Raw genomic sequence first — 457702 nt, 5'->3', positions numbered from 1 at the left:
TCGAAGAGGTGGCTGTCGTGGACGAGGAAGCCGGGGCCGCCGGCGAAGCGCTCCCGCGCAGCCTGATAGAGCATCAGGTCGAAGCAGAAGATCTCCATGTGGTCGATGCCGCCGCGGTTGCCGTCACCCTGGATGGTGATGCGGAACTCCGGTCCCTTGCTCGTCGCGTCGACGATCAAGTTGCCCCGGCGGTCGTCGTAGAGGCCCGAGATCGCGGCATCGATGCGCCGCATGGCGGTTCGGAGGACGCCCTCGCGCTGCCGGTGGTCGGCCTGAAGCCGCTCGTGGAGGGTCAGGCGCTCGATCTGCGCCTGGTTCTTCTTGCCCTCCAGGATCTCCGCGTTGCGCAGCTTCTCCCGGAGCAGGGTCGCCTGCATCTCCAGGGTGGCGAGTTCCTCGCCCATCCTGGTGAAGTCGTCGAGCGCGCCCTTCCCGGCCAGGACCTGCATGATCTGCGATTGCCGGCCGTCGAGGGCCTCCATCTCGGCTTCGAGCGCCGCGATCCTGGCATGCGTCTCCGCGACCTGCTCGGCCAGGTGCGCCTTGCGGTTCTCGACCACCGAGAGCTGGAACGACTTGACGTCGTCGAACCGCCGCAGGACGACGCCGGGCAGCTCGACGCCCGCCGACTTGTAGATCCGCTCCAGCACCGCGTATTCCGGCGGGCGCTCGACCTCGGAGACGCGCTGCAGGTGCTCGATGGTCTGCCGCGCCTGCACGAGCTCGTGCCCGATGGCCTTGATGCGACGGCGCGCGTCGGCGGCCTCGCGGGCGAAGGTGCGGTACTCCTCCAGCACCTCGAAGTTCGCCGTCTGCTCGCGCAGGCGGGCCATCCTGTCCTCGATCCGGTTGAGCTCCGGCCGGATCTCGGCCACGGACCCGAACATCCGGCCGAAAGCGCCCTCGCGGATGGCCTTCTTCAGCTCGCGCAGGCTCGCCTCGCGAAGCCGGAGCTCCTCGATGTCGCGCGGCACGCGCCAGTCGAGGCCGATGAGGTACGAGAGGTTGATCTGCCAGTCGCTGGGCTGCTGCTTGTCGCCCTGACGCTCGGGCGACTGGAAGCCGCCGACCTTGTTGCGCCGGACGAAGTAGCTGACCATCGAGCGAAAGCTCGGGCTGAACGAAGCGCCGAGCTCGGTGCCCTTGGGATCGTTCGGGAGCCCGAACCAATGGTGGCCGAGGAGCTCGCGCCACCTCTTGACCGGCAGGTACGGCCGGTTGGCCTTCTTGTCGTGGGACAGGTCGACGCCGAGGAGGGCGGCGTCGTCCGGGTCGAGCAGGATCTGGTTCGCGTTGTCCCCCCGACGGGACACCGACACCTCGTGGACGCCTAGCCGGAACGTGCCGTGAAAGGCGTAGGCCGACAGCTCAGGGACCTGGAACATGGAGCCCTTGCCGGCATCCGAGCCCAGCAGGAAATGGATGACCTCGATGGCGCTGGTCTTCCCCGCGCTGTTGCGGGTCTGCCTCTCGGTCGAGTCCTCCGTCCGGTCCGCCACGAGGACGTTGAGGCCCTCGTGGAAGGCGAGCGCCTTGAAGCTCGGAAGGTCGCTGGAGATGCCGAGGATCATCGCGGCCCACCGCACGGGGCGATGAGCCCCCCCTCGACGAGCTCGATGGCGGAAACCGCATTCAGGAAGCAGAGCGCCAGGACGAACCAGTCGAACGACAGGGGCGAGGCGTCCGGTCGCCGGGCGCGGGCCGCGCGGACCGCGTCCCACACGGCGGAGACGCTGCTTGGGCCGTCGAGCACGGCCAGGACGTCGGCCCCGACGCCGATCAGCGCCCTGTCGTGGCGCAGGTGCTTGGCCGGCAGGATCACGCGGCCACCTCTATGGGCGGCCGGTCCCTGAAGACCGTGCAGGCGGTGAAGAGGTAGGCCAGGAGGCTCCACGCGGCGACGTCGCGCTCCTGGGTCGGGTTCCCGGTCCCGACGATGCCGTCGTACAGCCCGAGCATGACCTCGTTGGAGGTGAGGTCCTGCAGGTCGAGGTCCTTGTAGCGGCGGCGGAACTCGTTCGCGAGGGTGATGCCCAGGAGCGGGTTCGGGTCGTTGACGATGTGCGCCCGGACGATGTCCGCGTTCGTCTGCCCCATCGCGATCTTGCGGGCCACGGCCCCGGTAATGGCGTTGTAGCGCAGCTTGTCCCGGGGCACCGGCGCGGGCTCGTCGTCCTCCGGCAGGTCGTCCGAGGTGGCCTTCACGACGGCATGCAGGACGGCCACGACCTCGGGCGGCTGAAGGTTCTCGAAATCGGCCAGCGTCGCGGCACGCCCGATGAGGCGGACGACATCCGGCTCCTCAAGCGAGAAGATCACCTTCTTGAAGCTCATCTTCCCGAAGAGGTGCAGCTGGTGCTGCGGATTCGCCGACCGCAGCTCCTCGATCTTGGCCAGGGGTTCGGCGGTGGGACCGTCCACGAAGTTGTGGACCATGTGCCAGCGGGTCATCCGCTTCCAATGGCGCGCCGCCCCCCGGTAGTCGGTCTCCATCTTCTTCGTGAGGGTCTTGTTGACCGCCTTGCGGTTCTCGCCGCCCTTCGCCGCCCCGTAGCACTGGAAGACCTCGGCCGTGGTGTGCAGGAACCCGTCGCACTTGCGGTCGCCGGCGCGTCCGGAGGCGGCCACGCGCTCGAACTCCTCGCCGTGACGCATCTCCATCATCGTCGCGAAGAAGTTCTCGAATTCCTCACCGTGGGTCCGGTAGAGCTTCAGTTCGAGAGCGTCGTGCCAGTCGCCTTGCTTGTCTGCGGGGATGGGCATGTGCCGGTGCTGCTTCTGGCTGGTGAATCGGGCGAACGCACAGGAGGAAGCTTAGCAGCGCATCGAGCAACCGACACCAAGCACGGCGCCGTCGGTAACAGGCAAGGCGGCCCTCGGTTCGCGGGTCGGATCGCAGGCACAAGCAGGATGCAGGGCCTCGTACGCGAAGCGTCGCAACCTGCCTACGCCGCCCAACGCGCCAACGGTCGCAGGGCAAGGCACCTGACGCTGCCCGCCATCGAAGCATCGCCGCTGAATGGAAGTTGCGCGGCGGCCTCAGAACCGGTTCAACGTCGCACCCGCAGCGTGGGCTATCTCCATCGAGAAGGGTCCTCCCATGAAGCTCCGCATCGCAGGTCTAGTCGCCGCCGCCGTCGTGCTACTCCCCGGCGCCGCGTCCGCGCAGTGGTACGAGCGCGGGCCGCGCCACCACCACCATCACGACGGTCACCATGGCTACGGTCATGGCTACGGCCACCGCCACGGCTACGAGCGGCACCACCGTTATGGCTACGACCGGCCCGTCCCCTTCGACCGGGACCACCACCATCACCACCACGGGTACTGAGGGCATCGGTGAGGCCAGGACGCCCGCCGCTTGCCCGAACGGGCGTTGAGCGGGCGTCGTCAGGCACGCTCCGGCGGGTAGGCGCGGGCTTCAGTCAACCGTCGCAGCGTCGTCGCGGCGAGGGCGCCGTGCGCCTCGTCGGGGATGGGGTACACCGAGCTCGCGTTGATCTCGCAGAGCACGTAGGTGTCCTCGCCGGCGGCATCCTTCGGCCCGAGCAGGAAGTCGGCGTCCCAGACGACCGGCAGGTCGTCCAGCCCCAACCCGAGCCGTGACGCCATCTCGGGTATCCACTTCGCTTCCATCAGGCCGCGCAGGCGCTGGAAGCGTTCGTCCTCCGGCCCCGAGTAGAGGCGCGGCGGCGCGCGCCCGTGCTCGGGCGGAGCCAGCGCGGTCACGTGCTGGGCACCGAATCCCGCGACACGCGTGCCGCTCACGTAGCAGCGGATCATTCCCTCCAGGTGCCGAGACTGGAACGGTTGATCGACAAGGGTGCCTCCAACCGCGAAGTCGGCGGCGCGCTCGGCCAGGAACACGTCGAGTGGCACGGTGCGCAGGCTCCTGTCGCGCGCCTCCTGCACCAGGACGTCCGGTCCAGCGGCGCGCTCGACCTTCCAGACGCCGATGCCGCCGTTGCCGCGGCTGCGCTTCAACACCCGCGGCCCCTCTGCCACCCGCCCAGGAAATTCCGACGCGAGCGCCGCGTGGCTCGCGTAGAGGTGGGTGTCCGTCCCCCAGCCCATATCCCGCGTCCGGACCAGCACCTCCTTCGTGCCCATCCGGTCGATGACGTCCGGGTGGCCACTGACGAGGATGCCGGCCGCGGCCACTTCCCGCAGCACCGCGTCCAGGGCTCCGCGGCCATCGCCGGTGTCCTCCGCAACCGGGTTCACCCAGACCAGCACCGCGTCCATCGCCATGAGCTGGGCCCTTAGGACGTCGGCCTCCCCGTCGACCCAGACGGCGGGCTCGCCGGCGAGGCGATGCCGGTCCAGGGCGGCGAACACCGCCGCGAACCGGCTGCTCTCCGGGCGTGCCTCGGCGCGGGCCCGCGCATCGCCCCGCCAGACCATCGCGACCTTGAGGGGAGAGGAGCCGGACATCGGCGTCAGCCCTTCGCGACCTTCACCTGGTCGAGGGCGTCCCGCAGACCCTTGGCCAGCTTGCCCGCGTCGTCGTTCGCCCAGAAGTGCATGAAGAACAGCCGCGGCTCGTCGTCGAGCATGTGGTTGTGCAGGGCCGTGACCTCGATGCCGTTGCCCCTCAGCGCCTTGATCACCGGGTTCACCTCGTCGGCGGTCAGCACGAAGTCGCCGGTGATGGCCGCCTTACCGCCGCCGGTCGGCTGGAAGTTGATGGCGATGGCCGAGCCCATGGCCTCGGGCACCTCCATGCCGTGGTCCTTCGGCGTCTCCGCACGCGGCACGCTGACGGCATAGACGCCGCCGTTGACCTTGCCCTTGCGCCCGAGCGCCGCGTCGATGGCCGCCGTATCGAGGTCGAGCGCCTGATCGGGTGCCGTCGCCTTCGCCGGCACGGGCCCTTCCCCTGCCGAGGCGGGTTCCGCGCCGCTCGCCTTCGGAGGCGTAGCCCCCGCCGTCGCACCGCCGAACGGGGTCTTGCTCGCGCCGAGGGCCTCGCGAAGCGTGGTCGCGAGCTTGCCCGCATCCCCGTGCCCGCCGACGTGCATGTACATGGTGTGCGGCGTGTTGCGCAGCAGGTGATTGTGCAGGGCCGTGATCTCCAGCCCCCCCTCGACCAGCCGCCTCATCACCGGGTTGACCTCGTCGTCGGTGAGCACGAGGTCGCCCATGACCATGACTTCGTCGCCGCTGCCATGCTTCACGAAAGCAAGCCAGGAGCCGAGGGCGAAGGACGGCCTCAACTGCACGCCGTCGAGGGTGACGTTGAGGTCGGTCCGCGGCAGGCCGACGCGGTAGACCCCGCCCGGCATCGCGGTGCCGGGCTTGCCGAGCCCGGTGGCGATTGCGTCCTGCCAGGGCTCCGCGGCGGACGCTCCGGTGGCGAGGGCCAGGAGGCCGAGGCCGGCGAGGAAGGCGAGCTTGCTCATGGTCGTCTCCGTTGGGCCCGAGGCCCGGGATGATGGTGCCGCTACCTGCGCGCTTGCGGCGTCTGGAGGATGCCCTCGTCGGGCAGGCCGCCCTCGCGCCGAAGCTCGACGCGCTGGCCCGAGCTCCAGACCTGAAGGCAGCGACGCCCGTCGGGGCCGCCGTCGAGGCAAAGCTCGTCGTCACGGACGTGCCAAGTGCCCGTGCCGCGGGTGCCGAGGGAGACCGAGGTCAGGCGCCCGGCCTTCCCGAACACGTAGGCCCAGTGGACCTCGTCCGTGAGTTCCTTGCCCGTGAGCCGGGCCGTGATCTCGGCGCCGGTGAGACGGCGGAACGGCTCGCCGGCCTCCACGCCCCCCATGATCGATAGTCCGATGGACATCGCGAGACAGACCGGGATTGCGCCGCGCCTGGCGCGGATTGAGGCGATGGTCATGGCGGCGGCTCCACGTTCAAGGCGTCGAAGCGCGTGACGCTGTCGGCCTTGGTCCAGAGCGCGACCTTGCCGGGGGCCGTGATCGCGGCATCGGTCGCCGTGAAGAGCTCCCGGCCGTCGAACGAGACCGTGAACCGGTCCCCCCGCGCCTCCAGCCGGAGCGCATGCCAAGTGCCGGCGCTCACCGGTAGGTCGGCACCGGCCAACTGCTCGCGCTGGCCGCCGACGACCTTGTAGAAGCGCACGTTGCCCTCAAGGGCGTTCGCGCGGACGAGGTAGTAGTTGTCCGGGTCGCGCAGCCGGATCGCGAGACCTCCGGCTTGATCGACCTCGCCCGCCACCGGCTTGATCCGCGTCCAGACCGCCACGTCCGCCGGGGCCGCCGCTCGACGGATCAGGAGCGGGAAGCGCCCGTCGGTCCTATCCTGGCTCGACTGGGCAACGGCCCGCCCGCCGGCCGCCTCCGCGTCGGAGACGACTTCCCAGCGGCCGGGCTCCCCCGGACCAGTCTGTCCCGCCTCGAACTCCACGGGGATGGTGCCGAGCGGGGCGTCGGCATAGCCGATGGCGCCCGCCCAGGCCGCTGTCGAGCCGAGGTAAGTCAGCAGCGCCAACAGCGCGAGAACTGGCTTCGGCCTGATCACACCAGCCCCGCGAAGTGGAGGACGACGCCGGCGGCGGCGCAAGCTGCCAGCGTCGGGACCATGCCGACCTTGAACCGGAACACCGCCAGCACCGCCGCGGCAGCCAGGGTGAGCGCCCAAGGACTGAGGCTCGCCGGAATGGGCACGTCGAACCGGAGCGGCCCAGCCGAGAACGGCCGCGTCTCGGCGAAGATGGTGTGCAGGGCGAACCAGACGGCGAGGTTCAGGATCACCCCCACCACAGCGGCGGTGATGGCCGACAGGGCGCCGGCGAGCGCCCGGTTGCCGCGCAGGCGCTCGACGTACGGCGCGCCGACGAAGATCCAGAGGAAGCACGGCGCGAAGGTGACCCAGGTGGTGAGCAGACCCCCCAGGGTCCCCGCCAGCAAGGGGTGCATCGAGCCCGGCGCGCGGTAGGCCGCCAGGAATCCTACGAACTGCGTGACCATGATGAGCGGACCAGGCGTCGTCTCGGCCATGCCGAGGCCGTCCAGCATCTCGCCAGGCCGGAGCCAGCCGTAGTGCTCCACCGCCTGCTGGGCGACGTAGGACAGCACCGCGTAGGCGCCGCCGAAGGTCACCATCGCCATTTTCGAGAAGAACACCGCGACCTGGGCGAAGACGTCGTCAGGCCCGGCGACGAGGAGGATTGCGGCGACCGGCACCAGCCAGATGGCGCCCCAGACGAGCAGCATCCGCAGTGTGTGCCCGGCTGCCGCCCGTTCCCGAGGGAGTTCGTGGTCGTCGAGCAGGAACGGACCGTCCACGACCTTACCAGCGCCGCCGTGGCCGCCTGCCTTGAACTGCGGCAGCCCGGCCCGGCCGCCGAGGTAGCCGATCACGCCGGCCGTCAGCACGATCACCGGGAAGGGCACGTCGAGGAAGAAGATGCCCACGAACGCGACCGCCGCGAGCCCGACCATGACGGGGCCCTTGAGCGCCCGCTTGCCGATGCGGATCACCGCCTGGAGCACGATGGCGAGCACCGCCGCCTTCAGCCCGAAGAACAGGCCGGCGACGAGGCCGACGTTGCCGTAGAGCGCGTAGACCCAGCTCAAGCCCATGATGGCGGCGACGCCCGGCAGGACGAACAGCCCGCCCGCGACGAGACCCCCGCGGGTGCCGTGCATCAGCCAGCCCACGTAGGTGGCGAGCTGCTGCGCCTCCGGCCCCGGCAGCAGGGTGCAGAAGTTCAGGGCGTGCAGGAAGCGGTTCTCGGAGATCCAGCGCTTCTCCTCGACGAGGACGCGGTGCATGACCGCGATCTGCCCGGCCGGGCCGCCGAAGGAGAGCGCAGCGATGCGCGTCCAGACCGGTACGGCCTCGGCCAGGGTCACGGGCGGCGGCGCTCCCGGGGCGGCCGCACCGGGAGCCGGCGCCGTCTGGATGCCTGCGGTCGCGGCCATGGTCACGCCTTCCCCTTGGTGCGGTCGCCGTCCCAGGAATGGCGCTCACCCGTTGCGTCCCGGCACCAGCGATAGAAGGCGTCGTAGAGGACCATGCCGGCGTCGAGTTGCGCGAGGTCGTCCCCGTAGATGCGCGAGAGCCCCAGCGAGGCCGCGAGCAATCCTGCCGCTTCCGGGGCGAGATCCGGCCGACCGGTGTCGGCCCCGCGCACCAGGGTCGCGAGATGCAGGAGTGGCGGCGTCGCGAGGCCGAGTTCCCGTACCATGACGTCGAAGGTGCAGAGCTCGCCTCGGTGGCTCCAGAAGGTGCTCGGGTCGTCGATGTCGAAGGGCGCCGCCTCGAACCTCTCGGCGACGCCGGTGACCTCGCCGGGCGGCACGAACAGGAACACCGCCTCCGGATCGACGAAGCGGCGTATAAGCCAGGGGCAGGCGATGCGGTCGACCTTGGGCCGGGCCCGCGTGACCCAGACGGTTCGGCCCTGCTCGTCTCGGTTGGGGATCTTGCGGGCTTGCACCATGGGCAGTTCGGCGGCCGCCCAGTCCGCGATGCCGCCCTGGAGGGCCTCGGCCTCGACGCCGGCGCTGCGCAGCCAGGCGGCGACCCCATGGCTGTTGCGACGGCCGTCCTCGCAGACGACCACGACGGACCTGCCGCGCAGGGCCGGGGCCCACTCGGCGACCTTCTCCGCCGACCGTGGCATGGAGCCGGGCACGTGGCGCTGGTCGACGAGGAATTCCCCGTAGGTGCGCACGTCGACGACGGCCGGGCAGCCGGGGGTGCCGATCAGGCGCGCGAGTTTTTCGACGGTAATGGTGTTGGGCACGGGCATGACGCGTCCTTGCATCGAATGCAGTCGGGACGCGATTCTTCAGCCGAAGCCTCGTCGGGGGATCGCTCCCCGATGGGTCCATACATCCCGCCGGCACGCTCCCTGTCAAGCGTCCCCGAGGTCGGATCGGGCCTGTTCCCGTGTGTCGGACAGCTGCGCGATCCGACGGGGAAGATCGCGCGCGAGGGCAGTGCGCCGGTAGGGCGTCATCTTCCTCCACGCGCGGATCTCGGGGACGGTGCGCCCGCAGCCCAGGCACCAGCCGGTTCGTCCGTCCCATTGGCAGACCCCGATGCAGGGGTCGTCCTTTTTCATGGCCGGCCCTCTGATCGCCTGGATGCGTGCGCCGGTAGTTCAGCGCTCAACGTGACGCACCTGGATCTTGCGCCCGTCCGCGGTACGTGCCGAGACCACCACCTTGTCGCCCGATGCGAGCGGCTTCGTCAGCGCGCCGGCGAGCTTGGCCCCGCCCGCCGGGGCGAGGTCGACCGTCTCGGTCTTGCCGCCCGACAGGATGGTGGCCTTGCCGGTCGCCCCCTTTGCCGAAACCGGCTTGCCGTCCTCGTCGCTGAGGTGGAGCGCGATCTCGGTCGGGGTGTCGACGAACTCGGCGTGGCCGCCCGCGACGTCGACGAGCTCGCCGCCGTTCGGGCCCTTGTGAGAATGCCCTTGCGCGTTGGCGGCGACCGGCAGCGCCAGGACGAGGGCGAGCGCGAGGATGCTGGGCTTCATGGTGTCTCCTTCGGGGTCAGTAGAGTTCGGCGGGCTTGAGCCCGCCCACCTGTCCCGCCCGGAGCCGCTCAAGGGCGCGCCGACCGAAGGCGAGGAACAGGATCGGGGTCAGGACGGCGTCGAGCAGCGTGGCGCTGACGAGGCCGCCCAGGATGGTCACCGCGACGGGGTGCAGGATCTCTCGACCCGGCTCGCCGGCGCCGAGCACCAGCGGCAGCAGGGCGAGCCCGGCCGAGAGCGCGGTCATCAGCACCGGCGTCAGCCGCTCCAGCGACCCGCGCACGACCAGCGCCGGCCCGAACGCCTCGCCCTCGTGGATGGCGAGGTTGAGGTAATGCGAGATCTTGAGGATGCCGTTGCGGGCGGTGATGCCGGCCAGCGTCACGAAGCCGACCATCGAGGCGACCGAGAGCGGCTGCTCGGCAAGCCACAGGGCCGCCACCGAACCCACCAGGGCGAGCGGGATGCTGGCCATGATGATGCCGGCGAGCGCGAGCGAGCGGTAGCGGCCGTAGAGAACGGTGAGGATCAGCGCGAGCGCCACCAGCGAGAGCAGGCCGATGCGGGTCGCGGCCTCCTCCTGCGCCTGGAACGAGCCCTCCAGGCCGGCCCGATAGCCCGGCGGCCAGCGGGTCTCGTCGATGGCGCGCCGCACGTCGGCGACCACGGCGGCGAGGTCGCGCCGCTTGTCGGTGTTGCCGAAGACCGCGATCCGCCGCTGGGCGTTCTCGCGCATGACCTGGTTCGGCCCGTCGGTCTCCGAGACCTCGGCGACCCGGCGTAGCGGGATGCGCCCGGCCGGCGAGGCGATGAGCAGGTCGCTTAAGCCCGTGGTCGAGCGGTCCTCGTCCCCGAGCCGGATGACCACGTCGAAGCGGCGATTGCCCTCGACGATCTGCGAGACGGTGCGCCCGTTGCTCAGCGTCGCCAGGGCGTCGGTCACCCCCGCCGGGGTCAGGCCGTAGAGGGCCGCCCGTTCGTGGTCGACGTCGACCCGGAGCTGCGGGATGCGCACCTGCTTCTCGACCTGGAGGTCCGCCATGCCCGGGATCTTCGCGAGCCGGTCGCGCAGGTCCTCGGCAAGGCTCCGCAGGGTGTCGAGGTCGTCTCCGTATATCTTGACCGCGACCTCGGCCCGGATGCCGGACAGCATGTGGTCGAGCCGGTGCGAGATCGGCTGGCCGACGTTCAGCACCGCCGGCAGCACGCCGAGGCGCTCGCGGAGGTCGGCGAGGATGGCCTCCTTCGGCCGGCCGGGCTTCAGGTCGACGTCGATCTCGGACGAGTGGACGCCCTCGGCATGCTCGTCCATCTCGGCCCGGCCGGTGCGGCGTCCGACCGAGGTCACCTCGGGCACCTCGCGGATGAGGCGTTCGGCGACGAGGCCGAGGCGGTGGCTCTCGGCGAGCGAGATGCCGGGGTTGTAGGCGAGGCCGAGCGCGAGGCTGCCCTCGTTGAAGGGCGGCAGGAACGCCCGCGGCAGGTTGGTGGCCGCCACGCCCGCGACGACGACCGCCGCGCCGGTGACCCCGACCACAAGCCAGCGATGTCGGAAAGCCCATCCCAGGAGGGCGGCGTTGCCGCGCTTGAGCAGCCGGACCAGCCAGGTGTCGTCATGGTGCCCGCCGCCGTCCTGGCTAAGCAGGTAGGAGGCCAGGACCGGCGTCAGGGTGACCGAGACGACGAGGCTCGCCAGGATCGAGACGATGTAGGCGATGCCGAGCGGGGCGAAGAGGCGGCCCTCGATGCCCGACAGCGCGAAGAGTGGCACGAAGACGAGGCAGACGATCAGGGTCGCATAGACGATGCCCGAGCGCACCTCCTGGCTCGCCGCCGCGACCACCTCAAGCACCGGCCGGGGCTCGGGCCGCTCCCGGTTCTCGCGCAGCCGCCGGATGATGTTCTCGACATCGACCACTGCGTCGTCGACGAGCTCGCCGATGGCGATGGCCAGACCCCCGAGCGTCATGGTGTTCACCGTCAGGCCTAGTGCCTGGAAGACGACGACCGTGACGAGCACCGAAACCGGGATCGCCGTGAGCGATATCAGGGTCGCCCGGACGTTCATCAGGAACAGGACCAGCACCCCGGCGACGACGGCGGCGGCCTCCAGCAGCACCCGCCTCACGTTGCCGATGGAGGTCTCGATGAAGGTCGCCTGACGGAATTGGATGTTGTCGGCCTTCGCGCCTGCCGGCAGCGACTTCTGGATGGAAACAAGCGTCGCCTCGATGCGCCGCGTCAGGTCGACGGTGTCGGCGCCGGGTTGCTTCTGGATGGAGACGATGACGGCGGGTCGACCGTTGTAGCCGGCGTCGCCGCGCTTGACCGCTGGGGCGAAGGCGACGTCGGCGACCTGGCGCAGGAGGACCGGCTGGCCGTCGCGGTAGGTCACCACGGTGCCGCGCAGGTCGTCGAGGCGCTTGGTCAGGCCGACGTTGCGGATGAGATACTCGCGTCCGTGAAGGTCGACGAAGCCCCCGCCGGAATTGGTGCCGAAGCGGGAGACCGCGGCCTCGACCTGCTCCGGGGTTACGTCGAGGGCCTGCATCGAGGCCGGGTTCGGGCTGACCCGGTACTGCCGGACCTCGCCGCCGATGGGGATGACCTGGGCGACGCCGGACAGGCTGAGGAGTTGCGGCCGGATGACGAAGTCGGCGAGCTCGCGCACCTCCATCGACGGCAGCGTCTCCGATGTGAGGGCCACCAGGAGGATCTCGCCCATGATCGAGGTGACCGGCCCCATGTGGGGGACCGCGCCGCGCGGGAGGGTCTCGCGCACGACGGCGAGCTTCTCGGCTACCAACTGCCGGCTGCGGTACACGTCGGTCGACCAGTCGAACTCGACGTAGACGATGGACAGGCCGACGCCGGAGACCGAACGGACGCGGGTCACCCCCGGCATGCCGTTCATGGCGGCTTCGATGGGATAGGTGACGGTCTGCTCGACCTCCGGGGGCGCCAAGCCTTCGGCCTCGGTCATGAGGGTGACCATCGGCCGGTTGAGGTCGGGCAGGACGTCGACGGGCAGCCGCGGCAGCACGAAGGCGCCGTAGGCGACGAGGAGCACGGCGGCGGCGAGGACGAAGAGCCGGTTGCGCAGGCTGGCGCGGACGAGGGTGCCGAACATGGTTCGCCTCACCGGATCTGGTTGATCAAGTCGGCGCCGCGCACGACGACGCGCTCGCCCTCCTTCACGCCGGCCCGCACCACGACGCGGTTGGCGTCGACCGGCTCGACCCGGACCTGGCGCGGCTCGAACCGCTCGGGCGCGGCGTGGCGCCAGACCATGGCCTCCCCGCCGGTCCCGCGCACGACGGCGTTGCGCGGTAGGACGATGCCGGTCGCGCTGGTCCCGGTCGCGGCTAGCACCGTCACCGGCTGCCCCACCCGCAGGTTGCCGGGCGGATCGACCACCGCGAACTGGAGAACGGTCGCCTGCTGTTGCAGGGCGCGGCTGACGCCCTTGTGCTCCAGCCTCAGGGTGGCGCCGTCGACGGTCAGCGCCGTCGCTCCCGCGCCTGTCGGTGCGTCCTCGTAGGACAGCGCCTCGACCCAGAGGCTGCCGGGATGGACGACCTGAAACAGGACGTCCTGCGGCTGCACGACCTGGCCGGCGACGACCCGGGTCGAGGCGATGACGCCGTCGGCCGGCGCCGTCAGGGTCTCCGGCGTGGTTCGGATGTCGCTGACGGCGGCACGGCGCCGGCGCATGCCCTCAAGCTCGATCTCCAGGTCGGAAACCGAGATGGCCGTGCCGGCGCCGGAGGCGACGAGCTTCCGGGCCCGGGCCAGCCGTGCCTCGGCCAGGCCGATCTGCTGCTCGATCTCGCCGACCTTCTCGACGACGATGGCCTGGTCGGCCTGGATGATCGGACGCTCGACCCGGGCGAGCACCTCACCCTTGCGCACGGCCTGACCGAGGCGGGGCATGCCGGCCTCCGGGGCGATGACCCGGCCGCCGCCGATGCTCTGCACCAGCCCGCCGCGGTTCGGGTCGGGAATGACCTTGCCGATGAGGCGGGTCGCGCCGGCGACCTCGCTCGGCCGGGCGGTCGTGGTGCGAACCTCCAGGATGCGCTGCGAGGGCTTGGGTACGAAGACCGAGCCGTCGGGCAGGCGCTGCGGGTTGTTCGAACCCGGCGTCGCGGTGGGGGCGTCGTGGTCGTGGTCCTCGCCGCCATGGGCGAAGGCGGTGCCCGTCAGGGCGACGACGAGGACGGCGCCGGCCACGAAGGCGGCCGGCCGCATCCGGCGGCTGCGCAGGGCTAGACCGACGGCCAACCCGACCGCGAAGACGGCGAGCGCCCAGGCCCGACCCGGCTCGGGCCGGCCGAACCGCTCCTTGAGGTGCGTGAGGAACGGCAGGCCGGCATGCGCGTGTCCCGCTCCCGCGTCGGCCGCCGGGCGAGCCGGCTCGGCCACCACCAAGGTCCCGATCAGCAGGTCCTCGCCGTCCGGGCCGGCGACTTGGACGACGAGGTCGTTCGAGCCGGGCTCCGCGAGGTGGGGCGAGGAGACGGCGTAGGTCCCGTCGGCGTTCGGGGCGGCCGGCAAGGCCTCGCCCTCGACGGTCACGGACACGGTCGCGCCGGTCACCGGCTCGTTGTCCTCGGACCGGTCGACGTGGAGCGTCAGGCGGTCGCCCTTGAGGGTGCCGACCACCTGATAGAGGTCGGATTGCATGGCGACGCGGGGCGTGCCCTGCGCGGCGACGGTGGCCGGTGCCGGTCCGTGGCTGTGGTCGTCGCCCCCGCCGGCGAGCGCGGGCACGGCAAGGCAGGTGGCCAGGATCAGCATGGCCAGCCCGGCGGCACGGCCTCGCGGCCGCCCGGGGGCGTCGTTCTTGAAGTGAATCACGGTCGGGGTCCTGTCGAACGGGCACGGCCTTGCGGCGCCCGTCAGGACGCCGCGCTCACGCGTTCGGAAGGGACCTGGGAGGTCGTCTTGGGCCGTTCGGGTCCACCCCGACGGGATGCGTCGATTCCCGAGACGGGAGGATCGCGCCCGGAGATCCGGTCACGGCGGCGACGGTGTCGGCGGAGAGCAGCGCGACCGGATGGGCCAGGCCGCAGCAATCCGCCTTTTTGTGCTGGTGGTCCTGCGCGTCGTCCAGCGGCGGGAAGTCCGGCCACGCGCCGGCCTCGTCCGAGACGACCTTGGCAACGACGTGCGAGTGTACCGTGCCGTCGCCGTGCATATGGCTGTGCTCGGGCCCGGCGTGTTCCAGGTGCTCGACGGGACCGCCGAAGGCATTCGCCGGCACCGCCGCGACGCTGACCGCGAGCGCCATCACCGCCAGCAGCATCAGGCTGGTCGCGATCCGGCGCATCAGGGTCGGCGTCAGTTTCACCAAGCGGTCTCCGAATGCGAAACCTAGCATCCGCGGGGCGCCGTGACCAAGCGGCATGGCAGCACGGATGCCATGGGGGGCCATGACCGGGGCCTGAACGGGCGCTCATCCCGGGCGCCCCGACGGCCAATGGTGGTGGAGGTCGTCGATGACGTAGGCGTGGGCATGGCGACGACCGTGCGCCGCCGCCAGGTGCGGGTGGGCCGCATCGAGCTCGGGGTGGGCGTGCTCGACCGCCTCGGGGTCGTCCGAGGGCCAGAGCAGCACGGCAGCGGCGGTCGCCGCCAGCGTGACGGCGCCGAGCGCGGCCAGCGTGGCGGGCATCCCGACCGTCGCCCCTAGCCAGCCGGCCAGCGGATAGGTCACGAGCCAGGCGGCGTGGGAGAGCGCGAATTGCGCGGCGAATACGGCCGGCCGGTCCTCGGCGGACGCGGAGCGCCGGAGCAGGCGGCCCGTCGGGGTCTGGGCCGCCGAGTAGCCGATGCCGAGCACGAGCCACGTCGCCAGCAGGGCGGCCCAGCCGATGCCGTTGCCCCACGACTCCCCGGCGAACCCGATCAGCACGAGGCCGAGCAGGGCGGAGGAAGGGATCATCACGGCGCGGTCGGCCAGCCGGTCGAGGACCCGCGGCAGCACCGGCTGCGTTCGACGCCGTCAGGGCGCTGTTCGCGGGCTACCGGACCGACGGCGGCGAGCGGGTCGTGCTGATCCAGAGCTTCAACCGGCGCCGGGTCATTTTCCCCGACCGGCTTCACCCTGCTGCATTCGGCAGACACCTACCGGAGGGTCGACGAGGTCGGCCTGACCCTCGACGACCGGCTCGCCGCGATGCTCGTCGGGACCAGCCTGAGGTTCCTCAGCTTCCACGCCATCCGACAGGTGCTCGACCTCAGCGCCTACTTCGCCGAGGCGACCGTACCGGAGTTGCGTGCCTTCGCGCGCACTGATGGCATCCACGTCGTCGACGTGGAGGTCTTCGTCGCGATGGCGGATACCTGGGTCCGGAAGAAGGTGACGCTGATCGGCCGGAGCGGAATCCTCGCGGCCGTCAGTTCCGCAGAGATCCAGAGGGCCGCACTGGAATTCGGGATCGAGGTCCAAACGGTCCATGCGAACGGCCGGGAAGCGGTGACGCTCCCCGGGGTGAAGGCCGAGCTCAAGGTGCTCTTGAAGTTCCTCGATGAGATTCGAGCGCGTGGTCTCCTTGCGCTGCGTGGTCTCGTCGACGGAGGCGGCCGCGCCGATCGGACGCGCGCTGTAGCCGGCCGCGGAGACGGCTGCGGCGAGCGCGTGCAGGTTGGCCGTGCCGCGCACGCTTGCCTGCTCGGTCGCGGCCTTCGCCGTGGCCGCGGTGGCGCATGGCACCGTCTGGAGCGCGCTCGACGCGTCCGACGCGCGATGCGCAGGTCATGCCCTCGACCTTGCTTCGGGCCCGTTCGACACGGCCGACGCAGGACGCGCATCTCATGCCCTCGACGGGCCGGTTGATTGTCGTTCCCGCGGACTTCCTGGGCCTGGCCTGAGTGCCCGCTCCGTCCGCGTGGCCGGCGCGCTTCCGTCGCCGGCGTGACGGCGGTCGGGCCCGGCAAGCGACCGTTCGTGCGGACGTCGTCGGCCGCGTGGGGGCCGGGTATGGCTTCGTGCCGGCCGCGAGCCCCGGTGGACCGGGGGGGCCGGGGACCGACGCCGAAACGCGGCCTGCACGGCTCTGCGCCGAAGCTCTGGCGGCGTTCCTCTCGCACTGGCCCGACGCCGGTTCAGCAGCCGGGCCGGCGCCGCTTTCCCGAGGCGGCATAGGTGCGTAACGCCGCGTGCTCGGAGCCGCGCCGGCGGCCGACACGTCGGCGCTCGCCGCCCGGCTGCAGACCAGGCACGGCCGCCCGCAAACGGCCGTTGACCGCACTGGACGACCCTGGAGCGTGCTCCGTCGTGAACGCCAAAAGCCCTGGATCGCTGTCAAGCTCGGTCAGAATATTCATTTTCATTCACAAGCATCAGCGCCGCGTCGATCACGTCGCGGAAGGCTGGCGAGCGTTCGCAGGCCGCGAGGAGACGCCGCGTCCACGCTTCCGAAGGGTGGGCGACGCCCGCGGGCCGCGCGGCGAGATAGGACCGTATCGACGCCTCCAGTTCCGGGCGGGGCCTCTGCTGACCGCGCAAGAGCTTGGAAATGTTGGCCTGGCTGGAGCCCAGCGTGCGGGCGAGCGCCTCCTGGCTCAGGCCGTCCTCGCGCCGGGCTCGTTCCAGCGCCGCCGCGATGGCGGCGCGCTCGCCGCCTGATCCGATCTTGCGTCCCCTCATGCTTTGAATGAAAATGAATATTCGGGGACGGCGTCAAGGGGAATCACGACTATGCTGCTCGAAGCGGACGGCCACCCGACGGCTGCACGGCGTTCGCCGCCTGATCCGGATGCCGAGATCGTGCCCGGGGTGCGCTGGGGGCGGCCCGAGTGGGTGCCGAGTGCCGCGTTCTGGGCGGACATGGTCAGCCGCGCCAGCGAGCAGTCCGACGGGTTCGTCAACCGCGACGGGTCCCTGCAGGAGGAGGTCGGGTTTTGCCTGCTCGGCGGCTACGGCATCACGGCTGAGGTCAACCATGCGGTTCACGACCGGTTGATGGAGGCCGGCGTGTTCGTGCCGGGACGCCGCCCGGCCGAGGGGGATCTCGAAGCTCTCCTGCTGCAGCCGGTCCTGCTCGGCGGCCGCCCGGTCCGCTACCGCTTCCCGCACCAGCGGGCCCGCCGGCTCGCGGTCGCGTTGGGGATGATCGAGGATGACCCGCCGCCGACCGACGACGCCTTGGCATTCCGGCGCCACCTCATGCGGATTCCGGGCATCGGGCCGAAGACCGCATCCTGGATCACGCGCAACTGGCTGGGCAGCGACGAGGTTGCGATCCTGGATATCCACATCATCCGGGCCGGTCTCCTGATCGGCCTCTTTGACCGGTCGATGCGGGTGCCGCGCGACTACGAGGCGCTGGAGCGGCGCTTCCTGGAGTTCTGCGGGGCGCTCGGCGCCAGGCCGTCCCTGCTCGACGCGGTGATGTGGCGGGCGATGAGGAATATCGGCCGGGGCCCTGTTTGACGGCGGCCGGGAAAAGAGGCCACTGTCGTCTAGGTTCGCGCCCAGGGATCGCGATGTCAGGCGGTAGCAAGTCCAGCACACGCAGGGGCCCGCGTCTGGGGCCGGGTACGTCGTCACCCGTGTCGCCTTCGGGGCGGGAGGGCCAGGGCGGTGGCGCAGGGCTCGGTGGGGGCGCGGACCCTTGCAACCTGCGCTACGACACCGACCTGACGGGGGTGCGGGCCCCTGCGGTGGTGACGGTCCGCGAGCGGGATGTCCTCGACGTGACCTTGCACCGGGAGGATCCCTTCGAGACGGCCGTGTGCCGCACGCGGCCCGCGGCCGACATCGTCGGCTCGCTCGCGGGCATGGAGGGCTTGGACCAACTCCTCGGCTGCCTGCGCGCCGGACATCTGTACGAGGCCCGCGTCATCGAGGTCGATCGCACCCGCTGTCGCGTCTTGGTCGAGCGGGTGACGCGTTGATCGTCGCCGGCGGCTGCTACCTCGAAATTTGTGCCGTCCCGCGTTGGAGGCGCCTCTTCGGGTCCGGAGGGCGGGCCGCCGCATCGGTCGGCCGGCTCTCGCCCGGAACCGAACTCCATACCTATGCCCACCGGGGGTGGGTCTCGGACGTCCGGAGCTCGATGCACGCGTTCGGTGTGGGCGCGACCGTCCAACCCATCGACGAGAGAATCTCGTTCTCCTACTTCCATCCCCTCTCGCCAGCGTTGCTCGAACCGGCCGTACCCGCTGCGCAACCTGTCCTGACCGTGTCCGGCGACGTGGTGCTGCGGTTCGGTTTCGTGGAAGGCGACGCCGTTGTTTCCGCGCGGCGCGCCGTCCACGATCCGCAGACCGGCCATGCGGCGAGCCCGTTCCGCGCCAACGGCTCCCGGGCCGAGCGGCTCGCCGTCGTGCTGAACCAGGGCGAGGCGGAGGCCGCGACCGGCGCGGCGGGCGACGACGTGGGCGCCGCGCTTCTCGCCGCGCACGACGCCGAGACCGTCGTGGTCAAGCGCGGGTGCGAGGGCGCGCGCGTGTTCCGGGTCGGGGGCGTGCCGGCCGACATCCCGGCATACCGCTCGGAGCGCGTATTCAAGATCGGGTCGGGCGACGTGTTCAGCGCGGCCTTCGCGCACCATTGGGGCGAGCGCGGGCTGGACGCCGTCGACGCCGCGGACCTGGCCTCACGCAGCGTCGCGCACTTCGTCGACTACCACGCGCTGCCCCTGCCCCCCGCCGCCGAGCTCGCGTCCCAGTCCGCCCTGCCCGCTGGCCGGCGTCCGGGCCTGGTCTACCTGGCGGGACCCTTCTTCGATCTCGCGCAGCGTTGGCTCGTCGAGGAGGCGCTCGAACGGCTCCAGGCACTGGGCGCGCCGGTGTTCTCCCCCTTGCACGAGGTCGGTACGGGCCGTCCGGCCCAGGAAACCGCGGCCGCCGATCTCGAAGGCCTGGACCGCTGCGCCGCGCTGCTCGCGCTGCTCGACGGCGCCGATCCGGGCACCCTGTTCGAGGTCGGGTACGCGCGCGCCCGGGGCAAGCCCGTCGTCGTCCTTGCCGAGCGCCTCGACGACCCGAACCTGACGATGCTCGTCGGCACCGGCTGCCGGGTCGCTCGCGACCTCACATCCGCGCTCTACCAGGCGGCCTGGGCCGCCATGGAATGAGGGCGCTCCTGCTCTCGGGCGGCCTCGACTCGGCGGCCATCGCCGCCTGGCAGAGGCCGGACGTCTGCCTCACGGTCGATTACGGACAGAGGCCGGCCAAGGGCGAGATCGCCGCGGCGGCCTCGGTCGCGCGCGAGCTCGGACTTCGCCACGAGGTCGCGCGGGTCGACCTGTCGGCCCTTGGCCTTGGCCCGCTCGCGGGGCGCGCGGCCTCGGATCTGGCGCGCGCGCCCGAGTGGTGGCCTTACCGCAACCAGATGCTGGTGACGCTCGCCGGCATGCGGTTCGTGGCCGAGGGACTGACCGAGATCCTGCTCGGGGCGATCAGGACGGATGTCCATGCCGACGGTCGCGCTCCCTTCCTGCGGACCGTCGACCGGCTGATGCACCTGCAGGAGGGAGGGGTCCGGGTCATGGCCCCCGCGCGCCACCTTTCGGCCCTGGAGCTTGTCAGGCGGTCGGGGATCCCCCGTTCACTCCTGGGCGCCACCTTCTCCTGCCATGTCATGGAATACGCCTGCGGTCGGTGCCGTGGCTGCGAGAAGCACCAGGAAACGCTGGCGCGCATCGATGGCGGCCGGGCCCGCGCCGGCACCGCGGCCCGGGCGTCCGCGGCGACGGGAGGTTGAGTCATGTCGGGAGGACCCCCGGGCCGGCGAGGGCGGGCTCCGCGGCGATTGCAGCAGTCCGGCGACGGTTGCGACCTCCACCTCACCGTCGACTTGATAGGGGTGCGTCGTGAGGCGGCGGACCGGGTACGCGCGGGCGACGACCTGCGGATCGAGCTTGTCCACGAGGGGGCCGCGGTCGGCGCGATCTGCCGGAACGGCGAGGGCGCCGTGGTGGGCGCCCTCGCCGCGTTCCCGGGTCTGACGCGGCTTCTCGACTGCCTCGCGCGGGAGGTGCCCTTCGTCGCCCATGTCGAGGAGGTCTCGTCGACGCGGTGCGTGGTGACGGTGTCGAGGACCGACCCATGATCATCGTGGGCGGCAGTTACCGGGAGGTCTGCGCTTACCCGGAATGGGACCGAATTTACGGTTCCGGTGGCCGGGCCGCCGTGGCCGTGAGCGGGCTCTCGCCGGGCTCCGTGCTGCACACCTACGCCTACTCGGGTTGGGCGGCGGACGTACGCGCGACCATGGCGTCGTTCGGCGTCCGTGCCGAAGTGGTCGAGATCGAGAAGGAACTCGTCTTCGAGTACTACCATCCCCTGAGCAAGGAGCCCGTGCCCAAGGCGTCGGCCGGTCTGCCCCGCATCACGGTCTCCGGGGAGGTCGTGCTGAGCTTCGGGATGCTGGAGGGGCCGGCCACGGTCGTGGCCGGCCGGGCCGTCCACGACCCGCAGTCGGACAGTCCCGAGGCGGCCTTCTCGGCGTCGGGATCGCGGGCGGGCGAGCTGGCATACGTGGTGAGGGACTACATGCTCGCTGCGGCGGATCCGTCGCAGGAGGCGATGGATGTGGCGACACGCATCATGGCCGATGAGGGCGCCTCGGTCGTCGTCGCCCGCCACGCCATCGGCGGCGCCAGCGTCTATGTCGGTGACACGAAGCCGCGGCTGGTTCCGGCCTACATATCGGACACGTGGTTCAAGATCGGCTCCGGCGACGTGTTCTGCGCCGCCTTCGCGCACTACTGGGGCGAGCGCCGGTTCGACCCCGTCGAGGCCGCCGACCTGGCATCGCGCAGCGTCGCCCATTTCAACGACGGTCATCGCCTGCCTCTCCCGGCGCCGCATGCCTTGAGCGCTCTCGTGCCGCAGCCGGACACGGCGCATGGGGGGCGGGTCTTTCTTTCGGGACCGGCGGCGACGCTGCCTCAACGCTGGCTCCTCGACCAGGCACGGTGGTGGCTTCTTGATCTCGGGAGCGAGGTGTTCTCGCCGTTCCATGAGTACGGCGAGCGGCTTGCCGCGAGCGCCGGTCCCGCGCTCGCCGGGCTGAGGGCCTGCACGGCTGTCCTCGCGCTTGCGGATGGCGGCGACCCGGGAACGAGCGCCGTCATCGGGCACGCCCGGGCCGTCGGGGTTCCGGTGGTCGTCCTGGCGGAAGCGGTGGCTGCGACGGACCTCGCGGTGCACGCGGGCATGTCGTGCGAGATCGCCCGCGACTTCACGACCGCCCTGTACCGCGCGCACCTGGCCGGAATGCGCTGACCCGACCGGACATCGTCGATGAGACCTCCGACCCGCCCCCCTCCCAAACCGATCCGTGGCGTCTCGGCGGAGCCGGTCCAGCCGCGTGGCCCGGCTTCGGCCGCGGACACCGTGGAGCGTCTCAAGTCGGCGCAGGAGACCTGGCAATCCTTCCAGGACTTCCTGGACCGGCGCATGCACTCGCGCTGGGTCTTTCGGGGCTGCGCGTCCCGCGAATTCCTATGTGTGCCGAGCGCGGGCCGCACGCCGAACCACGACCCGCTGTTCGAGGAGCACCTGTTCCGCGCCTTCAAGCGCGAGGCACGGTTGCACGTCTCGCTGCCGGGGGCGACCGATTGGGACTGGCTGGCCCTGGGGCAGCATTTCGGGCTGCCGACGCGCCTCCTGGACTGGACGACCAACCCACTCGTCGCGTGCTTCTTCGCGGTCTCCAGCGACCCCTTGGACGCCGATGCCGTGATCTACGCCTATCCGGTGGACGACACGCTCGTCATAAATCCGGAGGGCGGACCGGGCCCGTTCGAGATCGACCGCGTGGGGTTCCTGCTCCCGACCACGACGGCCCCGAGGATCGCGAGCCAGCGCGGGTTGTTCTCCGTTCATCCCAGGCCCAGCGAACCCTGGATGCCGAGCGGACTGGCTGAAAACAGCTTCGTCATACCGCGAGGGGTCCGGTCGCGCTTCCAGCGCAAGCTCTTCAGCCTCGGCATCGATGCGGCCCATATCTGGGCTAGCCTTGAGGGCGTATGTCTCTCGCTGAGCTGGCAGTATCGGCAGCGTCTCGGCATTGGCGCCGCCGTGTTCTGAGGAGGTTGCATGCCGGGCCCTGACGCAGCAAGCACGGATGCGGCTGTCCTCCAGGCCGTCGCAACGGCCGTGCGAGAGATCGACCTGACCGGGACCGAAGCCTGGGGGGACCTGGGCGCGCTGTCGGCGCACACGCACGTCGACTCCGTCGAGGTCTTCGCCGACGAGATCAAGGTGCGTGCCGGCAGCTTCGAGGGCCCGATCAACGTCCATTGCACCCTGAATTACGGGGACGGCGCGGACGGCCTTACGGTATCGGAGACCTTTCCAGGACGGTTCGAGGGCAGCCTCTCCCCCGCGGGGCCGGTCATCCTACGGCTGAAGGTGGACACGAGCAGCTTCTACGCCTGAAACGGCCACGGGAACCGCAGGGGCGTATTTATGGTGACGGAGCGGAGGGATGAGTCCCCCTCTACGTCAGACACGACGGTGATGCGTACTTCCTGACCGAAGGCAGGCCGTTTGCACCTGACCTCGATTGCGGTCGAGTGTTCTATGAACCTGGCGAGGACTTCGGGATCATCAACGATCCGACGGACGGGCGCGACCCGCCGTTCAAGAGCGAGCCTGGCTCGTTGCGAAATGCTCGGCGACGGGTGAAGCCGAGAGGCCGATTTCCGGCCGACGTGCCTCCCGGTGGGCGTAGTTGGCGGGGCGCGGTGCATCCGGGGGATGCCGCGGCCGCGCCGTTACTCACCAAGCTTTGCTATTTTCCCTACGCGTAAGCGCCGGATTACCTTTAAGCAAAGACAGCCGACTGTCCGTGGATCTTCCGAACCAAGTGAAAACTCAAGCTGGCGTTGGCTTTCACGTCGGAAGTAGGCACTTGCGCCTGTCCCGTGCTATAACGAGCGCCACGGATGGCGCGCGCCCTTTTCGCCCTCGGTCTCGAACGCCAGCTGCCTGTTGAACGCACCAGGATGCCCGGGAAGAACACTTAATCGCTTTCATAGGTCAGCCTATTCGCTTTGAAAGGCAGCCTAATCACTTTCCCCCAGACGACGATCAGACGTCGAGATTGGCCACGCTCAGCGCGTTCTCCTGGATGAACTCGCGGCGCGGCTCGACGACGTCGCCCATCAGCTTGACGAACAGGTCGTCGGCATCGGTCGTGTCCTTGACCTTCACCTGCAGCAGCGAGCGCACGTCGCGGTCGAGAGTCGTCTCCCAGAGTTGTTGCGCGGTCATCTCGCCCAGGCCCTTGTAGCGCTGGAGCTGGAGCCCCTTGCGGCCGAACGCCATCACCGCCTCGAACAGGCCGACGGGACCGTAGAACTCGGTCTCGTCGCCCTTACGGGAGAGCGTCACCGGCTCCTCGTAGATCTCGCGCAGCGTCTCCGCCCGCTCGGCGAGCCGACGCGCCTCCTGCGAGGCAAGCAGCGTCGCGTCGAGGGTGGCGACCTGCTTCACGCTGCGCAGCGTCCGACTGAAGACGTAGCCGCCCTCCGAGGCCGCGCCCGTCCAGCCCTTCTCGATCTCGTCGGCAATCCGGTCGAGACGCTTGGCGGTGCGGTCGGCCAGAACCTCCGCCTCGCCGGGATTTTCGGCGACGTCCTTGGCGAAGGCGCCGGCCAAAACCGCCTGCTCGACGACGGCCCGGTCGTAACGGGTATGGAGGCCGTGCAGGATGCCGCGGAAGGCCCGGGCCTCCTCGACCAGCGTCTTGAGCTGGGCACCGCCGAACTCGGTGCCGGAGGCGAGCCGCAGTACCGCCCCCTCGACGCCCTGGTCGATCAGGTAATCCTCCAGCGCCCGCTCGTCCTTGAGGTAGAGGGCGCGCCGGCCGCGCTCGGCTTTGTAGAGCGGTGGCTGGGCGATGTAGAGGTGACCGCGCTCGATGATTTCCGGCATCTGTCGGAAGAAGAACGTCAGCAGCAGCGTGCGGATATGCGAGCCGTCAACGTCCGCATCGGTCATGATGATGATGCGGTGATAGCGCAGCTTGTCCGGGTTGAAGCCCTCGCGGTCGGTCGAGGAACGGCCGATGCCGGCCCCGAGCGCGGTGATCAGCGTGCCGATCTCGGCCGAGGACAGCATCCGGTCGGCGCGCACCCGCTCGACGTTCAGGATCTTTCCCCGCAGGGGCAACACGGCCTGGAAGGTGCGGTCACGGCCCTGCTTGGCCGAACCGCCGGCGGAATCGCCCTCCACCAGCAGCAACTCGCATTTCGACGGATCGCGCTCCTGGCAATCGGCGAGCTTGCCGGGCAGGGAGGCGATGTCGAGGGCGCCCTTGCGGGTGATGGTCTCGCGCGCCTTGCGCGCCGCCTCGCGGGCGGCGGCGGCGAGCACGACCTTGCCCATCACCGACTTGGCCTGGGCCGGGTTCTCTTCCAGCCAGGTCGAGAGCCCCTCGTTGAGGATGTTCTCGACCGCCGGGCGGACCTCGGAGGAGACGAGCTTGTCCTTGGTCTGCGAGGAGAATTTCGGGTCCGGCACCTGCACGGAGATGACGGCGGTCAGGCCCTCGCGGCAATCGTCGCCGGTGAGCGAGACCTTCTCCTTCTTGGCGATGCCCGAGGACTCGGCATAGCCCGTCAGCTGACGCGTCAGGGCGGCGCGGAAGCCCGCCATGTGGGTGCCGCCGTCGCGCTGCGGAATGTTGTTGGTGAAGGGCAGGACCGTCTCGTTGAACGAGTCGTTCCACCAGAACGCCACCTCGACGCGAATGCCGTCGCGCTCGCCGAGCACGGTCACGGGCTTGGCCATGCCCTCGACCGGCTTCCGCGAGCGGTCGAGATAGCGCACGAAGGCTTCGACGCCGCCCTCGTAGCAAAGCTCCTCTCGCTTGTGCTCGGCATGGCGCGCATCGGTGAGCACGATGCGCACGCCCGAGTTGAGGAAGGCGAGTTCACGCAGGCGCTTCTCCAGCGTCGCGTAGTCGAACTCCGTCATTGTGAAGGTTTCGGTGCTCGGCAGGAACGTCACCTCGGTGCCGCGCCGGTCGCCCGCGGGCCCCACCACCTCCAGCGGCGCCACCGCGTCGCCGTGGCGGAACTCCATGCGGTGCTCCTTGCCGCCGCGCCAGATCCGCAGCTTGAGGCTGGTGGAGAGCGCATTGACCACCGAGACGCCGACGCCGTGCAGGCCGCCCGAGACCTTGTAGGAATTCTGATCGAACTTACCGCCGGCATGGAGCTGGGTCATGATGACCTCGGCCGCCGAGACCCCCTCCTCCTTGTGGATGTCGGTCGGGATACCGCGGCCGTTGTCGGAGACCGTGCAGGAGCCGTCTGGATTGAGCGTCACGGTCACGAGATCGGCGTGGCCGGCAAGCGCCTCATCGATGGCGTTGTCCACCACCTCGTAGATCATGTGGTGGAGGCCGGAGCCGTCGTCGGTGTCGCCGATATACATGCCGGGACGCTTGCGCACGGCATCCAGGCCCTTCAGCACGCGGATCGATTCCGCGCCGTAGCTTTCGGCGTGTTCGGTGTTCGGGGAGTCAGCCATGAATTTCCTCGGGCAGGCGGCTCGGGAGCCCTTTTTCGAGCCCGGACGGGCCGGGCATGCCTGCTATCTCCGTCTCAATCCCATATAGGCGTTCTCCCCTGATTTTGCATCGCTTTTCGCGTCGGGAAAGCGCCGGTTGCCCCCTTTGTGGACCCTCGGCGTTAACGCCGCGTAAGGGCTACCGCCAACCCTTGCCGCGGGGACGCGAAACGCAAGACACTCTGTGTTCCGCAGGCACCGATGAGATCGGGCCTTTCGCCGGAGAGGCCTGAGCAGGCCTCTCCGGACGGCACGGAGCAGAATCTACCGAGTGGGTCGACGGCTCGCCCGAACCGCGCTCAGCCCTGCAAAAACGGGTTCGTCATCCGCTCCTGCCCCAGCGTCCCGGTCGGCCCGTGTCCGGGAATGAAGGCGACGTCGTCACCGAGCGGCAGGACCTTCTCCTTGATCATCCGGAGCAGTTGCTCGTGATTGCCACCGGGCAGATCGGTGCGGCCGATCGAGCCCTGGAACACCACGTCTCCGACCAGAGCGAAGCGGGCGTCGCGGCTCATGAACACGACGCTGCCGGGAGAATGGCCGGGGGCGTGCCAGATATCGAAGGTCAGCCCCCCTACGGTGACGGTGTCGCTCTCGTTGAGCCAGCGATCCGGCGTGACCGCGCGAGCGCCCTCGAGGCCGTAATTCGCGCCGGTTTCCGGCAGGGAGTCGAGCAGGAACTTGTCCGCCTCGTGCGGGCCCTCAACGGGGACGCCGAGGCGCTCCTTGAGTTCGGCAGCGCCGCCGGCATGGTCGATATGACCGTGGGTGAGCAGGATCTTCTCGACCTTCACGCCCTGCGAGCGGATCGCCGCCTCGATCCGCTCCAGATCGCCGCCGGGGTCGACCACGGCACCGACCTTCGTGGCATCGTCCCAGATCAGCGTGCAGTTCTGCTGGAACGGAGTGACCGGGATGATCGCGGCGCGGGGCGTGGCGGACATGCGGACTCGACAGGTTGAGACAGGCGTGTGCGGTTTTAAACCGTCGCAGAGGGAAGCGCCAATCTGCGGCGCCTTCAGCCCTCGGCCGGGATCGGGCGCGGCCGACCCACCTCGTCGATGGCAACGAAGGTGAAGGTCGCCTCGGTGACTTTCTCGCGGATCTGCGTCTGGAAGCGTCGGGCCCAGGCCTCGAGATGGATCTTCATCGAGGTGCGCCCGACATGCCCGATCCGGGTGTAGACGCACAGCACGTCGCCGACCCGCACGGGCCGGATGAAGGTCATCGCATCGACGGCCACGGTCACGACCCGCCCCTGCGCCCGCTCGACCCCGGCGATACCGCCGGCCTGATCCATCTGCGACAGCACCCAGCCGCCGAAGATGTCGCCGTTGGCATTGGTATCGGCGGGCATGGCGATGGTCCGCACCGTCAGGTCACCGATCGGATGATCGCCGCCCACATCGATCGCCTGTGTCATCGATCCCCCCTGCCATCGATTCGACGATGCTTCGGCCGACAGCCAAGCACGGCCACCGCCCCCGCGCCAGAGGCCGGAAACCGCTCCGTCAGGGCATCAGGCCGAGAAGCTCAAGTCCGGCGGCGAGGAAGATCGCTGCGGCGCAGACGAACAGCTCCAGGGGAATGTCCTGCCAGGACAGAGAGCAGGCGGTCGCAATCGCGCGCCGCTGCCGCGTCACGAGATCGATCATGGGGCGTCCTCCGGAGGGGACCGTCTCACGCGGACCCACTCACATGAGCACGATCCTACATCCGGCCGGCACTTTTCGAAACAGGGCTCTCGACACGACCCATTGCGCGACGAGGCCTACCGAGCGCGGTGCAGGGAAGCGGGTGCCCGAGAACGGTGGCGGCACTTGATCGAAGCCATGCTTCGGTTTGGCGCCGACAAGAACGAGTCGACCTTCAACGCCGCACCCGAGTGAGTTGCGCGCCGCCCGCCAAAAAAGGAAGGGCGCGTCATCCTTGCGATGAGCGCGCCCCAAGGTGGTTCCTGGTCTCGGGAAGGGAACTGCTTTCTGTATACGAGATGCAGCGTCCCACATCTGTCTCTCAACCGCAACACACAAAGATCAAACGAAGGTAATACAACGTGAAATTCAGAAGGACCGCGCAATTTTACTTTGCCGGCGTTCTAATGATCGCAGGACGAGCCGTCCGAACGGCGTTCCGCTTTTCCGACTGTCCCGGGAAACCTCCTGCAGGACAGCTTCCAGCGCGACCACGCGCTCGCTCGGCTTGCGATAGGCGCCTTCCAGCTCGTTGAGGGCTGTGTCGAGCCGATCCGCAACGGAACTGTCCGGAACAGCAGAGAGATGATCGACCTTGTGCAGGCAGCGGCTCACGGGCGTCATGAGACCCCGTTCTAGAGGATGCCGCTGTGAGGTCGAGCATCATTAGCCGACTGTGATCATTGGCCAGCATGCACCGGCCGACTGATACCAATCCTCATTGATCAGAACCCATGTGTCCATTGGCGTAGTCCGATGGACATGATGCGCCAGGGCTGGTCGATGAGCTTGTTCCAGGCGTCGCAGCAGTGATCGAGGATATCGGCGTAGGATTTGAAGATCCGGTTGCCGAGCCAGTTGTCGCGAAGGAACTGCCACAGGTTCTCGACGGGGTTGAGTTCGGGACTACGCGCCGGCAGCGGCAGAAGGGTGATGTTGTCGGGGACCGGCAGCTTCTTGGTCGTGTGCCAGCCGGCCTGATCGAGGAGGAGCACGGCGTGGGCACCGGGAGCCACGGTCCCTGAGATCTCTTCGAGGTGGTGGGCCATCGCCTCGGTGGTGCAGCGGGGCATGACCAAACCCGCGCCGACGCCCCGGGCCGGGCAGATCGCCCCGAAGATGTAGGCCGACTGTGTGCGCTGATCCTTTGGGGCTGAGGGGCGTGTCCCGCGCTTGGCCCAGCGCCGGGTCAGCGTGTTCTTCTGGCCGACACGGGCCTCGTCGCAGAACCAGACCTCTATCGGCTTGCCGCCGACAGCTTGCGCGATCTCCGCCAGACGGTCGGGGAAGTCTTTTTAAAAATGGCCGCGGCCTCCGGGTCCTGGGCGTGATGGCGCGGACGGGCCGAGAGCTTGCGGTAGCCCATCGCCCGCAAGACCCGGCTCAGGGTCTGCTCGGAAACCGACACGCCGTGATCCTCGGACAGGATCTGGGCCAGATCGCAGAGCCGCCAGCGTACCACGCCGTGAGCGGCGGGAACCGGCCCCTGTTCGACCAGCGCCTTGAGGACGTCCCGCTGATCGGCGTTCAGGCGCGGACGGGCCCCAGGGGCCTTGCCGTCGATCAGCCCGTCCGGGCCATCGGCGTTGAAGGCCAGGACCCAGTCGCGCACCGTCTGCAGCCCGACCCCGCCGATCTCGGCCGCCTCCGAGCGCGAGCCGCCCGCCGAGATCACCGACAGCGCCAGCAAGCGGCGGGTCTGGGCCGGATCGCGTGAACCCTTGGCCAGGGCACGTAAGGATCCGGCATCGAAGTCCGACCGCAGCGGTACGGGAGCGGCCATCGCATCCTCCTCAGGCCCCAAACCCGAGGACAGAATCACGGCCGAGACAGCGGCGCTACCCGTCGTGAGTCGCGCTCAACGAGGTCTGGTATGACGCGCGGGTTCGGCACGAATCACAAGCGTCGGAGTAGGCGCTACAACTGCGTTCTGGAAAGCGCCGGACAGGAGCGGGACCGCCGACGCACAAAAACGAAAAAGCCCGAAGCAGCGATGCTTCGGGCTTTTTCGTCAGATGGTCGAACGCGGAAGACCGGGGCCGATGCCCCCGCGCGGTTCTACGCCTCAGTAGTAGAAGCGGCGCGGCCCGTAGAAGCGACGCGGGCCATAGTACGGGCGGCGATAGTACGGACGACGGTAGAACGGGCGCGGGCCGTAGAAGCGGCGACCGTAATAGGGACGCGGACCCCAGCCGCGGCGATAGTACTGCGCTTTCTCGACGGTGGCGGGAGCGGTTTCGGTCATCAGCGCGGCCGACGGACCGACCGGAGCGGCCGAGGCACCCTGCGGCGCGACCGCGGCGAGGCCCAGGACCATCAGCGCGGCGATGAGAAGTTTCTTGAGCAAGTGGGCATTCCCTCTGCGGCAAACGCGATCGGACGCGCCGAGGCCGGCGCGCCGCGGAAGCGTGAACGCACGAAGGTCGGGAACGGTTGCGCAGGAAATTCGCGCCGCGCGGTCGGCCGAAGCGTATCAGGCGATCTTCGTCGTCATGTCGACGATAGAGGCCTCTCCGCTGCTCTTCACCAGCGCGATGCCGCGCTCGCAATCCTCGCGGCGCATGTAGCCCTCGCCGGAATCGGCGATCACGTTGCCGTTCTGGACGCGCAGGCGCCAGCGCCACTGCCCGCCCGCGTCACGATAAAGTTCGTAGCGCATCCCGCCTGTCTCCTGTCGGGCCGCGCTTCGAACAAGCACGGCGCGGGATAGAACGCATCCCGCGCCGAAAGGATCGCCTCAGACCTTCGCGCGATCAGGAGCGCGGCGCGCGGTCGAGCCAGCCGATGGCCCGCCCGCCCTCGCCCCCGCCGGAGCGCGCGGGGCGTCCGTCGCGGCGGCCGTCGTTCGGACGAGCGCCCTGAGGACGCGCACCCTGCGGGCGAACCTCACCCGCCCGCTCGGGGCGGCGCTGATCCTGCCGCTGACCATCGGGGCGCGGGGCCCCGGAGCGCTGGTCCTGACGGTGGCCCGGCTGACCGCCGGGACGGCCGCCGCGCGCCTCGTGACCGCGCGGCTCGCCACGGCCCTCGCCACCCTGGCCGCGACCGCCGCCCGGACGGCCCTGGCGATGACCGGGGCGACCCTGCGGCTGACGCGGCGGGCGGCGCGCCTCCTCGGCGGCGGTGTCCTGCGCCTCCTGACGGCTCGGCGGGACGAAGCCCTCGGGGAAGCCGGCGACCGGCACCTTCTGGCGCGTGGTCCGCTCGATATCGCGGAGATAGGCGCGCTCCTCGTCGTTGCAGAACGAGATCGCCTGACCTTCCGCCCCGGCGCGGGCCGTACGGCCGATGCGGTGGACGTAGCTCTCCGGCACGTTCGGCAGGTCGTAGTTCACGACGTGGGTGACACCCTCGACGTCGATGCCGCGCGCGGCGATGTCGGTGGCCACCAGCACGCGGCAGGAGCCGTCGCGGAAGGCGGCGAGCGCCCGCTCGCGTTGCGGTTGGCTCTTGTTGCCGTGGATCGCCGCGCCGACGATGCCGGCCTTGTCGAGGCCGCGCACGACCCGGTCCGCGCCGTGCTTGGTGCGGGTGAAGACGAGCACGCGCTCGATCTTCGGATCACGCAGAATGTGGTTGAGCAGGGCCTGCTTGGCGCCGGTATGGCAGAAGATGACCTGCTGCTCGACGCGCTCGGCGGTGGTCGCCACCGGGGTCACCGCCACCTGCACCGGATTGGTCAGGTACTGGTCGGCGAGGCCGGCGATGTTCTTCGGCATGGTGGCCGAGAAGAACAGGCTCTGGCGGCGCGCCGGCAGCATCTTCACGATCCGCTTGAGCGCGTGGATGAAGCCGAGGTCGAGCATCTGGTCGGCCTCGTCGAGGACGAGGATCTCGACGCCGTCCAGCGTCAGCGCCCGGCGGTCGACGAGATCGATGAGCCGGCCCGGCGTGGCGACGAGGATATCGACGCCCGGCGCGATCGCCCGCTCCTGGCGGTTGATGTTCACGCCGCCGAAGACGACGGTGTTGGTGTAGGGCAGATGCCGGCCGTAGTCGGAGAAGCTCTCGGCGATCTGGCTCGCGAGTTCGCGGGTCGGCGAGAGCACCAGCACGCGGCAGCCGCGGCGCGGGGCGCGGCGGTTCTCGAGCGACAGGCGATGCAGGATCGGCAGAGCGAAGGCGGCGGTCTTGCCGGTGCCGGTCTGGGCGATGCCGCAGAGGTCGCGGCCCTCCATCGCCGGCGGAACCGCCTGCGCCTGGATTGGGGTCGGCGTGACGTAGCCGGCCTCTTCCAGCGCGCGGAGCACGGGCTGAGCGAGGCCGAAATCAGTGAATTGGGTCAAGTCGGTACTTTCAAGGCAGCGGAACCCGCGATCCGGCGCCACGCGCTCGGAGAATTAGTGAGGTCCGTCGGTCCGGGAGGCTGCCCGCGTGATGGGGCGGCCTAGGGTGCATGCACGTTGAAGAGAGGGGCCGGGGCGCGACCCGGGAAAGGCGCGAACCGTCACGCAGCCCCCTCAAGCGACCCCGTGTGGCCGCTGACGCTGCAGCTGCGATATGCGACGTTGCACCTGCGAAGTCAATGCGAGAGCCGCACGCCCTCTCGCATTCGACCAAAGCGGCACGCTCCGTTCACGCACCATCGACGGAGCTTGCTGAAGCTCGCCGGCCTACCGGACGGTCACAATCTCGAATCGACAGTCAGTTGCGACCATAGGCTACGCAGCGAGCATGTTTCGCTACGATCGTAAATGACTCTTATAGATTAAAACAAATGATCTACGTCAAAAATCAACAATATCACCCAAGCGCTCACATAGGACAAGAAATATTCATAGAGATATATTCCTCATATAAAAAATCTACAACGAGAAGGAACATCATCAATCCTGCGTTGGATGCCAGAACGGCGGCTCGAAATCCGCTCGGGCAGGAGATGTGCGATGGCGACGATTTCTGGAACGAACGGAGACAATATTCTGACCGGCACACCGGAGGATGACATCATTCTCGGCCTTCTCGGGAACGACGTCATCACCGATCCGGGCGGCTTCAACCGGATCGATGGCCAGGACGGAAACGACACCATTACCGGTGGCAGCGACCTCGATTACATCGCCGGCGGGCCCGGCATCGACACGATCTTCGGCGGGGCCGGCTTCGATCAGATCATCGGCGAGGCCGGCAACGACACGATCTACGGCCAGGATGGCGACGACTACGCGGCCGGCAATCCTGGTGACGACGCTCTCTACGGTGGCCTCGGAAACGACTTCCTGGTCGGCGAGGCGGGCGTCGATCTCGTCTTCGGCGACGAGGGCAACGACTTCGTCGCCGGCGGCGACGACAACGATACCGTCAGGGGCGGCGACGGCGACGACCTCGTGGACGGCGACCTCGGCAACGATGCCCTGTTCGGCGACGCAGGCAACGACGTTGTCTTCGGCGATTACGGCGACGACCGGATGTCGGGCGGTTCGGGCACCAACACCCTCGACGGCGCGCTCGGCACCGACACGGCCGTCTTCGCCTTCAGCTTCGCCGCCGCCAATGTCACGTCGGCCGGCACCCTGTCCGTGATCGGCGCCCAGTACTCCACGGACACGGTCAAGAACACCGAAGTGTTCGCATTCGCCGACCGCTCCATCGTGCAGGGCGACGCCTTTGCCCTCGTCGACGACCTGTTCTACCTGAGCCAGTACAAGGACGTCTTCAACAACGGCAACGACGCCGACCAGCATTTTCGCAATTACGGCTGGCGGGAGGGCCGCGACCCGAATGCCTTCTTCGACACGAAGGGTTACCTCGCCGCCTATACCGACGTGGCGGCGGCCGGCATCGATCCGCTCGAGCACTACCTGGTCTACGGCTGGAAGGAGGGCCGCGATCCTTCCGCTCAGTTCAGCACGAAACAGTATCTGGCGGCCTACGGTGACGTGGCGGCGGCCGGCATCAACCCGTTGCAGCACTACCTCGAATACGGCGCGGTCGAAGGGCGTTCGACCTTCGGGGACGGCACCTTCGCCTGACGAACCCGTCACGGCGCGAAACGGGGCGATCCGGCGATAATCCGCCCGGTCGCTGCCGACGGACCAAGCCTCGGCGCGCGCTCCGCGCCGGGGCGTTCGTGCGAAACGCCCTCAGCCCTCGTCGAACCGGCTCATCCGGAACACTTCCACACCGGCACCGTCGATCACCCGCACCGCTTCCGCGGCGGTGCCGGAACGCTGCGGTACGCGGGCACGGGCGAACAGGCGCCGCGCCCGCTCCTCGGCCCCCTCCCGGCTCGATGTCCGCACAGAGATCCGTTGCTGGACGCCCCCCGGCGCGTCGGCCTCCTCGGGGCCGAGCACTTCGATGTGATAGGTCTCTCGCACGTCGTTTCGTGTCCTCGCCTGTCCGTGTGGGCCCTGGCACGCGGCTTACCTGAAGATCGGGCCGTCCGCAGGCCCGCGAAAGGCGCTGAGGCGGGACCCGGTGACGCGGCGGTTTCCGCTTCCCGGCCTTGCCGAATTCCCGCCAATGCCGGATGTGGTGTCTTCCCCGCGGTTACGCGCACAGGCGAGGACATCCATGACCGCATCGCCCTTCGTCACGGTGGACTGGCTGCACCAGCGCCTCAGCGCGCCGGACATCGTCGTCCTGGACGCTTCCTGGTACCTGCCGGCGCAGGGACGCGACGCCGAGGCCGAGTACCGGGCCGCTCATATCCCCGGCGCGATCCGCTTCGATCTCGACGCGATGAGCGACACGGACTCGCCCCTTCCCCACATGCTGCCGCGGCCCGAGGTGTTCTCCTCGAAGATGCGCGCGCTCGGCGTCGGCGACGGGGCGCAGGTCGTCGTCTACGACGGGATGGGCCTGTTCTCGGCGCCGCGGGTGCGATGGATGCTCCAGACCTTCGGCATGCGCGACGTGAAACTTCTGGAGGGCGGGATGCCCGCCTGGATCGCGGCGGGCTATCCGACAGAGGACGGCTCGGGTCGCCCGCGCGACCGTCGCCACTTCACCGCACGGCTGGACAACGGCGCCGTCGCGAATGCGAGCGATATCGCTCGGGCACTCGCCAACGGCTCGGCTCAGGTGGTCGATGCCCGGTCCGGGCCGCGTTTCCGCGGCGAGGAAGCGGAGCCGCGCCCCGGCGTGCGTCCCGGCCACATGCCGGGCGCACGGAACCTGCACTACGCCGCTCTCCAGGCGAATGGCCGGTTGCGGGACGAGGCTTCGCTGCGCGCGGCGATCGCCGAGGCCGGGGTGGATCTCGACCGTCCCGTCATCACCACCTGCGGCTCCGGCGTCACCGCCGCCATCGTGGCGCTGGCCCTCGAAACGTTGGGCAAGGAGCCGCGGGCGCTCTACGACGGCTCGTGGTCGGAATGGGGTGCCGACCCCGCGCGCCCCGTCGAAACCGGTCCCACCTGAGCGATCGAACCGCCTCTCTTCCGGCCCGTGCATTTCGGGGATGCCGGCCCGCGAGAGGACGACACAGCGTTAAAGGGCGGTTAAGAGGACGCGCATAAGCTTGGCCCGAAGCCGGCTGCCGGGCGCCCGATCGCGCGTGGGTCCGAGCGGCAAATCGTGCGGCCCGTCTGGAAGGCTCGGAGGATACGGCTTGGGCAGGGGCCCCGAACGCTGGCAGCTCTACCGCCTGCTCGGTCACGAGATCGTCCGCGCGGTCCGCGAGCGGGCGGCGCGGCTCACGGCGCGGCCCGAGATCCTCACCCGCGCCCGGGTGACCGGTCTCGTGATCGCGCCGCACGACCTGCGCACCAGCGACGCCTCGCTCGCCGACGACATCTATTCCGGCCTGTTCGTCTTCGCCGGCCGCTCGCTAATCGTGAGCGGGCGCTCTCCCTTCGACTACGATCCCCCCTCCCCCGAATGGGCGGATGCGCTCTACGGCTTCGGCTGGCTGCGCCACCTGCGCGCCGCCGACACGGCGCTCGCCCGCGCCAACGCCCGCGCCTTCGTCTCCGATTTCATGAACGGACGGGGCGAGGCCGCCCGCGCCAGCCCGGTGCCGGTGGCCTCGCGGCGGCTGATCTCGTTCCTGTGCCAGTCGCCGCTGGTGCTGGAGGGCGCCGACCACGCCTTCTACCAGGCCTTCCTCAAGGCGGTGGGCAAAGGCGCGCGGGAACTGGAACGCTCGCTTCGCCGCTCGGCGCCGCCGCAATCGCGCCTGCTCGCCGCCGTGGCCCTGACCTATGCCGGGCTGTGCTGCGAGGGCATCGAGCCGATCCTGCGCCGGGCGACCCGGATCCTCGTACGCGAGCTCGACACGCAGATCCTGCCCGATGGCGGCCACCGCTCCCGCGATCCGCGCTTCGCGATGGAGCTGCTGCTCGACCTGCTGCCGCTTCGCCAGAGCTTCCTCAGCCGTAGCGTCGATCCCCCCGAAGCGCTCCTGCGCGCGGTCGACCGGATGCTGCCCGCCCTGCGCCTGCTCCGCCACGGTGACGCTTCGCTCAGCCATTTCAACGGCATGGGCGTAACGGCGGCCGACCATCTCGCCACCCTGCTGGTCTATGACGGGTCCGGTACCGAGCCACTGATGTACGCCTCCCATTCCGGCTACGCCCGGATGGAAACGGGCCGCATCGTCATGGTCTGCGACGTCGGCGCGCCGCCGCCGATGGACCAATCACGCGAGGCCGGCGCCGGATGCCTCTCCTTCGAGCTGACGAGCGGGGCGCAGCGCATCGTCGTCAATTGCGGCACCCCAGCGAGCGGCGGCGAGTTGCGCCGGGCCGCGCGCAGTACCGCCGCACACTCGACCGCGACGGTCGCCGACACCTCCTCCTGCCGCTTCCTCGACCAGCCGGAAGACTGGTGGATCGGCCGGCTCGCCGCGCGCTGGCTGCTCGCGCGCCGCGGCCCCGTCGTGCTACGCGGCCCCGGCCCCGTCGCGGTCGAGCGGCGTACCGAGAACGGGGCAGCCGTCCTCGCCGCTCGCCACGACGGCTACGTCGCCGAATTCGGTATCCTGCACGAGCGCCGCTGGCGGCTCTCCAGCGGCCCGGTGCGGCTCGAAGGCGAGGATGCCTTCCTTCGCGAGGGCAAGCGCGCCCGCTCGCGTCCCCAGCCGGTCGCGGTGCGTTTTCATCTCCATACCGCCGTCGCCGCCCAGCCACAGGAGGACGGCAGCCTCATTCTCGGTCTGCCGACCGGCGAGCGCTGGCGATTCACCGCCGAGGGCGCGACCCCGGCAATCGAGGAGAGCGTCTACTTCGCGGGCGTCGTCGGCGCGCGGCGGACCGCGCAGATCGTGCTGCACCTGTCGGTGGACGGGGATGCTCTGGTGCGCTGGCGGATCGAGCAGATCTGACCGCTTGGCCGGATACTGCGTTTGAAACAGCCGCCTCCGTCATCGGACGCCCTCGGGTTCAACTGGCCGCCCCTGTCGGTTCCGTGCTACCGCGCGCGCGAATTCCTCGTTTGACGACACAGGCCATACCCATGCCGCGCGACCAGATCCGGGTCACCCGCGCCCTTCTCTCCGTCTCCGACAAGACCGGGCTCACGGACTTCGCCGCGGCGTTGAGCCGGCGCGGTGTCGAACTGGTCTCGACCGGCGGCACCCACCGGGCTTTGACCGAGGCGGGGCTCGCGGTCCGGGAAGTCTCGGAGCTGACGCGCTTTCCCGAGATGATGGATGGTCGGGTGAAGACGCTCCATCCGGCGGTCCATGGCGGCTTGCTCGCGGTGCGCGACAATCCCGAGCATCAGGCGGCGCTCGCGGCCCACGGGATCGGCGCCATCGACCTGCTCGTCGTGAACCTCTACCCGTTCGAGGAGACGCTGAAGGCCGGCAAGGCCTACGACGACTGCGTCGAGAACATCGACGTCGGCGGCCCTGCCATGATCCGTGCGGCGGCCAAGAACCACGCCGACGTCGCCGTGGTGGTCGATGTCTCGGACTACGAGACCATCCTCGCCGAACTCGCCGCTCAGGATGGTCAGCTCGGCGCCGCGACCCGTCGCCGGCTGGCGCAGAAGGCGTTTTCGCGCACCGCCTCCTACGACGCGGCCATCGCCAACTGGCTCGCCGAGGTCGAGAGCAGCGACGAGGCTCCGACCTTCAAGGCTCTGGGCGGCACGCTCGCACAGGGCCTGCGCTACGGCGAGAACCCGCACCAGTCGGCGGCCTTCTACCGCCTGCCCGGCACCCTGCGCCCCGGCATCGCCACCGCCCGGCAGGTCCAGGGCAAGGAGTTGTCCTACAACAACCTCAACGACACCGACGCGGCCTACGAATGCGTCGCCGAGTTCGATCCCGCCCGTACGGCGGCGGTGGCGATCATCAAGCACGCCAATCCCTGCGGCGTCGCGGAGGGCGCCAGCCTGCTGGAGGCTTACGAGCGGGCGCTGGCCTGCGACCCGACCTCGGCCTTCGGCGGCATCGTCGCTCTCAATCGCCCTCTGGACGCAGAGGCCGCGCGAAAGATCGTGGAGATCTTCACCGAAGTCATCATCGCGCCCGACGCCTCGGAGGAGGCCAGGGCCATCGTCGGCGCCAAGAAGAACCTGCGGCTCCTGCTCGCCGGCGGCCTCGCCGATCCGCGAGCGAGGGGTGAGACCATCCGCACCGTGGCCGGCGGATTTCTCGTCCAGGGCCGGGATGCCCTGAGCGTGGACGACATGGAGCTGAAGGTCGTCACCCGGCGCGCGCCGAGCGAGAGCGAACTCGCCGACATGCGTTTCGCCTATCGCGTGGCCAAGCACGTGAAGTCGAACGCCATCGTCTACGCCAAGGGCGGCGCCACGGTCGGCATCGGCGCCGGGCAGATGTCGCGCGTCGATTCCTCGATCACCGCCGCGCGGAAGGCCGCGGAGGCGGCGGAACGCCTCGGGCTGCCGGAGACTCTCGCCAAGGGCTCGGCGGTGGCCTCGGACGCCTTCTTCCCCTTCGCCGACGGCCTTCTCGCCGCGGCCGAGGCCGGCGCCACCGCCGTGATCCAGCCCGGTGGCTCGATGCGCGACGACGAGGTGATCCGCGCCGCCGACGAGGCGGGTCTCGCCATGGTGTTCACGGGCGTGCGCCACTTCCGGCACTGATCCGGTCTCCGCTTGATCGAAGCGAAGATCGCCGGGGCTGGACGGTCCGGCGCTCAAGCTGGGCCCTGATCCGTCCCCCGAAGGTACCGGCCGGCCGACATGAGGCGGTGATCACGGCCAGTGGCGGCGGGCCGCCGGGGCCGACCGGAAAATGCCCTGGAACGTCGATGTTTGCCGAAAAAGAAAGGGCCCCGCCTCGCGGCGGGGCCCTTCTTCATCTGGCGAGCCGGATCGGGGTCCGATCAGGCCAGGATGTCCCGGTCCTTGGTCTCGGGAATGAAGATCAGGCCGATCACGAAGGTGAAGAGCGCGATCACGATCGGGTACCAGAGGCCGAAATAGATATCGCCGGTCTGGGCCACCATGGCGAAGGCGGTGGCGGGCAGAAGACCGCCGAACCAGCCGTTGCCGATGTGGTAGGGCAGCGACATCGAGGTGTAGCGGATCCGGGTCGGGAACAGCTCCACCAGCGCGGCGGCGATCGGGCCGTAGACCATCGTCACGTAGAGGACGAGGATCGTCAGGATGCCGACGACCGCGAGCTTCTGGCCCGTGAAGATGTCGATCGGGTTCGAGGCCTTGATCACCGTCGGGTTGGCCGACGCGGACGGGTAGCCGGCTTCCGTCAGCGCCGCCGGCACCGCCTTGGCGAAGTTCGGATCGGCGACCGGGAAGTCCTTGCCGTTGATGCTGACCACGGTCGGCGTGCCGGCCGGCTGGTTCTCGGTGGAGTAGTTCACGGCGGAGCGGGCGAGCAGCGCCTTGGCGACGTCGCACTCCTTGGTGAACTTGGCGGTACCGACCGGATTGAACTGGAACGAGCACTCGTCCTTGTTCGTCTTCACCACCACCGGCACGTTCGCCTGAGCCGCGTGCAGGGCCGGGTTGGCCTGGGCGGTCAGCATGTTGAACAGCGGGAAGTAGGTGAGCGCCGCGATCAGGCATCCGCCGAGGATGATCGGCTTGCGGCCGATCCGGTCCGAGAGGCTGCCAAAGAACAGGAAGCCGCCGGTGGCGAGGATCAGCGACCACGCGATCATGATGTTGGCCGTGAACTGATCGACCTTCAGGATGCTCTGCAGGAAGAACAGCGCGTAGAACTGGCCGGTGTACCAGACCACCGCCTGACCGGCGGTGAGGCCGAGGAGGGCGAGCAGCGCCCACTTGGCGTTCTTCCACTGGCCGAAGGCTTCGGAGAGCGGCGCCTTGGAATGGGTCCCCTCCTCCTTCATCTTCTTGAAGGCCGGGCTCTCCTGCATCTGCAGTCGGATCCAGACCGAGATGGCGAGCAGCACCACCGAGACGAGGAACGGAATGCGCCAGCCCCAGACCTGGAAGGCGGTCAGCGTGGTCGTGGTGCCGTCCGCGTTGGTCACCGTGGTGGCCGGGTAGGCGCTGTTCACGTAGCCCTGCGTCGACAGGATGATGATCAGCGAAAGCAGCAGGCCGAGCGTCGCCGTCGTCTGGATGAAGGCGGTGTAGAAGCCGCGGCGTCCGGGCGGGGCGTGCTCGGCCACGTAGACGGCCGCACCGCCGTACTCGCCGCCGAGGGCGAGGCCCTGGAGCATGCGCAAAGCCAGCAGCGTCACCGGCGCGATCCAGCCGACATTGTAGGCCGCGAGTGTCGAGTAGGAGGGCAGCAGGCCGACCATGAAGGTCGAGATGCCCATGATCAGGATGGTGACGAGGAAGGTGTACTTGCGCCCGACCATGTCACCGAGCCGGCCGAACACCAGGGCGCCGAACGGGCGCACGAGGAAGCCGGCGGCGAAGGCGAGCAGGGCGAAGATGTTGCGCGTCGCCTCCGGATAGGCGGAGAAGAACTGCGCGCCGATGATCGCCGCGAGCGAACCGTAAAGATAGAAATCGTACCACTCGAAAACGGTCCCGAGCGAGGAGGCCATGATGACCTTCTTCTCGCCGGCAGTCATCGGCCTGACTGCCTCCCCGGGCCGCGCTACTGCGGTTGCCCCAGCCATCTCTGTCGTTCCTCCAGGTCACACGTGAGCGGGCGTCCGGTTCTCCGGCTTCGACCCGTTCCATGCGCTCGGCGCATGTACACGCTTGTGTTACCGCATGCCTCGAAACGGCCCAATAGGTAAATCGCAGCAAAAGGCGTGTCGTTGACAGGATTTGGGCTCCTGTAACGAGCCAGGTTCTGGCGGACGGGAAAAAGGGCGCAGCCTCGTCGGCTGCGCCCTCCAGGATCGGCTCGTATTCGAGGCTCAGTGCGCGTGCGCGCCCGAGGCTCCGATGCCGGTCTCCGAGCGCACGAATTGAGCGTCGAAGGCGGCACGCTCGCGGGCGGCCCGACGGGTCCGGTCCATCTTCGAGACGGCCCAGATCGTCAGGAAGGCCAGCGGCATCGAGAACAGAGCCGGGTTCGCGTAGGGGAACAGGGCCGCCGGATGACCGAAGGTCTTCACCCACACCGCATCCGACAGCACCACCATGACCACCGCCGCCACGAGCCCGACGAGGCCGCCGATGAGCGCACCCCAGGTCGTGGTGCCGCGCCAAAGGATCGACATGGCCAGAACGGGGAAGTTGCAGCTCGCCGCCACGGAGAAAGCGAGGCCGACCATGAAGGCGACGTTCTGGTTCTCGAATACGTAGCCGAGATAGATCGCCACGATGCCGATGCCGACGGCGGAAGCCTTGGAGAGGTTCACCTCCGCCCGCTCCGTGGTCCGCCCGCGGGCGAAAACCTGCGCGTAGAGGTCGTGGCTGATCGCCGAGGCGCCGGCGAGCGTCAGGCCCGCCACCACCGCGAGGATTGTCGCGAAGGCCACCGCCGAGATGAAGCCGAGGAAGTACGGCCCGCCCACCGCGTTGGCGAGGTTCACGGCGACCATGTTGGTGCCGCCGATCATGTCCTTGATCTTGTTGTAGGTCGTGCCGTCCGCGCCGAGCTTGAAGTAGCTCGGGTCGGACATCAGCAGGGCGATGCCGCCGAAGCCGATGATGAAGGTGAGGATGTAGAAGTAGCCGATCAGGCCGGTGGCGTAGAACACCGACTTCCGCGCAGCCTGGGCGTCCGACACCGTGAAGAAGCGCATCAGGATGTGCGGCAGACCGGCGGTGCCGAACATCAGGCCGACGCCGAGCGAGAGCGAGTCGATCGGATTGGAAACGAGTCCGCCCGGCGCCATGATGGCCTCGCCGTTCGGGTGCGTCTGCACGGCGCTGGCGAACAGCTTCTCCGGGCTGAAGCCGTACTTGTAGAGCACGGCGCCGGCCATGAAGGTCGCGCCGCCCAGAAGCAGGCAGGCCTTGATGACCTGCACCCAGGTCGTCGCCTTCATGCCGCCGAAGGCCACGTAGATGATCATCAGCGCGCCGACGATCACCACCGCGTAGAGGTAGGGCAGGCCGAACAGGAGCTGGATCAGCTTTCCGGCGCCGACCATCTGCGCGATCAGGTAGAACGCCACCACGACGAGGGTGCCGGTGGCCGAGATGATGCGGATCGCGGTCTGGTCGAGTCGGAAGCTCGCCACGTCGGCGAAGGTGAACTTGCCGAGATTGCGCAGCCGCTCGGCGATCAGGAACAGCACGATCGGCCAGCCGACGAGGAAGCCCGTCGAGTAGATCAGCCCGTCGAAGCCCGAGGAATAGACCAGCCCCGAGATGCCGAGGAAGGAGGCCGCCGACATGTAGTCGCCGGCAATCGCCAGCGAGTTGGTGCGCGCCGAGATGCCGCCGCCTGCCGCGTAGAAGTCGGAGGCCGACTTCGAGCCCTTCGCCGCCCGGTAGGTGATACCGAGGGTGAACAGCACGAAGAACAGGAACATGAAGATCGCGGGCCAGTTCGTGGCCTGCTGCTGGACGGCGCCGAGATCCGGCCCGGCGGCAAGCGCCGGGGTCGCGGCGAGAAGGCCGGCGCCGAGGAGGGGAACGAGGCGCATCACTTGGCGAGGCTCCGGATGAGGTCGGCCGAGAGCCGGTCGTAGCGGGTGTTGGCGCGGGCGACGTAGATGCCCGTCAGCACGAAGGCGAAGACGATGACGAACATGCCCATGTAGAAGCCGAGCGAGGCCGTGCCCCCGACCTTGGTGGCGAGCAGCGCCTTGTCGAAGGCGATGAGGCCGATGAAGCCGAAATAGACGACCAGCATCAGGCCGGTGAGAATCCACCCGAAGCGCGTGCGCTCGTGAACCAGCGTCTTGAAGATCGGGTGCTCGGCGATGCGGTCGAGCCGGTGATCGGGCTCGGGCATGTCGAGGGCGCCCGCCCCGTGAAGCGAGCGGGTGTCCGACGTCGCGGATGGCCCCGTCGTCTGTATGGTGCTCATGAATCTCCTCCCGCACGATCTCGGCTCAGCCCGGCGACGGGCTGGGATCGGCTGCTTATTCTGTGATGATGACAATCAGGGCGCTGGCATTCGCCCCCGCGGGAACGCGACCGGCGCGTCTGTCGCGTTCCCCCCGCCGCTTTACGATACGCGTCTCGTGCGTGGAACCGCTCGGGCCGCGCGAGACGGCCGGAGCGGTGGAACACGTTCAAGCGGAGCGGTTCTGCCGGTTCTCGATCAGATCATCGACCACCGCCGGCTCCGCCAGCGTCGAGGTGTCGCCGAGCGAGCCGAAATCGTCCTCGGCGATCTTGCGCAGGATGCGGCGCATGATCTTGCCCGAGCGGGTCTTGGGCAGGCCGGGGGCAAACTGGATCAGGTCGGGCGACGCGATCGGACCGATATCCTTGCGGACCCAGGTGACGAGCTCCTTGCGCAGCTCGTCCGTGCCCTCCTCGCCCTCGTTGAGGGTGACGTAGGCGTAGATGCCCTGGCCCTTCACGTTGTGCGGATAGCCGACGACCGCGGCCTCGGAGACCTTCGGATGTGCGACGAGCGAGGACTCGACCTCGGCCGTGCCCATGCGGTGACCGGAGACGTTGATGACGTCGTCGACGCGCCCGGTGATCCAGTAGTAGCCGTCCTCGTCGCGGCGGGCGCCGTCGCCGGTGAAGTAGAGATTCTTGTAGGTCGAGAAGTAAGTCTGCTCGAAGCGCTCGTGGTCGCCGTAGACGGTGCGCATCTGGCCCGGCCAGCTGTCCTTGATGCAGAGGTTGCCCTCGCACTTGCCCTCGAGTTCCTTGCCTTCGGCATCGACCATCACCGGCTGCACACCGAAGAAGGGCCGGGTCGCCGAACCGGGCTTGAGCTTGGTCGCGCCGGGCAGCGGCGTGATGAGAATGCCGCCGGTCTCGGTCTGCCACCACGTATCGACGATCGAGCAGCGGGAATCGCCGACGACGCGGTAGTACCAGTCCCAGGCCTCCGGGTTGATCGGCTCGCCGACCGAACCCAGCACTCGCAGCGAGGCGCGCGAGGTCTTCTTCACCGGCCCCTCGCCGCCGCCCATGAGCGAGCGGATCGCGGTCGGCGCGGTGTAGAAGATGTTGACCTTGTGCTTGTCGACAACCTCCCAGAAGCGGGAGTTCGACGGGTAGGTCGGAATGCCCTCGAACATCAGCGTGGTCGCGCCGTTGGCGAGCGGGCCGTAGACGATGTAGCTGTGACCGGTGACCCAGCCGACATCCGCCGTGCACCAGTAGATATCGCCGTCGTGGTAATCGAAGACGTACTGGTGGGTCATCGAGGCGTAGACGAGATAGCCGCCGGTGGTGTGCACCACGCCCTTCGGCTGGCCGGTCGAGCCTGAGGTGTAGAGAATGAAGAGCGGGTGCTCGGCCTCGACCGCCTCGGCCGGGCACTCATCCGTCACCTGCTCGGCGGCCTCGTGGTAGTAGACGTCGCGGCCCGGCTCCATCGCCACATTGCCGCCGGTGCGCTTCACCACGATGACGTGGTCGACGAGATCCTGGTCGAGGCGCTTGATCGCCTCGTCGACATTGGCCTTGAGCGGCACCTTGCGCCCGCCGCGCAGGCCCTCGTCGGCGGTGATGACGAGCTTCGAGCCGCAGCCCTTGATCCGGCTGGCGAGCGAGTCCGGGGAGAAGCCGCCGAAGACGATGGCGTGGATGGCGCCGAGCCGCGCGCAGGCCAGCATGGCGTACGCGGCCTCGGGGATCATCGGCAGGTAGAGCGTGACGCGATCACCCTTGCCGACGCCGCGGTTGCGCAGGACGTTGGCCATCCGGCACACTTCCGCGTGCAACTGGCGGTAGGTGATGTGCTTCGACTCGTTGGGATCATCTCCTTCCCAGATGATCGCGGTCTGATCGCCTCGCGTTTCGAGGTGGCGATCAATGCAGTTGAGAGCGACATTGGTCTTGCCGTCCTCAAACCATTTGATCGAGACGTTGCCCGGTGCGAAGCTGGTGTTCTTGACCTTGCTGAACGGCGTCGACCAGTCGATCCGCTTGCCGTGATCGGCCCAGAACGCTTCGGGATCGGAGACGGAGGCCGCATACATTTCGTTGTACTTGGCTTCGTCGATCAGCGCCCGTTCCTTCCAGGCGTCCTGAACGTCGATGACCTTCTCGCTCATTTGGTTTCTTCCCTGCCGGTGCCCGATCGTATCGCGAAGGTCCGCGCAGCCGGGGCTTCCTCAAAACTCATAAGCGCAGTGGAAGACACCCGGCAAGCACCAAAAAGTCGAGCTCTGCAATTAGTCGCAAGCACGCGCCGCTGTAATTGACTGGAGGCGTGACACAAACCGCTCCGCTTCCTCAGAAAGACAGCGAAAGGCCTGCCATTTCACAAGAATTGGCGGTCCGGCGGTCGCTCGAACCCCGGCGGATCGATCGCCGGCCGCGGGGTCAGGCGGCCGGGAACAGCATCTCGACCAAGGTGCCCTCGTCCTTGCGGCTCGAGATGCGGAAGCGGCCGCGATTGGCCTCAACCAGGGCCTTGGTCAAGGTCAGTCCGAAGCCCGGTTCTTCTCCCTCCGCTTCGGCACCGACATCGGCTCGGAACGGTTCGAGGGCGCGCGTGAGCTCGTCCTCGGTCATGCCGGTGCCGGTGTCGCGCACACGTACTGCCAGTTCACCGCGTTCGGCGAGCGTCGTCGAGATAATCACCTGACCGCCGGCCTCGGTCACGCGGATGGCGTTTCCGAGCACGGTCAGCGTCGCCTGCCGGATCGAGCGCTCGTCCGCCCGCATATTCGGCAGATCGGGAGCGAGGCTGGTCCGCAGAACGATGCGGTCGCGCGCCGCCTTCGCCTGTTGCGCGGTAATACAGGAGGAAACCAGATCATTGAGGGCGAGGTCGGCGAAGGTGAGCTTGCCGCGGCCGGCCTGAATCTCGGCGAGGTCGCGCAGATCATCGATCAAGCCGGCGATCCGACCGCCGGAGAGACGCACCTCACGCAGATAGGCCTCCAGGCGTTCGGCGTCCGCCCGGTCGAAGCGATCGGACAGCATCATGTCGGTGAGACTGAGGATCGCGTTGAGCGAGGGACGGATCTCGCGACTGACCCGAGCGAGGGCGTTGGCCTTCCAGGCGGCATCCGCTCCCGACTCGCCCGGACGCGCGGGCGCGCCCGCGACCGGATCCGGAGGCGACGGCGCCTCGTCTCGTATCTCGCGCAGGCTGGCGCAGTAACCCGGCGCATCCTCGCTCAACAGGCGGGCGATGCGCAGGCGCAGAGCCGCCGCTCCGGTCCGCGGCGTCACCCCGAAGATCTCGCTCGCGCCCGAGCGGCGGGAGGCGGTGACGGCCGTCTCGAGGGCCGGCAGGCTCTCCGGCGCGAACAGGTCGGCGAAGCGCCCGCCCACCACTTCCTTGGGATGCGCGTGGACGAGTTCGGCCGCACTCGGATTCAGCCCGACGACCCGCCCCTCCGCGTCGAGGGTGACGACCCCCTCCTCGAGGCTGTCCAGGACCTTCTCGGCCCGCAATCGGGCGGCATTGGTCGGAACAGCGGGCGATTGCGCGGCATTCGTCGCTGGCATCGCGCGGACGAGACAGATCTCGGCCGGCACGCCTTCCCAGACGAGGCCGGCCCGATCGACCAACAGCGCGACCGTGCCGCCTTCGGGCCGAGCGAAGGGAACCGGTCCCATGATCTCGCGATCCCGCGGCGGCAGACCGCGGAAGAGGTAGGCGAAACCCGCCTGACGCAGGGCCGGCAGATCCGGATAGCCGGTGAGATCGAGAAAGGCGCGGCTGGCGAACAGGATCTCGGTCCCGCGATAGACCAGCACGCCCAGCGGCAGGCTTTCGAGCAGTTCCGCAAGCGCGGCGCGGGCTCGGATCTCGTTCTCGGCGAGCCGGGCCGGCGGCGTCGGGAACGGCATCACGGAACTGCCCGCCGGAGCATCCGCTCGCGTCGCCGGCATCGGTGCCTCGTCCGATGCCGTCTCGTCGGGGGCGAACCGCAGACCGAGAATGCGCGCAACCTCGCGGAACGCGGCGTGCTCGTTCACCGACAGGCCGGCATCCGCCTCCGGCTCGCGGATGGGCTCCGGCTCGGGCGGGTGATCGAGCACCGGCGTTTCATCCTCGACGGGACGCGGATGCCGTTCTCCGAGGATCGCGAAGCCGGTGAAGCCGGAGAACGCCTCCGTCGCGCGGCCCGCGGGGGCGCCCGAGATTTCGAGAGCGTGCACGTAGGCTCGCCCGCGCACGATGAGCGGGAGGGCGCGGAAGGTTTTGCGGGCCGAAAGGGCCTCGATCAGCACCGAGCCGTCGATAACGCCGTCGGCGGCGAGCATCGTCCAGGATTGGCCGGTCAAAGCCTCGGACAGGTCGGGATGCGCGGGCGAGACATGGGTCAACACTCCCTCGACGTCGCTGCGCCAGATCAGGCGCGCAGGCCGATCCGCGGTCTCGGCCACAGCAGAAGCCGGCTCCGAGTCTGGCTCGGGGGCCGGGGACTCGAGTGCTGCGACGGAGGGGGCCGTGACCGGCGGCACATCATCGATCTTCGCCGGCGCAGCCTCGAACGGCCGCAGAGACGGCAAGGGCCCGACCGGAGCCAGGAGAAGAACCGGATGCCCCGGCTCGATCTCGGCCCTGGCGGCGAGGACGACCACCGGGGCCGCGACGCCGCTCGGATCGAATCGAAGGCGAACCATCCGGGGCCGTGCATCGAGAGAGCCGGCGCGGTCGATCTGCGCGGACAGGCGCAGAGCGGGAAGGACGACGCCGCGCGCGTCGGCGATGCCGGCCCGCAGCGCCAGCGCCGCACCGTCTGCGTGGAGGATCCGCTCCGCGGATCCATCGAGAACGAGCAGCGGTCCGCCTTCGTGGACGAGATGCGCCACCGACGCGTCGCCGCGCCACCGTGCGAACGCGGCGCGAACACCCGATTCGCTCCCGGGAGACAGTTCATGCGCCGCGCGGTCCGCCATCCGAACCCTGGTCATACGCCCCTTCACAGCCCTGCCGACGGTCGATCGGGGCATGAACACACAGCTCCGTGTAACTTAACTGCCGCCGGACGTGGACACTGAAACCTGCCGACACACGTTTATCAACTGGTAACCTTAATCGCCCCTCGTGGGGTGGAAAAAGGGTCACCCCCGCGCTATTTTGCGTTGCACATTGTGCGCCGCACAACGAGCGTCCAATGCGAAGCAGAGGAGACAGGCATGAACAGCACCCCGAATTACGAGATTCCCACCGAGATGCGCGACTTCGCTGAGAAGAGCGTCGAGCAGGCTCGCAAGGCGTTCGACTCGTTCATCGGCGCGGCCCGCCGTACGGCGGATACGGTCCAGGGTTCGACGGACCTCGCCCGCAGCAACGCCACCAACATCTCGACCCGCGGCTTCGAATACGCCGAGCAGAACGTGAACGCCGCGTTCGACCTCGCTCAGAAACTGGTGCGCGCCCGGGACGTGCAGGAGGCGATGCAGCACCAAGCGGAGTTCGTCCGCGCGCAGTTCGCGGCGATCCAGGCGCAGGCCAAGGAGTTCGGCGGTCTCGCCCAGAGCGCGTTTCAGCAGAGCGCCGAGAATGCCAAGAGCGCGATGCAGCAGGGTGCTGCCGAGGCCCGGCAGGCCTACGAGCAGGGCGTCGAGACCGCTCGCGAGAACGCCAACGACGCGCAGAAGGCGACCTCGTAACACCATCGGCGGCTTCGCCCCCGCCCTGTCACGATCTTGACGGCCCGCTCCCGACGGAGTGGGCCGTTCCTGTATCGGGCCTGTTTTGGTCCCTGCGTCGCTCGCTTCGCCTCTTTTCCGCCGCCCGGGCAAAGCAAGGCTCAACGCCTTGCCGGCTCCGAGCGGGCGGCCCACAGGAGGTTATGGACACGATGCGTTCCGTTCGCACACTCGGCCTTGCAGCCCTGATCGCGCTTGCGGCCGGAAGCCTCGCGCCCGCACACGCCCAGTATTACGACGACGGCTACGATGCACCGCCGCCGCGCGCCCGTGCGCAGCGCGATTGGGGCGGTCCGCCACGTCGGGCCATGGGTCTGAACTGCGACGCCGTGCAGTCCGGTATCAGCGGCCTTCAGCCGTTCTCCTGCCCTCTGCCGGGGCCGCGCCCCCTCGGCGCCCGCTGCTTCTGCGACATGCCGGTCTCCTTCATGAACGGCCCGCAGACCGCCGTCGGCCGGGTTGCCCCGTAGCGGTCGACGCACGGCTCTGAAGGAAAGCGGGCAGGCTGCAGCCGGTCGATGAAACGCGAGAAGAGCTGCGGCGGATAAGACTGCCGCAGCTCTCTTCCCGTGACTCGATTGGGGAGGAACGTCAGTTGACCACCACGGTGGCGCCAACCTTCACGCGGGAATAGAGATCGGTCACATCCTCGTTGGTCATCCGAATGCAGCCCGAGGAGACCGCCTGACCGATCGTATCCGGCTCGTTGGAGCCGTGGATCCGATACTCGGACCGACCGATATACATCGCCCGGGCACCCAGCGGGTTCTCGATGCCGCCGGCCATGTAGCGCGGCAGATCGGGGCGGCGGGCCAGCATCGCAGCCGGAGGCGTCCAGCTCGGCCACTCGCGCTTGGCGGTGATCTTGTTCACGCCGCTCCAAGTGAAACCGGGCCGTCCGACGCCGACGCCGTAGCGAACGGCTTGTCCGTCCGGCAATACGTAGTAGAGCCGACGCTCGGCCGTCGAGACGACGATCGTGCCCGGTGCGTAACGGGTGCTGTAGGGCACGATTTCGCGCGGGATGCGGGCGACCTGAGCCTGAGCAGCCTCGGCCTCGCCGTAGCCCTGCCCGTAACCCTGGGCGCTGGAACCCCGCCGGTTGGCATAGGGGTCGTAGACAGGCCAGCCGCCCGGCGACGATTGCTCCTGATCGTAATCGTCACCGTCGGATCCGAACGGATCGTAGGGAGATGCGCTGGCGACGTTGGTCGCGAGGACACACACGCCGACAACGCCGGCGAGAACAGATGCCAAGGTCTTCATCGCAGGTGCCTACCTGTGCAGTAATCTTTGCTGTTACAAGCGTGACTGTGCTTGCTCGGTTCCCTGCTGTTTACGGATTTTCCACGATTTGGCCGTGCGGGGGCTCACATGAGCTTGACCGTTCGGCGGCGGTTACTCCCGAAGGGCTAGAACCGGGATAGCCAGCCACAACGACAGAGCCCCTCTCCACAGCGCAGCGGCGTTGTCGGCACGGAGATAGGCTTCGTAAGCCCGTCCTCCGGCGCGCATGATTGGTTGCCGCTCGAGAAATGTGACGTGCGCTTGCGAGGCAATGACGCCGATCAACCGATTCGCCGGGTGATACGGCGGCGATCAAGCCGAACCCGGGACGGCTAAGGCATAGCTAAAAAATCTGAGCGCTCGCGATAATTCCGTCTCGGAACAAAGCTAATCTGCCGCGAGTTTGATATCTTCGGCCTTTTATCCTAGCCTGAGCACCTCAAAGCTTAGGAGAGGTCGAAGGCATGGTGGGTTGGATCCTCGGCAAACTGAAGTGGCTCACGATTCTCTGTGCCATCGGCGGGCCGATTGTGGCCGTCGCCTGTTGGCAGGACGGCAATCGCCGCCAGGACGTGATGGCGATGGGGGTTCAGACCGAGGCGACGATCGAGAGCGCGACCCGGGTGAAGCGTCGCCGCGGAGGAACGAGCTACAAGCTCGACCTCAGCTGGACCGATGGCAGCGGAATCACGCGAAAAGTCGAGGAAGTGTCGATTTCTCATGCCCTCGCCGACAAGCTCATCGTCGACAATCGCTTGGCCGCCGATACGCTCCCGATCAAGTACATCCCCGGCGAAGCCGGATCGTCGAAGGAGAGCGAAAACGTCGTCGTCCTGGACGACACGGCGTATCAGGAGCAGACCGACCGGGAACTCGTCTATGTCGGCACGGGCGCGGGCATCCTGGGCCTGATCGGCGCAGCTTTGTTCTTCCTGCCCCGGCGCCGTCGGGGTGAGGCGATCGCGGCCTGAGAAGCGTTCGGCGCGCAGGTCGGTTCGATTCGACCCGGAATTGCCGCGCACGACCGGCTCAGCCGATCAGCTCACCGGGGGCGACGGGTCGCGTGCGGCCCGTTCGGCCTCGACCAGAACGTCGAGCGCGCGCCACGGCTTCGGAATGAAGACCGCCCCCTCGGGAAGCGCGACGCCGGGCTCCGGCTCGACACCGGAGGTCACGACCAGCCGGGTGCGCGGCCAGAGAGTCGCGATGGCGCGGGCGAGCTGGAGGCCGTCCATGGCGCCGGCGAGCCGGATATCGGCGAAAACGAGGGCCACCTCGCCGCCCTGCTCGCGCAGGACCTTCAGGGCGTGCTCGGCGCTGTCGCAGCCGATCACACGCATCTCGGTCTCTTCCAGCACGCTCTCAGCCAATTCGCGGGTGTCGCGCTCATCCTCGACCACCAGAGCGATACGGGAATCCGGACGCTCGGCTTCGGCGGAGCGGGCGCGCTCGGCGTGATCGACGCGCCGGACCAGAGCGGCCAAGTGATCGGGGATGCCCTCGGCCACGAGGTTATCGTAGCAGGAGGCGAGCGCCTGCCCGATCTGATCGAGCTTCATTCCGGGCAAAAGAGGATCATCGGCGAACCCTCGATGCGATCGGTCTCGAAACGAGTCGTTCAAGGCGAAACGATCCTCTCTCGCGCATCCGGGCGGCGGAGGAGCTCTCGCGGAATGCGAAGGCTTGGGGCGCCGCACAGCACAACAAAGCGGGCGGGTGCCGCTCAGTTGCGTCGAAGGGAGATTTTCACCGACGCAGGCCTGCCGCGCGACGGGCGGCCGCGGCCTATGCCCTATTGTGCCGCCTCGGCATTGGCGAGGGTCACGAGCCCGGCCACGCTGCGCACGTCGCGATAGCGGTCACCGCGGGTGCTCATCATCGCCTCGAACTTCTGGTGGACCTGAGCGACCGAGAGGCTGGCGGGCTTGCGATGCCGGCCACGACCGGTGGTGCCGGCAAAGAAGATCGAGCGGTTGGCCCGGGCCGGACCGGGCAGCAGGGTCGCCGCCGCGGCGGTCGGCTTGTCGACCACCTGGGACAGGAAGTTCTCGGCGTCGTCCGGTCCGAGGAAGTGGGCGAGATAGACCTCGCCGAGGGAGAGTTCGCGGCCGATCTTCAGGGCGATGCGCGCCGCGTCGCGCTTCAGCATCTCACCGGCCATGACCGCCGACAGGTAAGGGTCGCGGCGCAGGTCGAGGATGCGGCTGCGCTCGGCCTGGTCCTGAATCGACGGCTTGTCGTTGGCGTCCGGCACCACCGAGGCGGCCTCCTTCTCGTACCCGTACTTGGGTCCGAAGTCGCGGATCACGCCGAGCCACGTGCGCTCGATGAACTGGAACAGGCCGGTAGCGGACGACGTCTTGGCCTGGACGGCGGTGATGAAGCTCGACTCCTTGTCGGCCACCGCCATGAGCAGAACCGGATCGGTCTGGACCGCCTGAGCCGCCTTGACGATCGTCTGCACGAGATGGCGGCGGATCTTCATCGGGCCGAATTCGAGGATGTCGTTCGGATCGCCGGTCGAGGTCTGGGAGAGCAGGAAGTCGTAGGAGACGCGGTCGACCGTGTTGGCGCCGAGTTCGGTGTCGAGGTCGCCCACGGGATGGAAGCTCGCGGACGCTGCCAGGACCGACGGAACCGGGCTTTCCGGCGCCAGCGCCTGAAGCCGCGGCTTCGGCATGGCCAGATCGGACACCTTGGTGGAGGCCTCGGCCCGGCCGAGATCGGTGCCGGCATTGAGCAGAACCGCGCTCAGGCCCCCGGCGAGAAGAGTCATGGAGAGGATGGAACGCACCAGAGCCGTGCGGCTGCCGTGATCGCGACCCGTGCGGGCATTGAGGGTGATCACGTCGGCGGACGGTATGGGACGCCCGCTCTTGCGCGGCATCGAGGAAGTACGCGGAGATCCGATCGTACGGCCCTGCATCGTTGTCGTCGCTCACTCTTCGTGATGGCGCCAGCGGCGTATGGGCAACACTTACGCCCCGAGGATGTGGCGCAAACACGGCCGAGGTTGTGGCATCCCCAGGGCAAGCGGGGGCAATTTGCGGGCAAGCTGAGCCGTTTGGTGGGTTATCCCCGGTGTTTTCCACCGGGGTTGCGGTTCACAATCAACCAGATCGGAGGAGAATGCGGTGCGCGCCGATCCACGTCGCGCCATCGATGGAACAAGACCCTCGGCGATGCTGCGGCCAAATCGCATCTTGGAGACGGCGCTGTACGTCGATGATTTACAGAGAGCCCACGAGTTCTATGAAACCGTCATCGGTCTCGAGCGCGTCCTGACATCGGAGACACTCTGTGCCTACGATGTCGGCGGGCAGAACGTGCTTCTGCTGTTTAGGCGCGGCGCATCTGTGTCTGCGCAGCGCCTGCATGGCGGGTCGATCCCACCGCATGACGGGACAGGGCCGCTGCATCTCTGTTTCGGTACGACCGAAGATGACCTGCCTGCGTGGGAGGCGAAGCTCGCGTCCCGGGGTGTCGCCGTCGAAGGGCGTGTCGCGTGGCCGGGCGGGGCGACGAGCCTCTATTTTCGCGATCCGGACGGCCACATGCTCGAACTCGCGACGCGGGGGCTATGGCCGAGCTATTGAGCGGCGCCGGTCACAGCCGCCGCAGCGCCACGCTCTCGATGCGATGGCTCGGTCCCTTGGCCAGAATCAGGCTCGCCCGCTGGCGGGTGGGCAGGATGTTGTCGCGCAGGTTCGGCAGGTTGATCGTCGTCCAGAGGCGGTCGGCGATCTCAAGCGCCTCGTTCTCGGCGACCTCGGCGTATTTGCGGAAGTAGGAGAGCGGATCGCGGAACGCGGTCTGGCGCAGGCGGAGGAAGCGGTTGACGTACCAGCGGTGCAGGTCGTCCTCGTGCCCGTCGAGGTAGATCGAGAAGTCGAAGAAGTCGGAGACGAAGGGGATCGCGGTGCCGTCGCGCGGCAGGCGGGCCGGCTGGAGGACGTTCAGGCCCTCGACGATCAGGATGTCGGGCGATTCGATCACCTGCTCCTCGCCGGGCACCACGTCGTAGACGAGGTGGGAATAGACTGGCGCCGACACCCGCTTGTGGCCGGCCTTGATGTCGGCGAGGAAGCGCAGCAGCGCGGCGCTGTCGTAGCTCTCGGGAAACCCTTTCCGCTCCATCGCGCCCATGCGCTGCAATTCGGCGTTGGGGTGGAGGAAACCGTCGGTCGTGATGAGATCGACCTTGGGGGTGTTGGGCCAGCGCGCGAGCAGGGCTTTCAGCACCCGCGCGGTCGTCGATTTGCCGACCGCCACCGAGCCGGCGAGCCCGATGATGTAGGGCACCTTGGTATCGTGCTCGGCGAGCAGGAAGCGCTGCGTCGCCTTGAACAGCCCCTGCGTCGCCGCGACGTAGAGCGAGAGCAGGCGCGAGAGCGGCAGGTAGATCGCCACGACCTCCTCGATCGAGATCGGGTCGTTGAGGCTCTGCAGCCGGCCGATATCCTCGGCCGTCAGCGTCAGCGGGGTGTCCGCGCGAAGCTGGGCCCACTCTTCGCGGGCGAAGATCCGGTAGGGCGAGAGGCGACCAGGGCCCTGGCCGGTCACCGGATTCTGGCGCTCTTCCGGTTCGATCCCGGCCGGCGGGATCGGGGCGCCGATCATGTATGCCTCCGCGCCGCCTTCTCGGCGAGCCCGCTCTGCGCCGTGCGCCGTCCGAGCTCCGTCATCACGTCGTCGAGGGGGACGCCGGCCGCCTTCAGCGTCACGACGAGGTGGTAGAGCACGTCCGCCGCCTCCGACACCAGCGCCTTACGGTCACCCTGCACAGCGGCGATGGCCGCCTCGACCGCCTCCTCGCCGAGCTTCTTGGCCGCCTTGGCTGGCCCCTCGGAAAGGAGCTTTGCCGTGTAGGAGGACTCGGGCGGCGTGCCGGCGCGGCTGTCCACGAGGGCAGCGAGGTCGTCGAGGCTGAACTTCGTCATAAGGCGTGCAAACGGAACCGTTATCATGCGGCATCGCATGATCGGACACCGTTGCACCGGACCCTGCGCAGGCTCCGCCCCCCGGTCAAGGGGCGCGGGCAGCCGCGCACCGGATACCCGTTACGGATCGAGCCGCATCGCAAGGCCGGCGGCGGCCATATGGCTTTTCGCCTCGCCGACCGTGTGCTGGCCGAAATGGAAGATCGAGGCGGCCAGCACCGCGCTCGCCCCGCCGTCGCGCACGCCCGCCACGAGGTCGTCGAGCCCGCCGACGCCGCCCGAGGCGATCACCGGCACCTTCACCGCATCGGCGATGGCGCGGGTGAGCGCGAGGTCGTAGCCGGAGCGGGTGCCGTCCTTGTCCATGGAGGTGACGAGAAGTTCGCCCGCCCCCCGCTCGGAAACCTTGCGTGCGAATTCGACCGCGTCGATGCCGGTCGGGTTGCGCCCGCCATGAGTGAAGATCTCCCAGCGCGCGGCCTCGCCGGGCGCGGAGACGCGCTTGGCGTCGATCGCCACGACGATGCACTGGTCGCCAAACTTCTCCGCCGCCTCGGCGACGAAATCGGGGTTCTTCACCGCCGCCGTGTTGATGCCGACCTTGTCGGCGCCCGCGAGCAGCAGGGTGCGGACGTCGGACACCGTGCGGACACCGCCGCCGACGGTGAGCGGCATGAAGCAGGCCTCGGCGGTGCGGCTCACCACGTCGAGCAGGGTGCCGCGGTCCTCGTGGCTCGCGGTGATGTCGAGGAAGCAGAGTTCGTCGGCGCCGGCCGCATCGTAGGCCTTGGCCGACTCGACCGGATCGCCGGCATCGCGCAGTTCGAGGAACTGCACGCCCTTCACGACGCGCCCGTCCTTCACGTCGAGGCAGGGAATGATGCGGGTCTTGAGCACGCTCAGATGCCTTCAGGCTGACGGGGCCGGCGGTCGAAGCGCGCGATCACGCGGCGCTTCCCTTGGCGCGGGCGATGGCCGCCAGCGCCTCCTTCGGGTCAATACGGCCGTCGTAGAGCGCGCGGCCGGTGATCGCGCCGGCGAGCACGGCGCAGTCGGGCTCCAGCAGGCGCTCGACATCCGCCATCGAGGCGAGGCCGCCCGAGGCGATGACGGGGATTTTGACGGCCGAGGCCAGGGCCAGCGTCATCTCGATGTTGAGGCCCTTGAGGATGCCGTCGCGGGCGATGTCGGTGTAGATAATGGCGGCGACGCCCGCATCCTCGAAGCGGCGACCGAGCTCCTCCGCCGTCATGCTGGAGGTCTGCGCCCAGCCCTCGACCGCGACGCGCCCGTCCTTGGCGTCGATGCCGACGGCGATGCGCCCCGGATGGCGGCGAGCTGCCTCGTGCACGAAGGCGGGGTCGCGCACCGCCGCGGTGCCGATGATGACCCGGCTCACGCCCTTCTCCAGCCAGCCTTCAAGGGTGCGCATCTCGCGTACGCCGCCGCCGAGCTGCACCGGCAGCTTGATCCGAGCCAGGATCGCGTCGACGGCGGCGGCGTTGCGCGGCGCGCCGGCGAAGGCTCCGTCGAGATCGACCACGTGCAGCCAGGAGAAGCCCTGCATCTCGAAGGCTTCGGCCTGGGCCGCGGGATCGTCGTTGAAGACCTTGGCCTGCGCCATGTCGCCCTGAACGAGGCGGACGCAGCGCCCTTCCTTGAGGTCGATGGCCGGATACAGGATCACGCGAGGACTCGCCGGAAACGGTGTGTCGGAAAGCGGGCGCCCTCAGGGGCGCCAGCGCAGGAAGTTGCCGAGGAGGGCGAGGCCGAGGCGCTGGCTCTTCTCGGGGTGGAACTGGGTGCCGGCGATGTTGTCGCGCGCGACCATCGCCGTGACCGGGCCGCCGTACTCGGCATGGGCGACCACGTCCGCCGGCTCGGCGGCGCGCAGCGCGAAGCTGTGGACGAAGTAGGCGTGGAGCCCGCCCTCCCCGATCGCGATGTCGCGCAGCAGCGCGTGCTCGCGGTCGAGATACAGGGTGTTCCAGCCCATATGCGGAATCTTGAGGGCCGGGTCGGCGGGCTCGATCGGGGCAACGTCGCCGGGGATCCAGTTCAGCCCCGCGGTCTCCTCGTATTCGAGGCCGCGGCTCGCCATGAGCTGCATGCCGACGCAGATGCCGAGAAACGGCTTACCTTGAGTCTTGACGGCCTCGGTCATGGCCTCGACCATGCCGGGCACCGCGTCGAGGCCGCGGCGACAATCGGCGTAGGCGCCGACGCCGGGCAGCACGACGCGGTCGGCTCCGGCCACCGCCTCCGGCACGTCCGTGACGAGGATGCGGGTGCCGTCGAGCCCGGCCTCGCGGGCCGCGCGCTCGAAGGCCTTGGCCGCCGAGTGGAGGTTGCCCGAACCGTAATCGATGATCGCGACGGTCTGTTCGCTCACCGTCCACCCTCGCTCGCGGGAAAAAGGCCGATCACCGCGTCGTCGCTGCGGCGGTGGGTCGGGCGCGTCATGGTGGTGGTCTCGGCACCCGTTGCGGCGCCCGGGGCCGCGTCGGCATCGAGCCAGCGGGCGGCGGCCTTCAACTCGGCCTCTTCCTGGGAGCCCGCCATCACCGCGTCCCGCGCAGGCTTGCCGCGGCGCCCATAGGTCCAGCGGCGCAGGCTCGGGGCTTCCATGCCGATCAGTAGACTTGCGAGCCCCGTGACGACCAGCGCCGCGAAGGGCGAGAGGCCGAGCGCCCGGCCGGCGAGTGCGAGCACGACGAGCCCGACCAGCACCAGGAGCGCCGCCAGCCAGAGGCGGTGACGCACGAACCACAGGACCGTGAAGGCGAAGGCCCCCCAGGAGAAGCCGTCGCGCACGACGTGCGCCTGCTCCAGAGCGCGGGGATCCCCGCGAACCGAGCCCTCGGGAAGGTGCAGCGTATAGGTCCGCATTCTCGCTCCTCCTCGAACGGTCTCAGAGCGATCCCTTGGTCGAGGGAACGCGGCCCTCCTCGCGTGGGTCGATGGCGACCGCCTTCCGCAAGGTCCGGGCCAAACCCTTGAACACGCTCTCGGCGATGTGATGTGCATTCTCGCCGTAGAATGTCTCGACGTGCAGCGTAATACCGGCGTTCATCGCGAACGCCTGGAAGAACTCCCGCACCAATTCGGTGTCGAACTGACCGATCTTCTCCACGCGAAAGCTCGTACGGAAGACCAGGAACGGACGACCGGAGATGTCGATCGCGATGCGGCTCAGCGTTTCGTCCATCGGCAGGTGGATATCGGCGTAGCGGGCGATGCCGCGCTTGTCGCCGAGTGCCTTCGCCACCGCCTGACCCAGCGCGATGCCGGTATCCTCGGTGGTGTGGTGCTGATCGACGTGGAGGTCGCCCTCGACCTTGATCGTCACGTCGAACAGGCCGTGCCGGGCGAACAGCTCCAGCATGTGGTCGAGAAAGCCGACGCCGGTCGAGATCTCGGCCTTGCCGGTGCCGTCGAGATCGATCGAGACGGAAACGTCGGTCTCCGCCGTGCGGCGGCTGATGCTGGCTGTACGCATCGCGTGCTGGATATCTGATCCTGGAACGGTCGGCGGGCCTCCGTGACCGGCCGCGCCCGCCTTGTAGTGTGGAATGCCCCGTCGGGGGAAGGGTTTTGGCGCCGGCCCCCGCCATGAACCGACGCGCCCGTCATCCGGCGGTCATGCGGCGGGGCCAGCCTCCCGCCCTCGCCCGGCCGTGAGGAGTCGCCATGTTGTCCCGCCGTTCCGTCCTCGCCGCAAGCGCTGCGCTCATGGCCAGCAGGGCCGGAGCCGCCGGCGCCCGGTTGCGCTTCGGCGTGATCGCCGACCCGCAATATGCCGAGGCGCCGCCGAATTTGACCCTCGGCCGGTACTACGCCAACAGTCTCGACAAGATGCGAGCGGCGGTCTCCGCCCTGAACCGGGAGGACCTCAGCTTCGTCGTGACGCTCGGCGATACCATCGACCGCGACGTGGCGAGCTACGACAAGATCCTGCCGATCTATCGGACGCTTCGCCACGAGACCCGCTTCGTGCTCGGCAACCACGATTTCGACGTGGCGCCCGAGCATCGCGGCCGGGTGGCGAGCCTGCTCGGGATGGCGAGCCCGTCCTATGACTTCGCTGCCAGCGACATCCGCTTCGTCGTCCTCGACGGCAACGACGTGTCGCTGTTTGCCCCCCCGCCGGACGATCCGCGCCGGCAGCTCGCCGCGGAGCGGCTGCAGCAGGCCGAGGCCGCGGGCCTCGTCAACGCCAAGCCCTGGAATGGCTCCCTTGGCGAATCACAGTTCGCTTGGCTGGAGGGGTGCCTGCGGGCAGCGCGCGCGGCCGGCGAGCGCGTCGTCGTAATCAACCACTACCCGGTCGCGCCGGACAACCCGCACAATCTGTGGGATGCGAACCGCCTCACCGCGCTTCTTGCCCGCCAGCCGCACGTGATCGCCTACTTCAACGGCCACAATCATAAGGGCAACTACATCGAGCGGGACGGAATTCACTACGTCAACTTTCACGGCATGGTAGACACGCCGGACAGCTCGGCTTTCGCCATCGTCGAGATCGCGGGCGACCGTCTGGAGATCCAGGGGTTCGGCCGCGAGCCGAGCCGTTCGCTGACCCTCAAGACCGCCTGAGGACATCCGTGCTCCGGTGGATCGGAGCCCGTTTCATGCGTCGACTGACCGCTGCGCTTCTCCTGTCGATCACGGCCTCGCCCGCTCTGGCGGCTTTCCCCTGCGACGAGCTGTGGGGCGAGCGCAACGCGATCTACAAGGATGCCGGCTACTGCTTCCGCACCGAGCGGGCGATCCGCGCCTTCGGCAATGCCGGCTGCAAGTACGACGAGCTGGCCGACGTGCCGCTCTCCGCCCGCCAGCGCGCCGACATCGCCGACATCCAGCGCCAGGAGCGCGCCGCCGGCTGCGCCCGCTGAGGCTTTCCGTAGACACCTGCCACCACCGCGAGAGCCCCTCTCTCGCAGATGGGGAGAGGGGAACGCGTTTTCGACCGCTTCGACGGTCCGTCGAAGAAGCGCGTCAGACGTTCAGCACCCGCCCGGCCACGGCATCGAGCTTTGCCACCAGCTCCGGATCGCGATGGGCGGGCGCCGTCATGATCGCGCCGTCCAGCGCCCGGTGCGAGCCGGCCGGGCAATCCTCGCGCTCGGCCGGGAAGTCGCGGGCGACGCGGGCGACCAGCTGCGCCGCCTTGCCGGCATTGGCGCGGGCCACGGCGACCACCGAGGCGACGTCCACGCTGTCGTGGCTCGGATGCCAGCAATCGTAATCCGTGACCATGGCGATGGTGGCGTAGGTGATCTCGGCCTCGCGGGCGAGCTTGGCCTCGGGCATGTTGGTCATGCCGATCACGTCGAAATTCGCTGCCTTGTAGTGCTTCGACTCGGCGAGAGTCGAGAATTGCGGCCCCTCCATGCAGACATAGGTGCCGCCCCTGTGCACCGAGATGCCCTCGGCTTCCGCCGCCGCGGCGATGCGCTTCTGCAGGGCCGGCCCGACCGGGTGGGCGAAGGGCACGTGGGCGACGCAGCCATTGCCGAAGAACGAGGTCGCGCGGCCGAAGGTGCGGTCCACGAACTGATCGACCAGCACGAACAGGCCCGGATGCAGCTCGTTGCGGAACGAGCCGCAGGCGGAGAGCGAGACGATATCGGTGACGCCCGCGCGCTTCAGCACGTCGATATTGGCGCGGTAATTGATGCCGGTGGGCGAGAAGCGGTGGCCGCGTCCGTGCCGGGCCAGAAACACCACCTTGGTCTGACCGATGCGGCCGATGCGCAGCGCGTCGGAGGGTTCGCCCCAGGGCGAGGCGATCGTCTCCTCGCGGACATCCTCCAGGCCGGGCAGGTCGTAGACGCCCGAGCCGCCGATCACGCCGAGAACCGCTGCCGTCATGCAAGAATCCCTTGTGGTGTGGCCGACACTCTCGCAGCCCGCGCCGCGCGATTTTCTCGCGAGACCGGGCATAAGGATCGGCAATGACGTTTTGAATGCGCGCGGATCGGCTCGTCCGGCGATGGGAAACCCTTAACGCAGGCCTCCCTCGACACGCAAACGGGCCCGCGCGGGGCCCGTTCGTCGTCGATCGTTATGAGCGGATCAGTAGGTCTTGTGCAGCTCGGGCTGGAGGCCGTGCACCTCGCCGCCGACCTTCTTCCAGATCTGCTTCTTCACGTAGTAGAGCAGACCGGCCAGCACGATGAGGAACAGGATCACGCGCAGGCCCAGCGCCTTGCGCGCCATCATGTGCGGCTCGGCCGCCCAGGCCATGAAGGCCGACACGTCGCGCGAATACTGATCGACCGTCTCCGGCACGACCGCCTCGCCCTTGTCGTTCTTCGGGTAGATGATCTGCCCATCACTGAGCGGGTTCGGCATCGCGATCACGTGGCCGGGATAGTATTTGTTGTAGTAGCCGCTGTCCGGCATCGTGAAGCCCTTCGGAGCCTCCTCGTAGCCGTTCAGGAGCGCGTGGATGTAGTCGACGCCCTGCTCGGAATAGCCGGTGAAGGGCAGTGCATCGAAGACGAAGAGCGGGAAGCCGCGCTCGTAGGTGCGGGCCTTGGCCAGCACCGAGAAGTCCGGCGGCGCCTTGCCGCCGTTGGCGGCGGCAGCGGCCTTGTCGTTCGGGAAGGGCGGCGGGAAGCGGTCGGCCGGACGGGCCGGACGCTCCTTCTCGGAACCCGAATCGTCGAGCTCCTTGACGCTGTAGGTCTCGGCGAGCGCCTTGACCTGCCCTTCCGTGAAGCCCGGGCCGCCCGGCTCCGCGAGGTTGCGGAAGGCGACGAGCCGCATGGAGTGACAGTTCGCGCAGACTTCCTTGTAGACTTGGAAGCCGCGCTGGAGCTGCGCCTGATCGAACCGGCCGAACATGCCGGCGAAGCTCCACTTCTCCCGCGGCGGATTGGTGCCGTGGCCGTCGTCGGCGACGGCCGAGCCGGCACCGAGGGAGGCCGCGAGTAGAGCCGCGGCGGCGAGGCGTGCGATGCGCATCGTTGTTCTCTCCCTCTGGCCCTAGGCGCGCTTGGCCGGTTCGGCCGCAGCACCCACGGGCATGCCGGATCCGCTCACCTGCTTGCCCGGACCGGTCACGGTCTCGAGGATCGAGCCCGGCAGACGGTCCGGTGTCTCGAACAGGCCGACCAGCGGCATGACGATGAGGAAGTGGGCGAAGTAGTAGACGGTGCAGATCCGCGAGGCGAGGACGTAGCCGCCCTCCGGGGGCTTGGCGCCGAGCCAGCCGAGCAGGATGGCGTTGACCAGGAACACCCAGAAGAACACGCGGTAGACCGGGCGGTAGTTGCAGGAGCGGACCCGCGAGGTGTCGAGCCAGGGCGCGAAGGCCAGGATCAGCACCGCGCCGAACATCAGGATGACGCCGCCGAGCTTATCCGGCACCGCGCGCAGGATCGCGTAGAAGGGCAGGAAGTACCATTCCGGCACGATGTGCGCGGGCGTCACCGACGGGTTGGCCGGGACATAGTTGTCGGCGTGGCCGAGATAGTTCGGCTGGTAGAAGATGAACCACGCGAACAGGATCATGAACACCACCACCGCGAACACGTCCTTGATGGTCGCGTAGGGGGTGAAGGGCACGGCATCCTTGCTCGACTTGATCGGGATGCCGGCCGGGTTGTTCTGGCCCGTGACGTGCAGCGCCCAGACGTGCAGGACGACGACGCCGGCGATCATCCACGGCAGCAGGAAGTGCAGCGAGAAGAAGCGGTTGATGGTCGGGTTGCCGACCGAGTAGCCGCCCCAGAGCAGGCTCTGGATCGTGTCGCCGACGACCGGGATCGCCGCCAGGATGTTGGTGATGACGGTGGCGCCCCAGAAGCTCATCTGGCCCCACGGCAGGGTGTAGCCGAGGAAGGCGGTGGCCATCATCAACAGGTAGATGATGACGCCGAGCAGGTAGAGCACCTCGCGCGGAGCCTTGTAGGACCCGTAATAGAGGTTGCGGAAGATGTGGACGTAGACCGCAACGAAGAACATCGACGCGCCGTTGGCGTGCGCGTAGCGCAGCAGCCAGCCGTAATTCACGTCGCGCATGATGTGCTCGACGCTCTCGAACGCGTTGCTGGCATTCGGATCGTAGTGCATCGCCAGCCAGACGCCGGTGATGATCTGGATGCCGAGGAACGCGATCAGGATCGCGCCGAAGGTCCAGAAATAGTTGAGGTTACGCGGAACCGGGAAGGCGACGAAGGACGAGTGCACCAGACCGACCAGCGGCAGCCGTGACTCGAACCACTTCGCGAGGCGGCTCTTGGGTACGTAGGTCGAGGTCGCGTGTGCGCTGCTCATCGGTTTGCCCGCTCCGGCTTCTCGTGTCCTGTTGTCAGGCGACCGCCTTGCCGCCCTCTTCGCCGATCTTGATCTTCGTATCGGTCTCGAAGGCGTAGGGCGGAATCGGAAGATTGGTCGGCGCCGGGCCCCGGCGCACGCGGCCGACGGCGTCGAACTGCGAGCCGTGGCAAGGGCAGGACCAGCCCTCGTAATTGCCCGAATGGCCGATCGGCACGCAGCCGAGATGGGTGCAGTTGCCGTAGCTCACGAGCCACTGGTCGTGACCCTTCTTCACCCGGGAATCGAAGGTGGCCGGGTCGATCATGTCGGAGAGGGGCACGGCCTTCATATCCGTGACTTCCTTCTCCGTGAGCTTGCGCACGAAGATCAGCTTGCCGCGCCAGAACACGTTGACGATCTGGCCGTCCTGGATCGGGCTGAGATCGACGTCGAGCGGCGCGCCGGCCGCGACGGTCGCGGCGTCGGGCGCCATGGAGGCCACGAAGGGCCACGCCACGGCGCCGGCCCCGACAGCCAATCCCGCGCCCGTGGCGAGAAAGAGGAAATCTCGCTTGGTGCCCTGAGGCCCTTCGTCCGCCAAGGTGCAACCCTCCCGTCAGCCGTCGCGCCGAGCCTCTCGCAGCGGCGCTCGCGACCGGGCTCGGCCATGCGCGCCTTGGAGGCTTTCAAATTCGAAACCCGACGCAACGGGAGACACCATCGCGCCGCGGCAATCAATGCGACCGTGGGTCACCGGATTGCCGTTTTATTTCCTGCGCGGCTCTCTGACATGCCAGATACGAACATGTCTAGACTGCCACGCTTGATGCAACGATCGGCGCCATACGATCCCCGGCCATCGTTACCGCGGAGCACCATCCCGCCGATGCAGGCCGCGAACGGGCCGGCGACGCATGCTGGGTGAGCCGGCTCCGGCCGTCATGTGAGCACGCATGCGGACGCCGCGCTTGCACCGCCGAAGAGCACGGGCGTAAACGACGCGCCTTGAGGAGTTTCCGTGATGACCGACCGCCAGCCCGGCTTCAACACTCTCGCGATCCATGCCGGCGCGACCCCCGACCCGGCCACGGGTGCGCGGGCGACGCCGATCTATCAGACGACGAGCTTCGTCTTCGACGACGTGGACCACGCCGCTTCGCTGTTCGGACTCCAGGCCTTCGGCAACATCTACACCCGCATCACCAACCCGACGAACGCGGTGCTGGAGGAGCGCATCGCGGCGCTCGAAGGCGGAACCGCGGCGCTCGCCGTCGCTTCGGGCCACGCCGCCGAGTTTTTGACGCTGCACGCGCTGATGCAGCCGGGCGACGAGTTCATCGCGGCCAACAAGCTCTACGGCGGCTCGATCAACCAGTTCAATCACTCCTACAAGAATTTCGGCTGGCAGGTCGTTTGGGCGGATACGGATGATCCGGAGTCGTTCGAGCGCGCCATCACCCCACGAACCAAGGCGATTTTCTGCGAGAGCATCGCCAATCCGGGCGGGGTGATCACCGACATCGCCGCGCTCTCGGCCATCGCCAAGCGCCACAACATTCCGCTCATCGTCGACAACACGATGGCGACGCCGTACCTGATCAAACCATTCGAGCACGGCGCCGACATCGTCGTGCACTCGGCCACCAAGTTTCTGGGCGGCCACGGCAACTCGATCGGCGGTCTGATCGTCGACGGCGGCACCTTCCAGTGGCAGGGCGACGAACGCTATCCGATGCTGTCGCAGCCGCGCCCGGAATATGCCGGCATGGTGCTGGCCGAGACCTTCGGCAATTTCGGCTTCGCCATCGCGGTGCGCGTGCTCAGTCTGCGCGATCTCGGGCCGGCGCTCTCGCCCTTCAACGCCTTCCTGATCCTCAACGGCATCGAGACCCTGCCGCTGCGGATGCAGCGCCATTCCGACAACGCCCTGAAGGTGGCGAGCTTCCTCAACGGCCACGAGCTGGTCGATTGGGTGAGCTATCCCGGCCTGGAGAGCGATCGCTACCACGCGCTGGCGCAGCGCTATACGCCCAAGGGCGCGGGCGCCGTGTTCACCTTCGGCCTCAAGGGCGGCTACGAGGCCGGCGTGAAGCTGGTCTCGAACCTCCAGCTCTTCAGCCACCTCGCCAATATCGGCGACACCCGCTCGCTGGTGATCCACCCGGCCTCGACCACGCACCGCCAGCTCACCGACGAGCAGAAGCGGGCGGCGGGTGCCGGCCCCGAGACCGTGCGCCTCTCGATCGGCATCGAGGACCCGCAGGATCTCATCGACGATCTCGACGCCGCCCTGCGGGCGTGAGGCTCTAAACCCTGCGGGAGAGCGTCAGCGCGTCCCGCAGGTCCTGCGCGTCGTTGAGGAGCCGGCCCTCCCGGCGCATCCGTGCCAGCAGCGCCCGGTCGGGAAAGCCGCGATAGGGCAACACCGGAACCGTCCGTCCCGCCGGAACCGCGCCTTCGGCAGCGATGTCGCCGAGCACGCGATTGAGCAGGATCCTGCCGTGCTCGTGCAGGCGCACCGCCGCGCGGGTGGCCGTCGTATCGGCGGGCAGCGCGACCGCCTCCTGCGCCAGGATCGCGCCGGCATCGATCGCGGGCGCGAGGCGGTGGATGGTGGCGCCGAATTCGCCCTTCCCGTCCGCCAGGGCGTGAAGCGTCGGCACGGGGCCGCGGTGGAGCGGCAGCAGGCTCGGATGCAGGTTGATTCCGCCGAGCTGCGCCCGACCGAGCGTCGCCGCGGAAAGAATCTGGTCGAAGTGGAAGGTGACGATCAGGTCGGGCGCGTGTGCCGCGAAGGCGTGGGCCACCTCCGCGCCGTTGACGTCATCGACGCGCAGGGTCGGGATGCCGAGGCGGCGGCACAGGCCGGCGAGCGGCGTCGCCTCGGGCGTCCCGGCGCTGCCGGCGAGGCGCTGGGTGAGCGGTGCGAGCGGACGCAGCAGGTCGGGCAGCCCGAAATTGACGCCGAGATAGGGCAGGAAGCCGGGGCCGGACCGGGCGAGATGGCGCCGGACCTGACCGATCAGCCCGCCGGTTGCCGGCCGCTCGGCGTTGGAGAGCCCGACGAAGGCGATCGTCTCCGCGTGGTCCGCCACGAAGCGGCGCACGGCGCGGGCGTTCGGCAGCGCCTCCAGCGCGAACAGGGCGATCCGGGGCGCCGCCATCACCGCCGCCGCCGGTTGCGGAAGCGGAAGCCGTGCAGGCCGGCGCTGCGGACCCATTCCGGCACCAGAAGCGCCCCACGGGCAAGCGCGGCGAGGATCGCCGGGAAGGCGATCACGTCGCGGTCCCGCTCCAGCCCGCGGGCGATGCGGGCGGCGGCCTCGTCCGCACTCATCTCGAGCGGGCGCCAGCCCTTGATCACCCCGCCCATCGGCGTCTTCACGTAGCCCGGCGTTACCACGCTGAGACGGACGCCGAGCGGCTTCAGCTTCTGGCGCAGGGCCAGGCCGTGGGCGAGGAGTGCCGCCTTGGCGCCGCTATAGGCCGGCGCGTCGGGCAGCGGCGCATAGGCCGCGAGTGAGGAGATCAGCGCGATCTGCCCCCGGCCGCGCTCGCTCATCAGGGTCACGCAGGGCAGCATCACGTTGAGCGCGCCGGTGAGATTAATGTCGGCCGTTTCAAAGGCCGTCGTTTCCGTCTCCAGCCCGCCGGACGGGTGTCCTCCGTTGACCGCGGCGTTGACGATGACGAGATCGAGCGGCGTCGCCGCATCGGTCTGGCGGATCCAGGCGCCGACCGCCTCGCGCTCGCGCACGTCGATCTGCCGCGTGCGGACCTCGGCGCCCTGCCCCCGGCAGCCCTGCGCCACCGCCTCCAGCCGTTCCCGATCGCGTCCCGTGAGCACGAGGCTCGCCCCCGTCGCCGCGTAGAAGCGCGCGAGGGCCGCGCCGATGCCGCTGGAGGCGCCGGTGATGAGGATGACGGGCAAGGATCGGTGTCTTTTCGCAGGAAGCCGGGTCTCGGCCGAAGCAGCCTGAATCCGCTTCGAGGGCTGGCGGTCAATAGGCGGGCGAGAGGCTTCCGTCGCGGTCGGCCTGTTCCAGGGCGTCGCGGGCGGCGGCGAGGGAGGCGGGTGGGAGCGCCGCTTCGAGACGCGGCACGGCCCCGGCCACCGCCCGCTCGATCGCCGACCGGGAGAAGTAGCCGCCGTTGATCTGGGTCCGGTGCATGACCACGCGGAGGAAATCCTGCATCAGACTCGCATCCGGCGCCTGCGGGGCGCGCCAGAAGGTGTCGATGTCCCCCTGATGGGTCAGACCCGGCATGTTGTAGACCGCCGAGCCGAAGGCGAGCGTCGGCCGCCCGCGCTCGAGGGCCAGCATCCCGACGGTGGAGTTGACCAGCACGACGCCGCGGCTGCCGTCGATGAGCTTGGGCAGGTCGCCGCCATCGATGAAGTCGAGCCGATCGTTGCAGCCGTGGCGCTTGGCCGATTGGCGGGCGCGCTTGCGCCAGTTCATGATGCCGCTGTCGAGCGGGTGCAGCTTCACGAGGAGCCGCGTCGGCGCCTGGGAGTGCCGAGCGAACGAGGCGATCACCCGGTCCATGAAGCCCTCGACGCCGAGGAACGGCGAGTGGACGCGGATCTGGTAGTCGCTGTCGAGCTGGAGCGGCAGCAGGAAATAGTCGGCGTTGATCGCGTGGTAGATCTCGTTCACCCGCGCCGCCTCGCGGCGGGTGCGGCGGCGGCGCACGAATTTGCGGATCCAGCCGGCATACTCGGCCGCGATGTGATTCGGCCGGTGGCTGCGAAAGCCCGGATAGAGGTAGGGAAAGCCGATATTGGCGATGTTGAAGCCGATGTCCCACAGGCTGCGCCGCGCCATGTCCCCGGTGAGCGGCATGGCCCGGCCGGGCTGCGGCAGCTTGCGGGCGAGATCCCGGATCTCCTCCGCCCGTTTGGGCAGGGTCGAGTTGCCGTTCACACCGCCCGCTTCGCAGGTGATCCAGTAGGGCCGGATATAGCCCTCCTCGAACACGTGGATGCGCACGCCCATCGGTCTGGCGACCAGCACCGCCGCCTGATGGTAGGGACGGCAATCCCCGAACAGCACGATGTCGGTGACGGAATGCGTGCGGATATAGGCCTCGAGATAGGTCTCCCAGCCGTCGCGCTTGCCGCGGTAGTGATCCGCAGGATGGGGCCAGAACAGCCAGTCGCCGGCCGAGAAGTTGATGCGCCGCACCCCGTAACCGCGTTCGCGCAGGGCGGTGCCGAGCACCGAGAAGAACGGGGAGGCGATCCCCTGCAGGAACAGGAACGTGGCGCCGTGGCGGCCTATCGCATTGGCAAGAGGCTGCGGCATACCCAGGCGCTCAATCCCTCGTCGTGAAGCGATCTGTGTTGCGTCGTCCGGCTGAGCACCTCTCACGACAGCCTCGCGAACGACAATCGCCGCGCGGGTCGGCCGGGAGAATTTGCGGCCTCCGTTGCCGATCCATCACGCAGCCCCTGCGACGATCGGTCGATCATCGTCTCGCGCCAGATTGCGGCTCCTGTGTGTCCGGTTCAAATCCATCCCCTGAAAAGTGAACCGCAAAATTTGGTGCCGCTCCTGCCGCGGGGGTGGCGATGCCGGCCATGTCGGTTCCGGCCTGTGCCGCGACCGTGGCTTGGGCTATGGAGCGGGCCTCGCCATGATCGACCCGAGATGATCGACCTGCGCCACATCGAGCCGCACGGAGAGTCCGGGCTGCCCCCCTCCTTCCTGCCGCTCGCGCGGACGGTTCGCCGCCTGCGTGAGCAAGTCGAGGCGGCGACGGGGGCCCAGCTCACCTTCCGCTCGCCCGGCCCACCGGCATTGTGGTCCGCGACCGGCCAGACGGATGGCAAGGCGATCCTGCGGGTGGCGCCGGGCCCGCTTCTCAGCCCCTACGATTCTCCCGAGACCGGCCTTTCGAGCCTGCGTCTGCGCTACGGCGGCCTCCCCGTCGGCGGGGAGCCGCCCTCCCCGGATCTCGGCGATCTTCTGCGCGCACGCGGGCTGGCGGGCTCCAACCGCTTCGCCCGCCCGCTTCAGCAGGCGGTGTCGGGCGCGTTTGCCGGGAAAGCACCACCCGCCCTCGCCCTGATCGATCCGGACACTGCGGCGTCACGCTCTTCCTCCCACGCCTTCCTGACGCGGCTCCTCGCCGAGAATCCGGGGACTCGCTTCGTCGCCGCCGGTTCCGAGGGCTGCCCCACGGACGCAACGCCGATCGATCCACGGCTGACGGTGATCGCAGGCCCGGCCGATCCCTGGTCCCTGTTTCCGCTCGCCGCGTGCATCCACGTGGCCCGCTGGGACGCGGCTTGCGAGGCGGTGCTGGCCGGCTTCGAGACCTTTTGCCCGGATCCCGCGGCGGGTCCGCGCCCGGCGGACGAGGCGGCTTTCCTGGTGCTTCGCTACGGTGCGGGCGTGCACGGCTTCGATCCGTGGACGCGGCGGCCGATCCCGCTCGCGGACGCGGCGGAGCGGGTGGCGTGGCTGCGCGACCGCTTTCTCGGCAACGACCGCCGCGTTGTCCTCGTCGGCGTCTCCGGCTGGAAGCGGGCCGCGCTCGATGTGTTCGCCACCGGCCCGGCGGGCGCGCCCCTCCACACCATGACGGCGGAGGAAGCGGTAAGGCTCGCCCGCAGTCACGACGGCCGCGTCCAGGCCTGGGCGACCCGCTGCCCGGAGCCGTTGCCGCGCCTCTGCGCGGAGGCCGGCATCCCTTTCGCGCGCGTCGAGGACGGTTTCCTGCGCTCCGTCGGACTCGGCGCCAGCCTGCAGCCGGGCGCCTCCATCGTCGTCGACGATCTCGGCATCTACTACGACCCGCGGGTCGAGAGCCGGCTCGCCCGCACGCTGAGAGAGGCCGAATTTCCAGCCTGGCTGACCGCCCGCGCCGCAGCACTGCGCGAATCGATCGTGGCGCGGCGCCTGAGCAAGTACAATGTCGGCCTCGAAGCCGTGGGCGAGGACTGGCCGACCGACCGGCGCGTCGTGCTGGTGCCGGGGCAGGTCGAGGACGACGCCTCGGTGCTGACCGGGTCACCGCAGGTGCGCGGCAATCTCGCCCTGCTGCGGGCGGCCCGCGCCCGCAACCCGGACGCCTTCCTGCTCTACAAGCCGCATCCCGATGTGGAAGCCGGTTTCCGGCCCGGCGCAATCCCGGAGGAGGAGGTGCGGCGGCTCGCCGACCGCGTCGTCGGCGGCCTCTCGATCGTCGACCTGCTCGACCGTTGCCACCACGTCGAGACGATGACCTCGCTGGCGGGCTTCGAGGCGCTGATCCGGGGCCTGACCGTCGCCGTTCACGGCCGTCCCTTCTACGCCGGCTGGGGCCTGACCGAGGATCTGGCCCCCGGCGCCGGGCGCGGACGAATGCTCACCCTCGACGAACTCGTGGCGGGCGCACTGATCCTCTACCCGCTCTATCTCGACCCGGTGGCGATGAAGCCCTGCACGCCCGAGCAGCTGCTCGACCGGCTCAGCGAGGCCCGCGCCGCGGCGCCACCCTCGCGGCTCGCACTGGGTGCAGCCCGCCACGCGACGATGCGGCTGCGCTATGCCCTGATCAATCCGATCCTGCGCCGCCTGCGCGCCCGCCGCGGCGTGCGCAGCGAATCCGGCCGCTGAGTCGGCATGAGCCTCGCGACCCTTCTCGTACCGCTGTCGATTGCGCTCGTCGGCGCCTTCGCCATCGAGGCGGCGACCTCGCCGCGACGGCCGAGCCTTCGGGCCGCCGATCTGGCGATCCGGAGCATCGGCTACGCGCTCGTGACGCTGTTCTGGTTCCAGTTCTCGTGGCGGCCTTGGCTCGCGGCCTCATCCTGCCTGCTGACGCTCGCCATCCTCTCCGTGGTCGATCGGCTGAAGCGTCAGGTGATCGGCGAGCCGGTGGTGTTCAGCGACCTCGCCCTGCTCGCCCAGGTGCCGCGCCACCCTCAGCTCTACTACACCCTGCCACTCACCGACTTCCGGATTGCCGGGCCCCTGCTGCTCGGCCTCGCCATCGTCATCGCATGGTACGCCCTGGAGCCGGCGGCCCTGCCGGATGGGGCGTGGGCGTCCGCGCTGGCGGTCCTCGGTCTGCCGGCCATGCTGGCTGCGCTCGTCGGCGCGAGCCTGAGCCCGGCCGGTCAGGCGGTGCTGCGCCGTCTTTTCCCCTACCCCGATCTCGCACGGGACGTCGCGCGCTACGGGCTGGTCGCGACCATGATGGGCTACGGCCTGCGCCGCCTCGGCGAGGTGGATGCACGACCGTCTTCGCCGAGCGCCGGCGGCGAAGCCGACGACGAGATCGTCGTGGTCGTCCAGCTCGAATCCTTCCTCGACCCGGCTCGTCTCGGGGGGCCGAACCTTCCGGTGATGGCGCGGATCCGCGCTCAGGCGGCGCAGTACGGCCGCCTCGCGGTCCCCGCGCACGGCGCCTACACCATGCGCTCCGAGCACGCGGTCCTCACCGGCCTCGACCCCGACGGTCTCGGCTTCGGCCGCTACGACCCCTACCTCGCCCGCAAGGGCGAGGAGCCCACGAGCCTCGCCCGGCTCGCCCGCGCATCCGGGTACGAGACGGTGTTCGTGCATCCGTTCCACCGTGACTTCTTCGACCGGGCGCAGGTGTTTCGGAGGCTCGGCTTCGACCGCCTCGTCATGGAGGAGGATTTCTCCGATGCGCCCCGCATCGGCCCCTACATCGCCGACGTCGCGGTCGCCGAGCGCATCCTGGCCGAGGTGATGCCGAGCGAGGACCGCGCAGCCGGACGACGCCGCTTCGTCTTCTCCGTCACCATGGAGAATCATGGTCCCTGGAAGCCGGGCCGGCTCGCCGGCATCGACGAACCGTTGGCGCAGTATCTTCACCACGTCGCCCATACGGGCCAAGCCGTGGAGCGGCTGATCGACGGGCTTGCCGGCCGCAGGGCGACGCTCTGCGTGTTCGGCGATCACGCTCCCTCCCTGCCGGATTGCCGGCCATCGCTCTCCGGGCCAGTCGCGACCGACTACGCCCTGTTCCGCTTCGGCCGCGAAGACGGTCAGGCGCCGGTTCGTGTCGACCTCACCGCGGCACAGCTCGGCTGTGTCCTGCGGGACGCCCTCGCCCCGAAACAAGCAGGATTGAGGGGATAAGCGTGGCCGTGCCACGGTGGTGACGCATTGCTGCGTGAGCGCTCGGCGGCCATCGGCGCATTGTGCGCGTCATTCGAGAGTCAGGCCGGGGCCCGTGTTCAATGGATCGCAGTCACTGCGCGGCTATCGGGAAGAGGTCTGACGTGACGGCACGGTCCGCCCAGACCCGGATGGAAGCGTCCATGAAACGCGCTGCGGCCCTGACGATCCTCGCGGCGTCCCTCGCCGTGTCGGGATGCTCCATCCTGCCGGCGGCGGGGCCGACCACCTCGGCGATCGAGAGCGGCGCCGACATCGCCACCGCCGAGGGCCTGTTCGCCCGCTACGAGATCATCGACGTCACCCCTGCCATCGTCGAGGCCCTGCGCACCCGCCCCCTCGACAGCCTCCTCGTCACCTTCGGCGACCACCGCCCCTCCGTCGAACCGGTGATCGGGATCGGCGACTCGGTGGCGGTCCAGGTCTGGGAGGCCGGTGCGGGCGGCCTGTTCTCGGGCCCGCTCGTCGCCGACCGTTTCTCCGCCGGCTCCAAGTCCGCCACGATCCCCGAGCAGGTGGTCGGGCCCGACGGCGGCATCACCGTTCCTTACGCCGGCCGCATCAAGGTCGTCGGCCGCCGCACCCAGGACGTCCAGGCGCTGATCGAGACCGAACTCGCCGGCAAGGCGATCCAGCCGCAGGTGCTCGTCTCCGTCACCAAACCGGTCTCGCAATCGGTCACCGTCACCGGCGAGGCGGCCACCGGCAAGCGCGTGCCGCTCTCGGGCCGCGGCGACCGCCTGCTCGACGTCATCGCCCAGGCCGGCGGCGTGCGCACGCCGGTGGCCGAGACCTTCGTGCGGCTGTCGCGCGGCAACCGCACCGTCACCGTGCCGATGAGCACCGTGGTCGCCAATCCGCGCGAGAACATCTTCGTGCGTCCCGACGACACGCTGACGCTGGTGCGCGACCCGCAGACCTTCCTGGCGGTGGGTGCGCTCGGCTCGACCACCGAGGTGCCGTTCTCGGCCGACGGGCTGACCCTGTCGCAGGCGCTGGCCCGCGCCGCGGGCCTGCGCGACTTCCAGGCCGATCCGGAAGGCGTGTTCATCTTCCGCTACGAGCCGGCGGCGGTGGTGCGGCGGCTGCGGCCGAACTCGCCGCTCCTGGCCTCGCCGCAGGTGCCGGTGGTGTACCGGGTCAATCTGCGCGACCCGCAGGGCCTGTTCCTGTCGCAGAGCTTCCGCATGCGCAACCGCGACCTCGTCTACGTGTCGAGCGCGCCGTTCGCGGAGCTGGGCAAGGTGCTGAGCGTGTTCTCCACCGTGACGGCGCCGGTCGCCGCGGGCGCTTCCCTCTACACCGTCACCCGATAGGATCCCTGTCCCGGAAGGCGAAGGCGCGGGCGCACCGTGTTCTCCGCCCCTCGACCGAAAGTTCGCCCTGTTTCATCGAGATCTCGACTTGCCAAAGGTCCCGCCCGCGTCATTCCATGCATCATCTGTGATGTCGGATGCGCGGCCGTGCCGCTCCCGGAAAGGGAGCCGGCGCAGGACGATGGTCCTGGCAGACGACAACGGTCCGGACCGGCAGACCTTGGCAACGGGGCAGCGGGCTGGGAAAGAGGCGCCATGACGGTCCGACGCCCCCTCGCCCTCGCTTCGGTCTCCCTCGCGCTGCTCGCCGGGCTCATCGCCGCCTCTCCGGCCGCGGCGGAGGTGAAGGTTGGCGTCGCCGTGCCGCGGACGGGCCCCTACGTCACCGTCGGCGAGCAGGTTCTGCGCGGCGTCGAAGCAGCGGCCAAGGACGCCAACGCCAAGGGCGGAATCGACGGCGAGCCCATCGTGCTCGATGTGCAGGATGATTCCTGCGATTCGAATCAGGCCGTGGCGGTCGCCAATCACTACGTGAACTCGGGCGTGAAGCTCGTCGTGGGCCATGTCTGCTCGAATGCGTCGCTGGCCGCCTCCGACGTCTACGCCGCCAACGGAATCGTGATGATCACCGCGGCCTCCGTCGCCGCCAAACTGACCGATCGCGGCCTGCCGACGATCTTCCGCGTCTGCGGCCGGGACGACGATCAGGCCAAGCTCTCCGCCGCCATCCTCGCCGAGCGGTTCCGCGATCGGAAGATCGCGATTCTCAGCGACCTCTCACCGGCCTCGCGCACGCTTGCGGCGGCGACCAAGGACAACCTCAACCGCATCGGCGTGAACGAGGCCATGTCCACCGCCTTCCAGCCGACCGATGCCGACGATGCCGCCCTCGCCGACCGGCTGAAGGCGGCGGGGATCGACGTGGTCTATTACGGCGGCGACGCGCAGGAGATGGGCCGGCTGGTCCGCATCGCGGCCGAGCGGGGGTTTCGACCGCAATGGTTCGGCACCTCGGCCATCGCCACGCCGGATTTCGCCAAGATCGCAGGGCCGGCGAGCAACGGCGTGCTGATGACCTTCTATCTCGATCCGAGCCGGAAACCCGAGGCGCAAGGGACGGTCGCCGCCTTCAAGGCCCAGGGCATCGAGGCGGATGGCTCCATGATCTACGGCTACGCCGCGCTCCAGGCGCTGGTGGAGGCCGGCAACTTCGCCCACAGCACGGAACCGGCTGCGATCGCCAAGGCGCTGCACAGCGAGCGCTTCGATCTGGTGCTCGGCCCGGTCGGCTTCGACGCCAAGGGCGACATCACCGCCCAGGGCTACGTGCTCTACGTCTGGCGTGACGGCAACTTTACCCCGGCCAAATCGAACTGAGCCGAGGATCAGCCACGCAGGGCCGCGTCGACCTCCGCACCGCGACCGAGATCGCGCATCACCTGATCGAGATGGGGGCGCTTGCGCAGTTGCAGGCCGTGCAGGCGGCGCACAGCCTCGCTGAGGCTGCCCCGGCGTCCGAGCATCTCGTCGGCGAAGGCGATCATGCGCGCGTTCGGCCAAGCCTTCTCCCGCTGGGCGTGGAGGCGGGCGATGAGGTCTTCGGCCGGCGTCTCGGGCTCGGCCTCGGCGAACAGGGTCGCCAGCGCCGCGGTCGAGCGCGAGATGCCCACATGGCAGTGGACGAGGATGTGGATCTCCCCGCCATCGGCGATGGCCTCGCGCCCGAAGGCCAGAATCTTCTCGACGTCCCCGCGCTCCGGCAGGACGACGCCCGGCGCCGGCTCGATGGCGTCGTGGAAGCGCAGGATGGTGCGCCGATGGGTGCCATAAGCACCGAACGCCTCCGGATCCGCCCGGTCCGGATCGAGGATCGACAGGACATGACTGACGCCGCGGGCCTGATGCTCGACGAGTTCGTCAAGGCCGCAGACGGTGTGGAGGCTGAGTTTCTCGGTGCTCACGCGAAGCCTGCTATCACGGCGCCGCGCGGGAGGCGACGGGGCGTGACCCGGTTTCCCGCTGGCCGCCTTCACGTGTATGGCAACGGTCGGCCGGCCGATCGGGACGACCCGGGAGATCCATGTCAAACACCCTGCCACGCCGCGCCCTGCTGACCGCCGGCCTCGGCGCCGGATTGAGCGCCGCTGGAACGTCGGTGAGCCCTGCTCAGGCCCAGCAATCCGCACCCGAACTGCGCTGGCGCCTGACCTCGGCCTATGCGCGCAGCCTCGACATCCTGTTCGGCGCCTCCGAGAGCCTCGCGAGAGCGGTGGCCGAGGCGACCGACGGGCGCTTCCAGATCCAGGTCTCGGCCGCGGGCGAGTCGACCCCCGCCGACGGGCTGCTCGACGCGGTGGGAAGCGGCAAGGCCGAGATGGGCCACGCACCGGCAAGCTTCGGCATGGCCAAGACTCCGGCCTTCGCACTGGCCACGGCCATCCCGTTCGGTCTCAACGCCCGTGGCCAGAACGCGTGGTGGCTCCAGGGCGGCGCATCGGAGCTGTTCGCCGAGATCTTCGCCAAACACGGATTGGTGGCGCTGCCTGGCGGCAATACCGGCGCGCAGATGGGCGGCTGGTTCCGCAAGGAGATCAAGACGGTCGGCGATCTCCAGGGGCTGAAGCTGCGCATCGCCGGGCTCGGCGGCACGGTTCTGTCCAAGCTCGGCGCGGCGGTGCAGGCGACGCCGGGGCCGGAGATCTACGCCGCGCTGGAGAGCAAGGCGCTCGACGCCGCCGAGTGGATCGGCCCGCACGATGACGAGAAGCTCGGCCTCCAGAAGGTCGCGCCGATCTATCACTATCCCGGTTTCTGGGAGGGCAGCGCCCTGCTGCATTTCTGGATCAACGCCGAGGCGTGGAAAGGCCTGCCGAAGACCTACCGCGCCATCCTGCAGGGCGCGGCGGCGCAGGTGAACGCCGATGTCCAGGCCCGCTACGACGCGCGCAACCCACAGGCCCTGCGCCGGCTGGTCTCGGGCGGGGCACAGCTCCGCCCCTTCCCCCAGGACGTGATGGAGGCGGCGCTCAAAGCCTCGAACGAGGTCTATGCCGACCTTTCGGCCAAGAACCCGGACTTCAAGCGGATCTACGACGCGATGAAGACATTCCGGAACGAGGAGTACCTCTGGTTCCAGGTGGCCGAGTACACCTACGACAACTTCATGATCCGCGCCCGCGCCCGCGGCTGACAGCGCCGGCCTCGAAACAAAAAAAAGCCGCCCCGAAGGACGGCCCGAAGTCTAGGGAGGAAACGCCCAAGGAGGGCAGCGGGACACGGACGCCGTCCGCGTTCCCGCAATGCACAAAATGATCTTTGCCCGGGATTTTTCAAGCTGCTTGGTCGGCAATGATCACGTTTGCGCGTGTGCAGGCACACGTCGCACCGGGTCTGTCACTCAAATGCCGCATGTCCTCATCCGGCCCGAATGCAATGCTCGCGGCAAGCTTCGCAATAGACGAGCGCGCGCGATCTGCTTTCGCCGCGCGGCACATCGTTGAATCGTCTCGCGATTTCTGATCGGGCGGCAACCCCGCTTCGAGCCGGCCGGCTGCGTCTGGCGCCGACGATGCAACGTTTGCCGCGCTGGTGCATTCCCTGCCCCGACGCGGGATCGATCTCGGGTCGCCGACGGGCGAACCCCGAATCACGCGGCAGAGCCTGATTCGGCCGCTGCGCCGGTGAGGTGAGGCGCGACAGGTCGAAACGGGGGCGTTTTCGGGCGATGGCGATCCAACCGGCCCGCATCCGGGTTCTGAACGACGTGCCGCCGCGCGATGGCGGCGACTACGTGCTGTATCTGATGCAGCAGTCGATGCGCGTCCCGTTCAATCCGGCGCTGGAACTGGCGATCGAGGAGGCCAACCGCCTCAAGCTCCCGCTTCTCGTCTGCTTCGGCCTGCTCGATGGCGCCAACGGCTTTCCGGAGGCCAATGCCCGGCACTACGCCTTCCTGCTGCAGGGCCTCGCGGATGCGGCCGCCGCCCTGGAAAAACGCGGCATCGCCTTCCTCCTGCGGCGCGGAACGCCGGCCGAGGTCGCCATCGACCTGTCGGAACGGGCCGCTCTGCTGGTGCTCGATCGCGGCTATCTCGCGATCCAGAAAGGCTGGTACGGCGAGATCGAACGAGGAGCCAAGTGCCGGATCGTCCAGCTCGAGGGCGACGTGGTGGTGCCTGTCGAGACTGCCTCGACCAAGCACGAATACGCCGCGCGCACCCTGCGCCCGAAGCTCCAGAAGCTCTGGGACGATTATCTCGAACCGCTGGCGCCGCGGACGATCGATCATCCCGCCGGGGGGTTGATCAAGCGGCTGAAGCTGAAGGACGGGCTCGACGTCTCCGATCCGGACAGGCTCCTCGCGAAGTTGACCCTCGACACCACGGTCGGCCCGGTGCAGCGGTTCCGCGGCGGCCATACCGAGGCGCGCGGGCGCCTCGACAGCTTCGTGGACGAAGCCTTCGCCGGGTACGGCGCCGGCCGCAACAAGCCGGAGGCGGGAGCCGCCTCACATATGAGCCCCTACCTGCATTTCGGACACATCTCGCCGGTCGAGATCGCCCTCGCGATCCGCGCCGCGGAGGACGCCGACCGCGACGACCGCTCGGCCTATCTCGAGGAGCTGATCGTCCGGCGCGAACTGGCGATGAACCACGTCTTCCACACCGAGGGCTACGACGATTACGCCCGCGCCGTACCGGAATGGGCCCGCAAGACGCTCGCCGAGCATGCCGACGACGCGCATCCCAAACTCTACTCCGAGGAGGAACTGGCGGAGGGCAAGACCCACGACCATTACTGGAACGTCGCCATGCGCGAGATGCGCGAGACCGGCTACATGCACAACCAGCTGCGCATGTACTGGGGCAAGAAGATCCTCGAATGGTCGCCCTCGCCGGAAGAGGCCTTCGCCCGGACGCTGCGGCTCAACAACCGCTACTTCCTCGACGGGCGCGACGCCAACTCCTTCACCAACGTCGCCTGGATCTTCGGCCTGCACGACCGCCCCTGGCAGACCCGCAAGATTTTCGGAAGTGTGCGCTATCAGAGCGAGAACTCGCTCCGGAAGTTCGATGCGAAGGCCTACGAGCGGGCGGTGACGCGACTGTGCGAGGCGGAAGGTGGCTGACGCTCAGCGCTTCAGACACCCCATCAACCCGTCCACCTGCCCCATCCGGCTCTGGATGCGCCCGGCGATCGCCCGCACGCCGCGGGTCGGCTTGCCGGCGCTGCGCAGGATCGGGTTCGGCAGGACCGCGGCGAGGAGCGCGGCCTCGTTGCGGGTCAGGTCGCGGGCGCTCTTGCGGAACCAGTGGCGGGCGGCGGCCTCGACCCCGAAGATCCCCTCCCCCCACTCGGCGACGTTGAGATAGATCTCCATCGTCCGGCGCTTGCCCCAGACCGCGTCGGCCATCACTGCCAGCGGGATCTCGAGACCCTTGCGGATGTAGGAGCGGCCGGGCCAGAGGAAGACGTTCTTGACCGTCTGCATGGTGATGGTCGAGGCGCCGCGGCTCGGGCCCTCCTCGTCGTCCACCACCTCGCGCAACGCGCCCCAATCGACGCCGTTATGCAGGCAGAAGCGCTGATCCTCGGAGGCCATCACCGCCTGGACCAGGGCCGGCGCGATCGCCTCCAGGGGCACGCTGTCCCGCTGCGCGCCCTGGAGTGTCAACCATCGGCCGAGCATCAGGGTTGAGGGCGGGGTCGCCACGCTATAGACGAGCGCGAGCGTAAGCGTGAAGGCAAGAATGGCAATGGGAGCGAGGGTGATCAGGGTCGCGGCGCGCCGCAGCCCGGTTCGACGCCTCGGAGCGGACTTTTGGGTGGCGGAGGCCCTCGCGAGGGGTCTCGACGCCGGAATCCGTCGCAGGTCGCGCCCGTGCCGTTCCGCCTCGCTCTCCTCCGGCACCGCCACCTCGCGTCCGCCCCTCCCCGATCCAGGCCCCTTCCGATGACCTCAACGCAGGCTTCCCACCCCTCGGTCAAGGCGGACGCCTATACGGGTGACTTTACCCACAGGCTCGCTCAGGTCGCCGACACCGTCGAGACCTTCCTCGTCGACCTGCTCGGCCCGACCCTACAGGCGGGCGAGATCGCCCGGCCACCGCGGCTGATGGAGGCGATGCGCCATGCCGTGCTCGGCGGCGGCAAGCGCCTGCGCCCCTTCCTCGCCATCGAGACCGCACGGATGCTCGGCGGCGCCGAGGATGCGGCGCTCGCCGCCGGCGCCGGCGTCGAACTCGTCCACTGCTACAGCCTCGTCCACGACGACCTGCCGGCCATGGACGACGACGACCTGCGCCGCGGCAAGCCCACCGTCCACAAGGCCTACGACGAGGCCACCGCGATCCTCGTCGGCGACGCGCTCCAGACGCTCGCCTTCGAGGTCACCGCCGATCCGCGCTGGCAGCCCGATCCGGCGATCCGGGCGGAGCTGGTGCTCGGGCTCGCCCGCGCCTCCGGCCTCGGCGGCATGGTCGGCGGCCAGCTCCTCGACCTCTCGGCCGAGGGGCGCTTCGGCCCGGCCAATATGGATATCGACGACACCCTGCGGATGCAGGCGATGAAGACCGGCGCGATCCTCGCCTTCTCCGTCGAGGCCGGCGCGCTGGTCGGCGGCGCGAATGCCGACGAGCGGGCGGCGCTTCTGCGCTACGGCAAGGCGCTGGGTCAGGCCTTCCAGGTCGCCGACGACATCCTCGACCGCGAGGCTTCGCCGGAAGCCATGGGCAAGGCCACCGGCAAGGACAAGGATGCCGGCAAGGCGACGCTGGTCGACCGCCTCGGCCTCGACGGCGCGCGCGCCGAGTGCGACCGGCTGGTGGCGCTCTGCGACGAGGCCGTCGCCCCCTGGGGCGAGCGGGCGCGGGTGCTCAAGGACGCGGCCCGCTTCACCGTGGCCCGCAAGGCCTGATCTTTTCGCTCACGGGTGCGGCGGATCCACCGGCCGAACTCCTTGAAAGCGGTGCCGCTGTTCCGGCGGCACCCGGGCACAATCCTCGCGGCGGCCGAACAGCCTGTAGCGAAAGCGTGCCACGACGCCGTAGAGACGGTCGCGCAGCGGCTTCGGCAGGATCCGCGCTATCCTCGCCCAGCACCACGGCGCCCGGAGATGCCGCGCCACTTCCAGTGCAGCGTCCGAGCGTGTCAGTGCCCGGCCATCCTGAACCAGCAGGAAGGTGCCGTTCAGATCCTCGGCCGTGAAGCCGTGCTGCGCGGCGAGGGCGAGCCCTTCGGTCGACCACGCGCCCATGAAGTGGAGGCGCTCATCGCGCTCGTGCGCCAGCACGAACCGCACCGATCCGGCACAGAGCACGCAGTCCGTATCGAAGACGAGAGTCGGCGGCATCGGGTGCGGGGAGACCGTCACGCCGCGCTGACCACCACTTCCACGAGGTTCGGCCGCCCCGAGCGGATGCCCGCCTCGACCGCCCCGGCCACATCCCCGGCCCGCTCGATCCGCCGCGAGGGCACGCCCATGGAGGCGGCGAGTGCAAGAAAGTCGATGCGCGGCTCGGTCAGATCCATGGCGATGAAGCGGTTCGCCCGCACCGAGGCGTAGTGTGTCTGCGATTTCATGAATTGCTTGAGGATGTTGTACTCGGCGTTGTTGATCACGACGAAGGTCACCGGCAGCCGCTCGTGCGCGGCGGTCCAGAGCGCCTGGGGCGAGTACATCGCCGCGCCGTCACCGACGATGCAGACCACCGGCGCCCGATCGAGCCCGAGGGAGAAGCCGACCGAGGCCGGCATGCCCCAGCCGAGCACGCCGCCGCGGATCGAGGAATATTGCCGGGTCCAAGTGCTGTGCAGGATCGTGCGCAGATGCCCGAGCGTCGCGGGCGCTTCGTCGACGATGGCGATGTCGGATCCGACGGCGCGGGCGATCTCGCGGGCGGCGACGAGGGGATGGATGACGGGATCGGCGAAGGCGGCATCCGCCCGCGCCTCCAGGGCGGCCCGGCGGGCGTCGTAGGCGGCGACGGCCTCTCGGCGCAGGCGGGCATAGGTCTCCGCCCGGGGCGCGACGCGGGTTTCCAGGAGCGGCAGCAGCACGTCGAGGGAGGCGCGCACGTTGCCCACCGTCGAGAGCTGCGTGGCGTAGGTGCGGCCGAGGTCGCGGGCATCGGCCGAGAGCTGGAACACCTCCGTGCCCGGCGGCACCGCCGAGCCTTCCGTGTACAGCACCGTGATGAGCGACTTGCCGCCGAGCGCGAACACAGCGTCGTAGCGGCCCAGGATCTCGGCGATGCCGCTCGCCTTGGTCGGCAGGTTGCCCATCCAGAGCGGGTGGGCGGTCGGAAACGGGATATGCGCCGGCCAGGACGAGCCGTAGACCGGCGCCGCGAGAAGGTCGGCGAGCCGCACCGCCTGGGCCGAGGCGTCGCTGGCATCGACCTCGTCGCCGGCGATCAGGGCGAGTCGTCCCGGCGCGATCGCCGCGAGATGGTCAGCCAGCCGGTCGAGAGATCCGGCCACGGCGTGGTGGTCGATGACGGAAATCTCGCCGAGCGGCGCGGCCGTCTTGGCCTCCATCACGTCCATCGGCAGGGACAGGAAGACCGGCCCCGAGGGCGCGGCGGCACAGTCGTGGAAGGCGCGGCGCAGGAGCACCGGGAGTTGGTCGGCGTTCGTCACCTCGCGCGCCCATTTCACCGTGGGGGCGGCGATGGTGGTCAGGTCGCCGAACAGGAGCGGATCGGTGATGACGTGCCGCGAATCCTGCTGGCCCGCCGTCACGACGAGGGGTGTGCCGGAGATCTGGGCATTGAGCAGGTTGCCCATGCCGTGGCCGAGGCCGCCGGCGGTATGCAGGTTGAGGAAGCCCGGCCGTCGCGCGCCCTGGGCATAGCCGTCGGCCATGGCGACCGCGCTCGCCTCCTGCAGCGCCAGGACGTAGGCGATGTCGGACGCGTCCGTCAGGGCGTCGATCAGCGGCAGTTCGGTCGTGCCGGGATTGCCGAAGACGTAGCGGACGCCCTCCGAGCGTAGCACCTCCACCAGCACGTCGGCGCCGCGCCGCTCGGCCAGGGAATCGAGTGTCGTGACCGTCATGGCTCGCTCCTCACCTGCCCGAGAGAGCCTCCCCCGCCGCGCATCGCACGCACAGGAGGCATGCCCGTCTTGGCTCCGCCTCGGCGACGCCCGCTCAAGGTCTCCCATGACCGACGGCGGCGCGAGGGCCGCTCATCCCTCTGTCGAATCTACCGCCGAAATCGTCACCGGTTCAGGGCTGGGCCGCGCGCGGCCGCACGGTCCAGGTCGCCCAGAAAACCGGCCGGCCGTAGAGGGAGGAGGCGTCGCCGCCGTCGATTCGCGGCGCACGGCGGTCGAGCCAGGTCAGGAAGCCGCCCTTGTCGGGGTAGATCGCGGGTGCGTCGAGGTTGCCGTAGCGGTCGGTCATCCAGCCGAAACCGTCGCGGGTGAAGCGCCCCAGGGCGTCGCCGCCGGAGCGAAGGCCGAGAAAGGCCGTCGAGTGGCCGGCCGCCACGGGTTCCGCGTAGAGCGCCAGGGCGGTGATGCTGCCGGGCGAGAGGTCGGACGTGTAGTGCAGGCAGATGTCGGCGACGGGTCCGCCCGAGACCGTGACCGGCCGCGAGCAGGTATAGGCCAGGGCCCACCGGTCCATGCCGCGCGCCTTGGCGACGCGGATCTCGGTCTCGGCGGGCAGGCTCTCGATCAGCGTGACGGGCGCCGACCATGTCCGCTCCGCCAGCGGGTCGCGGCTCGTGCGCAGATACAGGGCCATGCGCCGCTTGCTCCGCGGCGCCTCGCAATCGGCGGGCACCACGTCGGTGTAGAAGTAGTGGTAGACGCGATCGACTGCGCTGATCGAACCGGTCAAGCCGCGCGCCTCGAAATCCGGCGCGACGCAGTTGCCGACGATGGGCTTGCCGGTGTCGTCGAGCACCGGCGCGGGCTTTGCCGCCGCCGCTGACCGCCCGCGCCCGCGCCGCCGCCCCTTCTCCTCGGGGGCGGGCGCCCCGAACGGCCGCCACTCGGTGCCGGGATCGGCCTCGACGCGCAGGTCGAGGCTCTGGAAATCGTAGGTTCGCGCCTGGACCAGCACCCGGCGGCGGCCCTCACCCGAAGGTTCGGTCGCGGTGGCCAGGATGGCGTAGTACGGATCCCCGGCCCAATCGCGCCCGGCCACCATCATCGCGTTGCCGGACGGGTCGTCCTCCGGCGTCGGCGCCTGGGGGCGGAAGGTCATCTTTTCCGCCTGCCTGTCCCCTTGCCGCGCCTCGCGCGCCGCCCGGCGGGCCTCCCGCCTTGCCTGCCGGCTGGCCCGGCTGCGGCGGCGCGGCTGCTCGGCCCGCGTCGAGCCGGACCCTTTGAGCCCTTCGCTCCAGAAGCGCGGATCGGTCGGGGGCAGGATCGTGGCCAGCGTCTCGATCTGCCGGCCGATGCGCACGGCGCCGCCCGCGGCAGGATCGGTGGCGCGCAGGTCCGACGGGCAGGCGTCCTCGCCGCGGCGACCGCCGCCGCGCGGCGGCTCGGCCCGATAGATCACCTGGAGCGGGCCGGGCGCGCCGGTCTCCTTGAGCCGCAGGATCTGCACGTCGTGAACGAAGCGGCAGGGCGGCGGAACGGCGTAGACGCCTTCGGCCTCGTCGTCCGAGCGGCAGATCTCCAGGGCGCCGCCGCCGGTGAGGTAGCAAGCATTGCCGCCGCGGGTCGGCCCGGCCTGAGAGGGGCCTGCCAGCGCCGCGAGCACGGCCAGCACCGGCCCAGCGATCGCCGCCGCGCTTGAACCGGATCTGGCCGCGGGCATGAGGAGACCGCGTCCTGCGGCGGCGGAATGGAAAAGGCGCGGTGTCTGCACGGCGGAACCTTAGCCCTTCCCGGTCGGGCTGGGAAAGCAGTCCCCTCGGCCCTTCCCCATCACGATCAGGTCGTTTTCGGCACGCGGGATGCGAACATGGTGAAAGGATTGGCTCACCAAGCCGGATTATCCTGAGCGTCCGTTCGATCAAGAGGGCATCCCATCGATGAGCAGCGGTCTCTCGGCACCGGCCGGTCTGTCGGAGGTCTCCCGCCTCGCGACGTTGCTGGCCGATCAGGCACTCGACGCGCAGATCATGAGCCGTCCGATTCCCGACGATCAGGTCCAGGCCCTGCTGGACGCCGCCGTTCTCCTCGACGAGTACGGCCAGGAGATCCCGCCTCTCCTCGGGCAGATCGTCCACGAGATCGGATCCTCCGCCCCCGAGCGCGCCATCCGCTCGGGCAAGCGCGCGGACGAAGACGAGGTCGGGCGCATGGCCTGGATGCTGCGCCCGTTCCGCTCGGCCAAGCGCGCGGGCTGAGACGAGCGTACCGGCTGGGACAGGCGCATCGGTTGCGAGACGGGCTTGCGGGGGCCGGGCCGCGCCGATAGAGCGCGGGCAACGTGGCGCGTGCCATCAGCCCGGATTTCAGCCCCATGACAACCTACAAGCTTCTGCTCCTGCCCGGCGACGGCATCGGCCCCGAGGTGATGGCCGAGGTCGAGAAGGTGGTCGGTTGGCTCAAGCGCGCCGGCCTCGCCGATTTCGAGACCGAGCGCGACCTCGTCGGCGGCGCGGCCATCGACGTCCATGGCAAGCCGCTCGCCGACGAGACGCTGGCCCGCGCCGACGCGGCCGACGCGATCCTGCTCGGCGCCGTCGGCGGGCCGAAGTGGAACGGCGTCGCCTACGACATCCGCCCCGAGGCCGGCCTGCTGCGCCTGCGCAAGGATCTCGGCCTGTTCGCCAACCTGCGCCCGGCGATCTGCTACCCCGCCCTCGCCGACGCCTCCGCCCTCAAGCGCGAGTTGGTCGAGGGCCTCGACATCATGATCGTGCGCGAGCTCACCGGCGGCGTCTATTTCGGCGAGCCGAAGGAGATCACCACGCTGGAGGACGGCTCGAAGCGGGCAGTCGACACGCAGGTCTACACCACCGCCGAGATCGAGCGGATCGCACACGTCGCCTTCGACCTCGCCCAGAAGCGCTCCGGCCGGGTCGCCTCGGCGGAGAAGAACAACGTGATGAAGACCGGCGTCCTGTGGAAGGAGGTCGTCACGCGGGTCCATGCCGAGCACTACGCCCAGGTCGAGCTGGAGCACGTTCTGGCCGACAACTGCGCCATGCAGCTCGTGCGCCGCCCCAAGCAGTTCGACGTGCTGGTGACCGACAACCTGTTCGGCGACGTGCTCTCGGATGTCGCGGCGATGCTGACCGGCTCGCTCGGCATGCTGCCCTCGGCCTCGCTCGGTGCGGCCGACGCGCGCGGCACCCGCAAGGCGCTCTACGAGCCGGTGCACGGTTCGGCCCCCGACATCGCGGGCAAGGGTTTCGCGAACCCGATCGCGATGATCGGCTCGCTCGCCATGTGCCTGCGCTACTCCTTCGGACTCGGCGAAGCCGCCGACCTCGTGGAGAGCGCGATCACCCGTGCGCTGGCCGCCGGCGCCCGCACCCGCGACATCGTCGGCGAGGGCCAGACCCCGATCAGCACCGCCGAGATGGGTGATGCGATCCTGCGTGAATTGCAGGCGCAGGCAGGCTGAGACTCCGTCTTACATCGTCACTGCGAGCGGAGCGTAGGAGTTTCGCGGCGCGACCTCTCCCGAGAGATCGCGAACGGGACTGCTTCGGCTCCGCCTCACGATGACCGAATTGAGAAGGGATCTGCGTCATCCCTCCCCCAGCGGTAGCCAGGTGCGCCCGTCCCGGCTCAGGAGTTCGTCCGCCTCCTTCGGGCCCGGACTGCCGGCGGGGTAGAAGGATACCGGCGCATCCTTCCACGCCTTGATCAGCGGATCGACGGCGGCCCAGCTCGCCTCGATGGTGTCGGCGCGCTGGAACAGGGTCGGGTCGCCCATCATGCAGTCGTAGATCAGCGTCTCGTAGCCGACGGTGGCGGCCGGGGTGAAGAAGTCGGCGTAGCGGAAGCCGCTCTCGATCGCGGCGAGAGCCATCTGCGGCCCCGGCCGCTTCACGTTCAGGCGGGTGGTCGAGCCGGGCTCCGGATCGATGCGCAGGCGCATGACATTCGCGGCGAGGTCGTTGCCCTCCGCCCCGCGGAACAGCGTGAACGGCGCCGGCTTGAAATGCACCGCGATCTCCGTGCGCCTGCCCGCCAGCCGCTTGCCGGTGCGCAGGTAGAACGGCACGCCGGACCAGCGCGGGTTCTCGATCGCGAGCTTGAGGGCGACGTAGGTCTCGGTGCGTGAATCCTCGGCCACGTCCGGTTCACCGCGGTAGGCCGGCACGTCCTTCCCCTCCTCGTGGCCGGCGGCATACTGGCCGCGCACCGCGTCTTCCGGCGAGACCGGGCGGATCGCCGTCACCAGCCTCGTCTTCTCGTCGCGCACAGCCTCGGCGTCGAACGAGGCCGGCGGCTCCATCGCCACCATGGTGAGAAGCTGGAACAGGTGGTTGGGCACCATGTCCCGCAATGCACCCGTCGGCTCGTAGAAGCGGCCGCGCTCCTCGACGCCGATCGTTTCGGCAGCGGTGATCTCGACGTGATCGATGGTGTCACGCCGCCAGATCGGCTCCAGCATGGCGTTGGCGAAGCGGATCGCCAGGATGCTTTGGACCGTCTCCTTCCCGAGGAAGTGGTCGATCCGGTAGAACTGGTTCTCGTCGCCATGAGCCAGGATGGTCTGGTTCAGAGCCTTGGCGGAGCCGAGATCGGCACCGAACGGCTTCTCGATGATGACGCGACGGAAGGCGCCGTCCCTCTGCGCGAGCAGACCCGCCTTGCCGAGGCCCTCCACCACGGGCCCGAAGAAGCGGGCGGCCACCGCGAGGTAGAACACGACGTTGCCGGTCAGCCGCCCGGCGAGATCCCTGAAGGTCGCCTCGTCGGAAAAGTCACCCTGCATCACGTGGAGGCGCTCGCGGATGAAGCCCCACGGCTTCGGATCAATCCGCTCGGGGTGAAATTCGGCGGACGGGTCGTCGGTGAAGGACTCCATCGTCTTCGTGAGGTCGTCGCGCCAGCCGTCGTCGGTGAGCGGGTTGTGATCGACACCGAGGACGGAGAACTTCTGGTCGAGCAGCCCGCCGCCGGCCAGATTGTAGAGGGCGGGCATCAGCAGGCGCTTCGTCAGGTCGCCGCCGGCCCCGAAGACCACGAGAGTGCAGGGCGGGGCCTGCGGCGTGTCGGGAGTGTCGTGAACGCGGGCGTCGGGCATCGATCATCCGGGGCTTCCGGCCGGCGCTTGGCCGGCCGCTGAATTCCCGGCTTCAACAGGAGGCTGACGATTCATGTTCCGGCAGAGCGGCCCTGCTCGCAGCGCCGAGCGGCCGAGCCATCTCAACCCGTCCCCTACTCGTCGGTGCGGACCGCGGAGCCGCCGTCGATCGGCAGGCGAACGCCCTTCAGCTCCTCCCCGGTCGGCAGCGAGCGGGCGTCCCAACCGCCGCCCAGCGCCCGGATCAGCGCTACGGCGGTGGTGAAGCGGTTGAGGCGGATCTGCAGCGCGGTGATCTCATTGTTGATCTGCAGGGCCTGGGCGGTCACCACGGTGGTGTAGTTCTGCGTACCGGCCCGGTACTCGTTGAGCGCGATCTCGACCGCGCGTCGCGCCGAAGCCACGGCCTCGTCCTGCTTCGCCTGCTGCCGCGCCAGGATACGCACGCCGGCCAAGCCGTTTTCGACCTCGCCGAAGGCAGTGAGCACCGTCTGGCGGTAATTCGCCACCGCCGCCTCGTAGGCGGCGCGCGCCGATTGCAGCACGGCGGCGCGGGCACCGCCGTCGAAGAACACTTGGCTGCCATTGGCCGCGATCGACCAGACCCGATTGGCGGCCGAGAACACACCGTTGCTGGTCGCGCCCGAGAAGCCGCCCGAGGCCGAGAGCGTGACCGTGGGGAAGAAGGCGGAGACCGCCACGCCGATCTGCTCGCTCTGCGCCTGCACCAGCCGCTCGGACTGGGCGATGTCGGGCCGACGCTCGAGGAGGTCGGAGGGGATGCCGACCGGCACCGAGGGCGGGCGCACGGGAAGGGGCGAGAACGGGAGCTTAAACTCGGAGGGCGGCCGGCCGGTCAGGATCGCCACGGCGTGCTCGAAGGTGGCGCGCTGCAGATCGACGGCGATCAGCGAGGCCTCGGTGGTCTGGAGCTGCGTCTGCGCGGTGATCACGTCGGAGCGGGCGGCGACGCCCGCATTGTACTGATTCTCGGCGATGGCGAGGCTGCGCTTGAAGCCCTCGACGTTCTCCTGGAGCACCCGCTTCAGCGCGTCCTGGTAGCGCAGCTGGAGGTAGGCGGTGGCCAGCTCCGCCTGAACGCTGAGGCGCACCAGGGCGAGATCCGCGGCCGAGGCCTGCGCGGAGGCGACGTCGCTCTCGATCTGGCGGCGGATACCGCCGAAGAGGTCGAGCTCCCAACTCGCCTGCCCCTGGAGCGAGACCGTCGTGCGCTCCGTCCCCAGTGCCCGCGAGCGGGTGATGCTGGGGGCGCCGATCACCGTGGGGAACAGCGCGGCCCGGGCCTGCGCCACCAGGGCACGGGCCTGGTCATAGACCGCGATCTGGGCGCGGAGGTTCTGGTTGTCGACGTCGACCGAGCGGATCAGCCGGTCGAGGGTCGGGTCGTTGAAGGCCCGCCACCAGTCGCCGCGCTCGGCCGCGTCGTTCGGCACCGCCAAGCGCCAGCCCTTCTGCGCCTGGACATGGGCAAGGCTGTCCTCGCGCAGGCCGCCCTGCTTGAACGCGAGGGGCGTCTCGACGGAGGGGCGCGAATAGTCGGGGCCGACGAGACAGCCGGAGGTGGTCGCGGCAAGGGCGATCACGCCAGCAACCCGGAAAACACGTGCGCGCACGTCCCTCTCCCCTCTGCGGGAGAGGGTGTCGCTCGAAGGGGGTCGGGCGAGGGGAGCGCCGCTTCCGGACAGTGCGGAGCCGGCCCTTCTCCCGCCTGCTCCGCAGGCACCTTCCCCCGGAGAGGAGGGAGGGTCTTTGCACGTGTCACGGATCACGAAACAACCATCCTCACTCGGCCGGCACCGTCGCGGGTCCGCCCCGGCGACGCTTCGCCCAGAGCCGGAGACGGTCGAGATACAGGTAGACGACCGGTGTCGTGTAGAGGGTCAGGATCTGGCTGACCACAAGTCCACCGACGATGGCGATGCCGAGCGGCCGGCGCAGCTCCGCCCCCTCGCCGCCCGCGACGATGAGCGGAGCCGCGCCGAGGATGGCGGCGAGCGTCGTCATCATGATCGGCCGGAAGCGCAGGATGCAGGCCTCGAAGATCGCCTCACCCGGCGCCAGCCCGCGGTTCCGCTCCGCGTCGATGGCGAAGTCGATCATCAGGATCGCGTTCTTCTTCACGATGCCGATCAGCAGGAACACCGCGATCAGGGCGACGATGGTGAATTCGGTCCCGGTCGTCAGCAGCGCGACGATGGCGCCGATCCCGGCCGAGGGCAGGGTCGAGAGGATCGTGAGCGGGTGGATGTAGCTTTCGTAGAGGATGCCGAGCACGGCGTAGACGGCGAGCAGGGCGGCCAGGATCAGCAGGGGCTGGCGCGAGGCCGATTCCTGGTAGCTCTTGGCCGCGCCCGCGAACTCGCCGTGAATGGTCTGCGGCAATTGCAGATCGAGCATGGTCTGGTCGATCACCGCGGTGGCCTCGCCCAGGCTCTTGCCCGGCACGAGGTTGAACGAGATCGTGGTCGCCACGAACAGCCCCTGGTGCGAAACCTGGACCGGGGCATTGCCGGTCTCGAAGTGGGCGAAGGCCGAGAGCGGGACCATGGTCTCCTTGGCACTCGACACCGGCGCGCTCGACGAGGCGCCGCCCTTGCTCGCGGCGATGGCGTTGCCCGCGGCGTTGCGTGCCGAATCCGCGGCGAGGGTCGCGGCGGTGTCGGTGGTGGAGGTGCCGGAGGTCGAGGCCTGCGAGGGGGTGGTCGTCCCGCCGCCGGCGACCGTGCCGGCGACCGCGTTGGTGGTCGCCGATCCCCGCGCCCGGCCGCCCGTGGTCGAGACGTAGATCGTCTTCAGAACCTCCGGGTTCTGGAGGTAGCGCGGCGCGATCTCCATCACGACGTGGTACTGGTTGAGCGGGTTGTAGATCGTCGAGACCTGCCGCTGGCCGAAGGCGTCGTAGAGGGTGTTGTCGATCTGATCCGGGGTGATGCCGTAGCGGAAGGCGGTGGCGCGATCGATCACGAGGCGGCGCTCCAACCCGCCCTCCTGCTGGTCGGACGTCACGTCGGCGAAGATGTCGGTGCGCTTCTGCAGCGCCTGCAGCAGCTTCGGCGAGGCGGCGTAGAGCTCGGCCGCCGTGTCGCCCTGGAGCGTATACTGGTACTGCGCGAAGCTCTGGCGCCCGCCCATCCTCAGATCCTGGCGCGGGAACAGGTACAGGCGCGCGCCCGCGACCTGGGCGAGCTTCGGCCGAAGCCGGTTCATCACCTTCTCGATGGAATCGCGCTGGCCTAAGGGTTTAAGCCCGACGAAGACGTTGGCCGAGTTGGTGCCGCGCCCGCCGGTGAAGCCGACGATGCTCTCCACCGCCGGGTCCGCCTGCACGATGGCGCTCGCCCGCTCCAGCTTGTCCTTCATCGACTGGAACGAGATGCGCTGGTCGGCCTGGATGCCGCCCATGAGCTGGCCGGTATCCTGATCGGGAAAGAAGCCCTTCGGCACGATGATGTAGCCGTAGACCGTGAGCCCGATCGCGATGAACACGCTGAGCGCGGTCAGCCGCCGGTGATGGAGCGCGAAGCGGAGCGTCCGCTCGTAGCCCGCGAGCAGCGCATCGAACCCGCCTTCCAGCATCCGCAGCAGGATGTTGGGGCGCCTGGTCGCGTGCATCTGCGCCTCGGGCTTGAGGAGCAGCGCGCACATCATCGGCGTCGTCGTCAGCGAGAGCACGAGCGAGACGAGGATCGCCATCGACAGCGTGACCGCGAACTCCTGGAACAGGCGGCCGACGATGCCGCCCATGAGCAGGATCGGCAGGAACACGGCGATGAGCGACAAGCTCATCGAGACGACGGTGAAGCCGACTTCGCGGGCGCCGATCAGCGCCGCCTCGACCCGCGGCTTCCCCGCCTCGATGTGGCGCTGGATGTTCTCCAGGACGACGATGGCGTCGTCCACGACGAAGCCGGTCGCGATGATGAGCGCCATCAGCGACAGGATGTCGAGGGAGTAGCCGAGCATCCACATCGCGGCGAAGGTGCCGATGATCGAGATCGGCACCGCCACCGCCGGGATCAGCGTCGCCCGCCACGAGCGCAGGAAGATGAAGGTGACGAAGATGACAAGGCCGATGGCGATCAGCAGCGTCTCCTCGGTGCTCGCCAGCGAGGCGCGGATCGTGGCCGAGCGGTCACCGGAGATGTTGAGGTCGATGTCGCCGGGAAGCGCCGCCTTCACCTGCGGGATCGCCGCGCGCACCCGCTCCACCGTCTCGACGACGTTCGAGCCGGGCTGCTTGTAGATGAACAGGATCACGCCCGGCTTGCCGTCGACGAGGCCGAGATTGCGCTTGTCCTCGACCGAGTCGACCACCTCGCCGACATCCGCCAGCCGCACGGCGGCACCGTTGCGGTAGGCCACCACGATGTCGCGGTAGTCGGAGGCCTGCCGGCCCTGGTCGTTGGCGTAGAGCTGGTAGCGGCGCTCGCCCGCGACGATGTCGCCCTTGGGCGAGTTTGCATTGGCCGAGGCCAGACCCGCGCGGATGCCCTCCAGACCGATGCCGTAGTGGAACAGGGCGGTCGGATCGAGCTCGACCCGCACCGCCGGCAGCGACGAACCGCCGATATCGACGTTGCCGACGCCCTCAATCTGGCTCATCCGCTGCTGCACGATCGTCGCGGCGGAATCGTAGAGCTGGCCCGGCGTCAGGGTGTCGGAGGTGAGGCCGAGGATCAGGATCGGCGAATCCGCCGGATTGAACTTGCGGTAGGTCGGGTTGGTGCGAAGCGCCGTCGGCAGGTCGGCGCGCGCGGCGTTGATCGCCGCCTGCACGTCGCGGGCGGCGCCGTCGATGTCGCGGTTGAGGCCGAACAGCAGGACGATCCGCACCGTGCCGGTGGAGCTCGTGGACGTCATCTCGTTGACGTCGGCGATCGCCCCGAGCCGCCGCTCCAGCGGCGCGGCAACCGTGGTCGCCATCGTCTCCGGCGAGGCGCCGGCCATCTGCGCCTGGACGAGGATGACGGGAAAGTCGACCTGCGGCAGCGGCGCCACCGGCAGCCGCACATAGGCGAACAGGCCGGCGAGCATCAGGCCGATGGTGAGAAGCGTCGTCGCGACCGGGCGGCGGATGAAGGGTTCGGAGAGGTTCATGGGGCGTGCCCCACGACTCTGCGGGTCTCCCCCTCTCCCCGCGCGCGGGGAGAGGCCCGCAGGCACCTTGTCGTGCCTGCGGGAAGCGGAGGCGCAGCCGAAGCAACGGTGAGGGGGCGGCTCCGAACGAGGCTCCTCCGATGAAGCCTCCTCACCCTCGGCTGCCGCCTCGCTTCGGCGACGACAAGGTCGCCGAAGCCCTCTCGCCGCAAGCGGGGAGAGGGGATGCGCACCACGGCTATTGCCAAAAACCTCACAGTGCCGCCCCGCCCGGCGCCAGCCCGTCCCGCTCCCACCGCCGGGTCAGCCGCCGTTCCAGCCGGTCGAAGGCGAGATAGATCACCGGCGTCGTGAACAGCGTGAGCACTTGGCTGACGATGAGGCCGCCGGCGATGACGATGCCGAGCGGCTGGCGCAGCTCCGAGCCGACGCCCGAACCGAGGATCATCGGCACCGCCGCGAACAGGGCGGCGAGCGTCGTCATCAGGATCGGGCGGAAGCGCAGCAGGCAGGCCTCGTAGATCGCGTCGCGCGGCGCCTTGCCCTCCTCGCGCTCGGCCTGGAGCGCGAAGTCGATCATCATGATCGCGTTCTTCTTCACGATGCCGATCAGGAGCACGATGCCGATGATCGCGATGATGTCGAGCGACAGCCCGAACCACATCAGCCCGAGCAGCGCGCCGATGCCGGCGGATGGCAGGGTCGAGAGAATGGTGATCGGGTGGATGAAGCTCTCGTAGAGCACGCCGAGCACGATGTAGACGGTGACGATCGCCGCGCAGACGAGGAACAGCTCGTTGGAGAGCGCCGACTCGAAGGCGAAGACCGAGCCCTGCGGCACCACGTTGAAGCTCGCCGGCAGGTCGATCTCTTTGCGCGCGGCCTCCAGCGCGTCCACCGCCTGCCCCAGGGCGACGCCCGGTGCGAGGTTGAACGAGACGGTGGTGGCCGGGAACTGGCCGAGATGACCGATCAGCAGCGGCGCGCGGCGCTCCTCCACCTTCGCCACCGCCGAGAGCGGCACCTGCCCCGAGGGGGCGGTGGAGGAGGGAAGGTAGAGGTTGTCGAGGGAGGCGAGCGTGGTGTGCAGCTTCGGGTCCGCCTCCAGGATCACCCGGTACTGGTTCGACTGGGTGAAGATGGTCGAGACGATGCGCTGGCCGAAGGCGTCGTAGAGCACGTTGTCGATGGTGGCCGGCGTGATGCCGTAACGGCCGGCGGTGGCGCGATCGATCGTGACGTAGGCCGCCAGCCCGTTGCCCTGGTAGTCGCTGGTGACGTCGGCGAGCAGGGGCGAGCGGCGCAGGGCCTCGACGTAGCGCGGCACCCAGGTCTCGAAGTCGCCGAGATTCGGGTTCTCGAGAATGACTTGGTACTGCGTCGCCGAAACCGCGGTGTCGATCGTCAGATCCTGCACCGGCTGCATGTAGAGCCGCACGCCGGGCACGCCGCTCGTCGCCGCGTTGAGACGGCGGATGATCGCGCTGGCATCGGCGCTGCGCGCCTCGCGCGGCTTCAGATTGATGAGGAAGCGGCCGGAATTGAGGGTAACGTTCTGGCCGTCCACGCCGATGAAGGACGACAGGCTGGCCACGTCCGGATCCTTCAGCACCACGTCCGCCAGCGCCTGCTGGCGCTCCGCCATGGCCTCGTAGGACACGCTCTGGTCGGCCTGTGAGATGCCCTGGATCACGCCCGTATCCTGCACGGGGAAGAAGCCCTTGGGGATCACCACGAACAGGTAGGCGGTCAGCGCCACCGTGCCGAGCGTGACCAGCAGCGTCAGGCCCTGGTGGGCCAGCACCACGCGAAGCGCACGGCCGTAGAGGGCGATGACGCCGTCGTTCAGCCGCCGGCCGAAGCGGGCGATCGGCCCCTCACGGCGAGTGGCCGGCGTGTCGGCGCCGTGGGCGACGGGCTTCAGGAGCCGCGCGCACATCATCGGCACGAGGGTCAGCGAGACCACCGCCGAGATGACGATGGTCGCCGCCAGCGTGATCGCGAATTCACGGAACAGGCGGCCGACCACGTCGCCCATGAACAGGAGCGGGATCAGCACCGCGATCAGCGAGACGGTGAGCGAGATGATGGTGAAGCCGATCTCGCGGCTTCCCTTCAGCGCGGCCTCGAACGGGCTGTCGCCCTCCTCCACGTGGCGGGCGATGTTCTCGATGACGACGATGGCGTCGTCCACGACGAAGCCGGTGGCGATGGTCAGCGCCATCAGCGAGAGGTTGTCCAGCGAGAAGCCCCAGGCATCCATCGCCGCGAGCGCGCCGATCAGCGAGAGCGGCACCGACAGGCTCGGGATCAGCGTCGCGGAGAAGCTGCGCAGGAACAGGAAGATCACCATCACGACCAGCGCGATGGCGAGCATCAGTTCGAACTGCACGTCGTGGACGGAGGCTCGGATCGTCGTGGTGCGGTCGGTGAGCGTCGCGATCGAGACCGCGGCCGGCATGGTCGCCTGAAGCTGCGGCAGCAGCCGCTTGATACGGTCCACCGTATCGATGACGTTGGCGCCGGGCTGACGCTGGATGTTGAGGATGACGGCCGGCGTGCGGTCGGCCCAGGCGCCGAGCCGGGTGTTCTCGGCCCCGTCCACGACCTCGGCCACGTCGGTCAGGTGGACCGGGGAGCCGTTGCGGTAGGCGATGATCGCGTTGGCGTAGACCGCCGGGTCGCGGACCTGATCGTTGGCGTTGATGGCGTAGGACTGGGTCGGGCCGTCGATGTTGCCTTTGGGCGTGTTGACGTTGAGGTTGGCGATGGTCGTGCGCAGGTCGTCGATGTTGAGGCCGTAGGCGGCCATCGCCAGGGAATTGAACCGCACCCGCACCGCCGGCCGCTGGCCGCCGCCCATGCTGACGAGGCCGACACCCGCGATCTGGCTGATCTTCTGGGCAAGCCGCGTTTCGGCGAGGTCGCGCACCTGCGTCAGCGGCATCGTCGCGGAGGTCAGCGCCAGCGTCAGAACGGGCGCGTCGGCCGGGTTGACCTTGGCATAGATCGGTGGGGCGGGCAGGTCGGTCGGCAGCAGGTTGCCCGCCGCGTTGATCGCCGCCTGGACCGACTGCTCGGCGATGTCGAGGGGGATATCGAGGTTGAACTGGAGCGTGATGACCGAGGCCCCCGCCGAACTCTGCGAGGACATCTGGTTGAGATTGGCCATCTGGCCGAACTGCCGCTCCAGCGGCGCCGTGACCGCCGAGGTCATCACCTCCGGGCTGGCACCCGGATAGAAGGTCTGCACCTGGATCGTTGGGTAATCGACGGCGGGCAGGGCCGAGACCGGCAGGTTCAGGTAGGAGACCGCGCCGACGATCAGGATCGCCAGCATCGACAGGGTCGTCGCGACGGGCCGCAGGATGAAGATGCGGGACGGGTTCATGGCCGCATCCGGTTACGGTGCCGGGCGCCGGCGTCCCCGGCGCTCCTGTCCATTCTCCGGCGAGCCCGCCGCCGCACCGGCGGCCGGCGTCGACGGCAGCGTCGCACCGGGTGCGCCGGCGGCGGGTGCAGCGGCCTGTTGACCGTCCGCGTGACCGACGATGCGGACGGGAGCGCCCTCGCGCAGGCGGTCGGTGCCGTCGGTGACGACCCGGTCGCCCGGGGTGAGGCCCGACAGCACCACCGTGTTGACGCCGTCGGTCTCGCCGGTCTTGATCGGGCGGACCGTGACCTTCTCGTCGCCGTCCATCAGGTAGACGTAGGTGCCCGGCGTGCCGCGCAGGATCGCGGCGTTCGGCACCAGGGCAGCGTTCTGAACCGTCTCGACCGTGAGGCGGGCATTCACGAACTGGTTCGGGAACAGGGTTTCCTCCTCGTTCTCGAACATCGCCCGCAGCTTCACCGTCCCGGTCGTCGTGTCGATCTGGTTGTCGATGGTTTCGAGGCGGCCGGTGGCGATTTCGTGCTGGTCGCTGCGGTCATAGGCGCGCACGGTCAGCTTCGCCCCCTGGCGCAGCCGGCGCATCACCCGCGCCACCTCGTCCTCCGGCAGTGTGAACACCACCGATATCGGGCGGAGCTGCGTGACCACGACGATGTTGGTTGAGCCGGCGGTGATGTAGTTGCCGAGATCGACCTGCCTCAGGCCCACCCGACCCTCCACCGGCGAGACGATCCGGGCGTAGGTGAGGTTGAGCTTCTGCTGATCGACCAGCGCCTGATCGGCCGCGACCGTGCCCTCGTTCTGCTTCACCAGGGCGGCCTGGGTGTCGACGTTCTGCTTCGAGATCGAGTCCTGCCGGTTCAGGGTCTGGTAGCGCTGGAGGTCGAGCTTGGAGTTCTGCAGCAGCGCCTGGTCGCGGGCGAGCTGCCCTTGATACTGGGCGAGCAGCGCCTCGTAGGGCCGCGGGTCGATCTGGGCGAGGAAATCGCCCTCCTTGACCATCTGGCCCTCACGAAAGCCGATCTTGGTGAGGTAGCCACTGATCTGCGAGCGGACCGAGACGGTGGCGAGCGGCGTCACCGTGCCGAGGCCCTGCAGCACGACCGGCATGTCGCCTGTGACGACCGGCGCGACGCCGACCGCCTGCTTCATGTCGGTGGGCCGGCCGCCACGGCCGTGACCGCTGGGTCCCGGCGCCTGCGCCGTCGCGTCGGCCGGCTTCTGCCGCGCATCGTAGGTGCGATGGGCCACCGCGCCGGCTCCGCCGAGGATCAGCAGCGCGAGCATCCAACGGCCGAACTTCCGTCGCCGACGAACCGGCGCGGTCGGCACCGGATCCGCGGTCCGGTACTCCCGGGCGGTCTCCCTGCGTATCGGCGAACTCTCGTTCATCCCTCACACACTCGTCGATGTCGTCCACGGCCATCGGAACCGGCCCGGTTGGCAGGAACGCGTCCGTCGGCCGGAAGTCCGATCCCGTCGAGATCAGGGCACCCGGACGGGCCCGCCTCGGTACGGCCGGCGAGCGTCGCCTGGCAATGCGGTGTTCCTACGGCGCCGACGTTTCCGGCATGTTGCTGCGCCCCGGCTCGCCCTGCGACTGATAGAGGCGCATCACGTCGCGAAACGATTCATCGACAGGCGTCACCGGCAGGACGAGGCGCAGACCGAGCCCGAGACCGGCGGACAGGACGGCCAGCAGCAGACAGGTTCCCAGACGCATGATCCGCCGATGGCGAGAGACCGAGGCAACGCGAAGCGCGCGGACCGACCGGACATGAAAAAAGCCGCCGTGTCGAGCGGCGGCCTGTTCATGAGGACGACCGGACCGGCCTGCCACACCCAAGAGACGAGGGGGCGAAGTCCCTTCAGTGCGGCGGCCGGTCCGACCGTGGGGTGAACATGCGCTTACGACTGATGATCGTCAACATTCGTCACACCCTCGATGCGCCGCAAAATCCCGATTCGATCGCTCTATCGCAGACGCGTGTGCGTGAACGCACCTCGCATCGATAGAGCCGCGAAGTTTTCCGCCAAGCCTCCGCAGCACACCTCTTGTCTTCGAACACGGAGAAACCAATCGCGCGCAAGTTTCCTCTCCGATTCCATCTTGCAGGAAGGCGCTTGGAGCGGCGCGGTCGCTCTGCGAAGACATCGCCCATGGATCCCGCCGCGAATCGCATCCCCTCCCCCGTTGCCCATCCCGTCTTCGCCGACTTGCCGGAAACGGTGTTCGAAGTGATGTCACGGCTGGCGCGCGAGCATGGTGCGATCAATCTCGGCCAGGGTTTTCCCGATGGTCAGGGCCCCGACGATGTCCGCGCCGCCGCGGCGCGGGCGCTGGAGAGCGTCAGTAACCAGTACCCGCCGATGATGGGGCTGCCCTCGCTGCGCGCGGCCATCGCCGCGCATTACCGGCACCATCAGGGCCTCGACCTCGATCCCGAGCGCGAGGTGATGGTGACCTCGGGCGCGACCGAGGCGCTGGCCGGCGCGCTGATGGCGCTGGTGCGGCCCGGCGACGAGGTCGTGCTGTTCGAGCCGATGTACGACGCCTACCTGCCACTGGTGCGGCGCGCGGGCGGCGTGCCGCGCTTCGTCACGCTCAAGCCTCCGCATTTCCGGATTGAGGAAGCCGCACTCGCCGCGGTTTTCTCCGAGCGGACCCGCCTCGTCCTCCTCAACAACCCGCTCAACCCGAGCGCCACGGTGTTCGAGGTGGACGACCTCGCCCTTCTCGCCGCGTTCTGCCGGCGGTTCGACGCGGTGGCGGTCTGCGACGAGGTATGGGAGCACGTGATCTTCGACGAAAGGCGCCACCTTCCGCTGATGGCCCTGCCCGGCATGCGCGAGCGCACGGTGAAGATCGGTTCGGCGGGCAAGATCTTCAGCCTCACCGGTTGGAAGGTCGGGTTCGTGATGGCGGCCGAACCGCTGATGCGGGTCCTGTCGCGGGCGCACCAGTTCCTCACCTTCACCACCCCGCCGAACCTTCAGGAGGCCGTGGCCTACGGGCTCGGCAAGGACGACGCGTATTTCGCGGGGATGCGCGCGGATCTCGCCCGCTCCCGCAACCGCTTGGCGGCGGGCCTGTCGCAGATCGGCTTCACGGTGCTGCCGAGCGCGGGCACCTACTTCCTCACCGTCGATCTCGCGGATCTCGCCGCCGACGACGTCGCCTTCTGCCAGCGGATCGTGACCGAGCACGGCGTGGCCGCCATTCCCGTCAGCGCCTTCTACGCGGAGGGGGACGTCAAGAACCTCGCCCGCTTCTGCTTCGCCAAGGCCGACGCCACCCTCGACGCGGCGGTCGAGCGGTTGGCGGAATTATTTCGCGCGGGCTGAGCGGGCGCGGCGGTCCGCTTCCTTGTGAAGCGGCCGGGGCGGGGCCACATCCCCCGCCATGACCACCTCCGCCCAGACCCCCAGCATGGCCTATCGCGAGCCCGCCGGGGCGGCACAGCTGCGCCGCCTCACCGATACCAGCACGGAGGCGAGCCTCCAGCGGCTGGAGCAGCTCGCCCACCTGATGGACTCGGCCTTCCTCCTGCCGGGCATCAACCGCCGCGTCGGCCTCGACGCGGTGATCGGCCTCGTCCCCGTCCTCGGCGACATCGCGGGCATGGCGATCGCCTCGTACATCGTCTACGAGGCGAAACGGCTCGGCGCGCCGCGCTGGCTGGTCTGGCGCATGATGGCCAACGTCGCCCTCGACGGCGCCGTGGGCTCGGTGCCGCTGGCCGGCGACCTGCTCGACGCGGCCTTCAAGGCGAACCGCCGCAACGTCCGCCTGCTGCGCCGCCATCTGGAGCGCAAGGGCGCCTTGCGTCCGAGCGAGATCGAGGGCACCGCAATCCGGCTCGACTGAGCCGGCATCGGCCGCCCGAGTTGAGGGCGAGTTGAGGGTTCGAGCCGATGAACGAGCACCTGCGACCCGAACCCGATGCGGTGCCCGTCACCGCGCCGGGCAACGCGCCGCAGATGCAGGTCCTGCCGACCGCCACCCGCCGCGGTCTGTCGCCGCTCAACCGGCGACGGCTGGCGAACTTCCGGGCCAACCGGCGGGGCTACTGGTCGGCGGTGATCTTCACCGTCCTGTTCGTACTCAGCCTGTTCGCCGAACTCATCGCCAACGATCGCCCGATCGTGATGCAGTACAAGGGCGAGTGGCTGTTTCCCGTCCTGATCGACTACCCGGACGAGAAGTACGGCGGCTTCCTCGCCCAGACCGACTACCGCGCCCCTGAGACGCGCGAGGAGATCGAGGAGAACGGCTGGGCACTCTGGCCGCCGATCCCCTACGCCGACAACACCTACATGCGGGACCTGCCGACCCCTGCGCCCTCGCCGCCGACCTGGATGCTCAGCGATGAACAGTGCCGCCCCGTGGCCGAACGGGCGGGGGTGAAGGCCGAGGGGCGCGAACTCGGCTGCCGCGACATCGAGTGGCACTGGCTCGGCACCGACAACGCGACCCGGGACGTGCTGGCGCGCGTCATTTACGGCTTCCGCATCTCGATCCTGTTCGGCCTCGTGCTCGCCGGCATCTCGTCGGTCATTGGCGTGATCGCGGGCGCGGTCCAGGGCTATTTCGGCGGCTGGACCGACCTGATCTTCCAGCGGGTCATTGAGATCTGGGGCGCGATTCCGACGCTCTACCTCATCATCATCATGTCGGCCTTCCTCGTGCCGAGCTTCTTCACCCTGCTCGGCATCCTGACGCTGTTCTCGTGGACGGCTTTGGTCGGCGTGGTGCGCGCGGAATTCCTGCGCGCACGCAACTTCGAGTACGTGCGGGCGGCCCGCGCGCTCGGCCTGTCGAACGTGCGCATCATGACACGCCACCTCCTGCCCAACGCCATGGTGGCGACGCTGACTTTTCTGCCGTTCATCCTGAACGGCTCGGTCACGACCCTGACCTCCCTCGACTATCTCGGCTTCGGCCTGCCGCCGGGCTCCCCCTCGCTCGGCGAACTGCTGGCCCAGGGCAAGGACAACATCAACGCCCCCTGGCTCGGGCTCACCGGCTTCTTCGTGGTGGCAACGATGCTGAGCCTGCTCGTCTTCGCCGGCGAGGCCGTGCGCGACGCGTTCGACCCGAGGAAGACGTTCGGCTGACGTCGGTCAGCGCCGCGCCTCGTCGCTGCCCGGCGGGCCGCGCCAGCCGGTCTCGACGGTGAAGCCGGCGCTGCGGGTGGCGAGGGAATCGCCCCCGACATGGGCGAGGTAGGCGCCCGCCTCCACCACGAGGGTGCCGTCCGGCTCGTGATAGCCGAGGTCGCGCGCGGGCACGCGGAAGGTCGCGGTGCCGGTCTCCCCCGAGGCGAGGTCGAGGAGCGCGACCCCCCTGAGCAGGCGGCGGGGCCGGCTGCGGCCCGCCACAGGCTGGCCGATATAGAGCTGCGCCACCGCCCGGCCCGCCCGCGTGCCGTAATTGGTGACGGGCGCGCGCACCTCCAGCACCGCCTCGTAGCGATCGCCGACGCCGACGCGCGGCGTCACGATCTCCGGCTCGCCGTAGGCGAAGCGGGTGTAGGAGAGGCCGTAGCCGAAGGGGAAGAGCGGCAGGGGCGATTCGTCGGCATAGCCCATGGTCCAGCGCGAGCCGGGGCTATGCGGGCGCCCACCCGGCAAAGCGTCGTAGGTCAGCGGCAATTGCCCGACGGTGCGCGGCCAGGAGACCGGCAGCCGGCCGGACGGGTCGGCATCGCCGAACAGCGTCTCGGCCAAAGCCGGCCCGCCCTCGGTGCCGGCGATCCAGGCCATCAGCACCGCCTGCGCCTGGGCCGGCGCGTCCCCGAGGATCGTCGGGCGCCCGCCGATTACGACGAGCGCGACCGGCTTGCCCGCCCCGGCCACCGCCGCGAGCAGGTCGTGCTGCAGCCCCGGCCAGGAGAGATAGGCGCTCGACGAGCCCTCGCCCGAGCGGTCCCGCGGCTCGCCCATCACCGCCACGACGAGATCGGCGCCCGCCGCCGCCGCGACCGCTTCGGAGAAGCCCGCGCGGCTGTCGCAGACCCGCGGGCAGCCCGGAGCAAAATCAACCGCGACGCCGGAGGCGGCGGCGCGCTCGCGCAGGCCCGCCAGGATCGTCACCGCGTCCCATTCCTGCCCCGCGCCCTCGTGCGGCCCGACCTGATCCCAGGCGGAATCGGCGAAGGGGCCGATGACGGCGATGCGGCGCACCCGCGCCGGATCGATCGGCAGCAGATCCCCGCGGTTCTGGAGCAGGACGAGGCTCGCCCGCGCCGCCTCGCGGGCGAGCCGCCGAGTCTCGGGGCGCAGAAGCTTCTCCTCCGCACCCTCCACAGCGATCACCGGGTGGTCGAACAGGCCGAGCCCGAACTTCAGACGCAGCACCCGGCGCACCGCCGCATCGACGGCGCTCTCCGGGACGCGCCCGGCGCGCACCTCCTCGGGCAGGTGGCGCAGGAACAGCCCGCTCGTCATGTCCATGTCGACGCCCGCCATCAGCGCCTTGCGCGCGGCTTCGGCCCCATCGTGGGCGACGCCGTGCTTCACGAGGCTTGCGACCGCCTGCCAATCGGCCACGACGAGGCCGGGGAAGCCCATCTGCCGCCGCAGCAGACCGGTCATGAGAGTGGAATCGGCGGTGGTCGGCAGCCCGTTGAGTGCGGTCAGGGCCGTCATCACCGCGTCGGCGCCGGCGCGGATGCCGTCGCGGAACGGCGGCAGGTGGAGGTCGTGGAGTTCGGTCGGGGCGACGAAGGTCGCGTCGTAGTCGCGCCCGCCCAGCACCGCGCTGTAGCCCGCGAAGTGCTTGAGCGTGCTCGCGAGGCCGCCGTCGCGAAAACCCTCGACCTGCGCAGCGGTGAGCCGCCCGGTGAGCCACGGATCCTCGCCCAGGCCTTCCACCACCCGCCCCCAGCGCAGATCGCGGGCGACGTCGGCCATCGGCGAGAAGGTCCAGTTCAGGCCGATCGCCGCGGACTCGCGCCCTTGGGCCGCGGCGGCGCGGCGCACGAGGCCGGGATCGAAGCTCGCGGCCATGGCGAGCGGCAGCGGGAAAATGGTGCGGTAGCCGTGGACGATGTCGAGGCCGACGAGCAGCGGAATCCCCAGCCGCGACGAACGCGCGAGCCGATCGGCCTGCGCGACGAGGCCGGCATTGTTGAAGTTGATGACCGCCCCGACCTCGCCGCGGCGAAAGCTGTCGAGGTCGAGGATCGGCTCGTGCGAGATCAGGTTGAGCTGACCGGCCTTCTCTTCCAGCGTCATCCGGGAAAGCAGCGCCTCGATCCGGTTCTCCGCCGGCTCGGACGGACTGGCCGGACCGATGAGGAGAACGAGGCAGGCGGTGCCGCAGACGATTTCCCGAGCCAGCCGCCGCATCGTCACCGCCCCCCGGGACGGTTTCGACCGCCCGCTCTCACGGGGCGGGACGATGCCTCAGGCAGGTAGGTCCCGTCGATGCGCCATCGGCCGGCTTTTCCGCGCCGCGGGTCAATCGATGTGGACGATCCTCAGGACGGGCGCATCCGGCGCCGCACGGAGGCGGTGAGCAGACCCGTGCCGGCGGGCTCCTCGACAAGGGGAGGCGGATGGTCCCCCGAGGCGACCACACGGTCGCGACCGGACCGCTTGGCGCGGTAGAGGGCGTCGTCGGCCCGGCGCAGCAGGTAGTCGAGGCTACCGCCGATCTGGCTCTCGGCGGCAACGCCGACGCTGACGCTCATCGTCAATTCGGGATAGTCCGGGTGGGTGAAGCGGGCGACACCGGCTCGGATCCGCTCGGCGACGCGCGCCGCCGCCCGCTCGTCGAGGCACGGAAGCAGGCAAGCGAACTCCTCGCCGCCCATCCTCCCGAACAGGGCCCCGGGCGGCAGCAGCGGCGCCGCGATGTGACAGAACGCGGCCAGAGCCGCATCGCCGACGCTGTGGCCGTGGCGATCGTTGATCATCTTGAAGTGATCGAGATCGAACAGGAGCAGCGCGGCGGGCGCGACCGCGAGGTGCCGCTCGGCCCCCGCGACAAGGGCGCGGCGGTTGGCGATCCCGGTCAGGGAATCGGTCTCGGCAGCCAGCCGCTGCTCGCGCTCGGCCCGCTCCTTGGTCAGCGCCATGAACACGAAGGCGATCGCCACCGAGAACAGCGTGCCGGTGAAGCAGAGGATAGCGAACCAGGGCGAGGCGGTCGCCACGGAGGCCGGGATCGGCGTGGTAACGGCCAGCGGCACGCGGATCCAGTAGAGAGCGGCATAAGTCGCGAGCAGGACGAGGGCCGGGTAGCGCGACACCAGAGACTCGCCGCGGCCCTGCCAGATCGTGAGCGCGCCGAAACCGCAATACATCCCCGCGCTCGTCGAGGCGAGGATGACACGGGCCGGCAGCGACTCGTAGAAGGCGGGAACGGTACAGGCGGCGAGCCACGTGACGGCGCCGGCCAAGGCCCAGTCGAGACGTAAGGGGCGGCGCTCGAAGGCCCGCACGCCGCTCCAGATCAGACCGTAGGCGCCGATCATCAGTGCGTTGGCGACGCCGATGGACAGACTGTCCGGGATCTGACCGCGCAGGGACAACAGCAGCGAGGCGCCGCTGCCGACGATATGCGCGATGCCCCAGACCACCAGGGCACGCTGGCGGCGGGCCTGACTCCACGACAGCAGGAACAGCACACCGACCGTGAAGGTGACGGCGGCCGTCATCATGAAAAGCGTCGGGAGATCGAGGCGCATCGCATCCTGGCAAAGGTTCGGCCAAGCGAACTTTTGCGTCTCCTCCCCCGGGTCGTAATCCACCTAAAGGGTCAGACCACGGTCACAATGTCAACTGTATCAAAGCACAAGGGGTGCGAATTTAGCAGCAATTCGCGACCAAACATTCCATAAATTAGGCAATGTTAGATAATTCGATGCAGTTCTTCTCAGGAAACAGTTCCGACCTCGATGTAATCGCCTGAATCGTTCAGCGGATGGAGGTCGCGCACCATGCCCTTCAACCTCTCGTCGAGGACATGGGTATAGATCTGGGTCGTCGAGATGTCGGCATGCCCCAGCAATTCTTGGACGACGCGCAGATCGGCGCCGTTCTGGAGCAGGTGGCTGGCGAAGGCGTGGCGCAGAACGTGCGGGCTCACCCGGTCCGTGCGCAGGCCCGCCGCGGCAGCGGCGTGCTTGAGGTCGCGGGCGAAGGCCTGACGGGTCAGATGGCCGCTCTCGCTCTCCGCCGGGAACAGCCAGGGACCGTCCGCGGGCAGCAGCGCGACGTGGGCGCGCATCGCATCCCGCGCGAGGTCGGTCAGCGGCACGAGACGCTCGCGTCCGCCCTTGCCCTTGACCACGAGGTAGCGCTCGCGGGTCGCGGCGGCCGAGCGCGGCAGCGCCACCAGCTCTGAGACGCGCAGGCCCGTGGCGTAGAGCAGTTCGAGCAGGCAGAGCATCCGGGAGGCGGCGCGGGCCTCCGACCGGTTGTCGCCGGCCGCATCGACCCGCTCGCGCGCCGTCGCGAGCAGACGGTCGACTTCCTCCACCGAAAGGATCTTCGGCAGGCCCTTGGCGCGGCGCGGCGCGGCGACCGGCGCGGTCGGGTCCGTCTCGGCATAGCCTTCGGCGTAGAGGAAGCGATGGAAGCCGCGGATGCAGGAGAGGCGCCTGGCGGCGGAGGATGCCTTCAGCCCGCGGGGCTCCAGGGAGGCGATGTAGGCGCGGACGTGGTCGGCGCTCGCCTCCTCGGGGTCGATCCCGCCCTCCGCGAGATATCCGAGATAATCGTCGAGATCGCGGCGGTAGGCCGCCAGGGTGTTGGCGGCCGCGCCCCGTTCGGCGGCGAGCATGTCGAGAAAGAGTTGACCCGGATCCTCCGCCCCGTCCGAGGGCGCGGAACCGTCCGCGCTCATCGGCCGCCCGGCTGGAGCTTCGCGGGCGGAATCGTCACGCTCATCTCGCGCGGCGTCGGCTGGACGAAGGTCGCCAGGGCGAACATGCCGGCGAAGACGAGGCCCGCGAGGATCGCGATCGTGGCGAGGAAACGGAACAGGGTGGGCAAGGGAACCGGCCTTTCGCCGAGGATACGCGGACGAGCGGGTCGTGTTGCGATGCGCAAACCGTGGGCTTCGATCACACGGCCCCGAGGCAAAGGCAAGGTCTCGCCGAACACAGGCGACGCGGTCAATGGACTCGCCGCGAGACCGCTGCCCTCCCCTGCCCGGTCGTCAGAACCGGTTCTTCCAGGCGCGCAGGGCGGTGAAAACCGCGGACGGATCGGAGCCCGGCTCAAGCCCGGCCGATCGGGCAAGGACCGGCTCACCCACGCGCAGGAACGGGTTGGTGGCCTTTTCCTCGCCGATGGTCGAGGGGATCAGGAAGCCGCCCGTCTCGGAGAGCCGCCCGGCCTCGGCCACGCGCTCCTTCAGGTCGGCGTTGTCCGGATCGGCGGCGAGCGCGAAGCGACCGTTTGAGGGCACGTAATCGTGGCCGCTATAGACTTTCGTCGCGTCGGGCAGGTCGAGAAAGCGGGCGAGCGAGCGCCAGAGCGTCGCCGGCTCGGCCTCCATCACCCGGCCGCAACCGAGGGTGAACAGGGTGTCGCCCGCGAACACCACGCCGGCATCCGCGAAATGATAGGTGACGTGATCGGCGCAGTGGCCCGGTGTTTCCCACACCGCCGCCGAGAGACCGCCGACCGTCACCGTGTCGCCTTCCCGGACGTAACGGGCCGCATCCGGCACCGCCGAGCGCGCCTTCTCCGGCGCGGTCACCCGGGCGCCGGTGCGCTCGACCACCTCCGGGATCCCCTCGATGTGGTCGCCGTGGCGGTGGGTGACGAGGATGTCGGTGAGTTGCCAGCCCTCCGCGTCGAGGACAGCGAGCACGGGCGCCGCCTCCGGCACGTCGATGGCGGCGCAGGCGCCGCTCGCGGGATCGCGGATCAGCACGCCGATATTGTCGCTCCGGCAGAGGAAGGTGCGGATTTCGGGGGCCGCTCTCGTCATCGAAGACCCTTTCGCCAGAACTGACATCACTCGGCCGGCTTTCTCGCTCGGACCGGTGGCACAAGCCAAGGACAAGCCCAGGTTAAGCCAGGGACAAGCCGAGCGCGGGACGCGCCGGCTTCGGAACCGTTGCAGGATCGTCACGGTTCCAAAGCCGGAGCACTGCCACGCTTGCGCGCGTCGCGCTGGCGGACTTCGCCGACTTGCCGGACCGACTTGCCGAACCAGCTTGTCACCCCCGCTTGCCGGACGGGCCCGCGATCCCCATTGATGCCGCATCAGCCTTGCGACATCCGTCTCGTGGAGGACAACCGGCCGTGCCGGCACCCCATCCGATGCGCCTCGACGTCACGGACCTGCGCGCCTTCTACGCCTCGCCGCTCGGCGTCGTCACCCACCGCGTGGTCGGCCGAGCCATTCACGGCTTCCTCGGCTCGGTCTCGGGCCTGCGCGTGCTCGGGCTCGGCTACGTCACGCCCTATCTCGGCCCGGTCCACGTCATCGCCGAGCGCACGCTCGCCTTCATGCCGGCGACGCAAGGCGTGGTGAACTGGCCCTCCAGCGGCCGTTCGGTGACGGCGCTCGCCGACCTCACCATGCTGCCCCTTCCCGAGGCGGCGGTCGATCGCGTCATCCTCGTCCACGCGCTCGAAGCCGTCGAGAGCCCGAGCGAATTGCTGGCCGACGTCTGGCGCGTGCTGACACCGGGCGGGCGCCTGATCCTCGTCGTCCCCAACCGCACCGGCGTCTGGGCGCGGCGCGACGCGACGCCCTTTGGCCACGGCCAGCCCTACAGCCGCTCGCAGCTCTCGCGGCTGATGCGCGACACGTTGTTCTCGCCGGAAGGCTGGGCGGAGACCCTCTACATGCCGCCGATCCGTAGCCGCTTCTGGCTGCGCACCGCCGCGGCCTGGGAGCGGTTCGGTACCGGCCTCGCCATGCCTTTCGCCGGCCTCCATGTGGTCGATGCGACCAAGCAGCTCTACCGGCCGGTCGCGGTGCGGCAGGTCCGCCGCCTGGAGAGCCGCGTGCCGGCGCGGGTGCTGGTGCCGGCCGGACAGCCGGGCTAAAGCCCGCTCCCCTCCCGCGATCTGCCGAGCCGGGCCCGCATGCTGGCATCCATCGGATTCGAGACCGTGCTCACGAGCTTCCTGCTCGCGCTGTCCGGCCTGTTCTCCATCGTCAATCCGGTCGGCTCGGCGCTGATGTTCGCGCAGATCACCGCGGACCGCTCGCAGGCGGAGCGGGCGGAACTGTCGCGCCGCATCGGCTTCTACGCCGCCCTGGTGATGCTCGCTGCCCTCTGGGCCGGCGCCCCGATCCTCAACTTCTTCGGCGTGTCGCTGGCAGCGCTTCGCATTGCCGGCGGCCTGTTCGTGGCAGCCTTTGCGTGGACCCTGCTCAACGCGCCCGAGACGCGGGAGGCCCGCAAACATGCCGAGGCCGAGCCGGAGGCCGGCGAGAACCTCGCAGAAGTCGCCTTCTTCCCGCTCACCCTCCCCTTCACCACGGGACCCGGCACCATCGCGGTCGCCATCGCGCTCGGCGCCAACCGTCCCTCGGAGCCGGGCGACCTCGCCGGCTTCTTCATCGGCGCCTCGCTGGCGGCCATGGCCATTGCCGGTATGATCCGCGTCGCTTACGGATCGGCGGACCGGGTCGTGACCCTGATCGGGCCGGTGCGGGCGCGGGTGCTCGGACGGCTCTCGGCATTCCTGCTGCTGTGTGTCGGCACGCAGATCACCGTCAACGGTGTATCGGATGTCCTTGGACCGCTGATCGCATCGCAACGGGTCTAGGCGGACGGTTCAACGGCGGCCTTTCGGGCGACAAATGGCCCGGCGAGAGCCGGGCATCCATCGGAGCGGGAAGTCGACCATCATGAAGCTCGTCGTTGTCGGCGCCGAGGGGCGCATGGGTCGGATGCTGATCCGGGCGGTCGCCGAGGCCAAGGGCTGCACGCTGCACGGCGCGGTCGAGCGCCCGGGATCGCCCGCCCTGGGACAGGATGCCGGACGCCTGGCCGGCATCGGCGATCTCGGCGTGACGGTCAGCGACGATCCGCTCTCCCTGTTCGTAGCGGCCGACGGTGTCCTGGACTTCACCGCCCCCGCCGCGACCGTCGCCTTCACCGAACTCGCGGCGCAGGCCCGCATCGTCCATGTCGTCGGCACCACGGGGCTCTCGCCGGACGACCTGAAGCGGCTGGAGGCGGCCAGCTACCATGCCCGCATCGTGCGCTCGGGCAACATGTCGCTCGGCGTCAACCTCCTCGCCGGCCTCGTGCGCAAGGTCGCCGCGACGTTGGGCGAGGAATTCGACATCGAGGTGCTGGAGATGCACCACCGCATGAAGGTCGATGCGCCCTCGGGAACGGCCCTGCTGCTCGGCGAGGCGGCGGCGGAGGGCCGCGGCGTGCGTCTCACCGAGACCCGCGTCTCGACCCGCGACGGCCATACCGGCGCGCGGCGGCCCGGCGATATCGGCTTCGCGACTCTGCGCGGCGGCTCGGTGGTCGGCGACCACAGCGTAATCTTCGCCGGTCCCTCCGAGCGGATCACCCTCTCCCACCACGCCGAGGACCGGGCGATCTTCGCCCGCGGCGCCGTGCGGGCCGCACAATGGGCGTTCGACAAGCCGCCGGGCCTCTACGGCATGGACGACGTGCTGGGGCTGAGGGATTAGACCTTCGTCGGAATAACGATTCCGGCGGAACGTCAGGCTTGGGCTTGGGAGGTGTCGCCGCCTCTGGTAGAGGCCCGGCCCATGCTGGCGAGGTCCCGTGACGTGGCGGCCTCGCCTTGACCTTCTCCGGAGAGACCCGTCCCATGGAGCGCCTGCTCGTCCTCGCTCGGCACGGCCAGAGCGAGTGGAACCTGAAGAAGCTGTTCACCGGCTGGCGCGACCCGGAGTTGACGGAGCTCGGCGTTGCCGAGGCACGCCGGGCCGGACGCTGGCTCAAGGCCCAGGGCACGCAGTTCGACGTAGCCTTCACCTCGAACCTGCGGCGCGCCCAGAACACCTGCGCGCTGATCCTCGAGGAGATGGGTCAGGGCGGTCTGGAGACGATCCGCAACGAGGCGCTGAACGAGCGCGATTACGGCGATCTCTCCGGCCTCAACAAGGACGACGCGCGCGAGCGCTGGGGCGATGCCCAGGTCCACGAGTGGCGCCGCTCCTACGACGTGCCGCCGCCCGGCGGCGAGAGCCTCAAGGACACCGCCGCGCGGGTGCTGCCCTACTACATCCAGACGATCCTGCCGCGCGTGATGTCGGGCGAGCGGGTGCTGGTCGCGGCCCACGGCAACTCGCTGCGGGCGCTGGTGATGGTGCTGGACGGCATGACCACCAAGACCATCGCCAGCCTGGAGATCGCCACGGGCATCCCGCTGGTCTACCGGCTCAAGGCCGATACGACGGTCGAGTCGAAGCTGATCCTCGACAAGGATATCGACCAGGACGACTGACGGCGCGGGTCACCCTGCGCCCAGCACCTCCTCCACGGCCCGCGCCACGCGCGCCGTGGAGCCCGATTCGTCGAGGGGGTTGCGGCGCAGGCGGTGGCGGAGCGCGCTCGGCGCCACCTGCCGCAGATGCGCGGCCGTGACCGTCCCCGCCCCGTCGAGGGCGGCGAGTGCCCGGGCGGTGCGCATCAGCGTGAGTTCGCCGCGCAGGCCGTCGGTGCCGAGCGCGAGGCAGAGCCGGGCTGCGCTCTCCAGCACCGCGTCGGGCACGCTCACGCCGCCGAGCCGCTCGCGGGCGGACAGGATCGTCTTCTGCAGTGCCTTCTCCGCCTTGGCTTGGGCGGCACAGAACGCCTCGCTGTCGCGCTCGTAGGCGTCGCGCCGCCGCACCACCTCGATGCGCGTGGCGATCTCGGTGGGCGTCGTCACCTCGCAGGCGAGGCCGAAGCGATCGAGAAGCTGCGGGCGCAGTTCCCCCTCCTCCGGGTTGCCGCTGCCGACGAGGACGAAGCGGGCCGGGTGGCGCAGCGACAGGCCCTCGCGCTCCACCGTGTTGACGCCGGAGGCAGCGACATCGAGCAGGAGGTCCACGAGATGGTCCTCGAGCAGGTTCGCCTCGTCGATATAGAGGAAGCCGCGGTTCGCCCGCGCCAAGAGGCCCGGCTCGAACGCCTTCTCGCCCCGCGTGAGCGCCCGCTCCAAATCGAGGGCGCCGACCACCCGGTCCTCGGTGGCGCCGAGGGGCAGATCGACCACCGGCACCGGGATCAGGTGGGTCTTGATCCTATTCCCGCTCTTGCCCTCGCCCCTCTGCCCGGCACAGTGCGGGCAGGCCTCGGCCGGGCTGTCGGGCGCGCAGGAATAAGGGCAGCCTGCCACCGCCGGGATCTTCGGCAGCAGCGCCGCCAGCGCCCGCACGGCGGTGGACTTGCCGGTGCCCCGGTCCCCGAAGATCAGGACGCCGCCGATCGAGGGATCGACGGCCGCGATCAGCAGCGCCCGCTTCATCTCCTCCTGGGCAACGATGGCGGTGAAGGGAAAGGGGGGCACGCGCGATCAGCTTCCGGACCGGTGGGGCCCGGGATGAGGCTCACGGGCGGTTGCAGCGATCATGCACGAATTGCACGGCGCGAACAGCCGCGCTCGGCTCCGCCGGGCGGCTCGGACGACGTTCGATCGCCCGCGTCGCGAAGCAAATCGCGCGTCGCCCGGGCGACGTGCGGGCCTGCCGTTCGGGTGGTGATCGCGCCGGGCGTCGGCGCCGCGCTTCACAGGCCGCGGCAGCGGCTGCGCACGAGGCCCGCGAACTCCTTTTCCGAGCCCTGAACCTGAGACAGGCGCTCGGTCCGCTCGGGACCGGACAGGCAGCGGCCGTAGACGCCAGCGATCCGCCGCATGGTCTCGACGTGACGGCGCCAGACGCGGCAGAGGCTCGCCTCGTCTTCGCCCCCGCCTTCGAGCTGCTCGATCGCCTGTCTCTGCATCGAACCGGCCACCAGCACGTCGCGGGCACAGGCCGCATCGCTCTGAGCGTGCAGGGTGCCGGGAGCCAGAAGCGCCGCCAGAACCAGGGCGGTACGCGCAGAGACTACGAGCATGATCAGGCGGCCTGCGTCGTCGGGCCGTTGGCCAGCAGAGCGTAGAGGGCGGTGGCGTCGCGGGCGCTGCGGATCCGTTCCAGCATGCCGGGCTCGCGCAGAAGCCGGGCCACCTGGGCTAGGGCCTTGAGGTGGTCGGCACCCGCCGTCTCGGGGGCGAGCAGCAGGAAGGCGACATCGACCGGCTGGCCGTCGAGGGCATCGAAGTCCACAGGCTTTTCCAGCCGGGCGACGAGGCCGAACAGGCGGTCGAGCTGCGCCAGCTTACCGTGAGGGATGGCCACGCCGTCGCCGATACCGGTGGAGCCGAGGCGCTCGCGCTGAAGCAGGGTCTCGAAGATGTCGCGGTCGGACAGGCCCGGCAGGCGGCGGGCGGCGTGAATGGCCAGCTCCTGGAGCACGTGCTTCTTGTCCCGCACGCGCAAGGCAGAGACGACCGAGTCCGGGTTCAGGAATTCGAGCATCGGCATGAAAACTTAACGCCTCGTCGGCGGGATCCATCCGGCGGTCCCGCGTTCCCATGCACGCCCCCGGGACGGGTGGCCCCGGCACCGAGCCGCTCGCGTCAAGGATCCGGGCGGTCCCTCGTCCGGCGGCGGGAGTGCAGCCGGAACTTCGTGAGGGACGCTCGCTTCCCCGCCCGCGGTGATCCGAAACGGGGCCGTGCCTCAACCCCGATCGGCGGGAGGATCGACCCACCCGATCGCGCCGTCGCTGCGCCGATATACGACGTTGATGCGCCCGGTGCCAGCGTGAACGAAAACGACCACCGGAGCCCCGGTCATGTCGAGGGCAGTGACGGCCTCGCTGACCGACTGGCGCTTCAAGGTGCGGGTGCTCTCGGCCACGACCGGAGGATGGTCGCCCTCCTCCGCCTCGAACGACTCGTCGTCGGTCTCCTCGTCGGGCGCGGCGAAGACGGCGTAGGCCGCCTCGATCTCCGCTCCGTTGGGGCTCGGCGCACTGTGCGTCTTGAGCTTGTGCTTGTAGCGGCGCAGGCGCTTCTCGAGCTTGTCGGCGGTCTGCTCGAAACTCGCATGCACGTCGTGCGCGGCGCCCGAGGCTTCGAGTGTCAGGCCGGTGACGAGATGCAGCACGCAATCGGTGCGGTAGGCGGTGCCGTCGCGCCGCAGCGTCACATGCCCGGTGCAGGTGCCGCTCATATGCGGATCGAGGTACTTCGAAAGCGTCGCCGCCATGCGGTCTTCGACCCGGCCCCGCAGAGCCGTACCGAGATCGAGGCCATGCCCCGTCACCCGCAAACCTGCCATCGACGTCTCCGCTTTTCCTCCCGAGGGCTTCGAGAGTTAGAAAGGGGGACGGGTCAAGTCAACGCGAAGGCGAGCCGGCACAAGGCTTTCGGGTAGCCTCTCCGCACCCGGTGTCAGCGGGCGGCGGAGGCCATTTTCGCCCGGCGGCGGTCGATCGACGAGGGAATGCGCAACGACTCGCGGTACTTCGCGACGGTGCGGCGGGCGATGTCGACGCCCTCGTCGCGCAGGCGCTGCACCAGCGCGTCGTCGGACAGAACATCCGAGGCTTCCGCATCGACGAGCTGCTTGATGCGGTGGCGGACGGCTTCCGAGGAATGGGCGGCCGCCCCGGCGGCGCCAGGGATTGCGGCGGTGAAGAAGTACTTCATCTCCAGGGTGCCGCGGCTCGTGCCGATCGACTTGTTGGAGGTCACCCGCGAGACGGTCGATTCGTGCATGCCGATCGCTTCGGCGACGGTCTTGAGGTTGAGCGGGCGCAGGTGGGCGACGCCGTGGAGGAAGAAGGCATCCTGCTGGCGCACGATCTCGGTGGCGACCTTCAGAATCGTGCGCGCCCGCTGCTCCAGGCTGCGGGTGAGCCAGTTGGCGGTCTGCAGGCACTCCGACAGAAACGCCTTGTCGCCATCCGCCACCGCCCCCTTGGAGACGCGGGCATAGTAGCTCTGGTTGACCAGCACCCGCGGCAGCGCCTCCGAGTTCAGCTCCACCAGCCAGGATCCGTCCGGCGCCGGGCGGACGAACACGTCGGGGACCAGCACCTCGACGGCGTGCGAGCCGAAGGCGCGGCCCGGCTTCGGGTCGAGCCGGCGGATCTCGGCCAGCATCTCGACGAGATCCTCGTCGTCCACGCCGCAGAGGCGGCGCAGGGCCGGAAAGTCGCGCTTGGCCACGAGGTCGAGGCGCGAGACCAGGGCCTGCATCGCCGGATCGAACCGGTCCTGCTCGCGGAGCTGGATCGCGAGGCATTCGGCGAGGTCGCGGGCGGCCACGCCCGGCGGGTCGAAGGTCTGGACGAGCCTCAGGATGCGGGCGACGTCGTCGAGCGAGGCGCCGAGCCGTTCGGCCACGCCGTCGATGTCCTCGCGCAGGTAACCGGCATCGTCCACCGCATCGATGAGGAAGCTGCCGATCAGCCGGTCGGACGGGTTCCGGGTCGCGAGGTCGAGCTGGGCGGCGAGGTGCTCGCGCAGGCTCGTCTCGGCGGTGAGCGACGCCTCGAAATCGGGAAGCTCCCCGTCGAAACTGCCGCCGGTATTGCCGTAGGGCGCGGGCGTCAGCGAGAGCATGTCGCCGGTCCCGCTCTCGCGCGGGGCGGGATTCTCGTCGGCGAAGACGTTGTCGAGGCGCGTGTCGAGGTCGCCCTCGATCTCGCTGCGGCTCGGCGTCATGTCGGAGGCGAGCCACGCCTCGGGCTCCGGCCCGTCGCCGCCCTCGTACTCGCCGTCGCCAGTTGCCTCCGGCGCCTCGCGCTCGGAGGCTGGCTCGCCCTCGGTGCGTTCCAGCAGCGGATTGCGCTCCAGCTCGGCATCGACATAGGCGGCGAGATCGAGCTGCGAGAGCTGGAGAAGCTTGATCGCCTGCAGCAGTTGCGGCGTCATCACCAGGGACTGGCCCTGGCGCATTTCAAGCCGTTGCAGCAGACTCATCGCGACGTCCAACTCTCAGAAATTGTTGACAAATCGCAGCCCAGGCGTGAGCCGCACCACATTCGGCACGTTCTTTGCTTCTCCTTTGTTTAGGTCTAGCCCCATCCGAACCGCTCGTCAAAGTCTGATTGGCATCCGCACCCTGAATTCCACTTGGGTGGGCAGCAGCGCCACAGACCTGCACCGATCAAGCCCCGCGAAACCTCTACACGCACTGCGTGAGACGTTGCGGATGGATTGCATTTCAAGGCTCAAGAAAACCTTGCGCACGACCTGGGCATCGGCGCGCGTAGTTCAGGGGCCGTTACCGCTATCGCCTCATTTTCAAGACGGCGATCGACGGCACCCCGGCGGCCTCTGCCGCGCGGGCCGGCCAGATCAGAGCCGGAAATCCTCGCCGAGATAGAGCCGGCGGGCATCCTCATTGGCCACGATCTGCTCGGGCGTGCCCTCGGTGAGGATACGGCCGGAATGGGCGATGTAGGCGCGGTCGATCAGGCCCAGCGTCTCGCGGACATTGTGGTCGGTGATGAGCACGCCGATGCCGCGCTGCTTCAGGTGCTTCACCAAGTCCTGGATGTCGCCCACCGCAATCGGGTCGATGCCGGCGAAGGGCTCGTCGAGCAGCATGAAGGTCGGCGAGGAGGCGAGCGCCCGGGCGATCTCGCAGCGGCGACGCTCGCCGCCCGACAGGGCGATGGAGGGCGACTTGCGAAGCCGCGCGATATCGAACTCCTCGAGCAGCGAGTCGAGCTTGCGCTCGCGCGCCCTGCGGTCGGGCTCGGCCACTTCCAGCACGGCGCGGATGTTGTCCTCGACCGACAGCCCGCGGAAGATCGAGGCTTCCTGCGGCAGGTAACCGATGCCGAGCCGGGCGCGCTGATACATCGGCAGATGGGTGATCTCCATGCCGTCGAGGCTGATGAAGCCGCGATCGGCCGGCACGAGACCGGTGATCATGTAGAAGATCGTGGTCTTGCCCGCGCCGTTCGGCCCGAGCAGCCCTACCGCCTCGCCGTTGTGGACGGTGAGCCCCGCCTCATGGACGACGGTGCGCGCGCCGTAGCTCTTGCGAAGGCCCCGGACGTGCAGCACGCCCGGACCGCCCCCCTCAGCGAGCGCGGGGTCGGGCGCGGCCTGCGGCGTGGAGCCACCGCGCCCGAACAGGCGACCGAGCCACGAGCCCTTGCGGCCGCTTCTCGCCGGCCTCGGTTCGACGACCGCCCGCAGCGGCACGCCCGCAGGCATCCCGGCTCCCGTCACGGTCAGTTCGCCTGCGCCCGCGTCTTCACGGCCGGCTTCTCGGCGGCCTTGGAACCCGGCTTTCCGGCCACGGCCGGCTGGGTGCAGCCCTTCGGCTGGCCGCCGGCCTGCCCGCCCTTGGCGTCGCCCCCCTCGCCGGGCACGAACATCGCGGAGACGCGACCGCCCGCCACCGGGTCCATGTTCGCCCGGCCCGTCGCCATGTCGTAGACGAGCCGAGAGCCGCGGGTGACGTTCTGGCACTGGCTGAGCACGACATTGCCGGTCAGCACGATGCGCTTGGCCTCTTGATCGAACACCGCGTTATCGCCGGTGGCGACCTGATCCTTCTGCGCGACGGTGACGGGGCCGGCGCACTCGACCTTGCGGATGCCGCTGCCGCCCATCGCCGCCTTGGCCTTCGCGTCCTCGGCCGCCTGCGTCTCGGCCTTCGGATCACCCTTCGCGGCGTCCTTGCCCGGATCCTTGTCCTTGTCGCGCTTGTAGTGGACCGTCATGGCCGAGCAGCGAATCGTGCTCTCGCCCTGCACCGCCACGACATTGCCGGCGAAGATCGCCTTGTTCTCCTTGTCGAACACGTCGAGCCGATCGGCATCGATCTTGATCGGCCCCTTGCCGCCGCCGACGGTACCGAGCGGCGCGGCCTTTTCCTTCGCCGTATCCTTGGCGGCCTCCTTGGCCGGTGCGGCGGCAACGGACTGGGCCGAGAGAGGGGCCAGCAGGAGAGCGAGGCCGGCGGCGAGCGCCGGACCGAGACACCGCTTCATCGCGTGGGTTCCGCCGCGGAGGTGTGGATGCGCTCGACGTCCGCCCGCGCGGCGACCTTGGCACCGCTCTCCTTCTCGCCATCCTCGCCGTGGAACACGGCGTGGACGCGGCCGACGAAGGAGATGACCCGGCCGTTCTCGACGACATCGAGGGTGTCGGCGACGATAGATCCCGACGGCACCGTCACGGTGACGGCCTTGGAGGAGCGCAAGCTCCCGGTCTTGAAATCGACGGTGGCAACGGAGAGGCGGACCTCTTCGCCCTTATCGGTCCACAGGCGGATGTCGTTCTCGAGATTGAGCGACTCGCGGGTGGAGTCGAACACGCCGCCCTGGGCCTGGAGGTAGGCGCGCCCGCCCTTGTCGTCGGTGGCGACGTGGCCCTTCATGGCCTGCAACTCGATGATGCTGGGCTTGCGCACGTCCTGCTGCGCGGCGTCGGCAACCACTTCGTAGCCGCGCTCGCCCTTGCGGAAGCCGGACAGGCGCGGGTTCTCCATCGTGACCTTGGTGCCCGAGACGCTGATCGGACCGATGGAGACGTTGGGGATGCTGCCGGAGAGCGGGCTCCACAGCACGATCCCCGCGAGGCCCAGCACGGCGAGTCCGGCGGCGACGGGGATCACCCGGCGCAACGTGCGCACCTGCGCACTGTGCCGGCGCGCCCGCCCGTGCGCCCGCCTGCGACGCGCGTTCTCGTTCGCGGCGAGCGCGAGGAGATCCGTCTCCGTCTGAATGGTGTCGGCCGCCTGCATCGCGTTCCTGAAGGGTCGGCGCGCTCGCGGTCGCGCCCTGCCGGCCGGATGCCCCGGTGCGGTGGCGAAGTTATGGCCTCGTCTTCGACAAATGATCAACGTCGCCCGCGTGTGCCCCCGCACCGAAAGCAGCGCGAAACGCCGCGCCTCGGCACTCTTCCGCGCGGGCGTTGCTGGCCGGCATCGCTGCCGGAGCCGATCTCACCTCGCCTGTCCGGCGGCATTGCCCGTTTTTGCGGATCCGGCGGGCGTCGAAGTGCGGGCGCGACTCAGGCGTGAGCGAAGATGTCGACCTCGGGCCACCCGGCCAGGTCGAGCTGGGCCCGGGTCGGCAGGAAGTCGAAGCAGGCCCGCGCCATCTCTGCGCGCCCCTCGCGGGCGAGCATCGCGTCGAGCCGCTCTCGGGCAGCGTGCAGGTAGAGCACGTCGGAGGCCGCATAATCGATCTGGGCCTGGCTCAACGCGTCCGCGCCCCAATCGGACGATTGCTGCTGCTTCGAGAGATCGACGCCCACGAGCTCGCGCACAACGTCCTTGAGGCCGTGCCGATCGGTGTAGGTCCGCGCGAGCTTCGACGCGACCTTGGTGCAATAGACCGGTGCCGGCATCACGCCGAAGGCCTTGAACAGCACGGCGAGATCGAACCGGGCGAAGTGGAAGATCTTGATCACCTGCGGGTCAGCGAGGATGGCCGCCAGCCGCTCGGGCGCCGGATCGCCGGGCCGGATCTGCACCACGTCGGCGCTGCCGTCGCCGCGAGAGACCTGCACGACGCAGAGCCGGTCACGGTGCGGGTTGAGCCCCAGGGTCTCGGTATCGATGGCGATCGCCGTGCCGGGCACGAAATCGGGCGGCAGGTCGCCGTGATGCAGGAGGATCCGAGAATGGGCGGCGGGCATCGTTGATCGAGCGTGTTCAAAGATCGGGTCCGGCGGCGCGTAGCATCGCGCGCGCCGTCCCGATAGCCCACCTCCGCAGCCGGGGACGTGAAACGCTATTTCTGTTTGGCGATGATCTGATCCTTGATGCCGGCATAGACCGATTCCGGCAGGATCTTTTTGCGAACCAGCTCGTCCTTGCCCCGGTACGGGCGGCCCTTGACGATGGCCGCGGAGCGCGCCTCGCCGATCCCCTTGAGCTGGCTCAGCTCCTGGGCGCTGGCGGAGTTGATGTCGATCAGCTCAGCCTTCGCATCCGTTTTCGCATCGGCCTTCGGCGCAGCCGCCGGCGGGGTGGCCGGCGCGGCCGCGGGCGGCTTCGCGGTGGTGGGCGGCGTGGCCGGGCTCGGCGCCTGCGCGAGTGCGGGGGCGGCGGCGAGGCCGATCAGGATCGTGAAGGTGCGCAGAAGGTTGGAACGCATGTCGATCTCCCGACATCTCGGGCGGCGGGGCGCCGCGCCGGTTCACGAGATCTAGGGCGGGCTGGTTGAACCGTCCTTGAACGCAATCACGCCGCAACGGGCACCGCGCGCGGCGTCACCCGTTGAAACTGTGCCGAGCCCTGTCGCGATTGTGACTGTGGATCCGTTCGGCGGCGCCGGAACCAGCGGGTTTGCAACCCGTTCGTGCACCGCTGCCGTGTCGAGCGCACGGCCGGCGGGAGAAGGCGCTGCGTCCGTGACGGGCGGAGCGACACCATTATCTTGGAGCGAGGGTTCGCGACCATGGTCGATACCAATAGGATCACAGGGGCCGCCCGGGAATTGGGCGGCAAGGTTCAGGGCGCCTTCGGCGATCTGACCGGCTCCCGAGACGATTCCGTCGAAGGCCGGGTGCGCGAAGCCGCCGGCCGGGCCGAGAGCCTCTACGGACAGGCCAAGGACACTGCGCGGCACGTTGCCGACGAGGCCTACGACGCGGCCGAGGACATCTATGATCGCGGCCGCCGCACGCTGCAGGAGGGTCACGAACGGTCGGCCGAGTGGCCGCACGCCTCCCTGCTCGTCGCCGGATTGATCGGCTTCGGCCTCGGTCTCCTCGTCCGCGGACGCAACTAAGGCCCGGCTCTCTTCCGAGAACCGCCGCAGACTTCGGAGTCTCAGCGTGACCTATCCTTCCGGTTTCCAACCCTCGTCCGTGGACGGCACGCGGAGCGTCGCACATGAAACGGTCGCCCTGAACCAAGTCTCCTGGGGGGCCGTCTTCGCCGGCGCCGCGACGGCTCTGGTGGCGCAAGTCGTCGTCAACCTCGCAGGCGTGGCCGCAGGCCTCGCCTCGGTCGGGCTCGACACGGCCGAGAATCCGACCGCGTCGACGTTCTCCCTCGGCGCCGGTGCCTGGTTCGTCGGCTCGGGCATCGTCGCGTCGCTCATCGGCGGTCTGGTCGCCGGCCGCCTCGCGGGCAAGCCCCTTCGCGGAATTGCCGGACTGCACGGCCTCGTGTCCTGGGTCGTCACCACGCTCGTCGTTCTCTACCTGCTAACGTCCGCCGCGAGCGGCGTCGTCGGGACCGCCGTCGGCACGGTGGGCTCGGCCCTGGGCGGAGCGGGCAATCTCGTCGGCGGATCCGTCCAGACCGCGGCGCAGGCCGCTGCTCCGTCGCTGACCAAGATCCCGAACCCGCTCGACCGGATCGAGCAGCGGGTGAAGGATCAGGCGGCGGGCCAGGATCCGCAGGCTGCGCGGGACGCGGCCGTCTCGGCGATGCGCGCCCTGCTCTCGGGTGATGCCGCCGACAAGCAGCAGGCCGAGAGCCGCGCCGCCGACGCGCTCGCCAAGGCTCAGAACATCCCGGTCGATCAGGCGCGTCAGCAGGTTCAGGACTATCAGAAGCAGTACGAACAGGCGGTGGCCAGCGCCAAGAAGCAGGCGGAAGAGGCGGCCAAGACGGCGAAGTCGGTCGCGACCCAGGGCGCGCTCTACGCCTCGATCGCTCTGGTCCTCGGTGCCATCGCCGCCTTCCTCGGCGGGCTCCTGGCCGCGCCGAAGCCGGCGCCCCTGACCTTCCGCGATTGATGCGAGAGGCCGTAACCGGGGATCCGGTCCTCACGGCCACCGGGCCGGAGGGCCGGATGCGATGATGCCGCCCGCACGTTTGCAGAGAGAAAGTGAGCGCTGGCGGAACCAGCGCTCTCGTTCACGGCCTCTCTCATGGATGATCACGGAGTTGCTTAACTGATGAAGTCGACCTTCGCGCTCACTGCCTTTGCCGCCTTGCTCGCCGGTGCGCCCGCATCGGCCGCTCCGGCGCCGCAGGGTCCGGTGGAGGCCCTGGTCCGGAGCGATCTCCCGACCGGCTACGCCCAATACCGCCGCTTCGGCCACCGCCATTACGGTCATCGCCGCTACGGCTACGGCCGGGGTTATCGGCGGGGTCCGGGTGTCGGGGCGGCCGTCGGCGCGGGCGTCGCGGGTCTCGCGGCGGGGGCGATCCTCGGCGGCGCTCTCGCCAACTCCCAGGCACAGGCCGCCCCGGTCGTGGTTCAGGGCGGCCCGGATCCCGAGGCCGTGGCGGCCTGCGCCCGCCGCTTCCGCTCCTACGATGCTCGGAGCGGTACCTATCTCGGCAATGACGGCGCCCGTCACCCCTGTCCGTAGGCGAAGCGCCGTGCCCGGCTCACCCGCGCGCCGACGAAATCGGCGCGCGGGGCGCTCTCAGATGGCGGCGAGCCGGGGACTCTGCCGGTCGGGCGGCGGGACACTCGCCCCGTCGGACGCAGAACGGGTCTGATTGCGCCCTCCGCTCTTGGCCTCGTAGAGTGCGGCATCCGCCCGACGAAAGAGGTCCGCCGCACCGCCCGCCGAACTCACGGCGAGGCCGATGCTCACGGTCACGGAGCCCGGCCCGATCCCGGCGGACGGCAGCATGAGCGTTCGCGTGGTGTCGTGGATGGCGGCCGCGACCCGCCCCGCCCCTTCACGATCGGTCCCGGGCATCAGCACGGCGAATTCTTCCCCGCCGATGCGGGCAGCGAGATCGCCCGGCCGGCGCACGCTCCGCATCAGCGTATCCGCCAAACCTCTGAGCACGGCGTCCCCGACGGCGTGGCCGAAGCGGTCGTTGAAGGTCTTGAAGTGATCGGCATCGATCACGAGCAACGCCAGCGGCCGGCCAGTGCGCGCTGACGCGCGGGACTCTCGCTCGAACGCCTCTTCGAACTGCCGCCGGTTCGCCAATCCGGTCAGGGAATCGGTCCGCGCGAGCTTGGCCAATTCCGCCTGCATCGTCGCGCTCCGGCGCAGCTCCCGTCCGAACAGGAGCGAGAGCAGCACGGTCAAACCGCACAGGACGAGGACGGCCAGACCGAGCACCGCGGCCTTAGCCTGCCACTCCGCCTCGATCTCATGGGTTCCGAGCGCGACGTTGAGGATGAGCGGCCGATCCCCGACTTGCGTGTAGGCATAGTACCGCTCGACGCCGTCGCGAACGGACAGGCCCCTGAAGCTGCCGCTATGTTCGGCGAGAAAGCGCTGGAAGGTCGGCGCCCCGGCAATGTTGGCGCCGATATCGGCCTCCACGGCGGGATAGCGCATCAGGCGCGTGCCATCGCGCAGGTAGAGGTTGATGCCGCCTTCCCGCCCCAGCCCGATCCGGTCGAACAGGGTGCTGAAGTAGGACAGCTTGAGGCTCGCCAGGACCACGCCGCCGAAGGAGCCATCCGGCCGGTCGATCCGGCGGCTCAGCACGAGCACCGTTTCGCCGAGCAGGCGCGACTTCAGCGGCGGGCTGATGTGGAGGCCGAGATCGGCGTTCGCCTTATGAAGCTGGAAATAGCCCCGGTCGGCGTTGTTGACGCGCCGGGCGGGCACCGCATTGGAATCGAGGATGCTGTCACCGTTCTCATCGAGAACGAGCATCACGCCCATGTCGCGGGCGGTCGTGGCGCGGTCGAAGAGGACCAACTGGCGCAGGGCCGGACTGATCTCGGCGACGCCGGGTGCCTTGATGTTGTCGACGACGGCCTGCAACGACAGGTCGATGATCTCGATGTTGCGGGCGATGTCGCGCTCGATCACCTGGAGCAGGTTCTTCGAGGTCTGCTCGGCCTTCTCCCAGGCGTCGCGCCGCAGATCGAGCAGCATGATGGCCGAGAGCACCAGCATGCCGACAGGCGCGAGGACACCGAGCGCGATCCAGTTCCGGGCCGAGCGGAGGTGACGGGCCAAAGGAAGTCGCAGCCGGCGCCGCGATCGGGATTCCGGCGGCACGCCCCCATCCTTCGCCCGGTTCTTCTCGTCATCGGAGGGGGGCATCGGCGTCGTTTCTTGTGTGTCGGCCTACCTCTCTCGGTGCGGCGCGCTAACCAAACCTTTCGCAGCCACCGCGAGGATGAGCCCGGATCCCTCCATGGCTAAAGCGTCGTTACCTCTGATCGGAAGGCAATAGCTTACGCCGCAAGGCTCGCCGCGCTGCACAAAGATGTGATCAAGGCGTCGGGATTAGAAATCGTCGCACCTGGAACGAACGGGCCAAGCAAGACTTAGCGCCGGAATCGCGTCGCCCCTCGCCCTCTTCGGAGGCGAACCGGGCAATCGAAACGCGAATGACCGGGTTGCTGTCCTCATGAGGCTGCGATCTGGACCCGAGACGTCGCGCTTGCCCGTGGGGACTGCCGATGCCTGTCGAAACACATTCGTCGCCCGCCTCCCCCGATTCCACCGTGCGCGAGCCCTCCCGGCGCGCCCTGCTCGGTCTCGATCTGCTCAACCTCACCCTCGCCGACGTGCGCGACGGGCTCGGCCCCTACCTCGCCATCTACCTGCTCGCAGTGCGCGGGCCGGAGCAGGGCTGGAACGAGGCCACGATCGGCCTGGTGATGACGATTGCGGGCATTGCCGGGCTGCTGGCCCAGACGCCTGCGGGCGCGCTGATCGACCGCACCAATGCCAAGCGCAGCGTCGTGATCGCCGCAGCCGTCGTCGTGACCCTGAGCTGCCTCGTCCTACCCTGGATCTCGAACTTCACGCTGGTGGCCGGCACGCAGGCGCTCGCCAGCATGGCGGGCTCCGTCTTCGCGCCTGCGCTGACCGGCATCACGCTCGGCCTCGTCGGACCCAAGCTGTTCTCGAAGCGCATCGGCCGCAACGAAGGGTTCAATCACGCCGGAAACGCGATCTCGGCGATGCTCGCGGGCGGTCTGGCCTACCTGTTCGGACCCGTGGTGGTGTTCTGGCTGATGGGACTTCTCGCCGCCGCCTCCATCGCCGCGATGCTGATGGTGCCGGGCGAGGAGATCGACGACGATCTCGCCCGCGGTCTCGATTGCGCCGAGGACCAGAATTGCGAGCAGCCGTCGGGACTCAGCCTGCTGCTGCGCAACCGACACCTGATGCTGTTCGCGCTTCTCTGCGCCGCCTTCCATCTCGCCAATGCGGCGATGCTGCCCTCGGTCGGGCAGTTGCTCACCAAGGTCGTGGGCAAGGACAACGCGACGTCGCTGATCGCAATCTGCATCGTCGCGGCGCAATGCGTGATGGTGCCCATGGCGGTGCTGGTGGGTGCCAAGGCCGACAGCTTCGGACGCAAGCCGATCTTCCTGGTCGCCTTCGGCGTCCTGGCCCTGCGGGGTGTGCTCTACACGTTCTCAGACAACCCCTTCTACCTCGTGGCGGTGCAGTGCCTCGACGGCGTCGGCGCCGGCATCTACGGCGCGCTGTTCCCGATCGTGGTCGCCGATCTCACCCGCGGCACCGGCCGTTTCAACGTCGCCCAGGGTGCGGCGGCGACGGCGCAGGGTCTCGGCGCGGCGCTGAGCGCGACGTTGGCCGGCGTGGTGATCGTGGGGGCGGGCTACTCGGCGGCCTTCCTCGTGCTGGCGGCGATCGCGGCGGTCGGCTTCGCGCTCTACCTGCTGTTCATGCCCGAAACGCTCGGCTACCAGCCCCGCCCGACCGATGCCCCGCCGCGGACTCCGGCAACGCCGCTCGCGGCACCGGCGGAGTAGCGCCTGCCGCCGAGCCGCGCGCGGCTCCACCGCCTCACCGCTCCGGCGGGATCGAGTAGGTGCCGGTGGCGTGGCAGACGATCGCCTCGCCGCCCTGGCTGCGGATGGCGACTTCCCCAACGGCAAGGCGCCGCCCGAGTTTCAGCAGCCGACACTCGGCCACGAGCGCGGCGGGGCCGGGCCGGCGCAGGAAGTTGACGTTCAGATTCGTCGTCACGGCGAGCGCCACCGGGCCGATATTCGAGAGGATCGCCGCGTAGAGCGCGTAGTCGGCCAGCGCCATCATGGAGGGGCCGGAGACCGTGCCGCCGGGGCGCAGGTGGCGCTCATGATAATCGAGACGCATCCGCGCCGAGAGCGGCCCCACCGCCTCCAGATGGAAGTGGCGCCCACCCGCATTCATCTGCGGGAAATCGCGCTCCAGAAAGGCAGCGGTTTCCTCCAGGCTCATCACGGTCTCGCTCATGACTGAGCCTTGCAGCATGTCAGCGCATGGCGGACAAGAGCGGCATGATCCCGACGATCGACACCGCGCCCGAAGGCATCGCCACCCGGCACGACCGCTACCCCGATGCGCAGATCCGCGCCGTGCTCAAGGCGACGCGCTCGATCGCCCTTGTCGGTGCCTCGGCCAACCCGGCGCGGCCGAGCTACATCGTCTTCAAATATCTGAGTGAGCGCGGCTACACGGTGACGCCGGTCAATCCGGGACTGGCGGGTCAGACCCTGCTCGGCCGCCCGGTGATCGCGCGGCTGTCCGACCTGACCGGGCCGGTCGACATGGTCGAGATCTTCCGCAATTCCGCCGCGGCGGGCCCTTTGGTCGATGAGGCGCTGGCGCTGCCGGTGCCGCCGAAGGTGATCTGGATGCAACTCGGCGTGCGCGACGACGCGGCCGCTTCGCGGGCCGAGGCCGCGGGCGTGACGGTGATCATGAACCGCTGCCCGAAGATCGAGTACGGCCGGCTCTCCGGCGAGATCGGCTGGACCGGTGTGAACTCCCGCATCCTCAGCGCGAAGAAGCCTCAGATGGCGCGGGGCGGGGTGCAGAAGCGGACGATCGAGGGACCTTGAAACGAGGCCGCCCCCGGCGATGAAGCCGAGGGCGCATGAGGCGGGAGCGTGAGGGTCAGGCCACCGTCAGCCCGACATCGACGTTGCCGCGCGTCGCGTTGGAATACGGGCAGATCTGGTGGGCGGCCTCGACGAGGCGCTCGGCGTCCGCACGGTCGAGGCCCGGCAGGCTGACCTTGAGGTCGGCGGTGATGCCGAAGCCGCCCTCGGAGCGCGGGCCGATGCCGACATTCGCAGTGACGGTCGTCTCGGCCGGAACCTTCAGCTTGAGCTGGCCGCCGGCGACCTTCAGGGCGCCGATGAAGCAGGCGGAGTAACCCGCCGCGAAGAGCTGCTCGGGGTTGGCACCCGGGCCGCCGGCGCCGCCGAGTTCCTTCGGGGTCGAGAGCTGGACCTGGAAGCTGCCGTCCTCGGTGCGGGCGGAGCCGTCGCGGCCGCCGGTGGCGGAGGCGGTGGTGCGGTACTTCACATCGACGGTCATGGGTCTGTCCTCGTGATCAGGGTTGAACGAGGCCGATCCGCTCGGCTCGGGCTGTGATTACCGGCAAACTGAATTGTGCGCAATCTAAATCGTGCGCAATCCATTCGCCGTAAGCATGACCGCCCGTCGAGAATCGAGCGCCCCTCGGCTTCAGGCGTCGCGACCGGTCTCCGGCATGAGGGCGATGGCGGCGAGGCTGATCCCCGCCGCGGCTGCGAGGTAGAGGCCGACGAGGCCGATGCCGCCCCAATTGGCGAGCCACTGCGCGGCGAAGGGCGCACCCGACGCGCCGACGATGCCGGCGAGATTGTAGGTGACGGAGGCGCCGGTGTAGCGCACCCGGGTCGGGAAGAGTTCGGGCAGGAGCGCGCCCATCGGCCCGAAGATCCAGCCCATGGCGAAGAGAGCGAGGCAGAGGAAACCGAGGACCAGGGCGGGATCGCCGCTGCTGAGCATCGGCCCGAGAACGGCGCCGAGCGCGCCCGTCACGGCAAGACCCGAGACCATCACGGGCTTGCGGCCGAACCGGTCGGCGGACCAGCCCGAAAGGGGGATCGCCAGCGCCATGAACAGGATTGCCACGCACTCGAACAGCAGGAAGGTCTTGCGCGCGTAACCGAGCGTGCCGGTGCCGTAGCTCAGGGCGAACACCGTCGAGAGGTAGAAGACGGCGTAGGCCGCCACCATCGCCAGCGTGCCGAGCAGCGTTGCGCGCAGATGTGCGGAGAAGATCGTGGCCAGCGGCACCCGCTCCGGCGGGGCCTGTTCGAGGGCGGCGCGGAAGGCCGGCGTCTCGGTGAGCTTGAGGCGGACATAGAGCCCGACGCCGACGAGGGCGGCCGAGGCCAGGAACGGAAGCCGCCAGCCCCAAGCCTCGAAATCCGCCGGGCTCAATGCCACGCTGAGCCCGAGGAAGAGGAGATTGGCGGCGATGAAGCCGATCGGCGCGCCGAGTTGCGGGAAGATGCCGTAGAGTGCGCGGCGCCCCGGCGGCGCGTTCTCCACCGCGAGCAGGGCCGCCCCGCCCCATTCGCCGCCGAAACCGACCCCCTGGCCGAAGCGCAGCAGGCAGAGCAGGGCCGGCGCCCACCAGCCGATGCTGGCATAGCCCGGCAGGCAACCGATCAGCACCGTGGACAGGCCCATGATCATCAGCGAGGCGACCAGGGTCGCCTTGCGGCCGATCCGGTCGCCGAAATGGCCGAAGGCCGCCGCCCCGATCGGCCGGGCGAGGAAGGCGATGGCGAAGGTCGCAAACGCCTGAAGCGTCTGAACGCCGGGTTCGCCCTGGGGAAAGAAGATCGGCCCGATCACCAGGGCGGCGGCGGTGGCGTAGATGTAGAAGTCGTAGAACTCGATCGCGGTGCCGACGAAGCTCGCGACCAGGATCCGGCGGGCGGACGGGGCGCTCATGCGGCCGAGGGCTCCCACTGCCAGAACACCGTGCCTGTGAATTCGAAGACCGGCTCGCCGCGCTGGTTCTCGGCGGTGTTGCGGTGCGTGGCGATGCCCCAGCCCGGCCGCGAGGCGGAGGCGCGCCGGTCGATCAGCGTGCTGGCGTAGCGGATGGTGTCGCCGGCATAGACCGGCCGCAGCCATTTCAGGTCCTTGAAGCCCGGCGAGGGGCCGAGTTGCGGCACCGGGCCGGAGCGGGCGGTCAACGCGATGTCGCGGGCGAAGGTGGCGTTGAGCCGCTTCATCCAGACCGCGGCGGTCTGCCAGCCCGAGGCGCAGAGCGCGCCGAAATGCGTGGCCCGCGCGGCCTGTGCGTCGAGATGGAAGACCTGCGGATCGTAGGCCCGTGCGAAGGCGATGATGTCGTCCGCCTCGAAGCGGTGGGCACCGAGGTCGCGGGCCAGGCCGAGCTCGGCGTCGGCGAGGTAAGGCAGCGGCACCGCGTCGTCCGGCTCCGTCACGGGTCCGCGCTCCGTCGCGAGGTCGACCGGACGCGGGGCGGGCACGGCCCCGGCGCGCGCGAACAGGACCGCGAAGGCCTGCGTCATCACCGCCTCGCCGCGCCCGTTCGTCAGCGTCATCGCGAGCCGCGCCATGCCGCGGTCGGGCTTCGAGGATGACGGGCGGACCTCCTCGACGCGGATGACGGCGCTCAGGGCATCCCCCGGCAGGACGGGCCTGAGCCAGCGCAGGGCGGCGATGCCCGGCGAGCCCATCGAGGTCGAGTGCGAGATCAGCGCCTGCGCGAACAGCCGCATGCCCAAAGCCGCCGTCTGCCATCCGGAGCCGATCAGGGTGCCGACGAAAGTGCCCTTGGCGGCCTCCTCGTCGAGATGAAAGGGCTGGGGATCGTAGACCCGCGCAAAGGCGACGAGTTCGTCCCGGCTCACCGTGATCGGACCGGCCGTGAACTCCTGGCCGGGAGCGAGGTCGTCGAGAGAAAGCAGAGCCATGGGATGCCGCACCGCGGGAGAACTCCGCGCGTGGCTACATCATCGAACGGCCGAGCGCATCCGGTGATGATCTCGAAGGCCATCCACCCGGAAGCCGCCTCACTTCATCAGCGCGTAGGCCTGGATCCCGGCGGGCGTCAGGAGCACCACGAAGAGGACCGGCAGGAAGAACAGGATCATCGGCACGGTCAGCTTCGGAGGCAGCGCAGCCGCCTTCTTCTCGGCCTCGGTCATGCGGAAGTCCCGGCTCTCCTGCGCCAGCACGCGCAACGCCTGACCCACCGGCGTGCCGTAGCGCTCGGCCTGCATCAGCGCCGTGGTGAGCGACTTGACGATCTCGAGACCCGTTCGCAGGGCGAGATTCTCGTACGCCACGCGCCGCTCGGGGAGAAAGGACAGCTCGGCGGTCAGGAGCGCCAGTTCCTCGGCGAGCACGGTCGACTGGCTCGCGATCTCCAGGCTGACGCGCCGGAAGGCGTTCTCGACCGACATGCCGGATTCGACGCAGATCAGGCACAGGTCGAGGGCGTCGGGCCAGGCGCGGCGGATTTCCGCCTGCCGCTTGGTGGTGATGTTCGACAGGTACACCTCCGGCAGCTTCAGGCCGATGAAGCCGGCGGCCAGGACGAGGCCGGCCCGGATCGCGAGGGGCTGATCGAGCACCTCCAGCACGAACAGGTAGAACAGGGCGACGGCCGTGAGGACGATCGGCATCACGAGGCGGAAGAACAGAAAGGCGGTCTCGGCGCCGGCACCCCGGTAACCGGCCTGAACCAGCTTCGCCTTGGCGGTCTCCGTGCCGAGCCAGCGGTTGAGATTGAACTGCTCGACCACCCGCTTCATGTAGGCCTTCGGCTCGACGCGCAGGCTTGCGCGGCTGTTGAGCCGCTCGCGCTCGCGCTGCCGGATCTGCTCGCGCTCGTCGCTGACGAGCTTCATCCGCTTGGCGAGCTGGTCGCCTTCGAGCAGAGGTTGAACCAGGGTGAAGACCGTGGCCGCCGCGGCAATGCCGGTCAGCACCGCGGCGACGGTGCGCGGGGCCAACGCCGTGTTGACAAAGTCATCCAGCATGTCAGTCCGGTCCAGCTCATCCCTCGCGGCGCGGCTCGCGCTGCCCCGTTCCCCTCGACATGGCCCCTCGGAGCGGGGCGTTCGGCTCCCGGTCGCAGAGCCGGATCAGACGTCGAAACTGATCATCTTCTTCATCACCAGGACCCCCGCGAGCATCCACAGACCGGATATCACCAGGGCGATCTTACCGACCGAGGTCGTCCACAGCAGCGACGTGTAGTCCGGACTCGAGAGATAGGTGCCGCCGCCGATGAGGAATGGCAGAGCACCGATGATCCCCGCCGAGACCTTGGCCTCCATGCTCATCGCATCGATCTTGCCGGCCATCTTCTTGCGCTCGCGCAGCACCCGCGACAGGTTGCTGAGTGCCTCGGAAAGGTTGCCGCCGGCCTTCTGCTGGATGCCGATCACGATCGAGAAGAAGTTCACCTCGGTCACGGGCACCCGCTCGTACATGCGCAGGATCGCGTCCGCCATCGGCAGGCCGAGCGCCTGTGCCTCGATCGCCACCCGGAACTCGCTGCGCAGCGGCTCCTTCGCTTCACGCGAAATCATGCGCAGACAATCGCCCAAGGGAATGCCGGAGCGCAGGCCGCGCACCACCACGTCCATGGCGTTGGGCAGTTCCTCGACGAAGGCCGCGACGCGCCGCTTCTGCCGCCACTTGAGCATCCACGCGGGCAGGCCGAACCCACCCGCGAAGAGGGCGAGCAGACCAACGACCACGTTTTGGGAGACGAGCACGGCGACGAGGGCGAGCACGGCCGCCATGATCCCGGAGACGACGTAGTATTTCTGACGGCTCCAATCGAGACCGGCGCGGGCGATGCGCAGCTCCAGGGTAACCTTGGTCTTGTCCTTCTTGGCCTCAAGCTCCTTGAGGCTCTTGGCGACCTGTTCGCGGCGGTTGGCAGCGGCACCGCGCTCGGCGAGCGTCGTGCGCGGCTGACCCAGCGCCTTGCGCCGCTGCTCGGCCCGCCGCTCGCCCGAGAGCGCCGGCAACAGGAAGACGTAGGCGAGCGCGCCGGCCGCGACCGCCACGAGGCCGGCCGCGAGGGGAGCGTTGAGCGCGCTCACAGGGGCTGCTCCACGGTATCGGCGGCGGCGTCGAGGGCGGCCGCCAGCGCCCGCTCCTCGCCGTAGTATCGCGCCCGCTCCCAGAAGCGCGGACGGCCGATTCCGGTCGAGCGGTGACGGCCGATCAGGCGCCCGTTCGCATCCTCGCCCAGCACGTCGTAGACGAACAGATCCTGAGTGATGATGACGTCGCCCTCCATCCCCATCACCTCGGTGATGTGCGTGATGCGGCGGGAACCGTCGCGCATGCGCATGGCCTGGATGATCACGTCGACCGAGCCGGTGATCATCTCGCGGAGGGTCCGCGAGGGCAGCGAGAAGCCGCCCATAGTGATCATCGACTCGATACGCGCGAGGCATTCGCGCGGGGAGTTGGCGTGGAGCGTGCCCATCGAGCCGTCGTGGCCCGTGTTCATCGCCTGTAGCAGGTCGAAGGCTTCCGGTCCGCGCACCTCGCCGACGATGATGCGCTCGGGGCGCATGCGCAGGCAGTTCTTGACGAGATCGCGCATGGTGACCTGCCCCTGCCCCTCCAGGTTCGGCGGGCGGGTCTCGAGGCGCACCACGTGCGGCTGCTGCAGTTGCAGCTCGGCGGCGTCCTCGCAGGTGATGACGCGCTCGTCGTGCTCGATGAAGGCGGTGAGGCAGTTGAGCAGGGTCGTCTTGCCCGAGCCGGTGCCGCCCGAGATCACGACGTTGCAGCGCACCTTACCGATGATCTGCAGGATCTTCGCGCCCTCGGGCGAGATCGCTCCGAAGCGCACGAGCTGGTCGAGGGTGAGCTTGTCCTTCTTGAACTTACGGATGGTCAGCGCCGGCCCGTCGATGGCGAGCGGCGGGGCGATGACGTTGACGCGGGAGCCGTCGGGCAGACGCGCGTCGCAGATCGGCGAGGATTCGTCCACGCGCCGGCCGACCTGGCTGACGATCCGCTGGCAGATATTCATCAGCTGCTGGTTGTCGCGGAAGCGCACCGAGGTGAGCTGGATCTTGCCGGCGACCTCGATGAAGGTGCGATCGGCGCCGTTCACCATCACGTCGGCGATGTCGTCGCGGGCGAGCAGCGGCTCCAGCGGGCCGTAGCCGAGTACGTCGTTGCAGATGTCGTCGAGCAGCTCCTCCTGCTCGGCGATCGACAGCACGATGTTCTTGAGGCCGATGATCTCGGAGACGATGTCGCGGATCTCCTCGCGCGCGGCCTCGCCCTCAAGCCGGGCGAGCTGCGCGAGATCGATAGCCTCGATCAGCGCACCGAAGATCATGCTCTTGGTGCGGAAATAGTCCTCCGACTTCGGCAGCGGCGCCTGAGGCACTGGGATGCGCGGCGGCTCGGGATGGGCGCGCACGACCTCCTGCTGGAGAACCGGCGGGGCAGCCGTCGTCGGCCCGGCCGCGGCGGTGGCCGGGGCAGGAGCCGATGCGGCGTTGGAGCGTCGACCGAACATGGCGCCGCGCCTTCAGCAATGTTGGGAGGAGTGAGCGCGGACCACCGTCAGGACGCCTTCTTACGCGTCAGCCGGGCGAGCAGCGGTTCCAGGAGATTCGCCCTGGCACGACGGATCTCGGCCCGGCCGGTCACGGTCGCGGCCAATTCGGAGAAGATCTCGGCGGGCTTCGAACCGGCCTGCACCTCGGCGATCATCTGGCCGTTGTTGGCCGCGGTCCCGAACAGAGCCGGATCGAACGGGATGACGGCCTGGAGCGGCACATCGAGCGCCTTGGCGAACTCGGCGGCGGCGATCTCCGGCCGCTTCGGCATGCCGACACCATTGAGGACGACCCGGGCCCGCGCGTCGTTGGGACGCTGCTGGTGCAGCAGCGCGAGCAGATTCTTCACGTTGCGCAACCCCGCCAGATCCGGTGAGGCCACGATCAGGATCTCGTCGGCGCTGACCAGCACGCGACGGCTCCAGGCGCTCCATTGATGCGGCACGTCGAGGACGATGCAGGGCACGGTGGCCCGCAGCAGGTCGGTGAGCGCATCGAAGGCGGGTTCGGTCAAGTCGACCGTGCGATCGAGGGTGGCCGGCGCCGAGAGCAGGCTGAGATTGTCGGCACATTTCGAGAGCAGCCGGTCGAGGAGGTTGGCGTCGAGGCGCTCGGGCGCGAACACCGCCTCGGCGATGCCCTGCGGCGGGTCCTGATTGAAGTTGAGCCCCGCCGTGCCGAAGGCGACGTCCAGATCAGCGATCACGGTCGCGGTGCCGTGCTCGCGCGCCACCGTCCAGGCGAGGTTGTGAGCGATGGTCGAGCTGCCGACGCCGCCGCGCGCGCCGTAGACGGCGATGGTGCGCCCGACCGGCTTGGCCCCCGGCGCCGCGAACAGATCGGAGATGGCGGCGATCAGATCGACCGGCTCGACCGGCGCCATCAGGTACTCGCTCACCCCGCGCTGGATGAACTGCCGGTAGAGCAGCACGTCGTTGACGTGGCCGATCACGAGCACCTTGGTGCCCTCGTCGCAGACCTCGGCGAGCTGGTCGAGGCATTCGAGCGGCCGCGACTTCAGTCCCACGAACTCGATCACGATGATATTAGGCGTCGGCGCGTGCCGGTAGGCCTCGAGGGCTGCCGCGCCCCCGCCCATCTGCACCTTGACATGGGCCTTCTGCATCCGCCGATCGGACGCGGTGCCCTCGATCATCGCCGCGGTCTCCGGCGTCTCGCAGAAGGCCTGGATCGTGATGCGAGGGACCGGGGCGATGGTTCGCTCTGAGGCCTCGTGAGTGTCCGGCATGGTGCGTGGTTTCCGGTTCTTGTGCCGAGGAGGGCGCGGCCGGTGATCGACAGGGTTCGAGCGGGCAGCGGACGGGGGGCCGGCGGCGCTACTGGCTCTTCACGTCGCTGCTGACATTCGCCTTTCCATCTTGACGCCAACGGGTTGACGGATCCTTGCCCTCGCGGAGCTGGCCGATATCCTGCGTGCGCCGGATCGTGTCGATGCGGCCCTCCGGCCGACCGCGCACGAGGTCGATCGGGTCGGCGACCTGGGCGGCGACGTTCGCCTGCATCGCGCAGCCGAGGTTCCAGGTCGGCTCGTTCGACCAGCCGGCCCGCAGGTCGCTGACGCCGAGGTCGCGCGGCCAGAGCCCGCACTTGTCGGCGACCTTGGCCTGCATCCGCTGGAAGCTCAGGCGCACCGGCGAGGCGAGCGTCGGGTTGGCGATCGGGTAGCTGATGACCCGCACGCCACCCGCCGGCACGCCCATCTCCGCCGCGAGGCGCCGGATCGACTCGCCCGTATGCGCCACCGGTCCGGCCAGGGCCGGAGACACGCCGCGCGGCACCTCGACGACGAGGAGGCCGCGGCCGTAGCGCCGATATTCCACGAGGAAGGTTTCGAGGTCGGCGCGCTGGCGCGGATCGATATGGCCGATCCCGGTGGGGAAGATATCGAGGCTGCGATCGGCATCCGCCAGCACGATCGGGTGCCGGGTGCGGACATCGATCGGGTAGGTCGAGCCGGTGGTGGCGACGCGATCCGCGCGGCAAGCGCCGAGCAGGGCGGCCACGAGAACGGCGGCGGCGATGGGCCGGGCGCGAACGACGAGGGTGCGGGCGGGGGAAGACATCGGGCTTCGATCCTGCAGGAGCGTTTTCCGCCGAACGGGCGGTCGGCTCCAGGTAAGAGCGCGTTCAAACAAGGTCCTGGAACCGCTCCCAGCCGCAGCGGGGTCGAGAACGGTGCAGGGCGGGGTTAGTCGGCGATGAAGCCGACCCGGCCGCGATAGGCCGGCCCGAGGGTGCCGCCGCCGACCGTGCCGTAGATCTTGTTCAGGCGTCCGAGCAGCACCGCCTGCCCGTCCGACGCGTCGACGAAGCCGTCGTCCGGCCGCTGGACCTGGCGCGCCTCCATCGGCTGCGCGATGTAGGGCGTGACCATGATCATCAGTTCGGTCTCGTCACGCTGGTAGTCGCGGGAGCGGAACAGGGCGCCGAGGATCGGCAGGTTCATCAACCCCGGCAGGCCGCCGATCACGGCGCGGTTCTTCTGCTGGATCAGACCGGCTGTCATCATCGTGGCGCCGGAGGCGAGTTCCACCGTCGTCTCGGAGCTGCGCCGGGTCGTGGCCGGGACGGGGGTCACCCGGTTCGAGCCCGGGAAGGAGAAGCTGTAGCTGTTCTGCCGGTCGAGCTCGGTCACGTCGGTTGCGACCCGGATCGAGATGCGGTTCTCCGCCAGCACCACCGGCGTGAAGGCGAGGCTCACGCCGTAGGGCTTGAACTCGAGCGCGACGGTACAGGCGGCGCCGGCCACGCCCGCGGCGCAGTTCGAGGGAACGGGGATCTCGCCGCCCGCCGTGAACTTGGCCGACTCGCCGGAGATCGCCGTCAGCGTCGGCTCGGCGAGGATGCGGGAAACGCCGGCCTGTTCAAAGGCGCGCAAGGTCGCCTGAAGGGAGGCGCCACCGGAGCGCACAGAGGCCGACAGGACGTTGCCGTCCGGCGTGTAGGCACCGGTGATCGGAAACAGTGTATTGTTCGTCAGGACGTTGCCAGTCGGGTTGAGGGGATTCAGAGCCGCCCAGTTTCCGGTCACGTTGATGCCGAACTGCTTCAGAACCGTGCGCGCCACCTCGACCACGGTGACGCGGATCATCACCTGATCCTTGTTGCGGATCGTCAGGTTGTTGATGACGGCGCCGCGCACCCCCGTCCCGGCGCCGGCCCCCAGACCAACGAAGGCGTTGGCGATGTCGAGCGCCTGCTGCGCCTCCGAGGCGGAACTCACGCTGCCCGAGAGAACGAGCGATTCGCCGACCGCCTTCACGTCGAAGCGGCCGCCGGGCAGGCTCTGCTGCAGCGACTGGCGCAGCACGTTGATGTCACGGGCGATGGTGACGTCCAGCGCCGCGATCTGGCGTCCCTCGGCATCCATCACGAAGATCGAGGTGGCACCGTTGTCGATGCCGATCAGGAACAGCTTGCGGCTGGAGCGCACGACCGCATTCGCAACCGCCGGATTGGCCACGAACACCTCCTTTGCGTCGCGGGGCAGATCGACGATGAGCGATCGGCCCTTGCTCAGCTCGACGCGCCGGGAGACCGCGGCCTCGTTCGGCCCGATCGTCAGGACCGGAGAGGTGCCGACGGGGCCGGACTGGGCGGCAACCGATCCGCACAGGAGCGCTGAGACGAGACAGGCGCCGGAGAGCAGGGAGAGGGTGAAGCCGCGGAAGCGAGCGGGGGTCGTCATCGGTCCTGTCCTCACCGGCGCTGCTGCTTGGCGACGCCGAATCGCACCACGGTCAACGGGCCTTCGGGCGGCATATCCGCCTCCTCGGAGATGGCGGCGGTCCGGGCCGAATCCTGGATGCTGCGCAGGACGAGCGAGAGCTGCCCGATCTTCTGCGCCAGTGTGACGGTCTCGGCCTGGACCGGCGTGAGAGCCAGGGTGGCGGTTTCCGCCGTCACGACGTTGGCGCCGTTCTTCTCCTGCACGATCTGGCCGACGGCGAGCACGCGCACATTGGTCAGCAGGGTCTCGGCGAACTGGTCGCTGCCCTCATTGCTGGTCTTGATGACGTCGACATGGTCGTTCGGCAGGATGAAGCCGCCGGCGGAGCTCGACCCGCGGGTATCGGTCGTAATCGCCACCGCCCGCATGCCCGGCGGCAGGATCGCCGACATGAAGCCGCTGCCGGCCTTGACCAGACGTTCGGGCCGAATCGGTTCGTTGGCCGAGAAGCCGGTGCGAATGATCGCGCCGACCGAGTCCTCGAGCGCCTTGGGAGCGGCACGGCGGTCGATCAGGCCGGGCGAGATCGCCTGCTCCGGCCAGGGCATCCAGCGCAGATCCTCGGGCTTGAGGGTCTGACCCATGGGCAGTTCGGCAGCGGCGACCAGCACCTCGCTCATCGCAATGGGCGCGACGGGCTCGGCCCTGGCGACGGGTGCGGGCTCGGGCGCCCTCTCCTCACCCCGCATCAGCAGGGCAGCGCCGCAGCCCGCGACGAGTGCGATTCCCAGAACGGCGAGACGGGCTGGTTTCATGGGGGCTTGGAACCGTGGCGACGGCTCCGTCGCCGTCCGGTTCCGAGACTTGCCCGGGATTCGTCAAGTTAGGGTTAACCGAGCGTCACCGCGGCCTTTTCAGTTCTGTCCCGGCCGACATTCGCGCCTAACCTGCCAAAACAGAAAGGCCGCCCGGAAGGCGGCCTGCTCAATCGGAATTGTTACCGTCGTTCACGGCCACGCAAGCTGCTCGAGACCGACGGCGTTCGGCAGCACCAACAGCGCGGCTGCGGCCAGCGCGATACCATAGGGAACGCCGGTCCTAGTGTCGTGCAGATGAACCGCGAACGGAAATTTTTCCGCGAGCTTCGGCAGCGGATACTTGCGGGCCGACACGATCGAGAGCGTCAGAGGGCCTCCGAGAATCGAGGCCAGGACGAGGTATTCCGGGAGATGCGCGAGCCCGATCCAGAGGGCGGTCGCCGCGGCGAGCTTGGCATCACCGCCGCCGATCCAACCCCTCGCGAAGAAGGCGAAGGTGATGACCAGCGTCAACGCACCGGCCGCAAGATGCCAGAGCAAGTCGTCCCAACTCATGCCGGACGCGACGACGTAGAGAACGAACCCAACGAAAACGAGGCCCGTGATCCGGTTTGAAATCCGCATCGTCAGCAGATCGCTGGCGGCCGCGTAGGCCATGAGGAAGGGAAAGACGACGCACAGAAGAAGGTAGGACGTCATAGCCGACACCGTCACGGTTCCTTCGCGATCTTCCCGTCGGCCCGATCAGCCCTTACGCGCCTGTCGGCCGTTGCAGTCGTGAGATGCGCCCATCCCCTTGGGCATCGGTCGTCAGCGGACTGAGTTCGTCTGATCTCAAGGTCGGGCGACGGTGCCCCGCTTGAACGGGGCACCGCCTTGAAAGCGAGATGGATAATGTCCCTCACGCTCCGAGAGCTGTTGTCGCCTCGTCGAGAGATTAGTTCTTCGTGGCCAGCTTGCCGGCCTGGGTGTTCAGGCCATCCCCGAGCGTCGAGAAGGCCGTCGACAGCTTGCTGCCGAAGCTGGCGAAGATACCGACGATGGCAATACCGACCATGGTGGCAACCATGCCGTACTCGATGGCAGTGGCGCCGGACTCGTCGGAGATGAAGCGCTGGGCAATGTTCTTCACGATGATCTCCACTCGTTTAGTCTGATGGGCGACCGTCGGAAGTCTGTAGAGGCCCCGATCGGCGACAGGTCGAGATGTAGTCCCGACGCGTTGCATTTGCGTTAAATCGATCTCCCAACCAAGCCTTCCGCCAGGCGTTTGTGGCGATCAGTTAATGACGTATTGCACAGATCGCTCGAATGGTCGGTACAGTGCCGTGCGGGGCGCGGCACGGACTGCTGAAGGCCGCCGCGTCGATTACGGTTAGCGCTTCCTTCATCAGTTTCCTGTTCCGTGCCGCGACGGGAGATGCGCCCGCTCCGGACCTGTGCCGCGGATATGGCACGGCATCCGGCGGCAGGTCCCGCACTCCGCGCGATCGGACCGACCCTCCATGACCCGCCTGCGCCCTTTCCCGATGCACGCCCTGTCGGCGCTCCTCACACTACTCGCGCTGACGGTCCCCGCCCGCGCGAACGAGCCGGTGCCGCAGGGCACGGTCTCGGTGCAGGTGGACAACGCCAAGGTGATCCGCCTGCCGGAGAAGACGCAGACCGTGGTGGTGGGCAATCCGATGATCGCCGACATCACCCTGCAGAAGAACGGCGTGGTCGTGCTCACGGGCAAGAGCTTCGGCACCACCAATCTCATCGCGCTCGACGGCAAGGGGGCGATGATCGCCGAATCGACCATCAGCGTGCAGGCGCCGCAGGCCTCGATCATCACGGTCCAGCGCGGCCTGGACCGCGAATCCTATTCCTGCACCCCGAACTGCCAGCCCTCGGTGCAGCTCGGCGATGCCACCAAGTATTTCGACGAGACCAGCAAGCAGGCCGAGGCCCGCCGCGGCATGGCGACCGCGAACCGGTAGACCCTCGTTGCCCGGCCGGCCGTTGCCACGCGGCGTCGAAGCGTGTAAGGCCCGCCCGCGCCCTTGAGACACCCTTGGAGGCACGGGCGCGCTGGGAAACGGTCGGGCCGTCCGCTTCGGGCGGCCTTTGTCGTTGGCCCGGCTCCATTTTTCTACAAAAGGATCACGCCATGAGCGCCACCAAGACGCTTGAGGCCGTGGCACGCGACCGGGTCGGCAAGGGGGCCGCCCGGGCCGTTCGTCGCCAGGGCCAGATTCCCGCTGTCATCTACGGCGGCAACCAGGCCCCGGAAGCCATCGCCGTCGACCTCATCCGCACCCGCACGCTGATCTACGCCGGCGGCTTCAAGACCACGCTGTTCGACATCACCGTCGGCGGCAAGAAGACCCGCGCGATCCCGCGCGACTACCAGCTCGACCCGGTCTCCGGCGTGCCGCTGCACGTCGACTTCCTGCGCGTCGTCTCCGGCCAGACCGTCACGGTCGACGTTCCCGTGCACTTCTTGAACGACGAGAAGGCCCCGGGCATCAAGCAGAAGGGCGGCACCCTCAACGTCGCGCTGCACACGGTGTCCCTCGACGTGGCGCCCGACCAGATCCCCGACGCGATTGAAGTCGACCTCACCGGCCGCGAGATCGGTGACGTGATCCACGCCTCCGACCTGCGCCTGCCGGCCGGCACCTATACCGGCGAGCCGACCGACACCGTCGCCAACATCCTGCCGCCGACGGTGCTCGGCGCCGAGGTCGAGGCCGAGGAGGCCGCGATCGCCGAGGCGCAGTCCGCCGAGGCCGCCGAGGAGAAGGCGGAAGCCGAGGCCGAGGCCACCAACGAAAAGAACGAGACCGAGGAGTAAGCCACGGGCGGGTGCCGCGCGCACCCGTCTTGCGCAACGCTCGATGCCCCGGCCGCCCGGCCGGGGCATTTTCCGTTTGTCGGGAATCGTATCGGGAGCACGCATGCGGCTCATCGTCGGATTGGGAAATCCTGGGCAGCGCTACGCGCGCAACCGCCACAACATCGGCTTCATGGCCGTGGACGAGATCGCCCGCGTCCACCGGGCGGCCCCGTTCCGGCGCCGCTTCCAGGGAGAGGCCGCCGAGGTGTTGCTCGGCTCCGAGCGCGCCATCCTGCTGAAGCCCCAGACCTTCATGAACGAATCCGGCCGCTCGGTCGGCGAGGCGCAGCGCTTCTTCAAGATCCCGCTCGCCGACGTGATCGTGCTGCACGACGAACTCGACCTTGCGCCGGCCAAGCTGCGGGTGAAGCTCGGCGGCGGCAATGCCGGCCATAACGGCCTGCGCTCGATCACCGCTCTGTGCGGCAACGATTACCGCCGGGTCCGCCTCGGCATCGGGCATCCCGGCGACAAGGCGCTGGTGCACGCCTATGTCCTCAACGACTTCGCCAAGTCGGAGGAGCCCTGGGTCGAGGATCTCTGCCGTGCCACCGCCGACCATGCGCCGCTGCTCGCGGCCGGCGAGGATGCGAGCTTCCAGAACAAGGTGCATCTGGCCATGGCCGGCCGCGGCTGGGACGCGGTGAAGACGCCGGCGGAGGCCGGAAAGGCGAAAGCGCGCGACGCGAATTGACACGAGCCCACCGGACCCCGATGGAGCGGGCTTCCGGGCGCGGCCCCCGACCGATCACAACGGATTTCTAGGACCAGCCATGGGCTTCAAATGCGGCATTGTCGGCCTGCCGAACGTCGGCAAGTCGACCCTCTTCAACGCGCTGACGCAGACCGCCGCGGCCCAGGCCGCGAACTACCCGTTCTGCACCATCGAGCCGAATGTCGGCGAGGTGGCCGTGCCCGATCCGCGCCTCGATGAGCTGGCCAAGATCGCCTCCTCGAAGGAGATCATCCCGACGCGACTGACCTTCGTCGACATCGCCGGCCTCGTGCGCGGTGCATCGAAAGGCGAGGGCCTCGGCAACCAGTTCCTCGCCAATATCCGCGAGGTCGATGCGATCGCCCACGTGGTGCGCTGCTTCGAGGACGGCGACGTCACCCATGTCGAGGGCAAGGTCGATCCGATCGCCGATATCGAGACGATCGAGACCGAGCTGATGCTGGCCGATCTCGACAGCCTTGAGAAGCGGGTCGTTGCCCTGGAGAAGCGCGCCAAGGGCTCCGACAAGGAGGCCAAGGAGTTTTTGGACCTCGTCAACCGCGCCCTGCCGCTCCTGCGCGACGGCAAGCCGGCCCGGCTCGTGGAGCGCAAGCCCGAGGAGGAGCGGCTGTTCCAGCAGCTCGGCCTGATGACGGCCAAGCCCGTGCTCTACGTCTGCAATGTCGACGAGGGCGACGCCGACAAGGGCAACGCCAAGTCGCAGGCGGTGTTCGACCGGGCGAAGGCGGAGGGCGCGGTCGCCGTCGTCGTCTCGGCCAAGATCGAGAGCGAGATCGCGGTGATGCCGCCGGCCGACCAGACCGAGTTCCTGGAAGCCGTGGGCCTGACCGAGCCGGGCCTCAACCGGGTGATCCGCGCCGGTTACGACCTGCTCGGCCTCGTCACCTACTTCACCGTCGGCCCGAAGGAGGCCCGCGCCTGGACCATCACCAAGGGGACGCGCGCCCCGGCGGCGGCAGGCGTGATCCACACCGACTTCGAGAAGGGCTTCATCCGCGCCGAGACCATCGCCTTCAAGGACTATACGGCGCTGAACGGCGAGGCGGGCGCCCGCGATGCCGGCAAGCTGCGGCTGGAGGGCAAGGACTACGTGGTGCAGGACGGCGACGTGCTGCATTTCCGCTTCGCCAACTGACGGGGTTCGCGGCATGGAGCTTCACCCGCGCCATGCCTGGGACCTGACGCCGGCCGAGGCCGTCGCGCTCCAGCGCAGGCTTCGCACCGAGATCGTGGCTGATCGGCCGATCGATCTCGGCGCGGTGCGGCTGGTGGCCGGCGTCGATGTCAGCGTGAAGAACGAGCGTTCCCGCGCGGCCGTCGTCGTCGTGACCTTTCCGGGGTTCCTGCTCGTCGAGACGGCGGTCGCCGAGCGGCCGACGCCGTTTCCGTACATCCCCGGCCTCCTCAGCTTCCGCGAGGGGCCGGTTCTGGAAGAGGCGTTCGAGCGCCTGCGAGCGGAGCCGGACGTTTTCCTGTTCGACGGCATGGGCACCGCCCATCCCCGCCGCATCGGCATCGCCAGCCATATGGGCCTGTGGCTGCAGCGCCCGACCATCGGCGTCGGCAAGACCCGGCTCGTCGGCACCAATGCGCCGCTCTCCGAGGAGAAGGGTGCGCACGTTCCCCTGATCGACCGCGGCGAGACCGTCGGCGCCGTGGTCCGTACGCGCACGGCCACACTCCCGCTTTTCATCTCGCCGGGCCACCTCGCCGACATCCCGAGCGCGGTCGAATTGGTGCTGGCCTGCTCGCCGAAATACCGCCTGCCGGAGCCGATCCGGCTCGCGCACAGGACGGCCGGCGATTTTTGATCGACCGACTTTGGTAACCTCGACGCTCCTCATGCTGAGTCGCCGAGCGGAAGCTCGGCTTCGAAGCACGCCGGAACGGTCGAGTCCGTGACGCCCCTTTGCTGGGAGAAGCGTCGCGGCGTGCTTCGAGGCTGCTGACGCAGCGCCTCAGCATGAGGACTGTCGTGTCATACCGGTTCCGGTTGATCGCTTCAGTTTTTGCCCGACACCGTCATCGCGAGGCGAAGCCGAAGCGATCCAGGGCGCGACATCTCCGGAAAATGCGGAGCCCTGGATTGCCACGGCTTCGCCTCGCAATGACGAAGAGACACCGAAGCGATCCAGCGGAGACCGTATCAGCAGTGACAGCGCAGGCGAACCGGCGGTCAGTGCGCCTCTTCCCAGTTCCCCGCCGCTCGCGCCTCGACCACCAGCGGCACGCTGAGTGACAGGGCAGGCGCCGGCGCCTCCTCCATTACGCGCGCGATCACCGGGATCGTCGCCACCACCTCGTCGTCCGGCACCTCGAACACCAGTTCGTCGTGCACTTGCAGCAGCATCCGCGCCGTGAGCTTTCTCGCTTCCAGCGCATCCTCCATCCGCGTCATGGCGCGGCGGATGATGTCGGCGGCGGTGCCCTGGATCGGGGCGTTGATCGCCTGACGCTCCACGCTCGCCCGTTCGGACGGGTTGTTGGAGCGGATCTGCGGGTAGTGGCAGACGCGACCGAAAAGGGTCGTGACGTAGCCCTTCTCGCGGCACGAGCGCTTGGTGGTGTCGATGTAGTCGCGGATGCCCGGAAACCGCTCGAAATACTGCTTGATGAAGGCCGAGGCCTCCTCGCGGCCGATACCGAGGCGGTCGGCCAGACCGAAGGCCGAGATGCCGTAGATAATACCGAAATTGATGGTCTTGGCGCGCCGCCGGAGGTCGCCGGTCATCTGGTCGAGCGGCACGCCGAACATCGCGGAGGCCGTGGCCGCGTGAATGTCGAGTCCCTGCTCGAAGGCTTCGCGCAGTTGCGGGATGTCGGCGATGTGGGCGAGCAGGCGCAGCTCGATCTGGCTGTAATCGGCCGAGATCAGCTTCTTGCCCTCGGGCGCGACGAAGGCGCGGCGGATGCGCCGCCCTTCCTCGGTGCGGATCGGTATGTTCTGAAGGTTCGGGTCCGAGGAGGAGAGCCGGCCCGTGGTCGTCGCGGCGAGCGCGAAGGAGGTGTGGACCCGGTTCGTACCGCGGTCGGCATGCTCCTGCAGCGAGTCGGTGTAGGTCGATTTCAGCTTGGAGAGCTGGCGCCAGTTGAGGATCTTCTTCGGCAGGTCGTGGCCGGCCTGGGCCAGCTCTTCGAGCAACGTCGCGGGCGTGGCCCACTGGCCGGACGGCGTCTTCTTGGCGCCGGGCAGGCCCATCTTGCCGAACAGCACGTCGCCGATCTGCTTCGGCGAGGACACCTGGAATTTTTCGCCGGCGTCCTCCTGGATCTCCTCTTCGAGCCGCGCCAGGATCTGCGAAAAGTCGCCGGAGAGGCGGCTCAGCATGTTGCGGTCGATGGCGATGCCCGCCCGCTCCATCCGCGCCAGCACCGGCACGAGCGGACGCTCCAGGGTCTCGTAGACGGTCACCCGGTGCTCGGCGACGAGGCGGGGCTTCATCATCCGCCACAGGCGCAGGGTCACGTCGGCGTCCTCCGCCGCGTAGGCGGTGGCCTTGTCGATCGCCACGCGGTCGAAGGTGACCTTGTTGCGCCCGGTACCGGCGACGTCGGCGAAGGTGATCGGCTGGTGGCCGAGATGGCGGCGGGCCAGTTCGTCCATGCCGTGCCCGCCCTTGCCGGCATCGAGCACGTAGGAGATCAGCATCGTGTCGTCGAAGGGCGCCACGTCGATGCCGTAGCGGTGCAGCACCGAGAGATCGTATTTCAGGTTCTGCCCGACCTTGAGCGTACCGGGATCCTCCAGCAGCGGCTTCAGCAGCTTCAGGGCCGTGTCGAAATCGATCTGGCCGGGCTGCTTGTCGGAATCGTCCGCGCCCGCGCCGCCGTCGCCGAACAGGTCGCCGCCCTTCACCTCGGGCTTCACATGGGCGAGCGGGATGTAGGCGGCGCGCCCCGGCGCGGTGGCCAGCGAGACCCCGACGAGGCCGGCCTTGGCCGCGTCGAGGGCGTCGGTCTCGGTATCGACCGCGATCACGCCGGCCTCGTAGCTCTCGGCGATCCAGGTCTCCAGCTGCTCCACCGTCGAGATCGTCTCGTAGGCGGAGGTGTCGAACGGCTTGACCGCCTCCGCCGCGCGGGCCGCGACGAGGTTGGCCGGCGTCGGCTCGGAGGGGCCACGCTTCTTCTTCGGGGCCTGATCCGGCAGGTCGAGATCGGCGAAGGGATCGGCCTCCCTCGCCTCGGGCGGCGCCGCGCCGTCGGTCCGTTCCGGGGCGGCGGCGGTCTCGGGATCGACCGGCACGGCATCGCCGAAGAACGGCACCGCGTCGCTGCCGCCGGCGGCGTTGGTGTAGGCGTGGGGCTGGGCGCCCGGCAGCAGCGCCGGATCGGGCTTCACCGCCTCGGGATCGACGTGGAGCATCTGCGCGATGCGCCGCGTCAGGGTGTTGAACTCCATCGCCTTCAGGAAGCCGACGAGCTTTTGCGGGTCGGGCTGCGGCACGCCGAGTTCGTCGAGGGGCACCGGCACCGGCACACTCTCTTCGAGCGCCACGAGGCGGCGCGAGAGTTTGGCCTGATCGATGTTGGCCAGCAGCGTCTCCCGGCGCTTGGGCTGCTTGATCTCGGCGGCCCGCTCAAGAAGCTGCGCGAGGCTGCCGTATTCCTTGATCAGCGCGGCGGCCGTCTTCAGGCCGATGCCAGGCACGCCCGGCACGTTGTCGGAGGTGTCGCCGATCAGCGCCAGCGCGTCGCCGATCTGCTCCGGGGTCAGCCCCTCCCACTTGGCGATGATCGCGTCGCGGTCGAGGTTGCGCTCGGGCCGGTAGCCGGGTTTGCCCTTGGCGCCGGATTCGAAGTCGTAGAACCGGATCCTGTCCGAGACGAGCTGCATCAGGTCCTTGTCGGAGGACACGATGATCACCTCGGCGCCCCGCGCCTCGGCCTGGCGCGCGTAGGTCGCGATCAGGTCGTCGGCCTCGTAGCGCTCCAGCTCCACCGCGTGCAGGCCGAAGGCGCGCACCGCGTCGCGCATCAGCGGCATCTGGCGCTTGAGGTCGTCGGGCGCGTCGGGGCGATGGCCCTTGTAGTCCGGAAAAAGCTCCTTGCGGAACGAGCCCTCGGACTTGTCGAAGACGATGCCGAGATGGGTCGGTTTCACGCCGGCCGCGCCGTCCTGAAGGAACTGGGCGATCTTGGTGCAGAACAGGCGCACCGCCCCCGTCGGCAGGCCGTCGGAGGGCCGCGTGTTGTACTTCTGGTCCTGATTGATCGATTGGAAGTACGCCCGGAAGATGAAGGACGAGCCGTCGACGAGGATCACCCGGTCGTCGGCGCCGACGGGCTTGTCCGGTTGCGGTTGCGTCTCAGCGGTCATCGGTCGAGCAGCCATCGGCGAGCGGGGCCCCGAGGCGGGGCGCGTCGATCCATAGAGCATTTTGGCGGCCCCGGAACATCGCCCCGGCGCCGGGAAATGCCGCAGGTCCCCGGTTCTCTCGCGATCAAGGAGGCCCGCGCCGTCGGCGCGTTGGCGAACGCCGCGCCCGCTCATCGGCCAATCAAGCGGCGAAAGGCTCGAAAAAGTCGTCCACGGCACGGCCGCATGTGCGCTCGTGCACCGGGCGGATTTTCCATATCGCAGATGCGGAAACCCGTTGGTGAAACTGCGGTTTTTGGCATGCGCGCGGTGTCGCTGCACGAAATTGCGCGCACAAATCCCCTACCCTGAACTATATCGATGCTGCGCTGCGACAAAACGTGTATTGTCTGCCCGACCATCGATCCCAGATCCTGTCCATCGAAGACGGGCGGCAGCCAGACCCGGCAACAATACAGGTTAGGCCCCGTGAAGAGCTGCCCGCACAGTCAATTGAAGGATAGATCATGACGAACCGCACCAAGATCACCGCCGCTCTCGCCGTCGCTCTCGGCCTCGCCGCGACCCCGACCCTCGCGCAGGGCGTTCCGTCCGACAGCGCCAGCTACAACCGTGACGGCACTCTCAATGTCTGGGGTGCGCATATCGACCCGGCCCGCGAGCGCGGCGGCCTTCTCGGCGGCGTCGGCAACGTGGTCGGCGGCGTGACCAATACAGCGGGCACCATCGTTGGCGGCACACTCGGCGCGGCCGGCACGATCGTCGGCGGCACCGTGAACGCGGCAGGCAACGTGGTCGGCGGTACCGTGGATGCCGCGGGCGATGTCGTCACCGGCTCGGTCCGCCGTCCGGCGGGCTACACCGCCTATCAGGCCAACGGCCGTTACGGCGAGCCGCTCGACCGTTCGGCCGCCTACGGCCGCACGGCCTACTGAGCGGCCTCGGTCAGCATTCGGCATTGAGTTGGGACGGCGGGGCGCGAGCCTCGCCGTTCTCTTTTGCGTGATCCGGTCTGCCCACAGGCAACGAAGGCCCTGACGCCACGTTTGCCGCCGCGCGCGGCTGGAGCGAACGGGACGACCGGCCGCCTGTCCCGCGATTGCATGCTGGGAGGACAAGAATGACCCTCGGATCACGCCTGGGCGCCGCCGCGCTCGGCATAGCCCTGGCTGGCGCACTGATAGGCCCCCTCCCCTCCGCACGGGCCGCGGACGGGACGGACGGCGCCCACACCGCCGCCGTCACCCTGGCCGACGGATCCGCCGCACAATGGGCGAAAGGGCCGCCCGATCTGCCGAAGGGGACCGAGATCAGCATCCTGGCGGGCGACCCGTCGAAGCGGGGCCCGTTCGTGCTGCGGGTAAAGTTTCCCGCCGACACGGTGATCGCGCCTCACACCCATTCCCAGGCCGAGACGCTGACGATCCTGTCGGGCTCCATCTTCCATCAGCACGGCACGAGGATCGACCGGACGAAGGGCGCCGAACTGAAGGCCGGCGGCTTCGTCTTCCTCCCCGAGAAGATGCCGCACGCGCTCTGGACGACGCGCGAGCCGGTCGTCCTTCAGGTCAACGGCAGCGGTCCGTTCAGCGTGGACTACCTCGATCCCACCGATGACCCGAGCCGGACCAAGAACTGACGGAGAGGGCCGCGCTCAGGCGGCGGCCCCCACCGTATCCGCCATGCGGGCGTCCCGCGTACCGAGCGGCTTCGGCGCACCCACCGTCGTATCCTTGGCGGTCTGGTGCTCGAGTTCGGCATTGAGCTGCGCGCCGAGCAGCACGATCGTGGTCGAGAGCCAGATCCAGGTCATGAAACCGATGGCGGCGCCGAGCGAACCGTAGGTCTTGTCGTAGCTGCCGAAATTCGAGACGTACCACGAGAACAGCAGCGAGCCGGCCAGCCAAAGGAAGGCGGCGAACGTGCCGCCCGGCGTCACCCAGCGCCAGCGCGGCGCATCCCGGCTCGGGCCGTAGCGGTAGAGTACGGCGAGCATCAGGATCACCACGACGAACAGCGCCGGCCACCGCAGCAGCGCCAGCCACCATGCATCGCCCGAGAGCCCCAGGAATTGGATCGCCACCGGCACCGCGACGATGCCGGCAAGCGCGAGCACGATGAAGAGCAGCGCCCCCGCGGTGAAGGCCAGCGAGACGAGATTGAGCTTGAAGAAGCCGCGACGCTCGCGCTCATTGTAGACGAGGTTGAGCGCGTCGAAGACGTGTTTCACGCCGCCATTGGCGCTCCAGACCGACAGGGCGATGCCGATCAGCGCGGTGAGGCCGAGCGTCGTGTCGCCCTTCTCCGTCAGCCGCTTCACCTGCTCCGAGACGATATCGACGCCGCCGGACGGCAGCACGCCGCGCAACGCATCGATCTGCTGGTTCATGGTCGAGACGTCGGCGACGAGCCCGTAGACGGAGACCAGGGCCGCGATGGCCGGGAAGATTGCGAGGAGCACGAAGAAGGTCACGCCCGCCGACACCAGGGTGAGGCGATTCTCGCCGATATCCTGATAGGTCCGCTTGAGGATGTCCTTCCAACCCGCGGCCGGCACCTCGGTCGGCCGGTCGGCGGATCGGCCTCGGTCGTGCTGGGTTCGCGCGACCCGATGGGCGTCAGCGCCCTCGTGCGAAGGCGATTCCTGGCGGGCCGAATCCTGAGCTGGGTCATCGTGCGGCTGAGCTCGCCCCGCGACCGCGACAGGTCGGCGCGGGAGCGCGACGACGCCGAGCAGCGCGGCCGCCAGCGCCATCGTCCATAGAGTCGGATAGCGCGGGTCGCCGCCTGAACCTTCGGTAGCTCCGGGAACATCTCGGTTGAGGGTAGGCATCGAGAGATCGGCTCCGTCCACCGCCTCGACGGCGGTGCTGATCGGCAACCCTCCGCCCCGACTTTGGGTTCACACCGACGGGAGACCGTCCGAGCAGAAGCGTATTCAACTCGGGCACCCCAAAAAATCCACATTCGCGCCAAGTTTTCGCCGGAACTGTTAAGATCGGCTTCAGTTGACAGCGCATCGGTCGAACGCGACCACTCGCTTCAGGAGCCGTCGATGCCCTCGACCCCGCCCCGCTCCGGACGTCGCTTCGCGCTCGTCCTGGCCTCGTCCGCACTTGTCCTCTCCACCGTCGCCGGCGTGCACGCTCAAGAAGGCGGTCTCGGCGGCCTGTTTCAGCAGCTCTTCGCCCCACGGCAAGCAGCGCCTGCCCCGGCACCGGTCGTGCCCTCTTACGGCGGTGGCGAGGTGAACGAGCGCTACCGCTGGCGCCGCCACCGCGGAACGGCGGAACGGAGCCGTCCGAAGGTTCGCTACGCAGCCCTGCCGAAGGATGAGGGCACCGGGATCAGCGGCAAGCAACCGGTCGATTCGAAGGCGATCGCCGCCAATCCGACCGCAGCTCTCCTGCGCGACGAAACCCTTCGCCCAGGTGACATCGTCGTCATGCCGAGCGGGCCCAAGGTCTTCATGGGTCGCTCCGATCGCGGTCGCGGTGCGAAAGCCGCGCGCCATCGGATGAGCGATTTCGAGGACGTGAAGCAATCGCGCACGATCAACGCAAAGACTCGTCGGCAATTGATGGCGATGATGCTGCCGCACGGTGCCGTGCCGGCCGAGGAGGCGCGAAAACTGCTCGCCAAGGCCAGCCGCCTCGGCTCTCGGGAGGCGATCGAGCCACTCAACCGACAGGCCCGTGCCGAAACGGGTTCGGCCCCGACCCGCATCATCAGCCCGTGGCAGGTCGCCCGCTAGGGCACGAGCGCACGGCGAAATGCGCTCATCAGCCGGCTACGAGGCGGCCGATTGGCGCAGGAAGTGGCTGAGGCGCGTGGGACGGCAACAAGCCCAGACACACGCTCATTGATGGGATCACCTTTGTGACGACTTCGCAGATCTTGCACCCAGTTCCCGGGCGCCGCTGTCCTCTGCGAAGGAAGTATGATGGTGGAGCCTAACGGGATCGAACCGATGACCTCTTCCATGCCATGGAAGCGCTCTCCCAGCTGAGCTAAGGCCCCATCATTTTTGCCGCGACCTGCTTCGGTCCTTGGCCTCGCCGGCGGCGCTGAGTGCGTCGGCGATGGGCGGTTCTATAAGCGGAGGATCGGCGGGACTCAACCCCTTTTTCGAGGCTTGGCCGATTTTTTGAGCCGCCTCTTCATCCAATCGCTCCTGCCGTCCCGGGCGTTGATCGGGAGCCTGCAGCTGGGCGGATCTTCGACCGGCCGATACCGTCCGACTTCGGCTATTGCTGCGCCCTCACCACGTAACGCTCCATCAGCAGACCGATGGTGAGGCTGCCGAAAACCCAGCCGAAGAGGTAGAGGTAATCAACCTGAACAGGGATGGTCGGATCATAGCCGAGCCGAACCCACTCGATGATCTGGGTTATCGGATTCCATTTCATGTAATAGTAAATCTCATCTGGCATATAACATGCTATGAAGTAAACACCACTTGATAGATATAAGGTCAAAGTTACTAATATATAGCCAAGAGCCCATCCCGGAAAAACTGAGCATATTCCAACATTGATTGTTCCAACCCCAATTCCAAGCGCGATCGCGGCCAGATAGCCGCCGATGGCCATCGTCATATCGACAGGAACAGGATCGGCACCGAAACAGAGGAGCACGACGCAGACAAGACAGACGCCCAGGAAACTGCTGACGATTTCGACGAGGATGCGCGCGACGACGGTGTCGAAGCGCTTCACCTGCGGGAAGTAGGTCAACGGTTTGTGAATCATGTAACCTTTCATCACCTCACGCGAGATGTACTGAAAGGCGAGCGCTGGGAGTGCACCCGACGCTATGAAGACCATCGGATCGTCCCCCATCGGCGATTTGATGCCGCGAAAGGTCATGGCGCCGACAAGGATGGCGAGATGGGCGCAGGGCCACAGCACCTGAACCAGATAGCCCCAATAGGTTCCGCCGAAACGGCTGCGCATATCGCGCAGCATCAAGGCGCTGAGGACGCGCAGGTAGACGTCGAGAAAGCTCTGGCGATAAGGCAGAGACGGGGCTTGGGCGTTCATGAGATCCGTCGCAACGGGGCGGTCGCGTCGTCAGACTCGCCGGAAATCGCGACGAAATCGAGGACAGTTCAGCGAGTGCCGCGACGGCCCGCCTCGTCCGTGTGCGAGGCGATACGGTAGAACGCCGTCAGCACCATCATGAAGACGACGAGACCGAGCCACGGCCCGGCCCCGCCCAGCGCATCCGCCGCGAAGGCCAGGGAGGCGCTGCGGCCGCTCAGTGTGTCGGCGGCCGCGAGCAGCACGCCGACGACACTCTCGCCGACGAGGAACCCCGACGCCAGCAGCACACCGCGGCGGCGCCCGCCCGCCTGCTCGGCCTCGCTGGCCCGGCGCAGACGGCGCGCGGCGAGCCAGCCGATGAGGCCGCCGAAGGCGATCGTCACGACCACCTCCAGCGGGAGGTACATGCCGATCCCGACGGTGAGCGCCGGGAACGAGCGGCCACTGCGGCGCAGACGTGCCTCAAGGGCGACGAGAAGTGCCCCGAGTCCGCCCCCCGTCGCCACCATCGACCAGGGCAACTCGCCGCGCACGATGCCGCCGGCGATCTGGGTCATCAGGGCGGCCTGCGGCGCCGGCAGGGCCGAAGCTTCGTCCATCCCCTCGCGTGGCAGCGCACCAGCGAAGCCGTAGGCATTGTAGAGGAGGTCGAGGAGCGGTGCGATGACGAGGGCGCCGACGCCGACGCCGGCCGCCAGCGCCACCTGCTGCCGCCAAGGCGTGGCATCGACAAGTTGGCCGGTCTTGAGGTCCTGAAGGTTGTCGTTGGCGATCGAGGCGGTGGTGACGACGATGGACGAGAGCAGCAGGACCGCGGCGACGACGAAGCGCTCGCCTTCCGGCCCGGCGGCGCGGCCGAGCAGAAGCGGCAGGAGCAGGGCCGCGAGCAGGGTTGTCAGGATGCCGATGCCGGAGATCGGGCTGGAGGACGAGCCGAGCAGGCCGGCGAGGTAGCCGCAGGCCGCCGCCATCAGGAAGCCGAAGCCGACCGTGAACAGGGTCGCGACCGCCACCAGCGCGAGGCGCCTCCCCCCGAGTTCGGCGCCCGCGCTGAAATGGACGAAGAGCCACGCCAGCGGCAGCGCGAGAAGGAGCGAGGCACCGGCGACCCAGGTGATCGGCAGGTCGCGCTCCTGGCGGGGCAACTGGCGCAGGGCGTGGCCGCCGCCCCGCGCCGCACCGAAGGCGGAGCGGATGCTGCCGAGGATGGAGCGGCCGAGGGAGGCAACGGTCCAGATCGCGCCGACGGCGATGATGCCGGCACCGATGAGGCGAACCTTCTCCGACCAAACCGCCCGCGCCGCCGCCTCCGCACCCGCGGTGCCCACGCCACCGCCGAAGGCGGTGAGCAGCGGTACCGCGACGCCCCAGGCGAGGGCCACGCCGGCGAGCAGGGCGAGGCAGGCACCGAGCCCGACGAGATAGCCGACTCCGACGAGAGCGGGGGAAAAGCCGGTGGCGAACCGAAACAGGGCCGGCCCGACCGCCAGGGTGGCGTGGAGGCCCTCGGCGAGGAGACGGAAGCCGGTGGTGGCGAGCCCGATCAATCCGCCTGCCCCGGCCGCGCCGAGCAGGATGCTGAGGCCGCCGCGATCGCCAGCCTCGCCCGCATGCAGCACTTCGGCCGCGGCGGTGCCCTCGGGATAGGGAAGCCCGGCGCCCATCACGAGCGCGCGCCGCAGGGGAATCGAGTAGACGAGTCCGATCAGCCCGCCGATGAGGCAGACGGCGGTGGTCTGCCAGAACGGGAATCCGTGCCAGTGGCCGATCAGGACGAGGCCCGGCAGGACGAGGATGACGTTGCACAGAGTGCCCGCCGCCGAGCCCTGGGTCTGGACGATGTTGTTCTCGAGGATACCGGACCCGCCGAACAGGCGCAGCAAGCCCATCGAGAGCATGGCCGCCGGGATCGAGGTCGAGAAGGTCACCCCGGTCTTCAGTCCCATGTAGAGGTTGGCGGTCATGAACACGACCGTGATCACCGCGCCGAGCAGAAGGCCGCGCAGAGTCAGTTCGGCGATGTGACGAGAGCCGTCCCGGTCGGCCGCGCCGGGGGGTGAGGAACGTTCGTCGGATCGTGCATCCACGGGCAGGCGTCTCCGGTATCGCCCCACGGCTCGGGACGTTGCCACCGTTCGGGAACCCGACGGGCCCCTCGTCTGATCCCCCGTCGCGCCATCACTGCTGCCAAGCCTGGTTCGGCGATGAACCGGCGCGATCCCGCGGGCCTGCCCCGCACCAGAGAGAGAACGACCGATGAGCCGACCCGTGCGTCACGAGATCCCGCCGCGCTCCGGGGCGGCCTTCACCCTCGACCGCGGCCAACGTCTCACGGTGATCGATCCCCAGGGGGAGCAGGTGGCCGACCTCGTCGCTTTCCGGCGGGACGACCTCGACGAGGTCATCTCCTCGGGCCGCACGATCGACTACGCCTCGCGCATCTTTCTGACGACGGGCGATCCGATCTACTCCAACCGTTCGAACGTGCTCCTGCGCATCGTCGAGGACACGGTGGGCCGCCACGACTTCCTGCTCACGCCCTGCTCGGCCGACACGTTCCGGATCATCTACGGCGACGAACATCCGCACCGCGGCTGTTTCGGCAATCTCGCCGATGCGCTGGCGCCCTACGGCATCGTGCCGGACCGCATTCCGGTCGCCTTCAACGTCTTCATGCACGTCACCATCGACGGGCAGAGCGGCGAGATCGCAGTGCGCCCGCCGCTCAGCCGGGCCGGCGACCGGGTGAGCTTCGTGGCGGAGGAGAACCTCGTCATCGGCCTGACCGCCTGCTCGGCACTGCAATCGAACAACTTCTCCTTCAAGCCGATTCACTACGAGATCGAGTCTTGACGCTTGAAGGAATTGTGTCGGTAAGTTGTTTTCGCGTGCCGACCAAAGTCTGCGCCACGATGCCGCGGCTGATCAAGACAATCCGCAGATGACCAACAGGGCTTATGCCCACCGTTATCCCCAAGCTTCGCGGAACAATGGTTGGGAGCCGAGGTTCCCCGCGCAGTTCACCTTCTCCGACGACCGGCGGACCGCGTGTCGGCCGGCTTCCCTCTCGCGCTCTTCACCGAATCGGGCCGTCAGGTCCGGTCGCGACGTCCGCTTGCCCGCCCCACACGAGGTGTCATGCTGCTGCCCACCGACGACACCGGTCATCCGCTCGCTGAGCGCTTCCGGCACTTCATCCGCCAACAGCCGTTCCCCTGCGTCGGCGCCAAATCCGCTTTGTCCCGCGGACAGCTCAAGGTCTTGGTCGCCCGCGACATCGCCTCCGATGCGGACGACGCGCGGATCTATCCGGCGCTCCTGGCCTTCATTTGCCGCTACCGCGCCAGCCGCGACCAGTTCCAGAGCTTCGCCGTCGTGTTCGAGGATTCCCGCAGCCTCACGGAAGAAGCCTTCGAGGCGGCTCTCTGGCGCCGGATGCAGTCGCTGTCCGACCGTGACAGCGGGGTCGGACATGTTCAGGATCCGCGGGTCTCGGCCGACCCGGACGACCCGCATTTCTCGATGAGCCTGGGCGGCGAGGGCTTCTTCATCGTCGGGCTGCATCCCGGCGCGAGCCGCAAGGCGCGCCGCTTCGATCATCCGGTGCTGGTGTTCAATCTGCACGACCAGTTCGAGCGCCTGCGCGCGGAGGGTCGCTACGAGCGGCTGCGCGAGTCGATCGTCGAGCGGGATGTGGCCTGGACCGGCTCGGTGAATCCGATGCTGGCCCAGCATGGCGAGCGCTCGGCCGCACGGCAGTTCAGCGGACGGGCGGTGCCCGACGATTGGGTCTGCCCGTACCGGCGGCGGGAGGGAGCCGCGCAATGGGATGCGCAGCAGGTCGCGGCGGATCTCCGCTCGGGCGCCTTCGTCGCCGGACAGATGGAGGGCTGAGGATGACCACGGCCGATACCCTGACCCGCCCGGCCGAGACCAGCTCTCGCGACGCGAATCCGGACGAGGCGCTTCTCGCCCTGGCGCGCGCCGTCCGCGACAGCGGCTACCGCTTCACCACGGTGACCCCCGCGACGCATGCCCGGGTCAACGCCCGGCCTGAGAACGCCGTCGCCCGGTCTCTGCGCGACGTACTGGGTTGGAGCCGCCCATTCCGCGAGGATGCGATCCCGGCCGGATTGACCGACCTGATGAAGCAGGCGGGCGTGCTCGATCGTGCTGAGGAGGGTCCCGACGACACCCTCCTGAAGGCGCGCATCCGCCTGTCGAGCCTGGATGACGAGTTGTTCCTGCACGCCGCCTATCCGCCGCTCGCGGCGGATTCGGTGTTCTTCGGCCCCGACACGATGCGCTTCGCTGAGGCGGTTCTCGCTCATCTCGAAGAGCGGGCCCGAACCGGGCGACCGGCGCCGCGGCGGGCCGTCGATATCGGCTGCGGCTCGGGCGCGGCGGGCATCCTCGTCGCCAAACGCTTACCCGAGGCCGAGGTCACTCTCGTCGACATCAATCCCGCAGCCCTGCGCGTGGCGGGGATCAATGCCCGCCTCGCGGGCGTCGAAAACGTGCGCACTGTCCACAGCGACATGCTCAGCGGCGTCGAGGGCGTGTTCGATCTCATCGTCTCCAACCCTCCCTTCATGGTCGATGCCGGAGAGCGGGCCTATCGGCACGGCGGCGGGCCGCTCGGTGCCGGGCTCTCGCTGCGCGTCGTGGAAGCGGCGGCCGAGCGTCTGGCGCCGGGCGGTTCCCTCGTCCTGTTCACCGGTTCGGCCATCGTCGAGGGCCATGACGGCTTCCGGGCCGAGGCGGGCGCGATCTGCGAACGGTCAGGTCTCGAATGGTCCTACCGCGAGTTCGATCCGGACGAGTACGGCGAGGAACTCGACGACCCCGGCTACGCGGCAGCCGAGCGCATCGCCCTCGTCGTCCTCACCGCGACGCGCCGGGACGGCGTGCGATGAGCGCGACGGAAGGCGTGGCAGAGGATGGGACAAGCGAGCGCGCAGAATTCCTGCGCGACGCACTGGCCGGCCTGTCGGGCAACCCGAAGACGTTGCCCGGCAAGTATCTCTGGGATGAGACCGGCTCCGACCTGTTCGACCGGATCTGCGCCCATCCCGACTACTACCCGACGAAGCGCGAAATGGCGCTCCTGCCGCAGGTTGCCGCCGAGGTCGCAGCCCTGGTCGGTCCGGGCGTCAGCGTCGTGGAGTTCGGCAGCGGTGCGAGCCGGAAGATCCGCACCCTGCTCGACGCCCTGAAGGCGCCTGCCGCCTTTCTCGGCCTCGACATATCCGGCGCCTATCTCGAAGCGGCGATCCGGCGGCTCGCATCGGACTATCCGAGCGTGGCGATGATGCCGGTCGTCGCCGACTACTCGAAGCCGGTCCGCCTGCCGCCGGGGGCGGCGGCACCGCCGATCCTCGGCTTCTTCCCCGGCACCAGCATCGGCAACTTCACACCGGAGCAGGCGGGCGGCTTCCTCGCACGCGCTCGCGAAACGCTGGGGCCGAGCCATTTCCTGGTGGGCGCCGACCCGACCCGCGACCCAATCCGTCTACGCCGCGCCTACGGCGAGGCCGGCGGCCTGATGGCGGCCCTCCACCTTAATCTCATCGACCGGCTGAACAGGGAGCTCGGAAGCGACTTTGACCGCAGCGCATTCCGTCACGAGGCGCGGCTCGCCGAGGATCCATTCCGGGTCGAGGCCCACCTCGTAGCCCTTCGAGCAGGCACCTATCAGCTCGGGGGTCAAACGATCCGCTTCGAGGCGGGTGAGAGCATCCGCACCGACACCTCGCACAAGTACCCACCCGAGGTCTTCCGGGCCCTCGCGACGGCGCAGGGCTGGGAGCCGGTCCGCCTCTGGATCGACGACGACAGCGGTTTCAGCCTGCACCTGTTCCAGGCACGGTAAAGCGTCCTCTCGAAGAACGGCCATCGATTTTCAAGCACGGGCCGGCGTGTCCGCGAGAAAGGTGAGGAGTGCGAGCCAGGTCGGCAGGCAGTGCCGGCGCCGGTCGTAGCGCTCGATGACCGTGCGCCGGGCCGCCTCCCGCAGAGGGCGCGTCCGTTCCGGCATGCGGCAGGCATGGATGAGCGCCTCCGCCAGCGCATCCGCGTCGAAGAAGTTTCGGATGATCCCGTTCACGCCGTCCCGCATCACCTCCCGCACGGGTGCGGTGTCGGAGGCGATCACGAGACACTCGCAGGCCATCGCCTTCAGGAAGACCCGCGAGAGCGAGAAGGGATAAGTGTAGGCGACATGGGCCGTCGCTACGGAAAGGGCGGCCAGGATCTCGTCATGCGAGAGACGGCTCACGAAGTGGATGCGCTCGAGATCGAGCCGGCCGTCGAGCTCAGTCAGGAGGCGCGCCTTCCAAGTCTGCGCCGAGGCTCCCTTCGCCGCGGCGTCCCGGCGTCCGTCGCTTCCCACGATCAGGATCTCGGCCTGAGGCACCGCTTCGAGCAGGCGCGGCAGAGCACGCATGAAGGTCGGAAAGCCGCGCAAGGGCTCCAGCTGCCGGGCGATGAAGGTGACGACGGGCCGCGCCTTGGTCAGGACGCGCCCGTTCGGCAGACGCAGCGCCGCATCGGGATCGTAGCGCACCACATCCGTATCGATGCCCTCGTGGATCACGCTCGCCTGCGCCCGCAGGGCCGGCGGCAGGAGGCTGCGCTGGAACTCGGTGGGACAGACGAGCCTTTCCGCCTCGGCATAGGCCATGGCCAGGGCCGCGTTCCCGGCCCGGTCGCGCAGACGGTCTTCGAGGTTGGGCGGCCGCGTCCATTCCGGATCGAAGCCCAGCGCATCCCCCTCCGCCCGATAGTACGGGGCGTAGGCGAGCCGGCGCGCACGAGGGAAGATCTGGTTCAGCAGCAGCGTTTCTCCGCGCCCCGGATGGCAGACGACGACGGCCGGATCGAAGCCGTGCTTGCGCAGGTCGATGGCGCATCGCAGGGCGGCGGTGGCGTTGATCAGCGCCGTTTCCATGGGATGGGCGAGCGGAAACAGACCCGGCGTCGCCTTCCGTCCCGGACGCCACCGCAGGATCGGCAGGCCGTCGAGACCCGGTGCGCCTTCCCCGGCAATGGCCGCGCAGCGGTGCCCCCGATCCTGCAACGCCTCGGCGAGAAATCCGAAGGAGCCCGGGAAGTGGTTATGGACGAACAGGAAATCCGTCATTCCGGAGCTCCAGCCCCCTCCTCTCGCGTCAGCTTCAGCCGGCAGGCGCCGGCACGTGCCTTCGACGGCGCCACTGGTTGAGCGGCTCAGGAGGGGATGTTCATCCGCGGCGCAGCTTCGCCGGCGCAAAAAACCGCGGCCGACGCTCGCCTGCGGCCCGGCCGAAGCAGGGGACGCCGAAATCCGGTCGAACCTCGACCCACGCGTTGCAAGAAGGCTGCGCCCGGAGGAACTCTCTCGGGGGCCCGAAAATTTGGGACGCTCAGTCAAGTCATCCGCGCGGTCTGCGGTTAGCCTACCAGGCGATTTAGCCAAACCGTCCCGTGAACAATGAGCATGTTTGGAAGAGAAAGCGTCCAGTACGGCCGCCCCCTGCGCGGGCGGCAGGCGGCCTGGATCCATCGCCGTTCGCCGCGCCTCGTGCCGCTGTTGCTCCGCGCGCAAGCGAAGACGGAGCGGATGGGGACCGGGCTCCGACGGTCCGGCGACAACGACAACACGGCCGGGCAGGCTGCCCCGGCGCCGCAGGAGCGGCACGGCTGGCAACCGTCCCTCGCCGCGAAGCAAGGTGCAGGGTCTGCCTGACCCGCATCGCCGCGAGGCTTCTTAGCGCGGCGTCCTGCGCGCTTTCGCCCAGGACGCGAAGAGATAGCCGACGCCGCTCAGCCCCAGGATGCCGGCGATGATGCCGAGCCAGATCAGTCCGCCTTCCATGTCGTCCTCCGCTCCTGCCTGAAAGGGGAACGCGACCGAGCGCGTCCGTTTCAGTTCTCCGCGCAGCCCGTGGAAGAAGGAGGCATCAACGCGGCACCGAAGCCGATTGATGGCGCCGGATGATCGACCCGCCCGCCTTGGGACGGGTCACCAAGATGCTGACCTGATCGATCGTTTCAGGCCGCGCGCACGGTGTCGAGGAAGCTTTGCACCTCGGCGGAGAGGTGCTCGGACTGGCGCGACAGCTCGGAGGCCGAGGCGAGCACCTGCGTGGCCGCCGCGCCGGTCTCCTCCGAAGCCTGGGCCAGCCCCGCCATGTTGTGCGTGACCTCGCCCGTGCCGGCGGCGGCATGGGCGACATTGCGCACGATCTCCTGGGTGGCCGCGCCCTGCTCCTCCACGGCTGCCGCGATGGAAGCTGCCACGGCGCTGATCTCGCGGATGCGCAGCGTGATCGCGCCGATGGCGCCCACCGCCTGCCCCGTCACCCCCTGAACACGGCCGATATGCCGGCCGATCTCCTCGGTGGCGCGGGCGGTCTGCGAGGCGAGTTCCTTGACCTCCGATGCGACCACCGCGAAGCCCCGCCCCGCCTCACCCGCCCGCGCCGCCTCGATGGTGGCGTTGAGTGCGAGCAGGTTGGTCTGGCCCGCGATGGTGGAGATCAGGCCGACCACGTCACCGATCGTCGCGACGGCCTCGGACAGTTCCTCGACCAGATGCATAGTCTGGTCGGCCTCGCCCACGGCCGCCTGGGCGAGGGAGGCCGAGCCGGCGACCTGCCGGCCGATCTCGCCGACCGACGAGCCGAGCTCCTCGGCCGCCGCGGCCACGGTGTTGACGTTGGAGGCGGCCTCCTCGGCGGCCGCGGCCACGGCGGTGGATTGCGAGGCCGTCTCGCCCGCGGTGGATGTCATCTGCTGCGCGGTCGCCTGCAGTTCGGTGGCCGAGGAGGAGACGCTGCCGACGATCCCGCCGACGGCAGCCTCGAAGCGGTCGGCCATCTGCCGCATGCCGGCCCTGCGCTGCTCCTCGGCGGAAGCCCGCGCCTGCGCAGTCTCCGCCTCCAGGGCACGGGTGCGGATCATGTTGTCCTTGAAGACCTGAACCGAGCCGGCCATCGCACCGATTTCATCGCGCCGGCCGGCTCCGGGCACCGATCGGGTCACGTCGCCGGCGGCGAGGTGCTGCATCATCTCGGTGATCGCCGAGAGAGGAGCGAGCACACCCCCCACCGTCGTCTTCAGAGCAAACCCTGCAGCCAGAAGACCGAGGATAAGCGCTCCGAGGCCGATCTTCTCCGCCGCTGCGTAGGCCTGCGAGGATTGCAGGTGAACCGCGTGAGCCTCGTCGATTTGGAGATCCACTAGTTGACCGATGACCTCGCTCACCGGATCGATCGCCCTGTACAGGCGATCGCTCACAAATCGCTCGATGTTCGCCTTGTCACTGCTGTGCAGGGCCGCCAGCAATTCTGAGACGCCGGCATCGGCTGAAATCATGGCAGACTTGGCGGCGTCCGCGAGTCGCTTCTCCCCGCTGTCCATGTTCGTTGCGGCATAAGCGCTCCAGAGCTGCCCGATACGGGCCTGCGCTTCCGTGACGGCTGCGATACCCTCAGGCGCCGAAATATTTGCGTTGCGCACTTTGTGCGACGTGTCGACGATCTTGACCGCATACATGTCGGCGATCGTCTTCAGATCACGCAGCGGCACCACCCGGTCGGCGTAGATGCTCTCCATGCTTCGGTTCGCCGTGCTGGATGCATACCAACCAACTCCGGCCATGAGGACAACGGCAGAAAACAAGCTGGCGAGCGTGGCGTAGACGCGCGAACGTATTGAACGCATAACTAACACTTGTTATTTATATCAACTCGGGACTAACTGGTTAAATTCCTGATATTAATGCATCGTTTCGAGATACATCGCTCGTCAGCGATCAGAACTACGCTCAGTTGCACGAATAATTCAGGGTCAAATTGCAAGTAAATCGGTTCAACGGAGCGCTGTGCTCGGATTGATCGTCTGCGCGGCAAGCGCTGATCGAGCGGCGCAGTCCGGTCGCCCCTAGTCAACCTCTCTCGCGCCCTTTTCGCCTGCAGGTCGCATGTGGATCGGGGAACTGACCGGGCGCGGCGAGCTCGGGCGCACACGCGCTCCACCGGCCGTCACGAGAGCAGCAGATAGAAGGTATCGGCACCCGAACCATTGGCTTCAGGGTGCGGCGCATCCGAGACCTGCGCTAAGTGCCTGATCCGATTGGTGGGCGGTGAGGGACTCGAACCCCCGACCCTCTCCGTGTAAAACAGATGTCCGCCAGTAATCGGCGATCATCCCGCGCTTACCAGCCTCCCAAACCGCTTGAGGACGTGCACGTTTTCGCCGATACCATCTCCGTCTCGCGCGGGGCGCGCGTCGGCGCTGGCCCCATCTGCTTACTACCTGCTTACCGGACGCTTACCAGCCGATGCGCCTCACGAACCAATCGGCGGCAGCTCTGAAGGTGCCGGAGGGGAAGGCCTACGTCATCGTCTTCGACGAGGATCTGGCCGGGTTCGGGATGCGGGCGAACGCGGGCGGCTCGCGGGTCTGGGTCGTGCAGTACCGCAACGCCACCGGGCAGACGAAGCGGGAAACCCTCGGCAAGGTCGGCGTGCTGTCCGCGACCGATGCCCGGCGCGCGGCGGCCGAGCGGCTCGCTCGCGTGCGGCTCGGCGCCGACCCGAGCGCGGAACGGGAGGCCGAGCGAAAGCGCGCGGCCGTTACCGTCGCCACGAAGATCCCGGCATACCTTGAGGCGCTGGCGCCGCGGGTACGCGCGAAGGGGCTCGGCGAATCGACCTACTACCTGCAGAAAGCGTGGGCGCCGCTGCACAAGACGCCGGTCGATGGCGTGACGCGGGCGCAGGTCGCCGAGCGGCTGGGCGAGATCGCGAAGGGCTCGGGACCGCACGCCGCGAACCGGGCGCGCACGACGCTCTCCTCCTTCTTCACGTGGCTGATCGCGGAAGGTGCAGCCGAGGCGAACCCGGTCGTCGGCACCCGCAAGCCGATCAAGGAAGAGCGCCGGCAGCGCGTGCTTCGGCCGGAGGAAATCGCGGCCATCCTGAAGGCGCTACCGGAGGGCGATTTCGGCCGCATCGTCCGGCTGCTGCTGCTGACCGCGCAGCGGCGGGACGAAGTCGCGGAGATGGCGTGGGCGGAGGTCGATCTCGCGGCCGGGATCTGGCACCTGCCAGAGGAGCGGACGAAGAACAGCCTCCCGCACGACGTGCCGCTGTCCTACGCCGCGCTCTCGATCCTGGCGGGCGCGCCCGCGATCGTCGGGCGGGATCTCGTGTTCGGGAGCGGGGTCGGCGGCTTCCAGGGCTTCACCCGGGCGAAGGCTGCGCTCGACAAGGCGTCGGGGGTCACCGGCTGGCGGCTGCACGACCTGCGCAGGACCGCCGCCACCGGCATGGGAAACCTCGGGGTGCTGCCGCACGTCGTCGAGGCCGTGCTGAACCACATCTCGGGCACAAAGGCCGGGGTCGCGGGCGTCTACAATTACGCCCTCTACAACCCGGAGAAGCGGGCGGCCCTCGACCTATGGGCCGCCCACCTTGCGGGTCTCGATCCAAGCATCAAGATCGCCCCGCCGGACGCCGAAGCACCGCTCGCTGAGACGAAGTAGGGGCGGCCCTTCGCCCCTCTTGCAGATCTGGCGGAGCGTGGTCGGCGAGACACCGAGTTCGCGGGCGACGTCGGGGAAGCGGACGACCCTCCGGACGGGATCGGTCGGCGGCATGACTTGGCTCCTGCTGGATGAAGAGGGCTCGTGCGCCCGGCGGTCGGTGCTGGCGCTACGCATCTCGGCCTCGTGCGGTGGTGGTGGATGGTGTCGGGGCGAGCGCGGCGCGCAGCATCTCCGCTGATCGCTGGTAGCGCAGGGCGTGATCTGGAGACGCATTCGGTAGGGCCCGCGCCGGGTCGAGGTTGTCCTCGTTGTCGGAGAGCTTCACGATCATCGCGAGCCGATCGCCGCTGGCGATGATGCCGGCGACGCATTCGAGGTACGGCTTGCCCGGCGGTCGGGTGAGCAGTTGGACGGCCTGCACGACAGCCGGATCGAAACCAGCGTCGAGAAGGTCGTCCGCCTCGGTTCCCGTATCCTCGATCGTGTCGTGCAGCCATCCGACCTGCTGGCACCATTTGGCGTGCTGGATCGGCAGCCCCATCGCCTCGGCATGCGCGCGGGCGCGGGCTGCGACGCGTCCGAGATGCCCGGTATAGGGCGCGCCGCCCTTGTCGACTTGGCCGGCGTGGACGCGGCGGGCGAATGCCTCGGCCGCGGGGGAGACGGTCGCCTTCATCGGCCGTCCTCCCCGAGATACGGCAGCAGCGGCGTGCTGCTCTGGGTCTCGTGTGCGATCCGCATGGGCTCGCGCATGGCCTCGCCGAGGGTGACGCTGGAGCCCGGCGGGACGGTGTTCGCCAGGAACTCGTCCTCGAAGACGACGATGCCGACCTCGACCGCTTCGAGCTTCGCCTTGATGACCAGGGCGAGCGCCCGCCAGCTCGCACGGCAGGCCTGCTCCCATGCTGCCTCGGCGACGTTGGCCGCCCGCAGCTTGCCGGTCTCGGTGTGCGTGAAAGCGCGGTCCTTCTGATCGGGCATCGGCACCCGGAAGAGGATGCGGCGCCCGCGCATCGCGAACGAGACGGCGGCGCGCTCGTCGCTCTCCATGTGCATGAACTCGTTGGCCCCGTAGCGCCGGACTGTCGTCCGGATCTCGGCGATGCTGCGGTCCATCGAGACCGACGTGTCGGCGGCGAAACGGCGGGTCACGCGGCTGCTCCCTTGCTCGTCGCCTCGGTCGGCCGCACGCCGTGCTCGGCCAGGGCCTCGAGGTCGGGGATCATCTCCGCGACGATCTCGCGCCGGCTGTAGGTCCAGCCCGGCAGGCAGGCGTGCCAGTAGTGCCCGCCGTACCCGTTCACCCGGACGAAGCCGGGCAGGTTCGCCCATGTCGTCCACCACTCACCGCGGCGCGGGCGGGCGAGATCAATGTGCACGACGGATTCGGCGCCTCTCGTGCTCGGATTGGCGATCGCCGCGCGGAGGGCTCGGGCCGCTTCACCGGCGACGCGGCGCTCTTCGTCGGTCGGCGGCGGGAGAGGCTTTGAGGCTCGCTTCGTCACAGCACGACACTCCGACCGGGATAGGCCTTCGCATAGGCGCCGAGCACGCGGGCGAGCTGGCCGGGAAGCATCTTGCCGTTGGTGTCGAAGGCGTCGGGCACCAGTTTCCGGAACGCCGCAGCCTGCCGAGCCCGGTTCATCTGCAGGGGGCATTCGGTAACGGTCCGGAACGTGACGGGTCCGCCTCCGTGCCAAGAGGCGGCGTCTGCGGCGCAGGCTTCGGGCTGCGCCTGATCTGCCCAGAGCGGATAGGCGTTGGGGTCGCCGCAGATCGGGCATGGCGGCTTCGGGGCGCGGGCGCTCATATCCGCACCTCGGGCATGCCGTTATGCTCCACTCCATCGAGGAGGCGGCCGGCGGTCTTCTTGCCGACGCGGACCACGGCGACTTCGCCGGCGGCCTCGTCCGGCCAGCGATCGTCGGGAATGTCGAGGTCGCCGTCGGCGGACAGGATCATCCAGTCGCCGCGGCCCTGCCAGCCAGCCTCATCGGCGCCTGCGCTCTGATCGATCGCCGCCCAAGCCCCGTGCTGCTTGAAGTGGAAGGCGACGCCGGCCGCTGCGCACTGGTCGCGGATGCTGCGGGCCCATGCCGGGTGCATCGGCCGTGCGTTCGGGCCGCTCTCTCCGCCAACGATCATCCAATCGAGCGCAGGATGGCAGTCCGCCCCGCCGAGCCATCCCTCCTCGGTCTGTAGCCATGCGAGGCCGGAGCGAAGGGCGTCTACGCGTCGGCCCGGCTCGCTCAGCAGGTCGAAGAATGAGATCGGCCCAAGCAGCGGTTCAGCGCTGACGAAGCGGACGGCCGCGGGTGTCGCGAGCAGGTCCGGCACGCGCTCGTCGGCGCGCCGCTGATCCTCGGCCGAGACGCCCAGCCAGAGGTTCTTCAGGGGCCAGAGCGGCCAGGAGCTTTGCACGTTGCCGAGCTTCAGGTTCTCGGCTGCCGCCCACGCGTTCCAGCCCGCGCCGCCCTTCGGGTCGCGGCTATTCTTGCCGGGTCCGATGATCTCGGCGAGCGCCTCCAGCGCCGCGATGATCCGGGCGACGACATCGGGGGCCGTCAGGTAGGCGCGGGCTCTGGCCGAGCGCTTCGTGAGCACCTGGAACGTGTGCTGCGGTGATGCTGCCATGACGGCGAACACCTGGTCGAGCACCTCGTCTGCCACCTCCGGGTGGAACAGGTCGCCGTGCGCGGCCACGAAGATGTTGCGGCCGCGGGTCCAGAGCATCGGCTGCAGGAGCCATTCCTCGTTGAACCGGACCTTCCCGTTCCACACCGGGCCGGCCTTGCTCGGGACCGTCAACCCTTCGCGCGAGGGGTGGTGCTGAAGCCGCGTGCCGGCGAGCTTCATCGCGTAGCAGTTCGTGCAGCCGGGGCTCTCAAGGGAGCAGCCGGTTACGATCTGCCACGTCGCGTCGGTCCATTCGATGGTGCTGGTCTCGGCCATGACGATTACTCCGCAGCCATCAGAATGGAAGGCGCCGCGAAGTCCTCGGCGCGCAGGTGCTTGCCGGCGGGCGTGACGAGGCTGAGGATGTGCGGGACGCGAAGGACTTCGGCCTCTGCCTCTTCGCGCGTGTAGCGACCGGCGAAGGTCATGTCTGCGGTGTAGCCGCAGTATTGCGGGCCGTAATAGCAGTCGTTCTTGCGTGACCAGATCCGGTAAACGGGCTCTGATCCGAACGCGATCCTCTTCAGCAGCGCCGCGCGCTCGAAGTCCTCGCCCCTGACGGCGCGGCCGATCTCTCGCTCAAGCTGCTTGCGGCGAGCCTCTTCGTTCCGCTTCCGCCGGAGTTCTGGCGGCGGCGCGGTGAACATCTCGAAGGCCGAGGCGAAGGTGACGCCGAACCGGCCGACCTGAATGGCCCACCGGTCGTTGAGCGAGTAGAAGGCGCGACCCCGCAGAACGCGGCCCTTGCGGTCGATGAACCACGCGACTGAGCCGTGCTCCAGGAGCCCGCCGTCCTTCGTTGCACGGCACCGATCGCCGTTGGTGTAGCGGGCCCGGCCCAACTCGGGCGCATAGTGGCCTGACGCGCGGGCGTTTTGCTCGATCCATGCCGCGGCCGGCAGTTCACCGGCCCCAGCCCCGCAGCGAGGGGTGCGCCGCTCGCGGATCGTCAGCTCGGCACGCGCGCCCAGCCATGCCAGGATGCGCCGCGCCTCCAAGTCCATCCGCAGGCGGTCGAGGTACGGCGCGCGGTCGCGCTTGTCGAAGTCATAGCGCCGACCGTTGCGGTTCTCCTGCACGGCGCGCTCGGACCAGAACGTCACCTCGATGGACCGTCCGTGGCATTCGCCCCTCGCGCGCAGGTCTCCGCGCTCGGCGACACGGTAGCCCTTGCTGATGCAGCGGTGGCGCTTCAGCACCTCCGGATCGGCCGTGACGCGCCAGCCTCGCCGCCGCATCCAGGCGGTCAGCGGCTCGAAGATCTCGGATCGAAAGGTCGGGTCGTTCGGGTCGTCCTGCCAGATGCCAACGGACGTGTCGTGCAGGTTGATGTCGAGCTTGCGGGATACCTCGGGCATGGCGGTCACTCGGCTGCAAGGGGAAGGACGGGGGCGTCGGCGAGAGGCTGCCAGCGGATCAGCACGCCCTCGAAGGCGATGCGATCGCCCTCCTCCGGCGGGTGCTCGGCCCACCAAAAGCGGGCCATGTCTTCGACGCTCTCGAAGCCGTCCTCGCGCGCGAAGGTGTCCATCCGCGCCGGGCTGAGCAGCTCGCCGCCCACCTCGAATAGCTCGGTCGCGCTGCGCTCGGAGAAGCACAGGCGCACGGGCATGACAGAGAGGCAGGTCGGCCGGCCGAGGAGCCGGCAGTGCTTCGTCCGCATCCCGGTGTAGAGCTGCAGCTGCTCGCCCTGCCGAGCGTGCCGCTTCCGGTCGGCGCGGATCGTCTGCGCCTTGGTGCCGGCGAGGATCGGCGGGCCGAACCGCTTCTTGAAGCTGTAGGCGACCATGGGCGTCACTCCGCGGCGAGAGAGGTCGAGGGGAGGCGGCGGGCGGCGACGGCTGGGCGGCGCGGATAACGTCCGATTGTGCCCGCGGTCCGATCGACAACAGACGAGCCGCGAGCCAAAAGCCTGTCGCCGAGACCAAGGAGAATCAGGGTGGCTGGTGACAAGCGATCAGGGCTGCCGATGCTGGTGCCGGAACCCCCGAGTGAGCTGGAGACGCTGAAGGCGCGCCTTGCAGTCGCCGAAGAGCGCGAGCAGGCCATGCGCCTCGTGCTGCGCGCGCTGACCACCAGCCTTCGCCCGTTTGGGTTCAGCCGGCAGCGGTTCCTCCGCTGCGTGCGTGAGGAAGGCAGAGACGCGCCGACCGATGGTCCGGCCTCGGTTCGGCACACGGTGTTTGAGCAGGAAGCCCGGCGGGTGTTGCGGGAAGCGCGCTGAGGATCGCCGCCCGCGAAGCTGTCGATGATCAGGGGGCGCATCAGGCTGCTTTCCTCGGGCGATAGGTCTGGGCGTGGCGCACGGCGTCGGCGTAGGAGGCGCCCTGGAGCGCCCGCCACGCGCGGCGGCACCATTCGAGGTTGAGACGGTCGATCGCGGCCTCTGCCGGCGGCAGGCTGAGCGCATGGGCAAGGAAGGACGCGACGCGCTCCTCGGCGATCGTCCGACCGTTCGGGCAGTGGCGCAGGGCCTCGCCGATCAACCGCTCGACCTGGCGCTCGCGCAGCATGGCGCGGGCCTCGCGAGTCTTCTCGCCGGCTGGGAGCCCGATTGCGGTGCCGTCGGGCGCGCACGGAGCCCACGCCTCGGGGCAGACCGTGCAGGCCCAGACCTGGGCGTCGAGCAGGTCCGGCTCGCGGGTGCCGGCCTCGCGACCGGTGATCCGCTCGCACTCGGTGCCGCAATCGGCGCAGTAGATGCCGAGGGCGCTCATGCCGCCCTCTCGGCAGAGGGCCACGCGGGATAGTCGGCCGCATCAGCCGCGACGATCCCGTCGAAGATCTGGATGCTCTCGGGCGTCAGCCTCCAGCCGCGCCCCCAGATCGTCTCGATGTGGATGCGGGTCTGCGCCTCCATGAGCTTGCGCCGGATCTTGCAGATGAAGACGTCGACGATCTTCTGCTCCGGCGCGTCCTCCCACGTGCCGTACATCGCGATCATCGCGCGCTCTTTGTGGAGGATGCCGGGTGCGGATGCGCGCAGTGCCCGCATCATCCGCTGTTCGGAGGTCGTAAGCCGCCAGTCCTTCGGCAGCACCATGAAGGGCACGAGGATGTCTTCGAGCTGGCGAATGGTCTCGCGAAGGGTGTCGCGCTCTTCGAGCAGGGCGATGACCTGAGAGCGCGTCAGGTGGTGAGCGTGCGCGTTCATCTCAGGCGACTCCCTGGCAGCGGATGACGGAAAGGTCGGTCCGTGCGTCGGGACCGGTGAGCGCTGCGGCCTGCGCGGCGAACAGGGCGGCATGCTCGCGGGGGAGCACCAAACCACCGACGATGTTGCCGGCCTCGTCGTAGAGGCGGACGATCAGGCTGCCGCAGGTGCAGCGGGGTTCGGGGCAGCCTGCGAGGCTGATGCCGCGAGCGGAGAAGGACTCGGCCATGTCAGGCGGCCTCCCCGCGCGCGGCGAGTTCGTCGTCGGCTGGGAAGCTGTCGTCTGGCGGGCGATCGTCCGCATCCGCCATCAGGTCGCGCAACTCGTCCTCGATCTCGTCGACGGCGGCGCGCTGCCCCTCGCTCAGCCGATCGCGCCAGAGCCCGAACGTGTCGCTGCCGGCGCGCGCTTTCTCACGGGCGGCAGTGAGGAGTTCGGTCTTGCGGTCGCGGGGGCCGTTGGGCGACGGCGCCCTGCCCTCGTCCGGCTTGCTGGTCGGTCGCGACACCTCGACCGTGCCGCCCTGCGCCCACTGCGCGAGGTTGCGGCCGATCTCCTCGTCGAGGGGCTGCTCCTTCAGCAACAGCTCGCGGAACTGCTCCGGCAGCTTCAGCATGCGCCGCTCGCCGGGATAGTCCGTCTTCCAAGTCGGCACGCCGCGGGCGCCCGGCAGCAGCAGGGCGTTCACCGTCATCTCGAACAGGAATTCCTCGCCCGCGATCGGCATGTAGCCGAGCTCGGTCGGCGAGCCGCCGCCCTTGATCTTGAGCTTTTCCTTGGCGCGGAAGCAGAAGATGAAGTTGGCGTTGAGCCCGAGCACGCCGTTGATGAACTGGCGCCGCTGCTTGGCCGGCACGATCCAGGCCGAATAGGTCGCCTTCTGACGCTTGCTCTCGTTGTCGCCCGCGATCCGGTCGAGCTCGGCCTCCTGGGTCATCAGGTAGCCGCCGACGCCCTCGTGCTCGTGGCTCATCGAATCCACGATGATCGTGCGGGCACCCTTGCCGACGCAGTATTGGAGCGCGGCGAGGTAATCGAGCGAGCCGAAGGGCGCGCCGAACTCGACGTGGCGGAAGCGGAAGCGGTCGGCGTAGTGCAGCGCGCGCTTCGACTCGGTATCGACGACAAAGATGTCGCCGCCGGCCACCTGCTGGATGCCCTGCGCGAGGCGGAGGGCGCTGAAGGTCTTGCCCGAACCGGACGGGCCGAAGAGACCGACGAGGAGCGGCACCTGCTGGCGAACCGCTTCCTTGTCCTCGAAGGTGCGAACGGGAGGCTTGGTCACGCGGCGATCTCCTGATCGGGGGCGGCGGTCGAGTGGGCCAACACCAGGGCCGTGCCGAACTCGCGGAAGAGGGGGTCAGCGGCCTCGCGGGCTTCCCACTGCGCGGCGGGCCATGCCGGCGCCTCGACGCGGCTGATGCCGGCCGCGTAGCCGGGCCACCGCCCGGTGCGCAGGCACTCGCGGAACAGGACGGCCGCCGTGATGGCCTTACGCTCGCCGAGCCACTGCTGCTCGCCGGAGAGCTCGATCACGCGGCACTCGAACGGCTCGACCGTCTCGACGAAGACGAAGCGCATGCGCACCCGGCCCATCAGGTCGGGCACCAGCCGCGTCAGGCCGCGGCGATACCAGTGCTCCTGGATGTCCAGGCCCTCGGCGATCTTCGTCGCGATGGCGCGGTCCGAGAGGCCGGCCGAAGTCGTCTTGAGATCCCAGATCAGGTGCGGTTCGGGACCACGCCAGTCGAGTTGCGCCCTGCCCCACAGCCCGAGCCGATCCTGCCAGACGAGCGAGGTCTCGCCCGCGCCCTGCTCGAATGCGCCCTTGGTCTCCGGCGTCTCGGCGAGCCGGGAGCGCACCGCCGCGACCATGCGCTCGGCCTTGAGGAGGTCGCAGGACAGGACCGGCGTCAGCCCGGCGGCGAGCGCCTCGTCGCGCTCCTCCTGTGCGGCCTTCGTCGCGTAGGTCTCGACAGCCTCGCCGGCCTTGTTCGTCGCGGTGATGACGTGGATGCCGCGCCCTTCGCCCGTCAGGATCTCGTGGGCGACGGACCCGAGATCCATCTTCCGGTTCTTGCTGTCCTCGGTCTGCGGCGTCAGGCGCGGATGCTTGGCGTGGGCGTGCCGGGGCGTCTCGCTGATGATCGCGCGGGCGATCGACGAGGACAGGCTCGGGCCCGGTGCCGGGTCCGCGTGATAGAGCGCCGCCGGCATCCGGTAGAGGCCGGGGCCGGGCACGCGCCCCTCGTTGTGGTCGATGATCCGCATGGCGCTCACTCCGCGGCGGCGGCCCGGGCGGATTGCGCCAGGGCGACGAGGTAATCGGGGTCGAAGGGTTGCTCGGCCGCCCGGATCACATCGGCGGTAAGCGGCCGCAGCACCGGGAGCGGCCCGGCCTCGTGGTCGGGCGTGCCGGTGGCGGCGTTCACAGTGCTCACGATGGCGAGCGCGCGGGCGCGGTCGTCGGACTGGCTGCCGGTCGGCAGGACGATGAAGAACGTGTGCCCGTCGGCGTCGCGGATCTCGCGGCCGAGGGGGCCGCCGACGCGCAGCGGTAGCCGGACGCCGAGGGCAAGGAACAGGTCGGCGAGCTGCTGCTGGTCGGGGGTGCGGTCAGCCACGGGCGGCCTCCGGGGTGAAGGTGCGCTCGGTGCCGTCGCCGGAAGCGGCGAGCAGCTCGCGGGCGATGAGGCGGGCGCCGGCTCGGTTGAGATCGAACTCGGCGACGCGCTCGCCGTCCGGGCGGGATGCGACGAGGCGCGGGCCGGCATCGGTGCGCTCGACGAACAGGGCGAGGGGCGTGTCCTCAGCCATCCGCGCGGCCCTCCCCGTCGTCGGCCGCCTGCTGGGCGCACCCGTCGTCGTAGGCACGGAAGGCCGCGTAGGCGGTGAGGCCGGCGGTGCCGGCGAGCGTCAGGATCCAGGGGAGGTTGGCGAGCGTGCTCATGGATGGCGCCGCGACAGGAGGGCGGGCGCCGGGCCGGAGACCGACCCGGCGGACGGGTCAGGCTTTGCGCTTGCAGCCGCGGGCCTTGTACGCGCAGGCGAGCTCGTGCTCGGCGCGCGGCGAGGCCCGGTCCTTGATCGTGCAGGTGACGTAGCCGTCCTTGTCCGAGTCCTGCCCGGAGCATCCGACGAAGTCGGCCTGCGAGCGGTCGGCGATCTCGCGGGCGCCGAGTTCGGCGACCTGCCGCTCGGTGTCGGCGAGTTGGTAGGGACCGCAGGCCGCGAGGGGCAGGAGGGCGGCCAAGGCGAGGATGCGCTTCATAGGTCGTGCTCGTGGATGGTGCAGGGGCGTGTCCCGGCCCCGCGGTCGGGATCAGCGGCGGAAGAAGCGGCGGAGCCGGTAGAGTCGGCGGGCGACCGACCACGCGCCGATCAGCGCGAGGGCATCGACGACGAGGCCGAACATCAGGCGGCCTCGCGGGAGTCGGCGGTGGTGGCGTTGACCCGAACCGCGACGAGGCGGCCGAGCAGGGCGGCGGCCTCACGCTCGAGGCGGGCCGCGTAGGCGGCGACCGTCGCGGGGTCGGTGCCGTCGCGGGCGGCCTGCTCGATCAGGCCGATGCCGGAGGCGAGCGTGCGCAGCGCGCCCTCGGCCTGCGAGGCGCCGCCGATCAAGAGGCCGGCGGCGAGGCCGAACGTGCGAGCGGAGTCGCGCTCGGCCTGTATGATGACGGAGAGGGGCGTGCCGGTGTCGGCGACGGTGGGAGCGGCGCTCATGATGCCCTCGCGATGATGCCGAGGTCCTGGGAGCCGAGGCGGTGCTCAGCGTCGGGCTCGCTCCGCAGCGGGAACAGGCCGTAGGTCTGGCCAGCGCGGCGGCCGGTGGTGGCGGTCGAGATCGGGCGCACCAGGGCCTCGCGACCGGTCAGCTTCCACGCCTCGGCAGCAGCGGCGGCCGCAGCATTCGCCTCCGCCGGATCGCGGTGCAGGTCGCCGATGCGGAGGGGCGATTCCTCGACGCTGAGCACGTCGGGGCCGGAGATCTCGCGGACGACGTCCCACGTGCCGGCGGTGCGCTGGCGGACGCGGAAGGTCGCGACCACGGGGGAGAGCGGCAGGCTCACCGCGTCGGAGCGAAGCGGGGCGTTCACTGGCCACCCCGCTGCGTGAGCGGCTTCGTCTGCAAGACGATATCGGCCGGCGCAATGTGCGGGGATTGCAGGTGGGCGATCAGCGCCCGCCAAGCATAAGCCTCGCAGGTCTCGGGATACCGGTGCTGCCGATGGCAGTCGGCGCGAGTCCCCTTGCGGCGCCGGTTGAGTTGCTTGGCGAAAGCCCGCTGCCAGACATCGACCATCGCCTCGGTCATGGTCTCGGGCATCGAGAGGGCGTTCACGCGCGCCCCCACCGGTGATGACCGACAGCGAACAGGGCGCCGACGATCAGGATGCCGGCGAACGGCGCGAGGTTGGCGAGGAAGGCGGCCATGGTCAGGCGGCCTTCGCTGCGAGGGCGGCCACGACGCGGCAGCCGAGCTTGCGAACGAGGATCTCGCGGGCGCCCTTCTTGGGGGCGAAGCCGCCGCCGGCGCGCTTCACGGCCATGCCGTGGAAGACGTGGGAGAGTTCGGCCGAGCCCGCGTCACGGACCTGGAAGAACTGGCCGGCGAGGTCCTGGACGATGTGGGTGTAGGGCTGGGGCACCGTGCGGCTCCATCGGCTCGTTGAGCGGCGATGGGCACAACGTGCCCTGAATGGGCACGCTCGTCAAGCCCATAATGGGCACATTGCGGTTTCCCCGCTTTCCACAGGCGAGGACGATATGGGCATTATCCGCTTGCTTTGTTCTCTTTCTGTTCCATCCTTGAGGTCTCACAGGAGACCGAAATGGGGCAAATCACGACTCACGCGGTGCAATCGTTCGTACGCACGAAGAAGGGGCGGATCGGCAGACTCGAGACCCGCTCATGCTCTTCCCCGGAAGGTGCTACCCGCCTTGCTCAACGCCTCGTCGAGCAAGGGCGTGTGCTCGGCGCGCAGGCCTTCACGCAGGAGACGAACACGCTCACGGGTGAATGTGAGTCGCTTCGCTTCATCGGCACGTTCGGGGTGGTGTGTGACCCTGACGACGAGATCCCGTTCTAGGCGGGCTTGATCCACTGGACTTTCGCGGACCACTCGACCTCTTCGTCCCGCATGGGCTCGTAGTGTCCGGTCGAGATCAAATCGAACGTGCCGGGGTCGCGGCCCCGGTACACCTTCTTCACGTAAACGCGCTCGTTCGGCAGCCAGACCACACAGAGTTGGTTCACCCACTCGTCCGGCACGCTTCGGACGCGCTTGTCGTAATAGAGGATCCACCGGTCCTCAGCGACGCCGGGCATGGAGTCGCCCTTAACTCTCACCGCTACCGTTTCGTCGGACGCGCCCGGCGGACGGTCGACGGTCTCAAGCGAGCCCTCGTCCTCGCCGTAGTAGGTGATCATCGAGCCGGCTCCGACGTAGCCGACCACGTCAACCAGCATCGAATCGGCGACGAGTGCCCCAGGGTCAACGCGCAGCGCTACGGCCGCACGGCTGATCCACACGTCCGATAGGCGGCGTGCGCCGCTCTCCAGCTTCGCGATCTGATTTCGTGTCGTGTTCATACGGTCCGCGAGTTCGGTCTGGGAAAGCTCCCGCTCCGTGCGCAGCCGTTTGAGGTTGTTCGCCATGGGCCGGACTGTGCCCAAAGCCTTCGCCTGTGAGCAGAGCACAAGGTGGGCACGATTGGCGTTTGACGATGTGCCCATCATGGGCATATATCTTCGGACATGCAGCTCGATGCCTACCTTCGCGCGAACGATCTGACCGACGAGGCTTTCGCCAGACGTCTTGGTCCGGGTGTTTCGGCATGGGCCGTGAGGAAGTGGCGATACGGACAGCGCATCCCGCGGCTCGCGCAGCAGAGGCGCATCCGAGAAGCAACTGACGGCGAAGTGACCGCGAACGACCTGATCGCGGCTGCTGAAGACTGCGCGGTCCGCCAAGCGGCCGCCGCTGCAAGCGACGAGGCCGCCTGATGCGCGCCCTCGCTCCCTTCTCCTGGCTCTCGCGCTGGCTGGACCGGCGCATTGACGCGCGGATCGCGGCGCACGAGTGCGCCCAGCCTGTCAGATATCGGCAGCTTGCCGAAGAGGCCGCTGCCGATATCCGTGCTGTGACAGCAATAGCGGCGAGGATGGTCTAGATGTCCTTCGCCAACATTGAGCGCACCGCGTGCCGTAACTCTGCTTGGATCTCTGGCGGTGTCTCCGGCGCCTGTGACATCGCGAGTTCGAGGAATCTTTCTGCGTCCTTTGCCAGTTCTTCGGTCAAGCCGGGATGCATCTTGTCCAGGCGATTGATGAGGACCGGCAAAAGAATAGAGGCCGCTACGCCTCTTACGTTCAGTCGGGTCTGCTGCGGCAAATCCCGGATACTGTCCGTCATCACAAGCTCCTTGGTGTGTGGCAACACTCAAGGTAGCGGGCCGGACGGGGCTGTCGAGCGTCAGGCTCGGCGCCTCGTCCGAGCTTGCCCCTCGCTCGCGAGGGCGGCCTGACATGATCGCGCTCGCCCTCATCTTCGCGGCGACCGGCCTCGTTAGCCTTGTGAGCGCGGCTGTCACCGGCTCCACGGTCTCGCTCGCGTTCTCGCTGCTGGAGTTCGCAGCCTCCGGGCTGTGCGCGCTCGCTTGGGGGATCGTCCCATGAGCGCCGCCCTCCCCCTTTCCAGATCGGGCGGCTTCGGCCTCCCGTGCGCGGCGGGTGCGCTTCAGCCCCCAAGCATTCGCCGCGCTCCCCTTTCGAACCGCGCCGGAATGAACCGGCCGGTCGGGTCCGTCGTCACTGTTTCGGACGTCGGCGGACCCGTCCCCCATTCGCGCCGTTCCCGCGGCGCGTCCGTGGCCCATCGTGGGCGTCGCCTCGACTGCCGGGGCCTTCGGGCTCCGGCTTTTTCGAATTCCCATCGCCCCGGTCGAGCGCGTCGCTGCGCTCCCGATGGCGAGCGCGACGGTCGTGCGCCGGTCCCAAGCGGCCGCACGATCGTCGCGTCTCCTCCCGTGGCGGCTTCCGGCTCCCGAGCCGTCGGCCGCCTCTCCTACCCGCGCGTCTGCCTCCGCCGCCAAGCTGTCGGCCGTCGCGCTCCTGTGCCTCGTGCGTTCCGCTCCCTCCCTCATCTGCCCGCCCTCTCTCAGTGGTCCGAAGAAACCACAGAGGGATTTGAGGGTGTGCAAAAAGCTTTTGCGGGTGGCGCAAATGTCTAGCGCTGACGTTTCACGGGCCCAGACCTGGGCCGACGACTTGATCCGCTGGGAAGCGACAGGTTGGGGCGATGCCGGCAACGCAATGCGCCGGGTCGCTACTCGGGCGCGCGTCCCCTTCTCCAAGCTTTGGGCGCTGAAATACCGGCCGCCCAAGGAAATCGCCTCCCACGTCCTGTCCCGGCTCGAAGCCGTCCACGCCGCCGAGCGCGAGCGGCAACTCAGGAAGCTCGCCGATGAAGCCTCGCTCACCGCCACCGTCGCCGGGCCTGATCACGCTGCTGTTCGCGCGGCTGAGGCTCTTCTTCGTGCGGCTGACGGCGCCCCTGTGGAGCCGGGTCCGGACGTGGCGGCGGCGCCTGTGGGACCGGCTGCTCGGCGTCCGCGGCGGACGGCTGCCCCCGAACTGACCGACCTGCCCCTGTTCGGGGCGATGGAGCCGCGGCCGTAGCCGCTGAGCGAGAGGAGAGCAGCATGTCCCAAGACGAGATCAACCTCGAGACCGAGTTGAAGGCGAAGGGCCTCAACGCCCCGCGCCTCACGCCCGCGCTGATCGACGCCTGCATCGTGGGCGAGGCCTACCACGTCTTCCCCGGCACGACGCTGACCGTCTGCGCCCTCACCCTGCGCAACGGCTTCAACGTCACCGGCGAGAGCGCCGCGGCCAGCCCGGCGAACTTCGACCCGGAGATTGGCCGCCAGATCGCGCGGAAGAACGCCCGCGAGAAGATCTGGGCCTTCGAGGGCTATCTGCTCCGCGAGCGGCTTGCCGACCAGGCGTCCGCAGCGCGCGGCCAGGACGACGCGGTGCGGGTCGCCTGACGATGAGCGCCCTCGCCGATCTGAGCGATGCCGGCCTCGCGGACCTGATCACGTCGGTGCGCGACGAGATCGTGCGCCGGAATGGCCTGCTGCGGGACGACGCTTCGCCGACGGCGAGGAGCCTCGTCCAGGGCCGCCGCTACGTGCTGATTGCCCTCGCCCAGGCCGATGAGCGGCTGCGGGCCGGCCCCTCGACGCCGCTGCCGGCGGCCGATCTGCCTGCGATCGACGAGCCTCGCGTGCCGCGCCGTCCGCCCCTCGGCGGCGATCCCATGCGCCCGCACGACGGCAGCCGACTGCCGCCCGGTCGCTACCACCCCTGAAACGCGAACCGCCCGGCCTGCTGGGGAGCGGGTGCCGGGCGGTGGTCACAGCGAAGTCTCTGGAGGACACAATGGAAGCCACAACCGCACCGCTTTTTCAAGATGATGCGCAGCCTTCCGAGGCGGTGATTGATCTTCCTGACACGAAAACAGCCTGCATCGTCGCGATCGATCCCGGGCTGACCGGCGCCGTCGCCTTTTACTTCCCCAGCGCACCAGACCGCATTGCCGTCGAGGACATGCCTGTCGTCAACGGTGAGGTCGATTCGCACGGGTTGAACCGTCTGATCCAGCGGATGGGCCCGACGCTCGCGATCATCGAGCACGTCAACGCCATGCCCTCCATTCCGGGAAAGGGCGGACAGCGTCGCAGCATGGGAGCGCAGAGCGCCTTCAACTTCGGACGGGCCTTCGAGGCTGGGCGGACGACGCTGGCGCTGTCCGGTGCTCCGCTGCACCTCGCTCTGCCGAAGGACTGGAAGAAGCACTTCAGGCTGTCGGGCGGGGACGAGGGCAAGGAAGCTGGTCGCGCTCTCGCGATCCGGCTGTTCCCGGCGTGTGCCGAGCGATTCGCCCGAAAGAAAGACCACGGCCGCGCCGACGCGGCTCTGCTCGCCCGCTACGCCGCGGAGGTCCTCCGCTGATGTTCCGCTTCGCCTGCAAGATGATGGGCGCCGACCGGGACCGCCTCGCCTTCTGGCTGGCGGCCGGATGCTCGCTGGTGCTGAGCGAGGGCGTCTACCGCCTCGAGGCGGACCCCTCCTCGCCGGACCCGCGCCGCCCCTCCCCTGCGCCGGTGCCCGAGGCGCTCGCGCTCGCCGCGATCCAAGCCGGCGCGCCGATGCGGCGGGACGGCGACCTGTTCGGCTCCGTCGAGCCGCGGAGGCGTGCGGCATGATCCCAGCCGGACACAGCGCCGTCATGGCCTCGCGCCGCGAGCCGCCCGACAGCCTCGATTTCTTCCCGACCCCGCCTTGGGCAACGCGCGCGCTGCTGCGGCACGTCCTGCCGCGGGCGCTCAACGGCTACCACATCGCCTCTGCCTGGGATCCGGCCTGCGGCGAAGGGCATATGGCCGAGGTCTTTGCCGAGGACATCGCGATCGTGAGCGCGAGCGACGTCTTCGATTACGGGCGTGGCTACATCGTCGCCGATTTCCTTGATCCCGGCACGGCAGTGACGCCGCGCCCGAACCTGATCGGGTTCAACCCGCCGTTCAAGGTCGCCCTGCCGTTCGTCCGCCGGGCGCTGGACCTGACGGGCTGCGCCGTCGCGGCGCTTGTGCGCACCGCCTGGATCGAGGGCGTCGAGCGCTACGGCGAACTCTTCCGCGACCATCCGCCGACGCTGTTCGCCCCCTTCGTCGAGCGCGTGCCGATGACGAAGGGTCGATGGGACCCGGATGCGTCGACCGCCACCTCCTACGCGTGGTTCGTTTGGGTCGAGGGCGCGTCGCCGCTCGCGCCATTCTGGATTCCACCGGGGTGCCGCCAAGCCCTGACGCGGCCGGACGACCGCCGCCGCTTCGGCGTGGCCCCGCCGCCTGCCCCTCTGCTCATGGCTGCGGAGTAGGCGCCATGAACGAGCCGCACGAACTCCTCCGCCGCGACGCGCTCACCGACGACGCGCTCGCCTTGCTCGCCGACGCAACGAAGGCCGAGGGCCGGGCCGACGCGCTCGCCGCCATGCCGAATGGTTGCGCTCAGGCCGTGCGCGCCGAGGCCGCCCGCCTGCGCCGCGCGAGCGACGTGGCGCTCCTGCTCGCCGGCTTCGACGACACCATCCTCGACGCACTCGCCACCGGCTCGATGCAGAAGATGCTGCACGAGACTCGGCAGGCCGAGCGGCGCCGCAGGGCGCTCGGGGGCGGCCGATGAGCTGGTCCCCGCAGCAGGACGAGGCCCTACGCCGGATCGGCGCGTGGTATCGCGAATCCGACGATCAGGTGTTCTACCTCGGCGGCTACGCCGGCACGGGCAAGACGACGATCGCGAAGGAGGCCGCCGCCAGCGTCTCCAAGATGGCGCTGTTCGCCGCCTTCACCGGCAAGGCCGCGCTGGTGCTCGCCGGCAAGGGCTGCGTCGGCGCCCAGACCATCCACTCGCTGATCTACAAGGCGTTCGAGGAAGAGGATCTCGACCCGGTCACCGGCGAGGTGCTGCGCGTCACCATGCGCTACGGGCTCAACCCGCTCTCCGAGGTGGCGTCGGCCGATCTCGTCGTCGTCGACGAGTGCTCCATGGTGGGCGACCGCCTGGGCGAGGACCTGCTCTCGTTCGGCACGAAGGTGCTCGTGCTCGGCGACCCCGCGCAGCTGCCGCCGGTGCGGGGCGAGGGCTTTTTCACCCGGGTCGAGCCCGACTTCATGCTGACCGAGATCCACCGGCAGGCGGCGGACAACCCGATCATCCGCATGTCGATGGAGGTGCGCGAGGGGCGCCGCCTGCAGCGCGGGGCCTACGGCGACAGCCGCGTTATCGACGTCAGCGCGCTCGGCCAGCGCGTCGTCATGGGCGCCGACCAGGTCCTCGTCGGCCGCAACGCCACGCGCCGCACGGTGAACGCCAAGGTGCGGCGCCTGCTCGGTCGGGACCCGTCCGGCCCCCAGGTCGAGGACCGCCTCGTCTGCCTCAAGAACAACAAGGACAAGGGCCTGCTGAACGGCGGGCTCTGGACCGTCTCCGCGGTGAAGGGGCGGGAGGACGGCAAGGTCGCGCTCGGCCTGGATTCGATCGACATCAGGGGGCGCACGGCGGACGTGCGGGTCCCCGAGGCCTTCTTCACGGGCCGCGAGGAGGACGTGCCCTATCCGCTGCGGAAGGGCGCGGACGAGTTCACCTACGGCTACGCGCTCACCGTTCACAAGGCGCAGGGCTCGCAGTGGAACGACGTCCTGCTGATCGACGAATCCTCGACTTTTCGGGAGGATCGGGCGCGGCACCTCTACACCGGCCTGACGCGGGCCGCGCAGCGCGTGACGGTGGTGCTGTCATGAGCACCGCCCGCAACCCCTTCGCGGACGGTCCGCTGCCGGCGAACGCCCTGCGGGAGCGGGACATCGCCTTCTTCCGGGAGGGCGGCGCCAGCGTGTTCGCGCTCGCGGGCTACTGCGCCGACCCGCACGAGATCCAGCGACCATTCTCGACGCCGATGCAGCTCGGCTTCCGCGTGCGTCGCGAGCGGGTGTGTTTCTCGCGGCGCGGGCGCTTCGCGTTCGAGGCGGAGCTTCGCGGCGAGCCGGACGAGGCGGTACCGGCCTACGTCCTGCCGGCGATCGAGTCCGGCGCCATCGTCGACGAGGTGGCGTGGCATCCGCGCACGGGGCGGATCGCGACGCACGACGGGCGCGCTGGCCTGCTCGGTGCCGACCTGATCGAATCGTCGACCAAGGATGAGCCGGTGCGGCTCCTGTCCGACCCGCGGGCGTGGCTCGCGGCGTGGCGGCAGGGTGTGGTGGTGGTCGACGAGGCGCTCGCGCGGCCGGTGCTGCGCGAGGCGCGCTGCCCGCTACAGGTCGACAGCGTGGCGCAGGGTGAGGCGCTCGAGGCGATGTTGAGCAAGGTGCGGATGCCGCGGATCGTGGTGCCGGCCCATTCGGTGACGAGGGCCGCAGCATGACCTCCGTCCTCGACCTCCAGAAGGCCAAGCGCGAGCGGGCCAAGAAATCGGGAAAGCCGCTCGACGTCGAGCTCGACCCCGGCGGCTACGACCACGAGGCGATGAACGCCGAGTTCGCGTTCCTCCTCGTCGGATCGAAGGCGGTGGTGATCCGCGAGAATCCCGACGCCCCGATCGAGCAGCGGATCCGCTTCCTGACGCTCGACGCCTTCCGGCAGTGGTCGCTCAACCGCTGGACCGAGATCTACGACCCGTCTGCCAAGGACGTGAAGTCGGTGCCGTGGGCGAAGCGCTGGCTCGGCGCCCGCGACCGGCGCCAGTTCGACGGGGTCGAGTTCCATCCCGACGCCAACCCGGATCCGGCGAACGCCGGCGGCACGCCCGGCTACTTCAACCTGTGGCGCGGCTGGGGCTGCGAGCCGCGGAGGGGCGGCAAGTACGCCGTCTTCCGTGACCACCTGCTCAACAACATCTGCGGCGGGGACGAGGCTCTCTACGCGTGGGTGTTCGGGTTCTTCGCCCACATGCTCCAGCGCCCGCGCGAGCGCCTCGGCGTCGCCCTGGTGCTGCGCGGCGGGCAGGGCTCGGGCAAGACGAAGATCGGCGAGGTGTTCGGCTCGCTGATCCCGAGCCACTACTTCCTCGTCGACAGCGCCCGCTACCTCACCGGCAACTTCAACGCCCACATGGCCTCCTGCCTCCTGCTCCAGGCCGACGAAGCGGTCTGGGCCGGCGACAAGCAGGCGGAGGGACGGCTCAAGGGCCTGATCACCTCCGCCGAGCAGATGGTCGAATCGAAGGGCATCGACCCGATCCGGCTGCGCAACTTCGTGCGGGTCGTCATGACCTCGAACGAGGATTGGGTGGTGCCGGCCGGCAAGGACGAGCGGCGGTTTTGCGTGCTCGACGTCGACGGGCGCTGCGCCCAGAACTCGGCCTACTTCGCCGAGATGGACGACGAGCTCGCCGACGGCGGCCGTGAGGCGCTCCTCGCCGATCTCCTGGCTTTCGACCTTGCCAGCGTGGACCTGCGCCACGTGCCGCGCACGGCCGCGCTGCTGAGCCAGAAGATCCACTCGCTCGACCCGATCGACAGTTGGTGGCTCGACCGACTGATGGCGGGCGCCCCGACGCGGAAGTCGACGGATTGGCCAAGCTACATCTGGACCGACCTCGTGCGGGATGACTACCACGAAGCATCCGACCGACGAGGAGTCCGGCACAAGAGTGCAGAGACAATCCTCGGCGGCCGATTGCGCAAGCTCGTGCCGTTACTCCAGCGACAAAAGCGGAATTGGACCACGCCAGACGGTGACCGCCGCGTCTGGTGCTACGTGCTGCCTTCTCTGAAGAACTGTCGAACTTCATTCGAGAAGGCGATCGGGCAGGCCATTACTTGGGAAGATCAGTCCGATGAGCCCGAGTTCGAGCACCTGACCGAATGAAGATGCGCCCCACCTGCCCCACCTCGTTCTGAAGGTGGGGCGACTCTAACCCATTGATAACAAAGGCTCTGCCCCACCTGCCCCACCTGCCCCACCTCTACGCGCGCGTAGGAAAATCGGAACTTGCGCGCCTTGGGGGCTGGAAACGCACCGGATCCCGGCGCCCCGCCTGTGCTCCGAAATTACTCTAACCCTCAAAAAAGGTGGGGCAGGTGGGGCAGGTGGGGCAGAGCCAACGAAATCGAACACTTACACGCGCCCCACCTCGAATAGCAGGTGGGGCAAGGTGGGGCGCAGAGCCAGAGCCCGCCGATCTGGCTGTGAGGAGAGCACCGTGAGCGACCTGACCGAGATGAAGCCGTTCTGGATGGTCTACGGGCTGGGCCAGCGCGGGCCGACCTTCCAGCACGAGACGGAAGCCTCCGCGCTGCGGGAGGCCGAGCGCCTCGCCGAGGTCAGCCCCGGCACGACCTTTGTGGTGCTGGAGGCCACCGAAGCGGTCCGCGTCCGCAGGTTCGACCGGTTCAGCCTGCGCACCGCTCCCTGCCCGCCTGGGACGCGCCTCGCGCGCGCCGAGGCCGGCGACGACATTCCGTTCTGAGGAGCGCCCCATGCCGAACTATCGCCTCCCCTGCCCGCGCTGCTCGGGCACCGGCACGGACACCCACGAGGACCGGCACGCCGAGACGCTCATGGACACCTGCCGCGAGTGCGGCGGGACGGGTCTGGTCGCGAGCGAGACGGGCGAGACCCGCGCCGGCTCGTTCGATCACCGCATCGGCCGCGCGCCGGGCGATCGTGCCGCGCCCTCGACGTGAGCCCGCCCGTGTCCGTCGTCCTGATCCTGTTCCTGTCCGGCGCCTCGCCCGCCGCCGACCATTCGGTGGCGGCCGAGTCGTTCACGACGATGCAGGCCTGCGAGGCGGCCGGCCGGAGGGAGCAGAGCCTCCGCCGCGGCCGGATCGTGCTGTGGGCGTGCGTGACGCGGGCGCCATCAGGCTCTATTCCGCCCGCTTCACCATGAGGAGTACATCGTGAGTAACGACACCAGCGAAGCCACTTATGCCCAGGCCGAACTCGCGGCCGAAATTGTGATGGCTTACGTCAGCAACAACGTCCTTCCAGCCAAGGACTTGCCGACGCTGATCGGGGAAGTACACGCCGCCCTCGCCGGCTTGGGCGGAACAGTCGCGCCCGCTGCTGCTGAACCAAAGGTCGAAAAGCCGACAGCCGCGGCGATCAAGAAGTCGATCACGCCCGACGCGCTGATCAGCTTCATCGACGGCAAGCCCTACAAGACGCTGAAGCGGCATCTCGGCATGCACGGGCTCGACGCCTATAGCTACCGCGCCCGCTACGGCCTGCCCTCGGACTACCCGATGACAGCGCCGAGCTACTCTGAGCGGCGGTCGGCGCTTGCAAAGGACCTTGGTCTCGGCCGTCTTGGTGGGCGCGCTCGGAAACAAGCGGCGGAGTGAGGGGCTCACCCGAGCCTGATGCTCGCTCCCCCGGAAGGACCAGCCCCGCCCCAGCGCTCTGCCAACCCGTGGACCCGCGCGGACGTCGAGCGCTGGCTGAAGGCTGCCTTCCGGGCCATGCCCTCGACGCCGATCTACGCCCCGCGCGGCAACACGCTCCAGGCGGCGGCCGGCGACGTGCCAGACGCGACCTTCGATATCGTCGCCTTCTCCGGCACCGTGCTTGGGGACAAGAGCGAGGATCGACAGGTCGTGCTTCTTTGGGCGCGGGCGATGGCCACGCAGGGCGAGGTCGGCGGATCGATCGCCGAGTTCTGCCGGCGCACTCGATGGTCTCGGGCCACCTTCGACCGGCGCCGCATCAAGGCCTGCGAGCGTATAGCCGCAGTGAAAAACCAAACAAGTTAGGAAGCTGTCGTATGGCAGGAGGGTGGCACGCGACCACTCCCCAGCTCGCTGCGGCGGCTGACTTCCTCGGAAGCCAAACGTCGATCGTCATGGATTAGGCCGCTTACGCACTACTAGTACCGCCTGAACCCGATGTTGGCAATTTTACTGATTGTGCAAGGCGAGCTTCAAATCGCGCAGGAGTACGATCTGATAACTTGCTCAGGGTGACTTTCATGCAGATCCGTACCACGATGGCGCTCACAGCGCTGCTGCTCACCTCTGTAGGCGCGGGAACAGCCGCTGCAGACCGATTGCGAACATACGAAGCGACTCTCGCTCGCTTGACGAACATCGCAGTGGGCTGCGTCGAACTTCAAGGTGTTGCGGCATGCAGGGGCGATATTAAGGATGTGCGCGACGTACTCTTAACACGCATGACGTCAGAGCAGGCAGAGACTTACATAAGAACACGTATCACCACAATTCCGACAGCCGCGGAGCCGAAAGGAAAGCCCTGCATCATTCCAGCCATGCTTAGCGACAGTGTTCAGGAAAAAATCAATGGCCAAATATTCAAGCTAAAATTGCAGGAAAATTTGATTGGAAAAGAATTCGCCGTCACCGAGCTGAATATTGATTTGAAGGGGACGGATTACAAATTTACTCCGGGAGATAAGGAGCGCGCAGAAAAGCTAGCGGCATCGCATGTAGAGGTCGCGGCCTGCTTCCCAAATTTCAAAACTCGAATGGAGATGTTGAAGGAGGAATACGATAGGCGTGTCAACGCATTATCGTCCCGTCCGGCCAGCGGCTCGGCTTTCCCATTCTTAGGCACTTACGGAGTGCCGGATGCGAAGTGGGATGGCTGCGCGGATGCTCGGCTTCAGCGCGAAGGTCATTACGTAACATTTAGCGCCAATAGCGTCTTTGCGCATGAGGCGAGTTGCAAGCTTGTGTCATGGCGCAAGGTTGGCCCAGAAATCTACGATGTAACAGAGATCTGCGGATCCTCCAAAAAGGAGATAGTTGAGCGCTTCAAAGTAAACCGCAAAAGTCTCTCCTACCGTGGCAAAGTTTACCGGCGCTGCGATCGACAAGTTTAATCTCTAGCCGTTTGTGATCATGTGCCTTCGTGCGCCGCAATCGCAGGTGCGAGCTAGCGGGCTTGCACCGCTATCTCGCTCCCCCTCTGCATGGAAGAGCCAGGGCTGCTGTCAAATTGGCTCGGCGGTCGGGGCGGCAAAATGCGACCTGAAGCAGTGACGCGCCGCAATTATTCCTCTTGACTGTGAGGAAGAGGACAATCGACCCATGATCTTGCCGAGCGCCCAGAACGGTCGCGCTCTACCCGAGGTCAGACTCGTGTCCGTCGCCGCTTCGTCTATCTCGATCTCCGCGACCAAGAAGAGCCGCCGCACGGCCTCCTCGCGGCGCCCCATGCCGCGCCTCGCCAGCGATCGCGAGATCGTCGTCGGCCGCGCCAACGTGCCCGACCCGTTCGAGCCGGGCTCATACCGCGAGGTCGCGATCAACCGCCGCGTCGACGTGCTGGCGCAGGAGCTTGCGGCCAAGCGCATCGAGCGCGCTGAGTTCGAGGTCGGCCGCATGGTCCAGGCGGTGTTCGAGCGCGGCTCCGGCGCCCGTCTCGGCTCCGGCGGCTGGAATGCCGGCGGCTCGCGGGATCAGACCATCGCGCACGAGCTGGCGATCATCTACGCGATCGACGACGCCGAGCGGGTCCGCAAGTTCACGGCCCGGCTGGAGCAGGCGATCGGCGGCGTGGGCGTCCGCTTCCTCCGCGCCATCCTCGCCGAGGGCCAGACATTTGCGGCCTATGCCGCGCGCACCGGCCGGGGCTCGGGCGACCGGGCGGCCACCGACGTGGCGAAGCGCTTCCGCTGGCTGCTGGAGTCCCTGACCGAGGAGCAGCACACCGCGACCGGGGCGGAGGGGCAGCACATCCGGGCTACGCGGGAGGCGAATTAAGCAGGCCGCCACCCCGCCAGCCCTTGCGCACGCGCTCTCGCCTTCCATATGTCTTCAAAATCAGAAGATATGGAGGGCTTGGAATGGCTCGCTCATCCAAAAGCATCAACGGAACCGACCAGCAGATCATGCTGGCGATCCTGCGCCTTCATCCGAATGGATACGGCATTTCGATCCGTGACGAGCTTGAGAGCCGCACGAAACAGAAGTGGTCGCTCGGATCGATCTACGCTGCCGTGGATCGGCTTGAGGAGAGAGGCTTTCTGAAATCTCGCGAAGGAGAACCTACCGCTGAGAGGGGCGGCAGACGGAAGATTTACTTCGAGCTGACCGGCATTGGCCGAGCTACACTTGATAGTTCTTTGTCCGCGCTGGATGCGTTGCGCGGATATACGGGTCTCGGAGCCTTGGCTCGTCGATTTGTGCTCGGAGGCTGTCATGACTAACCCGCCGATCGAGAAGTCTTTTCTACACAGATACGAAGTATCTTTCGCAGACGGTAGTAAAAGGTTCGCCAGTGTGAAGTCTAGCCTGGCACAGGTCGATGACAATATCCCGCAGGAACTCGCCGCTCACTGGGAGGAAATCTTTAGTCGCAAGTTTCGCTCTGCACGTTTGATCTCGTGCCGCGCTATCGTGCCGCCAAGCGAAACTACCAAGCTCCCCCGAACCTCCAAGGACGTCTCCGTAGTGCAAGGCGACCCGCCCGCCCTCGCGGAGTTCTTGTGCGCCTGCTTCGCTCCTAGGAAGCACCGCGACGGCATCCTTGGTGACCTTGCCACGGACTACCGCAAGCACCTGAATGAAGGGTCGGCGGCTCGGGCGAAACGCCTCTATTGGGGTGGAGTTCTCGCGACGATGTGGCCCTTGCTCCGGCGTTGGGTGGCCAGGGTCGCTTGGTCGAGCGTCGGCGCGTCGATCCTGAAGTGGTGGAGTTCTTGACACCCGACGGGTGAAACGTCAGAGATCACTACGTCGCGATACGCGCGCCCGGGGCCTCACCGCCGCCGGGCGTTTTGCTGTCCGCTCCCCTCCATCACATCGCGAACCGCCCACCGGTCAGAGCGTTGCCACGGCAGACGCGGGCGGACCCTTGTGTCATGATCGGCCCCCGATGAGCGCGCACGCCACCGCAACGGCGATCGAGCAGGAGGCCGAGGCCTTCTGCCGTCGGCGCTTCACCGACCAAGCCGATTACCTCGAGGCGAAGGACGCGCACTGCAAGCGGGTCCGCGCGCTGGTCCGGAAGCTCCGCGCCCAGATCGGCGTGCCGGAAAAGCTTTCGCTCGGCACCGGCCGGCGCACCTTCGGCGGGCGGTCGTTCGACGTGCAGCTTCGGATGCCGCGGGGCCGGAAGGCGGGCTGATCCGCTCTCCACTCTGCTTCCGCTAAGTTTTGTTGTCGGAAGTGATTTTGGCCCCGGATCAAAGCCCGGTCAAAACACCAAGTTGCCAGCCGGCTTTGATTTTCCGGCGGATTTGGCCTCAAAATCAAAACTGGATCAAAAGCCATGAACCTCCTGCCGGTGCCCGCCGCACCGGCGGAGGTCATGTCGCTCGACCGCGCGAAAGCCTACGCGGCGGAGGCGCGATCGGATCGGACCCGCAAGGCCTACGCCTCCGCCTTCGGGATGTTCGTGACATGGTGCCGGAGCGTCGGCGCCAATCCGGTGCCGGCCGAACCGCACGCAGTCGCGGCCTACGTCGCCCACCTCGCGGACACCGGCCGGAAGCCGGCGACCATCAACCTGCACGTCGCCGCGATCGCCGCGGTGCACCGGGCGGGCGGCTTCGATGTCCCGACCACCTCGGAGGCGGTGAAGGCCACGCAGCGCGGCGTCCGCCGGACGCTCGGTACGCGCCAGGTCCGCAAGGCGCCGGTCACGGCCGAGACCGTGAAGAAGGCGCTGCGCAAGATCCCGGACGACCTGTCCGGCGCGCGCGACCGGGCCCTGCTGCTGATCGGCTTCGCCGCGGCGCTCCGGCGCTCCGAGCTCGTGGCGCTCGACGTCGCCGACCTGGAGCGGGTGCCGGACGGCATCATTGTCCACGTCCGCCGCTCGAAGACGGACCAGGATGGCCAGGGCCAGGAGATCGCCGTTCCGCGCGGCGGCAAGCTCAAGCCCTGCGATGCCCTCGACGCGTGGCTCGCGGCGGCGAAGATCACCGCCGGCCCGGTGTTCCGCCCCGTCAACAAGGGCGGGCGGGTCGGCTCCGACCGGCTCACCGATCGCTCGGTGGCGGACATCGTGAAGCGCCACGTCGGCGCGGCCGGGTTCGATGCCACGCTGTTCTCGGGCCACTCGCTACGCGCCGGCTTCGTCACCTCGGCGCTCGCCGCCGGAGCCGACGTCCTCAAGGTCATGCACGTCACCCGGCACACCGCGGTGACGACGCTGCAGAAGTACGACCGGCGCGCCCGCGCCTTCGACGATCACGCCGGACGCAAGTTCCTATGACGGCTCGCCCCGCCTCCTCCTACGACGAGGCGGTCCGCCTAGGCCGCATCGACCCCGCGGCCTCGGCCTACGGCGCGCACCTCCGCCGCAAGGGTGTTCTCCGCCCACTGCCGGAGCCGGTCGCTCTGCTCGACACCACGCCCCGCGACGAGGCCAACGCCGTCCTGGCGGAGGTCGCGCGCGACGTTCTCACGAGGATCCGGCTGTGAAGTACATCGCCCTTCTGCGCCGACTCCTGGCGCCCGCGCCGACCCAGCTCGCCGCCGACGTGCCGCGGGTGATCCGCATCGGCCGCGTGCTCAGCAACGGGTGCGGTCGCTGATGGTCTACGCTGTCCGCTTCGGTGCTGGCACCGCCCGGCGCTATCCGCATACCGGGCTGATGCCACGCGAACCCACGGCTCAGGCGCGGCGTTGAGCACTGACAGGAGGCGTCGATGGCTGCACGAGACCGATCTGTCTGCGCTTTGCTGTTCGGCCTCCTCATGTCAGGCAGTGCATCTGCACAGGGTATGGCGCTCATCGAGCGGCAGGAACCTCAAACGCCCAACGTCGCAGGCGCAGCCGCCCAGGGCTTGGCGCTGATTGAGCGGCAGATGCCTGAACCGCCCCGCGCTGTAGATGACACGCCGGTCAAACGGCCATGGATGCTGACCGGCCGAGGAGCCGACCGCGATACCGGTGGCCGCCTGCCCAATCAGACGACGGGACCGAAGCGCGAGCGCGTGGTACATGACATCTGCATCGGATGCGGCGCCCGGTAGAGTCTGAGGCCGCCTTCAAGGTCGGCAGGGTTCTGGCGCCCCATTCCCGTCTTACGCCCAGCGAGCAGCGGACGGGCTGATGGCCCTCTGAGAACAAGGCCCTATCAATGGCTTTCCAACCTGGGCAGTCGGGCAACCCTGGCGGTCGCCCGAAGGCATCTGCGCGCGTCCGTGACGCGGCCCGCGAGCACACCGAGGCAGCCCTCGCGGTCCTCGTGCAGATCGCGACGGCCGGCGAGAGCGAGGCCGCCCGCGTGGCCGCCGCCAACGCCATCCTCGACCGCGGCTACGGCAAGCCGACCCAGCCCGTCGATGGTGACGGCGAGGGCGGCGCAATCCCGGTTGGTCTGACCGTGCAATTCATCCGGCCCGCTCCCTCCAATGGCAGTTGAGTTCCCGGAGCGGCTCGACTTCCTGTTCGAGCCCGCCCGCTACAAGGTCGCTTACGGTGGCCGCGGCGGCGCGAAGTCGTGGGGCTTCGGCCGCGCCCTCCTCATCATGGGCGCGCAACGTCCGATCCGCGTGCTCTGCGCCCGCGAGTTCCAGAACTCGATCGCGGAGTCGGCACACGCGCTGCTTGGGCAGCAAATCGACCTGCTCGGCCTCTCCGGCTTCTACCAGGTCCAGGAGAAGCGCATCCTTGGCGCCAACGGGACCGAGTTCATCTTCAAGGGGCTCCGGCACAACGTCGCCTCGGTGAAATCGACCGAGGGCATCGACGTGTGCTGGGTCGAGGAGGCGCGCACGGTCTCGAAAACCTCCTGGGATGTGCTGATCCCGACCATCCGCAAGGAGGGGTCCGAGATCTGGATCAGCTTCAACCCGGAGCTGGAGGAAGACGAGACCTACAAGCGGTTCGTGAAGAACCCGCCGACGGGCGCCAAGGTCGTGAAGATCGGCTGGCAGGACAATCCCTGGTTTCCCGACGTCCTGAAGCAGGAAGCGCTCGACCTGAAGGCGCGCGATCCTGCGGCCTACCTCACCGTCTGGGATGGCCACTGCAAGGTGGTGCTCGACGGCGCGATCTACGCCAACGAGATCATGGCCGCGACCGAGGCCAACCGCTTCACCCGCGTGCCCTATGACGGCACCAAGCCGGTGCACACGTTCTGGGATCTCGGCCGGGCCGATATGACCGCGATCTGGTTCGCGCAGGTCGTCGGCTTCGAGTTCAGGATCGTCGACTACTACCAGAACCGGGGGCACGCCCTCGGCCACTATCTGAAGCACCTCCAGGGCCGGCCCTACGTCTACGGCGACCACTGGCTCCCGCACGACGCGACCAACGAGCTGCTCGGCTCCGAGCGCACGATCGCGCAGCAGATGGAGGCGGCGGGCTTCAAGGTCCGCATCACGCCGAAGCTCGGCGTCGCCGAGGGCATCAACGCGGCTCGCACGCTGTTCTCGCGCTGCTGGTTCGATGCGGACGCCTGCTCCGACGGGCTCCAGTGCCTCCGAAACTACCGGTACGACGTGGACGCGAACACCGGACAATTCTCGAAGTACCCGCTGCACGATTGGGCCAGCCACGGCGCCGACGCCTTCCGCTACCTCGCGGTTGCGCTCCAGGAGCCGACGGCACCGCTCAAGATCGGCAGCGCGAACGGCCGTCGCCGCGGCGGCTGGATGGGTGCCTGACACGATGGGTCGTTTCACCGACATGCTGTCCAGGCGGCTCCGGAAGCCGTTCGCGAGCGAGGCTGATGCCGGCGCGAAGGACGGTGATCTCACCAAGGTCCACGCCACCGCGATGAAGCGGTGGGCGCGCGCCGACGCCGCCGACCGGGAGAACCGCGAGCGCGCCTACGAGGATCTCGAATTCCTCGAGCCCGGCGGCCAGTGGGAGACCCAGATCCGGCAGTTGCGCGAGAGTGCCGGCCGACCCTGCCTCGAGTTCGACCGCCTCGGCACCACGGTCGCCCAGATCACGGGTGACATCCGGCAGATGCGTCCGGCCATCAAGGTCGTGGCGATCGACGATCGCGGCGACAAGGACACGGCGGAGGTCATCGCCGGCATCATCCGGTATGTCGAGAACCGGTCCGACGCGGCGGCGATCTACTTCGCGGCGGCCGATCAGCAGGTGCCCTCGGGCGTCGGCCACTGGAAGGTCATCACCGAGTACGGCTCCGACTCCACCTTCGAGCAGGAGATCGCGGTCGCGCCCATCCCCGACGGCATCGGCGTGCGCTGGGATCCCGACGCAGTGAAGAAGACCCGCGAGGACGCGAAGTTCTGCTTCATCCCGGTCGACAAGGATCGCGCGGCCTACGAGGAGGAATATCCGGATCACCCCTGCGAGGAGATCGGCGGCGGGGACGCCTCGTTCACGGGCGCATCGGACTGGTCCACGCCCGACGTGGTGCGGCTCGCCGAGTACTACGTGAAGACCCCGGTGAAGAAACGGCTCGCCATGATGCCGGACGGCGAGGTCCGCGATCTGACGAATGCCGATCCCGAGGAGGTCGCCGAGGCCGAGGCCTTGGCCGCGCAGGGGCAGGCCCGGATCGAGGCCCGCGACGGGCACCGGATCGAGCGCTACCTCATCAACGCGCGCGAGGTGCTCGAAGGGCCCGTGCTGATCCCCGGCCGCTTCATCCCCGTGGTGCCGGTGTTCGGCGTCGAGCAGGTCATCGGCAAGAAGCGGACCCGGCGCGGAGTCGTGCGCAAGGCGAAGGACGCGCAGCGCGCCTACAACTATGCCCGCTCGACCCAGACGGAGGTGGTCGCGCTCCAGCCGAAGTCCCCCTTCGTCGGCACGGTGGAGCAGTTCAAGGGCTACGAGGACGTCTGGGCGACGGCCAACAGCGAGAACCACCCGTTCCTGCCGTACAATCACGACCCGAAGGCCGGCACCGCGATGCCGCAGCGGGTGCAGCCGCCGGTCGCCTCCTCCGGCCTCGCCGAGGTGAGCCGCGAGGCGGCCGAGGACATCAAGGGCGTCACCGGCATCTACGACGCCAGCCTCGGCGCACCCTCGAACGAGTCGAGCGGCAAAGCGATCCTGGCCCGCCAGCGCGAGGGCGACGTCGGATCGTTCGTCTACATCGAGAATTTCAACCGCTCGATCCGGCACACCGGCGCGATCATCAACTCGATGGTGCCACACGTCTACGACACGGCCCGCACGCTCCGCATCGTCGGCGAGGACGGCAAGGTCGACTTGGTGAAGCTGAACCAGCCGCAGGGACTCGCGGTCGATGGCGTGTCCCAGAGCATCAAGAACGACGTCACGGTCGGCGCCTACGACGTGTCGTTCGAGATGGGCGCCAGCTACACCACGAAGCAGCAGGCGGCCTCCGACGGCATCAACGCCTTCCTGCAGGCCGCACCGCAATCCGCGCCCCTCGTGCTCGACCTGCTGGCCAAGGCGCAGGATTGGCCGATGGCGGACAAGATCGCCAAGCGCATCCGCACCATGCTGCCGCCCCAGATCCAGGCGCAGGAGGCACAGGAGAGCGGTGAGGCCCCGCCGCCGCCCATGCCGCCCTCGCCGGAGCAGCAGGCGGCCATGGCGCAGCAGGAGCGCCAGCAGCAGATCGAAGCTGGTCGCCAGCAACTCGACATGGAGAAGCTGGCCGTGGAGCGCGAGAAGCTCCAGGCCGACGTGCTGAAGATCCAGGCGGAGATCGAGAAGGCGCAGATCGAAGCCGAGGCCCGTGTGATGGAGGCCAACCGTCCTCAGGTGCCGGGCATGGAGGGCGCGGCGCCCGCGGCCGACCCGCGCCTCGACGCGATCACCGCGGCCGTCGCGCAGCTCTCCGAGGTGGTCTCGATGATCATGGAGGAAATGTCGGCCGCAGCGCCGCTTCCGGAGCCGCCCCCTCCCGTCGAACCGGAGGGGCCGCCGATGGCCCTCCCCACCGACTTCATCGAGGCGCCTCCGGGCGCCTTTTCTTTTGACCCCGGCGCGCTGGGCCAGCCCGCGCCCGAGATGATGGGCTAGCCCTGATGTCCGACCTCGCCTTTCGTGCCGTCCCGAACAGCACCCTCCGTCTGAGCGCCGCGACCGTGCTCGGCGCGGCCCCGACGCTCGCGAACCTGCCGGCCGGGTCCGGCACGCAGGTCCGGATCTACAACCGCGGCTCCGTGCCGGTGTCGATCGAGTTCGGCGCGAAGGCGGACATGGCGTTGCCGGTGCTTCCGGTCGCCGGCGGCGCGGCCGGCGCGCAGAGCATCCCGCCCGGCGCCGTCGAGGTGCAGACCCTCCAGCAGGGCCAGCGCCACGTCGCGATCGCCGTCGCCTCGGGCACGCCGGACGTCGAGATCACCACCGGCTCGGGCATCTGACCGTGGCCGGGTATGGCACCGGAACGTCGCCCGCGCAGGTCGCCGCGGCGATCGAGGCGGCCTCGGTGGTGCTGCCCGGCGAGTTCACGGTCGACACGCTGCCCGACCCGGCGGCGAACCTCGACCGGTACGCGCGCGTCTCCGATCTGTTCGGTGACACCCGCGACCTGGTGCTCGCCTCGAAAACCGGCCCGCTCTCGTACTGGAAGCCGGTCCGCCCCGTCTTCGCGCGCACGTCGGCGCTCTCGGCCGACATGACGCTGATGCCGCTCAAGAGCCCGTCGGTGATGTTCCTCACCGGCGCGATCGGCGTCGGCGTCACCCGCACCGTGACCCTCTCCACGGCCCTCGCCTACCCGGGCGCCGCCTTCGAGATCCGCAACGACATGACAGGCCTCGGCTCGCTCAAGCTCGCGGGCCTCTCGGTCGGCGGCCTTCTCTCCCTCCTCTTCGGCGGCACGCAGCGCTTCTTCTACGACGCCGCGTCGGGCTGGAAGCAGTTCTCCTGAAGGATCAGCCCGCATGGCCATTCACATCGGCGGGCGCGGGCCCGGGCATATGGTGCGCGTTTCCCTAAGCGTTCCGGACTTCGTTTCGGAGCCGTGGGACGGCGTGACGCGCTTCACGGCGTCGAAGGGCATCAACGAGCCCCCGCTTGGGTTCGATGATTTTGCGCCGTGGTCCAATGCGAACCTCTGGTCGAATTGGATGTCGGCCACGCGGTGGTCTTCTCTGCTGACGCAGACGACGGCCGATCACATCCGGGTCTGTATCGACCCGACCCCCATGCTGCGGGCGGCGAACAACGCCTCGCAGATGGTCGCATATCTGGCGATGGTGAAGGGCGCCGTCGATGACGTGCTGGCGCGCGGCCTCAAGGCCATCGTGGACATGCACGTCAGCCGCGACGCGACTTACGGCGACGCGGCGCTCTGCGCGGCCTACCCGAGCGGAGATGCGTGGACCCGCGTGCGGTCCGTCTGGCGGGCCGTGACGATCCTTCTGAACCAGTATGACACCGACAAGGTGGCCTTCGAGGTCTGGAACGAGAGCTTTTCCGACAAGGCGAAATACACCGCGCTCCTGCCGGATCTGGTCGCCTATCTGCGCTCTGTCGTCGGCTACAAGACGACGTTCATCGTCATGCCTTGGAACGGCACCTATGACACGTCGATCAACCCGACCTTCGCGGCAAGCCAGTTCGGCGCGAACTGCGGCTTCGCCCACCATATGTACATCCCCGGCATCTTCACGCACCAGGGACAGGCGGGCGCCAACCATCAGCATTACGTCCACAATCTGCCGTTCCCGGTCACGACGGATCAGCGGGCGGCCTTCATCTCTGCCGCGACAGCCGAGATCAACGCGGATAACTCCCTTTCGAGCGCACAGAAGGCCGAGTTCAACGGCCTGATCGCGACCGACATCAACTATTACTTCGACAACTTCGCCTACACGACCGACTATGATGGCGCGCAGGCCGTCACGGATGCGATCGGGGCGTTCTTCCAAGAGTTTGGATCGCGCAATCCAGGCAGCCCCGGTGCGGGTGCGGGCTTGGAGAAGTGGCGCGTCGCGAATGGCGTTGCGGCCTCGCAGATCTTCATCACCGAGTTCGGCGTCCACCGCGATTACGACATCGAGGGCGCGAACCAGGAGGATGCGGTTCGATGGTTCTCGGTCGTCTCGAAGTATCTCAACGTGCAGGGCCTCGCGCGGACGGTCTGGGACGACTTCGACAGCTACTTCAGCATCCGCGCCAACCCCGGACCGGTCGGCTCCATCACCGCAGCCACGCCCTTCGACACGCAGATCCTGCAAGCCATCGGTATGTACCGCGAGCCGCCGTTCGACACGGTGAGCCTGCCCGGCCTCGCGCTGCTGCATCGTAAGAACGGCTACACGGCCGGGACCGGAACGTGGGACGACATCAGCCCGATCAACCGGGACAGCGTCCAGGCCACGGCCGGGAGCCGTCCGACCGCGAATACGACCGAGGGCGGCATCACGACGACCAGCACGCAGAAGATCCCTTCCACGTTGCCGGCCGATCCCGAGATCGAATACGGCTGGGCCGTCATCACGATCCCGGTCCTGACGGGCAGCAACAAGTCGATCATCGGCTCGACCGACGGCTCGGGCAACAGCGGCCGCCAGATCGCGGTGAACACGTCCGGCGGTATCGTGATGAACCGTCAGGGGCAGTCGCAGCAGATCGGCACCGGCAGCGGTCGGATCGTTGCGGGGCAGAAGCAGCTTGTCGAGTGGATCAGGCAGCGTTCGACAACGCTGCCGACGCAGATCTGGGTCGATGCCGTCCAGTCGGCGTCGGGCACCGTCAACGACGCTTATGCTGCGGGAATGACCTCGTTCATTGGTGGCCGCCAGAGCGGCGAAAACTTCGTTGGCTCCATCCACGAGATCGGTTCGGTTCAAGGCAACATCCCTGACGCAGCAACCCGGGCGAAAGTTCAGGGCCGAGTGGCATGGGATCACGGCATCCAAGGACGCCTGCCGGCTGCGCACCCGTACAAGGCCATGGCGCCGGCCTGACTGCTAATCGGCCGCCAGTCATGCTCGCGGCCGGCATCAACGCGCCGCTGACACCTTAGCGGCTCGAACCCTCTTGACCCGACGGGCAAAACAGCCCCAAGGACTATCCGTCGCGAGACGTGCGGGCACGGCCCCGTCGGCGGCAATCCTACTATCTTGATCGGCGGCAAGCTCCCCTCCTTGTGGTGCAAGCTCCCCTCCTTACGGGGCCGAGCTGCTCACCTTGGGGCTTCCCGCCCTCCTCGATCCCGCAGGCCGGCGGACCCGCTGCCAGGCCGTGAGGATGCACCGAACCCGCCCGCTCACCGCGCGGCGGGTTTTTTCATGGACCAACGACACATGGACGAGGATCTGATCGTGCTGGGCGCGCAGGCGGAGACGCCGGCGGCAGGTGGCGAAGCCTCGGAAGCGACGACCGTTCAGACCGAAGGCCAGACGGCCGAGGTCGAGACGGGCGCCGCCACGCCAGGGGAAGAAGGGGGCGAATCTGCCGCCGAACCGAAGCCGGAGCCTGCGAAGGCCGAGGGTGAGGGCGGCGAGGACAAGCCCAAGAGACGTACCGGCATCCAGCGGATGCAGGACCAGATCGGCCGCCTCAAGGACGAGATCGCATCCCTTCGCAGCGCGGCTCCGGCTGCCGGCGAAGATCGCGCTACCGCCATCGAGAAGGAGATCGGGCCGGCTCCGAAGGAGGAGGACTTCAAGGACTGGGCGGCTTTCGAGGACGCCAAGGCCGAGTACCGCATCAACAAGGCGATCGCGGTGCAGCGCCATGCCGACCGTGAGGCCGAAGCGACGCGCCGGCAGACCGCCGATGCGGAAGCCCACCGCGAGGCCGCGATCGAGGCCTTCCAGGATCGTCTCGACGAGACCCGGGGCAAGATCCCGGACTTCGACAAGGCGCTCGCGGCGGCCAAGGACCGCGAGGTGAAGCCCCACGTCACCGAGCTGGTGATCGAGAGCGAGAAGGGCGGGCTGCTCGCCTATTACCTCGCCAAGAACCCCGATGTGCTCACCAAGCTCAACGGGATGTCCGAGCGCGACGCGACGAAGGAAGTCGGTCGGCTCGAAGCGCGCCTGACCCTGGCGAAACCCAAGACTGCAACCGCCGCTCCGACCCCTGCCAAGCAGGTGTCCGGATCATCCAAGCCGTCGTCCCCCGACAGCGATCTCGATGCGTGGCTGGCCAAACAATACGGCTAACCACCTCAAGTCGAAGGATAACTCTCCGTGCCCAACACCATCGCAACCGCCAATATCATCGCCAAGGCGGCGGTGAAGATCCTCGACAACGAGCTCGGCATGGGCTCCCGCGTCTTCCGCGGCTACGAGGACGAGTTCTCGAAGAACGTCAACGGCTACAAGGTCGGTGACACGGTCTCCATCCGGAAGCCGGCGCAGTTCCGCGTCCGCACCGGCCTCGTCGCGTCCAACCAGGACGTCATCGAGGGTAAGACCGCGATCCAGGTCAACAAGGTGGCCGGCGTCGACTTCCAGTTCTCCTCGACCGACCTCGCGCTCAACATCGGTGACCTCGCCGAGCGCGTGATCAAGCCGGCCATGGTGCCGATCGCCAACCAGATCGACCAGGATCTGCACGCCTGCGCGCTGCAGAACTTCTGGAACTGGGTCGGCACCCCGGGCACCACCATCGCGAACTACGGCAAGTTCCTCGCGGGCGTGCAACGCCTCAACGAAATGGCCGTCCCGTCCGACGAGCGCTCCGCCGCCCTGTCGCCGGCCGACCACGTCGCGCTGCTCGGCAACCAGGCGCAGCTCTACATCGACGGCGCCAACACCGACGCCTACCGCAAGGCGAAGCTCGGCGGCCTCGCCGGTGTCGAGCCGTTCATGACCCAGAACGCCCCGACGCTGACCACGGGCACCCGCACCAACGGCACCGTGAACGGCGCCGGTCAGGCGGTGTCCTACTCCGGCGCGCAGGCGAACTCCTGGGGCCAGACGCTCAACATGGCCGGCCTCGGTGCCGGCGGTACGGTCCGCGCGGGTGAGGTGTTCACCCTGGCGGGCGTGTTCGCCGTCAACCCGGTGACCAAGCAGGTTCTGCCCTACCTCCAGCAGTTCGTTGCCACCGCCGCGGCCACCGCCGACGGTTCCGGCAACGCTGCGGTGCAGATCGCCCCGGCGATCATCACCTCGGGCGCCTACCAGACTGTCTCGGCCGCTCCGGCCGCCGGTGCGGTGGTGACCTGGAACGGTGCGGCCTCGTCCACCTTCCAGCAGAACCTCATGTTCCACCGGAACGCGCTGGCTCTGGTGTGCGTGCCCTTCGAGAAGCCGGCCGGTGTCCCGACCGAGCAGATCGGGACGCAGGACTACAAGGGCATCCACGTGATGCTGGTGCCCTACTTCGACGGCCCGAACCGCGTGTCGTCCTGGCGTCTCGACGTGCTGTACGGCGTGGCCGCCATCGACCCGCGCCTCGGCACCCGCGTCAGCGGCTAAGCCGTCTCTTACCACCGACTGAAGACGAAGGGCCCCGCGTGGGGGCCCTTCGTCGTTCTGGGGCCGTGCGCGCCCCGTCACCTCCGACGAGGCGTTCATGGACACCACCGAGACCATCCCGACCTGGGGCTACAAGGCCGACGGGTCCGCCAAGATCTTCGACCTTGCGCCCGGCGCCGCCCTTCCCGAGAGCTGGTCCGCGTCGCCCACCGTCATCACCGACCCGGCGCTCGCGACCGCCGACGCGCTCACCATGCGCGCCACCGGCCTGACCTTCGCCCATGCGATCGAGGAGCCGGCGTCGGAGCCGTCCGCCGTCGATGAGCTGCTCGCCGCCCTGACCGAAATCGATCGCCTCAAGGCCGTGATCGAGACCGGTTCGGCCGAGAATGAGCGCCTCATCGCCGAGATCGATGCGGCCGAAGCCGCGCTCGGCGACGCCTCCACGGCGATGGCTGATCTCCGCGATTCCCTCGCCAAGGCGCACGAGGACGGCCGCGTGAACGCCGCCGAGCGCGACGCCGCCAAAGCCGCGGTCGAGGCGCTGACCGCTGACCTCGCGCAGGTGAAGGCCGACCTCGACGAGGCCACCAAGCCGAAGCCCGCCGCCGCCGCGAAGGGCCGCTGACATGCGGACCCGCGAGGATCTGATCGCGCGGGTTCTCAAGAACCTCGGCGTGCTCGCCGCCGGCCAAGCACCGAGCGATGAGGACCGCGCCGAGGTCGACGACCTGATCGACCCCGTGTGCGCGAAGCTCCTCGACGACGGGGTCGCCAAGCTCAACGGTGATGAGATCGACGACGCGGCTTACCTGCCGCTTGCGGACATCGTCGCCGAACGGGCCATGGTGCCGTTCGGCATCGGCGGCACCCGGGCGGGCGAGATCAAGACGGCAGCCGAGCAAGCCCGCACCGACCTCAAGCTCGCCTACCGGGTCTACGACGCCCGGCCGCCGATGCGCCTGGAGCAGTTCTGGGGCAGGCGCGGCGGCTCGCTCCCGATCAACAGCCGCGGCCGGCCGATCACGCCGCCCGAGGACATCGATCTCGACGTCACGGTCGACGGCGGACGGCGAGGCTGATCTATGGCGCGCACGCTCCAGGAGGAAGCCCGCCCCCGCCTCGCGCGCGCGTTCACGCCCGGCTATCGCCCGCCATCCACGGGTATGGACGCCCTGCTTGAGGGCGAGCCCCTGATCGTCTTCCCCGACAAGGTGCTGCTGATTGGCACCGGAGGAGGTGCCTTCGTCGAGTTCAACTTGAGCGGGGGCGGCTCCATCGGCGAGCCCGGACCACCGGGCAAGGATGGTGAACCTGGGCCGCCGGGCAAGGACGGAGAGCCTGGACCGATCGGCGCGACGGGCGCGACTGGCCCGGCGGGCGCAGATGGAAAGGACGGTGCCCCTGGTGCCCCTGGTGCAGACGGCGCAACTGGGCCGACCGGACCGGCCGGCAAGGATGGGACGCCCGGTGCTACTGGGGCAACCGGAGCGACGGGAGCAACCGGTCAGACTGGAGCCACAGGAGCAACCGGACCGGCAGGTAAGGACGGCGCTCCGGGTGCAACAGGAGCTACCGGGCCGCAAGGCACGCCGACCACGGTCAACAATCAGACCGGATCAAGCATCACGCTTTATGGCACAGATGTGCCGATTGCAGCATCGGACGGCACCAACGTCCGCGATGTGATCCTCGGCATCGCCTCCGACACCGCTGGAATGTTCTCCGATCTCTCGGAGGGCGCGGGGCTCGACCTGCGCATGTCGCGCACGACGGTTGCCTCGCAGGCGACGGTCGATCTCGGAGCCATCACGACGGTTCGAGCGCTCATCACTGGAGCGGCTGCGATCTTTAGTTTCGGGACGAAACCCAACGTTCCGCGTCAGCTCACTTTCTCGGGTGGGTGCGTGCTCGTTCACAACGCGGATAGCCTCGCCCTGCCGACCGGCGCAAACATCGCTACGCAACCGGGCGATACAGCTTGGGCGTTTTCAGACAGTTTGGGTAACTGGACAGTAGGCTCCTACAACCGCGCCGACGGGAAGGCGCTTGTGTCTCCGACGCCCGCCGAGTCGGGAGCACAGCCGGCGCTCGGCTTTACACCCGTGCAACAGGGTGGTGGCCCAGGCCAGCTATCCAATAAGATTTATGTTGGGTGGAGCGGAGATGCGCTTAAAGGCTCAGTCGATGGCGTCGATCTGGGAAATATATGGCTAGACTTTCTTTCTGTAAAAAACTTCGCAGTAAACGGGTATACTAAGTTTCCGAACGGATTTATTGTCCAGTGGGGGCGGGCCGAGTCGACGGTTAGTGATTACCTTCAAGTGCTCAACACCAATTATCCGGGCTCTATCTTGGGGGCTATAGCCTACATGGAAGGGGGTACGCCGGGAGATCGCGTGTATCTCGTCACCACTGACCAGCTCGGAAACAGCAGCTTTGCCGTCAGAGCGCGAATTGCGATCAATGGGGGGACGGTGGCGGCCAGCGCCAATCAACCTGTTCGCTGGTTTTCTTGGGGGTACTGAGATGAAGTACGGTCTGTTCGACAATGGCGGACTGCCCCTGGGGTTCTACACCCCAGACATTCATGGCCCGTTGATGCTGCCCATCTATGGGCCGACCCCCGAGCCAAGCGAGGACAATCCCCAGCCGGTTGCCTCCGTCGTCGGCGAAGAGCGAAACCCAGCGATCCCGGATGGTGTAGTCGCAATCACCAACGAGCAGTGGGGCGAGTTCATCAATAACTCCGGCCGGCGGCGCTGGGACGGCGAGGGGGTCGTTGCCCATGAGCCGCCGGTAAGCCCCCCGCCCGTGCTTGTTCCGTCTCTCGTGGATGATTGGCAGTTCGCTGGGCAGGCTGCGCAAGAGGGCATCATCACTCACGACGAGGCGCTTGAGTGGTCCGGTGCTGGCGTGCTGCCGCCGACGTTGGCCGAGGCTGTCAACCGCCTCATCACTGACGAGGATCAGCGGTTTAACGTGACGATCTTCCTGCGTGGCGCGAAGTCATACCCGCGCGAACATAGCCTCGTGCCTCTGCTAGGCCGAGTATTTGGCAAGACTGACGACGCGGCCCTCGACGCGTTTTGGATCGCTGCCGGGCAACGATAAGGCTGGCGCACGATGTCCCTTGCCACCTTAAAAGCCCGTGTCGCTGCGCTCCAGGCCGGCAGCCAGACCCCAGCCCCGCCTTCTGACCCCGTAGTGCTGACGAGTGTTCTCAACGCCGCGCTCGCTGGCAAGGTGACCGCCGATCCGAACGGGCAGGTTCGTACTGATCGGTATGCCGCCGCTTCGATCACCGGTGGCAAGTTCGCTGATCCGCGGCGGTCGCAGTTCCTGGCAGCCCTCGAAGCAACCGGCGCAGGCCGTATCGCCACATGCCGGGATGCGGTGCCATCGGATGTCGGCAGCGCCATCAACATCGCCTGGAACGGCGCGGCCCTGGTGACGGCATCTGGTCCGCTCGCGCAGCACGTGAAGACGACGCTCAGCCTGACCGACGCGCAACTTGCCGCGATCATCGCCGACGCCCTGACGCGACCGGAGTAGCCCTTTGCCCGCCATAGCATGGCCTCTGTCCAGCCGCCCCGGTCTCTCGGATGCGGAGGGCGCCGGCCGCCTGATCAACGCGTTCGCCGAGAAACTCGGGGACGGCGCCCGTGCACCGGTTTCGGTGCGGCGCGCACCCGGCCTCTCGCGGTTCGTTGACATCGGCCTGTCAGGGCCTCGCGGCGCGCGGCAGGTCGGCTCCGTCGTCCTCGCGGCTTACTCGAACGCCCTCGTGCGGATCTCCGAGGACCGCGCGGTGAGCACGGTGGGGCCGCTGCCGGGCTCGGAGCGGATCACCATCGCGCGCAACAACCGCCAGCCGAACCCCGACGCAGTCGCGGTGACGGAACTCGGTGCTTACCGCCTGCCTATCGACGGGGCCCCGCAGCCGCTCCAGACGCCCTCCGGCCTGCCGGCGCCGAACTCGGTCTGCGAACTGTTCGGCATCCTGTTCTTCACGGCCGGCAACGGCGACTGCTACGCCACCGGCATCAACGGCCTGACCTTCAACACCAACGACAAAACGACGGAGCAGGCGCGCCCCGGCGGGCTCCTGCGCGGCATCGCATTCCGGGACGAGCTCTTCCTGTTCGGCCCGTCGGGAATCGGCGTCTACGGCGGGCAGGCACAGGCGAACGGCTTTCCGCTCGCCCGCGTCACCGGCATCCCGCGCGGGCTGATCGGCCCGTGGGCGGTCGCCGGCCACGAGGAAGGCTGGTCGAACGAACTGATCTGGGTGGGGGACGATTCAGTCGTCTACCAGCTCAGCGGCTACAGCCCGGCCCGGATCTCGAACCACGACGTCGAGCGCGATCTCGCGGCGGCGGCGAAGGTCGATCCAAAGGCGATCGAGGCCTCGGTGCACCTCGTGGCGGGGCACGCCTTCTGGGTCGTCTCCATGCCGGGGCGGACCTGGGTCTACGACCTAACCACGCAGCAATGGCACGAGCGCGCCAGCCATCAGGCAAGCCGCTGGCGGGCGTCGCAGAGCGTGAAGGCCTTCGGGCGCTGGCTCTACGGGGACACGGCTGGCGCCGGCCTGCTCGAGGTGACGGAGAGCGCCTTCGGCGAGGACGGCGACCCGCTGCGTTTCCGGGTCGAGAGCCTGCCGGCGCAGGGCTTCCCCGCCCGTCTCGCGATCCCGCGGGCGGATTTCGACTTCGCGCTCGGCGTCGGCGGCCTGTCGGCCGATCCGACGATCTCGGATCCGCGCGTCCTGATCTCGTGGTCGGACGATGGCGGACGGACCTGGAGCAACCCGCTCTCCCGCGCGCTCGGGCGCCAAGGCGAGAGCCGCACCCGCATCAACCTCCTGCGCACCGGCATGACGGGGCCGCAGGGTCGGATCTGGCGCGTGGACGTGTCCGACCCGGTTTACTGCGCCCTGCTCGGTGGCGCGATGGCAGTCGAGGCCCGCACCGAATGAGCACCAAGCCCACCATCCCGAACGCCGCCTCGCTGCCGCTGCCGCGCGAGTGGTTCCGGTTCCTCTCCGAACTGCTCGCCTACGTGGCGGCGCTCGAAGACCGCATCGCCAAACTGGAGGCCTGATCCGTGGCCAGCATCTTCTCGGGCAAGGCCGGGCGTCAGGCCGCGATCTGGGGCGCGCAGCAGCTCCAGCAGGGTGAGAACGAGGCGAAGGACGCCCTCGACCAGGGCCTCGGCTTCGCGAAGGATCAGTACGGCAAGGCTTCGGGGCTCTTCGGCAACCTCGCCGATGAGTACCGGGGCGGCGCCAAGCTCTACCAGGACGCAATCGGCGTGAACGGCGCCGACGCCTCGGCCGCCGCACGGTCAGCCTACACGGCCTCGCCGAGCTACACCTTCAACATGGACCAGGGGCTCCAGGCGCTCGCCCGGGCCCGCGCCGTCAACGGCACGCTCGCCTCGGGCAACGCGGACACGGACGCGATGAAGTTCGCCTCCGGCCTCGCCAGCCAGGATTTCAACAACTGGCTGGCCAACCTCGCGAACCTCGACACGAAGCGGGCGACCGCGGTCTCGGGGCAGGCCGGGGCGGAGACCGGGCTCGGCAACGTCGGCTTCCAGACCGGTGTGGCCAAGGCCGGCATCTCGACCGACACGGCCAAGGGGCTCGCGACGGCCGGACAGCAGGGCCTCATGGCCGGGCAGCAGGCGGCGGAGAACCGGTTCGGTGCGCTGATGGGCGGCGCGAACCTGCTCGCGAAGGGAATCGGCGGTCTCGCCGGCAACCCGTCCGCGCTGAGCAACATCGGCAGCAATTTCTCCTCTGCCTTCTCGATCTTCGGGTGACGCGATGAACGGTGCGACCGTCTTCCAGATGGTGTCGGGCCTCGGCGATGCCTTCGGGAGCGCCTATGCGGACGCCCGCAAGCAGGCGCAGGAGGAGGAGGCGCCGACGCTGATCTCCAACCTCATGAACGCCTACAAGGGCGGCGCCGCGGCTGTGCCGGCGACCGGGCTAGGCGCGCCGGCAGGCGGGACCGTTGCTCCGGCTGCGCCGTCCAGCACGCCCGCGGCTCTTCCCTCGTTCGCGGGCGGGGGCGCGGCGCCGATGCGCGTTCCGGGCAGCGGAGGCGAGATCGAGACCCGCTTCGTCGACGCGCTGAAGTCCGGCGGCCTGACCAACCCCTACGGCCTCGCCGCCATGGCGGCCTATGCCGGACGCGAGAGCGGCTACAAGCCCGGCAACATCACCGGGTCGTGGTCCGATCCGAGCGAGAGCGGGCAGCCCGGCACCTCGGGCGGCATCCTGTCCTGGCGCGGCGACCGCTTCGCCAACATGCGGCGCCTGACGGCCGGGGCCAAGGATCCGGTTGCGGCACAGGCGACCTTCGCCCTCACCGAAAGCCCGGAGCTGACGCTCGCCCTCCAGAACGCCAAGAGCCCGGAGGAAGCCAATCAGTTGATGGCGAACGCCTGGAAGTTCGCCGGCTACAACCGACTCGGCGGCGAGTTCGCCGCTCGACTCGGTTCGACGCGTCAATATCTCGCCCGCCTCGGTGGCACGCCGTCGGAAGGTCCGGCCCCGACGCAGGTCGCCTCGGCCGAGCCCGACGCCCCGAACCTCCCCGCCGCCGGCGCGCAGCCGGCCAGCTTCGTCGTCCCGCAGGGTGGGGCCGTGGCCGCACCGTCGCAGGCCTTCCCCGGCTTCCCGGCGGGCGCTGGCACCCGCATGACGCCCGAGCTCCAAACCGCCCTTAACGCTGCGTGGCGCAACCCGCAGACCCGCGCCATGGCCGGGCAGATCTTCGGGCAGATGCTCAAGGGGCAAGACGCCGGCTGGGACCTGAAGGAGGTCAACGGGCAGAGCGCCTGGGTGAATACCCGCAACGGCCAGATCCTCCCCATCGGGCAGGCCAAGCGGAACACCGCGACGGTCGGCAACAGCCTCGTGGACACCGCCACGGGTGACGTGCTGTTCACGGCACCGGACAAGGACAGCTCGAAGTTCACCTATCAGGCGATGCCCGGTGTCGGCATGGTGGCGCTGCACTCGACCGATCCGACCCAGTCCCGTGTCATCATCGCCGGCCAACAGCCGCGCCCGCTGACGGCCGAGGAGCGTCAATCCTACGGCATCCCCGAGGGCACCGGCGCTGGCATGGGCCCGGACGGGAAGCCTTTCGGGATCGGCGGCGCTCGCACGCAGGTGAACGTCGATACCAAGGGAGCGGGCAAGTTCGCCGAGAAGGCCAACGAGCACCAGGCGAAGCGCTACGGCGAGATCGTAGACGCGGCCGATCAGTCGGTGCGGATGCGCGGCGACGTCGAGGCCTTGTCCGATCTCGGCGCTCAGATCGCGACCGGGCGCGGCGCGCAGGTTCGCCTCACGCTGGCGCAGTTCGCCAAGGCCGCCGGGCTTGATGGTGTCGCCGACGGGCTCACGGGCGGCAAGCTCGGCGAGATGGAGGCCTTCGGGGCCATCGCAGACCGTCTCACCCCGCAGATGCGCGTGCCGGGATCGGGCGCCACCTCCGACATGGAGATGCGAACCTTCCGCAATGCGATTCCCTCGCTGCTGAAGACGCCCGAGGGCAACAAGATCGTTTCGGACACCTTCCGCGGACTGCTCGACTATCAGGCTGCGGCGGGCGAGATCGCCGGGCGGGCGCTGCGCGGCGAGGTCGATCAGGCCGAGGCCGACCGGGCTCTCCGGGCTCTGCCTGGTCCGTTCGAGCGGTTCAAGAGCTACCGGCGCGGGCAGTCCAGACAGGGCGATCGGTCGGCTGCGCAGGGGGCGGCTCCTGCCGCTGCCGAGGCAGCGAAGCCGACCGCGCCCACCGGCCCGGTCAGCATCCCCATGGCGGCGGTCCGCGCGCTGCGGTCCGATCCGAACCTGCGCACGCAGTTCGATGCCAAGTATGGTGAGGGCGCCTCGGCGCGCATCCTCGGCCCGGTCCGTGAGAACGGGCCGGACAGCATCCTCGCGGGACCCTGATCCTGATGGCGAACTTCTTCGACCAGTTCGACGACCAGCCGGCTCCGAAGGCTTCGGGTGGCAAGCCCGCGGCCGACGGCGGCAACTTCTTCGACCGGTTCGACGAGGGTGCTCCGAAGGGTGGCAAGCCGACGGCGGAAGCGCCCTCGGCGGTCGGCGACGTCGTCCAGTCGGCGGGCGCCGGCATCATCCGCGGTGCCGCGAGCCTGCCGGACCTGCCGCAGACCGTGCTCGGGCTGGCGGAGACCGGCATCGGCTACCTGACCGACAAGGTGGCCAAGGGGGCGCGTGCCCTGGCGGGCAAGGCGCCACTGCCGGAGGCCGAAGCCGCCGCGGCCCGCGCCGCGGTGAAGGGCGGGCTCCCCTCGCCGTCCGAGCTGCCGATGCCGGGTCAAACCGCGATCGGCGCGCTCGAAGCCGCGACCGGCAAGCTCTACGAACCCCAGACCACGGCCGGCGAGTTCGCCCGCACCGTGGCCGAGTTCGTCCCCGGCGCGGGCAAGACCGTCGCGACGGCCGCGCGCAACGCTTTGGTGCCGGCGCTCGCCTCCGAGACGGCCGGTCAGGTCACCAAGGGCACCGAGGCCGAGCCTGTCGCCCGCCTCGTCGGCGGCGTCGCGGGCGGTGCCGCGCAGGCCTTCGCGCGCCGCCCCGGCACGGCCGAGCGCCTGTTCGATGCCGGAGCCGGCAAGATCTCGGCCGACGAGGTCACGGCGGTGCGCTCGCTCATGGACGATGCGGCGGCGCGTGGCGTCGCCCTGACCTGGGCCGAGGCGCTGCAGCAGGTCGTCGGCCCGCGTCGGCTGGGCGATCTCCAGCGCGTCGTGGAGGGGCAAGGCGGCCTCTCCGAGTTCTTCGCCGCGCGCCCCGGCCAGATCGATGCGGCCGGGCAGGCTGGGCTCGACGCGATCGCGCCCGCTTCCCCCTCCTCCGCGCGTTCCGGCGAGGCCGTCCAGGCCGCGGCCCGCAGCGCGGTCGCTGCAACGCCTGAGGGGCAGGCGGTGATCCGCGCGACGCAGGCGGCCGGCCCGCGCGTCTCCCCGGATCAGGCCGGCCAGGTGATCCAGCGCGAGATGCGCGGCGTCGCCGATGCCCGCGAGGCGGCCCGCTCCGAACAGGGGAATCGCGACTATGCTGCCGCCCGCGCTGCGCCAGAGCGCGTGGGCGTTGAGCGCACCGTGACCGTCGAGCGACCGGGCGAGCCGATCATTACGCAGCCAGAGGGCGCCCCGCGCTTCACGGACGCCGCCCCTCGTCCCATGGACCCGCCGCCTGTCGTCGAGGCCTCGGCCGCCGCTGGCCCGGAGAGCCTTGCTCGCTTCGTCGCCCGGCACGGCGGCCTGCGGCTTGATGGCGACGTGCTGGCCACGGACCTTCAGCGCTTCAACATCCCCGGCATGGGGAACGTGGCGCGCGAGGGCGGCAAGGGCATCGACAACTATTGGCGCGAGCGTCTGATCGAGGCCGGGTATCTCCGCGCCGACGCCGATGGCGGCGCCGCGCGGGACATCACCAACGAGCTGCTGCGCAAGCTTCAGAACGAGCAGCGCGGCGTGCCGAGCTTCCCCATTGACAGCGAGCGGCAAGCTGCCGCGGCGCGCGGTCGGCAGGGACAGGTGACGGACGAGTACCGGGCAGCGCAGTCGCAGGCGGAGAGCAGCCTGGACGAGGCGCTGAGCCGTGCCGGCGTGCCGCCCGAGAGCCTCAGCCCCGAGATCCGCAGCCGGACGGTCGGCGCCCTGATGCGGGGCGAGCACGTCGATCCGCTGGAGGCCTACGAGCGCACCGTTGGCGCGATGCGCGAGCCGCCCGCCCCCTACGTAAAGAGCACCACCGTCACGGAAGAGATCCCGGACGTCCGCTTCGGCCAAGTGAATCCGCAACCGGCCATCGACGCCATCGACACGGCGCTTGGGACGGCGAAAGGCAACATCCGGAGCGCCCTCGAGGCTGTTCGGCGCGACCTGCACGGCAACCGGCCCGACCCAGTGTCGGGTGTGCGCGAGACGGAGCTGACCATCGACGGCTTGCACCAGACCCGCGAGCGTCTCGACCAAGTGCTTCGAGAGGCCCGCAAGGCCGGCGACGGCGTCATGGTGAGCCGCTTGCAGAGCGTGCGAACAGCGCTCGACGAGCAGCTCAAGACGGCGCCTGAGATGGCGGTGGCCGACGCCAACTTCGCGGCCAACAGCCGGCCCCTGGAGCCGTTCGGCGGGAATACCCCGCTCGGCCGTGTGACGCAGCGCGACCCTGAAACTCGCAGGCTGAATACGCCCGCAGAGCAGGTGCCGACCCACCTGGAGGGCGCCACCGCCGCCCGCGAGTTCCTGGCCAACGCCACGCCCGCGGCGCGCAACGCGTTCGCGGCCCGCGAGGTGACGCGCATCCTCGACGGGGTGAGCGGCCAGGGTGGCGTCACGGCAGAGCGGATCCGCGCCGCGATGCGCCAGAACGAAGACCTGCTCGCCCTCCTGCCGGAGGCGCGCAGGCGGCTCCAGCGCCTCGCCCTCGCCCATCAGGGCCGCGAGGCCGTGGAGCGCTCTCCGCTGGGCCGGATCGCCGAGCGGCCGGACATGAAGGGCGCGATCGACGCGCTGTTCCCGGTCAAACCCGTCGAGGGCTCCTCGGCCGATGTCGGGGCCGCGGTCGGTGCGATCTCGCGCAGCAATCCGCTGGCGGCGCGCGAGCTCGTCCGGACCTATCTCGGGACCGAGTTCGCGGCCAAGACCAAGGATCTCCAGAGCGGCGCCAATCAGGCGGGCGGGGCCAAGTTCGCAGCCAGCATCCGCGGCAACGATCTGGCCGGCGAGAACGTCTTCGCTGCGATCCGCGCCCTTCCGGACGGCGAGCGGCTCGCCGCTGGCTTCTCCCGCCTGCTCGACATCTTCGAGGCCACCGGCACGCGCCAGGGCGTCGGTTCGCGGACCTCGTTCAACAACGAGGCGCTGGCAGAACTGCGCAAGGGCGGCCTCGGCGGGGAGGCGAACAAGGCGCTTGCGACTGGCGGCCTCAACCTGCCGAAGCGGATCGCCCAGGGCATCGAGGACTGGCAGGCGGGCCGGAACGTTGACCGCTTAGCCGCGCTGCTGACCACGCCAGAGGGAGGACGGCGTCTTGCGGATCTCGCGAACGCCAAGCCCGGAGCCGATACGATCGCGCTGTTGCACCGCCTCGTGGTGCTCGGGGCCCGCAGCGCCGGCAGCGGCTCCCGCGAGGACAGCGGACCCCTTCAGGTGAAGGTGCGCGCGGTCCCATAGCCGGGTGATCAGGGCAGTGAAGAAGGCCGCCATGATCACCGAAACCCCGAAGCTGACGACGACCTGCGCCGGATTGACCGGCGCGGGGTTGCCTTCGGGCGGCACGGACATGCCGTAAGTGAGCGCCGCGATGAACGCGACCTGCGCGAGGCACCAGAGCTTTTGCGACGGGGTCGAGGGCATGGCGGCACGGTAGCACGTCCGCGCGCCGTCGCCAGCCAACGCCCCTTGACCCGTCGGGCAAAACCCGCGATTTGATCACCGTGCCGCGCCCTACGCGCTGGCCCTGACCAAGCCCCGCCCCCTCGTGCGGGGCTTCGTCGTTTCAGGCTCCCCCACATGCATCGATCCTTCGCCGCCGGGCTCGTTCTCGCGCTCGGCCTGGTCTCGGCTGCATCGGCCGCCGAGTCGTGGCCGAAGTCGCGCCAGCAGATCCTCGACGCCTCGGGCCGCCCCCTGCTCGTGCCGAGCGTCGCCTTCTTCAAGGCCGGCACGACCACGCCGCTCGCGGTCTACTCCGATGCGGCGCTGACGAAGCCGCTCGCCCAGCCGGTGAAGGCGGACGGCACGGGCCGATTCCCGCGCATCTATCTGCCGGCCGCCCTCTACGCGGAGGAGGTGCTCGGCCCCTACGGCAATGTGCTGTGGCGCGACGACGGCCTCGGCACCGTGCCGCCAACGACCGGAGGCGGCGGCGAGGGAGGGACCGTCGATCCGACCGCCATCGCAGCGACTGGCGATGTGAAGTGGCGCCTGGACGCCGGGATTGTGCCGGGCTGGGTGCGGATGAACGGGCGCACGCTCGGCGGCGCGGGCTCCGGTGCGACCGAGCTTGCTTCCGCCACCGCATCGGCAGCCTTCGCCTACCTCTGGAACACCTTCCCCGACACGGTCGCCTCGGTCGTCGGCGGGCGCGGCACATCCGCCGCGAGCGACTTCTCGGCCGGCAAGCAGATCGTCATCCCGACGATGCAGGGACTCCTTCAGGCCGGCCTCGACGACATGGGGTCGAGCCCAGCCGGGCGGCTCCAGACCATCACGGATCTGACGCTGACCGCCGGATCGACGACCGCAACGGTGTTCAGCTCCGCGCGGCTCGCCATCGGCATGACGGTGATCGCGACGGGCATTTCGGCCGGCACCACGATCACGGACATCAGCGGCACCACCATCACGCTCTCGCAGGCCGCGGCGGCGGGCTCGACTGGAACGGTGTCGGGCGCCCGGTTCTCGGCGCTGGGCGACGCGCAGGTGCCCGGTCAGATCGGCGGCGACGCGCTCACCGTGCTGTCCAACAGGAACCTGCCGGCGACGTTGCCCGGCGGCTCGGTGACCGTCGATTACCCGGCGCACAGCTACATCACGCACGAGACCCTCGCGACGGCCTCGATCACCGCCTCGACCGGCGCCTCGCCGGTGACGAACCTGCAGCAGGGGCTCGCGAACGCCAACACCGGTGTCCCGGCGGCGAAGACGTTCAGCGTCTCGCAGCCGAACCCAGGCGGTGGATTGCCGGTGTCGAACCTCCCGCCGAGCCGTCTCGGCACCTTCTACCTGAAGCTCTGACGCCGATGCCGTCCTTCATGAACACGCTCGGCGCCGTCTCCCGGCGCGGGCAGTGGCGGTTCCGCCACGTCTTTCGCAGCGCCGACGAGCGCGGGCGCCTCGACATCACGGACGCGGGCCTGATCGACTTCTCGACCTGCTCCGAGGTCGCGATCGAGGTGACGCCGCGGGCGCCGCATCGTGGTTGCTGGAGTGGGCGGGAGCCGGTCCCCGTGCTCGCGGCCTCGCTCGCGTCCGGCACGCTCGTCGTCTCGAACCCCGGCCTTGTCGAGGCCGTGTTTCCCGCGGGCTCGCTCTTCGACGTGCCGCCGGGTCTCTACGACGTGCGGGTGCTCGTCACCATCGGGCCGGAGACGGAAGAGGTCTTCTGCGAGCCGGTCGAATTCGCCTGAGGACGCACCATGCCGAGCTATCCGATCCGCCCGACGTTCCCAATCGACGTCCGCTCTCCCACGGGCACCGTGAAGGTCGGCCGGCAAGGCACAGCCGTCACACTCGATGTCGTGGCGGCCAGCGGCGGCGACGGCGCGCTTACGGCCGGCCAGTTCTACGCCGCTCTTGAGAACGCCTTTCCGGGCGCCTCGGCCACGGTGCGAGACGCTGTTCCTTCCGACGTGAGCAACCCCGTCAATCGCGCCTATCGGACGACGGCCGTCATCACGCCCGGCTGCGCACTGCTCGTCTTCGTCCAGGCGACCTTATCTCTCTCGGACGCGCAGATCGAAAACCTGCTCGCGTCCGCCGCTCTCCAGCCGCAGTGAAGGGCCTTCACATGATTCGATCCTTTCGGGCAGCCCTTCTCGCCGTGGCGATGGGTGTTTGCGCGCTCGCCGCCCCGGCTTCTGCGCAGGTGTTCACGCTGCCTGAGATCGGTATGCAGAACAGTGGAACGTGCCAGCAGCTCGCCATCCGTGACCGCGGCTCCAAGGCGATGGTGCCGTTCGGATGCGTCCTATCCGGCGGCCTGGGGTTCCAGTCCTCCCCTGCGATGCTGGCGGTGAATGGTGTGTCGCCGCTCGACGTGTCGCTTTCGAACCGCGGAGGCGCCAGCAACGCGACGTACAAGAACCCGAACGCCGTGCGTATCGGTGCCGGCAACATGGTGTCCTTCTGCCCGGCCCTGTCGTGCCTGTCGGGGGACAACGATGCTTCCCCGACCAACGATCACCAGCGCACGTCTCTCTTGGTCTCATCGACCACGCAGGACGATGTCCATAGCCAAGAGCAATCGTTCGCGGTGATCACGACCATTGATAAGGGCCGGTTGAAGACCTGGGCCCAAAACACGGCGTACACTGCTCGCGACAACGTCAAGAACGGAGAGAACGTCTATCGAGTGTCCGCCAACTGCACGTCATCCTCGGCCGGTGGAGGCCCTACGTCTCTCGCCTCGTCCGGCATTGCCGATGGCTCGTGCTCGCTCGGCTGGATCAACTATGCCGGCCTCAACGCAAAGGCAGGCTCGTATTTCGAGACGAAAGTCGTTGATGGCGCTGGCTCTGCATGGGGCGCCGCATTCAACTATCACCTCGACACAAATCCCAATATCCAGAATGGATTTTTTCCTGGGCTAGAAGTCGATTACGCTAACACGAGCGGTGTCGACTGCCTTATCCCCACCGACTGCACTTCCGTTCGCGTCGGTGTCGCAGGGAACGGCATGATCACCCATGGCATGCAAATTACCGGAGACGGCTTCACGCGGAGCAGCACTCAGTACAATTCGATGCTATGGGCGCTCCGCATCAATGGTGAGCATGTCGCGCAGGAGGCCTCCATTGAGATCGATAGCCAATCGAAAGTTGGCCTTGGCTTCGGAACGTCCGGCATCGGCACAAACACTCATTCGGTCGCGACCATCAAGGACGCGACCACGAGCCCGACCAGCATCGAGATCGCGGGGAGCCATGCGGTCGGGCTCAATCTGAGCGGCACGTTCAGTTCTTACGCCCTCGCCTCTAACAATTTCCTGCTCTACGGCGACGGCTCGATCCGGATGAGCAACGGTAACGCTTCCACCTCGGCAGCGACGGGGGCATTGCAGATCCCCAATGGCGGCTTGGGCGTCGGAGGGGCCGGAAACTTCGGAGGATCGCTTGCCGGTTCTTCGGTGAAGGCGACGGCAGGCGGCACGACCTACCAGGTGCTTGTCGATTATGACACGGCTGCGGATGCCGGACGCATCCAATCGACGCACAATGGTGCGTTCAACACCGAGTTACGACTCAACCCTGGCGGCGGCGCGGTCTCGATCGGCCCGAGTCTACTGCGAGAAACCTCCGCGCCGCCTTCCTCTTCGGGTTCGGCCTGCGTCGTCGGCACGAGAACCTGGGATGTGAATTACGAGTATCGTTGCGTGGCCACTAATACGTGGAAGAGGACAACCTTAGCGACTTGGTAGCTCCATCAACTCTTTTGCTATAGCCCGGACATTGTTGAGCCGAGCGCCCCCCATAAAGCCATATGGTGGATCGACTGTCTCGTACGAAACGGGTTCCACGTATCGAGCGATGTTGCCAGCAGCCAAATCGATTAGGTGAAAGTTGCTGGCAACACCACTCGCGTGAGCAAGGGCCGAAATCAGCCGAGGCTCCTGGCAAAAAGCGCTCAAGTGCAGAAACGAACCAGTGGTTCCGATTATATGATTGGCTTCGGACATCAATTTTATCTGATCAATTAAATTCAGCATCTCAGGATAGACGATGCGAGCCCCGAGGCTTCTGATTTCTTCTTCGAGATCGAAGTCGTTTATGATTTTGAGAGTTCCCATCCTGAGCTTGGTTCGAGAGTAGAAGACAGCCTCATCGGCAGATCCGATCTTATCTCCGCCGCATAATATATTCGAAATGCGTCGACACATATCAGCATAGATAGGATGAATGAGGGTTTGCCCCACCAGCGCAGGTCGGGGAACAATTACATGTTTCAATTTCGTCGGGCGATCGAACACTACGAAATCTTCGTAGCAGAGCCCGAGCGCTCCCATGATCTGAGCAACAAAAGAATTATTGAACCATTCTTTAGGGACCTCTTCTGAATGACAGACGATCTTGGGGCGGCCTTTGCCAAATAACCCCTCATTCCAATATCTAGGAAGCGTATCAATAAGAAAATGGCCGAAATGGCAGTTAAAAAAACCACCGTATATATAGACATCATCGCTTGCTGTGCATTCGATATCATCGGACGTAAGCAAAACATCTAGAGGTATGTTGTAAATTAGGCGGCCAACCATCGCGTCAACCACGGGAGTTCCGTCCGACGTAAAGAGCCCCCATGGCCCCTGAAGGCTCCACGGGACATAGAAGGCATGCCTGATTTCAGACACGCTCGGATCTGAGCGCACAAATTTGGTCCCACCCCAAACCTTCGATGCCGGACGCAGCGCCCCGTCTCGCAAAGACAGTTCGCCTTCTTCAATAATAGCGTTAAGTTGAGCCCAATCGATTAATTCGAAGGTCTCCCACAAACTCGCGCTTTTTCTGTCGAATTCGACAGAGTTCCAGCCCGGCGCGGCGCATATATATAAATCATTTGATTTTAGCTGAACGCTAGACTCCCCGGCCCTCACGATCTCGTATCCCGCCAGCTTTCCTTCAATTATTTTATGGCCATCTGATTTTAGATCGATAAATTTTGGTACATTTTCGGCCAAAATCGAAAGCTGAACAACGTCTCCGACTGAATTTGAGCCTAATATTTTACCGCTATTTGTCTTCAGAAACATATATTTTCTCTTTTTCAAGCGACGCCGATTTGTCGCTCAGTCTTCTTTAATTTAGCAGGAATTGCAAGGCTTCCCCTCAACTGGCCGCTCGGCTCTGCTGCCAGTCCCTGTGCCTGCTGCGCGCCCAGCCAATCGACCTCTAGCACGCTCGCCATCACGCATCGCGGGCTCGCCCGGGTGCGCGTGTCCGTCCTCTGATCCGGAGATCCTGTGCCATGTCGCCCAACGCGACCACCTTCGCGCAGCTGCGTGCGGCCGGCTTCGTCTGCGCCGCCGCTCGCCTGACCGATTACGACCTCCCCCGGATCGGTCACACCATCGGAGTCGGCGAGGACGAGATCCACGCCGTGATGGAGGTGGAGGCCTCCGGCGGCGGCTTCGACAGGCTGAAGCGGCCGAAGATGCTGTTCGAGCCGCACGTCTTCTGGCGCAACCTCGCGGGCGCAGAGCGCACCCGCGCCGCCTCGCTCGGCCTCGCCTATGCCGCGTGGAAGCCCGGCGCCTACCCGTCCGACAGCTATCCGCGCCTCGCGCAGGCCCTGACCATCGACGAGACCGCCGCGCTGAAGGCCGCCTCCTGGGGCCTCGGGCAGATCCTGGGCGAGAACTTCAAGGCGGCCGGCTACTCGACCCCGCAGGCGATGGTGCTGGCCTTCTGCAACGGCGGCGAGGCCGAGCACCTGGCGGCGATGGTCCGCTTCATCGTCACGAACGGGCTCGACGACGAGCTGCGCCGGCACGATTGGGCCGGGTTCGCCCGCGGCTACAACGGGGCGAGCTACGCAAAGCACGGCTACCACACCAAGCTCGCGAAGGCCTTCGCCAAGTGGTCGAAGATCAAGGACACGCCGTGGAGCCCGGGCATGGGCGAGCCGGCGGCCGACCCGCTGGCGCCGATGACGGGGGCGATTGCACCAAAGCCGCCCGTTGTGACAACGCCGCCACCCGCCGTCGCACCTGGTGACAATCCGAAGCCCGCCCCCACCGGCGGGCTTCTTCGTTCCGGGGTCCAGGCGACCGGCGGCGCGCTCCGCTCCGGCCTCGCGGGGCTCTACGACCTGATCCACACCTCCTTCCGGAAGGCCTGACCATGGCACGCCGTCCCTTTCTCGCGCGGGCCCGCCTCGGCCTGCGCCGCTGCTGGCGCGCGGCCTCGGGCTGGCGCGTCTACCTGCTGGCTGCCGTGATGGCGCTGCCCGACGTCCTCGACGCGCTGCCCGGTGTCGATCTGGCGCCGCTGCTGCCGGAGTGGCTGCCGGGCGCGAAGGTGGCGACCTTCCTCGCGGTCGCCCGGCTCGCCGCCCGCGCCTACGCGACGAAGCTGACGGCTCTACCTCGGGATCCGCGCTGATGGGCTTCCTCGGCGCGATCTTCTCCGGCGGCTGGTCCGTCCTATTGAAGGGCCTCGTCAGCGTCTTCGGCGATGCGGTGCTGAAGCCGTTCCTCGCCCACCTCGACGCGACGACAGTGGCCAACAAGGAAACCGCGATCGCCAGCATCCAAGCCGAGATCGCGGCCAACCAAGCGAAGGCGGCGATCGCCCCGGCCTTCAAGGGGCTGATCTACGGCATCGGCATCCCGCCGGCCGTCCACTTCGGGGCGATCTGCCTCTCGAAGACCTTCGCTCTCGGCTGGCCCATCGAGCCGCTGCCGCCCGAGTACGTACCGATCGAGGCCACGATCCTGACGGCGTTCTTCGTCTCCTCCCCGCTCACGACGCTGGCCCGTGCCGGCGCCGCCCGCCTGCTGAAAGCCTGACCCGATGTCCGACACCATCCAGGCAGCCGGCGAGGCGCCCGACGGCATCGTGACGCTGCCGCGGCGTGCGCCATTCTGGGCGGTGTGCGGGCTCGCGCTGGCCTTCGGCGGGCAAGTCTTCTGGGCCGGCACCTATACGGCTGGGCTCGACAGCAAGATCGCCGGCCTCACGGAGAACGATCTCCGCCTCGCCGAGCGCCTAGCGAGCCTGGAGCGCGACCGGGACCGGCTGCCGAAGCTCGAGGAGCGGTTCGGCCGGATCGAGGAGAAGATGTCGATGATGATCGAGCTGCTGCGGGAGACGCGGCAGGAGCGCCATGGGCCGCCCAAGCGTGGCGGCTGATCCACCCTATCCACATCCGTCCACACACCTCCCCGGGGCTTCGGCCTCGGGGCTTTTTTCGTGCGCGCTATCCGCCCGCCGTGAGCATCCGCTTCCGCACCACGCACCACGGCCGCTCTTCCTCGCTCTCCGCCACCGCGATCAGCCGCCGCCGCACCTCGGCCAGCCGCTCTTCCCGGTTCGCTTCGGTGGGTTCGACCTCGCGGCAGACGGCTTGATAGATCTCCCACGGCTTCATCGCGTCGAGGCCGAGTTCGCGCCCGACCTCTCGAAGCTCGGGCATCTCGGCGGCCGACGGGCGCTCGTAGGTTTCCCACGCCGTCAGCCCAACCCAATGCGTCATGCCGGCGTCGTGGTAGGGGGTGAGGGCCCGCATCTCAGCGCGCCAGTCGCGTTCCAGCGCCCACATCGCCCGAAGCGCCTCGACCGCTTCCGCCTTCGTGTCGACGTATCCGCTGTCCGTCTTGCTCGGCTTCGTCATGCCGACGAACTGGCGCACGCAGGTGATCGACCAGCCCCATTTCGATCCGCCCGGCATCACGTCGTCGCGAACGATGCGCCCGATGATCTGGCCGCGTACCTCGAGCGTGAAGTCGGGGCCGGGCTCGAAGGTGTAGCGCCAGACCTCGGCGTCAGGGTCGCTCACACCTTCTGCGCCCGCGCGAGTAGGATCGCCGTGCGGACCGCGTTGCGCTTGGCGCCCGGCCTGCTGGTGTCGTCGCGCAGGACAGAGGTCGCGAACGGGCTTGCCTTCACGGCGGCTGCCACGTCCAGCACGTAGCCCTCGCCGAGCTCGGCCCGCTCGTCCGTCCGGCCAGCGAGCACGGCATCGACCAGCGCGTTCACCTGATCGTCGGTGACGGCCTTGGCCTTGAAGAGGTCGCCGACGGTGGGGTTCAGGTCCGGCATTTCGGGTCCGTTTTGCCCCTGGCGCTTACCATGTGCTTACTACCGCGCATCTCTGGTAAGCAGCACCGTTGCTAAGTGCCTGTAGATATTGGTGGGCGGTGAGGGACTCGAACCCCCGACCCTCTCCGTGTAAAGGAGACGCTCTACCAACTGAGCTAACCGCCCGATCCGGCGCCGCGCAGCGTTACGGAAGGCCGCGCGGCTGCGCAAGGCCACTGCCCGGTCTCCCCTCCCCTCGGACACGAAAAAAGCCCCCGGAGCGGGGCTCCGGGGGCTTCGTCATGCGGGACGCCGCAAGCTTAGTGGGCGATGACCGCCGCGCCGTCCTCGTCGCGCTTCGGCGTCTTGGCGGGGAGCGGCTCGTCCCACTCGATGGGCTCGGGCTGGCGCACGAGGGCGTGCTGCAGCACCTGATCCATCCGCGAGACGGGCACGATCTCCAGGCCGTTCTTCACGCTGTCGGGCACCTCGGCGATGTCCTTGGCGTTCTCCTCGGGGATCAGCACCGTCTTGATACCGCCGCGGAGCGCGGCGAGCAGCTTCTCCTTCAGGCCGCCGATCGGCAGGACGCGACCGCGCAGAGTCACCTCGCCGGTCATCGCCACGTCGCGGCGCACCGGGATGCCGGTGAGCGTCGAGATGATGGCGGTGGCCATGGCGATGCCGGCCGACGGACCGTCCTTCGGGGTCGCCCCCTCCGGAACGTGGACGTGGATGTCCCGACGCTCGAACAGCGGCGGCTCGATGCCGAAATCGATGGCCCGCGAGCGGACGTAGCTCGCCGCCGCCGAGATCGACTCCTTCATCACGTCGCGCAGGTTGCCCGTGACCGTCATCTTGCCCTTGCCGGGCATCATGACGCCCTCGATCGTCAGCAACTCGCCGCCGACCTCGGTCCAGGCCAGACCCGTGACCACGCCGACCTGATCGTCCGCGTCGATCTCGCCGTAGCGGAACTTCGGCGGGCCGAGGAATTCCGGCAGCGTCTCGGGGTTGGCCTCGACCTGCTTCACCTTGGTGATCAGGATCTCCTTCACCGCCTTGCGGATCAGGTTCGAGATCTCGCGCTCCAGGTTACGGACGCCCGCCTCCCGCGTGTAGCGGCGGATGAGCATCATCAGGCCGTCGTCGGTGATCGACCACTCGTCGGCACCGAGCCCGTGCTTCTTGACCGCCTCGGGGATGAGGTGGCGGCGAGCGATCTCCAGCTTCTCCTCTTCGGTGTAGCCGGCGATACGGATCACCTCCATGCGGTCCATGAGCGGGCCGGGGATGTTGAGCGTGTTCGCGGTCGTCACGAACATCACGTTCGACAGGTCGTAATCGACCTCGAGGTAATGGTCGTTGAAGGTCGCGTTCTGCTCCGGATCCAGAACCTCGAGGAGCGCCGCCGACGGATCGCCGCGGAAGTCCATGCCCATCTTGTCGATCTCGTCGAGCAGGATGAGCGGGTTCGAGGTCTTGGCCTTGCGCATCGACTGGACGATCTTGCCGGGCATCGAGCCGATATAGGTCCGGCGGTGACCGCGGATCTCGGCCTCGTCACGCACGCCGCCGAGCGACATCCGGACGAATTCGCGGCCCGTGGCCTTGGCGATCGACTTGCCGAGCGAGGTCTTGCCGACGCCGGGGGGACCGACGAGGCAGAGGATCGGGCCGGTGAGCTTGTTCGCCCGCTGCTGAACGGCGAGGTACTCGACGATCCGGTCCTTGACCTTGTCGAGGCCGAAGTGATCCGAGTCGAGGATCGCTTGCGCACCCAGCAGGTCCTTCTTGATCTTAGAGCGCTTGCCCCACGGGATGCCGAGCATCCAGTCGAGGTAGTTGCGCACGACGGTGGCCTCGGCCGACATCGGCGACATCTGACGCAGCTTCTTCAGCTCGGCGGTGGCCTTCTCGCGGGCCTCCTTGGTCAGCTTGGTCTTCTCGATCTTCTCCTCGAGCTCGGCCAGCTCGTCGCGGCCGTCCTCGCTGTCGCCGAGCTCCTTCTGGATCGCCTTCATCTGCTCGTTGAGGTAGTACTCGCGCTGAGTTTTCTCCATCTGCCGCTTGACGCGGGTCCGGATGCGCTTCTCCACCTGCAACACGGAGATCTCGCTCTCCATCAGCGACAGCACGCGCTCCAGGCGCTGCGCCACCGTGGGGATCTCGAGGATCGCCTGCTTGTCGGCGATCTTGACGGCGAGGTGCGAGCCGACGGTGTCGGCAAGCTTGGAAGGCTCGTCGATCTGCGTGACGGCGGAAACGACCTCGGGCGAGATCTTCTTGTTGAGCTTCACGTAGTTCTCGAACTCGGAGATCACCGAGCGGGCGAGCGCCTCGGCCTCAACGCGGTCGCCGAGATCGTCGGCGAGCGTGAGCGCACGAGCCTCGTAGTACTCATCCGAGCGGACGAACTCCTCGATCTGCGCGCGACCGGCACCCTCGACCAGCACCTTCACGGTGCCGTCGGGCAGCTTGAGGAGCTGCAGCACGGAGGCGAGCGTGCCGATCGTGTAGATCGCATCGGTGGCCGGATCGTCGTCGCTGGCGTTGATCTGCGTCGCGAGCAGGATGTGTCGGTCCGAACGCACCGCCTCCTCGAGCGCGCGGATCGACTTCTCGCGACCCACGAACAGGGGCACGATCATGTGTGGAAACACGACGATGTCGCGCAGCGGCAGGACGGCGTAGGAGCCCGTCGAACCGGGAACGACCGGCTGGCGCGATTTCGACTGGGTCATGGGGTCTTCCCTTGATCTGTTGACGCCGGGCATTCGCTCCTCAACGGAGAGCAAGCATCCTGCCAGGTGCCGACCGGGCCGCGAAGGGTCGGAAGCGAATAATCAGTTTGCGGCTGGTGGCGCAGGCCCGACCTTTCGGGGGAGTGAAGCGTCGAGCCCTGCGTTGAGCCTGAAGTGGTCGTTGCGGGGGGCGCTTTCAAGCGCGTTCCACCCCCGGAACGAGAAAGGGCCGCCGGCTCATAACCGGGCGGCCCTCAAGGTCTGCCGATCAGGCGCTGACGCTGGCCGGTGCGTCCTTGTTGCGGTCGCCGTGGATGAAGAGCGGCTTCGACTTGCCGTCCACCACCTCGGGTCCGATGACCACCTGTTCGACCGAATCGAGGCCCGGCAGATCGTACATCGTGTCGAGGAGGATGGTCTCCAGGATCGACCGAAGGCCGCGGGCGCCGGTCTTGCGCTCGATGGCCTTGCGGGCGACGAGGCCGAGCGCCTCGTCCTGGAAGGTCAGCTCAACGTTCTCCATCTCGAACAGCCGCTGGTACTGCTTGACCAGGGCGTTCTTCGGCTCCTGCAGGATCTTCTTGAGGGCTTCCTCGTCGAGATCCTCCAGGGTGGCGAGCACGGGGAGACGGCCGACGAATTCGGGGATGAGGCCGAACTTCAGCAGATCCTCGGGCTCGACCGAGCGGAAGACTTCACCGGTGCGGCGGTCGTCCGGCGCCTGGACGCTGGCGCCGAAGCCGATCGAGGTGCCCTTGCCGCGCTGGGAGATGATGCGCTCCAGCCCGGCGAAGGCGCCGCCGCAGATGAACAGGATGTTCGTGGTGTCGACCTGCAGGAACTCCTGCTGCGGGTGCTTGCGGCCGCCCTGCGGAGGCACGGAGGCGACGGTGCCCTCCATGATCTTCAGGAGCGCCTGCTGCACGCCCTCGCCCGAGACGTCGCGGGTGATCGAGGGATTGTCCGACTTGCGGGAGATCTTGTCGATCTCGTCGATGTAGACGATGCCGCGCTGCGCCCGCTCGACGTTGTAGTCGGAGGCCTGGAGCAGCTTGAGGATGATGTTCTCGACGTCCTCGCCGACATAGCCGGCCTCGGTCAGCGTCGTCGCGTCCGCCATGGTGAAGGGCACGTCGAGGATGCGGGCCAGCGTCTGCGCGAGCAGCGTCTTGCCCGAGCCCGTCGGCCCGATCAGCATGATGTTGGACTTGGCGAGCTCGACGTCGTTGTGCTTCGTCGCGTGGGCGAGCCGCTTGTAGTGGTTGTGCACGGCCACCGAGAGAACCTTCTTGGCGAAGTCCTGCCCGATGACGTAGTCGTCGAGGACGCGCCGGATCTCCTTCGGGGTCGGCACCCCGTCGCGGGACTTCACCAGCGAGGACTTCGATTCCTCGCGGATGATGTCCATGCACAGCTCGACGCACTCGTCGCAGATGAACACCGTCGGGCCCGCAATCAGCTTGCGAACCTCGTGCTGGCTCTTGCCGCAGAACGAGCAGTACAGCGTGCTCTTCGAGTCGTTGCCGCCTGTCTTGCTCATGTCGGTCTCCGGTTCGCAGGCGCGGCCCCAGCCAGGAGGGCACGCGCGTCGATCATACGATGTAAGCGCATCCGCCTAAAGAAACAGTCACACAGGGCGGATGCGTCGGGATTGAGGCGCTCGAATCCCGATGCAATCATGCAGCCGGCTCGGGATCAACCGGGCAGCGCGGCGGGACGGGCGCCCAAAGGACGCATGACCCGACATGGTCGGGATAGCGTGCCCCGGACGCCTCAGGTTCCCCGCCTGCCTCAGGCCGCCGCCGGCTCGGGGCGCTTGTGCAGGATGTCATCGATCAGGCCGAACTCCTTGGCCGCGTCGGCGGTCATGAAGTTGTCGCGCTCGAGCGCCTGATGGATCGTCTCGTAGTCGCGGCCGGTATGCTTCACGTAGATCTCGTTCAGGCGCTTCTTGAGCGCCTCGATCTCGCGGGCGTGGATCAGGATGTCGGTGGCCTGGCCCTGGAAGCCGCCGGAGGGCTGGTGCACCATGATCCGGGCGTTCGGCAGGGCAAAGCGGTGGCCGGCCTCGCCGGCGGTCAGCAGGAGCGAGCCCATCGAGGCGGCCTGGCCGACGCAGAGCGTCGTGACGGGGCAACGGATGAACTGCATCGTGTCGTAGATCGACAGGCCCGAGGTCACCACGCCGCCGGGCGAGTTGATGTAGAAGGAGATTTCCTTCTTCGGGTTCTCGGCCTCCAGGAACAGGAGCTGGGCGACGATCAGCGACGCGCCCTGGTCCTCGACGGGACCGGTAAGGAAGATGATCCGCTCGCGCAGGAGCCGGGAATAGATGTCGAAGGCGCGCTCGCCGCGGCTCGACTGCTCGACCACCATGGGCACGAGCGAATTATGGAAGTAGTCGACCGGATCTCTCATATCAGCCCTCGGCTCCGGAGTCCGGCCCCGGAGCGAATCGCTCGGGGCCGGTTGGTTACAGCGAACATGGCAGCCGTTAACGCCGCCTGATCTCTCTTGAGATCGCCGCCCGCCGCGGAGCCGGAGGGTCGGCGATCAGCCGGCAGCCTTGTCGGCCGCCGCCTCGTTGCTGGACTCGCTCGGCTTCTCGTCCGTCGAGGCCGCATCGGCCTCGTCGTCTTCGGCGAAGAGCGCCTCTTTGGAGACGGGTTCCTCGACGACCTGGACCTGACCGAGGACATGGTCGACGACCTTTTCCTCGAACAGCGGCGCGCGAAGCTCGGCGAGCGCCTGCGGATTGTTGCGGTAGAAGTCGTAGACCTGCTTCTCCTGACCCGGGAACTGCCGGATCCGGGCGAACAGGGCCTGATTGACCTCGTCATCCGAGACCTTGATATCGGCGGTCTCGCCGACTTGCGCAAGCACCAGACCGAGGCGCACGCGCCGCTCGGCGATCTTGCGGTACTCCGCCTGGGAGGCCTCCTCGGTGGTGCCCTCGTCCTCGAAGGTCTTGCCGCGGTTCTTCAGGTCCTGCTCGACCTGCGCCCACACGGCGGCGAATTCCTGGTGGACGAGGCTCGGGGGCAGGTCGAAGGCGTACTTGCCATCGAGCGCGTCGAGCAGCTCCTTCTTGAGCTTGCGCCGGGACTGGGCCTCGTAATCGGCGCCGACGGCCTTGGAGACGGCCTCCTTCAGCTTCTCCAAGTCGTCCATGCCGAAGCGCTTGGCGAGCTCGTCGTCGATCTTGGTCTCGCCGGGGGCGGCGACCGCCTTCACCGTGACGTCGAACTCGGCATCCTTACCGGCGAGCTGCTCGGCCTGGTAATCGGCCGGGAAGGCGACCTTCACGACACGGCTGTCACCGACCTTGGCGCCGACGAGCTGGTCCTCGAAACCGGGGATGAAGGTGTTGGAGCCGAGCTCCAGATCGACATCCTCGCCCTTGCCGCCCTCGAACTCGGTGCCGTCGATGCGGCCGACGAAGTCGATGGTGACGCGGTCACCGGACTGCGCCTCCGCGCCCTCCTCGCGGGGCTCGAACGAGCGGCTGTCCTTGGCCATGCGCTCCAGCGTCTCGTTGATCTCCTCGTCGGAGGGCTTGAGCACGAGCTTCTTGATCGAGACGTCGGAGAGGTCGGCGAGCTCGAAGCTCGGCAGCACCTCAAGCTTTACCTTGAAGGCGAGGTCGCCCTTGGCGTCGAGCGCGCGCTCGATGATGTTCTGCTCCTCGTCCTTCGGGAACTCGATCTGCGGCTCGAGCGCGAGGCGCAGGCCCTTGTCGGCGACGATCTGCTGGTTCGCCTCGTTGACGGCGTTCTGCAGCACGTCGGCCATCACGGACTTGCCGTAGACCTTGCGCAGGTGCGCGACCGGCACCTTGCCGGGGCGGAAGCCCTTGATCTGGACCTTGCCCTTGATGTTCGAGAGCTCGGTGTTGAGGCGATCCTCAAGCTCGGTCGCGGGGAGGAGCACCTGAAACTCGCGCTTCAGCCCCTCGGAGGTCGTCTCGGTCACCTGCATCGTCGTTCGTCCGCTTTTTTCTAAAACCGCAATCTCGTCTTCGCGTGCCGCTGCGCCATGGGAGAGGTCCCGGCGGGAACCGATTCGGTCCCGGCGCCGGCCCCGTACGGACTTGGTGCGGGCGGAGGGGCTCGAACCCCCACGTCTTGCGACACTGGAACCTAAATCCAGCGCGTCTACCAGTTCCGCCACGCCCGCGAGCGCCATCGACACGAGCCCGGACACCGGGCCGTCGAAGCGCGCGTCTATAGCACGCGCGCCCATGGCCGCAGCAAAAAACTTACGGAAGGGTTTGCCGGTGGCGGGGCGGGCGGGGCCTGTCTACAACCCCTCTCCGATCCAGTGACGACGCGAGACATCATGCGAAAGCCCGACCCGATGGCCCAGCCCGAGCCGGGATCCTTTTCGCGACGCGGCCTGCTCGCCGGCAGCGCCGCCCTCGCGCTGATGCCAGTCTCCGCCGGAGCACAAGCCCCGGCCGAAAAGGCGCCCGCCGGGAAGGCCACGCCGCCGGAGCCGAGATCGCTCAAGGCGGCCCCCGCCAAGCTCCGCCTGAAACCGGAGCCCGCACCGGAGACGGCGGTGTGGCGGCTCGGCGAGGAGGCGGCGCCGATCCTGCGGATCAAGCTCGGCGAGCCACTTCGCCTGCGCGTCGAGAACGGCACCGACCGCCCCCTCTCCCTGCACTGGCACGGCGTGCGCAACCGCAACGCCATGGACGGCGTCGGCGGCGTCACGCAGGAGCCGATCAAGCCGGGCGACAGCTTCACCTACGATTTCACGCCGCCCGATGCCGGCACCTTCCTGATCCGCCCGCTCGTGATCGGCGGATCGAGCGAGCCCTCGGGCCGCGGCCTCGCCGGCATGCTGATCGTGGAGGAGCCCTCCCCGCCCACGGTCGACCAGGATCTCGCGCTGCTGCTGCAGGATTGGCGGCTCGACGAGGCGGGCGCGCTCCAGCCGTTCGGGCAGGTCGCCTTCGCCGCCGCGGCGGGGCGGCTGGGGAGCGTGGTCACCCTCAACGGCAGACCGATTCCGCTCACCCTCGAGGCCCGGCCCGGCAGCCGCCTGCGCCTGCGCCTGGCCAATGCCTGCAACGCGCGTGGCCTGCGCATCCGCTTCGACGGGCTGAAGGCGTATGTCGCGGCCGTTGACGGACAGCCGACCGACACCTTCGAGCCGCTGAAGGCCACCCTGCCGCTGGCGCCGGGCACGCGCTACGATCTTCTCCTCGACCTCCCCGCACAGGCGGGAGCGGCCGGCGCGATCACCGCCCTGATCGGCCAGGGCCTGCCGCTGGCGACCCTGACCGCCGCCGGCGAGCCGGTGGCGCAAGCCGGCCGCGCGGCCATCGGCTCGATCCCCGAGAACAAGCGCCTGCCGACCGAGATCCGCCTCCAGAACGCCCTGCGCCGCGACCTCGTGCTGACGGGCGGCGTGCGGCCGGACAAGACCAAGCCCGGCGCCGAAACACCCTATCAGGGCGATCCGGCCAAGGTCTGGCAGGTCAACGGCGCGAGCGGCGCGGCGGGGGCGCCGCCCCTGTTCTCGGTCAAGCGCGGGGGGGTCGTGGTGCTGGCGATCCGCAACGACACCGGCTTCATCCAGAGCCTGCACCTGCACGGCCACGTCTTTCGCCTGCTGCACCAGCTCGACGACGGCTGGGAGCCCTACTGGCTCGACACGGTGCAGATCCCGGAGGGCCGCAGCGCCCAGATCGCCTTCGTGGCCGACAATCCCGGCCGCTGGCTCCTGAGCGCGACCGTGCTCGAACGGTTCGACAACGGGTTGTGGACGAGCTTCGAGGTGAGCTGACGCCTCTCACCGGGGCGGCGGGAAGGTCCAGAAGAACGCACCCGCGCGCCCGCCCTGAAGCGACGCCTGCCGCGTCAGGAAGCGGCACTCCGCCGCCAGGGCGGCCTCGCTCCAGCCGGTGCAGGAGATCATCTTCAGAGAGACCGGATCGTAGTCGAGGCGATGCTCGGGGGGCGAGCGCACCATCAGGCCCGAGGGCAGCACGACGCAGTGATAGACCCGGAGCGCGCAGGGCAGACGTCGGGCTCGCTCGAAGTTGCGGCGAAAGGTTTCCGGATTGTCGCCGGGCAGTCCCAGGATGATCTCGACGGCGAGGCTCGCCACCGCATCCAGCTTGGCGAAGGTCTCGTCGAAGCGCCGCTCGTCGTAGGTGCGGTCGACATGGGCCAGCACCGCGTTGTCGAAGCTCTGCAGGCCGATGCCGACATAGGCGTTGCTGATGGTGGCGAGGAAGTCGAGATGCTCCTGGCGCACTGCGGCCGGATAGACCTCGCAGATCAGCCCGCGGCGCTCGAAGAAGCCGCTCTCCTCGGCGGCCTGCCGGAGGTTGAGGAAGGCGTTGCGGTTGAGGTTCAGCCCGGCATCGACGAGGAGCGCGGCGTAGACCTCGTGGCCGGCGATGGCGTCGAACTCCCGTGTCAGGTGGTCGACGGCGCGCACGCGCTTGGGCGATTCCATGGTGCCCCACTCGCAGAACGAGCAGGTGAAGGGGCAGCCCCGATAGGTCTGCAGCACGCCGAGGCCGCCATGCTGCACGAGGTTCAGCGCGTAGGGCGAGGCGAGGCTGTCGAGATTGGCCAGCGGTCGCGCGGGGGTCTCGCGCCAACCCTCGCCGTCGCGGACGGCGACGCCGCGCAGAGCGCCCAGCGCGGCCGGCGTGCGGAGTTCGAGCGACACGATCTCGAGAAAGGTCTCCTCGCCCTCGTTGATGACGAGGACGTCGATGTCGTCCGCCGCAGCGGAGAAGGGCGGCCGCGCGAACATGACCGGCCGGGCCGAGGGGCCTCCGAAGACGACGAGGCGGGCCGGGTCGTCTTGCTTGATCAGCGCGGCGACGCGGCAGAGGAAGGGCAGCGACCAGAGATAGGCCGAGAAGCCGACGATGTCGGGGTCGAAAGCGGTGATCTCGCGGGCAACCCGCTCGGGGTCGCCGGCGGTCAGATCCCAGACCCGGCAGACGAGACCGGGAAGGGCGGCGGCGCGCAGGGTGGCCTCGACCATGCGCAGGCCGAGATTGGGCACGAAGCTCGGCATCGCCGGATCGCGCTCAGGATACTGCGCCACCAGCGCGATGCGCAGGCCGGAGCGGGCCGCATTCATCGCGCGGCGGCCTGCCGCCACGAAGCGCGGGCTTGGGTGACGCGCTCGGGCCGGCGGGGGAAGGCCCACCAGAACTCGCCGGCCTTGCCCCCGGCGGCGAGGGCACGCCGCCGCAGTTCCGCGCGGGTGCGCGCCACCGCGTCCTCGCTCCAGCCCTCGCAGGAGCGCATCGTCAGCGTGTGCGGGTCGAAGCGGATGTTCCACTCGGGCCGGCTGCGGGTCAGCAGCGCGTCGGGCAAGACGAGACAGTGATAGACCCGGACGCTCGCGGGCAGCGACAGGGCATAGTCGAGGGTGCGGAAGAACCCCTCCGGCGTATCGCCGGGCAGGACCGCGATGATCTGCAGCTCGATGTTGGTGATGCGCGCCAGCGCCCGCACCGCCGCCTCGAAGCGGGGCGAATCCGAGGGGCGGTCGTGCAGGCGCAGCACCGCCGGGTCCATCGACTGCATCCCGACGCCGAGATAGGCGGTGCCGATCTCCTCGATGAAGGCGAGGTGCTCGTCGCGCACGACCGAGGGGTAGATCTCCGCCCAGAGCAGGGTTTCCTTGAGAAAGCCGGAGCGCTGGGCGGCGAGCCGAAGGTTGCGGAAGGCGCCGATGTTCAGGTTGAGGCCGGCATCGAGCAGGAATACCGCCGGCGCCTCCAGGGTGCGGAAGGCCTCGAGCTCGCCGGCGATGTAGTCGGCCGAGAATGAGGCCTTGCTGTTCTCCTTCGTACCCCACTCGCAGAAGCGGCAGGAGAGCGGGCAGCCGCGATAGCTCTCGAGATAGGCCACGCCGCCCTGCGGCATCAGCCCGTGCGCGTAGGGCGAGGCGATCCGGTCGAGGGCGGCGATGGGCGGGCGCCGCTCGGTCCGAAGCCAGCCGGTCGCGCTCGGCAGCGTCAGCCCGCGCACCCGCTCCCAATCCGATCGATCGAAGTGCGGCAGCCGGGCGATCTCGCAGATGATCTCCTCGCCGTCGCCCTCGACCACGGCGTCGAGATAGGCGTGGGCCGGGCGGTAGGGTTCGAGATCGAAGAAGGCGGATCGCGCCGAGGGGCCGCCGAAGACGACGGCGAGCGAGGGGCGGCGGGCGCGCAGGGCGCGCGCCACCGCGATCATGGCCGGCGCCGACCAGACATAGATCGAGAAGCCGACGAGATCGGGCTCGAAGTCCAGGATATCGGCGACATAAGCCTCGATATCGGCGGTGCGGCGGTCGAATAGCCTCACCGTCGCCCCGGCGAGATCGGGGTCGCCGAGCAGCGCCGCGTGGATGCGCCGGATCCCGAAGCTCGGCAGCCGCAGCTCGCCGAGTTCCTGCGCATCGGGGCGCGGCGTCATGCAAACGAGGGCGATGCGCCGCGGTGTGTGGGAGACTGGTTCGGGCATGGCTTCGCGGTGACCGGGGCGGCACTGAACCGATCGTTCGGGAGAGGAGCGAATTTAAGGCCTGGGCAAAGCTTGCCAGGTCCAATCGACCCGCGCCGCCCCCCTCTCCGGCATTTGGATCGGCAGCCGCCGCAACTCGCGCCATGCGCCGGAACCGGGGTGATCGAGACGGCGCGGCGGCACAATCCGGGTCATCGCTTGTCCAGGCGGAGATAAAGATAGTGCAGGCAGCCGAGCCGATGCAGTTCTCGCAAGACGTCGCCGCTGGTCGGCCTGTCGCTCCGACCCGGAGCGATGGTGTGAAAGCTCGGCTCGGTGTTCGCCGTGGCGTCGGTCACGAGGAGGGTGAAACCGGCCGCTTCCGCATCGCGACCGATCGCGTCGAGGCTCGCCCATTTGTCGGGCCAGGGGCCGAAGGCGGCCTCGAGCCCGTCCGCCAGCAGCGCGACTTCCTCCTCCGGCAGCGGCGGGCGGGTGAGGACGATGTCGCTCAATACGAGAACGCCGTCCCGTGCCAGCACGCGATGCGCCTCGGCGAAGAAGTCGCGGCGGGAGGCGAAGTGAAAGGCCGCCTCGACGCAGAGCAGCCGGTCGAACATGCCCCCTGCGAACGGCAGGCGGCAGGCATCCGCTGCGATCCACGTGGCGTTGCGCCGCCTTCGGTCTCGGCGAAAGCCGACCGCCAACTGGCGCGGATCGAGGTTGAGCCCGATCACCTCCACCCCGGGATGGCAGGTCCGGATCGTCCGCAAGCTGCCTCCGAAGCCGCAGCCGACATCAAGCACAAGATGGCCGCGTGCGAGGTCGAGCCACGCAATGAGCGCCGCGCTCAACCGGTCCTGCGCCTGCGCGAAGCCCGCGCGCGCACGGGCCGGCCCGATCGCCCCCGGCGCGTCCCAGTGACCCAGATGAACGTGATCGATCTCGGCACCGCCCGCGACCGCCGTGAGGAAGGCGTCGAAATAGGCCGGGACCCGCGTCACCGCGCTAGCCCCAGCAATAGACACCGTCACCGCTGCGGGCTCGGGCCATGAAGGAGCAGGCGGTCCAGCGCAGGCGGGAGCCTTCCACCGGCGTGACTTGATGCAGGAAGCGGCCGGAACGCAGGATCACGATGGTCCCGGCCTCGACGTCGAAGGCGTGACGGGCGAAGTGCGAGAGGTCGGGCTTGCGCGACGCGCGGTCGCGATTCTGAAACCGGCCCGACCACGCATCCGCTCGGGCGTCGAAGACTTCGAGCATCCCGCCGCGTTCGGCCTTCGACAGGGTCAGCACGAAGGAGAAGATGTCGCCCTCGACCAGGCCGTCGAGGTGGCGATAACTCGGCCGGTTTCGCTGCTCGTTGTCGAAGTGCGGCGGGATGAAGCCACCCTCGTGATGCGAGCGCAGCGTCGTGACCATGTACGGACGCCCGTCGGGCAGAACCGGCGGCCCGTAGCGGCGCCCGCCATCGAGACGCGAGAGCAGACCGAGGATCCGGCCCTCGAAGCCGCCCCGCGGGGTCATCAGATCCCCGAGGCTGCGCGTGAAGCCGGGGGCCATCTCGAAATAGGCGCGAAGATCCGGATCCGCGAGGTTCAGGTTCATACCGTAGAAGTGCGACCGGAACGGCGCCGGGAACGAGGTCGTGGGAAAGCCCTGCCGGTTGTCCGCCAGTTCGGTTGTGATCGCCAGGCACTCGTCGGATGTCAGGACTTTGCGGATGACGATGGCCTGAAGGGCATCCGCCCGCAGCCGCGTCAGGGCGTCCGCATGGGAAGGCGCGTCGACGGCGTCGAATGAGAGCGTCTCCAGAAACGGCATCGCCTCGAAATCCCCTCGCCCGGACCCCGGCGATACGCGCGGCGGGCCCTTCCGGCCGCGCACCGTATGACCATGATCGAAGCCGCCGCCCGAGGCGAGCCGGGCGGCGGTTTCCGTGTCGTCTTTCAGCCCGACCGCGGGCGGCGATCACTTCACCGGCAGCGTCGGGTCACCGAAGCGCTTGGCGAGGAAGAGGATGTCGTCCTCGTTCTTCGCCTGCTCCACCAAGCTGCCCTTGGCCTCGTCGAAGAACCACGTGTCGTACTTCGACGGGTTGGAGGCCGGCCGGCTGGAGGGACGCAGGACGATGTCGCCGCCCTCGATGGAACGGATGACCTCGTTGGCCAGGAGCGGCTTATGGGCGACGGCCTCGATCGTGGCCGGACGGCCGGCAACCGCGGTTGGCGTCAGGGTGTTGGCGGCGGTCGCGGAGAAGGACGGCAGGGACAGGCCGGCATCGAACGACCAGATCGCCCGCTTCTTGTAGAAGCCGATGACCTTGATGCCGCTGTCGCCTTCGCTGACCTGATCCATTCCGGTCTGGGAACCTTGCGGCACCCCGTATTGAGGCGCGGCAGCGAGCCCGAACGGGTTCCAGGCGGACGCGCCGTAGGTCTGCGCGTAGTTCGCCAGGGACGAAGCCCCCCACTTCCCGGCCACTGCGACGCCGTAGTGGAAGTTGAGGAACTGCGTTCCGACGCCGGCCGTGTTGATCACACCGATGCTGTTGGGGAACAGCATCGGAGTGAAGCTGCCCTGGACCATGCCGAGATTGGTCGGCAGGAGCACCGTGAAGGCGTTCGGACCGAGCATCCGGCCATCGGCATCGAGCGTCGGCACGAGCGTCGCCTTTGCGCCGAAGATCCGGTTGTTGCCCGCCCCGCCCGAGATGATGTCCTCACCCGCCTTGATCGCGCCGGCATAGACGCCGGAGGCCGGCTGCGCGAGATCCGGCACGCCCAGGATGAAGCGGAGGTCGAACAGCACGCTCTGCAGGTCGAACCGGGTGTCCCTCGGCGTACCGATCCAGCCACGATAGGCCGCCGTGAGGCTCTGCTGGCTGGCGAAGCCGAACGGGCTCCGCCACGCGAGACCGCTGTAGAGCGGGTTGCGCCAGCTGGCGACGCTGCCGGCCAGGGCGTTCCAGGCCGAGCGGTTCCAGGCATCGAGATCCGCATCGAGGCCAGCGGCGCCGACACCGAGGACGCGGGCTTCGACCTGGGCACGATCCTCGGCGAGGGTCGCGGCCGTGGTGCCCCGGCCCTGCGCCGCATTGGCGGCCGGCAGCTGGATGAAGCCAGTATCGCCGATCAGGAGATCGTTGCCGTCGCCTCCGTCGATCCGGTCGTTCCCGCTCAGGAAGCTGTCGCCGCGGGAGGCGATGGAGGCGATCCAGTGGAGGGCCACCGACTTCAGATCGACCGGGTAGTCCACCGCGAGATGCTGCTGCATCGCGGAGAACCGTTCCGCGGCACGGGCGAACACGGCCGCCTCCACCTTGGCCGCCTCGGACGCCGTCGCGGGATCCTGGACCGCGAGGCCGCGCGCCACGCCGGGCTGGAACATGACGAGGGTGTCGCCGACCACGAGGTCGTCGCCCGCGCCACCGTCGATGACGTCGTTGCCGATCGACACCACGTGGTTCGTCCCCATGCCCTCCGGCAGGCCGAAGGCGAGGATCTCGTTCAGCGGGCGTTGCGCCACCGCCTCCAGCTTCACCGTCACCGCCGCCTGGGCGACCCGGCCCGTCATGGCGAGGTCGGTGATGACCGAGCGCATGTCGGAGAGGGCATCGCTGAGCGTCAGGGCCGCCTCGACGGACAGGCTGCGCAGCGGGCCCGCCCCCTGCACGACGGTGCGGGCGGCATCGCCGACGATGAAGTCGTCGCCCTCCCCCCCGGTGATGGTGTCGTTGCCGTAGGTGATCGTCCGGCTCGGGCCGCCCTGGAGCAGGTCGACGCCGCGGCTGAGCGTGGCGAACACGCCGAGCAGGTCGGAGGCCGAGGCGGAGACTTTGTCGATCTGACCGTTGAGCGCGGCGTAGGCCGTCACGTCGAGCGTGTAGGTCTCGCTGCTGTCGCCGTAGATCGTATCGTTGCCCGCGCCGCCCTCGATGATGTCGTTGCCCGCCAGCACGTTGTTGGTGCCGTAGAGACTCGGAACCAGCGAGGCGTAGACGGTCAGCGTGGCGCCGTCCCCGCGCCGGATCGGATCGGACCCGGCAATGTCGGAGACCACGCCTGCCATCGACGGATAGACCTCGATGCGCGGAGCGCCGGCGCCGAACGCGCCGGGCACGAGGTTGAGGGCCGGCACCACCACCTCGCCGCCGAGCGGCAGCACGAGGCCGGCTTCCGCCGCGGCACCGATCAGCCGGACAGCGTTGACGATGGTCGGCCGGTCGGAGGGGGTCTCCGACAGGTTCGAGGCGCGGTCGCCGTAGATCAGGTCGTCGCCGCCGACACCCATCAGGATGTCGTTGCCGCGCTGGCCGAACAGCACGTCGTTGCCCTCGCCACCGGCGATGATGTCATCGTCGGCCCGGGCCAGGGAGACGGTGAGCGCCGCGCTCGACCAAGCTCCCCCCGTGCCCGTGGTCAGGCGCGTGCCAGAGCCGTCGCGGGCACCGACCGCGAGGACGAGGTCGGCCTGGGCCAGCTTCTCGGCGAGATCGGCGGTTCGTGCGGCAGCCGATTGCGAGTCGGTGGCGATGGCGGCCGTGACGGTGCCGATCTCCTCCAGCACCACGTCGCGGTGCCAGGTGCCGTCGCTGTTGAGGACCGCCGCACCGTCCTTGGTGTAGGCGCGGACGATCCGGCCCTCGTCGCCGAGGAGGTAGTCGGCATCCGTGCCGCCGTCGATCCTGTCACGGCCAAGGCCGCCGACGATCTCGTCGGATCCTTCCTCACCGTAGATGAGGTCGTCGCCCATCTGACCGAAGATCCGGTCATCGCCGGCCCCGCCGGCAATCGCGTCGTCCCCGCCGACGAAGTCGATGAGGTCAAAGCGCAGCACGTCGCGGCTCACCGTATCGGCGAAGGGACCGGGATTGCGCTGCCACGTGACCGACTTGACGTCGTCCACGAGCACGTTGCGGGTGATGACGCCGTTATCGCCGAGGATCACATCCGCGCCGTTCCCGCCGAAGAGGCCGTCGTTGCCGTCGGCCCCGCCGAGCACGTTGTGGCCGCCGGTGATGTCGTCGTCGCCCTCGCCGCCAAAGAGCATGTCGTCGCCCTGCTGGCCGTAGAGGAAGTCGTCACCCGCACCGCCCTCGATGGTGTCGTTGCCGCCGCCATCGGCCGCCGCCGTGAAGATCGAGACCGCGCGCTGGTTCACCGGCAGGGCCAAGTCGTACAGCATGTGGTCGCCGAACAGCACGTCGTGGCCGCCGCCGCCGAGGATCACGTCCGCACCCGTGCCGCCGGCCGCGTAGTCGTTCCCCTCGCCGGCCTCGATGCGGTCGTCGCCCCCCGCGAGCGGATCGGTGGAAGCCAGCCGCCGGACCACCGCGCGGCCGGCCTTCAGGACAAGGTCCGCCCGGCCGTTGTCGCCGAGGATCATGTCGGCGCCCGCACCGGTGACGATGCGGTCGGCGCCGACGCCGCCGAGGACGAGGTTGTCGCCCTCGCCCGCCACGATCTGGTCGTCACCGCCCGCCGCCGGATCGACCGTCTCGAGCACGACCAGGACGCCGCCGGAGAAGGTGGCCCGGCCCTGGTCGCCGACGATGGCGTCGCCTCCCGTGCCGGTGGTGACGGCATCGCCGCCGAGACCGCCGAAAACGAGGTTGTCACCGTCACCCGCGCGGATCGTGTCGCCCGCGCCGTTGACCGCATCGAGCGTCGTCACCGAGGCGATGACACCGAGCTTGAACAGGGCCTCGCCGCTGTCGCCCAGCACGATATCCGCGCCGGCCCCGGTGTCGATCGTATCAGCACCGGCGCCGCCGAGGACGAGATTGTCGCCCTCGCCCGCCCGGATCGTGTCGTCGCCGCCCAGGGCGGTATCGGTCGAGACCACCTGAGCGAGGCCGTCGGCGTCGCGACGCACCAGGCCGCTGTCGCCGAGGATCACGTCGCGGCCGGAGCCGGTCTCGATCAGGTCGGCATCCATGCCGCCGATAACGATGTTGGTGCCCTCGCCGGCCTTGACCGTGTCGCGACCGCCGGTCCCGGCATCCAGGCTGCGCGCCTGGACCAGACGAGCGCCGGCATAGAGCACCTCGCCGCTATCGCCGAGAAGCACGTCCGCGCCGGTGGCCGCAGTGATGCTGTCCGAACCGAAGCCGCCGATGACGAGGTTGTCGCCATCTCCGGCCACGACGGTGTCGTCACCGCCGAGTCCGGTGTCGGTGGACAGGATCTGCTTGAGCAGACCGGCCGCGTCATAGCTGACGCTGCCGAAGTCGCCGAGGATCACGTCGGCGCCCTTGCCGGTGACGATCGTGTCGGCATCCGTGCCGCCGAGGACGAGGTTGTCGCCGTCTCCCAGCGTCAGCGTATCCTTGCCGCCGTCGGTCGGAGCCGTGGTGGCCACGCTCACCCGCACGCCGCCGGCAAACACCACCGCACCATTGTCGCCGAGCACGATGTCGGCCCCGGTGAGCGTCGTCACCTTGTCGGCGCCCACGCCCGCGACGACGAGGTTGTCGCCCGCGCCCGCCTCGATGGCGTCGTCGCCGCCGATCCCCGTGTCCAGGCTCTCGGCCCGCTCGACCAGACCCTTCGCATCGAAGCGGATCTGACCAGCATCGCCGAACACCGTGTCGCGGCCCGAGCCGGTGACGATCGTGTCGCCGCCCGCACCGCCGAGCACGGTGTTGTCACCCTCGCCCGCACGGATCTCGTCGGCGTCACCGGCCGCGGCACTCGTGGTGCGCACGAAGACCGGGACGAAGGCCGAGAGCGTCACCGCGCCGTTGTCGCCGAGGATCACGTCCGAGCCCGCGCCCGTGGTGATGCTGTCGGCACCGAAGCCGCCGAGCACCACCGAGCCGCCGTCGCCGACCACGATCACGTCGCGGCCGCCGACCTCCGGCGCGGTCGAGGCGATCTCGACCGGCCGCGCCTGCGCGTCGAGATCGACGCTGCCATTGTCGCCCAGCACCACCGAGCGACCCGCGCCCAGCGTCAGGCGATCCGCGCCCGAGCCGCCAAGCACCACGCCGTTGCCGGTGCCGAGGGTGACGCTGTCGTCGCCCGAGACGTTCACATCCGTGCTCTCGGCCCGAACCGGGCTGCCGTTGACGAGCCGCACGAGGCCGGCATCGCCGAGGACGATGGCGTCGCCCGACTGGCCCTCGACCGTGTCACCGCCGGCACCGCCGAGCACGAGCTTGCGGCCGTTGCCGAGGCGGATGGTGTCGGCCGCGCCGATGGCCGGGGTCAGGCTCTGCACCAGAGTCAGGACACCGGCGGCGTAGTCGAGCCCGCCGCTATCGCCGAGCACGGTCTTGGCACCGTCACCGGCGGTGATGGCGTCAGAGCCGAAGCCGCTAAGGATGGTGTCGCTTCCGTCACCGGCCGTGATCGTGTCGTCGCCGCCCAGACCCGTGTCGGTGGACAGGATCTGCTTGAGCAGACCGGCCGCGTCATAGCTGACGCTGCCGAAGTCGCCGAGGATCACGTCGGCGCCCTTGCCGGTGGTGATCAAGTCGGCATCCGTACCGCCGAGGACGAGGTTGTCGCCGTCGCCGAGGAGGAGCGCGTCCTTGCCGCCGTCGGTCGGAGCCGTGGTGGCCACGCTCACCCGCACGCCGCCGGCAAACACCACCGCACCATTGTCGCCCAGCACGATGTCGGCGCCGGCGAGCGTCGTCACCTTGTCGGCGCCCACGCCCGCGACGACGAGATTGTCGCCCGCGCCCGCCTCGATGGTGTCGTCGCCGCCGATCCCCGTATCCAGGCTCTCGGCCCGCTCGACCAGACCCTTCGCGTCGAAGCGGATCTGACCGGCATCGCCGAACACCGTGTCACGGCCCGAGCCGGTGACGATCGTGTCACCGCCCGCACCGCCGAGCACGGTGTTGTCGCCCTCGCCCGCACGGATCTCGTCGGCGTCACCGACCGCGGCACTCGTGGTGCGCACGAAGACCGGGACGAAGGCCGAGAGCGTCACCGCGCCGTTGTCGCCGAGGATCACGTCCGAGTCCGCGCCCGTGGTGATGCTGTCGGCACCGAAGCCGCCGAGCACCACCGAGCCGCCATCGCCGACCACGATCACGTCGCGGCCGCCGACCTCCGGCGCGGTCGAGGCGATCTCGACCGGCCGCGCCTGCGCGTCGAGATCGACGCTGCCATTGTCGCCCAGCACCACCGAGCGACCCGCGCCCAGCGTCAGGCGATCCGCGCCCGAGCCGCCAAGCACCACGCCGTTGCCGGCGCCGAGGGTGACGCTGTCGTCGCCCGAGACGTTCACATCCGTGCTCTCGGCCCGAACCGGGCTGCCGTTGACGAGCCGCACGAGGCCGGCATCGCCGAGGACGATGGCGTCGCCCGACTGGCCCTCGACCGTGTCGCTGCCGGCACCGCCGAGCACGAGCTTGCGGCCGTTGCCGAGGCGGATGGTGTCGGCCGCGCCGACGGCTGGGGTCAGGCTCTGGACCAGGGTCAGGACACCGGCGGCGTAGTCGAGCCCGCTGCTGTCGCCGAGCACGGTCTTGGCACCGTCACCGGCGGTGATGGCGTCAGAGCCGAAGCCGCCAAGGATGGTGTCGCTTCCGTCACCGGCCGTGATCGTGTCGTCGCCGCCCAAACCCGTGTCAGTGGACAGGATCTGCTTGAGCAGACCGGCCGCATCGTAGGTCACCGCACCGAAGTCGCCGAGGATCACGTCGGCGCCCTTGCCGGTGGTGATCAGGTCGGCATCCGTGCCGCCGAGGACGAGGTTGTCGCCGTCGCCCACCTTGATCGTGTCGGCCGCGCCGGCCTCCACATCGGTCGTGCGGACGAGGATCCGCTTGCCGTCAGTGAGGAAGGTGGCGAGTCCGTTGTCGCCGAGCACGACATCCGAGCCGGAGCCGGCGGAGATGGTGTCGCTGCCGAAGCCGCCGAGGATGACGTTGTCGCCGTTGCCCGCGTCGATCGAGTCGTCGTCGCCACGGTTCGGGTTGAGCGTGGCCACGCGCACCAGGCGCCCGCCGGTGAAGCTCGCCTCGCCGAAATCGCCCAGAATGAGATCCGCGCCCTTGCCGGTGATGATCTCGTCGCGGCCCGCGCCGCCGAGGACGATGTTGTCACCGTCGCCGCCCCGGATGATGTCGCCCGCGCCGCGGCGTTCGTCGGTGGTGTAGACCTCACGGACGAGGCCGTTCTCGAAGGCCACGACCCCCATATCGCCGAGCACGATATCGGCGCCTGAACCCGTGGTGATGTCGTCTGAGCCGACGGAGCCGATGACCACGTTGTCGCCGTCGCCGGCCCTGATCACGTCGCGGGCGCCGTCATCCGGATCGGTCGAGGCGAACTCGACGCGCATGCCGGCCTCGAACAGCGCGGTGCCGTTGTCGCCGAGGATCACGTCGTTGCCGCCGAGCGTAGTGATCGTGTCGGTGCCGGTGCCGCCGATGACGACGTTATCGCCGCCGCCGGCCTCGATGACGTCGTCGCCGCCGAAAGCCGGATCGAGGCTCTCGGCGCGCTTCAGGCGGCCTTGAGCATCGAAGGTGAGGCGACCGTCGTCGCCCAGCACGATGTCGGCATCGGCATCGTCCCGGCCGGCATCGATGGTGTCGGCGCCCAGACCGCCGAGGACGACGTCGGCCCCCGCACCCGTCTTGAGAACGTCGCGCGCCCCGCCGTCACGGCTGCTCTGGACGATGGCGCGGAGACCGAGCTCGAACCGCACGAGGCCGTTATCGCCGAGGACGATGTCGCCGCCGTCTCCCGTGACGACCGTGTCGCTGCCCGAACCGCCGAGCACGATGTTGTCGCCGTCGCCGGCCTCGATCCGGTCGTTGCCGGCATCGGTGGTGTCGGTCGAGGCGAACTCGACCCGCATGCCAGCCTCGAACACCGCGGTGCCATGGTCGCCCAGGATCACGTCGCTGCCACCTAGCGCCGTGATGGTATCGCTGCCGACGCCGCCGAAGACGAGGTTGTCGCCGCCGCCGACCCTGATCTCGTCATCGTCCCCGAAGCCGGCATCGAGGGTTTCTGCCCGCTTCACGCGGCCCTGCGCGTCGAAGGTGATCTGGCCGTCGTCACCGAAGACCACATCGGCATCCGCGTCGGCTTGGCCGGCATCGATCGTGTCGCCGCCCAGGCCGCCGAGCACCACGTCGGCACCCGAACCCGTCGCGATGGTGTCGCGTGCGCCGCCGTTGCGGTCGCTGACCACACGCGCACGGATGCCGAGCTCGAAGGCCACGAGGCCGTTGTCGCCAAGCACGATGTCGCCGCCCGCGCCGGTCGTGACGGTGTCGCTGCCCGAGCCGCCGATCACGACGTTGTCGCCGTCGCCGGCCTCGATCCGGTCGTTGCCGCCGTCGCCGGTATCGGTGGAGGCGAACTCGATCCGCACGCCGGCCTCGAACACCGCGTAGCCGTTGTCGCCGATGATGATGTCGCCACCGCCCAGCGCCGTGACAGTGTCGGCGCCCGTGCCGCCGATGACGAGGTTGTCGCCGCCGCCGACCTTGATCTCGTCGTTGCCGCCGAAGCCGGAATCGAAGCTCTCGGCGCGGACCACGCCGCCGGTGGTGTCGAAGGTCACATGGCCGTTGTCACCGAACACGATATCCGCGTCGACGTCGGCCTGACCGGCATCGATCACGTCGCCGCCGAGGCCCCCGAGCACGAGATCCGCACCCGCTCCCGTGACGATCGCGTCGGCCGCACCGCCGATCCGGTCGCTCACGATCTCCAGGCGGATTCCGCCCGCGAAGCGCATCGTGCCGTTGTCGCCCAGCACCACGTCGGCGCCGGTGCCGGTCGTAATGGTGTCGCTGCCCGAGCCGCCGAGCACGACGTTGTCGCCGTTGCCCACGTCGATCCGGTCGTTGCCGGCGCCGCTCGCGTCGGCGGAGACGAGGACCACGCGCAGGCCGGCCTCGAACTCGGCGTAGCCGCCATCGCCGATCACCGCGTCGCTGCCGCCGAGCGCGGTCACCACGTCGCTGCCGGCTCCGGCGATGACCACGTTGTCGCCGGCCCCGACATCGATCGTGTCGTTGCCGCCGAATCCGAGGTCGAAGCTCTCGGCCCGCTTGACGCGCCCGCTGGTCTCGAAGGTGGCGCGTCCGTCGTCGCCCAGCACCACATCGTTGCCGCCGAGCGCCGTGATCCTGTCGGCTCCGGTGCCGCCGAGGACGATGTTATCGCCTCCGCCAACCTCGATGGTGTCGTCGTCGCCGAGGCCGAGATCCAAGCTCTCGGCGAGCTTGACCCGACCCTGACCATCGAAGGTGACGTGGCCGTTGTCGCCGAACACGATGTCGGCATCCGCATCGCTCTTTCCGGCGTCGATTGTGTCGGCCCCCAGGCCGCCGAGGACGATGTCCGCACCGGCTCCGGTGATGATGGTATCGGCCGCTCCGCCTTCACGGCCGCTCGTCACCTCGAGGCGGATTCCGCCTGCCAAGGTCACGAAGCCGTTGTCGCCCAGGACGACGTCGGCACCGGCTCCCGTGGTGATGATGTCGGAGCCCGCGCCGCCGATGACGATATTGTTGCCGGAGCCGACATCGATGCTGTCGTCGCCGCCGCTGGTCGGATCGGTCGACTCTGCGCGGGTGACGCGGCCGAGTTCGTCGAAGGTGACGTGGCCGTTGTCGCCGAAGACGATGTCGTCGGCGGCATCGTCCTTGCCGGCATCGATCACGTCGCCGCCGAGACCGCCGATCACGAGGTCCGCGCCGGCGCCCGTCCGGATCGTGTCGCTCGCCCCGCCCGAGAGGTCGCTCCTGGCCTCCAGACGGATTCCGCCCGCGAAGGCCACGCTGCCGTTGTCACCCAGCACGATGTCCGCGCCGGCTCCCGTGGTGATCGTGTCCGAGCCTGCGCCACCGAGGATCAGGTTGGCACCCGCGCCCGCCAGGATCTCGTCGTCGCCGCCGAGGGTCGGGTCGAGGGTCTCGGCGAGCGAGACGCGACCGAGGGCATCGAAGGTGATGTGGCCGTTGTCGCCGAAGACGATGTCGGCGTCGGTGTCGTCCTTGCCGGCATCGATGGTGTCGCTGCCCAGGCCGCCGATGACGAGGTCGGCTCCCGCCCCCGTGACGATCGTGTCGCGGCCGCCGCCACCGGCGCGCTCGCTGAGCGCGTCGCGACGGATGCCGTCCACGAAGTCGACGGCCCCGTTGTCGCCGAACACGAGATCGGCGCCCGCACCCGTGGTGATGGTGTCGCTGCCCGAGCCACCGAGCACGACGTTGTCGCCGTCTCCCGCGCGGATCGTGTCGTCGCCCGCCACGCTCTCGTTCTTGGTCGAGACGCGCACCAGCTTGCCCTGGGCGAAGGTCGCCGCGCCGTCATCGCCGAGGATGATGTCGAGACCGGCGCCCGTGGTGACGTCGTCGGCGCCGACGCCGCCGAACACCACGTTGTCGCCCTCGCCCGCAACGATGACATCGCCGCCGCCGAAGGTGGATTCCATGGTCTCGATCGAGACCAGGACCCCGTCCGCGAACACGGCGCTGCCGTTGTCGCCCAGGATCACGTCCGCGCCGGAACCGGTCCGGATCTTGTCCGCGCCGACACCGCCGATGACGACGCTGCCGCCATCGCCGAGGGTGATCTCGTCGCCAGCGCCCGCCGTGGCGGCGGTGGTGGCCACCTGGAGCACGCGGCCCTGCGCGTCGAAAGTCGCCTGTCCGTTGTCGCCCAGCACCGTGCTGCGGCCGTTTCCGGCGGCGATGATGTCGCCGCCCGAGCCGCCGAGGATCACGGCCACGCCGTCGCCGACGGTGATCGTGTCGTCGCCGCCCACGTTGTCGTAGGTCGTCTCGGCCAGGATCGGCAGGCCCGCGGCGGTAAGCCGGACATGGCCGGCATCGCCGAGGATGACGTTGGTGCCGGTGCCGATCGTCGCGCCGTTCCGCAGGCCGGCCGTGATGCTGTCGCCGCCGGCACCGCCGATGACGGTGTTGCGGCCGCTGCCGACAGCGATCGTATCCTTGTCGCCGACCGCCGGGCTGATGCTCGCGATCTCGACGAGAATGCCGGCCTCGAAATCGGCTTGGCCACTGTCGCCGAGCACGACGTTGTTGCCGTCGCCGATGGTGATCGCGTCGCGACCCGTTCCGCCGAGCACGACGTTGTTGCCGTTTCCGACCGTGATGCTGTCGTCGCCGCCGATCGCGGTGTCGAGGGAGAGCGCGCGGCGGATCAGGCCGTTGGCATCGAAGGTGACGATGCCGTTGTCACCCAGGATGACCGCACCCCGATCACCGCCCTTGATGGTGTCGCCGCCGGCGCCGCCGAGGACGACGTTGTTGCCCGCGCCGAAGGTGATCGTGTCACCGCCGCCGATCGCGGGTGCCGTGGTGGCGATCCGCGCCAGCACGCTGGTCGTGACCGCTCCCGTGACCGTGACGGTGAAATCGGCCTCGCCGCTGTCACCGAGGATGACGTGATCGCCGGTACCGGTGGTGATGGTGTCCGCGCCCGCGCCGCCGATGATCCGGGAGGCGCCGTCCTCGGCCGTGATGATGTCGGCGCCGCCGATCTCCGGCGTGATCGACTCGATGCGCTGGGCCCGGCCGTTGCGGAACACCGCCTTGCCGCTGTCGCCCAGGATGACGTGGTTGCCCGCGCCGACCTTGATCGTGTCCGCGCCCGCGCCGCCGAGGATGGTGGTGTCGCCCTCGGTCGCCTCGATCGTGTCGTTGCCGCCGATCTCGGTCGCGAGCGAGGTCACGGTCTCGATGAGGCCGTCGGTGAAGGTGGCCGCACCGCTGTCGCCGAGCACGACTTGGCGGCCCTTGCCCAGCGTGATCCGGTCGGCGCCCGCGCCGCCGATGACGGTCGCGCTGCCGTCCTTGGCCACGATGACGTCGCCGCCGCCGACACCCGGATCGATGCTCTCGACCGAGACGAGCTTGCCGGCGGTGAAGACCGCCTTGCCGCTGTCGCCGAGGATCACATGGTTGCCCGCGCCGACCTCGATCCCGTCCGCACCGGCCCCGCCGAGGATGGTCGTGTCGCCGTCAGCCGCCTTGATCGTGTCGTTGCCGCCGATCTCGGTCGCCGTCGCGGTGATGTCCTGGATCCTGCCGTTCGCGAACGTGGCCGCGCCGCTGTCGCCGAGCACGACCTGCATGCCCTTGCCCAGGGTGATCCGGTCGGCACCCGCACCGCCGATGACGGTGACGTTCCCGTCCCCGGTGACGATGCTGTCGGCGCCGCCGATCGCCGCCTCGTCGTCCGCGGTCTTGATCGAGACAAGGACCGGGACCGGAACGGTCACGCCGCCGATGACGCGGGTCCCCGCCGCGAAGCGGGCCTCGCCGGTATCGCCCAGGATCACGTGCGTGCCGGCGCCGACGGTGATGCCGTCCTTGCCCGCACCGCCGATGATCGTGGTGTCGCCGTCGGCCGCCGTGATCGTGTCGTCACCGCCGATCGCGCCGTCGAGGCTGCGCAGGCTCGACAGCACGCCGCCCGCGAAGATCGCCTCGCCGTTGTCGCCGAGGATGACGTGGTTGCCCGCGCCGACCGTGATCGTGTCGGCGCCGAAGCCGCCGATGATCACGTTGTTGCCGGCGGCCGCGGTAATCGCGTCGCCGCCGCCGATGCCGGGATAGGTCGAGACCACCCGGGTGACGACGTGGTTGCCGGTCAGCGCGATGCCGGCGGTCGCCGAGCCGTCCTGATAGACCTGGCCGTGATCGCCGAGGATGACGTTGTCGCCGCCCTTGGCGTCGATCGTGTCGGTGCCGGCGGCCCGGGGCTGATCGATGAACGGGTCGGCGATGGTGACGATGCGCTTCACGTCGTCGAGGTTGAGGCTCGAATCGCCGAGGATGATGTCGGCGCCGGCGCCGCCCTCGATCGTGTCGTTGCCGGTGCCGCCGGCAATGATGTTGCGGCCCTTGCCGCCCTTGATGGAGTCGTTGCCCGCACCACCGTCGATGATGACGAGGCCGGTCGCGCCGGATGCGTCGATGCTGTCGTTGAGGCTGACGATGGAGGCGTCGACATCGACCGTCCCCTCGTCGCGGAAGGCGATGGCACCGCCGGTCCTGACGCTGTCCGAGGCGCTGTAGCGGCTGCGGTCGGCGCTGGTGTCGCCGAACAGGGCGAGCGTGCCCTGCGACGCCTCGACGGTGATCGTGTCGGCGCCGCCGCCGCCATGGATCGTCGTCAGGGTGTCGAGCGCCGTCCCCTTCACCGTCACCCGGTCGGCGCCCGAGCCGAGCAGCAGCTCGACCGAGGACATGTCGCGGTAGGTGACGCCGCCCTTGAAGGTCACGTTGGTCGAGCTGCCGCTCGAGGCCGTGTTGACGTCGTTGCGCGACATTCCGAAGCCGGAGATGTGGTCGGCGTCCACCACGCCGTCCACGCCCGCCGTGGTGGAGTCGTTGAAGAGCGAGACCTTGTCGAAGTCCCTCCGGGTCGGATCGACCGTGACGTCGCGCGTGACCGGGCGGTTGGTCTCGCCGGGCAGGACGATCGCCGGGGTCAGCGAGCGGCTGTCGGGACCGGCGCCGCCGATCAGCACCAGCGGTCCCTCGATGCGGCTGAGTTCGTGCGTCTGGCGCGAGAAGGTCTTGAGGTCCGAGGTCACCTTCGTGGCGTCGGGATTGCTCAGAACCTTCACCCGCACGGCCTGATCGAAGTTCGAGGCGTCGAAGGTGATCGTGGCCGGCTTCGTCGCGGTCGCCCGCGTGAAGCGCGGATCGGCGCTGTCCGTGATGGTCAGGCCATCGCCTGCCAGGGTAATCGTCACCGATCCGCGCGGCGCGGTCGTCAGGACCACGTCGTAGTAGGAGGGCTGCCCCGGCGTCACGACGACACCGCCCTCGGCCGGCGTGACCACGACGCCCGCCGTGTTGCCGTCCGTCACTTGGACGCGCACCACGGGCTCGCCGACGAGCGCCGCCTTGAAGAAGCCCTCGCCGCTCGCGCCGGCGACGGTGCTCCTCACGATGTGGGTGATCTCGGCGACGTAGCGGTTCTCGGGCGTGTCGTCGGCCGGCGAGGAGACGCGCACGGTCTGCGGCCGGTTCCAGTTGCCGGCATTGAAGGTGAGAACGGCGAAGCCGTCCGCGTCGGTCGGCAGGACATTGCCGTCGGCATCGGTGAAGACGAGCTGGGAGAGACGATCCCGCGGCACGCTCAGGGTGACGGTGACAGTCTCGTTCGGCAGCGGAGGATTGTTGAGGACGACGGTGTAGCCGTCCTGGTTCTGCGCCTGGGCAGCCCGGCCGCGGGTCATCTCGATGATCGAGGTGCTGCCGCCGCTCTCGACGATGATCAGGCCCGGCTTGTCGTTGTCGATGACCTTGACCAGCGTCGTGCGCAGGTAGGTGCTGCTCACCTCCGCGTTGGAGCTGACGACCGAGTGGCCGATGGCCACGCTCTGCTCGCCCTCGGCGGCCGTATCCGACTTGGCGCGGACGAAGACCGTCTGCTCGGGCGTCCAGACGTAGACACCGTTCCTGAGGACCGTGGTGAAGCGGAGCGTCAGGGCATCCGCCCAGGCGTTCCCATCGATCGAGACCTCGATCGTGCCCGCATTGCCGGCCAGCGCCCGCAACTGGGCGGAGGCCTGCGCCGCGGAGACGGTGACGACTGCCCAGTCGGCACTGCCGAGCGAGGTCTGGGTCGGGGCGGGCGGAGCGATCTTGTAGGAGCCGACGCTGCTGCCCTCGACGCCCAGCGCCGTGATTCCCGAATCCTCGCGAAGCGTCAGACCGCCCTGGTCGCTGACGCTGCCGCGATCGGCCGTCGCGACGGAAGCGTTGATGCCCGGCACGAACAGGCCGTCGTAGCGCTTGTCGGTGCTCGCGGCCGTGTGGTTGATGACCGCCGAATTGCCCTTGGCATCGCGGGCCACGACCTCTCCGCTGACGTCGCCGGCCACGTTGAAGGTGTCGCTACCCGACCCGCCGATCAGGGTGGTGACGACGCCGGGCGGCGTGGAGAGCACGTAGAACGTGTCGTCGCCCTCCAGGCCGTCGACCTCGACCGCCTGGATGTTGGTGAAGCGGATAGACAGGCCGGCACCGAAGATGCCGTCGCTGGTCACGACGAAGGTATCGGCGAACTCGGTGCCGAGGGCGACGATCTTATTGAAGCCGGTGCCGCCGTCGATGTCGAGCGGCGCGTTGATGTTGTACTCGATCCGGTCGTTGCCGGCGCCGGCATTGAGCTTGATCTTGTTGTCCTGCGGATTGGACCCTGAGAGGGCGAAAGCGCGCACGATGAAGGTGTCGTCGCCGTCCTCGCCTTCGAGGCGCAGATCCGCCTTGTTCGAGTAGACCTGGAACATGTCGTCGCCGGTACCGCCATAGATGACGGCCGGGATCGAGATGCCACGGGAGAGATAGCCGCCGAACGACAGCTGCGTGGTGTCGAAGACGTCCTCGGCGAGCAGGCCGTTGGCCGTGTCGCGCAGGCTCGCGAAGACCTGGCCGACCTGGAAGAAGTCGTTGCCCTCGCCGCCGTCGATGGTCATTAGCGCCGAGCTGTCGTCGAGCGCGAAGCGGTCGTTGCCCTTGCCGCCCTCGACGATGACGCGGCCATTGACGCTCATGTCGTAGTTGATCCGCTCGACGACCGCATCCGCCGGATAGGTGCCGTCGGCGTTCGGATGGACGAGCGCCACGAAGTTGCGGCGCAGCAGGAACTGGTCCGCCTCGTCCGTGCCGAGGATCGTCAGGGTGTCGACACCGCGGTCCGGATTGCCGGAATCCGTGACGTTGATGCGGTAGGACGACGCGCCGTTCGCCTGAATGCGGATGGTGTCCGTGTCCTGCCCGCCGTCGATGTCGAGGGTGTCGGTGCGCAGGCCGGTCTTGCTGGTGAGCGAGGGCAGGCGATCGACGTTGATCGCGTCCGCGCCGTCCTCACCGAAGACCCGGGTGTTGCCGGAGATCTCGCTGACGGCGATGTCGAGCCTGTCGTCGCCGGCGCCGAGCCGGATCGTCGTCGCCGCCGCGCGGACGCGGCCGCGCAGAGCGAATTTGTCGCTGCCGCCGAGGCTGGTCAGCGCCAGCGTCGAGGTGGCGACGGTGGTGCCGAGCAGCGTCAGCGCGTTGTCGCCCGCGCCGAGATCAATGACAACATTGGCGCCCTTGATCGTCGCGCTCTGGACGCTGGCGCCGTTGACGAAGGCCGCATCGACGACGGTATCGACGCCGGCGGCCGTGGTCAGCGTGAAGTCACCCGTCCTCGCCTCGTGGCTGCCGGCGAGTTCGACTTGGTTGTCGCCGCCCCCGAGCGCGAGCGTGATCGAGCCCGCCGAGAGCGCGATGGCGTTCGTGACCACGAGACCCGCGACGCGGTAGTCGGTCAGGATGTCGCGGCCGGTCCCGCCGGTCAGGGAGAAGCCGTCCCGGATCGCGTACTTGCCGACGAGCGTGGCCGTGTTGGCGCCGTCGCCGAGCTGGATCGCGAGCGATCGCGCCTCGAGGTCGGCCCTCTCGACCGTGCCGTTCACGACGCGCAGATCCGACAGCGTGTCGGTGCCGCCCGCCGTCGTGATCGTGACGTCTTCGACGACCCGGTAGGTGCCCGTCAGGGTCAGTCCGTTGGTACCCGCGCCGGCGCTGACACTCAGCGACTTCGCTGTGTAGCTGCCCTGCAGATCGATGATGTCGTCGCCCGAGCCGGTCGTGATCGTGACCGCGCCGGCCGGGATCGCGTAACCGCCCGAGAGCCGCAGGGTGTTGTTGCCGCCACCCAGATTGATCGAGAGCGAGCCAGCCGCGACGTCGGCCCGGCTCGTCGCCCCGCCGGCGACGCGCGAATCCAGCAGAGTATCGCTGCCCGACCCGGCGCGGATCGTGAAGGCGTCCGTGACCCGGTAGACGCCGGTCAGGGTCAGGTCGTTCTGGCCGTCGCCCGCATCGATCGCCATCGAGCCGGCGGTGTAGCTGCCCTGAAGGTCGATGATGTCGTCGCCCGAGCCGGTCGTGATCGTGACCGCGCCGGCCGGGATCGCGTAACCGCCCGAGAGCCGCAGCGTATTGGAGCCGTCACCCAGATTGATCGAGAGCGAGCCGGCCGCAACGTCGGCCCGGCTCGTCGCGCCGCCGACGACGCGCGAATCCAAAAGGGTATCGCTGCCCGACCCGGCGCGGATCGCGAAGGCGTTCGTGATCCGGTAGGTGCCCGTCAGGGTCAGGTCGTTCTGGCCGTCGCCCGCATCGATCTCCATCGAGCCGGCGGTGTAGTTGCCCTGAAGGTCGATGATGTCGCGACCCGTGCCGGTGCGGATCGCGAGCGCACCGGCCATCGTGTAGGCGCCCGCCGACGTCAGGCTGTTGCTGCCGCCCGCGAGATTGATCGTCAGCGAGTCGAGTGTGTAGCCGCCACCGAGCGACACGGCATCCTGGCCCGCGCCGCCGGTGATGCTCATCGCGCCCGTCGACACGGTGGTCGTGTTCGCGAGCGTGACCGTGTTGTCGCCGTTCCCCGCGATCAGGCTGATGGAGCCGCCGCGCACGAGCCCGCCTTCCGAGATCCGGCCGAGCGTGATCACCTCGTCGGGATTATTCGCGTTGCTTCCGCTGACCGTGATGGTGCGATCACCGGTCAGGAAGCTGCCGTCGAGCCGGTAGGTGCCGCCCAGGCTGCTGCCCTGGATCGTGATCGTGCGGCCGACGAAGATGCCCTGCAGATCGATGGCGGCGGCGGCCTCGTTGGACGGCACGACGGTGTCGTTGCCGTTCTGATCCTTCACCACCTTGAAGTCGGCGTTCAGGACGATGTCGCCCTTGGCCTTCACGACCGCCCCCGCCTCGACGGTGAGGTTGTCGCCGGCGGCGAGCGTCACAGAGCCTTCGGTCGAGAAGATCGTGACGCCGGATTTCACGAGCAGAAGGTCGTCGCCCCGGCTGGTGTCCTCGCCCGAGAACACGTTGATGGACTTCTTCGAGATCACGTCCGTGGTGATCGTCATGGGGCTCGACGTGCGCACGTTGATCGTGCCGCCGGCCTGGATTCCGGTCTTGGCCTTCTCCGTCACGCCGCCCACGCGCAGGCCGCCGACGTTCCAGAGCCAGACGTCGCCGCCGGCCGAGGCCTCGATGCCGCCATAGGTGTCGCCGGTCGCGGTCCTCAGCTTGGCGATGATGCGCTTCGTCGCCGTGCCGATGCTGCCCGAGGCGATCAGCTTGGCCTGGCCGGAGATGAGGTTCGAGCTGCCGCCGTTGCTGTCGTTGTAGTCGGTCGACGCGTTCAGGATGCTGCCGGCCGTGGCCGTCAGGATGGCGACGCGGTTGTCGGCCGCCGCGATGCTGGCGAGGTAGACGTCGCCGGTGGTCTCGACGACGTCGATATTGCCGCGCACGGCCGAGAGCGTGACCCGGCCGGTCGTCGTGTCGCCGACATTGCTGTCGAACTCGAGCGCGTCGCTTCCCGCGCCGATGCCGTCGAGCGCCCTCAGAACGATCGAGCGGCCGGTGACATTGGCCCGGCCGCTGCCGGCAGTATCGGGCGCCGAGTCGATGTCGCGCGGATTCGTCAGGTCGCCGCCGTCGAGGATCGAGGCCTGCGCGCTCAGGACCACGTCACCGGTCGTGGTGATCGCGACCACCCGCAGGTCGGTCGCCGTCTCGGTCAGAACGATGGCTCCCGTGGCGCTCGCCCGCACGGTTCCGGTGAGCTTCACCTCGATGGCGTCGGCGCCGACATCGGGGGTCGCGGCGTTCGGGCCGGCCTTGCCGATCGCGCCCGCCGCCTTGAGGGTGAGGTTGCGTGCCGAGATCTTGGTGTTGTTGTTCCCGACGCCGTCGAGGATGCTGCCGCTGACGGCGGTGAAGAAGATATCCTTTTCCGAGAAGGCGGATTCCAGCTTCAGATCGCCCGCACGGGCGGTGACGTAGATGTTCTCCGCGCTGCGGACCGCGAGGGTGCCCGTCAGGTCGACGCCGATCGCCTTCTGGGCGCTGCCGACGGCGCCGGTGCCGCCTTCGAGGATCGTATCGCCGCCGCGGACATTCGTGTCGGTCGCACCGCGCCCGTTGACGAGGCCGCTATCAGCCTTCAGGCGGATTTCCTTGCCCGTCGTCGAGGTGACGAGGCCCACCGTCACCGAGGACGGTGTGGTGACGAAGATCTGACCGCCCGCACTCACGTTGAGCGCGCCCGCGGTTTCCAGCACCACGGCCTTGCGCTTCTGGATCAGGAGCTGGGTGACGAGGTTGAACGGATTCCCGGCGTCCTTGGCCGACTGGAACACGACGAGGTTGCGGCCGGTCTCGGCGATCGGCGCCAGCTTGTTCGCACTGAGATTGCTCGTGTCGAGGACAAGGGGACTGTCAGGATTTCCGTGTGTGGCCGGGCATAATGGGCAACAAGGAGTCCCACTATGTCACGACGCAAAGAACCTGCCATACCGAATGAGCTTCTCGATCAGCTTTTGGCGGGCGGCACTGCCAGTGCCGCCTTCGAGCAGGGCGGTCTGCTCGATTCGCTGAAGAAGGCGCTGACAGAGCGTGCCCTGAATGCGGAGATGGATCACCACCTCGCTGGCGAAGACGGCGCCGGCAACATGCGCAACGGCTACGGTCGGAAGACGGTAATGACCGACACCGGCAAGTTGGCGATCGACGTGCCGCGCGATCGCCAGTCGAGCTTCGACCCGCAGTTGATCGCCAAGTATCAACGCCGCTTTCCCGGCTTCGACGACAAGATCGTGTCGATGTACGCGCGCGGCATGAGCACCCGCGAGATCACCAGGCACCTGCACGATCTATACGGCATCGACGTCTCACCCGATTTGATTAGCACGGTGACCGACGCCGTGCTCGATGAGGTCGCCACTTGGCAGCAGCGGCCGCTCGATCCGGTTTACCCGCTGGTCTTCTTCGACGCGATCCGGGTCAAGATCCGCGACGAGGGCATGGTGCGCAACAAGGCGATCCACATTGCGCTGGGCGTCCGCGCCGACGGCGCAAAGGAGGTGCTCGGCTTGTGGCTCGAGCAGAATGAGGGTGCCAAGTTCTGGCTTCGGGTGATGAACGAGCTTCGCAACCGTGGCGTTGAAGACATCCTGCTGGCCGTCGTTGACGGCCTGAAGGGCTTTCCCGATGCGATCACCGCAGTGTTCCCCGATGCGATCGTCCAGACCTGCATCGTTCACCTGCTGCGCAACTCGATGGACTTCGTCTCCTGGAAGGACCGAAAGAACCTCGCCAGCGCGCTCAAGGAGATTTACCGTGCCACCGACGCAGATGCCGCCGAAAAGGCGCTGACAGCATTTGAGGCTGGCCCTTGGGGGCAGCGCTATCCCGCCATCGGCCAGAGCTGGCGGCGCGCCTGGGGCGAGGTGATCCCGTTTTTTGCGTTCCCCGACGAGGTCCGCCGGATCATCTACACTACGAACGCCATCGAAGCTTTGAACTCGAAGCTCAGGCGGGCTGTCAGGGCCAGGGGACACTTCCCCAGCGACGAGGCCGCCACCAAGCTGCTCTACCTGATCTTGAATCGGTCGGAGAAAGAGTGGAAGATGCCACCACGTGAGTGGACCATGGCGAAGGCGCAATTTGCCGTGATCTTCGGCGAACGTTTCATCAGAGCCATGGCGGCCTGATGATCAACCGCCCGGCCACACACGGAAATCCTGACAGTCCCAGGACAAGGGTGGCCCTGCCGGCCTTGGCGATCTCGTAGAAGGTCTCGGCTCCGGTCGTGTTGGCGGTCTTCACGCCGAACGCGCCGGCAAGGCCGATCCGCAGCCCCTGCTTGAAGCCGTCCGCCAGGAAGCTGGCGCCCCGGTCGGACAGAACGCGGTTGACGACGTAGACGCCGCCCGAGGCCGCCGTCGCGCGCACGCCGACCTCGACATTGGCCGCGAGTCCGCCGTTCAGGCCGCCCGTGGTGTCGAAGAGCTGGCCGGCCTCGAGACGGATCACCCCACCCGCGATCGCGGCGATCCGGAACACGTTGGTGGCGATCGCCGTGGTGTTGGTGGTGTCGCCGGCGATGAAGAGCGTGTCGCCGACGGCGTAGAGCGCGGTGTCCCAGGTGCCGCTGTTGAGCGTCAGCACGCCCTGGTTCGTCGCGGCGTCGTTGCTGAAGGTGACATCGAAGCTGGTCGGGGCGGCCTTGAGGCGGTCGACCGACATCGTCGCCGAAGCGCGCGGCGCCTCGCTGCTCACCGCGACGCTGGCACCGAAGGTGACGTTGCGGGCGATCCCTTCCTGGAAGCTCTTGCTGCCGGAGAAGGCGACGGTGATCACCGTGTCCGTGACGGACACGATCTTGAAATAGGCCCGGGTCTCGGCGGTGGCGTTCTGCGTCAGGCCGCCGATGAACAGCGTGGCATCGATGAGTTGTCCGTCCTTCGTGAAGGCCGTGAGATCCCAGAGGCCGCCATCCACCCGCGTGACAGTTCCGGTCGTGCCGTTGTTGGCGAAGACGACGCTGGCAGTGATCGGCGCCTTGGTGAGGAAGACGAGATCGCTGCGCTCGGCAGCGGCCAGATCGATCTGCTGGTCGACCGTCATGCGCGGCGCGTTGTTGCCGACCGCGATCAGCGTGGTGCCGCTGGTCGAGCCGACATTGTCGGCCGTGACGAGCTTGATCGAGCGGCCCTTGATGATCGGACTCTGGATATCGACGACGGTGCTGGGCACTTCCTTGAGCAGGCCCTGGCCGACCGCGCTCAGCAATTCCTCTTCCGTCCAGCGCTTGATGCCGTCGTCGATGTCCTTGGCCGTGGCCCTGTCGACGAAGAAGGCCGGGTTGTCCTGCTTCGAGGCCGTCAGGGTCGCCTCGCCGTTGGAGGCGGGCAAGCTGTTGAAGAAGGCGTGGAGTGATCGGTACTGCGCCGTGAGCGCCGCTCCGCGGGCATCCTGGGCCGCTTGGCGGGCGGCCGTGATGGCCGGGGACGAGGCGGCCTGGGTTTCGACCGCGGCACGAGCGCGGGCCGTGCTCACCGCATCGATGAGCGCCTGTCCTGTGGGACGCGGCGCGAAGGACGCGTTGTAGACGCTCGGATCGATCTGCTGGTTGCGGTAGCTCCAATAGGTTTCGTAGCCGGCCTTGTCCGCATCGGATCTGGATTCCACCAGCGAGGGATCATAGGCGTCGCCGAGGCCGCCGAAGCTGGCGTGAAGCCGCGCGTAATCGGCCTTGAGCGCTAGCTCGGCCGCCACGACCTTCTTGGCGGTTTCCGCCTGCAGGAACATCTCGCCGAGGGTCTGGAACTTGGCTTGGTCGGCGAACTGCACGGCGAGGGCGATCCGCTCGGCGCCGGTGATCCGCACGATGCCGTTGGTATCGGCATTCGCCTTGTCGCTGCTGTAGATCTGGTAAGCCGTGCCGAGCTTCGGCAGGTAACGGTCGCCGAAGCCCGCATAGACGGCGCTCAGCTTCGCGTACTCCGCCGTGCGCGCGTCGAGCGTCGCCTTGATCTTGGCCGCGACGTAGCGGTCCTTCGCCGTACCGCTCAGCGCCGCGCCGGTGGCATCGGTGCCGTAGAGGCTGGTCAGGTCGGCGATCTCGGCGCTCGTCAGCGTGAGCGCCCCGTTGAACAGCGAGCCGCGCAGCTTCCAGTAAAGGTCGTACTGCGCCGTGAAGGTGCCCTGGTCCCCCTTGGCGATCCCAGAGAACAGCGCCGAGAGTCCGGCGAACTCGTCCGCCCGGGCCTCCTGGACCGCCGTGATCCGGCCCTCGATGTACGCGTCCTTGTCGGCACCGGTCAGCCCACTTCCGGTGGCATCGCTGCCGAACTGCGCGCGCAGCGCATCGCGCTCGGCGGTCGTCAGCGTCATCGCACCGTTGACCCGGCTCGCCTTCAGCGCCTCGTAGCGCGCATAGGCGGTGTCGTAGTTGATCGTCCCCGCCGTAAAGCCGGCGAAGGTCAGCGCGAGGTTCCGGTAATCGACCGTCCTGGACGCCTCGACCTGCTGGATCTGATCGACGACGTAGTCGGTGAGCGCGGTGCTTCCGAAGATGGCGGTCAGCCGGGCGTAATCGGTCGCCGCCGAACTCGCGAAGATCGCGTTCAGCTTGGTGTACTCGGCCGCGCGCGCGTCGAGCGTCGCTTGAATCTTGGCCGCGACGTAGCTGTCCTTCGCCGCGCCGCTCAGCGCCGCGCCGGTGGCATCGGTGCCGTAGAGGCTGGTCAGGTCGGCGATCTCGGCGCTCGTGAGCGCCGGCGCACCGTTCACCAGCGAGCCGCGCAGCTTCAGGTAGAGGTTGTACTGCGCCGTGAAGGTGCTCTGGTCACCCTTGGCGATCCCTGAGAACAGCGCCGAAAGCCTGGCCAGCTCGTCCGCGCGGGTCTCCTGGACCGCCTTGATCCGGCCGTCGATATAGGCGTCCTTGGCGGCGCCGGTCAGTCCGCTTCCGGTCGCGTCGCTGCCGAACTGCGCACGCAGCGCGTCGCGCTCGGCGGTCGTCAGCGTCATCGCGCCGTTGACCCGGCTCGCCTTCAGCACCTCGTAGCGCGCATAGGCGGTGTCGTAGCTCGCGAGCGCCTTGAACGCTTCGTCCGCCAGCCGCGCCCCGCGCGCCTCCGCCTCGATGGCCGTCTCGTAGAGGGCCCGGATCTCGGCCTCGCTCAGACGCGCAATGCCGCCGCGCTCGCTCTCGATCTGCGCGATCTGCGCGGTGACGCGGGCGATCATCGCATCGCCGGAAATCGGCGCCGCGTGCGTCGCCGCCTGGATCTTGGCCAGCGATGCGGCCGTCGCCGTCACGGTATAGCTCGTGTCGAAGGCAGTGGCGCTCGGCTGCGTCCCGCGGATGGCCCAGTACGTCGCGTAATCGCCGGCAAGATCGGCGTGATAGACGTCGCCGTAGCGGCCGTATTGCAGGTGGAGCGCCCGGTACTGCGCGGTGCGGCTCTGCTCGATCGCGGCGATGGCCTTGCCGACATAGTCGGTCACGGCGCTGCCGCTGAGCCCCTTGCCCGTCGCCTCTTGCCTGTAGAGGGACTCGTAGTACTGCAACTCGCCGGTCTTCGCGCTGAGCTTCACTTCGAAGCTGGCGTCGTAGACGGAGGGATCCGCCTGCTGATTCCGGTAGGACCAGTAGGCGTTGTAGTCGCGCTCCCGTGTGCTCTCGTAGGCGCTCAGCGTCGCCTTGAACTTGGCGTCCGCCTGGCTCCCGGTGAGGGCCAGATCCTTCCAGACACCGCCGATCAGGTCGGCCGCCTTGCGCTCGTCGCGCACGACGACGTTGTTCACGTTGAGCAGGCTGCCGTTCACGACCTGCACGACGACGTCTCCGCCGGCGGTGAGGCTGTTGAGGCGCAGGTTGCCCGAGGTCTGCCGGACCGAAACGTTGCCGCCAGCCAGGATATCGACTCGGTCGCGCTGCGTCTGGCGGCCGTTGAGGTTCAGGATCCCGGTGTCGGTCACGTCGCCGGAACCGACGTCGCCGGAGGTCGCGGCCAGCGTGATGATGCCGCCGCTGATCGAGCCGGCCTTGCCGCTCGCTACGACGATGCCCGGCGCGGAGACGAGCGTCACGTCGCCGCCGCTCGCTGAGACGGAGTCGATCTGCAGGGCCGGAAGACCGGCGTTCTGGATGTAGACCGATCCCGCCGCCGAAGCGGTGAGGACGACCGGCGCGGTATAAGTACGCTTGCCGTCCTTGTCGGTGGTGAACACTCCGTCGATCCGCAGCGCCTGCGCGCCGGCCACCGGGATCGCGCCCGGACCGTTGACGTCACTTCCGAGGACGGCCGTGCCGTTGCCGATGCTGCCCGACCGCGAGGTGAGGCTGACCGTGGCGGCGGAGATCGTGGCCGTCTCGTTCATCTGCTCGATCGAGCCGCCGGCGTTGATCGTCACCTTGCCCGAGGCGTTGACGATCCCGTCCCTGATCAGGATCTTCCCGGACCCGCTCGAGGTGATGCTGATGTCACCGCGATCGGATCCGTAGAAGGCGATCTGGATCGGACGGTCGGCCTCGATATTGGCCGTTGCCGTCGTCTCTCGCGGCTGCTCGCGCGTCCACTCGGTGTAGTAAGTCTTCTTCCCGTACCACGTGCTGGTCTGCCAGGAATCGGTGATCTTCGGCGCGCTGTACCCGGAGAGATTGATGGTCGAGGGATTGTTGATCGTCGGGAATGTATAAGAAGCATTATTGCTGACATCGAGATAGTAGTAAGTTCCCGATTCAAGCATCCGTACGTCGCCGGTGGCGACTTCCTTGAAGCCCTGGATCGTCGCCGGGTCCTTCGCGAGGGCGTCGATGCCGGCCCAAGACGACGTTCCCGTCACCGTCTTCTCGTATTTGGTCGAGGTCTGGCCGACCGCGTAGGCGTAGCGCCAGCCGTCCTTCGGGGTGTAGGTCGCGGTGCGCCCCGTATTGCTCTGATCCGGTCGATCCGAGACCGTCGTGGGGGCCGTGTTCGCGTCGTTGTAGATCGTGCGGACGGTCGCCGAGACGGCGTCCTGCCCGGATGCGTTCTTCGTCGATTGGTAGATCGTGGTGCGATAGCGGACGGTGTCGCTCGCGTAGGACAGGTCGTTCAGAACCACGCTGCCGGCGCCGCGGCTGCTGTTGTCGAGCTTCTCGATGACGATGTCGTAGTCTGAATAATTTTCGATGGTGATGTTGGAATAGCCGGCGAGGGCTTCGATCCGGCCGGTGCCGTTGCCGGTGTTGAGGATGTTGCCGGTGATCGAGACGGAACCGCCGAAGGTCACGAGTTCCTTGACGACGAGCCGCCCCTTGCTTCCGTAGGTTGTGTCCAGCTCGACCGTGAACAGCCCCTCCTTCGAGAGGCTCTTGATCGTTATGTACGGCGCGGTCTTGTTCGCGAATGCCGCCCTAATCTCACTGACCGCAGCATCGTCGACGACGAGCTTGTATTCCGAGACACCGCTACGGATCAGACCATTGATGTTGACATACTGGGCATTGATCGAGATCTGGTTGGCCTGAAGATTGGGCTCGCTCGACTTCACCGACAAGCTTGCGACGATCGCGTCGACACTCGACGGCGAGAAGCCGTCTCTCACGAAGGCATTCTTCACCTGCGCATAGGGTGAACCGCCGATCTCTGCGACCGACTTGTCATTGACCGAACCGGGGCCGCCGATCGTCGCCGAACCGGTCGCCTTGGACTTGTTCTCCTTGACGAGGATGCGCGCGCCCGCATCGACGAAGAGGTCGCCCTTGCTCGTCGCGGTGAGGATGGCGTTCGGCGCGGTGATCGCGCCGGCGATGATCAGTGCACCGGCCGGGATCGTGAACCCGTTCGGGGCGGTGGTGACCCCCAGGTTGTTGTTGATGTCGATGGTGCTGTTGGCAGCGTTGCTGAAGCTGCCGCCGGAGGCGATCTCGGAGAAAGTGGCCGTGCTCGGCACATAGCCGTCGTCCGCCGCGTTCTCCGCGTTGATCTCGCCGATCTTCTTCTGCGGGTCGGCCGCCAGGGAGACCTTGACGCCGTTATAGGTCAGACCGCCCGAGGATTCCGGCATCGTGATGCCGCCGATGCGTAGCGACGCGGTCGAGTTGTTCTGGATCTCGACCTTGCCCTTCTCCTTCGCCTGGAAGGCCCCGCTGCCGCTGAGGTCGTCCGCGAAGACGGCGATGCGGCCGGCACCCGCCGTGAAGGCGCCGATGGTGATGACCTGAACCTGCTGGCGGACGGCGCCGACGCCGGCAACGGTCTTGCCGTCGGCCTCATAGAAGATCTCGGCGAGCCCCTGGGCCTTCAGGATGCCCGCGATGCGCAGGATCTCGTTGTTGTAGAAGGCCTGCAGGCCGGCATCGCGCTGATAGTCCCGCTTCTTGGCCATCGCGTCGTTGAGGGCCTCGATCAGGCCCGAGCGGAGCAGCTCGGTGCCCATCGCGATGGTGATCGGCAGTCGCGGCGCCGTCACGAGCGCCGTTTCGCCTCCCGTGTCCTGACTTAGCGTGAAGGATTTCGGCGTCGTGCCGTCCGTCACGAAGTTGCCGTCCGCGCCGATGGCCTGGCCGCCGAGATAGATCGTCCCCGTGAGGATTGTTTTACCGGCCGTGCCTCCCGTCTCGTAGGTGTGGCCGTTCGCGGTGTAGGTCGTCGACGTGCCCGATTGGCTGCTCAGCTGATCCAGGACGATCTTGATGTCGCTGATGATGCCGGTCCGCACGGTACCGTTCATGATGACGCGGCCGATCGACGAGGTGTGCGCGTCACCCGCCTGAACCGATTGCGGGTTGCCACCCAGCAGGCTGTCGATGGCGCCGGCAACCGCCGTGGTCCAGCTCGTTCCCTTCGCCTTGGCGTCGGCGCCGGCCATGCCGAACCAGTTGGTGTTGAACACGGCGTCGCCGCCGGTCTCCAGCAGCGCGCCGGATTGGACCGTGATCGTGTTGGCCTGCTTCAGGTCGATATTGGCGGTGATCGACTGGATCGGGATCGCGCTGCCGGCGAAGGTATCGGTCCGCGCGGAGAGATCGTAGGCATCGTCGCGCTGGTCGGCCTGCTTGCCGGCGGCCAGGGTCAGGTTGCCGTAGGCCGTGACCTTGACGCCCGCGCCGATCGTGACCGCATTGTTCGGCCGCAGCGTGATGTCGGTGCCGCCGGTGGCGACGGTGGCTCCGCCGTTGGTCTCGGTGTTCGCGATGATCGCCGCGGCCACCCGCGTGTTGGCATTGGCGGTAAGGTTGCCGAGCGTCAGGATCTGCGTCCGGTCACCGACGGTGATCGTGGCGTCGAGCCCGGCGCCGCCCCGGCCGGCGAGCGCCGCCGTGGCACCCGCGCCCGAGAGCGCGCCGCCGGTCTTCAGCACGACCTTGTCGGTGACGTTGATGTCGTTGAGCGCCGAGAATGTCACGTTGCCGTAGGCGCCGACGAAGCGCGTGGTCTCGAGCTTGGCATCGCTGGCGACGGTCACCGCCGTGGTCAGGCCGAGTTCGGTCCGGCTGGACGCGCCGGCGCCGCTGATGCCACCGGCCGTGCTGCCGTCGATATTGGGGCTCGCCAGCAGCGGCTTCAGCACGGCATTCCGCGCATTGACCGTGATGTCGTAGGCGAGGATTTCGGCGGCAGCCCCGACCGTGGCCTTGGAGGCATGGGTGACGGTGTTGGTGGAAAGGGCGCCACTGCCCGCGAGGGCACCGTAGCTGTTGGTGCTGATCTGCCCGTTGGTCGTCGCGGTGTGGTCGGCGTTCAGGAAGAACAGCCCGCTCCCCGAGCGGCCGTTGATCAGATCGATCTTGGCATTGCTGCCCAAAGTCGCGTTGGTGCTGCCGCCGGTGCTCGTCGTGGTGACGGCGGCCGCCCCCGAGACGAGGCCGCCGGAGCCGGCCGTCGCGGCGGCCAGATTGTCGTCGGACCCGGTCGCCGTGAGCGAGAACGCGCCGGCGCGGATCGTATTCGCGGTGGTGACGTTGGCCGTGGTCTGCGTGGCGGATGCCGCCCGCGAGACCGTAGCGCCCGCTGCCACAAGGCCGAGGCTGGCGCTGTTGGCGTTCGACCGCTGCTGCGTCGCGCTGGATGCCGCGAGCGACACGGTCCGCGCCACGTTCAGCACCGTTCCAGTGCCGAAGGTTGCGGTGATGAGGCTGGTGTTGGATGCGTCGGTGACCGTCGAGTTGATGCCGATCAGGCCGCCGACCGCGCCGGTCGCCTCGGCCTGAGCCGTCGGGTTCGCGCCGCGGGAGAGACTCGCCAGAACCGTCACCGTGTTGGCGGTGAGGCCGGTCGTTTCGGTGGAGGCGGCGACGGTGGCGGCCACGTTGACGAGCGCGGTCGAGGCGCCGACCGCAGCGGTGCCGGCATTGATGCCGGTGGCCTTGGCGTAGGCGGACGGCGTGGCGGTCGCGGTGACGACGACGTCGTCGGCCGCGATCGTGCTGCCCGCGAGCTTGGCCTCGACCGATGGCGTCACGTCGACCTTGGCGACCGATCCGCCGGCAGCGAGAGCGAGCAGGCCGCCGGCCACGGAGATGCCGAGCACCTGCGAATCGACCGTGGTGGTGTCGCTGGCCTGAACGGAAACGTCGCCCGCGGCGGTGACCTTGCTGTCGAAGATGCCGGCTTTGGTCTTGCTCCTGACGGTGTCGCCGGTGCCGGCGCCGCCGCCCGCGATGGCGACGCCGAAGAGCGAGGCGTTCGCGGCCATGGCCCCTGCACGGGAGCGGCTCGTCAGGCTCGCGTTCTCGCTGGCGGTGACGTTGACCGCACCGCCGACCGCGAGACCGTTCGCACCGCCGAGATTCCGGATCGCCGCCGTGACGCTGTTCTCGATCACGTTGTCCGCCGCGGCGACCGCGAGGGAGAAGGCGGCGCCCCCGAAGAAGCCGAAGGCCGCGGCGACGGAGGCCGCGCCGGTCTCGACGGAGAGGACGGAGTTGTCGCGGGCCGCGACCGTCACGGCGCCCGCCGTGATCTTGTCGCCGGCGCCGTCGTCGTCGATCGATGCACTGATCAGCGCGCCGATCCGGTTGTGGGCGCCGGCGCCGGCGCCGGCGGCGCTCAGGGCGACCGCGCCCCCGGAGAGCGCGGCGGAACCGGCCGCGACCGTCGCCCGGATCGTCTGACCGGAATCGGCCGTGACGGAGAGCGTACCGCCCGCCTCGATGGTGGTGTCCTTCGACAGGGCCTCGATGACGAGGCCGGCCGATTGGGTCGTCTTGTCCTGGCCGTTGACCTTCTGCGTGATCGCGCTGCCGATGAGATTGACGGCGACGCCGGTGCCGATGCTGGCCCCGACCGCGGTGCCGCCGATACTGGCGCCGGCGGCGAGCGCGGCCACCTCGGCCTCGATGCGTCCATTGTTCGCAGCGGTGACCGCGACGTCGCCGGCCGCCTTCAGCCGGGCATCGCCGACTCGCGCGCGGGTCGTGCCGCCGATCATGTTGGTCGCGACGGCACCGCCGCCCGCCACCGAGACGGCGACGCCGCCGCCGGAGAGCGCCACGGCGGCCGCGGCGACGCGGGCGCGGATGCTCGCGCCCTCGACGGCGCTCGTGGCGGGATCGTCCGCCGGAACCTGCGCCGAGACGCGGATCGCGCCGGTGCGCGCCGTCACGGACGTGCGGTCGATCTCGGCGGTGACGGCATTGTTGATGACGTTGAGAGCCGTAGCGACGCTGATCGAGGGCGCGACGCCGACACCGCCGCCAGCGGCCGCGACGGCGGCTGCGCCGACATCGACGCTGATCGCGGACCGGTTCGTCGCAAGCACCGCCACGTCGGCGGCAGTCACACTCGTCGAGGCACCGGTGATCGCCGCGTTCGTGGAAAAGCTGATCGCGTTGCCCGAATAGCTGCCGGAACCGGCAACGCCGACGGCGACCGCGGCACCGGTGACGACGACCGAGGCGGCCGCGACGGTGGCGTCGATGGTCCCGGCCGAGGTGGCCGTCACCGAGACGGCCCCCTGCGCGCTCGCGACCGTGTCGGCGATGAGCGCCTCGACCTTGGCGCCGCCATCGGTATCGAGGGTCGGCTGGTCGAGCCGCTGACCGTTGCCGTCGACCGTCCGCCATGTGCCGATGATGTTCTGCGCACCGGACAGGCCGATCGCGACCGGAACGCTGGCGATGCCCGCGCCGCCGCCGCCCGCCGAAAGGGCGACCACGGTGGCCTTGATGTCCTGACTGCTCGTCGCGCCGACACGCAGGGCCGCCCCGCTCGTCACCCGGTTGAGGGCCGCCTGACCGGCCGCCTGCTCGATCGCCGCACGCGTGCTCGTGGTGATGATGTTGAGCGCCCCGGCGCCGCCGCCCGACACCTGCACGCTGGCGATGCCGGCGCCGCCGACGCTGACGGAGGCCGCGGTCGCGATCGCCTCGATCGTGCCACCGCTCTCGGCATTGACCGAAAGGTCGCCGGCGGTCGAGGTGACGCCGGTATCCGCGTTGCGGATCACCGCCTCGACGACGTTGCCGATGGTGTTGTTGGCCTGTGAGACCGAGGCCGTGACGCCGACGCTGGCCACGCCCGCGCCGCTGCCGGCGATCCCGGACGAGCCGACGACAGCCGTGATCGTGGAGGTATCCTTCGCCAGGAGCGCGATCTGCGACGCGCTGATGCCGGTCGCGCCATCGCCATCGATGAAGGCGCGCGTCGCCACGCCGATGAGGTTGGTCGAGCCGACACCCGCACCCGCGACGCTGACGCCCGCCGCGCCGCCGCCCTGGATCGACGCGGAAACCGCCGCGACGGCGGACCGGATCGTCTGGTTCGAGGTCGCGGTGACGTCGAGCGCGCTGTCCGAATCGATGCTCGTATTGCTCAGATAGGCCTGGATCGGCGCGGTGCTCCGCAGAGCGACGTCGCGCTTGTCGCCGGTGCGCGTGATGTCCCAGCTGCCGATCCGGTTCTCGGCACCGCCGACGCCGACCGAGACGCCGACACCGGCCGCGCCGCCGCCGCCCGCCGCCGCGGCGGCGGCGGTGATCAGGGCCTGGATGTCGGAGGTGGATTCCGCCGTCACCGCCGACTTGCCGCCCCGCACGGTCAGCTTGCTGTCGGCGACAAAGGTGCTGGTTCCCATCGTAATGACGTTCAGCGCGCCCGCGCCGCCGCCGCTCACCGAGACGCCGGCCGCGCCGCCGCCACCGATCGAGACGGCCGCCGCTGCCGAGGCCGCCCGGATGCGCGCGCTGTTGCGCGCGCCGACGGTGACACCGCCGCCGCGGGTGGTCAGTCCGGCATCGACATTGGCGATCGAGGCCTGGATTCCGCCCGCGATGCTGTTGATGGCCAGCGCGAAGCCGACCGCCACGCCGACGCCGGCCGCGCCGCCGCCCGCGCCGGAGAGCGCGGCGGCGCCGGTCACCGCCGCGATCTCGGCGGTGTTAGCGGCGGAGACCGTGACGCTGCCGGCCTTGATCCCCGCGCCCGCGCCGGTCCCATCTCCGTCGATCGTGGCCGACGTCACCACGCCGATCGCGTTGGCGGTGACCGAGCCGGCCGCGCTCACGGAGACGCCGGCCGCGCCGCCGCCCTGGATCGCCGCCGCAGCCGCGATCACGGTCGCGGCGATCTTCTGGCTCGCGGTTGCCTGAACCGTGAGGGCCGCGGCGATGTCGAGGATCGAATTCTTCACCGCGGCCTGGACGGCCACCGCCCCCTGGTCCTTGAGGGAGTCCTTCCGGTCCGCATCCGCACCCGCGGTCACCCACTCGCCGATCCGGTTCTCGGCCCCGCTGACGCCGAGGGCGACACCGACCCCGGCCGCGCCGCCACCGCCGCCGGAGGCGGCCACGGACGAGATGATCGCCGTGATCTCGGACGAGCCGGTCGCGGTCACCGTCAGGCCACCGCCGCCCGCGGTGGTGATCCGGCTCGCATCCACCGTGGCGTTCACCGAGCCGAGGATGCGGTTCGAGGCGAAAGCGCCGCCGCCGGAGACGCCGACCCCGGCCGAGCCGCCGCCGGCGAGGCTGATCGCCGCCGCCGCGGCCGCCGCGTAGATGCGGCCGGCGCGCGCGGCGCTGACCGTGGCACCGGCGGCACCGGTCGTGCGCAGGAGGGTGTCGGCGTTGACGATCTTCGCTTCGACATTGCCGGCGATGCTGTTGAGCGCCAGTGTGAAGCCGACCGCTACCGAGACGCCGGCGGCACCGCCGCCGGAACCCGCGAGGGACGCGGAGCCGGCGAAGGCTTCGATCGTGGAAGTGTCGGCCGCGCGCACCGTGACGCTGCCGGCCTCGATGCCCGCCGCCCCGTCACCGTCGATGACGGCACGGGTCGCGACCGCGATCGCGTTGGTGACGGTGACTCCGGCGGCCGAGACGCCGACGCCAGCCGAGCCGCCGCCGCCGATCGAGGCCGCCGCCGCGGCGACCTGCGCACGGATCGACTGCGCGGAGGTGGCGCCGACGGTCAGCGCGCCGCTGGTCTTGGCATTGCTGCCGCTCAGCACCGCCTCGACGACGGAGCCCTGGCTGGCCGCCGGCGTGTCGACGCGGTCGCGGCCCTCGCCGGACGAGGTCCAATCGCCGATCCGGTTCGCCGCCACCGAGACGCCGATGGCGACGCCGACACCGGCCGAGCCGCCCGCGCCGACGGCCAGCGAAGCCGCCGCCACGAGGGCCGAGATGGTGGAGTTCGCCGCGGCGGTCACGGTGATGCTGCCGCTCTGGCTGATCGGGCTCGCCGCCACGGCGGCGCGGGTGACCGGCCGGATGCTATTGAAGGCGAGCGCCCCGCCACCCGCGACGGCGACGCCGGCCGTGCCGCCGCCGCCGATGCTGATGGCCGCAGCGGTGGTCGTCGCGGTGATGGTCGCGTTGCTGAGGGCGTCCACCAGAACCGCGCCCGTGCCGGCATCGATGCCGCCGGACACGTTGCTCACGCCCGCCTTGGTCGCGGCGTCGATGGTGTTGATCGCCAGGGCGAAGCCGATCGAGACCGAGACGCCGTTCGAACCGCCGAAGGCCGCACTCACCGCGGCGGTGAGGGCGTTGGCGATGATGCTGGAGGTGTCGGACGCCTTCACCGAGACGGCGGCGGCCTTGATCGCGTTGCTGGCGATGGCGCTGTTGGCGACACCGTTGCCCTCGATGAAGGCCTGGGTGGTCACACCGATGGCGTTGACGACGGCGGTGGCGCCGCCGCTGACGCCGACGGCGTTCGATCCGGCACCGGCGAGGCCGGCCGACAGGGCGGCGACATTGGCCTCGATCTTGTTCTTCGACGCCGCCTCGACGCTCAGAGCGCCCTTCGCGTCGACGCCGACGCGGGTGAGCGACGCCTCGACGACGGTGCCGCCGCCATTGGCCAGGGTGTAGCTGGTGTTCGAATCGCTGCCGGACTTGGACCAGAGGCCGATGCGGTTCTCGGCGACCGCCGCACCGATACCGACGGCGACGGCGTTGCTGCCGCCGACGCCCGCCGCCAGGGAGGCGGCCAGGATCGCGGCGTCGATCGTCGCGGAGGCTTCCGCGCTGACGCCGATGGTGCCGATGCTGCCCGTGGTGACGAGACGGCTCTCGCCGGCCTGGGCACGCGTGCTCGTCGTGATGACGTTGCGGGCGTAGGTCACCGCCGCGCTGATCGGCACGGCGTTCGAGCCGGATCCGGCGACCGCGATCGCGGCCGAGGCCGCACGGGCGGTGATGGAGCCCGCCGACTTGGCCGAGATCAGGATCGCATCGACGGTCTGCAGGCCGCGATCGACGCTCTTGACGCTCGCCGAAACGTCGTTGGCGATGGTGTTGAGAGCGATGCTGCCGCCGACGGCGATCGACACGGCGTTGTCCGCGGCAGCGGCGAGCGCGAGGCTGGCCGATAGGGCCCGAACCGTGACCTCCGAGATGTCCTGCGCCGCGATCGTGGCGCTCGCAGCCTGGATTCCGGGCGTGGCAGCGGTTCCGTCACCATTGATCGACGCAAGCGTCGCCAAGCCGATGCTGTTCATGGCGAACGTGCCGCCGATGCTCACCGCAACGGCCTTGCCTGCGGACCCCGTGGCACCGGCCGCGATCGCGGCGATGTTCGCCGTGATCGTGTTGTCGCTCGTGGCGGTCACGGACAGCGAACCGGTTGCCTTGACCGTGGTGTCCGTGAGGGAGGCCGAGACTCCGGCGCGCCCTCCGAGCACCGGCGCCTCGTTCAGGGTGTGATGCTCCTCGTCGTAGGCATTCCAGCGCCCGATCTCGTTGTAGGCGATGGCGACGCCGAGAGCGCCCGCGCCGCCGCTGTCGGAACCGCCGCCGACGGCGAGAGCCGCGCTGAGGATGTCCGACGTAATCGTGGCCGTGCTGCCCGCCGAGACGGCGACAGCGCCCTGCGCATCGATCGTGGCATTCGTGGCCGCAGCCGTGGTGCTGCTGTCGATCTGGTTCACCGCCGCGACGCCGGCTCCGGACACGCCGATGCCCTTCTCGCCACCGATGCCGACGGCGATGCTCGCCGCCGCGGCCTTGGTGCTGTTCGTCCCCGAGCGGGTGGCCGCCAGCGTGACGCCGCCGGCAAGCGTGGTCACCGCGGCGTCCGTGATGCTGGCGCCGACGTCGCCCGAGATCTTGTTGAGGGCGACGCTTGCCGCAAGCGCGATGGTGAACGACGTCGTCGAGCCGAACGCGGCGGCGATCGAGGCCGCCCCCACGGCGGCGGTGATGGTCGAGGTGTTGTCGGCCCGGACCGCGACGCTGCCGGCCTCGACCGCTACGGCGCCGAGGATCTGCGCCGTCGTGGCGAGGTCGATGACGTTGCGGGCGACCGAGCCGTCCAGGCTCACGGCCACGGACTTGTCGGATCCGCTCGCCGAGACGCCGACGGAGACGGCGACCGTGGTGGCATCGATCGCCTGGTTGGACGTCGCGACGACGCGGACCGCCCCCGTCGTCCGCACGGGCGTGCCGGAGAGGGTGGCGCGCACGGCCGCACCCGCCGCGATCACGTTGTTGGAGACCGATGCGCCGACTGAGACACCGGACGCCGCACCCTGCGCCGACCCGTTGGCCGCGATCGACAGGGCGCCGGTCAGCGCCGCGATCCTCGCCGTGTCGCTCGCCAGCACCGCGAGGGCGCCGACCTTGGAGGGGGCGTCCGTGCCGTCTCCGACCTTCGAGCCGGTGAGCTCGGCAACGGTCGTGCCGCCGACCGTGTTGAGGGAGACCGCACCGCCGCCGGAAACGCCGAAGCCTTTGCCCTGACCGGAGACCGCGGCCTCGACCGAGGCTGCGAAGGTCCGCGCGAAAATCTCCGCGCTGCGGGTCGCCGACAGCGTCACCGTTCCGGCGGTCGCCAGATTGGCGACCTGGACGATCCGAGCGGTGACGTCGCTGCTGATCTCGTTGTTCGCCAGCGCCGCCCCGATGGCAACGCTCGGCTGCGTACCCGAGCTGCTGGATTTGCCGCTCAGGTTCGCCGACACGGCGAGGGCGACGGAGGTCGCCCGGATGTTCGAGGTATCGGCCGCAGAGACGGTGATGCCCTCCGCCCCCGACGTCACCGCATCATTCGTTCCGGTGCTGCCGTCGATCACGGCGGTCGTGGTGGTGACGATCTTGTTGCCGACGTAGAGGCCGCCGCCGGCCCCGGCGACGTTGCTGCCGGGGCTCTGTTGGCTTCCGCCGGTCGAGGCGCCGACGGCCACGGCGGTCGCCAGCGTCGTCGCCGTGATCGAGGCCCGGGAGGTCGCCTCGACCAGAACCCGGCGGCCCGCCGTCAGGCGCGTGCCCGTCACGCCGGCCCGGATGTCGAGGGAGCGGGTGGTGCCGTCCTTGAAGTTCGTGCCGGTCGGCAGGCCGCTGCCGTAGAAGCCGATCATGTTGAAGGCGAGCGTCACGCCGATGGCGATTGCCTGCGACTCGCCCTTGCCGATCACCACCGCCGCCGCGGCGGCCTGGACCGAGGCTTCGATCGAGGCGGCGCTGTCGGCCGAGAGGGTGATGTTACCCTGTCCGCCCTCGCCGTTCGCATCCGGAGCGCGGTTGCCGTTCGCGGTGATCGTGGCGGTTCGGGTGTTGGAGATGCGGGCCTGGACGCCGCCGAGGATCGTGTTGAAGCCGAGCGCGCCGCCACCGGCGAAGCCGATATTCTTTCCTTCCTCCGTGCTGAGGAGCACCGCGATGGCGGTGGCGGTCGCCTTCGCGTTGATGGTTGCGCCGCTCTTGGCAACGACGCGCACGTCGCCCGCGCTCGCGGTCACCTCGCCGACCTCGTCGATACCGGCGAGCAGCGTCTCGTCGACGATGGTGTTGCGGGCGATGCTCAGGGCGACGGAGATCGTATGGCCGGTCTGGCTCGGAGTCTGGCCGCCGCCGCTACCGCCGCTCTGCGCGTTGGGGTCGGGCGACTGCATCCGGTAAGCGACCGACGTCACGGGTGCGGTGACGACGGCGTTGATCGCCGACGTGCTGAGAGCGCTGACCGAGACGCCGGCTGCCCTCACGCTGTCCATGCCGGACAGGGTTGCCGAGGTCGCCAGCCGCGCGAAGTTCAGGCCGACCACGGCACCGACGCTCGTGACGTCGGCGCCGACCGTGGTGACGGCGTTCTTGATCTCGGCGGTGATCGCCGCCTTCGACAGGGCGGAAACCTTGACGAGACCGGTGGCGTTGATCGGCTGGCCCGAGATCGAGGCCGTGGCCGCGAAGGTGTTGGCGCCCTGGAGGGTGGTGCCGAGGTCGGTGCCGGCGATCGCGTCGGAGAGGTCGAACAGAACGTTCTGGCTCGACGTGCCGATCTTGTTGAAGGCCGCGACGACGCCGACGGCTTTGTCGGCCGATTCCACGATGCTGCTGACCGTCGCGGTGATCGTGGCGCTGTTGGCGGCCTCGACCGTGACGTTGCCCACGGATCTGCCGGCCCCGGCATCGCCGAGGCGCGAGCCGCTGACGGTGGCCGTGCTGGAACCGGTGACGACGTTGGCCGCGATCACCGCGCCGACGGCGACGGCCTCCTTCGTGCCCGGCTTGGTGCCGGGCTTCAGCTTGGACTCGACGCGATTCGTGACCAGAGCATCGATCGTTCCCGTCTGCTTGGCGGCGACGGTGACGTCGCCCGCCCGGAGCACGTTCGTGTTCTTGAGACTGGCCTCGGCGGTCGAGCGCACGTCGTTCGAGACGAGGATTCCGCTGACGGCGACGGCATAGGGCTTGGACGCGACCGTGCTCGAGGCGGAGGTCGCGCCGTCGGCCGGCTTGGTGCTGGACGGGTCGGCGTCCTTGCTGTCGAGGAGATTCAGGACGCCTGGCGGCAGGAATTTGACGAACTCGCGGGCGTTGTTCAGACGCCACTTCGCCTCATCGGCGAAATCGACGTCCTTGAGCTGAATCCGCGCACTCGAGCCGATATAGACATAGACCTTATCGACCCCGTTCTCCTTGTTGTAGACGAGGTCTCCGAACTTGAGGTCCTTCTCACCCGACTTCTTGGTGTAGTCGTAATTGTCGAGGATTTTGTCGGCGAAATCCTGCAGGACGCTCGGCTTCGTCAGGCTCGCCAGGGCGGAGAGACGGTTCGCCGAGGTGATCGAGCCGGCGCTGTCCGACGTGACGGTGAGCGCGCCGCCGGCGTCGATGGATGCGGCCGAACCGGTGTTGTCGATCGTCGCGAGGGCGTGCGTGTTCACCATGTTGCCGGTGAGCACGAAGCCGATCGCGTAGGCGCTGGCATCCTTGAGGACGTTGCCGGAGGCGCTGGACTTGTTGCTGACCACGGCGTTGATACCGGCAGACGCCTTCGCTGCGACGGTGACCGCGCCATTCTGACCCGTGGTCACGGCGCTTCTCAGGATCTGCGCGCTGGCCCCGGCCGGGTCGGTGTCGTTCTGGAAGGCTCCCGCGATCAGCGGCTGCCCGGTGATCGTGTCCGCGGCGCGGAACAGGATGTTCTGGTCCTTCCAGCCGACGGTGTTGAAGGCGAGCGTCAGCGCCACCGCAGCCACGTCGCTGGTGGCGCTGGTCTTGTTGGTGGCATCGATCGTCGCGGTGTTCGCGGCAGTCACGGACACGCCGCCGGCGCCGGTGGTAACCGTGCTGTCAACGATCTTCGCATCGGCCGAGCCGAGGACGCTATTGGTGGCGATGATGCCGCCGAGCGCGAGGCTCTTCGTGCCGGACTGCGTCCCGACGCCCGGCGTGCCGGGGGCAGCCGGTGTCGCGCCGGTGCCCGTGCCGGCCGTCGCCGGCGCCGTCTTCTTGTAGGAATCGGCGGACTTCACCGTCGCCGCGCTGTCGGCGGTCGCGGTGATCGTCGCCGTCTCCTGCGCCGACACCGTGACGGCGCCCGCCGTCGCGGAGACGGTCGTCTTGGTGATCGTGGCGCTGGCGCCGCCGTGGACGCTGTTGACCACCACGAGTCCGCCGATGGCGAGCGCGGCCGCGTTCTGCGGCATGACGGTGGGCTGGGGATTGTTCGCGGACGGGTCGCCGACGGGCAGCGGCGCCTTCGGATCGGTCGATGCGGGCGCCGGCTGTGTCGGCGTCGTCCCCGTACCCGTACCACTGCCCGGAATGACGAAGCCGTCGGGGATGAAGTTTGAGTCGAGGGCACGCTTCCACAGCGACTTGTCGCTGTAATCCTGTGCGGCGAGGTCGATCTTCGCCGCCTCCCCCATGTAGATGTAGATTTCGTTCGACTTGTAGAGATCAGGCTTGGTCGAAATCTTGACCCAGTCCGGCTTGCCGGCGGTCTTGCTGTCGAATTTGATCGCGCTCGGCTGCTGCTTCAGCAGGGTTGTGGCGCCGACATACTTGTAGACCGCGCCGCCGGGAATGGAGTTGTTGCCGTCGTCCCAGACCGTATCCCCGGTCTTGACCGAGATTTCCTTGCCGTCGGAGGTCTTGTAGGGAGCCTTGTTGGCGCCGGCGGCGTAATCCTCGGCGATGCGCACGCGCGCGCCGAAGGTTACGTCCTGAAGGTTTTCGGTCTTCTTCACCTGCCCGAACGCGGTCAGGTCGAGGACGGCGATCATGTCGGTGCTGAGACCGAACGGGGCGAGGTAGGTGTTGAGCTTGTCCCGCATCCCCTCGATCAGGGCCACGGCCTCGCGGTTCGCACGCTGGATGCTGACCTGCCGGCCGATCATCTCGCCGACGGTCTGGCTGGCCTCGATCGGGCTCGCCCGCAGGGCGGCATCGTCGATCAGACCGAGGCGGGCGGCCTCCGCCGCGAACTTGTAGGCGGCGTCGCGCGCCTCGTCGGCTTTTTGATTGTCGAGGACGCCGATCGCGGTCTGCTGGCGCAGCGTCCGCTCGGCATCCGTGAGATTCTTCTTGAGATCGGTGCGGTTGTCGGACGGCACGATGTCGATCGCGGCCTTCATCGCGTCGGCCAGCGTGTTGTAGACGCTCTTGAGATAGTCGCTCGCCGCGGGGCGGCTCTTGAGCTGGAGCTGAGCGGTCTCGAACAGTTGAGCGATCCGATTCGGCTCCGCCTGTGCGTCGAGGATCGCCTGCTTGACCCGCGCGACCTCGGCCCACATCTCGGCTTCGAGCTTGTTGATCTCGGCCGGCAGCAGATCAGCGCGATTCTTGATCAGGTTCGACTGGATCGTCGCCGACTGCACCTCGTTCGGGTTGGTCGAGAAGTCGGAGGGCAGGAACTTGTTGAGCTTGGCCTGATTCGTCAGCGTGCCGCCGTCGGTCTTCACGACGGTGGAGCTCGTCACGAGCTGTGCATTGGAGGCGATGCTCGCGGCATCCGTCGCCGAGACGGTCACGGCATCGCCCGCGGTGACGGACTTGCTGGTGTCGGCCGTATTGTCGATGTACGCGGTCGCGCGCCCGGCAACCTTGTTCGAAACGAGCACCACGCCGAAGCCTGTGCCGCCCGACCCCTTCATCGAGTCGGTCGAGGATTTGGCGGCGTTGCTGACGGTCGCGTTGATCTTGGTGGCCGACGTGGCCGCGACGGCGATGTCGCCGCCGGCCCTGGCCTCGGACCGGACGATGGTCGCGGTCGCGCCCGAGCCGGTCTCCTTGCCGAAGGCATCGGACAGTTCCGGCGAGCCGATCAGCGCGTCGACGGTGTTGAACAAGAGGTTCTGGGTCTCGTAGCCCACCGAGTTGAAGGCGAGCGTGACCGCCGCTGAGACACCGCCCTGGCCGCCGCCCGAAGTCGCCGACGAGGCGCGCAGGCGCGCATCGACGCCCGCCGTGTTCTCGGCCGTCACCGCGAGATCGCCGCGCGCCGCCTCGACGGTCGCCCGCAGCACGGAAGCCTTGGCGCCGCCGCGCACGACGTTGGTCGCGGCCAGGCCGTTGGCGGCGATCACGCTGCCGTCGCCCGGCGTGGTGCCGGCGGTGGTGCCTGCCGGCGGCTTCGAATTGAACGAGGCGCCGCCGGACGCGGTCACCGTGCTGATGAGGGTGGCGGCGATGTCGGCCGCATCCCTGGCCGCGACGGTGAGGTCGGCCTGAGCCTTCACGGTGGCATCGGTGATGCGGGCGGTGGCGCCGCCATTGACCTCGTTGAAGACGATCAGGCCGCCGATCGACTTGGAGGATGAGGCGGGGGTTCGGGTCGTCGAAGGCGGGGTAACGGTGCCGTTCGTCGTCGTGGCCGGCGCCGTGACATCGGACACCTTGTCGATCGCCGGCATGACGGACTTGGCCGCCGCCGGGATCCAGTTGTCGCTGGTGTAATCCTCGGTCTGGAGGTTGACGCGTGTGTTGTCCGGACCGCGATAGATATAGATCGTTCCGACTTCACCTTTGGCGGTGGTGGTGCCGCCCCGGAACAGCACCGTCTCGCCGGTGCGCAGGATCGGATCGAAGTCTCTGGATGTGTACCGTGCCGGCTTCAGGCGCGTGACCGTCGTCACGGTCTTCCCGTCGGCCGAGGTGACGGATTTCGACTCCGTGGGGTCCGTCGGCGAGGGGGTGGGCGACGGCGTCGATGCCGCCGTGACGGGCTTGGTCGTGACCGTTGCACCCTCGGAGACGGCAAACCATTTCGTCGCGTCGGCAAAATTCGTGGTGCTGGCGCCGAGGTCAACTTTCCCGGCCGCGCCGATATAGATGTAGACCTGTCCCTTGATCGCCGGGCTTTCGCCCTGCGGGCCGGCCGTGCCGGCGTAATCGTTGCCCAGGCGAACCCGGTCGCCGGTCTTCAGCGCCCGTTCGCCCGACTTCGTCGTGTAGTCGTACATGTTCTGCGCGGTCGCGACGGCCTTCTTGGCCAGTTCGGCGACGCTGCCCGACACCGCGGAGGAGGAGATGATCGTGCTCGACGCGTCGATGCCGGCCTTGTTCGTCGCCGTGACGACGACGCTGCCACCGGTCGAGGTCACGCTTGCCGGTTGACCGGTAGGCTGCTCGGTTTCCTCCGTTGCGCCGATATAGGCTTCGGACCGGGCGCTGACTTTGTTGGAGGCGAGCACGGCGCCGGCGGAGAGACCCTGCGCTCCGGTCTCGGCCTTGTAGACGGTGGAGGCGCTGTCGGCCTGCGACACCTCGCTGCCGGCCACCGCCTTGATCTGCGCGCGGCTGTCGGCGGCGACCGTGACGTCGCGCCCGGCCTTGATCGCGCGGGCGCCGGTGATGAAGGCCGTCGCGCCGGCCGATTGCTCGGACCCGGTGGCGGTGGCGATCAGCGGATCGCCGACGATCGTATCGACGGCGTTGAAGAGCGGGTTCTGCTGGGCAAAGCCCACCGTGTTGAAGGCGAGGGTGAAACCGAGCGCCGTGCCGGCCTCGCCGGCCGTCTTGCCCTTCGCGCTGGCGTCGATCTCGGATGTGTTGGTGGCCGTGACCGTGACGGCACCGCCGCTGCTGGTGCGCTGGCCCGCGCCGTCGAGGGCGCCGCCGTCGAGCAGCGTGTCCTTGATGAAGGCGGTGGCGCCGTTGAGCACGTTGTTGGACACCAGCACGCCGTTGACGGCCGTGCCGCCGCTGATGACGCTCGTGTCGGTCGCCTTGATGGCGCCCGTCGACTTGGCGTTCACCGTGACGTCGCCACGGGCGACGAGGGCGGCGGCGACGATCGACGCCTCGGCCCGGCCCGAGACGTCGTTGCGGGAGAAGATACCTCCGAAGCCCTTCGAGGAAACCTTGCCGACCCGGGGCTGCGAGCCGCTGGTGCCGCCCGGCACCACGTTGCTGGCATCGAGCTTCTTCCAGAGGGCGAAATCGCTGAAATCGAGCTTGGGATCGACGGGCGGGAACTTCCCGTCCGAGCCGGGAGCTCCGGTCACGGCGCCGAGATCGACCGCGCTCGTGAAGTCTTGGCCCATGTACTGGTACACGGCGCCCTTCTCACCCTTCCCGCTCCAAGTGTCGCTGAGACGGATCTTGTCGCCGAAGACGACCTTCCGCGGGCCGGACTTGGTCGTGTACTTGTAATCGTTGAGCAGCGCGTCGGCGGACTTGTCGACGCCGTTGACGGAACCGGTGCTCTCGGCCTTGGCCGAAGCGCCGACGGTCGTCGTGCTCGCGATCTTGACGGAATCGGTCGCAGCGACCGTGACGTCCGTGCCGGAGACGGTCTTCAGCGGCGCGTCGATCGCGGCACGCGCGGCACCGCTGACCCGGTTCATGGCGACGATGCCGGAGACGGCCAGCGCGTCGACGCTGGCCGCGCGGGCGGAGGCCGTCACCTTGTTGCCGAGCGTCGCGTCGATCGCGCCGCCGGACTCGGCGGTCGCGCTGACCGCGCCCTTCGCCGTGACCGCCGAATTCTTGATCTCGGCCACCGCCTGCTGCGGCGCCGCACTGCCGAGATTGGTCCCGACGAGGGCATCGAGCGTCGCGAAGCCGAGATTGCCCAGCTCGAAGCCGATCGCGTTGAAGGCGAGCTGGATGCCGGCGGCCCGGGCCGTGGTGGTGGGGGGCTCCGCGGTTCCCGTCGGCGCGCCCGGCGTTGCGGTGCCGGACGTGGATCCCGGCGTCGTGGTGCCGCTTGCGGCGGACGTGCCATCGGTGTTGGCCGGGCCGCTCGACAGTGCCGTGATCTGGGCGTCGATCTTCGAGGTGATGGACCCGCCGGTCTTGGCGCTGACCGAGACCGCACCGTCCGCCCCGGTTGTCTCGACGGTCGAATCGTCGATGCGGGCCGTCGCCGTCGAGAGGATCGCGTTGGTGGCGATCACCGCATTGATCGCCAGGGCGTTCGAGGCGGAGGTTTGCGAGCCGTTGGTGCCGGTGCCGCTGCGATCGAAGATCGAGGTCCGGCCCGGGACCGGGCTCGGCGTGCCGGTGCCGGGCTTGTCGTCGGCCGTGCGGCCCTGCTGCTCGCGAACCGTGGCGACAGCCTCGACGGTCGCATCGGCCTTGGCCGTGATCACCGCACTGCGGTCGGCGGAGACGGAAACGCTGCCGGCCTTGACCTTCGCGCCGCCGGAAATGATCGCGGTCGCGCCGCCGCGGATGTCGTTGCGCGAGACGATACCGCCGGCCGACGTCGCGCCGGAGCCCGTGGTCTTGCTCGGCTGGGTCTCACCGTCGCCGACGCGGCGCCAGTAGTCGCGATCGCCGTAGGGCTGTTCCTTGAGCGTCGTGTTGAAGCCGTCGGCCCCCATCCAGGCGTAGACGGCGCCCTTCTCCCCGATCTTCTGCCACGTCGCCGTATCGGTGAAATCGGCGCCGGCGAGGTCCATCGGCGCCGAGGCGGTCTTCGGTTTGTAGAAGTAGTAGGTATTGGGCTCGCCCTTGCCCGAGGGATGGCCGGGGCTGACGAGCACCAAGACGCCCGGCGCGATGCTCTGCATCGTCGGCGACGGAGCCGGCAGCCGGCCGGCGATCGCGTCCTTGGCGGGGACGGGCAGCGCGCTCTTCACCCGCTCCAGGCGCGGGGCGGAGTTCAGCGCGCCGGGGAAGTCGAGGACGACGCGCTTGCCGAGCTTGAGCTCGACCTCACCGCTCTTGCTCGCCGTGAAATCGAAGGCGGTGCGCTTGAGGTTCGGATCGAGGCCGCCGTCGCTCGCGGCCTGGCTGGAGGCGACGAGCTTGACGTTGGCGTTGATCGTCGCTCGGTCCGAGGCGAAGACGTCGAGCGCGCCGGTGCCGGTCACGTCGGCCGCGGTGGAGCCGCCCGGCTTCGTCAGCGCCACGATCTCGGCCGAGGCTGCCCGGGCGATCCGGTTCGTCGAGATGATGCCGCCGATGCTGGCGGTCCCGGCGGTGGCGACGTTGTTCTGCGTGGCGACCGACGGCTTCTTGATGTTGTTGAGCGCCCGCCGCTTGACGTCGGCCTTGATGTCGTCGGCGAGCGTCTGCTCGGGCGTCTTGTTGGCGATGGTGTTGCTGACGGTGGCGTTGACCGTGCCCGCGCTCGCCGCGGTGACCTGCAGGCGCCCGCCCGCCTCGACCTTCGCTCCCTCGATCCGCGCGCGGATCGTCTGCGTCGCCGTGGCGGTCAGCAGCCCCGTGCCGAGGATGGTGTCGACCGAGGCGCTGAGGATCTTCGGGATGATGCTCGACGAGCCCATCCCGTTCAGCTTGTAGCCGACGATGTTGAAGGCCGCCGCGGCGCCGATCGCCGGAACCGTGACGACGAGCTGTCCGTCGCGCGAGGCGGAATCGACGGTGGTCCGCGCGCGGGCATCGATCGTCGAGATATCGGCGGCGCTGACGACGACATCGCCGGCCGTGGCCTTCAGGCTGCCGCCGCTGACGGTGGCTTCGGTGCTGCCGAGGACGATGTTGACGGCGATGGTTCCCGCCGCACCGAGAATGCTGGCGACACCCGTCGCCTGGGCTTCGGCGGTCAGTTCGAGGGCGTTCTGGGCGATGAGCGTGACGTCGGTGGCAGCGCTGGTCTCGCTGCCGCTCAGCGCGGCCGTCACGTCGCGCTCGGCGAGGTTGATGGCCGAGCCGCGACCCAGGCCGAGGAACTCGCGCTCCTTCTTTTCGTTGGCGGCCTGTTCCGCCAGTTGCTCGGGGGTCATGCCCGGGCTGGTGGTGTCCTGCAGCGTGTCCGTGTCCACCGGCTCGGCGATGGCGGAGGCCGTGGCGGTGTCGATGGCCGTCACCGAGATCGCGCCCGTGCGGGCCAGCAGGCGCGAGGCCGCCACCGTCGCGGTCGTGCTCCCCTTCAGGGTGTTCTGCGCCTGGATCGCCCGCGCCTCGACCGACGTGTCGTTGCCGGCGGCGGCCCGCAGCGACGCCGCGGCGAGGGAGACGCCGCGCACGGCGACGCGCACGGTGTCGTCGACCGTGGTGTCCGCGTAGCCCGTCTTGATCGGCGCGGGCAGCGAGCCGTCATCCGGCTCGCCGTCGAGTCCGTCGCCGCCGTCGCCGGCGGTCTTTCCGGGCGTCTCGGTCGCCGCGCGGATGCGGGTGGTGATCGTTCCGGAATTGACGGCCTGGAGCGCCACCGCTCCGGCCGCGTCGACGATCTTCGCGGCGGCGGCATCCGGCGCCGTATCGGGTAGGGTCGCGTCGGCGGCCAGGCCGAGATCGACCGCGGTGACGCGCTTGACGCTCTGCTCGGCGCTCAGGGCGAAGGGATTGAGCATGCCCGGCAGATCAAGGGTGCGACCGACGGCCGGCACCTTCACGCCGTCCGTGGCGACCAGCCGCGTCCGCACGTTGGTCTCGTCGGTCGCCGCCATCAGGAGCGCGGCATCGCTTCCGGCCACCGTTCCGGCGCCGGTCTGCCGCACCTGCCCGGTGGCGGCGACGGAGACCCGCGTCTCGTTGTCAATCGCGGTCTTCGCCTTCTTGATGAAACCCTTGGCAGCCAGTTCCGCGATCGAGTCGTTCTGCCCATCGCTCGTTGACCTGAGGACGGCGCCGAGATCCGCCTCGCCCTTCAGGATCGCGGAGAGCGTATCGGCGGTCAGCTTGGCCGCATTGGTAATGGTCTCGGTACCCGGCAGGACGAGGCCGATCGCCTTGATGGCGACGGTCGCACGCGTGTCGGCGGCGAGCTTCACGGTTCCGCCGTTGATGGCGCCCTCGGCGCCGACGGTGACCGTCGAGGTGTTCCTCTGCGCGACCGAGACGCTCCGCAACTCAGTGGCGAGCGTCGAGGTCAAGGTCGTGGAATTGACGACATTCGTGGTCAGCGCGGCCGCGCCCGCGGTCTCGATCCGGCCGGAAAGGCTGATGGTCGCGGCGGTGGTCGCGTCCACCGACAGCGTCGCCTTGCCGCCGTCCGTGTCGCCGTTGTCGACCGTGGTCGAACTCGTGACCGTGATCGCCACCGAGGAGCCGCTGATCACCGCATCCTTGTTGACGACGACGCCCATTTTGGCGGCGCTGGTGACCGACGGGTTGCTGCCCGTGGCCGGCAGATCGGGCGTGACGGCCGCCCCGGCCGTGAAGGTGACGCCGTCCCTGGCCCTGATCTGGGCCGCCTCGGCGACGGTGAGGCTGTTGTCGCCGGCGCCGCCGCGGAACGTGACCGCGAGCGATCCGGTGAGGGCTTCGAGGTTCTTGTTCAGGATGATCTTGTCGCCGCCCTCCCCGCCGTCGAAGGTCAGGTCGACATTGCCGGTCGCCACCTTCAGCCCGGTATCGAAGACGATGGTGTCGGCGCCCGCTCCGCCCGAGACGGTGAAGGAGGGTCCCGGCGGCAACGTCTCGAGGCGCAGCGTGTCGCTGCCGGTGCCGAGCAGGACACCCAGCTTGGTCGACGGCGCTGTGAACGCGATGGGTGCGAAGGTCGCCGCCGCACTCACCGCTTGGCTCGACCGCTGCAGGAGGTACTTGTTCGGGTCCGAGCCCGAGCCCTCGACGAGCGACAGGGTCGCATCGACATCTTTCGGGCTGCCGAGCGGCGACAGGGACGAGAAGTCGATCTCGAGGCCGCTCTTTCCGCCGTTGAATGTACCGCTCAGGCTGCCGCTCGCCCCGATCGTCAGCTTGTCGTTGGCTCCGGCCGCGCCGCTGAGGCTTGCGACGTCGTCGAAATCAGCGACGAACTTGCTCGAGGTGACACGCCCGCCATCGGCTCTGGTCAGCGCGAAATCGGCTCCCTTGCTCGCGCTGAGAAGGGAGATCGTGTTGCCACCACCGCCCTGGTCGTCCGTGAAGCCGAGTATGGGCTTCTGATCACCGGCGAGCAGATCGAAGGAATCGACATCGACCGTGATGAGATCCTTCCCGCTGGAACCTTTCAGCTCAAACGTCTGCCTGGAGCTCGCAGCGATCTGTCCGAAGACATGCAGAGGGTTCGAGTTCTCGCCGGCGTTCTTATCGTAGACATAAACCTTCAGCAGCTTGGCCGCAGATTCGCTCTTGTCCGTATTTTCGTTGATCAGCTTGACGAGAACCTCATGGATCTCGGTCGGCGGATCGTTCGATTGGCCGATCTGATAGGTGATGTCGGAGTTGAGCAGGACGCGCGGCTCGAGCGGATCGAAGATCAGCCGGTCGCGGTTGAACAGGCGGTCGGCCTTCGCCTTGAGGCGGAGCACGAGTTGGCGCTTGGACGGGCGTGCGGCGCGCGGCGCATCCACGGCGATCCGGGCGCGGTCACGACGGCGGAACAGGGGCCCCCAGAAGCCTTCCGACTTGAACGGAAAAGCCATTGCCGCTCTCTCCAAAACTCGGACGTACGCGCCCTTGCCGGACGCGCAACGGACAGCATTGCCCGGCACACGGTGAGGTGGCCGGGAGTGCTACGAGCCGTCATTGAAATCTGGAGCGGCACCCGAGAGGGCGCCGCCCGGTCATGCGCCGCCGCGCCGGCCCGCGCGAGGGACCGGCGCGGGTCCCCGGATCAGGCGTTGCCCGACGTCTCGAAGTCTGCCGGCGAGGACGGAGCCGTCTCCGGCTCCTGAGCGGCATCGACCGGACCGCCGATCCGTTCGGCGATGGGCGTCAGGTTCCGCAGCGAAGCGAGGTGCAAATAGACGAGCTCCATCTCGTCGGCCTGCATCAGCTCGGCGAGCTGCTCAGGCGACAGGGCCTTGAGGCGGTCGCGATTGACCACGCTGAAGCCCGACAGAGTCGAGCGCTGCCCGCTACGCAGCGTGAATTGCGCCTGCATCGGATCGAGCAGGCCGAAATCCTGCAGGCGCTTCACGAACAGCTTGGTGCGCTGGAACTGCACTTGGTAGGCCTGGAGGAAGCCCAGGACGTTCTGCAGGTACTGCGTCCGCTCTCCGTCGACGTCGAACAGGCGCTCGCCGCGGCCCTCGTCGTTGCAGCCGGAGAACTCCTCATCGACGCAGAGCGTGAAGGTGGCGTCGGCATCGTTCGCGTTGTCGCTGGAAAACACGAACGGGTAGCGGCGCAAAAAGGCCGGAACGTAGGTGCCGGCCCATGCGCCGGAGTCGGACACGTAGAGGTTCTCGTTGTCGCGAATCCCGAGCAGCGCGACGGGGATGATCTCGTCTTCCGCACCACCGAAGACGATGGTGTACTCGGCCGCGGCGTTCGAAAACTCGGCCACCATCAGCGGCACGGAATTGACGCTGCGCGCGAACTCGAAGGACGCGCCGGCCTTGACCGACCATGCCCCGTGACGCTGCCGGGTCACCGGCACGGCACGCTCGTAGATGAGAAGCTGCTTACTCATTCCGACCCCACATTGCGGCGCTCGTGCGATTTCCGCATCTTCGCGTCCCGCTGCATATCAGTAGCGCCCACCGTTGCGGAGGGAGAGTTCCATCTTTCTATTGATCCAGCGTCTCAGATCCCAACTCCCGTAGTCCGGCGGCAGCCGAGTTTCGCAGGAACTGATGATCCGAGCGGGGCAATTTCGACCGCAGGGGCGGCGGAAGCAATCATGTTCGATGTCATCGCAAAAATTGTCATTCGGCGATCACCGATTCGACGGGTCACCGGAGCCATCCTCAAGCATCATGATGACTGTCTCTGCAGGGCCGTCAGCGCTGTCGGACTGACCCAACCCGCCTTATAGCCATCGCGACATTGTCACTTCGCGCAGATCGCGAGCCGATTTTCATTTGCCTTACCATCCGAGATAGACTGAAATCATGCGCGGCAGCGTCGAGTTCTGCTTGCCTTCCCGCTTTCTCGACCCGCCGCGCCCGCCTCTCAGTTTCAGAGCCGGATGTTTTTATGCCTGAACGCGCCGCCGGCGACCGATCGAGCCATCTCGAAAGGTTACGGCATGGTCTGGACCTGCACTGCGGGCGGACAGGACCCTTGAAACCGGAGCTGGCGACTTTAGCTTGATCAATGCCGCAACCACGCCACGAAAAAATTTCCGATGCCACCTAACAGACTCAGCGTCCCACAATGATGCGACCGTCTTTGCAGATTCGAAAATATCAGAAGTATTTGTGCTGATTCAGGTCTTATCGTAGCTGTCTTGCAGCACTACCATGCAGACGCAAGATCTGCTTGGTCTTCTTGGACGGCGTCTGCGGACGCCACAACCAAGAGACTTTCGTCGTACTTGTCTGGACACGCACTCACCCGTGACTTCTTTCCAGCGACTTGATTACCTCACGACCGGCCTCCCGCACGCGATGGCAGCCGCGGTCTGGAAAGGCGTTGTCGGCCCGCTGTTCGAACCCCGCGCCTTCCATCCCGATCAGCGCAGTCCGACGGGCTCCGCCAGCGGTGCCGTGATCGGCGACATCATGGTGGCGCGGGTCGTGTTCGGCGCGCAGAGCTATCGCCGCGACCAGGATCTCATCGCCTGCACGCCGGACCACATTCTCTTTCATCTTTACAATGTCGGTGGCTTCAATGGCCGCATCAGCGGCCAGCAGACCACGATCTGGTCGTCGCAGGTGGCGATCATCGACCTCGCCCAGGAGGTCGATACGCTCGCGGCCTCGTCGGACACGATCGCGCTCATCGTGCCGCGGGCCCTGCTGCGGGGCCTTGCCGACAATCCGCTGCCGCCGCGGCTCGATCCGGGTCGCAACCGGCTTCTCGCCGCGCATCTGATCGCGCTGCGCGAACGCAGCACGCTGCTCGAGAAACCGGATGCCGCGGAGGTGCTGACGCAGACGCTGGACTTCCTGCGGGTGCTGCTCGACCCCTCCCGCGCCGAGGAGATCACGGAGATGCCGGCGCTCGCCACCAATCATCTGGCGCTCGCCGAGCAGGCGATCCGCACCCACCTCGCCTCGCCGGACCTGTCGCCGGACATGATCGCCAACGAGATCGGCGTGTCGCGCGCGACCCTCTATCGGATGTTCGCCCCCTACGGCGGCATCATGCGCTCGGTCCAGGAGCGGCGTCTGCTGGCGGTCAGGGCCGCTCTCAGCGACCCGCTGGAGACCCGCCGTCTCTCCCGGCTCGCGACCGATTTCGGATTTCGCGGCAAGGTCCATTTCAGCCGCAGCTTCCGCGCCCAGTTCGGCATCACCGCGAGCGAGTTCCGGGCCGAGCAGGTGGCCCTGGCACAGAAGGAGGCGCGGACCGATCTCGACATCCTCCACGCCTGGTGGCCGCGGCTCGGGAACCGGTAGGGCCCGATCCGGTCCGCGACCCTCGCGCGGGCATCCGGCCCGGCGCGCGGCGACGGCTCAGGCCGGAGCCCGGCTCCAGCTCCGGGACCGGGAGGGGCGCAGCGGGTGCAGCGCGTCGGCTTCGAGCCCGAACTTCTCGATATAGGCCGTGTTGAGGCCCAGGCACTCGCGGGACGCGCAAGCCTCCCGGTGGACGCATTGATAGAAGCCGTTGCGCCCGAACTCCCGCCAGAAATCCGGGTCGATGTGCAGCTCGGGCTGCCCGTTGACGAGCGCATCGCCCAGATCACCGAGTAGGCATTCCGGAAAGTTCTTCACCTCCACGGCCCGTCCGAGCGCGCGGGCGCGCAGCACCGCCTCGCGCAGGTAGGGCAGAACGTCGGCGTGGCGCGCGACGAGACCCTTCTCGTCGCGCTCGGACATCGGAAAGTAGACCCAGAACTCCATCTGGGTCAGTCGCCTGAGATGGGCGAGCCGGTCGACGAGATCGGGCAGCAGCCGGTAGCTCCGCTCCGTGACCACGGTGTTGGTCAGGGTCTCGACCCCCGGCAGGGCATCGAGGGTTTCCAGGCCGCGAAGGGCACGGTCGAACGAGCCCGGCACCAGGGTCAGCGCGTCGTGGCTCGCGGCATCGCTGCCGGCGATGGAGACGAAGAACTCGTCGATTCCGGCCTCGACCAGCCGATGACAGAAGCTCGGCTGAGAGAGATGCATGCCGTGGGTCTGGATGCGGACATGGGCGAAGCCGCTGGCCCGCGCCCTCCGCGCCAGATCGGCCAGGTCGCGCCGCAGGGTGATCTCGGAGCCGGTCAGGATCAGGCCGGTCCAGCGCCGCTCGCGGGCGTTGCGGGCGAGGATCTCCTCGAAATGCGCGTCCGATTCCGGTGCGAGCCGGTCCATTGTGCCCTCGATCATGCAGTGGACGCATTTGAGGTTGCAGCGAAACTCCATCGTCAGGGAGACGTAGGCGGCGTGGTCGTAGCGTCCCATGTCGTCGTCCCGCCCCTCATACGGAATCCCGTCGGATGCTTCGCAACGCGGATTTCGTGCTTCGCTCGCACCGACAGGGTGTCCGCCTCGATCGGGCGGACACCGTATCAGAGGAGCCCGTAATACGCGCTCTTCGTCACCGTCAGCCTGCCGTCGATCACCGCGTAGTCGATCCCGACATCGAACAGCAGGTGCGACAGCCGCCGCCGCTCGCCGCGCACGAAGTCGCGGATCGCGGCCGGATAGGCGAGCCGGTCGAGGAAGGCGATCAGCCCGTCGACGCCCACGCGCGAGAAGTAGACGCCGTCGCACAGGCGCTTGTTGGCCACGACCACCACGCCGCAGCGCATCAGTTCGGGCCACAGGATCGCGTCGAGATCGAGACCGGGTAGGTCGAGATGGGCCGAGCAGGCGGCCTTGGCCCGGATTGCGTCGCGCTCGCGGGCGGCGTCGAAGAAGCTGTAGAGGTTGTCGAAGACGAGGCCCTGCGCGGAGAGCCCGTAGCTGAGGCCGGACGAGACGCTGGTGCCGGGATTGCCGACATAGATGTTGAGGCGGTCGAGGCCCCGCTCGCCCCGCGCCAGGGCGGCGTCGAGGTCGAGCGAGAACATGAAGTAGGGCCGTGCGCCCGCGTAGCGCAGATCGCAGGATGCGAACGGCGCCAGGATCGCCAGCACGCGCTCGACCGAGACGGTGCGGTCGAGCCGGGCGTAGTCGTAGAAGTAGAACTCCCAGGTGGTGACGCCGTCGCGGAGCTTGGCGCCCCAGACGCTGCGGCCAGGCCCGAGGCCGTCGCGCAGCGCGTCGCAGATCGCGACGAGCCGGGGATCCGCTCCCGCGCAGGCCAGCGAGTGCCAGAGCAGGCTCGCCGACCGCAGGCGTCCCGCCGTCGGCCCGACCGGCTCGTAATCCCACAGGCAGTAATCGGCGTAGCGATCGCCGGGGGCGGAGAGTTCGAGCCGTGCGGGGTCGAGGCCGGTCATGCACCCGCCTTGCCGGAATAGACGGTCAGGAAGGGCCGGCCGTCGCGACCGATGCCGCCGGCGACGTGCCCCAGGGTTTCCCCGAGGCGTTCTCCCAGGACAGCCGCCGCGGCCTGTGGCGGAGTGCCGAGATCCACGAAGGCCTGGCCGAGCAGCGGTTCCGCATCGGCCACGCTCAGGCCGCAGGCATAGAGGTTGAGGTCGTAGGACAGGCGCAGTCCCGGCTCTTCGCGGGCTTCCAGATAGTGGACGGCGCCGCGCCCCCTGTCCCGCGCCAGCCTCAGGATCGCATGGGCTGTGTCGCGTACGGGCGTGCCGGCCGCGCCCCACGCGCCGGCGATCCGGGTCAGCCGCGCCCCGATCTCCTCGGGACCGCGCACCCGTGGCCAGTGATAGAGCGTGACGACGGGCGGATGGGTCGCCTCGGGCCTCCACTTGTAGGCGCGGTGGACCAGCATCGGCTCCGCCCCCGCCGCGTCCACGCCGCTCCAGGCCGCATCGGTGCGCGACGACCATTCGACGTAGAGCTTGTAGAGCGTGCCGGACGCTCCGCCCTCGTATCCGAGATGGAGGATGTCGGCATCCTCGATCAGGCCGGCGGCCTCGGCGCGCTCGCGCTCCGGCAGCCCGAGCCTGGCGGCGAGTTCGTCGAGCGTCCTTCCCGGCGTCAGTCCGAGGCTGATACGGTGCAGGCTGATCAGGAAGCGCTCGGTCTGCAACCCCGCCGGGGATGCCTTGACCGAGCGCTCGTAGCCGAAAGGCTGGCCGAGGCCGGCGACGAGATCGGCAAGACGCGCGCCCTCCGGAGTCCCGCGCAGGCTCGCCGGGCCGGCCGACGCCACGGCCGGGCGCAGGGCGGGCGCGGCAACGGGTGCCGGACCGTGCAACGCTTCGATCAGACGGTCATGCGGCGCCATGGCCTGCGCGATCCGGACCGATTGCGCGCGGATGCTCGCGAGCAGTCTCGCGATCTCGCGGCCATCGCTGACATCGACCGGCGCGAAGGGCCGCCGCGGCAGGAAGTCGGCTCCAGAGAACAGAAGGTAATGGTCGCCCTCGCCGAACAATGCCTCCCCGCTCGGTTCGACATGGCCCGCCAACTCGTAGAGGTCGAGGCGATCGGCGAGCCGGTCGGGAAGCGGCGCGGCGCGGGCCGCCGCCCAGAACCGTTCCGGCCGGCGGCCGAGGACGTAATGCGCGGCCACCGCCTCGACCGCATCGTCCTGGGCGCGGTTCAGCCGCGCGATGTAGGCGCTGCGGAGCACGTCGCTCCCCTCACCCTGCCGGGGCAGATAGGCGAGGAACGCCTCGAGTCCGGCCAGGACGAGATCAAGATCGAAGCCGACGAGCGGTTCGACGGCTCCGGCAGCGGCGCCGAGGGCGACGACGTTGCGCTGCCACGGCGATGCGCGGCGACCGTATCGCAGCTGCGACTGCGTGACGTCCGCCCCGCCCGCGAAGGCGCGTTGCAGCACCTCCGCCGCCGCATCCGGCAGCGTGGTCCGGCTGTCGTGGACGAAGATATGCTCGGTGCGGTCGGCCAGGGGCAGCGACGCCGTCCACCCCTCCGCCCGGCCGCGGTAGGCGGTAAAGGGCGGCGCCTCGGCCGACCGCGGCAGGGACAGGCGGGTCAGGCGGTCGCCAGGGCCATTGCCGGCGACCCAGGCCTCGCCGAGCGCGGTGCCGATGAGCTGCGAAGTTGCGCCCGTGCAGTCGAGGAAGATGTCGCCCTCGACCGTCCGCCCGTCGTCGAGGACGAGCGCGGCGACGTCGCCGTAGAGGTCGCGCTCGATCTCGCGAACGCGCCCGGCCACCACGCGCACGCCCTCGGCGAGCGCCAGTTCGCGCAGGAAACGGACGAGACCGGCCCGGTCGAGGTGATAGCCGTAATCGCCGGACTCGCTCAGAGACGACCGGCCCGTCTCCGGGCGGGGACCGTGTCCGGCGGCGGCCATCAGCGCCTGGGGCGCGTAATCCGCATAGCTGCCGGCCTCCTCTTCAGGGCCGGATTCGCGAAGCTTCATCCAGTAGTGGAACAGGTCGCGGCCGGCGATCCTCGGGCCGCAGGCGCCGAAGGGGTGCCAGTGCCCCTGGCCTTCGGCGAACCAGTCGTCGTAGCGGCTGGCCAGCCGGTAGGTCGCCGCGCAGCGGCGCATGAAGATCGCTTCGTCGATGTCGAAGGCGCCGAGGAAGCGGGTGAAGGACGGACGCGTCGCCAGGGCGACGCGCGCTCCCGCGGCCGGGGCCGCCGCGACGAGGGTCACCGTCCAGCCGGCTCGGCGCAGGACGCGCTTCAGATAGAAGGCCGCCATCCAGCCGGCGGGACCGCCGCCGGCGACGACCAGGCGCGGTGGCGCGGAGCGTTCGGACCTGAACATCGGGTTGTCGGCTCCGCGAGCGGCGCGCCTCACGCCGTCGGCGTCGAGGCGGCCGTGAGGATGGGTTCAAGTTTGGACTGAATGGCGGACTGGATGGCGTCGAGATGCTCGGTGAGCGTGCCGGCTCCGAGGATCTGGTCGGCCGCCGGCCGGATCCGCTCGCGCTGCAGCGCGTAGGTCGGATGAAGCAGGGTGTCGTAGCGGCCGAGATAGGCATCCAGCGCGGCGAGGAATCCGGGGGCCGCAGAGGGGTCGCGCCGCGCCTCCTCGGTGAAGCTGCGCAGCTTACGCGCCAGCGCGACGTCGAGCGGCAGGTCGAGCCAGACCAGATGGTCGATCTGCGCTCCCGTTCCGGGATGGGCCCTGCCGAGCAGGGTGTCGAGAACGATCGCGGCACGCGGCCCGCGCCGCGGCAGGCGCAGCGTTCCTCCGCGCTCCCGGTCCGGCACCGGCTCGCCGCGCCGCAGCCGCGCCAGATCCTCGGCGAGGCCCGGCACGGGCACCGCATCGAGGGGAGCGCCGTCCGCGAGCCACGCCGCCACCCGCTCCGGCGGCCAGCCGGTGACGGTCTCATAGGCGTCGTAGGACAGCACGGGGGCGCCGCCGAGACGCGCCGACAGGGCATGGGACAGGGTGGTTTTTCCACTGCCGGGCGGTCCGGACACTGCGAGAACGAAGGGCGTGCTCACGGCGCACCGTCGGGCTTGCGCGCCTCGATCAGGTGGAACGGCGTCTCCAGCGCGATGGTACGGACGCGGCCATCGACGAAGCCGAGGGCCTCCAGCGTCTCGGCATAGAAGCCGGCGTCACGGAAGAAGGGCTGGAATACGAGGTCGGCCGATTGGACGTATCCGAGCGCGCGCGCGCGCAGCGGCACCGGCGCCCGCTCGTAGATCACGAGGCGGCCGCCCGGCATCAGGGCCCGGGTCGCGCGCTCGAGCAGGGCGCGCGCCTCGATCGCCGGCCAGTCGTGCAGCACCGATTTGAAGGTGATGAGGTCGTGGCCCTCGGGCAGGGGATCGCGCCGCATGTCGCCGGGGCGGAACGCGACGCGGGTGCCTTCCGGGCGCCCCGCGAGATTGTCGCGGCCGAGCGCGCAGACCACGGGCAGGTCGAGCACCGTCGCGGTCAGGGACGGGACGCGGCGGCAGGCCTGCGCGGCGAACTCGCCGCTGTTGCCGCCGAGATCGAGCAGATGCCGGTGGCGGCCGGGCTCGATCCGGTCGAGGCAGGGACCGGCCTCATAGCGGGTGAGACAGGTGGTGTAGGCGACCCAGCGCCGGGTGGCGTCGAGGTTCTCGGGCGTGATCGCGAAGCAGCGGTCGTAGCGGAACAGCTCGAAGGTGCGCGAAGCGGCCATGAAGGCCGGCAGATCGGCGACGAAGGCGGAGAAATGCCGGCGCAGATCCTCCGACGCGGCGGCGGCGAAGGCGAGCTTCGCCTCGATGAGATCGCGGCAGGGCAGCACGGCGCGGAACGCCTCGCTCAGAGCGATCCGGCCAGGTGCGGGCTCGGCCGCGATGCCGGCGCCGATGAGAAGGCCGGTCAGGCAGGCATATTGCGGTGGGTCGAGGCGAAACTCGTCGGCGAGTCCCGCCGCCGCGGCCTCCGAACGGCGGGCCAGACGATCGATCAGACCGGATGCAAGGGCGAAAGTGAGAGCGTGCGCGGCGGCCTCGCTCTCGAGGAACCGGTCGACGAAGGGAAAATCCGGCCCTGGCGTCTCCGTCGCCGATGGTGCGTGCCGCATCCCCGGCATCAGCGTGGGGCCGGAAGGACGCAGCGAAGCATCGCCCGATTACAGCTCGGGCTCGAAGGAATCCTTGAATTGAGACGCTGGATCAACGCAATCTTCTTCGTGGCCATTGTCGGCGCCACATTCCATTCGTGATCGAATCGCACAAACCGTGCAATAGCTCCTATCGCCCTGTGTGCCATAAATGCAAGGCGACTTGGTTTCGCCCGGTTCGCAAGGCAAGCCGCCGTTCATTGGCGGCTTTATTCGTGCAATGTCTTGACGAGGACTTGGGTCGTGCGATCCGCTCCGGCATCGGCCCGGCGGCGCGGTCGACCGGTCCGGAGTGACGTCGCGCGGCGATGCGCGCAGATGAGGGAACAGTCGTGAGCGAGAGCAGCAAGCCCGGTGCCGCCGATCAGGTGCGTGCGATCGAGTGGCGTGAGGACGGTATGTCGACGCAGTTCGCCAACGTCGTGAACGTGCAGGGCACCCGCGAGCAGGTGGATCTGTTCTTCGGCACCAACCGGACCTGGAATCTCGCCTCGACCGAGAACGTGGTGGTCGATCTCTCCAACCGCGTGATCCTCACCCCGCTCGCGGCCAAGCGCCTCCATTCCGTCCTCGGCGGCGTCCTGGCCGAGTATGAGAACCGGCACGGGCGCCTCGACCTCGACGCCTGATCAGCACGCCCCGCCGCCGCGCGTCACGGCGCGGCGTCGAGGCCCTTCCACAGCAAGACCCTGAGCGCCGTCAGTCAAGGAATCCGGGGCCCATGAGCGAGCGTTTGGCGGCGGAAGGCGCGTCCGCGGCGGTTTCGTCCGCAGCGGGCCCGGCCGCGCGCCTCTCCCTGCTGGAGCCGGCCCTGTGGCAGGTGCTCCGGACATCGCAGACGCTTCAGGCGGCGGCGGAAGCGTGGCTCACGCTGCAGGCGCCGATGCTCGGCGCGCCGCGGGCCTGCGTCCTGCTTCCGGGCACGTCGGTCGGGCTCGCCCCGCTCGCCGTGTTCCCGGCCCAGTCCGAGTGCGAGGCCGGCCTGCGCGAGACCGCCGAGGCCGCCCTGCGCGAGAACCGGCCGGTGGTCCAGGCGATGGCCGCGGACGGGCCGCTCCCCGGCGCGCTCCCGCAGGGGTCGGGCGCCTGGATCGCGCTGCCGCTGGCGCTCGACGACGCCTGCTTTGCCGTCACCGCCTTCGCTCTCGACAGCCTCGACAAGGACGAGCTGCGCGCCGCGATCCGTCAGGTGCAGTGGGGCAGCGCGTGGCTCGTCGCCAAGCAAGCCGAGCTGATCGGGCGGGGCGAGCGCCGGACACTGGCGCGCTCGCGCTCCGTGCTCGACCTGCTCGCCGGGGTGTTGGAACAGTCGCGCTTCTCCGCGGCCTGCACCGCCGCGGTGACGGACCTCGCCATCGCCTTCTCCTGCCAGCGGGCGGCCATCGGCTTCGTGCGGCGCGGAAGCGCCCGGATCGCGGCGATCTCGCACTCGGCCCAGTTCGGCCGCGAGATGAACCTCGTGCGCCGCCTCGGCGCCTGCATGAACGAGGCGATCGACCAGCGCAGCCTGATCCTGTTTCCGCCGCCCGAGAACGAGGCCACCGTCACGACGGCGCATGCCGATCTCGCGCGCCTGCAATATGGCGGCCGGGTCCTGACCGTGCCGATGCTCGTTGACGACCGCTTCGTCGGTGCCATCACCCTGGAGCGCCCCGCCGACCAGCCGTTCAGCCTGGAGACGGTCGAGCAGGTCAGCGCCTGCGCCGCAGCCATCGGTCCCGTGCTGGAGGACAAGCGGCAGAACGACCGCTGGCTCGCCCTCAAGGCGGCCGACGCGGTGATGAACGGCGCGCGCCTGGTCTTCGGTCCGAACCGAACCGGGCTCAAGCTCGGGCTGGCCGCCGCGCTGGCCGCTATCCTGGCGCTCTCGGTAATCGAGACCGATTACCGCGTGACCGCCGATGCCCGCGTCGAAGGTCTCGTCCGCCGCTCCGTCGTCGCCTCCTACGACGGCTACCTGAAGACCGCCGGGCACCGCGCCGGCGACACCGTGCGCAAGGGCGACCTCCTCGCCGCCCTGGAGGATCGGGACCTCGCCCTGGAGCGCCTGCGCTGGGTCACCGAGCGCCAGCAGCGCACCTACGAGTACGACAAGGCGCTGGCCACGCGGCAGCCCGCCACGATCAACGTGGTCAAGAGCCAGATCGATCAGGCCGATGCGCAGATCCGCCTGCTCGACGAGCAGATCGCGCGCTCGAAATTCACCGCGCCCTTCGACGGGCTGATCGTCTCCGGTGATCTCTCGCAATCCATCGGCGGCGCCATCAGCCGTGGGCAGGTGCTGTTCGAGATCGCGCCACTCGACAGCTACCGCGTCGTGCTCAGCGTCGACGAGCGCGTCATCGCCGACCTGCACGAGGGACAGAGCGGGCACATGCTCGCCACCTCGCTGCCCGATCAGCCCCAGGCGCTGACGATCCAGACCATCACTCCCGTGGCCGAGGCCAGGAACGGCCGCAACCTGTTCCGCGTCGAGGGCCGGATCGCGGACGGCGCCACACGGCTGCGGCCGGGCATGGAAGGCATCGCCAAGGTCGATGTCGACCGGCGTCTGCTCGCCTGGATCTGGGCCCGGCCGATCGTCGACTGGGTGCGCCTCGCCTTCTGGCACTGGTGGCCGTGAGGGGATCGCGGCATGTCCCAGTCCCTGTTCAGCCAGTCGTGGTACCGGGTCGCGGCCTTGCGCCCGCGGCTGCGCCGCCACGCCGAGATCCACCGGCAGAGCTTTCGCGGCGAGGTCTGGTACGTTCTGCAGGATCACCAGACCGGGCGCTTCCACCGCCTGTCGCCCACCGCCAACCTGATCCTCTGCATGATGGACGGGCGCCGCACCCTGCAGGAGGTGTGGGAGGCCGCCGCCCGCCGCAACGAGGACGACCCGCCGACCCAGGACGACACGATCCGCCTGATCTCGCAGCTCCACGGCTCGGACCTGCTCCAGGGCGACCTGCCGCCGGATCTCGCTGAACTCGCCGAACGCTCGGAATCGACCGCGCGCCGCACGCTGATCGCCCGGGTCAAGAACCCCCTGGCGCTCCGCTTCCCGCTGTTCGACCCCGATCCGCTGCTCGACCGGCTCGCGCCGTTCTTCCGGCCGATCTTCTCGGTCTGGGGGCTCGCAGTCTGGCTCGCCGTCGTAATCGCCGGTCTCGTCGTGGCCGCCCTGCACGCGGGCGAGTTGACGGGCGACGTCGCGGGCCAGATGCTCTCGGCGCAGAACGTCGCGCTGATGATGTGCCTCTACCCCGTCATCAAGGCGCTGCACGAGGCCGGGCATGCCTGCGCCGCCAAGGCCTGGGGCGGCGAGGTGCACGAGGTCGGCATCATGCTGCTCGTGCTGTTCCCGGCGCCCTACGTCGATGCCTCGGCCTCCGCCGCCTTCCCCAGCAAGTGGCAGCGGATGATGGTGGCGGCCGCCGGCATCTTCGTCGAGCTGTTCCTGGCCGGCATGGCCGCCATCGTCTGGGCCACGGCCGAGCCGGGCCTCGTTCGGGCGGCGGCCTTCAACGTGATGGTGATCGGCAGCGTGTCGACGCTGCTGTTCAACGGCAACCCGCTGCTGCGCTTCGACGGCTACTACATCTTCGCCGACCTGATCGAGATTCCCAATCTCGGCTCGCGCGCCAACCGCTACGTCTTCTACTTGGTCGAGCGCTACCTCCTGAAGATCGAGGACGCGAAGAGTCCCGTGACCGCAGCGGACGAGCGGCCCTGGCTCCTCGTCTACGCGGTGGCCGCCTTCGTCTACCGGACCATCGTCTCGATCGGCATCGCGGCCTTCATCGCCACCCAGTATTTCGTCTTCGGCGTGTTGCTGGCCGGGCTCGCCCTGTTCGGCACCATCGTCGCGCCCCTGGTGAAGGGGCTGAAATTCGTCCTGACCGATCCGAAGCTGCATCGGCGCCGGGGCCGGGCCATCACGCTGACGAGCGCCGCCACGGGGGCGGCCCTCGCGCTTCTGTTCGTGGTCCCCCTGCCCTACACCACGATGGCGCAGGGCGTCGTCTGGGCGCCCGACGACACCCAGATCCGCACCCGGACCGACGGCATTCTCACGGCGCTGCTGGTGGAGCCCGGTCACGACGCGCAGGCCGGCGAGCCCCTGGCGACGCTGGAGGATCCGAGCCTCGACAGCCGCGTCGCGGTGCTGGAGGCGCAGCTCGTCGAACTACGCCTGCGCTACGACGCCGCCCGGCTCGGCGACCGGGTCCAGGCGCAGATCCTTCAGGAGCAGATCGCCAGCACGCAGGAGATCCTGCGGGTCTACCGCGAGCGGCAAGCCGGACTCATCGTGCGGGCGAGCCAGGCCGGGCGGCTGATCGTGCCGGGCGCCGTCGATCTGCCGGGACGCTATCTGCGCCGGGGCGAACGCATCGGCTACGTGCTCACCGCCGACGATCCCGTCGTGCGGGTGGTGGTGCCGCAGACCGACGTGGACCTGATCCGCAGCCGGACGCAGGGCGTCGCCGCCCGTCTGGCGGAAAAGCCCGAGCAGGTTCTCTCCGGCGCGATCCTGCGTGAGGTGCCGGGGGCGCAGCAGGAGATCCCGAGCCTGGCTCTCGCGACGCAGGGCGGCGGCACCATCGCGGTCGACGCCAGCAACCCGCAGAAGCCGGTGGCGCTCCAGAGTATCTTCGTCTTCGACGTCCAGCTCGCCGGCGGCCTTCCCTTCAACGTACTCGGCGAGCGGGTCTACGTGCGATTCGATCACGGGGCGGAGCCGATCGCGTGGCGGGCGCTGCGCAGCCTGCGTCAGGTCTTCCTGAGCCAGTTCCGTGTCTGACCGCCTCGCCCTTCCCGCCGGCTCGCTCGCCCCCGGGCCCGCCTTCCGCCTGCCGGCGGCGCGGGCCTATTCGGAGCGCAAGCCGCTCAAGGCGAGCCGCCTCGATCAGGCCGCGGCGCGGATCATCGGGCTTCTCCAGCTGGGTCTTACCGGCTGGGCCAGCCGCCGCTACGCGCACATCGCCCGCAACGCCCTGGCGCGGGCCGAGGCTGTTGCGGCTTTGTCCGACGAGGCGCTGCAGAGCCGGATCCAGGCGGTCACGGCGGCTCTGCGCGCCCAGAAGAAGTTTCGCGACGCCGACATCACGGAGGCCTTCACCCTGATCCGCGAGATGTCGGGGCGGGTGAAGGGGCAGCGCCATTACGGCGTGCAGATGATGGGCGCCGCCGCCCTCCTCGACGGGCGCATCGCCCAGATGGCGACCGGCGAGGGCAAGACACTCACGGCGACGCTCGCCGCGGGCGCGGCGGCGCTGGCGGGCCTGCCCGTCCACGTCGTCACGGTCAACGACTACCTCGCCGAGCGCGACGCCGAGGAGATGCGCCCCCTCTACGCCGCCCTCGGACTCACCGTCGGCGTCATCAAGGAAAAGCAGGAGCAGCCGGAGCGGGCCTCGGCCTACGGCTGCAACATCACCTACTGCACCAACAAGGATCTCGCCTTCGACTACCTGCGCGACCGCATCGCCCTGGGTCAGCGCGCGAGCGACGTGCGCCTCAAGCTCGAGAGCATGCACGTCGCCGCGAGCCGGCTCGCCCAGCTCCGCCTGCGCGGCCTGCACTTCGCCATCGTCGACGAGGCCGACAGCGTCTTGATCGACGAGGCCCGCACGCCGCTCATCATCTCGGCCCCCGCCGGCTCGCAGTTCGGCACCGAGGTGCTCGCCCGCGCCATGGAGATCGCCGGCGCGTTGGCGAGCCCGCAGGACTACCTGATCGAGGCGGCCGAGCACCGGATCGTCCTGACCGATTCCGGCCGCGAGCGGATCGCCGCGCTCGCCGCGGGCGACGGGCGCGGCGAGGCCTCCGCGTGGCGCGGGCGCGTCACCCGCGAAGGGCTGGTGCGGCAGGCCCTCTCGGCCCTGCACCTGTTCCACCGCGACGAGCACTACATCCTGCGCGAGGGCAAAGTGGTGATCGTCGACGCCAATACCGGCCGGGTGATGCCGGACCGGAGCTGGAGCGACGGCCTGCACCAGATGGTCGAGCACAAGGAGGGCTGCGAGCTCTCCGGCGCCCGCTCGACGCTGGCGCGCATGACCTATCAACGCTTCTTCCGGCGCTATCCCCGCCTCTCCGGCATGACCGGTACGACGCGCGGCGTCGCCGCCGAGTTCTGGACGGTCTACCGGCTGCCGGTGGCGCGCATCCCGACCCACCGCCCGGTGCAGCGACGCCACCTTCCCGACGAGGTGCTTCCCGACGAGGCGGCGAAGTGGCGCCGCGTCACCGAACGCATCGCCGAACTGCACGCGCGCGGCTGCCCGGTTCTGGTGGGCACCCGCTCGGTGGCGGCCTCCGCGCGCGCCAGTGCCCATCTCTCGGAGGCCGGGCTGCCGCACACGGTACTCTCCGCGGCCCAGGACGGGGAAGAGGCGGCCATCGTCGCCGAGGCCGGGCAGCGGGGCCGCATCACGGTGGCGACGAACATGGCCGGGCGCGGCACCGACATCAAACTCGGCCCCGGCATCGCTGAACTCGGCGGCCTGCACGTCATCATGGTGGAGCGCCAGGACGCCCGGCGCATCGACGACCAGCTCGCCGGCCGCAGCGGGCGGCAGGGCGAGCCGGGCTGCTTCCAGGCGATCCTCTCCCTCGACGACCCGCTGATGGAGAGCGGGCTCGTCGGGCGCGGGCCCGCCCGCCGCATCATGGCGCTGCTCGGCCCCGCGCGCGGCCGGGCCTTCGGCGCGCGCCTGCTGCGCCATGCCCAGATGCGCACCGAACGGCTGCACGGACGCATGCGCGCCGACCTGCTGCATTCCGACCAGATGCAGGACCGGATCCTGGCCTTCGCCGGCCACGCAGAATGAGGATGTTTTCGCGATGACCTTCCAGGTCGGAATGGGGCGAGTCCGGATCTGCGCGGCCCTCGTCGCGCTCTGCCTCTCCGCCGGTGCGGCGAGCGCCCAGGAAACCCGCGTCGACTGCGTCGTGGAGCCGGCGCAGAAGCTGAAGATCGGCTCGGCCACGCTCGGCATCCTCAAGAGCGTGCCGGTCAACCGCGGCGCCACGGTCAAGGCCGGGGAGATCATCGCCCGGCTCGATTCGAGCGTGGAGGAGGCCAACGTCGCCCTGTCGCGGGCGCAGTCGGATTCGACGGCCAGCATCGAGGCGCAGCAGACCCGGGTCGAGCTCTACAAGCGCCGCCTCGACCGCCAGAACCAGCTCTCGAAGGGGATCGTCACCCAGGAGAAGCTCGATCAGGTCGAGGCCGATTACGAGATCGGCAAGCGTGACCTTCAGACCGAGATCCTGAAGCACAAGCTCGCCGGGATCGAGCTGCAGCGCGCCGAGGCGCAGCTCGAATTGCGGATGATCCGCAGCCCGATCCGCGGCATCGTCACCGAGCGGCTGATGTCGGCCGGCGAGTTCGTGCGCCAGGACAGCGCGATCTTCACCCTGGTCCAGCTCGATCCGCTCTACGTCGAGGCCTACCTGCCGGTCTCCCGCTGGAAGGAGATCGCGCTCGGGATGCCGGCCACCGTCGAGCTCGACCAGCCGATCGGTGGCACCTATCTGGCCAAGGTCAGCGTGGTCGATCAGGTGTTCGACGCGGCCAGCGGCACCTTCGGCGTGCGGCTCGAACTGCCGAACCCCGATTTCAAGCTGCCCGGCGGCCAGCGCTGCAAGGTCGCCTTCCCGCTTGCCCCGGCCGGACCTCTCGCCACCGCCCTGCCCTCCGGCAGCAAGTAAGATGCCTCGCGCCGGGGACAGCACGCCCGGCGCGGTGGACCTTTGCCGGCCGGCGGCGTATTGCGCTGCACGATGGAGCGGACGGCGACACGGATGCTGACGGTGGGGCTTGCGGCACTCGGCGCCGCCGTGCCGCCCGCGAACGCCGCTCGGGCGCAAGCGCAGGCCGCCGGAACGGCGGCCGACACGAGCCGGGAGGCGCAGGATGGGTCCGGCGCGCGCGCCTTGATCGAAACGCTGAGCGCCCGCCTGCTCGCCGCGCCGAGCGCCACCGCCGTCCTCGAAGCGTGGTGTGCCGAGCGCGGGCTCAGCTCCGATCCACGGATCATCGCCGTGCGCGTCTCTGGTCCGGACAAGCCGCCCGGGGCCGCACGGCGCGAGCGGCTCGCCGTCGGTCCGGACGAGCCGGTGCGCTATCGCCGGGTGCGACTCACCTGCGGCGCCCATGTCCTGTCGGAAGCCGACAATTGGTACGTGCCCTCGCGCCTGACGCCTGACATGAACGCGGCGCTGGACGGAACGCAGGCTCCCTTCGGCCACGTCGTGCGCCCGCTGGGTCCGAGCCGGCGCAACCGGTCTCTGACGATGCTGTGGCGGCCCGAGACCGGCGGCCTGCCGGGACCCGGCGAGCCGCTGTTCTCCGTCGAGGCAGTGCTGACGGTCGGCGGCGTGCCGTTCTGCGAGGTTGCCGAGACCTATACCGGCGCGGTGCTGATCCAGGGCGATCGCTGACGATAGCGATCGCGTCCGCTTCTGGCTCACCTCACCATCGCGAATGGGCGAGGCGCGTCCGTCAGAAATCCTGATCGGGCCGGCGGCCCTCGCGGGCGAGGCGCAGCAGGTTCTGGCCGTACTTGGTCTTGGCGAACAGCTCGCCCCGCGCCTGCAGCTGCTCGCGGCCGATGAAGCCTTGGAGATAAGCGATCTCCTCCAGGCACGCCACCTGGAGCCCCTGACGGTGCTGCAGCACCCGCACGAACTCCCCCGCCTCCAGCAGGTTGTCGTGCGTGCCGGTGTCGAGCCACGCATAGCCCCGGCTCATCCGCTCGACATGAAGCTGGCCGCGCTCGAGATAGGCCTGGTTGACGGAGGTGATCTCCAGTTCGCCCCGCTCCGAGGGCTGCACCGCGGCGGCGATGTCGAGCACCTGATTGTCGTAGAAGTACAGGCCCGTCACCGCCCAAGGGCTCTCCGGGGTCTTGGGCTTCTCCACCAGCCGCAGCGGGCGGCCGCTCTCATCCAGCGTGACGACGCCGTAGGCCTCGGGATGATCGACGTGATAGGCGAACACCGTCGCCCCGCTCTTGCGGGCGCGTGCCTTGGCGAGCAGCTCGCTCATGCCGTTGCCGAAGAACAGGTTGTCGCCGAGCACCAGCGCGACGTCGTCCGAGCCGACGAAGTCGCGGCCGATGAGGAAGGCCTGAGCCAGCCCCTCGGGCCGCGGCTGTACCGCGTAGGTGAAGGTCAGCCCGAACTGCTCGCCGGTGCCGAGCAGGCGCTGGTAGTTGCCGAGATGCTCAGGCGAGGAGATGATCAGGATCTCGCGGATGCCGGCCAGCATCAGCACCGAGATCGGGTAGTAGATCATCGGCTTGTCGTAGACCGGCAGCAGCTGCTTGTTGATCGCCAGCGTGGCCGGATGGAGCCTTGTGCCGGAGCCGCCGGCGAGCACGATGCCCTTCATACGAAACACGTCCTGATCAGTGGGAACGAACCGGCCCGACCAGCCGGTCGAGGATGTCGTCGAGCGCCGCCTCCCAGGAGCGGGGCGCGATGCCGTAGGCATCGGTCAGGCTCTGCGTCGAGAGGCGCGAATTGGCCGGGCGCCGGGCCGGGGTCGGGTAGGCGGTGGTCGGAATGCCCTCGACCGGAACGCTGCGCCCCCCGCGCTGAGCCGCGCCCGCAACGATGGCGCGGGCGAAGCCGCACCACGTGGTGGCGCCGTCGTTGACGCAGTGCATGGTGCCGGCCGGCGCGGCCTCGTCACCGGCCATCCGCAGGGCGATGGTGGCGAGAGCCGCCGCGAGGTCGCCGGCCGAGGTCGGGCAGCCGTGCTGGTCATCGACAACGGTGAGCTTCTCCCGCTCGCCCGCGAGACGCAGCATCGTCTTGACGAAATTGCCCCGGTGCGGGCTCACCACCCAGGCGGTGCGCACGATCGCGTGGCGCGGGTTCGCGCTGCGCACCGCCATCTCGCCGGCCGCCTTGCTCGCACCGTAGACGCTTTGCGGGTTCACCGGCGCATCGGGGGCGTAGAAGCCCTCGCCCGAGCCGTCGAACACGTAGTCGGTCGAGACGTGGACGAGCGGGATGGTCCGCCGCTTCGTCTCGGCGGCGAGGATGGCAGGTGCCAGCGCGTTGAGCCGCCACGCGGCGGCGACCTCGCTCTCGGCCTTATCGACGGCGGTGTAGGCGGCCGTGTTGATCACCGCCGCGTAGGCGCGCGCATCGAGCGCGGCGGCAACGGCCGCTTCGTCGGTGATGTCGAGGCTCTGGCGGTCGGGGGCGTGGACCCGCACGCCCTCGGGCCAGGAAAAGGCCTGAAGCTCCGTGCCGACCTGCCCGGCCCCGCCGAGGATCAGGATGTCCATGCTCAGGCACTCTTCTGAGCGAGGCCGAGCCGCTCGCCCGAGTAGCGGCCCTCGCGGATCGGGCGCCACCACGCCTCGTTGTCGAGGTACCAGCGCACGGTCTCTTCCAGCGCCTGCTCGAACACCTTGGTCGGCCGCCAGCCGACCTCGGCCTCGGCCTTGCTCGGGTCGATGGCGTAGCGGCGGTCGTGGCCGGGCCGGTCGGCCACAAAAGTGATCAGGCGCTCGTGCGGCCCGTTCTCGGGGCGCAGGCGGTCGAAGGCGGCGCAGAGTGCCTTCACCACGGCAAGGTTGTTCCGAACCGCGCGCCCGCCCAGCAGGTAGGTCTCGCCGATCCGGCCGCGCTCCAGCACCGCGACGAGGCCGCGGGCATGGTCCTCAACATGGATCCAGTCGCGCTCGTTCATCCCGTCGCCGTAGACCGGCAGCGGCTTGCCCTCCAGCGCCGCCAGGATCATCAGCGGGATCAGCTTTTCCGGGAAGTGGCGCGGCCCGTAATTGTTCGAGCAGTTCGTCACCAGCACCGGCAGGCCGTAGGTCTCGTGCCAGGCGCGCGCGAGGTGATCGGAGGCCGCCTTCGACGCCGAGTAGGGCGAGCGCGGATCGTAGCGGCTCTCCTCGGTGAAGAAGGCGTCGGGCGGCAGCGAGCCGTAGACCTCGTCGGTCGAGACGTGGAGGAAGCGAAACCTCGCCTTCGCCTCGCCGGACAGGCTCTCCCAGTGGCTGCGGGCGCCGTCGAGCATGACCTGGGTGCCGATGACGTTGGTGCGCACGAAGGCACCCGGATCGGTGATCGAGCGGTCGACATGGCTCTCGGCGGCCAGATGCATCACCGCGTCGGGCCGGAACTCGGCGTAGAGCGCGTGGACGCGGGCCGGATCGCAGATGTCGGCCTGTTCCAGGCGGTGTCGCGGATCGTCCGCCAGCGGCTGCAGCGAGATCGGGTTGGCGGCGTAGGTCAGGGCGTCGAGGGTGAGCACCTCGTGGCCGAGATCCTGCACCAGATGCAGCACGAGCGCGGAGCCGATGAAGCCGCAGCCGCCCGTCACCAGAATGCGCATCGATCTCAACTCCGTTGCTTCGTTCACGCGAGGCATCCGAGGATCACGCCCGGCTGCATCGCGGCCCCGTTCGGTTCGATACCAACCCTTGCGGTTGGACGCATCCGGTATCTCGGCTCAGAACACCCGCCCGAGATCGGCCAGAAGCGGTGCGGCCTTGTCCTTGCCCGAGAGGATCGCATCCGCTTCGGCCACCGGCCATTCAATGCCGATCGCCGGGTCGTTCCAGCGCAGGTTCCGGTCGTCGGCGGGGCTGTAATAGGCGTCCACCTTGTAGGCGACCATGGTGTTCGGCTCCAGGGTGCAGAAGCCGTGGGCGAAGCCGGCGGGCACGAACAGCTGCTCGCCGCCCGCCGCGTCGAGCCGCACGGCGACATGGCGACCGTAGGTGGGCGAGTCCGAGCGGAGATCGACGGCCACATCGAGGATCGCGCCGGCCAGCACGCGGATCAGCTTGGCCTGGGCGTTGGGTGCGACCTGGAAGTGCAGGCCGCGGATCGTTCCAGCGGGTGCGGAGAAGGACTGGTTGTCCTGGACGAAGGCGTTGGCGATGCCGCGCTCGGCAAGTAGGTCGGCGCGGTAGACCTCCGAGAACCAGCCGCGATCATCGCCGTGGCGCTTCGGGATCACCCGCTTCACCGCCGGGATCTCGGTCTCGATCACCTGCATCCGCCGCTCCTGACTCGCCTGTGCAGACTCGCTCGGGCCGTAGGCCGCGCGAATGGGGTGAAGTCAAGGCCGCATTGTCAAACACCGCCGCCGCCGCACCTTGCGGTAGCGTGGCCGTCTCACTACCGCTGTCGCGAGCCGGCGATCACGACCGGCGAGGAGGAAGACGAAATGACGACGTCGTGCGCCAACAGGCCTCGCGATCCGATGATCCGCATGGCGGCCTTCGGGCTGCTGTTCCTGGCATCCGGCGGAAGCGCGCTGGCGCAGAAAACCTCCGACCTGTCCGGCCTTTGGCAGACCGAGACGGCGGGTTCGACGGTGCGCATCGCTCGCTGCGGCAACGGCTATTGCGGGACGATCGCGGCGACGGCCGGGCCGGGCGTCGATGCCAAGAACCCTGATCCGGCGCTGCGCACACGCAAACTCGTCGGCGTCCAGATCATGCAAGCCGGCACGCCGAGCGGCGCGGGCTTCGAGGGCAGCCTCTACAATCCGAACGACGGAAAGACCTATGCGGGCAGCGTGACTCCGAAGGGGCCCGACACGGTCGAAGTCGCGGGCTGCGTGCTCAGCGTGCTGTGCAAGCGGCAAACCTGGCGGCGGATCCGCTAGACGGATCCGGCTTCAGCCATTCATTGATCCGCACCGCCCGCCGCCGATTCCGTGGCGGCGTCGCCGAGGGTGGCCTTCTCGGCCGGCGGCTCTGCGCTCGCGACGGTCTTCGGCTCCAGCAGCGGCTGGAGACGGGCGGCGAGTTGCTTGTCGAGATGTCGGGCGTAGGCGCCCTTGAAGTAACGTTCACCGGTGCCGCGGCCGTAAATGCGGTCGTGCGCGACCGCCATGCGATCGACCTCGGGGCGGCACAGGAAGCCGGTCACGCCGGCCGCCTCGTACCAGCGCCCGTCGCGCGCGAGCCGCATGGCCTTGGGATTGGCGATCACCGTCTCGGCGAAGCAGGCCGTTGCCGCCTCCTCGAGCGGCGCCAGTACCGCGTGCTCGGAACCGGGAACATGCTGCCGTGCCGGGCGCGCCTCGGCCGCGGAACTGAGCACGACGAAGGCGAGACCGAGAAACGGCAAGGCTCTCATCACGGCGGTCATGGGGGCGCCTCGAACGGGTATCGAACGCCCGCACCGTTCGCCCAAGATCACGCCGGATCTAGGGCGAAAACAGGTTTCGCATGGTGCGGCGCGGAGCGAGTGCCGATCTGTCGCCCGGCCGCCACAGGCCAGATGGCTTAGCCGTTCCGATATTTTCGCCTGGGCATCGAGGCGGAATCAGCCGCGCCGCATCGCGTTCCAGCTTCCGCTGCAGCTGATCGGGCCATCGCCGAGTGTCGACCAGCGGCCGGCCCCGGTGCCATTCGCCGAGAGCCGACCGGAGACCTGCGCCGCGTTGCCGCCGCGGGAGATCGTGCCCCTCACCGTTCCGTTCGCCGCAACACGACCGCTGATGTCGACCTCGCCGCCTCCGTAGACCGCCTCACCCCGCTGGATCTGGACACCGTAGCGATAGGCGCGGTCGCAGGGGCCATCGAGGGTGAGCACTTCGATGCTCCAACGGCCGTCATAGCGGTTCGGGACCTGAACCTTCCGCTTGGCCGCCTCCGCTGTCCCGACGCCCAGCACGACGAGAGTGAGAGTGGCGACGGCAAATTTCGGCAGACGCATGAGATTGAGATCCGGCTGTGAAAGTCGGGCCGCCCGGGCCCGTTTCAGCCGGAAGATTGTCTCGCACCCCGCAGTGTCAAGGTTGCTCGCGCGGCCTTGAGCGTCAGTTCTCCGCCCGCTCGGCGGCCTCCCGCAGGAGCGCCAGCAGATCGCAGCCGGCGAAAAGGAAGCCGTGAACGCCCGCTCCGCGCAGGGCTTCCGCTTCGGCGGGCCTGCCGGCGAGATAGATCGCGCCGGCGCCGGCCGCCTTCAGCGCCTCGGCCGCGGGCACGGCCTCGGTCTGGTAGACGGCATCGGACGAGCACAGGCAGACCAGCCGCGCCCCCGAGGCCTTGAAGGCCTCGGCCAGAGCGCCGGTGTCGGAGAAGCCGTCATTGCCGATGGCCTCGATGCCGCCCGCGGCGAAGGCATTGGCGGCGAAGGTCGAGCGGGCATTGTGAACCGCCACGGGACCGAGATTGGCCAGAAACACCGCCGGACGCCGGCCGGTCCGCGTCAGAGTCGCGTCGGAGGCATCGCGCAGCGCCTCGAAGGGCTCGGCGAGGCGCTGCGAGGGCAAGGCCCCCTCCGAACGGGGGAGATCGCGCGGGGCGGCATCGAGCACCGCCACCGGCTTCTCGGCGAGGAACGGAAACTCGCTGGCGCCGGTCAGCGCCTCCTTGCGGGTCGCCACCGCTCGCGACCGCGCCTGCGCCACCGCCGCGATCCGGCCCGCGAGCGCACCGGCCTCGAGGCTCTTCGCGATACCGCCCTCGCGCTCGATCTCTTGGAAGAGACCCCAAGCCTTCTCGCTGAGTTCGGCGGTGAGCGCCTCGAAACCGCCCGCGCCGGCCGCCGGGTCGGAGACCTTGGCGAGGTTCGATTCCTCGATCAGCACGATCTGGCTGTTGCGCACCACGCGCCGGGCGAAGGCGTCGGGCAGTCCGAGCGCCTGGGTATAGGGCAGAGCGGTGACCGAATCGGCCCCGCCGAGGCCGCTCGAGGCCGACGCCATCGTGGTGCGCAGGATGTTCACGAAGGGATCGCGGCGGGTCATCATCCGCCACGCGGTCTCGGCCAGGACTCGCAGCGGCTTCGGCGCGAGCCCGCAGGCCTGCTCGACCCGGGCCCAGAGGCGCCGGATCGCCCGGAACTTGGCGATGGTCAGGAACTCGTCGGCATCCGCCACGAGAAGGATCGCGATGGCATCGCGGGCGCGCTCCAGATCATGGCCGCCGGCTTCCAGCGCCCGCAGATAGGCGACCGCCGTCGCGAGCACGGCCGCCAGTTCCTGCGCCTCACTCGCCCCGGCCTCGTGGTAGGGGCGGGCGTCGGCCAGGGCCACGCGCCCGCGATATCCGGTGAAGCTCGTGACGGTCTCGGAGAGGCGCGCCTCCCACCCCTGTTCGAGCCGGCCTGTGGCCGCGCGGGCGCCGAGCGGGTCGAGCCCGAGATCGAGGTCGAGGGCGGCAGGATCGTCACCGCGGCGCTCGACCAATTGCTTGAGCAGGGCGGCCGTCTCGAATCCGGCCGCGCCCGCGTCGAGCCTCAGGGCGATCAGCGGCAGCATCACCCCCTTCAGTGCCGCGTCGAGCGCGTCGAGCGAGGAGAGGTCGAGACCGAAGCCGCGGGCGGCGGGCGCATCGCGATGGACGAGCACCAGCGCGTCGGCGCCGCCCTCGAGGTCGGTCAGCGCCTGCGCCGCGGCCTTCTCCGTGTCCGGGTGGTCGATGAGCTGCGCCAGGCGCCAGGGCCCGGGTGCCCGCACGGGCTGCGTCACCCCCGCGGCCGGCTCGTAGAGCGGCTCGATGCGCAGGCCGTCGGCGGTCTTCGAGACGAGGCGCTTCTCGAAATCGCCCCCCTTCAGCGCGGCCTCGACGGCGCTGCGCCAGCGCTCGCGGGTCGCAGGCTCGAACAACTCGGCGAGCGGACGATCTTCCATCTTGGGCGAGACCTTGACGTTTCGAGCTTTTCCCCACCGCTTCTTGAGAGAGCGGCGACTTGGCCGCAAGCCCTCGCACAAGGTGCGGGCGAACGACAACCGACTTTAGTCCGGGTCGCCGCGTCCGCCTCGTTCAAAATCCTGAAGGTTCAGCCAAAAAGAATCAGTCCAGCGAAGCCCAGCGAGCCGACGATGATGCGCCACCACGCGAACAGCCAGAAGCCGTGACGGGAGACGTAGTCGAGTACCGTGCGCACCACGATCAGGGCCGAGATGAAGGCGGCGACGAAGCCGATGACGATCAGCAGGGCGTCGTTCGAGGAGAGGTTCTTGTAGTTGTCGAGCAGGTCCTTGGCGAAGGCGCCGGCCATGGTCGGCATGGCGAGGTAGAACGAGAACTCGGTGGCCGAGCGCTTGCTCGCGCCCATCAGCATCGCGCCGACGATGGTGGCGCCGGAGCGCGACACGCCGGGGATCATCGCGATGCACTGGAACAGACCGATCTTCAGCGCCATCGGCAGGCTGAACTCGAACACGTCGGTCTTGCGCGGATGCTCGGTCGGCCCGTCATGCGGCGCGGCCTTCGGCTCGCCCACCGTGTCGTCGATGACGAGCAGCACGAGGCCGCCGGCCACCAGGGTGGCGCAGACGATCCAGGGGTTGAACAGGTAGAACTTGATGTATTTCGAGAACAGGCCGCCGATGATCGCCGCGGGCAGGAAGGCGATCAGCACGGCGAGCACGAAGCGGCGCGCCCGCGGATCGTTCGGCAGCGCGGTGGCGATGCCCCAGAGCTTGCCGAAATAGGCGTAGAGGATGGCCAGGATCGCGCCCAGCTGGATCAGCACCTCGAAGGTGTTGTTGGGCGAGTGGAACCCGATGAAGTGGCCGATGAGGAGCTGATGCCCGGTCGAGGAGACCGGGATGAACTCGGTGGCACCCTCCACCACGGCGAGCACGAGCGCCTTCGCGATCAGGACGAGATCCATGAGCCTGCTGTTCCCCACGCCGATGTCCCGGCACACGCTGGGGCGCGGCAGACGACGGCGATGCGGCAGCTTTGGGGCGGCAGGGTTGACGAGCGGTTACCGGGTTGCGGCGCGTTTGTTAATAAGGTGGCAACGATGGAGAAATAATCCTGGCGCGTCGCCCCAATTTCGCCGGTGCGACACGGTCTGCCCAGGGCTCTGCCTTCTTTCCGCTGAACCACGGCCTCGATGGCGACGCTCTATCACTCTCCGTTCTGCCCGAACTCGCGCTTCATCCGCCTCGTCCTGGCCGAGATGGGCATGGAGCCGACCCTCATCGAGGAACGGGCCTGGGAGCGCCGCCGCGACTTCCTCGTGATCAACCCGGCAGGCACCACGCCGGTGCTGGTGGAGCAGACCGGGCTCGCCATTCCCGGCGCGGGCGTGATCGCGGAATATCTCGACGAGACGCGGGGGCTCGGCCTTGCCGGACGGCGTCTTCTGCCGGACACCACCACGGCGCGGGTGGAGGTGCGGCGCCTGCTCGATTGGTTTCTCGTCAAGTTCAACAGCGAGGTGACCGAGTATCTGGTGACCGAGAAGATCGACAAGCGCTTCATGTCGTCCGCCGCAGGGGGCGGCCCTCCGGACATGAATGCCATTCGTGCGGCGCGCACCAACGTGCGCTATCACCTCCAATATGTCGGTTACCTGATCGGGCAGCGCCGCTGGCTCGCCGGCAACGATCTGACCTATGCCGACCTCGCGGCGGCCGCCCATCTTTCCTGCGTGGACTATCTCGGCGACGTGCCATGGGACGAGGACGATATGGCGAAGGACTGGTACGCGCGGGTGAAATCCCGCCCGTCCTTCCGCGCGCTCCTGGCCGACCGGGCGCCGGGGATGCCGCCGGCCGCCCATTACGCGGATCTGGATTTCTGAGGCCCGAGAAGGCCGTCCCCACCGGCCGCCCCCTGCGCGAGATAATCGAGGCACGCGCGCGCCATCTCGGCTTCGATGCGTTTCGCGTCACCCGGCCCGATTCAGTGCCGGCCCTGCGCGAGCGGCTCCCGGCATGGCTGGCGGACGGCCACCACGGCACGATGGACTGGATGGAGGATCGCGCCGAGCAGCGCGCGGCACCCTCCGCCCTGTGGGCCGAGACCCGCAGCATCGTCATGCTCGGCATGAATGCGGGGCCGCAGCGCGATCCCCTCGACCTCGTGCGGCTGACGGATCGCGGCGCCATCGCGGCCTACGCGCAGCGGCGCGACTACCACGACGTCATCAAGGGCAAGCTGAAGGAACTCGGCGGCTTTCTTGCCGCGAAATCGGGGGAGCCCGTGAAGGTCTTCGTCGATACCGCCCCGGTGATGGAGAAGCCGCTGGCACAGGCCGCCGGACTCGGCTGGCAGGGCAAGCACACGGTGCTGATCTCGCGCGAGCACGGCAACTGGCTGATGCTCGGTGCGATCTTTTCCCGCGCGGAGCTGGAACCCGACGCACCCGAGACCGACCATTGCGGCTCCTGCCGCCGCTGCCTCGACATCTGCCCGACGGACGCCTTCCCATCGCCCTATCGGCTCGATGCGCGCCGATGCATCGCCTATCTCACCATCGAGCATCACGGCCCGATCCCGCGGGAGTTCCGCGAGAGCATCGGCAACCGCGTCTTCGGCTGCGATGACTGCCTCGCGGTCTGCCCGTGGAACAAGTTCGCGGGCGCGGCGCGGGAGACGCGCCTGGCCACCCGCGAGGATCTCGCGGCACCGCCGCTCGCCGAACTCGCCCGCCTCGACGAAGCGGGGTTCCGGGCGCGGTTTTCCGGCACGCCGATCAAGCGCACCGGCCGCGACCGCTTCCAGCGCAACGTCCTGATCGCCATTGGCAATTCGGGCGACGCGGGTCTCGCCGAACAGGCGGTGGCGAGCTTGACCGATCCGGATCCGGTGGTGCGGGGTGCCGCGGTCTGGGCGTGCGGGCGGCTTCTCGGCCGGGCGAGGCTGCACGATTTGTTCGACGCCCATGGACGCGGGGAGACCGAGGCGCATGTGAGGGAGGAGTGGCGCGCCGCCGCCGGCCTTCCTATGGAAGCGGATCGCCCTCGGGAGACCTGACACCGCATGAACCTGTTCGTCTTCGGCCTCGGCTTCTCCGCCCGGCATTTCGCCGAGCGCGAACTGGCCCGCTTCGACACGGTGCGGGCGACGGTGACCGAGCCCGAACGGGCGAAAAGCCTCGCGGCCGAGACCGGGTTCACCGTCCGCGCTTTCGGGCCTGAGACCGACGATCCCCGCATCGCCGAAGAGCTGGCCGATACTGATGTGCTGCTGATCTCCGCTCCGCCCGGCCGGGACGGCGACACGGTGCTCGTCCGCTACCGCGACGCGATCGCGGGGAGCCGCATCCGCTGGATCGGCTATCTCTCGACCATCGGTGTCTACGGCGATCACGGCGGCGCCTGGATCGATGAAACGACCCCCGCCGCGCCGAAGAGCGCACGCTCCCGCGACCGCCTCGCCGTCGAGAACGCCTGGCTCGCGCTCGGGGCCGAGACCGGCAAGGCGGTGCAGGTGTTTCGCCTGTCGGGCATCTACGGCCCCGGCCGCAACCCGATCGTGAAGCTGCGCGAGGGGCGCACCCAACGCATCGTCAAGCCGGGTCAGGTGTTCAACCGCATCCACGTGGACGACATCGCCGCGACGCTCGCCGCCTCGATCGAGCGTCCGCGGCCGGGCGCGGTCTACAACGTCACCGACGACGAGCCGGCGCCGCCGCAGACCGTGACCGAGCACGCGGCAGCACTCACCGGATTGCCGCTGCCGCCCGAGATCGATTTCGAGACCGCCGACCTGAGCCCGATGGCCCGCAGCTTCTACGGCGAGAACAAGCGGGTGCGAAACCGGCTGATCCGCGAGGAGTTGGGCGTGCAACTCGCCTTCCCGACCTATCGCGAGGGGCTGGCCGCGCTGATCTCCGACGCCCGCGGGTGATGGGGCTTTCGGATCAGACGAACTGAACGCCGACTCCGTCATCGGTGCGGCGCGCCACCCGGCAGCGCCGGGGCGGTTCGCCGTCGAGATGGAGGGTGAAGGTCTCCGGCAGGTCCGCAGCGTCGATCGCCAGCTTGGCGCCGCCCTCGGAGAGGTTAAGCACCGTGCAGGGCAGGCTCTGCGGCTCGCCGGCCCTGCGTCCGCCCTCCGGCACGAAGGCGACGTGGCCGGACAGCGCCGTCCGATGTCGCACCTCGCCGCGCCGTTCCTCCAAGCCGACGTTCCAGGCGTCGAGACGACTCGCGAACTCCGCCACGCTCGTGGCGGTGGCCTGCATGTCGGTGTTGACCTGACCGGTCGTCGCGCGCTGCCGCTCACTGTCCGCGGTCGTCTGCGCGATGAAGCCCTGCACCGTGTCGACCACGGCGGCGGTGGAGACCAGCGCCGTGCCGACGTCCCGCGAGACCGCCTGCATGGCGCCGATCTCGCCGGTGATTCGGGCGGTGGCCGAGCGCGCCTGCTCGGCGAGGCTCTTCACCTCGGTGGCGACGACGGCGAAGCCGCGGCCGGCCGCGCCCGCACGGGCCGCCTCGATCGTGGCGTTGAGGGCGAGTAGGTTGATCTGCTCGGCGATGCCGGTGATGACCTCGACCACGCCGGTCATCGCGGCGGCCGCATCGTCGAGCTTGGCCGAGAGCGCACCGGCGGCGCTCATGCGGGCCTGGATGTCGCCCACCGCCTCGTGCGAGCGGTTCATCTGCTCGGCGATGGAGGCCGAGATCCGGTGCATCTCCTGCGACGCTCCCGCCACCGTCCGCACCCGGCCCAGCGTCTGCTCGGCCATGGTGAGGGCGCTGGCGCGCACCGCCATGCTCTGGCTGATGTCGAAGGCGTATTTGACGACCTTGAACGGGCGCCCCGCCGCGTCGAGGACCGGGTTGTAAGAGGCCTGGATCCAGACCTCGCGGCCGTTCTTGCCCACCCGCTGGTAGACGGCCGAGGTGAACTGTCCGGCCCGCAGCGTCGCCCAGAAATGGGCGTAGGCCGGGCTCGCGGCGTAGTCGGGCGTGACGAACATCCGGTGGTGCCGGCCCTGTACCTCGGGAAGGGTGTAGCCCAGGGCATCCAGGAAGTTGTCGTTGGCATCGAGGACCGTGCCCTTCATGTCGAACTCGATGACGGCCTGCGAGCGACGGGCCGCCTCGACCTTCCCCGCCATGTCGGCGGCGGCGCGCTTCGCCTCCGTGATGTCGGTGGCGTACTTCACGACCTTGAACGGGCGCCCGGAGGGATCGAGGATCGGGTTGTAGGTCGCCTGGATCCAGACATCGCGCCCGTCCTTACCGACGCGCCGGAACTCGCCGGCCCGGTACTCGCCGCGGGCGAGAGCCTCCCAGAAGGCGCGGTACTCGGCGGAGGCCGCCTCCTCCGCTCCCACGAACAGGCTGTGATGGCGGCCCTCCACCTCGTGCGCTGCGTAGCCGAGGGCGTCGAGAAAATTGGCGTTGGCGCTGCGCACTGTTCCGTCGAGGTCGAACTGGATGACCGCCTGCGAGCGTCCGATCGCGGCGATCTGGCCGGCCGTCTCGGCGGCGGCGAGGCGCTCGGTCGTCACGTCGAGGGCGAATTTGACGATCTTCCGGACCCGGCCGGCGGCGTCGAGAACCGGGTTGTAGCTGGCCCGGATCCAGACCTTGCGGCCGTCCTTGGCGAGGCGTCCATAGGCCGCCGTCCGGAATTCGCCGTGCCGCAGGCCCTGCCAGAACGCCTCGTACTCGGGGCTGCCCGCCTCCTGTGGGTCGACGAACAGCCGGTGATGCTGCCCGCGTATCTCGGCGAGCCGGTAGCCCATCAGGCTGAGGAAGTTGTCGTTCGCGTCGAGGACCGTCCCGTCGACGGCGAAGGTGATGACCGCCTGCGAGCGGCTCAAGGCGTCGAAGACGGACGCGGCATCGGAGCGACGGAAGGCGGCAAGCATCAGCGATCAGGCTCCGGAGACCGTCACAAGGTGCCTGATCGTCCTTAAGAAACCCCTTTTGCTTTGCGCACGATCAAATGGTGCATTTCGGGTGGGGCGCGTACCGTGGAGGACGTGAGACCCGTCCGGTTCAGATTTCCTCCCGCAGCCCCTTGCCGCGGCGCTCGAAGTAGAACGGAATCGGCCGGTAGGGCGGAAAGCCGGCTTCCGCCGCCGCCTCCAGATCGTCGAGGATCACCCGGGTGATGCGCGGCAGATCGAGCTTGCGCGCCGCGGCCAGATCGACCCAGGCCAGCTCGGTGAGTTCGGCATCGGGCCCGACGATGCCGGGCCGCTCGGCGGCCACCGCCCTCCGGTCGACGGCGAAGAAGCGGGTATCGAAGCGCCGCACGCGCTTGGGTGGCGTGATCGCCCGTGCCACGAGATGCAGAGCTTCGAGGTCGGGCATCACCCCCTCCTCGTGGAACGCCCGCCACGCGCCTTCCGGCGCCGTCTCCGGCGGCCCGTAATCGCGGGTGCCGATGAGAAGGCCGGTCTCCTCGTAGGTCTCGCGGATCGCGGCGAGGGCGAGCGAGCGGCCGAGATGATGGGGCGCGCGGGGCAGCTTGGCGCGCAGGGCGTCGTCGGCCCGCTGCGACAGGGCGCCGGCCACCGGCATCAGCCGATCGGACGTCTCGATCCGCCCACCGGGGAATACGAACTTGCCGCCCATGAAGGCGAGGCCGGCATGGCGGCGGCCCATCAGCACCTTCAGCCGCTTCCGCGACCGGTCGAGGACGATCAGGGTCGCGGCATCGCGCGGGCGCAGGCGGGGCGGAGAGGCGGATGGATCTCGCCCGTCCGGGTCAAGCCGATCCGAGTTCAGGAGCGCCGCCTGCCGTGCTTCCCGCGTCGCTTCCTGCGTCACCGCCGCGTCTCTCCCCCGTGCCGGTCCCGCCGCGCGCGGGCGGCGCCTTGCCGAAGCCGTGCATGCCGAACGTGTATTGCAGGCCGATCACCGCGCCCTTGACCGGTTGAAGAAGCCCCAGCGCGAGGACGAGGGTCAGCAGCGGCCAGACGGTGAGCGAGATCCCGAGCGGCACGTCGTAGCCCATCTCGACCTCGAGCACGAGGTAGCCGACGATGTGGCCGACGAGGAAGATGACGAGATAGGGCGGCAGGTCGTCGGCCCGGTGGCCTTCCATCTCCAGGCCGCAGGACTCGCAGGCCGGCCGCACCTTGAGGAAGCGCCCGAACATACGGCCCTGTCCGCAATGCGGGCAGCGGTTGAGGAAGCCGCGGGCCATGGCCGGGACCAGCCGCGTCCGCTCCTGGGGAGACGGCGCCGGAGGGGAAAGATAGGTTTCCATGGCCCGACTCTAGCCGCTTCCGCTCAGCGGCGCGAGCCGCGGTGGCGCCGCGCCGCCTCGCCCTCGGACGCCGATTCCTTGCCCGGGCGCGGCTTGCCGGGGGCGGCTTTGCCTTTGGCCTTCGCGCCAGCCTTGCCGGGCTTTGCCTTGAACCCACTCCGCTTGATCCCGCCTCCCCTCGCTCCGGCGCGGCTGCGCCCTTCCGAGAGGATCTCGAAGCGCAGCGCCCCGGCCACCGCCGCCGCTTCCACGAGACGGACCTCGACGGTGTCGCCGAGGCGGTAGGTCTCGCCGCTGCGGTCGCCGACGAGGGCGTGCAGGGCCTCGTCGTGGCGGTAATATTCGTGGCCGATGGTGGAGACCGGCACGAAGCCGTCCGCACCGGTCTCGTCGAGCTTCACGAACAGCCCGGAGCGCGTCACCCCGGAGATCCGCCCCGAGAAGGTCGCGCCGACCCGGTCGGCGAGGTAGCCGGCGATCAGCCGGTCGATGGTCTCGCGCTCCGCCGCCATTGCCCGGCGCTCGGCCGCGGAGATCTGCTCGGACACCGCATCGAGCATCCCCGGTGTTGTGTCGCCGGGCAGACCGTCCTTGCCCAATCCGCAGGCACGCACGAGGGCGCGGTGGACGATAAGATCTGCGTAGCGGCGGATGGGCGAGGTGAAGTGGGCGTAGCGACGCAGGTTCAGGCCGAAATGGCCCAAATTCTGTGCAGCGTAGATCGCCTGTGCCTGCGAACGCAGCACCACCTCGTTGATGAACGGGGCGTGCTCGGTCTCGGCCACCTGGGCGAGGATGCGGTTGAACAGGTCGGGCCGCAGGGCGCCGGCCTTGGTCATCTTGACGCCGACCGAGGCGAGCACTTCGGACAGCGCGCGCATCTTCTCCAGGGCCGGCTCGTCGTGGACGCGGTAGATCAGCGGCGAGCCCGCCTTCTCCAGAGTTTCGGCCGCGGCAACGTTGGCCTGGATCATGAACTCCTCGATCAGCCGGTGCGCCTCCAGCCGCTCCGGCACGATCACCCGATCGACGCCGCCTTCCGCGTTGAGGAGCACCTTGCGCTCGGGCAGGTCGAGGGCGAGCGGTCCGCGGGCATCGCGGGCCCGCTTCATCGCCTCGTAGGCGGCGTAGAGCGGGCGAAGCGCCGTCTCCAGGACCGGCCCCGACTTCTCGTCCGGCCTGCCGTCGATGGCGGCCTGCGCCTGGGCGTAAGCGAGCTTGGCATGCGAGCGCATCAGGATGCGGTGGAAGCTGTGGCTCCGCTTCACCCCGTCGGCGCCGATGATCATCCGCACGGCGAGCGCCGGGCGGTCCTCGCCCTCGCGGAGCGAACAGAGATCGTTCGAGATCCGCTCGGGCAGCATCGGCACCACCCGGTCGGGGAAGTAGACCGAGTTGCCCCGCAGGAGCGCCTCGCGGTCGAGGGCCGAATCCGGGCGGATATAGGCGGCCACGTCGGCGATCGCGACGGTGACGACGAAGCCGCCCGCATTGGCCGGATCGGGATCAGCTTCCGCCATCACCGCGTCGTCGTGGTCCTTGGCGTCGGGCGGGTCGATGGTGACGAGCGGCGCATCGCGCCAATCCTCCCGGCCGCGCTTGGTCGCGCGCTTGGCCGCGTCGGCCTCGGCCAGCACCGCCGCCGGGAAGACGTGAGGAATGTTGTGGAGGTGCAGCGCGATCAGGCTCACCGCCTTCTCGGAGCCGAGCGTGCCGAGACGCTCCGTCACCCGCCCGCGGGGCAGGCCGAAACGGGTCTCGCGCTCCACCGCGACGCTGACGAGATCGCCGTCCCTGGCCTCGCCCTCCTCGCCGGCGGGAATCGCGATCTCTTTCCCTTGAGACTTCTTCTCGACGGGGAGCAGGCGCCCGCCGTCGCGCCCGGCGCGATAGACGCCGATCACTTCCGCACGGTTCTTGCCGATCACCTTGATGACCCGGCCGGTATAGCGGCCCGGCGCCTCCGGATCGGGTGCGACGCGGATCAGCGCCCGGTCGCCGAGGCCGGGCGCCGGGCGGTTGCCCTTGCGGCCGGCGCGGGGCACCTCGACGGCGATTTTCGGCGCCTCGCCCCCGCCCTCCCACTGCGCCGGGCGCGCGATCAGGTCGCCATCGCGGTCGCGCGAGACGATGTCGGCGAGAACCACGGGCGGCAGGCTGCCGCCCTTGCGGAACCCGCCGCGGTCGCGGTCGAGCGCGCCGTCGGCCTCGATCTCCTTCAGGATCGCCTTGAGACCGATCTTGTCGGCGCCCGAGATCCCGAAGGCTTTGGCGATCTCGCGCTTGCCGACCTTTCCGGGCGTCTCGGTGATGAAGGCGAGGATCTGCTCGCGGGAGGGAAGAGCGGGGGCACCCGCCTTCGGATTGATGCGTCTGGCCAAGGAGTCGGGCTCGCCGCGCCGGCCCGGACGGGCTCGACGCGCTGAAGATTCGATGATCGGAGAGACCGTGATGGGTCCCGATGTCCGACGAAGATGGGCTCTCGCAGCGCCCAGGACAACGTTTCGGCGTCGTCCGTGAACAGCTTCGGCCCCCTGCTCAGCCGGTCGAGGCGGATTTCCGGATCGTTTCGACGGCCGTGTCCACGTCGAATCCTCGGCTCGTCAGATCTTCGAGAGCGAAGGGCGCCGACCGCGGCAAGGTCAGGTTCACTTGCCCCTCCTCCGGCTGAAGCTCGGGCGCCTCCGCCGCGCGGACCGCCAGGGTCCAGGCGCCGTCGATCCGCACCGCATCGGCCGGCGGCGGATCGGCGGCGAGCCCCGCCAGCTTCTCCGCCGCCGCCTGCCGGAAGGCGAGGCTCCTGCCGTCGTCGGAGACGAGCGCCGCCTTGATCAGCTCGGCCAATGCATCCCTGACCCTGTCCACACTCGTGTTCATGCGCTCTTCGTCCTCAGGTTGTGCATTCCGAGGAGAGCAAACGGAGTGCCGTGCGCGCGGTTCAGTACGGCGTGCCGCCCGCCCGCTTCGCCTTCAGCGCCTCGGCGTACCACGTCAGCTCGTCGAGAAACTTCTTTGCGGCCCGGCCGAGCCAGTCCTCGGCGGGCTCGCCCGCCTCGCTCAGCGCCTTCTGGATGCGCGGAATCGGCAGGAGCGAGGGAATGCTCGGCGTGCCGAGTTCGGCCAGCATCGCCCGCAACTGCATCGCCGCGCGAACGCCGCCATACTGCCCGGCCGAGTAGCAGCAGATGGCGGAGGGCCGCCAGAAATACTCCTCCAGGAAGTGGTCGAGGGTGTTGGAGAGTGCGGGCGGGATCGAGTGGTTGTACTCGGCCGAGACGATCACGAAGGCGTCCGCCCCGCGAAACAGCGTCGCCAGTCGCTCCAGCGGCTCGGGCGCCTCGCCCTTGGGATACTCCTTGTACATCCGGTCGAGGAGCGGGAACTTCAGCTCGGCCGGATCGACCAAGGGCGCCGCGTGGCCGCGGGTTTCGAGTTGCCCGGCGAGGAAGCGGGCGGCGCGGATGCCGGCGCGGTCCGCGCGCACGGAACCGAGGATCACGGGGACGGTAAGGGTCATGGGCAGGGCTCCCGATCGGATGAGCCACCTCGTCCCGTCTCGGCTGCCAGCGTCAAGCATTCCCCAACAAAAAAGGCACCGGAGCCTCGAAGGCTCCGGTGCCGGCGGCAAAACGCTGCGCGAAGAAATTCTTACAGCGAGTAGTACTGCACGAACTCGATCGGGTGCGGGGTCATCTCGTAGCGCAGCACCTCGGTCATCTTCAGCTCGATGAACGAATCGATCTGGTCGTCCGAGAACACGCCGCCGGCCTTGAGGAAGGCGCGGTCCTTGTCGAGGTTCTGCAGCGCCTCACGCAGAGAGCCACAGACGGTCGGGATCTTCTTCAGCTCGCGCGGGGGCAGGTCGTAGAGATCCTTGTCCATCGCCGGGCCCGGATCGATCTTGTTGATGATGCCGTCGAGGCCGGCCATCAGCAGCGCCGAGAAGGCGAGGTAGGGGTTGGCCATCGGATCGGGGAAGCGGACCTCGACGCGCTTGGCCTTCGGGTTCGTCGTCCACGGAATCCGGCAGGAGGCCGAACGGTTGCGGGCCGAGTAGGCCAGCAGCACCGGCGCCTCGTAGCCCGGCACCAGACGCTTGTAGGAGTTGGTGGACGGGTTGGTGAAGGCGTTCAGCGCCTTGGCGTGCTTGATGATGCCGCCGATGTACCACAGGCATTCCTGGCTGAGGTCGGCATACTTGTCGCCGGCAAACAGCGGCTTGCCGTCCTTCCAGATCGACTGGTGCACGTGCATGCCGGAGCCGTTGTCGCCGTAGACGGGCTTGGGCATGAAGGTCGCGGACTTGCCGTAGCTCTGCGCGACGTTGTGGATGCAGTACTTGTAGATCTGCATGTGGTCGGCAAGCGTGGTGAGCTTGTCGAACTTCATGCCGAGCTCGTGCTGGGCGCTCGCCACCTCGTGGTGGTGCTTCTCGACCTTCACGCCCATCGACTGCATCGCGGCCAGCATCTCGCCGCGCATGTCCTGGGCCGAGTCCTGCGGCGGGACGGGGAAGTAGCCGCCCTTGGTCTGGACGCGGTGGCCGAGGTTGCCGCCCTCGTAATCGGTGAAGCCGTTGGTCGGCAGCTCAGTGGAGTCGAGCTGAAAACCCGTGTGGTAGGGGTCGGCGCCGAACTTCACGTCGTCGAACACGAAGAACTCGGCCTCGGGGCCGACGAAGATGTCGTCGCCGATGCCGGTCGAGCGCAGATACGCCTCGGCGAGCTTTGCGGTCGAGCGCGGATCGCGGGAATAGGGCTCGCCGGTCGACGGCTCCAGCACGTCGCAGACGATCGACATGGTGGAGGCGGAGAAGAACGGATCCATGCAGGCGGTCGCCGGGTCCGGCATCAGCAGCATGTCGGATTCGTTGATCGCCTTCCAGCCGGCGATCGACGAGCCGTCGAACATCGTGCCGTCCTGGAAGATCTCGTCATCGACCAGGGAGACGTCGAAGGTCACGTGCTGCCACTTCCCGCGCGGGTCGGTGAAGCGGAAGTCGACGTACTTCACGTCGTTGTCCTTGATGGCCTTCAGCACATCGGCGGCCGTAGTCATGCTGTGCGTCTCCTCGGCAAAGTCTGAGAGCGGGGCGGTGGGCCACCCGCCGGGTCCGGGCGCGGGTCTAGCCGGTCCGTTCCTGCGGCGCGAGGGGCTGATCGGGAAAGCGGGACATCTCGAAGGCGCGGCGTCCGCGACTTCGTTCCTGATCCGGGCACAGGCCCCCTCTCGCACCCCCGGCCGGTCTCGCCGGCCGGCGCGGACGATATCGTCCGCGCCTCGCGGTTGCCACCCGTCGGAAGGCAAAAAATCCACGTGATCGCGGGACGTTCGAGACGTTTCGTTTCCGATCGCGCCGCCGCGCCGGTCATATTTGCCGCAGGATCCCGTGTGACGATACGGCGATGATTGGCATGCGACGTGCTTAGGGCAGCCCGGAGCGTCCGCGGGCGCTTGGGGGTCGGGCTGGCGCCTTGCTCTTTCCGTGGATCGACGTCTCGGATGCGGCGGGGAAGAACACCCGCCGGACGCGATCCAACCGGGAGGCAGGCTCTCAACGGCGCCGGTTCCGCAAAAGGTTTCGTCAGGACACGGATCCTCAAGGTACGAGAGACTCGGAATGACCAAGTTTAAGCTCGAGTACATCTGGCTCGACGGCTACACGCCCACTCCGAACCTGCGCGGCAAGACGCAGATCAAGGAGTACGACAGCTTCCCGACCTTCGAGCAGCTCCCGCTCTGGGGCTTCGACGGCAGCTCCACCCAGCAGGCCGAGGGCTCCTCGTCCGACTGCGTGCTCAAGCCCGTGCGCCACTTCCCCGACCCGGCCCGCACCAACGGCGTGCTCGTGCTGTGCGAAGTGATGATGCCGGACGGCAAGACCCCGCATCCGTCGAACAAGCGCGCGACCGTGCTCGACGATGCCGGCGCGTGGTTCGGCTTCGAGCAGGAATACTTCCTCTACAAGAACGGCCGCCCGCTCGGCTTCCCCGAGACCGGCTACCCCGCCCCGCAGGGCCCGTACTATTGCGGCGTCGGCGCCTCGAATGTCGGCCCCGTGGCGCGCAAGATCGTCGAGGAGCATCTCGACCTCTGCCTCGCCGCCGGCATCAACCACGAGGGCATCAACGCCGAGGTGGCCAAGGGCCAGTGGGAATTCCAGATCTTCGGCAAGGGCTCCAAGCGGGCCGCCGACGAGATGTGGATGGCCCGCTACCTGCTCCAGCGCCTGTGCGAGACCTACGAGATCGACATCGAGTACCACTGCAAGCCGCTCGGCGACACCGACTGGAACGGCTCGGGCATGCACTGCAACTTCTCGACGACGTTCATGCGCGAGACCGGCGGCAAGGAGTACTTCGAGGCCGTGATGGCTCAGTTCGAGAAGAACCTCGACGACCACATCGCCGTCTACGGTCCCGACAACCACATGCGCCTGACCGGCAAGCACGAGACGGCGCCGTGGAACAAGTTCTCCTACGGCGTGGCCGACCGCGGCGCCTCGGTGCGCGTGCCGCACTCCTTCGTCAACAACGGCTACAAGGGCTACCTTGAGGACCGCCGCCCGAACTCCATGGGCGACCCCTACCAGATCGCCTCGCAGGTTCTGAAGACGATCTCCGAGGTTCCGCTTCCGGCCGAAGCGGCTCAGAAGGCCGTCGCGTAAGACTTTCGAGGCCGATTATTGAGGCTTGAGACAGGCCGCTCCCGCCGCAAGGCGGGGGCGGTTTTTGTTTGGCAGATGCATCGGGGCGAGCCCCCTCTCCCCGCACACGGGGAGAGGGGGTGCACGTTAGGGCGCAGTTGTCTGAAAACAGCGGCGCCTCAAACCCCGAAGATCGACCACCCGGTGCGTTTCACCAGCATCTCCAGGGCGATACGCCCGAGATGGGAATTGCCCGCCGCATCCAGCCCCGGCGACCAGACGCAGATCGAGGCACGCCCCGGCGCGACGGCCAAGATACCGCCGCCGACGCCGCTCTTGCCCGGCAGACCGACGCGGTAGGCGAAGTCGCCCGAGCCGTCGTAATGGCCGCAGGTGAGCATGATGGCGTTGATGCGCCGCGCCCGCTCGGCCGAGATCACCGAGTGTCCGGCCAGCGGATGGTGCCCGGAATAGGCCAGGAACAGCCCGGCGGTGGCGAGCTGCCGGCAGGTCATCGCGATGGCGCAGTGATGGAAGTAGACGCCGAGCGTGTAATCGACCGGATTCTCGATCACGTCGAAGGAGCGCATGTAGTTGGCCAGCGCCGCGTTGCGGAAGCCGGTCCGCTTCTCGGAGGCCGCCACGCGCTCGTCGATCGCGATGCTGCTGTCCTGCGCCACGAACTGCATGAAGCGCAGGATCTCGCCGAGGGCCTCACGCGGCTGGTGGCCCGACAGGATCAGGTCGGTGACCGCGATGGCACCCGCATTGATGAAGGGATTGCGCGGGATGCCGTTCTCCCGCTCCAACTGCACGATCGAGTTGAACGGGCTCCCCGACGGCTCCCGGCCGACCCGGCGCCAGAGCCGGTCGCCGACCATGCCGAGGGCCAGGGTCAGGGTGAAGACCTTGGAAATGCTCTGGATCGAGAACGGGATATCGGCATCGCCCCCGGCCGCGACCCGACCGTCGCCGTCGATCACCACGAGGCCGAAGGCCTGTGGGTCGACGCCGGCCAGTTCGGGGATGTAGCTCGCGACCGTGCCGCGATCGGGCCGCGCCCGCATCTCCTCGGCGATGTCTTTGACGATACAGTCGAGATCGGGCACGGCGTCGCTCGGCTACGGCGCTCTTTTCGGCAAGCGCGGACGCGGCCAGCCCTTCACGAAGCGGGCCAGGACCGCACGTCCTCGGAGGCGAGGGCCGGAATCAGATCGCGTCGGAGCCGGTCTCGCCGGTGCGGATGCGGATGGCTTCCTCGATCGTCGAGACGAAGATCTTGCCGTCGCCGATACGGCCGGTCTGGGCCGACTTGCGGATCGCCTCCACGGCGCCCTCGACGAGGGCGTCCGAAAGCACGATCTCCAGTTTCACCTTGGGCAGGAAGTCGACGACGTACTCAGCGCCGCGGTAGAGTTCGGTATGGCCCTTCTGACGGCCAAACCCCTTCGCCTCGATCACGGTGATGCCCTGAAGGCCGACCTCCTGGAGGGCTTCCTTCACCTCGTCGAGCTTGAACGGCTTGATGATCGCCTCGATCTTCTTCATCCGGAAAAGCCCGATCCGCCTGGTCCTTCAATCAGCCATTTATGTACCATCGCTGTCGCGCGATCGCCACGGCCATTTGGAAGGTAGGACCGGGAAGATGCGCACGCAATGTGCAAACAAAGCGGAATATGTAGGCAATTCCGCAGAAATCGATGAATTTCCAGGCAGGCCGTGAGCCACTTGCATGCATGAGTTGGTGAATTCCCCGAAGATCGCGGATCGGCTGCTCACCGTTGAGGCGATGGGCCGGGTCGACGCGGCAGCCATCGCCGCCGGCACGCCCGGCCTGACGCTGATGCAGGCGGCGGGCGCCGCGGTGGCCGGTCGCGCCCGGACCCTAACGCCGGAGGGCGGACGGGTGCTCGTCCTGTGCGGGCCCGGCAATAACGGCGGCGACGGCTTCGTCGCCGCCCGCCTGCTGGCCGAGGCCGGCTACCGGGTCGAACTCCGCCTGCTCGGAGAGCGCGCCGCGCTCAAGGGCGATGCGGCGCTCGCCGCCGAAGCCTGGACCGGCCCAGTCGTTGCCGCGACGGCGGAGGTGCCGGCGGCCGACCTCGTCATCGACGCCCTATTCGGTGCCGGCCTCTGCCGTGACCTGGAGGGAACGGCCCGCGCCCTGGTCGAAGCCGTCAACCGATCCGGCATCCCCGTGCTCGCGGTCGATGTGCCGAGCGGGATCGACGGGAATAGCGGTGCGGTGCGCGGGGTCGCCGTCGAGGCGAGCGAGACGGTGACCTTCGTCGCGCTCAAGCCCGGCCACCTCCTCCAGCCCGGCCGGGCCCATTGCGGCGCGCTGCACGTCGCCGATATCGGCACCGGCGCCGCCGCCTTCGCCGCTGGCATCGCCGGGGAGGCGCGCGCGATGGTCCGCAACGCGCCCTGGCTCTGGGCGCTGCCGCAACTCACCGCGGGGAGCCACAAATACACTCGCGGCCATGCCCTCGTGCTGTCGGGCCCGGCCCACCGCACCGGCGCGGCCCGCCTCGCCGCGCGCGGGGCGCTGCGGATCGGGGCGGGCCTCGTCACCGTGGCCTCGCCGGCCGCGGCGCTGGCGGAGAATGCCGCGCATCTCACCGCGATCATGCTGCGACCCTGCGACAGCGCCGACGACCTCGACGACATGCTCGCCGACGAGCGGCTGAACGCGCTGCTGCTCGGCCCCGGCCTCGGCACCAGCCCGGCGACCTGCGACCTCGTGGCGGTGGCGGCTGGGGCCGGCCGCGCCCTGGTGCTCGACGCCGACGCGCTCACGAGCTTCCGCAGCGAGGTGCGCACGCTGGCCCGCCACATCCGGGACGGCGAGGCGCGGGCGGTGCTGACGCCGCATGAGGGCGAGTTCGCGCGGCTGTTCTCCGGCACGGAGGCCGTGGCCGAGGGGCTGAGCAAGGCCGAACGCACGGCGCGCGCCGCGGAAATCGCCGGGGCGGTGGTGGTGCTCAAGGGGGCCGACACGGTGATCGCCGCCCCCGACGGACGCATCGCGATCAACGATCACGGCACGCCGCATCTCGGCACCGCCGGCTCCGGCGACGTGCTCGGGGGCCTCGTCGCCGGGCTGCTGGCGCAGGGCATGGAGCCGTTCGAGGCGGCCTGCGCCGCGGTCTGGCTGCACGGCGATGCGGGCCTGCGGTTCGGGCCGGGGCTGATCTCGGAGGATCTTCCGGAGCTGATCCCGGCGGTGCTGCGCGACCTCGCCGGTCGCGCCTGATCACCCCGGTTACCCGGCCGCGACCACCGCGTGCTTGCGCCCGTAGAGGGCGTAGAGCACCAGCCCGAACAGGTTCCAGACCACGAACCAGAGCTGGGTCGTCGCGGGCAGGCTAAGGAACAGGTAGCCGCAGCCCAGGATCGTGATCGCCCCGATCAGCCAAGGGGCCGGGGCGCGGAAGGTGCGCGGCGCATCGGGGGCGCGCAGGCGCATCACCAGCATGCAGGCCGCGACCGCGACGAAGGCCGCGAGCGTGCCGGCATTGGCAAGGGCCGCGAGTTCTCCCAGAGGAACCAGCCCGGCGAGCACGGTCACCACGGCCGCGGTGAAGAGCGTGATCCGCACCGGCGTACCGGCGGACGACAGCTTCGCCAGGCTCTGCGGCAGCATCCCGTCGCGGGCCATGGTGAAGAAGATGCGGCTCTGCCCGTAGAAGAAGGCGAGGATGACGGTCGGCAGCGCGATCACCGCCGAGGCGGCGAGGTACTGCGCCACGAGCGGCCGGCCGAGCTCGCGCAGGATCAGCGCCAGCGGCTCCGGGCTGTCGGCGAACCGGGTGTAGGACACGGCCCCCACCGCGGCGACCGCCACCGCGACGTAGATCAGGACGCAGGCCGCCATCGATCCGACGATGCCGATTGTCAGGTCGCGCCCCGGATTGCGCGTCTCCTCCGCGGCGGTTGCGATGGCGTCGAAGCCGTAGAAGGCGAAGAAGATGATCGCCGCCGCGGCCATGACGCCGCGCTCGACCCCGTCGGCGCCCACGCTCTTGGGAAAGCCGTACGGGTCGAACGGTTCGAGATGGGCGGCATCGAAGGCCGGCAGCGCGAAGGCGACGAAGACGACGAGCGCGGCGATCTTCACCAGAACCAGGACGGCGTTGACCGTGGCGCTCTCCCGCATGCCGCGCAGGAGCAGCACGGCGACCACGACGATGATGCCGACCGCCGGAAGATTGACGATCCCGCCAGCCTCCGGTCCCTGCATCAGGGCCTTCGGGACACCGAGCCAGCTCTCGAGGAGCGGTGCCGCGTAGCCGGACCATCCGACGGCGACCGCGCTCACCACGAGGGAGTATTCGAGGATCAGGCTCCAGCCGATGATCCAGGCCAGCACCTCGCCGAGCACGACGTAGCTGTAGGTATAGGCGCTGCCCGAGACCGGAATCGTTGTCGCCATCTCGGCATAGGCCAGTGCGGCGCAGGCACAGATCGCTCCGGCGACGGCGAAGGACAGGATCACCGCCGGCCCGGCCTTAGCCGCGCCGACGCCGATCAGCGTGAGGATGCCGGTTCCGACGATCGCGCCGACGCCGAGCGCCACGAGGTGGGGCCAGCTCAGCGTCCGGGCCAGCCGTCGCTCCCCGCCGGGCTCCAGCTTCAAGGGCTTGCGGCGAAGAAGGCTGGACGTCATTCGGGCTCCCGTCGCGCGGTTGTAGCTGGGCGCGGGCTCGCGCGACAGTCACATCGTCGCGCGGGTGTCGCCGGACGCGCCGGATCCGGTGTGATTTCGAACGCGCCGGCCGCTCGACGCTACGGCGAGGCGCTCGCCCGATCCGCCGCCAGGGCCTCGGCACGCTTGCGTTCGTCCGGATTGAGTCCGGCGGTCGCCTGATCGAGGCCGGCATCGGACCGGCCCTGCGACGCGGCGGCGAGGTTCCAGGCCGCCGCCTCGACGAGGTTCTTCGGCACGCCGCGGCCCGCGACGTAGAGCTTGGCGATCCGGTTCTGGGCGATGGCATTGCCGCGCTGCGCCGCGTGCAGGAAGTAGCGGGCGGCCCGGGCTTCGTCCTTGGGAACCCCGTCGCCGTTGAACAGCCGGATCGCGAACTCGACCTCCGCCCCGAGATCGCCGTTGTCGGCGGCGCGGCGGAACCATTGCGCGGCCTGGGTCGTGTCCCGAGGAACGCCCTTGCCCTGGAGGTAGAGCACGCCCAGGGCGTATTGCGCGGCCGGAACCTCGGCTTCGGCCGCGGTCCGGAAATTGGCGACGGCCGCGGCGAGATCGGCCGGCTTGTCACTGGCGAGTTGGATCAGCGCGAGATTGTAGCTGGCGCTGGGCTGCCCCTTGCGCGCCGCCTGTTCGAGCCAGGCGCGGCCGGCCTTCGCGTCCTTGGGCTGCCCGCGCCCGTCCATCGCCATCAGGCCCAGGGAAGCCATGGCGTTGGCATCGTCCTGCGCGGCGGCGAGCCGGTACCATTCATGGGCACGCTTCGGGTCCTGCTTGACCCCGAGACCCTGGTTGTAGAGCTCGCCGAGCAGCGTCATCGCCGCGGCGTCCTTCGGGTTCGCCTCGATGCGGCGCGTCGCCTCGCGGAAGGCGGTGACGTAGCGTCCACGCTGGTATGCGCCGTAGGCCGCGTCGGCGTTCGGGTTCGCGGCGGCCGGCTTCGCCCCCTCGGCATTGGGCGAGTAGGGCGAGGGCAGTTCGCGCTTCAGATCGAGCTGATTCGGTTTGGCTTGGTTCGGATTGACGGGTGTCTGCGCAGCCGGCTCCTTCGTCGCCGGCTGTTTCGGGGCGGCGTGCAGCCCGCCGACGCCGAGCCCGAGGATGGCGCAGGCGCTGAAGGCGGCGAGGAAGAACGCGCCGGCTCGGAGGGGGGCCTTGTCCGTTCGGCCGCGCTCCCGGCCCTCCCCCCTATGCGGAGAACGGTGGCCTCCGAAGGAGATCGGGAGAAGGAACCCCGGCTTCAGAACGAGGCCGTGCGTCGGAGGCCGAGCGCCCCGTTCGGCACCGTCGCCTCCCTCTCCCGCCTGCTCCGCAGGCACCCTCCCCCGCAGAGGGGGTAGGGACTTGAAGGTCGCCGCCGCGGTCCGATCGTGAGAAGGAATCATCGCGCCTTGTCGAGTTGCGCCTGCGCGGTCCGCACGCCCTCGGGATCGTCGCGCCACAGAGCGCTCTCCAGCCCGACGAACTCGGCGCCGGTTCCCGCGAGCGCGGCAACGTCCTCGGCAGCCGTCGCGACCGCGATGCAGGGCGTCTCGAAGATCTCGGCCCACCACGCGGCGCGCTCGCGCACCTCTTGCGCCTCGGGAGCGACGCCGTCGGGGAAGAGCCCGCCGAACATCAGGTAATCGACGCCGGTCTCGCCCGCGACCATCGCCGCGTCCCGCGAGCCGAGCACGCCGCCCGTCCCGAGGATGCGCCCTTCGCGCAGGCGCCCGCGCAGATCCCGCAAGGTTTCCTCGTCGGCCCGGTCGAGATGCACGCCGTCGGCCCCACCGCGGGCGGCGACGGAGACGATGTCGCCGGAGAAGCCCGGCACGGAGACGAGCACCGCCGCGCCGCGCTCCTGGGCCGGCGGCGCCAGCCGCTTGACGAGGTTGACGAGGCTGCGCTCGTCGGCGGCCGCCAGCCGCAGGATCACCGCCGCCACGTCGCCCACGGCACAGGCCGCATCGAGCGCCGCGGCGATCGCCTCGGCCTCGGACGGGCCGAGACCGTAGGGCGTGAGGAGGGCGAGGCGGGGCCGCGGCGTCACCGCGTCAGAATCGGTCATCGGGGATCAGGCGTCGATCTTCGGGTCGAGGGAGCCGCTGGCGTAGCGCTTGGCCATCTCGGCCACCGAGATCGGGCGGATCTTGGAGCCGTTGCCGGCGGTGCCGAACTCCTCGAAGCGCTGCTTGCAGAGCTTCGTCATCGCCTCCATCGCTGGCTTCAGGTACTTGCGCGGGTCGAACTCCGCCGGGCTCTCGGAGAGCACCTTCCGGATCTGACCGGTCATCGCCATGCGGTTGTCGGTGTCGATGTTGATCTTGCGCACGCCGTGCTTGATGCCGCGCTGGATCTCCTCGACCGGCACGCCCCAGGTCGGCTTCATCTGGCCGCCGTACTGATTGATGATGTCCTGCAGGTCCTGCGGCACCGAGGAGGAGCCGTGCATGACGAGGTGGGTCGTCGGCAGGCGGCGGTGGATCTCCTCGATCACGCCCATCGCCAGCACGTCGCCGTCGGGCTTCCTCGTGAACTTGTAGGCGCCGTGGCTGGTGCCCATGGCCACCGCCAGCGCATCGACCTTGGTGGCGGCCACGAACTTCACCGCCTCGTCCGGGTCGGTCAGGAGTTGGTCGTGGGAGAGGACGCCCTCGGCGCCGTGGCCGTCCTCGGCCTCGCCCTGGCCGCTCTCCAGCGAGCCCAGCACGCCGAGTTCGCCCTCGACCGAGACGCCGGCCCAATGGGCCATCTTGGTGACGTTCCGGGTGATCTCGACATTGTAGTTGTAGTCGGCCGGGGTCTTGCCGTCGGCTTTCAGCGAGCCGTCCATCATCACCGAGGTGAAGCCGTACTGGATCGCCGTGGCGCAGGTGGCTTCGTTGTTGCCGTGATCGAGATGCATGCAGACGGGGATGTGCGGATAGATCTCGACGAGGCCGTCGATGAGCTTGGCCAGCACCACGTCGTTGGCGTAGGCGCGGGCGCCGCGGCTGGCCTGGAGGATCACCGGCGAATCGGTGGCATCGGCCGCCGCCATGATGGCGAGCCCCTGCTCCATGTTGTTCAGGTTGAACGCGGGCACGCCGTAGCCGTACTCGGCGGCGTGGTCGAGAAGCTGCCGGAGGGTGATGCGTGCCATGGTGCGATCCTCGTGCGATGCGGCCTCAGCCGGGCCTGTCCCTTGCTGATGCCAATATAGGTCCCGCCGCGGCGCGAGCCGGTGCCGCGGCGTGAAAAACTTGGGATGACGTCACGCCCTCTTCCCCGCGGGAGGGGCGTGCTTGAAGACGAGCCTCAGCTCTTGGCGCGCAGCGCCTCGACGCCGGGCAGCTCCTTGCCCTCCAGCCATTCGAGGAACGCACCGCCGGCGGTGGAGACGTAGGAGAAGTCCTCGCCGACGCCGGCATGGTTGAGGGCCGCCACGGTGTCGCCGCCGCCGGCGACGCTGACGAGCTGACCGGCCCTGGTGCGGGCCGACGCGTGCTGGGCCACCGCCACCGTGCCGGTGTCGAACGGCGTCAGCTCGAAGGCGCCCAGCGGGCCGTTCCAGACCAGCGTGCGAGCCTCGTCGATGGCGCCGTCGATCGTGGCGATCGAGGATGCACCGACATCGAGGATCATCGCGTCGGAGGGCACCGCATCCACCGTCACGGTCTCGTTCTCGGCATTGGCCTTGAACTCTCGCGCCACCAGCGCATCGACCGGGAGGATGATGGTGCAGTTCTTCTCCTTGGCCGCGGCCAGGATGCGCTGGGCGGTCTCGGCGAGATCCTTCTCGCACAGCGACTTGCCGACATCCTTGCCCTGGGCGTGCAGGAAGGTGTTGGCCATGCCGCCGCCGATCACCAGCATGTCGACCTTGGCGACGAGGTTTTCGAGCAGGTCGATCTTGGTCGAGACCTTGGCGCCGCCGACGATGGCGATGACCGGACGGGCCGGATTCTCGAGGCCTTTGGTGAGCGCGTCGAGTTCGGCCTGCATCAGGCGGCCGGCATAGGCCGGCAGCAGGCGGGCGAGCCCCTCCGTCGAGGCGTGGGCGCGGTGGGCGGCCGAGAAGGCCTCGTTGACGTAGATGTCGCCGTTGGCCGCGAGCGCCTTCGCGAAGTCGGGATCGTCCTTCTCCTCGCCCGCGTGGTAGCGGGTGTTTTCGAGGAGGAGCACCTCGCCGTCCTTGAGCGCCGCCACGGCCTGGGCGGCGGCCTCGCCGATGCAATCCTCGCCGAAGGCCACCGGCCGTCCGAGCTTGTCCGAGAGCGTCGGCAGGATCGGCTTCAGCGAGTCCTTCGGGTCCGGCTTGCCCTTGGGGCGGCCGAAATGCGCCAGCAGGATCACCCGCCCGCCCTGATCGGCGATCTCGCGGATCGTCGGCACCACGCGCTCGATCCGGGTCGCGTCGGTGACGCGGCCGCCCTCCATCGGCACGTTGAGATCGACGCGCAGCAGCACGCGCTTGCCCTTCAGCGGGCCGGCATCGTCGAGGGTGCGGAAATCCGTCATGGCGGCGTCGGGTCGCTTCTTAAGGGTTGGAGGCGGGGGGATTGGACGCCGGAGTGGCGGAATTGGTCTGGCTCTGGCCGCCGACGCTGTGGGGCAGCATCCGGTCGAGGTTCAGCCGCTGCACGGCGACCATCATCGCGACGGTGAGCACGGCGGTGATGATCGCGGTCAGAACCAGGGCCCCGGTCCCGGGCAGGCGTCCGACCCGGTCGGACAGGGTGCGGACCTCGCTGCGCAGCGAGGAGAGGTCGGCCTGACGGGCGGCGTCGTTCATCCGGGTCGAGGCCGACTCGACCTTCTCCTCGACGCGCGAGAGCAGCGCCTCGGAACGGGCGTACTTGTCCTCGATGCGCGCGGTCTTGTCCTCAATGCGCGCCAGCTGGTCGGCGTGGTTGGCGGCGCCGGAGGCGGGCAGCTCGGTCTTGCCGACACTCGGCGGTGGGGCGGCCGGAGCGGGGCTCGCAGCGGCGGACGGCGTGGGGGAAGACGGGGTCCCGGAGGGAATGAAACCGCTCCCGGAAGGCTTGGCCGGCGAAGTCTCGGTCATCGCATACGCACCTTGGATCTTCGGCGAGGCGGGCTCGCCTAAGGAAACTCGAAGGCAATCGGGAGCGGCCGGTCCGAAGAGTCGGCCGCTCCCGCGGAAGCGTAGCTAGAGCGTCAGATCAGCTTGGCCATGGCCACGGCGGTGTCGGCCATGCGGTTCGAGAAGCCCCACTCGTTGTCGTACCAGGACAGGATGCGCACGAAGGTGCCGTCCATGACCTTGGTCTGGTCGAGGTGGAAGGTGGACGAGTGCGGGTCGTGGTTGAAGTCGATCGACACGTTCGGCCGGTCGGTCACACCGAGCACGCCCTTGAGCGGGCCGGCAGCCGCCGCCTTGATCGCCTCGTTGATCTCCTGGACCGAGGTCTGGCGCTTGGCGGTGAAGACGAGATCGACCGCCGACACGTTCGGGGTCGGCACGCGGATCGCGGTGCCGTCGAGCTTGCCCTTCAGCTCCGGCAGCACGAGGCCGACAGCCTTGGCCGCGCCGGTCGAGGTCGGGATCATCGAGAGCGCCGCGGCGCGGGCCCGGTAGAGATCCTTGTGCATCTGGTCCAGCGAGGGCTGGTCGTTGGTGTAGGAGTGGATCGTGGTCATGAAGCCGCGCTCGATCCCCACCGTCTCGTCGAGCACCTTGGCGACCGGCGCGAGGCAGTTCGTGGTGCAGGAGGCGTTGGAGACCACGAGGTGCTCGCCCGTGAGCCGGTCGTGGTTCACGCCGTAGACCACCGTCAGGTCGGCGCCGTCGGCGGGCGCCGAGACGAGGACGCGCTTGGCGCCCGCATCGAGATGGGCCTTCGCCTTGTCCTTCGAGGTGAAGATGCCGGTGCATTCCAGCGCGATGTCGACGCCGAGGTCGCGGTGGGGCAGTTCGGCCGGGTTGCGCACGGCGGTCACGCGGATGCGCTTGCCGTTGATGACGATGTCGTCGCCCTCGACCGCGACCTCGGCCGGGAAGCGGCCATGCACCGAGTCGTAACGCAGAAGGTGGGCGTTGGTCTCGACCGGGCCGAGATCGTTGATGGCGACGACCTCGATGTCGGTGCGGCCGGCTTCGACGATGGCGCGCAGCACGTTGCGGCCGATGCGCCCGAACCCGTTGATGGCAACCTTGACGGTCACGGCGTGACTCCTTCGTGATGGGGCGCACCCGCGCGCCGATGGAAAACAGGTCGGGGCCGCCGGCGGCCTTGGCGCGCGGCGTCCGATGACGATGGGACCGCTCCAAGCGGGGCGGCACTGAACCGGGGATGAACCGCGCGACGGCCCGCACCCGTCCGGTCGGCGGACGGTCTGAGCGGGGAGCCGGGGAGGGTCACGGTTTTGGAAATCCGTTGGGCGGCCCCGCGCCGGGGGATCGGGGCCGGGCGCCGGCTCTCTAACATGGCGTCCGGGGCTGTCAAAGATCGGGGGCAGGCCTGTGAATTGGCTGGAATTTCGAATGCTCTTGGCTGAAACCTGTCGGCTGCGAGGATTCGGAGTACCGCGAAAGTCCTTCCGCCGCCGGCCCTTTGCGTTCTGGCCGTCGCGGCGCGGGACGCGTTCCGTGGCAGGCTCCGGCGAGGCGGCAACCGACGGGTGACCATGGCGCGGACGGATTCAAAGGCGTTGCCGGTGAAGGAGCAGGGGAAGGACCAGGCCAGGGGGCAGGAGGGCGGCCTGGAAGAGGCGCTGCACCGTCTCGACACGGCGCTCGCGCTGCTGGAGACGGCGGTGGCCCGCAAGCTTGAGGCCGAGCGCAGCCGCGGCGACCGGGAGACCGAATTCGCCCTGCTCGAGGAGGACCGGGTGCGGCTCGCCGCCGAGCTCGACGCGGCGGGCGCGCGGCTCGCCCGGATGACGAGCACCACCGGCGAGGTGAACCGCCGCCTCGATCGCGCCATCGAGACGGTGGAAGATGTGCTGTCCGGCTCCGCCGGGCGCTGAGTTCGAGTCAGGTTCATCACGGATGCCGCACGTCAACGTCACCATCGCGGGCAAGAGCTACCGCATGGCCTGCGGCCCCGGCGAGGAGGAGCATCTCTCCGCCCTCGCCAAGAGCTTCGACGACCGGATCACCGAGATGCGCGGCGCCTTCGGCGAGATCGGCGACATGCGCCTGCACGTCATGGCCTCGCTGACGCTGGCCGACGAGTTGCACGAGGCCCGGCGGCGAATCGCCGATCTGGAGCGGAACGCGGCCCAGGGCGCCGCCGAGCAGGCGCGGCTCGCCGGCGGCGTCGGCATCGCCGCCGAGCGGATCGACCGGCTTGCCCGCGCCCTGTCGGGGCAGCCGGCCGCGCATGCCCCCGGCAAGGGCGAGGCCGACCGCGGACGTTGACCGGGCCGGCGGCCTTCCGCGGCCCTGTCATCGCGCCGGCTTCGAATTTCTGAGGCGCGACGCGATCGCCCCCTGGCGCCCGAGCCCCGGCGCGTCTATCTCTGGCGGGCGGGGCTGCAGAGTTCGTCAGGAGAACTTTCCCCGGGGCCTTATCGACTCCCTCGGGAGCTGTCACTGGCCTCGTCCGTGGACTTGGCCAACACGGCGCCCACCTACTCTGTAGGTTTCCCGGGATCGACACTCCAACGGCTCAAGTGGCTCCGCACTCTTCCTCCGAACGCTCGCTCAAGGCGAGCCTCCGCGCCGAGGCGCTCAAGCGTCGCGACGCACTCTCGCCCGAGGCCCGCACCGCCGGCTCGCTCGCCGCCGCCGAGACCATCGCGGCGCTTCCCGAGCTCGCGCAGGCGCCGCTGGTCGGCGCCTTCTGGCCGATCCGCTCCGAGATCGACCCGCGCCCGCTGATCGAGCGCCTGTTCGCCCGCGGCCAGCGTGTGGCGTTGCCGAAGGTGACGAAGCAGGGCCTCGTCTTCCGGGAATGGCGGGCGGGCGAAGAACTGGTGACCGGCGGCTTCGGTCTCAGCGAACCGCACGACGACCTGCCCCCGCTCGACCCCACCGCCCTGATCGTGCCGCTCGCCGCCTTCGACCGCGCGGGCCAGCGCATCGGCTACGGCGCGGGCTACTACGATCAGGCGATCGAGCGCCTGTCGAAGAACGGCCCCGTGCTGACGGTGGGCATCGCCTTCTCCGTGCAGGAAATCGCCCGCGTCCCGGCCGAGCCGCACGACCGCCCCCTCGACCATCTCGTGACCGAGACCGGACCGGTGCCGCTCCGGCAGGGCTGATTCTGAACTCTTGTCTCGCCTCGGCTTTTTCCCGAGAAGCCGGCGACCACCTTTTCGGGCCGACGCTGCATGCGCATCCTCTTTCTCGGCGACATCGTCGGGCGCTCCGGCCGCTATGCCGTCACTGAACGGCTTCCGGCCCTGCGCGAGCGCTGGCGCCTCGACTGCGTGGTGATCAACGGCGAGAACGCCGCCGGCGGCTTCGGCATCACCGAATCGATCTGCGACGAGATCCTCCAGGCCGGCGCCGACGCGGTGACCCTCGGCAACCACTCCTTCGACCAGCGCGAGGCGCTCGTCTTCATCGCCCGCCAGCCCCGGCTGATCCGGCCGGCGAACTACCCGCCCGGCACCCCCGGCCGGGGCGCGACGGTGGTCGAGACCGCACGCGGCGCCCGCGTGCTCGTCGTCAACGTGATGGGCCGCATCTATCTCGACCCCCTCGACGACCCCTTCACCGCCGCCGACCGGGAGCTCGACGCCTGCCCACTCGGCGCGGCAGCCGATGCCGTCATTGTCGACATGCACGCGGAGGCGACCAGCGAGAAGCAGGCCATGGGGCATTTCCTCGACGGCCGCGCCAGCCTCGTCGTCGGCACCCACACCCACGCGCCGACCGGCGACCACCGCATCCTGCCCCACGGCACCGCCTATCTCTCGGATGCCGGGATGTGCGGCGACTACGATTCGATTCTCGGCATGCAGAAGGAGGAGCCGGTGCGCCGCTTCCTGCAGAAGACGCCGGGCTCGCGTCTCGAAGCGGCCACCGGCGAGGGCACCCTGTGCGGCGTCGCCGTCGAGACCGACGACGCGACGGGGTTGGCCCGGCGGGTCTGGGCCGTACGCCTCGGGCCGCATCTGGAAGAGACCTGGCCGCGCGAGTGGGATTGAGGCCGCCTCGGCGCTCGTCGGACACTGCCGCAGGATGACTTGATCGCGGCAGGCCGAGCCGCCAGAGTGCCGCCGGTTTTGTCACAGCGGTGCCGCCGGTCCCGGCGTCAGGCCCAACACGAGTATGGACCCGATGGCGGCCCGTTCCGCGTCCCCCGACACGCCTCCCCTGGCCAAGCCCGGTATGACGCTGGTGCGGATGCTGGTGTTCCTGGCGCTCGCGGGCTTCCTCGCCTTCGTCCTCTACAAGCAGATCACCCCGGCCTTTCTCGCCAATCCGGGCCTGAACGGGCTGATCCTCGGCGTGCTGCTGATCGCGGTGCTGCTCGCCTTCGGGCAGGTGACGCGCCTCTTCCGCGAGGTCCGCTACGTCAACGCCGTGGCCGCGGGGCAAAACCCGAAGGACCGGCCGGCCCTGCTCGCGCCGCTGCTGCCCGCCATCGCGGCGCGGCGCGATGGGATGACGCTTTCGAGCACCCGCGCGCATCTCGACACCACCGCCGTGCGGCTCGACGAGGGCCGCGAGATCCTGCGCTACATCGCCGGCATCCTGATCTTGCTCGGCCTGCTCGGCACCTTCTGGGGCCTGATCGAGACGCTCTCGGCGGTGGGTTCGGTGATCGGCGGCATGCGCGGCGGCGGCGACGCTGCGGTGATGTTCGACGAACTCAAGAGTGGGCTCGCGGTGCCGCTCTCCGGCATCGGCCTCGCCTTCTCGGCCTCGCTGTTCGGCCTCGCCTCCTCCCTGATCGTCGGCTTCCTCGACCTCCAGGCGGGCCAGGCGCATTCCCGCTTCCACAACGAGCTGGAGGACTGGCTAGTCTCCGGGGAGGAGCAGGCGGTCGCCCCCGCTACGATCACGGCGCGCCCCGCGCCGGAGCACGACCCCGCCATCGCCCGCGAGCTGCAGGCCGCGGTGGACCGCCTGAGCGGGGTCATCGCCGAGGGCGCCGGGGGCCGGGGCGCGACCCAGGCCATGACCAACCTCGCCGAGGGCATCCAGGGGCTGGTGCAGCACATGCGCGCCGAGCAGCAGATGATCCGCGACTGGGTCGAGGCCCAGGCCGCCCGGGAGCGCGAGCTGAAGCAGGTGCTCGACCGGCTGGCGCGCGAAAAGGTCAACTAGGAGCATGGTCGAACGAAGGGGAGGCCGGTTCGCGTGAAGACCATGCGACCACGAGGCTCAGCGCCGCTCCGGCGGCAGCGGGAGGGATGCTGAGATGGCGTCGATCCGTGCCCGCTCGCAGCGCAGCCTCAACGTCTGGCCGGGCTACGTCGATGCGCTCGCGACGCTCCTGCTCGCGGTCGTGTTCCTGCTCACCGTCTTCGTGGTGGGGCAATTCTTCCTCTCGCAGGAATTGACCGGGCGCGACGCGGTCCTCAACCGCCTCAACCGCCAGATCGCCGACCTCACCGACCTGCTGGCGCTGGAGCGCTCCGGCCGCCGCGCCCAGGAAGAGGCGGCCGCGGGCCTTCGCAACACCCTGACCGCCACCGAGGCCGAGCGCGACCGGCTCCGCGCGCTCGCCGACGCCAGCGAGGCGGCGCAGGGCAAGAGTGCCGACGTCGATGCCCAACTCGCCGCCGAGCGGGGCGCGACGCAGCGGGCGCAGAATCAGGTCGAGCTGCTCAACGAGCAGATCCGGGCGCTACGCCGCCAGCTCGCAGCACTCGAGGACGCGCTCGCGGCCTCCGAATCCCGTGACCGGGAGAGCCAGGCGCGGATCGCCGAGCTCGGCAGCCGCCTCAACGTGGCCCTCGCCCAGCGGGTGCAGGAACTCGCCCGCTACCGCTCCGACTTCTTCGGGCGCCTGCGGCAGATCATCGGCAGCCGAACCGATGTCCGCGTCGTCGGCGATCGCTTCGTACTGCAATCCGAGGTGCTGTTCGCGGCAGGCTCAGCGGCGCTCAAGCCGGACGCCGAGCCGGAGCTCGATCGGATCGCGGGGGCGATCCTCGACATCGCGCGGGAGATTCCGGCCGACATTCCCTGGGTGCTGCGCGTCGACGGCCATACCGACGCGCGGCCGATCCAGTCGGCGCAGTTCCCGTCGAACTGGGCGCTGTCGGCGGCGCGCGCCATCGCGGTCGTGCAGTACCTGCGGACCAAGGGAATCCCGCCGCAGCGGCTGCTCGCGGGCGCCTTCGGCGAGTTCCAGCCGCTCGATTCGGGAACGAGCGATGAGGCCTACGCGCGCAACCGGCGGATCGAGATGAAGCTGACGGAGCGGTGAGAGGGCCTCGATCGTCGCTTGCGTAGATTCCTGTGCGGCCTACTCTCTCCGCATGACGGTGGAAGCATTCTACACTCTACGTCAGCAGGCTCCGCGGTCCGTCTTCAAGGATCTCGACCGCGTCGTCCTGACGGCCGAAGTGACGACCGACGACGGCGATCGTGTCGAGGCGGGATCCGCGGGGACAGTGGTCGGCGTCTGGCGCGATGGCGCGGCCTATGAGGTGGAATTCACGACGCCCGTCGCGGGTCTGGCGACGGTGCTTCCGAGCGCCCTGCGCGCCTTGACCCTGAAGCCTTGAACAGACCGACACGATCGCCTTCGGCTTTCACGATCAGTTCGGACAAAATCGTCGATTACCTCTTGAATTCGACGCATCCCGACGGTGGATCCAAGGCGCGCTTTCTGGCGATGTTCGGCTTTTCAATCTTCGCCCCGGAGGTCTTGGCTCAAGCATTGCCTGCTCATGCCAAGCCCGAACACTTGGCCAGGGAGGGGCTGACACCCCTCGGTGACGTGAAGCTCGTCTACGAAGGTCCGCTACAGACGCCCCATGGGCGTTCGCCGACTGTGCCAACAGTCTGGCGCCTCATTTCCGATGATACGGCCTACTTCGTCACGGCCGTACCATTGAAAGAGAGCCGCTAAAACTCGCTCCGATACGCGAACAGCCCCGGCACGCCGCCGGTCATCACGAACAGCACAAGCGCACCGCGCTCGTACAGGCCCGCGCGCACGTCGTGGAGCAGCCCCGCGAACGCCTTGCCGCTGTAGACGGGATCGAGCAGTAGTCCTTCCGTGCGCGCCATGAGCCGCACGGCCTCGCGCATGCCCCCGGTCGGGATGCCGTAGCCGGGTCCGCGATGGGCGCCGTCCACGCGGATGGCGTCGTCGGAGAGCGTGTGGCCACCGTCGATCAGCGCGAGTGTGTCGCGGGCCCGGGCAAGCGTCGCCGCCCGCGCCTCGGCTTCAGGAGCGAGCACCGTGTAGGACTGCGCCAAGTGCGGGTCGCGTCCGGCGGCGGCAAGCCCGGCGGCGAGGCCGGCATGGGTGCTGGAACTGCCGTTCGGCACGACGATCCGGGCGAAGCCGAGACCGAGATTGGCGGATTGCTCGAGGATCTCGGCGGCGCAGGCCGCGTAGCCGAGGCAGCCGAGCGGGCTCGACCCGCCGGATGGGAAGACGGAGACCCGCCGGCCCTCCGCCCGCAGCTCGTCCGCCCGCGCCTCGGCCAGGGCCAGCGAATCGGCCTCGCCCGGCAGCAGGTGGATGCGGGCACCGAACAGGTCCTGCAGCAGACGATTGCCGTTGCCGGTATAGTCGGCATCCTCCCGCGGGACGCTGCGGGTGAGGAACAGCTCGCAGGCCAGTCCCATCCGCGCGGCCGAGGCGGCGGTGAGCCGGGCATGGTTCGATTGCAGCGCGCCGACGGTGATCACCGTGTCGGTCCGCTCCGCCAGCGCCTGGCCGAGCAGGAATTCGAGCTTGCGCAGCTTGTTGCCGCCCAGGCCCACCGGGCCGACATCGTCGCGCTTCACGAACAGGCGGACACCGTTCAATTCGTGCCCGAGATGGGTCGAGAGCCGGTCGAGCGAGCGGATCGGCGTCGGCCCGTCGGTGAGCGCCACACGGGGGAAGCGGGTGAGGTCCATCGATCTCCCTTGCCTGCGTCAGGGCATGATCTCGCCCCGAGGGCCAGAAAACCACCTGTCGGGACGACGCGCCTTATTCCGCGGCGTGTTTCGGACGCGGATCGCGCGCCCGCGCGCTCTCGTCGAAGCTGTCGGCGAATTGCAGGCTGGCAAGCTGCGCGTAGAGGGCGCCGCGGGCGAGCAGGCTCTCGTGCGTGCCCTCCTCGACGATCTTGCCGCCGTCGAAGACGAGGATGCGGTCAGCAGCGCGGATCGTCGCGAGGCGGTGGGCGATCACCAGGGTGGTGCGGCCCTGCATCAGCCGGTCGAGGGCGTTCTGCACGGCCCGCTCGCTCTCCGCGTCGAGGGCGGAGGTGGCCTCGTCGAGGAGCAGGACCGGCGCGTCCTTGAGGATGGCGCGGGCGATGGCGATCCGCTGGCGCTGCCCGCCCGAGAGCGTGGTGCCGCGCTCGCCGAGCAGCGTCGCGTAGCCCTGCGGCAGGGCACGGACGAAGCCGTCGGCATTGGCGAGCCGGGCGGCCTCCTCCACCTCCGCCTCGCTGGCGCCGGGACGGCCGTAGCGAATGTTCTCCAGCACCGTTCCGGAGAACACCACCGGATCCTGCGGCACGAGCGACAGGCGTTGCCGAAGGGCGTCGAGATCGGCCTGCGGCAGGGGCACGCCGTCGATCGTCACGCGGCCCTCGTCCGGGTCGTAGAAGCGCAGCAGCAGTTGCAGCACCGTGGTCTTGCCGGCGCCCGAAGGGCCGACCAGGGCGATGCGCTCGCCCGGGGCCGCGGTGAAGGAGATGCCGTCGAGCGCAGCGTGCTCGGGCCGGGTCGGGTAGCGGAAGCGCACCGCCTCGAAGGCGACCGCGCCGCGGGCCGGGCTCGGCAGGGCGACCGGGTGCTCGGGGGAGCGGATCGCCGGCTCGGCGGCGAGGATCTCGCCGAGCCGCTCGGCGGCGCCCGCCGCCTGCGCGAGTTCGCCGTAGACTTCGGAGAGCTGGCCGAGCGCGCTGGCACCGAAGACCGCGTAGAGGACGAATTGCGAGAGCAGGCCGGCACTCATGGTGCCCGCGAGCACACCCTTGGCGCCGTACCACAGGACGCCGACCACCGAGGCCGAGATCAGGAAGATCGCGACACCCGTGAGCAGGGCGCGGGCCGTGATCGAGGCGCGCGCCGCCCGGTAGGCGTTCTCGGAGGCGTCGGCGAAGCGCTCGGCGGTGGCGCGGCCCATGCCGAAGGCCTGCATCGTGCGCACGGCGCCCACGGCCTCCGCCGCGTAGGCGGACGCGTCGGCGAGCCGGTCCTGCGCCGCCCGCGAGCGGCGGCGCACGCCGCGGCCCGACAGGATCAGCGGGAAGACGATGAGCGGGATCGCCGCCAAGACGAGGATCGACAGGCCGGGGCTCGTCCAGACCATCATCACGACGGCGCCGACGAACAGGAACAGGTTGCGCAGCAGGATCGAGATCGAGACGCCGAACACCGCCTTGACCTGCGTCGCGTCGGCGGTCAGCCGCGAGACGATCTCCCCGGACTGCGACTTGTCGAAGAAGGTCGGATCGAGGCTCGTCAGCCGGGCGAACACTGCCGAGCGCAGATCCGCCACGACGCGCTCGCCGAGCGTCACCACCGAGTAATAGCGGCCCGCGCTCGAAACCGCGAGCACCGCCACCACGCCGAGCAGCGCCACGAAGTAGGAGTTGATGAGCGCCTGCCCCTCCGGCGAGAAGCCGTGGTCGATCACCCGACGAATCGCGATCGGCACGACGAGCGTCGCGCCGGAAGCCGCGATCAGCGAGATCAGCGCCGCGAGGATGCGGCCTCGATAGCGGCTCGCGAAGGGAATCAGGGGTTTGAGCGCCCCGAGCGGCGCCTGCCCCCGGAGGGCCGCCCGCGGGTCTTCCCGCAGGTCGCTCCTTGCGCCGGACGACGCGTCACGCCTGCGGGCCATCATTCCTCGACATCGTTTCGTCCCGTTCTGCGCCGTTTCTGTCTTGGCTGTTGCGTCTGTCTTGTCGTCGTAGCCTCGGGCCATCGCATACGCAGCGCGCGCCGCGATTTCCAGTTCGCGCCCGCCTTGCGGGCACGTCATGGCCGATGTTCGTGCCACGATTTCACGCGCGACCGCCGTTCCGGCCTCTCTTGTCGGTCGCCCGAGGCTGAGGTATAGGCGCGCCTTCATCGGAATGCGCGCGATGTTTTGCCCCTGGCTCTTCCCCTGAGTGGCGGGGCCGGTCGGCGTGCTACCTCAGGAATTCGTCATGGCAAAGAACGAGGCCGCCAAGGCCAAGGGGACCGAGCACCCCGACTACCACTTCATCAAGGTCGTGATGACCGACGGCACCGAGTACAAGACCCGGTCGACCTACGGCAAGGAAGGCGACGTCCTCAACCTGGACATCGACCCGACCACGCACCCGGCCTGGACCGGCGGCGAGCAGAAGATGCTCGATCGCGGCGGCCGCGTCTCGCGCTTCAACAACCGCTTCGCCGGCCTCGGCTTCGGCAAGAAGTGATTCTCTGCGGTTCGGACTTCGGTCCCGATCGATGAAACGGCGCCGCTCGCGGCGCCGTTTTCGTTTGCGCGCGACGTCCGGACGGGCGCGACATGCGCCGCCATCGAATCAGACGGGCGCGGCCATCGGCTGATGACGCGCGCCCCATCCCGCCCCGGCCTCGATCGCCGGGAGACCACTTCTGGCCTCTGAAAAGCTCACTCGCCGCCGAAAGCCGCCCGCAGGCGCCCGAACTGCGCCGTGACCGGGCTCTCCCGCGGCACCGGGACGGGACGGTCCTCGCTGATCAGCGCATCGAGGTGAAGGATGCGCGCGTGCAGCCGGCGCGAGCGGCGCACGAGGTCCTGAAGCCGGAGCGGCAAGGCGGCGAAGGTCTCGCCGGCCTCCGGCAGGGCGCGCTCCGATTCGGCGAGCTTGACGCGGGTCTTCTCCTCCTGGGCCTGGCTCAGCGAGATCTCGCCCTCGGAGACCGCCCGCTGCACCAGCAGCCAGGAGGCGATCTGCATCAGCCGGGTGGTGAGGCGCATGCTCTCGCTGGCATAGGCCAGCGTGGCATCGCGGGAGATCAGTCGCGATTCGGCCCTCCCCTCCCCGTCGAGATAGGCCGCCGTCTCCTCAACCAGCAGCATGCCCTCGCGGAACAGGGTCTTGAAGGCCTCCGACGACACGTAGGACTCGCCGAAGCTCACCCACTCGCGGTCGTCCCGGAACGTGACGTCGAACTCGGTCATCCTGCCTCCTGTACCGCCGGCGAACCATCTGTCCCGCATCGGGACGATTTCGGTGCGAATGCAGTCAGTGGGGCAAGTGTAGCGCCGAACGCGAGCCGGGAGAGGGTTCACGTCCTTTTAACGTTAACGGCGCGGGAGCGGCCGGCGGCCTCGACGCGGCACAGGCCGGGACGCGGGAAACGGCTCAGGGAGGCGGCGCAAAAAAGAAGCCGCTCCAGAGGAGCGGCTGTCACGAGTCTTACAGGGAGGCATCAAACAGACTGGACAGAGACCCCAATCGGGATCCAGACAATCTGGATGTGCCTCTTTGTAGAACGGAAAGGTTAACGCTCAGTTAACCAGCCACAAATCATCCTGGAATTCCGGCTCGCACTTCCGCGACGACCCAAATCGGAAAGATGGAACCTGAGCCGTTCGCGGTTCAGGCGATCCAATACCCACGGCCCTCCGCCTCGGCCGTCGCGGCTTGGTCCGGCGCAGCGCACCTGCGTCGGGGTGCCGTCATTGACTTGCGGCGCCCCCTCCGCCATAAGCCGCGCCATTGCGAAGCGGCGCCCCGTTCCGGGCGCCCTTCGCGTTTGCAGATCCCATTTCGAGGTTCACACACGGTCCGCGCGCTGATCGCAAGCGCCGCCGGGTCGATACCTCGACCGCCGGAGACCGACCATGAAGAGAACCTACCAGCCCAGCAAGCTCGTCCGTAAGCGTCGTCACGGCTTCCGCGCCCGCATGGCGACCGCCGGCGGACGCAAGGTCATCGCCGCCCGCCGCGCGCACGGCCGCAAGCGCCTCTCGGCCTGACACAATCCGTGGCGCCGCACGCTGGCGCCGCGCTTCGCAACACGAGCCCGCGAATCGGGATCGGAGCGCCCGTGCCGACGATCGGACGTCTCCGGCGGCGCCCGGATTTCCTGGCAGCCGCCCAGGGCCGACGCTTCCACACGGAACGCATGAGTGCCCAGGGGCGCCTGCGCGCTTCCGACGAGACCCGCGACGGCGCGACCGCCGAGGGACTCTTCCTCGGCTTCACCATCACCAAGCGCGTAGGGCATGCGACCGAACGCAACCGGATCCGGCGACGCCTGCGCAGCGCCGTCGCTGCCGTGGCGGCGGACGCCCCTTCGATCGGAGCGGATGTCGTGGTGATCGCCCGACGCCCGGCCCTCGACGCCCCCTTCGAGAGCCTCGTCGAGGATCTGCGCCGCGCGCTTCATTCGGTAACGCGCCCGGCCGCGCCGCGCACCGGCGACGCCGCCCGGTCGCCCTCGTCCAAGCCGCCCTCGTCCCGATCGCGACGCGGCGGCTCACGCTCCGGTAGCGGCGCGGCCGCGGGCGGAACGTCCTCTTTTCCCTCCACATCGAAGGCGCCTGACGGATCGACCGATGGGTAACGACAAGACGAACATGTTCGTCGCCATCGCCTTGTCGCTGGTGGTCCTGCTTGGCTGGCATTACTTCGTCACCGGGCCGGCCAGCGAGCGGCAGCGACAGGCGGCGCAGAGCCAGACCGCACAGCAACCGGGCGCGGCGCAGACGGCCGACGGCATTCCTGCCCCGAGCCCCCGGGAGGGCAGCCCCAACGCGCCCATGCCCGGCACCGTGCCGGGCACCGCCGCGCAGGGCCCCGTCGCCCGCGAGGACGCGCTCGCCCGCTCCGCCCGCGTCCGCCTCGACACGCCGGCGCTCTACGGCTCGATCGCGCTCAAGGGCGCGCGCATCGATGACGTGAGCCTCAAGAACTACCACGAGACCGTCAGCGACGAGAGCCCGCGCATCGTGCTGCTCTCGCCCACCGGCAGCGCCAACCCCTACTACGCCGAGTTCGGCTGGGTCGGCGCCAATGCCGGTCCGCTGCCCAACGGCGACACGGTGTGGAAGGCCGACGGCGACCTGCTCGCCCCCGGCAAGCCGCTGACGCTGAGCTGGGACAACGGCCAGGGCCTCGTGTTCAAGCGCATGATCGCCGTGGACGACAAGTTCATGTTCACGGTGCGCGACGAGGTGGAGAACACCTCGGCCAACCCCGTCACGCTCTTCCCCTACAGCCTCGTCTCGCGCTGGGGTAAGCCGCACACCCAGGGCTACTACGTGCTGCACGAGGGCCTGATCGGCGTTCTCGGCAACGACGGCCTGCAGGAATACACCTACGACAAGGTTGCCAAGGAGCCCGCCTACGGCGGCCCCGGCACCCTGGGCAAGGCCTGGACGAACGTGACCGGCGGCTGGGTCGGCATCACCGACAAGTACTGGGCCGCCGCCGCGATCCCGGAGCAGGACAAGCCGTTCACCGGCGCCTTCACCGAGCGCACCGACGGCGCCACCAAGGTCTACCAGACCTCCGTGCGCGGCGACGCGGTCACGGTCGCGCCGAACGCCTCCTCGGCCACCACCCAGCGCCTGTTCGCGGGCGCCAAGGAGGTGAACCAGATCAACGCCTACGAGCGCGAGCTCGGCATCAAGCAGTTCGATCTGATGATCGACTGGGGCTGGTTCTGGTTCCTGACCAAGCCGATGTTCCGGGCGCTGGACTTCTTCTTCCATCTCGCCGGCAATTTCGGCGTCTCGATCCTGCTCGTGACGCTGATCCTGAAGATCTTCTTCCTGCCGATCGCCAACCGCTCCTACGTCTCCATGGCCAAGATGAAGGCCGTGCAGCCGGAGATGACCTCTATCCGGGAGCGCTACAAGGACGATCGGACGAAGCAGCAGCAGGCGATGATGGAGTTGTACAAGAAGGAGAAGATCAATCCGGTCGCCGGCTGCTGGCCGGTGCTGATCCAGATCCCGGTCTTCTTCGCGCTGTACAAGGTCCTGTTCATCACCATCGAGATGCGGCACGCGCCCTTCTTCGGCTGGATCCAGGACCTCGCCGCGCCCGATCCGACGAGCATCGTGAACCTGTTCGGCCTGCTGCCCTTCGCCGCCCCCGACTTCATCCATCTGGGCGTGTGGCCGATCATCATGGGCATCACGATGTTCGTTCAGATGAAGATGAACCCCGCGCCGCCGGACCCGGTCCAAGCGCAGGTCTTCGCCTTCATGCCGATCGTGTTCACCTTCATGCTCGGCTCGTTCCCCGCCGGCCTCGTGATCTACTGGGCCTGGAACAACACCCTCTCGGTGATCCAGCAATACATCATCATGCGCCGCAACGGCGTGAAGGTGGAATTGTGGGACAACCTCAGGGGCATGTTCAAACGCGGCGACAAGAAAGCCGCGGCCACCAAGGGCTGACCGCGACAGCCCTCTCCCCAGCCCGCGGATCCCGGACCTGTCCGGGATCCGCTCCGCATTCCGGCCCGGGCCGAGCCCGCCCGGCTTCATCGGGACGGCGTCGGCGGGTAAAGCGATATCCGTGATGACCGAAGCCGCCACCGACGCCCCCTCCCCCGAATTGCTGGAAGCCGGCCGCCTGCTGTTCGCGGGTGAGGCCGAGTTCACCGCCGCCGCTCCGGCACTCGGCGCCCTGCCAGCGATGGAAGGCGTGGAGATCGCCTTTGCCGGACGTTCGAACGTCGGCAAGTCGAGCCTCGTCAACGCCCTGACCGGGCGCAACACCCTGGCGCGCACCTCGCACACGCCGGGCCGGACCCAGCAGCTCAACTTCTTCCGCATCGGCGGGCGCCTGATGCTCGTCGACATGCCGGGCTACGGCTACGCCGCCGTCGAGAAGGCCAAGGTCGAGGCCTGGACGCAGTTGATCCACGCCTACCTGAAGGGCCGCTCGAACCTTGCGCGCGTCTACGTGCTGATCGATTCCCGGCACGGTCTGAAGTCGATCGACACCGATCTGCTCGACGGGCTCGACAAGGCGGCCGTGTCCTACCAGATCGTGCTGACCAAGGGCGACGCCCTCAAGAAATCCGAGATCGACCGGCGCATCGCCGGCATCCAGGCCGCGCTCGCGAAGCGCCCGGCGGCCTATCCGGAGGTGCTGCTCACCTCGAGCCGCGATGACCGCGGCGTGGCGGAGTTGCGCGCCAGCATCGCCCGTCTGCTGCAGGAGCGCGGCGCGTGAGCGGCCTCGACCGCCTCCTCGCCGCCCTGGCGGCGCTCGCCGGCGGGCTCGGCGTGGCGGCCAGCGCCGCCGCCGCCCATACGAGCGGCGGCGAGACCCTGAAGACTGCCGCGCAGTTCCTGCTGTTCCACGCCCCCGCCATGCTGGCGCTGATCGGTCTCGCCGGAGCAGGACTGGTCCGCACCGGCCTCGCCCGCCTCTCGGCCGTCGCGCTGCTGATCGGCCTCGCGCTGTTCTCGGGCGATCTCGCCCTGCGGGCATTGGCCGGGACGCCGCTGTTTCCCATGGCGGCGCCGAGCGGCGGCGTGGTGCTGATGGCCGGCTGGCTCCTCGCGGCCGTTGCTGTGCTGGTGCCCGCACGGCGCTGAGATAGGCCAGGGGCGAGGGAGGATCGCTTGCTGAGACGCTGGCTCGTGCTCGCCGTCGGCCTCGCGGCGCTTCCCCTCCAGGCCGCGGAGATCGAGGAGAACGAGCCCCTCGTCATGCGGCTGATCTTCGAGGATTGCCTCGGCTACATCCGCCACGGCCGCACGCCGTTCGAGGGGCTCGCCACCCGGCCCGCGTCCCGGGAGGCGATCGCGGAGCTCCCATCCCGCGCGCCGGATCGGGAGAAGGCGGTCGAGCTCCTGTCGCCGCGCTACGTCGCCGCCTGGGGACGCGACGGCCAGACGCGGCACTGCCTGATCCGGACCGTGTGGTGGGCGGAGCGGGACCGGCTTTCGGCCCGCCTCGGCGTACGGGCGGCGGGTTTCCTCTCGCGCGTCACCGAGAGGGCGCGCACCGCGGGCTTCGAGGAAGCCTTCCCGGCGGACACCTTCTCCTCGCTCGCCACGAGCCACTGGTCGGAGAAGAGCACCGGCCACGACAGCGGCCCGCTGCGGCCCGTCAGCTTCACGATCCTCGCCAGCAGCGGCGACGAGGCCCGCGGCGTCCTGGATGCCGGTCTCATCGTGATGGGCGGCCCGCCGCAGGGCCGCCCCTGACCGTGCCTCAGCCCGGCATCACCGGCGGGTGATATTCCAGCGTGAAGGCGAGCGCCCAGAGCAGGAACAGCACCAGCGGCAGGTGGACGATGAGCTGCAGGAAGCTGAAGCCGACGATGTCGCGGGCCTTCAACCCCAGGATGCCGAGCAGCGGCAGCATGAAGAACGGGTTGATCAGGTTGGGCAGGGCCTCGGCCGCGTTGTAGACCTGCACCGCCCAGCCGAGATGCACCTTCAGCTCATTGGCCGCCTGCATCACGTAGGGCGCCTCCAGCAGCCACTTGCCGCCGCCCGAGGGGATGAAGAAGCCGAGCAGGGCCGAGTAGACGCCCATCGCCAGAGGGAAGCTTCCCTGCGTGTTCAGGGCCACGAAGGCGTGGGCGATCACGTCCGAGAGGCTGTGCCCGGCGGCGTTCTTGGCGCCCGTCAGGATCGCGGCGATGGCGGCGTAGAACGGGAACTGGATCAGGATACCGGCGGTGGCGGGCACCGCCTTCGAGAGGGAGGCCAGGAAGCGCTTCGGCCGCCAATGCAGGACGAGGCCCGCCATCAGGAACAGGAAGTTGTAGGTGTTGAGGTTGGAGATCGCGATCATCCAGTCCTGGCGCGCGAATTCCTGGATCAGCCAACCAGCCGCCAGCAGGCCGATCAGCACCGTCAGGACGGGCGCGTGTTCGAGCCACTCGCCGGGCTGCTTCGGCGGGGGCAGGCTCGCCTCCTCCTTCGACACGTCGACGCCGAGATCCTGGGCCGTCATCGCGGTGTCGCGCCCCGGTGCGGAAGCGACCGCGATCACCGCCGAGATCACCACGAGGATCACGGTGATCAGGATCGACTGCCACAGGAAGATCGTTTCGCTGAACGGGATCACGCCAGTGATCGGCAGCAGGCCCGGCGGCAGGCTCTTCGGATTGGCCTGGAGCTGCGCGGCGGAGGAGGACAGGCCCATCGCCCAGGTGGCGCCGAGGCCGAGATAGGCAGCAGCCCCGGCGGCACGATAATCCATCCGCAAGTCGGTGCGGCGGGCGAGCGCCCGGGCGAGCAGGCCGCCGAAGATCAGGCTGAGCCCCCAGCTCAGGAGCGAGGAGAGCATCGTGGCCAGCGCCACGTAGCCGATGGCGCCGCGCCCGGTCTTGGGCACCAGCGCCATCCGCTCGATCAGCGCCTGGACCGGTGCGGAGGTCGCCACCACGTAGCCGCCGATGGTGACGAAGACCATCTGCATGGTGAAGGGGATCAGGCTCCAGAAGCCGTCGCCGAAGCTCTTGGTCACCGCCTGGACCGGCGCGCCGTTGATGAGGGCGGCGCCGGCCACGATGACGACGGCGATGGCCACGAACACGAAGGCGTCCGGAAACCACTTCTCGGCCCAATCGGTGAAGCGCAGGGCGAGGCGGGCCATCGCCCTCTCCTCGGTCCGGTCGCGGGGCTTTGCGGGCGCATCCATGGACGTCGTCTCCTGATCCGCAGCGCCAGCGGCCGCGGTTATCCCCGTTAGACGGGGAGCCGCGGTCGGGTTCAAGCGGGTCCGGTTACGAAACCTCAGCGCTCACAGAAATCGAGGTCGTCCGCCTGCGCGGCATCGGCACCTCAGCGGGCCGGCACGCGCAGGAATTCAACGGCCGGCCCTTGGCTCTCCGAAAACACGCCCGCCGTCAGCGCGTTGCCGAAGACCGCGCCGGTGTCGAGATTGGTTCGGAAGCGGCGGCAATCCGGCCCGCCTCGGGTCTGCGGCGTGTGGCCATGAACGACGTGGCGGCCGAAATCATGGTCCTCCGACAGGAACGGCTCGCGGATCCAGAGGCGGGTATGCTGATCGGAATCCGGCGCCGCGGCGTCCGAGCGGAAGCCGGCATGGACGTACCAGCGCTGCGCATCCTCGTGCAGGGTCGGCAGGGCCTCGATCCAGTCCAGCACCTCGCCGGGCAGCTCTTCCGGCCCCGAGACCCCGAACGAGGCGAGCGCCTCCGCGCCACCATTGTAGACCCAATGGTCGAGGGCGCCGGGCTCGCGAAGGCTCTTGAGCAACATCTCCTCGTGGTTGCCCATCAGGCAGACCACGTCCTCCGGCTCGCGCCATTGCAGGCGGCGCAGGGTTTCGATCACCCGGGCGCTGTCGGGGCCGCGGTCGATGTAGTCGCCGAGAAAGACGAGCTTTTTCGCTCGGTTCGCCGCATGGGCCTCGATCCGCTCCAGCAGGCGGTCGAGGAGGTCGGCACAGCCGTGGATGTCGCCGATGGCGTAGGTGAGCGTTTCCGCCGTCATCCAGCGGTTGTCGGCGGGAAATCGCTGCGATGCAAGAAGCTGCGGCAACGTCGCCTGAGACGCCAATCGTGACGGCCGCCGCGCATGACGGTCGCCACGAAAAGCACCCCGGCGCGGTTTCCCGCGCCGGGGCTTGATCACTCACCCGATCAGTTCAGCAGCACCCCCGCCGGCCGGCGCTCGGCGGCGACGTCGCCGATCATCAGCCCCGCGGGTCCGACCCGAACCGGCACCGTCTCGCCGTCGTGGATCACGCCGGAGAGGATCGCTTCGGCGAGGGGATCCTGCACGTTCTTCTGGATCACCCGCTTGAGGGGCCGCGCCCCGTAGGCCGGGTCGTAGCCCTTGTCGGCGAGCCAGGTGCGGGCCTCGTCGTCCACGTCGAGGGTGATCTTTCGATCCTCCAGGAGCTTGGCCAGACGCCCGAGCTGGATATCGACGATCGCGCCCATCTCCGAGCGCGCGAGGCGGTGGAACAGGATGATCTCGTCGACCCGGTTCAGGAACTCCGGCCGGAAGTGGCCCCGCACCACGCCCATCACCTCGTCGCGCACCGCATCGGTGTCCTGGCCCGCCGGCTGGTTGACCAGATATTCGGCCCCCAGGTTCGAGGTCATGATGAGCAGCGTGTTGCGGAAGTCGACCGTCCGTCCCTGCCCGTCCGTCAGACGCCCGTCGTCGAGCACCTGCAGCAGGACGTTGAACACGTCTGGATGCGCCTTCTCGACCTCGTCGAACAGCACGACCTGATAGGGCCGGCGCCGCACGGCCTCGGTGAGCGCCCCGCCCTCCTCGTAGCCGACATAGCCCGGAGGCGCGCCGATGAGGCGGGCGACCGCGTGCTTCTCCATGTACTCGGACATGTCGATGCGCACGAGCGCCGTGTCGTCGTCGAACAGGAAGCCGGCGAGCGCCTTCGTCAGCTCGGTCTTGCCGACGCCCGTCGGCCCGAGGAACATGAACGAGCCGATCGGCCGGTTCGGATCCTGCAGGCCGGCGCGCGCCCGGCGGACCGCGGTCGAGACCGCCTCCACCGCCTCGCGCTGGCCGACGACGCGCTTTCCGAGCGCCTCTTCCATCGCGAGCAGCTTCTCGCGCTCACCCTCCAGCATCTTGTCGACCGGCACGCCGGTCCAGCGGGAGACGACGCCCGCGATATGGGCCGGCGTCACCGCCTCCTCGACCATGCCGTCGCGGGCGACCGCGCTCTCGGCCGCGGCCTCGATCTCGGAGAGCTGCTTCTCCAGACCCGGAATCACGCCGTAGGCGAGTTCGCCCGCGCGCTGGTACTGGCCCTGGCGCTGCGCCGCGGCGAGTTCGTTGCGCGCCTCGTCGAGCTTCTTCTTCAGCTCGGCGGCGGCACCCAGCTTGTCCTTCTCGGCCTTCCAGCGCGCCGTGATGGTGGCGGACTGCTCCTCGAGATCGGCCAGCTCCTTCTCCAGGCGCTGGAGCCGGTCGCGGGAGGCGGAATCCGTCTCCTTCTTCAGCGCCTCGCCCTCGATCTTCAGCCGCACGATCTCGCGGTCGACGTTGTCGAGTTCCTCAGGCTTCGAATCGACCTGCATGCGCAGGCGCGAGCCTGCCTCGTCGACGAGGTCGATCGCCTTGTCGGGCAGGAAGCGGTCGGTGATGTAGCGGTTCGACAGGGTCGCCGCCGCGACGAGCGCCGAGTCCTGAATGCGCACGCCGTGGTGCTGCTCGTACTTCTCCTTGATGCCGCGCAGGATCGACACCGTGTCCTCGACGGTGGGCTCGGACACGAAGACGGGCTGGAAGCGGCGGGCGAGCGCGGCGTCCTTCTCGACATGCTTGCGGTACTCGTCGAGCGTGGTCGCGCCGACGCAGTGCAGCTCTCCGCGGGCGAGCGCGGGCTTCAGGAGGTTCGACGCGTCCATGGCGCCATCCGCCTTGCCGGCGCCGACGAGGGTGTGCATCTCGTCGATGAACAGGATGATCTGGCCTTCCGCCGCGGTCACCTCGGAGAGCACGCCCTTCAGCCGCTCCTCGAACTCGCCGCGATACTTCGCGCCGGCGATCAGCGCGCCCATGTCGAGCGCCAGGAGGTTCTTCTCTTTCAGAGATTCCGGCACGTCGCCGTTAACGATGCGCAGGGCCAGCCCCTCGACGATGGCGGTCTTGCCGACGCCGGGCTCGCCGATCAGCACCGGGTTGTTCTTGGTGCGCCGCGACAGCACCTGAATCGTGCGGCGGATCTCCTCGTCGCGGCCGATCACCGGATCGAGCTTGCCGTCACGGGCGGCCTCGGTGAGGTCGCGGGCATACTTCTTCAGCGCGTCGTAGGCGTTCTCGGCACTCGCGTTGTCGGCGGTGCGGCCCTTGCGCAGTGCGTTGATCGCCGCGTTGAGCGAGGCCGCGGTGACGCCCGCCGCGGTCAGGATGCGGCCGGCCTCCGAGTCCTTCTCCACGGCGAAGGCGATCAGCAGTCGCTCGACGGTGACGTAGGAATCACCCGCCTTCTCGGCGGCCTGCTCCGCGGTGTCGAACAGGCGAACGAGTTCGCGCGTCGCCTGCGGCTGCGCGGCGTTGCCTGAGACCTTGGGCTGCTTGGCGAGCCACTGCTCGACCTGCGCATGCGCGACCCGCGACTGGCCACCGGCTCGGTCGATCAGACCGGCGCAGAGCCCTTCGGGATCGTCGAGCAGGACTTTCAAAAGGTGGCCGGGCGCGAGCTGCGGGTTGCCTTCGCGGACGGCGAGATTCTGCGCGGCCTGGACGAAGCCACGGGCGCGCTCGGTGTATTTTTCGAAATTCATGCGTGTAGCCCTTCCCCGGATCGGATGGGTCATCCGCCCGCTCGCGCGGCACGAAGCCCCCGATGCGTTGCCCCGCGGGGTCTTCCCCGCCGGGACACCGGCGCTGTCTTGAGAGCCGCCGGCAGGGCTGAATTGGGTGTTGCGTTTACGTGACACAAGGGGCGAGGGCTGCCGAAACGCGCGCAGGGCGAGTCCGCGGATCGGCTCGGGGAGTGCGGGCGGTCAGGCGGCGTCTTCGGCCCCCGGCCGCACCGCCATCCGGTCGCCGACCGCGATGGCGCCGTCGGCGAGCACTTCGAGGTAGATGCCGAGATCGACATGGCCGAAGTTGCGCTTGAGCGCCTTCGGCAGGTTGGTGTCGCGCGCGGCCGTTTCCGGATTCACGTCGACGGCGGCGCAGCGCGGCGTGCGGGCGAGCCCCCGAAGCCGCAGGGATCCGATCGTCACCTCTTGGTCGACCCAATCCATCTCCGCCCAGGGCTCCAGCCCGTCGACGTAGATGTTGGCGCGGAAGCGCAGGGGGTGAATCGGCTGGCCCGTCCGCTCCTCCAGGGCGCGGACCGAGGCGAGGTTGATGAGCGAGACCGCCCGCATGAAGGCCGGCGAGATCACGCTGCCGTCGGTGAACTTGTGGCCGGCGGCCCGCACGAGGCGCGGCCGCCCCTTCGCCGCCGGGCCGATATAGCCCTCGAAGAAAGACTCCACCGCCGCCCGGCCCGATGCGCTCGCCAGATCCTCGCTCAGGACCGTCACGCCGTCGCGGATCACCGTGAGCCGTCCGGTCTCGGGATCGAACCGCGTCGAGAGCGCCGCCAGCACCTCGTTGCTGCGCAGCATCAGGAAGAAGCCCTTGTCGAGGGGCTCGGGGTTCTGCGGATCGAAATCCGTGGTGCCGAGCGCGAGGGCGTATTCGCGGTCGAAGGCGAGGCCGGAGGCGCGGGCCAGCGTCAGCGCCGGAAGCGGCTCGGCCGAGAGGCCCTTGACCGGATATCTGTAGAGCGCGGTGACCTCGGCCATCTGTCCTCATCCTCCTGGGGAGGCGGCAGGCTGACCGAGACCGTGCCGGAGGGCCATGCGGAATTCTCCGTAGAAGCGGCGCGGCGGCGGCCGGCCCGGTTGCAAACCGTGCGGGGCCGGGCGTAGCGGTGAGGGATGAGCCAGAGCCCCGCCCTCCGCATCGCCGCCCTCTACCGCTATCCCGTGAAGGGGCTCTCGCCCGAGGCGCTGGAGGCGGCTGAGCTGGAAACCAGCGGCTACTTCCCCGGCGATCGGCTCTACGCCATCGAGAACGGCCCCTCCGGCTTCAACGAGGTGGCGCCGCGCCACCTGCCCAAGGTCGCCTACCTGATGCTGATGCGCAACGAGGCGCTGGCGCGGCTTCGCACGCGCTTCGATCCGGCCACGCATCGCTTGGAGATCGAGGAGAACGGCCAGCAGGCCGTCTCGGCCGATCTCGCCACCGAGGAGGGCCGGTCGGCGGTCGCCGACTTCATGAAGGGGTTCCTGCCGCACGAGTTGCGCGGGGCGCCGCGGGTGCTGGCCTCGCCGCCGGGCTACCGCTTCACCGACGCCCGCGACGGCTACGTCTCGCTCGTCAACCGGGCGAGCGTGCAGGCGATCGAGGACATGGTCGGCGCCCCCGTCGACCCTCTTCGCTTCCGCGCCAACCTCTATCTCGACGGGCTCGAGCCGTGGGCGGAGAACGACCTGCTCGGAAAGGTCGTGGAGACGTCGGACGGGGTGCGGCTGAAGCTGGCGCGCCGCACGGTGCGCTGCGCAGCGGTCAACGTCGATCCGGAGACGGGCATCCGCGATCTGGCGATCCCGCCGACTCTGTCGAAAAACCTCGGCCACAGCGATTGCGGTGTCTACGCCGAGGTGCTGAACGGCGGGACCGTGCGGGCGGGCGAGGTTCTGAACGTGGTCGGATAGGCGCGGATCCGGGTCCGCCCTGAAGCGAGACCCGTCAGCGATTTCGGGGAGTGAACCGCAGGGGAACCACGACGGCGATTGTGGAGCTCCCGAGCTCGTCGGGGATCGGCAGCAATTTGGACCCGACCGGCACCGCCTTGAGGACCAAACCGTCGATGTAGGGGCTGCCCGAGGATGCGCGGATTTCAGACGCCGTGACCTCGCCCGATGCGGCGATCACGAGCTTCAGCGTCGCCGTGCCATCGGTCGTGCTACGGTTGCGGATGCGCCGGGCCCTGTCCCCGATCGCCTGGTGGAGCCGGAGCTTGTAGGACGACAAGACCGGCGGATCGGCGGGTCTTCCGTCCTGGGCCGAGGCAGAGCCGAGCGCGAGGATCAGGCCGAGGGCGAGCGACGCGCAGGTTCGAACGCCAGGCACCGCGCGATCGTCCGCTTCAAACCCGGCGCTGCCGGCCCGCGCGGGCGGTGAGCCAGAGCGGCTCGGGTTCGGCGCAGGGCAGGAGCGCGGCGACCGCGTCGAGATCGACGGCGTAGTTCTCGGTGAGCTGGCGCCAGACGTCGGCCGACGAGCTCGCACCCTGGCCGAGACGCTCGACGACCCGGGCGAGGAGACCAGGATGAGTAAGGCTTGGACGCGGCGTCACCAGATCAGCATTCAGCATGGCCGGCCCCTCTGTTCGGCCGGAGAAAAATTGGCGAGGATGGTTAACGGTGGATTAAGTCCTCTGGCGAAACCTCAACAGGTGCGTGATCGCCGGCCGAACCTCGCCCTCGGGACTGACGCGAGCGGCCCCTGCCCCCGCGGGCCGGCGATGTCCCGGCCACCGCGGCGCGGCTCTCGCAAAATCGCGACCAGGCAATGTCTTCGCTCTGCACAAAGCCTGCGGTAGAAGCCCTGCCGAATCCGCCCCCGACTCGAACAGAGAGCCAGGACGACCGCGATGACCGATCCGCTGCCGAACGTGCATGTGCGCGCCGAAATCCTGACCCAGGCCCTGCCGCACATGCAGCGCTACGATCAGGAGATCGTGGTCATCAAGTACGGCGGCCACGCCATGGGCGACCCGGCGGCGGCGGAGGATTTCGCCGAGGACATCGTGCTGCTCGAACAATCCGGCCTCAAGCCGATCGTCGTGCACGGCGGTGGGCCGCAGATCGGCAAAATGCTGGCCCGGCTCGGCATCGAATCGGAGTTCCGCGGCGGCCTGCGCGTCACCGACGAGGCCACCGTCGAGGTGGTCGAGATGGTGCTGGCCGGCTCGATCAACAAACAGATCGTCGGCTGGATCGCCGCCGAGGGCGGCCGGGCGATCGGCCTGTGCGGCAAGGACGGCAACATGGTCCGCGCCAAGCGGGCCCTGCGCACCGTCAAGGACCCGGACAGCAACATCGAGCAGGCGATCGACCTCGGCCTCGTCGGCGAGCCCGAGCATGTCGAGCGCGGCGTGCTCGACGCGGTGCTGAAGGCCGAGCTGATCCCGGTGCTCGCCCCCGTCGCCTACGGCGAGGACGGCAAGACCTACAACGTCAACGCCGACACCTTCGCCGGCGCCATCGCCGGTGCGCTGCGGGCCAAGCGCCTGCTGTTGCTCACCGACGTGCCCGGCGTGCTCGACAAGGACAAGAACCTGATTCAGGAGCTGTCCGTTGAGGATTGCCGGCGGCTGATCGCCGACGGCACCATCACGGGCGGCATGATCCCGAAGGTCGAGACCTGCATCTACGCCCTCGAGCAGGGTGTCGAGGCGGTGGTCATCCTCAACGGCAAGGTGGCGCACGCGGCGCTGCTCGAGCTGTTCACCGATTTCGGTGCGGGCACCCTGATCCGCCGCACCTGACGGCAGCGCTTCCCTGAGGCGCGCGAACGCCTACATACGGGACGGGGCATCCCCGTCCCGTTTCCCCTCTCAAGTGTAATCTTTCCCTTGCTGCTTCCCGGCGAGAGCCACTTCACCACCCCCGACGCCCGCGGATTTTCCGCCGTCGATACCTGGGTGTTCGACCTCGACAACACGCTCTATCCGAGCGACGCGCGGGTCTGGCCGCAGGTGGACGAGCGGATCACGCTCTACGTGATGCGCCTCTACGGCCTCGACGCGATCTCGGCCCGGGCCCTGCAGAAGCATTTCTACCACCATTACGGCACTACCCTGAAGGCGCTGATGGTGGAGGAAGGGGTCGATCCGCACGACTTCCTCGACTTCGCCCACGACATCGACCACTCGACGATCCGGCTCGACGAATCCCTCGGCACCGCCATCGAGCACCTGCCGGGGCGCAAGCTGATCCTGACCAACGGCTCGCGCCGCCACGCCGAGCGGGTCGCGGACAAGCTCGGCATCCTCAACCATTTCGAGGACGTGTTCGATATCGCCGCCGCCGACTTCGTGCCGAAGCCCGACCGCGGCACCTACGAGCGCTTCCTTCTGCGCCACGGCGTCGATCCGCGGCGCTCGGCCCTGTTCGAGGACATCGCCCGCAACCTCGTGGTGCCGCACGACCTCGGTATGGCCACCGTACTCGTGGTGCCTCCGACGCCCGACCCGTTCCGCGAATCCTTCGAGCAGGAGGCGGTGAAGGAGCCGCATATCGACCACATCACCAGCAATCTGGCAGCCTTCCTGGAACGCTGCGTGCTGCCGGTCGCGCCTCGCGCGCCCGACGCGCCATGATTCTCTGGGCCGAGGCCAAGGCCCCGAGCCTCGCCGAGATCGAGGCTCTGGCCGACGCCGCCTTCGCGGCCCTGCCGGAGGAATTCCGCACCCTCTGCGCGGGCGTGCGCATCCATGTCGACGACTTCCCCGACGACGAGACCCTGACCGAGATGGGCTGCGAGTCGGAATTCGACCTGCTCGGCCTGTTCCGGGGCGTCGGGCTGGCGCAGTCCGGCGAGGTCGTCTCGGGGCAGATGCCCAACGTGGTCTGGCTCTACCGCCGGCCGCTGCTCGATTATTGGGCCGAGCACGACGAGACGCTGGGTCATCTCGTCACCCACGTCCTCGTCCACGAGATCGGCCACCATTTCGGCCTCTCCGACGACGACATGGCCGGCATCGAGGCGGCGGCGGACGCGATCGAGACGCCGCAGGCCTGAGGCTTCAACCCCGGGCGGGCAGGCGCGGGATCAGCCCGACCTTAGGCCGGCGGGACCGGAACTGCCCGCGCTCGATCGCCACGAAGGTGAGGATCACCATGGCGAGCGTCGTCAGCCACCAGATCGTGGTGAGGCCGACGCCGATGCAGCCGATGGCAAACGCCGTGGCGAAGGCCGCCATGGCGCAGGGTGCCAGCACGGTCGCGTCGCGGCCGGCGCGGTGGATCGCGCCGTAGAGCGCGAAGGCCGCGGCGAAGGCGCCGACGATGCCGAGCTCGTACCAGAACTCGAACAGCATCGTGGTCGGCGCATTGATCGGCAGGATGCCGAAGATCTTCCCGCGTAGGGCGGTTTCGAGGCCGTGACCGGTCACGAGCCGCACCGGCTCCAGGGTGACGACCTTCTGCCACGCCTTGAGCGCGAGCACGCCCGGCGCCACCGGGCCGAACAGGGCGATGCCGATGGGACGCGCGAGGAACGGCAGCAGCGGTGCGACCACGAGCAGACCCGCAGCCGACAGCGCTGTCACGCGCACGCCGAGCGACAGGCGCCAATGGGTCAGGGCGAAGGCGAGCGCCCCGACGGCCAGCGCGAACAGGGCGGTAACGCCCGGCGCCAGCAGCAGCGCGCCCGCCACCAGCACGACCACGACCAGCGAGCCGATGTCGCGGCGGCGCGAGCGCAGCCACGCCACGGCGGGCCAGGCGAGCAGCGCCAGCAGCACCGCGCCGCGCTCAAGCGCGCTGTCGCCGTCCGGGTTGTCCTTGAGCATCGCGTCGCCGACGAGATTGATCAGGATCGCCACGATGGCGGCGGCGCCGACGCCGAGCGGCAGCAGGTAGAGGTTGGCCGAGCGCATCCGGTCGGGCAGCGCCAGATAGGCCAGCAGCGTCATCACCACGGTGGCGACGAGGTTGGCCAAGCGCTCGCTCGCCGGCCCGGGAAACGGCGTCCAGACCAGGGAGAGCGCCGACCAGAACACCACCAGCATGCCCGCCAGGAAGGACGGCGCGGTCATCAGACGCCTGACGGCCGGCCAGACGGCGCGCTGGTGCTGGTCGATGGCGCTCGCGGTGATCAACAGCACGACGGCGATCGGCGCCAGCACCACGGTGGCGCGCCGCGAGACCTGCGCGGCCACCGGCAGCACCACGAACAGGCCGAAGAAGCCGATGCGGCGCAGCAGGGCCGCCGCGTCGAGGGCGGGATCGACCGTCGTATTCGGGGGACGCGGCATGATCGAGGGAGGACCGGATCCGGCGCCCCTGCGGGTTGCGGGCGCGTGCCTACACCTAGTGCAGGCGGGAGAGCCGGGCTGTAGAGGCGCTGCAACACCCAGAGCATCATCCCGAAAGGTGGTTTGCGGCTTTCGGGAAAAGATGATGTGAGAAGCAAAGGCCAAGAGCGTCGTCCCGGATGCGATATCCGGGACGACGCTCTTGGCTCGCGCAGCAGCGCGAATTTGCATCAGACTGGCGTCGTCTCGGGCCGTGCGCGCCGGCGCCGGCGGGCGAGATGGCGGCCGACATCGCTGGTGACGCGCCAGCCGCCCCAGGCAGCGAGGAAGCCGAGCAGCCCTGCGACGAGGCCGTCCGCGGTGGTCGGCACCGCCGGCTGGTAGTCGCGATAGGCGGCGCGGACGATGTCCCTGTCGGGGTCGCGGGCGATCACGGTCAGGCGCCCGAGCGGACTCGCGGCGGTGTCGAGGGCGAGCTTCTGCGCCTCCAGCCGCTTCAGCCGCTCGACATCCATTCGGGCCGATTCCCCGCGCCGGGCGATGAAGGCGTCGGGGTTGCTGCGCAGGAGCGTCAGCGCCTCGTCGCGACTGCGGCCGGTGGCCTTCGCGTCGGCGTCGAGGGAGGCGATGGAGCGGCGCAGCTCGTCCAGCGCCCCGCCGAGGCGCTGCGTGTATTGCTGCGCGAATTCCGGCGCCTGCGCGGCGATGACCGCCGCGAGCAGTCCGAAGGCGAGGCCGAGCGTGCGGATGACACGGAACACCGGGCGTTCTCCTTCGATGGCGCCTCCCGGTTTGTAGGGCGGTCCGCGCGCGCTGCGAGAGCTTTACGAGGGCTTCAGGGCCGATCCCGCCCGAAAGCCGCCGCCACATCCGCCGCGCTCAAGGCTTCGAGCGCGCCTGCGATCTTCACCGCCCGCGTCTTCTCGCCGGGCGGAAACAGCAGGGCCACCGTCTCGGTGCCGGGGCAGGACGGGTCGGTGCAGACGATCTCGCTCACGGTCATGGCCGTGTCCGGCCCATAGCCGCCCGCCTGCCGGATCCACGCCTCGACGCGCCGCCGGGCGGCGGCGTCGGGTTTTTTCGCGCGTCCGAACAGGGCCATGGCGCGACGGTCAGGCCGGCAGGGTGAGCAGCCCGGCCTGCCCATCGGCGCAGCCGAAGGCGAGGCGTCCGCCGCTGGCGTCCCAGGCGAGCGCCGAGATCGCGCTGCCCTTGACCGCCGGGCGCACCAGCAGCTCGGAGGCGTCAGTGAAGCGCACCAGCAGCACGCAGCCATCCTCGTAGCCGATCGCCAGGACCGGCGCCTTGGGGTGGAACGCCACCCGCGAGACCCGCGCCGGCCGCACGCCGCATTCCCGCGGTGCCTTGCCGGTGGGGCCCTCCTTCGAATCGAACGGCCAGACGATGGCGGCCTCGGCGCCGCTGGTGGCGAGCCACTTGCCGTCCGACGACCACGAGAGCGAGCGCACCTTGGCGGGGTAGCCCGACATCCGCATGTGGCCGCGGTCGGGCTGGAGGCGCCAGCCGTGCAGCGCGTTCTCCTGCATGGTCGAGACGACGAAGCGGCCGTCGGACGACCACGTCACGTCGAGATGCGAGCCCTTCCACTCGATGAATTCGGGCGGCGTCTCGAGGTTCGGGTACCAGAGGCTGACCCCGTTGTAGTGGGCCACCGCCAGCCGGTAGCCCTTCGGCGCGAAGGCGAGGCCGCGGGCGGTGGAGGGCGCGGCAAAGGTCTTCTCCCGTCCCTTGGCGTCGCGGGCGACGACGTTGCGCCCCGAGGCGAAGGCGACCGAGCCGTCGGTGTGGAGCGCCAGGGCGTCGATCCAGCCGCCCCCCTTGGCCTGGGCCAGCTCGCTCGACCGTCCGTCCGCCACCGTCGCGACGACGCGGCCGTCGTCGCCCCCGCTCACCAGCCGGGCGCCATCGCCGGCCGCGACGAGGATGCCGCTGTCGGGATGAGCGGGAGCGGTCTGGACCGCTCCGTCGCGGGCCAGCAGCACCCCGCCATCGGCGAGGGCGAGAGCCAAGGTCTCCTTCAGCCAGTGGGCGGCGGTGACGTGCGCGCCGGCGGCGATGTCCGTTACGTGGTCGGTCAGGGAGGGAGCGGAGACGCTCATGCCGGAGGGGCCTTCCTTCAGATCTTGGTCAGCGTCACCGGCGGCTGCCGGGTGATGACGGTGGACAGGCACGCGGCGAGGCAGAGCCCGGCCGTGACGCAGGCGGGAATCGCCAGGGCCGCGATCCCGAAATGCGCATGGGCGAACGTGCCCGCAACCGCGCCGACGAGGAGCGAGAGCCAGACCGAAGCATCGCCGACCCAGCCGAGCCGGGGCCCCCGTCCGGCGAGCGCCAGCGCCGCCTTCTGCCCGAACGCGAACAGCGCGCCCGTGACGAACGTGGTGCCGGCGCGGAAACCCTGGACATGGGCGAGAACCGCATTCTGCCCGCCCATGGCAAGCGCCAGGAACAGCGAGGCCACGCCGACATGGGCGTGCTCGGCCGCCAGGGCAACCGCCGCGCTGAGCGCCGCCGCCTCCAGGCCGAGCACCGCCGGGACAATCCAGCGGGGCGGGCACAGGGCGGCGATCGCCCCGCCCGAGACTGCGCCGACGAGGAAGGCCGCGATCAGCAGCGCCGGCAGCACGGCGGCGAGCGGCTCGCCGTGGCCGAGCGCAACGGCGAGCTGGGTCGTGTTCCCGCTCATGAGGGAGGTGTAGAGGCCGCCGAGCCGGATGAAGCCGAGCGCATCGACGAAGCCGGCGAGCGCGGTGAGCACCACGCCGAAGCCGATCTGCCAGGGCCGGGTCACGGGGCGGACACGATCGTTAAGCGCTCTTCGCGAGAGGGGCCGGAGCGTAGGCGAAAGACGCCCTCGTCCGACAAGGAGTTAGGGGCGTCCCGGCATCCGATCCGGGTGAATGCAGTCGCGGCTTCCCGCCGTCAAGGTTAACCGATCGGTTACCAAATGCGCGCAAATCGAAGCAATCACGGTGAACGCGGCCCTTCACGGCCCCGTTGGTCCGGCGATCCGCAAGCTCGACTGTTGTTCGAGCACGGGTGAGTTGGAGTTCTGCCATGATCCCCTTCGCTTGCGCCCCCGCCGCCCTGCCCCCGTTCTCCCTGGCGCCCCACGCCGACACGATCCTCGTGGTCGAGGACGAGTCCTTCGTCTGCGAGCTGGCCGTCGAGGCCCTGCTCGACGAGGGCTACCGGGTGCTGACCGCGGCCGATGCGGAGGAGGCGGAGGCGATCCTGTCGAGCGAGCAGGTCGACCTGCTCTTCACCGATATCGATCTGGCCCGCAACACGAACGGCATCGCGCTCGCCCGCAGCGCCCGGCGCAGCCTGCCGCGCCTGCCGGTGGTCTACACCTCCGGCGGCCGCGACGGCCTCTCGCCCGCCGAGGCGGTGAACGAATCGGTGTTCATGCCCAAGCCCTACCGCGCCGCGCAGCTCGTGGCCGTCACCAACGACCTTCTGCGCCACCGCGGCTGACCTTCCGCCAGCCCCCAACCCTAAGAGACGTGACGATGCGTCGCCTGATCGCCTGCGCCTTCCTGATGCTCGCCGCGATGCCGGCAGCCCGAGCCGAATGCGACGTCGAGGATGCCGGACTGGAACCGGCCATCGCCGCGAAGAAGGAGCTTCAGGAGCCCAAGAACGCGCAGATCGTGCGCGACCTGCGCAACCTGCGCGACGCGGCGATCGTGCTCGAGTCCTACGGCTTCCCGAACGAGTGCAAGCGCCTCGTTTCAATCGTGAAGGGGCTGGCCGCCAAGCCCGACGACACGATCAAGCGTAGCAGCGACACTGACGAGGAGAAGGCCGAGGAGATCCAGGAATCCCGCGAGCCGAAGGCGCCGAAGGAGCGCGGCGGCCGCTGAAGCGCTCTTGCGCCGAAATAGGCCGGTTCGGCGCAAGAGCGCGCGTCAAGGCAAAGACTTAGAGGCCGGTTCCGATTGCAACGCGATCGGGAGCGGATCTCGTCAACGCCTCATCGCGGCGGTCCGCTGCCGCCCAGGCGGCAGCGCAGATCGTAGCTCGATACGGCCGGATCGTCGGCGTCGCCGACGGTGACGAGCGAAAGGGTCGCTTCCGGCCGCTCGTAGCCGTAGCTGCAGAAGCCGAAGCCCGTGCCCGAGCAGGCTTCGACCTCAATGGCGCCGCGCTCGATCAGCGCCGCCTCGCGCGAGGCCGGATCATCCGGCGGCGGCCCGTTCACGGGCTTCCAGCCGAGCTGCCGCAACGCCTCCCGGGCGCGGAGGACGGGCTGGCCGTAGACGTTCGGAACGAGGCTCCGGCCATCGCAGAACGCCTCGAGCGGCGCCAGCGGGAGGATGCTCAAGCCCTCGGGACCGTCCGACCTCAGATCGGCCAGGGGCTGCGGAAGGAAGTCGCCGTCCCACAAGCGCAGGGCATCGGCGGCGAAGGTCGCCACCCGCCCGATTGAGCGGCCCGCATCCTTCCGGGCATAGACGACCGCCCGCAATGCCTCGCCCTCGAAGATCCCGACATTGCCGGCAGCGATCTCGCAGGAGCCGCTGGTGCCCTGGGTGAAGCGGCCGGCGAAGCTGACCGCCTGAAACCGCCCGAGTCGCGCCTCGCCGGTCACCCCCCAGCCGGCGGCGGCGACCTGCCGGGCCGCCGCGGACCGCGGAGTCGCGAGGAAGTGGGAGCAGAATTCGCGCTCGCCGGCCTCCGGCGCCTTCGGCAGGCTCGAGAGCGGCGTGATCACCACCGCCCTGACCGAGGACAAGACCCGGAGGCGCGCCGGCTCCGCCCGCGAGGGGATGGGCGTGGCGCCGATCAAGAGACCGGCGATCAGGAGCGGGGTGACGGCACGGCGGTTCATGCGCTCCATCGGGGCTCGAACTCGGACGAGACGACGGTGACGGCCGCCGGCGCGCTGAGCAAGTCCGGCGTCGCCTCAGCCGAGCTCGGCGAGACCATCCGGAAAGGCGCCGCCGCGACGCAGGCAGACGACGGGCACACCGGCATGCCGCGCGATCTGCCCGGCCACCGTCTCGATGGATGTCGGCGCGCCTTCGCTCTCGCTGACCACGATCCCGACGAGCGGGATGCCGTGGGCCCGCAGCGTCTCGAGCGCGGTCAGCGCGTGGCTGATGGCGCCGAGATAGCTGCCGGAGACGAGCAGCGCCGGGATCTTTTGGGATTTCAGCCAGTCGAGGCCGGTCGCGGCCTCGGAGATCGGGCTCATCAGGCCGCCGACGCCCTCGATCACCACGGTCTCGCCCGCCTCGGCTTCGGCCAGACGCGCCCGGCACCAATCCACCAGCTCGGCCAGAGCGAGGCTGCGCCCCTCGCGGGCGGCGGCGAGATCGGGGGCCAGCGGCGCGGCGAAGCGCCAGGGCGAGCAGGCCGCCACCGTCTCCGGCGTCACAGCCAGCCCCTGCGCGGCGAGAAGCCGACCGGTATCGCTCTCGGTGAAATCGGGATGGTCGAGCGGGGGCACGCCGCTGGCCAGCGGCTTCAGGGCCCGCACCCGCCGGCCCTGCCGGCGCAGACGGTGGACGAGGGCGGCGGTGGTGTAGGTCTTGCCGATCTCGGTGCCGGCGCCGACGACGAACAGGGCGGGCGGGGGCATGGCGGACGGATCACTCGGATACGGGAACGGCCTCGTCCCACCGGCTCCTCATCCGGCGGTGCCCGCCGAAACGGGCCTTGCAGGATCATCCCGCTCGCGGGCGATCCCTGGAGCATCCTTCGCGGCGGCTTCGCCGCACCTCAGCTCGGGATGAGGCGATGAGGAGGGAGCGGCCGGGCCGGCCGCTCGCCGTTGGAAGGGCTACTTCTCGACGAAGGCCTTCTCGATCACGTAGTGGGCGGCCTCGCCGTGGTTGCCCTCCTCGTAGCCGAGGCCGGTCAGCATCTCGCGGGTGTCCTTGATCATCTCCGGCGAGCCGCACAGCATGAAGCGGTCGTTCTCGATCGACATCGGCGGCAGGCCGATATCCGCAAACAGCTTGCCCGAGGTCATCAGGTCGGTGATCCGGCCGCGGTTGCGGAACGGCTCGCGGGTGACGGTCGGGTAGTAGATCAGCTGGCTGGCGATCATCTCGCCGAGGAACTCGTGCTTTGGCAGCGTCTCGGTGATGGTCTCGCCGTAGGCCAGTTCCTGCACCTGGCGGCAGCCATGGACCAGCACGACCTTCTCGAAGCGGTCGTAGGTCTCCGGATCCTTGATGATCGACAGGAACGGGGCGAGCCCGGTGCCGGTGCCGAGCAGGTAGAGGTGACGGCCGGGCAGCAGGTTGTCGAGCACCAGCGTACCGGTCGGCTTCTTGCCGACCATGATCGGGTCGCCGACCTTGAGGTGCTGCAGCTTCGAGGTGAGCGGGCCGTTCGGCACCTTGATCGAGAAGAACTCCAGCTCCTCCTCGTAATTGGCCGAGACGACCGAGTAGGCGCGCAGCAGCGGCCGACCCTCGACCTCGATGCCGATCATCGTGAACTCGCCGTTGCGGAAGCGGAACGAGGGATCGCGCGTCGTGCGGAAGGAGAAGAGCGTGTCGGTCCAGTGATGGACGGAGAGGATGCGCTCCTCGTTGTACTTGCTCATCGGCCGCAGGTTTCCCGATTCTCGAAGCGTCGAAAGCGGGCTCTTCTCGCAGTTGCAGCATCCGCGTCAAGACGCAGCGCCGCCACAGCGCTCGGAATGTGGGTTTGTCTAGAACTGTTCTTGAAGCCGACGCATGCCTGCCCTGGCGAGGGTGCATCGCCGAACGAACCTAGAGCGGCTTCAGCCCCGCCTCGATCTCGGCCCGGCGCGGTTCGAGGAACGGCGGCAGGGCGAGACGCTCGCCCAGCGTTTCCATCGGTTCGTCGGTGGCGAAGCCCGGCCCGTCGGTGGCGATCTCGAACAGGATGCCGTTGGGCTCGCGAAAGTACAGGCTACGGAAGTAGTAGCGATCGACCGGACCGCTCGACGGCACACGCTGCTGCTTCAGCCGGTCGGCCCAGGCGTCGTAGTCGGCGTCCGGGATACGGAAGGCGACGTGATGCACGGCGCCCGCGCCCTGACGCGCCTGGGTCCCCGTGCCCTTGAGAAGCTGAACCTCCGCCGCCGGTCCGCCAGCGCCGGTCTCGAACACGCTCACCTCGCCCTCGGGCAGCTCGAAGGTCCGCGCGCGCCGGAAGCCGAGGATCTGCGTCAGCACCGCCTCGGTGCGCTCGGGCTGCGAGACCGTGAGGCGGATCGGTCCGAGCCCCCGGATCTGGTGCTCGGGCGGCACGGGGCTGCCGTTCCAGGGATGCGCCTCGCCCGCGCCGCCGTCATCGACGAGGCTGAGGCGCTGTCCCTCGCCGTCCTCGAAATCGAGGGTGAGACGCCCGTCCCGCTCGATCGCCGGATGGTGGCTCACGCCCTGGCGGCCGAAATGCTCGCGCCACCAGTCGAAGCTCGCCGCGCCGCCGACGCGCAGCAGCGTGCGCGAGATGCTGTCGGTGCCGCGCCGCTCGGGCGGCGCCGGCCAGTCGAAGAAGGTGATGTCGGTGCCCGGCGAGGCGCGGCCGTCGGCGTAGAAGAGGTGGTAGGCCGAGACGTCGTCCTGATTGACGGTCTTCTTGACGAGCCGAAGCCCCAGCACGCGGGTGTAGAAGGCGAGGTTGTCGGCCGCCTGTCCCGTGATGGCGGTGACGTGGTGGAGTCCGGTGAGCTGCATCGCGGGGCCCTCGCGCGGGAAGCGGGTTCGGCCTCCCCCAGATAGGGAGTTCGGGCGCGAGCCCAAGGCACCGGCTTCAGCCAGCCACCGTGCCGCGCTCCCAAAGTCTTGGGCAGAAATGAAAAAGGCCGGCAACGCGTTTCCGCATGCCGGCCTCGTCAAACCCGGATTGGGCAGGAACGCTTACAGTCCCGTCGGCCGCCCGGCGGCGACCACCAGCATCCGGCCGTCGCCCAGCGTGCGCGCGCCGGCCCGGCGGATGTCTTCCTGGGTCACGCTCGCCACGAGGTCGTTGCGGCGGGCGATGTAGTCCATGCCGAGCCCCTCGAAGGCGATCTGCACCAGCTGGTTGGCGATCTTGGTCGAGGTGTCGAAGCCGAGAGCGTAGGAGCCGGTGAGGTAATCCTTGGCCTTCTGCAGCTCCTCGTCGGAGGGGCCGTCGGTGATGAGGCGATGGATCTCGTCGCCGATCACGTCGAGGGCTTCCGCGACGCGCTCGTTCTTGGTGGCGGTGTAGCCCCAGGTCATGGCCACGCCCCGGTGCGAGGTGAGCGAGGTGCCGACCGAATAGGCCAGCCCGCGCTTCTCGCGCACCTCCTGGAACAGCCGCGAGGTGAAGGCGCCGCCGCCCAGGATGTGGTTCAGCACGTAGGCCGGGATGAAGTCGGGATCGCGCCACGCCACGCCGGGCAGGCCGAAGCGGATCACCGATTGCGGCACGTCGAGATCGACGACGATGCGCCGGCCGAGCTCGTTGATGGCCGTCGGCGGCACCGGCTTGAGCGGGCCGGCCTCGGGCAGGCCGCCGAAGGCGCGGGCGATCATGCCGGTGATCTCCGCCTCGTCGAAGGCGCCGACGGCGGCGACCTTCAGGCCGCCGCGGCCGATCACGGCGCGATGCAGGGCCACGAGGTCGTCGCGGGTGATCGCCGACAGGGTCTCGACGGTGCCGGCGGACGGCCGGCCATAGGCATGGCCTGGGAACGCCTCGCGGAAGTAGCGGCGGGAGGCCAGCACGCCGGGATCGTTCTGCTGGTAGCGCAGGCCGGCGATCATCTGCGCCCTCACCCGCTCGATGGCGGCCGGGTCGAAGCGCGGCTCGGCGAGGGCGAGGGCGAGAAGGCGGATCGCCTCGTCGGCGTGCTTCGTCAGCGTCTTGAGCGAGCCGCCGATGGAATCGGGGCCGGTATGGAAGCTCAGCTCGATCGCGCGGGCCGCGAGCGCCTCCTGGAAGGCGTCGGAATCGAGGTCACCCGCGCCCTCGTCGAGCAGCCGCGCCATCATCTGCGCGGTGCCCGCCTTGCCCTCCGCGTCCTGCGCCGCGCCACCCTCGAAGGTGAAGGAGAGCGCGATCATCGGCACCACCGGCGAGGCCACGTGCCACGCCTCGATGCCGGGGGCGGCCGCGAGCGGCAGCGCCTGGGTCGGCGTGGTCGCGGTGCGGGTGCCGGTCTCGGCGAGATTCATCGGAAGTTCCTTAAAGCGTCTTTTCGCAAACGGCGCCGCCGGCCCTCCGGCGGCGCGAAGAATCGAGGAAGGTCAGGCGACCGCCACGTCCGTCTCGCGGGCCTTGGTAAGGTAGCCGGTGACCGAGCGGGCGGGCACGAGGTAGCGGGCGGCCACCGCCACGAGCCGGTCGCGGGTCACCGCCTCGATCTCGGTCGGCCAGGCGCGCACCTCCTCGACGGTCTCGCCGATGGCGAGCGCCGAGCCGTAGATACGGGCGAGAGAGGACTGCGAGTCGGAGGAGTAGACCGTCTCGGCCACGAGCCGGATCCTGGCCCGTTCGATCGCCTCCGGATCGAGCGCCTCGGGGATGCGGCGCAGGACGCGGTCGATGTGCTCCTCCAGCGCCTCGAGCGTCACGCCCTCGGCCGGCACGGCGTAGACGGCGAACCGCGTGTCGTCGATGGCCGAGCCCATGTACCAGGCGCCGGCATTCACCGCGACGCCCATCTCCAGCACCAGCTTGCGGTAGAGGAACGAGGTCGCGCCGCCGCCGATCACCTCGGCGAGCAGTTCGAGGGCGTGGCCCTCGCCGTCGCGGGCGGTCATGCAGGAGGGGGTGAGATAGAGGCGCTGCAGGGTCGGCTGCTCGACCTTCGGGTCGGCCACCGCGATGCGGCGCATCGCCCGGGGCTCGGGCTCGCGCGGACGGGTCCGAAGCGGCCGCGCGCCCTGCGGGGCGACCCGGCCATAGGTCTCCTCGGCCAGCCGCCGCACCTCGTCGGGCGTGACGTCGCCGGCCACCACCAGGATCGCATTCTCCGGGGTGTAGAACCGCTTGTAGTAGTCGATGGCGTGGGTGCGGTTCAGTTCCTCGATCTCGTGCATCCAGCCGATGATCGGGATGCCGTAGGGATGATGCACGAACAGCGAGGCGGCCATCGCCTCGGAGAGCTGGGCCGACGGGTCGGTCTCGACCCGCATCCGGCGCTCCTCCAGCACCACATCGCGCTCGGGCGCCACCACGGCGTCGTCGAGGACGAGGCCGCTCATGCGGTCGGCCTCGAAACTCATCATCGTCGAGAGGTGATCGCGGGCGACGCGCTGGAAATAGGCGGTGTAGTCGTAGCTGGTGAAGGCGTTCTCCTGACCGCCGAGCGACGAGACCGCCTTCGAGAAGGCGCCGGCCGGATGCCGCTCGGTGCCCTTGAACATCAGGTGTTCGAGGAAGTGGGCGATGCCGGACTGCCCGATCGGATCATCGGCGGAACCGTTGCGGTACCAGATCATGTGGGTCGCCACCGGCGCCCGGTGGTCGGGCACCACCACGACGTCGAGCCCGTTGTCGAGCACGAAGGCGGAGACCTCCGGGCCGCCGGCCTCGGAGCGCCCGAACGGGGCGGCATCCACGCGGCCGGCGTGATTCAGGCCTCGCTGCGGTCCCACGGGCGCGATGGCCTTCCGGTAGAGGTGCATCCTGCTGTCCTTTGCGGGGGCCCTTCCGCCCTCCGCGCTTCCCGTCCCAAGAATCCCGGCATTGTCCCGAGATCGTATGTCGATGGCAAATCCCGTACCGCGCGGCGTGTCCGCGCGGTCACGGTCCGCCCGAATGCTCGACGAGCTCGCCGGCCCGGCGGAGTCAGCCGGGCCGCACGAAGACCCGCTCTCAGCGAGCGGACGGATTTCTCATATAGGCACGCGGGTCGGCCTCGTCGCGGTCGCTGATCGGACCGCCGACCGGGCCGCCCTGCGGCTTGGCGACCTTGACCGGTGCCTTGCGGTAGCCGGTGGGCGGATCGGTCAGCGCATCACGGTCGGGCTCGACCAGAGACGGCTCGGTCTTGTCGGGGGTGCCCTTGAGGAGCTCGAACGGGTTGAGCCAGGTCGAGGTGCGGGTGTCGCCCTCGCCGGGGGTGTTGGCCGGCCCGGTGAGGGCGCCGGCGCCCGCGCGGCGGCCGGCCTCCATCTCGTAGACCGAGAGCGTCTCGTTGTTGTCGTTCATGCGGCCCTGCGCGCCGCGCACGATCGGCTTCTTCGCCTCGACGGCAGCCCGCTCGCGCTGGATCAATTCGGGATCCTTGGGCCAGGACGGATCGGCTTGGCGCGCCCGGGGCACGGGGAGGCCGGCGGTCAGGTCTTCCTTGCCGCCGAGCTTCGGCGGCATGGCGAGCGGAGCGCGCTCGCGATAGGTGATGGCCGGGCGGTCCGGCTCGATCAGGCCGAGATTGCTCAGCGTGTCGCGCATGAACTCACCCTCGGCGCGGGCCGCGCCGGTGGCGAGGCCGGGCAGCAGGGCCGCGCCCAAGACCGCACTCAAGGCAAAGGGACGGATCGATCCGAAAGCCCGCGAGACGCTGCGCCGCCCGTTCATGCCATCTTCCCCAAGGTTTCAAGGACCGGCTCCGCCCGCTTTTCAACCGGGGCAGTCAGCCGTAGGGCGATTCGGCTTGAATCGCGTACCGAGACCTTCCGGATCGAGGTGAGCCGGGTTTCGGGCGAAGGTATGGCGCCTTGACGCAGCCGGGATGAACTTCGCGTCACGCCTGGGGATGACTGCCGTTCTCCGAGACGTCCGCGTGCGGGTCGCGTCCGGCGGGCCGCAGGCTGTCGAGGAGCAGGCCGATGACGCCCGCGACGATGGCCCCATCCGCCACGTTGAACACGTACCAGGACCACGTCCCGGCATGCAGGTGAACGAAGTCGAACACGGCGCCGTAGGCCGCCCGGTCGATGGCGTTGCCGAGCGCGCCGCCGACGATGAGGCCGAGGGCGACGGCGAGCAGCCGCGAGCCGGCCCGGCGCATCCACACCGACAGACCGATCGCGGCGACGAGCGAGACACCGACGAGCAACCAGCGCCCCAACCCGCCGTCCTGCTGGAACAGGCCGTAGGAGACCCCCCGGTTCCACACCACGACGAAGTCCGCGAACGGCGCCAGCCGCCAGGGCTGCGTCATCACGAGGTCGGTGCCGAAATAGAGCCAGAGCTTGGAGGCCTGATCGAGGACCAGCGTGGCCAGGGCCGCGATCAGGCCGGCGCGAACGGGGCTCACGCCGCCCCCGGATGGGCGGCGTCCCATTCCCGCAGGGCCTTCGCGTCGCGGGGCGTCACGTCCGGATAATCCGGATCGCTGCCGACCTCGGGCGTGACCCGCCAGGAGCGGGCGCATTTGCTGCCCGCGGCGCGCTCGGGCACCACCGCCACGCCCTTCACATCGTCGAGGCGGAAGGCCTCGACCGGGCCCTCGCCGGCACGCACCGTGATCGCGGAGGTGATGCAGATATCGGCGAAGTCCACGCCGTCGAGGGCACCGAGCAGATCGGCGTCGGCGACGTAGACGGCCGGGGCCGCCTCGAGGCTCGCGCCGATGCGCTTGGCGGCCCGCTCGATCTCGAGCGCGCCGGTGACGACGCGGCGGACCTTGCGGATCTTCTGCCAGCGGGCGGCGAGCGCGTCGTCGCGCCACGTGGCGGGCGTCTCCGGCAGGGTCTGGAGATGCACCGAGCCGTCCTGCGACGGGTACCGATCGAGCCACGCCTCCTCGGCGGTGAAGGCGAGGACGGGGGCGAGCCAGATCGTGACCCGGCGGAACGCCTCGTCGATCACCTGCAGCGCGGCGCGGCGGGTCACCGAGGAGATCGGATCGCAGTAGAGCGCGTCCTTGCGCACGTCGAAGTAGAAGGCCGAGAGGTCGCCGGTCATGAAGCCGTTGAGGAGCGCCACGATCCGCTTGGTGTCGAAGGTCGCGTAGGCCTCGCGGATCTCGCCGTCGAGCTGGGCGAGGCGATGCAGGATGAAGCGCTCAAGCTCCGGCATCTCGGTGAAGGGCACGTCGTCGCCGGGCACGCGGTGGGCGAGCGAGCCGAGCATCCAGCGCAGCGAATTGCGCAGCTTGCGGTAGGTCTCGGCGAAGGTTTTGACGATCTCCGGGCCGATGCGCAGATCGTCCGAATAATCGGCCGCCGCGACCCACAGGCGCAGGATGTCGGCACCCGATTCCTTGATGACGTTCTGCGGCGCGACGACGTTGCCGCGCGACTTCGACATCTTCTCGCCCTTGGCGTCGAGAACGAAGCCGTGGGTCAGCACCACGTCGTAGGGGGCAAAGCCCCGCGTGCCGCAGGATTCCAGCAGCGAGGACTGGAACCAGCCGCGATGCTGGTCGGAGCCCTCCAGATACATCACCGTATCGGGCCCGCCCTCGACCGCGCGGCGGATGCCGGCGAGACCGGGGAAGGCCTCCGGGTCATCGAGCACGAAGGCGTGCGTCGAGCCTGAATCGAACCAGACGTCGAGGACGTCCGTCACCTTCTCGTATTGCGCCGGATCGTGCTCGGGCGCGAGGAAACGCTCGGCGGCGCCTTCCGCAAACCAAGCATCCGCCCCCTCGGCGGCAAAGGCCTCGGCGATGCGGGCATTGACCCTCTCGTCGCGCAGCACCTTCCCGGTCTCGCGCTCGACGAAGACGGTGATCGGCACGCCCCAGGCGCGCTGGCGCGAGACCACCCAGTCGGGCCTCCCCGAGACCATGCCGTTGATGCGGTTCTTGCCCTGCGGCGGAACCCATTGCGTCTCCTCGATGGCGTGGAGCGCCGTCTCGCGCAGGGTCCGGTTGCCGAGCGAGTCCACAGGCCGGTCCATGGCGATGAACCATTGCGGCGTGTTGCGGAACAGCACCGGCTTCTTCGAGCGCCAGGAATGCGGGTACTGGTGGCGCAGCACCCCGCGGGCGACCAGCGCGCCGGTCTCGGTCAGCGCGGCGATGAGCGCCTTGTTGGCGTCGCCCTTCTCGCCCTTGGCGGTGAAGACGAAGCGGCCGGTGAAGCCCGGCGCCTCCCCCGTCAGCATGCCGTCGGCATCGACGGTGTAGGGGATGCGGGTGTCGATGCCGGCCTCAGTCAGGCGGCGGCCATGGGCCATCCACACCTCGAAGTCCTCGCGGCCGTGGCTCGGCGCCGTATGGACGAAGCCGGTGCCGGCCTCGTCGGTGACGTGCTCGCCGTCGAGCATCGGCACGGGGAAGCCGTAGCCGGGATCGAAGGCGTGCAGCGGGTGGGACAAGGTGAGACCGGCCAGGCGCGCCGCCGACACGTCGGCCACGCGCTCGTAGGCCTCGACGCGGGCGGCCTTGAACACGCCCTCGGCCAGCGCATCGGCAAGGATGTAGCGATCGCCGACCTTGGCCCAGTTGTCCTCGGCCGCTTCCGTGACGCGGTAGAGCCCGTAGGCGACGCGCTTCGAGTAGGCGACGGCGCGGTTGGCCGGCAAGGTCCAGGGCGTGGTCGTCCAGATCACGACGCGGGCACCGTCCAGCTCGGGGGCGGCTCCCTCCCGGATCGGGAACGCCACGAACACCGTGTCGCTGACATGCTCCTCGTACTCGACCTCGGCCTCGGCCAGCGCGGTCTTCTCCACCACCGACCACATCACCGGCTTCGAGCCGCGATAGAGCTGGCCGCTCACCGCGAACTTCATCAGCTCCGAGGCGATGCGCGCCTCGGCGGCATAGGCCATGGTCGAGTAGGGATGATCCCAGTCGCCGGTGACGCCGAGCCGCTTGAACTCGTCCCGCTGGATGTTCAGCCACTCCGCGGCGAAGGCCCGGCATTGCTGGCGGAACTCCAGCACCGGCACCTCGTCCTTGTTCTTGCCCTTGGCGCGGTACTGCTCCTCGATCTTCCACTCGATCGGCAGGCCGTGACAGTCCCAGCCCGGAACGTAGTTCGCGTCGCGGCCCAGCGCCCCCTGCGAGCGGACGACGACGTCCTTGAGGATCTTGTTGAGCGCGTGGCCGATGTGGATGTTGCCGTTGGCGTAGGGCGGCCCGTCATGCAGCACGAAGCGCGGGCGCCCCTTCGCGGCGGCGCGGATCTTCCCGTAGAGGTCGATGTCCTTCCAGCGCTCCAGCAGGAGCGGCTCGCGGGTCGGAAGCCCCGCGCGCATGGGAAAGTCCGTCTTCGGGAGAAACAGGGTCCGCGAATAGTCGCGGGCGGCCGCGGGGGCGGCGTTGGTCTGGTCGCTCATGGGTTCGGCAGAGTTCTCGTCGCGGGGGACGGCGATAGGGGAACGGGCGGAGGGCTTCACCCGGCATCCGGGGCGGCCGCAGGGGCGGCGCCTTACGCGGAGGCCGGGCCCGTAATTCGCGTCGCGCTGGGGATGAGGCCGAACATGCTGTGCTTCTAGAGCGCTCCCCGACCGAGGGGAAGGGCCAACGACGCGGGTCGGAACGATCGCGGGAGAGGCAGCCGGGCGCGGGCCCCACGTCCCACACACCGGCTTAATCCACCCTTGAACTGCGGCATCGGGGCGCCAGGCCCTTGCACAGCCACCGCTTCCTTGCCATCAGCCGCGCGCAAACGGGATCCGACGGGGCGCGAGGCCGCGCCGGTGAGCCCAAGGTGTCGTCAGTTACAAAGGCGACGCCGACTACCGAGGTGCGATTGAGCACTGAAACTAAACAGACTAGCGTCCGCGCAAAGCCGCCCGGGCGAGGCCGCGCGACACGGTATCGGTGAGGAAACATGGCCCATTCCGCTACGCATGAGGCGGGCGCCCCCGGCGCGCACGTGCCCTGGTACCGGGTGCTCTACATCCAGGTGCTGATCGCCATCGTGCTGGGCGTGCTGCTCGGCTGGTACGCGCCGGAATGGGGCAAGTCGCTCAAGTGGCTCGGCGACGCCTTCATCGCGCTGATCAAGATGCTGATCGCGCCGATCATCTTCTGCACCATCGTCCACGGCATCGCCTCGATCGGCGACCTGAAGAAGGTCGGCCGCGTCGGCCTCAAGGCTTTGATCTATTTCGAGGTGGTCTCCTCCCTGGCGCTCCTCGTCGGCATCATCGTCGGCGAAATCGTTCAGCCCGGTGCCGGCTTCGGCGCCGACGTGTCGAAGCTCGATGCCAAGGCGGTCGAGGGCTACGCCAACAAGGCGGCGGCGGATTCGACGATCGCCCACATCATGGCGATCATCCCGAAGAGCTTCTTCGACGCCTTCGCCACCGGCGATCTGTTGCAGGTGCTCCTGATCGCGGTGCTCACCGGCGTCGTGCTCACCGGCATGGGCGAGAAGGGCGCCGGCATCACCCGCGGCATCGACGCGGCGGGCCAGCTGTTCTTCCGCATCATCGGCCTCGTGGTGAAGCTCGCCCCCATCGGCGCCTTCGGCGCCATGGCCTTCACGGTCGGCCAGTACGGCATCGGCAAGGTGATCGACCTCGCTTGGCTGGTGGGCACGTTCTACACCACCTCGCTGGTGTTCATCTTCGTCGTGCTCGGCGGCATCGCGGCCTTTGCCGGCTTCTCGATCGTCCGGTTCCTGGCCTACATCAAGGACGAACTGCTGATCGTGCTCGGCACCTCGTCCTCCGAGACCGTGCTGCCGCACATGATGACCAAGATGAAGCGTCTCGGCGCCTCGGACTCGGTCGTCGGTCTCGTGATCCCGACGGGCTACTCGTTCAACCTCGACGGCACCAACATCTACATGACGCTCACGACCCTGTTCCTGGCGCAGGCGGTGGGCGCCGACCTCACGGTCGGGCAGTACGCGACGATCTTCCTCGTCGCCATGCTGACCTCGAAGGGCGCCTCGGGCGTGACCGGCGCGGGCTTCATCACGCTGGCGGCGACGCTGGCGGCCATTCCGGGCAACCCGGTGCCGGTGGCGGCGATGACCCTGGTGCTCGGCGTCGACAAGTTCATGTCGGAATGCCGCGCGCTCACCAACCTCATCGGCAACGGCGTGGCTACCATCGTCGTCTCCCGCTGGGAGGGCGAGCTCGACAAGAACAAGCTCGCCGAGGTGATGGCGCATCCGGTCTCGATTGGTACCGAGATCTCGGACGAGGCCCCCGAGGGCCCCGGCGAGGATGCGCCCCCCACCGCTCCGAAGGCCGTGGCGGCGCAGTAAATCCGCCTTGGCTTCCGAGCGGTTGCGGATCGGGATCGATCTCGGCGGCACCAAGATCGCCGGGATCGCCCTCGACGCCGAGGGGGCGACGCGCGCGGAAGTCCGCGTGCCGACCCCGCGGGGCGACTATGCCGGAACCCTCGACGCCATCGCCGGCCTCGTCGCCGCGCTGGAGCGGCAGGCCGGCACGAGGGAGGCGAGCGTCGGCGTCGGCATGCCCGGCGCGGTCTCCCGCGCCACGGGCCTGATCAAGAACGCCAACTCGGTCTGGCTGAACGGCCGGCCGTTCGCGGAGGATCTCGCCGCCCGGCTCGGCCGCCCGGTGCGGGTCGAGAATGACGCCAACTGCCTCGCCGTCTCGGAGGCGGTGGACGGGGCCGGTGCAGGTGAGACCCTTGTCTGGGCGATCATCCTCGGCACCGGCGTCGGCTCCGGGATCGCCCTGCGGGGGCAGGCACTGACAGGCCGCAACGCCATCGCCGGGGAATGGGGCCACAATCCCCTCCCCTCGACCCGCGACGACGAGCGCCCCGGCCCCGCCTGCTATTGCGGCCGCCACGGCTGCATCGAGACCTGGCTCTCGGGACCCGGCCTCGCCGCCGATTTCCTCCGATGCACCGGCGAAGCAGCCTCCGGCGAGGCGATCGTCGCCCTGTCGCGAGCCGGGGATGCGGCGGCGACCGCGGCGATGGCGCGCCATCGCGACCGGCTCGGGCGCGGCATCGCCCACGTGGTCAACATCCTCGATCCCGACGTGATCGTGCTCGGCGGCGGCCTCTCCCGGGTCGAAGGACTCGCCGCATCTTTGCCGGAGGCCATCGCGCCGCACGTCTTCTCCGACGCCTTCGACACGCCGGTGCGGGCGAGCCGGCACGGCGACGCGTCGGGCGTGCGCGGTGCGGCTTGGCTCTGGGGAACGACATGATCGCTTGGCTCCGCCGCCTGCTCGGCCAGGACCGCCCACCCCCGCTGCCCGTGGCTGTTTGGGAGCCGGAACCGCCTCCGCCCCCCGTGCCGGCCTGGGAGCCGAAACCGCAGCCGCCGCGACAGCGCAGCGAGGCGGAGATCGACGCCGTCGAGGCGGCCCTGAACGGCTTGATCGCGGCCGGCCTCCGGCTCGGGCCCCACTACGAAGGGATGGACCGGCGCGCAGTAGCGCGGGCGATGGCGGAGCATTCCGAGTTCGCCGTGGGCGACGGCAACGAGACCCTGCCGCTGACGGAGCGAAGCTCGGACGCGCTCTCGATCGACATCCTGTGGAGCTATCGCGCCCTCGCCGACGCGATCGAGGACGAATTCGCCAACGCGGCGATCTTCGAAGATCACTGCTACGACGGCGCCGACGAGGAGACCTACCGCGCGCTGTTCACCCGGCTGATCGATCTGGCCGGAGTCTGGACCGGCGGCGTCACCGTGTCCCGCGTTCCGGGCCTCGGCCCCTACGGGCACGGCTTCCGCGTCGCGTTCGAGACGCAGCCGCCGATCCCGTCCCTCACCTTCCCCGCCGACAAGAACTTCGATTGGAGCCTGCTCGAACGGCTCGATGCGTGCCGGCCGGCCGGGGAGACGCGCCGCTTCCGGGTCGCGGCCGATGGCGGGGCCGGGCTGGTGCTGTTCGTCGAGAATGCCGAAGCGCGGGCGATCGCACTGCGCCTCGGCTGGGGGCCGGACGACCTTTAGCGTCAGCCGGCCTATCGGTTGCAGCCCCCCGACCATCCTCATGCTGGGCTGCTGCGCGGCATGAGGAGCGACGCGCTTGGCAGATCCACCTCAGACAGCCTCGAAGGGCTGCTGCATTCCGCGGCGCGGTCAATCAGCATTGACTTCACCCGCCCGCCTCCCGAAAACCCGCCGTCCCCCTTTCGCGGGGCGCAGCCTACAAAAATCACGGTCCCATCATGCCCATCCTGACCTTCCCCGACGGCAACACCCGCGCGTACGACGCCGCGGTGACCGGCCGGACCGTGGTGGAGGGCATCGCCAAGTCGCTCGCCAAGCGCACGGTCGCCATGGCGCTCGACGGCACGGTGCGCGACCTCGACGACACGATCGAGCACGACGCCGCGATCGAATTCATTGCGCGCGACGACGCGCGGGCGCTGGAGCTGATCCGCCACGATTGCGCCCACGTGCTGGCGGAGGCGGTGCAGGCGCTGTGGCCCGGCACGCAGGTGACGATCGGCCCCGTGATCGAGAACGGCTTCTACTACGACTTCGCCAAGGACGAGCCGTTCACGCCCGAGGATTTCCCGAAGATCGAAGCGAAGATGCGCGAAATCATCGCGCGCGACGCGCCCTTCACCAAGGAGGTCTGGAAGCGCGACGACGTCAAAAAGCTCTTCGCCGAGAGGGGCGAGACTTACAAGGTCGAGCTGGTCGACGCGATTCCGGCCGGCGAGGATCTGAAGATCTACCGCCAGGGCGAGTGGTTCGATCTCTGCCGCGGCCCGCACATGACCTCGACGGGCAAGGTCGGCACCGCCTTCAAGCTGATGAAGGTGGCGGGCGCCTACTGGCGGGGTGATGCCAACAACCCGATGCTGACGCGCATCTACGGCACGGCCTGGGCCTCGCAAGGAGACCTCGACGCCTACCTGCACCGGCTGGAGGAAGCGGAGCGCCGCGACCACCGGCGCCTGGGCAAGGAGATGGACCTTTTCCACTTCCAGGAGGAGGGGCCGGGCGTCGTGTTCTGGCACGCCAAGGGCTGGACGATCTTCCAGGAACTCATCGCCTATATGCGCCGCCGCCTGAAGGGCGACTACGCCGAGGTGAACGCCCCGCAGATCCTCGACAAGTCGCTTTGGGAAACCTCAGGCCACTGGGGCTGGTACCGCGAGAACATGTTCGCGGCCCAATCCGCCGGCGAGGAGGCTGAGGACAAGCGCTGGTTCGCCCTCAAGCCGATGAACTGCCCCGGCCACGTGCAGATCTTCAAGCACGGGCTGAAATCCTACCGCGACCTGCCCCTGCGCATGGCCGAGTTCGGCGTGGTCCACCGCTACGAGCCGTCCGGCGCCATGCACGGCCTGATGCGGGTGCGCGGCTTCACCCAGGACGACGCGCACATCTTCTGCACCGAGGACCAGCTCGCCGCCGAGTGCCTGAAGATCAACGACCTGATCCTTTCGACCTACGCCGATTTCGGCTTCGACGAGATCCTGGTGAAGCTCTCGACGCGCCCCGAGAAGCGCGTCGGCTCGGATGCCCTGTGGGACCACGCCGAAGCCGTGATGACGCGGGTGCTGGCGCAGATCGAGGAGCAGTCCGGCGGCCGGATCAAGACCGCGGTCAATCCCGGCGAGGGCGCGTTCTACGGGCCGAAATTCGAGTACGTGCTGCGCGACGCCATCGGCCGCGACTGGCAGTGCGGCACGACGCAGGTGGACTTCAACCTGCCGGAGCGGTTCGACGCGAGCTACATCGACGCCGACAGCCAGAAGAAGCCGCCGGTGATGATCCACCGCGCCATCTGCGGCTCGATGGAGCGCTTCACCGGCATCCTGATCGAGCATTTCGCCGGGCACTTCCCGCTCTGGCTCGCGCCGGTGCAGGTGGTGGTGGCGACGATCACCAGCGACGCCGACGATTACGCCCGAGACGTGATCCGCGTCCTGGAGCGGGCCGGCCTTCGGGTCGAGGGCGACCTGCGCAACGAAAAGATCAACTACAAGGTCCGCGAGCACTCGCTGGCCAAGGTGCCGGTGCTGCTGGCGCTCGGCCGCCGCGAGGCGGAGGAGCGCACGGTCTCGGTGCGGCGGCTGGGCAGCCAGAAGACCACGACGCTGCCCCTCGACGCGGCGCTCGCCGCCTTCGTCGAGGAGGCGACCTCCCCGGACCGCCGCCGGGCCGAGGCCGCCGCCGACAGCCTCCCGAGCACCGACGCGGTGCTCGACGGCCAGCACGTCGAGGTTCCGGCGCCGTAGTTCAGGGCGTCGCCGGGAGCGGTGCGCGCCAACGGTCGCGCATCGCCTCCAGGGCGTTGGCGTAGTCGTCGCTCCAGGGCCGACGGGACATGTCGGGCGTCACCACGCTCCAGCCCAAGTCCTGCGCCTCGCGTATCGCCGCAGGATCGCGCGTCATCAGGACGGCGCTGGACGTCGTCCTCTCGACCTCAACCGTCTTGCCCTGAGACGATTCCGTCCGCGCAAGCAGCGTCAGCTCTCGCTCGGCCGCCAGCCGTGCCAGAACCGGCCGCAGATCGAAGTGGCGGTTGCTGATGTGAAGTGCGAGCAGACCCTGTCGGTCGAGATGGGCGAGGTACACGGCGAGCGCCTCACCGGTCAGGAAATGGACCGGGATCGCATCGGAGGAGAAGGCGTCGATGATCAGGATCCGCGCCTGTCCAATCCGGCTGGAGAGGGTCAGGCGCGCGTCGCCTTGGATCGTACGGGCATCGGGCGCACATTCGGACAGGAACCGGAAGAGCGTCGCGTTCCGGGCAATGCGGATCACCACCGGGTCGATCTCGTAGAACGTCCAGGCCTCGCCGGGGCGCGCATAGCAGGCAAGGCTGCCGGCTCCAAGCCCGACCACGGAAACCGCCGGGACCACTCCGTTCACCCGGCGGCTGATCTCGAACACATCCGAGAGCGGCCCGCCGGGGGCGTAGTAGGTGGCTGGAACAGGGCGTCCGAGGCTCGGCCTGCCGTCGTCCTCGTGCAGGCGCATGGCGCCGTGGATGGTGGTGCCGTGTGCGAGGAGGCGGTAGCGTCCGTCCTGCGTGGTTTGGAGCCGGTGGAGGCCGAAGAAGCTGCGGTACTCACCGCCGTCGGGTGAGACCGTGATCTGGATCAGGACGGCCAGGATACCGACGGCGCTCGCCATCAGCGCGAACCGGATCGGCTTGCGCCACGTCGTCGCGAAGCAGAGCAGAAGGCCGATCAGCAGCACGCCCGCTCCGAGCGAAGCGCCCGCCGCCATGGTGGCCATCACGGCCGCGAGGACGGCACCGATGACGGCCGCGACGGTGCGGATTACTCCTCCAGCCACCACCTGGAGGTTGCCGGCCACGACGGCGGGCCGACAGAGCATGGCAGCGGCGAGGAGGAGCGGATACTCGTAGACGCCGGAGAACAGGTGCGGCGCTACAAGCGCAGCGAAGATGCCGCCGATGACGCCGCCCAGAGAGGTACAGAGATAGAATTCGGTGAGCCGGGCCGCGGAGGGGCGCAAGGTGTAGACGGCACCATGGGCGATCAGAGCATTGACGAGGAGCAGGCCGAGCGTCACGCCGAGATCGAGCAGAAACGACGTCGGCCCGATGAACATCACGCCGAAAGCGAAGGCCGTCCCCGCGATCTGCAGCCCACCGAGCACCAAGCCCGGCCAAGCGCGCTCCGGGCGTGAGGGCCGGAATGCGATGATGAAGCTCGCAAGGTAGAGCGCGAGCGGAACGACCCAGATCAGTGGGATCGCCGCGACATCCGTCGAGATATGGGCGGTTGCCGCGACCAAGAGGCCGGACGGCACCGCCGAAAGACCGATCCAGGCGAGTCGGCGACCCACGCTCGGGTGTTCGGTACTCCGCTCCTCGGCGGTCGCCGCCGCGCGCGGCCCGTTGTGCAAGCGCAGGCCGCAGGCCAGCACGGCGCAGGTCAGCAGGGCGTAACCCAGCGACCAAAATCGAGCCTGCGCGTCGAGGCCGAGGAGCGGCTCGACCACAGCCGGATAGGCCAGGAGCGCGACGAAGGAGCCTGCATTCGAGGCACGGTAGAGGAAGTACGGGTCGGCACTGCGCGCGTCGCCCGAGCGGGCGAACCATGCTTGGAGAAGAGGGGCGCTTGCGGACAGCGCAAAGAACGGCAGGCCGATCGAGGCGAGGAACAGGCCGATGAGCCAGAGCGCTTCGCCCTCCGCCGGAGGTGCCCCGAACCCCTTGGCCACGGCGACCGGCAAGAAGAGGAAGCCGGTCAGCAGCACGAGAATGTGCGTGACCAGCGCGGCCTGCGGTCGAAGCCAGCGTGTCAACGCGTGCGCGTAGGCGTAACCGGCCAGCAGCAAGGCCTGGAACACCACCATCGCCACCGACCATACGGCGGGCGAGCCGCCGAGGATCGGCAAGACACGTTTGGTGAACATCGGCTGCAGGCTGAACAGAAGCATGGCCGCGAGGCCAAGCGTTCCGGAAAACAGGCCGACGAGACCGATACGGCCGGCGATGCGTACCGCCGGAGAGAAGGACGAACCGTCCTGCCCCCGCTCCCGAGATGTCCCGACGAACGCCATCGCCTACCCCAAACTCTGCGCGTCCTCGGATACGCGCAAAAGCTTAAGGCCCGGCTTGCAGGTGGAACCTCTACACTCCCATCGCCCGCGCCAGTTCCGAAAACACCCGCGGGTCGGCGCATTGCGCCACGTTGAAGCGCATGGCGTCGGCAGCGCCCTGGCTGAGCGAGAAGACGTTGCCCGGCGCCAGCACCACACCGCGGGCGAGGGCCCGGCGGGACACCTCCGTCGCGTCGAGCCCGTCCGGCAGGCGCCCCCACAGGAACATGCCCGCCTGCGGCACGAACGGCACGGCGACGCCGACCTCGGCCAGCCGCCGAACCACCGTGCCGCGGGCCTCCGCCAGCCGTGTGCGCATGGCATCGACGTGGTGGCGGTAGCTGCCCTCGGCGAGGAAGCGGTGGAGGGTCGCCGCGGTGAGATGGTTGTCGCTCAAGGACACCGCGAGCTTGAGATCGACGAGGCGCTCGACCCAGTCGTCGCGGATCGCAATCGTGCCGAGGCGGGCGCCGGTCGAGATCGTCTTCGAGAAGCCGCCGACATGGATCACGCGGTCGAGCCCGTCGAAGCCGGCGAGGCGAGGCCCCGGCTCCGCCTCGAAATCGGCGTAGGCGTCGTCCTCGACGATGAGCGTGCCGTGCATCTCGGCAAGCCGCAGGATGCGGTGGACGGCGACCGGACTCAAGGACGCGCCGGTCGGGTTCTGGAGGCCGGAATTGGTGATGTAGAAGCGCGGGCGGTGCTCGATCAGCGCCTGCTCGAAGGCGGCGAGATCCGGCCCTTCCGGCCCGAACGGCACGCCGACCATGTGCAGGCGATGGGCCCGGGCGAGCGCCTGGAACGAGAAGTAGCAGGGGTCATCGAGCAGCACCGTGTCGCCGGGCTCGGCGAGGAAACGGATGATCAGGTCGAGGGCGTGGGTGACCGAATCGGTCAGCACGAGCTGGTCGGGATGGGCACGGATGCCCCGCTCCGTCAGCCGCAATGCCAGCTGCTGGCGCAGGGGCGCGTGGCCCTGCGGCGTGTCGTAGAACATCACGGCCGCGCTCTGGCGGGCGACCTGGCGCAGGGCCCGGCGCAGCTCCATCTCCGGCAGCCAATCCGGCGGGAGCCAGCCGCAGCCGGGCCTCAATGAATCCGGCCGCGCCTCCAGCGATTGCCGGGTGATCCAGACCGGATCGACCGCCCGGTCGAGCCGCGGCCCGATCGCGGTGAGGCGGAGCGGCTCCGGGCGGGTGGAGACGAAGAAGCCGGAACCCGGCCGCGAGACGATGGCGCCGCGCGCCGCCAGCCGGTCATAGGCCTCGACCACGGTCGACTTCGAGACCTGCATGCTGTCGGCGAGGCCTCTGACCGAGGGCAGCCGGGCGCCGGGACCGAGCGCGCGTCCTTCGATCCGTGCCTCGATGGCACGCATCACCATCTCGACTCGCGAGAGGGCCGGCTCCGCGACCGTCACCGTCATGACTGTTCCTCCGAACTGTACCGACGCTTGTCCCGGACAGTTCGATGAAATCGTACTGCAACTGTCCCTGTCGGGGAAGCGGCGCCGCCGGCATATCGGGGCGACCGTCAGATGGGAGACAGACCATGACGCTTTCAGAAGACACCCGCGCGCGCCGTCCCGGCGCCCGTGCCTGGATCGGCCGGCGCTTGCGCGACGCCATCGTCCTGGCGGCCGGGGCCGCGCTCGCCCTGCCGCTGATCGTGCCGTTCGCCTGAGGCCGCTCAGCCCGCGGTGCAGTTCGCTTCGAACAGCGCCTTTGCCCGCTCCATGGCACGGAACGCGGCCATCGAACCCGGGCTGCGCAGTTCCGGCCCCTCGGGCAGCCGCCCGAGAAATTTCTCGGAGATGTCGGCGACGAACGGCCGGGGGCCGGTATAGGCGCCCATGCGGTTCCGGACATCGACGGTTCCGCACAGCGACCCGGCCCGGCCGATCCGCAGGTCGGCGACCCTGGCTTCCGGATCGCGCATCTGCTGCGCGATCAGGCTCAACGCGCTGCGCGCCGCTTCGGCCTCGACGCCCGCATCCGAGCCGTCCACGACGGTCTGAGCCCCCGCTGCGGCCGCGCCGCACAGGATCAGGAGGGCCGCGAGGGCGGTCTGGGGCAGGCGCATCGCTGAGACTTTCTCGATCCGCTTCTGGTCAGCTTCCTTTGGCCACGACTTCGATGTCGCGGTCCATGCCGCTCTCCACCTTGAACTCGCGCGTGAAGACCTGCCCGTCGTGGCGCGCGATAAGGACGTAGTCGCCCTCCGCCAGCGTCACCGAGGGGAAGGCACCGATCGCCTCGCGGATCGTATCGCCGCCCGGCGTCAGCACGCTGAAGGCCGTGCCGGCGAAGGCCTCCGAGCCGGGGGTGGCCACGAGCTTCAGGGTCACGGTGGCGGCGCGGTGGTTCATGGTCGCGTCGGTGACCTTGCCGTTCTCGACCCGGAGGTCGGCGCGCTGGATCGCGTTCGAATCACCGTAGCTCGATACGACGTGGTAGGTGCCCTCCGGCAGGCGCACGATCTCCCCGGCCTTGATGCCGCTGCGGACGAGGCGCCCTTCCGAGTTCGTCCCGATCGGCACGTAGACCGAGAAGCTGAGCTGATTGCCCGGAATTCTCTGATCGCCGACCGCTCCCGACAGCTTGAGCGCGCCCGCGGCCACGCGGAGCTGATCCGCGTTGGCGGTGCCGGTCATGGTGATGCGCTTCGAGGCGCTGGCATAGCCGTAGGTGACGGTGGCGACGTAGGCGCCGGCGGCGAGCCTGAAGGTCGGGGCGGGATCGTTCGAGCGGGCGACGATCGCCGGGCGGGCACCGTCACCGCTCTCGCCGTAGATGCGCCAGGTCAGGCCCGAGCGGACCGGCCCGTTCGAACCGGCGAAGACCGCCGAGAGCGACAGATCCGCCTCGCCCTCCACCGCTGGCGGGGGCAGCATCGGCCCGGTCACGCCCGGTGAGGGCAGACCCGGCCCGAACGGCCTCGGCGCCTGCGCGGCGGCGGGCGCGACCGTGAGGAGGACGGCCAGGAAGCCGACCGAAGCGAAGGTCTTGCCGCCCGCGCACCCGCGTCCCATCGTCCTCGATCCTTCCGCCCGTCTCGCCGGACGCCATCTCAAGCGTCCCCGCGCTCTTGAAACCCGACCGTGGCGGCGGCATGGCGTCGTATGGCCCGGCGCCGTGTTCCGAGCCTCACCCATCCTTCAGCCCCTCCACGCGGATTGTCCATGACCGAGATGCGAGACGCCGCCCAGGATCGCGCCCCCGTCAGCACCCTCGACCTGCTGCGCAGCCGCCGCTCGGTGCCGCCGATGTTGCTCGATGCGCCCGGCCCCACGGCGGAGGAACTCGACCGCTGGCTCGGGATCGCCGCGCGGGTGCCCGACCACGGCAAGCTCGCTCCGTGGCGCTTCCTCGTGATCGCGGGCGAGGCGCGCGAGCGCGTGGGCGCGATCATCGAACGGACCTTTCTCGCCAACTTCCCCGAGGCCGACGAGAAGCGGCGGGCCCAGGAACGGCAGCGGCTCACCCACGCGCCGGTGGTGGTCGCGGTGGTCTCCCGCGCCGGGCCGCACGTGAAAATCCCGGAATGGGAGCAGGTGCTCTCGGCGGGCGCCGTCTGCATGAACCTCGTGGTGGCGGCCAATGCGGCGGGCTACGCCACCTCTTGGCTCACCGAGTGGTTCGCCTACGACCGCCGCGTCCTCGACGCCCTCGGCCTCGACCCGGCCGAGCGGATCGCCGGGTTCATCCATATCGGCCGGGCGAAGGAGGTCCCCTCCGACCGGCCGCGGCCGGACCTCGCGCAGATCGTCACGCGGCTTTGAGGAACGCCCGATGCATTACGAGGCCGACAATCCCAGCCTGCCGCACAACCCGCTGAAAGCCATCGTCGCCCCGCGCCCGATCGGCTGGATCAGCGCCATGGACCGGGCGGGCCGGGTGAACCTTTCGCCCTACTCGTTCTTCAACGCGGTCGGCGGCGAGCCCGACATGGTGATGTTCTCCTCCTCCGGCCGCAAGGACGCGATGACCTTCGCGGAAGAGGGCGGCGAGTTCGTCTGCAGCCTCGCCACCTTCGACCTGCGCGAGGCGGTCAACGCCACCTCGGCGCCGCTGCCACGGGGCGAGAGCGAGTTCGGCTTCGCCGGTCTGACCCCCGCGCCGTCGCGCCGCGTGCGCCCGCCCCGCGTCGCGGAATCGCCCGCGGCGATCGAGTGCAAGTGGCTCCAGACCGTGCCGCTGGTGCCCCTCGGCGGGGGTGAGCCGGCAAACTTCATGGTGATCGGACAGGTGGTCTCGATCTACGTCGACGACCGTTTCGTCAGGGGCGGCCGTGTCGATACCGGCGCCATGCGCCCGATTCTGCGCGCCGGCTACTTCGACTACTTCACCACCGAGCCCGAAAACCGCTTCGAGCTGCGCCGGCCGAAAGGCGGCTGAGGGCGCAAGGGGGCATCCCGATCCTCTCGCTCCACCTGCCGGGCGAGACTACGTCTCCGGCGCTTCGCCCGCGCACACCCGCCCCGTTCCGAGGAACACGGCCGGGCGCCTGCCGCTTGTCACCGAGGACATCGACGACCTGCCGCACGCGGGAGCGAACGCATGACGAAAGACTCCGGACGCGCCGTTCTCCTCGGTGCCGCGCTCCTCACCTGCCTCGCCGGGAGCGTCGGAGCGGCCGAGAATAAGGGAGCCGCCAAGTCGCCGGCGCATAACCGGAACGAGGCCGGCCGATCCGCGGACAGCGTCGGCGCGGGGGGCTTGACCGGCTCGGGCGCCACGAAGGACGGGGCCCGCACCGGTGGCTCGGACGCGCCTCGACCCGCCGGCTCCCCGGCGCCGGCGGCCGGAACCGCCCGCTAGGCCGAGCCATCCCGGCGCCGCCGACCGCTCACTGCGCGCGGCGGCTGAACGACACCGCGTAGGCCTGCACGCGAGCGTCGATGAGCGGATCGTCCGAGACCTCGATGCCGTCGGTGAGCGCGTTCGGCATGAACAGCAGCGCCTTCTCGGCCTCGGCGCTGTCCGGCACGACCTTGCTGACCGTCAGGGTGCCGAGATCGAGCGTCTTGCGGCTGTCCGGCCAGGGCTTGGTGGCATCGTTGGTCGGGTCGCCCGCCTCGGCGAGCTGCGCCAGCACCCGGAACTTCGCGGGCTCTCGGGCAACGCGCGGACCGATCTCGTCCATGAGGTAGTTCGGCTCCCGCTTGGCCGCCTCCTCGTCGGGCAGGATCTCCTGGCCCTCAACCGGGACGACCCGGAAGCGGAACGGCTGCCGCTTGCCGTCCTTGTCCACGAAGATGAAGGCATTGACTCCGTGATAGGTCTGTCGGGCGAGGCTCGACGGGGTCTTGGCCGTCGCGCCGGCCGTGGCGGCGGCGGGATGCGCGGCGATGAAGCGCTCCAGCGCGGTCGGCTTCTTCGCGTCCGGCCCGCTCTCGGAGACCGCCTTCAGCAGGTCGCGGAACTCTTCGCCCGTGGCGACGGGGAAGAAGGCGAGCGCGTTCAGGACGACGTCCATGTCGGAGCCGTCGCCGAGCCTGAACTTGAGCGCCATGCCGTGAGGATTGGCGTTGGCGGACCCGTCCGGGATCGTCGGAACGCCTGTCGCATCCGAGAAGCGGATCGTCACCGGCACCGCCGGCCCGGCGAACAGAGAGGCCTTGCTGATCTTCGCCGCATCGGCGGACGGAGTGAAGCTACCCTCGGCGACGAGACCCTTGGCGTGGTTGGCGCGCTTGCCGGGATGCTTGCCGAACAGGGTGTTCATGATGTCGATGGTCTGCTCGGCCGTCGAGCTGTCCTGCGCCGCGGCCGGCAGACCGCTGACGAGAACCAGCGCGACGCCCGCAGCCAGGGCACGTCCGTATCGGGAGACCAACATCCATTCCACTCCGGGAGTGAGGCGACGCCTGACATGAGCCGCCCCGGCGAAATGGAACGAGGATAAGGCGAAGCAAGCGCCGGTGCCTCGGCGAGGGAAGGGTCGGCCGCCGCGGGCGATTAAGGGAAAGAGGACCGGCCGATCCGAGAGAGGGAGACGTGCGGTGGGCGCCGTCCCCGGCTCACGAACAATCCGGCAGACCGGGCTTTGCCGTGAAGGGTTGCGGGCCCGGATCCGGGCGCGATCGAGGGACGATCCGGACCTCCAAACGGCAGGGACCGGCGCGCACGAGAAAGCGGTCGGCATCCAGACGCTCGATCGCATCGATGGGCCGCCCCTCCAGAGCCTTGGCGGCGGCCTCCAGCACGCTCTGGAACTCGCGCAGGCGCTGCCAGGTGGGCGCGAGCGCGCCGCGCGCGGGTGTGGCGAGGGCAAGGCCCAGGATGAGGGCCGCCATCACCGGCGCGGCCGGCCTGCCTGCTGTCATGACGTGATCCGGGTTCGAGGACGGGCGGAGCCGGCAGCCCGGCGAGGGAACGACCTTAGCCGGCAATGCCGAGCGCGGCCTCGACACGGGCGATCCAGGCCCGAAGCGCCGGATAAGGCGCGAGGTCGAAGCCGCCCTCGTGCGCGAGGCGGGTATAGGCCACGAGCGCCACATCGGCGAGGCTCGGGTCGGCGCCGACGAGGAACGGCCGATCCGCCAGCGCGCCCTCCATCAGGGCGAGCGCGGCGTGGCCCCGCTCGAACAGCTTCGGATCGAGCGCCGCCTCCGTCCGGCCGAGATAGAGCAGCTGGAAGCGGCGCACAGCGATGAAGGGCTCGTGGCTGTACTGCTCCCAGAACAGCCATTGCCGCATTTTCGCCTGCGCGAAGGCATCCGCCGGGACTAGAGCGGAGTCGCGGGCGAGAAAGCCGATGATCGCGTTCGATTCGGAGAGGCTGCGCCCATCCTCCAGCACCAGGGTCGGCACGCGCCCGTCCGGATTGAGGGCGAGGAAGCCGGGGGTGCGGGTCTCGCCCTTCAGGATGTCGACCTCGCGCCAGTCGAGATCGATTCCGAGATGCGCCGCGACCCACGCCACCTTGAGGCAGTTGCCCGACTTCCGGTCACCGTAGACGGTGAGCATGACACCCTCTCCTGTTCCGCCTGCGGCGGTGGTCGCTTCAACCGGCCCCCTCACGCGACCGGGCTGCGCCACTCGCAGGATCCCGCAGCACGACCCACCGGAACCCATCCTGCGAGGTTGCCGCAAGCCCCTCGGGTAAGCGGTCTGCGCCCGCTGTCAGCCTTTCGAAGACGGGCACTCCCGCCGCTGCCGCGGCGAGACGGACCAGGCCGCCCGCCTCAAGCAGGCCGGCCGCCGGGCCCGTCCCGTCCAAGCCGAGGCCGGCGAGCCGCGGGCTCGCGCCGGCGAAGCTGCGGGCGTCGAGCACGCCGAGGGGATGGCCGATCGCCGCGAGGATCATCGTCGCACCGTCGGGCAGGCCGGCCAGCGCCTCGCACACGGCGAGCCGCCCGCCGAGGGCAGCGACGTCGCGGCCGGAGCGGGCATCGCGCAGCAGCACGCCGTCCGGCCGCTCGACCATGAGGCCGTCGAGCCTCGGGTCGTCGGGCCCGTCGAGGGCGGCGTAGATCGCCAGACCGGGCCGGCGCGCCCGCAGATCCGCGATCGCTCCGACCAAAGATGCGCCCTCGAACACCAGCGCCGCCCCGGCCGCCGGACCTCGATCGTCGGCGGTCGACTTTGCCGCGATCACATCGCGGCCCGGCCCGGCGGGTTCGGGCGCGCTCATGCGGCCTCCGGGCGGAAGGGAGCGAAGTCCGGAGCGTCGATTGGGTGGCTGGGAAGCAACATCATTCAAGCTTCCTTTACCATATGCGCAGGAATGTCGGGTCTCACGGGGCCGAGTGACGGTCCCGGCGGGACGCGTCATGTTCCTGTTCACCAACGGTCCGATCGGCTCCCGCGACACCGCCGCACCGGCGCGCACCTCGGCGGCGAACGGCGAGGTCGTCGAGGCGATCCGCGAGGGAGCGCAGACGAGCGGCGTCGGCTTCGACTACCTGCTCGCCACGGCCCAGCGCGAGTCGAGCCTCAACCCCTCGGCCAAGGCAAGCACCTCGACGGCGACCGGCCTGTTCCAGTTCATCGAGCAGACCTGGCTCGGCGTGATGAAGAATGCCGGGCCCAAGCTCGGCCTCGCGTCCTACGCCGATGCGATCACCGCCGGCGCGGACGGCCGCTACACCGTGGCGGATCCGGCGGCGCGCCAAGCGATCCTCGACCTGCGCCGCGATCCGAAGGTCTCGGCGGCGATGGCCGGCGCACTGACGCAGCGCAACGGCGAGGCGCTGAGCGCGGCGCTAGGGCGCGAGCCGAATGCGGGCGACCTCTACGCGGCCCATGTCCTCGGCGCCAAGGGCGCGAGCGCGCTGATCGCCTCCGCGCAGGCGACGCCCTCGCGCCCGGCCGCCCTCGACCTGCCGGAGGCGGCGGCCGCCAACCGCGGCCTGTTCTACGACCGCGCCGGCCGTCCGCGCAGCGCCTCCGAACTCTACGGGCTCCTGAGTCAGACCACTTCCGGGGTGGCGACCCCGGTCGCGACCGCCGCGGCCGACACCAACGTGCCGACGGCCTACGCCTCGCTCGAGGGTGGCCTGCGCTCGCTGTTCCAGAACGACCGGCGCCAGGGCGCGATCTCGGAAGGCGTGGCCAAGATCTGGCAGAACCGCGCCGCGAGCGCCGCCACCCGCACCGCCCCGACCTACTTCCCGCGCTCCGACGGGGGGAGCGAGGCGGAGAGCGCAGCCGCGCCGACGGTCGCACTGGCGAACGCGCCCGCGACCGTGTCGGACGCTGCCGTTTCGGAGCCCATCCTCGTGCCCCTGCCGCCGCGCCGGCCCGCCGGGCTGACGGCGACGGCGACGAAAACGGCGACGGCCTCCGCGCCGGCGACCACCTTCATGGCCGGCCCGATGCCGGACCAGCCGAGCGCCACGCCCGCGAAAAACTCGCTGTTCGATCCCTCCGCGTTGCGACTCAGGAGCGGCTCATGATCCTTCGCCACTTCCTCACTCTCACCCAGAACGCCACGCCCGAGCGGCGTGCCGAGGCCGCGGGCGCCCTGACCCGCAGCTACCTGCAGGGCACGCTCGGTCCGGAGGCGGCCTGGGAGGCCAAAACCGCCCTGCTGGCGCTGCTCGACGATCCGGCAGCAGTGGTGCGCCGGGCGCTGGCGCAGGCCTGCGCCGAGTCCGATCAGGCGCCGCGACCGTTGATCGTGGCCCTGGCCTCGGATCAGCCGGACATCGCCTGTCTCGTGCTGGCACGCTCGCCGGTGCTGATGGATGCCGATCTCGTGGATTGCGTCGCCATGGGCTGCGAGGCGACCCGCGCGGCCGTGGCCGGGCGGTCCGACCTGTCGAAGCCCGTCGCCGCAGCCCTGGCCGAAGTGGGCGGCGCCCCCTCCCTCGTCGCGCTGGCGCGCAATCCGCTCGCAGCGATCGGCACCGCCGCCCTGATGCGGATGGTGGAGCGGCACGGCGAGGATGCGGAACTGCGCCAGGCGCTCCTGGCGCGCACCGATCTGCCGATCGAGGTCCGCCACTCCCTCGTCGCCCTGATGGCGGAGCAGCTCTCGCGCTTCGGCCAGAGCGCCGGCTGGATCAGCTCCGAGCGCGGAGACCGCGCCGCCCGCGAGGCCCGCGACGCCGCCGCCCTCGCGCTCAGCGACGAGGCCGAGGAGGCGCAGCTGGTGCGGCTCGTCGCGCATCTGCGGGTGCAGGAGCAACTCACCGCCGGGCTGATCCTGCGGGCGATCCTGTCCCTGCGCCTGCCCTTCGCGGAGATCGCGCTGGCCGAGCTGAGCGGGCTCAGCCGCGCGCGCGTCGCCGGGCTGATGCTGGAGCCGCACGGCGCCGGCTTCGCCGCCCTCCACCGCCGCGCGGGCCTGCCCGCCCTGCTGCTGCCGGCGATCCGGGCCGGGCTGACCGTCTGGCACGACGCCAATAGCGGCCGCAACGGCATGGACGGCCCACGCCTCGCCCGCTCGATGATCGAGGCCGCGCTGACCGCCTGTGAAACCTTGCCCTTCGCCGAGGCCCGCGGCCTGATGGCGCTGCTCGCCCGCTTCGAGGCCGAGGCGGCCCGCGACGAGGCCCGCATCCTGGCGCACGAGCAGGCCGAGGCCCAGGCGCGGGAGACGGCCGATGCGCCTGTGCAGCTGACGGCGGCGCAGGGCCTGGACAGCCTCGCCCCGGCGGCCCCCTCGGAGATCCTCGTCCTGTCCCCGATCCTCGTCGCGCCGGAGCCGGGCTTGCCCGACGCTGCCGCCGCGTGGCCGCTGGCGCCCCGGCCGGAGGAGCGCATCGGCGCGGCCGTGGTGGAAGCGGCGGAGATCGTGCCGGACACCGCCGAGTCGGTTCTGGCCGGTCTCGCCGACGAGATCATGGCGCATTTCCTGGCCGATCGGGCCGCCGCGACGGCACAGTCTCCGCCCGCCGTGCCGGGGAGCCAGCCCGCGATCATCCCGGAGATCCTGCCTGAGATCGTGATCGAGCCGAAACGGCCCGCCCGGCCGCGCGCCATCGCCGTGGCGGTGGCCGCCGGAATGATCCCGGAGGATCTGATCCTCAGCTACCGCGCGGATCGGGAGCGCCAGCGTCTGGCCGCCTGATGCCGGGCCGGAGCGCTTCGCCGCGCCTACGGAAGTCTCCGGTCGATCACCCCCTTTGGTCCCGGTCGCCCGCGGCAGCGAAGCGACCCGAGGCGCGCTCTGACGCCGGCGGGGCCGAAGCGATCGAAGGAGCAACGGATTACGCGGCCGTCCAGGCCCGCATCGCCTGCGGCCCGACGATGTCCGGCGGCGGCTCGAAATCGCTCGCCCGGCCGCGCATCGCCTCCGGCCGCTCAGGGAAGCCGCTGCGGCTTCGATAGTCGCGGCGAATTCGGCGCGAGGGCCGGAGAGGCGCCTGCGACAGGTTGCGGGCGCAGACCACGTCGAGGGCGGTGGCACCGGCCAGCGCCATGAGCGCGATGATCGCGTTGCCCCGACGCGGGTTGGTCTCCTCCAGGGCCGGCAGCACCGTGGCGATGTCGACGGCATCGCCCCCGACCCGGCCCCAGATCCAGGGCGTCGCATCCTTCGAGCCGAGGATGCCGACCCCGGTGACGATCTCCCGCACGCCGTAGGCGTGGATGACGGGCGTCAGTTCCGGCTTGCCGAGCCAGCGGGCGATCGCCGCCCCGCCGACGATCTCGGCGGCGCCGAGACCGAGGGAAAACCAGCCGAGCCCCTGGGCGAGCCCATCTGTTGCAGGATCGGGCCGTCTGCGGGAATCCGGCGCGATCCGGCGCAGCGTGCCGCCGTACGATCCGTCGCTGTCGCGGGACATGTCACCTCCGCCTTTGGTTCTTGCGAGCGCGTCGGCCTCTTCCGAGAACCGGCAACCACCTTTTCGGGACGATGTGGGGAGCCGCGGGCCGGTCAGGGCCGCAGCACGACCTTGATGCAGTTGTCCTGCTTGTCCCGGAAGGTCCGGTACATCTCCGGGCCCTGCTCCAAGTTGGCCCGGTGGGTGATGACGAAGGAGGGATCGATCTGGCCCTCCTCGATCCGCCGCAGCAGGTCGTCGGTCCAGCGGTTCACGTGGGTCTGGGCGGCGCGAACGGTCAGGCCCTTGTTCATCAATGCGCCCATCGGCATCTTATCGACGAGGCCGCCATAGACGCCGGGGATCGAGAGGATGCCGGCGGGGCGGCAGACATAGATCATCTCCCGCAGCACCGAGGCGCGGTCGCTCTCCAGCATCATCGCCTGCTTCACCCGGTCGTAGACCTGCTCGACGGCACGGGGCGAATGCGCCTCCATGCCGACGGCGTCGATGCACTTCTCCGGGCCCTTGCCGTGGGTCAGCTCGTTCAGGCGCTCGACCACGCTCTCACGGCTATTGTCGATGGTGATGGCGCCACCCGCCCGCGCCATGTCGAGGCGCTCCGGCACGCTGTCGATGCACACGACTTGGCGGGCGCCGAGCAGGATCGCCGAGCGCACCGCCATCTGCCCGACCGGGCCCGCGCCCCAGATCGCCACGGTGTCGTGGGGCTGGATATCGGCCTGAACCGCCGCCTGCCAGCCGGTGGGAAAGATGTCGCCGAGGAACAGCACCTGCTCGTCAGTGAGCGAGTCCGGCACCTTGATGTGCGTCTTGTCGGCGAAGGGCACGCGGACATACTCGGCTTGACCGCCGGGGTAGCCGCCGGTGAGGTGGGAATAGCCGAACAGGCCCGCCGTGCCGTGGCCGAACACCTTGGCGGCGAGATCCCGGTTGCGGTTCGAGCGCTCGCAGACCGAGAAGAAGCCGCGCTTGCACTGGTCGCACTCGCCGCAGATGATCGTGAACGGGATGACGACCCGTTCGCCCTTCTTCAGCGTCCCGTTCAGGCCGCGGCCGGTCTCGACCACCTCCCCCATGAACTCGTGGCCCATGATGTCGCCCTTCTTCATCGCCGGGATGAAGTGGTCGTAGAGGTGGAGGTCCGAGCCGCAGATGGCGCAGGACGTCACCCGGATGATGGCGTCGCGGTCGTCTTCGATCTCGGGATCGGGAACCGTGTCGCAGCGGATGTCCTGGGTGCCGTGCCAGACGAGGGCCCTCATCGGTTCTCTCCCAAGGATTCTTCTTCGAGCGGGCGCCGGATGCTTGAGCGCGCTGCCTAGATATCCACAGGATGGAGGGTTTTGTTTCAGCCTCGATCGACGAAGTTCGGGGTTGCTTTCAATTGATCGTTTCGCAGGGCGTAACGGGCGTCCGACCTCACGCCGCCATGGCCTGCGCCCGCCGCAGATCCTCGACGAAGGCCTGATAGGCCGCCGCCTTTGCCGCCTCGTCGGGCAGGCGCAGCAGGTAGGAGGGGTGGACCGTGATGAAGCCCTCGAACGGCCGGTCGAACTCGGCGGGGCCGCGGGCGCGGGTGATCGGGATCTGCTTGCCCGTCAGCGCCAGCACCGCGGTGGCGCCGAGCGCGACGACGAGCTTCGGCGCGACGAAGTCGAGTTCCTTGTCGAGCCACCAACGGTAATGGCTGACCTCACCCGCCGTCGGCTTCTCGTGGATGCGGCGCTTGCCGCGTTGCGTGAACTTGAAGTGCTTGACCGCATTGGTCAGGTAGGCCTCGCGCCGGTCGATCCCCGCCTCCTCCAGCGCGCGGGAGAGAAGCTGGCCCGCCGGCCCGACGAAGGGCCGGCCCTGGCGGTCCTCCTGGTCGCCCGGCTGCTCGCCGACGAAGGCGATCCGCGCACCGACCGGCCCCTCGCCGAGCACGGCCTGCGTCGCGCCGGGCACCAGCGGCTCGGAGCGGGCGATGATCGCGTTCAGGGCCTCGAGCGAATCCGGCTCGTCTTGGCGCATCTTCGCGACGGCGCGGACGGGGTCGCGCTTCACCGGCATGGTCGGCTCCCTCTCGATCATCGCCTGCGCGCGGGCGCTCGCGGCCCGCACCAGGGCGGGAATCGCCGCCGTCTCGGGCATGTTCCGCCAGTACTTGCGGGGCATCTCGGCGCGCATGGCGTCGAGGTTGAGCCGGGCCGGGTTGAAGGTGCTCTCGTAATAGTCGCGCCAGCCGGCCTCGAAGCCGTCGCCGTCCGGCACGTCCTCGCGGCGGCCGGGCGGGCCGAAGGTGAGCGCGCCGTCCCAGTGCGCCGAGCCCTCCGGCGTCAGGATCGACCACGTCAGCGCGCGGAAGCGATCGACGAAGAACGGAGCCGCCGCCTCCAGGATGTGATGGTCGGGCTCGAACCACGCCGCGAAGCGCTCCCGTCCCTCTCCCGGCAACCGGCGGAAGCGCAGGAAGGCGTGCATCTTGTGCAGGTCGCGGCCGATGGCTTTCCGCATCCGATGGAGACGATGGACGAGCGGATCGCTCGCGATCTCCATCAGGGCCCGCTCGCCGTGGGCGACCCGCCAGAGCAGCGCGTAGAGCAGGCCGTAGCGCTCGGGATCGCGATGCGGCACCACCATCGGGATCAGTTCGGCCACCGCGCGGGGGAGCGGGAGCGGCGGACCGTCCGCGGTGGCACTGTCGGCGCCGAACAGGCTCGGGGCCTCGGTCTGCCAGACGATGTTTTCCGGAGCGACGTCCGCCGCGATCAGGCGGCGGGCCGCCGCGCGGAAACCGGCGAGGTCCGCACCGGGCGCGAGGGGAACGACGTGGATGCCGCCGCCGACATGCCCTCCCCCCTTTGCGGGGGAGGGTGCCTGCGGAGCAGGCGGAAGAGGGGCCGGCTCCGAACTCTCCGGAACCGGCGCGCGCCTCTCCCGACCCTCGCTGACGCGAGGCCCACCCTCCCTCGCAGAGGGGGGAGGGAGAAGCGAGTGCGGCGCCTCATCCATCAGAACAGGCTCAACTGCTCGGCCGGCTCGGCGAGTTTCACCCGCAGATCCAGCCGGTCGGTGAGCGTCGTCGGCCTGAAATCCTCGGCGATCAGGAACGGCCGGGCGCGCTTCAGCCCCGAGGTCAGCCGGGCCACGTCGTCGAGGCGCAGGCGCCCGTGGCGGCGGGCCTTGATGATGGCATCGACCGCCCGCGCCCCGAGCCCCGGCACCCGCAGCAGCATCTCCCGGTCGGCGCGGTTCACGTCCACGGGGAAGCGGTGGCGGTTCTTCAGCGCCCAGGCGAGCTTCGGGTCGATGTCGAGGGCGAGCATTCCGTCATCGGCCGCCCCGGCCACGTCGTCGGGGGAGAACTCGTAGTACCGGATCAGCCAGTCCGCCTGATACAGACGGTGCTCGCGCCGGAGCGGCGGCGCCTGCGGCGGCAGGGCCGAGGAGGCGTCGGGGATCGGGCTGAAGGCCGAGTAGTAGACGCGCTTGAGCCCGTAGGTGCCGTAGAGCAGCGCGGATTTCCGGATCATCGCCTCGTCGGTGGTGGCGTCCGCCCCGACGATGACCTGTGTCGATTGCCCGGCGGGCGAGAAGCGGCGGCGCTCCTCCTTGGCCTGGACGATGCGCTCGCCGATCTGGCCCATCGCCCCTTCGATCGCCGCGCCGTCCTTCTCCGGCGCGAGACGGTTGAGGCTCGCCTCGGTGGGCAGTTCGAGGTTGATCGAGAGCCGGTCGGCGTAGAGCCCCGCCTCCTCGATCAGCCAGGGGCTCGCCTCGGGGATCGACTTGAGGTGGATGTAGCCGCGAAAGCCGTGATCGCGCCGGAGCTTCTTGGCGACGCGGGTCAGCATCTCCATCGTGTAGTCGGGCGAGCGGATGATGCCGGACGAGAGAAACAGCCCCTCGATATAGTTGCGCTTGTAGAACTCGACCGTGAGCGTCACGACCTCCTCGACCGAGAAGCGCGCGCGGGCGACGTTCGAGGAACGGCGGTTCACGCAATAGGCGCAGTCGAACAGGCAGTAATTGGTCAGCAGGATCTTGAGCAGGGAGACGCAGCGCCCGTCCGGCGTGTAGGCGTGGCAGATGCCGGCGCCCGTCGTCGAGCCGAGCCCGTCCGCCCCCGCCTTGCGCTTGGGCGCACCGGAGGAGGCGCAGGAGGCGTCGTATTTGGCGGCATCCGCGAGGATGCGCAGCTTGCGCGCGAGCTTGTCGTCCATCGAACGGAAGATGAACAGACCGGTCGGCGGATCAATGCGGCGCGTTGGCCCGCGCACCGGAAAAGTGCCCTCCCGCCCTGGAACGGGAGGGCGCGGCAGGCATCAGCCCTGGACGAGCGTCTTGTCGAGGGTGATCTCGGCGTTGAGCAGCTTCGAGATCGGGCAGCCCTTCTCGGCATTGCCGGCGAGCTCGTCGAACTTCGCTTGATCGATGCCGGGGATCACCGCCTTGAGGGTGAGGGCCGACTTCGTAACCTTGAAGCCGTCGCCGTCCTGCACCAGCGTGACGACGGCCTTGGTGTCGAGCGAGGTCGCCTTGAGGCCGGCCGACTGGAGCTGGAAGGCCAGCGCCATGGTGAAGCAGCCGGCATGCGCCGCCGCGATCAGCTCCTCCGGGTTGGTGCCCGGCTCGTTCTCGAAGCGGGTGTTGAAACCGTAGGGATTGTCCGAGAGCACGCCGGACTGCGTCGTGATCTTGCCCTTGCCGGTCTTGCCGTCGCCTTCCCAATGGGCGCTCGCGTGGCGGTCGGTCATGTACGTCGTCCTCGTCGTCTTGGGCGGAAAGGCTCCGCATGGCCTCCGACGTGGAGCGGTGGGCGGGCATGTCGAGGGGGACGCCCTCACTCTTCCCCGAAGGTTACTCCGTCCTCCTCCGCCTCGCCGCCGATCACGTTCTTGGCCAGCGCGTAGGAAAAGCCTGCGCGCGCCATGGCGGCAAGGTCGCGCTCGCGGTTGGCCTCGCGGGTGCCCGGCCGGCGATAGGGGCCGAGGCGGCGGCGGCGGGCATAGGCCCGGGCCGCCCGCTCCTCGGTGTCGGGCTCGCCCGCCTCGGCCCCTTCCGCCTCCTCCCGCTCGCCGGCGAGGGTCGCTGCGATCGTCTCCGCGTCGATCCCCTTGGCGGCGAGCCGCGCTTGCGCCTGACGGGTCGAGGTGCCGCGCCGTCTCAGGCCCCGCAGCCGAGCGGCGGCGAAGCGTGCGTCGTCGACCAGTCCGGCCCGCTGCGCGCGAGTCACGGTTTCCTCGATCAGCCCGGCATGCGCGCCCGGATCCTCGTCGCGGGAGCGGCAGCGGCGCTCGATGCGGCGAACGAGCACGCGGCGCAGCATCTCGGAGGAGGCGCCGTAGCGGTCGAGGTAATGGGTCGTCACCCGTTCCAGCCACGCGGCGGTGACCGGCGGCTCGGGCCTTGCTTCGCGTCGGGTTGAAACGGTTCGCGCGATCATTCGTTCTTCACGATCCGGACAGGTTTTCGATTCATGAATCTTGGATGGATCGCACGCGATTTCGAGGGCTCCGCCGCCGCTTGGTGGCCCGGCTCATGAGGCGCGAATGGCTCTACGTGCTGCTGGCCCTCGGGTTCGCGGCCGTGGCCGGCCTCGTTGTGTACTTCTCCCGCCCCACGCTGCTCACCGTGGCGGTGGGCCCGCGCGACGGCGTCGAGGCGGGGCTGATCGAGACCTATGCCCGGGCCTTGAACCGCAATCACGAAGATGTGCGGCTCCAGGTTCTGCCCTTCGACGACGTGCGCGACAGCGCCGCCGCGCTGGAGCGGGGCCGGGCCGACCTTGCCGTGGTGCGGCCCGACGTCAAGCTGCCGGATAACGGCCTGACGCTCGCCATCCTGCACGACGAGGCGCTGATCATCGCCGCGCTCGAGGCCAACGAGATCGAAAGCTTCTCGGACCTCTCGACCCGACGCCTCGGCGTCGTCACGCGCCACGAGGCCGACCTGCCGGTGCTGACGAGCCTGCTCGACTTCTACGACTTCAAGGCGGCCCCGGAGGCCGAGGCGCTCGGCAGCGATCCCCTCGCGGCCGGCCGCATCGGTCTCGTGCCGATCAAGGCGAACGAAATCACCCAGGCGCTGGAATCGAAGCGTGTCGATGCGGTGGCGATCATCGCCTCCCCCACCGCCAAGCCGGCGCAGGCCATGCTGCGGGCGGTCGAGGCGGCCTCGCCGGAGCGCAAGGTCACCTTCGTCAGCGTGCCCGACGGCAAGGCGATCGTGCAGCGCGTGCCGGCACTCCAGCCGGTCACCCTGTCGGCGGGCACCTTCGGCGGCCGGCCGAAGCGCCCGGAGGAGGATGTCGAGACGGTGGGCGTGTCCTACCGGCTGATGGCCCGCGGCGCCGTGAGCCGCGTCGCCGTGGCCTCGGTGGTGCAGCACCTGTTCGAGTGGCGCTCGCGCCTCGCCGCCGCCGCCCCGATCGCCCAGCAGATGAAGCCGCCGGACTACGACACCACCGTGACGGCCACCAGCGCGCAGCTTCCCAACCATCCCGGCGCCGTCGACTATTTCGAGCGCGAGCAGCAGACCTTCCTCGACCGCTACGAGGACTGGATCTACCTGTTCGCCTTCTTCGGCGGCACGGTGGGCTCCGGCATCGCGTGGCTCGGCCAGCGCCTCGCGCGCAAGCGGCGCGAGCGCATCGACGTCATCCTCGACCGCCTGCTCGACATCCTGGCCGAGGCCCGCGAGGCGCAGTCGGCGGCCGCCCTCGACGCGCTCACCCGCGAGACCGACGCGCTGATCGCCGACGTAGTGCGCCAAGCCCGCGAGCGCAGCATCGATTCGCGGATGATCAGCGCGCTGATCCTCGCCATCGACGCGGTGAACGGCGCCCTCGACGACGGCCGCCGCGCCTTCGAGCCCGGCGCCGATCCGAGCAACGGCAGCCGGTCGCGCACCGCGCGGCTGCTGTCGCTGAGCCTGCCGGCGGCGGAGTAGGCCGCTCAGGCGTGACCCGTATCGAAATTCGGGATCGCCCTCCGCATGTACTGGTCGAAGAGAGGCACTGTAAATTCGGTATCCCCGTGAGCGGGGGAATAGATCATTCCCTTCTTGATCAAGGCGCTTCTGGTCGGCGCGACGGACTGAACCTTGACGCCGAGCAAATCCGCAATCTCGCCGGACCTCTGCTTGCCTGCCCCGAACTCGGCTAAGGCGCGCATGTAGCGTTTCTCAGATGGCGTGCAGCGGTCGAACCGCATTTGGAAGAAGCTTTTGTCCAATTCAGCGATCGCCAGAGCATCAGCGCGCCTTGCCGTCTCTTCCGTGATGACGTTTGTTTCAGATATATGCCAGGCGACGTATCCCCATTGCTGCAAGAAGTAAGGATAGCGCTCCGTGATTTCGAGGATGTGGGTGATTGCGCGATCCTCGAAACGCGCTCCCTCGCTCTTGGCCGGCTCCTGGATGGCTTCGACAGCATCCAAGGTCTTCAACGCACCGATATCCGGGAAACGAAACAGCCGTTCGGCGTAGGATTTCGAATTTCCGGCCAGGGCACGGATCTGCGGCAGGCCTGCACCGATGACAATCAGAGGAAGATTCTTCTGATTGACTTTGTGAACGCCCATGATCAGGGCGCTGAATTCCTCTTCCGAGAGGTATTGCAACTCATCGATCAAGAGGGCGACCGGCTTCGAAGCGGCCTTCGCTGCCTGGGCAACGGCGACGATCAGATCAGGGAAGTCGGCTTCGATGTTTCCGCTATCGGCGAGTTCCTCCTCGGCATCAATGCTCAGTCCGAAGTCGATATCGCTGATGTTGATGCGCAGTCCGTTCAGAAATCCCTTGAGACCGCGAAGTCCCCTCCGGGCCAGGTCCTTCGCGTTCTGAACGTGGCAGAGGCTGTAAAGGATCGATCGCAGATGCGGCGCCATGAGTTCGGGCAGGCCCTTCCCCTCATGCGCCTCGACGAGCGACGCTTTGCACCCGCTCTCGGTGGCCACCTCCTCGAACCGGTTCAGCAGAACGGTTTTCCCGACACCGCGGAGACCGACCATGATGATGCTCTGGGTCGGTCGCCCGGCGGCCATGCGCTGGATGGCAATCGTGCCCTCTTGGATCAGATCCGCACGTCCGGCCAATTCGGGGGGCGGCGTGCCAGCCCCGGGCGCAAAAGGATTGCGCACCACATCTATATTGAGCGACCTTATGTATTTATAGCAAAAAACAGCTATAAATCGATAAACTCGCTATCACATGTGCGGCGACTCCCACGCGGCTACCCCACCCCGACGGGATGCTTCACCACGAACGGCGTGCGCATGGTGACCAGTTCCTCGCCCAGCGTCGGGTGCACGGCGATGGTGCGGTCGAAATCGGCCTTGGTCGCGCCCATGGTGACGGCGATGCCGACGGCCTGGATGATTTCGCCGGCATCCGGCCCGAGCACGTGGACGCCGACCACCCGGTCGCTGGCGCGGTCCACCAGCACCTTCATGATCACCCGCTCGTCGCGTCCCGAGAGCGTCGCCTTCATCGGGCGGAAGCTCGCCTTGTAGACGTCGATCGCCTCGTAGCAGCGGCGCGCCACGTCCTCGTTGTGGCCGATCACGCCGATCTCCGGCGTCGAGAACACGGCGGTGGCGATCAGGCGGTGATCGACGCACCAGGGCTTGCGGCCGAACACCGTGTCGGCGAAGGCGTGGCCCTCGCGGATCGCCACGGGGGTGAGTGCCGCGCGGCCGTTCACGTCGCCCACCGCGTAGATCGACGGCACCTTGGTGCGGGAATCCGCCTCGACGGGGATCGCGCCGCGGGCGTCGAGATCGATGCCGACCCGCTCCAGCCCGAGGCCGGCCACGTTGGGGCGCCGGCCGGTCGCGACCAGCACGCAATCGACGGTCAGGCTCTCGCCGCCGCTCAAGGTCGCGCGGATCGCCGTCCCGTCGCGTTCCAGGCGCTCGACGGTCTGCTCCAGGCGCAGATCCATGCGCTTGGCGTAAGCCTCGCCGAGCGCCGCCGCGATCTCGGGATCGAAGCCGCGCAGCAGGCTCTTCCCGCGATGGAGCAGCGTGGTCTTCGAGCCGAGGCCGGCGAAGACGCCGGCGAATTCCACGGCGATGTAGCCGCCGCCGACCACGAGGATGCGCTCGGGCTGCTGCTCCAGCTCGAACACGCCGTTCGAGTCGATGGCGAGGTCCGCCCCGGGGATCAGCGGCTCGCGCACCGGCGTCGCGCCGGTGGCGATCAGGATGAAGCGGGCCCGGACGGTGCGGTCCGCGCCGACGAGGCGGACCGTGTGCGGATCCTCGATCACCGCGCGGTCGGCCACGACCTCGACGCCGGCGCCGGCGAGGTTGCGGCCGTAGATCGCCTCCAGCCGCGCGACTTCCGCGTCGCGGGAACGCTTCAGCGCGGCCCAGTCGAAGCGCGGCTTCTCCAGGCGCCAGCCGAAGCCGGCGGCGTCCTCGAACTCGTCGGTGAAACGGCCGGCATAGACCATCAGCTTCTTCGGCACGCAGCCGCGGATCACGCAGGTGCCCCCGACGCGGTACTCCTCCGCCAGCATCACTTTCGCGCCGTGGCCGGCGGCGATGCGGGCCGCCCGCACGCCCCCTGAGCCGCCGCCGATCACGAACAGGTCGACGTCGCAAGACTCGACCATCTTGGACTCGCTCATCTCGGTCTCGCTCATACGCTTTCGTATGCGGGCCGCGCGCACGCCGCCGCCCGCAGCCATGTGATGGCCGCCCCGCAGCCCGCCGTCCACCACCCCTGCCACGCGCCGTGCTCGACGAACATCACCGCCACCGCCGCGCCCAGCAATCCGAGTGCCGCGGCGAACAGGAGCCGCGGCAGGGCCGCCGCCGCGCGCAGCGCCAGGAAGGCGACGAGAGCGGCCAGCGCCGCGCCGACGAGGCCGAGCTCGGACCAGATCTGCAGGAAGCTGTTGTGCGGGTGGCCGACGGCCAGCATCGCCCGCATCTCCGGTTCGAGCGCCTGCGCCGCCGGGACCTCGGCGAAGCGCAGCCCCATGCCGTAGCCGGATCCGATCCACGGCGCCTGGGCCACCGCGGCGCCGAAGCTCTGGGCGATGGCAACCCGCGCCCGCGACGAGCTCTGCGTCAGCCGCTCATGCGCCGCCTCCGGCATCAGCCGATGGAGGATGTCGCCTTCGACCGGCGCCAGGGCGAAGGCGAGGGCGAGGGTCAGCGCCGCCAGCGTCAGGGCCACCGGGCGGGACGCCAAGCGCCCGACCGCGAACATCACGCCGCCCGCGAGCAGCCCGAGGAGGGCCGCGCCGCTGATCGAGCGCAGGATCGCCAGGGCCGCAACAGCGACGAGCGCCCCGGCCGCGAGGCGCTGGCCGCGCAGGGCGAGGAAAGCGGTCAGCGGTCCGGCGAGCAGCAGCAGCGTCAGCAGCGGGCGGTTGAACATGAACAAGGCGACGCGCTGGCCGAGCCAGGCCTGCGGCGCGAGCCCGAGGGCGAGGCTTGCCACGATGTAGAGGCAGGCGGCGGCGAGCAGGCCGGCCCCGAGGGGCAGCGCCCAAGGCGGCAGCCGGGCCGGCGCGAGCCGGGCGAGAATCGCCGCAGCGGCGAGCGTCGGCAGGAATTCGGACAGGACCCGTCCCCACAGGCCGGGAAACGGAGTCCAGGCCAGCGAGACGAGACACCAGCCGAGGAAGGCGAGCGCGGCCAGACCGAGGGGCGAGCGCAGCGGCCCGATCAGCAGCGAGGCGGCGCGTCCGCCGTGCTCGGCGACGGCGCCGGCGAGGAACAGCAGGGCGGCCACGCCGACGACGAGCGGGCTCGACCGGTTGGCCACCGCCATCATCGGCGCCACCAGCGCCAGGGCGACGGCGCCGGCCGCGTAGAGGCGCGGCGCCGCGGCGGTGCCGGCGATCACTGGAGCTGGTGGCCGCGCTTGCCCATCTCGGCGCGGGTGCGGACCATGACGTATTCCGAGACCTCCTGGGTCCAGTCCTGCATGGCGCCGACCATGTCGTCGAGGATCTGCGGCTGGGTCTCGACGTAGCGCTTGCCCGCGGGCGAGCGGAAGAAGGCGACGATATCCTTCAGCTCGGCCTCGGTCAGGCGCTTGGCGTAGATGCGCGCGGCGATGTTGATCAGCCGCTGCTTCTGCAGCTCCATCTCGGGATCAAGGCTCTTGAGCACCTCGTCCAGATCCTTGGCGAGATCGGGCCGGGTCACCGCGTTCTTGCGGATCTGATCGGCCATGGTCGGGATGATCGAATCGAAGGAGCGGGCGATGCCGGAACTCAGCATCACCTCCCGGGCGAGCGCGAGATGGGAGGGGCTGACGTCCGGCTCCGGCGCGGGCGCGGGCGGCGGGGTGGCGCCGGGCTTCGCAGTCGGCTTCGGAGACGCGGCCGGGGGCTTGGCCGCCGGCTGCTGCGCGTGCGCCACCGGCACGAGCACGGCCTGCGACACCAGGGCCGCGAGGAAGGGGCCGCTCAGGGCAGCGAGACGGAGAACCATGCGGGAGAAGCTCCGAAGAGGGAAAAGAGTGCGGCCGAAGGTCAGAGGCGGCCGAGAACGCTGACCACGGCCGTGTCGCCCTGGGCCTCGGCGAGGATGGCGGCGTCGGCTATGCCAAGGAAAAGGCCGTGTTCGACCACGCCCGGCACCGCCCAGAGCCGGGCGGACAGCGCCTCCGGATCGGGGATGCGGCCGAGCCGCAGGTCGAGGATGGCGTGGCCGCCGTCCGTCAGGACGGGCGCACCGGACGCGTCGAGGCGGCGCATGACCTCGCCCGCGCAGCCGGCGCCCGCCACCGCCGCCTCGACGGCGCGGGTGGTGGCCCCGATGCCGAACAGGTTCACCTCGACCGGCAGCGGGAAGGCGCCCAGAGTCTCGACCCGCTTCGAGGCGTCGGCGATCACCACCATGCGGCGGCTCGCCACCGCGACGATCTTTTCGCGCAGCAGGGCGGCGCCGCCGCCCTTGATCAGGCGCAGGTTCCCGTCGACCTCGTCGGCGCCGTCGATGGTGAGATCGAGTTCGGGCAGCTCTTCCAGCGTCGCGAGCGGGATGCCCTCGCGCTCGCAGGCGATGCGGGTGGCCTCAGAGGTCGGCACTCCGGTGACGGTGAGTCCCGCGCGCACGCGCTCGCCCAGCAGGGCGATGAAGGCCGCCGCCGTGCTGCCCGTGCCGATGCCGAGGCGCATTCCGTCCTCGACCAGGGGGATCGCGCGCTCAGCCGCCGCCCGCTTCAGGTCCGGCGCGCTCACGACACGATCTCGGGAATCGAATTCATCGGCTGCATCGCACCGTCGAATCTGGGGCGGGTCGGGAGGCAGGCCCTAGCACGCCTCCCCGCCGACGCGAAAGCCGGGCGGCGGAAGCACGATCGGGCCGCGCGACGGGCCCGTCCGTCTTGCCGCCGCCGCTTGCCGCCACTCGCCGCGGGCCGCCGGGCTCCCCGCCGCCGTCAGGGCCGCGTGCCCTGCGGCGGCGTGGCGCTCGGACCGGCGCGGCCGGGGGCCGGACCGGTCGCGGCGGCACCGGCGCCGCTTGCGGTGCCGGCGGGCGGCGGGACGGCCTGCTCGGTGCAGACCACGAGTTCCTGGCGGATCTGCACGTAGCAGGCGCTGGTTTCCCCGGTGCGGTAGTTGACCCGGTAGATCCCCGACTCGCGGGCGTGGCGCGAGGCGATCAGGCCGTACTCGCCCGGCGTCTGCGGGCCGGCCCCCTCGCCGGCGGCGAAGCACAGGGTGACGCCGACGCTGTCGTCGCGCAGGCCGTACTGGCAGGAGGTGACCTCGCCGTTGGCGCGGTCGATCCGGTAGATCCGGTTCAGATCGACCGCGGGCGCGGCCACGAACTCGTAGGGACCGGCAGCCTCGGCGGCCACCGGCAGGAGAACCAGGGCCGCGACGAGCAGGCGGGGCGACAGACGCGGAAGGCGAGGCCGAAGGGTCCGGGACAAGGAACACATGGTGCGGGACATCGTATCTGTTGCGGGGCGTTGAGCGACGAATCGAAGGCGGCGCGATCAAGCACCCGTTCCGTGGCGGAGCTTGGGCAGAGAGGCAACACTGAGTGTCCGCGCTAACCGGCCATCAACCGCCAGGGTTGATCGTAGGGAAGACGACCGCTAGCCAGCTTGACAATGGAACGCACCGGGACGCCGATGACCGTGAACAGCTCCCCGATCGTCGTGTTCGATCTCGACGGCACCCTCGCCGAGACCGCGGGCGACCTGATCGGCACCCTCAACGTCATCCTCGCCCGCGAGGGGCACGCGCCGCTTCCCCTCGAACAGGCCCGCGACCTGCTCGGCGCGGGCGCGCGCGCCCTGATCCAGCGCGGCTTCACCGTCGCCGGCGCGAGCCTGACGCCGGAGCGGCTGGAAACGCTGTTTCACGACTTCCTCGCCTATTACGGCGACCATCTCACCGACAATTCGTATCTTTTTCCCGGCGTGGTCGAGGCGCTCGACCGGCTGGAGGCGGCGGGCTTCCGCCTCGCGATCTGCACCAACAAGGTCGAATCGCACGCGGTGGCCCTGCTCGAAGCGCTGGGCATCGGGCAGCGCTTCCACACGATCGTCGGCAAGGACACCTTCGCCTTCTCGAAACCCGATCCGCGCCACATCACTCTGACGGTCGAGCGCGCCGGCGGTGATCCGCAAAGCTGCGTGATGGTCGGCGATTCCAAGGCCGACGTCGCCGCGGCAAAGGCCGCCGGCATCCCGGTCGTCGGCGTGACCTTCGGCTACACCCCCGTGCCGATGCGCGACCTCGCGCCCGACTGGATCATCGATCATTTCGACGCCCTGCCCGAGGCGGTCGACGCCCTCCTCGCCCGCGAGAGCGTGAAGCCGGCGGCCTGATCCGTCCAGGGCGATCGCCTGAAAGCAATCGCCCTGTTTTTGCTGGCCTCAATCGCCGGCGCCCGCCTCCGCGGGCTTAAGCCTTCGCTCCGCTCGATGCTTTCAGGCCTAACGTCCTGAAAAGCCCGCTTCGCGCGACGCTTTTCGCGCCGCGAAGCCGTTCAAGCGGCTTCGAGCCGCGGCCTTACATAGAATCGCTCCACGGCTTGCACCCGCGCGGACGCTGGGCCACTGAGCGTCGCGACGGGGGCTTCAACCGCCCCGCAGGGCGCGAGAGGCAGACCGGCGACATGAGCGAGACGGACACCTTCGACCTGACGCTGGAGCGCATCGCGCTGATCCGGCGGATGGTCGTAGCCTGGAACGGCGCGGAGGCCGGCGCGCCGATGATTCATCCAGACGCACCCTACGGCAGCACCGACCGCGATGGCGACATCTTCAACGTCACCGGCGACGACGAGGGCGCGGACGAGGAGCACCGGGCGATGGGCGACGCGCTCTGCGTGTTCCTGCAGAACGCCGTGCTGAAGCCCGGTCGCTACCAGTATCACAACCCGCTGGCCAAGCTCGATACGTCCGATGTCTTCGACGTGTTCCGCGACGAGGCTACCGGCGAGACGCCCGAGCACATCACCTTCGAGGTGACCGACGAGCACCTGCGGCTGCTGCCGCGGCTCAGCCTCGAATGGGACGACGCGTACGACGTGCCGGGCGTCGATCCGAAGCGGCCCTACGGCCACATGACGTGGTTCACGGTGGAGATGGCGGTCCATCTCGGCGAGCCGCCCGAGAAGGACGCCGACGGCCGGGCCATTCTGACGGACGAGCAGGAGAACCGCCTGGAGCGCCTGCACCGCGAGATGCAGCCGGCGATGCAGATTTTTCTGCGCTACGGTGATCTCGGGCCGGGGCTCTTCCGGCAGCCCGAGGGCACGATCGGCTGGGAGCCGGCCTGACGGCGCGCGATACCTCTTTGCGAATCGCTGCCGCCTAACAGCGGCAGCGCCATGCAGCGGTTCCGAAGGGGAGCGGTCGGATGAGGCGAGGATGGTCTGCGGGAACGGGGCCGGGCGCCCTCCTCCTGGCGCTGGCTTTGTCAGCCTCACCGGCACGGGCAAACGACAGCGCGGCAACTCTCGACGCGGGCGGCCTCGTTCTGGTGCGCGATACCGAGATCGAACTGGCGAGCGAGGATCTTCGCATCGCCATCGACCGCATCGACGTCGATTACGCGTTCCGCAACCGCTCGCAGGCACCGCGCACCCTGCGCCTCGCCTTCCCGCTTCCTCCGATCGACGGAGCCGAGCTTTCGTTCAGCGCGCTCTCGCTGCCGGTCCGGGGGAGCGCCAACTTCGTCGGCTTCACGGTCAAGGCCGACGGCAAGACCATCGAACCGGCCCTGGAGGAGCGCGCCTTCCACGGCACGCAGGAAGTGACGGAGCGCCTCAAACGGCACGGTCTCCCGCTCAACCCCCTGCGGCGTGAGGAACTGGAGACGGCGCTCAAGCGGCTCTCGCCCGCCGACCTCCAGGCCCTGCACGGCGCCGGTCTGCTGTCCGACGCGACGCCGGACGCCGGCGCGCAGTGGCGCAGCGAGGCCAAGTTCCATTGGGAGCAGGTCTTTCCGGCGGGCGCGGAACTGCGCATTTCGCACAGCTACGCGCCTGTGGCCGGCAACTGGTTCCTCTCGCCCAAGGAGGCCGCGACGCGCGAGTTCCGGGCGCGCTACTGCCTCGACGATGCCGGCTTGGCCGGGATCCGGCGCCTCGCCGCGGCGAGGCCGGAGGGCTACACCCGCGCCTTCGAGGTGCCCTACATCGTCACAACGGCCCGGAACTGGGCCGGTCGCATCGGTCGCTTCACCCTGACGGTGGACAAGGGCCGGGCCGACGCTCTGGTCAGCTTCTGCCGACAGGGCGTGCGCAAGACGGGTCCGACCACCTTCGTCTGGGAAGCCCGGGACTACGCCCCGGATTCCGACCTGCGCGTGCTGCTCGTCTCGAACGATCCCGCCTTCCTGGGGGATCGCTGAGGCGCGGGGCTCAGCCCTCGCGCTTCTTGCGCTGCGCCAGCGTGCGCAGCCGCAGGGCGTTGAGCTTGATGAAGCCGGCCGCGTCGCGGTGGTCGTAGGCGACGGCGCCCTCCTCGAAGGTGACGAGGTCCTGATCGTAGAGCGAGTGCGGGCTCGTCCGGCCGATGACGTGGACGCCGCCCTTGTAGAGCTTGAGCCGCACCTCGCCGGTCACCTTCTCCTGGCTCTTGTCGATCAGCGCCTGGAGCATCTCGCGCTCCGGCGAGAACCAGAAGCCGTTATAGATCAGCTCCGCGTATTGCGGCATCAGCTGGTCCTTGAGGTGGGCGGCGCCGCGATCCAGCGTGATCGATTCGATGGCGCGGTGGGCCGGCAGCAGGATGGTGCCGCCGGGCGTCTCGTACATGCCGCGGCTCTTCATGCCGACGAAGCGGTTCTCGACGAGATCGAGCCGGCCGATGCCATTGGCGCGGCCGAGTTCGTTCAGCCGCGCCAGCAGGGTCGCGGGCGAGAGGCGCTCGCCGTCGATGGAGACGGCGTCGCCCCGCTCGAAGCCGATGGTGATGACGGTCGGCTGATCCGGCGCCTCCTCCGGGGACACCGTGCGCGAATAGACGTAATCCGGCACCTCGACGGCGGGATCCTCCAGCACCTTGCCCTCGGAGGAGGCGTGCAGGAGGTTGGCGTCGACCGAGAACGGGCTCTCGCCGCGCTTGTCCTTGGCGATCGGGATCTGGTGCTGCTCGGCAAACGCGATGAGCTGCTCGCGGGAGCGCAGGTCCCATTCGCGCCAGGGGGCGATCACCGTCACGTCGGGCTTGAGCGCGTAGTAGCCGAGTTCGAACCGGACCTGATCGTTGCCCTTGCCGGTGGCGCCGTGACAGACCGCATCGGCGCCGACCGCTTCCGCGATCTCGATCTGCTTCTTGGCGATCAGCGGCCGGGCGATCGAGGTGCCGAGCAGGTAGACGCCCTCGTAGACGGCGTTGGCCCGGAACATCGGGAAGACGTAGTCGCGGACGAATTCCTCGCGCAGGTCTTCGATAAAGATGTTTTCCGGCTTGATGCCGAGCAGCTCGGCCTTGCGGCGAGCCGGCTCCAACTCCTCGCCCTGGCCGAGATCGGCGGTGAAGGTCACGACCTCGCAGCCGTAGGTGGTCTGAAGCCACTTCAGGATGATCGAGGTGTCGAGCCCGCCCGAATAGGCGAGAACGACCTTCTTGACGGATTTGTTCGGGCTGGCGTCGGACATGGTGTAGGGCTCGGGCAACAGGGTGCTGGCGGATTAACAGCGGAGGCGCGCGGCGCGCAACCGGCGGGGCGGCATGCCCGTTGCCTCGTTTCCGATCCGGCCCGTCCCGGAGTGCCCCGGACGGGCGCAACCGGCGGCACGACGACCGAGACGAGCGGACGAGACGACCCGGAGAACCGACGAATGCCGCGGCGAGCGACCCTGGAATTCTGGTACGAGTTCGCCTCCACCTATTCCTACCTCTCGGCCATGCGCATCGAGGCGCTGGCCGAGGCAGCCGGCGTGGAACTGCGCTGGCGGCCCTTCCTGCTCGGACCGATCTTCGCGACGCAGGGCTGGACCAACTCTCCGTTCAACCTCTACCCGGCCAAGGGCCGCAACATGTGGCGCGACCTCGATCGCGAGGCCGCCCGGTTCGGGCTGCCGCCGGTGACGCGCCCGAACCCGTTTCCGCAGAATTCCCTGAGCGCGGTGCGCGTGGCGACCTACGGCACCGATCAGGACTGGCTGGTGCCGTTCTCGAAGGCGGTGTTCGAGACGAGCTTTGCCAAGGGCGGCTCCATCGCCGAACCGGCGGCGGTCGGGCGCATCCTCGATTCGCTCGGCCTCGACGGCACCCAGATCCTCAAGGCGGCCGCCTCCGAGGCCAACAAGTCCCGCCTGAAGGTCGCGGGCGAGGAGGCCCGATCCCGCGGCATCTACGGCGCGCCGAGCTTCCTCACCGGGGATGGCGAGCTGTTCTGGGGCAACGACCGCCTAGAGCAGGCGCTGGCCTGGGCCGCCGGTGAGCGGCCGGACGGATTGCGGTGACGGAGCGGGGATGACGGGACGGCGATGACGCGTCGCGCCCGGCTCCCCCCTCAGATGGCGGCCGGCTCGCCCGGCCCGGTCATCGCCGCGAGGCGCTGGAGCAGTTCGGTGATCGGCTGCGGCAGGCCGATCAGGTAGCCCTGCACGTAGCGGCAGCCGTGGCGGCGCACGGCGTTCAACTGCTCCATGGTCTCGATTCCTTCGGCGATGCCGTCCAGCCCGAGATTCTGGCACAGGTCGAGGATGGTGCTCACGACGCTGCGGCCGAGATCGGACTCGACGTCGGCCATGAAGCCGCGGTCGATCTTGATCCGGTCGAGCGGCAGGCGGTGCACGTAGTTGAGGCTCGAATAGCCGGTTCCGAAATCGTCCAGCGCGATCTTGATGCCGAGCGCACGCAGCAGCGTGATCGCGCGCTGCGCCCCCTCGAAGTCGCGCATCAGCGCCGTCTCCGTCAGTTCCAGGGTGATCCGCCGGGGATCGAGCCCGCTCTGGCGCACCGCCGCGAGGATGGCGATGACGGTCTCCGACGAGGCGAGGTCGTGCGAGGAGAGGTTGAACGACAGACCGATCTCGGGCGGGAGCCGGGCGGCGTCGGCGAGCGCCTTGCGCAGGAGAAGCAGCGTCACCGAGTGGATCATGCCGCATCGCTCCGCCACGGCGATGAAGCGGTCGGGCGGCACGCGCCCGAGCTTCGGGCTCGTCCAGCGCGCCAGCGCCTCGACCGTGGTGATGCGGTCCGTCACCGTGTCGAGGATCGGCTGGTAGTGCATCTCCATCTCGGCGGCGAGATCCGCGCTCTGCAGCGCCGTCTCAACCGCGCGCGCATCCCGGATCGCGTCCTCGTGCTCCTGCGAGAACAGCGTCATGGAACCCCGCTTCCGCTCCTTGGAATGGTAGAGCGCGTAGTCGGCCCGGTCGAACAGCGCGTCCGCAGCGCGTCCGGCCTGCGGATAGAGCGCGAGGCCGCCCGAGCATCCCGGCACGACCTGCGTGTCACCGAGCGAGATCGGCGCGCGCAAAGCCGCGCAGATCCGGTCGCAGAGATCCGCCACCTCGTCCGGTCGGGCAGCGGCGTGGATCAGCACGCCGAACTCGTCGCCGCCGAGGCGCGCGATCGTCATGCCGCTGCCGGCGAAGGCCTCGAGCCGGCGCCCGGTCTCCTCCAGCACCCGGTCCCCGGCGGTATGGCCGAAGGTGTCGTTGATCGGCTTGAAGCGGTCGAGGTCGAAGATGGCGAGGGCGAAGGCGGCACCGTTGCCGGCCGAAGCGGCGATCAAGGCATCGAGACGCTGGAAGAAGTAGCGCCGGTTGGGCAGCCCGGTCAGGCTGTCGGTATGGGCCAGACGCTGGTTCTCCTCGCTCAGCCGCTGCGCCTCGGCCTTGGACGCGACCAGCTGGAGAAAGGCCAGAAAGTTGTTGGTGAGGATGCGCACCATCACCACGGTGACGAAGGCCGTGTTGAGCGCGATCGCGATGAAGACGCTGTTCCCGCTGGTGAAGCAGTGGATCAGGAACACGCCCATGACGATGACGGTCACCAGGAAGGCCGCCAACGGGAGATGCGTCAGGCAGAAGATGCAGGCGATGACGGTGATCGCAACGAAGATCGCGACGTGACCCTGCTCGAACGGTCCGCCATATGCGTTGAGCATCATCGCCCAGCCGACGAAGACGACCGAGAACAGGACGGTGAGCAGGCTCGTTGCGCGCATTCGCTTCAGGGCTGCGGGACCGGCGATGTCCTGCGGCTGCATGCGCCACCAGTGCACGGCGCGGAACGCGCACAGAGCGATCATCGGCCCGGGCAATCCGACCGTCAGCCAGGCCGGAGCAAAAGGGTAATGGGTGAAGGCGAGCGCGCAGGCATTGACGGAGAGCAGCGCGTAGAGTGACGGGACCTGCTTCTTCAATTCCATAAGCTGACGGGTGCAGGCCTCCGGATCCGTGTAACCCGGCACAATCCCACTCAACAGTTCTCTGCGCCCGTGGATGAATTTCATCGTATCTTACCGAAACCCGGACGCCGACCCGCCAACACGTTTCGCGTGTATCCTTCCCAGGAAGATGCACTAGGTGCGAGACCTCCTAAGATTCCATTTCATCGAAAGAACAGAGATCTCCAATAGGCTGCCGCGGAGCGACGATTCGATCCGTCAGAAGCGGAATCTATTCCGCACCGCCCCGACGATATGGTGATTGCGGGCAGGGTGTCCGCCTGAACGACGCGGAGACTGGATCGGCCGGCTCGTGCGGCCCCCGACCGGGCCCGCAGCCGCCGTCCCGAAGGGATCCGCCGGATCGGGGATGAGCCCATCGTCCTGAACGACAGAGAACGACGGAGCAGGTCACGACGCTCGGCTCCGGACGGAGCCGGGCCGGCTCAGCCGCGCACGGTGTCGACATGGATGTCGCGGCCGCGCGTCTCCGGCAGCAGGAAGGCGGCGAGCGTGCCGACGAGGCTGAAGGCGGCGAGATAGTAGGCCGGAGCCATCCGGTCGCCGGTGGCGGCGATGAGCCAGTTCACGACGTAGTTGGTGCTTCCGCCGAAGATCGAGACCGAGAGGGCGTAGACGATGGAGAGCCCGGCGCTGCGCACCGCCCGCGGCAACGCCTCCGGGATGCCGACGATGACCGCCGCCGCGTTGATCGAGGACAGGGCCGAGAGCAGGAAGGTCACGGCGTAGACGCTGAGCGCGCTCGGGCTGCCCAGCATCCACAGGAAGGCGGGCACGGCGAGCACGAGGATCAGCGCCCGGGGCCAGATCATCACCGGACGCCGCCCGAACCGGTCGGCGAGCCAGCCGCCGAGGAGCGGGAAGATCACAGAGGCCAATCCCAGCGCGATCGGCACGGCGTTGGCCGCCATCTCCGAGAGGCCGAGCGTCGCCCCGGCATAGACCGGCATGTTGGTGCCCACCGCGTTCGAGACGGTGGAGGCGGCGATGACGAGGAAGGTCAGGCCGAGCATCCGCCCGTGCCGGCGCAGCAGCCGGCTCAGCACCGCGCCCGTCGAGTCGGCCGCCGCGGGGTCGTGCCCCTCCCCCGCCGTCTCCGGCAGGTGGCTGCGGATCACGAGACCGACCGGCACGACGAGGAGGCCGAGGCCGAACATCAGCCGCCAGCCCCAATCGGCCATGGCCGCATCCCCCAGGATCAGCGTCAGCACCGTGGCGAAGAGGCCCGCGAACAGGGCGGCGCAGCCCTGGCTCGCGATCTGCCAGCTCGCGACGAAGCCGCGGTGGCGGGCCGGGGCCGCCTCGATCAGGTAGGCGGTCGAGGGTCCGACCTCGCCGCCGAGCGCCAGCCCCTGGATCAGCCGCCCGGCGATGACGATCACCTGCGCCCAGCCGCCGATCACCGCCGTGCCGGGGCAGGCCGCGAGCATCAGCATGCCGACGGCCATCAGCGCGATGGTGATGAGCATGGCCGGCTTGCGCCCGGCCCGGTCGGCGAAGGCGCCGATCAGCACGCCGCCCACGGGCCGCATCACGTAGCCGATCCCGAACAGCGCGAGCGAGGCGAGCAGGCTGTCGGTCGGGCTGTCCGAGGGGAAGAAGGTCGCGCCGATCGACTTGGCGAAGAAGGCGTAGATCGTGAAATCGTAGAATTCGAGGGCATTGCCGAGCACCACGGCTCCCACGGCCTTGCGGTCGAGGCGCGGCGGCGCGGCGCGGGCGGGCGAGGGCATCGGTCGTCCTGTCGTGAGATCCCGGACGGAGGCGGCGCGGGCGGCCGGGTCCGGGCAAGGGTCGTCGGTTGCGGGCGGCAGGTAGGTCGCCACCGCCGTGTCGCCACCCCTGCGGGATCGCGCGCTCGATGCGCCGCCACCCGTTGCCGGCCACGTTTTTTTGAGCGGGCCGGCTCCCGGTCCCCGGCCCGATCGTGCTATCGGGCGCCGAGACCTCGTCCGCGGAACTGTCCACGCCCCTTGCGCCTGCTCGTCGTCGCCATCGGACGCCTGAAGAACGGGCCGGAGCGGGATCTCGCCGCCCGCTACCGCGAGCGCGCGGTCGCGCTCGGCAAGAGCCTCGGCGTCACGGCCTGCGACCTCATCGAGATCCCAGAATCCCGCGCGCGCCGGTCCGCCGACCGCATCGCCGAGGAGGCGGCGGCGATTCTGGCCCTCGTACCGGCGGATGCGGCGGTGATCGCCTGCGACGAGCGCGGTCGTTCGGATTGGCCGAGCGAGCGGATCGCGGACAAGATCGGGAACTGGCGCGATGCGGGCCGGAGCAGCCTTGTCCTCGTCGTCGGCGGGGCCGACGGCCTTCACGAGAGCGTGCGCGCGCGGGCCGACCATATTCTCGCCTTCGGAGCGGCGACACTGCCGCACGGTCTGGTGCGCGTGCTCGCCCTCGAGCAGGTCTACCGGGCTCTGACCATCCTGGCCGGGCACCCCTATCACCGGGGCGATCCCGAGGCATGAGACCGCCGGTGACCGCCAACCCGAGGCCCGCGACGATCCTGGCTGCCCCCGCCTGCCTGCTGGCCTGCCTGCTGGCCTGCCTCTTGGCCTGCCTCGCGCTGCCCGTGCGCGCGCAGACCCCGCCCGATCCCGAGACGATGCGGCGCACGCAGGAGGAGCGCGACCGGCGCGCCCAGAGCCTCCGGCAGATCGAGGAGGCCCTGGCGGCCAGCGCCGGCAGCCGGACCGCCCTCGAAGCCGAGATCGCCGCCATCGGCTCCGACCGGACCAAGCTCAGCGCCGCCCTGCTCGATGCCGGGCGGCAGGCCCAGGCCACCGAGGACCGGATGAACCGGCTGGAGGAGCGCCTGCGGGCGCTCACCGACAGCGACGCGGCGATCCGCAAGTCGCTGGAGGCGCGCCGAGCGGTCATCGCCGAGATCCTGGCCGCGCTCCAGCGGATGGGCCGGCGCCCGCCGCCGGCCGTGCTGGTGCGCCCCGAGGACGTGCTCGCAGCGATCCGCACCTCGATGATGCTCGGCGCCGTGGTGCCGGAGCTGCGCGGCGAGGCGGACACGCTGGCCGGCGACCTCACGGAACTGGTGCGGGTGCGCGGCCTCATCGCCGCCGACCGCGAGGCGCTGAAAAAGGATCTCGCCGGCTGGGCCGCCGAGCGCCAGCGCCTCGATGCGCTCATCGCCGCCCGCCGCAGCCGGCAGGCGCAGGTCGAATCAAGCCTCACCGCCGAGCGTCAGAAGAGCGCCGAGCTCGGTGCCCAGGCAAAATCCCTCAAGGATCTGGTGGACCGGATGGAGGGCGAGCTGTCGAGCGCCCGCCGGGCCGCCGACGAGGTCCGCGCCGCCGCTGAGCGGGAGCAGCGGGCGATCCAAGAGAAGTTCGCCGCCGCCGGGGCCCGCGACCCGGCGCGGCTCGCGCCGAAGGTGAAGTTCGCCGAGGCCCGCGGCGATCTGCCCAGGCCGGTGAGCGGCGCGCTGCTGCGCGGCTTCAACCAGCCCGACGGCCAGGGCGGCACCACCCGCGGCATCTCGTTGCGGGCGCGGCCGAAGGCGGTTGTGTCCTCGCCCGCGGATGGCTGGGTCTCCTTCGCCGGCCCCTTCCGCTCCTACGGCCGACTCTTGATCATCAATGCGGGCGACGGCTACTATCTGTTGCTCGCGGGGATGGATCAGATCAACGTCGAGGTCGGCCAGTTCGTGCTGGCGGGCGAACCGGTGGCCGTGATGGGCGAGGGCAGCGGCACCCCGGCAAGCACGCCGCCGAATGTGACGCAGGCTGCGTCACAGAGGGACGATGATCGCAGTGATCCCGTCCTGTACGTCGAGTTCAGGAAAGACGGCGGCTCCATCGATCCGGAGCCGTGGTGGGCGAAAAGTTCCAGCGAGAAGGTTCGCGGATAATGCGCAAAGTGTCCCTCGTGTTGCTCGGCGCGGCCCTCGGCATCGGCGCCTCGGCCCTGTCGACCCAGACCCAGCTCCTCTCCGGCACGAGCGCCATCGCGGCCTCGGCGGAAACCTACCGGCAGCTGAGCCTGTTCGGCGACGTGTTCGAGAAGGTGCGGACCGACTATGTCGAGAAGCCCGAGGAGTCGAAGCTGATCGAGGCGGCCGTCAACGGCATGCTGACCTCGCTCGACCCGCATTCGAGCTACATGGACGCGAAGGCCTTCCGCGACATGCAGACGACGACGAAGGGTGAGTTCGGCGGCCTCGGCATCGAGGTCACCATGGAGGACGGCCTGATCAAGGTCGTCTCGCCGATCGACGACACGCCCGCCTCGAAGGCCGGCCTGCTCGCCAACGACATCATCACCCAGATCGACGAGGATCAGGTCCAGGGCCTGACCCTGAACCAGGCCGTCGACAAGATGCGCGGTCCGGTCAATTCCACGGTGAAGCTGAAGATCTCCCGCAAGGAGGCCAAGGATCCGATCGACGTCTCGCTGACCCGCGACATCATCAAGATCCGCCCCGTCCGCTCGAAGGTCGAGAGCGGCGATGTCGGCTACGTTCGCCTGACCCAGTTCAACGAGCAGACCTACGACGGCCTCAAGACCGCGATCGACAAGCTCCAGAGCGAGATCGGCGGCGACAAGCTCAAGGGCTACGTGCTCGACCTGCGCAACAATCCCGGCGGCCTGCTCGATCAGGCGGTGATGGTCTCCGATGCCTTCCTCGACCGCGGCGAGATCGTCTCGACCCGTGGCCGCAACCCCGACGAGACGCAGCGCTTCTCGGCCAAGGCCGGGGATCTCGCCAAGGGCAAGCCCATCGTCGTGCTGGTGAACGGCGGCGCGGCCTCGGCCTCCGAGATCGTGGCCGGCGCCCTGCAGGATCACAAGCGCGCGACCATCATGGGCACGCGTTCCTTCGGCAAGGGCTCGGTGCAGTCGATCATCCCGCTCGGCGGCCAGGGCGCCCTGCGCCTGACCACCGCGCGCTACTACACGCCGTCCGGCCGCTCGATCCAGGCGAAGGGCATCGAGCCGGATCAGGAGGTGCTGCAGGAGGTGCCCGACGATCTGAAGGGCAAGGACGAGACCAAGGGCGAGGCCGGCCTGAAGGGCCACCTCAAGCAGAAGGACACCGAGGAGCGCGGCGGTTCCTCGGCCTACATCCCGCCGGACCCGGCTAAGGACAAGCAGCTCATCGCCGCGGTCGACTTCCTGCACGGCATCCAGAAGGGTGCGGCCAACGTGACGAAGCCCGCCACCCAGAACTGATCGTGTTACCCGCGGCGGCCTTTGCCGCGCGGGTTAGCGAAAGATTAACCATGACGGCCCGCAATGCCGGTTCAGACCGGGATTGCGGGCCGTTTCTCGTTGAAGGCCGTGCCCGGTCGTCCGAACATGCGCCAGCAGGGCGGGACGGCGGGTGAGCGACGCGGCCGACGACATCCTGACGAAGCCCCTCGGAGTCGCGAATAAAGCGTCCCGTGCGCGCTTCGCGCGAAGCCCCTCTGCGGGCGCGATCGCCGGTACCGGGCTTCTGACGCTCGCTCTGCTCGCCGGCGGCCTTGCCCTGACCGGCGACCCCCGTGGCGGCGAACCTCGCGCGCAGGCGGCCATCGACATCCGTGAGGCCCCGACGCCCCGCGTGGCCGAAGCGGCACCCTCTGTTCCGAAGGGTCCGGCGCAGTCGGCGAGCGAGGTCGAGCAGGCATCCGGCGTCACCGTGTTCCGCCCAGACGGCTCGGCAGCCCCCGACGCGCCGGTGATCATCCGCGTCCCGAACGCCACCCAGGTGAAGCTCGCGCCGGCGCCCGATCCGCGCCTGAGCGAGCGCGGGCGCCACGGCCCGCTGCCCCGCCTCGGCGAGGGTCGGCTCCGCCCCCTCGACGTCTATGCCCGTCCGGAAGAGCCCGGCACCGGGCCGCGCATCGCCGTCCTCGTCTCCGGTCTCGGCATCGGCGAGAACGCGACCCTCGGCGCCATCGCCCGGCTTCCCGCCGCGATGAGCCTCGCGCTCTCGCCCTACGGCGGCGATCTGGAAAAGACGGCCGCCCGCGCTCGCGAGGCCGGCCACGAGATCCTGCTGCAGCTGCCGATGGAGCCGTTCGACTATCCCGACAGCGATCCCGGTCCGCAGACGCTCCTGGCCTCCGCCCGCCCGGGCGAGAACCTCGACCGGGCGGCCTGGGCGATGAGCCGGTTTCCCGGCTTCGTCGGCGCCGTGAACTTCATGGGTGCCAAACTGATGAGCGAGCCCGGCGCCCTGGAGCCGGTTCTGAAGGATCTCTCCGCCCGCGGCCTCGGCTTCGTCGACGACGGTTCGGCCGCCGGCTCGAAGGTTGCGGAGGTCGCGGCCAAGACGAAGCTGCCGACGGCCCGCGCCGAGATCGTGATCGACGCCGTTGCCCGACCGGACGCGATCGACGCGGAACTCGCCCGCCTTGAGACGCTGGCCCGGCAGAAGGGTTTCGTCCTCGCCTCCGCCAGCACCTCGCCGCTGACCATCGACCGCCTGTCGCGCTGGTCGCGGGATCTGGAAACACGGGGCATCCGGCTCGTGCCCGTCAGCGCGATCCTGCGCCGTCCCGGCGGCGTCGCCAAGCTGTCGAGCGCCGCGCCCTGACCAGCGCCCGGACGCTTTCCGCATCACGGCACGCTGGTATCGATGAGCAGGGCCGGAGCGGCAACACGCCGCTCAGTCCGTTGCCTCGGCCGATCGCGCGCCGGCGCTGACGTCTCCACCGTCAAATGACGAGCCGATCCCGTCCAAGCGATCATTTGTTCGTTTTCGCCCGGCCTAAATCGGTCGCTCCATTTTAATCCGCTCGCCATGAGCGAAATCTGATCAGCAGTTTGTGATCCAGTAAGCGTTTTTGGGCCAGGGTTTTGCCACTCGCCCAATAAGTGTGCGCGAGCCACTCCTGTCGGGGTCTACCGTGTCACTTCAATCGCTTCCCATTCGCAGCAAGCTGATCGCCTCGTTCACTGTACTGACGGTCCTCCTCGTCGGTCTGGGCGTACTCGGCCTCATCGGAACCCAGACGATGCGTGACCAAGCGCTCGACATCGAGCGCAATTGGCTGCCCAGCGTGCGCCTGCTCGGCGAGATCGACACGGCAGCGGCGCGGATGAACACCGTGATGCTGCGGCACACGCAGGCGACCGACCCGCAGATGGTGTCCTCGATGGACAAGGACTTCGAGCGCTTCGGCAAGCTGATCGACGACAAGCGGGCGGCCTACGAGCGCCTGATCGCGAATGCCGAGGAGCGGTCGCTCTACGACGCCTACGTGCGCGACGCCGCCACCTTCGAGACAGAGCGGCGGTTCGTGATGGACCTGTCGCGTCAGGGCCGGAAGGCGGATGCCTTCGCCTATTACGAGTCCAAGGGCCTCGTGCCGCGCCGGGCAATGTCGAATTCGCTGGAGAAGCTGGTCGCCTTCAACAACGAGGGCGCTGCCCGTGCGATGGAGAAGGGTGAAACCATCTACCAGCGGATCTGGACGGTCAGCCTCGCCGTGCTTGCCCTCGGCGTCGCCCTCTCGATCTTGCTCGCCGTCCTGATCATCCGCGGCGTCACCCGCGGCATCGCCTCGGTGGTGCGGCCGATGCAGGCCCTGGCCGCTGGCGACCTCTCGGTCACGATCCCGCACCAGGGGCAGCGGACCGAGATCGGCTCGATCGCCGACGCGGTGCAGATCTTCAAGGATGGTCTGCTCCGGATGCGCAGCCTCGAAGAGGAGAGTGCGGCGGCCCGCGCCGGTGCGGAGGCGCAGCGCAAGGCGGCGATGCGCGAGATGGCCGAACGGTTCGAAGGTGCGGTCGGCGGCGTCGTCAGCCTCGTCTCGTCCGCCGCTTCCCAGTTGCAGGCCTCGGCCCACGGCATGACCGGCGCCGCGACCCGCACCGCCAGCCAGTCGGTGAGCGTGGCGGCTGCAGCCGAGGAGGCGGCCACCAACGTCAACACCGTCGCCGCAGCGGCCGAGGAACTGGGCGCCTCGGTGCAGGAGATCAGCCGGCAGGTCAGCGGCTCTTCGAGCCTCGCTCAGGCCGCGGTCGGAGAGGCGGCGCAGACGGCGGCCCACGTCCGGGCGCTGAATGCGGCGGTCGCCAAGATCGGCGACGTCGTCACCATGATCACGACAATTGCCGGGCAGACCAACCTGCTCGCGCTCAACGCCACGATCGAGGCCGCCCGCGCCGGCGAGGCCGGCCGTGGCTTCGCGGTGGTCGCCGCCGAGGTGAAGGAGCTCGCCAACCAGACGGCGCGGGCAACCGAGGAAATCTCCGGCCAGATCGGCCGGATCCAGGAGACCACGGGCCACGCGGTCTCGGCCATCGGCAGCATCACGGGGCGCATCGAGGAGATCAGCTCGGTTGCGGCCTCGATCGCCGCGGCGGTGGAGCAGCAGGGCGCGGCAACGCAGGAGATCGTGCGCAACGTCGCCCAGGCAGCCATGGGCGCGGGCGAGGTGACGAGCAACATCTCGGGCGTGGCGCAGGCGGCCGAGGAGGCGGGCGCGACCGCCGCCCAAGTGCTCGCCGCCTCGTCCGAGCTGTCGCGTCAGTCCGCGCATCTCAGCAGCGAGGTCGACCGCTTCCTGGCGAACGTGCGCGCCGCCTGACCGATCGCGGGAAAGGGTGAGAAGCGGGCGGGCGCGGCCGAGGCCGGGCCCGCCTTCGTTCTACGGCCGCAGATGGATGGCAGGTCGGCGTTGCCCGCACCGGTTCGGCCTCCTATGGTCGCGCCGCCAGCAAAAGCCCGCCCGTAGCCCGCGATGACCCGCTCCAACGACGATCTCCTGCGCCTGCCGGAAGGCAGCGCGCTGCCCTACCGTCCCTGCGTGGGCGTTGCCCTGTTCAACCGCGACGGCCGGGTGTTCATCGGGCGGCGCAAGCGCGAGGCGGGCCCCGAGCACGTCGACGGCGATCTCGCGTGGCAAATGCCGCAGGGCGGGATCGACGAGGGGGAGGAGCCCCTCGCCGCGGCTTTGCGCGAGCTCCACGAAGAGACCAATGTGCCGGCCGACGCCGTCACGCTGCTCGGCGAGACCCGCGACTGGCTCGCCTACGACCTGCCGCCGGAGGTCATGAAGCGGGCCTGGAAGGGCCGCTATCGCGGCCAGCGCCAGAAATGGTTCGCCTTCGGCCTGACCGGCAGCGAGGCGGTGATCGACGTGGACGCACCCGGCGGCGGTCGCCACAAGCCCGAATTTGAGGCGTGGCGCTGGGAGCGGCTGGAGGCCCTGCCGGATCTCATCATCACCTTCAAGCGCCCGGTCTACGAGGGCGTCGTCGCGGCCTTCTCCGGCCTGACCGGCTGGAACGGCGCCGAGAAAGACGCCGCGGGCGATCCGGCATGACGCATCCGCGCATCCGCGGCTGATCCGATGCGGTGGTGGCTCGTTCCTCTTTTCGCGGTGCTCGCGTGGTTCGCCTACACGCTGACGCCGTTCTGGTCGCTCTACGGTTTCGCCGCGGCGGTGCAGGCGGGCGACGCTGCGGCCGTCGAGCAGCGGATCAACTTCCGCACGCTGCGGCTCTCGCTGGCCCGGCAGATCAGCGCCGCGGTGAAGGCCGACAGCAACGCCCTCGATCCGCGCGAGCGGCAGCGCATCGCCGACGCGGCGGCGGCGGTGGCGCTGCCGGTCATGGAATCGGCGCTGACGCCGCAGGCAGTGATCGACCTCCTCGACGACGGCTGGCCCCAGGGCGCCGACCTCGCCGCGCCGACCAACCGGCATGAGCGGCGCGACGGCCTGCGCATCCCCGACCTCAAACGGCTCCTGCGCTACTATCTCTCCTCCGACATGCGCGGCTTCCGCTCGGTGGTGATCGCCGTGCCGCCCGATCATCCCCGGCACGAACAGTTCCGCATCCGCCTGCGCCTGCGCGACTGGGGCTGGCGCCTCGTCGATATCGAGCTGTCCGACGACCTGCGCCGCCGCATCGCCGAGAAGGCCGCCGCCGCCGCCGTCCGCCTGCGCGACGCGCGCCCCAGCTCGGACAAGGCGCCCGCCGAAGCGCCCGCTCCCCGCGAGCCCTGACAGCAGCCATCAATTCTCAAAGAGACGCCCTGGACGCCGGCCACGCTCTCCATAGCTGAGCCGCCACGATCGGCCCCGCTTCCGGAGCGCTGTCTTGAGCCAGGACGCTGCACACACCTCCGGAGCCGGGGATTCGGGAGGAGCCGAGGATTCGGGCCCCGGCCGCCGGCTCGGCGCGGGGCTGCTCGTCGCCACCCTCGGCGTCGTCTACGGCGATATCGGCACGAGCCCGCTCTACGCCCTCAAGGAAGCGGTGCGCGCCGCAAGCCCGGGCGGTGAGCCCTCCGCCGTGGCGGTGACCGGCGCGGTCTCGCTGATCCTGTGGGCTCTGATTCTCGTCGTCGCGCTGAAATACGCGGTGCTGATCCTGCGCGCCGACAACCGCGGCGAGGGCGGCATCGTGGCGATGCTGGCGCTGCTCGGCGCCCGCCACGCGCAGCCCGGCTCGCGGCAGGCGCTGCTGCTCGTCATCGGCCTCGTCGGCGCCGCCCTGCTCTACGGCGACGGCGCGATCACGCCGGCGATTTCGGTCCTCTCGGCGGTGGAGGGCCTGCGGGTCGATGCTCCCGGTCTCGACCGCTTCATCGTGCCGATCGCGCTGGTGATCCTCGTCGGCCTGTTCCTCGTGCAGCGCCGGGGCGCCGCCTTCATCGGACGGATCTTCGGCCCGGTGATGCTGGTGTGGTTTCTCGTGCTCGCCGGGCTCGGCCTCGGCGGCATCGTCCAGGCGCCGCAGATCCTCAGCGCGATCAATCCGCTGCGCGCGGTCGAGTTCACGGCCCATGCCGGCCTGCATGTCGGCTTCGCGATGCTGGGCGCGGCCTTCCTCGCGGTCACCGGCGGCGAGGCGATGTACGCCGATCTCGGCCATTTCGGCGCGCGGGCGATCCGCGTCGCGTGGTTCGCCCTCGTCCTGCCGGCGCTGGTGATCCACTATTTCGGGCAGGGCGCGATCCTGCTCGTCGACCCTTCCGCCGCCGAGAACCCGTTCTACCGGCTCGCACCGGGCCCGCTGCACTACCCGCTGATCGGGCTGGCGACGCTCGCCGCCGTCATCGCCTCGCAGGCGGTGATCTCGGGGGTGTTCTCGCTGACCCGGCAATCGATCCAGCTCGGCTTCCTGCCGCCGCTGCGCATCGTCCACACCGCCCCCGACGAGAGTGGCCAGATCTACGTGCCTCTCGTGAACTGGCTGCTCGCCGCAGCGACGCTGTCAGCGGTTCTGATCTTCCGCTCCTCCGACGCGCTGGCCGGCGCCTACGGCATCGCCGTGTCGCTGCTGATGGCGATCACGACGCTGCTCGCCGGCCTCGTCGCCCGCAAATGGGGCTACGGCCTGCCCGTCGTGCTCGCGGTCAACGGCTTCTTCCTCGTGATCGACCTGATCTTCCTCTCCGCCAACAGCGTGAAGCTGTTCGAGGGCGGCTGGTTTCCGCTGCTGCTCGCCGGGATCATCGCCTTCCTGATGCTGACCTGGCGCAAGGGCAATGCCTGCATGGAACAGGCCCGCATCGCCCTGCGTCCGCCCGAGGCGCAGTTCCTGGAGGGCCTGCGCCGGGAGCCGCCCACCACCCTGCCGGGCGCGGCCGCCTTCCTGTCCTCGGCGACCGAGGGCATCCCGCTGCCGATGATGCGCTTCGTCGAGCGCCTGGGCGCCTTGCACGCCCGAGTGGTGATCGTGACCGCTTTGTTCGAGGAGACGCCGACGGTGCCGCGCGACGAGCGGGCGCGCGTCACCGAGATCACCCCCGACATACGCCGCGTCGTGCTGCGTTACGGCTTCATGCAATCGGCCTCGATCCCCGAGGGGCTCGACTGCGCCGTCCATGCCGGCCTGCTGCCGAAGGAATTTACGGAGGATCTGACCGTCTTCGTCGGCCACGAGACGATCATCCCCGTCTCCGACCGGCGCGGCATGTCGGACTGGCGCGAGGCGGTCTTCGCGGTGATGCAGAACAACGCCGAGCGCACCGGCGCCCATTTCTGCGTGCCGGCCCGTCAGGTGATCGAGATCGGCACCGAGATCGAGATCTGAGCGGCTACTCGTCCCCCTGCCCCTTGCCGGTCATCCGGAGTTGCGAGGCGACGCATTCGCGCATCGCGTCCTCGATCTTCGCCTTCTGAGCGTTGGGATAGCCGGCCACGTCGTCGATGCATTTCACGAAATAGCCCGCGGTGAAGCTCTCGTTGACCGAGACGAACGACTTGCCGAAGCGGGTCGCGAGCTGGAGCCGGTCGATGGCCGAGCTTTGCTTCCAGGCTTCCAGCGTATCCGTCATCGACAGGGCGCTGGCGGCGCCAGGGACGAGAGCCATGGCGAGGAACAGGGCGGAGACGCGGCGCATGGTGCAAGATCCTCCCGAGGGCGTTTTCTGGTTTTTCCGCGCACATCTTCCGAACAATCCCTCCCGGCGAGACTGTCGAGAGGATCGATTCAGATGATGTCGCCCCATAAACCGTTCCGATCCTTCAGACAGCCGAACGTCGAGACTGTTCTTCTTATTTTGCTCTGAGAGTCCCGCGGGTTTCCGCCGCGCCGGACGCGGCCGGCCCAACTACGGGCGCCAGTTCGAAAAGCCCGCGACGCGGTGGATCAGGCGGCGGTTGCGGGCCATCTCGCCGAAGGGAGCAAGCTCCCAGCTCCAGGCCGATTCAGGGTTTCCGAGCCTCACGCCGTAGAGGAGGTCGTGCCGGGCGTGAACCTGCTCCTGCCGGTCCTCCTCGATCTCGTCGAGGTCGGTGACGAGGCAGACCCGCGCCGTGAGACCGGCCAGGGCATCGAGATGACCCTCGATGATCCGCCGGCCGAAGGCGTCGCCGTCGTTCGGGGTCCACGGCCCGAGGGGACGGCGCGACGCCTCCAGCCGCTCGACTGGGCGGATCGGCAGTTGCGAGAGGAGGTTGGCCGAGATGACGAGGCCGGTCTCCGGCGCGGCGCAGACCGATGGCAGGCCGGGGTCGAGATCGCGCGCCGCGCCCGTCATCAGCGCCATCGCGCCGCTGAGATCCGCCGTTAGCGCCTCGACATTGGGAAAGGCCCGGATCGCGCGCCGCGCCGGCCGGAGATGGACGGCATCGACCAGCACCACCCGCCGGAAGGCGCCGGCGAGATCCGCCAGCGGCACGTCGAGCAGGAGGCCGGAGCCCAGCACCACGGCGGTGTCGCGCCGCTCCACCCCCGCGATGGCCGCGCGCATCACCGCCCGGCTCGCCTCGAGATGCGGCGCCCAGGCCCGGCGGCAGCGGCGGGCGCGGGACATCAGCCAGATGCTGTCGCGCAGGTAGCCGAGCCGGCGCTGGGCCCGCGGGGCGGGCGTGGTCAGGAGATGCAGGAGGTCGAGCAGCACGGGCGTGGCCGTCCGGCACGGGCCCCGGCCTGTCAAGCGGTCCGCGTCATGCCATGGTCGCGATGGGCGGCCAGAACGCTTAGCCCTCCCCGCCTCGGACGCTCGCCCCATGGAATCCCGAAGCGCCCGCCTCGCCGCCGCCCTGATCGCGCTCTGTGCCGTCATCGGCGTCGGGTTCGGCTTTTCCGCCGTGTTCGGCCGGACCGGCTCGGTGCCGCTCGCGGCCTGGATCATGGTCACCTACTTCACCAACCTGACCGGGCTCCTCGTCTTCGTGGTGTTCGGCGGAATCGCGCTTCGGGTGCCGGCCCTGGCCCAGCCCCGGCTCGTCGCGATGGCATTGCTTGCCACCCTCCTTGTTGGCCTCGTGCAGCGGCTGCTGCTCTACGGGCTCAGGACGCTCCGCGGCGGCGACCTCATCGGCGACATCCTGCTTCATCAGGCGCTGCCGGTGCTGGTGCCGCTGTTCTGGCTCGTCTTCGTGCCGAAGGGGCGCCTCGCGCTCCGCGACCTCGCGCTGTTCGCGAGCTATCCGCTGGCCTACCTCGCCTACACGCTGGTGCGCGGCGCCTACGATGCCCGCTATCCCTATCCGTTCCTCGATGTCGGCAAGATCGGCTGGGGACCGGTCGCGACCTATGCCGGGGCGATCGCGGCGGCGTTCCTCGGCGTCGGCTGGGTGCTGGTGCGCCTCGACCACCGCATCGCGCGGCGCCGGGCCGTCGGTGGAGACGCTGCTAGCCCGCGAACACCGTAGCGATCTCGCCCGGCCCCAGGATCCGGAACTCCCCCGCCGGCAGGTCGGCGGGAAGCGCCAGACCGCCGACGCGGTCGCGGTGGAGCGCGTCGACGTGGTTGCCGAGCGCGGCGAACATGCGCCGGACCTGATGGTAGCGGCCCTCGTGCAGGGTGACCGTGCAGTGGGTCGGGTCGTCGGCCTCCATCTCCACCGGCAGGAGCGGCTTGTCCTCGCCTTCCAGCATCATCTCGCCCGAGGCGAGGATCGCGGCCTCGTCGCCCTGGAGCGGGCGGGCCAGGGTCACCCGGTAGCGCTTGGACACCTTGGCCTTGGGCGCGATGATCCGATGCAGCAGCGCGCCGTCATCGGTCATCAGCAGCAGGCCCGAGGTCTCCTTGTCGAGGCGCCCGACGGTGGAGAGCGCCGGATCGCGCCGCCGCCAGCGCTCGGGCAGCAGGCTGTAGACCAGCGGCCCCGCCTCCTTGTGCGAGCAGGTGACGCCGAGCGGCTTGTGCAGCATCAGGCACACGCCCGGCAGCGGATCGAGCGCCTCACCCTGCACCGTCATCCGGTCGGAGAGATCGAGATCGAGGGGAATGCGCTGCGAGGCGTCCCGCAGGGCCTGTCCGTCGAGGCGGACGAGGCCGGCGCGGGCCAAACCCTCGACCTCCCGGCGCGAGCCGTAGCCGAGATTGGCCAGCAGCCGGTCGAGGCGGACGGCTTTCACTTGCGCGCCTCGAACAGCTTGTAGCCGCCTTCGGTGACGGTCGGCGTGACGCTGCGGAAGGCGGCGCGCAGGGGCGCCTCGTAGGGCAGGTGGGCGTTGGCGACGAGAAGGAGCGTCCCGCCCGGCCGCAGGGCCGCCGCCGCGCGGGCGATGAAGGCCTGTCCCAGCGCCTGATCCTCGGCGCCGCCGTCGTGGAAGGGCGGGTTCGAGACGACGAAGTCGAGGCCCGAGAGAGCGGGCTCCGCGCCGCGCAGGTCGGCCCAGTGCAGGCTGGCGCGCGCATCGCCGACATTGCGCCGGGCCATCGCGACCGCGCGGCGATCGATGTCGATCAGTGCGAGCGCGGCGACCTTCTCCGATTTCAGCACCGCCCGCGCCAGGATGCCGAGACCGCAGCCGAAATCGGCGCCGCGCCCCGCGAGCGGCGGCATGTGGCGCAGCAGCAGGGCGGTGCCGGGATCGAGCCGGTCCCAGGAGAAGATCCCGGGCTGGGTGCAGAGCGCGAGGTTGTCGATATGGCGCGGGGCGCCGGCCTCGACCGCCGCCTCGATGCCCGAGGGCGAATCGGGCCGCGTCGCGCTGCAGATGCGATGGTGACGGCGCGGCTCGTCGGTCACGGCGCAGCCGAAGCCGCGCAGTTCCTTGGCGAGCCGCGTGCCACCCTTGTCCTTGGGCGCCAGGGCCACCAGCCGCCCACCGGGCCTGACGGCCCGGATCGCCAGTGCCAGGGCGTAGCGCCGCTCCACCGTGCCGGGCGGCGCCAGCAGCAGGGCGGCCTCCAGGCTCGCCTCGGCCATGTCCTCCAGCGGCGCCGAGCCGGGGATCAGCGGCGAGACCTGGGCGGCACGGTCGGGCATGGCCGCGAGGTCGGCGGGGGGGAGGCCGTAGAGGATGGCCCGCATGTCAGGGTCGGTGTGGGGCATGAGGGTTGGCAATGGGAGAGGCTCGAAGCGCCGGAAGCGTCATCCGCCCCTCCGCCTCATCCTGAGGTGCGAAGCGGAGCGAAGCCTCGAAGGATCCTCCAGGGATCGCGCGGGATCTGGAGGATCCTTCGAGGCCCGCTCACGCGGGCACCTCAGGATGAGGGCGTGGGTAGGATGCCGTGCGCTGTAAGATCGGTCAGCCGGTCGGGAATTCGAGACCCATCTCGCGATAGCGCGCGGGATCGTCGGCCCAGTTCTCGCGGACCTTCACGTGCAGGAACAGGTGCACCTTGGCCTCGGCCACCTCGGCGATCTCGATCCGGGCCGCCTGCCCGATCGCCTTGATGGTCTGGCCGCCCTTGCCGAGCACGATCGAGCGCTGGCTCTCGCGCTCGACGAAGATCGTCTGCTCGATCCGCACCGAGCCGTCGGGCCGCACCTGCCACTGGTCGGTCTCGACGGTGGAACGGTAGGGCAGCTCCTCGTGGAGCCGGTCGTAGATCTTCTCGCGGGTGATCTCGGCGGCGAGCATGCGCAGCGGCGCGTCCGAGATCTGGTCCTCCGGGTAGAGCCAGGGCCCGGGCGGCATCCGCGCGGCGAGCGCCTTGCGCAGGTCGGCGACGCCGTCGCCGTTGAGCGCCGAGATCAGGAAGGTGTCCTCGAACGGCACCATCGCGTTGAGCTTGGCCACCAGCTCCAGCAGGCGCTCGCGGGCGATCAGGTCGATCTTGTTGAGGATCAGGATCTTGGGCCGCTTCACCTCGGGCAGGCGGCGCAGGATGGTCTCGACCTCCTCGTCGGCGCCCTTGCGGGCATCGATCAGCAGGCAGACCGCGTCGGCATCGGCCGCGCCGCTCCAGGCGGAATGCACCATCGCCCGGTCGAGGCGGCGCTTCGGCGCGAAGATGCCGGGGGTGTCCACCAGCACGACCTGCGCGTCGCCCTCCATGACGATGCCGCGCACCAGCGCCCGCGTCGTCTGCACCTTTCGCGAGACGATCGAGACCTTGGCGCCGACGAGCGCGTTGAGCAGGGTCGATTTGCCGGCATTCGGCACGCCGATCAGCGCGACGAAGCCCGCGCGCGTGTCTTGGGGCATGTCTTGGGGCACGTCTTGGGGCACGTCTTGGGGCACGTCTTGGTGCGCCGCTCGGGGCGTCGTCCCTCCCGACGCCGTCTCACTGGGGAGCGCGTCGTCGCCGTCCCGATCATCCGGCTCGTGCTCAGACATCCGACCTAACCACCTGATCCATCTTGTCCCTGCGTCCCGCCGATATTCTCGCGGGCGAGCACGGCCTGGGCCGCCTCCTGCTCCGCCACGCGCTTGGACGCGCCCTCGCCGTATCCCGGTTCAATGCCCTCGACCCGAACCGCGATCCGAAAGACCGGGGCATGATCGGGACCTAAGCGCTCCACCACCTCGTAGACGGGGATCGCGAGGCTGCGCGCCATCGCCCATTCCTGCAAGGCCGATTTCGCGTCGCGCCCGCGCGGCGCCGCGGTTTCCTCACCGGGGCGGAAGCTGCGCTGCACGATGGCCCGCGTCGCCTCGTAGCCGGCATCGAGGAAGACCGCGCCGAGAATCGCCTCGCAGACATCGGCCAGGATGGTCTGGTTGCGCCGCCCGCCGGTCTGGATCTCGCCGGGACCGAGATTGAGATGCGGCCCGACCTCCCAGGCCTCGGCCACCGCGGCGCAGGTCTCGCGCCGCACGAGCCCGGCCAGCCGCCGCGACAGCTCGCCCTCCTCCGCATCCGGCAGCGACTTGTAGAGCGTCTCGGCTACCGCGAGCCCGAGAACCCGGTCACCCAGAAATTCGAGGCGCTGGTAGCTGCCGACCCGGCCCGAGGCGCCGGCCTTGCTGACATGGGTGAGCGCCAGGGGCAGCAGGGTCGGGTCGGTGAAGACGTGGCCGATCCGCGCCTCCAGCACGGCGAGGCTCGGCCGCGGACGGTGCGCGCGCCGGGCGCGACTGGAGCGTCCGGCGCCTTCGCCGGCCTCGCTCATCGCCGCCCGCCCCGGGGGCGAACGGCGGATCGTCCCGTCGCTGACACGTTAATCGAAGAAATCAGTGAATGGTTGAGAAGATGCGGCTCCAGCGCACGTCGGCCGGCCAGCGCCAGATCTGCCAGGCGGGGGTGCGCTCGTCGATGGAGAAGAAGATCATCTCGGCGCGGCCGACGAAATTCTCGAAGGGCACGTAGCCGACGCTGGCGAGGTCGCGGGAGTCGGTGGAGTTGTCGCGGTTGTCGCCCATCATGAAGAAGTGGCCGGCCGGCACCGTGTAGACCTCGGTGTTGTCCCAGAAGCCGCGGTCACCGTCGCGCTCGATTACCCGGTGGGTCACGCCGCCGGGCAGCGTTTCCATGTATTGCGGCACCTTCACCACCTGGTCGAAGGCGTCCAGCGTCTCGTAATCGGCGATGCGCTCGCGCTTGACCGGCTTGCCGTTGATGTTGAGCACGCCCTCGACCACCTGGATCTTGTCGCCGGGCAGGCCGATCACCCGCTTGATGTAGTCGGTGGCGTTGTCCTTCGGCAGCTTGAACACGGCGATGTCGCCGCGCTTCGGCTCGGCGGCCCAGACCCGGCCATGCGCCTGGAACGGCAGGTACTCGGAGAGGGGCAGCGAGTATTTCGAGTAGCCGTAGGTGTATTTCGAGACGAACAGGTAGTCGCCGATCAGCAGCGTCGGGATCAGCGAGCCCGAGGGGATATTGAAGGGCTGGAACAGCAGCGTGCGCACCACGAGCGCGATCAGCAGCGCCTGGACGCCGACCTTCACGGTTTCCCGGATGCTCGCCCAGGTTCCGGGCTCGGCCGTCCGGATCTCCGTCTTGCCCTCGCGATCCACGCGCGCGCGTCCTATGCTCATGAGTGATCCAGCCTTCGGCCCCGCCGTCATGTCGGCAGCCGCGTCCCACGTGGCGGTGGCTGTCCTGCTGGGCGGCGGGTCTAGACTATGCCGCGCCGCCCCGCAACGCGGCGCACGAATGAATACAAACCTATGATGCCGCTGCGGCGGGCACCGCCTCGATGATGACGAAGGCCTGCGCCAGGGGCGGTTCGTCCGTGAGGGTCAGGTGCAGCCGCGCCTCGTGGCCCGGGGGCACCATACGGGCGAGGTGTTCCTGCGCACCTCCGGAAAGGCGCAGGGTCGGCTGCCCGCTGGCGAGATTGACCACTTCCATGTCCCGCCAGAACACGCCCTGGCTCATTCCGGTGCCGAGCGCCTTGGCGCAGGCCTCCTTGGCGGCGAAGCGTCGGGCGTAGGAGGGGCCGCGGGCGGCGCGGCGGTCGCATTTCGCCCGCTCGCCGTCGGTGAAGACGCGGTGCGTGAACCGGTCGCCGAAGCGCTCCAGCGAGTTTTCGATGCGCCGGATGTCGCAGAGATCGGTGCCGATGCCGAGGATCACGGTTCGACCTGCCGCCGCGCCCGGTCCATCGCCGCGCGCATGTCGTGGACCGCTTGGCGCAGTCCGACGAAGATCGCCTCGGCGATCAGCGCGTGGCCGATGTTGAGTTCGCGGATCTGCGGCAGGGCCGCCACCGGGCCGACGCTCTCGACGGTGAGGCCGTGGCCGGCATGGATCTCCAGGCCGAGCCCGGCGCCGTGGGCGGCGGCCCGCACGATGCGGCCGAGTTCGTGCGCGATTTTTTTCTCGTCGCCCTCGATCACCGCTTCGCAATAGGAGCCGGTATGCAGCTCGACCACGGGCGCGCGCAGGGCGTGGGCGGCCTCCATCACCGCCTCGTCGGGCTCGACGAAGAGCGAGACGCGGATGCCCGCCTCCGCCAGGGTGGCGATACGAGGGCCGAGATGCGCGCGGCCGGCGATGATGTCGAGGCCGCCCTCGGTGGTGCGCTCCTCGCGCTTCTCCGGGACGAGGCAGGCGGCGTGCGGCCGGGTGGCGAGCGCGATGCCGACCATCTCGTCGGTCGCCGCCATCTCAAGGTTGAGCGGCACCGGCAGCGCCCGCAGGGCGGCGATGTCGGCGTCGCGGATATGGCGGCGATCCTCGCGCAGATGCGCGGTGATGCCGTCGGCGCCGGCCGCCACGGCCTCGCGGGCGGCGCGCACCGGATCGGGCGAGACCCCGCCGCGGGCGTTGCGGACGGTGGCGACGTGATCGATGTTCACGCCCAGGCGCATGGACGACACGGGATGGCTTTCCGACGCTCGATGGGGATCGGGGTTGCCGGTGTAGCGGCTGCGGCCGGGGGTTGGAAGCACCCGCAGCGCACGGCCTGGGGCCGCGGCATGCGGGTCCAGCGGAGCCGTCGAATCAGCCGCCAGGTGCTCTTCGAGACCGGGTTACGCTCGGCCCCTCAGCATCGGGAACGACGGGTGCCCGATCCGCTCAGCCCAACAGGCTCTCAGAACCGCCAGGTGAAGTTGCCCTTGACGGCGTGGTCCTGAACCCGCTCGCCGACCTGGCCGGTATAGGCCACGCCCAGCGTCGCGTTCAGGGCGACCTGCAGGTCGAGCCCGGCCTCAGCCACCAGCGCATCGCGGGCGATCGGGATGCCGGCGCTCAGGAAGGTCGGGCCGTTGCCGAAGGACAGGAGGGCGGTGGGCACCACGTCGCCGAAGGCGCGGCGATAGCCGACCAGACCGCGCGCGGAGACCGGCGCCCCGAGATCGAGGCCCAGCAGGGTCTGCGCACGCAGGCCGGCGGTGACCGCGCCGACGTCGTAGTCGCGGGCGAAGCTCGTCAGCGCCGCGACGCCGCCGCTCTCGACGAAGCGGTCGCGTCCGATCGCGACGTAGGAGCCGCCGAGGAACGGCTCGATGTAGCTCAGGCTCGCCTGGACCGGCGCCGGTCCGTCCTTCGACAGGAGCGGGGCCGGAGCGCCGTCACCGAGGAAGAAGCGGTAGCCGATCTCGCCGAAGCCCTGGATCGTCGCGCCGCCGGTGCGGGCGCTCGCCGAGTCGGACAGGCCGGCAAAGGCGATGGTGCGGCGGGTGCGGATGGTGTTGTCGGCGTAGGTCGCACCGAGCCGCAGTGAGACCGGTCCGAGCTCGTAGCCGCCGTAGACGCCGCCAAAGGCGCTCTCGATCGTGCCGGATTGCAGGCGACCGGTCGTGTCGAGGCTGCCGGCGGTGTAGCCGCCTGCGACGCCGAGCTTGATCCCGTTCTCCAGCCGGATGTCGGCACCGAGGGCGAAGCCCGAGATCTGCTGGCTGAACCCGGCGGCGTTGCCGTCCGAGCGGGCCTCGCCGAAGCTGCCGAAGCCCTGTCCCCACAGGCCGAAGACGGTGGGGTCGAGGATGCGGGCCGGCATCGCCACCGCCGGGGTGGCGCGGCCCGGCAGGTCGGCGGTGTAGGCCGCCGGCAGGCTGCCGTAGTTCAGGCCGTTGGCGGTGCCGGGGGTGGTGCCCCAGCGCAGCCGGTCGAGGATCGCCTCGCGCACGAAGAAGGCGGTGGCGTAGGCCGTCGAGACCGTGCTGGCATGCACGTCGCCCGAGAGCGCTTGGAAGGCGCCCTGCGCCTGCGACGTCGTGAGGCCGACGGTGTGCTGGTAGGGCGCGGTGCCCGCGCCGCCGGCCTGGATCGCGTCCGCGACCCCGGCCTGGTTGCGGTTGCGCGCCACGGTCGAGAAGGCGATGTCGTTGCGGGTCAGGTTCAGGTCGACGGCGTTCGCCGAGTAGATCAGGGTCGGGGTGAGGAAGGCGAGGTTGGCGGTGACGCCCGCGAACTGGCCCGTCACGCCGCCGCCGGCGGTGAGGATGGTGGTGCGGGTGCGCGGATCGTAAGTGCCGTTGGCCGCACTGACCTGAACGGTGCCGTTGAGGCTGGCGCTGCCGCCCGCCGCGATCCGGTCGGACTGCCCGGCGGCATTCGCTTCGACCGCGTAGACGGAGTTGGCGGCGAAGGTCACGTTGCCGGCGACATTCAGGGTGCCAATGGAGTTGCCCGGCGCCACGGTGGCGCCGGAGGCCGCGACCACGCCGCCGACGGTGCCGTTGCCGCCGAGGCTGGCGCCGGACCCGACCGTGACGGTCGAGCCGGCGAGGCTGCCGTTCACCGCGAGCCGGCCCTCGGCGACGCCGGTGGCGCCGGTGAAGGAGCTGGTGCCGGTGAGATTGAGCGTGCCGGCGCCGCTCTTCGTCAGGATGCCGGAGCCCGAGATCGGATTGGCCATGGCCGCGTCGCTGGCCTGATCGAGGATCAGGCTGCCATTGTCGACGATGGCGCCCGAACCGAAGCTCGCGGTCGAGCCGACGAGGGTTCCCCCCGCCACCGTCGTCCCGCCGGTATAGGTGTTGCGGCCGGTGAGGATCAGCGTGCCGCTGCCTGCCTTGGTCAGGCTCCCGCTGCCGGCGATGTCGTTCTTCCAGGTGTCGAGGGCGCGGTAGCCCCCCTGCGACGCATCCATCGTGACGGTGACGGGGCCGTTGAAGGCGGCGTAGCCGTCCATGGCGGCGTAGAGGTTGAGCCGTCCCCAGCCGTCATAGGTATTGCCGCTCAGGAGCGGGTAGCCCGAGGGCAGCCCGGTCGTCGCCAGGATCTCCCGGCGCTGCGTGTCGGACAGGTAGGGGAAGCGGGTCAGCAGCAGCACCTGCGCCTGGACCGGCACCTCCGCTGCCGTCATCGGCACGCTCGGCCCGGTCGGCTGGAAGCCGTAGGTCAGGCGCGCCGTATAGTCGGCCTTGTTCTGCGCGGCATTGGCGAAGGCGTCGGCGGCGCCCGATGCCGCGGAGGCCGCAAGGCAGCCGCCCACGCTCGACGCGCCGCAGCTCGCCGCGAGATAGGCCTGGGTCTGCCGGTAGGCCTGGAAGACGGCGTAGGCTCTCGTATTGGCCGGGTTCGTCCAATCGACCGCGTTGCCCTGCGCGTCGTAGAGCGCACCGTAGATGTTGGTCGCGACGATCGCCGCGGACTGCATCCGGCCGCCCATCACGTCGAAGGGCGAGTGCATGCCGGCGAGGATCCGGTTGTTTCCGAGTTCGGCGGCCCGGGTGAGCAATTCCTGGAAGCGCTGCGGCACGAGGAAGCCGACGCCGAGGCTCTGGAGATAGCCGGAATTGGTGTGCCCGCTCGGATAACCGCCATCCGCGTAGGCGTTGGTGCCGTTGATCCGCTGGAAGAGCAGAGTCGGCACGTTCACGCTCGTCGAGACGCGGTAGGGGCGCGGCGAGGTGCCGATCCCCGGGACGTACTCACCCACCCCGAAGGTCGTCGGCGTGAAGGTGCCGGCCGCATCGTAGGATCCGACGTTCGGCGCGGTGAGGGGGCGCCCGCCATTGGCGTCGATCATCGCCTGGGTGACGGTGAAGCCCTTCACCCAGCGGTCCGTGGTCCCGTAGACCGCCGGAACCGGGAAGTTCGCGAGGTCGGTCGGCACGACGAATCCCGCCGTGTCGCGCACCGAGAGGCCCCGCTTGTTCGTCGCGGCGCTGTAATCGTTGAACCGGGCATCGAGCGGATCGATGGCCGGGTTCGTCCCCTGATAGCGGCCGAAGACGCGTTTGGACGGCTCGGTGGAGGCGTTGCCCCGGGCGACGTTGTCGATGAAGTCGACAGCGGCTGCGAGCGGCGTGGCGGTGCCGTTGCCGAAGGTCGTCACACCCGCGCTGGCGCTGGAGCCGAGATTGATGTTGGCGGCGTAATCCGCGAGCTTCGTGGTCGCGTAGCTGGTCGGCGTCAGGCTGTTCGGCCGGGTGCCGGAGAAGGTCGCACCCGCTCCCGTGAGATAGGCGGAGGTCAGCGGCCCGAGCCCGTTCAGGATGCCGTAGGCCTGCGAGGTGCGATCGTCACGGATCGCCCCGAACGTCTGATCCGCCGTCCGATTCTGAGTCATCGTTATGACGGTCTGGTAGTTCTGCGTCATCGCCGCGGGATTGCCGGTCATCAGCCCGACATAGCTGTCGAGAACGCGCGGGATGACGGTTCCCGTGCTGGCAGACGTGCTGTTCGTGAATCCGACGCCCGGTGAGGTCGGAATCTGCTGGGCCGTTGCGCAGAGCGGCACTAGGCCGGTCGAGGCGAGCAGAAATGAGAGGAGATGCTTCGTCATGACCCACCTGCGGCCTTGTCGCCGGCCTTCGCTTACGGCCTAGCTTGGACAAGCAACAGGAAGATGACTTATGTCATACAACTTCTGATATATTTGTAGAATTCTTCAATCGTGCGCCGCATCTGGTAGAGCAGTCGACGAGGAGCACGATTCCGGCTCGCGGCGGGACGCCGGGACCGAGGGGTGCGAAGCACCTCGTCCGGGATGCGGCGGTGCGGGCAGTTGCGCACGCCGTCTCGATGCCCAGATTGGCCCGGCCGGCCCGACCGGCGACGAAACGCACGAGCCTCCATGCACGGCACGCTGTCCCAGCCGGATTCCTCGAAGCCGGCCCCGCCCTCCCGCCTGCCGCTCACCCTGCGGCTGGCGCTGCGCGAGCTGCGCGGGGGACTGTCCGGCTTCCGCGTGTTCATCGCCTGCATCGCCCTCGGCGTCGCGGCGATCAGCGGCGTCACCTCGATCGCCGCCTCGCTTTCCGGCGGGCTCGGGCGCGAGGGACGGCGCATTCTGGGCGGCGACATCACCTACAGCCTGATCAACCGGGAGGCGACGCCGGCCGAGCGCGCCGTGCTCGACGGGCAGGCGCCGGTCTCAGAGGTGGCGAGCCTGCGGGCCATGGCTGTGGCCGGTGACGGCAGCGCCGCCCTGGTCGAGCTGAAGGCGGTCGATCCGAGCTATCCGGCGGTCGGCATAGCCGAGACAGATCCGCCGGCGCCGGTTCAGACGCTCATCGCCGAGCGGAACGGCCTCTACGGTGCCGTGGCCGATCCGGCGCTGCTGACCCGGCTCGGGCTCAAGGTCGGCGACCGGGTGACGCTCGGGGGCTTCCCGATCGAGATCCGCGCCGCCCTCGTCTCCGAACCCGACCGGATCGGCTCGGGCATCGGCTTCGGTCCGCGCCTGCTCGTCTCGCTGAGCGCCCTGCGCGCCACCGGCCTGATCCAGCCCGGCAGCCTCAACCGCTTCACCTACCGCCTGCAGCTGCCGCAGGCCGACGATGCCCGCTTGAGCGCCGTCAACGCGGCGGTGCAGAAGGCCCTGCCGGAAGCCGGCTTCGAGATGCGCTCGCGCGACAACGCCGATCCGCGCTTCGCCAAGGGCATCGAGCGCTTCACGCAGTTCCTGACGCTCGTCGGCCTCACCGCGCTCATCGTTGGCGGGGTCGGGGTGGCCAATGCCGTGCGCGCGTTCGTCGACGGCAAGCAGGCCTCCATCGCCACCCTCAAGAGCGTCGGCGCGCCGGGCTCGCAGGTCGTCGGGCTCTACCTGATCCAGGTGATGCTGATCGCTTGTGTCAGCACCGCGCTGGGCCTCGTCGTCGGTGCCGCCCTGCCGTTCGCGCTCGACATCGCGCTGCGCGACCAGCTTCCCCTGCCGCTCAACCCCGAGATCGCTCCGGCCCGCCTCGCGCTGGCGGGCGCCTACGGCCTCCTGACCGCGCTCGCCTTCGCGATCCTGCCGCTCGGCCGCGCCCACGACATCTCCGTCGCCGGGCTGTTTCGTGATGCCGTCGATCCGGCGGCGCGCCGGCCGCGCTGGCGCTACCTCGCGGTGCTCGCCCTCGCCCTGCTAGCGCTCGCGGGCTTTGCCCTGTTCACCGCCTTCGACCGCAAGGTCGCGCTGATCTTCATGGCGGCGGCGGCGCTGGCCTTCGGCACCCTGCGCCTCGTCGCCGCGGGGCTGATGGTCCTGGCCGCCCGACTGCCGCGGCCGAAGGGCATGGTGCCGCGCCTGGCCCTGGCCAACCTCCACCGCCCAGGCGCGCTGACCCCGGCGGTGGTGCTCTCGCTCGGCCTCGGGACGACCCTGCTGGTGACGTTGAGCGCCATCGACAGCAACATCACCCGCGCGCTCGAAAGCTCGCTGCCCGGCCGCGCCCCGAGCCTTTTCTTCCTCGACGTGCCCTCGCGCGATGCGGAGGCCTTCTCCGCCTTCCTCGGCGCCCACGCGCCGAACGCGAAGATCGAGCGCGTCCCGATGATGCGCGGACGGATCACCGCGCTGAACGGCGTGCCGGCCGGGCAGATCAAGCCGCCGGAGGACGCCGCCTGGGTGCTCGACGGCGACCGGGGCATCACCTACGCCGGCGCTCCGCCCGACGGCTCGACCATCGTCGAGGGTGCGTGGTGGAACGAGGAGGAGGGCCGGACGCCGCTCGTCTCCTTCGATGTCGAGCTGGCGCGTTCGCTGGGCCTCAAGGTCGGCAGCACCGTCACCGTGAACGTGCTCGGCCGCTCGATCACTGCCCGGGTCGCCAATCTGCGCAAGATCGAGTGGCGCTCGCTCGGCATCAACTTCGTGATGGTGTTCTCCCCCGGCACATTCCGCGGGGCGCCGCATGCCGACCTCGCGACCCTGACCCTGCCCGACGGCCCGGATTCCAAGCTCGAGGCGGAAGTGGTGCGCGACGCGGCGAAGGCTTTCCCCTCGGTGACGAGCGTGCGGGTGAAGGATGCGCTGGAGGCGGTCAACGACCTCGTGCACAAGCTGGTCCTGGCGATCCGCGGTGCCAGCGTCGTCGCCGTGCTCGCGAGCCTGCTGGTGCTCGCCGGGGCGCTCGCCGCCGGCCACCGCGCCCGGCTCTACGACGCGGTGGTGCTGAAGGTGCTCGGCGCCACGCGGATGCGGCTGCTCTCGACCTACGCCCTCGAATACGGCGCACTCGGGCTCGCCACCGCCTTCTTCGGCATCCTGGCCGGTTCGGCCGCGGGCTGGGTCATCGTCTCCCGCGTCATGCGCCTCGATTTCGCGCCCGATCCCGCCGGGGCGCTGGCGGTGGCCGCGTTCGCCGTTATCTTCGCGATCGGGGCCGGGCTCGCGGGGACATGGCGCATCCTCGGGCAGAAGCCGGCGCCTTACCTGCGGCAGTTTTGAAGATGCTTAATCACGTTCGAAGAGCAGGTTTAATCCGCAAAGAATCATAAAAATCTCACGCCTCTGTAAGGCTTGAAAACGCGGCCATTCGGCCGAGTCCCACTTGTTTGTGACTGTTCCAGCGAACATATTCGGGCACGAGGCGCGCTCGACGCGCCAGGGGTTGCGTGTGGACCTCGACAAACTCCACGCCGAGAGCTTCCAAGGGAAACTTTCATGGCATTCGACAACAGCCCGTTCCGCTACGGCGCCCAGCCGCAGGGGTACGCCGGCTCTCAGGTCGAAGTCGACCAGGGCCTGCGCAGCTTCATGCTGGGCGTCTACAACAACATGGTCGTCGGTCTCGGGATCTCCGGTCTCGTGGCTCTGGCCCTCAACATGGCGGCCGTGGCGCAGACCGGCGCCGGCCGCGTCGCGCTGACCCCGTTCGGGCAGTTCCTGTACACCAGCCCCTTCAAGTGGGTGCTGATGCTGGCGCCGCTCGCCTTCATCTTCGTGTTCTCGTTCCGGATGGACCGCATGTCGGCCACCTCCGCGCGCACGATGTTCTGGGCCTTCGCGGCGGTGATGGGCGCCTCGATGTCCACCCTGCTGCTCGTCTTCACGGGCGCCAGCGTGGTGCGGGTGTTCTTCATCACGGCGGCAACCTTCGGTGGCCTGAGCCTCTACGGCTACACCACCAAGCGCAGCCTGTCGGGCATGGGCTCGTTCCTGATCATGGGCCTGATCGGCCTGATCATCGCCTCGCTGGTGAACCTCTTCCTGGCTTCGTCCGCGCTGCAGTTCGCGATCTCGGTGATCGGCGTGCTCATCTTCGCCGGCCTGACCGCGTACGACACGCAGAAGCTCAAGGAGATGTACCTCTACAGCGGCGTCGATGCCGAGGGGGCGGCCAAGATGTCCGTCAACGGCGCGCTGACGCTGTACCTGGACTTCATCAACATGTTCCAGTTCCTGATGCAGCTGCTGGGCGACCGCCGCTAAGCGACGGCGCAAGGACCTGAAACAAGAGAGCCCCGGCCGAAAGGCCGGGGCTTTTTCATGCGCGCAGGTCCCTGCCCTCTCCCGCAGAGGGGGAGGGTCTGGCTACTTCCCCTCCTCCACCGCCTCGCAGACCAGCGGCGGCGGCGCCTCGACGCCGCGCCAGCGGCCGTAGGACCAGGGCCGGTGCCAGGCGGCACCTGCCGGCAGATGCTCGGGCACGAGGTCGATGCCGTGGGTGCCGAATGGGCCGCAGCGGCAGATGCGGGCGAACCCGATCCAGCCGCCGGCCCAGAGACCGTGCCGCTGGATCGCCTCGTCGGTGTAGGTCGAGCAGGAGGGCCAGTGTCGGCACTGGCGTCCGACCAGCCCGGACAAAGTGAGCTGGTAGGCGCGGATCGCCCCGTGCGCGACCTGGCGGATCATAACGAGGCTCAGGCCGCCTCGGGCGCGCCGGCGCCCTTGCGCGCGGCGATCTGATCGAGGGCGTCCACCACCGCGTCGAAGGTCAGGAGCGTCGAGGCATGGCGGGCGCGGAAATCGCGCACCGGCTCCAGCACGGCGAGGTCGGCCCATTTTCCGTCCGGGGCCGGGCCGTTCTCCTTCAGCATCGCCCGCATCCGGGCGCGGACGGCTCGCAGCTCCTCGGCCGTCGCGCCGACAACGTGGCGGGCCAGCAGCGAGGAGGAGGCTTGGCCAAGCGCGCACGCCTTCACGTCGTGAGCGAAGTCGGCGACCGTGGCGCCGTCCGGATCGAGCTTCAGATCAACGGTGACGGTCGAGCCGCACAGCTTGGAATGGGCCGTGGCGGTGGCGTCCGGCGCCTCCAGCCGGCCGAGGCGGGGAATGTCGGCGGCCAGTTCCAGGATGCGGCGGTTGTAGATGTCGTCGATCATCGCTGACACGCCTTTCGCGGGCGCCCGTTCGGGAGAGCTGCAAGGAATCGTTGAGCCAGATACGCATGCCACGCATTGCGCGACGGCGCGATTGCGACGATATAGGCGCGACACAGTCATTCCGCGAGAATGGCACCGTCGACCCCGGTCACGCCCTGGCCCAGGATTCGGATCGTTCGAGGGCGTCGGCACTTAAACGTTTAAGACGCCGGGACGGATCGACGATGTACGCCAAGCCCGACAGCACGACCATGAAGGCGCGTGTGGCGAAGGCCGGAGATGCCATGGATGCCGCTCTCAAATCCCTGTCCTACGGCATGAGCGACGACGAGCGACGCATGAGCGCCGTCGGCCTGCAAGGGATGCGCGGCGCCAACGATCCGGGCCGGCCCGACACCGCTTCCGACATGGCCCCAGACATTGCACCCCTGCCCGAATCGGCCCAGCGGGTGCCGAACGAGGTGGCGCTCGGCCGCCCGAGCCGTCAGGAAGCGGAGGCCGCCGTGCGCACGCTGCTGCGCTGGGCCGGCGACGACCCGACCCGCGAGGGGCTGATCGAGACGCCCGCCCGCGTGGTGAAGGCCTACGAGCAGATCTTCGGCGGCTACCGCATGGATGCCGATGCCCTGCTGGAACGGGTGTTCGAGGAGGTCGAGGGCTACTCGGACGCGGTGCTGGTGCGCGACATCCCGTTCTATTCCCACTGCGAGCACCACATGGTGCCGTTCATGGGGCTCGCCCACATCGCCTACTACCCCACCAAGGGCGTGGTCGGCCTTTCAAAGCTCGCCCGCGTGGTCGATGCCTTCGCCCGCCGCCTGCAAACGCAGGAGACGATGACGGCGCAGATCGCCGACACGATCGAGAGCATCCTCCAGCCCCGCGGCTGCGCCGTGATGGTCGAGGCCGAGCATCTCTGCATGGCGATGCGCGGCGTGCAGAAGGCCGGCGTCTCCACCATCACCACCCAGTTCCGCGGCGTCTACAAGAGCGATCCGAACGAGCAGGTTCGCTTCCTGACCTTCGTGCGGAACCCGAAGGGCTGAGTCGGGCGGATTGTCTTCGCGATGACCGAGCGGTTCGCTTCCCCCGGCTCCCGCGCCGAGGTCGAGGAAGGCGCGCGGCTGACGCCGCGCTTCGGCCCCGACGGGCTCCTGGCCTGCATCGCCGTCGATGCGCGGGACGGGCGCGTGCTGATGCTCGCCCACATGAACGCCGAGGCGCTGGCCCGCACCCTTGAGACCGGCGAGGCGTGGTACTGGTCGCGCTCGCGCGGCGAACTCTGGCACAAGGGCGCGACCTCCGGGCAGATCCAGCGGATCGTGGAGATGCGGGTCGATTGCGATCAGGACGCGCTCCTGATCCGGGTCGAGGTCGGCGGCGACGGGGGCTGCTGCCATACCGGCCGCCGCTCCTGCTTCTACCGCGCGGTCGAACGCGATCCCGCGACCGGTGCCGTCGCCCTCGTTCCCGCCAATCCGGACCGATGATGTTCGAGGCGTCCCGTTCCCTCCCGCCCCGTTTCCCGGAAGGGGTGGTGGAACCGGTGGTGCCCCGCTTTCGCGCTCCCCGCATCGGCCTCGCCCTGGGCGGCGGCTCCGCCCGGGGCTGGTCGCATATCGGCGTGATCGAGGGGCTGGAGGAAGCCGGCATCTTCCCCGAGGTGGTCGCCGGCTGCTCCATCGGCGCCGTTGTCGGCGGGGCCTACGCCGCCGGCCGCATCGACGCTCTCAAGGATTTCGCGCTCTCGCTCACCCGGCGGCGGGTGGTCGGCATGCTCGATCCGCGCATCACCGGGTCGGGCCTGATCGCCGGCGAGCGCCTGCGCCGTCGCCTCGCCCGCGAGCTCGAGGGCTTCCGCATCGAGGATCTGCGCCTCGCCTTCGCCAGCGTCGCGACCGAACTCGGCACGGGCCACGAGGTCTGGCTGTCCCGGGGTCCTCTGGTCGAGGCGGTGCGGGCCTCCTACGCCATCCCCGGCATCTTCCCGCCGGTCGCCCTCGACGGGCGCCTTCTGATGGACGGGACGCTGGTCAACCCCGTGCCGGTGCGTCTCGCCCGCGAACTCGGGGCCGACCTCGTGATCTGCGTGAACCTCGCCTGCGAGACGCGCGCGCCCGCGCGCGTGATCCGGCCGGAGCGGGACGCCGCGATGCTCGGCGAGGCCGACGAGCCAGTCGAGCGGGCGATCGAGCAGACGCTGGAGGCCACCGTGCGCCGCCGCGGCCGCTGGGGCCTCTTGAGCGGAGCGAGCCGACGCCTGATGGGTCAGCGCTTCCTGGGCCGCCGCGGCCATCCGGCACCGGCGCAGGCCGCCGGCCGGCCGAGCCCGGGCGTCGCCCGCGTCATGCTCGACGCCTTCAACATCACCCAGGACCGGATCTCACGGGCGCGGCTCGCCAGCGAACCGCCGGATGTCGCGATCCGGCCGCTGCTCGCCGAGTTCGGTCAGTTCGAATTCCATCGCGCCGCCGACGGGATCGCTCTCGGCCGTCAGGCGGTGCGGGCGGCGCTGCCGGAGATCCGGCGCATGATCGAGGGTGCGGCGGCGCGCAGTTGAGCCGCCGCCACGGATTCGAGACCCGAGCCGGAGCCGGGTCAGGCCATCGTGATGTAGTCGCGCATCGCCCGATGCTCGGCCTCGACGGTGGCGATGCGTTGCTTCACCACGTCGCCGATCGAGACGACGCCGACGAGGCGCCCGTCCTCCACCACCGGCAGGTGGCGGAAACGGCCCTCGGTCATCGTCTCCATCACATCCTCGATGCTGGCGCGCCGGGTGCAGGTCACGACCTTCTCGGTCATGTAGTGCGCCACAGGCCGGTCGAGGGCGGAGGCCCCTTCGCTGGCCAGTGCCCGCATCACGTCGCGCTCGGACAGGATGCCGATCACGCGACCTCCGGCATCGCCGACGACGAGGGCACCGATCCGCTTCTCGGCCAAGAGATGGATCGCCTCGTCGATGGTGCGATCAGCCGGCACCGTGACCACCGAGCCGCCCTTCTCTGCCAGGATACGCGCAACGGTCATGAAGTCTCCTCCCTGGATGACGGCACCGTCAGCCCACGGTGCGGACGGATGCGGCCGGGTTAACCCCGGCTCTCGGAGACGAGTGTGTGGTGCTCCGGCCGCTCTGGCAAGCGTTCGACGCCGCACGATCGTTCATGAAAGAACGAAAACGGAAGAAAAGTTCAATTTCCACCTACAAGGATTGGCGGAAGGCCCTGACTGCTCTTTCACTTGCGCCCTGCGGAGGCGGCCGGACGGGCAAAGGCGATCGGCGCTCGATCGCGGCAGAGGTCCGGGTCGGCCAGCGCGAAGGAATCGGCCGGGTCGGGGCCGAGACGTTGCGGGTGCGCCGGCCACGACGACCTGTGCTCGCAGGTCATAACGGAAAAGCCGATCCCGACGACGGCGCCATCGGAATCGGCTTCGAGCGGCTTCGAGAGATCTGTCCGTCGTCGCGAGACGTCGCTCAGCGGCCCTCGGCCTGACGGCGGGTGATCAGGGTGCGGTTCGGCTGAGCCTCGCCCTTATCCTGGAGGAACGGCACGACGATGCGCAGCCAGCCGCGGGTTTCCTTGCCGCCGTAATTGCGCTCGGCGACGTCGCGGGTGACGTAGCCCTGCACGTTCATGAAGCCGAAATTGTAGCCGACGAGACCACCCACCGCGATCTGGCCCTGCTGCCGATATCCGACCACGTTGGTCTTGAGGTCGGTCGAGCCGAAGGCCACCGGGCCGACCTGCCACTTGCCGAACTTCTTCGTCAGGGTGACGTCGAGGTTGAGGTAGTCGGGATAGAGCACGCCGTTGGGCGAGCGCGTTTCCAGCATGTGGCCGTAGAGCAGGTTGGCGGTGATCGCCCAGTCGTTGGCGGCGTAGGTGATCGCGAAACGGTGGCTCAGCGAGGCCGACTGGGTGAGGAACCGGGTCTCCCAGGGAAGGTAGCCGCCGAGAAGGTAGCTCACACCGACGCCGTCGCCGAGATCCCAGGCGAGCTGGCCCGCGAGCAGGGGCTGGCCCCAGCCGCTGTTATAGGGCGCGCCGCGCACGCTGGAGGCGGCGATGGGTGCCACGAACACGAACTGCACCTGTCCCCCAAGGACGGAGAAGGGGGTCGCCCAGAGCAGGGTCGGCAGGTTGACGTTGCTCTCGGAATCGAGCGGCGCGGTGTCGCGCACGCCGAAGCTCGACAGATTGACGGCGTAGAAGCCCTTGGGGAACGGCGCTCCGAACGGCACACCGATGGTCTGGCCGGGCTGCGCAGCGGAGGCGGCATGGGCGGCTGTACCGCCGAGGCCCCACGCGGCGGATAGGGCAAGCCCGAGACGGGCGATGACGGCTGCTCGATGTTTCACCGGGTTCCACTCTCCATCAGGAACGAGGCGATCATCTGCAAAATTTTCTTAATCCGCGCTCGTTCACATAACCGACGGACGAGTGGCGGCGTTTATTGCCGCCTTCATTTCAAAGAAAACGCCACGTGGCAGCAATGACACAGGCTGCTTCGGCCGACCCGGCAAGCGACCGAGACGAGGCCGTCGACCGGCCCGGCTTAACGGTTGCACGGGCCCGCAGCGGGGGCGCCTCGGGCGGTTCTACCCGCGCCGCCCGGCGCTGCCCCGCTCCATCAGCGGCAGCAGGAAGAAGCCCGCGGCGAAGCCGCCGAGATGCGCGTCCCAGGCGATCGGCCCCTCGCTGCCTCCGAGCGGCAGGGCGAGGACGCCGAACAGCAGGTTGGTGACGAACCAGACCGCAAGGAACAGAACCGCCGGCCGGTTGCGCAGCAATTCGGGAATGGTCTGAAGCCGCGGCCGCGGCGGCAGCTGCCAGGGCGCCCCTGCCGCGAAGGGCGGCGGAGGCTGGAACACGAAGCGGGCCGCCGCCGCCATCAGGGCCGAGATGCCGGCCGAGGCGCCGACGAGCGGCATCAGGCTGTAGGGGTCGACGAGGAGGTGGACGAGGGCGCCCGCCACGATTCCCGCGAGCGCCAGCAGCCCGTAGCGCAGGGCGCCGTAGCGGCGCGCGACCGGGGTGCCGAAGACGGCGAGCCACACCGCGTTGAAGATCAGATGCACCCAGGAGCCGTGCAGCAGGGCGTAGGTCACGCCGGTCCAGGGCATCGCCGACGGGTCGGCGACGAGGTAGCGGGCGAATTCCTGCCGTGCCGAGGCCATTTCGGGTCCGGTCGCGCCCTCCCCCGCCGCCCGGATGATGTCGGCCGCGGAGTTGGGATCGAAGGCGGCGGTCCATCGGGCCGGTATGAAGGCGAGGTCGAGCAGCACCGACAGGTCGGTCTCGTCCGGCACGACGCTGCGGACGACGTGGATCGCGGCTAGCACCGCGATCGAGGCGGTGACGATTCCCGGCAGGTTGAAGACGGGCACGCGGCCCTGGCGCGGCAGATCGGGGGAGGCATCCATGCTGCACCATGGCGGGGGGATGCGCGGCGCCGCAAGGGCCAATCGGCGCCGGGCCGCCGCGGGATCGCTCAATTGCGGGCGAGTTCGTCCACCGGCCGTTAAGGTTAAGAATGGGTTGCGCGAGCGCCACCGAACGGGACGGCATAGGGTGTGCGGACGATCTCCACGAACGGCGCGTGAGGACGCTTTTCGTGCCGGACCGATCAAAGACAGGGCCCATCCGGACCCGGGCCGTACCGATACGGAACACCATGAAGCATCCGACAAGCCGTCAGCTTCACGCCTACTGGGACCGGCTGCGCGGAGAGCGGGCCGCGCCGGAGCGGGGCGAGATCGAGCCCGGAGAGATCCGTAACCTGCTCGCCGACAGCTTCATCCTGGAAACCGATCCGGCGCGACGCACGAGCGCGGTGCGCCTCGCCGGAACCCGCCTGTGCGCCCTGTTCGGGCGCGAATTACGGGGCACCGCCTTCGTCGACCTGTGGGCCGACCGGGCGCTCCCCTTCACCGACCCCTGGCAACTCATCGAGACCGTCGCCTGCGATACGGTGGGCGTCGTCGCGGGACTGACCGGCGCCACCGTCCGGGACGAGACCCTCGACCTCGAATTGCTGCTCTTGCCGCTGCGCCACCGGGGAAAGACGCAGGCGCGCATTCTCGGCTCCTTGAGCCCACATTGCATTCCGCCGTGGCTCGGCACCCGGCCGATCCTGCGCCTCGAAACCGTCTCCCTGCGGGTGCTCGAGACGCTCGTGCCCGAGCCGGCGGCGATGCGGACCTTCGTGGACGCGCTGCCCGAGCCGGCCAACGATGCCCGCCCCGTCCGGTTCGGCCACCTGCTGGTTCACGAAGGCGGGCGCGGCAACGCCTGATTCTTCGCGGTCGGATTTCGGGCCTCCTTCTCCGGGACCGTCCGACCGCCGGGCCGGATCGTCCGGTGGCCGGGACCTGATCCCGCTTTCGTGACGGTCGGCAGTTCACCTTCGGGGTGCAAGCAAGCCTTTTGTAACCGTGGCGCGGCTAGTGATTCGATTGCGACATCGAGACTGCCGAGCTGACATGACCGAGCTTTCCCGAGCCGGGACGGCCACCTCTCTGCCGGATTTCGCCGCCGAACAGCGGCGGCACCAGCGGGTGCGCGCGACTCTGCTCGGCCGCTACATGCTGGCCGACCGGCGGGAATATCCCTGCCAGACCGTGGATATGTCCCCGGGCGGCATCCGCCTGACCTGCGCCGTGATCGGGGCGCTCGGCGAGCGCGTGGTGCTGTATCTCGAACAAATCGGCCGGCTGGAAGGGGTGATCGTACGCCATCCGCCGCGGGGCTTCGCGATGCGGATCAACGCGACACCGCGCAAGCGTGACAAGATCGCCTCCCAGCTGATGTGGCTTGCCAACCGTGAGAGCCTCGGCCTGCCGGAGGGCCGGACCAACGAGCGGCTCGTGCCAAACCAGCCCGGCGTGACCCTGCGCCTGGAGAGCGGCCGGTTCATTGCGGCCCGGATCATCGACATCTCGATGTCCGGCGTGGCGCTGGCGACCGCCTCCGCTCCGCCGATCGGCACGCACATCATGGTCGGCTCCACCCCCGGGCGGGTGGTGCGCTACTTCGAGGGCGGCATCGGCGCCCAGTTCATGCTGCCGATCTCCCCCGACCGCTTTCACGAGGGCATCACGCTCTGACCTCGGTGCGCGCGCGTTGCGGTTCGGGGCGCGCAACAGACTGCGCTCGTGCTGCGATCCGCGGCCGCGTCATCGGTCGGACCGATTTCGCCCTCTGATGCGGCAAGTCCGGTCGGGGACCGGACACGGCCCCGGCAAGTCCGGTCGGGGACCGGACACGGCCTTCGCCGTACCGGCCGGCCCGACGTCGCTGTTCGGCCCTCCATTCGATCCGTCCACGAAGGCGGAACCGCGCGGGCGGACTTGGCTCCGTAAGCCCACCGACGATCCCCGGCTTCCCACCGCCGTCGTTCCGGCCTCGCGCAGCGATTCCCGCAAGCCTCTGAGGACGGCACCCCGGCGCGCCTCAAGGTTACCCGGCGCCTAACGTTTTCTCCTCAATTCGGCGCAGATCCGTGAGCCGCAATTCGCCCTCGCGCAGGGGCGGATCGTTGCCGGGGCGAATCGATAAAATTGCGCGGATCGGCTTCAGCGCGGCGGAGGGGGTGCGGCGACATCCTGGCCTCGTTCGAAGGAAACGCCGCGATGCGCACCACCGGAACGGGTCATCTCAAGACGGGGCTCCAGATCGGGCTTCTGATGCTGACCGTCTGCGTCAGCCTTCTCGGCGCAAGCGCCCGGGCTCAGACGGCTGCCCAGAGCGCATCCCAGATGGCCGCGCTGCCCGCACCGGGCGCGGGGCTGACCGCGGGAGCCGAGGCCCGGCCGATCCTGGCCTGGACCGAGTTCTGCCAGTCCTATCCGGCGGAATGCGCCTTCGATCGGGCCGAGCCCGCCCGGATCGCGCTGACCCCGGCGATCTGGTCGACGATCGTCTCGATCAACCGTCGGGTGAACCGGTCGATCGACCCCGTCACCGATCAGGAGCATTGGGGCCGGCCCGACCGCTGGGATCTCGCCGAGGACGGACGGGGTGATTGCGAGGACTTCCAGCTCCTGAAGCGCAAGATGCTGGCCGCGGCGGGCCTGCCGCGCCGGGCGATGCGGATGACCGTGGTGATCGACGAGAAGGGCGAGGGCCACGCCGTTCTCACCCTCATCACCGACCGTGGCGACTACATCCTCGACAACAAGACCAACGCGGTGCTGACCTGGGCCCAGACCGGCTACGTGTTCATCAAGCGCGAGGGGCAGGACGCCCTGGCATGGGTTTCGCTGGGCGGAGCCAGCTCGCCCGTCACCACGGCGAACCGCTGAGCGCGGCCCGCTTCGCGGATCGATCCCGCACGGCCGACGGAGAGCGCGTAAGAACGGGCAGCCGGTGTGGCCGGATTGCCAGCCCGGGCGAGGTTGTCTCGGCCCGGCACGGAGAAGCGGCAATCCGCCTTCATCCTTCCTTCACTTTCGTATTGAGCCGGGCGCCGGCCCGTGCAAGCTTCGCCGGGAAACAAGGGGCTGCGGGACGGTCGGCCATGCGGTACGCGGTGCTTCGGGGCGTCGGCAGTGGATCGGCGTTCCCCAGCGCGGACGTGAGACGGCGCCTCGGCCGGGTCGCCCATCTGTCCCTCGTCGGCGCGACCCTGCTGCTCGGCGGTGCCGCGGCGCCGATCCAGCCGAGCCAGGCGCGCAGCGCCGCCGGCCTGCCCGAGGCCGGCACCGTCGCCGATCCCGGTGCCCCGGCCCGGCCCGTCGCCGCCTGGAACGATTTCTGCGCCCGCTACCCGGCCGAATGCACGGTCGATCCCGGAGAGCCGGCCCTCGTCACCCTGACGCCCGCGATCTGGCACACGCTCACCACCGTGAATCGCCGGGTCAACGCCCGGATCAAGCCGATCACCGACATGGCCCATTGGGGCGTCGTCGACCGGTGGGACTTCCCCGATGACGGCTTCGGCGACTGCGAGGACATCCAGCTCCTCAAGCGCCGCATGCTGGTGGAGCGGCGCCTGCCCCGCCGGGCGCTGCGCATGACGGTGGTGATCGACGAGATCGGCGAGGGTCACGCGGTGCTGATGGTGCGCACCGACCGGGGCGACCTGATCCTCGACAACAAGACCAACGCCGTGCTGCCCTGGCAGCGCACCGGCTACAGCTTCGTCAAGCGCGAGGGGCAGGACGGCAAGGCCTGGGTCAGCCTCAACAACGACGCCTCGCCCGCCACCACGGCCAACCGCTGATCCGGATCGGGGTTCGGGCGTTGAAGGTCATGCTTCCGCCGAACTCCGACACCGATCCGATCCGCCCGCCCGCCCGGTCGCCCGCTGACCCGGCGCGTCCGGTCCCGGCCGGATCTCCCTTCCGTGGCGGCGGCGTCCCACGATGACCGCCGAGGCCGCCCCCTCCACCACGCCGGATCCTGCGGCGGAGCCCGATCATCTCACGCTCGCGATGCCTCTCGCGATGCTGCCCTTGCCCGCACTCGTTCTGGAGCAGGGAGCGGCCGGTCCGGTGATCAGATCCGTCAACTCCGCCCTGCTGGTGCTGACGGGGCTCGGCGAGACCGAGCTCGTCGGGCAGGCGATCGAAGCGCTCGCCTGCCGTCACGGCGATCACGCCGGCTGGGGGCCCGTGCGCGAGGCGCTGGCCCGCGGCGAAGCGGGACGCTTCGAACTGCTGTTCGCCCGCGGCGGCGGCGCCTCGTTCTGGGGCGAGATCCATCTCGCCGTCCTGCCCGGCGCCGGCGACGCCCCCCGCTTCCTCGGTCAGATCATCGACGTGACGCGCCGGCGGGACGCGGAGGACGCCCTCGCCCTGTCGCGGCAGCGCGAGGCGCTCGGTCTCCTGACCAACAGCGTCGCGCACGAGTTCAACAACTTCCTGCAGATCCTGATCGGCTACATCGACGGGCTGAAGCGGCGTCTCGGCGACCGGCCCGAGCCCTTCATCCAGAGGGCGATCACGCGCTCCACCGAGGCCTCCGAACGGGCCGCCATTCTGACCCGCCAGCTCCTCGCCCATTCCCGGCGGATCGCCCCCGACCTGCGGCCCGTCGATCTCGGCGCGGCGGTGCGGGCGGGTATCGACCGGCTCCGCCCGAGCCTGCCGCCGGGCATCGATCTCGATCTGACGATTCCCGACGATCTGCCGCCGGCCCTGTGCAACCCGATCCAGCTCGAACTGGCGCTCGGCCACATCCTCGCCAATGCCTGCGAGGCGATGGCCGGGCGGGGCTGCGTCCGCGTGGCGCTGTTCGCGATCGAGCCCGGCGACCGCTCGCTGCAGCGCCCCGAGGCCGGAGCCGTCGGTCTCACGGTGTCGGATAGCGGGCACGGGCTGTCGCCCGAGATGCTGTCCCGGGCCCTCGCCCCCTTCGCCACGACCCGCGAATCCGGACGGGGCGCGGGGCTCGCCATCGTCCACGGCTTGATGAAACGCCAGAACGGCACGATCTCGATCGAGAGCCGGCCCGGCGAGGGCGCGACCGTGCGGCTCGTCTTCCCCGCCGCGCGCTGAGCGTTTTGGGGTCCGCAGGGCCGCCGGCGACGCGAACGGACGAAAAAATCCGCCGCATCGTCAAAAAAGTCGAGCTTGAGCGGGACTAAAAACCCGCGCCGAACGTCCCCATCTAAAGAAGGAGCATTCCGCTCCTTTTGGTGACCGAGGTTTTTTCGATGGCTTCCTCCCCCGCGCCCCGCCGGCGCGTCGTGACCCTGCTCGCGCTCGCGGCTTCGCTCGCCCTGGCGGCGCCCGCCGTCGATGCACGGCCGGGCGGCGGCAGCGGCATGGGCTCGCGCGGCTCGAAGACCTTCAGCGCGCCGCCCTCCACCGCGACTTCGCCGGGCGCGATGAGCCCGATCCAGCGCTCCCAGACGAGCCCGAGCCCCGGCTTCAACAATCCCGGCATGGCGGCGCAGAACCGCGGCTCGCGCTTCGGCGGAGGCTTCCTCGGCGGCATGCTCGGCGCGGGCCTGATCGGTGCCCTGCTCGGCGCCGGCCTGTCCGGCGGCCTTGGCGGCATCGGCTCATTCATCGGCCTGATCTTCCAGATCGGCCTGATCGCGCTCTTGGTGATGTTCGTCGTGCGCTTCTTCCGCCGCCGCCAGGAGGGCAACCAGCCCGCCATGGCCGGCAATGCGCCCCATGCCCGCTCCGGTCTGCCGCCGCAGGGCGGCCTCCAGGGTGGCGTGAACGCGGGCATGAACCCGATGGGTGGCAGCTCCAGCGGCGGCGCACGGCTGCAGCCGGTGCAGGTCCAGCCGGACGACTTCCAGGCCTTCGAGCGCTCGCTCCAAGAGATCCAGGGCGCCTATGGCCGCGAGGATGTCGCCGCCCTTCGCCGTCTCGCGACGCCGGAGATGGTCGGCTACTTCGAGGAGGATCTGCGCGCCAACGCCGCCCGCGGCGTGGTCAACCGGATCTCGGACGTGAAGCTGCTTCAGGGCGACTTGTCCGAGGCTTGGCGCGAGGGTCCGGTCGAGTTCGCCACCGTCGCCATGCGCTTCTCGCTGCGTGACGAAGTGTTCGAGCGCGCCACCAACCGCCATGTCGAGAACGGCCCGCAGGAGGCCAAGGAGTTCTGGACCTTCGTGCGCGAGCCCGGCGGCCCCTGGCTGCTCTCGGCGATCCAGCAGGGCCGCTAAACCCGCTCTGAGTTCGAATAAGAAGGGCGCCCGGCGAGAGCCGGGCGCCCTTTCTCATGCGCGAGACGGTCCGAACGACGCCGACGCGCTGCCGTCATTCCGTGAGAGAACGCGCCTCTTCCGGCAGCATGATCGGGATGCCGTCGCGGATCGGGTAGGCGAGCTTGGCGGAGCGGCTGATCAGCTCCTCACGGGCGGCGTCGTATTCCAGCGGCTCCTTGGTCAGCGGGCAGACGAGGAGTTCAAGCAGGCGGGGATCGACTCGGGTCGCTTCGACGGGCGGGGCAGAGGTGTCGGCCATGTTTCCTGTCACTTCTCGGTAGGCTGTCCCACGCTCGGCAGAACCGACCGCGGGGCGCAGAAACTCATTGCAGCGTCGGTTCCGCGCCGCTGGCGCGAACCAGCTCCATCTCGGTCACGGCGATCAGCACCTCGGCCCGCGTCTTGAGATCGGGCGCTTCCAGCATCGCCTGCTTCTCGCGCACCCCGAACGGGCTCATCATGCACAGCGCGTTGACGAGCGCCTCGTTCGGCGCCTCCTCGATACCGGCCCAATCGACCTGAAGCTCGTTGGCCTCGATGAAGTTGCGCAGGGCCCGCAGCACGCCCTCGCGGTCGACGGCCTCCTCGCCGGCTCGCGCCTCGAAATCCTGGGAGAAGCCGTCGTAGGAGACTTGGCAGCGGCGGTAGGCGGTGGTGACGGCGAGCTCGCTCTCGACCCGGAAGCGGCTGATGCCGGTGAGCGAGATCAGGTAGCGCCCGTCGCCGGTCTCGGCGAACTGGCTGATCCGTCCGGCGCAGCCGACCCGGTAGAGCCGGGGGCTGAGCGGCGAGCTGCCGCCTTCGGCGTCCGGCTGAATCATGCCGATGATCCGCTCGGAGCGCAGCGCATCGTCCACCATGGCGAGGTAGCGCGGCTCGAAGATGTTGAGCGGCATCTGCCCCCGCGGCAGCAGCAACGCGCCGGGCAGCGGGAAGACCGGAATGATGGCGGGGCACTCCGCCGGCGACTTGCAGCTCGGCTGCGGGCTCATGCGCGGCTTTCCTGCTGAAGGAGGGGGTGTGGGGCACCCCGTCCGAAGGCTTCGGTCGCCGTGACGCTCTCGCGGGGACTGTGCCTCACGAGAACAGCAGCGTCGAGAGTTGGCGGCGTCCGCGGATCGCAGCCGGGTCCATCAGCCCCCAGGCCTCGAAGAACTGAAGCAGCTGCTTGCGCGCCGCGTCCTCGTTCCAGTTCCGATCGGCCCGGGCGATGGCGACGAGTTGGTCGACCGCCTCGTCGCGCTTGCCGGCGGCGTTGAGACCGAGGGCGAGGTCGAACCGCGCCTGGAAATCGTTTCCGTCGGCTTCGATTCGCTTCTGCAGGCCCGCGAGGTCGCCCAGGCTCTCGGCCTGATCGGCGAGTTCGAGCGCCGCGCGCACGCCCGCGAGCAACGGGTCGTCGGCCTTGGCCGGCGGCACCATGGCGAGCACTTGGCGAGCGTTCTCGGTCTCGCCGAGTTCGAGCTGTGTCTTGGCCAGACCCGCGATGGCCTTGAGGTTCTCCGGCTCCTCGCGCAGCACCGCGGCGTAGAGCTCGGAGGCCGAGGCGAGATCGCCGGCCGAGGCGACCGCGGCGGCCTCCTCGAGCACCTGATCAATCTCGGAGGGGCCGGCGAGCCGGTCGACGAAGGCGCGCACCTCGGATTCCGGCACGGCGCCCATGAAGGCGTCCACCGGGCGGCCGCGGTCGATCGCGATCACGGCGGGGATCGATTGCAGGCCGAGCTGCTGGCCGATCTGCTGCCAGACGCCGGGATGCTCGTCGATGTTGAGCTTGGCGAGCTTCACCCGCCCGCTCGACGCACGCACCACCTTCTCGAGAACCGGCGTGAGCTGCTTGCACGGACTGCACCAGGGCGCCCAGAAATCGACGATCACCGGCTGGTTCATCGATTCGGCGATGACGTCCTGCCGGAAGCCCGCCGTGGTGGTGTCCTTGATGAGGCCGTCGGCGGGAGCGCCGGCGGCGGCGTTGGCTTCGAGCATGGAGCCCTCGAACGATCACAAAAACGCGGTTGGCTGCCTGCCGAGCACGGGTGCAGCGCAGCAGCCCGTTACATGGGGCTTCGCCGCGCCGCTGACCAGACGTTTTCGTGTCTCCTTCGGGGAACGAATCCCGCTCAGGGCTTCGGCGCGCCGGAAGGCTTCTCCTTCGCCGCGTCCGTCGCAGCATCCTTGGCCCCGTCCCGACCGGGCTCGGCGGTGGACTTCGCATCGGTGATGAACACGCCCGCATAGGTCTTGCCCTGCGAGGTCGCCTCGCAGGCGATCATGGTCTTGCCCGGCTCCGGGCGCGAGAACTTGCAGGCACCGACCGCAGGTGCGGGACTGCGGACGATGCCCTCGCTGTTCTTCATGCCCGGCACCACGAGGCTGATCGGCTGAAGCTGCTCGGTCTCCTCGGTCTGCTCGTGCTGCGCCCCCGCGCCGCTGAAGCTCAGCGACTGCCCGTCCCAGGCGGCGAAATCGAAGGTGGTGCGCCCGCGCGAGACCGTGTTGACGAGCTGTTCCTTGCAGTTCTGGGTGATGTCGAGGCCGCCGATCACCAGCCGCTCGCACCGGCCGGTCATGGTCACCTCGGCCTGCTGGGCCGAGGCCGGCGCTGCGGCGAGCAGGCCGAGGAGCGCGAGAAGCGGCGCGCGCGAACGGGTCGTCATGGCGTGGTGTTCCTCCTGGGCGGCCTTGGTTGCCGCTTGTCGCGATGGATATTTCCTGCGGGGCGGCTGTGTTCAACCGGCAAAGCGCAGGGCGCGATCGTTGGGCGCATCGAAGTCGAGTTCGGGACCGAGCGGCACGATTCCCGTCGGGTTGATGCCCGGATGACTGCCGTAATAGTGGCGCTTGATCTGGTCGAGGTTCACCGTCTCCGCCACGCCCGGCAGGGCGTAGAGGTCACGCAGATAGTTCGACAGATTGGGGTAGTCGGCGATCCGCCGCCGGTTGCACTTGAAGTGCCCGACATAGACCGCATCGAACCGCACCAGGGTGGTGAACAGGCGGATGTCGGCCTCGGTCAGCGCCGATCCGCAGAGGTAGCGCTGCCGGTCGAGCCGGTCTTCGAGCGCGTCGAGTTCGGCGAACAGGGCGGTGAAGGCGTCCTCGTAGGCCTCTTGCGTAGTGGCGAAGCCCGCCTTGTAGACCCCGTTGTTGACCCGGTCGTAGACGCGCCCGTTGATCGCATCGATCTCGCCGCGAAGGGCCTCCGGGTAGAGGTCCGGCCCGGACGCGCCGAAGGCGCCGTTCAGCATCCGGATGATCTCGGCCGATTCGTTCGAGACGATGGTCCCGCGCCGCTTGTCCCACAGCACCGGCACGGTGACGCGTCCGGAATAGTCCGGCTTGGCGCGGACATAGATCTCGTAGAGCCGCTTGGCGCCGAACAGCGGATCGGCGGTCGAGCCCGGCACGCCGCCCTCCTCCTCGGCCTGAAAGACCCAGCCCTCCTCTCGCATGTACGGCGAGACCACCGAGACCGAGATCGCCTCCTCCAGACCTTTCAGCCGGCGCACGATCAGGGTGCGGTGGGCCCAGGGGCAGGCGAGCGCGACGATGAGGTGATAGCGCCCCGCCTCGCCCTCGAACCCGCCCTCGCCCGAGGGGCCGGGCGCACCGTCGGGCGTCACCCAGTTGCGGAAGGCGGCGGCCGAGCGCTCGAAGCGCCCGCCGGATTTGGAGGTGTCGTAGCCCTTGTCGTGCCACTCGCCCTCGACCAGCAACCCCATCCCGAACGGCCCTCATCGCGCTGCGCACGGGGTGAGATGGGGGAGCCGGCCGCCGGGGGAAGCCTGCACCCGGGATCTTGTGGTGGGATCTCGGGTGTCCCATGCGCGGTTCCGGGCTGGTGGCCGGGACCCGCCTGTCCCAGATAGGCCGCCAGTTGCCGACCCCGCTCCCGGAGCCCGCCGATGTCCGCCCGCCTGTTCGAGCCCCTGCGCCTGGACGACCTGGAGCTCGAAAACCGCATCATCATCGCGCCGATGTGTCAGTACTCGGCGCTGGCCGGCGCGGCGACCGACTGGCACCTGATGCATCTCGGCCAGCTCGCGCAGTCGGGCGCCGGCCTCCTCACCCTGGAGGCGACGGCGGTCTCGCCGGAGGCGCGGATCTCACCGGGCGACCTCGGCCTCTACGACGATGCCACCGAGCGGGCGCTGGCCCGCGTGCTCGACGCGGTGCGCGGCTACGCGCCGATCCCGGTGGCGATCCAGATCAACCATGCCGGCCCCAAGGCGTCGAGCCGTGCCCCCTGGGAGGGCGGCGCGCAGATCGCTCCGCAAGCCGCCGACGGCTGGCTCACCGAGGCACCCTCGGCGATTCCCCATGCGCAGGGCGAGGTGCCGCCGCACGCCCTCGACGCGGAGGGCCTGAAGCGGGTGCGCGACGGCTTCGTCGCCACGGCGCGGCGCGCCATGCGCCTCGGCATCGATGCGGTCGAGCTGCACGGCGCCCACGGCTATCTGCTGCACCAGTTCCTGTCGCCGCTCTCCAACCGCCGAGACGACCAGTACGGCGGCAGCCTGGAGAACCGCATGCGGTTCCCGCTCGAATGCTTCGAGGCGGTGCGCGAGGCCGTGCCGGCGGGCAAGCCGGTCTGGATGCGCGTCTCGGCGACAGACTGGGTCGAGGAGGGCTGGGACCTCGACCAGACGCTGGAACTCGCCCGCGCCCTCAAGAGCCGGGGCGCGGCGGCCATCCACGTCTCCACCGGCGGCCTGTCGACAGCGCAGAAGATCCCCGTGGGGCCCGGCTATCAGGTGCCCTTCGCCGAGCGGATCAAGGCGGAGACCGGGCTCACCACCATCGCCGTCGGCCTCATCACCGAGGCGCGGCAGGCCGAAAGCATTCTTGCCGAGGGCAAGGCCGATGCGGTCTCGCTCGCCCGCGCAATGCTCTACGATCCCCGCTGGCCCTGGCACGCCGCGGCCGAACTCGGGGCGCAGGTGCGGGCGCCGAAGCAGTACTGGCGCAGTCAGCCGCACCAGTACAAGGACCTGTTCAAGAGTGCCGCCTTCGGGCAGCGGTAACGCCCCCTCTCTGAGCCTCGACCCTCATCCCGAGCTGCGGAGCGAGAGCGGAGCCTCGAAGGATCCTCCAGGTCCCCTGCGATCCCTGGAGCCTTCTTCGAGGCCGCTTCGCGGCACCTGAGGATGAGGACGTGGATCGGAAGACGCTACTTCCCCACAGCCCCCACCAGCGGCCCGAGCGGGCGGCTGAGGTCGGACCGGCCGAGGCCCGGCGCGTAGAGACTCGACACGCTGCCGTCGAGGAACAGCGCGTTGCGGCAGCCGAGGCTGTCCTTGAACAGGCGGGCGAAGGCGCCGAAGGTCACCGGGCGCTCCGAAATCGCGAACACCGCCACGCGTCCGCCGTCGCGCACGCCGACGCCGTTGCGGATCTTCTGGCTCGGGCCGTCCGCCGAGATTTTTGGATGGATCTTGCCCTCGACCACCAGCATCGGCCCCGACTGCGTAGCGAAATTGGGCGCGGGCTTGGCGCGCAGGTAGCGGGCGGTGTCGAGCACCCCGGCGCGGTCGCCCTTCACGTAGAAGACGCCGTTCGGCTTGAGGTGGAAATTGCCCGGCCCGTTGGCGGTGGAGACGCTCTTCATCTCGCGCCCGTCCTCGACATAGAGCCCGACCGGGGCCTGACCCTTGTCGTACATGCCGGCATTCATGGCGAAGCTCAGGCCCCGGCCCTGCCGATCGGCGAGGCTCGACAGCGAGCCGTAGGGCAGCCCGTCCGCGCCGAGCCAGAACAGCCGCACGCGCTCCCGCCGCAGGTCGACGGTGCAGACGGTGTAGGGCTGCCCCTCGAACTCGACCCCCTGGCACGGCCCCTTCGCCGCGGCGGCGGCCGGTTGCGCCCGGACCGGCGCGGCAGCGGGCGGACCGAGGACGGCGACGAGCGCGGCGAAGACGGCGGGCACGAGGGCGGGCACGAGGGCGGGGACGAGGGCGGGGACGAGAACGGCGAGGCGGCGCGTCACGGGCGGGCGGTTCCTGTCTGGCGGCCGCCTGTCGGACGCAGGCTCGACCGTATGTGCCCTCCTCGCGCGAAAGCATGGCAGCATTCAAGCGGGCATCCTGACCGCATCGGCCCTCCTCCCGGCCGCGACGGTCTCGGGACCAGAGGTCGCAGGGACCGAATTTTCCCGTCGGGCGTTCACAGCGAACGGGGGGTTGGCGAAGTTCTCTCTCTCGGGTGGAGACGATCTGATGAAAAGGGTTGTTCTGGCCTCGGCTGCGATGGCCGGCGCGCTGATGATGATCCCAGCGACCGCCGATGCCCGTCCCGGCTTCGGCGGCGGTTTCCATGGTGGCGGCTTCGGCGGTGGCGGGTTCCGCGGCGGTGGTTTCGGCGGTCCCCGCTTCGGCGGTGGATTCGGCGGCTTCCGGGGCGGCGGCTTCGGTGGCCCGCGCTTCGGTGGCGGGTTCGCGGGCCGGGGCGGATTCTACCGCGGAGCCGGCTTCGGCGGCTGGCGTGGCGGCTATGGCGGCTGGCGCGGTGGTGGCTGGGGTTACCGGCGCGGTGTCGGCTGGGGCGGCGTCGGCCTCGGACTGGGCCTCGGCCTCGCTGCGGGCAGCCTCTACGGCGCCTACGGCTATCCCTACGGCTACGGCGGCTGGGGTGGTCCCTACGGCTACACGACCGTGGGTTACGACCCCTATTACAGCGGCGGCTGCTACACCGTCCCGCGCCTGACCTGGACGCCCTACGGCTACCGCCGCGTCCTGGTCGAGCGCTGCTACTGATCACGCGATCATCGGAGATGAGGAAGGGGCCGCTCGCGGCCCCTTCTCTTTGGCGGATCAGCGCCGCTTCGCCTCGTCCTGCCGCATCGGCATGGCATCGATGGTCGAGAACAGGCGCTGGGGCGGAATCGGCTCCTCCGACGTGAGCTTGGCGCCGCCGTCCTTGCCGACGAGGACGGCCCGGAAGGCGTCGCCCGGAAGGCCGAGACGGCGCCGCAGGGCCACCGCGTCAGGCCCCTGTCCCACCGCCTCGACGGTGACGAGGTCGCGCTCGGACGCGCCGGCCCGTGCCGAGGCGAGGGCCTGCCGCTGCACGGCGAGGCGGGAATCGCCGGCATCGCCCGCGGCCAGCACCAGCACCCGCGACTTCCAGCGGTAGACCGCCAGCGGATCGGTCCCCGCCGCTCCGGAGGGGCCAGCCAATGCCACCATCCCGATTGTCAGGGCCGCCATCCTCCACCCCATCCCCGATCTCCGCACATCGCTGCCTCGCATTGCCGGAACCAGCGCGCGACCCATCTGCCCGGTTCCGTCCTGAACAACGCCGGAGCGCTCCATGGCAGTCGTCAACCGTCGGATCGTGCTGGCCGCGCGCCCGCACGGTGAGCCGAAACCCGAACATTTCCGCTTCGAAGAGGGACGCACCCCGGTCCCCAAGGCGGGGGAGGTTCTGCTGCGGACCCGCTGGCTCTCCCTCGATCCCTACATGCGCGGGCGGATGAGCGCGGCAAAGTCCTACGCCAAGCCGGTCGAGATCGGCGAGACCATGGTCGGCCAGACGGTGAGCGAAGTGGTCGCCTCGGAGAACCCGGCCTTCGCCGAGGGCGATCTCGTGCTGAGCAACTCCGGCTGGCAAGAATTCGCGATCTCGGACGGGCGGGATCTGCGCCGTCTGGATCCTGCGGACGGGCCGCCGAGCCAGTTCCTCGGCATCCTCGGCATGCCCGGCATGACCGCCTATACCGGTCTCCTCGAGATCGGCCGCCCGCGCCCGGGCGAGACCGTCGTGGTGGCCGCCGCCGCCGGACCGGTCGGCTCTCTCGTCGGCCAAATCGCCCGCATCAAGGGCGCGCGGGCCGTCGGCATCGCCGGGGGCGCGGAGAAATGCGCCTATCTCACCGAGACGCTCGGCTTCGACGCGGCCGTCGATCACCGTGCCGGCGACTTCCCCGAGGCGCTGGCCCGTGCCTGCCCCGAGGGGATCGACGTGTATTTCGAGAATGTCGGCGGCGCCGTGTTCGACGCGGTGCTGCCGCTGCTCAACGACTTCGCGCGGGTCCCGGTCTGCGGCCTCGTCGCGGGCTACAATCTGAGCGAACTGCCCCCCGGCCCCGACCGCTCCCCGGTTCTGATGCGCGCCATCCTCACCAAGCGCCTGACCCTGCGCGGCTTCATCGTCTGGGATTTCGCCGCGATGCAGGACGACTTCCTGAGGGATGTCGGCGGCTGGCTCCGGGCCGGACGGGTCAAGGCGCGCGAGGACGTGGTGGAGGGCCTGGAGAATGCCCCGGCCGCCTTCGCCGGGATGCTCAAGGGCGCCAATTTCGGCAAGCTCGTGGTGAAAGTGGCCTGACGAAATTTCGGCTCCGACGGGCGCGACCGCGCTTGTCGGACGATTAGAACATAGATAGAACATTCACGATGGCCGCAGCACCCGGTGGTTAGCGTGCACAAGAGCCGCAGATGGCTTGCCCAGAGGGGGCGGCACGCTCAAGAGTCGCCGCCATCGCGGGCGTATCGAAATGCCCTGTGAGATCGGACCGGATGGAGAGATGAGATGGCGGGCAGCGTCAACAAGGTGATTCTGGTCGGCAATCTCGGGCGCGATCCCGAGACCCGGCGCCTGGCCTCGGGCGATCCCGTGGTCAACCTGCGAATCGCGACGTCGGAGTCCTGGAAGGACAAGATGTCCGGCGAGCGCAAGGA

The 457702-nt window shown here is 69.2% G+C and carries 410 protein-coding genes, 3 tRNA genes, 1 other RNA gene and 1 pseudogene (2 of these 415 only partly in view); 183 read left to right on the top strand and 232 right to left on the bottom strand.

Annotated elements, in window-relative coordinates; translation table 11 throughout:
* The 3 genes in view from MPPM_RS13645 to MPPM_RS13635 are tightly spaced (each overlapping or abutting the next) and all read right to left on the bottom strand, a layout consistent with a single transcriptional unit that may run on beyond the window.
* A protein-coding gene (locus MPPM_RS13645) for an ABC-three component system protein (RefSeq protein WP_157914190.1) crosses the window boundary here: on the bottom strand, window positions 1–1571 show its 5' portion. It extends 208 nt beyond the left edge of the window; the window shows 1571 of its 1779 coding nt (coding positions 1–1571); the start codon lies at window positions 1569–1571; its stop codon lies beyond the left edge, outside the window.
* Window positions 1568–1822: an ABC-three component system middle component 6 gene (locus MPPM_RS13640; protein ID WP_063110985.1), complete on the bottom strand. Its 255-nt coding sequence runs from the start codon at window positions 1820–1822 to the stop codon at window positions 1568–1570. The genes MPPM_RS13645 and MPPM_RS13640 overlap by 4 nt, the downstream gene beginning before the upstream one ends.
* Complete coding sequence (locus MPPM_RS13635) at window positions 1819–2763, bottom strand: ABC-three component system protein (protein WP_063110986.1); 945 nt, start codon at window positions 2761–2763, stop codon at window positions 1819–1821. The genes MPPM_RS13640 and MPPM_RS13635 overlap by 4 nt, the downstream gene beginning before the upstream one ends.
* A 376-nt stretch (window positions 2764–3139) precedes the next feature.
* Between MPPM_RS13635 and MPPM_RS28020 the strand changes: the two genes are divergently transcribed.
* The gene (locus MPPM_RS28020; RefSeq protein WP_157914189.1) at window positions 3140–3331 is read left to right on the top strand and encodes a hypothetical protein; all 192 of its coding nucleotides are present in this window, start codon (window positions 3140–3142) and stop codon (window positions 3329–3331) included.
* 59 nt (window positions 3332–3390) lie between these two features.
* Here the strand turns inward: MPPM_RS28020 and MPPM_RS13625 are convergent, their stop codons facing one another.
* The 14 genes from MPPM_RS13625 to MPPM_RS13560 all read right to left on the bottom strand — a co-directional run bounded on the left by MPPM_RS13625 (window position 3391) and on the right by MPPM_RS13560 (window position 17105).
* Complete coding sequence (locus MPPM_RS13625; protein ID WP_096485520.1) at window positions 3391–4434, bottom strand: Cj0069 family protein; 1044 nt, start codon at window positions 4432–4434, stop codon at window positions 3391–3393.
* A 5-nt stretch (window positions 4435–4439) separates the two neighbouring features.
* Window positions 4440–5402, bottom strand: coding sequence for a DUF1259 domain-containing protein (locus tag MPPM_RS13620; protein WP_063110989.1), 963 nt, complete (start codon window positions 5400–5402; stop codon window positions 4440–4442).
* Between the two features lie 41 nt (window positions 5403–5443).
* Window positions 5444–5836: a hypothetical protein gene (locus MPPM_RS13615; protein WP_063110990.1), complete on the bottom strand. Its 393-nt coding sequence runs from the start codon at window positions 5834–5836 to the stop codon at window positions 5444–5446.
* Window positions 5833–6450, bottom strand: a complete 618-nt coding sequence (locus MPPM_RS13610) for a hypothetical protein (RefSeq protein WP_244573307.1) — start codon at window positions 6448–6450, stop codon at window positions 5833–5835. The genes MPPM_RS13615 and MPPM_RS13610 overlap by 4 nt, the downstream gene beginning before the upstream one ends.
* Window positions 6451–6476: 26 nt before the next feature.
* Window positions 6477–7886 (bottom strand): chromate efflux transporter, encoded by a 1410-nt coding sequence (gene chrA / locus MPPM_RS13605; RefSeq protein WP_096485519.1) that lies wholly within the window; start codon window positions 7884–7886, stop codon window positions 6477–6479.
* Between the two features lie 2 nt (window positions 7887–7888).
* Window positions 7889–8719 (bottom strand): chromate resistance protein ChrB domain-containing protein, encoded by an 831-nt coding sequence (locus tag MPPM_RS13600; RefSeq protein ID WP_063110992.1) that lies wholly within the window; start codon window positions 8717–8719, stop codon window positions 7889–7891.
* A 105-nt stretch (window positions 8720–8824) separates the two neighbouring features.
* The gene (locus MPPM_RS13595; RefSeq protein WP_063110993.1) at window positions 8825–9034 is read right to left on the bottom strand and encodes a DUF1289 domain-containing protein; all 210 of its coding nucleotides are present in this window, start codon (window positions 9032–9034) and stop codon (window positions 8825–8827) included.
* Between the two features lie 39 nt (window positions 9035–9073).
* Window positions 9074–9451, bottom strand: a complete 378-nt coding sequence (locus MPPM_RS13590) for a hypothetical protein (RefSeq protein WP_063110994.1) — start codon at window positions 9449–9451, stop codon at window positions 9074–9076.
* Between the two features lie 16 nt (window positions 9452–9467).
* Window positions 9468–12581: an efflux RND transporter permease subunit gene (locus MPPM_RS13585; RefSeq protein ID WP_063110995.1), complete on the bottom strand. Its 3114-nt coding sequence runs from the start codon at window positions 12579–12581 to the stop codon at window positions 9468–9470.
* A gap of 8 nt (window positions 12582–12589) precedes the next feature.
* Window positions 12590–14311: an efflux RND transporter periplasmic adaptor subunit gene (locus tag MPPM_RS13580; RefSeq protein ID WP_096485518.1), complete on the bottom strand. Its 1722-nt coding sequence runs from the start codon at window positions 14309–14311 to the stop codon at window positions 12590–12592.
* 55 nt (window positions 14312–14366) lie between these two features.
* Window positions 14367–14804: a hypothetical protein gene (locus tag MPPM_RS13575; protein WP_063111024.1), complete on the bottom strand. Its 438-nt coding sequence runs from the start codon at window positions 14802–14804 to the stop codon at window positions 14367–14369.
* Window positions 14805–14909: 105 nt separating this feature from the next.
* Window positions 14910–15440, bottom strand: a complete 531-nt coding sequence (locus MPPM_RS13570) for an MFS transporter (RefSeq protein ID WP_244573306.1) — start codon at window positions 15438–15440, stop codon at window positions 14910–14912.
* Between the two features lie 96 nt (window positions 15441–15536).
* Complete coding sequence (locus MPPM_RS13565) at window positions 15537–16118, bottom strand: hypothetical protein (RefSeq protein ID WP_157914188.1); 582 nt, start codon at window positions 16116–16118, stop codon at window positions 15537–15539.
* Window positions 16119–16760: 642 nt separating this feature from the next.
* The gene (locus MPPM_RS13560; protein WP_063110998.1) at window positions 16761–17105 is read right to left on the bottom strand and encodes a helix-turn-helix domain-containing protein; all 345 of its coding nucleotides are present in this window, start codon (window positions 17103–17105) and stop codon (window positions 16761–16763) included.
* Between the two features lie 51 nt (window positions 17106–17156).
* Between MPPM_RS13560 and MPPM_RS13555 the strand changes: the two genes are divergently transcribed.
* The 8 genes from MPPM_RS13555 (at window position 17157) to MPPM_RS13520 (ending at window position 22852) form a co-directional block, all read left to right on the top strand.
* A complete protein-coding gene (locus MPPM_RS13555; RefSeq protein WP_063110999.1) occupies window positions 17157–17891 on the top strand; it encodes an 8-oxoguanine DNA glycosylase in 735 nt (244 codons plus the stop codon).
* A gap of 119 nt (window positions 17892–18010) precedes the next feature.
* A complete protein-coding gene (locus MPPM_RS13550; protein ID WP_009866860.1) occupies window positions 18011–18355 on the top strand; it encodes a hypothetical protein in 345 nt (114 codons plus the stop codon).
* Window positions 18356–18516: 161 nt separating this feature from the next.
* Window positions 18517–19539, top strand: a complete 1023-nt coding sequence (locus MPPM_RS13545; RefSeq protein WP_244573305.1) for a PfkB family carbohydrate kinase — start codon at window positions 18517–18519, stop codon at window positions 19537–19539.
* Entirely contained in the window at window positions 19536–20168 is a 633-nt protein-coding gene (locus MPPM_RS13540) for a 7-cyano-7-deazaguanine synthase (RefSeq protein WP_063111001.1), read from the top strand. Before MPPM_RS13545 ends, MPPM_RS13540 begins: the two co-directional genes overlap by 4 nt.
* A 102-nt stretch (window positions 20169–20270) precedes the next feature.
* The gene (locus MPPM_RS13535) at window positions 20271–20516 is read left to right on the top strand and encodes a hypothetical protein (protein WP_244573304.1); all 246 of its coding nucleotides are present in this window, start codon (window positions 20271–20273) and stop codon (window positions 20514–20516) included.
* A complete protein-coding gene (locus MPPM_RS13530) occupies window positions 20513–21694 on the top strand; it encodes a hypothetical protein (protein ID WP_063111003.1) in 1182 nt (393 codons plus the stop codon). The genes MPPM_RS13535 and MPPM_RS13530 overlap by 4 nt, the downstream gene beginning before the upstream one ends.
* Window positions 21695–21712: 18 nt before the next feature.
* Window positions 21713–22501, top strand: coding sequence for an FRG domain-containing protein (locus tag MPPM_RS13525; RefSeq protein WP_244573303.1), 789 nt, complete (start codon window positions 21713–21715; stop codon window positions 22499–22501).
* A gap of 9 nt (window positions 22502–22510) precedes the next feature.
* The gene (locus MPPM_RS13520) at window positions 22511–22852 is read left to right on the top strand and encodes a pPIWI-associating nuclease domain-containing protein (protein WP_096485517.1); all 342 of its coding nucleotides are present in this window, start codon (window positions 22511–22513) and stop codon (window positions 22850–22852) included.
* A gap of 654 nt (window positions 22853–23506) precedes the next feature.
* On the opposite strand, the gene gyrB is transcribed toward MPPM_RS13520, so the two are convergent.
* The 9 genes from gyrB to MPPM_RS13480 all read right to left on the bottom strand — a co-directional run bounded on the left by gyrB (window position 23507) and on the right by MPPM_RS13480 (window position 31973).
* Window positions 23507–25954, bottom strand: coding sequence for a DNA topoisomerase (ATP-hydrolyzing) subunit B (gene gyrB, locus MPPM_RS13515; RefSeq protein ID WP_096485516.1), 2448 nt, complete (start codon window positions 25952–25954; stop codon window positions 23507–23509).
* Between the two features lie 338 nt (window positions 25955–26292).
* Entirely contained in the window at window positions 26293–26937 is a 645-nt protein-coding gene (locus tag MPPM_RS13510; protein WP_096485515.1) for an MBL fold metallo-hydrolase, read from the bottom strand.
* Window positions 26938–27011: 74 nt separating this feature from the next.
* Entirely contained in the window at window positions 27012–27416 is a 405-nt protein-coding gene (locus tag MPPM_RS13505) for an acyl-CoA thioesterase (RefSeq protein WP_096485514.1), read from the bottom strand.
* 88 nt (window positions 27417–27504) lie between these two features.
* Window positions 27505–27648 carry a hypothetical protein gene (locus MPPM_RS28530; protein ID WP_173807914.1) on the bottom strand — a complete coding sequence of 48 codons (144 nt, stop codon included), beginning with the start codon at window positions 27646–27648 and terminating at the stop codon, window positions 27505–27507.
* Window positions 27649–28056: 408 nt separating this feature from the next.
* The gene (locus tag MPPM_RS13500) at window positions 28057–28311 is read right to left on the bottom strand and encodes a hypothetical protein (RefSeq protein ID WP_096485513.1); all 255 of its coding nucleotides are present in this window, start codon (window positions 28309–28311) and stop codon (window positions 28057–28059) included.
* Window positions 28312–28412: 101 nt separating this feature from the next.
* Window positions 28413–29470, bottom strand: a protein-coding gene (locus MPPM_RS13495; RefSeq protein WP_173807913.1) for an IS630 family transposase whose coding sequence is annotated in 2 segments (ribosomal slippage) — window positions 28413–28978 and window positions 28978–29470 — 1059 coding nt in all. Because the reading frame shifts where the segments join, the coding sequence is not laid out codon by codon here.
* A gap of 282 nt (window positions 29471–29752) precedes the next feature.
* Entirely contained in the window at window positions 29753–30034 is a 282-nt protein-coding gene (locus tag MPPM_RS13490; RefSeq protein ID WP_096485511.1) for a hypothetical protein, read from the bottom strand.
* A gap of 126 nt (window positions 30035–30160) precedes the next feature.
* On the bottom strand, window positions 30161–30346 hold the full coding sequence (locus MPPM_RS13485) for a YegP family protein (protein WP_096485510.1): 186 nt from the start codon (window positions 30344–30346) through the stop codon (window positions 30161–30163).
* 94 nt (window positions 30347–30440) lie between these two features.
* Window positions 30441–31973, bottom strand: coding sequence for a DEAD/DEAH box helicase (locus tag MPPM_RS13480; protein WP_096485509.1), 1533 nt, complete (start codon window positions 31971–31973; stop codon window positions 30441–30443).
* Window positions 31974–32573: 600 nt separating this feature from the next.
* Between MPPM_RS13480 and MPPM_RS13475 the strand changes: the two genes are divergently transcribed.
* Window positions 32574–33659 carry a calcium-binding protein gene (locus MPPM_RS13475; RefSeq protein WP_096485508.1) on the top strand — a complete coding sequence of 362 codons (1086 nt, stop codon included), beginning with the start codon at window positions 32574–32576 and terminating at the stop codon, window positions 33657–33659.
* 111 nt (window positions 33660–33770) lie between these two features.
* Here the strand turns inward: MPPM_RS13475 and MPPM_RS13470 are convergent, their stop codons facing one another.
* The gene (locus MPPM_RS13470) at window positions 33771–34007 is read right to left on the bottom strand and encodes a hypothetical protein (protein ID WP_096485507.1); all 237 of its coding nucleotides are present in this window, start codon (window positions 34005–34007) and stop codon (window positions 33771–33773) included.
* Between the two features lie 196 nt (window positions 34008–34203).
* On the opposite strand from MPPM_RS13470, the gene sseA reads away from it, so the two are divergent.
* The 3 genes from sseA to purH all read left to right on the top strand — a co-directional run bounded on the left by sseA (window position 34204) and on the right by purH (window position 38685).
* On the top strand, window positions 34204–35052 hold the full coding sequence (gene sseA / locus MPPM_RS13465) for a 3-mercaptopyruvate sulfurtransferase (protein ID WP_096485506.1): 849 nt from the start codon (window positions 34204–34206) through the stop codon (window positions 35050–35052).
* 190 nt (window positions 35053–35242) lie between these two features.
* Entirely contained in the window at window positions 35243–36955 is a 1713-nt protein-coding gene (locus MPPM_RS13460; RefSeq protein WP_096485505.1) for a heparinase II/III family protein, read from the top strand.
* Window positions 36956–37086: 131 nt separating this feature from the next.
* Window positions 37087–38685: a bifunctional phosphoribosylaminoimidazolecarboxamide formyltransferase/IMP cyclohydrolase gene (gene purH / locus MPPM_RS13455; protein ID WP_096485504.1), complete on the top strand. Its 1599-nt coding sequence runs from the start codon at window positions 37087–37089 to the stop codon at window positions 38683–38685.
* Between the two features lie 242 nt (window positions 38686–38927).
* Here purH and MPPM_RS13450 read toward each other — a convergent pair whose 3' ends face one another.
* From MPPM_RS13450 to MPPM_RS13430, 5 genes are all read right to left on the bottom strand, one after another.
* Entirely contained in the window at window positions 38928–40664 is a 1737-nt protein-coding gene (locus MPPM_RS13450; protein WP_096485503.1) for an MFS transporter, read from the bottom strand.
* A 246-nt stretch (window positions 40665–40910) separates the two neighbouring features.
* A complete protein-coding gene (locus MPPM_RS13445; RefSeq protein WP_244573302.1) occupies window positions 40911–42593 on the bottom strand; it encodes a cation acetate symporter in 1683 nt (560 codons plus the stop codon).
* On the bottom strand, window positions 42593–42979 hold the full coding sequence (locus MPPM_RS13440) for a DUF485 domain-containing protein (protein WP_096485501.1): 387 nt from the start codon (window positions 42977–42979) through the stop codon (window positions 42593–42595). Before MPPM_RS13440 ends, MPPM_RS13445 begins: the two co-directional genes overlap by 1 nt.
* A 208-nt stretch (window positions 42980–43187) precedes the next feature.
* Window positions 43188–45137: an acetate--CoA ligase gene (gene acs, locus MPPM_RS13435; RefSeq protein ID WP_096485500.1), complete on the bottom strand. Its 1950-nt coding sequence runs from the start codon at window positions 45135–45137 to the stop codon at window positions 43188–43190.
* A gap of 271 nt (window positions 45138–45408) precedes the next feature.
* Window positions 45409–47946 carry an ATP-binding protein gene (locus MPPM_RS13430; protein WP_096485499.1) on the bottom strand — a complete coding sequence of 846 codons (2538 nt, stop codon included), beginning with the start codon at window positions 47944–47946 and terminating at the stop codon, window positions 45409–45411.
* A 240-nt stretch (window positions 47947–48186) separates the two neighbouring features.
* On the opposite strand from MPPM_RS13430, the gene MPPM_RS13425 reads away from it, so the two are divergent.
* Together MPPM_RS13425 and MPPM_RS13420 are read left to right on the top strand one after the other, a co-directional pair.
* On the top strand, window positions 48187–48663 hold the full coding sequence (locus tag MPPM_RS13425) for a phasin (protein ID WP_096485498.1): 477 nt from the start codon (window positions 48187–48189) through the stop codon (window positions 48661–48663).
* Window positions 48664–48854: 191 nt separating this feature from the next.
* Complete coding sequence (locus MPPM_RS13420; protein WP_096487847.1) at window positions 48855–49172, top strand: hypothetical protein; 318 nt, start codon at window positions 48855–48857, stop codon at window positions 49170–49172.
* 121 nt (window positions 49173–49293) lie between these two features.
* Here MPPM_RS13420 and MPPM_RS13415 read toward each other — a convergent pair whose 3' ends face one another.
* Window positions 49294–49968, bottom strand: a complete 675-nt coding sequence (locus tag MPPM_RS13415) for a L,D-transpeptidase (RefSeq protein ID WP_096485497.1) — start codon at window positions 49966–49968, stop codon at window positions 49294–49296.
* A gap of 485 nt (window positions 49969–50453) precedes the next feature.
* Between MPPM_RS13415 and MPPM_RS13410 the strand changes: the two genes are divergently transcribed.
* Complete coding sequence (locus MPPM_RS13410; protein WP_096485496.1) at window positions 50454–50960, top strand: hypothetical protein; 507 nt, start codon at window positions 50454–50456, stop codon at window positions 50958–50960.
* Between the two features lie 66 nt (window positions 50961–51026).
* Here the strand turns inward: MPPM_RS13410 and MPPM_RS13405 are convergent, their stop codons facing one another.
* Both MPPM_RS13405 and MPPM_RS13400 read right to left on the bottom strand, forming a co-directional pair.
* Window positions 51027–51548: a response regulator gene (locus tag MPPM_RS13405; RefSeq protein WP_096485495.1), complete on the bottom strand. Its 522-nt coding sequence runs from the start codon at window positions 51546–51548 to the stop codon at window positions 51027–51029.
* Window positions 51549–51781: 233 nt separating this feature from the next.
* Window positions 51782–52915: a transglycosylase SLT domain-containing protein gene (locus MPPM_RS13400; protein ID WP_096485494.1), complete on the bottom strand. Its 1134-nt coding sequence runs from the start codon at window positions 52913–52915 to the stop codon at window positions 51782–51784.
* Between the two features lie 256 nt (window positions 52916–53171).
* Here MPPM_RS13400 and MPPM_RS13395 point away from each other — a divergent pair, with 256 nt between their 5' ends.
* Window positions 53172–53585, top strand: a complete 414-nt coding sequence (locus tag MPPM_RS13395; RefSeq protein WP_096485493.1) for a VOC family protein — start codon at window positions 53172–53174, stop codon at window positions 53583–53585.
* 10 nt (window positions 53586–53595) lie between these two features.
* On the opposite strand, the gene coaA is transcribed toward MPPM_RS13395, so the two are convergent.
* The 7 genes from coaA to hisB all read right to left on the bottom strand — a co-directional run bounded on the left by coaA (window position 53596) and on the right by hisB (window position 58428).
* Window positions 53596–54609 (bottom strand): type I pantothenate kinase, encoded by a 1014-nt coding sequence (coaA, locus tag MPPM_RS13390; RefSeq protein WP_096485492.1) that lies wholly within the window; start codon window positions 54607–54609, stop codon window positions 53596–53598.
* Window positions 54606–54929 (bottom strand): phosphoribosyl-ATP diphosphatase, encoded by a 324-nt coding sequence (locus tag MPPM_RS13385; RefSeq protein ID WP_096485491.1) that lies wholly within the window; start codon window positions 54927–54929, stop codon window positions 54606–54608. Before MPPM_RS13385 ends, coaA begins: the two co-directional genes overlap by 4 nt.
* Before the next feature lie 120 nt (window positions 54930–55049).
* Complete coding sequence (gene hisF, locus MPPM_RS13380) at window positions 55050–55826, bottom strand: imidazole glycerol phosphate synthase subunit HisF (RefSeq protein ID WP_096485490.1); 777 nt, start codon at window positions 55824–55826, stop codon at window positions 55050–55052.
* Between the two features lie 46 nt (window positions 55827–55872).
* On the bottom strand, window positions 55873–56616 hold the full coding sequence (gene hisA / locus MPPM_RS13375; protein WP_017485824.1) for a 1-(5-phosphoribosyl)-5-[(5-phosphoribosylamino)methylideneamino]imidazole-4-carboxamide isomerase: 744 nt from the start codon (window positions 56614–56616) through the stop codon (window positions 55873–55875).
* A 42-nt stretch (window positions 56617–56658) separates the two neighbouring features.
* A complete protein-coding gene (gene hisH, locus MPPM_RS13370) occupies window positions 56659–57321 on the bottom strand; it encodes an imidazole glycerol phosphate synthase subunit HisH (protein WP_096485489.1) in 663 nt (220 codons plus the stop codon).
* Window positions 57318–57818 (bottom strand): DUF2628 domain-containing protein, encoded by a 501-nt coding sequence (locus MPPM_RS13365; protein WP_017485822.1) that lies wholly within the window; start codon window positions 57816–57818, stop codon window positions 57318–57320. Before MPPM_RS13365 ends, hisH begins: the two co-directional genes overlap by 4 nt.
* Before the next feature lie 22 nt (window positions 57819–57840).
* The gene (gene hisB / locus MPPM_RS13360) at window positions 57841–58428 is read right to left on the bottom strand and encodes an imidazoleglycerol-phosphate dehydratase HisB (protein WP_017485821.1); all 588 of its coding nucleotides are present in this window, start codon (window positions 58426–58428) and stop codon (window positions 57841–57843) included.
* Window positions 58429–58619: 191 nt separating this feature from the next.
* Here hisB and MPPM_RS13355 point away from each other — a divergent pair, with 191 nt between their 5' ends.
* Both MPPM_RS13355 and MPPM_RS13350 read left to right on the top strand, forming a co-directional pair.
* Window positions 58620–59525 carry a metallophosphoesterase gene (locus MPPM_RS13355; protein WP_096485488.1) on the top strand — a complete coding sequence of 302 codons (906 nt, stop codon included), beginning with the start codon at window positions 58620–58622 and terminating at the stop codon, window positions 59523–59525.
* A gap of 35 nt (window positions 59526–59560) precedes the next feature.
* On the top strand, window positions 59561–59824 hold the full coding sequence (locus MPPM_RS13350; RefSeq protein WP_096485487.1) for a YARHG domain-containing protein: 264 nt from the start codon (window positions 59561–59563) through the stop codon (window positions 59822–59824).
* Window positions 59825–59927: 103 nt separating this feature from the next.
* Here MPPM_RS13350 and MPPM_RS13345 read toward each other — a convergent pair whose 3' ends face one another.
* The 4 genes from MPPM_RS13345 to petA all read right to left on the bottom strand — a co-directional run bounded on the left by MPPM_RS13345 (window position 59928) and on the right by petA (window position 63798).
* Entirely contained in the window at window positions 59928–60803 is an 876-nt protein-coding gene (locus MPPM_RS13345; protein ID WP_096485486.1) for an S-methyl-5'-thioadenosine phosphorylase, read from the bottom strand.
* A 204-nt stretch (window positions 60804–61007) separates the two neighbouring features.
* Complete coding sequence (locus MPPM_RS13340; protein WP_096485485.1) at window positions 61008–61901, bottom strand: cytochrome c1; 894 nt, start codon at window positions 61899–61901, stop codon at window positions 61008–61010.
* 21 nt (window positions 61902–61922) lie between these two features.
* Window positions 61923–63215 (bottom strand): cytochrome b, encoded by a 1293-nt coding sequence (locus MPPM_RS13335; RefSeq protein ID WP_017485816.1) that lies wholly within the window; start codon window positions 63213–63215, stop codon window positions 61923–61925.
* A gap of 34 nt (window positions 63216–63249) precedes the next feature.
* Window positions 63250–63798, bottom strand: coding sequence for a ubiquinol-cytochrome c reductase iron-sulfur subunit (gene petA / locus MPPM_RS13330; protein ID WP_017485815.1), 549 nt, complete (start codon window positions 63796–63798; stop codon window positions 63250–63252).
* A 420-nt stretch (window positions 63799–64218) separates the two neighbouring features.
* Between petA and MPPM_RS13325 the strand changes: the two genes are divergently transcribed.
* Complete coding sequence (locus MPPM_RS13325; protein ID WP_096485484.1) at window positions 64219–65499, top strand: O-acetylhomoserine aminocarboxypropyltransferase; 1281 nt, start codon at window positions 64219–64221, stop codon at window positions 65497–65499.
* Between the two features lie 4 nt (window positions 65500–65503).
* Here MPPM_RS13325 and MPPM_RS13320 read toward each other — a convergent pair whose 3' ends face one another.
* The 3 genes from MPPM_RS13320 to MPPM_RS13310 all read right to left on the bottom strand — a co-directional run bounded on the left by MPPM_RS13320 (window position 65504) and on the right by MPPM_RS13310 (window position 68506).
* Window positions 65504–66361, bottom strand: coding sequence for a formyltransferase family protein (locus MPPM_RS13320; protein WP_096485483.1), 858 nt, complete (start codon window positions 66359–66361; stop codon window positions 65504–65506).
* Complete coding sequence (locus tag MPPM_RS13315) at window positions 66361–67128, bottom strand: SDR family NAD(P)-dependent oxidoreductase (protein ID WP_096485482.1); 768 nt, start codon at window positions 67126–67128, stop codon at window positions 66361–66363. The genes MPPM_RS13320 and MPPM_RS13315 overlap by 1 nt, the downstream gene beginning before the upstream one ends.
* 70 nt (window positions 67129–67198) lie before the next feature.
* Window positions 67199–68506, bottom strand: a complete 1308-nt coding sequence (locus tag MPPM_RS13310; protein WP_096485481.1) for a capsule polysaccharide biogenesis protein — start codon at window positions 68504–68506, stop codon at window positions 67199–67201.
* Between the two features lie 345 nt (window positions 68507–68851).
* Between MPPM_RS13310 and MPPM_RS13305 the strand changes: the two genes are divergently transcribed.
* From MPPM_RS13305 to MPPM_RS13290, 4 genes are all read left to right on the top strand, one after another.
* Window positions 68852–70804 carry a capsular polysaccharide export protein, LipB/KpsS family gene (locus MPPM_RS13305; protein WP_096485480.1) on the top strand — a complete coding sequence of 651 codons (1953 nt, stop codon included), beginning with the start codon at window positions 68852–68854 and terminating at the stop codon, window positions 70802–70804.
* Window positions 70805–70810: 6 nt separating this feature from the next.
* Window positions 70811–72298 carry an LTA synthase family protein gene (locus tag MPPM_RS13300; RefSeq protein ID WP_096485479.1) on the top strand — a complete coding sequence of 496 codons (1488 nt, stop codon included), beginning with the start codon at window positions 70811–70813 and terminating at the stop codon, window positions 72296–72298.
* A gap of 182 nt (window positions 72299–72480) precedes the next feature.
* Window positions 72481–73653 carry a polysaccharide biosynthesis/export family protein gene (locus tag MPPM_RS13295; protein ID WP_096485478.1) on the top strand — a complete coding sequence of 391 codons (1173 nt, stop codon included), beginning with the start codon at window positions 72481–72483 and terminating at the stop codon, window positions 73651–73653.
* A gap of 255 nt (window positions 73654–73908) precedes the next feature.
* On the top strand, window positions 73909–75030 hold the full coding sequence (locus MPPM_RS13290; RefSeq protein ID WP_096485477.1) for a branched-chain amino acid ABC transporter substrate-binding protein: 1122 nt from the start codon (window positions 73909–73911) through the stop codon (window positions 75028–75030).
* A gap of 8 nt (window positions 75031–75038) precedes the next feature.
* Here the strand turns inward: MPPM_RS13290 and MPPM_RS13285 are convergent, their stop codons facing one another.
* On the bottom strand, window positions 75039–75614 hold the full coding sequence (locus MPPM_RS13285) for a tyrosine phosphatase family protein (RefSeq protein WP_096485476.1): 576 nt from the start codon (window positions 75612–75614) through the stop codon (window positions 75039–75041).
* Between the two features lie 119 nt (window positions 75615–75733).
* On the opposite strand from MPPM_RS13285, the gene MPPM_RS13280 reads away from it, so the two are divergent.
* Window positions 75734–76843 carry a TRAP transporter substrate-binding protein gene (locus tag MPPM_RS13280; RefSeq protein WP_096485475.1) on the top strand — a complete coding sequence of 370 codons (1110 nt, stop codon included), beginning with the start codon at window positions 75734–75736 and terminating at the stop codon, window positions 76841–76843.
* A gap of 534 nt (window positions 76844–77377) precedes the next feature.
* A complete protein-coding gene (locus tag MPPM_RS13275; RefSeq protein WP_096485474.1) occupies window positions 77378–78781 on the top strand; it encodes a deoxyribodipyrimidine photo-lyase in 1404 nt (467 codons plus the stop codon).
* 3 nt (window positions 78782–78784) lie between these two features.
* Here MPPM_RS13275 and mtgA read toward each other — a convergent pair whose 3' ends face one another.
* The gene (gene mtgA / locus MPPM_RS13270; RefSeq protein ID WP_096485473.1) at window positions 78785–79570 is read right to left on the bottom strand and encodes a monofunctional biosynthetic peptidoglycan transglycosylase; all 786 of its coding nucleotides are present in this window, start codon (window positions 79568–79570) and stop codon (window positions 78785–78787) included.
* 36 nt (window positions 79571–79606) lie between these two features.
* Here mtgA and MPPM_RS13265 point away from each other — a divergent pair, with 36 nt between their 5' ends.
* Window positions 79607–80569 carry a polyprenyl synthetase family protein gene (locus tag MPPM_RS13265; protein ID WP_096485472.1) on the top strand — a complete coding sequence of 321 codons (963 nt, stop codon included), beginning with the start codon at window positions 79607–79609 and terminating at the stop codon, window positions 80567–80569.
* 9 nt (window positions 80570–80578) lie between these two features.
* Here MPPM_RS13265 and MPPM_RS13260 read toward each other — a convergent pair whose 3' ends face one another.
* The 3 genes from MPPM_RS13260 to MPPM_RS13250 all read right to left on the bottom strand — a co-directional run bounded on the left by MPPM_RS13260 (window position 80579) and on the right by MPPM_RS13250 (window position 84430).
* Window positions 80579–81004, bottom strand: coding sequence for a thiol-disulfide oxidoreductase DCC family protein (locus MPPM_RS13260; RefSeq protein WP_096487846.1), 426 nt, complete (start codon window positions 81002–81004; stop codon window positions 80579–80581).
* A 17-nt stretch (window positions 81005–81021) separates the two neighbouring features.
* On the bottom strand, window positions 81022–82710 hold the full coding sequence (locus MPPM_RS13255) for a thiamine pyrophosphate-binding protein (protein WP_096485471.1): 1689 nt from the start codon (window positions 82708–82710) through the stop codon (window positions 81022–81024).
* 172 nt (window positions 82711–82882) lie between these two features.
* Window positions 82883–84430, bottom strand: a complete 1548-nt coding sequence (locus tag MPPM_RS13250) for a hypothetical protein (RefSeq protein ID WP_096485470.1) — start codon at window positions 84428–84430, stop codon at window positions 82883–82885.
* A 217-nt stretch (window positions 84431–84647) separates the two neighbouring features.
* On the opposite strand from MPPM_RS13250, the gene MPPM_RS13245 reads away from it, so the two are divergent.
* Both MPPM_RS13245 and leuB read left to right on the top strand, forming a co-directional pair.
* Entirely contained in the window at window positions 84648–84965 is a 318-nt protein-coding gene (locus MPPM_RS13245; RefSeq protein WP_096485469.1) for a hypothetical protein, read from the top strand.
* 116 nt (window positions 84966–85081) lie between these two features.
* Window positions 85082–86191, top strand: coding sequence for a 3-isopropylmalate dehydrogenase (gene leuB / locus MPPM_RS13240; protein ID WP_096487845.1), 1110 nt, complete (start codon window positions 85082–85084; stop codon window positions 86189–86191).
* Between the two features lie 126 nt (window positions 86192–86317).
* On the opposite strand, the gene zwf is transcribed toward leuB, so the two are convergent.
* The 6 genes from zwf to MPPM_RS28525 form a co-directional block, all read right to left on the bottom strand.
* Window positions 86318–87826: a glucose-6-phosphate dehydrogenase gene (zwf, locus tag MPPM_RS13235; RefSeq protein ID WP_096485468.1), complete on the bottom strand. Its 1509-nt coding sequence runs from the start codon at window positions 87824–87826 to the stop codon at window positions 86318–86320.
* 134 nt (window positions 87827–87960) lie between these two features.
* Entirely contained in the window at window positions 87961–89460 is a 1500-nt protein-coding gene (locus MPPM_RS13230) for an efflux transporter outer membrane subunit (protein ID WP_096485467.1), read from the bottom strand.
* Between the two features lie 169 nt (window positions 89461–89629).
* Complete coding sequence (locus MPPM_RS13225; protein WP_096485466.1) at window positions 89630–92944, bottom strand: efflux RND transporter permease subunit; 3315 nt, start codon at window positions 92942–92944, stop codon at window positions 89630–89632.
* A 253-nt stretch (window positions 92945–93197) separates the two neighbouring features.
* Window positions 93198–96335: an MdtB/MuxB family multidrug efflux RND transporter permease subunit gene (locus tag MPPM_RS13220; RefSeq protein WP_096485465.1), complete on the bottom strand. Its 3138-nt coding sequence runs from the start codon at window positions 96333–96335 to the stop codon at window positions 93198–93200.
* A 12-nt stretch (window positions 96336–96347) separates the two neighbouring features.
* Window positions 96348–97730: an MdtA/MuxA family multidrug efflux RND transporter periplasmic adaptor subunit gene (locus tag MPPM_RS13215; protein WP_096485464.1), complete on the bottom strand. Its 1383-nt coding sequence runs from the start codon at window positions 97728–97730 to the stop codon at window positions 96348–96350.
* Between the two features lie 157 nt (window positions 97731–97887).
* Window positions 97888–98061 carry a hypothetical protein gene (locus MPPM_RS28525; protein ID WP_173807912.1) on the bottom strand — a complete coding sequence of 58 codons (174 nt, stop codon included), beginning with the start codon at window positions 98059–98061 and terminating at the stop codon, window positions 97888–97890.
* A 437-nt stretch (window positions 98062–98498) separates the two neighbouring features.
* Between MPPM_RS28525 and MPPM_RS13205 the strand changes: the two genes are divergently transcribed.
* The 3 genes from MPPM_RS13205 (at window position 98499) to MPPM_RS13195 (ending at window position 101456) form a co-directional block, all read left to right on the top strand.
* Complete coding sequence (locus MPPM_RS13205; protein ID WP_096485463.1) at window positions 98499–99683, top strand: aminotransferase; 1185 nt, start codon at window positions 98499–98501, stop codon at window positions 99681–99683.
* Window positions 99684–99768: 85 nt separating this feature from the next.
* On the top strand, window positions 99769–100206 hold the full coding sequence (locus tag MPPM_RS13200; protein ID WP_096487844.1) for a DUF4112 domain-containing protein: 438 nt from the start codon (window positions 99769–99771) through the stop codon (window positions 100204–100206).
* Window positions 100207–100253: 47 nt separating this feature from the next.
* Window positions 100254–101456: an ABC transporter permease gene (locus MPPM_RS13195; protein ID WP_096485462.1), complete on the top strand. Its 1203-nt coding sequence runs from the start codon at window positions 100254–100256 to the stop codon at window positions 101454–101456.
* Window positions 101457–101462: 6 nt separating this feature from the next.
* On the opposite strand, the gene MPPM_RS13190 is transcribed toward MPPM_RS13195, so the two are convergent.
* From MPPM_RS13190 to gloB, 5 genes are all read right to left on the bottom strand, one after another.
* Complete coding sequence (locus MPPM_RS13190) at window positions 101463–103691, bottom strand: glycoside hydrolase family 3 N-terminal domain-containing protein (RefSeq protein WP_096487843.1); 2229 nt, start codon at window positions 103689–103691, stop codon at window positions 101463–101465.
* 131 nt (window positions 103692–103822) lie between these two features.
* Window positions 103823–105034: a GGDEF domain-containing protein gene (locus MPPM_RS13185; protein WP_096487842.1), complete on the bottom strand. Its 1212-nt coding sequence runs from the start codon at window positions 105032–105034 to the stop codon at window positions 103823–103825.
* A gap of 188 nt (window positions 105035–105222) precedes the next feature.
* Window positions 105223–106194 (bottom strand): site-specific tyrosine recombinase XerD, encoded by a 972-nt coding sequence (locus tag MPPM_RS13180; protein ID WP_096485461.1) that lies wholly within the window; start codon window positions 106192–106194, stop codon window positions 105223–105225.
* A complete protein-coding gene (locus tag MPPM_RS13175) occupies window positions 106191–106343 on the bottom strand; it encodes a hypothetical protein (RefSeq protein WP_017485783.1) in 153 nt (50 codons plus the stop codon). Before MPPM_RS13175 ends, MPPM_RS13180 begins: the two co-directional genes overlap by 4 nt.
* A 166-nt stretch (window positions 106344–106509) precedes the next feature.
* Window positions 106510–107289 carry a hydroxyacylglutathione hydrolase gene (gloB, locus tag MPPM_RS13170; RefSeq protein ID WP_096485460.1) on the bottom strand — a complete coding sequence of 260 codons (780 nt, stop codon included), beginning with the start codon at window positions 107287–107289 and terminating at the stop codon, window positions 106510–106512.
* A 335-nt stretch (window positions 107290–107624) separates the two neighbouring features.
* Here gloB and MPPM_RS13165 point away from each other — a divergent pair, with 335 nt between their 5' ends.
* The 4 genes from MPPM_RS13165 to MPPM_RS13150 all read left to right on the top strand — a co-directional run bounded on the left by MPPM_RS13165 (window position 107625) and on the right by MPPM_RS13150 (window position 110756).
* A complete protein-coding gene (locus MPPM_RS13165) occupies window positions 107625–108359 on the top strand; it encodes a class I SAM-dependent methyltransferase (protein ID WP_096485459.1) in 735 nt (244 codons plus the stop codon).
* Between the two features lie 39 nt (window positions 108360–108398).
* Window positions 108399–109088 (top strand): MarC family protein, encoded by a 690-nt coding sequence (locus tag MPPM_RS13160; protein WP_096485458.1) that lies wholly within the window; start codon window positions 108399–108401, stop codon window positions 109086–109088.
* Window positions 109089–109170: 82 nt separating this feature from the next.
* On the top strand, window positions 109171–109974 hold the full coding sequence (gene dapB, locus MPPM_RS13155; RefSeq protein WP_096485457.1) for a 4-hydroxy-tetrahydrodipicolinate reductase: 804 nt from the start codon (window positions 109171–109173) through the stop codon (window positions 109972–109974).
* 143 nt (window positions 109975–110117) lie between these two features.
* Window positions 110118–110756: a 2,3-bisphosphoglycerate-dependent phosphoglycerate mutase gene (locus MPPM_RS13150; protein ID WP_017485778.1), complete on the top strand. Its 639-nt coding sequence runs from the start codon at window positions 110118–110120 to the stop codon at window positions 110754–110756.
* Window positions 110757–110765: 9 nt separating this feature from the next.
* On the opposite strand, the gene bchI is transcribed toward MPPM_RS13150, so the two are convergent.
* From bchI to MPPM_RS13100, 10 genes are all read right to left on the bottom strand, one after another.
* Window positions 110766–111803 carry a magnesium chelatase ATPase subunit I gene (bchI, locus tag MPPM_RS13145; protein ID WP_096485456.1) on the bottom strand — a complete coding sequence of 346 codons (1038 nt, stop codon included), beginning with the start codon at window positions 111801–111803 and terminating at the stop codon, window positions 110766–110768.
* 218 nt (window positions 111804–112021) lie between these two features.
* Window positions 112022–112351: a hypothetical protein gene (locus MPPM_RS13140; protein ID WP_096485455.1), complete on the bottom strand. Its 330-nt coding sequence runs from the start codon at window positions 112349–112351 to the stop codon at window positions 112022–112024.
* 2 nt (window positions 112352–112353) lie between these two features.
* Window positions 112354–112821, bottom strand: a complete 468-nt coding sequence (gene ptsN / locus MPPM_RS13135; RefSeq protein WP_096485454.1) for a PTS IIA-like nitrogen regulatory protein PtsN — start codon at window positions 112819–112821, stop codon at window positions 112354–112356.
* 198 nt (window positions 112822–113019) lie between these two features.
* Complete coding sequence (hpf, locus tag MPPM_RS13130) at window positions 113020–113622, bottom strand: ribosome hibernation-promoting factor, HPF/YfiA family (protein WP_096485453.1); 603 nt, start codon at window positions 113620–113622, stop codon at window positions 113020–113022.
* Between the two features lie 113 nt (window positions 113623–113735).
* On the bottom strand, window positions 113736–115271 hold the full coding sequence (gene rpoN / locus MPPM_RS13125; RefSeq protein ID WP_096487841.1) for an RNA polymerase factor sigma-54: 1536 nt from the start codon (window positions 115269–115271) through the stop codon (window positions 113736–113738).
* Window positions 115272–115649: 378 nt separating this feature from the next.
* Window positions 115650–116519: an LPS export ABC transporter ATP-binding protein gene (lptB, locus tag MPPM_RS13120; RefSeq protein ID WP_096485452.1), complete on the bottom strand. Its 870-nt coding sequence runs from the start codon at window positions 116517–116519 to the stop codon at window positions 115650–115652.
* A gap of 17 nt (window positions 116520–116536) precedes the next feature.
* Entirely contained in the window at window positions 116537–117301 is a 765-nt protein-coding gene (locus MPPM_RS13115; RefSeq protein WP_096485451.1) for an LptA/OstA family protein, read from the bottom strand.
* Window positions 117298–118056: a lipopolysaccharide-assembly, LptC-related protein gene (locus MPPM_RS13110; protein WP_096485450.1), complete on the bottom strand. Its 759-nt coding sequence runs from the start codon at window positions 118054–118056 to the stop codon at window positions 117298–117300. The genes MPPM_RS13115 and MPPM_RS13110 overlap by 4 nt, the downstream gene beginning before the upstream one ends.
* A 269-nt stretch (window positions 118057–118325) precedes the next feature.
* Window positions 118326–118955, bottom strand: a complete 630-nt coding sequence (locus MPPM_RS13105; protein WP_096485449.1) for a ribonuclease D — start codon at window positions 118953–118955, stop codon at window positions 118326–118328.
* 95 nt (window positions 118956–119050) lie between these two features.
* Window positions 119051–119416, bottom strand: a complete 366-nt coding sequence (locus MPPM_RS13100; RefSeq protein WP_096485448.1) for a ComEA family DNA-binding protein — start codon at window positions 119414–119416, stop codon at window positions 119051–119053.
* A 303-nt stretch (window positions 119417–119719) separates the two neighbouring features.
* Here MPPM_RS13100 and MPPM_RS13095 point away from each other — a divergent pair, with 303 nt between their 5' ends.
* The 3 genes from MPPM_RS13095 (at window position 119720) to MPPM_RS13085 (ending at window position 121592) form a co-directional block, all read left to right on the top strand.
* Window positions 119720–120052, top strand: coding sequence for a CsbD family protein (locus MPPM_RS13095; RefSeq protein WP_096485447.1), 333 nt, complete (start codon window positions 119720–119722; stop codon window positions 120050–120052).
* 46 nt (window positions 120053–120098) lie between these two features.
* A complete protein-coding gene (locus MPPM_RS13090; RefSeq protein WP_096485446.1) occupies window positions 120099–121010 on the top strand; it encodes a PhnA-like protein in 912 nt (303 codons plus the stop codon).
* Between the two features lie 162 nt (window positions 121011–121172).
* The gene (locus MPPM_RS13085; RefSeq protein WP_096485445.1) at window positions 121173–121592 is read left to right on the top strand and encodes a BA14K family protein; all 420 of its coding nucleotides are present in this window, start codon (window positions 121173–121175) and stop codon (window positions 121590–121592) included.
* Window positions 121593–121649: 57 nt separating this feature from the next.
* Here the strand turns inward: MPPM_RS13085 and MPPM_RS13080 are convergent, their stop codons facing one another.
* A complete protein-coding gene (locus MPPM_RS13080) occupies window positions 121650–123248 on the bottom strand; it encodes a sensor domain-containing diguanylate cyclase (RefSeq protein ID WP_096485444.1) in 1599 nt (532 codons plus the stop codon).
* A gap of 362 nt (window positions 123249–123610) precedes the next feature.
* Here MPPM_RS13080 and MPPM_RS13075 point away from each other — a divergent pair, with 362 nt between their 5' ends.
* Entirely contained in the window at window positions 123611–124939 is a 1329-nt protein-coding gene (locus tag MPPM_RS13075) for an MFS transporter (protein WP_096485443.1), read from the top strand.
* A gap of 34 nt (window positions 124940–124973) precedes the next feature.
* Here the strand turns inward: MPPM_RS13075 and MPPM_RS13070 are convergent, their stop codons facing one another.
* On the bottom strand, window positions 124974–125405 hold the full coding sequence (locus MPPM_RS13070; protein WP_096487840.1) for a PaaI family thioesterase: 432 nt from the start codon (window positions 125403–125405) through the stop codon (window positions 124974–124976).
* A gap of 44 nt (window positions 125406–125449) precedes the next feature.
* Between MPPM_RS13070 and MPPM_RS13065 the strand changes: the two genes are divergently transcribed.
* Window positions 125450–126013, top strand: coding sequence for a CoA-binding protein (locus MPPM_RS13065; RefSeq protein WP_157914314.1), 564 nt, complete (start codon window positions 125450–125452; stop codon window positions 126011–126013).
* A gap of 55 nt (window positions 126014–126068) precedes the next feature.
* Here MPPM_RS13065 and MPPM_RS13060 read toward each other — a convergent pair whose 3' ends face one another.
* The 12 genes from MPPM_RS13060 to MPPM_RS13005 all read right to left on the bottom strand — a co-directional run bounded on the left by MPPM_RS13060 (window position 126069) and on the right by MPPM_RS13005 (window position 138179).
* Window positions 126069–126494, bottom strand: a complete 426-nt coding sequence (locus tag MPPM_RS13060; protein ID WP_096485441.1) for an organic hydroperoxide resistance protein — start codon at window positions 126492–126494, stop codon at window positions 126069–126071.
* Between the two features lie 150 nt (window positions 126495–126644).
* On the bottom strand, window positions 126645–127907 hold the full coding sequence (locus MPPM_RS13055) for an MFS transporter (protein WP_096487838.1): 1263 nt from the start codon (window positions 127905–127907) through the stop codon (window positions 126645–126647).
* Window positions 127904–128902: a MaoC family dehydratase gene (locus MPPM_RS13050; protein WP_096487839.1), complete on the bottom strand. Its 999-nt coding sequence runs from the start codon at window positions 128900–128902 to the stop codon at window positions 127904–127906. Before MPPM_RS13050 ends, MPPM_RS13055 begins: the two co-directional genes overlap by 4 nt.
* Window positions 128903–129001: 99 nt before the next feature.
* Window positions 129002–129973: a type II secretion system F family protein gene (locus tag MPPM_RS13045; protein ID WP_096485440.1), complete on the bottom strand. Its 972-nt coding sequence runs from the start codon at window positions 129971–129973 to the stop codon at window positions 129002–129004.
* Between the two features lie 105 nt (window positions 129974–130078).
* The gene (locus MPPM_RS13040) at window positions 130079–131050 is read right to left on the bottom strand and encodes a type II secretion system F family protein (RefSeq protein WP_096485439.1); all 972 of its coding nucleotides are present in this window, start codon (window positions 131048–131050) and stop codon (window positions 130079–130081) included.
* Complete coding sequence (locus MPPM_RS13035; RefSeq protein WP_096485438.1) at window positions 131047–132495, bottom strand: TadA family conjugal transfer-associated ATPase; 1449 nt, start codon at window positions 132493–132495, stop codon at window positions 131047–131049. The genes MPPM_RS13040 and MPPM_RS13035 overlap by 4 nt, the downstream gene beginning before the upstream one ends.
* A 47-nt stretch (window positions 132496–132542) precedes the next feature.
* A complete protein-coding gene (locus MPPM_RS13030; RefSeq protein WP_096485437.1) occupies window positions 132543–133787 on the bottom strand; it encodes a CpaE/TadZ family protein in 1245 nt (414 codons plus the stop codon).
* An 88-nt stretch (window positions 133788–133875) separates the two neighbouring features.
* Entirely contained in the window at window positions 133876–134622 is a 747-nt protein-coding gene (locus MPPM_RS13025; RefSeq protein ID WP_096485436.1) for a CpaD family pilus assembly protein, read from the bottom strand.
* 125 nt (window positions 134623–134747) lie between these two features.
* Window positions 134748–136247, bottom strand: coding sequence for a type II and III secretion system protein family protein (locus tag MPPM_RS13020; protein WP_096485435.1), 1500 nt, complete (start codon window positions 136245–136247; stop codon window positions 134748–134750).
* 11 nt (window positions 136248–136258) lie between these two features.
* Complete coding sequence (cpaB, locus tag MPPM_RS13015; RefSeq protein WP_096485434.1) at window positions 136259–137044, bottom strand: Flp pilus assembly protein CpaB; 786 nt, start codon at window positions 137042–137044, stop codon at window positions 136259–136261.
* Window positions 137045–137236: 192 nt separating this feature from the next.
* On the bottom strand, window positions 137237–137746 hold the full coding sequence (locus MPPM_RS13010; RefSeq protein WP_096485433.1) for an A24 family peptidase: 510 nt from the start codon (window positions 137744–137746) through the stop codon (window positions 137237–137239).
* Between the two features lie 238 nt (window positions 137747–137984).
* Window positions 137985–138179 carry a Flp family type IVb pilin gene (locus MPPM_RS13005; protein WP_096487837.1) on the bottom strand — a complete coding sequence of 65 codons (195 nt, stop codon included), beginning with the start codon at window positions 138177–138179 and terminating at the stop codon, window positions 137985–137987.
* A 373-nt stretch (window positions 138180–138552) separates the two neighbouring features.
* On the opposite strand from MPPM_RS13005, the gene MPPM_RS13000 reads away from it, so the two are divergent.
* The 5 genes from MPPM_RS13000 (at window position 138553) to nfi (ending at window position 142475) form a co-directional block, all read left to right on the top strand.
* Entirely contained in the window at window positions 138553–139029 is a 477-nt protein-coding gene (locus MPPM_RS13000; protein ID WP_096485432.1) for a pilus assembly protein N-terminal domain-containing protein, read from the top strand.
* Between the two features lie 170 nt (window positions 139030–139199).
* Window positions 139200–139886: a 50S ribosomal protein L25/general stress protein Ctc gene (locus tag MPPM_RS12995; RefSeq protein WP_096485431.1), complete on the top strand. Its 687-nt coding sequence runs from the start codon at window positions 139200–139202 to the stop codon at window positions 139884–139886.
* A gap of 103 nt (window positions 139887–139989) precedes the next feature.
* Window positions 139990–140622 (top strand): aminoacyl-tRNA hydrolase, encoded by a 633-nt coding sequence (pth, locus tag MPPM_RS12990; RefSeq protein WP_096485430.1) that lies wholly within the window; start codon window positions 139990–139992, stop codon window positions 140620–140622.
* 79 nt (window positions 140623–140701) lie between these two features.
* Entirely contained in the window at window positions 140702–141799 is a 1098-nt protein-coding gene (gene ychF / locus MPPM_RS12985) for a redox-regulated ATPase YchF (protein WP_012454294.1), read from the top strand.
* A 13-nt stretch (window positions 141800–141812) separates the two neighbouring features.
* Window positions 141813–142475 carry a deoxyribonuclease V gene (gene nfi, locus MPPM_RS12980; RefSeq protein ID WP_096485429.1) on the top strand — a complete coding sequence of 221 codons (663 nt, stop codon included), beginning with the start codon at window positions 141813–141815 and terminating at the stop codon, window positions 142473–142475.
* A gap of 365 nt (window positions 142476–142840) precedes the next feature.
* Here nfi and polA read toward each other — a convergent pair whose 3' ends face one another.
* Entirely contained in the window at window positions 142841–145984 is a 3144-nt protein-coding gene (polA, locus tag MPPM_RS12975; RefSeq protein WP_096485428.1) for a DNA polymerase I, read from the bottom strand.
* A gap of 506 nt (window positions 145985–146490) precedes the next feature.
* Between polA and MPPM_RS12970 the strand changes: the two genes are divergently transcribed.
* Together MPPM_RS12970 and MPPM_RS12965 are read left to right on the top strand one after the other, a co-directional pair.
* Window positions 146491–146919, top strand: a complete 429-nt coding sequence (locus MPPM_RS12970) for a hypothetical protein (RefSeq protein WP_096485427.1) — start codon at window positions 146491–146493, stop codon at window positions 146917–146919.
* Between the two features lie 185 nt (window positions 146920–147104).
* Window positions 147105–147623 (top strand): cupin domain-containing protein, encoded by a 519-nt coding sequence (locus tag MPPM_RS12965; RefSeq protein WP_096485426.1) that lies wholly within the window; start codon window positions 147105–147107, stop codon window positions 147621–147623.
* A 15-nt stretch (window positions 147624–147638) separates the two neighbouring features.
* On the opposite strand, the gene MPPM_RS12960 is transcribed toward MPPM_RS12965, so the two are convergent.
* Window positions 147639–148817 carry a YihY/virulence factor BrkB family protein gene (locus tag MPPM_RS12960; protein WP_096487836.1) on the bottom strand — a complete coding sequence of 393 codons (1179 nt, stop codon included), beginning with the start codon at window positions 148815–148817 and terminating at the stop codon, window positions 147639–147641.
* Window positions 148818–148880: 63 nt separating this feature from the next.
* Between MPPM_RS12960 and MPPM_RS12955 the strand changes: the two genes are divergently transcribed.
* Window positions 148881–149738 carry a hypothetical protein gene (locus MPPM_RS12955; protein WP_244573554.1) on the top strand — a complete coding sequence of 286 codons (858 nt, stop codon included), beginning with the start codon at window positions 148881–148883 and terminating at the stop codon, window positions 149736–149738.
* A 190-nt stretch (window positions 149739–149928) separates the two neighbouring features.
* Here the strand turns inward: MPPM_RS12955 and MPPM_RS12950 are convergent.
* The 3 genes from MPPM_RS12950 to MPPM_RS12940 all read right to left on the bottom strand — a co-directional run bounded on the left by MPPM_RS12950 (window position 149929) and on the right by MPPM_RS12940 (window position 153116).
* Window positions 149929–150004: transfer RNA gene (locus MPPM_RS12950), tRNA-Ala, on the bottom strand.
* A gap of 227 nt (window positions 150005–150231) precedes the next feature.
* Window positions 150232–151026: an ABC transporter permease gene (locus MPPM_RS12945; protein WP_096485424.1), complete on the bottom strand. Its 795-nt coding sequence runs from the start codon at window positions 151024–151026 to the stop codon at window positions 150232–150234.
* Window positions 151027–151094: 68 nt separating this feature from the next.
* On the bottom strand, window positions 151095–153116 hold the full coding sequence (locus tag MPPM_RS12940; protein ID WP_096485423.1) for an OPT family oligopeptide transporter: 2022 nt from the start codon (window positions 153114–153116) through the stop codon (window positions 151095–151097).
* 169 nt (window positions 153117–153285) lie between these two features.
* On the opposite strand from MPPM_RS12940, the gene MPPM_RS12935 reads away from it, so the two are divergent.
* From MPPM_RS12935 to egtD, 4 genes are all read left to right on the top strand, one after another.
* A complete protein-coding gene (locus MPPM_RS12935) occupies window positions 153286–153882 on the top strand; it encodes a DUF1989 domain-containing protein (RefSeq protein WP_096485422.1) in 597 nt (198 codons plus the stop codon).
* 285 nt (window positions 153883–154167) lie between these two features.
* Window positions 154168–154923 carry a guanitoxin biosynthesis heme-dependent pre-guanitoxin N-hydroxylase GntA gene (gntA, locus tag MPPM_RS12930; protein WP_096485421.1) on the top strand — a complete coding sequence of 252 codons (756 nt, stop codon included), beginning with the start codon at window positions 154168–154170 and terminating at the stop codon, window positions 154921–154923.
* 2 nt (window positions 154924–154925) lie between these two features.
* Window positions 154926–155945 carry a class I SAM-dependent methyltransferase gene (locus MPPM_RS12925; protein ID WP_096485420.1) on the top strand — a complete coding sequence of 340 codons (1020 nt, stop codon included), beginning with the start codon at window positions 154926–154928 and terminating at the stop codon, window positions 155943–155945.
* On the top strand, window positions 155942–156901 hold the full coding sequence (egtD, locus tag MPPM_RS12920) for an L-histidine N(alpha)-methyltransferase (protein WP_096485419.1): 960 nt from the start codon (window positions 155942–155944) through the stop codon (window positions 156899–156901). The genes MPPM_RS12925 and egtD overlap by 4 nt, the downstream gene beginning before the upstream one ends.
* Window positions 156902–156931: 30 nt before the next feature.
* On the opposite strand, the gene MPPM_RS12915 is transcribed toward egtD, so the two are convergent.
* Both MPPM_RS12915 and MPPM_RS12905 read right to left on the bottom strand, forming a co-directional pair.
* A complete protein-coding gene (locus MPPM_RS12915; RefSeq protein ID WP_096485418.1) occupies window positions 156932–158170 on the bottom strand; it encodes a glycosyltransferase in 1239 nt (412 codons plus the stop codon).
* Window positions 158171–159060: 890 nt separating this feature from the next.
* The gene (locus tag MPPM_RS12905) at window positions 159061–160734 is read right to left on the bottom strand and encodes a methyl-accepting chemotaxis protein (RefSeq protein WP_096485416.1); all 1674 of its coding nucleotides are present in this window, start codon (window positions 160732–160734) and stop codon (window positions 159061–159063) included.
* Window positions 160735–161353: 619 nt separating this feature from the next.
* On the opposite strand from MPPM_RS12905, the gene MPPM_RS12900 reads away from it, so the two are divergent.
* Complete coding sequence (locus MPPM_RS12900) at window positions 161354–162559, top strand: tyrosine-type recombinase/integrase (RefSeq protein WP_096485415.1); 1206 nt, start codon at window positions 161354–161356, stop codon at window positions 162557–162559.
* Here the strand turns inward: MPPM_RS12900 and MPPM_RS29345 are convergent.
* The 8 genes from MPPM_RS29345 to MPPM_RS12860 all read right to left on the bottom strand — a co-directional run bounded on the left by MPPM_RS29345 (window position 162473) and on the right by MPPM_RS12860 (window position 167027).
* Entirely contained in the window at window positions 162473–162673 is a 201-nt protein-coding gene (locus MPPM_RS29345) for a helix-turn-helix transcriptional regulator (RefSeq protein WP_157914187.1), read from the bottom strand. The two genes, MPPM_RS12900 and MPPM_RS29345, sit on opposite strands and share 87 nt — an antisense overlap.
* Before the next feature lie 55 nt (window positions 162674–162728).
* Window positions 162729–163238 (bottom strand): phosphohydrolase, encoded by a 510-nt coding sequence (locus tag MPPM_RS12890; protein ID WP_096485413.1) that lies wholly within the window; start codon window positions 163236–163238, stop codon window positions 162729–162731.
* Window positions 163235–163714: a hypothetical protein gene (locus MPPM_RS12885; RefSeq protein WP_197705077.1), complete on the bottom strand. Its 480-nt coding sequence runs from the start codon at window positions 163712–163714 to the stop codon at window positions 163235–163237. The genes MPPM_RS12890 and MPPM_RS12885 overlap by 4 nt, the downstream gene beginning before the upstream one ends.
* Complete coding sequence (locus tag MPPM_RS28010) at window positions 163711–163941, bottom strand: hypothetical protein (RefSeq protein WP_157914186.1); 231 nt, start codon at window positions 163939–163941, stop codon at window positions 163711–163713. Before MPPM_RS28010 ends, MPPM_RS12885 begins: the two co-directional genes overlap by 4 nt.
* Window positions 163942–164063: 122 nt before the next feature.
* The gene (locus MPPM_RS12875; RefSeq protein WP_096485411.1) at window positions 164064–164372 is read right to left on the bottom strand and encodes a hypothetical protein; all 309 of its coding nucleotides are present in this window, start codon (window positions 164370–164372) and stop codon (window positions 164064–164066) included.
* Window positions 164369–165514, bottom strand: a complete 1146-nt coding sequence (locus MPPM_RS12870) for a phage Gp37/Gp68 family protein (RefSeq protein WP_096485410.1) — start codon at window positions 165512–165514, stop codon at window positions 164369–164371. The genes MPPM_RS12875 and MPPM_RS12870 overlap by 4 nt, the downstream gene beginning before the upstream one ends.
* Window positions 165515–165519: 5 nt before the next feature.
* On the bottom strand, window positions 165520–166605 hold the full coding sequence (locus MPPM_RS12865) for a hypothetical protein (RefSeq protein WP_197705076.1): 1086 nt from the start codon (window positions 166603–166605) through the stop codon (window positions 165520–165522).
* Window positions 166602–167027, bottom strand: a complete 426-nt coding sequence (locus tag MPPM_RS12860) for an ASCH domain-containing protein (RefSeq protein WP_096485408.1) — start codon at window positions 167025–167027, stop codon at window positions 166602–166604. The genes MPPM_RS12865 and MPPM_RS12860 overlap by 4 nt, the downstream gene beginning before the upstream one ends.
* Before the next feature lie 150 nt (window positions 167028–167177).
* On the opposite strand from MPPM_RS12860, the gene MPPM_RS12855 reads away from it, so the two are divergent.
* On the top strand, window positions 167178–167462 hold the full coding sequence (locus tag MPPM_RS12855) for a hypothetical protein (RefSeq protein ID WP_157914185.1): 285 nt from the start codon (window positions 167178–167180) through the stop codon (window positions 167460–167462).
* Window positions 167463–167502: 40 nt separating this feature from the next.
* Here the strand turns inward: MPPM_RS12855 and MPPM_RS12850 are convergent, their stop codons facing one another.
* The 13 genes from MPPM_RS12850 to MPPM_RS12800 all read right to left on the bottom strand — a co-directional run bounded on the left by MPPM_RS12850 (window position 167503) and on the right by MPPM_RS12800 (window position 173045).
* Window positions 167503–167955 (bottom strand): hypothetical protein, encoded by a 453-nt coding sequence (locus MPPM_RS12850; protein ID WP_096485406.1) that lies wholly within the window; start codon window positions 167953–167955, stop codon window positions 167503–167505.
* Window positions 167952–168392: a helix-turn-helix domain-containing protein gene (locus MPPM_RS12845; protein WP_244573553.1), complete on the bottom strand. Its 441-nt coding sequence runs from the start codon at window positions 168390–168392 to the stop codon at window positions 167952–167954. Before MPPM_RS12845 ends, MPPM_RS12850 begins: the two co-directional genes overlap by 4 nt.
* 1 nt (window position 168393) lies before the next feature.
* Window positions 168394–168621, bottom strand: a complete 228-nt coding sequence (locus MPPM_RS28005; protein ID WP_157914184.1) for a hypothetical protein — start codon at window positions 168619–168621, stop codon at window positions 168394–168396.
* Window position 168622: 1 nt separating this feature from the next.
* Window positions 168623–169678, bottom strand: coding sequence for an AAA family ATPase (locus tag MPPM_RS12840; RefSeq protein WP_096485404.1), 1056 nt, complete (start codon window positions 169676–169678; stop codon window positions 168623–168625).
* Window positions 169675–170664 carry a PD-(D/E)XK nuclease-like domain-containing protein gene (locus tag MPPM_RS12835; RefSeq protein ID WP_096485403.1) on the bottom strand — a complete coding sequence of 330 codons (990 nt, stop codon included), beginning with the start codon at window positions 170662–170664 and terminating at the stop codon, window positions 169675–169677. Before MPPM_RS12835 ends, MPPM_RS12840 begins: the two co-directional genes overlap by 4 nt.
* 5 nt (window positions 170665–170669) lie before the next feature.
* Window positions 170670–171017, bottom strand: a complete 348-nt coding sequence (locus tag MPPM_RS12830; protein ID WP_096485402.1) for a hypothetical protein — start codon at window positions 171015–171017, stop codon at window positions 170670–170672.
* The gene (locus tag MPPM_RS12825) at window positions 171010–171210 is read right to left on the bottom strand and encodes a hypothetical protein (RefSeq protein WP_096485401.1); all 201 of its coding nucleotides are present in this window, start codon (window positions 171208–171210) and stop codon (window positions 171010–171012) included. The genes MPPM_RS12830 and MPPM_RS12825 overlap by 8 nt, the downstream gene beginning before the upstream one ends.
* Window positions 171203–171343, bottom strand: a complete 141-nt coding sequence (locus MPPM_RS28000; RefSeq protein WP_157914183.1) for a hypothetical protein — start codon at window positions 171341–171343, stop codon at window positions 171203–171205. Before MPPM_RS28000 ends, MPPM_RS12825 begins: the two co-directional genes overlap by 8 nt.
* Window positions 171344–171400: 57 nt before the next feature.
* Window positions 171401–171664, bottom strand: coding sequence for a hypothetical protein (locus MPPM_RS12820; protein WP_096485400.1), 264 nt, complete (start codon window positions 171662–171664; stop codon window positions 171401–171403).
* A 143-nt stretch (window positions 171665–171807) separates the two neighbouring features.
* On the bottom strand, window positions 171808–172119 hold the full coding sequence (locus tag MPPM_RS12815; RefSeq protein WP_096485399.1) for a hypothetical protein: 312 nt from the start codon (window positions 172117–172119) through the stop codon (window positions 171808–171810).
* Window positions 172116–172493: a hypothetical protein gene (locus MPPM_RS12810; protein WP_096485398.1), complete on the bottom strand. Its 378-nt coding sequence runs from the start codon at window positions 172491–172493 to the stop codon at window positions 172116–172118. The genes MPPM_RS12815 and MPPM_RS12810 overlap by 4 nt, the downstream gene beginning before the upstream one ends.
* Complete coding sequence (locus MPPM_RS12805; RefSeq protein ID WP_157914182.1) at window positions 172490–172738, bottom strand: hypothetical protein; 249 nt, start codon at window positions 172736–172738, stop codon at window positions 172490–172492. The genes MPPM_RS12810 and MPPM_RS12805 overlap by 4 nt, the downstream gene beginning before the upstream one ends.
* A 94-nt stretch (window positions 172739–172832) precedes the next feature.
* Window positions 172833–173045, bottom strand: coding sequence for a hypothetical protein (locus tag MPPM_RS12800; protein ID WP_096485396.1), 213 nt, complete (start codon window positions 173043–173045; stop codon window positions 172833–172835).
* A gap of 183 nt (window positions 173046–173228) precedes the next feature.
* Here MPPM_RS12800 and MPPM_RS12795 point away from each other — a divergent pair, with 183 nt between their 5' ends.
* The gene (locus MPPM_RS12795; RefSeq protein WP_133090676.1) at window positions 173229–173486 is read left to right on the top strand and encodes a hypothetical protein; all 258 of its coding nucleotides are present in this window, start codon (window positions 173229–173231) and stop codon (window positions 173484–173486) included.
* Here the strand turns inward: MPPM_RS12795 and MPPM_RS12790 are convergent.
* Window positions 173483–174055, bottom strand: a complete 573-nt coding sequence (locus tag MPPM_RS12790; RefSeq protein ID WP_157914181.1) for an XRE family transcriptional regulator — start codon at window positions 174053–174055, stop codon at window positions 173483–173485. The two genes, MPPM_RS12795 and MPPM_RS12790, sit on opposite strands and share 4 nt — an antisense overlap.
* A gap of 99 nt (window positions 174056–174154) precedes the next feature.
* On the opposite strand from MPPM_RS12790, the gene MPPM_RS12785 reads away from it, so the two are divergent.
* The gene (locus tag MPPM_RS12785) at window positions 174155–174403 is read left to right on the top strand and encodes a helix-turn-helix domain-containing protein (RefSeq protein WP_096485393.1); all 249 of its coding nucleotides are present in this window, start codon (window positions 174155–174157) and stop codon (window positions 174401–174403) included.
* A gap of 163 nt (window positions 174404–174566) precedes the next feature.
* Here MPPM_RS12785 and MPPM_RS12780 read toward each other — a convergent pair whose 3' ends face one another.
* Window positions 174567–174812, bottom strand: coding sequence for a hypothetical protein (locus MPPM_RS12780; protein ID WP_096485392.1), 246 nt, complete (start codon window positions 174810–174812; stop codon window positions 174567–174569).
* 113 nt (window positions 174813–174925) lie between these two features.
* Between MPPM_RS12780 and MPPM_RS27995 the strand changes: the two genes are divergently transcribed.
* The 45 genes from MPPM_RS27995 (at window position 174926) to MPPM_RS12575 (ending at window position 213420) form a co-directional block, all read left to right on the top strand.
* Complete coding sequence (locus MPPM_RS27995; RefSeq protein WP_157914180.1) at window positions 174926–175075, top strand: hypothetical protein; 150 nt, start codon at window positions 174926–174928, stop codon at window positions 175073–175075.
* A gap of 787 nt (window positions 175076–175862) precedes the next feature.
* Window positions 175863–176036: a hypothetical protein gene (locus MPPM_RS27990; RefSeq protein ID WP_157914179.1), complete on the top strand. Its 174-nt coding sequence runs from the start codon at window positions 175863–175865 to the stop codon at window positions 176034–176036.
* A 64-nt stretch (window positions 176037–176100) separates the two neighbouring features.
* On the top strand, window positions 176101–176448 hold the full coding sequence (locus MPPM_RS12775) for a Gp49 family protein (RefSeq protein WP_096485391.1): 348 nt from the start codon (window positions 176101–176103) through the stop codon (window positions 176446–176448).
* 2 nt (window positions 176449–176450) lie between these two features.
* Window positions 176451–176771, top strand: a complete 321-nt coding sequence (locus MPPM_RS12770) for a hypothetical protein (protein WP_096485390.1) — start codon at window positions 176451–176453, stop codon at window positions 176769–176771.
* A gap of 71 nt (window positions 176772–176842) precedes the next feature.
* Window positions 176843–177415, top strand: coding sequence for a RuvC family protein (locus MPPM_RS12765; protein ID WP_162296267.1), 573 nt, complete (start codon window positions 176843–176845; stop codon window positions 177413–177415).
* Window positions 177415–177669, top strand: a complete 255-nt coding sequence (locus MPPM_RS12760; RefSeq protein ID WP_096485389.1) for a hypothetical protein — start codon at window positions 177415–177417, stop codon at window positions 177667–177669. Before MPPM_RS12765 ends, MPPM_RS12760 begins: the two co-directional genes overlap by 1 nt.
* On the top strand, window positions 177666–178343 hold the full coding sequence (locus MPPM_RS12755) for a hypothetical protein (protein ID WP_096485388.1): 678 nt from the start codon (window positions 177666–177668) through the stop codon (window positions 178341–178343). The genes MPPM_RS12760 and MPPM_RS12755 overlap by 4 nt, the downstream gene beginning before the upstream one ends.
* Before the next feature lie 5 nt (window positions 178344–178348).
* On the top strand, window positions 178349–178648 hold the full coding sequence (locus MPPM_RS12750; RefSeq protein ID WP_096485387.1) for a hypothetical protein: 300 nt from the start codon (window positions 178349–178351) through the stop codon (window positions 178646–178648).
* Window positions 178645–179766: an ATP-dependent DNA helicase gene (locus tag MPPM_RS12745; protein WP_096485386.1), complete on the top strand. Its 1122-nt coding sequence runs from the start codon at window positions 178645–178647 to the stop codon at window positions 179764–179766. Before MPPM_RS12750 ends, MPPM_RS12745 begins: the two co-directional genes overlap by 4 nt.
* Entirely contained in the window at window positions 179763–180389 is a 627-nt protein-coding gene (locus MPPM_RS12740; protein ID WP_096485385.1) for a hypothetical protein, read from the top strand. Before MPPM_RS12745 ends, MPPM_RS12740 begins: the two co-directional genes overlap by 4 nt.
* Window positions 180386–181834 (top strand): primase-helicase family protein, encoded by a 1449-nt coding sequence (locus MPPM_RS12735; RefSeq protein ID WP_096485384.1) that lies wholly within the window; start codon window positions 180386–180388, stop codon window positions 181832–181834. Before MPPM_RS12740 ends, MPPM_RS12735 begins: the two co-directional genes overlap by 4 nt.
* Window positions 181835–182168: 334 nt before the next feature.
* Window positions 182169–182435 carry a hypothetical protein gene (locus MPPM_RS12730; RefSeq protein WP_096485383.1) on the top strand — a complete coding sequence of 89 codons (267 nt, stop codon included), beginning with the start codon at window positions 182169–182171 and terminating at the stop codon, window positions 182433–182435.
* Between the two features lie 10 nt (window positions 182436–182445).
* On the top strand, window positions 182446–182652 hold the full coding sequence (locus MPPM_RS12725; protein ID WP_096485382.1) for a hypothetical protein: 207 nt from the start codon (window positions 182446–182448) through the stop codon (window positions 182650–182652).
* An 8-nt stretch (window positions 182653–182660) separates the two neighbouring features.
* Entirely contained in the window at window positions 182661–182858 is a 198-nt protein-coding gene (locus tag MPPM_RS12720) for a hypothetical protein (protein ID WP_157914178.1), read from the top strand.
* Between the two features lie 10 nt (window positions 182859–182868).
* A complete protein-coding gene (locus tag MPPM_RS12715) occupies window positions 182869–183312 on the top strand; it encodes a Ros/MucR family transcriptional regulator (RefSeq protein ID WP_280176355.1) in 444 nt (147 codons plus the stop codon).
* Between the two features lie 18 nt (window positions 183313–183330).
* Window positions 183331–183720 carry a hypothetical protein gene (locus MPPM_RS12710; RefSeq protein ID WP_096485380.1) on the top strand — a complete coding sequence of 130 codons (390 nt, stop codon included), beginning with the start codon at window positions 183331–183333 and terminating at the stop codon, window positions 183718–183720.
* Window positions 183721–183935: 215 nt separating this feature from the next.
* A complete protein-coding gene (locus MPPM_RS28895) occupies window positions 183936–184805 on the top strand; it encodes a hypothetical protein (protein WP_244573552.1) in 870 nt (289 codons plus the stop codon).
* Window positions 184806–185064: 259 nt separating this feature from the next.
* Window positions 185065–185688, top strand: coding sequence for a hypothetical protein (locus MPPM_RS28695; protein ID WP_197705075.1), 624 nt, complete (start codon window positions 185065–185067; stop codon window positions 185686–185688).
* A gap of 83 nt (window positions 185689–185771) precedes the next feature.
* Window positions 185772–186134, top strand: coding sequence for a PadR family transcriptional regulator (locus tag MPPM_RS12695; protein ID WP_096485379.1), 363 nt, complete (start codon window positions 185772–185774; stop codon window positions 186132–186134).
* A gap of 668 nt (window positions 186135–186802) precedes the next feature.
* On the top strand, window positions 186803–187054 hold the full coding sequence (locus MPPM_RS12690) for a hypothetical protein (protein ID WP_096485378.1): 252 nt from the start codon (window positions 186803–186805) through the stop codon (window positions 187052–187054).
* 144 nt (window positions 187055–187198) lie between these two features.
* On the top strand, window positions 187199–188146 hold the full coding sequence (locus tag MPPM_RS12685; protein ID WP_244573551.1) for a site-specific integrase: 948 nt from the start codon (window positions 187199–187201) through the stop codon (window positions 188144–188146).
* Window positions 188143–188355, top strand: a complete 213-nt coding sequence (locus MPPM_RS12680) for a hypothetical protein (RefSeq protein WP_096485377.1) — start codon at window positions 188143–188145, stop codon at window positions 188353–188355. The genes MPPM_RS12685 and MPPM_RS12680 overlap by 4 nt, the downstream gene beginning before the upstream one ends.
* A gap of 227 nt (window positions 188356–188582) precedes the next feature.
* Window positions 188583–188909 carry a hypothetical protein gene (locus MPPM_RS27985; RefSeq protein WP_157914177.1) on the top strand — a complete coding sequence of 109 codons (327 nt, stop codon included), beginning with the start codon at window positions 188583–188585 and terminating at the stop codon, window positions 188907–188909.
* A gap of 107 nt (window positions 188910–189016) precedes the next feature.
* Window positions 189017–189301 carry a DUF5681 domain-containing protein gene (locus tag MPPM_RS12675; protein WP_096485376.1) on the top strand — a complete coding sequence of 95 codons (285 nt, stop codon included), beginning with the start codon at window positions 189017–189019 and terminating at the stop codon, window positions 189299–189301.
* Window positions 189291–190547, top strand: a complete 1257-nt coding sequence (locus MPPM_RS12670) for a PBSX family phage terminase large subunit (RefSeq protein WP_244573550.1) — start codon at window positions 189291–189293, stop codon at window positions 190545–190547. The genes MPPM_RS12675 and MPPM_RS12670 overlap by 11 nt, the downstream gene beginning before the upstream one ends.
* A 4-nt stretch (window positions 190548–190551) precedes the next feature.
* Window positions 190552–192855, top strand: a complete 2304-nt coding sequence (locus tag MPPM_RS12665; protein WP_096485375.1) for a portal protein — start codon at window positions 190552–190554, stop codon at window positions 192853–192855.
* Window positions 192856–192860: 5 nt separating this feature from the next.
* Window positions 192861–193199, top strand: coding sequence for a hypothetical protein (locus MPPM_RS12660; RefSeq protein WP_096485374.1), 339 nt, complete (start codon window positions 192861–192863; stop codon window positions 193197–193199).
* Window positions 193200–193201: 2 nt separating this feature from the next.
* The gene (locus tag MPPM_RS12655) at window positions 193202–193708 is read left to right on the top strand and encodes a hypothetical protein (RefSeq protein ID WP_096485373.1); all 507 of its coding nucleotides are present in this window, start codon (window positions 193202–193204) and stop codon (window positions 193706–193708) included.
* Window positions 193709–193721: 13 nt separating this feature from the next.
* A complete protein-coding gene (locus MPPM_RS12650) occupies window positions 193722–195752 on the top strand; it encodes a cellulase family glycosylhydrolase (RefSeq protein WP_096485372.1) in 2031 nt (676 codons plus the stop codon).
* A gap of 324 nt (window positions 195753–196076) precedes the next feature.
* Window positions 196077–196955 (top strand): hypothetical protein, encoded by an 879-nt coding sequence (locus MPPM_RS12645; RefSeq protein ID WP_157914176.1) that lies wholly within the window; start codon window positions 196077–196079, stop codon window positions 196953–196955.
* Between the two features lie 27 nt (window positions 196956–196982).
* Window positions 196983–198218, top strand: a complete 1236-nt coding sequence (locus MPPM_RS12640; RefSeq protein WP_096485370.1) for a P22 phage major capsid protein family protein — start codon at window positions 196983–196985, stop codon at window positions 198216–198218.
* 97 nt (window positions 198219–198315) lie between these two features.
* Entirely contained in the window at window positions 198316–198846 is a 531-nt protein-coding gene (locus MPPM_RS12635; RefSeq protein WP_096485369.1) for a hypothetical protein, read from the top strand.
* Between the two features lie 49 nt (window positions 198847–198895).
* Window positions 198896–199300, top strand: coding sequence for a hypothetical protein (locus MPPM_RS12630; RefSeq protein WP_157914175.1), 405 nt, complete (start codon window positions 198896–198898; stop codon window positions 199298–199300).
* An 84-nt stretch (window positions 199301–199384) separates the two neighbouring features.
* On the top strand, window positions 199385–200746 hold the full coding sequence (locus MPPM_RS29200) for a gp53-like domain-containing protein (protein WP_280176354.1): 1362 nt from the start codon (window positions 199385–199387) through the stop codon (window positions 200744–200746).
* Window position 200747: 1 nt separating this feature from the next.
* Window positions 200748–201332, top strand: a complete 585-nt coding sequence (locus MPPM_RS12620; RefSeq protein WP_096485366.1) for a hypothetical protein — start codon at window positions 200748–200750, stop codon at window positions 201330–201332.
* Between the two features lie 12 nt (window positions 201333–201344).
* Entirely contained in the window at window positions 201345–201773 is a 429-nt protein-coding gene (locus MPPM_RS12615) for a hypothetical protein (protein ID WP_157914174.1), read from the top strand.
* A gap of 4 nt (window positions 201774–201777) precedes the next feature.
* A complete protein-coding gene (locus MPPM_RS12610) occupies window positions 201778–203199 on the top strand; it encodes a packaged DNA stabilization protein (RefSeq protein ID WP_096485364.1) in 1422 nt (473 codons plus the stop codon).
* The gene (locus MPPM_RS29195; RefSeq protein ID WP_280176353.1) at window positions 203196–203324 is read left to right on the top strand and encodes a hypothetical protein; all 129 of its coding nucleotides are present in this window, start codon (window positions 203196–203198) and stop codon (window positions 203322–203324) included. The genes MPPM_RS12610 and MPPM_RS29195 overlap by 4 nt, the downstream gene beginning before the upstream one ends.
* 3 nt (window positions 203325–203327) lie before the next feature.
* Entirely contained in the window at window positions 203328–204047 is a 720-nt protein-coding gene (locus MPPM_RS12605; RefSeq protein ID WP_096485363.1) for a hypothetical protein, read from the top strand.
* 4 nt (window positions 204048–204051) lie between these two features.
* A complete protein-coding gene (locus MPPM_RS12600; RefSeq protein WP_096485362.1) occupies window positions 204052–206196 on the top strand; it encodes a hypothetical protein in 2145 nt (714 codons plus the stop codon).
* A 5-nt stretch (window positions 206197–206201) separates the two neighbouring features.
* Entirely contained in the window at window positions 206202–209453 is a 3252-nt protein-coding gene (locus MPPM_RS12595; protein ID WP_096485361.1) for a hypothetical protein, read from the top strand.
* A 339-nt stretch (window positions 209454–209792) separates the two neighbouring features.
* A complete protein-coding gene (locus tag MPPM_RS12590; protein WP_096485360.1) occupies window positions 209793–211019 on the top strand; it encodes a hypothetical protein in 1227 nt (408 codons plus the stop codon).
* A 5-nt stretch (window positions 211020–211024) separates the two neighbouring features.
* Window positions 211025–211411 carry a hypothetical protein gene (locus MPPM_RS12585; protein WP_096485359.1) on the top strand — a complete coding sequence of 129 codons (387 nt, stop codon included), beginning with the start codon at window positions 211025–211027 and terminating at the stop codon, window positions 211409–211411.
* Between the two features lie 9 nt (window positions 211412–211420).
* Complete coding sequence (locus MPPM_RS12580) at window positions 211421–211780, top strand: hypothetical protein (protein WP_096485358.1); 360 nt, start codon at window positions 211421–211423, stop codon at window positions 211778–211780.
* Between the two features lie 11 nt (window positions 211781–211791).
* Window positions 211792–213420, top strand: a complete 1629-nt coding sequence (locus MPPM_RS12575; RefSeq protein WP_244573549.1) for a hypothetical protein — start codon at window positions 211792–211794, stop codon at window positions 213418–213420.
* Here MPPM_RS12575 and MPPM_RS12570 read toward each other — a convergent pair.
* Entirely contained in the window at window positions 213406–214746 is a 1341-nt protein-coding gene (locus MPPM_RS12570; RefSeq protein WP_096485357.1) for a glycosyltransferase family 61 protein, read from the bottom strand. The genes MPPM_RS12575 and MPPM_RS12570 overlap by 15 nt on opposite strands.
* Before the next feature lie 215 nt (window positions 214747–214961).
* On the opposite strand from MPPM_RS12570, the gene MPPM_RS12565 reads away from it, so the two are divergent.
* The 4 genes from MPPM_RS12565 to MPPM_RS12550 are packed head-to-tail and all read left to right on the top strand — an operon-like array spanning window position 214962 to window position 216847.
* Window positions 214962–215834 (top strand): N-acetylmuramidase family protein, encoded by an 873-nt coding sequence (locus MPPM_RS12565; protein ID WP_096485356.1) that lies wholly within the window; start codon window positions 214962–214964, stop codon window positions 215832–215834.
* Between the two features lie 2 nt (window positions 215835–215836).
* On the top strand, window positions 215837–216097 hold the full coding sequence (locus tag MPPM_RS12560; protein ID WP_096485355.1) for a hypothetical protein: 261 nt from the start codon (window positions 215837–215839) through the stop codon (window positions 216095–216097).
* Complete coding sequence (locus MPPM_RS12555) at window positions 216097–216504, top strand: hypothetical protein (RefSeq protein WP_096485354.1); 408 nt, start codon at window positions 216097–216099, stop codon at window positions 216502–216504. Before MPPM_RS12560 ends, MPPM_RS12555 begins: the two co-directional genes overlap by 1 nt.
* 4 nt (window positions 216505–216508) lie before the next feature.
* Window positions 216509–216847 carry a hypothetical protein gene (locus MPPM_RS12550; RefSeq protein ID WP_096485353.1) on the top strand — a complete coding sequence of 113 codons (339 nt, stop codon included), beginning with the start codon at window positions 216509–216511 and terminating at the stop codon, window positions 216845–216847.
* 67 nt (window positions 216848–216914) lie between these two features.
* On the opposite strand, the gene MPPM_RS12545 is transcribed toward MPPM_RS12550, so the two are convergent.
* The 8 genes from MPPM_RS12545 to MPPM_RS12510 form a co-directional block, all read right to left on the bottom strand.
* Window positions 216915–217493: a hypothetical protein gene (locus MPPM_RS12545; protein ID WP_096485352.1), complete on the bottom strand. Its 579-nt coding sequence runs from the start codon at window positions 217491–217493 to the stop codon at window positions 216915–216917.
* On the bottom strand, window positions 217490–217756 hold the full coding sequence (locus MPPM_RS12540; protein WP_096485351.1) for a hypothetical protein: 267 nt from the start codon (window positions 217754–217756) through the stop codon (window positions 217490–217492). Before MPPM_RS12540 ends, MPPM_RS12545 begins: the two co-directional genes overlap by 4 nt.
* An 89-nt stretch (window positions 217757–217845) precedes the next feature.
* Window positions 217846–217921 (bottom strand) — tRNA-Val (locus MPPM_RS12535).
* A 134-nt stretch (window positions 217922–218055) separates the two neighbouring features.
* Window positions 218056–220479, bottom strand: a complete 2424-nt coding sequence (lon, locus tag MPPM_RS12530) for an endopeptidase La (RefSeq protein ID WP_096485350.1) — start codon at window positions 220477–220479, stop codon at window positions 218056–218058.
* 268 nt (window positions 220480–220747) lie between these two features.
* A complete protein-coding gene (gene clpX / locus MPPM_RS12525) occupies window positions 220748–222019 on the bottom strand; it encodes an ATP-dependent Clp protease ATP-binding subunit ClpX (RefSeq protein ID WP_012454266.1) in 1272 nt (423 codons plus the stop codon).
* 251 nt (window positions 222020–222270) lie between these two features.
* On the bottom strand, window positions 222271–222897 hold the full coding sequence (locus MPPM_RS12520) for an ATP-dependent Clp protease proteolytic subunit (protein ID WP_017485728.1): 627 nt from the start codon (window positions 222895–222897) through the stop codon (window positions 222271–222273).
* A gap of 135 nt (window positions 222898–223032) precedes the next feature.
* Complete coding sequence (gene tig / locus MPPM_RS12515) at window positions 223033–224457, bottom strand: trigger factor (protein WP_096485349.1); 1425 nt, start codon at window positions 224455–224457, stop codon at window positions 223033–223035.
* A 113-nt stretch (window positions 224458–224570) separates the two neighbouring features.
* A tRNA-Leu gene (locus tag MPPM_RS12510) sits at window positions 224571–224655 on the bottom strand.
* A 162-nt stretch (window positions 224656–224817) separates the two neighbouring features.
* Between MPPM_RS12510 and MPPM_RS12505 the strand changes: the two genes are divergently transcribed.
* The gene (locus tag MPPM_RS12505; RefSeq protein WP_096485348.1) at window positions 224818–226272 is read left to right on the top strand and encodes a multicopper oxidase family protein; all 1455 of its coding nucleotides are present in this window, start codon (window positions 224818–224820) and stop codon (window positions 226270–226272) included.
* 6 nt (window positions 226273–226278) lie between these two features.
* Here the strand turns inward: MPPM_RS12505 and MPPM_RS12500 are convergent, their stop codons facing one another.
* The 5 genes and pseudogenes from MPPM_RS12500 to MPPM_RS12480 form a co-directional block, all read right to left on the bottom strand.
* Window positions 226279–227592: a B12-binding domain-containing radical SAM protein gene (locus MPPM_RS12500; protein WP_096487830.1), complete on the bottom strand. Its 1314-nt coding sequence runs from the start codon at window positions 227590–227592 to the stop codon at window positions 226279–226281.
* The gene (locus MPPM_RS12495; RefSeq protein ID WP_096485347.1) at window positions 227589–228968 is read right to left on the bottom strand and encodes a B12-binding domain-containing radical SAM protein; all 1380 of its coding nucleotides are present in this window, start codon (window positions 228966–228968) and stop codon (window positions 227589–227591) included. Before MPPM_RS12495 ends, MPPM_RS12500 begins: the two co-directional genes overlap by 4 nt.
* A gap of 191 nt (window positions 228969–229159) precedes the next feature.
* Window positions 229160–229951, bottom strand: a complete 792-nt coding sequence (locus MPPM_RS12490) for a class I SAM-dependent methyltransferase (protein WP_096485346.1) — start codon at window positions 229949–229951, stop codon at window positions 229160–229162.
* Between the two features lie 4 nt (window positions 229952–229955).
* Entirely contained in the window at window positions 229956–230771 is an 816-nt protein-coding gene (locus tag MPPM_RS12485) for a 2OG-Fe(II) oxygenase (protein ID WP_096485345.1), read from the bottom strand.
* Between the two features lie 147 nt (window positions 230772–230918).
* Window positions 230919–250121, bottom strand: a pseudogene (locus tag MPPM_RS12480) (LEPR-XLL domain-containing protein); the annotation flags it as partial.
* 129 nt (window positions 250122–250250) lie between these two features.
* Here MPPM_RS12480 and MPPM_RS12475 point away from each other — a divergent pair.
* Window positions 250251–251474, top strand: a complete 1224-nt coding sequence (locus MPPM_RS12475; protein ID WP_044663225.1) for an IS256-like element ISSpwi2 family transposase — start codon at window positions 250251–250253, stop codon at window positions 251472–251474.
* Here the strand turns inward: MPPM_RS12475 and MPPM_RS12470 are convergent.
* Together MPPM_RS12470 and MPPM_RS12465 are read right to left on the bottom strand one after the other, a co-directional pair.
* Complete coding sequence (locus MPPM_RS12470) at window positions 251455–278715, bottom strand: LEPR-XLL domain-containing protein (RefSeq protein WP_096485344.1); 27261 nt, start codon at window positions 278713–278715, stop codon at window positions 251455–251457. The genes MPPM_RS12475 and MPPM_RS12470 overlap by 20 nt on opposite strands.
* A gap of 191 nt (window positions 278716–278906) precedes the next feature.
* Window positions 278907–279707, bottom strand: a complete 801-nt coding sequence (locus MPPM_RS12465) for a SapC family protein (protein ID WP_096485343.1) — start codon at window positions 279705–279707, stop codon at window positions 278907–278909.
* Window positions 279708–280575: 868 nt separating this feature from the next.
* On the opposite strand from MPPM_RS12465, the gene MPPM_RS12460 reads away from it, so the two are divergent.
* A complete protein-coding gene (locus tag MPPM_RS12460; protein WP_244573547.1) occupies window positions 280576–281580 on the top strand; it encodes a helix-turn-helix domain-containing protein in 1005 nt (334 codons plus the stop codon).
* A gap of 57 nt (window positions 281581–281637) precedes the next feature.
* Here the strand turns inward: MPPM_RS12460 and MPPM_RS12455 are convergent, their stop codons facing one another.
* The 5 genes from MPPM_RS12455 to MPPM_RS12435 form a co-directional block, all read right to left on the bottom strand.
* Window positions 281638–282570 (bottom strand): radical SAM protein, encoded by a 933-nt coding sequence (locus MPPM_RS12455; RefSeq protein WP_096485341.1) that lies wholly within the window; start codon window positions 282568–282570, stop codon window positions 281638–281640.
* 107 nt (window positions 282571–282677) lie between these two features.
* Complete coding sequence (locus MPPM_RS12450) at window positions 282678–283553, bottom strand: hypothetical protein (RefSeq protein WP_096485340.1); 876 nt, start codon at window positions 283551–283553, stop codon at window positions 282678–282680.
* Entirely contained in the window at window positions 283550–285931 is a 2382-nt protein-coding gene (locus tag MPPM_RS12445; protein ID WP_096485339.1) for a tryptophan 7-halogenase, read from the bottom strand. The genes MPPM_RS12450 and MPPM_RS12445 overlap by 4 nt, the downstream gene beginning before the upstream one ends.
* A gap of 29 nt (window positions 285932–285960) precedes the next feature.
* Window positions 285961–286620 carry a nucleoside/nucleotide kinase family protein gene (locus tag MPPM_RS12440; protein WP_096485338.1) on the bottom strand — a complete coding sequence of 220 codons (660 nt, stop codon included), beginning with the start codon at window positions 286618–286620 and terminating at the stop codon, window positions 285961–285963.
* Complete coding sequence (locus MPPM_RS12435; protein ID WP_096485337.1) at window positions 286617–287681, bottom strand: methyltransferase; 1065 nt, start codon at window positions 287679–287681, stop codon at window positions 286617–286619. Before MPPM_RS12435 ends, MPPM_RS12440 begins: the two co-directional genes overlap by 4 nt.
* Before the next feature lie 371 nt (window positions 287682–288052).
* Here MPPM_RS12435 and MPPM_RS12430 point away from each other — a divergent pair, with 371 nt between their 5' ends.
* The 6 genes from MPPM_RS12430 to MPPM_RS12405 all read left to right on the top strand — a co-directional run bounded on the left by MPPM_RS12430 (window position 288053) and on the right by MPPM_RS12405 (window position 296150).
* Window positions 288053–288349 (top strand): DUF3467 domain-containing protein, encoded by a 297-nt coding sequence (locus MPPM_RS12430; protein ID WP_096485336.1) that lies wholly within the window; start codon window positions 288053–288055, stop codon window positions 288347–288349.
* 92 nt (window positions 288350–288441) lie between these two features.
* The gene (locus MPPM_RS12425) at window positions 288442–290343 is read left to right on the top strand and encodes a GAF domain-containing protein (RefSeq protein ID WP_096485335.1); all 1902 of its coding nucleotides are present in this window, start codon (window positions 288442–288444) and stop codon (window positions 290341–290343) included.
* 12 nt (window positions 290344–290355) lie between these two features.
* Window positions 290356–292503 carry a PqqD family peptide modification chaperone gene (locus tag MPPM_RS12420; protein ID WP_096485334.1) on the top strand — a complete coding sequence of 716 codons (2148 nt, stop codon included), beginning with the start codon at window positions 290356–290358 and terminating at the stop codon, window positions 292501–292503.
* Window positions 292496–294535, top strand: a complete 2040-nt coding sequence (locus MPPM_RS12415) for a preprotein translocase subunit SecA (protein WP_096485333.1) — start codon at window positions 292496–292498, stop codon at window positions 294533–294535. Before MPPM_RS12420 ends, MPPM_RS12415 begins: the two co-directional genes overlap by 8 nt.
* A gap of 13 nt (window positions 294536–294548) precedes the next feature.
* Window positions 294549–295418, top strand: a complete 870-nt coding sequence (locus tag MPPM_RS12410) for an efflux RND transporter periplasmic adaptor subunit (protein ID WP_096485332.1) — start codon at window positions 294549–294551, stop codon at window positions 295416–295418.
* A 93-nt stretch (window positions 295419–295511) separates the two neighbouring features.
* On the top strand, window positions 295512–296150 hold the full coding sequence (locus MPPM_RS12405) for a hypothetical protein (RefSeq protein ID WP_096485331.1): 639 nt from the start codon (window positions 295512–295514) through the stop codon (window positions 296148–296150).
* 61 nt (window positions 296151–296211) lie between these two features.
* Here the strand turns inward: MPPM_RS12405 and rfbA are convergent, their stop codons facing one another.
* From rfbA to rfbC, 4 genes are all read right to left on the bottom strand, one after another.
* Window positions 296212–297102 carry a glucose-1-phosphate thymidylyltransferase RfbA gene (gene rfbA / locus MPPM_RS12400; RefSeq protein WP_096485330.1) on the bottom strand — a complete coding sequence of 297 codons (891 nt, stop codon included), beginning with the start codon at window positions 297100–297102 and terminating at the stop codon, window positions 296212–296214.
* A gap of 16 nt (window positions 297103–297118) precedes the next feature.
* A complete protein-coding gene (gene rfbD, locus MPPM_RS12395) occupies window positions 297119–298009 on the bottom strand; it encodes a dTDP-4-dehydrorhamnose reductase (RefSeq protein ID WP_096485329.1) in 891 nt (296 codons plus the stop codon).
* A gap of 2 nt (window positions 298010–298011) precedes the next feature.
* The gene (gene rfbB, locus MPPM_RS12390; RefSeq protein ID WP_096485328.1) at window positions 298012–299070 is read right to left on the bottom strand and encodes a dTDP-glucose 4,6-dehydratase; all 1059 of its coding nucleotides are present in this window, start codon (window positions 299068–299070) and stop codon (window positions 298012–298014) included.
* Between the two features lie 117 nt (window positions 299071–299187).
* Window positions 299188–299739 (bottom strand): dTDP-4-dehydrorhamnose 3,5-epimerase, encoded by a 552-nt coding sequence (rfbC, locus tag MPPM_RS12385; protein ID WP_096485327.1) that lies wholly within the window; start codon window positions 299737–299739, stop codon window positions 299188–299190.
* Between the two features lie 171 nt (window positions 299740–299910).
* Between rfbC and MPPM_RS12380 the strand changes: the two genes are divergently transcribed.
* Complete coding sequence (locus MPPM_RS12380) at window positions 299911–300354, top strand: DUF2147 domain-containing protein (protein ID WP_096485326.1); 444 nt, start codon at window positions 299911–299913, stop codon at window positions 300352–300354.
* Window positions 300355–300374: 20 nt separating this feature from the next.
* Here MPPM_RS12380 and MPPM_RS12375 read toward each other — a convergent pair whose 3' ends face one another.
* The 4 genes from MPPM_RS12375 to MPPM_RS12360 all read right to left on the bottom strand — a co-directional run bounded on the left by MPPM_RS12375 (window position 300375) and on the right by MPPM_RS12360 (window position 304322).
* Window positions 300375–300842 carry a hypothetical protein gene (locus MPPM_RS12375; RefSeq protein WP_096485325.1) on the bottom strand — a complete coding sequence of 156 codons (468 nt, stop codon included), beginning with the start codon at window positions 300840–300842 and terminating at the stop codon, window positions 300375–300377.
* Between the two features lie 177 nt (window positions 300843–301019).
* The gene (locus MPPM_RS12370; protein WP_096485324.1) at window positions 301020–301412 is read right to left on the bottom strand and encodes a hypothetical protein; all 393 of its coding nucleotides are present in this window, start codon (window positions 301410–301412) and stop codon (window positions 301020–301022) included.
* A 103-nt stretch (window positions 301413–301515) separates the two neighbouring features.
* Window positions 301516–303333, bottom strand: coding sequence for a methylmalonyl-CoA mutase subunit beta (locus tag MPPM_RS12365; RefSeq protein ID WP_096485323.1), 1818 nt, complete (start codon window positions 303331–303333; stop codon window positions 301516–301518).
* A gap of 149 nt (window positions 303334–303482) precedes the next feature.
* On the bottom strand, window positions 303483–304322 hold the full coding sequence (locus MPPM_RS12360) for an undecaprenyl-diphosphate phosphatase (protein ID WP_096485322.1): 840 nt from the start codon (window positions 304320–304322) through the stop codon (window positions 303483–303485).
* A gap of 228 nt (window positions 304323–304550) precedes the next feature.
* Here MPPM_RS12360 and MPPM_RS12355 point away from each other — a divergent pair, with 228 nt between their 5' ends.
* From MPPM_RS12355 to MPPM_RS12345, 3 genes are read left to right on the top strand one after another with little or no spacing between them, the layout of a single operon-like run.
* Entirely contained in the window at window positions 304551–305243 is a 693-nt protein-coding gene (locus MPPM_RS12355) for a glutathione S-transferase family protein (protein ID WP_096485321.1), read from the top strand.
* Between the two features lie 44 nt (window positions 305244–305287).
* Window positions 305288–306418 (top strand): tRNA epoxyqueuosine(34) reductase QueG, encoded by a 1131-nt coding sequence (queG, locus tag MPPM_RS12350; RefSeq protein ID WP_096487829.1) that lies wholly within the window; start codon window positions 305288–305290, stop codon window positions 306416–306418.
* A 6-nt stretch (window positions 306419–306424) separates the two neighbouring features.
* On the top strand, window positions 306425–307294 hold the full coding sequence (locus MPPM_RS12345; RefSeq protein ID WP_096485320.1) for an SDR family oxidoreductase: 870 nt from the start codon (window positions 306425–306427) through the stop codon (window positions 307292–307294).
* Window positions 307295–307307: 13 nt separating this feature from the next.
* Here MPPM_RS12345 and MPPM_RS12340 read toward each other — a convergent pair whose 3' ends face one another.
* The 7 genes from MPPM_RS12340 to glnA form a co-directional block, all read right to left on the bottom strand.
* Entirely contained in the window at window positions 307308–309272 is a 1965-nt protein-coding gene (locus MPPM_RS12340; protein ID WP_096485319.1) for a PAS domain-containing protein, read from the bottom strand.
* A gap of 130 nt (window positions 309273–309402) precedes the next feature.
* Window positions 309403–310137 (bottom strand): NUDIX hydrolase, encoded by a 735-nt coding sequence (locus MPPM_RS12335; RefSeq protein ID WP_096487828.1) that lies wholly within the window; start codon window positions 310135–310137, stop codon window positions 309403–309405.
* Window positions 310118–310621 carry a DUF983 domain-containing protein gene (locus MPPM_RS12330; RefSeq protein ID WP_096485318.1) on the bottom strand — a complete coding sequence of 168 codons (504 nt, stop codon included), beginning with the start codon at window positions 310619–310621 and terminating at the stop codon, window positions 310118–310120. Before MPPM_RS12330 ends, MPPM_RS12335 begins: the two co-directional genes overlap by 20 nt.
* A gap of 23 nt (window positions 310622–310644) precedes the next feature.
* Window positions 310645–313002, bottom strand: a complete 2358-nt coding sequence (gene rnr / locus MPPM_RS12325) for a ribonuclease R (RefSeq protein ID WP_096485317.1) — start codon at window positions 313000–313002, stop codon at window positions 310645–310647.
* Window positions 313003–313159: 157 nt separating this feature from the next.
* Window positions 313160–313498: a hypothetical protein gene (locus MPPM_RS12320; RefSeq protein ID WP_096485316.1), complete on the bottom strand. Its 339-nt coding sequence runs from the start codon at window positions 313496–313498 to the stop codon at window positions 313160–313162.
* Between the two features lie 61 nt (window positions 313499–313559).
* On the bottom strand, window positions 313560–314138 hold the full coding sequence (locus MPPM_RS12315) for an NADPH-dependent FMN reductase (protein WP_096485315.1): 579 nt from the start codon (window positions 314136–314138) through the stop codon (window positions 313560–313562).
* A gap of 131 nt (window positions 314139–314269) precedes the next feature.
* Window positions 314270–315679 carry a type I glutamate--ammonia ligase gene (gene glnA, locus MPPM_RS12310; RefSeq protein WP_017485704.1) on the bottom strand — a complete coding sequence of 470 codons (1410 nt, stop codon included), beginning with the start codon at window positions 315677–315679 and terminating at the stop codon, window positions 314270–314272.
* Between the two features lie 562 nt (window positions 315680–316241).
* Between glnA and MPPM_RS12305 the strand changes: the two genes are divergently transcribed.
* Window positions 316242–317288: a glutamine synthetase beta-grasp domain-containing protein gene (locus MPPM_RS12305; protein ID WP_096485314.1), complete on the top strand. Its 1047-nt coding sequence runs from the start codon at window positions 316242–316244 to the stop codon at window positions 317286–317288.
* A 158-nt stretch (window positions 317289–317446) separates the two neighbouring features.
* On the opposite strand, the gene MPPM_RS12300 is transcribed toward MPPM_RS12305, so the two are convergent.
* Window positions 317447–318376 (bottom strand): glutaminase, encoded by a 930-nt coding sequence (locus MPPM_RS12300; RefSeq protein ID WP_096485313.1) that lies wholly within the window; start codon window positions 318374–318376, stop codon window positions 317447–317449.
* A 100-nt stretch (window positions 318377–318476) separates the two neighbouring features.
* Window positions 318477–318815: a P-II family nitrogen regulator gene (locus MPPM_RS12295; RefSeq protein WP_009866062.1), complete on the bottom strand. Its 339-nt coding sequence runs from the start codon at window positions 318813–318815 to the stop codon at window positions 318477–318479.
* A gap of 184 nt (window positions 318816–318999) precedes the next feature.
* Between MPPM_RS12295 and MPPM_RS12290 the strand changes: the two genes are divergently transcribed.
* A complete protein-coding gene (locus tag MPPM_RS12290) occupies window positions 319000–320523 on the top strand; it encodes an NAD(P)H-hydrate dehydratase (protein WP_096485312.1) in 1524 nt (507 codons plus the stop codon).
* 9 nt (window positions 320524–320532) lie between these two features.
* Here the strand turns inward: MPPM_RS12290 and MPPM_RS12285 are convergent, their stop codons facing one another.
* The 7 genes from MPPM_RS12285 to gap form a co-directional block, all read right to left on the bottom strand.
* The gene (locus tag MPPM_RS12285) at window positions 320533–321936 is read right to left on the bottom strand and encodes an amino acid permease (protein ID WP_096485311.1); all 1404 of its coding nucleotides are present in this window, start codon (window positions 321934–321936) and stop codon (window positions 320533–320535) included.
* A gap of 119 nt (window positions 321937–322055) precedes the next feature.
* Complete coding sequence (locus MPPM_RS12280; protein WP_096487827.1) at window positions 322056–323075, bottom strand: tetratricopeptide repeat protein; 1020 nt, start codon at window positions 323073–323075, stop codon at window positions 322056–322058.
* 278 nt (window positions 323076–323353) lie between these two features.
* Window positions 323354–324022 (bottom strand): thiamine phosphate synthase, encoded by a 669-nt coding sequence (locus MPPM_RS12275; RefSeq protein ID WP_096485310.1) that lies wholly within the window; start codon window positions 324020–324022, stop codon window positions 323354–323356.
* A 6-nt stretch (window positions 324023–324028) separates the two neighbouring features.
* On the bottom strand, window positions 324029–325096 hold the full coding sequence (gene fba, locus MPPM_RS12270; RefSeq protein WP_096485309.1) for a class II fructose-bisphosphate aldolase: 1068 nt from the start codon (window positions 325094–325096) through the stop codon (window positions 324029–324031).
* A gap of 155 nt (window positions 325097–325251) precedes the next feature.
* Window positions 325252–326454, bottom strand: coding sequence for a phosphoglycerate kinase (locus tag MPPM_RS12265; protein ID WP_096485308.1), 1203 nt, complete (start codon window positions 326452–326454; stop codon window positions 325252–325254).
* Between the two features lie 19 nt (window positions 326455–326473).
* The gene (locus tag MPPM_RS12260; RefSeq protein ID WP_096485307.1) at window positions 326474–327001 is read right to left on the bottom strand and encodes a hypothetical protein; all 528 of its coding nucleotides are present in this window, start codon (window positions 326999–327001) and stop codon (window positions 326474–326476) included.
* Between the two features lie 113 nt (window positions 327002–327114).
* Window positions 327115–328122: a type I glyceraldehyde-3-phosphate dehydrogenase gene (gene gap / locus MPPM_RS12255; RefSeq protein ID WP_096485306.1), complete on the bottom strand. Its 1008-nt coding sequence runs from the start codon at window positions 328120–328122 to the stop codon at window positions 327115–327117.
* 462 nt (window positions 328123–328584) lie between these two features.
* Here gap and MPPM_RS12250 point away from each other — a divergent pair, with 462 nt between their 5' ends.
* The 9 genes from MPPM_RS12250 (at window position 328585) to MPPM_RS12210 (ending at window position 333938) form a co-directional block, all read left to right on the top strand.
* Window positions 328585–328926, top strand: coding sequence for a DUF4164 domain-containing protein (locus MPPM_RS12250; RefSeq protein WP_096485305.1), 342 nt, complete (start codon window positions 328585–328587; stop codon window positions 328924–328926).
* Between the two features lie 22 nt (window positions 328927–328948).
* Window positions 328949–329320 (top strand): cell division protein ZapA, encoded by a 372-nt coding sequence (locus tag MPPM_RS12245; protein ID WP_096485304.1) that lies wholly within the window; start codon window positions 328949–328951, stop codon window positions 329318–329320.
* 108 nt (window positions 329321–329428) lie between these two features.
* Window positions 329429–329585, top strand: a non-coding RNA gene (gene ssrS / locus MPPM_RS12240) — 6S RNA.
* The gene (locus tag MPPM_RS12235; protein ID WP_096485303.1) at window positions 329575–330165 is read left to right on the top strand and encodes a 5-formyltetrahydrofolate cyclo-ligase; all 591 of its coding nucleotides are present in this window, start codon (window positions 329575–329577) and stop codon (window positions 330163–330165) included. Before ssrS ends, MPPM_RS12235 begins: the two co-directional genes overlap by 11 nt.
* A 69-nt stretch (window positions 330166–330234) precedes the next feature.
* A complete protein-coding gene (locus MPPM_RS12230; protein WP_096485302.1) occupies window positions 330235–331056 on the top strand; it encodes a TIGR00282 family metallophosphoesterase in 822 nt (273 codons plus the stop codon).
* Window positions 331057–331189: 133 nt separating this feature from the next.
* Window positions 331190–332182 (top strand): MotA/TolQ/ExbB proton channel family protein, encoded by a 993-nt coding sequence (locus MPPM_RS12225; RefSeq protein ID WP_096485301.1) that lies wholly within the window; start codon window positions 331190–331192, stop codon window positions 332180–332182.
* 94 nt (window positions 332183–332276) lie between these two features.
* A complete protein-coding gene (locus MPPM_RS12220; RefSeq protein WP_096485300.1) occupies window positions 332277–333290 on the top strand; it encodes a peptidoglycan -binding protein in 1014 nt (337 codons plus the stop codon).
* 52 nt (window positions 333291–333342) lie between these two features.
* Window positions 333343–333591, top strand: a complete 249-nt coding sequence (locus MPPM_RS12215) for a DUF4926 domain-containing protein (protein ID WP_096485299.1) — start codon at window positions 333343–333345, stop codon at window positions 333589–333591.
* Entirely contained in the window at window positions 333588–333938 is a 351-nt protein-coding gene (locus MPPM_RS12210; protein WP_348529767.1) for a DUF6883 domain-containing protein, read from the top strand. Before MPPM_RS12215 ends, MPPM_RS12210 begins: the two co-directional genes overlap by 4 nt.
* On the opposite strand, the gene MPPM_RS12205 is transcribed toward MPPM_RS12210, so the two are convergent.
* Window positions 333935–334942, bottom strand: a complete 1008-nt coding sequence (locus MPPM_RS12205; RefSeq protein WP_096485298.1) for a D-cysteine desulfhydrase family protein — start codon at window positions 334940–334942, stop codon at window positions 333935–333937. The genes MPPM_RS12210 and MPPM_RS12205 overlap by 4 nt on opposite strands.
* Window positions 334943–335015: 73 nt before the next feature.
* On the bottom strand, window positions 335016–336884 hold the full coding sequence (locus tag MPPM_RS12200; RefSeq protein WP_096487825.1) for an ABC transporter transmembrane domain-containing protein: 1869 nt from the start codon (window positions 336882–336884) through the stop codon (window positions 335016–335018).
* Between the two features lie 310 nt (window positions 336885–337194).
* Between MPPM_RS12200 and rpmE the strand changes: the two genes are divergently transcribed.
* A complete protein-coding gene (gene rpmE, locus MPPM_RS12195) occupies window positions 337195–337449 on the top strand; it encodes a 50S ribosomal protein L31 (protein ID WP_017485685.1) in 255 nt (84 codons plus the stop codon).
* A gap of 197 nt (window positions 337450–337646) precedes the next feature.
* On the opposite strand, the gene rcdA is transcribed toward rpmE, so the two are convergent.
* A complete protein-coding gene (gene rcdA / locus MPPM_RS12190) occupies window positions 337647–338180 on the bottom strand; it encodes a protease adaptor protein RcdA (RefSeq protein WP_096485297.1) in 534 nt (177 codons plus the stop codon).
* Window positions 338181–338846: 666 nt separating this feature from the next.
* Between rcdA and rpmH the strand changes: the two genes are divergently transcribed.
* The 6 genes from rpmH to MPPM_RS12160 all read left to right on the top strand — a co-directional run bounded on the left by rpmH (window position 338847) and on the right by MPPM_RS12160 (window position 343181).
* The gene (rpmH, locus tag MPPM_RS12185; RefSeq protein ID WP_012253788.1) at window positions 338847–338981 is read left to right on the top strand and encodes a 50S ribosomal protein L34; all 135 of its coding nucleotides are present in this window, start codon (window positions 338847–338849) and stop codon (window positions 338979–338981) included.
* Between the two features lie 71 nt (window positions 338982–339052).
* A complete protein-coding gene (rnpA, locus tag MPPM_RS12180; protein ID WP_096485296.1) occupies window positions 339053–339571 on the top strand; it encodes a ribonuclease P protein component in 519 nt (172 codons plus the stop codon).
* Window positions 339564–341414 (top strand): membrane protein insertase YidC, encoded by a 1851-nt coding sequence (yidC, locus tag MPPM_RS12175; RefSeq protein WP_096485295.1) that lies wholly within the window; start codon window positions 339564–339566, stop codon window positions 341412–341414. Before rnpA ends, yidC begins: the two co-directional genes overlap by 8 nt.
* A 124-nt stretch (window positions 341415–341538) precedes the next feature.
* Complete coding sequence (gene yihA / locus MPPM_RS12170; RefSeq protein ID WP_096485294.1) at window positions 341539–342198, top strand: ribosome biogenesis GTP-binding protein YihA/YsxC; 660 nt, start codon at window positions 341539–341541, stop codon at window positions 342196–342198.
* A complete protein-coding gene (locus MPPM_RS12165; protein WP_096485293.1) occupies window positions 342195–342566 on the top strand; it encodes a DUF423 domain-containing protein in 372 nt (123 codons plus the stop codon). Before yihA ends, MPPM_RS12165 begins: the two co-directional genes overlap by 4 nt.
* 27 nt (window positions 342567–342593) lie before the next feature.
* Window positions 342594–343181, top strand: a complete 588-nt coding sequence (locus tag MPPM_RS12160) for a hypothetical protein (RefSeq protein ID WP_096485292.1) — start codon at window positions 342594–342596, stop codon at window positions 343179–343181.
* 7 nt (window positions 343182–343188) lie between these two features.
* Here MPPM_RS12160 and MPPM_RS12155 read toward each other — a convergent pair whose 3' ends face one another.
* The 4 genes from MPPM_RS12155 to MPPM_RS12140 form a co-directional block, all read right to left on the bottom strand.
* Window positions 343189–344628 carry a short-chain fatty acid transporter gene (locus tag MPPM_RS12155; RefSeq protein WP_096485291.1) on the bottom strand — a complete coding sequence of 480 codons (1440 nt, stop codon included), beginning with the start codon at window positions 344626–344628 and terminating at the stop codon, window positions 343189–343191.
* Between the two features lie 143 nt (window positions 344629–344771).
* Entirely contained in the window at window positions 344772–345446 is a 675-nt protein-coding gene (locus tag MPPM_RS12150; RefSeq protein WP_096485290.1) for a metallophosphoesterase family protein, read from the bottom strand.
* A 149-nt stretch (window positions 345447–345595) separates the two neighbouring features.
* The gene (gene clpB / locus MPPM_RS12145; protein WP_096485289.1) at window positions 345596–348220 is read right to left on the bottom strand and encodes an ATP-dependent chaperone ClpB; all 2625 of its coding nucleotides are present in this window, start codon (window positions 348218–348220) and stop codon (window positions 345596–345598) included.
* Between the two features lie 222 nt (window positions 348221–348442).
* Window positions 348443–349237: an MOSC domain-containing protein gene (locus MPPM_RS12140; protein WP_096485288.1), complete on the bottom strand. Its 795-nt coding sequence runs from the start codon at window positions 349235–349237 to the stop codon at window positions 348443–348445.
* Window positions 349238–349372: 135 nt separating this feature from the next.
* Here MPPM_RS12140 and MPPM_RS12135 point away from each other — a divergent pair, with 135 nt between their 5' ends.
* Window positions 349373–350152, top strand: a complete 780-nt coding sequence (locus tag MPPM_RS12135; RefSeq protein WP_096485287.1) for an MOSC domain-containing protein — start codon at window positions 349373–349375, stop codon at window positions 350150–350152.
* Between the two features lie 34 nt (window positions 350153–350186).
* Here MPPM_RS12135 and MPPM_RS27980 read toward each other — a convergent pair whose 3' ends face one another.
* Window positions 350187–350471 carry an energy transducer TonB family protein gene (locus MPPM_RS27980; protein WP_157914172.1) on the bottom strand — a complete coding sequence of 95 codons (285 nt, stop codon included), beginning with the start codon at window positions 350469–350471 and terminating at the stop codon, window positions 350187–350189.
* A 115-nt stretch (window positions 350472–350586) separates the two neighbouring features.
* A complete protein-coding gene (locus MPPM_RS12125) occupies window positions 350587–350814 on the bottom strand; it encodes a hypothetical protein (protein WP_096485285.1) in 228 nt (75 codons plus the stop codon).
* A 279-nt stretch (window positions 350815–351093) separates the two neighbouring features.
* Here MPPM_RS12125 and argB point away from each other — a divergent pair, with 279 nt between their 5' ends.
* The 3 genes from argB to MPPM_RS12110 all read left to right on the top strand — a co-directional run bounded on the left by argB (window position 351094) and on the right by MPPM_RS12110 (window position 353246).
* Complete coding sequence (gene argB, locus MPPM_RS12120; RefSeq protein ID WP_096485284.1) at window positions 351094–351990, top strand: acetylglutamate kinase; 897 nt, start codon at window positions 351094–351096, stop codon at window positions 351988–351990.
* Between the two features lie 87 nt (window positions 351991–352077).
* Window positions 352078–352824, top strand: a complete 747-nt coding sequence (locus tag MPPM_RS12115) for a pyrimidine 5'-nucleotidase (RefSeq protein ID WP_096485283.1) — start codon at window positions 352078–352080, stop codon at window positions 352822–352824.
* Window positions 352821–353246 carry a metallopeptidase family protein gene (locus tag MPPM_RS12110; protein WP_096485282.1) on the top strand — a complete coding sequence of 142 codons (426 nt, stop codon included), beginning with the start codon at window positions 352821–352823 and terminating at the stop codon, window positions 353244–353246. Before MPPM_RS12115 ends, MPPM_RS12110 begins: the two co-directional genes overlap by 4 nt.
* A 4-nt stretch (window positions 353247–353250) precedes the next feature.
* Here the strand turns inward: MPPM_RS12110 and MPPM_RS12105 are convergent, their stop codons facing one another.
* The 5 genes from MPPM_RS12105 to MPPM_RS12085 form a co-directional block, all read right to left on the bottom strand.
* A complete protein-coding gene (locus tag MPPM_RS12105; protein ID WP_096485281.1) occupies window positions 353251–354483 on the bottom strand; it encodes a peptide ABC transporter permease in 1233 nt (410 codons plus the stop codon).
* Between the two features lie 230 nt (window positions 354484–354713).
* Window positions 354714–355244: a DUF2937 family protein gene (locus tag MPPM_RS12100; protein ID WP_096485280.1), complete on the bottom strand. Its 531-nt coding sequence runs from the start codon at window positions 355242–355244 to the stop codon at window positions 354714–354716.
* Between the two features lie 74 nt (window positions 355245–355318).
* Entirely contained in the window at window positions 355319–355585 is a 267-nt protein-coding gene (locus tag MPPM_RS12095) for a hypothetical protein (RefSeq protein WP_096485279.1), read from the bottom strand.
* 10 nt (window positions 355586–355595) lie between these two features.
* Window positions 355596–356603, bottom strand: coding sequence for a WD40 repeat domain-containing protein (locus MPPM_RS12090; protein WP_096485278.1), 1008 nt, complete (start codon window positions 356601–356603; stop codon window positions 355596–355598).
* A gap of 17 nt (window positions 356604–356620) precedes the next feature.
* Window positions 356621–357295, bottom strand: a complete 675-nt coding sequence (locus tag MPPM_RS12085; protein ID WP_096485277.1) for a YoaK family protein — start codon at window positions 357293–357295, stop codon at window positions 356621–356623.
* Between the two features lie 266 nt (window positions 357296–357561).
* On the opposite strand from MPPM_RS12085, the gene MPPM_RS12080 reads away from it, so the two are divergent.
* Entirely contained in the window at window positions 357562–357981 is a 420-nt protein-coding gene (locus MPPM_RS12080) for a response regulator (protein ID WP_096485276.1), read from the top strand.
* A 35-nt stretch (window positions 357982–358016) separates the two neighbouring features.
* Window positions 358017–358370, top strand: coding sequence for a photosystem reaction center subunit H (locus MPPM_RS12075; protein WP_096485275.1), 354 nt, complete (start codon window positions 358017–358019; stop codon window positions 358368–358370).
* A gap of 110 nt (window positions 358371–358480) precedes the next feature.
* Here the strand turns inward: MPPM_RS12075 and MPPM_RS12070 are convergent, their stop codons facing one another.
* The 9 genes from MPPM_RS12070 to ileS form a co-directional block, all read right to left on the bottom strand.
* Complete coding sequence (locus MPPM_RS12070) at window positions 358481–359338, bottom strand: hypothetical protein (RefSeq protein ID WP_157914171.1); 858 nt, start codon at window positions 359336–359338, stop codon at window positions 358481–358483.
* A 75-nt stretch (window positions 359339–359413) separates the two neighbouring features.
* Window positions 359414–360091, bottom strand: coding sequence for a dethiobiotin synthase (gene bioD, locus MPPM_RS12065; protein WP_096485273.1), 678 nt, complete (start codon window positions 360089–360091; stop codon window positions 359414–359416).
* Window positions 360092–360292: 201 nt separating this feature from the next.
* The gene (locus tag MPPM_RS12060; RefSeq protein WP_096485272.1) at window positions 360293–361066 is read right to left on the bottom strand and encodes a ferredoxin--NADP reductase; all 774 of its coding nucleotides are present in this window, start codon (window positions 361064–361066) and stop codon (window positions 360293–360295) included.
* Between the two features lie 169 nt (window positions 361067–361235).
* On the bottom strand, window positions 361236–362168 hold the full coding sequence (locus MPPM_RS12055) for a ring-cleaving dioxygenase (protein WP_096485271.1): 933 nt from the start codon (window positions 362166–362168) through the stop codon (window positions 361236–361238).
* Between the two features lie 183 nt (window positions 362169–362351).
* Complete coding sequence (locus tag MPPM_RS12050) at window positions 362352–363635, bottom strand: M16 family metallopeptidase (RefSeq protein WP_096485270.1); 1284 nt, start codon at window positions 363633–363635, stop codon at window positions 362352–362354.
* A 72-nt stretch (window positions 363636–363707) separates the two neighbouring features.
* Window positions 363708–365090, bottom strand: coding sequence for a M16 family metallopeptidase (locus MPPM_RS12045; protein WP_096485269.1), 1383 nt, complete (start codon window positions 365088–365090; stop codon window positions 363708–363710).
* 190 nt (window positions 365091–365280) lie between these two features.
* The gene (locus tag MPPM_RS12040) at window positions 365281–365985 is read right to left on the bottom strand and encodes a hypothetical protein (RefSeq protein ID WP_096485268.1); all 705 of its coding nucleotides are present in this window, start codon (window positions 365983–365985) and stop codon (window positions 365281–365283) included.
* A gap of 166 nt (window positions 365986–366151) precedes the next feature.
* A complete protein-coding gene (lspA, locus tag MPPM_RS12035; RefSeq protein ID WP_432419850.1) occupies window positions 366152–366694 on the bottom strand; it encodes a signal peptidase II in 543 nt (180 codons plus the stop codon).
* Window positions 366664–369639 carry an isoleucine--tRNA ligase gene (gene ileS, locus MPPM_RS12030; RefSeq protein WP_096485267.1) on the bottom strand — a complete coding sequence of 992 codons (2976 nt, stop codon included), beginning with the start codon at window positions 369637–369639 and terminating at the stop codon, window positions 366664–366666. The genes lspA and ileS overlap by 31 nt, the downstream gene beginning before the upstream one ends.
* Before the next feature lie 497 nt (window positions 369640–370136).
* Between ileS and MPPM_RS12025 the strand changes: the two genes are divergently transcribed.
* From MPPM_RS12025 to thrS, 4 genes are all read left to right on the top strand, one after another.
* Window positions 370137–371525, top strand: a complete 1389-nt coding sequence (locus MPPM_RS12025; RefSeq protein ID WP_017485652.1) for a dicarboxylate/amino acid:cation symporter — start codon at window positions 370137–370139, stop codon at window positions 371523–371525.
* A 7-nt stretch (window positions 371526–371532) separates the two neighbouring features.
* A complete protein-coding gene (locus MPPM_RS12020) occupies window positions 371533–372450 on the top strand; it encodes an ROK family protein (protein ID WP_096485266.1) in 918 nt (305 codons plus the stop codon).
* Entirely contained in the window at window positions 372447–373205 is a 759-nt protein-coding gene (locus tag MPPM_RS12015; RefSeq protein ID WP_096485265.1) for a hypothetical protein, read from the top strand. The genes MPPM_RS12020 and MPPM_RS12015 overlap by 4 nt, the downstream gene beginning before the upstream one ends.
* 218 nt (window positions 373206–373423) lie before the next feature.
* Window positions 373424–375451: a threonine--tRNA ligase gene (gene thrS, locus MPPM_RS12010; RefSeq protein WP_096485264.1), complete on the top strand. Its 2028-nt coding sequence runs from the start codon at window positions 373424–373426 to the stop codon at window positions 375449–375451.
* A 1-nt stretch (window position 375452) separates the two neighbouring features.
* Here thrS and MPPM_RS12005 read toward each other — a convergent pair whose 3' ends face one another.
* The gene (locus MPPM_RS12005) at window positions 375453–377753 is read right to left on the bottom strand and encodes a polyamine aminopropyltransferase (protein WP_096485263.1); all 2301 of its coding nucleotides are present in this window, start codon (window positions 377751–377753) and stop codon (window positions 375453–375455) included.
* A 70-nt stretch (window positions 377754–377823) separates the two neighbouring features.
* Window positions 377824–379218 carry an aminotransferase-like domain-containing protein gene (locus tag MPPM_RS12000; RefSeq protein WP_096485262.1) on the bottom strand — a complete coding sequence of 465 codons (1395 nt, stop codon included), beginning with the start codon at window positions 379216–379218 and terminating at the stop codon, window positions 377824–377826.
* Between the two features lie 125 nt (window positions 379219–379343).
* Between MPPM_RS12000 and MPPM_RS29190 the strand changes: the two genes are divergently transcribed.
* Window positions 379344–379475, top strand: coding sequence for a hypothetical protein (locus MPPM_RS29190; RefSeq protein WP_280176352.1), 132 nt, complete (start codon window positions 379344–379346; stop codon window positions 379473–379475).
* Between the two features lie 6 nt (window positions 379476–379481).
* Here MPPM_RS29190 and MPPM_RS11995 read toward each other — a convergent pair whose 3' ends face one another.
* A complete protein-coding gene (locus MPPM_RS11995) occupies window positions 379482–379874 on the bottom strand; it encodes a hypothetical protein (protein ID WP_096485261.1) in 393 nt (130 codons plus the stop codon).
* 28 nt (window positions 379875–379902) lie between these two features.
* Window positions 379903–380823 carry an RgsD C-terminal domain-containing protein gene (locus tag MPPM_RS11990; RefSeq protein ID WP_096485260.1) on the bottom strand — a complete coding sequence of 307 codons (921 nt, stop codon included), beginning with the start codon at window positions 380821–380823 and terminating at the stop codon, window positions 379903–379905.
* A 150-nt stretch (window positions 380824–380973) separates the two neighbouring features.
* Here MPPM_RS11990 and MPPM_RS11985 point away from each other — a divergent pair, with 150 nt between their 5' ends.
* The 3 genes from MPPM_RS11985 to MPPM_RS11975 all read left to right on the top strand — a co-directional run bounded on the left by MPPM_RS11985 (window position 380974) and on the right by MPPM_RS11975 (window position 382612).
* Window positions 380974–381573, top strand: coding sequence for a nitroreductase family protein (locus tag MPPM_RS11985; RefSeq protein ID WP_096485259.1), 600 nt, complete (start codon window positions 380974–380976; stop codon window positions 381571–381573).
* 10 nt (window positions 381574–381583) lie between these two features.
* Window positions 381584–382189, top strand: coding sequence for a flavin reductase family protein (locus tag MPPM_RS11980; RefSeq protein WP_096485258.1), 606 nt, complete (start codon window positions 381584–381586; stop codon window positions 382187–382189).
* Between the two features lie 162 nt (window positions 382190–382351).
* Window positions 382352–382612: a hypothetical protein gene (locus MPPM_RS11975; protein ID WP_096485257.1), complete on the top strand. Its 261-nt coding sequence runs from the start codon at window positions 382352–382354 to the stop codon at window positions 382610–382612.
* Between the two features lie 28 nt (window positions 382613–382640).
* Here the strand turns inward: MPPM_RS11975 and MPPM_RS11970 are convergent, their stop codons facing one another.
* The 4 genes from MPPM_RS11970 to MPPM_RS11955 form a co-directional block, all read right to left on the bottom strand.
* The gene (locus MPPM_RS11970; RefSeq protein ID WP_096485256.1) at window positions 382641–383633 is read right to left on the bottom strand and encodes a catalase family peroxidase; all 993 of its coding nucleotides are present in this window, start codon (window positions 383631–383633) and stop codon (window positions 382641–382643) included.
* Between the two features lie 181 nt (window positions 383634–383814).
* On the bottom strand, window positions 383815–384090 hold the full coding sequence (locus MPPM_RS11965) for a hypothetical protein (protein ID WP_096485255.1): 276 nt from the start codon (window positions 384088–384090) through the stop codon (window positions 383815–383817).
* Between the two features lie 85 nt (window positions 384091–384175).
* Window positions 384176–384763, bottom strand: coding sequence for a glutathione S-transferase family protein (locus tag MPPM_RS11960; protein WP_096485254.1), 588 nt, complete (start codon window positions 384761–384763; stop codon window positions 384176–384178).
* 37 nt (window positions 384764–384800) lie between these two features.
* The gene (locus tag MPPM_RS11955; RefSeq protein WP_096485253.1) at window positions 384801–385430 is read right to left on the bottom strand and encodes an aldolase/citrate lyase/malate synthase family protein; all 630 of its coding nucleotides are present in this window, start codon (window positions 385428–385430) and stop codon (window positions 384801–384803) included.
* A gap of 139 nt (window positions 385431–385569) precedes the next feature.
* Between MPPM_RS11955 and MPPM_RS11950 the strand changes: the two genes are divergently transcribed.
* Together MPPM_RS11950 and MPPM_RS11945 are read left to right on the top strand one after the other, a co-directional pair.
* Window positions 385570–386694 (top strand): transglycosylase SLT domain-containing protein, encoded by a 1125-nt coding sequence (locus tag MPPM_RS11950; RefSeq protein WP_096485252.1) that lies wholly within the window; start codon window positions 385570–385572, stop codon window positions 386692–386694.
* Window positions 386691–388313 (top strand): DUF2336 domain-containing protein, encoded by a 1623-nt coding sequence (locus tag MPPM_RS11945; protein ID WP_096485251.1) that lies wholly within the window; start codon window positions 386691–386693, stop codon window positions 388311–388313. Before MPPM_RS11950 ends, MPPM_RS11945 begins: the two co-directional genes overlap by 4 nt.
* 139 nt (window positions 388314–388452) lie before the next feature.
* On the opposite strand, the gene MPPM_RS11940 is transcribed toward MPPM_RS11945, so the two are convergent.
* From MPPM_RS11940 to MPPM_RS11915, 6 genes are all read right to left on the bottom strand, one after another.
* On the bottom strand, window positions 388453–389031 hold the full coding sequence (locus tag MPPM_RS11940; RefSeq protein WP_096485250.1) for a cyclase dehydrase: 579 nt from the start codon (window positions 389029–389031) through the stop codon (window positions 388453–388455).
* 92 nt (window positions 389032–389123) lie between these two features.
* A complete protein-coding gene (locus tag MPPM_RS11935; protein WP_096485249.1) occupies window positions 389124–390296 on the bottom strand; it encodes a zinc-dependent alcohol dehydrogenase in 1173 nt (390 codons plus the stop codon).
* Between the two features lie 157 nt (window positions 390297–390453).
* Complete coding sequence (locus tag MPPM_RS11930; protein ID WP_244573545.1) at window positions 390454–392028, bottom strand: UdgX family uracil-DNA binding protein; 1575 nt, start codon at window positions 392026–392028, stop codon at window positions 390454–390456.
* Entirely contained in the window at window positions 392028–393239 is a 1212-nt protein-coding gene (locus MPPM_RS11925; protein ID WP_096487822.1) for a putative DNA modification/repair radical SAM protein, read from the bottom strand. The genes MPPM_RS11930 and MPPM_RS11925 overlap by 1 nt, the downstream gene beginning before the upstream one ends.
* Window positions 393240–393341: 102 nt before the next feature.
* Window positions 393342–393773: an OsmC family protein gene (locus MPPM_RS11920; RefSeq protein ID WP_096485248.1), complete on the bottom strand. Its 432-nt coding sequence runs from the start codon at window positions 393771–393773 to the stop codon at window positions 393342–393344.
* Window positions 393774–393859: 86 nt separating this feature from the next.
* Window positions 393860–394462, bottom strand: coding sequence for a RecX family transcriptional regulator (locus MPPM_RS11915; RefSeq protein ID WP_432419849.1), 603 nt, complete (start codon window positions 394460–394462; stop codon window positions 393860–393862).
* Window positions 394463–394557: 95 nt separating this feature from the next.
* Here MPPM_RS11915 and MPPM_RS11910 point away from each other — a divergent pair, with 95 nt between their 5' ends.
* Window positions 394558–395967 (top strand): TAXI family TRAP transporter solute-binding subunit, encoded by a 1410-nt coding sequence (locus MPPM_RS11910; RefSeq protein ID WP_096487820.1) that lies wholly within the window; start codon window positions 394558–394560, stop codon window positions 395965–395967.
* Between the two features lie 5 nt (window positions 395968–395972).
* Here MPPM_RS11910 and MPPM_RS11905 read toward each other — a convergent pair whose 3' ends face one another.
* From MPPM_RS11905 to MPPM_RS11880, 6 genes are all read right to left on the bottom strand, one after another.
* On the bottom strand, window positions 395973–397157 hold the full coding sequence (locus tag MPPM_RS11905) for an ATP-binding protein (RefSeq protein ID WP_244573544.1): 1185 nt from the start codon (window positions 397155–397157) through the stop codon (window positions 395973–395975).
* A gap of 92 nt (window positions 397158–397249) precedes the next feature.
* Complete coding sequence (gene gorA / locus MPPM_RS11900) at window positions 397250–398650, bottom strand: glutathione-disulfide reductase (protein WP_096487819.1); 1401 nt, start codon at window positions 398648–398650, stop codon at window positions 397250–397252.
* A gap of 11 nt (window positions 398651–398661) precedes the next feature.
* Window positions 398662–399807: an O-antigen ligase family protein gene (locus MPPM_RS11895; RefSeq protein ID WP_096487818.1), complete on the bottom strand. Its 1146-nt coding sequence runs from the start codon at window positions 399805–399807 to the stop codon at window positions 398662–398664.
* A 68-nt stretch (window positions 399808–399875) separates the two neighbouring features.
* Window positions 399876–400472 carry a DUF2059 domain-containing protein gene (locus MPPM_RS11890; RefSeq protein ID WP_096485246.1) on the bottom strand — a complete coding sequence of 199 codons (597 nt, stop codon included), beginning with the start codon at window positions 400470–400472 and terminating at the stop codon, window positions 399876–399878.
* A gap of 41 nt (window positions 400473–400513) precedes the next feature.
* Window positions 400514–401224 carry a ribose-5-phosphate isomerase RpiA gene (gene rpiA, locus MPPM_RS11885; RefSeq protein WP_096485245.1) on the bottom strand — a complete coding sequence of 237 codons (711 nt, stop codon included), beginning with the start codon at window positions 401222–401224 and terminating at the stop codon, window positions 400514–400516.
* 200 nt (window positions 401225–401424) lie between these two features.
* Entirely contained in the window at window positions 401425–401943 is a 519-nt protein-coding gene (locus MPPM_RS11880) for a hypothetical protein (protein ID WP_432419848.1), read from the bottom strand.
* A 183-nt stretch (window positions 401944–402126) separates the two neighbouring features.
* Between MPPM_RS11880 and gph the strand changes: the two genes are divergently transcribed.
* The 3 genes from gph (at window position 402127) to MPPM_RS11865 (ending at window position 404860) form a co-directional block, all read left to right on the top strand.
* On the top strand, window positions 402127–402828 hold the full coding sequence (gene gph, locus MPPM_RS11875) for a phosphoglycolate phosphatase (protein WP_096487817.1): 702 nt from the start codon (window positions 402127–402129) through the stop codon (window positions 402826–402828).
* A gap of 290 nt (window positions 402829–403118) precedes the next feature.
* Window positions 403119–403784 carry a hypothetical protein gene (locus MPPM_RS11870; protein WP_096485243.1) on the top strand — a complete coding sequence of 222 codons (666 nt, stop codon included), beginning with the start codon at window positions 403119–403121 and terminating at the stop codon, window positions 403782–403784.
* Window positions 403785–403864: 80 nt separating this feature from the next.
* Complete coding sequence (locus tag MPPM_RS11865; RefSeq protein ID WP_096485242.1) at window positions 403865–404860, top strand: DUF4424 family protein; 996 nt, start codon at window positions 403865–403867, stop codon at window positions 404858–404860.
* Between the two features lie 10 nt (window positions 404861–404870).
* Here MPPM_RS11865 and MPPM_RS11860 read toward each other — a convergent pair whose 3' ends face one another.
* On the bottom strand, window positions 404871–406112 hold the full coding sequence (locus MPPM_RS11860; protein WP_096485241.1) for an argininosuccinate synthase: 1242 nt from the start codon (window positions 406110–406112) through the stop codon (window positions 404871–404873).
* A 183-nt stretch (window positions 406113–406295) separates the two neighbouring features.
* Between MPPM_RS11860 and MPPM_RS11855 the strand changes: the two genes are divergently transcribed.
* Window positions 406296–406922 carry a 2-hydroxychromene-2-carboxylate isomerase gene (locus tag MPPM_RS11855; protein WP_096485240.1) on the top strand — a complete coding sequence of 209 codons (627 nt, stop codon included), beginning with the start codon at window positions 406296–406298 and terminating at the stop codon, window positions 406920–406922.
* A 50-nt stretch (window positions 406923–406972) separates the two neighbouring features.
* Here the strand turns inward: MPPM_RS11855 and MPPM_RS11850 are convergent, their stop codons facing one another.
* Together MPPM_RS11850 and MPPM_RS11845 are read right to left on the bottom strand one after the other, a co-directional pair.
* The gene (locus MPPM_RS11850; RefSeq protein WP_096485239.1) at window positions 406973–408925 is read right to left on the bottom strand and encodes a putative bifunctional diguanylate cyclase/phosphodiesterase; all 1953 of its coding nucleotides are present in this window, start codon (window positions 408923–408925) and stop codon (window positions 406973–406975) included.
* A 380-nt stretch (window positions 408926–409305) separates the two neighbouring features.
* On the bottom strand, window positions 409306–410613 hold the full coding sequence (locus MPPM_RS11845) for an MFS transporter (RefSeq protein ID WP_096485238.1): 1308 nt from the start codon (window positions 410611–410613) through the stop codon (window positions 409306–409308).
* A 240-nt stretch (window positions 410614–410853) separates the two neighbouring features.
* Here MPPM_RS11845 and rlmH point away from each other — a divergent pair, with 240 nt between their 5' ends.
* The 8 genes from rlmH to MPPM_RS11805 all read left to right on the top strand — a co-directional run bounded on the left by rlmH (window position 410854) and on the right by MPPM_RS11805 (window position 420880).
* Entirely contained in the window at window positions 410854–411351 is a 498-nt protein-coding gene (gene rlmH / locus MPPM_RS11840) for a 23S rRNA (pseudouridine(1915)-N(3))-methyltransferase RlmH (protein WP_096485237.1), read from the top strand.
* Window positions 411348–412748 carry a murein hydrolase activator EnvC family protein gene (locus tag MPPM_RS11835; RefSeq protein ID WP_096485236.1) on the top strand — a complete coding sequence of 467 codons (1401 nt, stop codon included), beginning with the start codon at window positions 411348–411350 and terminating at the stop codon, window positions 412746–412748. Before rlmH ends, MPPM_RS11835 begins: the two co-directional genes overlap by 4 nt.
* On the top strand, window positions 412748–414070 hold the full coding sequence (locus tag MPPM_RS11830; RefSeq protein WP_096485235.1) for a S41 family peptidase: 1323 nt from the start codon (window positions 412748–412750) through the stop codon (window positions 414068–414070). Before MPPM_RS11835 ends, MPPM_RS11830 begins: the two co-directional genes overlap by 1 nt.
* 151 nt (window positions 414071–414221) lie before the next feature.
* On the top strand, window positions 414222–415421 hold the full coding sequence (locus MPPM_RS11825; protein WP_096485234.1) for a divergent polysaccharide deacetylase family protein: 1200 nt from the start codon (window positions 414222–414224) through the stop codon (window positions 415419–415421).
* A gap of 313 nt (window positions 415422–415734) precedes the next feature.
* Window positions 415735–417423, top strand: a complete 1689-nt coding sequence (locus MPPM_RS11820; protein ID WP_096485233.1) for a methyl-accepting chemotaxis protein — start codon at window positions 415735–415737, stop codon at window positions 417421–417423.
* Window positions 417424–417576: 153 nt separating this feature from the next.
* Complete coding sequence (locus MPPM_RS11815) at window positions 417577–418161, top strand: RNA pyrophosphohydrolase (RefSeq protein WP_096485232.1); 585 nt, start codon at window positions 417577–417579, stop codon at window positions 418159–418161.
* 27 nt (window positions 418162–418188) lie between these two features.
* Window positions 418189–418845 carry a DUF2939 domain-containing protein gene (locus tag MPPM_RS11810; RefSeq protein ID WP_096485231.1) on the top strand — a complete coding sequence of 219 codons (657 nt, stop codon included), beginning with the start codon at window positions 418189–418191 and terminating at the stop codon, window positions 418843–418845.
* Window positions 418846–418939: 94 nt separating this feature from the next.
* A complete protein-coding gene (locus MPPM_RS11805) occupies window positions 418940–420880 on the top strand; it encodes a potassium transporter Kup (protein ID WP_096485230.1) in 1941 nt (646 codons plus the stop codon).
* Between the two features lie 4 nt (window positions 420881–420884).
* Here the strand turns inward: MPPM_RS11805 and MPPM_RS11800 are convergent, their stop codons facing one another.
* Together MPPM_RS11800 and MPPM_RS11795 are read right to left on the bottom strand one after the other, a co-directional pair.
* The gene (locus MPPM_RS11800) at window positions 420885–421190 is read right to left on the bottom strand and encodes a hypothetical protein (RefSeq protein ID WP_096485229.1); all 306 of its coding nucleotides are present in this window, start codon (window positions 421188–421190) and stop codon (window positions 420885–420887) included.
* A 210-nt stretch (window positions 421191–421400) separates the two neighbouring features.
* A complete protein-coding gene (locus MPPM_RS11795) occupies window positions 421401–422192 on the bottom strand; it encodes a hypothetical protein (RefSeq protein WP_096485228.1) in 792 nt (263 codons plus the stop codon).
* Between the two features lie 109 nt (window positions 422193–422301).
* On the opposite strand from MPPM_RS11795, the gene MPPM_RS11790 reads away from it, so the two are divergent.
* Window positions 422302–422949: a Pr6Pr family membrane protein gene (locus tag MPPM_RS11790; RefSeq protein ID WP_096485227.1), complete on the top strand. Its 648-nt coding sequence runs from the start codon at window positions 422302–422304 to the stop codon at window positions 422947–422949.
* Here the strand turns inward: MPPM_RS11790 and MPPM_RS11785 are convergent.
* The 8 genes from MPPM_RS11785 to MPPM_RS11750 form a co-directional block, all read right to left on the bottom strand.
* Complete coding sequence (locus MPPM_RS11785) at window positions 422930–423658, bottom strand: pseudouridine synthase (RefSeq protein ID WP_096485226.1); 729 nt, start codon at window positions 423656–423658, stop codon at window positions 422930–422932. The genes MPPM_RS11790 and MPPM_RS11785 overlap by 20 nt on opposite strands.
* Window positions 423655–424581, bottom strand: a complete 927-nt coding sequence (locus MPPM_RS11780; RefSeq protein ID WP_096485225.1) for a class I SAM-dependent methyltransferase — start codon at window positions 424579–424581, stop codon at window positions 423655–423657. Before MPPM_RS11780 ends, MPPM_RS11785 begins: the two co-directional genes overlap by 4 nt.
* Window positions 424582–424777: 196 nt before the next feature.
* Window positions 424778–425680, bottom strand: a complete 903-nt coding sequence (gene era / locus MPPM_RS11775) for a GTPase Era (RefSeq protein WP_096485224.1) — start codon at window positions 425678–425680, stop codon at window positions 424778–424780.
* Between the two features lie 137 nt (window positions 425681–425817).
* The gene (gene rnc, locus MPPM_RS11770) at window positions 425818–426588 is read right to left on the bottom strand and encodes a ribonuclease III (RefSeq protein WP_096485223.1); all 771 of its coding nucleotides are present in this window, start codon (window positions 426586–426588) and stop codon (window positions 425818–425820) included.
* Between the two features lie 61 nt (window positions 426589–426649).
* Window positions 426650–427456 carry a signal peptidase I gene (gene lepB, locus MPPM_RS11765; RefSeq protein ID WP_096485222.1) on the bottom strand — a complete coding sequence of 269 codons (807 nt, stop codon included), beginning with the start codon at window positions 427454–427456 and terminating at the stop codon, window positions 426650–426652.
* A gap of 130 nt (window positions 427457–427586) precedes the next feature.
* The gene (gene acpS, locus MPPM_RS11760; RefSeq protein WP_096485221.1) at window positions 427587–427997 is read right to left on the bottom strand and encodes a holo-ACP synthase; all 411 of its coding nucleotides are present in this window, start codon (window positions 427995–427997) and stop codon (window positions 427587–427589) included.
* Window positions 427994–428743 carry a pyridoxine 5'-phosphate synthase gene (locus MPPM_RS11755; RefSeq protein ID WP_096485220.1) on the bottom strand — a complete coding sequence of 250 codons (750 nt, stop codon included), beginning with the start codon at window positions 428741–428743 and terminating at the stop codon, window positions 427994–427996. The genes acpS and MPPM_RS11755 overlap by 4 nt, the downstream gene beginning before the upstream one ends.
* A gap of 215 nt (window positions 428744–428958) precedes the next feature.
* Window positions 428959–432603 carry an autotransporter domain-containing protein gene (locus MPPM_RS11750; RefSeq protein WP_244573543.1) on the bottom strand — a complete coding sequence of 1215 codons (3645 nt, stop codon included), beginning with the start codon at window positions 432601–432603 and terminating at the stop codon, window positions 428959–428961.
* A gap of 291 nt (window positions 432604–432894) precedes the next feature.
* Here MPPM_RS11750 and MPPM_RS11745 point away from each other — a divergent pair, with 291 nt between their 5' ends.
* Window positions 432895–435477, top strand: coding sequence for an ABC transporter permease (locus MPPM_RS11745; RefSeq protein WP_096485219.1), 2583 nt, complete (start codon window positions 432895–432897; stop codon window positions 435475–435477).
* 216 nt (window positions 435478–435693) lie between these two features.
* Window positions 435694–436461 carry a Bax inhibitor-1/YccA family protein gene (locus MPPM_RS11740; protein ID WP_096485218.1) on the top strand — a complete coding sequence of 256 codons (768 nt, stop codon included), beginning with the start codon at window positions 435694–435696 and terminating at the stop codon, window positions 436459–436461.
* Window positions 436462–436563: 102 nt separating this feature from the next.
* Here MPPM_RS11740 and yidD read toward each other — a convergent pair whose 3' ends face one another.
* Together yidD and MPPM_RS11730 are read right to left on the bottom strand one after the other, a co-directional pair.
* A complete protein-coding gene (gene yidD, locus MPPM_RS11735; protein WP_096485217.1) occupies window positions 436564–436884 on the bottom strand; it encodes a membrane protein insertion efficiency factor YidD in 321 nt (106 codons plus the stop codon).
* 8 nt (window positions 436885–436892) lie between these two features.
* A complete protein-coding gene (locus MPPM_RS11730; RefSeq protein ID WP_096485216.1) occupies window positions 436893–437354 on the bottom strand; it encodes an iron-sulfur cluster assembly scaffold protein in 462 nt (153 codons plus the stop codon).
* A gap of 284 nt (window positions 437355–437638) precedes the next feature.
* Between MPPM_RS11730 and folE the strand changes: the two genes are divergently transcribed.
* From folE to MPPM_RS11715, 3 genes are read left to right on the top strand one after another with little or no spacing between them, the layout of a single operon-like run.
* A complete protein-coding gene (folE, locus tag MPPM_RS11725) occupies window positions 437639–438400 on the top strand; it encodes a GTP cyclohydrolase I FolE (protein WP_506992359.1) in 762 nt (253 codons plus the stop codon).
* A gap of 21 nt (window positions 438401–438421) precedes the next feature.
* A complete protein-coding gene (gene hisI, locus MPPM_RS11720) occupies window positions 438422–438844 on the top strand; it encodes a phosphoribosyl-AMP cyclohydrolase (RefSeq protein WP_096485214.1) in 423 nt (140 codons plus the stop codon).
* Window positions 438841–439914: a patatin-like phospholipase family protein gene (locus tag MPPM_RS11715; RefSeq protein WP_096485213.1), complete on the top strand. Its 1074-nt coding sequence runs from the start codon at window positions 438841–438843 to the stop codon at window positions 439912–439914. The genes hisI and MPPM_RS11715 overlap by 4 nt, the downstream gene beginning before the upstream one ends.
* Window positions 439915–439952: 38 nt before the next feature.
* On the opposite strand, the gene MPPM_RS11710 is transcribed toward MPPM_RS11715, so the two are convergent.
* On the bottom strand, window positions 439953–440384 hold the full coding sequence (locus tag MPPM_RS11710) for a CBS domain-containing protein (protein ID WP_096485212.1): 432 nt from the start codon (window positions 440382–440384) through the stop codon (window positions 439953–439955).
* Between the two features lie 89 nt (window positions 440385–440473).
* Between MPPM_RS11710 and MPPM_RS27975 the strand changes: the two genes are divergently transcribed.
* Window positions 440474–440848, top strand: coding sequence for a hypothetical protein (locus MPPM_RS27975; RefSeq protein ID WP_157914170.1), 375 nt, complete (start codon window positions 440474–440476; stop codon window positions 440846–440848).
* Here the strand turns inward: MPPM_RS27975 and MPPM_RS11705 are convergent.
* Entirely contained in the window at window positions 440830–441714 is an 885-nt protein-coding gene (locus tag MPPM_RS11705) for a transporter (RefSeq protein ID WP_096485211.1), read from the bottom strand. The two genes, MPPM_RS27975 and MPPM_RS11705, sit on opposite strands and share 19 nt — an antisense overlap.
* Before the next feature lie 240 nt (window positions 441715–441954).
* Complete coding sequence (locus tag MPPM_RS11700) at window positions 441955–442779, bottom strand: rhomboid family intramembrane serine protease (protein WP_096485210.1); 825 nt, start codon at window positions 442777–442779, stop codon at window positions 441955–441957.
* Between the two features lie 251 nt (window positions 442780–443030).
* Here MPPM_RS11700 and MPPM_RS11695 point away from each other — a divergent pair, with 251 nt between their 5' ends.
* From MPPM_RS11695 to MPPM_RS11670, 6 genes are all read left to right on the top strand, one after another.
* A complete protein-coding gene (locus MPPM_RS11695; RefSeq protein ID WP_096485209.1) occupies window positions 443031–443651 on the top strand; it encodes a PAS domain-containing protein in 621 nt (206 codons plus the stop codon).
* A gap of 187 nt (window positions 443652–443838) precedes the next feature.
* Window positions 443839–444462 (top strand): PilZ domain-containing protein, encoded by a 624-nt coding sequence (locus MPPM_RS11690; protein ID WP_096485208.1) that lies wholly within the window; start codon window positions 443839–443841, stop codon window positions 444460–444462.
* A gap of 525 nt (window positions 444463–444987) precedes the next feature.
* Window positions 444988–445659 (top strand): transglutaminase-like cysteine peptidase, encoded by a 672-nt coding sequence (locus tag MPPM_RS11685; protein WP_096485207.1) that lies wholly within the window; start codon window positions 444988–444990, stop codon window positions 445657–445659.
* A 215-nt stretch (window positions 445660–445874) separates the two neighbouring features.
* Window positions 445875–446579, top strand: a complete 705-nt coding sequence (locus tag MPPM_RS11680) for a transglutaminase-like cysteine peptidase (protein ID WP_096485206.1) — start codon at window positions 445875–445877, stop codon at window positions 446577–446579.
* A 142-nt stretch (window positions 446580–446721) separates the two neighbouring features.
* On the top strand, window positions 446722–447855 hold the full coding sequence (locus MPPM_RS11675; protein ID WP_096485205.1) for an ATP-binding protein: 1134 nt from the start codon (window positions 446722–446724) through the stop codon (window positions 447853–447855).
* Between the two features lie 158 nt (window positions 447856–448013).
* Window positions 448014–448982: a Tim44 domain-containing protein gene (locus MPPM_RS11670; RefSeq protein WP_096487815.1), complete on the top strand. Its 969-nt coding sequence runs from the start codon at window positions 448014–448016 to the stop codon at window positions 448980–448982.
* A 94-nt stretch (window positions 448983–449076) separates the two neighbouring features.
* On the opposite strand, the gene MPPM_RS11665 is transcribed toward MPPM_RS11670, so the two are convergent.
* The 5 genes from MPPM_RS11665 to MPPM_RS11645 all read right to left on the bottom strand — a co-directional run bounded on the left by MPPM_RS11665 (window position 449077) and on the right by MPPM_RS11645 (window position 452746).
* Window positions 449077–449283 (bottom strand): Trm112 family protein, encoded by a 207-nt coding sequence (locus MPPM_RS11665; RefSeq protein WP_096485204.1) that lies wholly within the window; start codon window positions 449281–449283, stop codon window positions 449077–449079.
* Between the two features lie 64 nt (window positions 449284–449347).
* Window positions 449348–450016 (bottom strand): LON peptidase substrate-binding domain-containing protein, encoded by a 669-nt coding sequence (locus MPPM_RS11660; protein ID WP_096485203.1) that lies wholly within the window; start codon window positions 450014–450016, stop codon window positions 449348–449350.
* A gap of 85 nt (window positions 450017–450101) precedes the next feature.
* The gene (locus MPPM_RS11655) at window positions 450102–451010 is read right to left on the bottom strand and encodes a thioredoxin family protein (protein WP_096485202.1); all 909 of its coding nucleotides are present in this window, start codon (window positions 451008–451010) and stop codon (window positions 450102–450104) included.
* A gap of 134 nt (window positions 451011–451144) precedes the next feature.
* The gene (locus tag MPPM_RS11650) at window positions 451145–451681 is read right to left on the bottom strand and encodes a hypothetical protein (RefSeq protein WP_096485201.1); all 537 of its coding nucleotides are present in this window, start codon (window positions 451679–451681) and stop codon (window positions 451145–451147) included.
* Between the two features lie 72 nt (window positions 451682–451753).
* On the bottom strand, window positions 451754–452746 hold the full coding sequence (locus tag MPPM_RS11645; protein WP_096485200.1) for a glutathione S-transferase family protein: 993 nt from the start codon (window positions 452744–452746) through the stop codon (window positions 451754–451756).
* A 183-nt stretch (window positions 452747–452929) separates the two neighbouring features.
* Between MPPM_RS11645 and MPPM_RS11640 the strand changes: the two genes are divergently transcribed.
* On the top strand, window positions 452930–454048 hold the full coding sequence (locus MPPM_RS11640; protein ID WP_096485199.1) for an NADH:flavin oxidoreductase/NADH oxidase: 1119 nt from the start codon (window positions 452930–452932) through the stop codon (window positions 454046–454048).
* Window positions 454049–454194: 146 nt separating this feature from the next.
* Here the strand turns inward: MPPM_RS11640 and MPPM_RS11635 are convergent, their stop codons facing one another.
* On the bottom strand, window positions 454195–455010 hold the full coding sequence (locus tag MPPM_RS11635) for a phosphodiester glycosidase family protein (protein ID WP_096485198.1): 816 nt from the start codon (window positions 455008–455010) through the stop codon (window positions 454195–454197).
* A gap of 229 nt (window positions 455011–455239) precedes the next feature.
* Between MPPM_RS11635 and MPPM_RS11630 the strand changes: the two genes are divergently transcribed.
* Complete coding sequence (locus tag MPPM_RS11630; protein ID WP_096485197.1) at window positions 455240–455776, top strand: hypothetical protein; 537 nt, start codon at window positions 455240–455242, stop codon at window positions 455774–455776.
* Window positions 455777–455833: 57 nt separating this feature from the next.
* On the opposite strand, the gene MPPM_RS11625 is transcribed toward MPPM_RS11630, so the two are convergent.
* On the bottom strand, window positions 455834–456241 hold the full coding sequence (locus MPPM_RS11625) for a DUF4174 domain-containing protein (RefSeq protein ID WP_096485196.1): 408 nt from the start codon (window positions 456239–456241) through the stop codon (window positions 455834–455836).
* Between the two features lie 91 nt (window positions 456242–456332).
* Between MPPM_RS11625 and curA the strand changes: the two genes are divergently transcribed.
* Both curA and ssb read left to right on the top strand, forming a co-directional pair.
* The gene (gene curA / locus MPPM_RS11620; RefSeq protein WP_096485195.1) at window positions 456333–457349 is read left to right on the top strand and encodes an NADPH-dependent curcumin/dihydrocurcumin reductase; all 1017 of its coding nucleotides are present in this window, start codon (window positions 456333–456335) and stop codon (window positions 457347–457349) included.
* A 204-nt stretch (window positions 457350–457553) separates the two neighbouring features.
* Window positions 457554–457702 carry the beginning of a single-stranded DNA-binding protein gene (gene ssb / locus MPPM_RS11615; RefSeq protein ID WP_096485194.1) on the top strand. It continues 409 nt past the right edge of the window, so 149 of the gene's 558 nt are visible here — the first part of the coding sequence; its start codon is at window positions 457554–457556; its stop codon lies off the right edge, out of view.

This window comes from Methylorubrum populi (assembly GCF_002355515.1).
Classification (GTDB): domain Bacteria; phylum Pseudomonadota; class Alphaproteobacteria; order Rhizobiales; family Beijerinckiaceae; genus Methylobacterium; species Methylobacterium populi_A.
The sequence above is the reverse complement of the archived record's forward strand: the minus strand, read 5'-3'. Positions and strand labels throughout refer to the sequence as shown.

Coding starts and splice junctions, on each gene's coding strand:
- MPPM_RS13635 (WP_063110986.1), bottom strand. CDS start 2,763: ATGCCCATCCCCGCAGACAAGCAAGGCGACTGGCACGACGCTCTCGAA.
- MPPM_RS13625 (WP_096485520.1), bottom strand. CDS start 4,434: ATGTCCGGCTCCTCTCCCCTCAAGGTCGCGATGGTCTGGCGGGGCGAT.
- MPPM_RS13620 (WP_063110989.1), bottom strand. CDS start 5,402: ATGAGCAAGCTCGCCTTCCTCGCCGGCCTCGGCCTCCTGGCCCTCGCC.
- MPPM_RS13615 (WP_063110990.1), bottom strand. CDS start 5,836: ATGACCATCGCCTCAATCCGCGCCAGGCGCGGCGCAATCCCGGTCTGT.
- chrA (WP_096485519.1), bottom strand. CDS start 7,886: ATGGCCGCGACCGCAGGCATCCAGACGGCGCCGGCTCCCGGTGCGGCC.
- MPPM_RS13600 (WP_063110992.1), bottom strand. CDS start 8,719: ATGCCCGTGCCCAACACCATTACCGTCGAAAAACTCGCGCGCCTGATC.
- MPPM_RS13595 (WP_063110993.1), bottom strand. CDS start 9,034: ATGAAAAAGGACGACCCCTGCATCGGGGTCTGCCAATGGGACGGACGA.
- MPPM_RS13590 (WP_063110994.1), bottom strand. CDS start 9,451: ATGAAGCCCAGCATCCTCGCGCTCGCCCTCGTCCTGGCGCTGCCGGTC.
- MPPM_RS13585 (WP_063110995.1), bottom strand. CDS start 12,581: ATGTTCGGCACCCTCGTCCGCGCCAGCCTGCGCAACCGGCTCTTCGTC.
- MPPM_RS13560 (WP_063110998.1), bottom strand. CDS start 17,105: ATGAGGGGACGCAAGATCGGATCAGGCGGCGAGCGCGCCGCCATCGCG.
- MPPM_RS13555 (WP_063110999.1), top strand. CDS start 17,157: ATGCTGCTCGAAGCGGACGGCCACCCGACGGCTGCACGGCGTTCGCCG.
- MPPM_RS13545 (WP_244573305.1), top strand. CDS start 18,517: ATGCACGCGTTCGGTGTGGGCGCGACCGTCCAACCCATCGACGAGAGA.
- MPPM_RS13540 (WP_063111001.1), top strand. CDS start 19,536: ATGAGGGCGCTCCTGCTCTCGGGCGGCCTCGACTCGGCGGCCATCGCC.
- MPPM_RS13530 (WP_063111003.1), top strand. CDS start 20,513: ATGATCATCGTGGGCGGCAGTTACCGGGAGGTCTGCGCTTACCCGGAA.
- MPPM_RS13525 (WP_244573303.1), top strand. CDS start 21,713: ATGAGACCTCCGACCCGCCCCCCTCCCAAACCGATCCGTGGCGTCTCG.
- MPPM_RS13520 (WP_096485517.1), top strand. CDS start 22,511: ATGCCGGGCCCTGACGCAGCAAGCACGGATGCGGCTGTCCTCCAGGCC.
- gyrB (WP_096485516.1), bottom strand. CDS start 25,954: ATGGCTGACTCCCCGAACACCGAACACGCCGAAAGCTACGGCGCGGAA.
- MPPM_RS13510 (WP_096485515.1), bottom strand. CDS start 26,937: ATGTCCGCCACGCCCCGCGCCGCGATCATCCCGGTCACTCCGTTCCAG.
- MPPM_RS13505 (WP_096485514.1), bottom strand. CDS start 27,416: ATGACACAGGCGATCGATGTGGGCGGCGATCATCCGATCGGTGACCTG.
- MPPM_RS28530 (WP_173807914.1), bottom strand. CDS start 27,648: ATGATCGATCTCGTGACGCGGCAGCGGCGCGCGATTGCGACCGCCTGC.
- MPPM_RS13500 (WP_096485513.1), bottom strand. CDS start 28,311: ATGACGCCCGTGAGCCGCTGCCTGCACAAGGTCGATCATCTCTCTGCT.
- MPPM_RS13485 (WP_096485510.1), bottom strand. CDS start 30,346: ATGCGCTACGAACTTTATCGTGACGCGGGCGGGCAGTGGCGCTGGCGC.
- MPPM_RS13475 (WP_096485508.1), top strand. CDS start 32,574: ATGGCGACGATTTCTGGAACGAACGGAGACAATATTCTGACCGGCACA.
- sseA (WP_096485506.1), top strand. CDS start 34,204: ATGACCGCATCGCCCTTCGTCACGGTGGACTGGCTGCACCAGCGCCTC.
- purH (WP_096485504.1), top strand. CDS start 37,087: ATGCCGCGCGACCAGATCCGGGTCACCCGCGCCCTTCTCTCCGTCTCC.
- MPPM_RS13450 (WP_096485503.1), bottom strand. CDS start 40,664: ATGGCTGGGGCAACCGCAGTAGCGCGGCCCGGGGAGGCAGTCAGGCCG.
- MPPM_RS13445 (WP_244573302.1), bottom strand. CDS start 42,593: ATGCGCCTCGTTCCCCTCCTCGGCGCCGGCCTTCTCGCCGCGACCCCG.
- MPPM_RS13440 (WP_096485501.1), bottom strand. CDS start 42,979: ATGAGCACCATACAGACGACGGGGCCATCCGCGACGTCGGACACCCGC.
- acs (WP_096485500.1), bottom strand. CDS start 45,137: ATGAGCGAGAAGGTCATCGACGTTCAGGACGCCTGGAAGGAACGGGCG.
- MPPM_RS13430 (WP_096485499.1), bottom strand. CDS start 47,946: ATGGCGGACCGCGCGGCGCATGAACTGTCTCCCGGGAGCGAATCGGGT.
- MPPM_RS13425 (WP_096485498.1), top strand. CDS start 48,187: ATGAACAGCACCCCGAATTACGAGATTCCCACCGAGATGCGCGACTTC.
- MPPM_RS13420 (WP_096487847.1), top strand. CDS start 48,855: ATGCGTTCCGTTCGCACACTCGGCCTTGCAGCCCTGATCGCGCTTGCG.
- MPPM_RS13415 (WP_096485497.1), bottom strand. CDS start 49,968: ATGAAGACCTTGGCATCTGTTCTCGCCGGCGTTGTCGGCGTGTGTGTC.
- MPPM_RS13410 (WP_096485496.1), top strand. CDS start 50,454: ATGGTGGGTTGGATCCTCGGCAAACTGAAGTGGCTCACGATTCTCTGT.
- MPPM_RS13405 (WP_096485495.1), bottom strand. CDS start 51,548: ATGAAGCTCGATCAGATCGGGCAGGCGCTCGCCTCCTGCTACGATAAC.
- MPPM_RS13400 (WP_096485494.1), bottom strand. CDS start 52,915: ATGCAGGGCCGTACGATCGGATCTCCGCGTACTTCCTCGATGCCGCGC.
- MPPM_RS13395 (WP_096485493.1), top strand. CDS start 53,172: ATGCTGCGGCCAAATCGCATCTTGGAGACGGCGCTGTACGTCGATGAT.
- coaA (WP_096485492.1), bottom strand. CDS start 54,609: ATGATCGGCGCCCCGATCCCGCCGGCCGGGATCGAACCGGAAGAGCGC.
- MPPM_RS13385 (WP_096485491.1), bottom strand. CDS start 54,929: ATGACGAAGTTCAGCCTCGACGACCTCGCTGCCCTCGTGGACAGCCGC.
- MPPM_RS13365 (WP_017485822.1), bottom strand. CDS start 57,818: ATGCGGACCTATACGCTGCACCTTCCCGAGGGCTCGGTTCGCGGGGAT.
- hisB (WP_017485821.1), bottom strand. CDS start 58,428: ATGCGTACAGCCAGCATCAGCCGCCGCACGGCGGAGACCGACGTTTCC.
- MPPM_RS13355 (WP_096485488.1), top strand. CDS start 58,620: ATGTTGTCCCGCCGTTCCGTCCTCGCCGCAAGCGCTGCGCTCATGGCC.
- MPPM_RS13350 (WP_096485487.1), top strand. CDS start 59,561: ATGCGTCGACTGACCGCTGCGCTTCTCCTGTCGATCACGGCCTCGCCC.
- MPPM_RS13345 (WP_096485486.1), bottom strand. CDS start 60,803: ATGACGGCAGCGGTTCTCGGCGTGATCGGCGGCTCGGGCGTCTACGAC.
- MPPM_RS13340 (WP_096485485.1), bottom strand. CDS start 61,901: ATGCGCATCGCACGCCTCGCCGCCGCGGCTCTACTCGCGGCCTCCCTC.
- MPPM_RS13335 (WP_017485816.1), bottom strand. CDS start 63,215: ATGAGCAGCGCACACGCGACCTCGACCTACGTACCCAAGAGCCGCCTC.
- MPPM_RS13325 (WP_096485484.1), top strand. CDS start 64,219: ATGACCGACCGCCAGCCCGGCTTCAACACTCTCGCGATCCATGCCGGC.
- MPPM_RS13320 (WP_096485483.1), bottom strand. CDS start 66,361: ATGGCGGCGCCCCGGATCGCCCTGTTCGCGCTGGAGGCGCTGCCGAAC.
- MPPM_RS13310 (WP_096485481.1), bottom strand. CDS start 68,506: ATGCCGCAGCCTCTTGCCAATGCGATAGGCCGCCACGGCGCCACGTTC.
- MPPM_RS13305 (WP_096485480.1), top strand. CDS start 68,852: ATGATCGACCTGCGCCACATCGAGCCGCACGGAGAGTCCGGGCTGCCC.
- MPPM_RS13300 (WP_096485479.1), top strand. CDS start 70,811: ATGAGCCTCGCGACCCTTCTCGTACCGCTGTCGATTGCGCTCGTCGGC.
- MPPM_RS13295 (WP_096485478.1), top strand. CDS start 72,481: ATGAAACGCGCTGCGGCCCTGACGATCCTCGCGGCGTCCCTCGCCGTG.
- MPPM_RS13290 (WP_096485477.1), top strand. CDS start 73,909: ATGACGGTCCGACGCCCCCTCGCCCTCGCTTCGGTCTCCCTCGCGCTG.
- MPPM_RS13280 (WP_096485475.1), top strand. CDS start 75,734: ATGTCAAACACCCTGCCACGCCGCGCCCTGCTGACCGCCGGCCTCGGC.
- MPPM_RS13275 (WP_096485474.1), top strand. CDS start 77,378: ATGGCGATCCAACCGGCCCGCATCCGGGTTCTGAACGACGTGCCGCCG.
- MPPM_RS13265 (WP_096485472.1), top strand. CDS start 79,607: ATGACCTCAACGCAGGCTTCCCACCCCTCGGTCAAGGCGGACGCCTAT.
- MPPM_RS13260 (WP_096487846.1), bottom strand. CDS start 81,004: ATGCCGCCGACTCTCGTCTTCGATACGGACTGCGTGCTCTGTGCCGGA.
- MPPM_RS13255 (WP_096485471.1), bottom strand. CDS start 82,710: ATGACGGTCACGACACTCGATTCCCTGGCCGAGCGGCGCGGCGCCGAC.
- MPPM_RS13250 (WP_096485470.1), bottom strand. CDS start 84,430: ATGCCCGCGGCCAGATCCGGTTCAAGCGCGGCGGCGATCGCTGGGCCG.
- MPPM_RS13245 (WP_096485469.1), top strand. CDS start 84,648: ATGAGCAGCGGTCTCTCGGCACCGGCCGGTCTGTCGGAGGTCTCCCGC.
- leuB (WP_096487845.1), top strand. CDS start 85,082: ATGACAACCTACAAGCTTCTGCTCCTGCCCGGCGACGGCATCGGCCCC.
- zwf (WP_096485468.1), bottom strand. CDS start 87,826: ATGCCCGACGCCCGCGTTCACGACACTCCCGACACGCCGCAGGCCCCG.
- MPPM_RS13225 (WP_096485466.1), bottom strand. CDS start 92,944: ATGAACCTCTCCGAACCCTTCATCCGCCGCCCGGTCGCGACGACGCTT.
- MPPM_RS13220 (WP_096485465.1), bottom strand. CDS start 96,335: ATGAACCCGTCCCGCATCTTCATCCTGCGGCCCGTCGCGACGACCCTG.
- MPPM_RS13215 (WP_096485464.1), bottom strand. CDS start 97,730: ATGAACGAGAGTTCGCCGATACGCAGGGAGACCGCCCGGGAGTACCGG.
- MPPM_RS28525 (WP_173807912.1), bottom strand. CDS start 98,061: ATGCGTCTGGGAACCTGTCTGCTGCTGGCCGTCCTGTCCGCCGGTCTC.
- MPPM_RS13205 (WP_096485463.1), top strand. CDS start 98,499: ATGGATCCCGCCGCGAATCGCATCCCCTCCCCCGTTGCCCATCCCGTC.
- MPPM_RS13200 (WP_096487844.1), top strand. CDS start 99,769: ATGGCCTATCGCGAGCCCGCCGGGGCGGCACAGCTGCGCCGCCTCACC.
- MPPM_RS13195 (WP_096485462.1), top strand. CDS start 100,254: ATGAACGAGCACCTGCGACCCGAACCCGATGCGGTGCCCGTCACCGCG.
- MPPM_RS13190 (WP_096487843.1), bottom strand. CDS start 103,691: ATGCGGCGGCTGGCTCGGGAAATCGTCTGCGGCACCGCCTGCCTCGTT.
- MPPM_RS13185 (WP_096487842.1), bottom strand. CDS start 105,034: ATGCGCCTCGATCTCCCGACGCTTTTCATGATGACGGCCGCCGTCACC.
- MPPM_RS13180 (WP_096485461.1), bottom strand. CDS start 106,194: ATGAGCGCGGACGGTTCCGCGCCCTCGGACGGGGCGGAGGATCCGGGT.
- gloB (WP_096485460.1), bottom strand. CDS start 107,289: ATGACGAGAGCGGCCCCCGAAATCCGCACCTTCCTCTGCCGGAGCGAC.
- MPPM_RS13165 (WP_096485459.1), top strand. CDS start 107,625: ATGCGCCTCGACGTCACGGACCTGCGCGCCTTCTACGCCTCGCCGCTC.
- MPPM_RS13160 (WP_096485458.1), top strand. CDS start 108,399: ATGCTGGCATCCATCGGATTCGAGACCGTGCTCACGAGCTTCCTGCTC.
- dapB (WP_096485457.1), top strand. CDS start 109,171: ATGAAGCTCGTCGTTGTCGGCGCCGAGGGGCGCATGGGTCGGATGCTG.
- MPPM_RS13150 (WP_017485778.1), top strand. CDS start 110,118: ATGGAGCGCCTGCTCGTCCTCGCTCGGCACGGCCAGAGCGAGTGGAAC.
- MPPM_RS13140 (WP_096485455.1), bottom strand. CDS start 112,351: ATGCTCGTAGTCTCTGCGCGTACCGCCCTGGTTCTGGCGGCGCTTCTG.
- ptsN (WP_096485454.1), bottom strand. CDS start 112,821: ATGCCGATGCTCGAATTCCTGAACCCGGACTCGGTCGTCTCTGCCTTG.
- hpf (WP_096485453.1), bottom strand. CDS start 113,622: ATGGCAGGTTTGCGGGTGACGGGGCATGGCCTCGATCTCGGTACGGCT.
- rpoN (WP_096487841.1), bottom strand. CDS start 115,271: ATGAGTCTGCTGCAACGGCTTGAAATGCGCCAGGGCCAGTCCCTGGTG.
- lptB (WP_096485452.1), bottom strand. CDS start 116,519: ATGCCTGCGGGCGTGCCGCTGCGGGCGGTCGTCGAACCGAGGCCGGCG.
- MPPM_RS13115 (WP_096485451.1), bottom strand. CDS start 117,301: ATGAAGCGGTGTCTCGGTCCGGCGCTCGCCGCCGGCCTCGCTCTCCTG.
- MPPM_RS13110 (WP_096485450.1), bottom strand. CDS start 118,056: ATGCAGGCGGCCGACACCATTCAGACGGAGACGGATCTCCTCGCGCTC.
- MPPM_RS13105 (WP_096485449.1), bottom strand. CDS start 118,955: ATGCCCGCCGCCCATTCTCGGATCCTCCTGCATCACGGCGACCTGCCG.
- MPPM_RS13100 (WP_096485448.1), bottom strand. CDS start 119,416: ATGCGTTCCAACCTTCTGCGCACCTTCACGATCCTGATCGGCCTCGCC.
- MPPM_RS13095 (WP_096485447.1), top strand. CDS start 119,720: ATGGTCGATACCAATAGGATCACAGGGGCCGCCCGGGAATTGGGCGGC.
- MPPM_RS13085 (WP_096485445.1), top strand. CDS start 121,173: ATGAAGTCGACCTTCGCGCTCACTGCCTTTGCCGCCTTGCTCGCCGGT.
- MPPM_RS13080 (WP_096485444.1), bottom strand. CDS start 123,248: ATGCCCCCCTCCGATGACGAGAAGAACCGGGCGAAGGATGGGGGCGTG.
- MPPM_RS13075 (WP_096485443.1), top strand. CDS start 123,611: ATGCCTGTCGAAACACATTCGTCGCCCGCCTCCCCCGATTCCACCGTG.
- MPPM_RS13070 (WP_096487840.1), bottom strand. CDS start 125,405: ATGAGCGAGACCGTGATGAGCCTGGAGGAAACCGCTGCCTTTCTGGAG.
- MPPM_RS13065 (WP_157914314.1), top strand. CDS start 125,450: ATGATCCCGACGATCGACACCGCGCCCGAAGGCATCGCCACCCGGCAC.
- MPPM_RS13060 (WP_096485441.1), bottom strand. CDS start 126,494: ATGACCGTCGATGTGAAGTACCGCACCACCGCCTCCGCCACCGGCGGC.
- MPPM_RS13055 (WP_096487838.1), bottom strand. CDS start 127,907: ATGAGCGCCCCGTCCGCCCGCCGGATCCTGGTCGCGAGCTTCGTCGGC.
- MPPM_RS13050 (WP_096487839.1), bottom strand. CDS start 128,902: ATGGCTCTGCTTTCTCTCGACGACCTCGCTCCCGGCCAGGAGTTCACG.
- MPPM_RS13045 (WP_096485440.1), bottom strand. CDS start 129,973: ATGCTGGATGACTTTGTCAACACGGCGTTGGCCCCGCGCACCGTCGCC.
- MPPM_RS13035 (WP_096485438.1), bottom strand. CDS start 132,495: ATGTTCGGTCGACGCTCCAACGCCGCATCGGCTCCTGCCCCGGCCACC.
- MPPM_RS13030 (WP_096485437.1), bottom strand. CDS start 133,787: ATGCCGGACACTCACGAGGCCTCAGAGCGAACCATCGCCCCGGTCCCT.
- MPPM_RS13025 (WP_096485436.1), bottom strand. CDS start 134,622: ATGTCTTCCCCCGCCCGCACCCTCGTCGTTCGCGCCCGGCCCATCGCC.
- MPPM_RS13020 (WP_096485435.1), bottom strand. CDS start 136,247: ATGACGACCCCCGCTCGCTTCCGCGGCTTCACCCTCTCCCTGCTCTCC.
- cpaB (WP_096485434.1), bottom strand. CDS start 137,044: ATGAAACCAGCCCGTCTCGCCGTTCTGGGAATCGCACTCGTCGCGGGC.
- MPPM_RS13010 (WP_096485433.1), bottom strand. CDS start 137,746: ATGACGTCCTACCTTCTTCTGTGCGTCGTCTTTCCCTTCCTCATGGCC.
- MPPM_RS13000 (WP_096485432.1), top strand. CDS start 138,553: ATGACCCGCCTGCGCCCTTTCCCGATGCACGCCCTGTCGGCGCTCCTC.
- MPPM_RS12995 (WP_096485431.1), top strand. CDS start 139,200: ATGAGCGCCACCAAGACGCTTGAGGCCGTGGCACGCGACCGGGTCGGC.
- pth (WP_096485430.1), top strand. CDS start 139,990: ATGCGGCTCATCGTCGGATTGGGAAATCCTGGGCAGCGCTACGCGCGC.
- ychF (WP_012454294.1), top strand. CDS start 140,702: ATGGGCTTCAAATGCGGCATTGTCGGCCTGCCGAACGTCGGCAAGTCG.
- nfi (WP_096485429.1), top strand. CDS start 141,813: ATGGAGCTTCACCCGCGCCATGCCTGGGACCTGACGCCGGCCGAGGCC.
- polA (WP_096485428.1), bottom strand. CDS start 145,984: ATGACCGCTGAGACGCAACCGCAACCGGACAAGCCCGTCGGCGCCGAC.
- MPPM_RS12970 (WP_096485427.1), top strand. CDS start 146,491: ATGACGAACCGCACCAAGATCACCGCCGCTCTCGCCGTCGCTCTCGGC.
- MPPM_RS12965 (WP_096485426.1), top strand. CDS start 147,105: ATGACCCTCGGATCACGCCTGGGCGCCGCCGCGCTCGGCATAGCCCTG.
- MPPM_RS12960 (WP_096487836.1), bottom strand. CDS start 148,817: ATGCCTACCCTCAACCGAGATGTTCCCGGAGCTACCGAAGGTTCAGGC.
- MPPM_RS12945 (WP_096485424.1), bottom strand. CDS start 151,026: ATGAACGCCCAAGCCCCGTCTCTGCCTTATCGCCAGAGCTTTCTCGAC.
- MPPM_RS12935 (WP_096485422.1), top strand. CDS start 153,286: ATGAGCCGACCCGTGCGTCACGAGATCCCGCCGCGCTCCGGGGCGGCC.
- gntA (WP_096485421.1), top strand. CDS start 154,168: ATGCTGCTGCCCACCGACGACACCGGTCATCCGCTCGCTGAGCGCTTC.
- MPPM_RS12925 (WP_096485420.1), top strand. CDS start 154,926: ATGACCACGGCCGATACCCTGACCCGCCCGGCCGAGACCAGCTCTCGC.
- egtD (WP_096485419.1), top strand. CDS start 155,942: ATGAGCGCGACGGAAGGCGTGGCAGAGGATGGGACAAGCGAGCGCGCA.
- MPPM_RS12915 (WP_096485418.1), bottom strand. CDS start 158,170: ATGACGGATTTCCTGTTCGTCCATAACCACTTCCCGGGCTCCTTCGGA.
- MPPM_RS12905 (WP_096485416.1), bottom strand. CDS start 160,734: ATGCGTTCAATACGTTCGCGCGTCTACGCCACGCTCGCCAGCTTGTTT.
- MPPM_RS12900 (WP_096485415.1), top strand. CDS start 161,354: ATGCGCCTCACGAACCAATCGGCGGCAGCTCTGAAGGTGCCGGAGGGG.
- MPPM_RS29345 (WP_157914187.1), bottom strand. CDS start 162,673: ATGCCGCCGACCGATCCCGTCCGGAGGGTCGTCCGCTTCCCCGACGTC.
- MPPM_RS12890 (WP_096485413.1), bottom strand. CDS start 163,238: ATGAAGGCGACCGTCTCCCCCGCGGCCGAGGCATTCGCCCGCCGCGTC.
- MPPM_RS12875 (WP_096485411.1), bottom strand. CDS start 164,372: ATGAGCGCCCGCGCCCCGAAGCCGCCATGCCCGATCTGCGGCGACCCC.
- MPPM_RS12870 (WP_096485410.1), bottom strand. CDS start 165,514: ATGGCCGAGACCAGCACCATCGAATGGACCGACGCGACGTGGCAGATC.
- MPPM_RS12860 (WP_096485408.1), bottom strand. CDS start 167,027: ATGGTCGCCTACAGCTTCAAGAAGCGGTTCGGCCCGCCGATCCTCGCC.
- MPPM_RS12850 (WP_096485406.1), bottom strand. CDS start 167,955: ATGAGCGCCCTCGGCATCTACTGCGCCGATTGCGGCACCGAGTGCGAG.
- MPPM_RS12845 (WP_244573553.1), bottom strand. CDS start 168,392: ATGAACGCGCACGCTCACCACCTGACGCGCTCTCAGGTCATCGCCCTG.
- MPPM_RS28005 (WP_157914184.1), bottom strand. CDS start 168,621: ATGGCCGAGTCCTTCTCCGCTCGCGGCATCAGCCTCGCAGGCTGCCCC.
- MPPM_RS12835 (WP_096485403.1), bottom strand. CDS start 170,664: ATGCGGATCATCGACCACAACGAGGGGCGCGTGCCCGGCCCCGGCCTC.
- MPPM_RS12825 (WP_096485401.1), bottom strand. CDS start 171,210: ATGGCTGAGGACACGCCCCTCGCCCTGTTCGTCGAGCGCACCGATGCC.
- MPPM_RS28000 (WP_157914183.1), bottom strand. CDS start 171,343: ATGAGCACGCTCGCCAACCTCCCCTGGATCCTGACGCTCGCCGGCACC.
- MPPM_RS12820 (WP_096485400.1), bottom strand. CDS start 171,664: ATGAAGCGCATCCTCGCCTTGGCCGCCCTCCTGCCCCTCGCGGCCTGC.
- MPPM_RS12815 (WP_096485399.1), bottom strand. CDS start 172,119: ATGAGCGCCGCTCCCACCGTCGCCGACACCGGCACGCCCCTCTCCGTC.
- MPPM_RS12795 (WP_133090676.1), top strand. CDS start 173,229: ATGGGGCAAATCACGACTCACGCGGTGCAATCGTTCGTACGCACGAAG.
- MPPM_RS12790 (WP_157914181.1), bottom strand. CDS start 174,055: ATGGCGAACAACCTCAAACGGCTGCGCACGGAGCGGGAGCTTTCCCAG.
- MPPM_RS12785 (WP_096485393.1), top strand. CDS start 174,155: ATGCAGCTCGATGCCTACCTTCGCGCGAACGATCTGACCGACGAGGCT.
- MPPM_RS12780 (WP_096485392.1), bottom strand. CDS start 174,812: ATGACGGACAGTATCCGGGATTTGCCGCAGCAGACCCGACTGAACGTA.
- MPPM_RS27995 (WP_157914180.1), top strand. CDS start 174,926: ATGATCGCGCTCGCCCTCATCTTCGCGGCGACCGGCCTCGTTAGCCTT.
- MPPM_RS27990 (WP_157914179.1), top strand. CDS start 175,863: ATGAAGCCTCGCTCACCGCCACCGTCGCCGGGCCTGATCACGCTGCTG.
- MPPM_RS12775 (WP_096485391.1), top strand. CDS start 176,101: ATGTCCCAAGACGAGATCAACCTCGAGACCGAGTTGAAGGCGAAGGGC.
- MPPM_RS12770 (WP_096485390.1), top strand. CDS start 176,451: ATGAGCGCCCTCGCCGATCTGAGCGATGCCGGCCTCGCGGACCTGATC.
- MPPM_RS12765 (WP_162296267.1), top strand. CDS start 176,843: ATGGAAGCCACAACCGCACCGCTTTTTCAAGATGATGCGCAGCCTTCC.
- MPPM_RS12760 (WP_096485389.1), top strand. CDS start 177,415: ATGTTCCGCTTCGCCTGCAAGATGATGGGCGCCGACCGGGACCGCCTC.
- MPPM_RS12755 (WP_096485388.1), top strand. CDS start 177,666: ATGATCCCAGCCGGACACAGCGCCGTCATGGCCTCGCGCCGCGAGCCG.
- MPPM_RS12750 (WP_096485387.1), top strand. CDS start 178,349: ATGAACGAGCCGCACGAACTCCTCCGCCGCGACGCGCTCACCGACGAC.
- MPPM_RS12745 (WP_096485386.1), top strand. CDS start 178,645: ATGAGCTGGTCCCCGCAGCAGGACGAGGCCCTACGCCGGATCGGCGCG.
- MPPM_RS12740 (WP_096485385.1), top strand. CDS start 179,763: ATGAGCACCGCCCGCAACCCCTTCGCGGACGGTCCGCTGCCGGCGAAC.
- MPPM_RS12735 (WP_096485384.1), top strand. CDS start 180,386: ATGACCTCCGTCCTCGACCTCCAGAAGGCCAAGCGCGAGCGGGCCAAG.
- MPPM_RS12725 (WP_096485382.1), top strand. CDS start 182,446: ATGCCGAACTATCGCCTCCCCTGCCCGCGCTGCTCGGGCACCGGCACG.
- MPPM_RS12710 (WP_096485380.1), top strand. CDS start 183,331: ATGCTCGCTCCCCCGGAAGGACCAGCCCCGCCCCAGCGCTCTGCCAAC.
- MPPM_RS28895 (WP_244573552.1), top strand. CDS start 183,936: ATGCAGATCCGTACCACGATGGCGCTCACAGCGCTGCTGCTCACCTCT.
- MPPM_RS12695 (WP_096485379.1), top strand. CDS start 185,772: ATGGCTCGCTCATCCAAAAGCATCAACGGAACCGACCAGCAGATCATG.
- MPPM_RS12690 (WP_096485378.1), top strand. CDS start 186,803: ATGAGCGCGCACGCCACCGCAACGGCGATCGAGCAGGAGGCCGAGGCC.
- MPPM_RS12685 (WP_244573551.1), top strand. CDS start 187,199: ATGAACCTCCTGCCGGTGCCCGCCGCACCGGCGGAGGTCATGTCGCTC.
- MPPM_RS12680 (WP_096485377.1), top strand. CDS start 188,143: ATGACGGCTCGCCCCGCCTCCTCCTACGACGAGGCGGTCCGCCTAGGC.
- MPPM_RS27985 (WP_157914177.1), top strand. CDS start 188,583: ATGGCTGCACGAGACCGATCTGTCTGCGCTTTGCTGTTCGGCCTCCTC.
- MPPM_RS12675 (WP_096485376.1), top strand. CDS start 189,017: ATGGCTTTCCAACCTGGGCAGTCGGGCAACCCTGGCGGTCGCCCGAAG.
- MPPM_RS12670 (WP_244573550.1), top strand. CDS start 189,291: ATGGCAGTTGAGTTCCCGGAGCGGCTCGACTTCCTGTTCGAGCCCGCC.
- MPPM_RS12665 (WP_096485375.1), top strand. CDS start 190,552: ATGGGTCGTTTCACCGACATGCTGTCCAGGCGGCTCCGGAAGCCGTTC.
- MPPM_RS12660 (WP_096485374.1), top strand. CDS start 192,861: ATGTCCGACCTCGCCTTTCGTGCCGTCCCGAACAGCACCCTCCGTCTG.
- MPPM_RS12650 (WP_096485372.1), top strand. CDS start 193,722: ATGGCCATTCACATCGGCGGGCGCGGGCCCGGGCATATGGTGCGCGTT.
- MPPM_RS12645 (WP_157914176.1), top strand. CDS start 196,077: ATGGACCAACGACACATGGACGAGGATCTGATCGTGCTGGGCGCGCAG.
- MPPM_RS12635 (WP_096485369.1), top strand. CDS start 198,316: ATGGACACCACCGAGACCATCCCGACCTGGGGCTACAAGGCCGACGGG.
- MPPM_RS29200 (WP_280176354.1), top strand. CDS start 199,385: ATGGACGCCCTGCTTGAGGGCGAGCCCCTGATCGTCTTCCCCGACAAG.
- MPPM_RS12620 (WP_096485366.1), top strand. CDS start 200,748: ATGAAGTACGGTCTGTTCGACAATGGCGGACTGCCCCTGGGGTTCTAC.
- MPPM_RS12615 (WP_157914174.1), top strand. CDS start 201,345: ATGTCCCTTGCCACCTTAAAAGCCCGTGTCGCTGCGCTCCAGGCCGGC.
- MPPM_RS29195 (WP_280176353.1), top strand. CDS start 203,196: ATGAGCACCAAGCCCACCATCCCGAACGCCGCCTCGCTGCCGCTGCCG.
- MPPM_RS12600 (WP_096485362.1), top strand. CDS start 204,052: ATGAACGGTGCGACCGTCTTCCAGATGGTGTCGGGCCTCGGCGATGCC.
- MPPM_RS12595 (WP_096485361.1), top strand. CDS start 206,202: ATGGCGAACTTCTTCGACCAGTTCGACGACCAGCCGGCTCCGAAGGCT.
- MPPM_RS12590 (WP_096485360.1), top strand. CDS start 209,793: ATGCATCGATCCTTCGCCGCCGGGCTCGTTCTCGCGCTCGGCCTGGTC.
- MPPM_RS12585 (WP_096485359.1), top strand. CDS start 211,025: ATGCCGTCCTTCATGAACACGCTCGGCGCCGTCTCCCGGCGCGGGCAG.
- MPPM_RS12580 (WP_096485358.1), top strand. CDS start 211,421: ATGCCGAGCTATCCGATCCGCCCGACGTTCCCAATCGACGTCCGCTCT.
- MPPM_RS12575 (WP_244573549.1), top strand. CDS start 211,792: ATGATTCGATCCTTTCGGGCAGCCCTTCTCGCCGTGGCGATGGGTGTT.
- MPPM_RS12570 (WP_096485357.1), bottom strand. CDS start 214,746: ATGTTTCTGAAGACAAATAGCGGTAAAATATTAGGCTCAAATTCAGTC.
- MPPM_RS12565 (WP_096485356.1), top strand. CDS start 214,962: ATGTCGCCCAACGCGACCACCTTCGCGCAGCTGCGTGCGGCCGGCTTC.
- MPPM_RS12560 (WP_096485355.1), top strand. CDS start 215,837: ATGGCACGCCGTCCCTTTCTCGCGCGGGCCCGCCTCGGCCTGCGCCGC.
- MPPM_RS12555 (WP_096485354.1), top strand. CDS start 216,097: ATGGGCTTCCTCGGCGCGATCTTCTCCGGCGGCTGGTCCGTCCTATTG.
- MPPM_RS12550 (WP_096485353.1), top strand. CDS start 216,509: ATGTCCGACACCATCCAGGCAGCCGGCGAGGCGCCCGACGGCATCGTG.
- MPPM_RS12540 (WP_096485351.1), bottom strand. CDS start 217,756: ATGCCGGACCTGAACCCCACCGTCGGCGACCTCTTCAAGGCCAAGGCC.
- lon (WP_096485350.1), bottom strand. CDS start 220,479: ATGACCCAGTCGAAATCGCGCCAGCCGGTCGTTCCCGGTTCGACGGGC.
- clpX (WP_012454266.1), bottom strand. CDS start 222,019: ATGAGCAAGACAGGCGGCAACGACTCGAAGAGCACGCTGTACTGCTCG.
- MPPM_RS12520 (WP_017485728.1), bottom strand. CDS start 222,897: ATGAGAGATCCGGTCGACTACTTCCATAATTCGCTCGTGCCCATGGTG.
- tig (WP_096485349.1), bottom strand. CDS start 224,457: ATGCAGGTGACCGAGACGACCTCCGAGGGGCTGAAGCGCGAGTTTCAG.
- MPPM_RS12505 (WP_096485348.1), top strand. CDS start 224,818: ATGCGAAAGCCCGACCCGATGGCCCAGCCCGAGCCGGGATCCTTTTCG.
- MPPM_RS12500 (WP_096487830.1), bottom strand. CDS start 227,592: ATGAATGCGGCCCGCTCCGGCCTGCGCATCGCGCTGGTGGCGCAGTAT.
- MPPM_RS12495 (WP_096485347.1), bottom strand. CDS start 228,968: ATGCCCGAACCAGTCTCCCACACACCGCGGCGCATCGCCCTCGTTTGC.
- MPPM_RS12485 (WP_096485345.1), bottom strand. CDS start 230,771: ATGCCGTTTCTGGAGACGCTCTCATTCGACGCCGTCGACGCGCCTTCC.
- MPPM_RS12475 (WP_044663225.1), top strand. CDS start 250,251: ATGTCACGACGCAAAGAACCTGCCATACCGAATGAGCTTCTCGATCAG.
- MPPM_RS12470 (WP_096485344.1), bottom strand. CDS start 278,715: ATGGCTTTTCCGTTCAAGTCGGAAGGCTTCTGGGGGCCCCTGTTCCGC.
- MPPM_RS12465 (WP_096485343.1), bottom strand. CDS start 279,707: ATGAGTAAGCAGCTTCTCATCTACGAGCGTGCCGTGCCGGTGACCCGG.
- MPPM_RS12455 (WP_096485341.1), bottom strand. CDS start 282,570: ATGGGACGCTACGACCACGCCGCCTACGTCTCCCTGACGATGGAGTTT.
- MPPM_RS12450 (WP_096485340.1), bottom strand. CDS start 283,553: ATGACCGGCCTCGACCCCGCACGGCTCGAACTCTCCGCCCCCGGCGAT.
- MPPM_RS12445 (WP_096485339.1), bottom strand. CDS start 285,931: ATGTTCAGGTCCGAACGCTCCGCGCCACCGCGCCTGGTCGTCGCCGGC.
- MPPM_RS12435 (WP_096485337.1), bottom strand. CDS start 287,681: ATGCGGCACGCACCATCGGCGACGGAGACGCCAGGGCCGGATTTTCCC.
- MPPM_RS12425 (WP_096485335.1), top strand. CDS start 288,442: ATGAGCGAGCGTTTGGCGGCGGAAGGCGCGTCCGCGGCGGTTTCGTCC.
- MPPM_RS12420 (WP_096485334.1), top strand. CDS start 290,356: ATGTCCCAGTCCCTGTTCAGCCAGTCGTGGTACCGGGTCGCGGCCTTG.
- MPPM_RS12410 (WP_096485332.1), top strand. CDS start 294,549: ATGACCTTCCAGGTCGGAATGGGGCGAGTCCGGATCTGCGCGGCCCTC.
- MPPM_RS12405 (WP_096485331.1), top strand. CDS start 295,512: ATGCTGACGGTGGGGCTTGCGGCACTCGGCGCCGCCGTGCCGCCCGCG.
- rfbA (WP_096485330.1), bottom strand. CDS start 297,102: ATGAAGGGCATCGTGCTCGCCGGCGGCTCCGGCACAAGGCTCCATCCG.
- rfbD (WP_096485329.1), bottom strand. CDS start 298,009: ATGGACATCCTGATCCTCGGCGGGGCCGGGCAGGTCGGCACGGAGCTT.
- rfbB (WP_096485328.1), bottom strand. CDS start 299,070: ATGCGCATTCTGGTGACGGGCGGCTGCGGCTTCATCGGCTCCGCGCTC.
- rfbC (WP_096485327.1), bottom strand. CDS start 299,739: ATGCAGGTGATCGAGACCGAGATCCCGGCGGTGAAGCGGGTGATCCCG.
- MPPM_RS12380 (WP_096485326.1), top strand. CDS start 299,911: ATGACGACGTCGTGCGCCAACAGGCCTCGCGATCCGATGATCCGCATG.
- MPPM_RS12375 (WP_096485325.1), bottom strand. CDS start 300,842: ATGACCGCCGTGATGAGAGCCTTGCCGTTTCTCGGTCTCGCCTTCGTC.
- MPPM_RS12370 (WP_096485324.1), bottom strand. CDS start 301,412: ATGCGTCTGCCGAAATTTGCCGTCGCCACTCTCACTCTCGTCGTGCTG.
- MPPM_RS12365 (WP_096485323.1), bottom strand. CDS start 303,333: ATGGAAGATCGTCCGCTCGCCGAGTTGTTCGAGCCTGCGACCCGCGAG.
- MPPM_RS12360 (WP_096485322.1), bottom strand. CDS start 304,322: ATGGATCTCGTCCTGATCGCGAAGGCGCTCGTGCTCGCCGTGGTGGAG.
- MPPM_RS12355 (WP_096485321.1), top strand. CDS start 304,551: ATGGCGACGCTCTATCACTCTCCGTTCTGCCCGAACTCGCGCTTCATC.
- MPPM_RS12345 (WP_096485320.1), top strand. CDS start 306,425: ATGAACCTGTTCGTCTTCGGCCTCGGCTTCTCCGCCCGGCATTTCGCC.
- MPPM_RS12340 (WP_096485319.1), bottom strand. CDS start 309,272: ATGCTTGCCGCCTTCCGTCGCTCCGATGCCGCGTCCGTCTTCGACGCC.
- MPPM_RS12330 (WP_096485318.1), bottom strand. CDS start 310,621: ATGGAAACCTATCTTTCCCCTCCGGCGCCGTCTCCCCAGGAGCGGACG.
- MPPM_RS12320 (WP_096485316.1), bottom strand. CDS start 313,498: ATGAACACGAGTGTGGACAGGGTCAGGGATGCATTGGCCGAGCTGATC.
- MPPM_RS12315 (WP_096485315.1), bottom strand. CDS start 314,138: ATGACCCTTACCGTCCCCGTGATCCTCGGTTCCGTGCGCGCGGACCGC.
- glnA (WP_017485704.1), bottom strand. CDS start 315,679: ATGACTACGGCCGCCGATGTGCTGAAGGCCATCAAGGACAACGACGTG.
- MPPM_RS12305 (WP_096485314.1), top strand. CDS start 316,242: ATGACCAAGTTTAAGCTCGAGTACATCTGGCTCGACGGCTACACGCCC.
- MPPM_RS12295 (WP_009866062.1), bottom strand. CDS start 318,815: ATGAAGAAGATCGAGGCGATCATCAAGCCGTTCAAGCTCGACGAGGTG.
- MPPM_RS12290 (WP_096485312.1), top strand. CDS start 319,000: ATGCATGAGTTGGTGAATTCCCCGAAGATCGCGGATCGGCTGCTCACC.
- MPPM_RS12285 (WP_096485311.1), bottom strand. CDS start 321,936: ATGACGTCCAGCCTTCTTCGCCGCAAGCCCTTGAAGCTGGAGCCCGGC.
- MPPM_RS12275 (WP_096485310.1), bottom strand. CDS start 324,022: ATGACCGATTCTGACGCGGTGACGCCGCGGCCCCGCCTCGCCCTCCTC.
- fba (WP_096485309.1), bottom strand. CDS start 325,096: ATGGCACGCATCACCCTCCGGCAGCTTCTCGACCACGCCGCCGAGTAC.
- MPPM_RS12265 (WP_096485308.1), bottom strand. CDS start 326,454: ATGACGGATTTCCGCACCCTCGACGATGCCGGCCCGCTGAAGGGCAAG.
- MPPM_RS12260 (WP_096485307.1), bottom strand. CDS start 327,001: ATGACCGAGACTTCGCCGGCCAAGCCTTCCGGGAGCGGTTTCATTCCC.
- MPPM_RS12250 (WP_096485305.1), top strand. CDS start 328,585: ATGGCGCGGACGGATTCAAAGGCGTTGCCGGTGAAGGAGCAGGGGAAG.
- MPPM_RS12245 (WP_096485304.1), top strand. CDS start 328,949: ATGCCGCACGTCAACGTCACCATCGCGGGCAAGAGCTACCGCATGGCC.
- MPPM_RS12230 (WP_096485302.1), top strand. CDS start 330,235: ATGCGCATCCTCTTTCTCGGCGACATCGTCGGGCGCTCCGGCCGCTAT.
- MPPM_RS12225 (WP_096485301.1), top strand. CDS start 331,190: ATGGCGGCCCGTTCCGCGTCCCCCGACACGCCTCCCCTGGCCAAGCCC.
- MPPM_RS12220 (WP_096485300.1), top strand. CDS start 332,277: ATGGCGTCGATCCGTGCCCGCTCGCAGCGCAGCCTCAACGTCTGGCCG.
- MPPM_RS12215 (WP_096485299.1), top strand. CDS start 333,343: ATGACGGTGGAAGCATTCTACACTCTACGTCAGCAGGCTCCGCGGTCC.
- MPPM_RS12205 (WP_096485298.1), bottom strand. CDS start 334,942: ATGGACCTCACCCGCTTCCCCCGTGTGGCGCTCACCGACGGGCCGACG.
- MPPM_RS12200 (WP_096487825.1), bottom strand. CDS start 336,884: ATGGCCCGCAGGCGTGACGCGTCGTCCGGCGCAAGGAGCGACCTGCGG.
- rpmE (WP_017485685.1), top strand. CDS start 337,195: ATGGCAAAGAACGAGGCCGCCAAGGCCAAGGGGACCGAGCACCCCGAC.
- rcdA (WP_096485297.1), bottom strand. CDS start 338,180: ATGACCGAGTTCGACGTCACGTTCCGGGACGACCGCGAGTGGGTGAGC.
- rpmH (WP_012253788.1), top strand. CDS start 338,847: ATGAAGAGAACCTACCAGCCCAGCAAGCTCGTCCGTAAGCGTCGTCAC.
- yidC (WP_096485295.1), top strand. CDS start 339,564: ATGGGTAACGACAAGACGAACATGTTCGTCGCCATCGCCTTGTCGCTG.
- yihA (WP_096485294.1), top strand. CDS start 341,539: ATGACCGAAGCCGCCACCGACGCCCCCTCCCCCGAATTGCTGGAAGCC.
- MPPM_RS12155 (WP_096485291.1), bottom strand. CDS start 344,628: ATGGATGCGCCCGCAAAGCCCCGCGACCGGACCGAGGAGAGGGCGATG.
- MPPM_RS12150 (WP_096485290.1), bottom strand. CDS start 345,446: ATGACGGCGGAAACGCTCACCTACGCCATCGGCGACATCCACGGCTGT.
- clpB (WP_096485289.1), bottom strand. CDS start 348,220: ATGAATTTCGAAAAATACACCGAGCGCGCCCGTGGCTTCGTCCAGGCC.
- MPPM_RS12140 (WP_096485288.1), bottom strand. CDS start 349,237: ATGGCCGAGGTCACCGCGCTCTACAGATATCCGGTCAAGGGCCTCTCG.
- MPPM_RS12135 (WP_096485287.1), top strand. CDS start 349,373: ATGAGCCAGAGCCCCGCCCTCCGCATCGCCGCCCTCTACCGCTATCCC.
- MPPM_RS12125 (WP_096485285.1), bottom strand. CDS start 350,814: ATGCTGAATGCTGATCTGGTGACGCCGCGTCCAAGCCTTACTCATCCT.
- argB (WP_096485284.1), top strand. CDS start 351,094: ATGACCGATCCGCTGCCGAACGTGCATGTGCGCGCCGAAATCCTGACC.
- MPPM_RS12110 (WP_096485282.1), top strand. CDS start 352,821: ATGATTCTCTGGGCCGAGGCCAAGGCCCCGAGCCTCGCCGAGATCGAG.
- MPPM_RS12105 (WP_096485281.1), bottom strand. CDS start 354,483: ATGCCGCGTCCCCCGAATACGACGGTCGATCCCGCCCTCGACGCGGCG.
- MPPM_RS12095 (WP_096485279.1), bottom strand. CDS start 355,585: ATGGCCCTGTTCGGACGCGCGAAAAAACCCGACGCCGCCGCCCGGCGG.
- MPPM_RS12090 (WP_096485278.1), bottom strand. CDS start 356,603: ATGAGCGTCTCCGCTCCCTCCCTGACCGACCACGTAACGGACATCGCC.
- MPPM_RS12080 (WP_096485276.1), top strand. CDS start 357,562: ATGATCCCCTTCGCTTGCGCCCCCGCCGCCCTGCCCCCGTTCTCCCTG.
- MPPM_RS12075 (WP_096485275.1), top strand. CDS start 358,017: ATGCGTCGCCTGATCGCCTGCGCCTTCCTGATGCTCGCCGCGATGCCG.
- MPPM_RS12070 (WP_157914171.1), bottom strand. CDS start 359,338: ATGAACCGCCGTGCCGTCACCCCGCTCCTGATCGCCGGTCTCTTGATC.
- bioD (WP_096485273.1), bottom strand. CDS start 360,091: ATGCCCCCGCCCGCCCTGTTCGTCGTCGGCGCCGGCACCGAGATCGGC.
- MPPM_RS12060 (WP_096485272.1), bottom strand. CDS start 361,066: ATGAGCAAGTACAACGAGGAGCGCATCCTCTCCGTCCATCACTGGACC.
- MPPM_RS12055 (WP_096485271.1), bottom strand. CDS start 362,168: ATGCAGCTCACCGGACTCCACCACGTCACCGCCATCACGGGACAGGCG.
- MPPM_RS12050 (WP_096485270.1), bottom strand. CDS start 363,635: ATGAATCTCGCCGAGACCGGCACCCGCACCGCGACCACGCCGACCCAG.
- MPPM_RS12045 (WP_096485269.1), bottom strand. CDS start 365,090: ATGCACCTCTACCGGAAGGCCATCGCGCCCGTGGGACCGCAGCGAGGC.
- MPPM_RS12040 (WP_096485268.1), bottom strand. CDS start 365,985: ATGAACGGGCGGCGCAGCGTCTCGCGGGCTTTCGGATCGATCCGTCCC.
- lspA (WP_432419850.1), bottom strand. CDS start 366,694: ATGGGACGCCGCCCATCCGGGGGCGGCGTGAGCCCCGTTCGCGCCGGC.
- ileS (WP_096485267.1), bottom strand. CDS start 369,639: ATGAGCGACCAGACCAACGCCGCCCCCGCGGCCGCCCGCGACTATTCG.
- MPPM_RS12025 (WP_017485652.1), top strand. CDS start 370,137: ATGGCCCATTCCGCTACGCATGAGGCGGGCGCCCCCGGCGCGCACGTG.
- MPPM_RS12015 (WP_096485265.1), top strand. CDS start 372,447: ATGATCGCTTGGCTCCGCCGCCTGCTCGGCCAGGACCGCCCACCCCCG.
- thrS (WP_096485264.1), top strand. CDS start 373,424: ATGCCCATCCTGACCTTCCCCGACGGCAACACCCGCGCGTACGACGCC.
- MPPM_RS12005 (WP_096485263.1), bottom strand. CDS start 377,753: ATGGCGTTCGTCGGGACATCTCGGGAGCGGGGGCAGGACGGTTCGTCC.
- MPPM_RS12000 (WP_096485262.1), bottom strand. CDS start 379,218: ATGACGGTGACGGTCGCGGAGCCGGCCCTCTCGCGAGTCGAGATGGTG.
- MPPM_RS29190 (WP_280176352.1), top strand. CDS start 379,344: ATGACGCTTTCAGAAGACACCCGCGCGCGCCGTCCCGGCGCCCGTGCC.
- MPPM_RS11995 (WP_096485261.1), bottom strand. CDS start 379,874: ATGCGCCTGCCCCAGACCGCCCTCGCGGCCCTCCTGATCCTGTGCGGC.
- MPPM_RS11990 (WP_096485260.1), bottom strand. CDS start 380,823: ATGGGACGCGGGTGCGCGGGCGGCAAGACCTTCGCTTCGGTCGGCTTC.
- MPPM_RS11985 (WP_096485259.1), top strand. CDS start 380,974: ATGACCGAGATGCGAGACGCCGCCCAGGATCGCGCCCCCGTCAGCACC.
- MPPM_RS11980 (WP_096485258.1), top strand. CDS start 381,584: ATGCATTACGAGGCCGACAATCCCAGCCTGCCGCACAACCCGCTGAAA.
- MPPM_RS11975 (WP_096485257.1), top strand. CDS start 382,352: ATGACGAAAGACTCCGGACGCGCCGTTCTCCTCGGTGCCGCGCTCCTC.
- MPPM_RS11970 (WP_096485256.1), bottom strand. CDS start 383,633: ATGTTGGTCTCCCGATACGGACGTGCCCTGGCTGCGGGCGTCGCGCTG.
- MPPM_RS11965 (WP_096485255.1), bottom strand. CDS start 384,090: ATGGCGGCCCTCATCCTGGGCCTTGCCCTCGCCACACCCGCGCGCGGC.
- MPPM_RS11960 (WP_096485254.1), bottom strand. CDS start 384,763: ATGCTCACCGTCTACGGTGACCGGAAGTCGGGCAACTGCCTCAAGGTG.
- MPPM_RS11955 (WP_096485253.1), bottom strand. CDS start 385,430: ATGAGCGCGCCCGAACCCGCCGGGCCGGGCCGCGATGTGATCGCGGCA.
- MPPM_RS11950 (WP_096485252.1), top strand. CDS start 385,570: ATGTTCCTGTTCACCAACGGTCCGATCGGCTCCCGCGACACCGCCGCA.
- MPPM_RS11945 (WP_096485251.1), top strand. CDS start 386,691: ATGATCCTTCGCCACTTCCTCACTCTCACCCAGAACGCCACGCCCGAG.
- MPPM_RS11940 (WP_096485250.1), bottom strand. CDS start 389,031: ATGTCCCGCGACAGCGACGGATCGTACGGCGGCACGCTGCGCCGGATC.
- MPPM_RS11935 (WP_096485249.1), bottom strand. CDS start 390,296: ATGAGGGCCCTCGTCTGGCACGGCACCCAGGACATCCGCTGCGACACG.
- MPPM_RS11930 (WP_244573545.1), bottom strand. CDS start 392,028: ATGGATGAGGCGCCGCACTCGCTTCTCCCTCCCCCCTCTGCGAGGGAG.
- MPPM_RS11925 (WP_096487822.1), bottom strand. CDS start 393,239: ATGGACGACAAGCTCGCGCGCAAGCTGCGCATCCTCGCGGATGCCGCC.
- MPPM_RS11920 (WP_096485248.1), bottom strand. CDS start 393,773: ATGACCGACCGCCACGCGAGCGCCCATTGGGAAGGCGACGGCAAGACC.
- MPPM_RS11915 (WP_432419849.1), bottom strand. CDS start 394,462: ATGATCGCGCGAACCGTTTCAACCCGACGCGAAGCAAGGCCCGAGCCG.
- MPPM_RS11910 (WP_096487820.1), top strand. CDS start 394,558: ATGAGGCGCGAATGGCTCTACGTGCTGCTGGCCCTCGGGTTCGCGGCC.
- gorA (WP_096487819.1), bottom strand. CDS start 398,650: ATGAGCGAGTCCAAGATGGTCGAGTCTTGCGACGTCGACCTGTTCGTG.
- MPPM_RS11895 (WP_096487818.1), bottom strand. CDS start 399,807: ATGATGGCGGTGGCCAACCGGTCGAGCCCGCTCGTCGTCGGCGTGGCC.
- MPPM_RS11890 (WP_096485246.1), bottom strand. CDS start 400,472: ATGGTTCTCCGTCTCGCTGCCCTGAGCGGCCCCTTCCTCGCGGCCCTG.
- MPPM_RS11880 (WP_432419848.1), bottom strand. CDS start 401,943: ATGTCCCGCACCATGTGTTCCTTGTCCCGGACCCTTCGGCCTCGCCTT.
- gph (WP_096487817.1), top strand. CDS start 402,127: ATGACCGTGAACAGCTCCCCGATCGTCGTGTTCGATCTCGACGGCACC.
- MPPM_RS11870 (WP_096485243.1), top strand. CDS start 403,119: ATGAGCGAGACGGACACCTTCGACCTGACGCTGGAGCGCATCGCGCTG.
- MPPM_RS11865 (WP_096485242.1), top strand. CDS start 403,865: ATGAGGCGAGGATGGTCTGCGGGAACGGGGCCGGGCGCCCTCCTCCTG.
- MPPM_RS11860 (WP_096485241.1), bottom strand. CDS start 406,112: ATGTCCGACGCCAGCCCGAACAAATCCGTCAAGAAGGTCGTTCTCGCC.
- MPPM_RS11855 (WP_096485240.1), top strand. CDS start 406,296: ATGCCGCGGCGAGCGACCCTGGAATTCTGGTACGAGTTCGCCTCCACC.
- MPPM_RS11850 (WP_096485239.1), bottom strand. CDS start 408,925: ATGAAATTCATCCACGGGCGCAGAGAACTGTTGAGTGGGATTGTGCCG.
- MPPM_RS11845 (WP_096485238.1), bottom strand. CDS start 410,613: ATGCCCTCGCCCGCCCGCGCCGCGCCGCCGCGCCTCGACCGCAAGGCC.
- MPPM_RS11835 (WP_096485236.1), top strand. CDS start 411,348: ATGAGACCGCCGGTGACCGCCAACCCGAGGCCCGCGACGATCCTGGCT.
- MPPM_RS11830 (WP_096485235.1), top strand. CDS start 412,748: ATGCGCAAAGTGTCCCTCGTGTTGCTCGGCGCGGCCCTCGGCATCGGC.
- MPPM_RS11815 (WP_096485232.1), top strand. CDS start 417,577: ATGACCCGCTCCAACGACGATCTCCTGCGCCTGCCGGAAGGCAGCGCG.
- MPPM_RS11810 (WP_096485231.1), top strand. CDS start 418,189: ATGCGGTGGTGGCTCGTTCCTCTTTTCGCGGTGCTCGCGTGGTTCGCC.
- MPPM_RS11800 (WP_096485229.1), bottom strand. CDS start 421,190: ATGCGCCGCGTCTCCGCCCTGTTCCTCGCCATGGCTCTCGTCCCTGGC.
- MPPM_RS11790 (WP_096485227.1), top strand. CDS start 422,302: ATGGAATCCCGAAGCGCCCGCCTCGCCGCCGCCCTGATCGCGCTCTGT.
- MPPM_RS11780 (WP_096485225.1), bottom strand. CDS start 424,581: ATGCCCCACACCGACCCTGACATGCGGGCCATCCTCTACGGCCTCCCC.
- era (WP_096485224.1), bottom strand. CDS start 425,680: ATGCCCCAAGACACGCGCGCGGGCTTCGTCGCGCTGATCGGCGTGCCG.
- rnc (WP_096485223.1), bottom strand. CDS start 426,588: ATGAGCGAGGCCGGCGAAGGCGCCGGACGCTCCAGTCGCGCCCGGCGC.
- lepB (WP_096485222.1), bottom strand. CDS start 427,456: ATGAGCATAGGACGCGCGCGCGTGGATCGCGAGGGCAAGACGGAGATC.
- MPPM_RS11750 (WP_244573543.1), bottom strand. CDS start 432,603: ATGACGAAGCATCTCCTCTCATTTCTGCTCGCCTCGACCGGCCTAGTG.
- MPPM_RS11745 (WP_096485219.1), top strand. CDS start 432,895: ATGCACGGCACGCTGTCCCAGCCGGATTCCTCGAAGCCGGCCCCGCCC.
- MPPM_RS11740 (WP_096485218.1), top strand. CDS start 435,694: ATGGCATTCGACAACAGCCCGTTCCGCTACGGCGCCCAGCCGCAGGGG.
- yidD (WP_096485217.1), bottom strand. CDS start 436,884: ATGATCCGCCAGGTCGCGCACGGGGCGATCCGCGCCTACCAGCTCACT.
- MPPM_RS11730 (WP_096485216.1), bottom strand. CDS start 437,354: ATGATCGACGACATCTACAACCGCCGCATCCTGGAACTGGCCGCCGAC.
- folE (WP_506992359.1), top strand. CDS start 437,639: ATGGATGCCGCTCTCAAATCCCTGTCCTACGGCATGAGCGACGACGAG.
- hisI (WP_096485214.1), top strand. CDS start 438,422: ATGACCGAGCGGTTCGCTTCCCCCGGCTCCCGCGCCGAGGTCGAGGAA.
- MPPM_RS11715 (WP_096485213.1), top strand. CDS start 438,841: ATGATGTTCGAGGCGTCCCGTTCCCTCCCGCCCCGTTTCCCGGAAGGG.
- MPPM_RS11710 (WP_096485212.1), bottom strand. CDS start 440,384: ATGACCGTTGCGCGTATCCTGGCAGAGAAGGGCGGCTCGGTGGTCACG.
- MPPM_RS11700 (WP_096485210.1), bottom strand. CDS start 442,779: ATGGATGCCTCCCCCGATCTGCCGCGCCAGGGCCGCGTGCCCGTCTTC.
- MPPM_RS11695 (WP_096485209.1), top strand. CDS start 443,031: ATGAAGCATCCGACAAGCCGTCAGCTTCACGCCTACTGGGACCGGCTG.
- MPPM_RS11690 (WP_096485208.1), top strand. CDS start 443,839: ATGACCGAGCTTTCCCGAGCCGGGACGGCCACCTCTCTGCCGGATTTC.
- MPPM_RS11685 (WP_096485207.1), top strand. CDS start 444,988: ATGCGCACCACCGGAACGGGTCATCTCAAGACGGGGCTCCAGATCGGG.
- MPPM_RS11680 (WP_096485206.1), top strand. CDS start 445,875: ATGCGGTACGCGGTGCTTCGGGGCGTCGGCAGTGGATCGGCGTTCCCC.
- MPPM_RS11675 (WP_096485205.1), top strand. CDS start 446,722: ATGACCGCCGAGGCCGCCCCCTCCACCACGCCGGATCCTGCGGCGGAG.
- MPPM_RS11670 (WP_096487815.1), top strand. CDS start 448,014: ATGGCTTCCTCCCCCGCGCCCCGCCGGCGCGTCGTGACCCTGCTCGCG.
- MPPM_RS11665 (WP_096485204.1), bottom strand. CDS start 449,283: ATGGCCGACACCTCTGCCCCGCCCGTCGAAGCGACCCGAGTCGATCCC.
- MPPM_RS11660 (WP_096485203.1), bottom strand. CDS start 450,016: ATGAGCCCGCAGCCGAGCTGCAAGTCGCCGGCGGAGTGCCCCGCCATC.
- MPPM_RS11655 (WP_096485202.1), bottom strand. CDS start 451,010: ATGCTCGAAGCCAACGCCGCCGCCGGCGCTCCCGCCGACGGCCTCATC.
- MPPM_RS11650 (WP_096485201.1), bottom strand. CDS start 451,681: ATGACGACCCGTTCGCGCGCGCCGCTTCTCGCGCTCCTCGGCCTGCTC.
- MPPM_RS11645 (WP_096485200.1), bottom strand. CDS start 452,746: ATGGGGTTGCTGGTCGAGGGCGAGTGGCACGACAAGGGCTACGACACC.
- MPPM_RS11640 (WP_096485199.1), top strand. CDS start 452,930: ATGTCCGCCCGCCTGTTCGAGCCCCTGCGCCTGGACGACCTGGAGCTC.
- MPPM_RS11630 (WP_096485197.1), top strand. CDS start 455,240: ATGAAAAGGGTTGTTCTGGCCTCGGCTGCGATGGCCGGCGCGCTGATG.
- MPPM_RS11625 (WP_096485196.1), bottom strand. CDS start 456,241: ATGGGGTGGAGGATGGCGGCCCTGACAATCGGGATGGTGGCATTGGCT.
- curA (WP_096485195.1), top strand. CDS start 456,333: ATGGCAGTCGTCAACCGTCGGATCGTGCTGGCCGCGCGCCCGCACGGT.